Genomic DNA, 452,900 nt, shown 5'->3' on the forward strand with positions numbered 1-452,900 from the left:
GCACCTATGCCGGCTGCCGCCTGCTGGAGATCGTCAGCAAGAGCCTCGACGCGAGCGCTGTGCTCAATGCGCTGCCGACCAGCTTCTCCACGCCCGAGCTGAACGTGGCCTGCGCCGAGGGCGAGCCGCACACCCTGGTGCAGAAGCTGGTCGAGACGGCGAAATTCGACGCGCCGGCCAAGGTCTCGACCATCGACGGCGTGCGGGTGGACTGGCCCGACGGCTTCGGCCTGGTGCGCGCCTCCAACACCACGCCGGTGCTGGTGCTGCGCTTCGAAGGCCACACGCCCGAGGCGCTGCACCGCATCGAAGAAGCGATGACCGCGCTGCTGAAGACGGTCAAGCCGGATGCGAAGATCGGCGCTGCTGCACATTGAGCACTCCCCCAGGCTTCGCACTTCGTGTCTGCGCCTACCCCCTCGCCGGGGGCGAGACCTGCAGCCCGGCGGAGCCGGATCTGCGGTCTCCCTGAACGGAGAGCGTTTAAGCCGCGGCGGTGCCGAGTCGCGGTCTATTTCTCTGACGGAGCGGTTTGGCTGCTCCGTTTTCATTTCCGTCCATGCGCTTTCTCTCTCGCCTCGCCTTGATGGGTTATTCGGCTGCCTTGACCGTGGCGCAGCCGTTGCTGCGTCGCAAGCTGCGCCGGCGGGCCCGGGTGGAGACGGGGTACGGGGAGGCGGTGGAGGAGCGGTTCGGGTTTTACGCACCGGCGGGATGGTCGCGGCCTGCCGAAGCCGAAGCCGCCGCCGCCGCGGGGCCGACAGTGTGGCTGCATGCGGTGTCGCTCGGGGAGACGCGGGCCGCGGCGGTGCTGGTGGAGGCTCTGCGCGCGCGCTTGCCCGGCATGCGGCTGCTGTTGACGAACGGTACCGCCACCGGACGGGCCGAGGGCCGCAAGCTGATGCGGCCGGGTGACCGGCAGGTCTGGCAGCCGTGGGATACGCCGCAGGCGGTGCGGCGGTTCCTGCAGACCTTTGCGCCGGATATCGGCATCCTGATGGAAACCGAGGTCTGGCCCAACCTGGTCGCCGGCTGCGTGGGGCAGGGCGTGCTGCTGGTGCTCGCCAATGCGCGGCTCAACACCGGCTCGCTGGCCAAGTCGGAACGTCTGCATCTGCTGGCACGCCCGGCGTACGCGGGCCTCACCGCCGTATGGGCTCAGCATGCCGACGATGCCGCGCGGCTGCGCCGCCTGGGCGCGCCGGTGCAGGGCGTGTTCGGCAACCTGAAGTTCGACGCCGCGCCCGATGCGGCGCTGCTGGCACGCGGCCGGCAGTGGCGCGATGCCGGCACGCGGCCGGTGGTGCTGTTCGCGAGCTCCCGGGAAGGCGAAGAGGCGCTGTGGATCGATGAGTTCAAGCGAAAAGTGCCCGCGGCCGACGCAGAACGCCGACCACTAGCTACAGAAACCATAGCAAACGGGTTGTCTGGCGCTTCCGATGTTCAGTGGCTCCTGGTACCGCGGCATCCCAACCGTTTCGACGAAGTCGCGCAGTTGCTGCAGGCCGCCGGGCTGCGTGTCGCCCGCCGCAGCCAGTGGCCGGACGGGGAAGGCCCCCCGCCGGAGGCCGACGTCTGGCTGGGCGACACGGTCGGCGAGATGGCGCTGTACTACGGCATGGCGCATGCCGCCCTGCTCGGCGGCAGCTTCGAGACCCTGGGCGGCCAGAACCTGATCGAAGCCGCGGCCTGCGGCTGCCCGGTGGTGATGGGGCCGCACACCTTCAATTTTGCCGATGCGGCGGAGCAGGCCGCGGCAGCGGGTGCGGCGACGCGGGTGGTGGACATGGGGCAGGGGGTTGAAGTGGCGCTGCGGCTGGTCGGCGATCCGGCCGCTCGGCAGAAGGCGGCCGCGGCATCGACCGCCTTCGCCGCGTCGCACAGCGGTGCGTCGGCCCGCACGGCGGATGCGATCTGTGCGCTGTTGGCGCGGCGGAAGGCTGGTTAGCCGACACTCGGCCGTGCCCCGGGTCCGGGCAGCGACAGTGCCGGGCCGCCATTGCGCCGGTCCGTACCGAGACACCTTGACACCACGAAAACACCGCAACCCGCCCGCCGACTGCCCGTCGGCGGGCCGCCAGGCTCAATTCGCCTGCAGCCGCTGCAGCACTTCCGGCGTCGGATACCCATCCGCCGGCAATCCGACGCTCTGCTGGTAGCGCCGCAGCCCGTCGCGCGTCGCCGGGCCCAGCAGGCCGTCCGGCGTGCCGACCGCGAAGCCCTTGGCGTTGAGCGCCGTCTGCATCTGCCGCAGCTCGCTGCGGCCGAGCGGCGGCAGGTCCAGCGGCCACTGGGTGGCCAGCGGGCCGCCGCCGTCGATCCGGTCGGCCAGCATGCCGACCGCCAGGGCGTAGCTGGTGGAATTGTTGTAGCGCAGGATAGCCCGGAAATTGGGGCCGACCAGAAAGGCCGGGCCGCGCGCGCCGGCCGGCAGCAGCACGGCCGCATCGGTCAGGGCGGGCAGGGCGGTGCCGTCGGCTCGGCGCACGCCGGCGGCGGCCCAGGCGGCGGCGTCCTGGCGCACGGCCATGTCCGCGCGGGCGTAGTCGAAGCCGGGTGGCAACTGCACCTCCACGCCCCAGGGCTGGCCGGGTTGCCAGCCGGCACGGGCCAGGTAGTTGGCGGTGGAGGCCATCACGTCGGCCATGCTGCCCCAGATGTCGCGCCGGCCGTCGCCGTCGGCGTCGACCGCGTAGGCCAGGAAGCTCGACGGCAGGAACTGGGTGTGTCCCATCGCGCCGGCCCAGGAGCCGACCATGTGGCGGCTGTCGATGTCGCCGTTGTCGATGATCTTCAGGGCGGCCAGCAGTTCGCCGCGCGCCCAGTCCTGCCGGCGGCCTTCGAAGCCCAGCGTGGCCAGCGCATCGACCGTCGGGAAGTTGCCGAAGTTGGCGCCGTAGTTGCTCTCCATGCCCCAGATGGCGGCGATGGTGGCGGCCGGCACCCGGTAGCGGGCCTGCGCCGCATCCGCCTCGGTGCGGACCTGCGCCAGCTTGGCCCGGCCGTTGGCGACGCGCTGCTCCGACACCGCGCTGGCCAGGTAGTCCCACACCGGGCGGACGAATTCGGGCTGCGACCGGTCGAGGTCGATGGTGCGGGGCCGGTACTGCGCGCCGTCGAAGGCGTCGCGCAGTGTCGCCTCTCGGATGCCCTGGCTGCGGGCGTAAGCGGAGAAATCGGCGATCCAGCGGGCGAAGGCGGCCTGCTGGGCGGCGTCGTCCACCGGGGCCGCGGCGGCCGGGGCAGGGGCCGGTGCGGGGGCGGGTGTCGATACGGCGGGTGCGGCCACAGGCGCTGCGGGTACCGGTGCCGTCGGTGTCCCGCGCGGCGGCGTGCCCGGCGTCGCTGCCGGCGGGCCGGCGCATCCGGCCAGCGCCAGCGCCGCCACCAGCGATGCGCAGACCGCGAGGCGGTCGCAGGCCGCTGGCGGTCGGGCGGAACGGGGCCTGCCGAGGGCAGGCGCATTGGCGCTGAGAGGGGGCAGGGCGGGCACGGAGGAGAAGGGCATGGGCGGGCTCGGCGGCGGCAGAAGGAATCGGCCGATTGTCCTGCCCCCGTTTCGGCGCGCCGCAACACCGGGTTACCGCTGCAGGGGATGCCTCTGCGGGCCGGTCATACGGGAAACCTAGAATCCGCCACCGCGTTCCCCTGGTGCCCCATGCTCTCGCTCTCCGACCTGCCCGACCTTCCGGCGGTGCCCGACACCGTCAAGACCACGCTGTCCTTCGCCTGGACCGCCTACATCGCCATCCTGGCGGTCTGGATCGTGCTGCAGAAGCGCTCGCCGCTCTCTACCCTCAGCTGGATTCTGTCGATGGCCTGGCTGCCGGTGCTGGGCTTCGGGGTGTACTACTTCTTCGGCCCGCAGCGGATGCGGCGTCAGCGGATCAAGCGAATCCGCAGCCATGCCAACCTGTACGCGAAGAGCGATTTCGCCAACCTGCGCACGCTCAGCGACCATGCGCCGCAGCACCTGCAGCAGATGGGCCTGCTGGGCCACGCCACCTGCGACATCCCGGTCTCGACCGCGTCCGACGTGCGGCTGCTGGTGGGCGGCGCCCAGACATACAACGCGCTTTTCGAGGCGATCCGGGCGGCGCGCCACCATGTGCACCTGGAGTACTACATCTTCGAGCCCGACAAGATCGGTACCGCGCTGCGCGACCTGCTGGTCGAGAAGGCGCGGCAGGGCGTCAAGGTGCGGCTGCTGGTCGACGCGCTCGGCTCCAAGCGGCTCGGCAAGCGGTTCTTCGCGCCGCTGGAGGCGGCCGGCGCGGGCGTGGGCCTGTTCCACGACAGCCGCATCGGCCGGCGGCTGCGGCCGGTGATCAATTTCCGCACCCACCGCAAGATCGTGGTGTGCGACGGCGAGGTCGGCTTCACCGGCGGCCTGAACATCACCGACGAGGAAGACGAGCGCACCCGCCCCGACGCCTACCACGACGTGCACCTCCGGCTGGAGGGCAACGCGGTGCGCTGGCTGCAGATGGTGTTCATGGAGGACTGGGTCTACGCCACCGGCGAGCGCAAGCGCCGCACGGCGGAAGACTTCGACAAGCTGCTGCGCCCCACGGTGGTGGGCGAGCATGCGGTGCAGATCGTCGCCTCCGGCCCCGACAGCGCCTATGAGGCGATCCACCGGATGGTGCTGGCGGCGATCAACGGCGCGGTGCGCCGGGTGTGGATCGCCACGCCGTACTTCGTGCCCGGCTCGCCCACGCTGATGGCGCTGACCAGCGCCGCGCTGCGCGGGGTCGACGTGCGGGTGATGGTGCCGATGCGCAGCGATTCGCGCATCGTGAGCGCCGCGGCGCGCTCCTATTTCGACGAGCTGATCGAGGCCGGCGCCAAGGTCTGGGAGTACGAGGCGCGGATGCTGCACTCGAAGACGATGGTGTTCGACGACGACTGCGGGGTGGTCGGCACCGCCAACTTCGACAACCGCAGCTTCCGGCTCAACTACGAGATCTGCGCCTTTGTCTACGGGCCGACACTGACCGTGCCGCTGGGCGCGCAGTTCGAGCGCGACCTGCGCAAGTCGGTGCGGGTGGAGGCCGACCGCCATCTGCCGGCGTGGCAGAAGCTCTTCGACGCCACCGCGCGCCTGTTCTCGCCGTTGTTGTAGACCGCCCTTGAACAACAGAACCGTCGTCACGGCTGGCGGGCGGCATACTGACAATCCTTCAGATTCCCTTTGCTGCCGATGCATACCTTTCTCTGGCACGACTACGAAACCTTCGGCGCCAACGTGCGCCGCGACCGTCCTGCTCAGTTCGCCGCGATCCGCACCGATGCCGACCTGCGGGAGATCGGCGATCCGCTGATGCTCTACTGCCAGCCCGCGCCCGACTTCCTGCCCGAGCCCGAGGCCTGCCTGATCACCGGCATCACGCCCCAGACCTGCCTGGAGCGCGGCGTGCCCGAGCATGCGTTCTGCGCGCAGATCGAAGCCGCCTTCGCCACCCCCGGCACCGTGGGCGTCGGCTACAACACGATCCGGTTCGACGACGAGATCACCCGCTTCATGCTCTGGCGCAACCTGGCCGATCCGTACGCCCGCGAGTGGCAGAACGACTGCGGCCGCTGGGACCTGCTCGACGTGGTGCGCCTCACCTACGCGCTGCGGCCCGACGGCATCGTCTGGCCGAAGAAGGAAGACGGCAGCCCCAGCTTCAAGCTGGAAGACCTGGCGCGGGCCAACGGCCTGATGCACGACGCGGCGCACGACGCGCTCTCCGACGTGCGGGCCACCATCGCCCTGGCCCGGCTGGTGCGCGACCGGCAGCCCAGGCTGTTCGAGTTCGCCTTCGGCCTGCACCGCAAGGACCGGGTGGCGGCCGAACTGGGCCTGCCCTCCACCGCGCAGACCGCCAAGCCTTTCCTGCACGTGTCGGGCATGTTCCCGGCCGACCGCGGCTGCCTGGCGGTGATGTGGCCGCTGGCCCAGCACCCGACCAACAAGAACGAGATCTTGGCCTGGGACCTGGCGCAGGACCCGTCGGTGCTGGCGGGGCTGGATGCCGAGGCGATCCGCCAGCGGGTGTTCTCGCGCGCCGCCGACCTGCCCGAGGGCGTGGCCCGGCTGCCGCTGAAGGGCGTGCACCTCAACAAGTCGCCGATGGTGGTCGGCAACCTGCGCACCCTGTCGCCCGAGATGGCCGCGCGGTGGCAGATCGACCTGGAACAGGCCGGCCGGCACGCGGAGGCCGCCCGGGCACTGCCAGACCTCTCGGCCATCTGGTCCGAGGTGTACCGCCGGCCGCCGGAAGAGGGCCCGCGCGACGTGGACGAAGACCTGTACGGCGGATTCGTCGGCAACGCCGACCGGCGCCGGCTGACTCAGCTGCGCACCCTGGCGCCCGAGGCCCTGGCCGCCGCCCGCACCGGTTTCGACGATCCGCGGCTCGAAGAGTTGCTATTCCGCTACCGCGCGCGCAACTTCCCCGAGACGCTGTCCGAGCAAGATCAGGAGCGCTGGGAGCAGCACCGCACCGAAAAATTGCTCGAAGGCGCGGGCGGCGCCCTCTCGGTGGACGAGTATTTCGCCCGCATCGACGCCCTGGGCGAGACGGCCGACGAGCGCGGCGAAGCCATCCTGGGCGCCCTCTACGACTACGCCGAGGCGGTCGTGCCCGCCGGCTGAGCCAGGAAATCCCCGCCGTGCCGCCCGGCTTTGGCGGAAAATTCCGCATCGGCCGGCGCCCCGCCGCCGGGCACCAGCCTTCGATCCCAGCACCATGACCTCTCGCGGCATCACCACCGACATCGTCCACGCCGGCCGGGCCTTCGGCACCGAACACGGCGGCGTGCACCCCTCGATCCACGTCTCCACCCAGTACGGCTTCGACAAGGTCGACGACCTGATCGGCGTCTTCCAGGGCACGCTCAAGGGCGCCTACAACTATGCCCGCCAGGGCACGCCGACCACCGCGGCGCTCGAGACGCAGCTCGCGCGGCTGGAGGGCGGCGTGGGCGCGGTGAGCTTTGCGACCGGCATGGCGGCGGTCGCGGCCCTGTTCCTGACCCTGCTGCGCGCCGGCGACCACCTGGTGGCCAGCCGCTTCGTCTTCGGCAACACCAACAGCGTGCTCGACACCATCGCCGGCCTGGGCGTGGCGGTGAGCCGGGTCGATGCCACCGCGGTCGAGCACGTCGCCGCGGCCCTGCGGCCCGAGACGCGGATGGTCTTTGTCGAGACCATCGCCAACCCCGGCACGCAGATTCCCGACCTGGAAGCCATCGGTGCGCTCTGCAAGGAGCGCGGCATCCTTTACGTGGTCGACAACACGGTGCTGTCGCCGGCGCTGTTCAAGCCCGCGGTGGTCGGCGCCGGGCTGGTGCTGCATTCGCTCACCAAGACCATCGCCGGCCACGGCAACGCCTTGGGCGGCGCGCTGGTCGATACCGGGCTGTTCGACTGGTCCGCCTACCCCAATATCGCCGCGCCCTACCGCAAGGGCGACGCGCGGCAATGGGGCCTGACCCAGCTGCGCAAGAAAGGGCTGCGCGACATGGGCGCCTCGCTCTCGTCGCAGCACGCCCATGCGATCGCGGTTGGCGCCGAGACGCTCACCCTGCGGCTGAAGCAGGCGAGCGCCACCGCGCTGTCGCTGGCCGGCTTCCTGGAGGCGCATCCGGCGGTGGCACGGGTGCACTACCCGATGCTCGCGTCCCACCCCCAGCACGCGCTGGCGCGCCGGCTGTTCGGCGCAGGCTCGTGGCTGATGGCCTTCGAGCTGCAGGACGCGGAGGACTGCCTGCCCTTCATCGACCGCCTACAGCTGCCGGTCAAGGCGACCGGCCTGGGCGACACCCGCAGCCTGGTGATCCCGGTGGCCCACACCATCTTCTGGGAAGCGGGCGCCGCGGTGCGGGCCGACATGGGCATTGCCGACGGCCTGGTGCGGCTGTCGGTGGGGCTGGAAGACGAGGCCGACTTGCGTGCCGACCTGGAGCAGGCCCTGCGATGATCCGCGAGGGCGGCGGCGCTGCCTTCTCCGGTGCAGCAGGCCTGCTGCGGGAGTTCCGTCTGCGCCCGCCCGCCGATCCGCAGGAAGACGCCGAGATCCGGCGCCGCACCCTGCGCGAACTTTGGCCGATCAACCTCGGCATGCAGATCTACGGCGGCCTCAGCCTGGGGCTGACCCACTGGCTCACCAGCACCGAGCTGGCCGATACCGCGGTGCTCTCGCCGGTCTACTCGCTGCTGCTGCTGAGCTTCGCCATCACGCTGATGTGGCACGACTGGACGGGTCTGTGCATCGGCCGGTTCCTGTGCCTCGTGGCGGTGGTGGTGGGCCTGCGCATCAGCATCCAGCAGACGGGCAACCCGTATTTCTGGCCGATCCCGGTGGCTTTGGTGATGGGGCTGACCACCGCGATCGCCTACGACCACATGGGCGAGTACACCGCCAGCAACCTGCTGTGCTGGGGCATCCTGTGCGACTGGGGCCTGGTCGACAACGGCCACCCCGAGCAGGCGTCGCGCATCGCGCTGTTGATGGTGTCGGGCATCGTCCTCGGCATCGCGGTGAACATGCTGCTGACGCTGTCGCGGCGCCGTGCGCACCGGCTCAACCTGCACATGGCACGGATGGCCCACCGCGATTTCCTGACCGGCATCCGCAACCGGCGCAGCTTTCTCGAGGTGGTGGAGGCCGACCTGAAGGCCCGGCCCGACGTGCACCGCTACTGCCTGATGCTGGACGTGGACAACTTCAAAAAGATCAACGACGACTTCGGCCATGCGGTCGGGGACGGGGTGCTGGTCGACATCGCCGGAACCATCCGCCGCGTGGCCGGCGACCAGCACCACGGCCGCCTGGGCGGAGAGGAGTTCGGAATCATCGTGGCCGGACTGCAGTACGACGAGGTCCGTGCGTTCGCGGCCCGCATGGTCGCCGAGATCGCCGCGATGTCGGTGCGCGGCCGGCCGCTGTCGGTCAGCATCGGCCTGGCCCGTTGCGCCGCGGGCATCGCCCTGGCCCAGACGATGCAGCGCGCCGACCGCGCCCTGTACCAGGCGAAGACCGCCGGCAAGAACCGCTACGTGGCCGAAGCGCCGCCGTTGGGGCTGGTGGTCTAGGGCGTCCGGACCGCCCACTAGGCCGCCTCAGCGCGACCAGCGCTTGGCGGCCTTCTGCTCCAGGGTGATCTCCACGGCTTTCTGCACCGCCGGCTGGCCGGTCTGCGGGTCGATGTCGACCATGTCCTCCAGCGCCAGGTCTTTCACCTCGCCGCCGGTCTTGTTCTCGAGGTCTTCCAAAACGGCGCCGATGGCTTTTTCTGCCTCGGCGACGGCAGCGGGGGTAGGGGTGGTCATGCGGGGTCCCGGCGGGATGGTGATGGGTCGATTGTCCGTTCGCCGCCGACGCACGGCGTGTCGGCCGGTCGGTGTGTCCGCCTGTCGGTCGGCTTCTTTCCGTCGCCTGCCGGATGAGGGGCCGAATGCGCTTCTGGCCGGCATTACGCGCCGACCTTGTGCTATCGAAGTCGTAGCATCAGCGGCCGCCGGGCCGGTGCAGCCTGTCGACCCGGGACGGTCGGCCCGGCAGGTGGAGCGCGGCCGTGGCCGGCGGGTTCTCGGCCAGCAGCCGGCCACGGCGGAACACCTTGAGGCGGGTCGCGCGCAGGCGCAGGGCCTCGACCGGGTCGCGGGCCTGCAGCAACACGAAGTCGGCGTGGCAGCCCGGGACCAGGCCGTACCCCTCCAGCCCCATGATCCGGGCCGGGGTGGTGGTGACCGCCTCGAAGCACTGGCGCATCGCCGCCTGGCTGGTCATCTGCGCCACGTGCAGGCCCATGTGGGCCACGTCCAACATGTCGGCCGAGCCCAGGCTGTACCAGGGATCCATGCAGCAATCCTGGCCGAAGGCGACCGGCACGCCGTGGGCCAGCAGCTCGGGGACCCGGGTCATGCCGCGGCGCTTGGGGTAGGTGTCGTGCCGGCCCTGCAGCGTGATGTTGATCAGCGGGTTGGCGATCACGTTCACGCCGCTCTCGGCCAGCAGGGGCAGCAGCTTGCTGACGTAGTAGTTGTCCATCGAATGCATCGAGGTGCAGTGCGATCCGGTCACCCGGCCCTGCAGGCCGAGCCGCAGCGCCTCGGCGGCCAGCGTCTCGATATGGCGCGACAGCGGGTCGTCGGTCTCGTCGCAGTGCATGTCGACCGGCAGGCCCCGCTCGGCCGCCAGCTCGCAGAGCAGGCGCACGCTCTCGGCACCGGCCGCCATCGTCCGCTCGAAATGCGGGATGCCGCCGACCACCTGCACCCCCATGTCGAGCGCCCGCTTCAGGCTGCGCAGGCCGCCCGGGGTGCGCAGCACGCCGTCCTGCGGAAACGCGACCAGCTGCAGATCCAGGTAGGGCGCCACCCGCTTCTGCACGTCGAGCAGCGCCGCGACCGTGACCAGCCGCGGGTCGCTGGTGTCGACATGGCTGCGGATCGCCAGCAGCCCCCGCGACACCGCCCAATCGCAGTAGGCCAGGGCACGCTCCACCAGCGCCTCGTGTGTCAGCTGGGGCTTCAGCTCGCCCCACAGCGCGATGCCTTCGAGCAGCGTGCCGCTGGCATTGACGCGGGGCAGGCCGTAGCTCAGCGTCGCATCCAGGTGGAAATGCGCATCCACGAAGGGCGGGCTGACCAGCTGGCCCTGCGCGTCGAGGGTTTCGGCGGCGTCCGCCTGCAGGCCGGCTGCGACGTCGACGATGCGCCCGTCGCGCACCGCGATCGACATGTCGGTGCGGCCGTCGGGCAGGGTGGCGTGGGTGACGAGCAGTTGGAGCATGGGTGAGGACTTTAAGTGGCTGGGGACCTGGCGCCAGTACGGGCGGTCGGCACAGGGCTGGGCGAAGGCCGATGCTGCGACCGCTCTGGCAAGCGGCCTGCAAGCGGCGGTACGCGCGACCGAGGGGGACGGTTGACCGTGCCCCTTCGCGCCGTTGTCGTAGTGGTTGTAGGACAACACCGCGATAAACATGAACGTCAGATGAAAAGTATGTGGAGAATGTTTGAATGGGTTTCCAGGTGATGGGTTGTGTACCGCGGTTCGTCCTCGCCGCTACCGGCCTTTCGGTCATCGCAGACGCTGCCTCCCGGCCCAGCAATGTCTGCAGAAATGGCCATTTCCATACGTGCAAGCTATACGGGAAACCATGGGGAGTGTGAAATGAGGGACGAATTACGGCATATCGCCTTGAGCGTCAGCGAACCGCGACCGGGCGTGTTCTGCTGGGTCATGCTGGAAGATGCCGGCGGTACCGGCGCCTGGACCGAGATCGAGAAGTCCGACATCTGCTACTCCAGCTACCTGGGCGCGTTGGGTGGCGGCGTGTTCGAACTGGACCTGATGGGCATCGGATCGCGCGGCCCGCGCACGTCGATGTCGCAGGGGCCGGAGGCGGGGCCCCTGCGCGACGCGGGCTGGGGCGTTCCCCAGTAGAAGAGCGCCGCCCGCATTCCGACCGGTTGGCCCGGTGCGGCCGACCGCCCGGTCCCCCTGGCCGGGGGCGCACGCCCCGCTGCGAACCGTGCCGACGACCATGTCGATCCCGTCACCGCTCGCCCCGGCGATACGGCCGCATCAGGGCCTGCGGATACGCCGCCTTCCGCGCCACCAGCACCAGCGCCAGGATCGACAGCAGGTAGGGCAGCATCAGGTACAGCTGGTACGGCACCACCGTCTCCCCGCCCGCCTGTTGCAGCCGCAGCTGCAGCGCATCGAAGAAGGCGAACAGCAGTGCCCCCAGCAAGGCCTTGCCCGGCCGCCACGAGGCGAACACCACCAGCGCCACGCACACCCAGCCCCGCCCGTTGACCATGTTGAAGAAGAAGGCGTTGAACGCCGACAGCGTCAGGAACGACCCCGCTACGCCCATCAGCGCCGAGCCCGCCACGACCGCGCCGGTGCGCACCGGCGCCACCGGCACGCCCTGGCTCTCGGCGGCCTGCGGGTTCTCGCCCACCATCCGCACCGCCAGGCCGAGCGGCGTGCGGTAGAGCACCCAGGCCAGGGCCGGTACCAGCAGCAGGGCGGCCAGGGTCGGTGCGGTGGAGGCCGACAGCACTGGCAGGCCCCCCAGGTCCAGCGGCGCGAAGGGCATGACCGTCGGCGGCGTGTTCACCTTGGGGAACGACACCCGGTAGCCGTAGTAGCTGAGCGAGGTCGCCAGCAGGGTGATGCCCAGTCCGCACACATGCTGCGACAGCGCCAACCCCACGGTGAGGGCCGCATGCAGCAATCCGAAGGCCGCTCCGACCAGCGCCGCCACCGCCACGCCGCCCCAGAGCGGCAATCCCTGGTACACCGCCAGCCAACCGGCGAACGCGCCGGCGACCATGATCCCTTCGATGCCCAGGTGGAGCACGCCGGCGCGCTCGCAGAGCAGCACGCCCAGCGTGCCGAACACCAGCGGCGTAGCGATGCGCAGCACCGCCGTCCAGAACGCGGCGGTGCCGAGGATGTCGAGGAGCTCGGTCATGGCAAGGCGGCACCGGAGGCGCCGTGGTGCAGCAAGGCTGTGCTACGAAAAAAATAGCTGCAGGCCGGCGCGGGACGCCGGCCCGGGCCCTGGATGGCTCGCAAAAAGCCGCTCATCGCCAGCGCACCCGGTACTGCGCACCGAGCGAGGCCACCAGCACCGACAGCAGCGATGCGCTGACGATCACGTCGGCGATGTAGGTCGGCACGCCCACCGCGCGGCTCATGCTGTCGGCGCCCACCTGCACGCCCGCGACGAACACCGCGGCCGCCACCACCCCCAGCGGATGCAGCGCGGCCAGCATCGCGATCACGATGCCGGTGTAGCCGTAGCCGGGCGACATGTCGAGGGTGACGTAGCCGGTGCGGCCCGCCACCTCCACCGCCCCGGCCAAGCCTGCCAGCGCGCCCGACAGCATCGCCACAAGCACCACGGTGCGGGTGACCGGTACGCCCGCGAAGCCAGCCGCCCGCGGATTGGCGCCCAGCGCCCGGATGCCGAAGCCCGCCACCGAACGCTGCAGCAGCAGCCACAGCGCCACCGCCAGTCCGCAGGCGATGAGCAGGCCGGTGTGCACCCGGTTCTGCGGCACCAGCTTCGACAGCTCCACCTGCTCCTGCAGCGCCACGCTCTGCGGCCATCCGAGGGCGGTCGGGTCCTTCATCGGTCCGTCGAGCAGGGCCGACACCGCCAGCAGCGCGACGAAGTTCAGCAGCAGCGTCGTGACCACCTCGTCCACGCCCAGGTGGCGTTTCAGCAGCGCTGGCCCCAGCAGCAGCAGGGCGCCGGCCAGCGCCGCTGCGGCCAGCATGGTCGGCAACAGCAGCCACGCCGGCCACTCCAGCCCGGTGCCGCCGTGCAGGCCGCCCACTGCCACCGCGGCCAGGGCGCCGGCGTACAGCTGGCCCTCGGCCCCGATGTTGAACAGCCGGGCGCGGAACGCCACCGCCGCGGCCAGGCCGGTGAGGATCAGCGGGACCGCCCGGGTCAGCGTCTCGCTCCAGGCGAACACCGAGCCGAAGCCGCCCTGCAGCAGCAGCGCGTAGGTGCGTCCGACCGGCGCGCCGGCCCAGCGCACCAGCAGCGTGCCGACCAGCAGGGTGAAGCCGATGGCGGCGACCGAGGCGATGCCGAGTGCCAGCGGCGACGCGCGGTGGCGTTTTTCCAGCCTCATGCGGCGGTCTCCGGAAAAGCGGGCGCGGCTGCCGTCGAATCGGGCACCGCGCCCGCGCCGGCCATCGCCAGGCCGATCGTGTCGCGGCTCCAGGCGGCCGCCGGCAGGGCGGCGCTCAGCCGGCCCTCGTGCATCACCGCGATGCGGTCGCCCATCGCCATCACCTCGTCCAGGTCGTCGGAGACCAGCAGCACCGCGGCGCCGGCGTCGCGGGCGGCGAGTATCTGCGCCTGCACGTACGCCACCGCGCCGATGTCGAGGCCCCAGGTCGGCTGGTGCGCCACCACCAGCTGCAGCGGGGCGCCGTCGCCCGGCGGCGGACGCAGCGCCCGGCCGAGGATGAGCTTCTGCATGTTGCCGCCGGAGAGCGACCGGGCCGGGGTGTCGGGCCCGCCGCCGCGCACGTCGAAGGCCTGCACGATGTCGGCGGCATGGGCCCGCGCCGCCGCGCGTCGCACCCAGCCGCCGCGCGAGAACGCCCGGCCGCGCAGCCGCTCCGAAACCGCGTTCTCCCAGATCGGCAGCTCGCCCACCACGCCCACGGCGTGGCGGTCCTCGGGGATGCGGGCCACGCCCTGCCGCACCAGCCGGGCGGGGGAGGGCGGCAGCGGACCGTCGCCCAGCAGGGCCCGGCCGGCCACTGCGCGGCGGGTGCCGCAGAGCAGCTCGGCCAGTGCCACCTGGCCGTTGCCCGAGACGCCCGCCACCGCGACGATCTCGCCGCGCCGCAACTGCAGCGACACGCCGCGCAGCCGGTCGCGCGCGCTGCCGGCGGTATGCACCGCCTCCAGCGTGCAGACCGGCGCGCCGACCGCCGTGGCGGGCCGCTGTCCGGCGGGCTGCAGCGCCCGGCCCACCATCCAGGCGGCGAGCTGGGCGGCGCTGGTGCCGGCCGCCGGCGCCTCTGCCACCAGCCGGCCGCCGCGCAGCACCGCCAGCCGGTCGGACACGCGCAGCACCTCGGCCAGCTTGTGGCTGATGAAGATCACCGACAGGCCCTGCGCCACCATCTGCGCCAGGGTGGCGAAGAGCGATTCGCTCTCCTGCGGCGTGAGCACCGCGGTCGGTTCGTCCAGGATCAGGATGCGGGCGCCGCGGTAGAGCGCCTTGAGTATCTCGACCCGCTGCCGCTCGCCGACCGAGAGCGCGCCGATGCGCGCGTCCGGGTCCACCCGCAGGCCGAAACGCTCGCCCACCGCCTGCAGCCGCTGCCGCGCCGCCGACCGGCGCGAGAACGGCCACCACAGCGGCTCGGTGCCCAGCACCACGTTGTCGAGCACCGAGAGGTTGTCGGCCAGGGTGAAGTGCTGGTGCACCATGCCGATGCCCGCGTCCAGCGCCGCCTGCGGTTGGCCCGGCGCGAGCGGCCGGCCGAAGGCTTCGATGCTGCCGGCATCGGCCCGGTAGTGGCCGAAGAGGATGGACATCAGCGTCGACTTGCCGGCGCCGTTCTCGCCCAGCAGCGCCAGCACCTCGCCGGCATGCAGCGCCAGCGACACGTCGTCGTTGGCGACCACGGTGCCGAAGCGCTTGGTGATGCCCTGCAGCCGCAGCACCGGCGCGCCGCCGGTACCGGCGCGGCGCGCGTGCTGCGCCGCCGGCCCGGCGGCCGCGGCGACCTGCATCCCGCTCACTTCGCGGTGGACTTGGGCTGGCTGTCGTCCACCTTCACGGCGAACCTGCCGGCCAGGATGTCGGCCTCCCGGGCCCGCACCTTGGCCACGATGTCGGCCGGGATCTTCTTCTCGAAGGTGCCGAACGGCGCGAGCGACGCACCCTTGTGCTGCATCGTCGAATACGGGCCGTAGTCCTCGGCCTTGTACGTGCCCGCCTTGACCAGGGCGATGGCGCGGTCGACCGACGGCTCCATGTGCCACAGGGCCGACGCGACCACCGTGTCGGGGTACTGCGCCTGGGTGTCGATGACGTTGCCGATGGCCAGCTTGCCGCGCTCCTTGGCGGCGTCGCTCACGCCGAAGCGCTCCGCATAGAGCACGTCGGCGCCCTTGTCGATCATCGCGAAGGTGGCTTCCTTGGCCTTGGGCGGATCGAACCAGCTGTTGATGAAGCTGATGCTGAACTCGACCTTCGGGTTGGTCTCCTTCGCGCCGGCCATGAACGCCTGCATCAGCCGGTTGACCTCGGGGATCGGAAAGCCGCCGACCATGCCGATGCGGTTGCTCTTGGTCATGCCGCCGGCGACCATGCCGCTCAGGTAGGCGGGCTCCTGGATGTAGTTGTCGAACACCGAGAAGTTGGGGGCCGCCGGCTTGCCCGACGAGCCCATGACGAAGGCCGTCTTGGGGAAGTCCTTGGCCACCTTGCGGGCCGCGGCCTCCACCCCGAACACCTCGCCGAAGACCAGCTGGTTGCCGCCGGTAGCGTACTCGCGCATCACTCGCTCGTAGTCGGCGTTGGCAACGTTCTCGCTGGATTTGTATTCGATCTCGCCGCGGGCCTCGGCCGCCTTCAGCGCCTTGTGGATCCGGCTGACCCACTGCTGTTCGTACGGCACGGTGTAGATCGCGGCCACCTTGAGCCTGGCTGCACCCTGTGCGAGCGAGAGGCCCGGCACTGCGGCCGCGAGGACGGCGGCCACGGCGGCGGCGTGGTGGAGGAAACGGCGGCGGTCGGTCATCGGCGGGGCTCCTGTCGCAAACCTGCGTTTGCTATCGAAAGCAGAGCTGCCGGCCGTCGACCATCGACGGCTGCGGCCCTACTTGGTTCCAAAAATACGGTCGCCCGCGTCGCCCAGGCCCGGCAGGATGTAGCCGTGGCTGTCGAGCTGGCGGTCGACCGCAGCGGTGTAGATCGGCACGTCGGGATGGGCGGCCTGCATCGCGGCCACGCCTTCGGGGCAGGTGAGCAGGCAGACGAACTTGATCGACTTGGGGTTGAGCTTCTTCAACCGGTCGATGGCGAGGATGGCCGAGTTGCCGGTGGCGAGCATCGGGTCGACCACGATCAGGTCGCGCTCCTCGGTCTCGGCGGGCATCTTGAAGTAGTACTCGACCGGCTGCAGCGTGTCGGGATCGCGGTACATGCCGATGTGGCCGACGCGGGCGCCGGGCACGACCGCCATCATCCCGTCGAGGATGCCGGTGCCGGCCCGCAGGATCGAGACGAGCACCAGCTTCTTGCCGTCGATCATCGGCGCCAGCATGGTCTCCATCGGCGTCTCGATCTCGACGTCCTGCAGGGCCATGTCGCGGGTCACCTCGTAGGCCATCAGCGTGCTTACCTCGCCCACCAGCCGGCGAAAGCCGTTGGTGCTGGTGTCCTTCTTGCGCATCAGGGTCAGCTTGTGCTGCACCAGCGGATGCGAGATGACGTGGAGGTTGGGCGATGTGGTGGGCATGGGGTGTGTCCTTGTGGGATGCGGGGCGGGGGAGGGTAGTGCCGGGTCGGCCGCCGCACCAGACAAGGGCGTCTGGTGCGGGATGACGCAAGCGGCATGCCAGAGTGGACCGTTTGGTCGGAAACGGTCCGGAAATTCGGGGCGGCGCAGGATAGCACGGGGGTGCGCGCCGCCCGGACGCGAAAAAGGCCGGCGACCTTTTCGGGTCGCCGGCCTCGTGGCGGGGCCGCGGAGCGGCGCCATGCCGTGCCTCAGGCGGCCTGCTTCAGAAGCTTGTCCAGCGTGACCGGATAGTCGCGCACCCGGATGCCGCAGGCGTTGTAGATCGCGTTGGTCACCGCGGCGCCGGCACCGGAGATGCCCAGCTCGCCGATGCCCTTGCTCTTCAGCGGGTTCGACCACTCGTCGAGTTCGGGCAGGAACACCACTTCGATGTCGGGGATGTCGGCATGCACCGGCACGTGGTACTCGGCCAGGTCGTGGTTGATGAACGAGCCGTAGCGCTTGTCGGTCACCAGCTCCTCGTGCAGCGCGGCACCGACGCCGAAGATCATGCCGCCGATGCACTGGGAACGTGCCGTCTTCTCGTTGAGGATGCGGCCGGCGGCGAACACGCCGAGCATGCGGCGCACCCGTACCTCGTAGGTGTCCATGTTGACGCCCACCTCGACGAAGTGCGCACCGTAGCCGGCTTGGCTGTGCGTCTTCTCGTTCTGGCCGGGCGCCACTTCGCCGATGGCCTCGACCGCGCCCCGCCAGGCAAGATCGACCACCGGCACCGTCTGGGCCCCGTCGGTGAGGGCGCCGTTGGCGATGGTGGCCTTGTCGGGCACCATGCCGGCGCGCTGGGCGAGCTGGGCCCGGATCTTCATGCAGGCGTCGTACACCGAACTGCCCGAGCTGCCGGCGCCCCAGGAGCCGCCCGACCCGGCACCGGCCGGGTAGAGCGTGTCGCCCAGCTCGACCTTGACCTTGTCGAGCGGCACGCCCAGCAAATCTGCCGCGATCTGCGACAGGATCGTGTAGGTGCCGGTTCCGATGTCGGTCATGGCGGTCTGCACCAGCACGTTGCCCGATTCCTGCAGCTGCACCCGTGCCTTGGACTTCATCAGCGGATTGGCCCGCACCGCCGCGGCCACGCCCATGCCGACCCACCAGCGGCCGTCCTGCTGCTGGCGCGGTTGCGCGCTGCGGCGCGACCAGCCGAAGCGGCGGGCGCCGTCTTCCAGGCAGGCCACCAGGCTGCGGCTGGAAAAGGGCACCTTCTTCTCGGGGTCCTGCGACGGCTCGTTCTTGATCCGCAAGGCGACCGGGTCCATGCCCAGGCTGTGGGCCAGTTCGTCCATCGCGTTCTCGAGCGCCAGCATGCCGACGGCTTCGCCGGGTGCCCGCATCGCGGCAGCGGCCACCTTGTCGAGCACGGCCAGGCGGTGGGTGGTCTCGCGGTTGGGTGCGGCGTAGAGCATCCGCGTGCCCAGGCCGGCAGGCTCGTAGGTGCTCTCGTCGGGCAGGTTGTCGCTCCAGGTGTCGTGGCCGACCGCCACCAGGGTGCCGTCGCGGTGCGCGCCCAGGCGCAGGCGCTGCACCGTCTCGCTGCGGCGCGAGGTGTTGAAGAACACCTGCTGGCGCGACTGCACCACCTTCACCGGCATGTCGAGCTTGCGCGCGGCCAGCGCGGCCAGCACCGCCTCGTTGCACACGTCGAGCTTGCCGCCGAATCCGCCACCGATATACGGCGTGACGACGCGGACCTTGTCCTTGGGGATCTTCAGCACGCCGGAGAGGCCTTCGACCGCCCAGTGCGGCATCTGGTTGGCGGTGTGTACCGTCAGGGCGCCGTCCTTCCACTCGGCGATGGTCGCGTGCGGCTCCATGGCGGCGTGCGACTGGTCGGGCGTGGTGTAGGTCACGTCGGTCCTGACTTCGGCCTTGTCGAAGGCGGGGTCGAACTTGCCGACGGCGGTATCGACCGGCTGGCTCGGGTCCGAGGCCTTGGGCTTGCGCGCGGTGTCGACGATGGTCTCGCGGTCGAAACGGCCCTTGGCCTTGCTGTCGTCGGCGTACTTCACCGTCAGCGCCGCCGCGGCGTCGCGTGCCTGCTCGAAGCTGCGGGCCACGACCAGGGCGACCGGCTGACCGTAGTGGTGGATCTCGCGGCCCACCAGCTGCGCCTTGGCGTGCTTGCCCTTGCCCTGCCGGGCGACGTTCTCGTGCGTCAGCACCAGCAGGACGCCGGGCATCCTGCGCACCGCCGATGCGTCGATCGACGCGATGCTGCCCTTGCCGATGGCCGAGCCGACGATCCAGCCGTAGGCCGCCTGCACCTCGTGGTACTCGGCCGCATAGGGGGCCTGCCCGGTGACCTTGAGCCTGCCGTCGACGCGGCTGATCGATTTGCCGACGGTGCCTGCGGCGTTGTCGTCCAGCGCGTTGCGCGGAATGTGTTGGCTGATTTCCATGGGGTTCCTTCGGTCGCGCTCAGGCGCGGGTCGCTTCGTCGAGCACGGCGGTCACGGTGCGGCGCACGAGCGGAATCTTGAAATCGTTGTGGCCCTGGCCCTTGGCGCCGGCGAGCAGTGCATCGGTGGCGGCGGTCCATTTGCCGGCCGAACCGTCGCGTATCGCCGCTTCCGCGGCCGGCTGTCGCCAGGGCTTGTGCGCCACGCCGCCTAGCGCCAGCACGCTGCCGGTCTTGCCGCCCTGCGGCTGCACGATGGCGGCGACCGAGATCAGCGCGAAGGCGTAGGAAGCGCGGTCGCGTACCTTGCGGTAGATCTGTCGTCCGCCCACCGGTGCGGGCAGCACCACAGCGGTGATGACGTCCTGCGGCCCCAGGTTGCTGTCGCGCTCCGGCTCGTTGCCGGGCAGGCGGTGGAAGTCGGCGATCGGGATGGTGCGGCGGCCCGAGGGGCCGTGGGTCTCGACCTGCGCATCCAGCGCGTGCATCGCCACCGCCATGTCGGATGGATGCACAGCGATGCAGGCCTCGCTCGCGCCCAGGATCGCGTGGATCCGGTTCACGCCGCCGATGGCCGCGCACCCACTGCCGGGCTTGCGCTTGTTGCAGGGCATGTGGGTGTCGTAGAAATACGGGCACCGGGTGCGCTGCAACAGGTTGCCGCCGGTGGTCGCCTTGTTGCGCAACTGGGCCGACGCGCCGGAGAGCAGGGCCCGGCTCAGGAGCGGGTAGTCGCGCCGGATGCGCGGGTCGGCCGCCAGCGCCGAGTTGCGCACCATCGCGCCGATCCGTACACCGCCTTCAGGCGTCGCGTCGATGCCGGCCAGCGGCAGGCGGCTCACGTCGACCAGGTGGGCCGGTGTCTCGATCTGCAGCTTCATCAGGTCGAGCAGGTTGGTGCCGCCCGCGATCAGCTTGGTGTCGGGGCGCGATGCGAGCATCTGCGCGGCGGACTCGATCGAGTCGGCGCGGTCGTAGCTGAACTGTTTCATGCCTGGCCTTTCGCGACGACGCGGATGGCCGCGACGATGTTGGGATAGGCCGAGCAGCGGCACAGGTTGCCGCTCATGCGCTCGCGGATTTCGGCGTCGGACAGGGTGGCGTTGCCTTCGAGGCTCTCGCTCACGTTGCTCGGCATGCCGCGGCGGGCTTCGTCGAGCATGCCGACAGCCGAGCAGATCTGGCCGGGGGTGCAGTAGCCGCACTGGAAGCCGTCGTTGTCGATGAAGGCCTGCTGCATCGGGTGCAGTTGCTGGCCACTGGCCAGGCCTTCGACGGTGGTGACCTTGTCGCCGTCGTGCATCACGGCCAGGGTCAGGCAGGAGTTGATCCGCTCGCCGTTGACCAGCACGGTGCAGGCACCGCACTGGCCATGGTCGCAGCCCTTCTTGGTGCCGGTGAGGTGGATGTGCTCGCGCAGGGTGTCGAGCAGGGAGGTGCGGGGATCGAGCTGGAGCGCATGCTCCTTGCCGTTGACCGTGAGGCGCACCGGCAGGGTCGGGCCGTCGGGTGCTACGGGAGCGGGGGCGGGTACTGCAGCGGTCTGGCCGGAAGCACTGTCTGCCGTTCCGACCAGCACGCCCGCGGCGCTGGCGCAGACGGTAGACTGCAGCACCGTGCGCCGGCGAACCGGAACGGCTGGGAGCGAGGAAGCCATGGTGATCCTGTCTTTTATCGTGGGGAAGGACTCGGATGAATCCCTTTCCCCACGATAAGGACCGGCACTTGCGTGGCGCTGTAGGACATTTTCGTCCCGGCGCAACGGACGCCACCCCGCGTGCATCGCCCGGTGGTCCGCCCGGCCACCCGGCGGGCCGGCTACCGCTTGCGGCCGCCGAACAGGCTGCCGAGCACGCCGCGGATGATTTCGCGGCCGACGGTGGTGCCCATGGTGCGCACGGCCGACTTGGCCATCGACTGCGCCAGCCCGTCGCGCTTGCCGCCGCGCGGCCCGGTGCTGCCGAACAGCACGTCGTGCAGGCCGCCCATCAGTCCGCCGTCTCCGGTCTTGCCGGCCGCGCCGGTGCTGCCCGGCATCGGCTGCGCCGCGGTGGCGGTGCGGTCGCGCAGCATCTCGTAGGCCGACACCCGGTCGACCGCCTTCTCGTATACGCCGGCGACCAGGGACTGCGCCATCAACTGGGCGCGGCGCTCGGGCGCGATAGGTCCGAGCAGGCTGGCCGGCGGCAATACGAAGGCGCGGTCGGTCACCGACGGCCGGCCCTGCGCATCGAGCAGGCTGATCAGCGCTTCGCCCACCTGCAGCTCGGTGATCGCCGCTTCGATGTCCAGGCCCGGCTTCTGCCGCATCGTCTGGGCGGTGGCGCGCACCGCCTTCTGGTCGCGCGGGGTGAAGGCGCGCAGGGCATGCTGCACCCGGTTGCCCAGCTGGGCCAGCACGCTGTCGGGAATGTCCAGCGGATTTTGGGTGACGAAGTACACGCCCACGCCCTTCGAGCGCACCAGGCGCACCACCAGCTCGATCCGCTCGACCAGCACCTTGGGCGCGCCGTCGAACAGCAGGTGGGCCTCGTCGAAGAAGAAGACCAGCTTGGGCTTGTCGGGATCGCCGATCTCGGGCAGTTGCTCGAACAGCTCCGACAGCAGCCACAGCAGGAACGTCGCGTAGAGACGGGGCGACTGCATCAGCCGGTCGGCCGCCAGCAGGTTGACCACGCCGCGGCCGTCGCGGGTCTGCAGCAGGTCCTGGATGTCGAGCATCGGCTCGCCGAAGAAGCGGTCGCCGCCCTGGCTCTCGATCTGCAGCAGGCCGCGCTGGATCGCGCCGACGCTGGCGGCGCTCACGTTGCCGTAACTGGTCTTGTAGTCGGCGGCCTGGTCGGCCACGTGCTGCAGCATCGCCCGGAGGTCCTTCAGGTCGAGCAGCAGCAGGCCCTGGTCGTCGGCGATCCGGAAGACGATGTTGAGCACGCCGGCCTGGGTGTCGTTCAGGTCGAGCATGCGGCCGAGCAGCAGCGGGCCCAGGTCGGATACGGTGGCCCGCACCGGGTGGCCGCTCTGCCCGAACACGTCCCAGAAGGTCACCGGGCAGGCGGCCGGCTCCGGCGGCGCGATGCCGCGGCTCTCCAGCACCGCGCGCAGCTTCTCGCCGATGCGGCCCGGCTCGGCGACGCCGGCCAAATCGCCCTTCACGTCGGCCATGAAGACGGGCACGCCGATGCGGGAGAACTGCTCGGCCAGGGTCTGCAGCGTGACCGTCTTGCCGGTGCCGGTGGCCCCGGTGATCAGCCCGTGCCGGTTGGCCAGGGCGGGCAGCATGTCGAACGTGGCATCGGCGTTGCGCGCGATGGTCAGGGGCGGAAGGGCAGAGGCCATCGGCATTCTCGAAGACGGGTGGGGCGCCAGTGTAGCCAGCGGGTGCCGGCCGGCAAGCTCGGCTCCGCGCACCAATCGGCGCGCCCGTCTTCGGTGGACGCTGGTACGCCATGGGCGCCACCACCATGCAAAAGCTGTAGAAATATCCAGTATCCTCGTGCGTTTCGCCGCGGAGCGGTGCGGCCTTCGACCGGCAGCGCATCCGACCGCCCGGCTGCGTGCGATGCGGGCGGTCGCGGCAGGCCGAAAGGTAAAATCGCGCATGGCCCGGACCCCGGGCGACCCTCTGCATCACTAGAAGAGATACCAAGCATGGCCGGACACAGTAAATGGGCGAACATCCAGCACCGCAAGGGGCGGCAGGACGAGAAGCGCGGGAAGGTCTGGACACGCGTCATCCGGGAAATCATGGTGGCCGCACGCGCCGGTGGCGGTGACCTGGGCATCAACCCGCGGCTGCGGCTGGCGGTCGACAAGGCCAAGGCGGTCAACATGCCCGCCGACACCATCAAGCGCAACATCGACAAGGCGACCGGCAACCTCGAAGGCGTGAACTACGAGGAGATCCGCTACGAGGGCTACGGCATCGGCGGCGCCGCCATCATCGTCGACACCATGACCGACAACCGGGTGCGCACCGTGGCCGACGTGCGCCACGCGTTCAGCAAGTACGGCGGCAACATGGGCACCGAAGGCTCGGTGGCCTTCCAGTTCAGGCATGTGGGCCAGCTGGTCTTCGCGCCCGGCACCGACGAGGACAAGGTGATGGAGGTCGCGCTGGAGGCCGGAGCCGACGATGTCGTGACCGACGACGACGGCGCGATCGAGGTGCTGTCGGCGCCCGCCGAGTTCGAGGCGGTGAAGAACGCCCTGGAGGCCGCCGGCCTCGCCGCCGACATGGCGGAAGTCACCATGCGCGGCGAGAACACGATCGACCTGGCCGGCGAAGACGCCGTCCGGATGCAGAAGCTGCTCGACGCCCTCGAAGACATCGACGACGTGCAGGCCGTCTTTCACAACGCAGCGATTTCCGAATGAACCTTCTCTCTTTCCGTGGCGCGGATGCGCTCTTTCCTGCCGTGCGCGAAGCCGGTTCTCGTGGTGGTGCGACCGGAGGTGCGGCATGAAGGTTCTCGTCATCGGCGGCGGTGGCCGCGAACACGCCCTGGCCTGGAAGCTGGCGCAGTCGCCCAAGGTGCAGAAGGTCTTCGTGGCGCCCGGCAACGGCGGCACCGCCCGCGACGCGCAGCTGGAAAACATCGCGATCACCGACGTGCAGGCGCTGCGCGCCTGGGCGCAGGCCGAGAAGATCGGCCTGACGGTGGTCGGCCCCGAGGCTCCCCTGGCCGCCGGCGTGGTGGACGAGTTCCGCGCCCACGGCCTGAAGGTCTTCGGCCCGACCCGGGCGGCCGCGCAGCTGGAAAGCTCCAAGGCGTTCTCCAAGGCCTTCATGCAGCGCCACGGCATTCCGACGGCCGAGTACGACACCTTCACCGACGCCGCCGCGGCCCACGCCTATGTGGACGCCAGGGGCGCGCCGATCGTGGTGAAGGCCGACGGCCTGGCCGCGGGCAAGGGCGTGGTGGTGGCGATGAGCCTGGCCGAGGCGCACGAGGCGATCGACTTCATGCTGGCCGACAACAAGTTCGGCGTGGTGCACAACGCAGGCGGCGCGCGGGTGGTGATCGAGGAGTTCCTGCAGGGCGAGGAAGCCAGTTTCATCGTGCTGTGCGACGGCAGGAACGTCACCGCCCTGGCCACCAGCCAGGACCACAAGCGTCTGCAGGACGGCGACCAGGGCCCCAACACCGGCGGCATGGGCGCATATTCGCCGGCACCGGTGGTGACGGCCGACGTGCACGCCCGCGCGATGCGCGAGATCATCCTGCCGACGATCCGCGGGATGGAAAAGGACGGTATCCCCTACACCGGTTTCCTCTACGCCGGGCTGATGATCGATGCGCAGGGCAAGCCCAAGACGCTCGAATTCAACTGTCGCATGGGCGATCCCGAGACGCAGCCGATCGTGATGCGCCTGAAAAGCGATCTCTCCGAAGTGCTGCTGGCAGCCGCCGAAGGCCGGTTGGATCAGGTCGAGCTGCAGTGGGACCGCCGCGTGGCGCTGGGCGTGGTGATGGCCGCGCACGGCTACCCGCTGGACCCGCGCAAGGGCGACGCCATCCACGGACTGCCCGACGACGAGGACGATGCGATGGTGTTCCACGCTGGCACCGTGCTGGAGGACGGCGTGGTCAAGACCTCCGGCGGCCGGGTGCTCTGCGTGACCGTGCTGGCCGACAACGTGCGCCAGGCGCAGCAGCGTGCCTACGACGTGGCCCGCGGCGTGCATTTCGACGGCGCGCAGTACCGCCGCGACATCGGCTTCAGGGCCCTGCGCGGTTGATGGCGGTCACGGACTCGGCCGGGCAGATGCGCGCCTACCTGGTGGGCCTGCAAGGGCGCATCGTGTCGGCCCTGGAGGCGATCGAGGCCGAGGCCGGCGGCACCGCCGCCTTCGTCACCGATCCGTGGCAGAAGGCGGCCGATGAGCCGCTGCAGGGCGAGGGCATCACCCGCATCCTGGAAGGGGGCGCGGTGTTCGAGCGGGCCGGCTGCGGCTTCTCCCACGTGCGCGGCCCGCGGCTGCCGCCCTCGGCCACCGAGCACCGGCCGCAACTGGCCGGCGCGCCGTTCGAGGCGATGGGCGTGTCGCTGGTCTTCCACCCCCGCAACCCGTATGTGCCGGCGGTGCATATGAACGTCCGGATGATCGCGGCCGGCCATCCCGGCGAGGTGCCGGTCTGCTGGTTCGGCGGCGGCATGGACCTCACGCCGTGCTACGGCTTCGAAGACGATGCGCGCCACTTCCACGCCACCTGCCGCGACGCGCTGGCGCCCTTCGGCGAAGACAAGTACCCGCGCTTCAAGGAATGGTGCGACCGGTATTTCTTCCTGAAGCACCGGCAGGAAGCGCGCGGCATCGGCGGCATCTTCTTCGACGATTTCGCCGAGCTGGGCGCCGAGCGCAGCCAGGCGATGGTGCAGGCGGTGGGCGATGCGTTCCTGGCCGCCTACCTGCCGCTGGTGGCGCGGCGCCAGGACACGGCCTACGGCGAGCGCGAGCGTGACTTCCAGCTCTACCGCCGCGGCCGCTATGTCGAGTTCAACCTGGTCTGGGACCGGGGCACCCACTTCGGCCTGCAGTCGGGCGGGCGCACCGAATCGATCCTGCTCTCGATGCCGCCGTTGACCACCTGGCGCTACGACTACCGCCCCGAGCCAGGGTCGCCCGAGGCGGCGCTGACCACGCACTTCCTGCCGGCGCGGGACTGGGTGTGAGCGCCTCCGCCCCGCGCCGGATCGGCATGTTCGGCGGCGCGTTCGACCCGCCGCACCGGGCGCATGTCGCACTCGCGCAGGCCGCGGTAGCGCAGCTCGGGCTGGACTGCCTGCACGTGTTCCCGACCGGCCATGCGTGGCACAAGACCCGGACGCTGAGCCCTGCCGAAGACCGGCTGGCCATGGTCCGCGCGGCCTTCGTGGGGGAGCCGCACATCACCGTCGACGACCGCGAGATGCGCCGGCCCGGCCCCACCTACACGGCCGATACGCTGAACGAGCTGGCGGCCGAGAATCCGGGCGCCGCGCTGTTCCTGGTGATGGGCGCCGACCAGGCCGCGCGGCTCGGCACCTGGCACGCCTGGGAGGAGATCGTCCGCATTGCTATAATTTCAATAGCTGGACGTCCAAATGCGACGAGCACCAGCGATGTTTTTCATGCGGAACGCCTGCCCGGCGCCCGCATCCGGCAGATCGCACTGCCCGCGCAGGACATCAGCGCCACCGACATTCGCCAGCGCGTAGCCGAGCACCGGGGGATCGACCTTCTGGTCCCGCCTGTCGTTGCAGGCTATATTGACCGACATCACCTTTACCGAACCAACCGATGAGCACCACCAAAACGGAAACCACCGCCAAGAAGGACGTCCAGAAACTTCAGCGCGCCATCGTCGATGGCCTCGAAGACGTCAAGGCGCAGGATATCCAGGTGTTCAACACCGAGAACCTCTCGCCCCTGTTCGAGCGGGTGATCGTGGCCTCGGGAAGCTCCAACCGCCAGACCAAGGCGCTGGCCGCCAGCGTGCGCGATGCGGTGCGCGAAGCCGGCTTCGGCAAGCCCCGCGTCGAAGGTGAAGACAACGGCGAATGGATCATCGTCGACTGCGGCCCCGCCGTGGCGCACATCATGCAGCCGGCGATCCGCCAGTACTACCACCTGGAAGAACTGTGGGGCGAGACGCCGGTGCGCCTCAAGCTGGGCGCCGCCAAGCCGGCGCAGCCGGAAGCAAAGCCGAAGCGCACCCGCAAGGCAGCCGCCGCACCGGAAGTCGCGGCGCGCAAGCCGGGCAAGCCGTCGGTGAAGGCGGCGACGGGCGCTGCCAAGACTGCGGCCGGCAAGACGGCTGCGGCGAAGACTCCAGCTGCCAAGGCGCCTGCGACGCGGTCCACCTCCACCCGGCCAGCGGCCGTCAAGGCGGTGAAGACCGCCGCGGTCAATGTGCCCGCCAAGAAGGTCGTGGCCAAGAAGGCGCCCGCCAAGTCGGTGGCCGGCCAGGACGCCAAGCCGATGCAGGTGCTGGTGGTCAAGCCCACCGTGCGTCCGCCGTCGAAATCCGCTGCCGCGGCCGCGCCGCGCGCGCGCCCGAGCGCCAAGACGGCCGGCCGTGCGGCCGCCGCCAAGACCGCGTCCCCCACGGCTGCCGCCAAGAAGCCTTCGCGGGCCACGTCGAGCAAGCCGGCGCCGAAGAAGTGGTCTCGCATCTGATCCGGTAGCCGGGGGTGAAGGTCTTCATCGTGGCCGTGGGCCAGCGGGTGCCCGCCTGGGCGCAGACGGCCTACGACGATTACGCCAAGCGGTTCCCGCCCGAGATCAAGGTGGAGCTGAAGGCGGTCAAGACCGAACCGCGCGGCTCCAAGTCGCTCGAGACGCTCTATGCCGCCGAGCGCGCCCGGATCGAGGCTGCCATTCCCCGCGGCACCCGCACCGTGGTGCTGGACGAGCGGGGCACCGCGCTCACCACCGTCGCCCTGGCCGCGCGGCTGCAGCAGTGGCAGCTGGGCGGGGACGACGTGGCGCTGGTGATCGGCGGGCCCGACGGGCTCGATCCGGATTTCCGCCGGTCCGCGCACGAGTCGATCCGCCTCTCCGACATGACCCTGCCGCATGCCTTCGCCCGGGTGCTGCTGATCGAGCAGCTCTACCGTGCCTGGTCGGTCAACGCGGCGCATCCCTACCACCGCGAATAGCCGGCCCGCCGGTCGCGCCCGCCATGACCGAAACCCCCTTCGTCTACCTCGCCTCCCAGAGCCCCCGGCGTGCCCAGCTGCTCGAGCAGATGGGCGTCGCGCACCGGCTGCTGGTGCCGAACGCCCAAGGCGACATCGCCGAAGACGCCGAGGCGATCGAGGCCGTGCGGCCGGGCGAGGCGCCGGCCGCCTACGTGCGCCGGGTCACGTTGGCCAAGCTCGATGCCGCCGTGGCCCGCCTGGCGCGCCGCGGCCTGCCGCCCGCACCGGTGCTGTGCTCCGACACCACCGTGGCCCTGGGCCGCACCATTCTCGGCAAGCCGGCCGACGCGGCGGAGGCGGCGGCGACCCTGCGGCTGCTGTCCGGCACGACGCACCGGGTGCTCACCGCGGTCGCGCTGCAGCACGGCATGCAGCGCCAAGTGGAGGTCAGCGTGTCGCAGGTGCGTTTCGATCCCTTGGGCGATGCGCAGATCGACGCGTACATCGCTTCCGGCGAGCCGTTCGGCAAGGCGGGCGCCTACGGCGTGCAGGGACGGGCCGCCGCGTTCATCCCGCGCATCGCGGGCAGCTATTCGGGCATCATGGGCCTCCCGGTGTACGAGACGGCGGCACTGTTGCGTGCCGCGGGCGTGCTGCCCTGACAAGACCGCTGCTGGAGACGCATGCAACAAGAGATTCTGATCAACTGGTCGCCCCAGGAGACGCGCGTGGCCGTGATCGAGCATGGCGCGGTGCAGGAACTGCACGTCGAGCGGCCGCTGGAGCGAGGGCTGGTCGGCAACGTCTACCTCGGCAAGGTGTCGCGGGTGCTGCCGGGCATGCAGTCGGCCTTCATCGACATCGGTCTGGAGCGTGCCGCTTTCCTGCACGTCGCCGACCTGTGGCATCCGCCGGCCGAGGGCGAATCGCTCACCCAGGCGCGCCAGTCGCAGCCGGTGGTACCGATCGAGAAGCAGGTGTTCGAAGGCCAGGCACTGCTGGTGCAGGTGATCAAGGACGCGATCGGCACCAAGGGCGCGCGCCTCTCCACCCAGATCAGCGTCGCGGGGCGGCTGCTGGTGTTCCTGCCGCAGGACGACCACATCGGCGTGTCGCAGAAGATTCCTGCGGTGCAGCGCGACGCGTTGCGCAAGCGGCTGCAGGCGCTTTCGGGCACCGGCAAGGGCGGCTTCATCCTGCGCACCAACGGCGAGGAATCGAGCGACGCCGAACTGGCCGAGGACATCGCCTACCTGCGCAAGACCTGGGCGCGGATCCGCAAGGCGTCGATGGAGCTGCCGCCGAAATCGCTGCTGCACAACGACCTCGACCTGCTGCAGCGGGTGCTGCGCGACCTGGTGGGCGAGGAGACGCAGACCATCCGCATCGACTCGCAGGAGCAGCACGCGCGGCTGCTGGCCTTCGGCCGCGAATTCATGCCGGCGGCCACGCCCAAGCTGCAGCACTACAAGGGCGAGCGTCCGATCTTCGACCTGTACGCGGTGGACGAGGAAATCGCCCGCGCGCTGGGCCGGCGGGTCGACCTCAAGTCGGGCGGCTACCTGATCGTCGACCAGACCGAGGCGCTGACCACGGTGGACGTGAACACCGGCGGCTTCGTCGGCGCCCGCAATTTCGACGACACCATCTTCAAGACCAACCTGGAAGCGGCGCAGGCGATCGCGCGGCAGCTACGACTGCGCAACCTGGGCGGCATCGTCATCGTCGATTTCATCGACATGGTGCGTCCCGACCACCAGCAGGCGGTGCTGGCCGAGTTCGGCAGGCAGCTGGCGCGCGACCGGGTCAAGACCTCGGCGGGCGGCTTCTCGCCGCTGGGCCTGGTCGAGATGACCCGCAAGCGCACCCGCGAATCGCTGGCCCACATGCTCTGCGAGCCCTGCGCCGTGTGCCAGGGCAAGGGCAGCGTGAAGACCGCCCGCAGCGTGACCTACGACATCCTGCGGGAGATCCTGCGCGAGGCACGGCAGTTCCATCCGCGCGAATTCCGGGTGGTGGCGTCGCCCAAGGTGGTGGAGCTGTTCCTCGACGAGGAAAGCCAGCACCTGGCCAGCCTGTCGGATTTCATCGGCAAGCCGATCTCGCTGCAGGCCGAGACGGCGATGGGGCAGGAGCAGTACGACATCGTGCTGCTGTGAGCCACGGGACCCGGCAGGGCCGGTGAGGGCTCGGACGATCGGGTGGAGCGGTGCCAAGGACCCATCGCCAATCCCGACCGCCCGGGCGGACTGAACGATAGTTTCAAGTATCCATTAGGCCTCTAGCCGGCGTCTGAAGCCGGCTTCTAGCTATTTATTTTGTAGCAAAAGGCCATTGTGGGGGCCCTGCCCGGTCAACAAGCCCCTCCGACCCGACCCGACCCGCCGGTGCAGCGCGGCGCAACGTTCAGGCTTGGACGTCAGGCATGTCCGTCGGCGCTGCCGCAGCTTGCCGTTGCACCGCCGGCGTGTGCAGCCGCGCATACAGCCCGTCGAGGGCCAGCAGCTGGGCATGGGTGCCCTGTTCGGCGATGCGGCCCTGCTGCATCACCACCACCCGGTCGGCGTTCTCGATCGTGCTCAGCCGGTGGGCGATGACCAGGGTGGTGCGGCCCTGCATGACCCGCTGCAGGGCTTGCTGCACCAGGCGCTCCGACGCGTTGTCGAGCGCGGAGGTGGCCTCGTCCAGGATCAGGATCGGCGCGTCCTTGTACAGCGCCCGGGCGATCGCCAGCCGCTGGCGCTGGCCACCCGAGAGCTGCGCCGCGTTGTGGCCAACCTGCGAATCCATGCCCTGCGGCATCGCATCCACATGCGCGGCCAGGTTGGCGGCCTCCAGGCAGTCCTGCAGCCGCTGGCGGTCGACCGGCTGGCCCATGGCCACGTTGGCGGCGACGGTGTCGTTGAGCATCACGACGTCCTGGCTGACCATCGCGAACTGGGCGCGCAGCGCCGGCAGGTGCCAGTCCGCCACGTCGTGGCCCTGCAGGGATACGCTGCCCGCGGTCGGCAGCACGAAACGCGGCAGCAGGTTGGCCAGCGTCGTCTTGCCCGAGCCCGACGGCCCGACGAAGGCGACCACCTCGCCCGGCGCGATCCGCAGGCTGATCCGGTCGAGCGCGGGTGCGCCGTCGTCGCGGTAGGCGACCGTCACCTCGCGCAGTTCGATGCCGCCGCGCGTCGCTGCATCGGCCGCAGCGGGCCGCCAAGTGCCGCCGTCTTCGGTGCGTACCTCCTCCATCAGCAGCAGGCCGCGCTCCAGCGCCGCCACGCCGCGGGTGATCGGCCCGGCCACTTCGGCCAGCCGCCGGATCGGCGCGATCAGCATCAGCATCGCGGTGATGAAGGCGACGAAGCCACCCACGCTGACGCCGGCCGAGGTGACGCCCGCCCGGTCCTGCCAGAGCGCGGTGACGATCACCGCCGACAGCGCGGCCGCCGCCAGCAATTGCGTCAGCGGGGTCATCGAGGCAGACGCGATCGTCGACTTGATCGCCAGCCCGCGCAGCCGCCGGCTCAGGTCGGTGAAGCGGGCGGATTGCGCATCCTGCGCCGCATGCAGCCGCACCATGCGGTGGGCCAGCACGTTCTCCTCCACCACGTAGGCCAGGTCGTCGGTCGCCTTCTGCCCGCTCTTGGTGACGCGGTAGAGCCTGCGCGACAGCGTCTTCATGATCCACGCCACGCCCGGGATCAGCACGCCGACGATCAGCGTCAACTGCCAGTTCAGGTAGAGCAGGTACACCAACAGCGCCACCAGGGTGAAGCCGTCGCGCGAGAGTCCCAGCAGGGCCTGCACCAGCAGCGTGGCGCCGGTCTGCACCTCGTAGACCACCGTGTTCGACAGCGCGCTGGCAGACTGGCGCGAGAAGAGTCCCATCTCGGCAGACAGCAGGTGCTGGAACATCGCGTGCCGCAGCCGCATCATCCCTTCGTTGGCGATGCGGGCCAGCGCGTATTGCGACACGAACTGCGCCGCGCCGCGCACCGCGAACAGGCCGACGATCGCCACCGGCACCATCCACAGCTGAAGCCGTCCCTGCACGAAGCCGCGGTCGAGCAGCGGCTGCATGAAGGCGGGGATCAGGGGCTCGGTGACAGCCGCCACCAGGGTGGCGACGATGGCCAGCCCCCAGGCCGCGCGCTGCCCGCCGAAGTAGGCGGAGAGGCGGCGCAGCCGCGCCATCAGGGTGGGCGCGGCAGCGGGGGTCGCTGGGGCGGGGGAGGGGGCCGCCTGCGCGGGGCCGGCGTCGGTGCTGGGCATGGGCAGCGGATTCTACGGGTGCCGAAATCGCCGGGAGGCCTGAACTTTTTGTGACAGCGGGTCTCAGCCACTGTGTAACATCGCACCTCTGCAACACCGTGGTGTGCCTCGCCTGCGCGACGCGCCGACCAAGCCTTTGCTGCCAATGAAATACCCCAGTCCCGTACCCTCGCCTGACTCCCTTCGTTTTTCCGCCAGGCGCAGAGGTATCGTGGCCTCGCTGGCAGGCGCCTCCGTCCTGCCGGCCTTCGCCCAGTTCCGTGTCGAGATCACCGGCGTCGGCCTGCGCCAGATCCCCATCGCCATCGTGCCGTTCAAGGGCGATGCGCAATCGCCGCAGAAGATCGGCGCCATCGTGTTGGCCGACCTGGAGCGCAGCGGCCAGTTCACCAGCATAGACGCCGCGGGCGAGACGCTCGACGAGACCAGCCGCCCCGACCTGGGCGTGTGGAAGCAGAAGTCGGCCGACGCGGTCGTCGGCGGCAGCGTCACCCGGCAGTCCGATGGCCGTTTCGACGTGCGCTTCCGCCTGTGGGACACCGCCAAAGGGCAGGACCTGGGCGGCCAGAGCTTCGTGGTGCCCGCGGGCGACCTGCGCCTGGCGGCGCACCGCATCTCCGACTACATCTACGAAAAGCTGACCGGCGAGAAGGGCGTGTTCTCGACCCGGATCGCCTACGTCACCAAGGCCGGCTCCAAGTACACGCTGTGGGTGGCCGATGCCGACGGCGAGAACGCGCAGGCCGCGCTGTCGAGCCCCGAGCCGATCATCTCCCCGGCCTGGTCGCCCAACGGCGGGCAGCTGGCCTACGTATCGTTCGAGTCGCGCAAACCGGTCGTCTACGTGCACGAAGTGGCCAGCGGCCGGCGCCGGCTGATCGCCAACTTCCGCGGCTCCAACAGCGCGCCCGCATGGTCGCCCGACGGGTCCTCGCTGGCCGTCACGCTCAGCCGCGACGGCGGCTCGCAGCTCTACACCATCAGCTCCAACGGCGGCGAGCCCAAGCGGCTGATGCAGAGCAGCGGCATCGACACCGAGCCCGTCTTCTCCGCCGACGGCCGCACCATCTACTTCGTGAGCGACCGGGGCGGCGCGCCGCAGATCTACCGCATCGGTGCGTCGGGCGGCAACGCCGAGCGGGTGACCTTCACCGGCTCCTACAACATTTCGCCCACCCTGAGCCCCGACGGCCGGTATCTCGCCTACATTTCGCGCATCGGCGGCGCCTTCAAGCTGCAGGTCATGGAGTTGGCGAGCGGTACGGTGACCTCGATCACCGATTCGTCCGCCGACGAGAACCCCAGCTTCGCTCCCAACGGCCGCCTGATCGTCTACGCCACCTTGCTGCAAGGCCGCGAAGCCCTGATGACCACCACGCTCGACGGAAAGATCAAGGCCCGCCTGGCAGGGCAGGGCGGCGACATCCGCGAGCCGGACTGGGGTCCGTTCCAGAAGCAACCCTGACAGTTTTCCAGTCAATAAACCTAGATATCTCCGGAGGTCACCATGTTCAAGAAAATCGCCCTGGCTCTTGCCATCACCGCACTGGTCGCGGGCTGCAGCTCACCCGTCAAGCTCGACGAAGCACCCGTGACCGACCTGGGCACCAGCGGAAACGCCGGAGCCGGAGCCAACGGCAGCCGTGGCGCGACGTCCGGCGTGGCACCGGTCAACCTCAACGGTGCCGGTGCCGACGCGGCCGGTCCGGTGGGCGTGGCCCGCATCATCTATTTCGACTACGACAGCTACTCGATCAAGCCCGAGTTCCAGTCGGTCATCGAAGCGCATTCGCGTTTCCTGCGTGCCAATTCGCAGCGCCGCGTGTCGGTCGAAGGCCACACCGACGAGCGCGGCGGTCGCGAGTACAACCTGGCCCTTGGCCAGAAGCGCGCAGAAGCCGTGCGCCGTGCGTTCGGCCTGCTGGGCGTGACCGACACCCAGGTCGAGGCAGTGAGCTTCGGCAAGGAGAAGCCGGCGGTGTCGGGCAACGACGAAGCCGCGTTCGCGCAGAACCGCCGCGCCGAGATCTCCTACCGTCAATGATCGGTATCCCAATGACCGGCCGCCGCTGGGCGGCCGTAGCCTTAGCGACCGCCGCTGCCTGCAGCGGCGGTTTTGCGCATGCGGGCTTGTTCGACGACGACGAAGCCCGCCGCGCCATCCTGGAGATTCGCCAGCAGATCGACAACAACCGCGCCCAGATCGGCCGGGTGGGCGACGATCTGAAGCGGTCGAACGAAGAGAACGCACAGCTGCGCCGCAGCCTGCTCACGCTCCAGGGCCAGATCGAGACCCTGCGGGCCGACCAAGCCACGATGCGCGGCCAGAACGAGCAGCTGGTGCGCGACGTGTCCGAGCTGCAAAAGCGGCAGAAGGACATCGCCCAGGGCGTGGACGAGCGCTTGCGTCAGTTCGAACCGGCCAAGGTCAACCTCGACGGCGTGGAGTTCGCAGTCGATCCGAACGAGAAGCGTGATTTCGACGCGGCCCTGGCCGTGTTCCAGAAGGGCGACTTCGCCGGCGCGCAGAGCGCGTTCGATACGTTCATCAAGCGTTATCCGAAAAGCGGCTACACGGTGCAGGCGCTGTTCTGGCTCGGCAACGCGCAGTATGCCAACCGCAACTACCGCGATGCCATCGTCAACTTCCGCTCGCTGCTGTCGCAGGCGCCGAGCCATGCGCGCGCCCCGGAGGCCGCACTGGCTATCGCCAATTGCCAGGCCGAACTGAAGGATGTGAAGGCCGCCCGCAAGACGCTGGAAGACCTGATCAAGGCCTACCCGCAATCCGAAGCCGCCGCAGCGGCCAAGGAACGGCTGTCGCGCCTGAAGTGATGGCGGGGTTGCCGGCATGACCGCCGTGGTCGCGCCCGGCGACATCCCGCCCGCCGCAGGGCTGCCGGAGGAGGCAGACGCGGCACGCCGCTTCGGCGGCCTGGAGCGACTCTACGGCGTGGATGGCGCTCAGCGCATCCGCCGCTCGTGCGTCGCGGTCGTCGGCATCGGCGGTGTCGGTTCCTGGACGGCCGAGGCGCTGGCCCGCAGCGGCGTGGCCGGGCTGGTGCTGATCGACCTCGACCATATTGCCGAATCCAACGTCAACCGCCAGATCCACGCGCTCACGCCCACCGTGGGCCAGGCCAAGATCCTGGCGATGCGCGACCGCATCGCGTTGATCAACCCCGACTGCGTCGTGCACTGCGTCGACGAGTTCGTGGAGCCCGCCAACTGGCCGGGCCTGCTGCCCTGCGCGGTGGATGCGGTGGTGGACGCCTGCGACCAGGTCAAGGCCAAGGTGGCGATGGCCGACTGGGCGCGGCGGCAGGGCAGGCACTTCCCGTTCGTGTCGGTAGGGGCCGCCGGCGGCAAGCGGCAGGCGCACCTGGTGGACTTGGCCGATCTCAGCGCCACCACGCACGACCCGTTGCTGGCCCAACTGCGCTACCGGCTGCGCCGTGCGCACGGCGCCCCGAAGGACGGCAAGCCGATCGGGATCCGCTGCGTCTTCAGCCGGGAAGCGGTGGCGCCGCCGGACGCATCCTGCGCGATCGACGGTAACGGCTCGCTCAACTGCCACGGCTACGGGTCGGTGGTGAGCGTCACCGCCACCTTCGGCATGGTGGCCGCGGGCTGGGTGCTGGACCGCCTGGCCGCGCAAGGCGCGGCGGGTGCGCCGGGCGCGCCGTGAGCCTGCACCGGCCGCGGCCGTCGGGCCGGCCCGCAGCCGACGATCGCACCTGAAAAGACAGCGTTAACATGCGCGTTTTCGGAGCCCTGCAGTGACCCAAGCCCGCGAGACGGTACGGCAGCCCCGCAAGGGCCGGGGGGCGATGACGCTCGCCGATGTGTCCCGTCTGGCGGGCGTCTCGGCGATCACCGTGTCGCGTGCGCTCAATACGCCCGAGCTGGTGTCGGCCGCCACCCGCGAGAAGGTGCGGCTGGCGGTGGAGCGTACCGGCTACGTGCCCAACCTGCTGGCCGGCGGGCTGGCCTCCAACCGCAGCCGGCTGGTCGCGGCGATGGTGCCCACCATCGCCGGCCCGGTGTTCCTGGAGACGGTGCAGTCGCTCACCGAGACGCTGGCGGCCTCGGGCTACCAGCTGCTGCTGGGCCAGAGCGGCTACGACCATTCGCGCGAGGATGCGCTGATCGACGCGATGGTCGGCCGCCGGCCCGACGGCATCGTGCTGACCGGCATCATGCGGTCGGCCGGTGGCCGGCGGCGGCTGATCGCATCGGGCATTCCGGTGGTGGAGACCTGGGACCTGACGCCCACGCCGATCGACATGCTGGTCGGCTTCTCGCACGAGCGGGTGGGTGCGGCCATGGCGCAGTACCTGCTGGGCAAGGGCCGCCGCCGGATGGCGCTGGTCACCGGCGACGACCAGCGTGCCCGCGAGCGGTGCGACAGCTTCCAGCGCACGCTGCGCGCCGCCGGCATGTCCGAGGCGCCGGTCTGCACCGTGCCCGCCCCGACCACCCTGGCCGGCGGCCGCGAGGCGCTCGTTCGTCTGCTGCAGGCGCATCCGCAGATCGACGCGCTCGCCTGCAGCTCGGACGCCCTGGCCCACGGCGCGATCATCGAGGCACAGGTGCGCGGCATCGACGTGCCGGGGAGGATTGGCGTGATGGGTTTCGGCGATCTGGCCTTCGCCCGTCATGCCCATCCCGCGATCACCACGGTGCATATCGACGGCGACGCGATCGGCCGGCAGGCGGCGCGCTTCATCGTCGAGCGCGGCGACGACGCATCGGTCGGGCGGCCGAAGGTCGTGGACATCGGCTTTTCCGTGGTGGAACGCGCCAGCGCCTGAAGACCGGAGGTCGGCCCGGCACGAAGGGTTAACCAGCATGCGCCACAGAAATGACAGCGCTACCATTCGGGCAGTTCCAACCCGGCACCTCGCGGTGCGCATCACTCCATGACTTCTCCCGGCCCCGCCGTACCGCCTGTCGAACCCGCCGCACCAGGGCGCCGCAAGCCCGAAGAACTCCGTTCGCACCGCTGGTACGGCGCCAAGGACCTGCGCAGCTTCGGCCACCGCTCGCGCACCGCGCAGATGGGCTTCTCCCGCGACGACTACCTGGGCAAGCCGGTGATCGGCATCCTCAACACCTGGAGCGACATGAACTCCTGCCACACGCACTTCAAGCAGCGGGTGGAGGAGGTCAAGCGCGGTGTCTGGCAGGCGGGCGGTTTCCCGGTCGAGATCCCGGCGATGAGCCTGGGCGAGGCCTTCCAGAAACCGACCACCATGCTCTACCGCAACCTGCTGGCGATGGAGGCCGAGGAGCTGATCCGCTCCTACCCGGTCGACGGCGTGGTGCTGATGGGCGGCTGCGACAAGACCACGCCCGGCCTGGTGATGGGCGCGCTGGCCAACAACCTGCCGACCATCTTCGTGCCCGCTGGCCCGATGCTGCGCGGCGACTACAAGGGCAGCGTGCTCGGCTCCGGCTCCGACACCTGGAAGTACTGGGCCGAGCTGCGCGCCGGCAACATCACCGAAGACGACTGGCAGGAGGTGGAGGACGGCATCGCCCGCAGCCCCGGCACCTGCATGACCATGGGCACCGCCAGCACCATGACCAGCGCCACCGAGACCCTGGGCCTGACGCTGCCGGGCGCCAGCTCGATCCCGGCGGTCGATTCGCGCCACGCGATGATGGCCACCCACACCGGCAAGCGCATCGTCGAGATGGTGTGGGAAGACCTGAAGCCGCTCGACATCCTCACGCCCGCGTCCTTCGACAACGCGGTGGTCGCGGTGCTGGGCCTGGGCGGCTCGACCAACGCCATCGTGCACCTGATCGCGATGGCGCGGCGCGCCGGCGTGGCGCTGGACCTGGCCCGCTTCGACGCCCTGGCGCGCGGCACGCCGGTCATCGCCAACCTGCGGCCGGGCGGGAAGTACCTGATGGAGGATTTCTACTACGCCGGCGGCCTGCGGGCCTTCCTCAAGGAGATGGGCGAACTCATCGACGGCAGCCAGCGCACGGTCAACGGCTGCACGCTGGCCGAGAACATCGCCGATGCCCAGGTCTACAACACCGACGTGATCCTGCCGCGCGCCGCGCCCAAGCTCGAAAGCGGCGGCCTGGCGGTGCTCTACGGCAACCTGGCGCCCTCGGGTGCGGTGATCAAGCCGGCCGCGATGGAGCAGCACCTGCGCCGCCACACCGGCCCGGCCGTGGTGTTCAAGGACTACAACGACATGGCCGCGCGCATCGACGACCCGGCCTTGCCGGTCACCAAGGACAGCGTGATCGTGCTGCAGAGCGCCGGCCCGCAGGGCGCGCCGGGCATGCCCGAGTGGGGCCAGCTGCCGATCCCGCAGAAGCTCCTGAAGGAGGGCGTGCGCGACATGGTCCGCATCAGCGACGCCCGCATGAGCGGCACCAGCTACGGCGCCTGCGTGCTGCACGTCACGCCCGAATCGCATGTCGGCGGCCCGCTGGCGCTGGTGCGCGACGGCGACCTGGTGACGCTCGACGTCGATGCGCGCCGCATCGCGATGGAAGTGAGCGACGAGGAGATCGCCCGCCGCCGCGCCGCGTGGCAGCGTCCGATCCCCAAGTTCAGCCGCGGCTACGGCGTGATGTTCCTCAAGCATGTGGAGCAGGCCGACACCGGCTGCGATTTCGACTTCCTGGCGCCGGGCTATGTCGATCCCGACACCGCCGCGGCGCTGGCGGCCGCCCACGGCACCGCAGCGGCCGACCGCGACCCCGAGATCCACTGACCAGCGCGTGGCCGGCGAATGCCGGCCCGCCCGCGCGCTTTTGCTTTCCGTCCCACGATCCACACGAGAGACATGCCATGACGACGCACCGCTCCGAACCCTCGCGCACCGCCGGCCGCCGCCGTTTCCTGCAGGCCGCCGCGGCCGCCGCGGCACCCGCCGGCTTGCTGGCCGCCGGCGCCGCACGCGCGCAGGCCGACGGTCCCTGGCCCTCGCGGCCGATCACCTACGTCGTGCCCTTCACCCCGGGCGGCTCCACCGATGTCATTGGCCGCATCGTTGCGCAGAAGCTCACCGAGGCGCTGGGCCAGCCGGTGGTCGTCGACAACAAGCCCGGCGCGGCCGGCGCGGTGGGTGCCAGCTACGTGGCCAAGGCCAAACCCGACGGCTACACCCTCTTCGGCGGCACGATCAGCACCCACGCGATCAACGCCAGCCTCTATCCCCGGCTGCCCTACGACCCAATCAAGGACTTCGACCCGATCTCGCTGGTCGCCTTCCTGCCCAACGTGCTGATGGTCGACCCCAACCTGGGCGTCAACTCGGTCGCCGACCTGGTCGCGCTGCTGAAGAAGGACCCGGCCAAGCGCACCTTCGCCTCCTCCGGCCCCGGCACCTCGACCCACCTGGCGGGCGAGATGCTCGGGGACATCCTGGGGATCAAGCTGACCCACATCGCCTACAAGGGCACGCCGCCGGCGATGCTCGACGTGTCCTCGGGCCAGGTCACCTTCATGTTCGACCAGATGACCGCCGCGCTGCCCCTGGTGCAGGCCGGCAAGCTGAAGCTGCTGGCCGTCACCAGCGCCCGGCGAATGGCGCTGGCGCCCCAGTTGCCGACGATGGTCGAGGCCGGCGTGCCGGGGTTCGAGATGGCCTCGTGGCAGGCCGTCTATGCGCCGCACGGCCTGCCGCCGGCCATCGGGCAGCGGCTCTCCGCCGAGATCAACAAGGCGCTGCTATTGCCCGAGGTGAAGAACAAGCTCACCGAGCAGTTCGGCATGGAGGTGGTCGCCGGATCGCCCGAGCAACTGACCGCGCTGATGCAGAAGGAAATTCCCCGCTGGGGCGCCCTGGTGAAGAAATCCGGCGCCACGGTGAGCTGACCATTTTTCGCAACCCCTCCATCCGATCCATGACCGACTCATCCTCCGCACCCCAGGACTTCCCGGACGCCACCCGCGCGCTGCTGCGCCAGGTCAGCGTCGCCACGCTCTGCACCCAGCTCTTCAAGCGGGGCTTTCGCAACGTCTTCCTGCAGGGCGTCGGCCGTCTGGCCCGGCCTGCCGACGGCGGCAACCTGGTCGGCCCGGCCTACACGATGCGCAACATCCCGGCGCGCGAGGACCTCGACCAGATCAGCGCCTTCGACGACCCGAACCATCCGCAGCGCCGCGGCATCGAGAGCGTGCCCGCAGGCCATGTGCTGGTGATCGACTGCCGGGGCGAGACGCGGGTCGCCTCGGGCGGCCAGATCCTGACCACGCGGCTCAAGGTGCGCGGCGCGGCGGGCCTGGTGTCGGACGGCCCGGTGCGCGACAGCGCCCAGATCGCGCAGATGGACTTCCCGGTGTACTGCGCCGGCGGCAGCGCGCCTCTCAACCTGATCCACCACCATGCGATCGACCTGAACGTGCCGATCGGCTGCGGCGGCGTGCCGGTCTACCCGGGCGACATCGTCGTCGGCGGCGACGAAGGCGTGGTGGTGGTCCCGCGCCACCTGGCCGACGAGGTGGCCCGCGACGCGGTCGAGCAGGAGAAGATGGAGGCCTTCATCCTGGAGCGGGTGGAGGGCGGCGCCCGGCTGGCCGGCACCTACCCGCCGAACGCCGAGACGCGGGCGGCCTACGAGGTGTGGCGGCGGGAGAAGGGCGTCTGACCGGCCGGAAGAGCCTCCGCTGCGCGCCTCGATCGGGCGGCGGCCGTAGTGTGCGGTGTTTTCGACGGCTAGTGCTCCGCCGTCCGCAACCGCTGGCGGCGATTCCTCCACGGTTCTCGGTGCCCGACTGTGTTGTTGTAATGACGCTATTGAATTGATAGCTGCTAGCCGGCGCCACACGCCGGCTACAGGCACTTTTCCTTCAAAAATCGCCGGTGGTGCATCTATCCGGGGGTTTATCGACGCGCCGTTACGATGGTGGCCGCACGCGGAGGCCGGCGCGCATTCGGCCTCCGCTTCTTGTTCTTCACTTTCCTGTCACGCCCGATCTTCATGAAAAACAAAGTCCTCGTCGTCAAGGGTGCACTGCTGCCCGCCCTCGAAGCCCGCCTCGTCGCGCAGTACGACACCGCGCTGCTGCCGCCCGCCGGGCCCGAGCGTGACGCGCTGCTGGCCGCGGAAGGTGCCGGCTTCGAAGGCCTGGCGACGTCGGCCCGGCTCGGTGCCGATGCGGCCCTCATCGCGGCGCTGCCGCAGCTGAAGGTGATCTCCAGCTTCGGCGTCGGCCTGGACGCGCTCGACCTGGAGGCCGCCCGTGCCCGCGGCATCGCCGTGGGCTACACGCCCGACGTGCTCAACGACTGCGTGGCCGACACCGCGTTCGCCCTGCTGATGGACGTGGCCCGCCGCATCAGCGCCGCCGACCGCTTCGTGCGGTGCGGCGACTGGCTGAAGGGCCAGTTCCCCACCGCGACCAAGGTCTCGGGCAAGCGTCTGGGCATCCTGGGCATGGGCCGTATCGGCCGGGTCATCGCCCGCCGCGCCAGCGGCTTCGACATGGAGGTGCGCTACCACAACCGCCGCGCCCTGACCGACGTGGACCACGGCTACGCCGCGTCGCTCAAGGAACTGGCCGAGTGGGCCGATTTCCTGGTCATCGCCAGCGCCGGCGGTGCCGACACCCAGGGCCTGGTCTCCGCCGAGATCCTCGACGCGCTGGGCCCCCAGGGCTACCTCATCAACATCTCGCGCGGCACCGTGGTGGACGAGGCCGCACTGGTCGATGCGCTCACCCACCGGCGCATCGCCGGCGCCGGCCTGGATGTGTTCGAGCGCGAGCCGCAGGTGCCCGCCGCCCTGGTGGCGCTGGACAACGTGGTTCTCCTGCCCCACCTGGCCAGCAACACCCAGGAAACCCGCGCCGCGATGGCGCAGCGGGTGGAGGACAACCTGGCAGCGTTCTTCGCCGGGCGGCCGCTGGTGTCGTCGGCCCTCTAACACGGGCCGGGGCTCCTGCCGGCCGGGAGCGGCGCGGCTGAGCGCCTTGCAGCCGGCGCGCCGGGTCAGCCCGCCAGGCCCCGGCGGCGTGCCGCCAGCGCGAACACACCCACCAGCGCCGACAGCAGCATCACGCCCCATTCCGACAGTGTCGGCACCGAGGTCGCGTTCGGCGCGGCCGACACCGTGGTGGTCGCGGTCGAGCTGTTGTTGCCCGGCACCGCGTCGCCCGGCGCATCCACCGTCGCCGTGTTGGAGAGCGGCGATGCGCCGGTGTAGGGGTTGGCCAGCTTCAGCGTCACCGCGAAGCTGCGCGTCCCATTCACCGCCAACGGGCCGACCAGGCAGGTGACGGTGCCGCCGGCCTCGGTGCAGCCGGCACCCGAGTCGAAGGTGGTACCGGCCGGCAAGGCATCGCGCACCTGCGCACCGTCGCTGGCCAAGGGGCCGTTGTTCCGGACCAGCAGGGTATAGGCCAGGTTTCCGCCGGCGATGCCGGTGGCCGGACCGCTCTTGGTGATCTGCAGATCGGTGGCGATCTGGGCGCGGCGCGTGGTGGTCGATTCAGTGCGGTCGTTGTTGGCCGTCTGGGTTTCCACTTCATTGACCTGCACGGTCACCTTGTTGAAGCCGGTGCCGCTGGTCGAGCCGGCGGCGGTCAGCGACTCTGCCCGCATCTGGTAGGTGACGGTGGCGACGGCGCCGCTGGCGATGCCCGGGAACGAACAGGTCAGCGTGCCGGACGTGGTGCCGATGGCAGGCTCCACGCAGGTGCCTCCGTTGTCGACCGTGAGGGCACCGCGGTAGCTGAACACCGCCGACGGAGCCGATCCGGGCGCCGGGAATACATCGACCATGCGCAGGTTGGTGCCGTAGGAAGGCCCGCCGTTGCTGATCGTGACGGTGTAGGTGGTGGGCTGGCCCAGCTCGACCGGGTCGATGCTGTCCACCTTGTTCACCAGGATGTCGAGCTGCGGCGCCACCACCGCGGTGGAGGTGGTGGCCGAGTTGTTGCCGGTCTGGGTCTCCAGCGTGGCCGTGGTGACGGCGACGTTGTTGACGACGGCGTCGTAGGCGGCGCCCGTTCGGGTGCCCAGAGGGCGCACCCGGTAGGTGGCGGTGTACTGCTGCCCGTTCGGAACGTTCGCCCAGGCGCACACCAGGCTGCCGCCCACCGAATCGACCGCCGGCACGGTGGTGCAGCTGCCGCCGTTGGAGACGCTCACCAGGTTCATGAAGGCGGCGTTGGCCGGCAGGGTGTCGGTGAGACGTACCGTCTGTGCGGTTGAGGGGCCGTCGTTGCGCACCGACGCCTGGTAGGTGATCGGCGCGCCGGCCGGCACGGTGGAAGGCGTGGCCGTCTTCAGGGCCACGATGTCGACCTTGGCGGTCACGGTGCTGCTGACGCTGGAGGTGTTGTTGGTCCGGTCGGTGTCGCCCACCTGGGGCGAGTTCACTGTCGCGGTGTTGCCGCGGCTGCCGGTGTCGACGATGCTGGGCCGGACCACCACCAGCACCGACTGGGTCGTGTTGGGGCCCATCGTGCCCAGGTTGCAGCTCAGTGCCACCGAACTGCCGTTGGTTACGTTGTTCGGGGTGCAGGCGCCCTGGCTGGGCGTGGCCGACTGGAAGCCGCCGGTGCCCACCAGGCTCGCCAGCGTGTCGCTGACGGTCACGTTGGTGGCCGCGGCGGTGCCGTTGTTGGTCACCGTCAGCCGGTACGAGAGGTTCTCCCCGGCTATCACCGTCTCGCTGCCGGCCACGACCGCCTTCTGGATCTGCAGGTCGGCCGAATCGACCACGGCCGTCGCCAGGACGGTGGCACTGCCGCACTGGTTGCCCGGGTTGGTGGACGAGACGGGGAACGTGCCGCTGAGCGACGGGCAGTTGACCGTGTTGGTCGTCGAACCGGCCACGTCGGCCCGCGCGGCAACGATCAGGGTGGAGGTGGCGTTGGCGGCCAGTGCTCCGGTCCGCTGGCAGGTCAGGGTCTGGCCGTTCGTGTTGCAGATCCAGGTGGCGCTGGAACCCGCCGCAGGTGCGGCGACGACGGTGATGCCCGCCGGGATCGTGTCGACCACGGTGATCGTCTGGGTCGCCCCTACCGCCAACGGCCCGTCGTTGGTCACCGGCAGGGTGTAGTTGAAGGTCTGGCCGACCGCCACCGGGAAGCCGGGGCCGGTCTTGCCGACCCGGAGGTTGGCCTCGTTGGTGGAGGTGACGTTGACGGTGGAAGTGTCGTTGGCGGTGTCGGGATCGGTTTCGGGGATCGCGATGGCCGCGGTGTTGGGCACCGAGCCGAGGCCGGTGGCCGTGGCGACGAGCGTGATCGCCGGCATGTTGGTGAAGTTGCCGCCGGCGTAGGGGCCGGGCCGGGTGCAGGTGACGGTGGGGTTGCCCGGCGTGCCGGTGCAGGTCCAGCCCGGGCCGCTGGCCGATACGAAGGCCAGCGACGGGTCGAGCGTATCGGTCACCGTGATCAGGCCGCTGCCGGTCGCGCCCGGCGCCACCCCGCCGTAGAAGCGCGGCGTGAGGGTGTAGCTGACGTTGCTGTTCTGGGCAACCACGGCGGACGGGCGGGTCTTCGTGATGCCCACGTCGGAGCCGGTGGTGGACGCCACGTCGACCGTGTCCGCGTCGTTCGTGCTGTCGCCGTCGGGCATGCGGCTGCCGTCGTTCTTGAAACCGGCGACGGCGAATGCGGCGCTCACCGTGCCCGCCACGTTGGCGACGGCGGGCACCGTCAGCGGCGCGGTGCTCGTGCCGTTGGCCAGGCCGCCGGCGCGGGTGCAGGTCAGGCTGCCCGAACTGCGGGGATAGGCGCCTGCCGGCACCGGAACGCACGACCACCCGGTCCCGCTGGGTGCCGCGGTGATCGAGGCGCCGCTCGGCACCGCGAAGCTGATGGTCTGCGAACCGTCGGAGGGCAGCGCATCGGGACCGTTGTTGGTCGCGACGAGCCGGTAGGTGAAGTTCTGGCCGGCCGTCACGTTGGCGGCCGAGGCGGTCGCGGCGATCGCCAGGTCGGCTGCGGCCACCACGGTGGTGGTGTTGAGACAGCTGCCGCTGCCGGTACAGGTGGCGTTGGTGCGGTCGTTGTTGGTGGCGTTGGGGTCGGGCGTGGTGCTGGTGGCGCCCGCCGTGTTGGTGTAGACGCCCGCGGTGGGCAGTCGGACCCGGATGGCCACCGTCACGAAACTCGTCACCGGCGAGGTGAAGGGCAGGTCGCCCAGCGTGGCGCAGGTGACCTGGCCGTTGTTCTGGCTGCATGTGCCGACCGAGGGCACCGCGCTGACGAAGGTCGCTCCTGGCGGGATCGTGTCGGTCAGCGTGATGCCTGTCGCGGTGTTCGGCCCGTTGTTGTCGATCCGCAGCGTGTAGGTGAAGATTCCACCGGCCGGACCGGGATCGGGACTGTCGGAATGGTTGAGCACCAGATCCGCAGACTGCGCCTGCGCCGTGGCGGCACCGACGAGGCAGGTGGCTGCAAATACGGCTTTCAGGCACACCCGTGCCAGCCGCGAAACGCGTGACGTCATCGACTTCCCCGTTACCTGTCCAGTCGGCAGGGGAAACGTCCCACGCATCGATTCTGCAATTAAGCACTGGTCAAACTCGGGAAATATTAGCATCTGTAACTAATATTTACCCGTTAAGTTATAAATAAATCCGGAATAAACACCATCTTAATATATGGCCGGGTTAAATTATTTCGTCTATACAATGCGGGCGAATCCGGATCGCGGTGATCCGGTCTCGCGCGTGCCGTGAGCCTGGGTTGGTAAGTTCGGCTTGCGATGCAACGCGCGTGGCATGGTGCCGACGCCGACACCTCCGTCTCCCATCATGGGCGAGGCATGCTGCCGGCCTTTCCTAGGATGCCCTTGAACCCTTCTTACTTCTCCCGTCTGGCGGTTGCCACCCTTCTGACCTGGACTCTCGCCGCCTGTGGAGGCGGCGGCAGCGGCTCGGGCGACGTGGGCACGCCGGGAACACCCGCGCCCGCTCCTTCGCCGGCACCCGCGCCGTCGCCCTTGCCCGTTCCCGCGCCGGCACCCACGCCGATCGCCTCTACCGGCAGCTACCGGGAGGCGTCCGTCGGCATTCCCGTCGGTCCGCTCACCTACCTGAACAGCCTCGGATCGGAAGGGTTCACGCCTGTGCGCACGTGGCAGGTCAACAGCCGGGGCGTCATGGCGGACGCCTTCATGCTGGCCAAGGACTCCGCGCGCCCCGATGCCCGCCTGCAGTTCAGGGTCGTGCAGCGTCCTGCGCCCGAGGCGATGCTCGCGCTGCTCAACGCACAGGGCGCGGCCGGCTTCGCCTACAAGACCGTGTCGCGGTACGTCCGGGACGACATCGGCGATTCGTCGGGGGTGTTCTTCGTCGCCGATCTGTCCCGCCGTGCCACCTATGGGTACGAGACCCTGCCCGCCGGCAGCCCGATCGCAAAAGAAGCTTTCCTGAGCCAGCTCAATGCACAGGGCGCGCGGGGATTCCGGTTTTCCGGCTTTTACGGCTTCGTTTCGCCGCCGGGTGCCCACCTCTACAGCAAGGCGTCGGATTCCAGCGCCACCTATGCCTACACGTTCGAGGCCGGCGAGTTCGCCAACGATGCCGACATGCTGCAGCGCCTCAATGCACAGGGTGCGACCGGTCTTCTGTACCGGGGCCGTTTCGCGGTCGACGATGCCCGGACGTTCGTACAGGTCTATGAAAAAAGCTCGCTCCAGGCGGGCGCCCTCGAATATCGCGTCGAGACCCCGCGCCAGGCGCCCGCCGGGAGCCTGAGCCCCCTGGCCTTCGTTACCGCGACGGTGGGCCAGGCCAACGACATGGGCGCGCAGGGCTTCTTCTACCTGGCGCAGGCGGAAGGGCCTCTGGTTTTCAGCTCGGTCTATGTGAAGAATGCGGTGGTCGGCGGCCTCCCCGCATGGGACCTGCCGCTGCGCTAGACGAGGCGCCTGGCCGGCTGCGGGCGCCGCAGGCCAACTGCTGATGCGATGCAGCATGCCGGACATCTGGCAGGGCACCGACCGCATCGGTCAGAATCGGGGCTGGGATACGCGGGTGTAGTTCAATGGCAGAACGGCAGCTTCCCAAGCTGCATACGAGGGTTCGATTCCCTTCACCCGCTCCAATTCCACTGATTGCGGCTGCATCGCCGCGCAGGGTCCGATGACACGGCGACGTCATACGGCCCTTCAACAATCGGCGGCTCCTTCCCAACCCGAGCCCCCATGCCTCGCCATCTCCCGGCCTTCGCCGCGCGTCTTCCGCGCTTCTTCAGTATCTCCCGTCTTTCCATCGCCTGTGCGGCCGCCGTCGTTGCGGCCATCGCCAGCGGATGCGGCGGGGGTGGAGGCGACGCGGTTTCCGCGCCCTCCACGCCGTTCACCCAGGTCAAGGTGCCGACACTGTTGGCACGTTCGGTCTTGCCGGCCGATGCCAGCGTCGAAGGGCCGACCTCCGCCCAGTACATCACCGGCGGCGATCTCGCCAAGGCGCGGGCCTACGGCATCGCCTTGCCGCTGGTGGGCAAGCAGCCGATCCAGGGTTTCTCGGCCGTCGCCGCCGGTCCGGTGGCGGGCTGCTACTACGCGATGCAGGACAACGGTTTCGGCAGCAAGGCCTCGTCTCCCGACGCGCTGCTGCATGTCTATGCGATCCTGGTCGATGCCTCGACGCAGGCGGTGCGGCCGGCGGACTTCGCCACCTGCGCGCCGCGCGGCAGCTTCGACGGCAGCACCTTCATCCGGCTGCGCGACCCGGATCGCCGGCTGGGCTTCTCGCTGGTAGCCGACGGCACGGTCTATCCGGGCACGCCGTCGGCCGGCGGCGCGGCCGTCGCGGTCGATCCGCTGATCAAGGCGCAGCGGCTGCTGACCGGCGGCGACATCGACATCGAGTCGATGGTGGTCGATGCCGACGGCAACTTCTGGTTCGGCGAGGAGTTCGGCCCCTTCCTGGTGAAGACCGACCGTACCGGCAAGGTGCTGCAGCGCGAGATTCCGCTGCCGAACGGCCTGGGGCTGGGCGCCAACCCGCTGGTGCAGACCGCCAGCAATCCGTACATCGGCACCGGCACGGCCAACCTGCCGACTTCGGGCGGCATCGAGAGCCTGGCGATCGACCCGGCGCGCACCCGCCTGTTCACCCTGCTGGAGCGGGAGCTGTCCACCGACACCGACAAGCAGCGCCGCATGCTGAGCGTGTTCGACCTGCGCAGCAACGCGTTCCTGCCCGCACCCTACGCCTACCGCGTCGGCGCCGGCAGCTATGTGAACGAGACCGGCGCCACCGTCGCCGAGGTCTACACGGTCAACGACATGGCCGCGATCAACGACCACGAATTCCTGGTGCTCGAGAAGGACCGCGGCGCCGGCGACGCGCGCACCGGCCTGTTCCCGGCGTCGGGCGCCGCGCGGGTGGCGGCACGCTACAAGAAGGTGTTCCGCGTCGACCTGAACGTGCGCGACGCGTCGGGCTACCTGGTCAAGACCGAGGTGGCCGACCTGATGAACCTGGCCGACCCCGGCCGCATCGGCGGTGCTGCGACGCTGCAGGGCGTGTTCACCTTTCCGATGGAATCGGTGGAGACGGTGCACATCCTGGACGCCAACACGATCCTGGTCGCCAACGACAACAACTACCCCGGCGGCGCCAGCGCGCGCGATCCGAACAAGCCCGACGGCAACGAGTTCATCCTGGTCGGACTGCCGACTGCGCTGAACCTGCAGAAGTAGGGCGGCGGGCAACAGCGGCGTCCGGCGCGCCCCCCCGCCACCGATGGCGGGCCGCCCCGGCACGGCCGGTGCCGGCCCGCACCGGCCCTACAGTTCCACGTGCAGCCGCACGGTACCGATCTTGACCGGCCCGCGGTCGGCGTTGTAGCCGGGGTTGCGGATGTACTGGATGCCGAAGCTCAGGCCCGCCTCGCCGCCGCGCGGCAGGCCGAAGCCGAAGCGGTAGTAGCTCTCGAGGATCGTCTCGGTGCGGTAGCGCAGCCGGCCGTCGCCGACGAAGAAACCGCTGCCGCCGGCGGCCAGGAAATCGCGGTGCGCCTGCGACAGGCCGTTGAGCGCCACGCCCATGCCCAGTGCGTCCATCGGCCGGCCCCAGCGGGCGCCGCCGAAGGTCGCGCCGGCCGAGGCCGAGCGGTCGATCTCAGCGAAGGCGTAGGTCTCCGACTTGCCGTCGTTGGCGGCCAGCCGGGTGAAGACGCCGATGTCGTCGGCGATGTCCTGCTCCAGGTGCACCCCCGCACCCACCTTGCTGCGGCGCTCGCGGATCGGCGCCACGTCGGGCACGGTGCCGTTCTGCGCGCCGTAGGCCAGCGCATCGCGGAAGCCGCCCATCACCGCGACGTTGCGGAACGCCAGCAGCTTGACCGAGCCTTCGCGGCCGGCCAGCGTGTGGCGGCGCTCCAGCTCGATCTGGTCGCCGTAGTGGCGGAACAGGGCGTGGTCGAGCTTCAGGCCGTTGGACTCGATCGGCAGCATGAAGCGGCCGGCGCGCACCGACCAGGTGTCGTCGTGCCGGTAGTCGAGCGCGGCGCCCCAGGAGTAGCCGCGCGAATCGGCCGCGTAGTCGTAGGCGCCGTGCGTCAGGAACGACCAGTTGAGGAACTGGGTGCGGGCGTCATGCGCATGCTTGCTGTCGTCGAACAAGTCGCTGACCGCCAGGTTGCCGGCGGTCAGGGTGATGCGGCGCTTGTCGTAGACGCTGGCGAGCTGGTTGGCGTCGGACGCCACCTGCTCGGTACCGCCGCCCAGGCCCCAGGTATGGCGCACGAAGAGGCGCGCGCGGTAGACGATGGGCGAGGTGCCGGCGGTCTTCTGCAGCTCGCCGTTGGTGAGGCCACCCAGGCCCTGCAGCCGCGAGAGGGGCAGGCCCTGCACCAGCTCGGGGTTGAAGTACAGCTCGGTCGCGCGGCCCAGGCGCAGGCCGATGAAGGCGGTCGAGGTGAAGGAGTAGCTGCGCTCCTGTAGCGGCGACAGGCTGGTGGGACCGGAGTAGGGCGCATCGAAGGCCGGCTTGCGCTGCCAGACGTAGGTGGCCTGGCCGTGCAGGTTCCAGTTCTCCACCGTGAAGTCGGGATCGTCGGCCGCGCGGACGGCGGGCGCGCCGGCCAGCAGCGTCAGGGGCAGCAGCCAGTGCAGGGGGCGCAAGGAGCGCGGGGCGGCACGGCGTGCGGCGGCGCGTGGGGAGAAGGTGGGCAGGTGGGAGGACACGGGCGGCAGCCAGGTACGTCGAAGAAAAAATCAGGCGCCGGCGGCGCTCGCGGACGGCAGTATACGGAGCCGTGTGTGCTTTTTTCGTGACGTTTCGGGCCTGCAGCCGGTGTTGCGCTTCGGCCACCAGCTATGAAATAAATAGCATTCGCACCTCCGCCTGCCGCTTTTGTGTCAGGGAGTGGCCAGCGTCGCCTGCGGCCCCAGCGCGCCGGTGGCGGCCCGCAGGTCCAGCTCGGCCTGCAGCGCGTCTTCCAGCAGGTCGAGGTAGGTGGTCTGCCGCTCGGCCACCGCCTGGAGCGCGTCGATGAATTCCAGGATGCCGCCGCGGCCCAGGGTGTAGGCGTCCTGGGCCATGCGGCGCAGCTCCGGCAGGGGCGCCAGGGCCTCCTGCGCATACCGGTCGGCCAGCGCACGGCGGCGCTGGAACTGGTCGGCGGCGCGCAGCAGCTCGGCCTCGGCTGCGCGCACCACCGCGTCGCGGCGCAGCCGCTGCGCGTCGGCCTCGGCGCGGGCACGGGCGATCGGGCCTTCGTTGCGGTCGAAGAGCGGCACCGTCACCGACACGCCCAGCACCGTGTGGCGGCCGTCCGCGTCGCGCAGCCGGCCCACGCCCACCACCGGCACCGGCCAGGCCTCGCGCCGCTCCAGTTCGATCCGCTGGCGCGCCTGGGCATCTTCGGCGCGGGCGGCGCGCACGGCCGGCAGCCGCTCCTGCGCATCGGCCCACAGCAGGCCGAGCGGCGGAGGCGTCGCGGGCAGGCGGGGCATGCCCTCGGCCTGCGGCTGCCAGCCTGGCGCGCCGGCCAGGGCCGCCAGGCGCGACGCGGCCTGGGCGCGGGCCGCCTGCATCGCCTCGGCCTGGGCCGAGAGGGCGGCGCGTTCCACCGCGACCCGGGTGCGCTCGTAGCGGCTGCGGGCCCCGGCCTCGACCTGGCCGGCGACGATGCGCTCGGCCGCCTCCACATCGGCCAGGGCCTCGCGCCAGCGCCTCTCCCGGGCCTGCGCCACCTGCAGCGCCACGTAGGCCTGGGCGGCGTCGCGCTGCACATCGGCCGTGCCCAGCGCCACCTGTGCCTGCGCCGCGCCGATGCCCAGCTCGGCATTGCGGATGCGCAAGCCGCGCTGGCCGAAGACCGGCAGCGGCTGCTCGATCGCCAGTTCGCGCTCGCCCGGTTCGCCGCGGCGGCCGGGCTGGTGGCGGCCCGAGACGGTCGGGTTGGGCAGCGCACCGGCGGTGATGCGGTCGGCGCGGGCCGCATCGATGCGGGTGCGCTCCGCCGCCAGTGCAGGGCTGCGCCAGCGGACCAGCTCCAGGAATTCCTCGAGCGTGGGGCGGTCGGGCAGCGGGTCGAAGCCCGGCTGCACCGGGAGCGCAGGCGGTGCCTCCAGCACCGTCTCTGCGGCGGCGGCTGGGGCTGCGCCAAAAGCGGCCGCCAAGCCGATGCAGGCTTGCACGACCAGGGTGCGCACCGGCATCGGCGTCGAAAAAATGGATCGTGTCACGGCAGCGGCAGGATGGGTTGGGACGCGGCCGGCGCGGGCGGGGCCGGGGTCGAAGGAGCCGGCGCATCCGCCTCGTCCTCCTGCCCGGCGCGCAGCACCCGCGGCCCGAAGAGCCGGTAGAGCACCGGCAGCAGGAACAGCGCCACCAGCGGCAGCACCGCCGTGCCGCCGACGATCACGGTGGCGAAGGGCTTCTGCGTCTCGCTGCCGACCCCGGTCGAGAGCGCCATCGGCAGAAGCCCCAGCAGCGCCAGCAGCGTGACCAGCAGCACCGAGCGCATCCGCTCGGCCACGCCTTCGACCAGCGCCGGCAGCAGCGCCATGCCTGCGTCGCGCCGCAGGGTCTCGACCGCGCTCAGCACCAGCAGGCCGACCAGGGCCACCTGCCCCAGCAGCGCGATGAAGCCGATGGCCGCGCTGATCGACAGGTCGATGCCGGTCAGGTGCAGCGCCCCCACGCCGCCCACCATAGCGAACGGCGCGGTCAGCAGGATGGTCGCGGCCGAGCGGGCGCTGCCGAGTGCGCCGTAGAGCAGCGCGAAGACGATCAGCAGCGACAGCGGAACCACGATCCGCAGCCGCTGCGCCGCGCGCTGCTGGTTCTCCCACTCGCCGCCCCAGCGGACGAGGTAGCCCTCGGGAATCTCCACCTGCGCCGCCACCGCGGCCAGCGCGTCCTGCACCACCGAGCCGATGTCGCGGCCCGCCACGTTGAACTTGAGGGCCATGAAGCGGGCGTTGCCCTCGCGGAAGATCGACGAGTTGCCCACCTTCACCCCGATGCGGGCCAGCGCATGCAGCGGCACCGTGCCGCCGCCGGGCGCGGCCACCGCGATGTCGCGGATCGCCGCCTCGTCCATCCGGTCGGCATAGGGCAGGCGCACCCGCACCGGCACGCCGTGCTCGCCCTCCCACAGCGTGGTGACGACCCGGCCGGCCAGCGCGATCTCCACCGCGTCCTCGGCCGCCTCGACCGAGATGCCGCGGCGGGCCAGCTCCTGCCGGTCGAACTCGATGTGCAGCTGCGGCGCGGGCGCGTCGCGGTACAGGTCGAGATCGACCACGCCCTCGACCGGCGCGATGGCGGCCTTGGCCTGCTGCAGCCGGGCGCGCAGGATGTCGATGTCGGGGCCGAAGAGCTTCAGTACCACGTGGCCGCGGGCGCCGGAGGTCGATTCCTCCACGCTGTCGCGGATCGGCTGGGCGAAATTGAAGGCCACGCCCGGGATTTCCTGCAGCGCGGCGCGCATCGCATCCACCAGCGCCGCCTTCTGCAGGCCCGGGCGCCAGTCGGCGTGCGGTTTCAGGCGCACCAGTACCTTGGCCATGTTGATCGTCTCGTTGTCGGTGCCCGACTCGGGCCGGCCCTGTTCGCTGATGACGGTGATCGCCTCGGGGAAGGCGCCCAGCCGGCGGCGGATGTCGCGCAGCACCGCGCGGCCGGTCTCCAGCGAGACCGACGGCTCCATCTGCACCAGCACGTAGACGTCGCCTTCGTCGAGCTCCGGCAGGAACTCGGTGCCCAGGGTGGTCGCCGACAGGCCCGCCAGCACCAGCGCGGCCACCGCGCCGGCCAGCACCGCCCAGCGCTGCCGGGCACTGGCCAGCAGCCGGGCCAGCAGGGCCTGGTAGCGGTGGTGCATCCAGTCGAAGATGCGCGGCTCGGCGGCGGCGACGTCCTTCGGCTTCAGCAGCAGGGCGCACAGCGCCGGCACCAGGGTCAGCGCGAAGACCAGCGCACCGACCAGGGCGAAGGTGTAGGTCAGCGCCAGCGGCCGGAAGATGCGGCCCTCGATGCTCTGCAGCGAGAAGACCGGGATCAGCGCCGCGATCACGATCGCCATCGCGAAGAGGGTCGGCCGCGCCACCGCGACGGCCGAGTCGACGATCAGCGCCCGCATGTCGGCCCGGCTCTGCGGCCGCCGCAGCCGGGCGTTGCGCACGATGTTCTCGGTGAGCACCACCGCGCCGTCGACGATGATGCCGAAGTCGATCGCGCCCATCGAGATCAGGTTGGCCGGCATCCCCAGCAGGTGCAGCCCGATGAACGCCACCATCAGCGACATCGGGATCACCGTCGCCACGATCAGGGAGCCGCGCATGCTGCGCAGGAACAGCCACAGCACGCCGACGATCATCACCGCGCCGAACAGCAGGTTGTGGTAGACGGTCGCCAGCGTGTGCGAGACCAGGTCGGAGCGGTCGTAGTTGGTCTCCATCCGCATGCCGCGCGGCAGCACGGTGGCGTTCAGCTCGGCCACCTTCCGGTGGATCTGCTCCAGCACCTTCGACGGGTTCTCGTCGCGCTTCAGCAGCACGATGCCCTGCACCACGTCGTCGTGCTCGTCCATGCCCACCGAGCCCTGGCGGGGCGTGTGCGACTGGGTCACCCGGGCCACGTCGCCCACGGTGACCGGCGTGCCGCCGTCGGCCTTGAGCACCACCGATTCGATGTCGGCCGGCGTCTTCAGCAGGCCGATGCCGCGCACGATCAGCGACTGCTCGCCGCGGCGCAGCAGGCCGCCGCCCACGTTGCGGTTGGACTTGGAGATGGCCTCTACCACGTCGCCCAGGGTCAGGCCCAGGCCCTGCACCCGCATCGGGCTTACCTCGACATGGAACTCCTTGACGAAGCCGCCGATGCTGACCACGTCGGCCACACCCTGCACCTGCTTGAGCATGCGGGTGATGGTCCATTCCTGCTCGGTGCGCAGCTGGGGCAGGGTGTGCCGGTCGCTGTCGAGGCGGTAGTAGAAGATTTTGCCGAGCGGGGTGTAGTCGGGCGCCATCTCGGGCTGCACACCGTCGGGCAACCGGGCCTGCGGCAGCCGCTGGATCACCTCGGCGCGGGCGGCGGCGCTCCGGGTTCCGTCGTCGAAGACCATCGACACCATCGCCAGGCCGAAGTAGCTCTCGGAGCGCAGCGCGGTCAGGCCCGGCGTGCCGTTGAGCACCCGCTCCAGCGGCAGCGTGATCTGCCGCTCGACCTCCTCGGGCGCCAGACCGGGGGCCTGCGCGATGATGCCGACCTGCACGTTGGTGACGTCGGGGTAGGCCTCGATCGCGGTGTTGAGATAGGCGTAGACGCCGTAGAGCGCGACGGCGAGCGTCGCGGTGAGCGCCACCAGGCGGCGGCGCACGGCGAAGGCGATGAGGGCGCGGAGCATGCGGGCGGTCGTCCTCAGAGCAACTGGCTGGCCGCGCCGTCGAGCAGCAGGCCGCCCTTGACCACGATCCGCTCGCCGGGCGCCAGGCCTTCCAGCACTGTGATCGAGCCGCGCACCGGCAGGCCCAGCTTCACGTCGCGCGCCTCGAACAGGGTGCCGGGCGCGTCGTCGCCGGCGGCCGCGGGCTTCTCCACGTACACGATGTTGCGCCGCTCGTCCTTGATCAGCACCGCCGACAGCGGAATGACCAGGCCGGTGGCCCCGGCCACCTCGATGCCCACCCGCGCCAGCGCGCCGGGCCGCAGCCCGGCGGCCGCATCGGCCAGCGCGATGAAGACCGGCGCGCGGCGCGTGTCGGCATTCAGCGCCGCGCCGACCCGCTCCACCCGGCCCCGCACCGGCGTGGCCATCGACGAGAACTGCAGCTGCACCGCCGCGCCCTGGACGATGCCCTCGATGTCGCTCTCGAACACGTCGGCCACCACCCAGAGGGCCGACGGATCGCCGATGGTGAAGAGCGACTCGCCGCCCGGCTCGGCCGTCCTGCCGACGGTCGCGGCGCGGCTCACCACCACGCCGGCGCGCGGCGCGCGCAGCACCAGCGTGTCCTGGCCGCCGGCGCCGACGAAGGCCGCGGCGCGGCCGGCGCGCTGGGATTCGAGCGCCAGCGCATCGACCCGGGCCTGCGCCGCGGCGGTCTCGGACGCGATGCCGACGCCCTTGTCGAGCATGCTGCGCTGGCGCTGCAGCTCCTGCCGGGCCAGCGCCAGTTCCACCCCGGCGCTGGCGCGCTCGGTGCGCAGCCGGCCGGCGTCGGGGCTGGCGAGGGTCGCCAGCGGCGCGCCCGGCTGCACCCGGTCGCCGACCCGGGCGTGCACCTGCGCGATGCGTCCTGCCGCCGGCGCTCCGACGGCGGTGACCCGGTCGTCCTGGAACACCACCCGCGCCGGAGCCCAGACCGTCTGGGTGCTGCTGGTGGCAGAGACGGCCCGGATCTCCAGCACCTGCAGCGATGCCGGCTGCAGCCGTACCTGGCCCGGCGGCAGCAGGGCGGTGCGGGCGGCCGGCGCCTGGGCGGCCTGCGGAGAGGATTCGGCGCCGCAGCCGGCGACGAGCGCGGCCAGGGCCAGGGCACACGCCGCACGGGGCGCGCGCCGGAAGGGGGCAAGCATGGGAAATGTCTCCAACGGCAGGGCATTCGGGCGGTGTGCCCGGCGGCGCAACCGGCGGTGCCACCCACCGGCCGGGGCCCGGCGCACGCGGTGCGCGGCCGGGAGCGGCGGTCGTGTCGCCGTTAATTTTTCGCCTCGGTCCATGCTAGGCGGGGCGGGCCGCGCGGCGCATGAACACTGCATTGCCGTTCGGAAAGGCGGCCGGGCGGCGGCCGCACGGGCGGAGCGGCTCAGGCCTCCAGGCAGGGCAGCTCGATCACCGCCAGCAGGCCGGGTGCGGCGTCCTCCAGCAGCACCTGCCCGCCGTGCAGGCGCACGATCGCCATCGCGCTGGCCAGGCCCAGGCCGAAGCCGGGCACGGCGCCCGGCAGGCGGTGGAAGCGGGTGCCGATCCGGCCGCGGTCGGCCGCCGCGATGCCCGGGCCGTTGTCGCGCACCAGGATGCGGGCGCTGCCGCCGCGGCGCTCCACCCGCACCGCCACCACGGCCCGGGCGCCGTGCTGCCCGGCGTACTTCAACGCGTTGTCGATCAGGTTGGCGGTGGCGCTGGCCAGCAGGTCGCGGTCGCCGCGCACCGTGGCGCTGGGGTCGGTCTGCAGCGTCAGGACGGCGCCCTGCGCCTCGGCCAGCGCGTCGTACAGCTCCACCACGCCGGTCGCGATGTCGTCGAGCGCCAGCGGGCCGAAGCCGTGGCGCCGGGTGCCCGATTCGGCCTCGGCGATCTGCAGCAGCTTGTCGAAGACGACGGTCAGCGCTTCCACCTCCTGCACCGCCTGCGCGGCGGCGGCCTGCACCGCGGCTGCCGGAGTCCCGGGCCGCTGGGCCTGCCGCAGCCCCATCAGCACCCGGGCCAGCGGGGTGCGCAGGTTGTGGGCGATGGTGTTGGAGACATGGCGCACGCCGTCCATCAGCTGTTCGATCCGGTCGAGCATGCGGTTGATGTCGCGGCCGAGGCCGGCGAACTCGTCCGCCTCGTCGGTGCCCGGAATCCGCTGGCCCAGCTCGCCCGCCTCGATCCGGGCGGCGGTGCGGCGGATGGTGGCCACCCGGGCCTCGATGTCGCGCCGGAACAGGTAGGCGCCCACGGCCACCAGCAGCAGCGCCACCAATCCTGCCGCCAGCGTGGCCCGGCCCACCGCCAGTTCCACCTGCCGCAGGTCGTGCAGGTCGCGGCCCACCACCAGCAGCTGGCCGCCGGGCAGGCGCCGCACCAGCACCCGCATGCGGGCGGTGGTGGCGCCGCGCAGGGCCTGCAGGCTGTCGATGCGGTCGTCCGTCGGCCGCCAGCCGGCGCCGGGCGCCAGGTTGCCGGCGATGCGGGCGCCGTCGGCGCCCTGCAGCAGGTACACCTCGCTGTCGCTGTCCACCCCGTCGACCAGGTTCTGCGCGATCTGCTCGGCCACCGCGTCCACGCCGCCCTGCTGCCAGCGGGCCGCGAGGCGCTGTGCGCCCAGGCCGATCTGGCGGTCGAGGTGGTGGCGCTGGCCCAGCACCGCCTGCACGTAGACGACGGTGAGCAGCACCGCCATGAAGAACAGGGTGAGCAGCCCGTACTGCAGCGCCATGCGGAACGCCACCGAGCGCCAGAGGCGGCGCGGGCCGGCCGGCAGCCGGATCACGGCGCGTCCGGCGCGCCGGTGTCGGAGAGCAGGTAGCCCACGCCGCGCACCGTGTGGATCAGGGGCAGCGCGAAACCCGAGTCGACCTTCTGCCGCAGCCGGCTGATCTGCACGTCGATCACGTTGGTCTGCGGGTCGAAGTGGTAGTCCCAGACCGATTCGAGCAGCATGGTGCGGGTGACGACCTGGCGCGCATGGGTCATCAGGTAGCAGAGCAGCCGGAACTCCCGCGGCTGCAGCGCGATGGGGTTGCCGGCACGCTCCACGCTGCGGCGCACCAGGTCGACCTGCAGGTCGGCGATCTGCAGCGTGCGGGCGGCGGGGCCGGCCCCGGCGCGGCGCATCAGGGCATCGACGCGGGCGGCCAGTTCGGAGAAGGCGAAAGGCTTGGCGAGGTAGTCGTCGCCGCCGGCGTTCAGGCCGCGCACCCGCTCGTCGAGTGCCGACAGCGCCGACAGCACCAGCACCGGCGTCTTCTTGCCCAGGTTGCGCAGCGTCGCCAGGATCGCCAAGCCGTCGACCTCGTGCGGCAGCATCCGGTCGAGCACCACCAGGTCCCAGGTCTGCTCCACCGCGCGCTGCAGGCCCTCGACACCGTCACGGCAGACGACCACCTGGTGGCCGCGCTCGCGCAGGCCGTCGGCCACGTAGCGGGCGGTGTCGGCATCGTCCTCGACGACCAGGATGCGCCACATCAGGCGGTGTCCACCGCGCGAACGGCGGGGGCGTGCGGGCAGGGGCGGGGCGGCGGCGGGAGCGTTCGGGCGGGCATCGGGGCGGGGTTCGGTGCACGCGCGGGCAGGCCCGAACCCGGGTGAAAACAACCGAAGATTCTAGGCCGTGCGGCGAGCCGGCCAGGCGGGCCGAGCCGGCCCACCGCTGCGCGACGGTCGGCCGACGGGGCAGGGCGCGGAGCCGCTGTCGAGCGGCATACCGGGTTTCTGCGACGGCTTCATTACCCTTTGGCAATGGAGACCTACTCGCGGGGGTATTGCCGTTTCTGGCATTTAATACGCCCTCTCGCACGCCCGGGGCGACCTGGCCATCCACCTGCCGAACCCGACGTGAACGATCTCAATCTTTCCCTCTTCCATGCCGCGGCGGCCGGGCATGCGCCCCACGCGGCGACCCTCGTGGCGGCGCTGTTCGTGATCGAGTACGCCGGCATGGCGGTGCTGGCGCTGCTGGCGGTCGGCCTGTGGCGCAAGCCCGGCGAACGCCTCACGCTCGTGCTGGTGCTGCTGGCGACGATGCTGGTCTCGTTGATGGCCAAGAACATCGCGCTCGCCATCGGCTTTCCGCGGCCCTTCATGCTCGGGCTGTCGGCGGTGTACCTCGACCATGCGGTGCGGCCGGGGTTCCCCAGCACCCATGCGTCGTCCGGCTTCGCGCTGGCCTTCATGCTGCTGGTGCGGCCGGAGCTGCGGCTGCTGGGCCTGGGGGTGCTGGCACTGCTGGTGCCGACGCTCTGGGCGCGCGTGTACACCGGCCTGCACTTTCCGCGCGATCTCGCGGCCGGCGCGGCGCTGGGGGCCGCGTGCGCGGCGGTGTCGGTGGGGGTGGAGCACCTCTGGCGCGCTCGGCTGCGCCCCGCGCTGGCGGCCCGGTCCGTCCGCCGGGCTGGTGGGGGCACCTGAATTCGCGCAGCCGGTCGGCTTGGCCGCGCCGGCTGCCGGCTCGACAGGGCCGTTTTTCAAGCGAAATAGGCCGGTAGCCGGCGTCCCGTGCTGGCTTCCAGCTATCTAATTCGTAGCGGCCGGCAGACGGGTGGATCGGCCTGCCGTGCCGACGCCCGCAGCGCGCCACTCCCGCGGCCTGCTGCTTCCTGGCCCTAGAAAGCCTGCCGGTACAGCGCCAGCGCATCCGCCTCGGTCACTTCGCGCGGGTTGTTGACCAGCAGGCGGGTCTGCAGCATCGCATCTGCCGCCAGGGTCGGCAGCATGTCCTCGGCCACGCCGTGGTCGCGCAGGCGCATCGGCAGACGGGTGTCTGCGATCAGCGTTTCGACGTGGGCCACGAAGGCCTCGGCGCGGGCCTGTTCGTCGCCCTGCAGGCCGGGCAGCAGCGCGTCGCCCAGCGCGGCGTAGTGGGCGGCGCCCGCCTGGGCGTTGAAGCGCAGCACGTGCGGCAGCACCAGCGCATTGGTCAGGCCGTGCGGCAGGTGGTAGCGGCCGCCCAGGGGATAGGCCAGCGCATGCACCGCGGCCACCGGTGAGTTGGCGAAGGCCTGGCCGGCCAGCATCGCGCCCAGCAGCATCGCCTCGCGCGCGGCCAAGTCGTGGCCGTCGTCGCAGACCTTCTGCAGGTTCTGCGACAGCAGCCGCAGTGCCAGGACGGCCAGGTGGTCCGACAAGGGGTTCTTCAACCGCTTGCCGGTGAAGGCCTCGATCGCGTGGACCATGGCGTCGATGCCGGTGGCCGCGGTCACGGCCGGGGGCAGGCCGGTGGTGAGCGCCGCGTCGAGGATCGCCATGTCGGCGTACAGCTGGCGGGCGACGATGCCGCTCTTGGTGGTCTCGCCGGTGGTGACGATGGCGATCGGCGTCGCCTCGGAACCGGTGCCGGCGGTGGTGGGCATCTGCACCAGCGGCAGGCGCTCGCCCCGGACCTTGTCGATGCCGTACATCTCGGCCAGCGGCTGGTCGGTGGCCAGCAGGATCGCGACCAGCTTGGCCACGTCCATCGAAGAGCCGCCGCCCAGGCCCAGAACGACCTGGGTGCCGAAGGCCCGGGCCTGCGCGGTGACCGCGGCCACCACGTGGTCGGGCGGATCGGCCTGCACGTCGCTCACCACCTGCACCTGCCAGCCGTGGGCGGCCAGGCTGGCCAGCGCCGGGTCGAGCAGGCCGCTCTTCTGCAGGAAGGCGTCGGTCACGACGCAGATGCGGCCAGGCGCGAAGCGCTGGGCGAGCAGGCTGCCGAGCTGCGCGGCGGCGCCGGTCTGCACCACGGTCTGCGGGACGGTCTGGAACTGGAAGGGCTGCATGGAATGTCTCTCCGTTGGGGGCTGCGGCGGGGCCGGCCAGCCGCAAGCGTAGCGCCACCGTGCCCGCGGCGCGACCCGCAGGCGACAGGGCAGGGCGGCCGCGGCCCGGCACGGGCCGGACGGCATGCGACCCGGCGGTAAAATCGCGGGTTGCTCCCCCGTTTGCAGACCCCCATTCCACCCCGTTCCATGACCACGACCACCGCTCCCTTCTCCGTCGCGGACATCCGCAAGACCTTCCTGGATTTCTTCGCTTCCAAGGGCCATACGGTGGTCCCGTCCAGCTCGCTGGTGCCGGGCAACGACCCGACGCTGATGTTCACCAACTCGGGCATGGTGCAGTTCAAGGACGTGTTCCTCGGCACCGACAAGCGGCCCTACCAGCGCGCGACCTCGGTCCAGGCGTGCCTGCGGGCCGGCGGCAAGCACAACGACCTGGAGAACGTGGGCTACACCGCGCGGCACCACACCTTCTTCGAGATGCTGGGCAACTGGAGCTTCGGCGACTACTTCAAGCGCGAATCGCTGAAGTGGGCCTGGGAGCTGCTGACCGAGGTCTACAAGCTCCCGGCCGACCGCCTGCTGGCGACGGTCTACCAAGAAGACGACGAGGCCTACGACATCTGGACCAAGGAGATCGGCCTGCCGCCCGAGCGGGTGATCCGCATCGGCGACAACAAGGGCGGCCGCTACAAGTCCGACAACTTCTGGATGATGGCCGACACCGGCCCCTGCGGCCCCTGCTCCGAGATCTTCTACGACCACGGCGCGCACATCCCCGGCGGCCCGCCCGGCAGTCCCGACGAGGACGGCGACCGCTTCATCGAGATCTGGAACAACGTGTTCATGCAGTTCGACATGGCCGAGGACGGCAGCGTCAAGCGCCTGCCCGCGCCCTGCGTCGACACCGGCATGGGCCTGGAGCGCCTGGCCGCGATCCTGCAGCACGTGCACAGCAACTACGAGATCGATTTGTTCGACGCGCTGGTCAAGGCCGCCGCGCGCGAGACCGGCGAGCAGGACCTGAACAACAAGAGCCTGCGGGTGATCGCCGACCACATCCGCGCCACCTCGTTCCTGGTGGCCGACGGCGTGGTGCCGAGCAACGAGGGCCGCGGCTACGTGCAGCGCCGCATCGTCCGCCGCGCGATCCGCCACGGCTACAAGCTGGGCCAGAAGAAGCCGTTCTTCCACAAGCTGGTGGCCGACCTGGTCGCGCAGATGGGCGACGCCTATCCCAAGCTGAAGGCCGACGAGGCCCGGATCACCGCGATTTTGAAGACCGAGGAAGAGCGCTTCTTCGAGACGCTGGCCAACGGCATGCATATTCTGGAAGAAGAGATTGCTGGCGTTCATGAAAGATCGGGAAGCCGTGGCGATCCGATGGGCGATATACCGTCCGGCACTGGTTGGATGCTGCCTGGCGATATCGCCTTCAAGCTGCACGACACATACGGATTTCCACTCGATCTGACCCAGGACGTTTTGCGCGAAGCGGATCTTTCGGTTGACGAAGTAGGTTTCCGTGCCGCGATGGACAAGCAGAAGGCCGCCGGCCGCGCCGCCGGCAAGTTCAAGATGGACCGCGCGCTCGACTACTCCGGCGAAGGCAACACCTTCACCGGCTACGAGTCGCTGGTCGAGGAGACGGTGCAGGTCGTGGCGCTCTACCACGAGGGTGCGCCGGTGCAGCAGCTGGCCGAGGGCCAAAGCGGCATCGTCGTGCTGAGCACCACGCCCTTCTATTCGGAGAGCGGCGGCCAGGTGGGCGACCAGGGCGTGCTGGCGGCGGAGGGCGTGCAGTTCGGCGTGGAGGACACGCAGAAGATCAAGGCCGACGTGTTCGGCCACCACGGCACCCAGACCCAGGGCGTGCTGACGGTGGGCGACACGGTGGCGGCGCGGGTCGACACCCGGCTGCGCTTCGCCACCCAGCGCAACCACAGCGTCACCCACCTGATGCACAAGGCCCTGCGGGAAGTGCTGGGCGGCCATGTGCAGCAGAAGGGCTCGCTGGTGAACGCCGAGCGCACCCGCTTCGACTTCGCCCACAACGCGCCGGTGACCGATGCCGAGGTACTGGAGATCGAGCGCCGGGTGAACGAGGAGATCCTCGCCAACACCGCCAACCTGATCCGCGTGCTGCCCATCGAGGAAGCGCAGAAGACCGGCGCGATGATGCTTTTTGGCGAAAAATATGGCGAGACGGTGCGGGTGATCGACATCGGCACCAGCCGCGAGCTGTGCGGCGGCACCCATGTGCAGCGCACCGGCGACATCGGCATGTTCAAGGTGGTGGGCGAGAGCGGCGTGGCCGCGGGCGTGCGCCGGATCGAGGCGGTCACCGGCGGCCCGGCGCTGGCCTACCTGCAGCAGCTCGAGTCGACGGTGCAGACGGTCGCCTCGACCCTCAAGGCGCCGACGGCCGACGTGCAGGGCCGGTTGACCCAGGTGCTGGACCAGGTCCGTACGCTAGAGAAGGAACTCGCCGCGCTGAAGGGCAAGCTGGCATCCTCGCAGGGCGACGAACTGGTGGCCCAGGCGGTCGACGTCAACGGCATCCAGGTGCTGGCCGCGCTGCTGCCGGGCGCCGACGCCAAGGCGCTGCGCGACACGCTCGACAAGCTGAAGGACAAGCTCAAGACCGCCGCGATCGTGCTGGCCTCCGCCGAAGGCGGCAAGGTGCAGCTGGCCGCGGGCGTGACGGCCGACAGCGTCGGCAAGGTCAAGGCCGGCGAGCTGGTCAACTTCGTCGCGCAGCAGGTCGGCGGCAAGGGCGGCGGCAAGGCCGACATCGCGATGGCCGGCGGCACCGACCCGACGGCGCTGGCCGCGGCGCTGCAGTCGGTGCGCGGCTGGGTGGCCGAGCGGGTCTGACGGGGCCGACGGGGCATCCGCACCGGATGCTTCTATTTCGATAGCAGGAGGCCGGCGCCGGACGCCGGCTTCCTGCATATCGGGCCTGGATTGTCCAGTTGCGCATCAGCACTGAGGAGGCTTCCGCATCCCGTCGTGCCGGCGGTCCTGTCCGGAGGTGGAGGCACCAAGCAAAAGAGGCGCCGCGGCGCCTCTTTTGTCGTCCGGTCGCGCCAGGGCGGCCGGTTCATGCGGGCCTGGTGGCCCGCCGTCGGTCAGCGACCGTAGGAACGGTTTCCGCCGCCACCGCCGCCGCTGCGGCCGTAGCCACCGCCGCCACCGCCACCGGAGCGGTTTCCACCGCCACCGCCGCCACCGCCGCCGTTACGGCGGCCGCGGCCCAGCATGCTGTCGACGCTGGTGCGCAGCGGATCGGGCTGGCCGGCAGGGCCGCCGACCGACTCGGCACGGCGGTGCGCGACCACGTCGGCGTGCGACGGGCTCGGCGCATTGCCGTGGTGGCGCGGCTGGCGTTCCTCGAAAGGCACGTGGTTGCCACCACCGCCACCGCCGTTGCCGCCGCCGTACTGGCCGCCGCCGCCCTGGCCACCACCGCCGCCGCCTGCGAAGGCCGGACGGGGACCGCGCGGTGCGCGTTGCTGCGGTGCCTGCTGGCCGTAGCCGCCGCCCTGGCCGCCTTGGCCGCCACCACCGCCGCCGCCGCCGCTGCGACCACGGCCCTGGCCGCCACCTCCGCCGCCCGCGCTGCGCTGACCGCCACCGCCGCCGCCGTTACCACCGCCGTTGCCGCCACGCTCGCCCTGGCCGGCCTTGTTCTCGCGGATGCGCTGCAGCATCTCGGTGCGCGCGGCCTTGGCGGCCGCGGCCATCACATCGCGGCTCGGCGGCTTGCCGGCACCGCCCCAGATCGTCTGGCGGCCCATGGCGATCGGCTCGGCCTTCTCGCCGGCTTCGGGGCCGAAGCCGTCGATCACCTGCACCGGGATCTTCTGCTTGGTAAAGCGCTCGATGTCGTACATGAAGCCTTCCTCGTCCATGCACACCAGGCTCACCGCCTCGCCGCTGTTGCCGGCACGGCCGGTGCGGCCGATGCGGTGGACGTAGTCTTCCGACACGTTCGGGATCTCGTAGTTGACGACGTGCGGCAGCTCGTCGATGTCGATGCCGCGGGCCGCGATGTCGGTGGCCACCAGGGCGCGGATCTCGCCGCTCTTGAAGCCCGACAGGGCCTGGGTGCGGGCCGACTGGCTCTTGTTGCCGTGCAGCGCCATCGCCTGGATGCCGCTCTTGGTCAGGTGCTCGGCCACGTTGTTGGCGCCGAACTTGGTGCGGGTGAACACCAGCACCTGGCTCCAGTTGTGCTCGTTGATGATGTGCGCCAGCAGCGCCTTCTTCTTGCCGCGGCCCACCGGGTGGATCACCTGGGTGATGCGCTGCACCGTGGTGTTAGACGGGGTGACCTGGATGCTCTGCGGATTTTTGAGCAGGGTGGCGGCCAGTTCGCGGATCTCGTCGCTGAAGGTGGCGGAGAACAGCAGGCTCTGCTTGTCCTTCGGCACCAGGGCCAGCACCTTCTTCACGTCGTGGATGAAGCCCATGTCGAGCATGCGGTCGGCTTCGTCGAGCACCAGGAACTGCACGGTCGACAGGTCGAGGTTGCCCTGCTGCTGCAGGTCGAGCAGTCGGCCGGGGGTGGCGACCAGCACGTCGACGCCGCGCTTGATGCGGTCGATCTGCGGGTTCATGCCCACGCCGCCGAAGATGACGGTGGAGGAGAGCTTGAGGTACTTGCCGTATTCGCGGACCGATTCCTCGACCTGCGCGGCGAGTTCGCGCGTCGGGGTCAGCACAAGGGCGCGCACGCCCTTGTTGCCGAACTTGCTCTTCGGCGCCTCGGTGGCCTGCATGCGGTGCAGCAGGGGCAGGACGAAGGCGGCCGTCTTGCCGGTGCCGGTCTGGGCGCCGGCGAGGAGGTCGTGCCCTTCGAGCACTGCGGGGATGGCTTGCGCCTGGATGGGAGTGGGCGTTTCGTAGCCCTGTTCGTGAACGGCTTGCAGAATGGCAGGGGCCAGATTCAGATCGTCAAAGGTCATGGAGTAAGCGCCATCCACGGCGCAGTGTTTATCTGCCTGCCGCGGGAGTCGCTGTGCGCTTCCGGGCCAGTCATAGGCAAACAAGGATGGGATATGGGAGCCCGGAATCTGTTCCTTCGTCCCCGGCAGACTGCCGATGTCGCGGGTAACTGCGCCCAACGACCGGGACATTGTCGCACAGCGGGGCCCGCAGCGCCGTATGCGCGGTGGCCTGCGTTAAACTCGTAACACCGCAGGCCCGCCGCCGACGGCCGGCCCCGCCGGTCCGCCCGGTGGCCGCCGGCTCCCGTTTCTTCCGCCGCCGGCATCCGCCGCACCTGCCGCGTGTCCCGCGCCGGCGGTCTCTCCCAATCTCCTCATCTCCAGAAGCACGATGGCCCAATACGTCTACACCATGAACAAGGTCTCCAAGACCGTGCCGCCCAAGCGGCAGATCTTGAAGGACATCTCGCTCTCGTTCTTCCCGGGCGCCAAGATCGGCGTGCTGGGCCTGAACGGCTCGGGCAAGTCGACCCTGCTGAAGATCATGGCCGGCGTGGACAAGGAAATCGAGGGCGAAGCCACCCCGATGCCGGGCCTGACCATCGGCTACCTGGAGCAGGAGCCCAAGCTCAACAACGAGCACACGGTGCGCGAGAGCGTCGAGGAATCGATGGGCGCCGTCTTCGCCGCCAAGGCGCGGCTCGAAGAGGTCTACGTCGCCTACGGCAGCGAGGACGCCGATTTCGACGCGCTTGCCGCCGAGCAGGCCGAGCTGGAGGCGATCATCGCCACCGCCGGCACCGACTCCGAGCACCAGCTGGAGATCGCCGCCGACGCGCTGCGCCTGCCGCCGTGGGACGCCAAGATCGGCCTGCTCTCCGGCGGCGAGAAGCGCCGGGTGGCGCTGTGCCGCCTGCTGCTGTCGAAGCCCGACATGCTGCTGCTCGACGAGCCGACCAACCACCTGGATGCAGAATCGGTCGACTGGCTGGAGGTGTTCCTGAAGCGCTTCTCGGGCACCGTGGTCGCGATCACCCACGATCGCTACTTCCTCGACAACGCGGCCGAGTGGATCCTGGAGCTGGACCGCGGCCGCGGCATCCCGTGGAAGGGCAACTACAGCACCTGGCTCGAGCAGAAGGGCGACCGCCTGGCGCAGGAGCAGAAGAGCGAGGAGGCCCACGCCAAGGCCCTGAAGAAGGAGCTGGAGTGGTCGCGCCAGAACCCCAAGGCCCGCCAGGCCAAGAGCAAGTCGCGGCTGGCCCGCTTCGAGGAACTGAGCGACTTCGAATACCAGAAGCGCAACGAGACCCAGGAAATCTTCATCCCGGTGGGCGACCGCCTGGGCAACCAGGTGTTCGACTTCAACAACGTCAGCAAGTCCTTCGGCGACCGGCTGCTGATCGACAACCTGAGCTTCAGCATCCCGGCAGGCGCCATCGTCGGCATCATCGGCCCGAACGGCGCCGGCAAGTCGACGCTGTTCAAGCTGCTGGCCGGCAAGGAGCAGCCCGACAGCGGCGAGGTGATCGTCGGCTCGACCGTCAAGATGGCCTTCGTCGACCAGCACCGCGACGTGCTGGAGAACGACAAGACCGTCTGGGAAGACATCTCGGGCGGCCTCGACATCCTCAACGTCGGCAAGTTCCAGGTGGCCAGCCGCGCCTACGCGGGTCGCTTCAACTTCAACGGCAGCGACCAGCAGAAGAAGGTCGGCAGCCTGTCGGGCGGCGAGCGCGGACGCCTGCACCTGGCCAAGACGCTGATCGCCGGCGGCAACGTGCTGCTGCTCGACGAGCCGTCGAACGACCTGGACGTGGAAACCCTGCGGGCCCTGGAAGACGCGCTGCTGGAGTTCGCCGGCACCGTGCTGGTCATCAGCCACGACCGCTGGTTCCTCGACCGGATCGCCACCCACATCCTGGCCGCCGAAGGCGACAGCCAGTGGACCTTCTTCGACGGCAACTACCAGGAGTACGAGGCCGACAAGAAGCGCCGCCTGGGCGAAGAAGGCGCCAAGCCCAAGCGCATGCGCTACAAGGCCTTGGGCTGAAGATTCGCGCACAGGGCATGGATACGGCGGCGCGACCGCAGCGCCATGCCCGGTCGCGCCGCCGACACGGTGACGGCCGCGGGTTGCGGCACGCCGCCGCGCCCGGCCGCTGGGGTTATCCTGCAACCTTGTTCCGCGTAGCCCTTGCGCCGATCCGATGAGCACCATGCGAACCGACTCCGAAGCCGCCGCCGCCCTGGCCGCCTACCGTGCCTGCCTGGCGCAGGCGGTGGCGCGCAGTCCGGGCATCCTGGAAAAGCTGCTGGCCGCGGCGCGCGACAGCCTCTACCAGCGATCGCGCCAGCTGGAGCAGTACCAGGGCCGCGGCGCCTATGCCGAAGCCCTGCAGACGCTGAGCGACAACGCGGTTTTCATGGTCCAGCGTTTTCCGATCGAGTTCGAAGAAGCGGTGCGCCATGGCGACGGCAGCGCCGCCAAGGCGCGGGTGCAGCCGCTGGAGCTTTCCCTGGTCGACGATGCGCAGGTGCAGGGCCATGTCGAGCTGACCCGCTCGCACCAGGCGGCCCACCAGGCGCTCGAAGCCCCGCTGGCCGAACTCGACGGGCTGGTGTCTTCGGCACAAGGCCTCTCGCGCATCCAGCCCCAGCGCAATCCGCTGCGCCCCGAGACCTACCTGCGGGCGCTGCAGGCGCTGGTCGACCGCACCCAGGCATCGCTGCAGGTGCGCTCGCTGTGGATGCAGCACCTCACCGCCGCCATGGGCGCCTACCTGAAGTCCGAGTACGAGCAGTTGTCGGCCACGCTGCGCGATGCCGGCGTGTTGCCGGTCGGCTACGAGGCGGTGGCGATCGCGCGCCCGGCGCAAAGGCCGGTGCCCGGGTCGGCAGGCGCCGCGCCGGCAGCAGCGGCCGCCGCGGCGGCCGTGCCCGCGTCCTGGGCGGTGCCGCCCGAGCCGCCGGCCGGCGCACCGGTTTCCGAAGCCGATGCCCGCGGCGTCCTGCGCACCGAAGAGCGGCGGATGCTGGCCGGCCGCATCGCCGAAGAAATCGCCCGCCTGCCGGAGACGGCCCGGGTGCCCGAGGTGGTGCGCGCCTTCGTCCTCGGCCCCTGGTCGCTGGTGATCGCCGAGGCGCAGCTCACCGCACGCGGCGGCGTCGGCGACCCCGAGGGCTACTACGCCCTGGTGCGCCCGCTGCTCTGGAGCGCCCAGCCCGAACTGGGCCGGGCCGACCGGCAGCACCTGACCAGCGTGCTGCACAACCTGTTCTCCCGGCTGCGCGCCGGCCTGGCGAGCATCGCCTGGCCCGAGGAAGAGACCGTCGACGTCTTCCAGGCACTGGTCGATGCGCACCAGGTCGCGCTGCGGCCCGACGGCAGTTCTTTCGCGATCCGCAACCGGCCGCCCGCCGCCATGCCCGATGCCGCGCCGATGGCTGGCGGCACCGGCGACGCACCACCCACCCGGCCCTGGAAAGCCCCGTCACCCGACCTGGCCTTCGCCGAAGGCGCAGCGCCGGGCGCCACGAAGGGCGCCGGTGTCTCCGGCGACGGCGACACGCTGGCACCCGGCGTGCAGGTCGAGTTGCTGCAGGACGGCCACTGGCGCCGGCTGCAGCTGCTGTGGGCCAGCCCGCACGGCTCGCTGCTGCTGTTCGAAGGCGACGACGGCCGCAACGAGTCGATGACCCGCCGCCTCTGCGTGCAGTGCATGAAAGAGAACCGGCTGCGGATCGTGCAGCCAGGCTAGTCGGCAGGGCGGCCTCGGCTGCCGGTGCTGCGGCCACGGGCCTCGGCGCAGATGCCGGGCGGCTGGCTTTGCGAGCCGGCCGCGATGCGTTCAGCGCGGCACCGGCCTCATGCCCGAAAGTCCGACAGGCTCGGCAGATGCAGGCCGTCCACCGTGATGCCCTGCGCCGCATGCACCGCCCGCAGCACCGCGAGCGCCGTCGCCTCGGCCGCCATCGCGCCCAGCACGATCCGGTCGGGCACGTCGGTCGCCCGGCCGGTCGACAGTGCGAACAGCGTATCGCCGTCGGAGACGGTGTGCACCGGGTTGATGGTGCGGGCCAGGCCGTCGTGCGCCGACTGCGCCAGCCGCTGGGCCTGCGCCTTGGTGAGCGGCGCGTCGGTCGCGACCACGCCGATGGTGGTGTTGGTGCCGGCGATCAGCGGCCGCGGCGGGTCGCCGGCCAGCAGGGCGCGGCGGGTGTCGTGCAGGCGGCGGCCGTCGGGGCTGCGCGCACCGGCGACGGGCAGGCCGGTGGCGGGATCGACCACGTCGCCCAGCGCATTCACCGCGACCAGCGCACCCACCGTCGTACCGCCCACCGTGACCGATGCGGTGCCCACGCCGCCCTTCATCGCGCGGCCGATGCCGAAGAGCTTGCCCACCGCCGCCCCGGCGCCGGCGCCCACGTTGCCTTCGGCCGGCCGCCGTGCCGACGCGGCGGCGCAGGCCGCGTAACCTGCCGCACCGTCGGGCCGGACCCGCATGTCGCCGACCAGCAGGTCGAACAGCACCGCCGCCGGCACGATGGGCACCCGGCCGACGCCCACCGGCAGGCCGTGGCCATGCGCTTCCAGCCAGCGCATCACGCCGCCCGCCGCATCGAGCCCGTAGGCGCTGCCGCCGGCCAGCAGGATCGCATGGACCTGCTCCACCAGGTTGCCGGGCGCGAGCAGGTCGGTCTCGCGCGTGCCGGGGGCTGCGCCGCGCACGTCGACGCCGGCCACCGCGCCTTCGGGCACCAGCACCACGGTGCAGCCGGTGGGCCGCAGGTCCGAGGTCCAGTGGCCGACGGAGATGCCGGGCACGTCGGTGATCGCGCCGGGAAGGTGGGCTGTAGACATCCGCGGATTATCGGCAGGCCCCGCAGCGGGCCGGTACCGCGTGCCATCGATCGGCGCAGCCCCGCAAAGGTCCGATGCTATGGTTTCGATAGCTGGAGGCCGGCGTTGTGAGCCGGCTGCAGGCCTGAAAGACCCCTGAAACCGACCTGCACGGCCGCAGTCACCGCGCCGTGCCGCCGGTGCCGTGGCCCATGGCCCCGTGGTCCATCCCGCCATGGTGGTGGCCCTGCGGCACGGCGGGCGTGGCCGGTGCGCCGGCACCGGGAGCGGTCGGCGCCTGCGGCGGCGGCGCGCCGGTCCACTCGTGCGCCACCGTGCCCGGCGGGTGCGCGACCGGCCCGGGGTCGCGGTAGTCGCCGGCCGGCTGGTCGCGCCGCACCTTCAGCACGCTGAACATGCCGCCCATCTCGATCGGGCCGAAGGGGCCGTCGCCCGACATCATCGGCAGCGTGTTCTCGGGCAGCGGCATCCGCATCGCACCCATGTCGCCCATGCCGCGCGAACCCATCGCCATATAGGGCGGCACGATGCCGCGGATCTTCTGCGCCAGGTCTTCCTGCGGCACGCCGACCATCGTCGGCACCGCGTGGCCCATCGCATTCATCGTGTGGTGCGCCTTGTGGCAGTGCAGTGCCCAGTCGCCCTCGGCGTCGGCCACGAACTCGATCTGGCGCATCTGGCCGACCGCGATGTCGGCCGACACCTCGGGCCAGCGGGCCGAGGGCGGCACCGGCCCGCCGTCGGTGCCGGTGACGCTGAACTCGTGGCCGTGCAGGTGCAGCGGATGGTTGGTCATGGTGAGGTTGCCGACGCGGATCCGCACCCGGTCCCCGCGCCGTACCGGCAGCGGGTCGATGCCGGGGAACACCCGGCTGTTCCAGGCCCAGAGGTTGAAGTCGGTCATCGTCGCGACGCGCGGCGTGCGGCTGCCGGGGTCGATGTCGAAGCTCTGCATCAGGAAGCAGAAATCGCGCTGCACCGGCGCGATCTGCGGATGCCGCGCCGCCCGCGGATGCGTCACCCAGAAGCCCATCATGCCCATCGCCATCTGCACCATCTCGTCGGAATGCGGGTGGTACATGAAGGTGCCGGGGCGCTGCGCGGTGAACTCGTAGACGAAGGTCTTGCCGGGCGGGATGTGCGGCTGGGTCAGGCCGCCCACGCCGTCCATGCCGTTGGGCAGGCGCTGGCCATGCCAATGGACCGTCGTGGCCTCGGGCAGGCGGTTGGTTACGAAGATGCGCAGCCGGTCGCCCTCGACCACCTCGATCGTCGGGCCCGGGCTCTGGCCGTTGTAGCCCCAGAGGTGGGCCTCCATGCCCGGCGCCATCTCGCGCACCACCGGCTCGGCGACCAGGTGGAATTCCTTTATACCGGCGTTCATCCGCCAGGGCAGCGTCCAGCCGTTGAGGGTGACGACCGGGTTGTAGCGGGGCCCGTCGCCCGGCACCAGCGGCGGGGCGGTGCCGCTGCCGGGCTGGTGGTGCGCCTCGGGCAACGCGGCCACGGCCGAGCGGGCGACGGTGGAGGCGGCGACGGCACCGGCCGTGCCGGCGAAGAAATTGCGGCGGTTCATGTCAGTGGCCCGGGCTGGTGAGGGGGAGGGCGCCGAACGGCGCGGCAGTGGCGGGAAAGCCGCCCGGCAGGGGCGCGGTGGTGGTCGCGGCGGAGGCACCGGTGAGCGCCTGCCGCAGGTCGGTATCGGCGATCCAGAAATCGCGCTCGGCGGCGGTGGCGGCATCGACCGCGGCCAGGCTGGCGCGGGCCTCGGCCAGCAGTTCCCAGACGCTGGCCAGCATGCCGTTGTAGCGCAGCAGCGTTTCGTCGGCGATATGGCTGCGCAGCGGCACCACCTCCTGGCGGTAATGCAGCGCCAGGTCGTGCGCGGTGCGCCAGCCGAGCCAGGCGGTGCGCGCCTCGCTGCGGGCCCGCACCGCCACTTCGCCGACCTGCGCCGCGCTCAGCAGGTACAGGTTGCGGGCGCGGGCGCTGCGCGCCTGGCCCCAGTCGAAGAGCGGTATCGGCAGGTCCAGCTCCCAGCCGCGCTGCACCGAGCGGCCGCCGCCCGCCTCGTCGAAGGTGGAGTTGCGGACATAGCCGATGTCGAGGTCGCTGACGTAGCGGGTCGCCCGCACCAGCCCCAGCGAGCGGGCGAACTGGCGGTTGCGGGCCAGGGCCGCCCGCACGTCGAGCCGCTCGCGCAGCGCGGTCGATTCGACCGCTGCCGCATTGGGCGCGGCACTGGCCTCCGGCAGCGCGGGCAGGTGGTCCGGCAGGGCGAACCCGGTCTGCGGGCCCCACAGGCCCAGCAGCCGGGCCAGCGTGGCGCGCTCCCGCTCGGCGGCCTGGCGGCTGCGGGCGAGATGGGCCGCGCTTTCGGCCAGCACCAGCTGCTCCTTCGACTGCTGCAGCGTGCTCCAGTTGCCGGTGCGCGCCATGCGGCGGGCCAACTCGGCCCCGGCGGCGGCGGCCTCTCGCATCCGCTCGGCCGCCTGGGCCGACTGCTCGGCCGCCACCGCGCGGAACCAGGCGCGGCGCACGTCGGCCGCCAGGCGCACCGCCTCCTGCGCCGCCTGCAGCGTGGCCGCTTCGGCCTGCCGCTGCCCCAGCTCGGCCCGCCAGGGCAGGGTGACGATGCCCAGCAGCCCGATCGACAGGCTGCGCTCGATCTCGCGCTCGCTGCCCTCGGTCAGCCGCGCGATCGAGAACACCGGATTGGGCAGCAGGGCCGCCTGCACCCTGTCGGCATCGGCGACGCCCAGCGTGGCGAGCGAGGACTGCAGCGCGGGGCTCTGCAGCATCGCGATGCGCACCGCGGCATCGGCCGTCAGCGGTTGCGGCCGCAGCAGGTCGGCGACGGTGGCCGACACTTCGGCGCCCGGTGCGGGCAGGGGTGCGTCCGCCGTGCCGATGCGGGGTGCGGCCAGCGACTGCACATCGCCCCGCAGGCCGTCGGGAGAGACGGATGCGCAACCCGCGAGGAGGGCGAGGGCGGCCAGCAACAGCGGTGTGGTGCGATGAAGGTGCCGGCTCATCGAGCGCTCCCGGACGGGTGGTGGTGGCCGTGGTCATGAGGATCGGCTTTCGGCGCATCCGAGGTCCGGGACGCTGGTGCTGTAGAAGATGGCGCGGCGGGCCCTGGTGGCACGGGAGCGGTATGCCCGTGGTGTTCGGACCCCGCCGACGGTCGGGCCGGTTCGTTCGATGCGGGAGCGGCCGGCGTCGGCATGGCCATCGTGGGCGGCGTACTGTGGGTCGCGTGCGCGCCGTGGGCATCCGAACTGGGATGGCTGCCGTGGTTGCCATGGCTGCCATGATCGGCATGGCCGCCATGCGCACCACCGGCTTCCTGCAGTGCTGCGGCATTCGCATCGCGCCAGGGCGTGCGGTCCCGCTCCACGCCCCGCGGCCCATCGAAAGCCGGGCGATATACCGGCGGCGGTGCGATACCCTCGGGATCTACCACCGCAGCGGGCGATGCCGAAGCAGCCCAGGCGGCGAAAAGGCAAACAGCGGCGGTGGCCAACGGTGGCACGCGGCGCAAGGCACCGTGCCTGCGGACGACGCCGCAAAAGAAAAACGACATGGGAACGGTCTCCGGACGAAACGAGGACGCGTCTGCAAGAAACCATGCCGACGAACGGCACGGTTGGCATGACCCACGCAGAAGCGCAGGCCGCTGCAGACGGACTACGGGCGGGGAGACCGGAAAATCGGCGGTTTGAAGCCCGGCGCCGGGTCGGCGCTGGCATAGGCGACCGGTACTGCGCGGGGCAGTGCCTGCGGCACGGCGGACGGCACCAGCCCGACAGGGCCGAACGGCAGCGCAGCCGTATGGCACACCTGGCAATCGCCACAGGCCGCGTGGCCCGCAGGGCCGGTGTCGGCATCGTCGTGGCAGTCCGCGGGCCCGTCGTGCGCCGCGGCAGGGGCTGCATCGTGCATGCCGCTGTGCGCTGCGTTCATGGCAGCATGCGAAGCGTGCCCACCGCCATGCAGTGCCAGCGTGTGGGCCTGCGGGCCATGCCCCGCCGCCGGCACCTGCATCGCCATCGCATCGCCCACCCAGGCACGCAGCACCAGCAGCAGTGCGAAGACGAGGAGGAGAGGGCGGGACATGGCGGCGATGATAAGGGGGTGTGTTTTTGGGAGGGCCGCGCGTTCGGTGGGGATATAGGTAAAAAGCGGCTCTGGCCGGCTCGCTGTGCCGGCTCAATGCTATAAAAATAGCAGCAAAACATCCGGTGTCTTGGCACCATGGGAGTTAGGTCGCGATGTGATTCGGGCTTGATGGCGTGAGCAAGCAAGTCAGTATGAAAAGCGCCGCTTAGGGTGTCGTTGCTATGTCAGTAACTGGCCGAAAGCTGCCTCAGCGAGGAAATTGGCGACCTCGGTAACCGATAGACTAAAAACGGAGGCCTGCAGTGGTACGCGCCCTTTCCAATCCGCGAACTACCTACAAGTCATTCAGTCCTATCACCACTGCGCGCCCAAAGGGCCAAAACGGCCACAGACATCAGGCGCCCAACCCCGCGATATCCCGCGCCAGCGCCGCGATCTCGTCCTCCGACAACCCCGTCGCCTGCACCTGCCGCCGCTCCGGCCAGCAGCGAAAGTGCGCGCGCTGCGACTTGGCGTACGAGGGGTCGTAATGCTGCGTCGCCAGTTCCGAGAACAGTTGCGGCAGCGTGCCCGCCAGCGCCAGTTCCTGCCATGCGGCGATGACCTCCTTGCCGTGCAGTTGCTTCAGTGGCTCGAACTGGCCGGCCAGCCACTCGGGGCGGTCGCCCAGGTAGGCGTAGTCGCGCAGCAGGTAGGCCAGCCGCGCCGGCTCGGGCACCTGCAGCTCCACGCAGGGGCTGTCGCGCATCCGTTCGACCAGCGGGATCGGCACGTTGAGCCGGCCGATGCGGCGGCCTTCGCCCTCGACGTACAGCGGGCGGGCCGGGTCGCAGCGTTCGATCACCGCGGCTATTGCCGTTTCGAAAGCCGTTTGCGAGGGTTGGGGCGTGTCGGGCAGGGCGCCCAGCAGCGATCCCTTGTGGCGGGCCAGGCCCTCCAGGTCGAGCGTCTGGTGGCCCTGGCTCGCCAGGGCGTGCAGCACCCGCGTCTTGGCGCTGCCGGTGGGGCCGCAGACGACGATCAGCGGAAGCTGCGGCGCCTGTTGCTCCAGCGTGTCGATGACATGGCGGCGCCAGGACTTGTAGCCGCCGGCCAGCTGCTGCGCGTCCCAGCCGACCATGCGCAGCCAGGTGGTCATGGAGCCGCTGCGCAGGCCGCCGCGCCAGCAGTACACCAGCGGCTTCCAGCCGGCGGGCCGGTCGGCGAAATGGTTCTGCAGGTGGCGCGCCAGGTTGGCCGCCACCATGCCGCCGCCGACGCGCCGGGCCTCGAAGGCGCCTTGCTGCTTGTAGAGCGTGCCGACGATGCGGCGCTCTTCGTCGTCGAGCACCGGGCAGTTGATCGCGCCGGGCATGTGGTCGAGGGCGAACTCGGCGGGCGAGCGGGCGTCGACTATTGTGTCGAAGCCGTGGCGGTCGGCCACCCGGGTGGGCGGCCTCATGCGGTCACCACCAGGCCGGGCGGGCCGCTGTCCATGCGGCCGACCACGGCAGCGTCGCCGAAGCCCTCGGCTTGGAAGATCGCCTGCACCGCGCCCAGCGCCTCGGGCGCACAGCTCACCAGCAGGCCGCCGCTGGTCTGCGGATCGGTCAACAAGGCCTGGGCGATGGCGGGCAGTCCGGCGGCCAGTTCCACGTCGGCGCCGTAGCCGCTCCAGTTGCGGCCGGATGCGCCGGTGATGCAGCCGGCCTCGGCCAGCGCGGCCACGCCGGGCAGCAGCGGCAGGCCCGGCCAGTGCAGCGTGGCGCGCAGGCCGGCGCCGCGGGCCAGTTCCAGCGTATGGCCTGCGATGCCGAAGCCGGTCACGTCGGTCAGCGCATGCACGCCGTCGCAGTCGGCCAGGGCGATGCCGGGGGTGTTGAGGCGGGTGGTGGTGTCGATCAGGCGGGCATAGCCGTCGGCATCGAGCAAATTCTTCTTGAGCGCGGCAGAGAGCACGCCCACGCCCAGCGGCTTGCCCAGCACCAGCAGGTCGCCGGCGCGGGCGTCGCGGTTGCGCCGCACTTTCGACGGATGCACCAGGCCCATCACCACCAGGCCATAGATCGGCTCGACCGAGTCGATGGTGTGGCCCCCCGCGATCGGGATGCCCGCGGCGCGGCACACCGCCTGGCCGCCCTCGACCACGCGGCCGATCACCTCCACCGGCAGCTGGTTCACCGGCATCGCGACCAGGGCCAGGGCCATGATCGGCCGGCCGCCCATCGCGTACACGTCGCTGATCGCGTTGGTGGCGGCGATGCGGCCGAACTCGAACGGGTCGTCGACGATCGGCATGAAGAAATCGGTGGTGGCGATCAGCGCCTGTTCGTCGTTCAGGCGGTAGACGGCGGCGTCGTCGGCGGTTTCGATGCCCACCATCAGCTCGGGCGGGATGAGACCCGCGCCGCTGCTGCGCAGGATCTGCGACAGCACCCCCGGCGCGATCTTGCAGCCGCAGCCGCCGCCGTGCGAGAAGGCGGTGAGCCGGATCGGCGCATCGGAGAGGGGAGGGAGGGTCGGAACGGGGGTGGGGTGCATGGAGGCCTCGGAGTGCCCGGAATTATCGCGAGCGGCGGGGTTTCTAGAATCGCGGTTCCTGCGTGCCCTCCGCGCGCCCTGGGCATTGCGCCTTTCTCGTCCCTACCGGCTCCCCGCTCCATCACCATGAAACTCCTTCGCCTCGCCTCGGCCCTCGCACTGTCCGCCTGCGCGCTGCTGTCCCATGCCCAGACCGGCACGCTGCGCGTCTCGGCCATCCCCGACGAGGCGCCGACCGAACTGCAGCGCAAGTTCGCGCCCCTGGGCGACTACCTGGCCCGCGAGACCGGCATGGCGGTGCAGTTCACCCCGGTCACCGACTACGCCGCGGTGGTCGAAGGCCTGGCCTCGCAGAAGATCGACCTGGCCTGGCTGGGCGGCTTCACCTTCGTGCAGGCCCGCCAGCGCACCCAGGGCGGTGCGGTGCCGATCGTGCAGCGCGCGGAAGACGAGAAGTTCACCAGCAAGTTCATCGTGCCCACCGCCAGCACCGCGCAGACGCTGGCCGATTTGAAGGGCCGCAGCTTCGCCTTCGGCGCGCCGTCGTCCACCTCGGGCAGCCTGATGCCGCGCTATTTCCTGCAGCAGGCGGGCCTGGTGCCCGAGCGCGACTTCAAGACCGTGGCCTTCAGCGGCGCGCACGACGCGACGGTGGCCTTCGTGGCCGCCGGCCGGGCCGAGGCCGGCGTGCTCAACGCGTCGGTATGGGACAAGCTGGTCGAGTCCGGCAACCCCAACGCCGCCAAGGTGCGGGTGCTGGCCACCACGCCCACCTACTACGACTACAACTGGACGGTGCGCCCGGGCCTCGACGCAGCCATCACCAAGAAGCTGACCGACGCGTTCCTGAAACTGGACGCGTCGCGCCCCGCCGACAAGGAAATCCTGTCGCTGCAGCGCGCGACCCGCTTCATCCCCACCCAATCGTCCAACTACGACGGCATCGAGGCGGCGGGCAAGTCGGCCGGCCTGATCAAGTAGGCGGGCAGGCGCGAGAGAAAGCGGGAAATCCGCGTGTCCTTCGCTCTGGCCGATTGCGGCCTGGTGCATGCCCAGGGCCGCCGGGCGCTGCAGGCGGTGACGCTGGCGGCCGCCCAGGGCGAGCGCGTGGCGGTGATCGGGCCTTCGGGCGCCGGCAAGACGACGCTGCTGCGGGTGCTGGGCGCCGCGCTGCGGCCGGGCGAAGGCACGGTCGCGCTGCTGGATGCCGCGCCCTGGCAACTGGGCCGAGCGCCCCTGCGCCGGCTGCGCGGGCGCATCGGCACGGTGCACCAGCAGGCGCCGATCCCGCCGCGGCTGCGGGTCGTCACCGCGGTGCTGGCCGGGCGGCTGGGGCAGTGGCCGCTGTGGCGGGCGCTGGCCTCTCTGGTGTACCCGAGCGATCTGCGCGGCGCCGCCGCCGTGCTGGCGGAGGTGCAGCTGGCCGACCGCCTGTTCGACCGCTGCGACCGGCTCTCCGGCGGCCAACTGCAGCGCGTCGGCATCGCCCGCGTGCTCTACCAGGCGCCCGACCTGTTGCTGGCCGACGAGCCGGTGTCGTCGCTCGACCCGGCCCTGGCCGACCGGGCGCTGGCGGTGCTGGCGGCTCAGGCCGACCGCAGCGGCGCGACCCTGGTGGCGTCGCTGCACACGGTCGAGCTGGCGCTGAAATGGTTTCCGCGGATCGTCGGCATGCGGGAAGGGCGCATCGTCTTCGATCTGCCGGCAGGGGCGGTGACGGCCGACATGCTGCGGGCGCTGTACGCATCCGATGGCGCCGGCGTCGATGCGACCGGCGGCGCGGCCGAACCTGCAATGCCCGACGCACCGCGCAGCGTCGCGCGGCCCGATTGCCTGTGACGCCCGTTCCACACGCCGCGCAGCCTTCGCGGCCCGTCGCGCTGCGCGACCCGGCGTGGCGGAGCCGCTGCCTCTGGACCGTCGCCGCGCTGGCCATCGCCTGGCCGATGCTGGTGCTGGCCGAGTTCCGGCCCTGGGTGCTGTTCGACGGCCAGGGCCTGCAGGCGATGCAGGGCTTTCTGCTCGGCTTCTGGCCGCCCGCGACCGATGCGGCCTTCGGCACGCTGCTGCTGCGCGCCACGCTGGAGACGCTGGCCATGGCGACGGCCGGCACCTTCCTGGCGTTTCTGGTCGCGGCACCCCTGGCACTGGCGGCGACGCGGGCACTGTCGATCTCCCGCATCGGCCCCGGGCCGGGCGCGTTGCGGGCCGCGGCATTGCGGCCGGTGGCGCGGCTGGTGCTGATGGTGCTGCGTGCGGTGCCCGAGATCGTCTGGGCCCTGGTGCTGGTGCGCGCGCTCGGCCTGGGGCCGGGCGCGGGCGTGCTGGCGATCGCGATCGCCTACGGCGGCATGCTGGGCAAGGTGTACAGCGAAATCCTGGAGTCGGGCGACACCCGCCCGGCCCGCGCGCTGCTGGAGGCGGGCAGCGGCCGGCTGGCGGCGCTCTGCTACGGCCTGGTACCCGGTGCGGCTCAGGAGCTGGCCTCGTACACGGTCTACCGCTGGGAGTGCGCGGTGCGGGCGTCGGTGGTGATGGGCTTCGTCGGCGCAGGCGGCCTGGGCCAGCTGATGGACCAGTCGATGAAGATGCTCAACGGCGGCGAGGCCAGCGCGATCCTGCTGACCTTCCTGGCCCTGGTGCTGCTGGCCGACGCGATGAGCGCGCTGCTGCGGCGGATGCTGGCATGAGGCACCTCGACCTGCGGGCGCTGCGCATCGCCCTGGCCGGCGCGGGGGTGGTGACGCTGTTGGTGGCGGCGGTGGTGGCCAGCTTCGCCTATCTGGCGGTGGACTGGCGCGGACTGCTGGCCGGCGACGCGCTGCGGCGCATGGGCCGGTTCATGGCCGAATTCTTTCCGCCCGACACGTCGCGGGCCTTCCTGGTGCAGACCGGCCGGGCGGCGCTGCAGACGCTGGCCGTCTCCAGCCTGGGCACGCTGCTGGCGGCCGCCGCCGCCGTGGCGCTGGCCCTGCCCGCCGCGGGCCGCTGGGGCCGGGTGGCGCAACCGGCGGCGCGCCTGTTTCTCAACCTGCTGCGGAGCGTGCCCGAGCTGGTGTGGGCCGCCCTGATGGTGCTGGCCGCGGGGCTGGGGCCTTTTGCCGGCACGCTGGCGTTGGCACTGCACACCACCGGCGTGCTGGGCCGCCTGTTCGCCGAAACGCTGGAGAACCTGCCGCCCGCGCCCGAGCAGGCCCTGCGCGCTGCCGGCGCCGGCCCGGTGGCCGCCTGGGCGTATGCCAGCCTACCACTGGCCGCACCCCAGTGGCTGGGCTACGGCCTCTACCGCTGGGAGATGAATATCCGCATGGCCGCGGTGCTGGGCTTCGTCGGTGCGGGCGGGCTGGGGCAGATGCTGTACTTCCACCTGTCGCTGTTCCAGCAGGCGCAATCGATGACGGTGCTGCTGGCGATGTTCGGGCTGGTGGTGCTGGTCGATGCGGCCAGTGCCTGGCTGCGGCGGGAAACCGGCGGCGCTGTGCGGGCGCGCCGCCGATGGTGGCCGCGGCGCGCAGTCTCCTAGAACCGTCTACAGGTCGCGCAGTCGCGAGGTACTGCGCACCGGCACTCCGCCGCGGTGACGGGCCCGGCGCACGGGCCAGCTCAGCAGTTCCAGCACCAGCACCACGGCCAGGGCCGACACCGCGCCGGCCAGCACCGCGTCGCGGGTCAGCGGGATGTTGAAGCTGTAGGCGGCACGGGTCTCGGCGATCAGCGGCCGATTGCCGCGCAGCACCAAGTGCACCACCTGCTGCGGCATCGGTGCCTGCAGGGCCAGCGCCTCGGCCCCGAAGGCGGCGCGCCGCTCGACCATGTCGCGCAGCGGCACCGCCTCGGCGCGGAAGGCCGGATCGCTGCTAGCCTCGTGCCGCGCGATCAGCGCGTCGAGCGAGCCCTTGTCGAAGCGGTCGGCGATCTGCTGGAAGCCGCGCAGGTTCGTCTCTACCTCGACCAGGTGGGCATCGAGCCGCTTCTGGTACTGGTCGACGAAGTTGGGAATCTGGATGCCCAGCAGCAGCGCGGTGCCGGCCAGGACCAACAGCAAATAGCGGTAGAGCATGGTGCGGGCGCGGCGGACGGTGTCAGAACTTGGGGATGCGCAGCGTCTTGCTGATCATCAGGCTGCCCGACAGACCGAAGACGAGCGAGAACGGATGCAGCTGCCACGGGCCGAGCATCCAGGCACCGCCCCACAGCGCATCGCCGATCCGGCCCTGCCAGGCGGCCAGCGCCAGGAGGCCGACCAGGGCCACGCTCGTGGGGATCGGGGTGCCCTCGAAATACTTCACCTTGTCGGCGCCTTCGGAGAGGGCCTCGGCCGTCACGTTGTAGCGGGCCAGCCGGCTCACGCCGCAGCAGACGAAGTAGATCAGCAGCAGGCAGTCCCAGCCGCCGTCGAGGCCCGCGGCGAAGCCGAGGGCCGCCGGCATCACGCCGAAGGAGATGATGTCGGCCAGCGAATCGAGCTCGCGGCCGAGCGAGGAATGGGTCTGCCGCCAGCGGGCGATGCGGCCGTCGAACACGTCGAACACGAAGGCCGCCGGCGCCAGCGCCGCCGCCCAGAGGAACTGCGTCACCGACTGGCTGGCCATGTAGGCCATCGCCAGGAACACGCCCGCCACGCCGCAGGCCGCATTGCCCAGGGTGAAGAAATCGGCCAGGTGGAAGCCGCGGATCATCGAGAAGTGCTTGCGCGCTGCGGGCCGTGCACCGGTCGGGGGAGAAGGCGGGTTCATGGGGGCGCTCCGGCAAAAAGGACAAGGACGCCACCTTAGCGCACCGATCCGACGGGCGGTGTAGTCGCAGGCCGACGATGCCGGCCTGGACCGTCAGCCGGACTCTCCGGCCGGGAGTGCCCGGGCCACGGCCGTCACCAGCGTCTGCCGCGCCGGGTCGGTGCTGCGTAGGTCCGCCCAATCCGGGTGGCTGCGGGCCGGGCGGGCCGCCCGCAAGGCCGCCATGGTGTCGCCCGCCGCCGAGCCGTCGGGCAGAGGCGATGCCTGCAGCCGCTGCGGGTCGGCATGGCCCCGCTGTTCCAGCGCGTGCAGCAGCATCCGTTGCCACCGCACCAGCAGCGCGAGTGCCGCGTCGTCGACCGTCAGCTCGCGCACGCCGCGCGCCCGGTTCAAGACCTTGCGGCCCAGCGGACCCCAGCCCTGCGATACCGCGCCGCCGATCGCGCCGCCCAGCGCCGCGCCGGCACCCAGCGACAGGCCCGCCAACGCGATGTCGGCCACCACGCCCACCGCGGCACCGGCCGCGGTGCCGGCACCCAGGCGCAGTCCGGCCGCCTTCAAGGCCTCGGGGCTGAAAAGGTCCATCTCCCACCGGCCCTGCAGGTGCGGGAGCGGTGCCTCGTCGGCATCGCCCGCGCGGAAACCGTAGAGCGCCAGCAGCGTGTCGATGCAGTGCTGGGCGGCTTGCCGCACCTCGGCCTGCAAGGCGTCGGCGGCGGATGGCATCGTGACCGGGTCGGCGTCGGGCACATGGCGGCGCAGGGCGGTGCAGCGGACCAGCAGCGCTGCGATCTCGGTGCAGGCCGCGTCGTGCCGCGCCCGGGCTTCGTCGCCCAGGGCCAGCACCACCCGCTGCAGCATTGCGCGGTGCGCCGGCAGCAACGTGCCCAGGTCCTGGTAGAGGTCGCGCTCGGCGCCGGTGAAGGGTGCGGTGGCGTCGAAGCGCACCACCGCGTGCAGGCCGGCATCGGCCAGCAGCGCGCGCCAGTCGGCCTCGCGGCCGGCGCCGTCGCGCACGAAGTTCAGCACCGGCAGCACCGGCCGGGCGCAGGCGTGGAGCAGGGCGACCTCAGCGCGGTACTTGGGCAGCACCGGCGCGCGGACGTCGATCACCAGGAAGGCCGCGTCGGCGGCGAGCAGGGTGCGCAGGACCTTGGCCTCCTGCTCGAACACGCCGTGCGCCTCGGGGCCCGCCAGGAAACGGCGGACCCGCTCGGCCGGCAGTGCGTCGGGCGGGGCCACCGAGGGCAGGTGCAGATGCTCCTGCAGCGCCACCGCGTCCTCGATGCCGGGCGTGTCGAAGAAGCGCACCGCGGCGCGGCCGTCGGCGCGCAGGTCCATCGATTCGACATGCCGGGTGGTGCCCGGCCGGTCGGACACCTCGCCGAAGTCGACCCGGCGCGAAAGGGTGCGCAGCAGCGATGTCTTGCCGGCGTTGGTATGGCCCACCACGGCGATGCGGATCGGCTCGCCGGCGGGCGCGGAAGCGGTTGGCAGCGCAGGCGATGTCATGGCGTTCGCTCCAGCGCCTCGGCCCAGGTGCCGCCGTGCGCAGCGATCTGCGCCAGGCCGCAATCACTGAGCCAGGCCTTCCAGCGGGCGGCCGAAGCGGCCGAACGGGCGGGGTCGGTACCGGCCGGTGGCACCAGCCAGATCTGCAGGATCCCGCAATGCACGGCCACCGCGCGCAGGAAGCGCTCGGTGCCGCGGTCGGGGCTCGCGGAGGCGTCGCAGGCGACCAGCACCCGGCGCGGCCGCAGCAGGGCCAGCCGGTCGAGCAGTGCGCTGCGCTGGGCGGCGCTGCCATCGACCGCGAGCGCTTCTACCTCCGGCGGCAGGCCGGCGGGCGGCCAGGGTGCCTCGGGCGGCAGCTCGAAACCGACGACCAGCAGCAGGTCCGCCCCCTCGCCCGGCGGCAGTGGTTGTGGCGCCGGCTGCACCGGCCGGCCCGGGTCGGCCTCTACGACGCGGGAGGGCGCCAGCGCATCGAAGCGCGCCAGCACCTGCCGGTAGTAAGGATCGGAAAGATCGGGCTGCAGCGCGCCCCGCCGTGCGCGGCACACGGCGGCGCACAGTGCCACCAGCAGCAGCCGGGGCAGCAGGCCGTAGACCACCAGGCAGCCGGTGAGCCACAGCGCCCAGCTGCGCTGGCGGGCCGGGTCGGCGGCCGACGGAGCGGAGGTCGCGGCCAGTACCGTCGCGGCATCGGGCACCGGAAATCCGAGCTGCGCCGGCAGCCAGCCCAGCGCCTGCACGCTGCGCACGAAGAAGCCGGGCGACAGGATCGTGGTCTCCCACGCGAGGGTGTAGCGGTGGAAGGCCAGGGCGAACAGCAGCCACGCCAGCGCCACCGCGAACGCCAGCGCCCAGACCGCATGGCTGGCCAGGCCCAGCGCCCAGGGCAGCAGGCGCGCACGTGCCAGCGACTGCCATGCGGCCTGCAGCAGCAGCGGCCCCTGGCCCTGCCGGCCGCCCGCCACCCGGGCGGTCAGCAGCAGCCACAGGCCGCCCAGCGAGAGCCGGAAGGCGCCGGGCGCGAACAGCACGCTGCCCACCCAGGCCAGCAGCGTCAGGGCGTGCAGCCCCAGCAGGCCCGCCAGCGCCGCCATCACGTTGATCTGCCGGCTGCCGCCGCCGCCCAGCACCCGGTCGGCCAGGCCCAGCCCGGCGACCAGCACCAGCGCCGCGATCGCCAGCAGCAGCACGCCGGCCCAGGCGCGTGCCCGTTCGATCAGCGGGGGAAGGCCCAGCCGTTCGGCCAGCAGCCGGGCGCGGACCTGCAGGCGGCCGGCGCCGTCGGGCGCTGCGGCCCAGGCCGTGCGCAACACGTCGCCATCGTCGAGCGGGCCGGCCCTTTCGGCGCAGCGCACCGCCTCGGCGAGAAGGGCGGCCCGCAGCGACGGCCGGATTGTCATGCGGGCACGGCCTCTTCGACCGGGTCGTCGGTCGCCTCGCCCAGGAAACCGCCGCTCTGGTGGGCCCACAGGCGGGCGTAGACGCCGCCGCGGGCCAGCAGCGCATGGTGGTCGCCCTCTTCCACGATGCGGCCCTGGTCCAGCACCACCAGCCGGTCCATCGCGGCGATGGTGGAGAGGCGGTGGGCGATGGCGATCACCGTCTTGCCTTCCATCAGGCGGTAGAGGCTCGCCTGGATCGCGGCCTCGACCTCCGAGTCGAGCGCGCTGGTGGCCTCGTCCAGCAGCAGGATCGGCGCGTCCTTCAGCATCACCCGGGCGATGGCGATGCGCTGGCGCTGGCCGCCCGAAAGCTTGACGCCGCGCTCGCCCACATGCGCCTCGTAGCCGGCGCGGCCCTGCGGATCGACCAGTTCGTCGATGAAATCGGTCGCCTCGGCGCGCTCGGCGGCCAGGTGCAGGGCGGCCTCGTCGGCGTCGGGACGGCCGTAGGTGATGTTGTCGCGCACCGAGCGGTGCAGCAGCGAGGTGTCCTGCGTCACCATGCCGATGTGCTTGCGCAGGCTGTCCTGGGTGACGCCGGCGATGTCCTGCCCGTCGATCAGGATGCGGCCGCCGTCCAGGTCGTAGAAGCGCAGCAGCAGGTTGACCAGGGTCGACTTGCCGGCGCCCGAGCGGCCGACCAGCCCGATCTTCTCGCCCGGGCGCACCGTCAGCGTCAGCTGGTCGACCACGTTGCGCTTGCCGCCGTAGCCGAAGGTGATCGCGTCGAAGCGCACCTCGCCGCGCGGCACCGCCAGCGCGGGCGCGTTCGGCAGGTCGAGCACGGTGCGGCGCCGGGCCAGCATCGCCATGCCGTCCTGCACCGTGCCGATCTGCTCGAACAGGCCCGAGATCTGCCACATCACCCACTGCGACATCGCGGTCAGCCGCATCGCCATGGCGGTGCCGGCGGCCACCGCGCCGATGCCCAGCTGGCCCTGCGACCAGAGCCAGAGCGACAGGCCGCAGACGCCCAGCAGCAGGCCCATCGAGAGCGCACGGTTGATGGTTTCGAAGGCGCTCACCAAGCGCATCTGCGCATGGCCGGTGGAGATGAATTCGCGCATCGCGTCGCGCGCGAAGCCGGCCTCGCGCCCGCCGTGGGAGAACAGCTTGACGGTGGCGATGTTGGTGTAGGCATCGGTCACCCGGCCGGTCATCAGCGAGCGCGCATCGGCCTGGGCCCGGCCCACCGCGCCCAGCCGCGGCACGAACCAGACGCACACCGCCGCATAGGCCGCCGCCCAGACTACCAGCGGCAGCACCAGCCGCAGGTCGAAGGCGGCCACCAGCGCCACGATGGCGACGAAGTACACGCCCACCGACACTACCATGTCGGTCATCAGGAACACGATGTCGCGCACCGACAGCGCGGTCTGCATCACCTTGGTGGTGATGCGGCCGGCAAACTCGTCCTGGTAGAAGACCATGCTCTGGTCGAGCATCGTGCGGTGGAAGTTCCAGCGCATCCGCATCGGGAAGTTGACCGCGATCGTCTGGTGCTTGACCAGCGTCTGCAGCCCCACCAGCACCACGCTGCCCGCCACCAGCGCCGCGATGCCGCCGAGGAGCGCGCCGTGCTCGGTCCACAGCCGCGCCGGCTCTACCTGGCCCAGCCAGTCGACCATGCGGCCCAGCAGGGCGAAGAGCACCGCCTCGAAGGCCGAGATCGCCGCCGTCAGCAGCACCATCAGCAGCACCGCCCCCCGCAGCCCCTTCAGGCACATCCACATGAAAGCGAAGAGTCCCGGCGGCGGCGGTGTGGGAACGGTGTCGGGGAACGGGGCGAGGCGGTCTTCGAAATAACGGAACAAACAGGACTCCGGGCAGGGAAAGAGAAGAAGAGAAAGGGGGCGCACGGCAGGGCGCGGGGCGTGCGATTCCATCATAGGCAGCACATCGCTGCCGCTGTAAGGGCGTGTTCGCAACACCCGGCCACTGGAAAATAAATACTGGACAAAAATACAGTCATATCGGTATGACTGTATGAATTTACAGTATTCTAGGCAGCCCGACCCCACCGTACGCCCGACCCATGTCCGCCACCGCCCTCACCCTGGAGCTAAAGCCTTCCGTGCGGGACGTCGTCTGGTACGGCGACGAAGTAGCGACCGCGTCCACCGGCGTCAGCACCAGCGGCTTCGAGGCGCTGGATGCGGTACTGCCCGGCGGCGGATGGCCGGTGGGCGCGATGACCGAGATCCTGCACGCCGGCCCCGAGACCTTCGCATGGCCGCTGCTGCTGCCGGCGCTGGGGCCGGCGGTGTCGGCGCGGCGCCGGCCGGTGCTGCTGGTGGGGGCGCCGCACCTGCCTTTCGGGCCGGCGCTGGCAGCGCAGGGACTGCCGCCGGCGCAGCTGCTGTGGGTGCGCAGCCAGGCCGCGGCGGCACGCCTCTGGGCCTGCGAGCAGGCGCTGCGCTGTGCCGACGTGGCCGCGGTGCTGGCCTGGCTGCCGCAGGCGCGGCCGGCCGAACTGCGGCGGCTGCAGCTGGCGGCGGCGCAGCACGACGCGCTGCTCTGGGTGTTCCGGCCGGCCGCGGCGGCGGGCAGTTCGGCGCCGGCCCGGCTGCGGATCCGGGTGGAAGCCGGGGGCGAGCATGGCAGCGTACTGGAGCTGCACATCCTCAAGCGGCGCGGCCCGCCGCTGGAGCGGCCGGTGCAGGTGCCGGCCCATCCGCCGCGCCTTTCCGCGCTGATCGCCGCCAGCCGGCTGGGCCAGCGCTGGCAGGGAACATCGCCGGCGGCACCGCCCGCATCGCCGCCGTCCACGGCCAAGGTGGTACGGCTGGATTTCCAGGGGGGCGTGTCGGGGGTGGCTGCCGCCCTGCGGGTGCGGGCCGTCGCACCGCCGGCCGCGCCCGGCCGGCCGACCCAACCCGTTCTGTGCCCACCGGTCCGGACGAACGACGGCCCGGCAGGCGACACCGGGGCGACCGACGCGGCAAGGGGAGAGGGCGATGCACTGGCTCGCGCTGCAGTGGCCGCCTGACGCCGGTGTGGGAGCGGCCCCGAAGGCGCCGGGGGGAGGCGATCCTGCGCTTTCGCGGTCGCCTTCGCCGGCCTCTGCTCCGGCTCCTGCTGTCGCTCCTGCTCCGACTTCGGCTTCGCCTTCGGACTCGGCTGTCGCTTCGGCATCGGCATCCCCGGTCGAGCCCCCTGCGGAGCCGCCTTCCAGGGAAGCCCTCGGCTGGTGGGCGCTCCAGTTCACTCCCCATGCCGCCTGGGTGGACGAGGCGTTGCTGCTGGAGGTCTCCGCCTGCGAGCGGATCTGGGGCGGTCGGCGGGGGCTGCTGGCCGAGATTCGCAAGCGAAATCCGGCTCCGGCCGGCGTCCTGTGCGGACAAGGTGCTACCAGTTTGATAGCGTTGGGCCGGCTGCGGCTGTTCATGCAGGGCCAGCGCCCCGCGGCGGAGATGCCGGCCGGCCTGCCGCTGCACGTCCTCAGCGCGGCCCGGCCGCATCTCTTCATCCTGGAGCGCATGGGCTGCCGCACCTGGGGCGACGTGGCGGCGCTGCCGCGGGCCGGGGTGTCGCGGCGTTTCGGCACGCCGTTGCGGCAGGCGCTCGACCGGGCCTGGGGCCTGGCCCCCGACGGCTACCGCTGGCTGGCGCTGCCCGAATCCTTCGACCGCAAGGTGGAGCTGCGCGCCCTGGCCCACTCCGCAAGCGAGCTGATGTGGGCCGCGGCCGGCCTGCTGGCCGATTTGCAGATCTGGCTGCGCGGCCGGCAGCGCGGGGTGTTGGCGGTCGAACTGCAATGGACACTGGATTTGCGGCGGGTCGACGGCGTCGATTTGCCGCCCCACGAATCGCTGGTGGTGCGCACCGCCGAGCCGGTGCAGGACATGGCGCACCTGAAGCGGCTGCTGGGCGAGCGGCTGGGCCGCACCCGCATGGCCGCGCCCGCCAGCTGGCTGCGGCTGCGCAGCCTGGACACCGCGCCCCTGCACGGCGCCAGCGCCACCTTCCTGCCCGACGACAGCCGCAAGGGCGACAAGCTGCACGAACTGGTCGAGCGCCTGTCGGAGCGGCTGGGCGCCGACAGCGTACTGACCCCGGTCGCGCAGGCCGACCACAGGCCCGAGGCGATGCAGCGCTGGGAGCCGGCACAGGGCCGGATCGGTGCGCTGGTAGCGGGCTACGGGGTGCCTGCGGTTCCGCCCGGTACTGGGGGGCCGGCCGCCACCGGCCAGCCGCGGCGGCAGAAACCGATGGCGGGCGAGGCGGGGTACGTGGCACCGGACGACGACGACGACGACGACCGGTCTGCCGAGGATGCGCCGGCCGGCCGAATGTCGGTCGACGGGGTGCCGGAAGCCGAAGCCCGCGAAGCGCGGCGGACGGCGCAGGCCGGCGCCGGCAGCAAACCCAGGAGCGCGGCCAAACCCGCCCGCCCGGCCATCCTCCAGCCCGACACCCTCTACCCGCCCTGGCTGCTCTCGCGCCCGATACGGCTGGAGTTGCAGGACGACGCCCCCTGCTACCGCGGCCGGCTGCGGATGCTGGCCGGTCCCCAGCGGATGGAGACCGGCTGGTGGGCCCCCCCGGCCGCCGCCGAGGCAGGCCAGCCGGCGCCGGCGGTGCGCGACTACTACATCGCCGAGAGCCCGTCGGCCGGGCTGGTCTGGGTGTTCTGCGAACGGCCGCACGGCGCGGCCGCCCTGTCGGTCGCCGGTGCTTCGGCAGCCTCGGCCGAAGGGCGTGCGAACAACGCCGCGGCGCAGTCGGCCTGGTTCCTGCACGGTCTCTATGCCTGAGCGCGAAATCTCCCTGCAGGGCCGCCCGGCCCCGGTGCTGCGGTTTCCCCGGCTGCCGCAGCGTCCGGCCGGGCCGGCCACCGGCGATGCGCCGCCGGCGCCCGCGCACCCTCGGCTGCCGGCCTATGTGGAGCTGCACTGCATTTCCAACTTCAGCTTCCTGCGCGGCGCGGCGCATCCCGAAGAACTGGTGGAGCAGGCGCTGCGGCTGGGCTACGCCGGCATGGCCCTGACCGACGAATGCTCGGTCGCGGGCGTTGTGCGGATGTGGGACGGCCTGCGGCAGCTGCGCAAGGACCACGACGAGGCCTGGCGCAAGGCGTATCCCGGCACCACACCGCCGCCGCATCCGCCGTTCCGGCTGCTCTTCGGCAGCGAGTTCCGACTGCCCTGCGGCGGCCGGCTGGTCGCGATCGCGCGCGACCTGGACGGCTGGGGCGGGCTGTGCCAGTTCATCACCGCCGCCCGCATGGCCGCCGAGAAGGGCGGCTACCTGCTGGATGCCGCCACCGACTGGTCGCTGCTGGCGGGCTGCGAGCGGCTCTTCATCCCGGCCCGCACCCCCGGCGATGCTATCGATTCAATAGCTATAGGCCGGCGATTGGCAACGGCCAGAGGCCAATTCGGCTCCGATCTGTGGCTGGTGGTGGAGCTGCTGCAGGACCTGGACGACGACCTGTGGCTGGCCGCGCTGCAGGAGGCCGGCGCGCAGCACGGCATGCCGCTGGTCGCTGCGGGCGACGTGCACATGGACGTGCGCAAGCGCAAGCGTCTGCAGGACGTGATCACCGCGGTGCGCGAGGGCCGCACCGTCGCCGAATGCGGCTTCGCGCTGCAGGCCCATGCCGAGCGCCACCTGCGGCCCCGCGAACGGCTGGCGCAGCGCTATCCGCCGGAGCTGCTCGCCCGCACGGTGGAACTGGCGGCGCGCTGCAGCTTCGACCTGTCGCAGATCGCCTACCACTACCCCCAGGAAACCGTGCCGGCCGGGCTGACGCCGGCGCAGGCCCTGCGGCAGCTGGTGGAGAGGGGCGCGCGGCGCCGGTTTCCCGAGGGCGAGACCGCGAAGGTGCGCCACCAGATCGAGCACGAACTGAGCCTGATCGCCTACAAGAAGTACGAGATGTACTTCCTGACGGTTGAGGACATCGTGCGCTTCGCCCGCAGCAAGCGCATCCTGTGCCAGGGCCGCGGTTCGGCCGCCAACTCGGTCGTCTGCTACTGCCTGCACATCACCGAAGTGCCGCCCGACCTGGGCAACCTGCTGTTCGAGCGCTTCATCAGCAAGGAGCGCGACGAGCCGCCCGACATCGACGTCGATTTCGAGCACCAGCGCCGCGAGGAGGTGATCCAGTACATCTACGAAAAATACGGCCGGGAGCGCGCGGCCATCGCGGCGGTGGTGGTGCGCTACCGCTCCCGCATGGCGATCCGCGACGTGGGCGCCGCGCTGGGCGTGCACCCGGCCCTGGTCGACGACTTCGCCAAGGACCACTACTGGTTCGACGCCGGCATCCTGGAGCAGCGGATGGAGGAGGCCATGGCCCGCTGCGGCGTGCGCGAATCGCCCGCGCTGCTGGCGCTGTGGGTGGAGCTGACGGCGCAGTTGCGCGACTTTCCGCGCCACCTGAGCCAGCACGTCGGCGGCTTCGTGCTGACCGAGGGCCCGCTGACCCGGCTGGTGCCGGTGGAGGCCGCCAGCATGGAAGGCCGCTCGATCATCCAGTGGGAAAAGCGCGACCTGGAGGCGGTGGGCCTGATGAAGGTCGACGTGCTGGCGCTCGGCATGCTGAGCGCGCTGCGGCGCGGGCTGGAATTCCGCAACGCCTGGCGCGGCACGGCCTGGGACCTGCAGGACATCCCGCGCGAGCAGGCGGAGGTCTACGACATGATCTGCACCGCCGACACCATCGGCGTGTTCCAGGTCGAGAGCCGGGCGCAGATGTCGATGCTGCCGCGGCTGCGGCCGCGCGAGTTCTACGACCTGGTGGTGGAGGTGGCGATCGTGCGGCCCGGGCCGATCCAGGGAAAGATGGTGCACCCCTACCTGCAGGCGCGGCAGGACCGGCGCGACGGCCTGCCGATCAAGTACGTCAAGGACGAACTGCGCAACGCGCTGGGCCGCACCCTGGGCGTGCCGATCTTCCAGGAGCAGGTGATGCAGCTCTCGATGGATGCCGCCGGCTTCAGCGCCGACCAGGCCGATGCGCTGCGCCGCTCGATGGCCGCCTGGAAGCGCAGCGCCGGCGTGCACCGCTTCAAGGAGCCGCTGGTCGAGGGCATGACCCGCCGCGGCTATCCGCTGGCGTTCGCCGAGGGCATCTTCGAGCAGATCAAGGGCTTCGGCGAATACGGCTTTCCCGAAAGCCATGCGGCCAGCTTCGCGCTGCTGGTGTACTTCAGTTGCTGGCTCAAGTGCCACGAGCCGGCGGCCTTCCTGGCCGGCATGCTCGATGCGCAGCCGATGGGCTTCTACTCGCCCTCTCAGCTGGTGCAGGACGCGCGCCGCCACGGAGTGGAGGTGCGGCCGGTGGACGTGACGGTGAGCGCCGTCTGTTCGTCGCTGGAGCAGCAGGCGCATCCGGTGCACGACGGCGACCCCGGTGCGCGGCGCGCAGGCGTCCCCGCGGCCCGGATGCCTCCGACCGATGCCGTGCGCCCCGAGGTCGGCCTGGGCCTGCCGGCCCGCGCCGCGCCCGGCGAAACCGTCTGGCCCGGCACTACCGTGCCGCAGCCGCTGCGCCTGGCCCAGCCCGCGGTGCGCCTGGGCCTGCGCCGCATCGCCAGCCTGTCCGATGCGGCGATGCATCGCATCGTGGCGGCGCGGGCCCAAGCGCCTTTCGCCAGCACCGAAGACCTGGCCCTGCGCGCGCAGCTGGACGGCCACGACATGCGGGCGCTGGCCGCCGCCGATGCGCTGCAGTCGCTGGCCGGCCACCGGCGCCAGCAGGTCTGGGAGGCCACGGCGCAGCGGCTGTCTCCCGCGCTGCTGCGCGGCGTGCCGATCCACGAAGGCCGGCTGGAGTTGCCGGCCGCGGGGGAGGCCGAGGAGATCGCCGGCGACTACGCCGCGCTGGGCCTGAGCCTGCGCCGACACCCGCTGGCGCTGCTGCGCGACTACCTGGCCCGCCGCCGGCTGCTGACCGCCCGGCAACTGGCGCCGCTGCCGCACGGGCAGACGGTGCGCGCCTGCGGCATCGTCACGATGCGCCAGCGCCCGCCGACCGCCAAGGGCACGATGTTCGTCACGCTGGAGGACGAGACGGGCATCGTCAACGTCATCGTCTGGAAGGACCTGGTGGAGGAGCAGCGCGAACCGCTGCTGAAGGCCCGGCTGCTGGCGGTGGAGGGCGTCTGGCAGCGCGACAAGGAGAGCGGCGGCCAGGTGCGCCACCTGCTGGCGCGCCGGACGAAGGACCTGACGCCGCTGCTGGCGATGCCCGACAAGGCGATCTCGCGCAGCCGGGATTTCCACTGAAGCAACGCGAGTGGACGCCGCGGCGAGGCCCCGCCGGACCGCCCCGCCTTTCGCTACGATCCCGGACCTGCTCGCGATGGGCGCCCGGTCATCGGCATCTGCAACGCCCACTTCCGCAAGATCGCCGAGCATGTGAAGCGTGGCATCTACGAGGCGGGCGGCTTCCCGGTTGCCGCACAACGCCGCGATTCCCGCGGTCGATGCGAGGCGCTACGTGCTGGCCCACATGTCGGGCCAGCGCATCGTGGAGATGGCCCACGAAGGGCTGACGCTTTCGAAGATCCTGATCCGCGAGGCGTTCGAGAACGCGATTCGAACCAACGCCGCCATCGGCGGATCGACCAACGCGGTGATCGACCTGAAGGCGATCGCCGGCCGCATCGGCCTGCCGCTCGACCTCGAGGACTGGACCCGCATCGGCCGCGGCATCCCGACGCTGGTCGACCTGCAGCCCTCGGGCCGCTTCCTGATGCAAGAGTTCTACTACGCGGGCGGACTGCCGGCGGTTCTGCGCCGCCTGGGCGACACCGGCCTGCTGCCGCATCCGGATGCGCTCACCGTGAACGGCAAAAGCCTGTGGGACAACGTGCGCCAGGCACCCCAATACAACGACGAGGTGATCCGTCCGCTGATCAACCCGCTGATCGCCGACGGCGGCATCTGCATCCTGCGCGGCAACCTGTCGCCGCGCGGCGCTGAAGCCCTCGGCCGCGTCGCCGGCGTTGTCGAAGCACCGCGGCCGCGCGGTGGTGTTCGAGAACCTGGAGCACTACCCCTGCCGGCTGATGTTCATCGAGGAGCCGGTGCTGAGCGAGCACGACGAGGCCCTCAAGGAGATCGCGCGCATCTCCGCCACACTCATCGCCCTGGGCGAGCGGCTCTACTCGCGCGGGGACTTCAAGCGGGTGCTGTCGGAGGGCTACGTCGACATCATCCAGCCCGACCCGTCGCATGCCGGCGGCATCACCGAGACCCGCAAGATCGCCCCGATGGCCGAGGCCTACGACGTGGCGCTGGCGCTGCACTGCCCGCTGGGCCCGATCGCGCTGGCGGCCAACCTGCAGATCGACGCCGTCTGCTACAACGCCTTCATCCAGGAGCAGAGCCTGGGCATCCACTACAACCAGGACAACGACCTGATGGACTACGTGTCCAACCCGGAAGTGTTCGCCTACCGGGACGGCATGGTGGCGATACCGAACGGACCGGGCCTGGGCATCGAGGTCGACGAGGCCTACGTGCGCGAGCGGGCGCAGCAGGGCCACCGCTGGCGCAACCCGGTGTGGCGCCACCGGGACGGGAGCTTCGCGGAGTGGTGAGATGCCGGGTCGCGCGCCGGGCCGGGGGCGCGATCCGTTTCCGGAGAAGCAGCCGAGGCCTCCATCCGGTAGCGACGCGCGACCTCTACGGTTCCTGGACGACGTGGAGTCGATGCTCCTGAATTGATAGCTGGTGGTCGGCGCGGATGGCCGGCTGGAGCATGATTTGACTCTGATCACGTCCGTCCAGCCGCCGTGTGGGCTGGCGGATGGAGTTCTGGGGGCCATGGCGCGGTCACCGCCCGCAGGGCTCGCCCGGCTCACGGGCGCCATGCCTCCAGCGCCCAGGGTGCAGCGGCGGTGCCTGGACTTCCGCCCGGAACCTATCGGCGCCCCCCTATGATCGGAGGCTTTCCCGACAGCTTCCGCAGAGCCGCCGCAAGGTTTCCCGCCGGCATGCATCTCCCAGGAGGCGGGGCCACTCCGTTCCCGTACCAGCGTGTCTGCTTCCCACCGTTCCGACCGGTCGATCCTGGTCGCCGTCGCCTGTCTCGTCGGCAGCCTGGTGGCGCTGTGCGTCGGCACCTCCTTCGCCAAGAGCCTGTTCCCGGTCGTCGGCGCGGAGGGCACCGTCGCACTGCGCACCGCCTTCGCCGCCCTGGTGCTGCTGGCGGTCTGGCGCCCTTGGCGGCGCCCGCTGGCCCGCCGCGACGCCGCCTGGATCTGCATCTACGGCGCCACGCTGGGCCTGACCAACCTGCTGTTCTACATGTCGCTGCGCACCGTGCCGCTCGGCATCGCGCTGGCGCTGGAGATCACCGGGCCGCTGGGCCTGGCGGTGCTGTCGTCGCGGCGGTGGGTCGATTTCACCTGGATCGCGCTGGCGGCGGTGGGCCTGGCGCTGCTGCTGCTGATCGGCGGCCCGACCGCCCGGCCCGACATGGCGGGGGCGGCCTACGCGCTGGGCGCCGGCGTGATGTGGGCGCTCTACATCGTCTTCGGCCAGAAGGCGGGCAATGCGCACGGCGGGCAGGCGACGTCGATCGGCTTGCTCTGCGCGGCGCTGGTCACCCTGCCGTTCGGCGTGGCCCAGGCCGGCGCCGGCCTGCTGGCACCCGGGGTGCTGCTGGCGGGGCTGGCGGTGGGCATCGTCTCCAGCGCGTTGCCCTATTCGCTGGAGATGGTGGCGCTCAAGCGGCTGCCGCGCCGCACCTTCGGCATCCTGCTGAGCCTGGAGCCGGCGGTGGGCGCGCTGGCCGGCGTGCTGTTCCTGGCGGAGCGGCCCACGGCGGGGCAGTGGGCGGGCATCGTCTGCATCATGGCGGCCGCCGTCGGCTGCACCGCGACCGCCCGGCGTGCCGCGCCGACACCCTCCGTCGAAGCGGCCGCCGCGGCACCGGGCCGTCGCGGCGAGACCGCCGGCTGAAGGTCGAGGATGTCCCGGCGCATGCCCGTCCGAAGCCCGTTGCCGCTGCGCGACGGCGTCGGCGCCAGTTGCGTGGCGGTGCCGCCACGCACGGCGGGGTCGGTACTCGATTTCCTGGCGCGGCGCCTGCCCGGCGTCTCGCGCGAGGCATGGGAGCGGCGCATCGTGCTGGGCGAGGTGGTGACCGCCGACGGCCGGCCCCTGGCGGCGGGCGACGCTTGCGCCGCACACGACCGGTTCTTCTACTACCGGATGCTGGAGGAAGAGCCGGCGTTGCCCTTCGAGGCCGAAGTGCTGTTCCAGGACGATCACCTGGTCGTGGTCGACAAGCCGCATTTCATGCCGGTGGTGCCCACCGGCCCTTACCTGCAGCGCAGCCTGCTGGTGCAGTTGAAGCGGCGCCTGGGCATCGAGGCGCTGTCGCCGCTGCACCGCATCGACCGCGACACGGCGGGGCTGGTCGCGTTCGGCGTTCGGCCGGAAGAGCGGGGCGCCTACCAGCAGCTGTTCGCCCTGCACACGATCGAGAAGACCTACGAAGCGGTCGCGCCCTGGGTGACCGATCTGGCCGCGCCGCGCACCCACCGGATGCGGATGGCGCCTGCGGCCGAGTTCTTCCGTGAGCAGGTCGTCGAGGGCACCCCCAACACCATCACCCGGACCGAGATGCTGACCCGCCTCGGCCCCCTGGCCCACTACCGCCTGTGGCCGACGACCGGCCGCAAGCACCAGCTGCGGGTGCACATGGCCGCCCTCGGCGCACCGTTGCTGCACGACCCGCTCTATCCCGAAATTGTCGATGCGGACATGGGCGACTACGCCCGGCCGCTGCAACTGCTGGCGCGCAGCCTGGATTTCACCGACCCGGTGACCGGCGGCCTCCGCCATTTCCAAAGCCGCCGCGCCCTGGCGGCGGTGGAGGCCTGGGAACAGGCGGGCGGGGCCGCGCCGGCGCCCTAGTCGCCGCCGGTGGCGGTTGCGTCGCCTTCGCCGTGCAGGCGCTTACCCGGTCGGTCGGCGCGCGCATTACAGTCCCGGCATGGCATACGAACTCTATTACTGGCCCACCATCCAGGGCCGCGGCGAATTCATCCGGCTCGCCCTCGAATCCGCCGGCGCTCCCTACGTCGACATCGCCCGCGGGCCGCAGGACGATGGCCAGGGCGTGCCGGCGATGACCCATTTCCTGGAAGACAAGCGGGTCGTCCATCCGCCGTTCGCGCCGCCCTTCCTGAAAGACGGAGCGGTGATGGTGGGGCAGACGGCCGCCATCCTGCAGTACCTGGCGCCCGAACTGAAGCTTGTGCCCCGCAGCGAGCAGGCCCGCATCTGGACGCACCAGATCCAGCTGACGCTCTGCGACATCGTCGCCGAGGCCCACGACACCCACCACCCGGTCGGCACCGGCCTGTACTACGAAGACCAGAAGGCCGAGGCGCTGCGCCGGGCCACCGAGTTCTGCAGCGCCCGCATGCCCAAGTTCCTGAACTGGTTCGAGGCGGTGCTGGCGCGCAACCCCGCCGGCCAGCGGCACCTGGTGGGGGGCAAGCTGAGCTATGCCGACCTTTCGCTCTTCCAGGTGGTCGAAGGCCTGCGCTACGCCTTCCCGAAGGCGTCGGCCCGGGTGCTGGCCAAGACGCCGCATGTGGTGAAGCTGCGCGACCGCGTCGCCTCGCTCCCGCGGGTGGCGGCCTACCTGCGCAGCGAGCGGCGCATCCCCTTCAACGAGGACGGCATCTTCCGCTGCTATCCGGAACTCGACGTGTGACGCAGCCCCCATGCTGATCGCCGGCGTCGATTTCGCCGGCCCGGCCGATGCGGTGGCGCGGCAGCTGATCGGCACCACGGTGCTGGTCGACGGCGTCGGCGGCCGGATCGTGGAGACCGAGGCCTACGACCGCGACGATCCGGCCTCGCACACCTTCGGCGGCCCCACGCCGCGCAACGCGGCGATGTTCGGCCCGCCCGGCCGGCTCTACGTCTACCGCTCCTACGGCCTGCACTGGTGCCTGAACTTCGTCTGCCGCGAAGAAGGCCACGGGGCCGGAGTGCTGATCCGGGCCCTGGAGCCGACGGCCGGGCTGGACCGGATCCGCGCGCGCCGCGGCACGATAGCCGACCCGCTGCTGTGTGCGGGCCCGGGCCGTGTGGGGCAGGCACTGGCGATCGATGCCGCCTTCAACGGCATGCCGCTGGATGACGATCCCCTGGCCTTGCTGCCGGCCGATCCGCGCGTACCGGTCGACATACGCTCCGGGCCCCGCATCGGCATTTCGAAAGCCGCGGACGTGCCCTGGCGTTTCGGCGAGGCGGGATCGCGCTATCTGAGCAGGCCGTTCCGCTAGCGAGCCATTCCGGGTTTTCGAATTTCGATTAACCCGGTTCTTATTGAATATCACGCCATTGCTCTTTGCAGGAGCTCGGCACCCGTGCGCCATAAAAGTGCTTTTCGCGGCGCTGAATCTCATCGCCGCACGCCCACGGTGCAAACGGCATTCCTTGCCGATATTCGATATTCCAACGGCATTTTCGGAGAAACCGCACGCTGTTTTCGGAGCGCGGCGTTTGTAACAGCATGATGCAATGATCGCTCGACCAAGACTTCGAGCGATGCACGAACGGTTTGCTGGGTGCTTATCAGCAGGCCCATCCTCGGACGACCCCATTCACCAAAAGTTGAATCATCACCCCTGACGAGGAACCGATAAATGAAGAAAGCACTCATCGCCGTGGCCGCCCTGGTCGCCTGCACCGCCGGCATGGCCCAGTCGTCCGTCACCTTGTTCGGTACGCTCGACGCGGGCGTGGGCCGCCTGAAGTCCAGCGGAACCAGCCACGTCACCGGTCTGCTCAACGGCGGCAACTCCACCTCGCGCCTGGGCTTTCGCGGTACCGAGGACCTGGGTGGCGGCCTGTCGGCCGGTTTCTGGCTGGAAGGCGCGCTGAACAACGACGTCGGCGGGGGCTCCAGCCAGACGGGAGGCTTCGACTTCCAGCGCCGTTCCACCGTCAGCCTGTTCGGCACCTTCGGTGAAGTGCGGCTGGGCCGCGACTTCGTAGCCTCGTATCCGATGACCTTCGACTACGACGTGAGCGGCCAGCGCGGCTTCGAACAGGTCGAGATCCTCGGCATGAGCACCTCGGGCGTCACCGGCGTCAGTGCGTTCCGCACCAGCAACAGCGTGTCGTACCTGCTGCCGTCCACCCTGGGCGGTTTCTTCGGCCAGGTCCAGTACGGATTCGGCGAAGGCAATTCCAGCGTGGTGCCGGTGGCCAATGCGGCAGGCATCAGCACTTCCGCCGCCGCCGCCGCGACCAAGAAGACCGGCAATTACATGGGCGTGCGCGGCGGTTACGGCAGCGGCCCGTTCAAGGTCTCCGCATCGTACGGCCAGTATTCGGACGCCACCCGGGTGGTGGGCGCATCCGCCTATGCGTCCGATTTCAAGGTGGCCAATATCGGCGCTTCCTACGATTTCGGCATCGTCAAGCCGATGGGCTTCATCCAGACCGACAAGATCGGCGGCCGGGGCGCCATCGCCGCGTTCCAGTTCAATACCTATGCCATCGGCGCCACCGCACCGGTCGGCCCCGGCCTGATCCGCGTCCAGGCGTCGCATTACACGCAGGACAACAGTTCCAACGGCGCCAACAAGGTGTCGCTGGGCTATGTGCACAACCTGTCGCCGCGCACTGCGCTGTATGCCGACGTGGCACGCCTGAACAACAAGGGCGCCTCCACCTACCAGGTGGGTGGGGTCGGCGGCCTGAGCAACAACGGTCCGGTGGCGGGCGGCAATTCCACCGGCATCGCCATCGGCATGAAGCACAGCTTCTGATGGGGCATGGGCCGGGCGGCCAAGCGCCCGGCCCATGCGGTTTTTTGCGAGTGAACAGGGTTTGCGAGTTTTGACGGGGCTTCACGGCCCCGTCTTTTTTATTTGTACGTTGTTTTTCTTTTGCACCTGCGGTGAGCCGGTTCGGCAGGAGCACGGCCAGACGCAAAAAAGCCCGCGAGATGCGGGCTTTCGGAATTGGTCGTGGGCTCTTACGCGGCCCACGTTACGGCACATTCACATGCAGAAGCCACTTTTGTTTTTTTCGTCGTGGTAGCTCTTGGTCCGACGTGCCGCCGTGAGAATCGGCCTTGCCTGCGCAGGCAACCGAAAGACGCGAGGGTCGTTTCGGGGATCGCGGATTGTAGGCGCTGCTCCAGAATTGTGCAAGTGCCGACCGCGGGCTGGCGAGTAGGGTGTGGCATCACCTCAGGCGGATCGTCACTAGAATCGCGCCCTTTTCCCCGTCACCTGCACCCCGAACCGATGAATATTGTCGTCAACGAAGAACTCAAGGCCTACATCGATCCCCTCTCGGCCGACGAACACGATGCGCTGGAGCGCAGCATCCTGGCCGAGGGCTGCCGGGACGCGCTGGTGCTCTGGGGCGAGGTGCTGGTCGACGGCCACAACCGCTACGGCATCTGCCAGAAGCACGGCCTGCCGTTCCAGACGGTGCAGAACACCCGGTTCCGCTCGCTGGAAGACGTGCACCTGTGGATGATCGACCAGCACCTGGGCCGCCGCAGCGTCTCGGATTTCCAGCGCGGCGTCCTGGCGCTGCGCAAGAAGGAGATCGTGGCGATGCGCAAGGGCCGGGCGGCACTGCCGGCGTCGGAGCACGACACGCCTGCCGATGCGCAGCCCGCGGACGAAGCCGCCGGCGCGATGTCGGCCGATGCGGCTTCTTCGGCCCCGGCGCCCGCCGCGCTCGACAGCCGCGAGGCGATCGCCAAGGCCGCGCGGCTGAGCAGCAGCCAAGTGGTGATGATCGAGAAGATCCAGAAGCAGGCGGCACCCGAACTGGTGGCGGCCGTGCGGTCGGGCACCATCTCGATCAACGCCGCGGCGGCCGTGTCCAGCCTGCCGGTTGACGAGCAGGTCGCCGCTGCGCTGGGCGGCAAACAGGAGCTGAAGCAGGCCGCCAAGCGGGCGCGCGACGCCACGCGCAAGCCGCCGAAGGAGGCCGCGGGCAGCGCGGCAGAAGAGCTTTCGTCCGCGCCCGATTCGCTCGACAGCCTGCGGCAGCGCGTGGCCGACCTGACCGAAGAGAACGCGTCCCTGCGCCGACAGGTGGCCGATCTGCAAGCCGCACTCGGCCGCGGGTAGCGCCCGCATCGCCCCGTGGCCGCGCCGGCGCAGGCACCACCATTCGCTCGGTGCTCCGGCGCGTGGCCTTGTGGCTGCCGGCTGGGCTGAAACGTCGACCCGCTCAGGCCCTGGTGCGGGCCGAGGGGTTCAGGCCGCGATATTGCATTCCCGCCGCAGCAGCGCCAGCGCGTCGTGCAGCTGGTAGTCCAGGTCGCTGCGCAGGGTCTTCTCAGACTCCTGCAGGAAGCTCGTCCACAGCGCGCGGTAGTCGTCGCGGTGCGCTTCGGGTGCATGTTCGTCGACGAAGGCGGTGGCGAGCGCCGGCTCCATGCCGTGCTTGCGGATGCGCCGCACCAGGCTGGCGGCCTGCTTTTCGGTCAGCAGCGTCTTCTTGGGAATGCCCGCGGCCAGGCACAGCAGCAGGGTCAGCAGCGAGTGCTCGTCTTCGTGTCCCTGGGTGGCGCGCGCCCAGGTCTTGCTGCCGGGCTGCGGCGGCGCATCCTGTCCCAGCGACTGGTAGTAGTGGTCGACTTCGCCCAGCGGGTCCTCCACCAGGAAGTAGCGCTCGCGCCAGACGGCGCTCGTGCGCAGCATCAGCCGCACCGGCTGGGTGGCTTCCAGCAGGCGCGGCAGGTCCGAGACGACGCTCTTGCGTATCGCCTCCACCGTGTCGTGCAGCGTGTGCGGAAGCCCGGGCGGCATTGCGATCTGCAGCGGGGTCGCGCGCTTGCGCAGTGCGGCGATCCGCTTGTCGATCTGTACCGCGTCGGGCCAATCGGTCGCGCCGGGCGCCAGGGCGCGGTAGAGCAGGGCGGTGCGGATCACCGCCTCGGCATCGGCACCGGCTTCTTCCAGCGCGTCCGCGTCGAGCTTGAACGGCCGGCCCAGCCACAGCGCCGCGTCGGCGAGGTGCGCCGCCGCCGTGCGGCGTGCCAGCTCGGCCCGGTAGTCGGCATGGCTGCGCAGGGACCAGGCCGACAGCAGCGGCGTCTCGGCATCCGAGAAGCCGCGCATGCCGAAATGGCTGCTCTCCGGCATCGCGATCAGGCGGCGCAGCATGTCGGATCCGGCTTTGGAGCGCGACATGAAGGAGTGGTCGCGCAGCAGCTCGGCCGCGCTGCGCAGGTCGCCTTCGCTGGCATCCTCCAGGTGCAGGCTCACCAGGTTGACGATGCGGGCACGCGCCCGCTCCAGGTCGGGACGCAGGAATTCGCTGCCGAAGTAGCGGGCGATCTGCACCATGCCCTTGGGCGCTTCGGTCCGGATCGCGGCGATCTTGTCGGCATCGATGACGCCGTACTGCAGACCGTAGGCCAGGGCCTTCTCGAAGAACGGGCGGCCGTCGTGGATCGACAGCCCCGAGGCGGGGGAGGGCGCGGACATCGGGGGGGCAGCCGGCGCGCTCAGATCGCCGACTCCTCGTCGGAGGTGCGGGCGGCGGGCGTCGCCTTGCCGCGGTCGGTGTCGCTGGTCTCGAACTTGCCGTCGTCGTCCTCTTCGGGCAGTTCGTCGTCTTCCAGCCCCAGGTCGTGGGCACGCGCCTTGGCCCGCAGCACCAGCAGCATCTCGATGAAGAGGTCGCGGCACTCGTAGCGCAGCAACCAGGCCAGCTGCATCCAGTCGCGGTCGGCCACCTCGTCCTGCAGCAGCTGCGGCTGCACATAGGCCGAGGCCAGCAGCTGCTCTTCGGTGAGCATCAGGCCGTAGTCCTCGGTGGCGTCGAAGGTGCCGGTGCGTGCGAAGGCCTCGATGCGGCTCCACTTCTCGGTGAAGTAGTTGGCCAGCGCCTCGCTGCCGCCCTCCAGGTCGCCGATCGCGTTCAGGAACTCGAGCGGCTCGCCGTCGTCGCGGAAGATCACCGCGTTCACCATGCTGCGCAGATGGGTGTGGCTCAGGTCCTTGTACTGCTTCTCCAGCACCATCGCCCGGGCGAACTGCTCGGGCGTGACCAGCAGGTTGACGACCGAGGCGCGCGAGTCGTCGTACTCGCGCATGACGGCCAGGATGTCCTTGGGTGCCAGCTGGTCCAGCACCACCATCAGGGCGTTGTCCCCCTCGGCGTCGGCAAGCTCGGCCAGGGCCGATTCGGCGCCGACGATGTCGCCGGCGGCGATCAGGCTGCGGGTCTGGGTGATGAGGGCGAGATGGTTCATCGTGTCACTCCTTGCGGTCGAAGCCTTGGTCGGACAACCAGTCGCTGCCGGCGTCCTCGCGGCTGCGACGGGTCTGCGGATCGCGTGCGTCGTCGGCGCTGAGCGGGGTTTCGTCGTCTTCGACCGGTTCGTTGTCGTCCTGGTCGTCGTCGGCGTCGTCGTCGGCGTCCGAGGCGCCGGCATCGGCCGGGCCGAGGCGGGCGTGGGTCTGCAGGTATTCGAGGGTGGCGGCCGCCACCAGGAACCGGCTGCCGGCCGGCTCCTTGAGCACCGCCTCGGCCATGCCCACGGCCCAGGGTTCGAGGACGACCGACTGCGCCAGCGTGTGCCACTCGGGCAGCTCGGCCGCCTCCAGCCCTACCAGCGGCTCGATCGCGCGCGGCTGCGGGAACTTGAAGGCGCGGTGGAAGGCCACGGCGACCATCTCCGGGCTCAGCTCCAGCATCTGCACCAGGAAGCCGATTTCCTTGCGCTTCTGGGTCAGGCGCTTCTGCAGCACGTCCTTGCCTTCCGAATCGGAGGTCAGGTCGTCCAGCTCGGCCCGGTAGGCGGTGCGCAGGTTGTGGAAGTAGGGAGAGAGGGTCACGGCGGGAGGATGCTCTTGAAATAGGCTTGCCAGATCTCGGTCGCCGTTTCCAGCGGGTCGTCCAGCAGATTGCGACGTCGGTTCTCGTCGTAGGCTTGGCGCTGCTCGTCGTCGGACAGCACCTCGTAGGCTTTCTGCACCGCCTGGAACCGGGCGGCCGCGTCGGGCGCCGGGTTCCGGTCGGGATGGAGCTGGGCGGCCTTCTGGCGGAAGGCCTTCTTGATGTCGGCCAGCGAGGCGCTTCCTGCCAGCCCCAGGGCTTCGTAGTGGTTGCTCATGCGGTCACTTCAGGTGCCGCCGTTTGGGGCGATTTCAAGCCGGTGGGCAGGGCGCTCGGCGCAATGGTGCCGATCAACCGGCCAGCCCCACGAACACGTTCTGCACGTCGTCGTTGCCGTCGATCGCGGCGAGGAAGGCCTCGACTTCCTCCAGGTGCTCCGGGCTCAGGTTGGCCGGGTCGACCGGGTTCTTCGGCTTGTAGCCGAGCTTGGCAGACAGCACGGTGAAGCCCTGCGCCGGCAGTGCGCGGCTGACCAGGTCCAAGTCGGTCGCGTCGGTGATGAACATGGTGGCGCCGTCTTCGCCGGCCTCGAAATCCTGCGCACCGGCCTCGATGGCCGCCACTTCCGCGTCGGCACCGGCGGCGGCCGGCTCGGCCTCGATCATGCCGACATGGTCGAAGTCCCACGAGACAGAGCCGGAAGTGCCCAACTGGCCCTTGCGGAACAGCACCCGCATCTCGGGCGCGGTGCGGTTGACGTTGTCGGTCAGGCACTCGACCATCACCGGCACCTGGTGCGGCGCGAAGCCTTCGTAGATGACGTGCTCGAAGTTGACCGTCTCACCGGTCAGGCCGGCGCCCTTCTTGATCGCGCGCTCCAGGGTTTCCTTGGGCATCGAGACCTTGCGGGCCTGCTCGACCACCAGGCGCAGCCGCGAATTGGCCGCCGGGTCGGCGCCGCCGCGCGCGGCCACCATGATTTCCTTGGCCAGCTTGCCGAACAGCTTGCCGCGGGCATCCGCCGCCTGCGCCTTGCCTTTTGCTTTCCACTGCGCGCCCATGTCTGATCTCTCTCGGTGTGTTGCGGCGCCCGCGGGCGCCAGTCGGTGTCGGGGTTCTCCGGCGATGGCGCAGGGTGCCCATGGCTGGTGCGGCCCGGCTGCACCGCCGAAAGTACGGGAGCGCCGGAGCGGCCTCGCGTCGGCGGCTCCGGCCGTCGTCGGCTGGCTCTTCTGGAAGACGCCGACAGGCGCCTAGTGTATCGGCCGCACTGCGGCGGGCGAAGCGGGTGCGACGCCCTCCCGGGTAAGGGCGAAAGAAGGGCCTGCGCTCAGCCGTCGATCTTCACGTCGGCCGCGCGGATCACCTTGGCCCACTTGGCGGTTTCGGTGGCGATGAAGGCATCGAACGCCGCCGGCGTGCCGCCCGCCGGGAAGGTGCCCATCGTGTCGAAGCGGGGCCGCATCTCGGCGCTGCGGACGATGGTGGTCACCTCTTCGGCCATGCGCTGCACGATCGCCTCGGGCGTGCCGGCCGGTGCCAGCATGCCGGCCCAGGTACTGCCGGCGAAACCCGCGAAACCCTGCTCGATGAAGGTGGGCACGTCGGGCACCGCCGGCAGCCGCTGCTCGCCAGCCACGCCGATCAGCCGGATCTTGCCGTCCTTGCCCGCCGGTATCAGGCCGGTGGGTGCGTCGAACAGCAACTGGATCTGACCGCCCAGCAGGTCGGCCAAAGCGGGCGCAGCGCCCCGGTAGGGGATGTGCACCATCCGCGTCTGGGTCTGCAGCTTGAGCAGTTCGGTGGTGAGGTGCGAGGCCGAGCCGTTGCCCGACGAGCCGAAGCTGATCTTGCCGGGGTTGGCGCGGGCGTAGTCGATCAACTCCCGCGCGGTCTTGAACGGCGCGTTGGCCGCCACCGCGGCCAACAGCGGCGAGATGCCCATCAGCGCTACGCCGCGCAGGTCCTTGGCCGGGTCGTAGGGCAGCTTGGGGTAGAGCGTGGTGTTGGCCGCATAGGCCGCGATCACCACGCCGAAGGTGGTGCCGTCGGGCGGCGCCTTGGCCACCGCGTCGACGCCGATGATGCCGTTGGCACCGGGCTTGTTGTCGATCACGATCGGCTGGCCCAGCTTGTTCTGCAGGCCGACCTGCAGCATCCGCGCCATCTGGTCGGTGAAGCCGCCGGGCGTGTAGGGCACGACGATCCGGATCGGGCGGTTGGGCCAGGCCGACTGGGCGCGGGCCGGGAGTACCAGCGCGGCGGCACCGGCGGCGACCGCCGCCTGGAATCCGCGGCGCGAGAGAGGGGAAAAGGGCATCGTGGTGTCTCCGTTGAATGCTGCATCCTGGGGCCATCGCGCGGCGCAGGCAGCAGGGGATTTCCCTCGCGTCGGTTGCGGCTCCGATGGCCAGGCGGTGCGCTACTGCGCGTAGCCCGGGTTGCGCCGGTCCAGCCGCCGCAGCAGGCCGGGCCAGACCAGGCGCGCACCGCCGCCGGTGCGCACCTTGGCGAGCTGCGCCGGCGCGGCGTCCAGCACCTCGGCCGGAATGTCGAGCATCTCGGCGCCCGGCCGGGCCCGCACCTGCACCATGCAGGCGGCCTCGAAGCGGTGCATCGCCAGGAACGCCGCGGCGACCGAGTCGCCGACGGTCAACAGCCCGTGGTTGCGCAGCATCAGGAAGCTCTTGTCGCCCAGGTCGCGTACCAGCCGCGGCTTCTCGTCGTCGTTGACCGCGAAGCCCTCGTAGTCGTGGTACGCCAGCGAATGCAGCACCGAGGCCGCGAACTGCGAGATCGGCCGCAGGCCGTCCTTCTCGGCCGACACCGCCACGCCGTTGATCGAGTGCGTATGCAGCACGCAGGCCGCATCGTGCCGGGCGGCGTGGATGCAGCTGTGGATGGTGAAGCCCGCCGGGTTGATGTCGTAGGGCGAATCCAGCACCTTGCGGCCCGCACCGTCGATCTTCACCAGGCTGGAGGCGGTGATCTCCTCGAACATGAAGCCGTACGGGTTGATCAGGAAATGCTCGGTGCCCGGCACCTTGGCGGTGATGTGGGTGAAAACCAGGTCGTCCCAGCCGAAGAGGGCGACCAGCCGGTAGGCGGCCGCCAGGTCGACGCGGGTCTGCCATTCCTCGGGCGAGACCTGCGCCTGCAGGCCGGGGATCGGGTCGAGCGGAGAAGATGGGGGCATGCGCGGGGTCCTGTTGCGGTGTCGTTTCGTAGCTGCGGAGCAGACCGGAAACGAGGCTAAGGCGCTGCGGCGATGCGGGCGGTCGCGGGCACGACAGTCCAAAGGCGGGCGGCCCGGCGCCGATAGCAGCCATGATGCTATCAAATCGATAGCTGCAGGTCGGCGTCCTACGCCGGCTGGCGGCCTGTTTCGCTCAAGAACGCGCAAATGGAGCTGCCGATGCGGCCGGTCCGACCGCGTGCCGCTGCCTCCAGCCGAAGGAGGCATCGATCCTGCCATGCCGGAACCGGCAGGGCCGTCGCCGATGCTGCCAGCGCCCGCCCGGGTGTCGTGCTGGGCGTTCAGTCCCGCGGGCCGGTGGGGCCGGCCGCATGGGGTGCGTTCTGCAGCGTGGCCTGGGTGACACTGGCACCTGCCGGCACGCTGTCGGTGAGCCAGACGTTACCGCCGATGACCGCGCCCCGGCCGATGGTGACCCTGCCGAGGATGGTGGCGCCGGCGTAGACGACCACGTCGTCCTCCACGATCGGGTGGCGCGGCAGGCCCTTCTTCAGGGTGGTGCCGTCGGCCTCTGTCGGGAAGCGCTTGGCCCCCAGCGTGACGTTCTGGTAGAGCCGTACCCCCTGGCCGATGACGGCCGTCTCGCCGATGACGACGCCGGTGCCGTGGTCGATGAAGAAGCGTGGGCCGATCGTGGCGCCGGGGTGGATGTCGATGCCGGTCTGGCCGTGCGCCAGCTCCGAGATGATGCGTGCCAGCAGGGGCAGGCCCAGCGTGTAGAGGCGGTGGGCCAGGCGGTGGTGGATCATCGCCAGCAGGCCCGGGTAGCACAGCAGCACCTCGTCCACGCTGTGGGCCGCGGGATCGCCTTCGTAGGCGGCTACCGCATCGCTGTCGAGCAGGCGCCGGATGGCCGGCAGCCCCGCGGCGAAGTCCCGGAGCAGGGCACGCGCCGACTGGTCGCTGTCGGCGGCCGGGGCCAGGGTCCTGCGGGCGGTGTAGCGCAATTCGAGCAGCGCCTGGTCGAGCAGGGTGTGCAGCGCCGAATCGAGCGTCCGGGCGACGTAGAAATCCTCGCTTTCGTGGCGCAGGTCCGACGGCCCCAGCCGCAGCGGGAAGAGCACGCCCTTCAGGCATTCGACCACCCCCGCCAGCGCGTTGCGCGACGGAAACTCCCGCCCCGCCGGCTCGCGGGCGCGGCCCTGCGAGTCGCGCCATTCGATCCGCGTGCGCTGCAGGGCCAGCACCACTTCGTTCACCTCGAAACCTGACATGAAACCTCCGTTGTCGTCGTGCCGGCCGGCCGGCCAGCGGCAGGGATGCGCCGGCAGGGTCGTCCGATGGGCTAGTGGATCACGACAGGCGCCGGACCCGTGTCGCCAAATGCGAAAGACCACGAACCCCGGCGCCATGCCGCCTGCGCCGGCAGTGCGGCAACGCCTGCGCCGCACTCGGGTCCTCGGCTGACGCGGCGGGCCGCGCCGCGCGGTCATATTGCCGGCGAACCCCTTCTTGCAACGGCCTCCTACGACCATGACCTCTTCCCTCATCACCGCCGTCGGCCCCACCACCAGCCGCGCCTACCGCTGCATCTGCGGCAAGCCTCTTTTCCTCCGCAACAGCCTGTGCCTGAACTGCGGACGCTCTCTGGGCTACGACCCGGTCATGCGCACCGTGGTGGCGATCGAGCCCGGCGAGCAGCCCGGCGACTGGGTGATCCCCGGCACCGGCTCCGACCGCATCGTGCACCGCTGCGCCAACCTGGAGGCACCGGCCGCCTGCAACTGGCTGATCCCGGGCGGCACGGCCGCCCACCGGCACACGCCCGACAACCTGGACCCGGGCTTCTGCCTCTCGTGCAGCACCACCCGCACCATCCCCGACCTGGCCAAGGAGGAGAACCGCGAGCTGTGGCGCAAGCTGGAGATCGCCAAGCGCCGCCTGCTCTCGCAACTGCTGGCACTCGCCCTGCCGATCGAGACCCGCAAGGAACGGCCCAACGGCCTGATGTTCGACATGCTGGAGCAGGTGCCCGGCGGACCGAAGGTGCTGACCGGCCACGACGAGGGCCTGATCACCCTCAACATCGGCGAGGCAGACGACGCCCAGCGCGAGAAGATCCGCGCCGAGATGCACGAGTCCTACCGCACGCTGCTCGGCCATTTCCGCCACGAGATCGGCCACTACTACTGGGACCGGCTGGTACGCGACACCGTCTGGCACCAGCCCTACCGCGCGCTCTTCGGCGACGAATCGGTCGACTACGGCGAATCGCTCAAGCGCCATTACGAGAACGGTCCTCCGGCCGACTGGCCCCTGCACTACGTCACCAGCTATGCCACCACACATTCCTGGGAAGACTGGGCCGAGACCTGGGCCCACTACCTGCACATGGCCGACACGGTGGATACGGCCGTCAGCTTCGGCATCGACGCGAACAACGTCGACATCGAGAGCGACCCCTACACCCTCGACGACCTCTGGCGGCCGGACCATCCGAACGCGACCGCCTTCCTGGCGTTCCTCAACTCGTGGATCGTCCTGACCCACGCGCTCAACGAGCTGACCCGCAGCATGGGCCAGCCCGACTACTACCCGTTCATCCTGCCGCGCGAGGCGATCGCCAAGCTGCAGTTCATCCACGAGGTGGTGCGGTCCTACAGCGTGCCGGAAGCGGCGATCAGCGTCGAGGAAACGGCGGCGGATTTCGACGACAGCAAGGCTGCGCCGGAGGTGCGCGCCGCGTGATGCATGCCGGACCACGACGGTGCTTCAGCAGACGTCCGCATCGATCCAGCGGCACCTTGCACCCATTGCTATAAAAAAAGTAGCTGGATGCCGGCGTCCCACGCCGGCTCCAGCTTTTTTTCTCTAGAAGACCACCGTTTGCCGGCCCTGCGGTGTTGGCTATTCCTGCAGCGCCCGCAGCGACGCCAGGATCCGCTCCCGGTCCTGGTCGAGCCGCGGCGGCTGGCGCTGCAGCACGGTGCGGTGGCCGCCGACATGGATCGGGTTGCCGGCGACGGTCAGGTCGCGGCCGCTCTGGGCCTTGACCTGCAGCAGCATGTCGCGGGCCTGGACCTGCGGGTCCTGCAGCACCTCGGCCACGTTGTTGTAGGCGCCGGTGGGGATGTTGTTGCGCATCAGCAGGTCCTGCCAGTGGTCGCAGCCGGCCGCGGCCAGGCGTTCCTCCAGCGCGGCCTTCAGGGCCTCGTGGTGGGTGCAGCGCAAGTGGTTGGTGGCGAAGCGCGGGTCGACCGCCACCGCCGGCAGTTCCAGCGTGGCGCACAGCCGCTGGAACAGGCCGTCGTTGCCCGCCGCGATCACGAACCAGCCGTCCGCCGCGCGGAACACGTCGAAGGGCGCGATCGACGGGTGGCGCGAGCCGAGCGGGCCCGGCGCCTTGCCGTCGACCTGCATCCGGGCGATGGCGTTCTCCAGCAGGGCGACCTGGCAGTCGAGCATCGCCACGTCGACCCGGTCGCCGCGGCCGGTGCGCGCCCGCTGCAGCAGCGCCGCCTGGGTGCCGACCGCCGCGTACAGCCCGGCGCCCAGGTCGCCGATCGAGACGCCCACGCGCGTAGGGTCGCCGCCGGGATGGCCGGTCAGGCTCATGATGCCGCCCATCGCCTGCACCACCATGTCGTAGGCCGGCCGCCGGCTGTAGGGCCCGGTCTGGCCGAAGCCCGAGACCGAGGTGAACACCAGCTGCGGGTACCGGGCCTGCAGCGCCTCCCAGCCGTAGCCCAGCTTTTCCATGGTGCCGGGGCGGAAGTTCTCGACCAGCACGTCGGCCGTCTCCAGGAGGGCTTCGAACACCGCGCGGTCCTCGAGTGCCTTCAGGTCGAGGGCGATCGATTCCTTGTTGCGGTTGACCGACATGAAGTAGGCCGAGTCGCCGTCGACGAAGGGGCCGATCTGGCGGGCGTCGTCGCCGCAGCCGGGCTGCTCGACCTTGATCACCCGGGCGCCCAGGTCGGCCAGCAGCATGGTGCAGTAGGGGCCGGCCAGGACGCGGGTCAGGTCGACGACGGTGTAGCCCTGCAGCGGGCCGGCGGATGGGTGCGTGTGTGGGGTCATTCGAGCGAGGCGCCGGAGCGCACGGTCAGTTCCTTGGATTTCTTGCCTTCGTCGAGCGCCCAGGCGCGGAATTCGGCCAGTGATGCGGAGGGTGCCGATTCGTTGCCCGATTTCTCCAGCCGGGCCTTCACCTCGGGATCTTTCAGCGCGGCCACGCTGGCGTCGAACAGCGCCTGGGCCACCTCGGGCGGCACGCCGGCCGGGGCGAACAGGCCGAACCAGAAGCTGAAATCGTAGCCCTTGACGCCGGCCTCGGCCATGCCGGGCGTGTCGGGGAACAGCGGCGAGCGGGCGGCCGAGGTGACGGCCAGCACCCGCAGCTTGCCGCCCTGGGCCATCGGCAGCACCGAGGGCGGCGTGCCGAAGGTCAGCTGCACGTCGCCGCTGGCGACGGCCAGCAGCGAGGGCGCGCCGCCCTTGTAAGGTACGTGCAGCATCTGCACCCCGGCCGCCTGCTCGAACGAGAGCGCCGCCAGGTGGGTGATGACGCCGGTGCCGGAGGACGAGTAGGTCAGCTTGCCTGGCGCCTTGCGCGCCTCGGCCACCAGCTCCTGCACCGACTGCGTTTTGAAACCCTGGTTCACCGCCAGCAGCATCGGCGCCGAACTCCAGCGCGAGATCGGGACGAAGCTCCTGGCGCCGTCGTACTTCACGCTCTTGTAGAGCAGCTGGTCGCTGCCGTAGAGGTTGCCGCTGCCGAGCAGCAGGGTGTAGCCGTCGGGCGCGGCGCGGGCCACGAAATCCGAGCCGATGGTGGTGCCGGCGCCCGGCCGGTTGTCGATCACCACCGGCTGGCCGAGCAGCTTGCCCATCTTGTCGGTGACGATGCGCGCCACCGTATCGGCCCCGCCGCCCGAGGGAAAGCCGACCACCAGGGTGATCGGCCGGTTGGGATAGCCCTGCGCGCCGGCGGCGGTGCAGAGGGCGGTCAGCGTGGCGGCGGCGATGCCGTGCGAAAGCTTCATTCTTTGTCTCCTGTCGTGCGAATCAATGGTGGGCGGCTACCGGCCGGTGAAGACCGGCGTGCGCTTTTCCTTCCAGGCCTGGCCGCCTTCGGCCAGGTCTTGCGAGACCACCGACCGTGCGACGTCGCGGGCGGCGGCGGCCGGATCGAAGCGGCCCTGGGCGATGCGGTTCAGGTGCTGCTTCATGCCGAGCAGCGGGATCGGCGCCATCGCGCCGAGCGTCGCGGCCAGGCGCTCCACCTCGTCCGGCAGCGATTCGCGCGGAACCAGGTGGGTGAGGAAACCGCAGTCCAGCATCGCCTGCGCACCGATCTTCTCGGCGGTCAGGAAGAGGCGCTTGGCGGTGTTGAGGCCCAGCCGGCTCACGTAGCGCTGCATGCCGGTCGGGTAGTAGTGCAGGCCGAGTCGCGCCGCGGGCATGAACATTTCGCCGGCCTCGCAGCCCAGGCGGAAGTCGCAGGCCAGCACCATGTCGGTGGCCCCGCCGTAGACGCCGCCCTGCAGCGCGGCGATGGTCACCGCGCGGCAGTTCTCCAGCGCATCGACCATGTCGCCGAAGCCGCTGCCTTCGGTCTGGCTCTGGGCGACCGAGCCGATGTCGAACCCGCTGCAGAAGTGCTTGCCCTCCGACCGCAGCACCAGCACCAGCACGGCGGGCGTGGCATCGACCGTGGCGAAGTGCCGGCGGAGCTCGGGCAGGTCCTCGGGTGTCAGCTTGTTGGCCATCTCTGGCCGTCGCAGGGTGATGGTGGCGCGGGAGCCTTCTATTTGCAGCGATGGAAGCATCGGGTTGTTCCAAGGTCGTTGATATATCTATAATGCTATTTGATATTTAGGTGCCCATGCAATCCGCGCTAACCCTCGAACCCACCAGCCTGCAGGACCGCATCCGCGGCCGGCTAGAGGCCGCCATCCAGTCGGGCGAGCTGGCGCCGGGCATGGCGATCGACGAGCGTGCGCTGGCGGCGCAGTTCGAGGCCTCGCGCACGCCGGTGCGGGAGGCGCTGCTGCTGCTCAGCGCGCGGGGCCTGGTCGACATCGTGCCGCGCACCGGCATCTACGTGCGCCAGCTGAAGGCCGAGGAACTGGTCGCGATGATGGAAGCACTGGGTGAGCTGGAGGGCGTGCTGGCCCGGCTGGCGGCCCGCCGGATCGGCGCCGTCCAGCGCGCGGCGCTGGAGCAGGCCCTGGCCGGCACCGCGGCCTGCGCGCGGGCCGACGACGCGGCCGGCTACCAGGAGGCCAACGCGGTGCTGCACGAGGTGATCTACCAGGCCAGCGGCAACCCCTTCATCGTCGAGCAGGCCCGGGCGGTGCGGATGCGCATCGGGGCCTACCGCGGCAGGCTGTTCGAGCGGCCGGGCCGGCTGGCCGATTCGCAGCGGGAGCACGAGCGGGTGGTCGCCGCCATCCTGCCCGGTCGGGCCGACGAGGCGGCCGATGCGATGCGCGACCACATCTCCCTGGGCGGCAAGGTGTTCGCCGACCTGGTGCTGTCGAATACCCGCCCGTAGCAGCGATATGCGCCGCCCAGGAAAAAGGGCGCCGCCTTCGCGCGGAGCGTCGGCAGCGCCCGAGGGGCACCCTGGGCGGTGGCGGCTGCCGGCCGGAAGGCCGGAGGCCACCCCGTCTCAGTACACGACCACCTTGCCGGTCGCCCGTGGGCTGAAGCAGTCGTTGTAGAAGTACTCGCCCGGCTTGTCGAAGGTGTGCCGTGCCGATTCGCCCGGGGCCAGCCGGAAGTTGAACGCGCCTTCGAAGAACTGCGTCGCGCAGTGCACGCCGGTGTTGCCGACCGGGTTGCGGAAGGTCACGGTGGTGTTCACCGGTACCCGCATGAAGGTCGGCGTCATCGCGTTCACCGCGCCCGACTCGGCCGTGCCCGGCGCGTTGGCGGCGGTCTGCACCCGACCCAGGAACACGGTGTTGGGCGTCGGCAGCGCGGCGCCCTCGACCGCGTTGCCCGATACCGGCCGGCGCACCAGCGGCGGGATCGGCGCCGCGGCCTGCGCCACCGTGCCGCCCACCTTGAAGGCCCACAGGTAGTCGCCGCGCGGGGCGTCGCTGTAGGGTATCGAGGTGCCGCCGGCGTAGACCGCCAGGTACTGCTCGCCGTCGACCTGGTAGGTGACCGGGCTGGCGCTGATCGAGGCACCGGTCTGGAAGCGCCAGAGCTCGTTGCCGTTGTCGGCGTCCATGCCCAGCAGGTTGCCGTCGGGCTGGCCGATGAAGAGCAGATTGGAGCCGGTGGTCAGGATGCCGTTGCCGTGCGCCAGCGAATAGGGCATCTGCTTCTTCCAGCGGACCAGGTTGGTGGCGGGATCGACCGCGATCACCGCGCCGGTGACGTAGGAGCCGGGGGGCCGCAGGCCGTTGCTTGCCTCGCTCAGCGAGTGGGCGGCGCCCACGTAGCCCAGTCCGGTGTAGACGAGGCCCGTCTTGCGGCTGAAAGACTGGTGGTTCCAGTTGGCGCCGCCGCCGTGGCCGGGCATGGTGAGGATCGGCTCGTCCCAGTGCGGGTCGAACAGGCAGCCGGTCTTGTAGTTGGGCACCGCCCGGTTCGGGTCGCCCGGCACCGCGGTGCTCAGGGGCTGCTGCGACACGCACAGTTCGGTGAAGCCGCCCTGGCGCGGGTAGGGCTGGGTCGGCCAGGTGGACTGGCGGGCATCCTGCTTCACCGGCCGCTCGTCGATACCCAGCGGCGCGCTGCCGTCGGCCCGGTCGAGGATGTAGTACATGCCGGTCTTGCTGCCGTAGATCACCACCTTGCGGTCGCGGCCCTCGATCTTCACGTCGGCCAGCACCGGCGACATCACGTTGTCCATGTCCCAGATGTCGTGGTGGACCGACTGGAAATGCCACTTGTAGGCGCCGGTGGTCAGGTCCAGCGCCACGATGGAATTGGAGAACAGGTTGAGCCCCGGCCGCTTGGAGCCGTCCTGGGACGAGCCGCCGCGCACGTTGCCGAAGGTCCAGTAGACGGTGTTGAGCTCCGGGTCGACCGCCGGGTGGATCCACGGCGTGGCGCCGGTGCGGTTGGCCTCCTCGGCACCGCCCCAGGTCTCGTAGCCCGGCTCGCCCTTGCGCGGAATGCCCCAGAAGTGGCTCAGCACGTTGCCGTTGGTGGCGTCTGCCGAGAACGCCGCGCCGCGGTTGCCGTCGTTGGTGCCGATGTGCAGCTTGCGGTTGTGGTAGACGATCGCCACCTTCTGCACCGCACCGAGGTAGGCGGCATCGGCGGTATCGGAGGGGTACTGCTTGATCCAGGCGACCTCGCCGGTGTCCTTCTTCAGCGCCACCAGCCGGTTGCCGTTGGCCACGGTGTAGACCAGGCCCAGGTCCTTGGCCACGGCCACGCCGCGGCGGGTGATGACGCCGTAGGGCGTGGTCCATTTCCACTTGGTGGCGCCGGTCTTGCCGTCGACCGCGATCACGTTGCCGAGCGCGGATTCGATGAACAGAACGCCGTCGACCGCCACCGTCGTGCTCTGGTTGACGCCGGTGTTGAGGCCGCCCTCGATGCGGTTGACCCAGGCGCCGCCCACCTGGCGGACGTTGTCCCGGGTGATCTTCGACAGGCTGGAATAGTTCTGGTTGCCCAGGTTGCCGCCCACTTTGGGGAAATCCTGGTCGCCCGGGGTGCAGCAGTTCTGCAGTTCGGCCGCCAGGCCCGCGGCGTTCGACGGCGTGTCGGCCACGCCGCCGTTGCCGTCGCTGCCGCCGCAGCCGTAGAGCAGCAGGGCGGCCGCGACCGCCGTGGCCGACAGGGCGGCGACCGGGTTCTTGAGTCGTTTCATTCTTGTCTCCTTCGCGTTGAGATCGGGGGCCTGGATCAGCGGGGCAGGGCGCCGGCCGCGTCGGAGGCGCCGCCGCTGCCGGCCGTGCCGGTACCCGCGGTGCTGCCGGTGCCGGTTCCGGTGCCGGGCGTGGTCGTGACCGGAGCCGCCGCGGGGGCCGGCGTGGTGCAGAAAGGCGTCAGGCCCATGACCGACTTCACGCCTTGCACCACCAGCCGCTGGAACGCCGCGGCGCCGGGGCCGCTGGAGTTGGCCTGGAACGAATGGGTGTTGTGGCCCAGCGTGGTGAGCCAGGCGCGGCCGCCGTCGTAGTACTGGCACCACGCCACCGGATGGAAGTCCTTGTGGCCGGGGTGCGGCGCCGAGGTCAGCGGATTGAGCGTGGAGGTGTCGACCTTCGCCAGGAACTTGACGTTGGTCGGGAACGGCGTCAGGTTGTACCACTCGTCCTGGAAGCCGAAGCGGCCCGGCACGCCCTGGGTGGAGGGGTCGTCGGCCATCACCTCCACGTCGCCGTTGCGGTTGGGCGCGTGGTTGTAGAAGTTGGCGTTGCCCAGAAGGCCTTCGTAGTAGGGCCAGTTGTATTCGGCGCCGAACGCGTTGTGCAGCCCCACGAAGCCGCCGCCGCGGCGCATGTAGTTGCGCAGCGCGGTGCGGGCCGCGTCGTTGCCGGTGGCGACCGCCTCGTTCCAGAGCGTGTCGCGGTTGGAACTGGCGAACACCACTGCCTTGTAGTTGTTGATGCGGTTGGCGATGACGGTGACGTCTTCGGTCCAGTCGGCGGTGATGCCCGCCTCCTCGAACATCCGCTTCAATCCGGCCTGCATGATGTTGTCGGCGTTCATCGTCGGGTTGAGTCCCGCCGCCATCGGCGTGCCCAGGTTGGCATGGCGGGGGCCTGCGGTGCGCGAATAGATCAGCACCCGGTTGGGCGTGGTGGCGAAGGCGCCCCAGTCGTTGTAGCAGGAGGGGTCGATCCCGCGGCAGACGTTGTAGTAGGGGTCGACGCTGGCCACGGAGGTGCGGGGTGTGTCGGCCGGGCCGGAATCGCCGCCGCCGCAGGCCACCAGCCCACCCAGGGTCGCGGAGGCCATGGCGGCGAGCCGCAGGTGTCGCATCGAAGTTTTCAAGTGTGTCTCCTGTTGGTTTTGCATACGGCAGCGGGCCGTGCGGCATCCGCTGCCGCCACATGGTAGCCAATATGGAAAGAATTTCCAATATGGAATTTCTTTCTTATTGTTGCAGGACCGTGCGACCCTGTCGGGAGGCGTCCAAACTTCAACTGCAGGGCGACACGATGGAAGCCCTTTACGGACATTGCGGCGGCGCCGTACCGGGGTGGCCGCCCCGAGTCGTATCAGGCGCGCTTGCGGAACAGCGCCGAGGCGCCGCTGGCGCGGGACACCTGCGCTGCGATGTCCAGGATCGCCGGGCCGAGTTCGGCCATGCGGCGCTCCGACAGCCGCACCGAAGGGCCGGCGATCGTCACCACGCCGATCGCATGGCCGGTGGAGCCGAACACCGCGGCCGCCATCGCCGTCATGCCGGGCGAGAACACTTCGTTGATCGTGCTGTAGCCGCGCTCCCGCGCGGCGGTCACGTACGCCATCACCGCCCCGATCGAGGTCGGCGCGTTGGGGCCGTAGTCCTTGGGGTCGCACAGGCCCTTGCGCGCCACCATCGCCAGCGCCTCGTCCTCGGGCATCGTCGCCAGCCAGGCATGGCCTGCCGCGCTGCAGGGCAGGGCGACCGACAGGCCCATGTCCGGGTCGTAGCGCAGCCCGTGGCGCGCGCCCTGCGCCTTGGCCACGAAGATCAGGTCGTCGCCGTCGACCACCGCCAGCCGCACCAGTTCGCCCGAGGTCGCGGCCAGTTGTTCCAGCAGAGGTTGGGCCAGGTCGACGATGCCGGTCCGGCTCAGGTAGGAGAGCCCGATCGACACCAGCTTGGTCGTGAGGCGGTAGTGCCCGTCGTGCGCGTCCTGGCGCGCGTAGCCGTAGCGGATCAGCTCGACCAGCAGCCGGTGGGCGGCCGACAAGGGGATCTCCAGGTCGCCCGCCAGGGTCGACAGGGCCACGCCCGCGGGATGCTCCGCCAGGTATTCCAGGATGTTGAGACTGCGCTCCAGGGCTCCGCTCATGCTGCTGCTCCCGCCGGGGCGAAAGCCCGGCATTCCCGGGACTCTACCAACTTCGGCAACTGAATTCCAGTTTGGAAAAACTTTCCATAATGCGTATGATGAAGCTGCTCGCATTCGACGAGCGTCACACACCATGGGAGACAAACCGTGAGAATTGCCCGTACCCTGGCCGCATTCGGCCTCTGCCTCGTCGCTGCAGCCGCCACCGCGCAGCAAGACCGCACCATCCGCTTCGGCCACCTGAACAACGCCGACCATCCGGTGAGCTTCGGCGTCAAGCGCTTCTCCGAACTGCTGGCCGCCAAGAGCGGCGGCAAGATGAAGGTGCAGGAATTCCCTGCCAACCAGCTCGGCAACGAGATGCAGCAGCAGTCCGCCCTGCAGGGCGGCGTGCAGCAGATGTCGGCGCCGGCCACCACCTCGCTCGCCGGGATCGTCAAGGAATTCGGCCTGGTCGACTTCCCGTTCGCGGTCGCCGATTTCGCGCAGGCCGATGCGCTGCTCGACGGCCCGCTGGGCCAGGCGCTGATCGCCAAGCTGCCGGAGAAGGGCCTGGTCGCGTTGGGTTACTGGGACCTGGGATTTCGCAACGTCACCAACAGCCGCGGCCCGATCAAACGCGCCGAGGACCTGGAGGGCCTGAAGATCCGGGTCATTCCCAACCCGGTGTTCCTGGAGACCTTCAAGGCCTTCAAGGCCAACCCGGTGCCGATGCCCTTCGCCGAGCTGTACGGCGCGCTCGAATCGCGCGCGGTCGACGGCCAGGAAAACCCGTTCTCGGTGATCCTGTCGAACAAGTTCTACGAGGTGCAGAAATACGTCAGCGCCACCAACCACGTCTATGCGGCCAACATCGTGCTGGTCAGCAAGAAGTTCTGGGACCAGCTGACGCCGGTCGAGCAGAAATGGATGCGCGAAGCCGCCGACGAGGCCCGCGGCTACCAGCGCCAGGTGAGCCGCGCCGCGGCGCAGAAATCGGTCGGCGACCTGCAGGCCAAGGGCGCCCAGTTCAATGAGGTCGCGCCCGCCGAACAGGCCCGCATGCGCCAGATCGCCAAGCCGGTGGTCGACCGCTTCGCGGCGCAGTACGACCCGGCCATCGTCAAGCTCTACAACGACGAGCTGGCCCGCATCCGCAAACCCTGAGCCGGAACCGAACGCCATGAAGATCCTCGTCCTCCACGGACCTAACCTCAACCTGTTCGGCCGCCGTGAGCCGCACATCTACGGCACCACCACGCTGGCCGAGATCGACGCGCGCATCGCCGCGCTCGCCGCCGAACTGGTCGCCGAAGTCGACACGCTGCAGTCCAACCACGAGGGTGCGCTGATCGATTTCCTGCACCTGCACATGGACCGGGCGCAGGGTGCGCTGGTCAATCCCGCGGGCTTGACCCAGCACGGCGTGCCGCTGCACGATGCGATCAAGGCGATGCCGTTCCCGGTGATCGAGGTGCACATGTCCAACATCGCGGCCCGCGAGACCTGGCGGGCGCATTCGATCATCTCGCCGGCGGTGCGGGGCACGGTGCAGGGCCTGGGCCCGCAGTCGTACCTGGCGGCGTTCCGCGCGCTGGTCGAGATCGTGCGCGACGCCGGCCGCAAGGCGGCGGCCTAGCGAACGGGCGTATCAGGTCGGGCGCCAGGCGCGCCGCCGCCCCGGCCCCTGCGGCATTCCGGACGGCGGCGCATGCGGCGCCCGCCGATCACAAGAAAAAAGGAGACATTCATGAGCCGATGGATCGACGGCGCCTGCCGTGCCCTGGAAGCGGTCATCGCCGCGTGCCTGGCGATCATGGTGGTGCTGGTGTTCGGCAACGTGGTGCTGCGCTACGGATTCAACTCGGGGCTGACGATGTCCGAGGAGGTCTCCCGCTGGCTCTTCATCTGGATCACCTTCCTGGGCGCGATCGTCGCGCTGAAGGAGCATTCGCACCTGGGGGTCGACATGCTGGTGGTGAAGTTGCCGCCGGCCGGCCGCAAGGCATGCTTCGCCATCACCCACCTGCTGATGCTCTACGTGCTGTGGCTCCTGTTCCAGGGCAGCGTGGCGCAAGCGAAGATCAACTGGGACGTGCAGGCGCCGGTCACCGGCGCGTCGATGGCCATCGTCTATGCCGCGGGCATCGTCTTCGCGGTCTTCGGCGCGTTCCTGCTGGCATTGGACCTGTTGAAGCTGCTGACCGGCCGGCTGGCCGACGACCAGCTCGTCGCCATCCAGGAATCCGAGGAGGCGGCCGCGCTGGCCGAGGTGCTGGGCTCGCATCCTCCGGTCTCGCCTGCCGCCACCGCACGGGGAGACCGCGCATGACGATCGCCGTCTTCCTCGGATCGCTGCTGCTGGCCATGGCCATCGGCATGCCGATCGCCTTCGCGCTGCTGGCCAGCGGGGTGGCCCTGATGTGGCAGCTGGACCTGTTCGATCCGCAGATCCTCACCCAGAACCTGATCGGCGGGGCCGACAGCTTCCCGCTGCTGGCGGTGCCCTTCTTCATGCTGGCCGGCGAGATCATGAACGCCGGCGGCCTGTCGCGCCGGATCGTCGGGCTGGCGCTGGCGCTGGTCGGGCATGTGCGGGGCGGCCTGGGCTATGTGACCATCATGGCCGGCTGCCTGCTGTCGGCCCTGTCGGGGTCGGCCGTGGCCGATGCCGCCGCGCTCACCGCGCTGCTGCTGCCGATGATGACCGCGGCCGGCCACGACCGCGCCCGCGCCGGCGGCCTGATCGCCGCCACCGGCATCATCGGCCCGGTGATCCCGCCCAGCATCGGGCTGGTGATCTTCGGGGTGGCGGCCAACGTCTCGATCTCGAAGCTTTTCCTGGCAGCGGTGGCGCCGGGCCTGATGATCGGCGGCGCGCTGTGGATCACCTGGGCCTGGATGGTGCGCCACGACCGGATCGACGCGCCGCCGCGCAAGTCGCTGCGCGAGATAGGCCGGGCCGCCCGCGAGGCCGGCTGGGCGCTGATGCTGCCGGTCATCATCCTGGTAGGCCTGCGCATGGGCGTCTTCACCCCGACCGAGGCAGCGGTGGTCGCCGCGGTGTACGCCTTCTGCGTGGCGGCCTTCGTCTACCGCGAGATCGGGGTACGAGAACTGTATGGGGTGTTCGTGAGCGCGGCCAAGACCAGCGCGGTGGTCATGTTCCTGATCGCCGCGGCCATGGTGAGCGCCTGGCTGATCACGGTGGCCGACCTGCCGTCGAAGGTGGTCGAGCTGTTGCGGCCCTTCATGGACAACAAGATCCTGCTGATGCTGGCGATCATGGTGCTGGTGATGGCCGTGGGCACCGCGATGGACATGACGCCCACCATCCTGATCCTGACGCCGGTGCTGATGCCGGTGGTGAAGGCAGCCGGCATCGACCCGGTCTACTTCGGGGTGATGTTCATCATCAACAACTCGATCGGGCTGATCACCCCGCCGGTAGGGGTGGTGCTCAACGTCGTCGCCGGGGTCGGCCGCATGCGGATGGACGAGGTGACCCGCGGCGTGCTGCCCTTCATGCTGGTCGAGTTCGCGGTGATGTTCCTGATGACGGTGTTCCCCGCACTCGTCACCGTGCCCGCCTGCTGGCTGGGCGGCGACTGCACGGTGCAGGCCGCGCCGCGCCGGTGAAGGCTGCCGAATACGCCCTCGTGTCGAATACGCGGACCGGTCGGCCAATAGGGTTCAGAAGATGTGAAAGAACCGTAGCGAGCAAGCCTGAGTGTGCGTCGAGGACCGGCGCCGTACTCTCGTACGGTGAGGACCGCAGGCGCGCAATCGGGCTGCGCAGCAGGTTCTCCCGCATCTTCATCAGGCGAGGGTCATGAGGCTCGCGTTGCCGCCGGCGGCCGCCGTGTTCACGCTGGTCGAGCGCTCGACCAGCAAGCGCTCCAGCGGCAGCTCGCGTTCTCCGGGGCGGCAGGCCACGACGCCGATGATGGAGCCAGGCCGCTCCGCCAGCCGGCGGGTCCAGTCGAGCAGTGCCGGCGCATCCCCGTGGTGGAGGACCGCGTCGAAGTCCTGCTCCAGCAGAAGCGCCTCGGCCGCGAGGTCGATCTGCGCCTGCACGTCGGCCGGCAAGCGGGCCCGCAGCGCGGATGCCGCCGCCGGCCACAGGGCACGGCTGCCCACGGCCAGCACCGCGGCGAGTTGCACCAGCCGGTCGGCCGTGTCGTCCGCCAGGCACAGTACCCGCGAACGGGCCGCCAGCGAATAGAAGTTGCGTTCCCCGGTGGGACCCTGCAGTGCCAGGGACGCGCCGCAGCGGGACAGGGCGGCGAAGCGGCTGCACAGGGCCGCGACCGGCGCATGCCCTTCGGCTGCCAGCCAGCGCTGCAGCGACGCCAGGGCGGGCCGCGCCGGCGTCGGCGGCGCTACGACGGCGGCATCGCCTTCGATTCCGTTCGGCGGCCGCATCAGCGCGAGCGCCCGCGCCTGCAGATCCTCCGGCCGCGAGGCCAGCAGGCGGTAGAGGTACAGCGGGCCGCCGGCCTTGGGCCCGGTGCCCGACAGGCCTTCCCCGCCGAAGGGTTGCACGCCGACGACGGCGCCGACCATGTTGCGGTTGACGTAGAGGTTGCCGGCGTGCGCCGCACCCACCACCCGGGCGATGGTCTCGTCGATCCGGGTGTGCAGGCCCAGCGTGAGGCCGTAGCCGGTGGCGGCGATCTGCTCCAGCAGCAAGCCCAGGTCCTCGCGGCGCCAGCGCACGAAGTGCAGCACCGGCCCGAAGACCTCGCGCTGCAGTTCGCCGATGTGGTCCAGCACGATCAGGGTCGGTACGACGAAGGTGCCTGCGGTCGACGCGTCCTGGCCGGCGGCGGCGCGGTACACGGCGCGGCCCCGGGCCGCCATCGCCGCGATGTGCCGCTCGATGCCGTCGCGGGCCTCGGCGTCGATTACCGGACCCACGTCGGTCGACAGCACCGCCGGATCGCCCATGCGCAGTTCGGCCATCGCGCCGTGCAGCATCTGCAGGATGCGGTCGGCCGCGTCTTCCTGCACGCAGAGCACCCGCAAGGCCGAGCAGCGCTGGCCTGCGCTGTCGAACGCCGAGGCCAGCACATCGGCCACCACCTGCTCGGCCAGCGCGGACGAATCGACGATCATCGCGTTCTGGCCGCCGGTCTCGGCGATCAGGGGCACCGCGCGCCCGTCGGCGGTGAGCCGGCCGGCCAGTGTGTTCTGCAGCAGCCGCGCCACTTCGGTCGAACCGGTGAAGAGCACGCCCTGCACCCGCGGATCGGCGACCAGCCGGGCGCCTACCGTCGCGCCGTCGCCGGGCAGCAGTTGCAGCGCCGCACGCGGAATGCCCGCCTGCCACAGCCGGCGCACCGCTTGCGCAGCCACGAGCGGCGTCTGCTCGGCAGGCTTGGCCAGCACCGTGTTGCCGGCCGCCAGCGCGGCCGCGACCTGCCCGACGAAGATGGCCAGCGGAAAATTCCAGGGGCTGATGCAGACCACCGGCCCCAGGGGTTTGTGCGTCGCCACCGCGAAGTCCCGGCGCACCTGCGCCGCATAGAAGCGCAGGAAATCGACGGCTTCGCGCACCTCGGCGACCGCATTGGAGGCGGTCTTGCCGGCTTCGCGCGCCAGCAGGCCCAGCAGTTCGGGCATGTCGGCCTCGAGCGCGGCGGCGGCGCGCTCGAGCGCATCGGCCCGCTCGGCCGCAGGCGTGGCGGCCCAGGCGTCGGCCTGGTCGGCGGCGGCGGCGACGGCCGCGTCCACATCCTCCGCGGACGATGCCTGCACATGGCCGACGACGTCGCCGTGGCGCGCCGGGTTGCGCACTGCGGCCGGCGCCGACGGCGCCACCGGTGCGCAGTTCATGAGCGGCCCGGCCGATGCCTGCCGGGCGTGTGCCGACTGCATCGACCGGGCGAGCGCCGCGAGCGTGCGGTCGTCGGCCAGGTCCAGCCCGACCGCATTGGCCCGCAGCGTGCCGTAGAGCGCCGCCGGCAGCGGGATGGACGGGTGCGGCAGGCCCGCGGGGCCTTGCGTGCAGGCGACCCGGTCGACCGCGGCGACCGGGTCCTCGACCAGCTCCGCCAGCGGGATGGCCGTGTCGGCGATGCGGTTGACGAACGAGGTGTTGGCACCGTTTTCCAGCAGCCGGCGCACCAGGTAGGCGAGCAGGGTCTCGTGGGTGCCGACCGGGGCGTAGATCCGGCAGGGCCGGCCCAGCCCGCCCTGCGACGGATGGCCGACCACCTGCTCGTACAGCGGCTCGCCCATGCCGTGCAGGCACTGGAACTCGTACTGTCCGGGCGTGTAGCCGGCAGGGCCCGCCATTGCGTGGATCGCGGCGACCGTGTGGGCGTTGTGCGTGGCGAACTGCGGGTAGACCGCGTCGGGCGCCTCCAGCAGCTTGCGGGCGCAGGCCAGGTAGGAGACGTCGGTGTGCACCTTGCGGGTGTAGACCGGGTAGTCGGACTGGCCGTCGACCTGGGCGCGCTTGATCTCGCTGTCCCAGTAGGCGCCCTTCACCAGCCGCACCATCAGCCGGTGGCGGCTGCGCCGCGCCATGTCCACCACGCAGTCGACCACCTGCGGGCAGAGCTTCTGGTAGGCCTGGACGACGAAACCGATGCCGTCCCAGCCGGCCAGTTCGGGCGCGAAGCAAAGGCGCTCCAGCAGGTCCAGGGACAACTCCAGCCGGTCGGATTCCTCGGCGTCGATGTTCAGTCCGATGTCATGGCGGCGGGCCTGGACGGCGAGCGCGTGCAGCACCGGGTACAGCTCCTGCATCACCCGGTCGCGCTGGGCACGGCCGTAGCGGGGGTGCAGGGCGGAGAGCTTGATCGAGATGCCCGGCCCCTGCTGCACGCCGCGGCCAGCGGAGGCGCGGCCGATCGCGTCGATGGCCTCCTGGTAGTCCCGCAGGTAGCGGGCCGCGTCGGCCGCCGTGAGCGCCGCCTCGCCCAGCATGTCGTAGGAATAGCGAAAGCCCTGCGCCTCCCGTGTGCGGGCATGGCCCAGCGCGTCGGCGATGGTCTCGCCGGTCACGAACTGCTCGCCCATCATCCGCATCGCGCGGTCGACGCTCTTGCGGATCAGCGGCTCGCCGCCCCGGCCGATCAGCCGCGCCAGGGCCGACGACAGGCCCGCTTCGCTGTGCGTCGCCACCAGCTTGCCGGTCAGCAGCAGGCCCCAGGTCGCGGCGTTCACGAACAGCGACGGGCTCTTGCCCAGGTGCTGCCGCCAGTCGCCGTGGGCGATCTTGTCGCGGATGAGCGCGTCGCGGGTGGCGGCGTCGGGGATGCGCAGCAGCGCCTCGGCCAGGCACATCAGGGCCACGCCTTCCTGCGACGAGAGCGCGTATTCCTGCAGCAGCCCCTGCACGATGCCGGCGCGGCCGGCATCGGCCTTGCGTTGGCGCAGGGTGCCGGCCAGCCGTTCGGCCAGCGTCTGGGCCGACCGTGCGGTGTCGGGCGGCAGCCGGGCCAGGGCGATCAGCGGCGCCAGGGCATCCGACTCCGGGATGCGCGTCGCCGCGGTGACGGCGGCGCGCAGGGGCTGCGCCTGGCTTTCGAGACCTGTGGCGAAGGGAGGGGGCGACGGTGGAGGGTGCAGGAGACTCATGGCAGCCGGTGATAGTGGATCGCTGGATGATCGGCTGGAAATCGGTATTTAAAACTTCGTTATCGCAGCGTTGAGCCGAATAAAATTCGGCTCATGGCCCGCCGAACCGACAGTGCCGACCGCCCGCAGGAAGCCGCCGGCCTCGACCGCCTGGACCTGCGCATCCTCGCGGCGCTGCAGGCCGACGGCCGCATCGCCAACCTGAAGCTGGCCGAATCGATCGGCCTGTCGCCGACCGCGGTGCTGGCGCGGGTGCAGCGGCTCACCCGCGACGGCTACATCCTCGGCTACGAGGCGCGGCTCAACCCGCTCAGGCTCGATGCCGGCATGCTGGTGTTCGTCGAGGTGCTGCTGGACCGCACCACGCCCAACGTGTTCGACCAGTTCAAGGCGGCGGTGCAGGTGCAGCCTGCGATCATGGAGTGCCACATGGTGGCCGGCGGCTTCGACTACCTGCTCAAGACCCGCAGCGCCGACATGAACGCCTACCGGGCGTTCGCCGGCGCGGTGCTCTGGCAACTGCCCGGGGTGCGGGAGACACGCACCTATGCGGTGATGGAGGAGGTGAAGAACTCGACGCACCTGCAGTTGCCGGGGGTGGCGCGCCGCTGACGCGGCGGGCCGCCCCGGCGGCGCTCAGGCCGCCAGGCTCTGGCGGCCGATCGTCCCTGCAGTGCGCGCCACGGCGGGTGTCGCGAGCGTGGCCAGCAGGCGCAGCAGCAGCACCTCGTGCGCTTGCCACACCGGGCGGGTGCCCAGGGCGTTGAAGGTTGCGAAGCAGCGACCGTGCGCGTCCAGCAGCGGCACGTTGACGATCGCCTGCAGGCCCAGCGAGTCGATCAGGGCATGGTCGTCGAACACCTCGGACAGCCGCTGCCGGCCTTCGCCCACGAAGACCCGCGCCTCCAGCAGCAGCTGGCGCGTCCAGGGTGTCAGCGTCTTGTGCTTGCGCCCCGCCACCGGGTAGGCCTGAGCGTCGGAGGTCCAGATGCGCTGCAGCACCAGCGTGCCGCCGGGCGGCACCGGCCCGCTGTCGCAGCGCAGGTTGACGGTGAGCAGGCCGGGGCCCAGCAGGTCCCGGCGCACGCCGTCGACGATGGCCAGCGCGGCTTCCAGGCCGTCGGCGCGGGGCAGGGCGTCGCACAGGGCGAGGCAGGCGGCCGCGGGCAGGTGCACGCCGCCGCCTTCCGCGGCCGGCGCCTCAATCCATGGTGATGCCGAGGTCACGGATCGTCTTGCCGTAGCGTTGCGCGTCGGCGTTGAGCACCTCGCCGAACTGCTGGGGGGTCTTCTTCACGATCTCGACGCCGATGCTGTCCATCCGCTCGCGCACCGCCGGCACGGCCAGGGCGGCGTTGGTGGCGTCGTTGAGCTTCTGCACCACGTCGGCGGGCATGCCCTTGGGGCCGAAGAGGCCGTACCACACGCCCAGTTCGTAGCCCGGCACCGTCTCGGCCACCGTCGGCACGTTGGGCAGCAGCACCGAGCGCTGCGCCTCGGTCACCGCCAGCAGCTTCAGCTTGCCGGTCTTCACATGCGGCAGGGTCTGGGTGCCTGCGGAGAACAGCACCTGCGTCTGGTCGGCCACGGTATCGACGACGGCGGGTGCGCCGCCCTTGTACGGGATGTGCGTCATCTGCACGCCGGCCGCCTTCTCGAACAGCACCGCGCTTAGGTGGTTGGTGGAGCCGGCGCCGGCGGACGCGTAGTTCAGCTTGCCGGGATTGGCTTTCGCATAAGCGATGAACTCCTTGACGTTGGTGGCCGGCACCGAGGCGCTCACCACCATCGTGTTGATCACGTTGGCCATCTGCGCGATCGGGGTGAAGTCTTCCACGCCCTTGAACGGCATGGCGGGCATCAGCGCCGGGTTCATCGCATGGGTGCTCATCGAGCCCACCAGCAGCACGTAGCCGTCGGGCTTGGCCTTGGCCACGAAGTTGGAGCCGATGTTGCCCGACGCCCCCGCGCGGTTGTCGACCACGACCGGCTGGCCCATCGTCTTGGCGAGCTGCTCGGCCAGCGCCCGCGCCAGGATGTCGGTGGAGCCGCCCGGCGCCCAGGGCACGACGAGGGTGATCGGCTTGTCGGGGTAGGCGGCGTGGGCCAGCGTGGCGGCGCCCAGCACGGCGGCTGCGAGCAGCCCGCGGCGGAAGTGAGAAATCATGTCGAACTCCAGTGCTTCAAGAAAAAAACTCGGTGTGTGCGGATGCCTCATCGGCCGACCGCGTAGCCCTGCATCCCCCGTGGGTTGGCCGCCGCCCGCAGCAGCAGCCGGCCCTGGCGGTCCCGCTCGCGGGTGCAGGCCGACATGCGGCTCTCGGACCACGCGTCGCCCACCACCACCTCGTGGCCCATGCCGCGCAACGCGTCGATCTCCACCGGCGCGAAGCGCGATTCCAGGGTGAGGCGGTTGAGCGTCGTCTGCCGCGGCCAGAACGAGGCGGGGAAATGGTCGACATGCCAGGCAGGCGCGTCGATCGCCTCCTGCAGGTTCATGCCGTGCACCGCATGGCGCAGGAAGAAGGCGGGCGACCACTGGTCCTGCTGGTCGCCGCCGGGCGTGCCGAAGACCATGTATGGCTCGCCGTCGCGCAGCGCGAGCGAGGGCGAGAGGGTGGTGCAGGGCGGCACGCCCGGCGCCACCGTGTTGGGCAGCCCGTCGTCCAGCCAGGTCATCTGCAGGCGGGTGGTCAAGGCGAAACCCAGTGCCGGAATCGCCGGGCTCGACGACAGCCAGCCGCCCGAAGGCGTGGCGGCCACCATGTTGCCGTGGCGGTCGATCACGTCGATGTGGCAGGTGTCGCCGACGAAGACCTCGCGCTCCAGCCATTCATGGACCGGCGGCAGCGCGGCGAAGGTCGGCTCGCCGATGCCGAAGCGGGTGTCGGCCGTCAGCAGTGTGCGGCGGGCCACGTCCAGGTCGGGCAGCCGCGGCGCCTGGCCGGCCGCGGTGCCGGGCTGCAGCGTGCGCGAGGCGGCGGTGCCCACCTGCAGCCAGCGCTCCCGCAGGTAACCGTCGGAGAGCAGCGCCATCTGCGCTTCGCGCGAGGCGCCCGGCGCGGCGCCGTACCAGGCCAGCCGGTCGGCCATCGCCAGCTTGGCGGCTTCGGCGATCTTGTGGACGAAGCCGGCGGTCTGCGGCGCATGCTCTTCCAGCCCGGCATGGCGCAGCATGCCGATCTGCTCCAGAAACGCAGGGCCCTGGCTCCAGAAGCCGCACTTGGCCAGCGTGTAGCGCCCGAAATCCACCGTCAGCGGTGCCTCGACGGTCGGCTGCCACCGCGCGAGGTCGTCGTAGCGCAGCAGTCCGGCATGGCGCTCGCCGGTCGTGTCCTGGACCTGCTCGGTGCGGTAGAAATGGTCGATCTCGCGGGCGACGAAGCCCTGGTACCAGCAGCGCATCGCGGCATCGATCTCGCCGGTGCGGCTGTCGGCCTCGGCCTGCGCGGTGCGCACGATGCGCTCGTAGGTCTCGGCCAGGCGCGGCAGGCGGAACAGGGCGCCGGGCTGCGGCACCCGGCCGTCCGGCAGCCACACCGCGGCCGACGATGCCCACTGTGTGCGGAACAGGTCCTGCACCGCCACGATCGCCTGCACCGCGCGCGGGATCAGCGGGAACCCGTCGCGGGCGTAGCCGATGGCCGGCGCCAGCACGTCGGCCAGCGACCAGGTACCGTGGTCGCGCAGCATCGTCAGCCAGGCGCCGAAGGCTCCGGGTACCGTGGCCGGCAGCAGCCCGATGCCGGGCACCTGCTCCAGCCCCAGGCGCCGGAACGCCTCGGCCGTGGCTTCCGCCGGTGCGGCGCCCTGGCCGCAGACCGAGCGCATCCGGCGTTCCCGCTCGCTCCAGAACAGGATCGGCACCTCGCCGCCCGGGCCGTTGAGGTGCGGCTCCACCACCTGCAGCACGAAGCCGCCGGCCACCGCCGCGTCGAACGCGTTGCCGCCGCGCTCCAGCACGCCCATCGCCGTTTGGGACGCGAGCCAGTGCGTGGAGGCGGCGACGCCGTAGGTACCGGTGATCTCGGGGCGGGTGGTGAAGGTGCTCATGCGGCTTTGTGGTGCGGAACGACGACCGCCGAAGTCTAGGAGCACTAAATAGGCCCGGGGCAATGATTCGCTATGGATGCATGCATGGATTGCTATGCTCCCGCGCCATGACGCCTGCCGACGACCTCGCCCTGCGCCTCGAAAACCGCCTGAAGATGCGCCACTACGTGCTGCTGATGGCGATCGACCGCCACCGCTCCATCACCCGCGCGGCCGAGTCGCTGCGGGTGAGCCAGCCCACCGTGACGCGCGCCCTGTCGGACATCGAGGACATCTTCATGGCGCCGCTGTTCGTCCGCACCCGGAGGGGCCTGGAGCCGACCGCCGCGGGCGACGTGGTGCTGGCCCGCGCCCGCTTCGCCGTGGCCGACAACGCCGCGCTGCAGAAGGAGCTGGAGGGCGTGCGGGCCGGCCGGCAGGGCCGCCTGCGCATCGGGATGATTCCCTACATCCCCACCCCGGTGCTCGACGCCGCCTGGCAGCACCTGCTGGCGCTGCGCCCGCGCGTCTCGCTGCTGGCCCACGAAGACACGACCCTGAACCTGATCGCCGCGATGCGCGACCGGGTGCTGGACTGCGCCATCTGCCGCTTCTCCCAGGACAGCGCGGCCGACGACCTGGTGCAGGAGCTGCTCTACCAGCAGCAGGTGCACCTGGTGGTGGCCCGACCCTCCGGAGCCCGCCTGCTGCGCGCGGCCGCGCCCGACGTGGGCGAGCTGTCGGAGATGGACTGGATCTTCCCGCCGTCGAACACCCCCATCCGCCACATGATCGACGCGATGTTCGCCGGCGCCGGCCAGCGGGTGCCGGTGCCGGTGCTGGAGGCCTACGCGGTGCGTACCGTCAGCTCGGCCCTGCAGCACCTGCCGCGCGGGGTGACGGTGCTGCCGCGCGACGTGGCCGATCTGGTGGCCGCGGGCGGCACCGCGGTGGTGCTGCCCCAGCCGCTCCCGTGGCCGATGCCGCCGGTCAGCCTGGCCTGGCTGCGGGACTCGCCGAAGACCGCGGTGGCGACCGCGCTGGTGGCGGCGGTGCGCAGGCGGGCGGACGGCGGCGACGGTCTTGCCGACGTGCTATGAAATGAATAGCTGGTGGCCGGCGTATATCGAGCGATTCGGCATTGAAGCATGCCGAATCGCTTGCTGGTCGGCGACCTCCTGCTATGGATTGAATAGCGAAGGGCGGTGGCGAGGCCGAATCCATAATTTCCCCTTTCCATCACCGCCGAGTGCCCCACACGACCATGCGCCACATCCCCGCTTTTCCCTCCGCACTCCGTCCCTTCGCCGCGGCACTGTCCCTGGCCTTCGCCGCCGCGGCCGCGCAGGCGGCGCCCGTGGCCGAGGTGCACGACCTGGCCGTGAAGGAGCAGCAGGCCGTGCTCGACACGCTGCGCGACCTGGTCCAGATCGAGTCGGGCAGCAAGGACATCGAAGGGCTCCAGCAGATCGCCGACCGCATCGCCGGCCAGCTCAGGACCTTCGGCGGCACGGTGGAGGTGCTGCAGCCGGCCGACGTCTACCGCCTCGACGACACGCCCGAGAAGGTGGGCCCCGCGGTGAAGGCGGTCTACCGCGGCACCGGCAGCAGGAAGATCATGCTGATCGCCCACATGGACACGGTCTACCTGAATGGAATGCTCAAGGCGCAGCCGTTCCGTATCGACGGCGACAAGGCCTACGGCCTGGGCATCTCCGACGACAAGCAGGGCATCGCGCTGATCATCCACACCGTCGCGCTGCTGCAGAAGCTGGGCTTCAAGGACTACGGCACGCTGACGGTGCTGGTCAACGGCGACGAGGAGATCAGCTCGCCCGGATGGCGCAGCACCATCACCCAGCTGGCGGCCGACCAGGATGCGGTGTTCTCCTTCGAGGGCGGCGGCACCGACGGCACGCTGCGCCTGGCCACCAGCGGCATCGGCGCCGCCTACCTCACGGTGCAGGGCAAGGCATCGCATGCGGGCGCCAAGCCCGAAGACGGGGTGAACGCGCTCTACGAGCTGTCGCACCAGCTGCTGCAGATGAAGGACCTGTCGAAGACCGAGGACGGCCTGAAGCTCAACTGGACTGTCGCCAAGGCCGGCACCAACCGCAACGTGATCCCCGCCGAGGCCACCGCCCAGGCCGATGCCCGCGCATTGAAGGTGTCGGACTTCGACGGTCTGGAGAAGGCGCTGCAGGCCAAGGTGCAGACCAAATTGCTGCCGGCTTCCAAGGTCGAGGTGAAGTTCGAGGTGCGCCGCCCGCCGCTGGAGGCGACCGACGCGTCGCGCCGCGTGGCCGGCTACGGCAAGACGATCTACCAGGAACTGGGCCTGCCGTTGCAGGTGGCGGAGAAGGCCACCGGCGGCGGCACCGACGCGGCCTTCGCCGGCCTGAAGACCAAGGGCGCGGTGGTGGAGGGCATGGGCCTGTCGGGCTACGGCGCCCACTCCAACGATGCCGAGTTCGTGCAGATCGGCACCATCGTGCCGCGCCTCTACCTCGCCACCCGGATGGTGATGGACGTCTCGCGCGACCGGATCAAGTGAAGCGCGGCGGGGCCGGGGCCCCGTACCGGCCTGCGCCTGGCCTGGCCGGTCCGTGCGCAGGCGCGCCGCTCAACCCCCGAGCAGACGGGCCGGCCAGGTGACCAGCGCCGGGAACAGCACCATCAGGAACATCACGGCGAACTCCGCCAGCATGAAGGGCCACACCCCGCGGATCACGTCGTCCATGCGGATGCGGGCCACCCCGGCCACCACGTTCAGCACGGTGCCCACCGGCGGCGTCACCAGGCCGATCGAGTTGTTGATGATGAAGAGCACGCCGAAGTAGATCGGGTCGATGCCGGCGGCCTTCACCACCGGCATCAGCACCGGCGTCAGGATCAGGATGGTGGGCGTCATGTCCATCGCGGTGCCGACGACGATCACCAGCAGCATGATCATCGCCATCAGCAGCATCGGATTGCCGATGAAGGGCTGCAGCAGCGACACCACCTTGCTCGGCAGGTCGGCCACGGTGATGAGCCAGGCCGACACCAGCGCCGCCGCCACCAGGAACATCACCACGCCGGTGGTGCGCGAGGCGGTCACGAACACGCCGTAGATCTGCGAGGGCTTCAGCTCCCGGTAGACGACGACCGCGACGAACAGCGAGTACACCGCGGCCACGACCGCCGCCTCGGTCGGCGTGAACACGCCGAAGCGCAGGCCCACCAGGATGATCAACGGCAGCATCAGCGCCCAGCCGGCCTTGCGCAGCGCGGTGAACACCTCGCCCCGGGTGCTGCGGCGCGGCGGCACGATCTGTTCCTTGCGCACCAGCCACCACCAGGTCACCCACAGCGCGGCACCGACCATGATGCCGGGGAAGATGCCGGCCAGGAACAGCTTGCTGATCGACAGGTTGGCCGCCACGCCGAAGATCACGAAGCCGATCGACGGCGGGATGATCGGGCCGATCACGCCCGCGGCCGCGATCAGCCCGCCGGAGCGGGCCTTGTCGTGGCCGGCCGCGACCATCATCGGGATCAGCAGCGCCGAGAGCGCCGCCGCATCGGCCACCGCCGAGCCCGAGAGCGCCGACAGCACGCACGCCGCCACGATGGCGACATAGCCCAGGCCGCCGCGCACATGCCCGACCAGCGTCAGCGCCAGGTCCACGATGCGCTTGGACAGGCCGCCGGTGTTCATCACCTCGCCGGCCAGCATGAAGAAGGGCACCGCCAGCAGCGGGAAGCTGTCGGCGCCGTTGATTACGTTCTGCGCGAGGATCTGGGCGTCGAACATGTCCAGGTGCCACATCAGCGCGACGCCGCAGAGCAGCAGCGCGAAGGCGATCGGGATGCCGATGGCCATGGCGCCCAGCAGGGATACGAGGAAGACGGCGATGGTCATGTCGTGCCCTTCACCGCGGTGCGTCGTTCGGCTGCCGGCCGAGGGCCGCGATGCGGTCTTCTTCGGCCAGGCGCGCCTGCAGCGCATCGAACTCGGCGGTCTCTTCCGATTCCTTGACCATCACCAGCGCGTCGCCGGTGAGTTGGCCGCTCAGGACCCTCCACAGGTCCCACAGCAGGAAGACCGCTGCCGACACCGCGAACACCACGCCCACGAAGTAGAAGAGCCCGACCGACAGGCCGGTGACCGGCGCCGCCACATCGCGGTTGATCTTCACCTGCTCCCAGCTCCCGCTGAACAGCAGCCAGCACACCCAGAGCATCAGCCCCTGGCCAACGACCACGCAGACCTTCTTGGCCCCGTCGGGCAGGCGGCTGACCAGCATGTCGACCCCCAGGTGGCCGTGCTCCTTCATCGCCACGACCGCGCCCAGGAAGGTCAGCCAGACGAAGAGCCAGCGCGACACCTCCTCCGACACGGTGATGCCGCTGTTGAACACGTAGCGCAGCACCACGTTGCCGAACACCAGCACCACCATCGCGGCGAGCGCCACCACCATCAGAAAGTCGAGCAGCCGGCAGTAGCGGCGCATCATGGTTTCCATCTTGTCTCTCCTGTTATTTGTTGATGTCGACGGACCGGCGGTGCTCGCTAGAGCGTGGGCCTTTGCAGCAATCCACGCCCTGCCAGGTTGTCGATGAAGGCGCGCAGGCCGAAGCGCCAGGGGGGCGCCGTCTCGCTGTGGGTGACCCGGTTGTGCAGCGCGCCCAGCCGGGCGCTGCGGATGGTGACCCGGTCGCCCAGCTTGTGGGTGAAGCCGCTGCCGGGCTGGTCGCGGTCTTCGATCGGCGCGAAGAGGGTGCCCAGGAACAGCATGAAGCCGTCGGGATACTGGTGCGCCGCCAGCGTCTGCTCCACCAGCTCGGTCGGGTCGCGGCTGATGCTTCCCATGGTGTTGATGCCGCGCAGCTGGTAGCCGTCTTCGCCCACGACATGCAGGTGCACCGTCTCGCGGCGCACGTCGTCGAGGCCGAAGCCCGCGTCGAACAGGCGGATGAACGGCCCGATGGCGCACGAGGCGTTGTTGTCCTTGGCCTTGCCCAGCAGCAGTGCGCTGCGGCCTTCGATGTCGCGCAGGTTGACGTCGTTGCCCAGCGTGGCGCCGACGATCTCGCCGCGGCTGTTGACCGCCAGCACCACCTCGGGCTCGGGGTTGTTCCAGGCCGAATCGGAGCGGATGCCGATCAGCTCGCCGGTGCCGACCGAGGCCAGCACCGGCGCCTTGGTGAACACCTCGGCATCCGGGCCGATGCCCACCTCCAGGTACTGCGACCACAGCCCCTGCTCCTGCAGCAGCGCCTTGAGCGCCATCGCCTGCGCCGAGCCCGGCCGGATGTCGGCCAGGCTCTCGCCGATCAGGCCCACCACCTTGCTGCGCAGCGACTGTGCGCGCGCGGCGTCGCCGCCCGCCTGCTCCTCGATCACCCGCTCGATCAGACTGGTGGCGAAGGTCACGCCGGCGGCCTTGACCACCTGCAGGTCGCAGGGTGCCAGCAGGAAGGGGTGGCTTTCGTCGCGGCCGTCGATCCGGCTGTTGGCCAGCAGGTCATCGACGCTGCACAGGCGCTGGCCCACGGCTTCGCGCAGGGCCGCGGCGGGTCGCGGCGTGTCGAGCAGGGTGCTCATGGTGGGAAAGCGCGCGCTGACGTCGAAGACGCCATCGGGCCGCAGCGCCACGATGGCCGGCCCGGGCCGGGTACCGGTGGCCCAGACCCGCGCGGCCAGGGTGCCGGCCAGGCCGTCGTCGGGCAGCAGCGCCGGGTCGTGCCGGCCCGCGTCGTGGAAGGAGGGCGTCGTAGTGGGATTCATGGCGGTGTTCTGCGCGATTCAGTGGTTGTGCCGCGGCGTCTTCTCGGCGATGCGGTGGAAGTCGAGCGCGAAGTCGAGGGTCGCGCCGTCGGCCAGCTGGCCGGTCTTCTCGCGGTACAGCACTTCCCACGGAGAGTTGCTGCGCGGGATGGGCGGGGCGGGCAGTTCGCGGCGGCGGCGGGCGATTTCTTCGTCCGACACCAGGGCGTTGCAGCTGCCGTGATTCAGGTCGATGCGCACCGTGTCGCCGGTCATCAGCCACGACAGGCCGCCGCCGACCGCGCTTTCCGGCGAGGCGTTAAGGATCGACGGGCTGTCGGCGGTGCCCGACTGGCGGCCGTCGCCGAGCGTCGGCAGGGTGCGGATGCCCTGCTGGATCAGCCGGTCGGGCGGCTGCATGTTGACCACCTCCGCCGAGCCGGGCCAGCCGATCGGGCCGGCCCCGCGCATCACCAGGATGCAGTTCTCGTCGATGTCGAGCGCAGGGTCGTTGATGCGGTGGTGGTAGTCGTCGGCCCCCTCGAACACCACCGCGCGGGCCTCGAACACGCCCTCGTGGCCGGGCCGGCAGAGGTAGCGTGCCCGGAAGTGTTCGCCGATCACCGACGTCTTCATGATGCCGAAGTCGAACAGGTTGCCCGACAGCACCAGGAAGCCCGCCTTCTCCATCAGCGGCTCCGCGAACGGCCGGATCACCTCGTGGTCCTTGCTCTGGCGCCCCTGCAGGTTGCAGGCGATGCTGCGGCCGGTGACCGTATGGCTGTCGCCGTGCAGCTTGCCGGCCTGCAGCAGTTCCCACATCAGCGCCGGCACGCCGCCGGCGCGGAAGAAACGCTCGCCCAGGTATTTGCCTGCAGGCTGCATGTTGACCAGCAGCGGAAGGTCGTAGGCATGGGTGGTCCAGTCGCTCGGATGCAGCGCCACCCCGGCATGCCGGGCCATGGCCATGATGTGCACCTGCGCGTTGCTGGAGCCGCCGGCGCTGCTGACCACCGCCAGCGCGTTCAGGAAGCTCTCGCGGGTCAGGATGCGCGACGGGCGCAGGTCCTCGTGGGCCATCTCCACGATGCGGCGGCCGGTGGCATACGCCATCTGGCCGCGTTCGCGGTAGGGCGCCGGAATGGCCGCGCAGCCGGGCAGCGACAGGCCCAGTGCCTCGGCCACCGCGTTCATCGTGGAGGCGGTGCCCATCGTGTTGCAGTGTCCGGCAGAGGGCGCGCTGTCGCAGGCGCGCTGCAGGAACTCCTCCTCGTCGATCTCGCCGGCCGCCAGTTGCCTGCGGCTGCGCCAGATCACGGTGCCGGAGCCGACCAGTTCGCCGTCGTGCCAGCCGTCGAGCATCGGCCCGCCCGACAGCACGATCGCCGGAATGTCGACGGTGGACGCGGCCATGACGCCGGCCGGCGTGGTCTTGTCGCAGCCGGTGGTGAGCACCACCGCGTCGATCGGATAGCCGTAGAGGATCTCGACCAGGCCCAGGTAGGCCAGGTTGCGGTCGAGCGCCGCCGTGGGCCGGCGGCAGTTCTCGAAGATCGGATGCACCGGGAACTCCATCGGGATGCCGCCCGCGTCCCGGATGCCTTCGCGCACTCGGCGCGCCAGCTCGATGTGGATGCGGTTGCAGGGCGACAGGTCGCTGCCTGTCTGGGCGATGCCGACGATCGGCCGGCCCGAGCGCAGCTCTTCGGGCGTGAGCCCGTAGTTCATGAAGCGCTCGAGGTAGAGCGCGGTCATGTCCGAACGCGCCGGGTCGGCGAACCAGTCCTGCGACCGGAAGCGTCGTTTTTTCAGGGGGGAATCCATGGAGAGCCTTCTGGCTGGGAGACGAAAGCGCGGCCGCACGGCATCGGTCCTGGAGGCCGCGCTGCGCGCACGGCCCGGGCCCCGGCGGCGGCGGCAGGGAGAACGCTTACTTGCCGCGCGCCTTGTTCAGCTCGGCCATCATTTCGCGGGTGGTGTCCTCGCCGAACTCCTTGCTGAACTTGGCGACCACCGGCTGCAGCTTGTCGCGCAGCTTGGCCTGTTCGGCAGGCGGCAGTTCGGTGATCTGCATGCCCACCTTGCGCAGCTCGTCGAGCGCCTTGTCGCTCAGCGCGCGGATCGCCTTGCGCTCGAACTGGGTCGCCTCGCGCGCGGCTTCCCGCACGATCTTCTGCTCGTCGGCCGAAAGCGTGTCCCAGGTCTTCTTCGACATCAGCAGCACCCAGGTGCTGTAGATGTGGCGCGACATCACCATGTGCTTCTGCACTTCGTAGAACTTGCTGGTGAGGATGGTGGCGGCCGGGTTCTCCTGCCCGTCGACCGCCTTCTGCTCCATGGCGGAGTACAGCTCGGTGAAGGGCATCGGCGTGGCGTTGGCGCCCAGCGCGGCGAAGCTGTCGATGAACAGCGGGTTCTGGATCACCCGCACCTTCAGGCCGGCGATGTCGTCGGCCTTGTTGATCGGGCGGCGCGAGTTGGTGGTCTGGCGAAAGCCGTTTTCCCAGTAGCCGAGCCCGATCAGGCCCTTCTCCGGCAGCTTGTCGAGCAGCTTCTGGCCGAAGGCGCTGTCGAGCACCGCGTCGGCCTCCTGCTCGGTGTTGAAGGTCATCGGCAAATTGAGCACGCCGAAGTCCTTGACCACCGAGACCAGCGTCGAGCTGTCGGGCACCGTCATCTCCAGCGTGCCGCCGCGCAGGGCCGAGATCATCGTCACATCGTTGCCGAGCGTGCCGTTGGCGAAGAGTTTCGAATGCATCTTGCCGCCGCTCTTGGCCGACAGCACCTCGTTGAAATGGCGCGCGGCCTGCGCCTGCGGATGGTCGTCGGTGATGCCGATGCCGATCTTGAAGGTGCGCTCGCGCACCTGGGCCGAGACGGGGGCGGCCAGGGTCGATACCACGACGGCGGCGAGCGCCAGCAGTTTGAGTTTCATGTCATGTCTCCGTTTGTGTTGTGCCGGTGCGTGTCCACCGCGTATGTCGCAGCGACAGCGATCCACCGGAGCCGGAGACTACGGGAGCACCCCCGCGTGGTCCAATCAGTGTTTTGGTCCGCGTCATTCCGTTTGGTTATGGGTCATCAGCATGTCGGGTAAACCCTTGTCGATCACCGCCGCCGTCGGCCGGCTCCGTTTCAGGCATCTGCAGTTCCTCGACATCCTGGGCCGCACCCGCAATCTGCGGCTGACCGCCGAGCAGATGAACATGACCCAGCCCGCGGCCACCAAGATCCTGCTGGACCTGGAAGAGATCTTCGAGTCGCGGCTCTTCGACCGCCTGCCGCGCGAGATGCGGCCCAACGAACTGGGTCTGTTCACGCTGCGGTACGCCGCCACCGCGCTCGCCAGCCACGCCAAGTTCGTTGCCGAGTTCAACGCGCTGAAGCTCGGCGGCCACGGGCAGCTGACCATCGGCGCCATCTCCGGCGCCGCCGCGCACCTGCTGACCGCCGCCGTCGCCGAGACGCAGCGGCTGCGGCCCTTGCTGGTCCTGAAGGTGATGGAGCAGAGCAGCGACCAGCTCATCGCCTGGCTGGGAGACCGCAGGATCGACGTGATGATCGGCCGCTTCACCGACGAATCCCACCGTGCGCGGTTTCGCTACGAGCGGCTGTCCGGCGAGACCCTGCAGGTGGTCGGCGGGCCGCACCACCCGCTGCGCGGCGTGGAGAACCTGGAGATCAGCCGCCTGGCGCACTGGCCCTGGCTGCTGTACCCGGAATCGACCGCGCTGCGGCACGTATCCGACACCATCTTCCGCACCATCGGCATGGCGCCTTCGTCGGGCGTCATGGAAACCCAGTCGTTCCTCTTCGCGCTGGAGTCGCTGCGCATCACCGACATGCTGTCGCTGCAGCCGAGCGCCTTGGCGGAGAAGTACGTGGCCAAAGGGCTCCTGGCGCAGATCAAGGTCGATGTGCCGAAGGTGATGCCCGACTACGGAATGCTGACGCGGATCGACGAGGCCCCGACGCCGGCCGTGAGTGCTTTCATGGCGGTGCTGCGCGATGTGGCGGCTGCGCAGGGGGATGCGCTGTAGCGATATGGAAGGCGGATCGTCCGGATTCCCGCGATGGGAATAAAGCGAAAGGCCTGCTGCTATCTGCATAGCGGCAGGCCTTTGCTGGGTCTGGTGGGACGTGCGGGGGTCGAACCCACGACAAACGGATTAAAAGTCCGCTGCTCTACCAACTGAGCTAACGTCCCGGTAACGGGCTTTGCTGCATACGCTCGCATGCAGCGAAGCCTTAGATTATAGCGACTGCGCGGCCCCTTTCGGCACCCACAACCGCACGATCGCCTTTAGACGGCCATGATCGAGACCGCCTTGGTCACCAGGTAGGCCTCCATGGCTTCCGGGCCGCCCTCGGAGCCGTAGCCCGAATCCTTCACGCCGCCGAACGGCATTTCGGGTGTCGGTGCGGCGGGCTGGTTGATCCAGAGCATGCCGACTTCCATCTGCTGGCTCAGCAGGTGGGTGTTCTTGACCGAGCGGGTGAAGGCGTAGCCGGCCAGGCCGTAGGGCAGGCGGTTGGCTTCTGCGATCGCGTCTTCGAGCTTGTCGAAGCCGCGGATCGCGGCGATCGGGCCGAAGGGCTCGTTGTTGAACACGTCGGAGTCCAGCGACACGTCGGTCAGCACGGTGGGCGCGAAGAAGTTGCCGTCGTTGCCGACGCGCTCGCCGCCGGTGGCGACCTTGGCGCCGGTGCTGCGGGCGTCGTCCAGGATCTTGGCCATCGCGCTCAGGCGCCGTGGGTTGGCCAACGGGCCGAGCGTGGTGCCGTCGGCCGCGCCGTCGCCCAGCTTGAGGCTTTCGGCGTGCTTGACCATCAGCTGGGTGAACTCGTCGCGCACGCTGTTGTGCACCAGGAAGCGCGTCGGCGAGATGCAGACCTGGCCCGCATTGCGGAACTTGGCGCCGCCCGAGGCCTTCACCGCCAGGGCCACGTCGGCGTCTTCGGCCACGATCACCGGTGCGTGTCCGCCGAGCTCCATCGTGGCACGCTTCATGTGCGCGCCGGCCAGCGCGGCCAGCTGCTTGCCGACCGGGGTGGAGCCGGTGAAGGTCACCTTGCGGATGATCGGGTGCGGGATCAGGTAGCCCGAGATTTCGGCAGGATCGCCGAAGACCAGGCCGACGGTGCCGGCCGGCACGCCGGCATCGACGAAGGCGCGCAGCAGCGCGGCGGGCGAAGCCGGCGTCTCCTCCGGTGCCTTCACCAGGAACGAGCAGCCGCTGGCCAGGGCCGCGCCGAGCTTGCGCACGATCTGGTTGACCGGGAAGTTCCAGGGCGTGAATGCGGCGACCGGGCCGATCGGCTCCTTCAGCACATGCTGCTGCGCCAGCAGGTTGCGCGAGGGCACGATGCGGCCGTAGACGCGGCGGCCTTCGTCGGCGAACCATTCGATGATGTCGGCACCGGCCAGCACTTCACCCTTGGCCTCGGCGAGCGGCTTGCCCTGCTCGGCGGTGAGCAGTTGGGCGATGTCGCCGGCGCGTTCGCGCAGCAGGGCGGCGGCCTTGCGCATCGTTGTGGCGCGCTCGTTGGCGGGAATCTTGCGCCAGGCCTCGAATCCCTTGTGGGCGGCGGCCAGTGCACGGTCGAGGTCGGGGATTCCGGCGAAGGCGACCTTGCCGATCGGCTTGCCGGTGGCCGGGTTGACGACGTCCTGGGTCTTGCCGCTGGCGGCATCGCACCACTGGCCGTCGATCAGGAGTTGGGTGTCGGTGTAGCTGAAGGTCATGCAGATTCCTTGGATGAGGCGAACGCCCGTCGGGCGCTGCAGGGGTGAAGGCGTCCCGCCACGCCCGGCGCAAGAGCCGGAGGGGAGGGCGGGTGCGCCGAGGAGCACCGAACATGTTACAAGACCATCGTGTCGGGCGCTTGCGCGCCGCAGACACACCAGCACCGGCGACTCAGGTTCCCAGGGCTTCCAGTTGGGTGGTCAGCTCCAGCCACCGTTCTTCCAGCTGGCCGGACTCGGTCGATACCGCCTTCAGCCGCTTGCCGGCATCGGCGATCTCGGTCGGTGCCAGGGTCTGCTGCATCCGCGTCTCGAGCGCCGACTGCTCCTGCTGCAGCGCGGCCATGCGCGTCTCCAGCTGCTCCATCTCGCGCTTCAACGGCTTGGCGGCAGAGGCCGATTGCTGGCGGGCCTGCGCATCGTTCTGGCGCTGCGCTTTCGACGAAGCGCCCCTTGCGTCTCCGGCAGCGGGGGCCGCCGGTGCGGGCGCCGCGGCGACCGGGGCCACGGCGGCGCGCTCGGCGGTCTTCGCCTCCTCGCGCATGCGCTTGGCTTCGTCGAGCAGGTAGCGCTGGTAGTCGTCCAGGTCGCCGTCGAACGGTCCGACCACGCCCCGGCCGACCAGCCAGAACTCGTCGCAGACCGAGCGCAGCAGCGCCCGGTCGTGGCTGACCAGCATGAGGGTGCCCTCGAATTCGTTGAGCGCCATCGCCAGCGCCTCGCGCGTCGCCAAGTCCAGGTGGTTGGTGGGTTCGTCGAGCAGCAGCAGGTTGGGGCGCTGCCAGACCATCATCGCCAGCACCAGCCGCGCCTTCTCGCCGCCGCTCATGGTGCCGACGGGCTGCTTGACCATGTCGCCGCTGAAGTTGAAGGTGCCCAGGTAGCTGCGCAGGTCCTGCTCGCGCGAGGGCTGCTTGGCGTCGGCGCCCATCTCGCGGGCCAGGCGGATCATGTGCTCGAGCGGCGTGTCCTGCGGCCGCAGCACGTCGAGTTCCTGCTGCGCGAAGTAGCCGATCCGCAGGCCCTTGCCCTCGATGATCTCGCCGGCGATCGGCGCCATGTCGTGGGCCACCGTCTTCACGAAGGTCGACTTGCCCTGGCCGTTGGCGCCCAGGATGCCGATGCGCTGCCCGGCCAGCACCGACTTGCTGACGCCCTGCAGGATGATCTTGGGCGGCGCGCCTTCCTCCTCGGCCGCATAGCCGAAGGACGCGTCGGTGATCGACATCATCGGGTTGGGGATGTTGCCCGGCTCCTTGAACTCGAAGGTGAACTCGGCCTCGGCGAGCAGCGGCGCCACCTTCTCCATCCGCTCCAGCGCCTTGACCCGGCTCTGCGCCTGCTTGGCCTTGCTGGCCTTGGCCTTGAACCGGTCGATGAACTTCTGCAGGTGGGCGATCTTGTCCTGCTGCTTGGCGAAGGCGGATTGCTGCTGCTCCATCTGCAGCGCGCGCATTTCCTCGAACTTGCTGTAGTTGCCGCCGTAGCGGTTCAGCTTGGCATGCTCGATGTGCATCGTCACGTCGGTGATCGCGTCGAGGAACTCGCGGTCGTGGCTGATCACGATCATGGTGCCGGCATAGCCCTTCAACCACGATTCGAGCCAGACCAGCGCATCCAGGTCCAGGTGGTTGGTCGGTTCGTCGAGCAGCAGCAGGTCCGACGGGCACATCAGCGCGCGGGCCAGTTGCAGCCGCATCCGCCAGCCGCCGGAGAAGCTGTCGACCGGCTGGTCGAGTTCGCTGGACTTGAAGCCCAGGCCCTGGATCAGCGCCTGGGCGCGGGGCACCGCGTCGTATTCGCCGGCGTCGGCCAGGTCGGTGTAGGCGTGGGCGATCGCCATGCCGTCGTCGGCGGCCTCGGCCGCGGCCAGCAGGGCGCGCAGTTCGCCCAGGCGGGTGTCGCCGGCCAGCACGAAATCGGTGGCCGACTCCGAGGTCTCGGGCATGTCCTGCGCCACCTGCGCCATGCGCCAGGCCCCAGGCTTGTGGAAATCGCCGCCGTCCTCGTGCAGGGTGCCGTTGAAGAGCGCGAACAGCGTCGACTTGCCTGCGCCGTTGCGGCCGACCAGCCCCACCTTCTCGCCGGGGTTGATGACGACCGAGGCCTGGTCGAGCAGCAGCTTGGCGCTGCGGCGAAGAATGACGTTCTTGAGTGTGATCATGAAAAATGGGAAGACGAGCGGGCGGGCCGCTCGGCACAGGCCGGCCATTGCGCAGGCACGGCCGCGAATGGCGGAAAACCGGCGCGCGGAAGGCGCCGAATCCCGCATTTTCGCCCATCCGCGGCGCGGGGGTCCAAAGGCCGCCTGTCGCCTCGGGCCTACAGGCGGCGATCTGGGGCGCGCCCTGAGCGACGGCGCGGCCGGAAGATGGTAGTTTCGGCCCCATGCAGACCTCCACACCCCCCTCCGCAGAAGACACGTCCGCCGCAACGTCGGCTCCCACGCCGGCGCCGGCCGACGGCGCCGCGCCCGGAAGCGGCCAGCCGATCCTGGTGATCGCCGACGGCAGCGACGCATTGCAGGCGCAGCTCGGTGCGCCGCACAGCGTGCTGACCGCCGCGAGCGGTGCCGACGGCCTCGAGATGGCCCGCCAGCACCACCCGGACCTGGTCATGCTCGACCTCATGCTGCCCGACATGACCGGTTTCGAGGTGCTGCGGCGGTTGAAGGTCGATGCCCGCACCGCCGAGATCCCGGTGATCTTCGTGGCCAGCCAGGCCTTCGCCAGCGACGGCGTGCGCAGCCTGGCGCTGGGCGCCGCGGATTTCGTGACCACGCCGCTGCAGGCGCCGGTGGTGGCCGCCCGGGTCGCCACCCAGCTGCGCCTGTCGGCCTACCGCCGGGAGGTGGAGGAACTCAGCCAGCAGGATGCCGCCACCGGCGTGGCCAACCGCCGCCATTTCGACCGCATGCTGGCGATGGAATGCCGGCGCTCCCAGCGCTCGCAGACCCAGGTGTCGGTGGCGATGGTCGAGCTCGATGCCTTCGGCGCCTACCACGACCGGCACGGACAGGCACTGGCCGCGGAGACGCTGCGCACCGTTGCCCAGACCCTGCGCACCAGCATCCGCCGGCCGGCCGACTTGGCCGCACGCTACGCGGACGACCGTTTCGCGGTGCTGATCCCCGACACCCGCCCCGGCAACGCACGCAAGGTGGTGCAGGCCTTCTGCGACGCCCTGGCGGCGCTGCAGATCCCGCACGCCGCTTCCGCCGTGGCGCCGCGCGTCACCGTCAGCGTGGGCCTGGCGACGACCGAGGTGGGCGAGGACGGCGAAGGCGAAGCGGTGGCGCAGCGCGCCGAGGCGCATCTGCAGCAGGCCCGCAAGGCCGGCCACAACCAGGTGGTGGCCGACGGCGACGCCGCTGCCTGATCGTTTGCAGCCGGTGGCGGGCCCCGCGAAACGGCCCGCCGCCGGCAGCGGGTCGCCAGGCGCCTAGCCGAAGGCGCTCGCCAACGCGTCGCGGGTCAGCAGCAGCACCTGGTCGTCGCCGGCCGAGGTTTCCAGCCAGATCGTCTCGAGCGTGGGGAACGCCCGCTCAAAATGCGCCTGCTCGTTGCCGATCTCCAGCACCAGCACCGCGTCTTGGGCCATGCAGGCCGGCGCATCGCGCAGCAGGGTGCGGATGAAGTCCATGCCGTCGGCGCCGCCGGCCAGGGCCATCTCGGGCTCGGCCCGGTACTCGGCGGGCAGGGCGGCCATGCTGGCGGCATTCACGTAGGGCGGGTTGCACAGGATCAGGTCGTACGGGCCGCACACGCTGGCGCATCCGTCGGAGGTTAGGAGCGTGATCCGGTCCTGCAGCGCATGCCGGTCGACGTTGATCCGCGCCACGGCCAGCGCGTCGGCCGAGAGGTCGGCCGCGTCCACCGCCACGTCGGGGTAGGCCATCGCCGCCAGCACCGCCAGGCTGCCGTTGCCGGTGCACAGGTCCAGCACCCGGCGGGTGTGCTCGCCCAGCCAGCCGTCGATGCTGCCGTCGGCCAGCAGTTCGGCAATGAAGCTGCGCGGCACGATGGAGCGCTCGTCGATGTAGAACGGCACCCCCTGCAGCCAGGCTTCGCGGGTCAGGTAGGCGGCGGGCCTGCGGGTGGCGATGCGCTCGTCCAGCAGGGCACCGATGCGCGCGTCTTCCTCGGGCGTGACGGCGCGGCCGGCCACGCCGTCGAGGTCGTCCAGCGGCAGCGCCAGGCGCCAGAGTACCAGCCAGGCGGCTTCGTCGAAGGCGTTGGCGGTGCCGTGGCCGAAGGCGACGCCGGCGGCGTCCAGCTGGCGGGCACCGGCCTGGATGCGGTCGAGGACGTTCATGCGCCCACCGTCCGCCCGGCCAGGTTTTCCAGGGTGCGGCGGTAGATGTTCTTCAGCGGCTCGATGTCGGCGAGCGGGATGTGCTCGTCGATCTTGTGGATCATCGCGTTGGTGGGGCCGCACTCGACCACCTGGGCGCCCAGCGGCGCGATGAAGCGGCCGTCGCTGGTGCCGCCGGTGGTCGAGAGGGTGGTTTCGATGCCGGTCTCGGCCCGGATCGCGTCGCCCACCGCGTCCAGCAGGTCGCCGGGCGTCGTCAGGAAGGGCTGGCCGCCGATGGTCCAGCGCAGCTCGTACTGCAGGCCGTGGCGGTCGAGCACCGCGTGCACCCGCTGCTGCAGCGATTCGGCGGTCGATTCGGTGCAGAAGCGGAAGTTGAAGTCGACCACCACCGTGCCCGGGATCACGTTGCTCGCGCCGGTGCCGCCGTGGATGTTGCTGACCTGCCAGCTGGTGGGCGGGAAGAACGCGTTGCCGGTATCCCATTCGGTGGCGGCCAGTTCGGCCAGTGCCGGCAGCGCCTGGTGGATCGGATTGCGGGCCAGCTGCGGGTAGGCGATGTGGCCCTGGATGCCCTGCACGGTGAGCTTGCCGCCCATCGTGCCGCGGCGGCCGTTCTTGACCATGTCGCCGGTGCGCTCGACCGAGGTGGGCTCGCCCACGATGCACCAGTCGATCCGCTCGCCCCGCGCCTGCAAGGTGCGGCAGACGGCGACCGTGCCGTCGACGGCCGGGCCTTCCTCGTCGCTGGTCAGCAGCAGGGCCAGCGTCAGCGGGGTGTCGGGCGTGGCCGCCAGGTACTCCTCCAGCGCCACCACGAAAGCGGCGATCGAGGTCTTCATATCGGCGGTGCCGCGGCCGAAGAACCGGCCGTCGCGGTGGGCCGGCACGAAGGGCGGCGTCGTCCATTCCGCGAGCGGGCCGGTCGGCACCACATCGGTATGGCCGGCGAAGACGAGCGTCTTGGTCGTTGCTATGGAATCGATAGCTGGAGGCCGGCGCTCCGTGCCGGCCACGGCCCTTTTCGCCCACAGGTTCTGCACCCGGAAGTCGGCCGGGCCGCTGTCCATCCGCTCGCAGACGAAGCCCAGCGGCTCCAGCCGGCGCACCAGGATGTCGAGGCAGCCGGCGTCGTCGGGGGTGATGGAGGGGCGGGAAACCAGTTCCTCGGCAAGCTGCAGGGTGCGCGACATCGGGGGAAATTAAGAGGGAAAGGAGAGGTGGATCGGAGGCGGCGGATGGGTAGCGGGAGGGCGCGCGGCAGGGCCGGGCGCCGCCTTCTCAGTGCTTCACGTCGAGCGTGATCTCAGTGAAGGACGGGCTGTCGTCCACCGGTGCGACGGCCGCGGCCGCCACCGCGGCGGCGGCCTTGGCCGCCATCGCGAAATCGTTCTGCAGCCGCCAGACCAAGTTGGTCGGCGAATCGGCGTAGGCCAGGCCCTCGCGGCGGTCGACGATGCCGTGGGTGATCAGGCGGGCGATGTCTTCCTCGAAGGTCTGAGATCCCTCGGCCATGGATTTCTCCATCGCCTCCTGCACGCCGCCGAAGTCGCCGCGGGCGATCAGGTCGGCGACCAGCTTGGTGTTGAGCATCACCTCGGCGGCCGGGATGCGCGCGCCCTTGACGGTGCGCAACAGCCGCTGCGAGACGATCGCCTTCAGCGCGCTGGAGAGGTCGCCGAGCAGGGTGGGGCGGACCTCGGCCGGGTAGAAGCTCAGCACCCGGTTGAGCGCCTGGTAGCTGTTGTTGGCGTGCATCGTCGCCAGGCAGAGGTGGCCCGACTGGGCGTAGGCGATGGCGGCGGACATGGTGTCGCGGTCGCGGATCTCGCCGATCAGGATCACGTCGGGCGCCTGGCGCAGCGCGTTCTTCAGGGCGATGTTGAGCGACTGGGTGTCGACGCCCACCTCGCGCTGGTTGACGATCGATTTCTTGTTGCGGAACAGGTGCTCGATCGGCTCTTCGATGGTCAGGATGTGGCCGGTGGTCGATTCGTTGCGGCTGTCGATCATCGAGGCGAGCGAGGTGCTCTTGCCCGAGCCGGTGGCGCCCACCATCAGCAGCAGGCCGCGCTTCTCCATCACCAGGTCGCGCAGGATCGGCGGCAGGTTGAGCGTCTCGAGCTTCGGGATCTCGCTGTTGATGTAGCGGATCACCACCGCGAACGAGCCGCGCTGGCGCATCGCGCTCACCCGGAAGCGGCCCACGTCCTTCATCGCGAAGCCGACGTTCAACTCGCCGGCCTCCTCCAGCTCCTCCATTCGCTGCGGCGTCAGCACCTCGGCCAGCAGGTTGCGCGGCGCGTCGAAGGGCAGCACCTGCGCGTTGACCGGAACGCATTCGCCGTTGATGCGGAGGGTGGCCGGCGCGTTGGACGAGAGGTACAGGTCCGAAGCTTCCTTCTCGGCCATCAGTCGGAGGATGCGTTCCATCGTGCCCATGCGCGTGTTCCTTGGTGAAGCGGGAGAGTGGTCTGGCGCGGCCGGGGCGCCCGCCGGGTGGCGGGGCCCGGGAGGCGCGTCAGTCGCGCAGCAGGTCGTTGAGGCTGGTCTTGGCGCGGGTCTCGGCGGTCACCTGCTTGACGATGATCGCGGCGTACAGGCTGTACTTGTCGTTCTTCGGCAGCGATCCGCTGATCACCACCGAGCCGGCCGGCACGCGGCCGTAGCTGATCGTGTCGGTGGCGCGGTCGTAGATGGGCGTGCTTTGGCCGATGTAGACGCCCATCGAGATGACCGAGTTCTCCTCGACGATCACGCCTTCGACGATTTCGGAGCGGGCGCCGATGAAGCAGTTGTCCTCGATGATGGTCGGGTTGGCCTGCAGCGGCTCCAGCACGCCGCCCAGGCCCACGCCGCCGGAGAGGTGCACGTTCTTGCCGACCTGCGCGCAGGAGCCGACGGTGGCCCAGGTGTCGACCATCGTGCCTTCGTCGACGTATGCGCCGATGTTGACGTAGCTCGGCATCAGGATCGCGCCCTTGGCGATGTAGCTGCCGCGGCGGGCCACGGCCGGCGGCACCACCCGCACGCCGGTGGCCTTCATCTCGTCGGCCGACAGGTGGGCGAACTTGGTCTGCACCTTGTCGTAGAAGCCCAGCTGGCCGGCGCTGATGACCTCGTTGTCCTTCAGGCGAAACGACAGCAGCACCGCCTTCTTGATCCACTGGTGCACCGTCCACTGGCCGACGCCCTGGCGGGTGGCGACGCGGATCTTGCCGGCGTTGAGTTCGGCGATCACATGCTCGACCGCCTCGGCCGTTTCCTTGGGTGCGGAGGCGGGCGAGAGGTTGGCGCGGTCTTCCCACGCGGCGTCGATCAGGGTCTGGAGTTGCTGGGTCATGTCAAGGGCTCAGGAGGGGGAATTTCAGGAATCGGACCGGGCCGGCGGCAGGCCGCGCACGAAGGCGGCGATGCGGCGGGCGGCTTCGGCGCATTCGGCCGTCTCGGCCACCAGCGCCATGCGGATCCGCCCGGCGCCGGGATTGCCGCCGCGCGTCTCGCGCGCCAGGTAGCTGCCGGGCAGGACGGTCACATTGTATTGAGCCAGCAGGTCGCGGGCGAAGGCCGCGTCGTCGTTGCCGTAGGCGCGCGGGATCGCGGCCCAGAGGTAGAAGCCGGCGTCGGGCAGGGCGACGTCTAGCACCTCGGCCAGGATCGGCGTGACCTCGGCGAACTTGGCCCGGTACTGCGCCCGGTTCTCGACCACGTGGGCCTCTTCGCCCCAGGCGGCGATGCTGGCCGTCTGCACCACCGGGCTCATCGCGCTGCCGTGGTAGGTGCGGTAGAGCAGGAAGGCCTTGAGCAGGGCGGCGTCGCCGGCCACGAAGCCGCTGCGCAGCCCCGGCAGGTTGCTGCGCTTCGACAGGCTGGTGAACGCCACCAGCCGGCGGAAATCGGCGCGGCCGAGCTTCGCCGCGGCCTCCAGCCCGCCCAGCGGCGGCTCGTCGCGGAAGTAGATCTCGCTGTAGCACTCGTCCGAGGCGATGACGAAGCCGTGCCGGTCGCTCAGCGCGAAGAGCTTCGCCCACTCGTCCAGCGGCATCACCGCGCCGGTCGGATTGCCCGGCGAGCAGACGAAAAGCAGCTGGGTTCGGGCCCAGACGTCCTCCGGCACCGCGTCCCAGTCGACCCCGAAGTTGCGGGCCGGGTCGCTCGGTGCGTAGTACGGCGTCGCGCCGCCCAGCAGGGCCGCGCCTTCGTAGATCTGGTAGAACGGATTGGGGCAGACCACCGTCGCGCCGGGCCGGCTCGGGTCGAGCACCGTCTGCGCGAAGGCGAACAGCGCCTCGCGCGAGCCGTTGACCGGCAGCACCTGGGTGGCCGGGTCCAGCGCCAGCGCATAGCGGCGCTGCAGCCAGTCGGTGATCGCCCGGCGCAGGGCCGGGTCGCCGGCGGTGGCCGGGTAGCCGGCCAGGCCGCCGCCAGGCTGCAGGGCGGCATCGGCCAGGGCCTGCTGGATGAAGCGCGGCGTCGGGTGCTTGGGCTCGCCGATGCCCAGGCTGATCGGCCGCAGGCCGGCCGGGGGCGCGACGTCGGCGAAGAGTTGCCGCAGCCGCTCGAACGGGTAGGGCTGCAGTGCGGAGAGCAGGGGATTCATGGGACGCGATTATCCGGGACGCGCGGCGCGCTGCGGTGGCGCTGCGGCTGCGCTGTGGCACCCGGCCCGACAGCACCGGGGGCCGATGGCCGACAGGCGATGGCCCCCGGCGTTGACAGAGCCGTCGGCAGGCGCCCGAAGAATGCTTGGTTTCCCCCCGCTTCAACCTACTGCACAGACGTCCGCCCGCCGCGGACGCGAAAGGAATTCGCATGGAACAACGCTTCACCGGCAAAGTGGTCATCGTCACCGGCGCAGGCTCGGGCATCGGTGCCGCAGCCGCCCGCCGCTTCTCGCGGGAAGGCGCCCAGGTCGTCGTCGCCGACCTGACCGACGAGAAACTGGTGGCCACCGTGGCCGACCTGCCGGCCGACCGTACGCTGGCCTGTCCCACCGACGTGTCGGACTTCGCCGCGGTGCAGGCCCTGGTGGCCGCCGCGGTCGACAGGTTCGGCCGGCTCGACGTGATGGTGAACAACGCCGGCATCGCCGTCCAGGGCAAGGTCACCGAGGCGAGCCTGGAGGACTGGAGCCGCATCATGGCCACCAACGTCGGCGGCGTCTTCCACGGCAGCCGGGCCGCGATGCCGCACCTGATCGAGAGCAAGGGCTGCATCGTCAACACCGCGTCGGTCTCGGGGCTGGGCGGCGACTGGGACATGAGCTTCTACAACGCCACCAAGGGTGCCGTCGCCAACTTCACCCGGGCCCTGGCGCTGGACCATGGGCAGGACGGCGTTCGCGTCAACGCCGTCGCCCCCAGCCTGACCTTCACCGGCATGACCGAGGACATCAAGGCCGACCCCAAGAAGCTCGCCAAGTTCGCCGAGCGCATTCCCCTGGGCCGCGGAGCCGAGCCCGAGGAGATCGCCGCGGTGATGGCCTTCTTGGCCAGCCCGGATGCCAGCTTCGTCACCGGCGTGGTGCTTCCGGTCGACGGCGGCGTCACCGCCTCCAACGGCCAGCCGGCCCAGGGCTGAGCCGGCCCGCACAGGTCGTTGGAGGAACGCGGCATGTCCCAACCCCACAGCTTCGACCGCCTCTGGCGGGTACGCAACGACACCTCGGGCCTGCGCGTGCCGAGGGTGATGATCCGGGTTTTCGTCGGCCCGGGCGAACTGGAGCGCAGCGTGCGCTTCTACGAAAATCTGCAAGGCGTGGCGGCCGACGGCGGCTTTCCGTTTTCAGAGGTCGGTCTGCGGCTGGCGATGGTGGGCGCGTTCCTGCTCATCGAAGGCACGCCCGAGGCGCTGGCGCCCTTCACCGCGACCACCGGAACGCTGCTGGTGGACGATGTTCGGCCCTACTACGACCGGCTGGTAGCAGCCGGTGCGCAGATCCTGTTTCCGCTGCGGGAAGTTCCGACAGGCGCAGCCTTCAACGCGCGGCACCCGGATGGCGCCGTGGTCGAGTATGTGCACCACCGACCGGATGCGAACGGGAATTGAAAACCTGCGGGCGCGTATGCCCGGGTTTGAATGAAAAGTTCTGTAGCCGGCGTCTGGCGCCGGCCAGATGCTATTAAATCAGGAGCGATCAGGCTTCTGCACCATGCGGATCACGCTGGAGAAATCCAGCCCGCCGTGCCCGGCCAGGCTGTGCGCGGCGTACAGGCTGCGCGCCAGGCCGCCCAGCGGTGTCGCGGCGCGCACCGCGGCAGCGTTCTCCTGCGCCAGGCCGAGGTCCTTCAGCATCAGGTCGGTGCCGAAGCCGCCGGCGTAGCCCTTCGATGCGGGTGCCGCCTCCATCACGCCCGGAAGCGGGTTGTACTTTTCGAGCGCCCAGTTGCCGCCCGAGCTGCGCCGCATGATCTCCGACAGCACCTTGGGATCGAGCCCGTTGGCGACGCCCAGCGCGATGGCCTCCGAGGTGCCGATCATCAAGATGCCCAGCAGCATGTTGTTGCAGATCTTGGCCGTCTGGCCGGCGCCCGCGTCGCCGGCGTGGAAAATGTTGGCGCCCATTTTTTCGAGCAGCGGCCGGGCCCGCTCCAGCGCGGCGGCGGGCCCGCCCACCATGAAGGTCAGGGTGCCGGCGATCGCGCCGCCGGTGCCGCCGGAGACGGGGGCGTCCAGGCAGTCGATGCCGCGGGCGGTGGCGGCGGCGGCCACGGCACGCGCGGTGGCGGCCGAAATGGTGCTGCAGTCGACCAGCAGCGTCCCGGCGGCCAGCTGCGCCAGCAGGCCGGCATCGCCGAGGTAGAGGCTCTCGACGTGCGCGCTGGCGGGCAGCATGCTGACGACCACCTCGGCGCCGGCCGCGGCCTCTGCCGCCAATGCGGCGACGGGCACGCCGTCGGCCCGCAACCGGTCGCAGGCGGCGGCCGAGAGGTCGAAGGCCCGCACGTCGTGGCCCGCCTTGTGCAGGTTGAGGGCCATCGGGCCGCCCATGTTGCCGAGTCCGATGAAGGCGATGTCCATGCTGTGTCTCCGTTTTTGTGAACCGAATAGGCCTCTGGCCGGCGCCCTGTGCCGGCCTCCAGCTATCGAAAGAATAGCAACTAGCGGATCGTGTCCGGCGCGCCGTCTTCCAGCATCCGGCGGGCCACGATCACCCGCATGATCTCGTTGGTGCCTTCCAGGATCTGGTGCACCCGGGTGTCGCGCACCAGCCGCTCCAGCGGGTAGTCGCGCAGGTAGCCGTAGCCACCGTGCAGCTGCAGCGCCTCGTTGCAGACCGCGAAGCCGATGTCGGTGGCGAAGCGCTTGGCCATCGCGCAGTAGGTGGTGGCGTCGGGGTCCGCCGCGTCGAGTTTGCTGGCGGCCAGCCGCACCATCTGGCGGGCGGCGACCAGCTCGGTCGCCATGTCGGCCAGCTTGAACTGCAGCGCCTGGAATTCGGCGAGCGACTTGCCGAACTGCCTGCGCTCGTGCAGGTAGCGCTGGGCCACGCCGAGCGCGCCCTGCGCGGCGCCGACCGAGCAGGTGGCGATGTTGATCCGCCCGCCGTCGAGCCCCTTCATCGCGATCCGGAAGCCCTCGCCCTCCTGGCCCAGCAGGTGGTCGGCCGGCACCCGCACCCCGTCGAAGGCGATGGCGCGGGTGGGCTGGCTGTTCCAGCCCATCTTCTCCTCCTTCTTGCCGTACTGGATGCCGGGCGTGTCGGCCGGCACTGCGAAGGCCGAGATGCCGCGCGCGCCCGGCCCGCCGGTGCGGGCCATCACCACCAGCAGGTCGGTGCTGCCGGCGCCCGAGATGAAGGCCTTGGCGCCGTGGATCCGGTAGCCGTCGGCGTCGCGCTCGGCCCGGGTGCGCAGCGATGCGGCGTCGGAGCCGGCGCCGGGCTCGGTCAGGCAGTAGGAGGCGAGCTTGGCGCCGCTGGTGAGCGCCTCGCCCCAGGTGGCGCGCAGCCGCTCCCCGCCCCAGGTGCCGACCATCCAGGTCGCCATGTTGTGGATGGTGAGGAAGGCGGTGGTGGACGGGTCGATCGCCGCCATTTCCTCGAACACCAGCGCCGCATCCAGCCGCGGCAGCGCCAGGCCGCCGATGGATTCGGGTGCGTAGAGGCCGCAAAAGCCCAGTGCGCCGGCCTGGGCGATGGTCTCGCGCGGGAAGATCGCCTCTGCATCCCAGCGGGCCGCGTGCGGCGCCAGTTCGGCCTGGGCGAAGTCGCGGGCGGACTGCGCGAAGGCGCGCTGCTCGTCGTTCAGTTCGAAGTTCATGGCGTGGGGTTTCCGGTGGCCCAGCGCTCGATCTCGGCGGTGCGGGCGCGGGTCGCTTTCTCCAGGCAGACGTGGAAGATCAGCGGCCATACCGAGCCGCCCTCGCTGTCCCGCACCGCCGTCTTGCAGCGGGCGTCGCGGCTCTTCAACCAGCCGCGCTGCTGCTGGCGCAGGGCGGTACGCTGGCCTTGCGGCAGTCCGTTCATCACCTCGCCGTAGCGGATGTTGAGCTGGATGTCGGCCGCCTGGAAGTCGCGCACCGCGCAGGCGTTCATCTGCTGCTGGTTGCCCGCCGGATCGCAAGCGGCGCCGGCCTGGGCAAAAACCGCAGCAGGCAGGAGGCAGCAGAGCAGGGCGGCCGAAGACGCGATCCACCTGGCGCCCGGCATGAGAAGCTGCTGCGCTTCCCCCACCAGGGATACCGTGGGACCGGCTCCGCCGGCCCACCGGTATCGCCCCCGGAGAGGGGGAAGGCGAAGACACGCAGTGCGAAGCCTGGGGGAGAACTTCACTTCAGGCTGATGGTGGTGTTGACACCCTGCGACACGGTGCTGTCGTCGAACCAGCGTGCCGTCACCGTCTTGGTCTGGGTGTAGAACTGGATCACCTGCTTGCCGTAAGGGCCCAGGTCGCCCAGCTTGGAGCCGCGCGAGCCGGTGAACGAGAACAGCGGCACCGGCACCGGGATCGGCACGTTGATGCCGACCTGGCCGACGTCGATCTCCTCCTCGAAGCGGCGGGCGGCGGCGCCCGACTGGGTGAAGATCGAGGTGCCGTTGCCGTTCGGGTTGGCGTTGATCAGTGCGATGGCCTCGTCGATCGTGTCGGCCGAGGCGATGCACAGCACCGGACCGAAGATTTCCTGGTCGTAGATGGCCATGCCGGGTTTCACGCCCGAGAAGATCGTCGGGCCGACGAAGTTGCCTTTCTCGAAGCCGGCCACCGCGGGGCCGCGGCCGTCGAGTTCCAGCGTGGCGCCGTCGGCCTCGCCGCGGGCGATGAAGCCGGTGACCCGCTCGTGCGCGGCGCAGGATATCACCGGGCCGACATCCACCCCCTGCTCGGTGCCGGCGCCGATCTTGAGGGTCCGGGCTTTGGCGACCAGCTCGGGAATCCACTGGCGGGCCTCGCCCACCAGCACCGCGACCGAGACCGCCATGCAGCGCTGGCCCGCGGCGCCGAAGGCGGCACCGGCCAGGGCGTTGAGGGTCTGCTCCTTGTGCGCATCGGGCATCACGATCGCGTGGTTCTTCGCGCCCATCATGCACTGCACCCGCTTGCCGGCGGCGATGCCGCGGTGGTAGACATGGGTGCCCACCCTGGTGGAGCCGACGAAGGAGATCGCCTTGATGTCCGGGTGGTCGCAGATCGCGTTGACCGCCGCTTCGCCCCCGTGGACCACGTTGAGCACGCCCTGGGGAATGCCGGCTTCCAGCGCCAGTTCGCAGAGCCGCATGGTCACCATCGGGTCCTGCTCCGACGGCTTCAGCACGAAGGTGTTGCCGGTGGCGATGGCCATCGGGAACATCCAGAGCGGGATCATGGCCGGGAAGTTGAACGGCGTGATGCCGGCGCAGACGCCCAGCGGCTGCAGCAGGGTGTAGGTATCGACACCGTTGGCCACGTTGGTCGCCAGTTCGCCCATCTGCAGGTTGCCGATGTTGGCGGCGTGCTCCACCACCTCCAGGCCGCGGAAGATGTCGCCCTCGGCGTCGGCCAGGGTCTTGCCTTGCTCGGCGGTCAGCAGCGCCGCCAGCTCGGACATGTGCTCGCGGATCAGCTGCTGGTACTTGAGGAAGATGCGCGCCCGGGCGCCGATGGGCGTCTTGCGCCAGGTCTTGAAGGCGTCGCGGGCCGAGGCGACGGCCTTCTCGATCTCCTCGGCGGTGGCGAAGGGGACGCGGGCCAGCACCTCCTGCGTGGCGGGGTTGACCACGTCGCGCCATTCGGTCGTGGTCGATTCGACGAACCGGCCGCCGATCAGCAGCTTGACGGTGGGGGCGAGGACTTCGGGGGTGCGGGCGTTCATCTGCATGTCTCCTGGAGGGGCTGTCGTTCTGCGCACGGCACCTGGCGCGGCCGTGTCGGGTCCGGGCCATCCTAGCTTTGCAAATTTGTCGTGACAATAGCCAAAACTGCACCGACGGTTTGCATATCTGCAGAAAGCGCACACGATGGACTGGGACAACCTGCGGCATTTCCTGGAGCTGGCCCGCACCGGCACCCTGGGGGGCGCCGCGCGGCGGCTGGGGGTGGACCACACCACGGTGGCGCGCCGGGTGCAGGCGCTGGAGAAGCAGCTCGGCACGCCGCTCTTCGCGCGCGAGGCCGGCGGCCACCGCATCAGCGACGCCGGCCGGCGCCTGCTGCCGCAAGTCGAGGCGATGGAGGCGGCCTTCCTGCCGATGGAGCGCGCCGCGCCCGGTGCGGGCGAAGGTCTGTCGGGGGTGGTGCGGGTCGGCGCCACCGAGGGCTTCGGCACCGTGGTGCTGGCGCCGGTGCTGGCGGGCTGCGCGGCGCGGCATCCGGGGCTGGTGGTCGACCTGCTGGCGATGCCGCGGCTGGTGCAGCTCTCGCGGCGGGAGGCCGACATCGTCATCTCGCTGGAACGGCCGGCACGTGGCACGGTGGTAGCCGTGAAGCTGACCGACTATGCGCTGCAGCTCTACGCCGCCCGCAGCTACCTGGCCGGACACGAGCGGATCCTGGATCGCGAAGCGTTGCGCCGCCACCGCTTCGTCGGCTACGTGGACGACCTCTTGTTCAGCAAGGAGCTGCAGTACCTGCAGGAGCTGCACCGGCCGGTGCAGTTCTCGTTGCGCAGCACCAGCGTGCTGGCGCAGTGCGAGGCCGTCGCGGCCGGCGCGGGCCTGGCGGTGCTGCCGGCCTTTCTGGCCGACCGCCACCCCGGTCTGCGGCAGGTGCTGCCGGGCGACGTGCGCTTCATCCGCAGCTTCTGGATGTCGATGCCGCAGGAGGCCAAGCACCAGGCGCGGGTGCAGGCGGTGTGGGCGCTGCTGCGAGAGACGGCGGCGCAGCAGCAGGCCGTGCTGCTGCCGGCACCGGCCGCGGTCGAAGGGGCGACGGACGCCGCCGGGTGATGCGGCGCGCCGCCGCGTAGGCAAGCCGCGGTATGCAAATTGCTCGCTTGTCCGTCAACCGCCGTCGGCTTCATGCAGTAGGCTTTCGATCATCCATCCGCCGATTCGACCTTCCCCGAGACAAGCGACCTATGCCCAACAATCTCCAGACCCACCAACTGGTCCGACGTTCCATGGCCCTCGTACTGGCCGGCGGGCGGGGATCCCGGCTCAAGGAACTGACCGACCGCCGCGCCAAGCCGGCGGTGTATTTCGGCGGCAAGTTCCGCATCATCGACTTCGCCCTCTCCAACTGCCTCAATTCGGGCATCCGGCGGATGGCAGTGCTGACCCAGTACAAATCGCATTCGCTGCTGCGCCACCTGCAGCGCGGGTGGAGCTTTTTGCGGCCCGAGCTCAACGAAATGGTCGACCTGCTGCCGGCGCAGCAGCGGATCGACGAGGAACACTGGTACCGCGGCACCTCCGACGCGATCTACCAGAACCTCGACATCGTCCGCTCCAAGCGCCCCGAATACGTGGTGGTCCTGGCCGGCGACCACGTCTACAAGCAGGACTACTCGCTGCTGATCAAGGACCACGTCGAGGGCGGCCTGGGCTGCACCGTCGGCTGCATCGAAGTGCCGCGGATGGAGGCCACGGCCTTCGGCGTGATGGCGATCGACGCCAGCCGCAAGATCGAGGCCTTCGTCGAGAAGCCGGCCGATCCGCCCGCGATGCCCGGCAAGCCCGACGTGGCGCTGGCCAGCATGGGCATCTACGTGTTCGACGCCGAATACCTCTACAAGCTGCTGGAGGCCGACGACGCCAACCCCAACAGCAGCCACGATTTCGGCAAGGACATCATCCCGCTGGCCGTCGCCGAAGGCCGCGCGCTGGCGCATCCGTTCGGTATGTCGTGCGTGCCGCAGGTCGAAGGCGTGGCGCCCTACTGGCGCGACGTGGGCACGATCGACGCCTTCTGGTCGGCCAACCTCGACCTGGCCAACATCACGCCCGAGCTGGACATTTACGACACCGACTGGCCGATCTGGACCTACTCGCAGCAGTTGCCGCCGGCCAAGTTCGTGCCCGACCGCGACGGCCAGCACGGCATGACGACCAACACCATCGTCTCGGGCGGCTGCATCGTCTCGGGCTCGAAGGTGACCAATTCGGTACTGTTCTCCAGCGTGCGGGTGCACTCCTACTGCAACATCGACCAGGCGGTGATCCTGCCCGACGTGACCATCGGTCGCGGCTGCTGGCTGCAGAAGGTGGTGATCGACCGCAAGTGCCACCTGCCGGACGGCCTGGTGGTGGGCGAAGACCCGGCGCTGGACGCCGCGCGGTTCGAGCGTACCGAGACGGGCGTGGTGCTGATCACGCGCGAGATGCTGGCCAAGCTGTAAAGCGGCTCGGCACGGATCGAAAGGGCGGCCCAGGCCGCCCTTTTCCTATTCCGCCGGCAGCAGCATCGCGATGCGGGCGCTGATGCCGTCGGCCCGGTCCGTCCCGGCGTGCGCCTCGATCTCGGCCACCATGCGGCGGGCCACCTCCAGCATCGTCTCCCGGTCCCGGGCGGTGCGCAGGGCCTCCCTGAACGTTTCGGCCTGGGCGGGCGCCCGCCGGGCGAACATCCGCTCGCACAGGTCGAAGAGGAACATGCGGGTGGTCGCCAGCGACCGCTTGCCGTCGAAGGCATCGGCCGCATGCGCAGGCGCGGCTTCGGCCGGCGGGGCAGGCAGGGTCGCGGACCGTTCTTCGACCACCTCGATCGGCGCTGCGGCGAAGGGCGGTGCCGGCGCGTGCGGCGGGGCCTCGGCGGGCATCGGCAGCAGGTAGCCCTGGGCGATCAGCGTGTCGACCATCGCCTCGGCCGCGGGCACTAGGTCGAGCATCCGGCTGCGGGTCTGGCGCCCGTCGGCCATCAGCAGGAAGGCCCGCTCGCGGATGCCCAGCAGCCGGCTGCGGGACGACAGCTCCGCACGGGCTTTCTCCGTTTTCTGTAGGTACATGGCAGGGCGACGGTCCGAGTGGGCGAGGCGGCCACGATATACACCGGGGATGAAAACAATATGACGCCAAACCGGACCCCGCCGCAGGCGGTTCGCAGGCACGGTTGATGCATCATTCCTGGTCACCCACTTTCACCACTTCCGGGTCGCCAATGCCTTTCACCACTGCCGTTCAGTCTCCGGATTTCCAGTACGACCATCCCGACCGCGACGTCGCCGCCCTGAAGCGCGCGCTGGCCAACAAGCTGATCTACGCCGTCGGCAAGGACCCGGTCGCGGCCCGGCCCGAGGACTGGCTGCATGCGGCGCAGCTGACGGTGCGCGACCAGCTGGTCGAGCGCTGGATGGCCACCACCCGCGCCCAGTACGAGCAGGACGTCAAGCGGGTGTACTACCTGTCGATGGAGTTCCTGATCGGCCGCACCTTCACCAACGCGCTGCTGGCGATCGAATCGCAGGAGACGCTGCGCCAGGCCCTGGCCGATTTCGGGGTGCGGATGGAGGACATCGGCAACCTGGAGCCCGACGCGGCGCTGGGTAACGGCGGGCTGGGCCGGCTGGCCGCCTGCTTCCTGGATTCGATGGCCACGCTGGGCGTGCCGGGGTTCGGCTACGGCATCCGCTACGAATACGGCATGTTCCGCCAGACCATCGTCGACGGCGAGCAGGTGGAAGTGCCCGACTACTGGCTCACCCACGGCTACCCCTGGGAATTCCAGCGGCCCGAGGTGACCTACCGGGTGCGCTACGGCGGCCGGGTCGAGGGCCGTACCGAATACGGCGCCGCCCAGTGGGTCGACACCCAGGACGTGCTGGCGATGGCCTACGACACGATCATCCCGGGCTACGGCACCCAGGCCACCAACACGCTGCGGCTCTGGTCGGCGCGCGCGACCGAAGAGATCGACCTGGGCGAGTTCAACCGGGGCAGCTACCGCTCGGCGGTCGATCGCAAGAACCAGTCGGAGAACGTGTCGCGGGTGCTCTACCCGGACGACTCGACCGAGTCGGGCCGCGAGCTGCGGCTGCACCAGGAGTTCTTCTTCTGCAGCGCCAGCATGCAGGACCTGCTGCACCGCTACCTGCGCACCCACGCCGGTTTCGACCAGCTCTCCGACAAGATCAGCATCCACCTGAACGACACCCATCCGGTGCTGGCCGTGCCCGAGCTGATGCGCCTGCTGCTCGACGAGCACGGCCTGGACTGGGACGCCGCCTGGGGCCATGCGCAGCGCATCTTCAGCTACACCAACCACACCTTGATGCACGAGGCGCTCGAGACCTGGCCGGTGGCGATGCTCGGCCGCATCCTGCCGCGCCACCTGCAGATCGTGTTCGACATCAACGCCAGGTTCCTGTCGGGCCTGGCGCAATCGGGCCAGCACGATGCCGACCTGATGCGCCGGGTGTCCCTGATCGACGAGTCCGGCGAGCGCCGGGTGCGGATGGCCTACCTGGCGGTGCTGGTGAGCCATTCGGTCAACGGCGTGTCGGCCCTGCATTCGGACCTGATGACGCAGTCGATCTTCGCCGACTTCGCCCGTATCTTCCCGACCCGGTTCAACAACAAGACCAACGGCGTCACGCCGCGCCGCTGGCTGGCGCAGGCCAACCCGCCCCTCGCCAGGCTCCTCGACCAGCACATCGGCCGCGATTGGCGCCGCAACCTCGACCTGCTGGCCGGGCTGCGCCCGCTGGCGACCGACGCGGCCTTCGCCGAGGCGTTCCGCCAGGCCAAGCACGCCAACAAGGAGCGGCTGGCGGCCTGGGCCCAGGCCCACATGGGCATCGCCCTGAATACCGAGGCGCTGTTCGACGTGCAGGTCAAGCGCATCCACGAGTACAAGCGCCAGCTGCTCAACGTGCTGCACGTCGTCGCCCGCTACCAGCGCATCGTGGCGGACCCGTCGGGCGACCATGTGCCGCGGGTGGTGGTGTTCGCCGGCAAGGCCGCATCGGCCTATGCGATGGCCAAGCTGGTGATCCGGCTGATCCACGACGTGGCGGCGGTGGTGAACGCCGATCCGCGCACCCGGGGGCTGCTGCAGGTGGTCTTCGTGCCGAACTACAGCGTGAGCCTGGCCGAGATCGTGATCCCGGCGGCCGACCTGTCGGAGCAGATCTCCACCGCCGGTACCGAAGCCTCGGGAACCGGCAACATGAAGTTCGGCCTGTCGGGGGCGCTCACCATCGGCACGCTCGACGGCGCCAACGTCGAGATGCGCGAGAACGTGGGCGACGACAACATCTTCATCTTCGGCAAGACCACGCCCGAGGTGGAAGCGCTGCGCGTCTCCGGCTACCAGCCGCAGGCGTACTACCAGGCCGACCCGGTGCTGAAGGCGGTGCTGGACGCGGTGCGCGATGGCAGCTTCTCGCCCGCCGAGCCCGCCCGCTACCAGCAGATCTTCGACACCCTGGTGCACTGGGGCGACAGGTACCTGCTGCTGGCCGATTTCGCCAGCTACCTGGAGACCCAGGCGAAGGTCGATGCGCTCTACCGCGATCCCGCCGCCTGGACCCGCAAGGCGATCCTCAACGTCGCCGGCATGGGGCCGTTCTCGTCCGACCGCACGATCGCGCAGTACGCCGAGGAGATCTGGCACAGCATGCCGGTGGTGCTGCCGGCACCGGCCGGCACGGTGGCGGGTGCCTCGCCGGGCTGAGGCGCAGGAAGCGGCCCTTCAGGGCGCAGACCGGCCCAGCGCAGTGGGGTAGGGCACGAAGCCGCTGCGGCTCTCGTCCACCTGCAGCGGCCGGCCGACATAGGGGAATGCCCGCTGCGGGCACGCCTCGCGCTCGCAGACCTTGCAGCCCATGCCGATCGGCACCGGCACCTCCGGATCCTGCAGGTCCAGCCCCTTGGAATACACCACCCGGGGCGCGTGGCGGATGTCGCAGCCCAGCGCCACGCTGAAGGTCTTGGTGGCCGCCGCATAGCCGCCGTGGGCCCGCGACACGGTGCGGGCCACCCACAGGTAGGCCCGGCCGTCGGGCATCCGCGCCAGCTGCGGGATGATGCGGCCCGGCTGGGCGAAAGCCTCGTACACGTTCCACAACGGGCAGGTACCGCCGCTCTTCGAGAAGTGGAAGTGCGTCGCCGACTGGCGCTTCGACACGTTGCCCGCCCGGTCGACCCGGATGAAGAAGAAGGGCACGCCCCGCGCGTCGGGACGCTGCAGCGTGCTGAGCCGGTGGCACACCATCTCGAAACCCGCGCCGAAGTGCCGGGCCAGCAATTCGATGTCGTAGCGCAGCGCCTCGGCCTGCGCCAGGAACCGGCCGTAGGGCAGCAGCAGCGCACCGGCGAAGTAGTTGGCCAGGCCGATGCGCGCCAGCGGCCGGGCGGTCGGGTGGGAAAACCCCGCGGCGGCGGTCAGCCGGTCGATCATCGGGCCCATCTCCAGCAGCGCGAACTGGGTCGCCATCTGGAAGGCGTGCTGTCCCGGCTCCAGGTGCAGGGGCATCTCCAGCAGGCGCTGGGCCGCGTCGAAGCGCCGGTGCAGCACCGCGCTGCCGTCGGTGTGCACGCCCGGCTGGGCCGGCGGCGCGGTGCGGACGATGCGCACGCCGTGGCGCTCCTGCAGCGCCCGCTCCAGCCCGGTTTCGGGTGCGCCCAGCGCCAAGCCCAGCGTGGTCGCCATCGCCTCGGCGGCCCGGTCCAGTTCGTCGAAATGGTTGTGGCGGGTGAAGAAGAAATCGCGCACTTCCTCGTAGGGCAGAGACTGCGCATCGGGCGGCCCGTTGCCGGCCGGGTCGCGGTCTTCGCCCAGCTGGGCGCCCATCACGTCGAGCCGGGCCTGTGCGTCGCGCAGCCGGCGGTGCAGGGCCATGACGTTGCGGCCGACCGCGGGCATGTTGGCGGCCAGCTCGCGCAACTCGGCGAGCGAGACCGGATCGGTGGCGGCGCCGTCGGCCAGCGCTTCGCGCAGGCCGGCGAGCATCAGCGCCTCTTCGTCCTCGGAGAACGCATGGATGTCGACCCCCAGCGCCGAGTGCAGCTTCAGCAGCACCGGCATGGTCAGCGGCCGCTGGTCGTTCTCCAGCTGGTTGAGGTAGCTGGGCGAGAGCGCCAGCGCCCTGGCCAGCGTCTGCTGGTTCATGCCGCGCTCTTCCCGCAGCCTGCGCAGGCGCACCCCCATGAACCGCTTCTTCGCTCCGGTGCCCATCGTGCCGTCCTCTACATGGTGGCGTGATATTCGCAAACTTCGCAAACACCTGCCGGTCGCTTCACAGGCATTTGCCTTTTAGAGCTTCATTATCCGGCAGGTTTTGCGTATATTGCGAAGAAGGATGCGCGCCCGATCGCGTCCAGCCCCCGATCCAGGAGACACGCATGGCCGACACCCCCACCACCGCAGGCGCCGCCGTCGCCGCCGCACCCGGCAGCTTCAAGCCCAAGAAATCCGTCGCGCTCTCGGGTGTCGCCGCCGGCAACACCGCGCTCTGCACCGTCGGCAAGACGGGCAACGACCTGCACTACCGCGGCTACGACATCCTCGACATCGCCACCCGCTGCGAGTTCGAGGAGATCGCCTACCTGCTGGTGCACGGCAAGCTGCCCAACGACGGCGAGCTGCGCGGCTACAAGGCCAAGCTCCGGTCGCTGCGCGGCGTGCCCGCCGCGGTCAAGACGGTCCTGGAGCAACTGCCGCCCAGCGCCCATCCGATGGACGTGATGCGCACCGGCGTATCGGCCCTCGGCTGCATGCTGCCCGAGAAGGACGACCACAACACCCCCGGCGCCCGCGACATCGCCGACAAGCTGATGGCCTCGCTCGGATCGATGCTGCTCTACTGGTACCACTGGTCGCACAACGGCGTGCGGATCGAGGTGGAGACCGACGACGACTCGATCGGCGCCCACTTCCTGCACCTGCTGCACGGCAAGAAGGTGCCCGAGAGCTGGGAGCGCGCGATGCACACCTCGCTGGTGCTGTACGCCGAGCACGAGTTCAACGCCTCCACCTTCGCCTGCCGCGTGGTGGCCGGCACCGGCTCCGACATGCACTCGGCGATCGCCGCCGGCATCGGAGCGCTGCGCGGCCCCAAGCACGGCGGCGCCAACGAGGTGGCGTTCGAGGTGCAGAAGCGCTACGACACGCCCGACGAAGCCGAGGCCGACATCCGCCGCCGCGTCGAGGCCAAGGAGGTGGTGATCGGCTTCGGCCATCCGGTCTACACGGTGAGCGACCCGCGCAACGTGGTGATCAAGGACGTGGCCCGGGAACTGTCGGATGCGGCGGGATCGCGCAAGATGTTCGACATCGCCGAGCGGCTGGAATCGGTGATGTGGGACGCCAAGAAGATGTTCCCCAACCTCGACTGGTTCAGCGCGGTGAGCTACCACATGATGGGCGTGCCGACCGCGATGTTCACCCCCCTGTTCGTGATCGCCCGGACCGCCGGCTGGTCGGCCCACGTGATCGAGCAGCGCATCGACAACAAGATCATCCGCCCCAGCGCCAACTACACCGGCCCCGAGGACCAACGGTTCGTTCCGATCCAGGACCGCACCTGATCCGCCCGCTGCGGGGCGGCCGCCGGCGCCTCGCAGTCCGACCGACACCGGCGGAAGACGACCCGTGGCCCATGCGCCCCGGGCGACCCCGGCCCCCGCGGCCCCAAGCCTTCCAAGCACCCACGATGAACACCGCCCACCGCAAGAACCTGCCGGGCACCGCACTGGATTATTTCGACGCGCGCGCCGCGGTCGATGCGATCCGGCCCGGCGCCTACGACACGCTGCCCTACACCGCCCGGGTGCATGCCGAGAACCTGGTGCGCCGCTGCGACCCGGCGATCCTGGAGCAGTCGCTCGTCCAGCTGATCGAGCGCCGGCGCGACCACGACTTTCCGTGGTTCCCGGCCCGCGTGGTCTGCCACGACATCCTGGGCCAGACGGCGCTGGTCGACCTGGCAGGCCTGCGCGACGCGATCGCGGAGCAGGGCGGCGACCCGGCCAAGGTGAATCCGGTGGTGCCGGTCCAGCTGATCGTGGACCATTCGCTGTCGGTGGAGTGCGGCGGGTTCGATCCGGATGCGTTCCAGAAGAACCGTGCGATCGAGGACCGGCGCAACGACGACCGGTTCCATTTCATCGACTGGACCAAGCTCGCGTTCGAGAACGTCGAGGTGATCCCGCCGGGCAACGGGATCATGCACCAGATCAACCTGGAGCGGATGTCGCCGGTGGTCCATTCCCAGGGCGGCGTGGCCTTCCCGGACACCCTCGTCGGCACCGACAGCCACACGCCGCATGTCGATGCGCTGGGCGTCGTGGCCATCGGCGTCGGCGGCCTGGAGGCCGAGAGCGTGATGCTGGGCCGCGCCTCCTGGATGCGCCTGCCCGACATCGTCGGCGTGCGCCTGACCGGCCGGCCGCAGCCCGGCATCACCGCCACCGACACGGTGCTGGCGCTGACCGAATTCCTGCGCAAGCAGAAGGTGGTGGGGGCTTACCTGGAATTCTTCGGCGAAGGCGCCGCCGCGCTCACGCTGGGCGACCGGGCCACCATCTCCAACATGGCGCCCGAATACGGCGCCACCGCCGCGATGTTCTCGGTCGACCAGCAGACGATCGACTACCTGCGCCTGACCGGCCGCGCCGACGCGCAGGTGCAGCTGGTCGAGACCTACGCCCGCCACACCGGCCTGTGGTCCGACAGCATGGTCACCGCCGAGTACGAGCGTGTGCTGGCGTTCGACCTCTCCACCGTCGTGCGCAACATGGCCGGCCCGTCGAACCCGCATGCCCGCGTCGCGACGACCGACCTGGCCGCCAAGGGCATCGCCGCACCGTGGCTGGACGAGCCGGGCATGATGCCCGACGGCGCGGTGATCATCGCCGCCATCACCAGCTGCACCAACACCAGCAACCCGCGCAACGTGATCGCCGCGGCGCTGCTGGCCCGCAATGCCAACCGCCTGGGCCTCGCCCGCAAGCCGTGGGTCAAGACCTCGCTCGCGCCCGGCTCCAAGGCGGTCACGCTGTACCTGGAGGAAGCCGGCCTGATGCGCGACCTGGAGGCGCTGGGCTTCGGGGTGGTGGCGTACGCCTGCACCTCGTGCAACGGCATGTCGGGCGCGCTGGACCCTGCCATCCAGAAGGAGATCGTCGACCGCGACCTGTACGCGACGGCGGTGCTCTCGGGCAACCGCAACTTCGACGGCCGCATCCATCCGTATGCCAAGCAGGCGTTCCTGGCCTCGCCGCCGCTGGTGGTCGCCTATGCCATCGCCGGCACGATCCGGTTCGACATCGAGAAGGACGTGCTGGCGGTCGTCGATGGCCGCGAGATCCGGCTGAAGGACCTGTGGCCCGAGGACGCGGAGATCGACGCCATCGTCAAGGCCAGCGTCAAGCCCGCCCAGTTCCGGCAGGTCTACGAGCCGATGTTCGCGCTGAAGGTCGACACCGGCGAGCGGGTGAGCCCGCTCTACGACTGGCGGGCCGAATCCACCTACATCCGCCGCCCGCCGTACTGGGAAGGCGCCCTGGCCGGCGAACGCACCCTGACCGGCATGCGGCCCCTGGCGGTGCTGCCGGACAACATCACGACCGACCACCTGTCGCCCTCCAACGCGATCATGCTGAACAGCGCGGCCGGCGAATACCTGCACAAGATGGGCGTGCCGGAGGAAGACTTCAACTCCTACGCCACCCACCGCGGCGACCACCTGACCGCCCAGCGCGCCACCTTCGCCAACCCCACGCTCAGGAACGAGATGGTGCGCAACCCCGACGGCACGGTGCGCCCCGGCTCCCTGGCCCGGGTCGAGCCCGAGGGCGAGGTCACCCGCATGTGGGAGGCGATCGAGACGTACATGCACCGCAAGCAACCGCTGATCATCGTGGCCGGTGCCGACTACGGCCAGGGCTCGTCCCGCGACTGGGCGGCCAAGGGCGTCCGCCTGGCGGGGGTGGAGGCGATCGCGGCCGAAGGCTTCGAGCGCATCCACCGCACCAACCTGATCGGCATGGGCGTGCTGCCCCTGCAGTTCCAGCCGGGCACCACCCGCCACACCCTGTCCCTCGACGGCTCCGAGACCTACGACGTGGTGGGCATCCGCACCCCGCGCGCCACGCTGACCCTGGTGGTGAACCGCAAGAACGGAGAGCGCATCGAAGTGCCGGTGCTGTGCCGGCTCGACACCGCCGAGGAGCTGTCGATCTACGAAGCCGGCGGCGTGCTGCAGCGCTTCGCGCAGGATTTCCTGGCCGCGACCGTGCCACCCGCCGCTGTGCCTACCAACGCCTAGCCGCAAGGAGATATGCAGATGGCTTTCGCTCCGCAGATCAAGATTCCCGCCACCTACATGCGCGGCGGCACCAGCAAGGGCGTGTTCTTCCGCCTGCAGGATTTGCCCGCGGCCGCGCAGGCCGCCGGCCCGGCACGCGACGCGCTGCTGCTGCGGGTGATCGGCAGCCCCGATCCGTACGGCAAGCAGATCGACGGCATGGGCGCCGCGACCTCGAGCACCAGCAAGACGGTAATCCTGTCGAAGAGCACCCGGCCCGGCCACGACGTGGACTACCTGTTCGGCCAGGTGTCGATCGACAGCCCCTTCGTGGACTGGAGCGGCAACTGCGGCAACCTCTCGGCCGCGGTGGGACCCTTCGCCATCGCCAACGGGCTGGTCGATGCCGCCCGCGTTCCGCAGGACGGCATCGCCACCGTGCGCATCTGGCAGGCCAACATCGGCAAGACCATCGTGTCGCATGTGCCGATCACCGGCGGTGCGGTGCAGGAGACGGGCGATTTCGAACTCGACGGCGTGACCTTTGCGGCGGCCGAGGTGCAGCTCGAGTTCCTGGACCCGGCCGACGAGGGCGAAGGCGAGGGCGGCGGCGCGATGTTCCCGACCGGTAACCTCGTCGACACGCTGGAGGTGCCGGGCGTCGGCAGCTTCCAGGCGACGATGATCAATGCCGGCATCCCCACCATCTTCCTGAACGCCGAGGCGATCGGGTACACCGGCACCGAACTGCAGGGCGCGATCAACGAGGATCCGAAGGCGCTGGCGATGTTCGAGACGATCCGCGCGCACGGTGCGGTGCGGATGGGCCTGATCGCCGACGTCTCGCAGGCCGCCGCGCGGCAACACACCCCGAAGGTCGCCTTCGTCGCGCCGCCCACGAGCTACACATCCTCCAGCGGCAAGACGGTGGCGGCGGGCGAGGTCGATCTGCTGGTGCGGGCCCTGTCGATGGGCAAGCTGCACCACGCGATGATGGGCACCGCCGCGGTCGCCATCGGCACGGCGGCCGCGGTGCCGGGCACGCTGGTGAACCTGGCGGCCGGCGGCGGCGCCCGCAGCGCGGTGCGCTTCGGCCATCCGTCGGGCACCCTGCGCGTCGGCGCCGAGGCCACCCAGAGCGCCGGCGCCTGGACGGTGACCAAGGCCCTGATGAGCCGCAGCGCCCGTGTGCTGATGGAGGGCTGGGTGCGCGTGCCCGGCGAGGTGATCGCCACCCCGGGCGCCTCTGCCGCCGAACATTGAACGAGAGAACCGATATGAGCACCAAGAAACTCCTGCGCCAACTGGCCGAGCAACGCCGCGGCCTGCTGGTCCCCGGCGCCTTCAACGCACTCTCGGCCCGCGTGGTCGAGGACCTGGGCTTCGAGGCGATCTACGTCACTGGCGCCGGCGTGACCAACATGTGGTTCGGCCTGCCCGACCAGGCCTTCATGGGCCTGACCGACATCGCCGACCACACCGCCCGGATCCGCGACACGGTCGAGGTGCCGCTGATCGTCGATGCCGACACCGGCTTCGGCAACGCGCTCAACACCTACCACGCGGTGCGCACCCTGGAACGTGCGGGTGCCGACTGCATCCAGCTCGAAGACCAGGTCAGCCCCAAGCGCTGCGGCCATTTCTCGGGCAAGGAGGTCATCAGCACCGACGAGATGCTCGGCAAGATCAAGGCCGCCGTCGACGCGCGGCGCGACCCCGACCTGCTCATCATGGCCCGCACCGACGCCTGCGCCACCCAGGGATTCGAGGCGGCGGTGGAGCGCGCGCAGAAGTTCAGCGAGGCGGGCGCCGACATCCTGTTCGTCGAGGCCGTCACCACCGCCGAAGAGATCCGCGCCCTGCCGCAGCGGCTCGACCGGCCGCAGCTGATGAACATGGTGATCGGCGGCAAGACGCCGATCTTCGGCGCCGACGAGCTGGCCGGCCTGGGCTACGGCCTGGTGCTGTACGCCAACGCCGCGCTGCAGGGTGCGGTGGCCGGCATGCAGAAGGCGCTGACGGTGCTGCGCGACACCCGCCGCATCGACGAAGACCCGGCGCTGGTCACCCCGTTCGCCGAGCGGCAGCGGCTGGTGCGCAAGCCCGAGTGGGATGCGATGGAGAAGAAGTACCAGTAGTCCCCGCCCCCGGTCCCGCCGGCCGCGAGCGGCGAGGGCGCCGGTATCGGATACTCGCCGGATGAAACGACGCCAGCACCTCCTCCTCGTCGCAGCCGGCGCTGCGACCGCCCTCACGCATTCCTTCGCCAACGCCCAGGCCGCCTGGCCCTCAAAGCCGATCCGCCTGGTGGTGCCGTTCCCCGCCGCGGGCGCGACCGACCTGTTCGCCCGCACACTGGCCCAAAAGCTGGGCGAGGTGCTGGGCGTAACGGTGGTCATCGACAACAAGCCCGGTGCCGGCGGCGCCATCGGTGCCGACGCGGGCGCCAAGGCCGCGCCCGACGGCTACACACTGCTGCTGACCACCTCCAGCACCCACGCCATCGGTCCGGCGATCAACCCCCGGCTGCCCTACGACACGGTGCGCGACTTCACGCCCATCGCCCACGTCGGCAATGCGCCCAGCATCATGCTGGTGCCCAACGATTCGCCGGCCAGGACGGTCCAGCAGTGGATCGACCATGCCAGGCGCAACCCGGGCAAGCTCAACTACGGCTCCAGCGGCACCGGCACCATCGTCCACCTGACGGCCGAGCTGTTCAAGGCGCAGGCCGGCGTATTCGTGACGCACATCCCCTACAAGGGCACCGCGCTGGCGATGCCCGACCTGATCAGCGGAAAGCTCGACGTGATCTTCGATTCGCTGCCGACCGGCTTGCCGTTCGTTCGCGATGGGCGGCTGCGTGCGCTGGCGGTCACCTCGCTCAAACGCAGCCCGCTGGCGCCCGACCTGCCGCCGGTGGCCGACGTGCTGCCGGGCTTCGAGTCGAACACCTGGTTCGGCATCTACGGCCCGCGCGGGCTGCCGGCCGACCTGGTCGCCAAGGTCAACGCGGCCGCCAACCAGGCGCTGGCCGATGCGGCCACCCGCGACAAGCTCGCCCGGCTGGGCATCGAACCGGTGCAGTCGACGCCGGCGCAGTTCGGGCAGATGGTGGCTGCCGACGCGGCCAAGTGGAAGAAGATCATCGTGGATCGGAAGATCACGGCCGACTGATCGTTTGTAAGGTCAAATATGGTTGAGGCCGGCGGTCGGTGCTGGCTTCTAGCTATTTAATTGATAGCGCTTATTGGTTTTTGGAACTGCGGGTGGTTTGGGCGGTTCGTGCGTGGGTGGCGCCTCGGGCCGTGATCGCCGGGTAACCTCCTCCGCGAATGTCCCCCGCCTTCGGCTCCTCCTTTATTTCGCTGCGGAGGTCACCCGACACTCCCGGCCCTGGAAGCGTCGCGTAGTGCGGGTCGGATCAGCGACAGCGTCTCGAAGTTGGCGCCGTGCCTGCATGGATGTCCTGCGAAGGCAACCAAGCGCATYGCAAGCGACCGSCTCACCACCRTCGATCAAGCACCCGAAAGGGATCGTGTCGATGGCGTGCTCTGCGCAGCGAAATAAAGGAGGAGCGGCGGGCGCAGCCCGTCGCGGGGGACATTCGCGGAGCAGAGTACGCTGTCGGCGCGAGCCCGGATAACGCCATCCCCCTCCACACACGAAAAGCCGATCAGCCAGCCCCGGCCGCATCTCCCACGCCCCATTCCCCCACCAGCTGCGGATTGCGCGCCAGCACCTGCCGCGTCAGCACATGCGCGCCGATGCGCCGCAACAGCGTGGCCTGCTGCTGGCGCGTCACCGACGCATCCCGTATCAGCGCGGGCCAGGTCTTCGCAGCGGCCAGTACCGTCTGCCGCACCACCGCACTGGCGGGGCCGGGCACCAGCCCCAGGGCGCGACAGAACTCGCGCACGGCCACCGGCGACAGCAGCGACTGGGCCGCGGTGCCGGGTGTTTCCAGCGCGGCGGGCAGCAGCCGCAGCGCGTGGCCGGAGCGCACGCCGTAGAGGCACAGCGCCACCACGTCGTAGGCGGGCGAGAGTTCGGCGGTGCGGCCGTCGCGGTAGATCAGGCCGATGTTCTTCAGGTGGGCGTCGGCGTTGCCCAGCAGTTCGTTGACCGTCAGGCGGCGCAGCAACTCGTGCACCGCCGGCTCGCCGCAGGCCGGCAGGTGGAGCAGCACGGCGGCGATCTCGGCGTAGCTGCGGCTGTACTTTTCCTCGGGCGGCACGCCCAGCACCTGGGCGAAGTCCTCGCACATGATCCGGCCCTGGGGCGAACGGTCGAAGCGCTGCACCGCCAAAAAGCGCTGGCGGCCCTCGTCGCCCAGGTCGTAGCGGTGGGGTTCCAGCAGGGATGCGAGCGGCTCCAGCGAATGGACACAGGTGCTCACGCCCGCGGCCTGCGCCATCGAGAGCGAGAGGTGCTCGACCTCCGGCATCCGCGGATAGCCCACGGCGGGCAGCTTGGCGATGATGTGCGTGTCGGTCGGCTGCGCGCCGCCGCCGTGCTCCGACAGCTTGGTGCGGCCCACGTAGCGGCCCGCGGCGTCGCGCAGCACCGAGAGCTTGGGCTGCACGCCCGAGAGCGATACCGCGTCCTGCGTGGGCGCCGCGCCGACCGACAGCTCCAGCGCGTCCTGGTCCTGGGTGACCAGATGCTGCAGGGTGCCGCGGTCGATATCCTCCCAGCGGGCGGTCACCGCGCCGGGCAGGTCCAGCCCGCAGGCGGCCAGCATGCGGAAATGGTCCTTCGGGTCGCAGCCGGCCTGCTGCGCCACGTGGTCGCGAAAGATCCCCTCGGGCAGCAGGTTCTGGAAGAAGGGCGGCAACTGGTGGTCGCCGCCGCGGCCCACGACGCCGTTGAAGCGCGCGTCCAGCACGTTGAGCAGCAGGGCGCGCTGCTGCTCGGGCCGGTCGGCGACGAAGGCCTGGCCCAGCAGGTCGACGGTGCCCGGCGGTGCGGCGGCATAGGCATCGTCGGCGACGAAGCGGATCACCGGCGCCGCGCCTTCGGCCGCGTAGCGGAACAGGATGCCGACGCGGGTGTCGCGCACCCGGATGACGAGCACGTCGACGTTCATGGCCGGCCCTTGCCCGAAGTGCGCCGGCGGGGCGGCGTCCGTGCGGCATCGCCTGCCGGTGGCCGCAGGCGCGCCAACGCCGCGGCGACGGCGCTGGCGGGTGCGCCGTCGGGCACCGGTGCGGCAGCGGGCGCCGCGGCGGCGCCTGCCGGCATCGCCGTGCCGAGCGCCGCCGGGACCAGCGCAACCTCCAGTCCCATCGCATGGGCCAGCGCCAGCAGGCTGGAGACGCGGAAATCCGCGCGGCCTTCCAGGATCTTCTGCAGCGACTGGTACGAAAGCCCGGTCGCCCGTACCAGGTCGCCCCGGGTCTGCGTCCGGGCGATGCGCTGCCGCTCCAGTGTTTCGGCGAGTCGGGCCGCGCTGTTGGTGGACGTCATGGGTACAAGCAAAGTTTGAATTCGTAGGTTATTCAAACTTTGCTTGTAATGCAAGCATGGTTTGCGATGGGCAGGCGGAGCAAGACGGTACCGTGGCCGGTCGTGCAGGTTGCCGCTTCTTCCATGCTATCGAAACAATAGCTGGATGCCGGCGAACGGCGCCGGCCGCAGGCTGATTCGCCTCTCATGCGCAGGCCACTGCCGAAAGGGGCCCGCTATCGGCCTCACAGCAACGCGATGTCCTTTAGGCTCAGGAAGCAGGTTTCCCGCACCACGCTCACGAAATCCGACATGTAGGGCCGTGCCGCCGCTGCGCGGGTCGTCGCGGCGAACAGCCGGCCGGTCAGTCCCTTCGGCCCGATGGACCGGTCCTTCACATAGCCCCGGTCGAGGTAGCCCTGCACCGCCCACACCGGGAGGGTCGCCACGCCGCGGCTGCTGGCGACCAGCTGCAGCATGGCGACCGTCAGCTCGGTGGTGCGGCGCAGCGGTTGCACGCCGGCGGGAGCCAGCACCTGGCGGACGACGTCGAGCATCTCGTCGGGCACCGGATAGGTGATCAGCGTCTGGTCGGCGAAATCCTGTGCCGACAGCCACGGCCGGGTCGCCAGCGGGTGCGCATGGGCGACCAGCGCCCGGATCTCGAAGCTGAACAGCGGGTGGAAGGCGATCGCGGCGGTGTCGTCCTCGTCGGGTTCCGAGACGATGGCCAGGTCGGCGCGGTTCTGGTGCAGCAGCGCCACCGGGTCGGGGTGGAAGCCCGAGACGATGTCCATCTCGACCTCGGGCCAGCGCTGCCGGAACGCGTCCATCGCCGGCATCAGCCAGTCGAAGCAGGTGTGGCACTCCACCGCGATCCGCAACTGGCCGGCCCGGCCCTGCACCAGCCGGGCCACGTCGCGCTCGGCTTCCTCCACCTGCGGCAACAGCGTATCGGCCAGCGCCAGCAGCCGCATGCCGGCGGCGGTGAACTGCGGCGGGACCGACTTGCGCTCGAACAGCGGCGTGCCGTAGCGGTCCTCCAGCAGCTTGACCTGGTGCGAGAGGGCGGACTGGGTGAGGTTGAGCAGCTGTGCCGCACGCACCAGGCTGCCGGCATCGCGCAGCGCGGCCAGGGTCCGCAGGTGGCGCACTTCCAGGATCGACAGGCTCATTAGGAATTTTCAAGTTGATCGGCAAAACGTTTCGTTTGAATAATAAACGTTGCCGCGGGACGATCGCCACCCTGTTCATCACCGGCCACGTTCCTGCCATGACCCGCACCTCCGTCCAGATCCATACCCTCGGTTTTCCGCGCATGGGCGCCCAGCGCGAGCTCAAGTTCGCCCTCGAGCGCCACTGGCGCGGAGAGACCGACGCCGCCGCGCTCGAGGCCACGGCCGCCACCCTGCGCGAGCGCCACTGGGCCCTGCAGAGGGCGGCGGGGCTGGAACTGGTCACCGTCGGCGATTTCGCGTTGTACGACCATGTGGCCCACCACATCCAGCTGCTGGGCTGCGAGCCGGCGCGCTTCGGCTTCGACGGGAAGGAGCCCGAGATCGCCCGCTACTTCGCGATGGCCCGCGGCGTCGTGGCCGGCGGCGGAGCCCACGACGATGCCGGGTGCGGCCACGGCCCGGCCGCCCGGGGGCGCCCGGCGCTGGAGATGACCAAGTGGTTCGACACCAACTACCACTACCTGGTGCCCGAGTTCGGCGCCGCCACGCGGTTCCGGCTGGCCTCGGAGCGGCTGTTCGACGAAGTGGCCCAGGCGCGCCTGGCCGGGCATGCGGTCAAGGCGGTGCTGCTGGGGCCGCTGTCGTTCCTGTGGCTGGGCAAGGAGAAGGAGGAGGGATTCGACCGCTTCGGCCTGCTCGACCGGTTGCTGCCGGTCTACGAGGACATCCTGGCGCGGTTGAAGCTGCTGGGCGTGGAATGGGTGCAGCTCGACGAGCCGATCCTGGGCCTGGACCTGCCCGACACCTGGCGCCACGCCTTCGAGCCCGCCTACTGGCAGCTGGCCCGCAGCGGGCCTAAGCTGCTGCTGGCGACCTACTTCTCGCCGCTGAAGGAGAACCTGCGCCTGGCCTGCCAGTTGCCGACCGCCGGCCTGCATGTGGACGCGGTGCGCGCCGCCGAAGAGCTGACCGGCATCGCCGACTGGCTGCCGGCGCACAAGGTGCTGTCGGTCGGTATCGTCGACGGCCGCAACGTCTGGCGCACCGACCTCGACGCCGCGCTGGAGCGGCTGGCGCCGGTCGCCGCCAAGCACCAGGGGCCGCTGTGGCTGGCGCCGTCGTGCTCGCTGCTGCACATGCCCTTCGGCCTGGCAGGGGAGACGGCGCTCGACCCGGAGGTCAAATCCTGGCTCGCCTTCGCGGTGGAAAAGCTCGACGAGCTGGCCACGCTGCGCGCCGCGCTCGAAGGCCGCGCCGACGATGCGCGGCCGGCGCTGGAGGCCTCCCGCCAGGCCCTGGCCAGCCGCCGCGCCAGCCCACGGGTGCACCGGGCCGACGTGGCCCTGCGCCTGGCCCGCGGCGCCGAAGGCGACGACCGCCGCACCTCGGATTTCACCGTGCGCCAGGCCCGCCAGCGTGCACGCTTCCAATTGCCGCCGCTGCCCACCACCACCATCGGCTCCTTCCCCCAGACGGCCGAGATCCGCGCCGCCCGCGCCGCCTTCAAGCGCGGCACGCTGGACGCCGCCGGCTACCAGGCGGCGATGGAGGCCGAGATCACCCTGGCCGTCCGCAAGCAGGAAGCCCTGGGCATCGACGTGCTGGTGCACGGAGAGGCCGAGCGCAACGACATGGTCGAATATTTCGGCGAACGGCTCGACGGCTTCGTCTTCACCGCCAACGGCTGGGTGCAGAGCTACGGATCGCGCTGCGTGAAGCCGCCGATCCTCTTCGGCGACGTGGCCCGGCCCGCGCCGATGACGGTCGAATGGGCCCGCTACGCCCAGGCCCTGACCGCGCTGCCGATGAAGGGCATGCTCACCGGTCCGATCACCATCCTGCAGTGGTCCTTCGTGCGCGACGACCAGCCGCGCGCCACCACCACCGAGCAGATCGCCTGGGCGATCCGCGACGAGGTGGTCGACCTGGAGCAGGCCGGCATCGGCATCATCCAGATCGACGAGCCTGCCATCCGCGAGGGCCTGCCGCTGCGCCGCGCGGGCTGGAAACCCTACCTGGCCTGGGCGACCCGCGCCTTCCGCATCAGCGCCAGCGGCGTGCGCGACGACACGCAGATCCACACCCACATGTGCTACAGCGAGTTCAACGACATCCTGCCCGAGATCGCCGCGATGGACGCCGACGTGATCACCATCGAGACCAGCCGCTCGGGCATGGAGCTGCTGCGCGGCTTCGGCGACTTCCGCTACCCCAACGAGATCGGCCCCGGCGTCTACGACATCCACTCGCCCCGCGTGCCGGCGGTCGAGGAGATGCTGCACCTGCTGCGCAAGGCCGCCCAGGTGGTACCGCCCGGGCAGCTGTGGATCAACCCCGATTGCGGACTGAAGACGCGCGGCTGGCCGGAGACCGAGGCGGCGCTGGGGCACATGGTGCAGGCAGCACGGCGCTTGCGGCTGGAGCTGGCGGAAGGGGCGTAGGCGGCGACAGCTCTATGCTATGGAATGCATAGCGGGTGGTCGTTGAGCGGTGCCGGCTGGCGGCTCATCGGGGCTTGAATCCCGTGGCACCGGGCATGTCAACGGCCCCCACGCCGGCCGCGGTTTCAGTACGAAAACGCGAAAGTACGATGCGTACTGAAACCAGGGCGCGGCCCCGCGGGCAGGCGCCGCTGGAAGGCCCCCGGCGCTGCGGAAGGGCTCATGGGCTGCCGTTTATCATCCGCCCTTGCCCCGGGCCGTAGCAAGCGCCCTGGCGGCCGCGACCTTTTCCACGCCAGCCCACCCCGTGCGCCTCAATTCCATCAAGCTCTCCGGCTTCAAATCGTTCGCCGAACCCACCAACTTCCTGCTGCCCGGCCAGCTGGTCGGCGTGGTGGGACCGAACGGCTGCGGCAAGTCCAACATCATGGACGCGGTGCGCTGGGTGCTGGGGGAGTCGAAGGCGAGCGAGCTGCGCGGCGAGTCGATGCAGGACGTGATCTTCAGCGGCACCACCACCCGCAAGGCCTCGAGCCGGGCCAGCGTGGAGCTGGTGTTCGAGAACAACGACCACCGCGCCGGCGGCGCCTGGAGCCGGTTCACCGAGATCGCGGTCAAGCGGGTGCTGACCCGCGACGGCACCAGCAGCTACTACATCAACAACCAGCCGGTGCGGCGGCGCGACGTGCAGGACGTGTTCCTCGGCACCGGCCTGGGCCCGCGGGCCTACGCCATCATCGGCCAGGGCACCATCAGCCGGATCATCGAATCGCGGCCCGAGGAGCTGCGGCTGTTCCTGGAGGAGGCTGCGGGCGTCTCCAAGTACAAGGAGCGCCGTCGCGAAACCGAGCACCGCCTCTCCGACACCCGCGAGAACCTGACCCGGGTCGAGGACATCCTGCGCGAGCTGAACGGCAACCTCGAGAAGCTCGAGAAGCAGGCCGAGGTGGCGCAGAAGTACAACGCCCTGCTGGGCGACACCACGCTCAAGCAGCACCAGCTCTGGTTCTTGAAGCGCAGCGAGAGCGAGGCCGACCAGGCCAAGGTGCGCGCCGACGGCCTGCAGGCGGTCAACGACCTGGAGTCGCGTACCGCCGACCTGCGCCACATCGAGACCGAGCTGGAGACGATCCGCCAGGCGCACTACGCCGCCGGCGACCAGGTCAACCAGTCGCAGGGCCGGCTGTACGAGGCGAGCGCCGAGGTCGGCCGGCTGGAGGCCGAGATCCGCTTCGTCGTCGAGGGCCGCCAGCGGGTGGAGCAGCGACTGGCCACGCTGAAGGAGCAGGTCGGCCAGTGGGCCACCCGGCAGGACGACGCCCAGGCAGAGCTGGAAACCCTGGCAGAGCAGGGCGAGGACGCCGAGGAGAAAGCCGAACTGCTGGCCGCCCAGGTGGAAGAGCAGGCGCTGCAGTTGCCCGATCTGGAAGACGCCCTGCGCCAGGCGCAGCAGAAGGCCAGCGAGCAGCGCGCCACCGTCACCCAGGTGCAGCAGCAGATCCAGGTGCTGGCCGCCGAGCAGCGCAACGTGGAAGAACAATCGCGCCAGCTCGACCAGCGGCGCGAGCGCCTGTCGGCCGACCGCAATGCGCTGGCGGCGCCCGACGAGGCGCGGCTGGCCAACCTGCGCGCGCAGTTGGAGGAATCGCAGGAAGCCGCCGAGGAGGCCGGCGCCCGGCTGCACGACCTGCAGGAATCCCTGCCCCAGCGCGACGACGAGCGCCGCAGCCGCCAGCAGGCGGTCAACGCCGAAAGCGCGCGCCAGGCCGATCTCTCGGCCCGGATGGAGGCACTGAAAGCGCTGCAGGAAAAGGTCAAGACCGACGGCAAATTGCAGCCCTGGCTCGCCAGGCACGGCCTGGACGGCGTGCAGGCGCTCTGGAACCGGCTGCAGGTGGAGCCGGGCTGGGAAAACGCGCTGGAGGCCGCGCTGCGCGAGCGCCTGGGCGCGCTGGAAGTCGGTCGGCTCGACCTGGTGCGTGCCTTCGCATCCGACGCGCCGCCGGCCAAGCTGGCGTTCTACAGCCCGCCCGTGGCCGGCGCGCCCGAGGGCGACGCGGCCCTGCCACGCCTGATCGACCGCCTGCAGCTCCACGACGCCGGCCAGCGGGCGCTGCTGGCCGACTGGCTCCACGGCTGCTACACCGCCGCCAGCCTGGAAGAGGCGCTGGCCGCCCGGGCGCAGTTGCGGCCCGGCGAATCCATCCATGTGCCGCAAGGCCATGCGGTGACGGCGCACGGCGTCGATTTCTACGCACAGGATTCCGAGCAGGCCGGCCTGCTGGCCCGCGCCCAGGAAATCGACAACCTGGAAAAGCAATTGCGCGCCCAGGCCCTCATCGGCGAGGAGGCCCGCTCCGCCCTGGTCCGTGCGGAGGCCGGCTATGCCGATGCCTCGCAGCGCCTGGTCGCCGCCCGCCGCGACGCGACCGAAGCGCAGAGCCGCGCGCACGAGCTGCAGGTCGAGACCCTGCGCCTGGGCCAGCTGGCCGAGCAGGCCCGCGCCCGCAGCGAGCAGATCGCGGCAGATCTCGGCGAGGTCGATGCGCTGCTGGACGACCTGCAGGAGCGCCGGGTGACCGCCGAGGCCCGTTTCGAGGAACTCGACATGCAGCTGGCCGACAGCCAGGAGCGGCATGCCCAGCTGGACGAGCGGGTGATCGAGGCCGAACGCCGGGTCCACGAGTCGCGCGAGCAGCAGCGCAGCCTGGAGCGTCAGGCGCAGGAGGCCACCTTCGCCCGCCGCAGCCTGGAATCGCGCCGCGCCGAGCTGGGCCGCGCCATCGACACCGCCGCGCAGCAGGCCGGTTCGCTGGCGTCGGAAGAGGCGCGCGCCACCGAGGAATTGGCGCGGCTGTCGGACGCCGCGGCGCAGGGCGGGCTGCAGGCGGCGCTGGAACTCAAGGCCGGCCGCGAGGCCGCCCTGGGCGCGGCCCGCAGCGAGTACGACGACCTGACCACCAAGCTGCGCGCCAGCGACGAGCGCCGGCTGCTGCTGGAGCGGGCGCTCGATCCGCTGCGCCAGCGCATCACCGAATTCCAGTTGAAGGAGCAGGCCGCGCGCCTGGGCCTGGAGCAGTACGACGCGCTGCTGACCGACGCGCAGGCCGACCTGGAGGCGGTGGCGCAGTCGATCGCCGCCGGCAACGTCCGCATGACCGGACTGCAGGGCGAGATCGACCGCGGCAACCGCGACATCGCCGCACTCGGGGCGGTCAACCTGGCCGCGCTGGAAGAACTGGGCACCGCCCGCGAACGCAAGACCTTCCTGGACGCGCAGACCGCCGACCTGGTCGAGGCGATGACCACGCTGGAGGACGCGATCCGCAAGATCGACGCCGAGACGCGCGAGCTGCTGGTCGGCACCTTCAACATCGTCAACGGGCATTTCGGCCGGATGTTCCCCGAGCTGTTCGGCGGCGGCAACGCCAAGCTGATGATGACCGGCGAAGAGGTGCTCGACGCCGGCGTGCAGGTCATGGCCCAGCCCCCCGGCAAGAAGAACCAGACGATCCACCTGCTCTCGGGCGGGGAAAAGGCGCTGACGGCGATCGCGCTGGTCTTCGCCATCTTCCAGCTGAACCCCGCGCCGTTCTGCCTGCTGGACGAGGTGGACGCGCCGCTGGACGACGCCAACACCGAGCGCTACGCCAAGCTGGTGGCGGCGATGAGCAAAGAGACACAGTTCCTCTTCATCAGCCACAACAAAATCGCGATGGAGATGGCCGAGCAGCTGATCGGGGTGACGATGCAGGAGCAGGGCGTGTCGCGGATCGTGGCGGTGGACATGGAGTCCGCTCTTTCGATGGCTAGTGTTTAGATCACCCCCAGGCTGCGCACTGCGTGTCTTCGCCTACCCCCTTCCGGGGGCGACGCTGGCGGGCCGGCGGAGCCGGACCCACGGCGTTCCGAGGCAGTCGGCTTCGCTGCGCTGGCCTCTTTCGACCATGGGCTGCAGAACTTTGTTGAGAACACTCAAAATTAGAATGACGACCTTTCGCATCCCAAAGGACTTCCGACCATGAGCACCTTGCAGATCAGCCTGGCGATGGCCGGGGGCGTGGTGCTGGCGGCCATCGTGGCCCACAGCGCCTGGACGTCGCGGCGCAACGCGCCGAAGCAGGCCGAGCCGACAGCCCCGGCCGCGGCCGACGGCAGTGCGCCGTCAGAGCCCGGCGAGCGCCAGGAGCCGGCATTCGACGGTGCCGACCTGGCGGCGGTGGGCGAGGGTGGGGATCCGGCGCTCGGTGGGATGCCGAACTTGCCGTTGCCGGAGAAGAAGCCGGGGCTGGACCCGCTGATCGACGTGATCGCTCCGCTGGCACTGGAAGGCGTCGCCTCCGGCGATGCCGCACTGGCCGCGACGCCCACCACCCGCCGCGTGGGCAGCAAGCCCTTCGCCATCGAGGGCCTGAACGACGCGACCGGCCACTGGGAAACCCCGGTGGCGGGCCAGCGCTACCGGGCGTTCCAGGCCGGCGTGCAGCTGGCCAACCGCACCGGGGCGCTCAACGACATCGAATTCTCGGAATTCGTCATGAAGACTCAGGGCTTCGCCGACGCGCTCAATGCCGCGCCGGATTTTCCCGAGATGCGCGACGAGGTGGCCCGCGCCCGCGAGCTGGACCAGTTCGCGAGCGACCACGATGCCCAACTCGCTTTCGTGCTGCGGGCCCGCGCCGCGGCCTGGAGCCCCGGCTACGTGCAGCAGAACGCCGCCCGCCTGGGCTTCGTGCCCGGCGTGATCCCGGGCCGGATGGCCCTGCCCGCCACGTCGGGTGCCGGACTGCCGCCGGTGTTGACCCTGGCGTTCGATACCCAGGCCGCCCTCGCCGAAGACCCGGCCCAGTCGGCCATCCGCGAAGTGCAGCTGAGCCTGGACGTCGCCCAGGTGTACCGGCAGGAGCAGCCCTTCACCCGGTTGCGCGAGGCGGCGGCGTCGCTGGCCCAGGCGATGGACGGTGTGGTCACCGACCAGAACGGGCAGCCGCTGCGCGAAGACGCGATGGACGGCATCGGTGCCGACCTGGAAAAGCTCTACGACACGCTCGACGGGCGCGACCTGTCGGCCGGATCGGTGCAGGCGCGCCGTCTGTTCGGCTGAGCGGGCCGTGGCGTCCCGTGCAGGGCCTGCGAAGGCCGAAACCGATGTTTCCGAACCGAAAGTGGCTGTGGCCGGCGCGGATGGCCGACCTCCTGCTATCGAAATAGAAGCACTTCGGGCCCAGCTCGACACCTGGGCCCACCAGTACTACGTGCTGGACGCGCCCGCGGTCCCCGACGCGGAGTACGACCGGGTGTTCCAGGCGCTGCAGGCGCTGGAGATGGCCCATCCCGACCTGGTGACGCCCGATTCGCCGACGCAGCGGGTCGGCGGCGCGCCGCTGGGGGCTTTCGCCTCGGTCCGGCATGCGGTGCCGATGCTCAGCATCCGCACCGAAACCGACACCGAGGCCACCGGCGCCGTGGCATTCGACACCCGCATCCGCAAGGAACTGGGCCTGAAGGAGGGCGACCCGCCCGTCGCCTACATGGCCGAGCTGAAGTTCGACGGCCTGGCGATGAACCTGCGCTACGAAGACCGCAAGCTGGTGCGCGCCGCCACCCGGGGCGACGGCGAGACCGGCGAAGAGGTGACGCAGAACATCCGCACGATGCGCCAGATTCCGCTGCGGCTGCCCGCCGGCGCGCCCGCCGTGCTGGAGGTGCGCGGCGAGGTCTACATGCGCCGTCCCGACTTCGAGAAGCTCAACGAGCGGCAGCGGGAGGCGGGCGACAAAACCTTCGTCAACCCGCGAAATGCCGCCGCTGGCGCGGTACGCCAGCTGGATCCGGGCATCGCCGCCAGACGGCCGCTGTCGTTCTTCGCCTACGGCTGGGGCGAGGTGCAGGATTGGCCCGACCAGCCGCCGACGCAGGACGGCGTGCTGGCGGCCTTCGCCGGTTTCGGCTTCCCGGTGGACAAGCACCGCGCGGTGGTCGAGGGGGCCGAGGGCCTGGCCGCGTTCCACCAGAAGATCGGCGCGCTTCGCGATACGCTGCCCTTCGACATCGACGGCGTGGTCTACAAGGTCGATGCGCTGGCGCTGCAGCAGCGGCTGGGCTTCGTCAGCCGCGAGCCGCGCTGGGCCGTCGCGCACAAGTACCCGGCGCAGGAGCAGCTGACGGCGGTGGTCGACATCGACGTGCAGGTGGGCCGCACCGGCAAACTGACCCCGGTGGCGCGCCTGGCGCCGGTCTTCGTCGGCGGGGTGACGGTCACCAACGCCACGCTCCACAATTTGTTCGAGCTGCGCCGCAAGGGCGTGCGGGTGGGCGACACGGCCATCGTGCGGCGGGCGGGCGACGTGATTCCCGAGGTGGTGGGCACCGTCGCGACGGTGCGGCCGCGCTGCCCTTACGTGCCCAACTTCCACATGCCGCGGCAGTGCCCGGTGTGCGGCAGCGACGTGGTGCGGGAGCCCGGCGAGGTCAACCACCGCTGCTCGGGCGGCCTGTTCTGTGCCGCCCAGCGCAAGGAGGCGATCCTGCACTTCGCCCAGCGCCGGGCGATGGACATCGAGGGGCTGGGCGACAAGCTGGTCGACCAACTGGTCGAGAGCGGCACCATCCGCGTGCTGCCCGATCTGTACAGGCTGGGGCTCACCACCCTGGCCGCGCTGGACCGGATGGCCGACAAGTCGGCCCAGAACGTGGTCGAGGCCCTGGAGAAATCCAAGGGTACGACGCTGCCGCGCTTCCTCTTCGGCCTGGGCATCCGCCACATCGGCGAGGCGACGGCCAAGGACCTGGCGCGCCACTTCGGCAATCTGGACGCGATCATGGACGCGCCGGTGGAGCAGCTCCTGGAGGTGAACGACGTCGGCCCGATCGTCGCATTGGCACTGCGGACCTTCTTCGACCAGCCCCACAACCGCGAGGTGGTGGAGCAATTGCGGGCCTGCGGCATCCACTGGCCCGAAGGCCCGCCGGCAGAGCGCAAGGCCCTGCCGCTGGCCGGCAAGACCTTCGTGCTGACCGGCACGCTGCCCACGCTGTCGCGGGAAGACGCCAAGGCACTGCTGGAAGCCGCCGGCGCCAAGGTGGCGGGGTCGGTCAGCAAGAAGACCGACTACGTCGTGGCCGGCGAGGAAGCGGGCAGCAAGCTGGAGAAGGCGCAGGCGCTGGGCGTGGAAGTGCTGGACGAAGCGGGCATGCAGGCCCTGCTGGCCGCGGTGGCCTGAGAGGCGCAGCGGTGGAGCGGCGGACGACCTTACGCATCTTTACCCCGGAGATACCTGGCGGCCTGCACCCGCCACGTCGCTGGCGCGTTGAATGGGGCAGCCTGTTTCCAAAGGAGACCCCATGAAATCGCTTCGTCTTGTCCGTGTGTCGTTTCTCGTCGCTGCAGCCGGTGCACTGAGCGGCTGCGTCGTCGCCCCGGTCGCCCCCGTCGGTTACTACGGTGGGCCGGCGTACTACCAGGCGGCGCCGGTCGTCGTAACACCCAGCATCGGCATCTGGGGCGGATCCGGCTATCGTGGCGGTGGGTATGGCTACGGCGGCTATGGCCGGCGTGGCTGGCGCTAAGCCGCCGCGTAAATGCACGGCGGTCCGGCCGATGCGGAAAAAGCGCATGTGCCTACCCGGAGCCCTGGGTCCGCTGCCATGCTGTCAGGACTGCGATGCACCGACGCATCGGTGAGGAGATTCGAATGCACGTCAAATTCATCACCCGTTCCGTCCTGGCACTCGGCGTGGCGGCGGCACTGGTCGGTTGCGTTGCGCCGCCGGTGGACAGCTACGGCTACGGCTATCCGTACGGCGGGGTCGGTTACTCCGAAACCGTGGTCGTACCGCCGCCGGCCTACGGCTATGGAGGATACGGTGCCTACGGCGGCGACTACGCCTATCCGCGCGGCTACTACTCCAATCCCGGCTACTACTATCCCCGCCCCGGGTATGGCGGTGGGCGTCCGTACGACCGGGGGCAGCCACCCCGCGCCGGGGACAACCGGCCTGCACCACCCGCCATGGCGCCCCCCGTGGGCCGCAGGCCCGATGCGGCGGACGTACCGCGGTTCAACCAGCCTTCCGGCCGGTCGGCTCCACCGGCGATGGCGGTACCACCGATGGATGGACGCAGGCCCGACGCGGCCGACGTGCCGTTCAATCGTTAATCATCCGAAGGTCCGGAGACGTTCGCCGGCAGCAGCACGCGGTGGTTCGGGTCTGCACCACAGCCAGGCGAGCACGCCGTCCATGCAGCCGATCGCGAGCGATGCGATCCAGACCTGCCGAACTGTCAGAAGAACCACCGCAGCGCAGGCCGCCATCGCGATGCTGGCGCTCCATTTGGACCGACGGCTGACGTAGCCGCCCTGCTGCCACTGTTGCAACAAGGGGCCGAACACCGGATTGCGCATCAACCGGGCGTGCAGCGTCGGCGAACTGCGGGCGGCGGCCCAGGCCGCCAGGATCACGAAGACCGTGCTGGGCATGCCCGGTACCATCACCCCGATCACCGCCAGCACGAGGCACACCACGGCCATGGCATAGAGCAGCCACCGCACCGGGGCGGGCGGCAGTGAACCGGGGGAGGGCAGGGTCATGCGGGAGAGGTCGATCGGCCGGGGCCGCCACCGTCGGCGGCCGGTGCCGGCATTGTGCCTGCGCACCCTGGCCGGTCGGGCTATGCTCGGTACCTTTGATCCGAGGATGGCGCCGGCCCGGCCGGCACCCTCCGCACTCCCATGGCCATCCGAGAAATCCTCAAGATGGGCGATCTGCGCCTGTTGCGCGTGGCGCCCGCCGTACCGTCCGATGCGTTCGGAAGCGAAGCGCTGCATACGCTCGTCGCGGACATGTTCGAGACGATGCAGGCGGTCAACGGCGCCGGGCTGGCGGCGCCCCAGATCGGCGTCGACCTGCAACTGGTGATCTTCGGAACCGATGCGCCGAATGTCCGCTACCCGGATGCGCCGGTGGTGCCGCGCACGGTGCTGCTCAACCCGGTGATCGAACCGCTCGGCCCGGAGGAGGAAGACGGCTGGGAAGGCTGCCTGTCGGTGCCGGGCCTGCGGGGCGTGGTGCCGCGCTGGTCGCGCATTCGCTACAGCGGCGTCGATCCGCAGGGTTCGCCGATCGACCGTACGGTGGAAGGCTTCCACGCCCGCGTGGTGCAGCACGAGTGCGATCACCTGGTCGGCAAGCTCTACCCGATGCGGGTGCGGGATTTCAGCCGGTTCGGCTTCACCGAGGTGCTGTTCCCCGGAATGGACCCGTCCGACGACGATTGATGTTCGACACGAACGACTTGCAGAAAGAAAACGCCATGCCGCATTTCCGCCCACCTTCCTTTTCCCGACAGGCTGTCTACGGCTTCGCCCTGGCGGCTGCCGCCGTGCTTTCCGCGCCTGCGGCGCACGCGGGCAAGACGCTCGACGCCGTCAAGCAGCGGGGCACGGTCAACTGCGGCGTGACCAACGGCGTGGCCGGCTTCTCGGCCCCCGACTCCAAGGGCGAATGGTCGGGCCTCGACGTCGACACCTGCCGCGCGGTGGCCGCGGCTGTCCTGGGCGACGCCAAAAAGGTCAATTTCGTGCCGCTCAACGCGCAACAGCGCTTCTCGGCGCTGCAGGCCGGCGAGATCGACATCCTGGCCCGCAACACCAGCTGGACGCTCGCCCGCGACGCTTCGCTGGGCCTGCAGTTCACCACCATCACCTACTACGACGGCCAGGGTTTCCTGGTGCCGAAGAAGCTCAAGATCACCAGTGCCAAGCAGTTGAAGGGCGCCGAGATCTGCACCCAGTCGGGCACGACCAACGAGAAGAACGTCGCCGACTATTTCCGCGCCCAGAACATCAAGGTCAAGACGGTGGTGTTCGAGAACTTCGAGGCGGCGTTCAAGGCATTCTTCTCCGGCCGGTGCCAGGTCTTCACCACCGACGCGTCGGCCCTGGCAGGCCTGCGCAACAAGGAAGCCAAGAACCCCGACGACTACCTGATCCTGCCCGAGCTGATCTCGAAGGAACCGCTCGCACCCGCCGTGCGCCGGGGCGACGACGAGTGGTTCACCATCGTGAAATGGGTGCCCAACGCGCTGATCGAAGCGGAAGAGTTGGGGCTGACCCAGGCCGGCGTGGACGCCGCCCGCACCGCCAGCCAGGACCCTGCGGCCCAGCGGCTGCTGGGCACCGGCGAAGACACCGGCAAGCTGTTGGGCCTGGACAAGGACTGGGCGTTCCGCGCGATCAAGGCGGTCGGCAACTACGGCGAGATGTTCGAGCGCAACGTGGGCCCGAAATCCGTTCTGCAGCTTCCGCGCGGGGTGAACCGGCTGTGGAACCAGGGTGGGCTGATGTACGCACTGCCGGTGCGCTGATGCAGGCAGCGCGCGCCGTGGCCGCATCGCGCCCGGTCGACCGGCCGAGGCGTCGGGCATGAGCCGTCTGCCGCGCGCCACGGTATGGGCCTGGGTGGTGCAGCTGCTCCTGCTGGCGGTGCTGCTGGCCGGCGTGGCCGCGCTGGTCGGCCATGCGTTCGAGGTGCTCCGGGCTCGCGGCATCCGCTCGGGGTTCGATTTCCTGCTGCAGCCCGCGGGTTTCGAGGTGGGCGAGGGCTGGCTCGACTACGCGGCCGGCCAGCCGTTCTGGCGCGCCTTTCTCGCGGGCCTGGTCAACACGGTCCGCGCCGCGGTGCCGGCCGCGATGCTCGCGCTGGTGCTGGGCACGCTGCTCGGCATCGGCCGGCTGGCGCCGCACCTGCTGGTGCGCGGGATCTGCACCGCGTATGTCGAGGCGCTGCGCAACGTGCCGTTACTGGTGCAACTGCTGATGCTGTACTTCGCCCTTACCCAGTTGCTACCGGATGCGAGCGAGGCGGTACAACTGCTGCCCGGCATCTGGATCAGCAAGAGCGGCCTGTCGCTGCCCTGGCCGGTGACCGAGGCCGGCAGCTGGTGGCCGCACGCCCTCGAATGGCCGGAGCGCACGGTGTTCAACGTCAGCGGCGGCGCGTCGCTCACGCCGGAGTACCTGGCGATCGTCTGGGCACTGGGCTTCTACACCGCCGCCTTCGTGGCCGAGATCGTGCGGGCCGGGATCGCGTCGGTGTCGGACGGCCAGAACGACGCCGCACGGGCGATGGGGTTCACGCCGGTCCAGCAGCTGCGGGTGGTCGTGCTGCCGCAGGCCCTGCGCGTCATCGTGCCTGCGCTTACCAACCAGTTGCTGAGCCTGGTCAAGAACTCTTCGCTGGCGGTGGCGGTGGGTTATCCCGAACTGGTGTCGGTCGCCAACACGTCGCTCAACTCGACCGGACGGGCCTTCGAATGCATCGCGGTGGTGATGGCGGTGTACCTGCTGCTGTCGCTGCTGATTTCGGCGGTCATGAACTTCTACAACCGCCGGGTGGCGCTGCGGGGGTGGTCGTGAGACGGCCGACGGCGGCGGTCGACTGGCGGGCCGATCTGTTCGGCGGCCCGGTGCGCAGCGCGTGCACTTTGGGGCTGGTCGCGGTCTTCCTCTGGATAGCTTGGCAGGCGATCGCATGGGGCGGCGTGGGCGCGGTGTTCCGGCCCGATGCCGAAGCCTGCCGGGCCGCCACCCACCATGCCTGCTGGGGCGTGATCGCCGAGAAATGGCGGTCGCTGCTGTTCGGCCGCTACCCGTTCGACCAGCAGTGGCGGCCAGCGACCGCCTTGGCCGTCCTGGTGGCTTTGCTGGCCGCGAGCGCGTGGCCCCGGTTCTGGCGCTGGCCGCTGGTACCCGCCTGGATCGCGGGCATCGCGTTGTTCGTGCTGCTCATGCGTGGCGGCTGGGGCGGGCTGGAGACGGTCCCGACCGGCAGATGGGGTGGCTTGCCCCTGACGGTGGCGCTGGCCGTCTTCTCGCTGGGCGCGGCATTTCCGATCGGGCTGGCGCTGGCGCTGGGCCGGCGGTCGCAACTGCCGGTGGTGCGCACCGTGTGCGCGAGCTACATCGAACTGATCCGCGGCGTGCCGCTGATCTCGGTCCTGTTCATGGCGTCGTTCCTGGTGCCGCTGCTGGTGCCGCAGGCCTTCCAGCCCGACGTGCTGCTGCGTGTGCTGACGGGCATGGCGCTGTTCACGGCAGCGTACCTGGCCGAGATTATCCGGGGCGGCCTGCAGGCGGTGCCGCGGGGGCAGGTCGACGCGGCCGTTGCCCTGGGCATGCGGCGCTGGCAGGTGCAGCGCACGGTGGTGCTGCCGCAGGCCCTGCGCATCGTGGTGCCGGCGCTCGTCAACGCGGTGATCGGCACCCTGAAGGACACCTCGCTGGTCACCGTGGTCGGTCTGTTCGAACTGACCGGTGCCCTGGGGCTGGCCCTGGGCGGCGACCCGGTGTGGCGGCCGTTCTACCTCGAGGGCTACCTGTTCCTCGCGGCCGTCTACTGGGTCATGTGCTTCGGGCTCTCGCGCTACGGCCGTTGGCTGGAGCGCTGAGCACCGCTTTCGCGGTGAGAAGCCATGGGTCGGCGGTCTTGCGGGCCTGGCGCCCCGCCGCCGATGCAGCACGTGATCAGTTCAGCTTGCCGCCGCTGCCGCCGACACTGAAGCGTCCTGCGCCGAGAAACGCCACTGCCAGCGCGCCGAAGAGGAACATGCCCTGCAGCTCGAGCTTCCAGCCGCCCATGTTGTTGAGCGCGCCGAAATCCTTCATGTGCGCCAGGAACAGCGCGAACAGCATGTTCACCACGATGATCCACGCCGCAGGGCGTGTGAAGATGCCCACGATCAGGAGCAGCGGCGCCACCACCTCGCCGATGTAGGCAAGGTAGGCCAGTTCGGCCGGCAGGCCGTGCGACGACAGCATGCCGGCGATGCCGCCCACGCCGGAGCCGATCTTGGCGATGCCGTGCAGCAGGATGAGAATGCCCACGCTCAGGCGCAGGACGAGCTTGCCGGTGTCTTCGGAACGGACCATGTGAATTTCCCCTAGGCTTGTGTGTTGTACGGCGCGCGTTGTCGCGTGCCTCGTGTGGCGCACCGACGGGCAAACGATGTGCCCATGCGCCACAGGGCGCGACCATAGCGCAAACCGCAGGGGTTCGGGAAGGGCCCGCGCCATGCCGGAGCACGACGCTCCTCGCAGGCTGCGGCACGAGGAGCGGTGTTTACAATCCCGGCACGCCGTGCGTATCCCAGTCCAGCTTTTTCGCGCCCTCGTGAACACGCAAGCGTCGGACCACCCACCGGATGCGCGTCGAAGCCATGGCGGTCTACCGCCATACGCTCATAGACATCAGGACTTAGCGACATGACGATTTTGGTGACCGGCGGAGCCGGTTTCATTGGTGCGAACTTTGTGCTCGACTGGGTCGATGCGACCGACGAAACCGTCGTCAACCTCGACAAACTGACCTATGCGGGCAACCTGCAGAACCTCGCAGGCATCGACGGAAATGCGCGGCACGTCTTCGTGCAGGGCGATATCGGCGACCGCGCTTTGATGGACGGCCTGTTGCGGCAACACCGGCCCCGCGCCGTGCTCAACTTCGCGGCCGAGAGCCATGTCGACCGTTCGATCCACGGGCCGGGCGATTTCATCCAGACCAACGTGGTCGGTACCTTCCATCTGCTGGAATCGGTACGCGCCTACTGGGCTTCGCTCGACGCGCCGGAAGCCGCTTCTTTCCGCTTGCTGCACGTGTCGACCGACGAGGTGTACGGCACCCTGGGCGCGGCCGATCCGGCCTTCACCGAAACCCACCGCTACGAGCCCAACAGCCCCTACAGCGCGAGCAAGGCCGCCAGCGACCATCTGGTCCGCGCCTGGCACCACACCTACGGCCTGCCGGTGCTCACCACCAACTGCAGCAACAACTACGGCCCTTTCCACTTCCCGGAGAAGCTGATCCCGCTGGTGATCACCAACGCGCTGGCGGGCAAACCCCTGCCGATCTACGGCGACGGCCTGCAGGTGCGCGACTGGCTCTACGTGCGCGACCATTGCAGCGCGATCCGCCGCGTGCTCGAGGCCGGACAGCTGGGCGAAACCTACAACGTCGGCGGCTGGAACGAGAAAGCCAACATCGAGATCGTGCGCACCATCTGCGCGCTGCTGGACGAACTGCGCCCCCGCACCGACGGCAAGCCCTACGCCGAGCAGATCACCTATGTGAAGGACCGCCCGGGCCACGACCGCCGTTACGCGATCGACGCCCGCAAGATCGAGCGCGAGCTGGGATGGAAGCCGGCCGAAACCTTCGACACCGGCATCCGCAAGACGGTGCAGTGGTACCTGGACCATGCCCAGTGGGTCGCCGACGTGCAGACCGGTGCGTACCGCGACTGGGTCGCGCAGCAGTACGCGCCGGCGGCGGTGTCCGCGTGATGCGCATCATGCTCCTGGGCAGCTCGGGGCAGGTGGGCTGGGAACTGCAACGCAGCCTGGCGCCGTTGGGCGATGTGACGGTACTGCCGCGCAGCGCCGCCGACCTCGAGAGCCCAGACTTGCTGACCGAAGCGGTGCGCGCCGTACGACCCGACGTGATCGTGAACGCCGCCGCCCACACCGCCGTCGACAAGGCGGAAAGCGAAGCGGAGCGCGCGCACCGCATCAATGCCGAGGCGCCCGGCGTGCTGGGACACGAGGCAGCACGCCTGGGCGCGCTGCTGGTGCACTACAGCACCGACTACGTCTTCGACGGCGGAGGTACCCGAGCCTGGTCGGAAGCGGATGTGACCGGCCCACTGTCGGTGTACGGCAGCACCAAGCTCGAGGGCGAGCAGCGCATCCAGGCCAGCGGCTGCCGGCACCTGATCTTCCGCACCAGCTGGGTGTATGCCGCGCGCGGTGGCAACTTCGCCAAGACCATGCTGCGGCTGGCCCGCGATCGGAGCCGGCTGACGGTCATCGACGACCAGTGGGGCGCCCCGACCGGCGCCGACCTGATCGCGGACGTGACGGCGCATGCGATCCGTGCCGTGGAACACCACGGCGCGCCTGCCGGGCTGTACCACCTGGTCGCCGGCGGCGAGACGACCTGGCACGGCTACGCTTCCCACGTCATCGCGCAGGCGCGGCGGCTGCAGCCCGACGTGCCGCTGGCCGTCGAGGACATCGCGGCGGTGCCGACCAGCGCGTTTCCGACGCCCGCCCGCCGTCCCGCCAATTCGCGCATGGACACCACGCGCCTGCAACAGGCTTACAAGCTGACGCTGCCTGCATGGCAGACCGGCGTCGACCGGATGCTGGCCGAGATCCTGGAGACTTCGAACCGATGACCACACAACGCAAAGGCATCGTGCTGGCGGGGGGCTCTGGCACCCGCCTGCACCCGGCCACCCTGGCGATCAGCAAGCAGCTGCTGCCGGTCTACGACAAGCCGATGATCTACTACCCGCTGAGCACGCTGATGCTGGCGGGTATCCGCGACATCCTGATCATCAGCACGCCGCAGGACACGCCGCGCTTCCAGCAGCTGCTGGGCGACGGGGCCCAGTGGGGCCTGAACTTGCAGTACGCGGTGCAGCCCAGCCCGGACGGCCTGGCCCAGGCGTTCATCATCGGCGAGCAGTTCCTGGCCGGTGCGCCGAGCGCGCTGGTGCTGGGCGACAACATCTTCCACGGACACGACTTCCAGGTGCTGCTCGAAGACGCGGATGCCCGCCGGGCGGGTGCGACGGTGTTCGCCTACCACGTGCAGGACCCCGAGCGTTACGGCGTGGTGGATTTCGACGCGGAAGGCCGCGCTACCAGCATCGAGGAAAAGCCGGCGAAGCCCAAGAGCCAGTACGCGGTGACCGGCCTCTACTTCTACGACGAGCAGGTGGTGGACGTGGCCAAGGCTGTCAAGCCGAGCGCCCGCGGCGAGCTGGAGATCACGGCCGTCAACCAGCACTACCTCGAGAACCAGGCGCTCAACGTGCAGATCATGCAGCGCGGCTATGCCTGGCTCGACACCGGCACGCACGAAAGTCTGCTGGAGGCCGGCCAGTTCATCGCCACTCTGGAACAGCGCCAGGGTTTGAAGATCGCCTGCCCCGAAGAGATCGCATGGCGCAACGGCTTCATCACCGCTGAACAATTCGAGCGGCTCGCCCAGCCGCTGACCAAGAACGGCTACGGCCAGTACATGCTGCGCCTGCTGAAGGAAAAGATCGTCAAATGAAGGTCATCGCCACGTCCATCCCCGAAGTCGTGATCCTGGAGCCGAAAGTCTTCGGCGACGCAAGAGGTTTCTTCTTCGAGAGCTTCAACCACCGCGCGTTCGAGGCCGCGGTCGGGCATACGGTCTCGTTCGTGCAGGACAACCACAGCCGCAGCGCGCAAGGCGTTCTGCGTGGCCTGCACTACCAGCTGCGCCAGGCGCAAGGCAAGCTGGTGCGCGTGGTGCGCGGAACGGTGTACGACGTGGCGGTGGACATCCGCAAGCAGTCGAAGACATTCGGCCAGTGGGTCGGGGCGGAGTTGAGCGAAGAGAACCAGCGCCAGATGTGGGTCCCACCGGGATTCGCGCACGGCTTCCTGGTGACCAGCGAATCGGCGGATTTTCTCTACAAGACGACCGACTACTACGCGCCGGAGTTCGAGCGCTGCATCGCCTGGAACGATCCCGAACTTGCGATTCCGTGGCCGCTCCAGGGTGTCGAGGCCAAGCTTTCCGGCAAGGATTCCGCCGCACCCCGTTTCGGCGATGCCGAAGTCTTCGAATAACGTTGCGGCCGCAGCGGTTGCGGCCTGCCACGGGCTGATCCGGGCGTTGTCCCGGATCAGGCCCCCTGCAGGACTTCCAGCAGTTCCGTCTCGATCGCGAGCTGCGCGCGGTTGCGCTGCAGGCTCGGGCCGTCTATCAGGAAGGTGTCTTCCACCCGCTCGCCCAGGGTGCTGATCTTGGCCAGCTGCAGGTTGAGCTGGTGCTTGGCCAGCACGCGGGCGATCGAATACAGCAGGCCGGCACGGTCGCTGGCGGAAATGCTCAGCAGCCAGCGCTGGGCGCGGTCGTCCGGCCGCAGCTCGACGCGCGGCGCGACGGGAAAGCTCCGGACCCGCCGGGACACGCGGCCACGGCTCGGGGCGGGCAGGGGGCCCGACTGCTGCAAGGCCTGCGGCAGGTCGGTCTGCACCATGCTGACCAGTTCGCGGTAGTGCTCGGGCAGCACCGAGGTGACCACCTGGAAGGTGTCCAGCGCATACCCGTCGCGGGCGGTGTGCACCTTGGCATCCAGGATGCTGAAGCCAGCCTGGTCGAAGTAGCCGCAGATGCGGGCGAACAGGTCGGGGGCGTCGGGCGTGTAGACCAGCACCTGCAGGCCCTCGCCGACCGTCGACAGCCGCGCCCGCACGATGCAGGCATCGGCGCCGGCCGCGGCCGGCCGGGGATCGCCGCGCACATGCCGCGACAGCTGCCGGGCATGCCAGGCGATGTCGGCCGCGTCGTGGCGCATGAAGTAGCGCACGTCCAGGGTGTCCCACAGCTTCTTGTGGGCCTCGTGCGGCTCGGCGTGCAGCGCCAGCAGCACCAGGGCCTCGCGCTTGCGCGATTCGATCAGCGCGGCCGGGTTGGGCGTCTGGCCGCCGAGGGCCCGCAGGGTGTAGCGGTACAGGTCCTCCAGCAGCTTGCCCTTCCAGGCGTTCCAGACCTTGGGACTGGTGCCCCGGATGTCGGCCACGGTGAGCAGGTAGAGCGCGGTGAGGTGGCGCTCGTCGCCGACCTTCTGCGCGAACGCGCTGATCACCGCCGGATCGCTCAGGTCGGATTTCTGCGCGATGTGGCTCATCGTCAGGTGCTCCTGCACCAGGAAGGCGATCAGGTCGGCGTCGTCCTGCTCGATGTCGTGGTCTTCGCAGAACTTGCGCACGTCGCGGGCGCCCAGTTCGGAATGGTCGCCGCCGCGGCCTTTCGCAATGTCGTGGAACAGCGCGGCGGTGTACAGGATCCACGGCTTGTCCCAGCCGGCCGCCAATTGCGAGCAGAACGGATATTCGTGCGCATGCTCGGCCATGAAGAAGCGCCGGGCGTTGCGCAGCACCATCAGGATGTGCTGGTCGACCGTGTAGACGTGGAACAGGTCGTGCTGCATCTGCCCGACGATGTGGCGGAACACCCGCAGGTAGCGGCCCAGCACCGAGGTCTGGTTCATCAGCCGGATCGCATGGGTGATGCCCACCGGCTGCTGCAGGATGGTGCGGAAGGTGGCGCGGTTGACCGGGTCGCGCCGGAACGACGCATCCATCGCATCGCGGGCGTTGTAGAGGGCGCGCAGCGTGCGGGCCGACAGGCCGCGCAGGCCGATGTGCGTCTCGTACAGCAGGAATGTTTCGAGGATCGCGTGCGGCTGGGTGCGGTAGAGGTCGTCGCTCGCCACCTCGATCATCCCGGCCTTCTCGTAGAAGCGCTCGTTGATCGGGATCAGCGCGTGGGTGGTCGGGTTGAGCCGCTCGCCGATGTTGAGCAGCAGGATCTGGCTCAGCTGCGTGACCGCCTTGGCCGCCCAGTAGTAGCGCCGCATCAGCGCCTCGCTGGCGCGGCGGGCCAGCCGGGTGCCGTCGGGTGCCAGCGACCGGTAGCCGAAGGATTCGGCGACCGCCGTCTGCAGGTCGAACACCAGCCGGTCTTCGCGGCGCTTGGCGATCAGGTGCAGCCGGGTGCGGATCAGGCTCAGCAGCGCCTCGTTGCGCTTGATCTGGCGCACCTCGAATGCGGTGGCCAGGCCGTTATGGGCCAGTGCGTCCCAGTTCTCTCCGTAGCCGGCCGCAGTGGACACCCACAGGATGCTCTGCAGGTCGCGCAGCCCGCCGGGCGATTCCTTGCAGTTGGGCTCCAGCGAGTAGGGCGTGTCCTCGAACTTGTGATGCCGCTGGCGCAGCTCCAGCATCTTGGCGGAGAAGAACGCCTGCGGATCGAGCGCTTCGCGGAACGCCTTGCGGAACCGGTGAAACAGGGTGGCGTCGCCGACGAGCCGGCGCGATTCGAGCAGCGAGGTCTGCACCGTCACGTCGCGGGCCGCCTCGTCCAGGCATTCGGCGGCGGTGCGCACGCTCGATCCGATCTCCAGGCCAGCGTCCCAGCAGCTGCCGATGAAGCCCTCGATCTTCAGCCGCAGCGCGTCGTCGGCATCGGGCTGGGTGCCGTCGGGCAGCAGCAGCAGCACGTCGATGTCGGAATGGGGAAACAGCTCTCCCCGGCCGTAGCCGCCGACAGCCAGCAACGCGAAGCTCTCGGGGAAGGCCGCCCGCGTCCACAGGGTGCCGAGCAGCTGGTCGGCCATCCGCGCCAACTGGCGCAAGACCGTGTGGATGCCGCGGGCGGTGGCGCCGCTGCGCTCGGCCGCGTCCAGCAGCGTCGCCTTCTTCTGGCGGTAGTCGTCGCGCAGCAGCGAAAGATCGGACATCGGGGAGGGGCTCCTGCCGGACACGTCGGGATCGGACGCGGGTTACGCGGCGAGGGCCGGCGTGCCGTGCACATCGGTGTAGAAGGCGGGCGGCGGCGGGCATTCGGCCGACAGGGTCAGCACCTCGCAGCCCGTCTCGGTGACCAACACCGTGTGCTCCCACTGGGCCGACAGGCTGTGGTCCTTGGTGACGATGGCCCAGCCGTCGTTGCCGAACTCCTTGACCTCGCGGCGGCCGGCGTTGAGCATCGGCTCGATGGTGAAGGTCATGCCGGGCTTGAGCTCCTCCAGCGTGCCGGGCTTGCCGTAGTGCAGCACCTGCGGTTCTTCGTGGAAGTTGCGGCCGATGCCGTGGCCGCAGAACTCGCGCACCACGCTGAAGCCGTGGCCCTCGGCGAACTTCTGGATCGCCGAGCCGATGTCGCCCAGCCGCGCACCGGGCCGGACCTTCATGATGCCGATCCAGAGCGATTCGAAGGTGATCGCGCTCAGCCGCCTGGCGGCGATGGAGGGCTCGCCCACCATGTACATCCGGCTGGTGTCGCCGTACCAGCCGTCCTTGATGACGGTGACGTCGACATTCATGATGTCGCCTTTCTTCAGCGGCTTGTCGTTGGGAATGCCGTGGCAGACCACGTGGTTCAGCGAGGTGCAGAGCGATTTCGGGTAGGGCGGATAGCCCGGCGGCTGGTAGCCGAGCGTGGCCGACACGCTGCCCTGCCGTGCCATGCACTCCGCGGCGAGCCGGTCGATCTCGTTGGTGGTGACGCCCGGCTTCACATGCGGCGCGAGGTAGTCCAGCACTTCGGCGGCAAGGCGGCAGGCGACGCGCATGCCTTCGATTTCCTGGGCGTTCTTGTAGGTGATGCTCATCCGGGAATTATCCCATCGGCTCTCCAGGCCGTGCCGCCGCAGGGGTGCCGGCCCGGGCGCCGGGCGGGTGGCGCCGCTTTAGAATCCGGGGTTTCCCGGAGCAGCCCGCGCCCGCCCCATCCAGCGGCGGTCGCGCGGCGCCCGTCCTGCTTCTCGCACCCGCAGACATCCAACAGGCCGCCCCCGTGACCTTGCCCACCCCGACCCCGCTCGCCATCACTTCCTTCGACGGCGGCAACGCGCTGAGCGAATTCCGCGTCCGCCAGCTGCTGCCGCGCCTGCAGGCGGTGCATCCGCGCATCGACGGCATCTCGGCCCGCTTCGTGCACCTGGTGCTGTCGGATGCTGCGCCAGGCGCCGACGACCATGCCCGCCTGGCGGCCCTGCTGACCTACGGCGACCCGTACGCCGCGCCGGCCGGCGCCGACAGGCCGGGCCAGGGCACGACCATCGTCGTGGCGCCACGCCTGGGCACCGTGTCGCCCTGGGCCTCCAAGGCCACCGACATCGCGCACAACTGCGGCCTGGCGGTGCGCCGGGTCGAGCGCATCGTCGAATACCGCGTCCATCTGAAGCAGCCGCTGCTCGGCAAGGCGACGCTGGACGACGGCCAATCGGTGGCGCTGGCCGGGTTGCTGCACGACCGGATGACCGAGTCGGTCTTCTTCGACCGGGCCGAGGCCGCCGCGCTGTTCACCGAATTGCAGGCCGCGCCGATGGAGCAGGTCGACGTGCTGGGCGGCGGCCGTGCCGCGCTGGTGGCGGCCAACGCCACCTTCGGCCTGGCCCTGGCCGAAGACGAGATCGACTACCTGGTCGATGCCTTCACCGGGCTGCAGCGCAACCCGACCGACGTCGAGCTGATGATGTTCGCCCAGGCCAACAGCGAGCACTGCCGCCACAAGATCTTCAACGCCCAGTTCGTGATCGACGGCCAGCCGCAGCCCGACAGCCTGTTCGGCATGATCCGCAACACCCACAAGCTGCACCCCGCGCATACGGTGGTGGCGTACTCCGACAACGCCTCGGTGATGGAAGGCCATACCGTCGAGCGATTTCTGGCGAAAAGTGCCTCTGGCCAGGACGGTGCGCCGGCCTACAGCTACCAAAAAGATAGCAATCTGCAGCATGTGCTGATGAAGGTGGAGACGCACAACCACCCGACCGCCATCTCGCCGTACCCCGGTGCCTCGACCGGCGCCGGCGGCGAGATCCGCGACGAAGGCGCCACCGGCCGAGGCTCCAAGCCCAAGGCCGGCATGACCGGCTTCACCGTCTCCAAACTCTGGCCGGGCGACGACGACTTCGGCCGGCCGGCGCACATCGCCAGCCCGCTGCAGATCATGACCGAGGGCCCGCTGGGCGGCGCCGCGTTCAACAACGAGTTCGGCCGGCCCAACCTGCTGGGTTATTTCCGCGAGTACGAGCAGACGGTCGCGAGCGACATCGACACCGTCCGCCGCGGCTACCACAAGCCGATCATGATCGCGGGCGGCCTGGGCACGATCGACGCGGCCCTCACGCAGAAGATCGAATTCCCCGCCGGATCGCTGCTCATCCAGCTGGGCGGCCCCGGCATGCGCATCGGCATGGGCGGCAGCGCCGCCAGCTCGATGGCCACCGGCGCCAATGCGGCCGAACTGGATTTCGATTCGGTCCAGCGCGGCAATCCCGAGATCGAGCGCCGTGCGCAGGAGGTCATCAACCACTGCTGGCACCTGGGCGCCGAGAACCCGATCCTGGCGATCCACGACGTGGGCGCCGGCGGCTTGTCGAACGCCTTCCCGGAGCTGACCAACGATGCCGGCCGCGGCGCGCGCTTCGACCTGCGGGCGGTGCCGCTGGAGGAATCCGGACTGGCGCCCAAGGAAATCTGGTCCAACGAGAGCCAGGAGCGCTACGTGCTGGCGATCGCACCCGAATCGCTGGCCCGGTTCCAGGCCTTCTGCGAGCGCGAGCGTTGCCCGTTCGCGGTGGTGGGCGTGGCGACCGACGCCCGCCAGCTCGTCGTCGGCGACCACGTTCCCCTGTCCGAAAGCCCCCTGCCGCCAGCGGGCGAGGGCGCCCCGGCCTGGGCCGTCGACATGCCGATGAACGTCCTCCTCGGCAAGCCTCCCAAGATGCTGCGCGATGTGAAAACCGTGCAACGCAGCTTCCGGCCGCTGGAGCTGACCGGCGTCGCCCTGCAGGACGCGGCCATCGCGGTGCTCTCGCACCCCACGGTCGCCTCCAAGCGCTTCCTGATCACCATCGGCGACCGTACCGTCGGCGGCCTGACCCACCGCGACCAGATGGTCGGCCCGTGGCAGGTGCCGGTGGCCGATTGCGCGGTCACGCTGGCCGACTACGCCGGTTTCGCGGGCGAGGCGATGGCGATGGGCGAGCGCACCCCGCTGGCCGCGCTGGACGCGCCCGCATCGGGCCGGATGGCGGTGGCGGAGGCGATCACCAACCTGCTGGCCGCCCCGATCGAGCTGCCGCGGGTCAAGCTCTCGGCCAACTGGATGGCCGCCTGCGGCGAGCCCGGCGAAGACGCGGCGCTCTACGCGACGGTGAAGGCCGTCGGCCTGGAGCTGTGCCCCGCGCTGGGCGTGTCGATCCCGGTGGGCAAGGATTCGCTGTCGATGCGTACCCAGTGGCAGGACGGCGGCACCGCCAAGAAGGTCACCTCGCCGGTCAGCCTGATCGTGTGCGCCTTCGCCACCCTGGCCGACGTGCGCGGCACGCTCACGCCGCAGCTCGACGCGGCCGAGGCCGACACCACCCTGGTGCTGGTCGACCTGGGCCGTGGCCGGCACCGCATGGCCGGCTCGATCCTGGCGCAGACCCTCTCGCAGACCGGCTGCCCGGTGCAGGACGGCGTGCCCGACCTGGACGATCCGCAGGATCTGGTGAACCTCGTCGCGGCGGTCAATGCACTGCGCACCGAAGGCAAGCTGCTGGCCTACCACGACCGCAGCGACGGCGGCCTGTTCGCCGCCGCGGTCGAGATGGCCTTCGCCGGCCATGTGGGCGTGGCGCTCAACGTGGACCTGCTGGTGACCGAGGGCGACGGCATCTCCGACAGCCGCGCCGAATACGGCGACGCCAAGAACTGGGCCGGCCAGGTGAGCGCCCGGCGCGAGGAACTGACCCTCAAGGCGCTGTTCAGCGAAGAGCTGGGCGTGCTGCTGCAGGTGCGCACCGCGGACCGCGACGCGGTCATGCAGGCCCTGCGCGTCCACGGTTTGTCGAAGCACAGCCATTTCGTCGGCAAGACCCGGCCTGCCAGCTCGCCGATGGAAGCCGGCAAGGGCAAGCTCGAAGTCTGGCGCGACGCCAAGTCGGTGTTCAGCGCCACGCTGGCCGACCTGCACCAGGTGTGGGACGCCGTCAGCTGGAAGATCTGCGCCGAGCGCGACAACCCGGCCTGCGCCGATGCCGAGCATGCCGCCGCCGGCGATCCGGCCGACCCGGGCCTGCACTGGCATGTGCCGGCCGCGGCGCTCGCGCCCCAGGCACCGGCCATCGTCGGCACCGCCCGGCCACGCGTGGCGATCCTGCGGGAGCAGGGCGTCAACTCCCATACCGAAATGGCCTATGCCTTCGACGCGGCCGGCTTCGAATCGGTCGACGTGCACATGACCGACCTGCAATCGGGCCGTGCTGCGCTGTCCGACTTCCGCGGCGTGGTCGCCTGCGGCGGATTCAGTTATGGCGACACGCTGGGCGCCGGCATCGGCTGGGCCCGCAGCATCACCTTCAACCCGCAGCTGGCAGACCAGTTCGCCGCCTTCTTCGGCCGCACCGACACCTTCGGCCTGGGCATCTGCAACGGCTGCCAGATGTTCGCCGAGCTGGCCGACATCATCCCCGGTGCCGCTGCCTGGCCGCGTTTCACCACCAACCAGAGCGAGCGCTTCGAGGCCCGCCTGGCGATGGTCGAGGTGCTTGAGTCGCCCAGCGTCTTCCTGCAGGGCATGGCCGGCTGGCGGCTGCCGATCGCGGTGGCGCACGGCGAGGGCTACGCCAACTTCGCGCGCCGGGGCGACCCGGCCACCGCGCTGGCCGCGCTGCGCTTCGTCGACAACGCCGGCCAGGCCACCGAGCGCTATCCGTTCAACCCCAACGGCAGCGCCGGCGGCCTGACCGGCGTGACCACGCCCGACGGCCGCTTCACCGCGCTGATGCCGCACCCCGAGCGGGTGTTCCGCAACATCCAGATGAGCTGGACCGGTGGCGACGCCGCGGCGCCGAGCCCGTGGCTGCAGCTGTGGCACAACGCGCGGCGCTGGGTCGGCTAGCGCGGACGACGCGGCCTGCGCCAGGGCCGATGCTTGCAGCGGGCTGACGCCAGGGAGCCGATACGCGCCGATGGCTGACAGGCGGCCGACCGCACCGCGGTTCTAATCCCGCGTCGAACCCCGTCAACCCGGCGCACCGCCCTGCCGCTGCGCCCTCCCACAAGGAAACTCCCCATGGCCGGAGCCAGTCTGCTCACCCTGCTCGACGACATCGCCGCGATGCTCGACGACGTCGCGCTGATGACCAAGGTGGCCGCCAAGAAATCGGCCGGCGTGCTGGGCGACGATTTGGCGCTCAACGCCCAGCAGGTCTCCGGCGTGCAGGCGGCACGAGAGCTGCCGGTGGTCTGGGCGGTGGCGAAGGGCTCGATGCGCAACAAGGCGATCCTGGTCCCCGCGGCCCTGGCGATCAGCGCGTTCGCACCCTGGCTGGTCACGCCGCTGCTGATGCTCGGCGGCGCCTTCCTGTGCTACGAGGGCGTCGAGAAGCTGGTCCACGTGGCCCGGCACCGCCGCGGTTCCAATGCACACGCGGCAGAGGGCGCCACGGCAGCCCACGCCGCTGCGGCCCCGGCTGCGCTGGCGCACGGCGCGGCGAATGACTCCAAGGTCAACCTCGCGAGCGACGACCAGCCCCTGCTGATGGAGAAGGAAAAAGTTCAGGGCGCGATCCGCACCGATTTCATCCTGTCAGCCGAGATCATCGCGATCACCCTGGGCGCCGTGGCCGGAGCCCCGTTCGTTCAGCAACTGGCGGTACTGGTGGGCATCGCGGTCGCGATGACCGTCGGCGTGTACGGCCTGGTGGCCGGCATCGTGAAGCTGGACGACCTGGGCCTGTACCTGAGCCAGCGCGCCAGCGCGGCGGCCCAGGGTGCCGGCCGCACGATCCTGGCGGCGGCGCCGTACCTGATGAAGGCGCTGTCGATCGCCGGCACCGCGGCCATGTTCCTGGTGGGCGGCGGCATTCTGGTGCACGGCGTGCCGGCGCTGCACCACATGGTCGAGGGCTGGGGTGCGTCCGGCGGCATCGCCTCGGTGTTGCCGATGCTGGGCAACGCGGCCATCGGCGCGGTGGCTGGCGCCATCGTGCTGGCGGCCGTCACCGGCATCCAGAAACTGCGCAAGCGCGCCTGATGCGGCGCTCTGCAGAAGTCCCGGGCGGCGGGGCAGGGCTGCTGCTCTAGACTCGTCCGCCATGGACACTGTTGCCCGCTATGAACGCGTCGACGCACTGCGCGGCCTCGCCGTGGTGTGGATGACGGCGTTTCATTTCTGCTTCGACCTCAACTACCACGGCTTCTGGCGCCAGAACTTCCTGGGCGATCCGGTCTGGACGGCGCAGCGTACCGCCATCGTCAGCCTGTTCCTGTTCTGCGCGGGCCTGGGCCAGGCGATCGCGGTGAAGCACGGGCAGGGCTGGCCGCGTTTCTGGCGGCGGTGGGCCCAGGTGGCCGTGTGCGCGGTGTTGGTCACGGCCGGCTCGTACTGGATGTTTCCCAGGACGTTCATCTACTTCGGTGTACTGCACGGCGTGGCGGCGATGCTGATCGTCGCCAGGCTCACGGCGGGGGCGGGCGGCTGGTTATGGCCGATGGGAGCGCTGGCGATCGCATTGCCGCCGGTCGGTGCCGCGTTGCTCGAAGGTTCAGCCTGGAGCGCGGTGTTCAACGGTCGGTCCTTGAACTGGCTCGGACTGGTCACGCAGAAGCCCGCGACCGAAGATTACGTACCGATGCTGCCGTGGATCGGCGTCGTGTGGTGGGGTATGGCGGCCGGCCAGTGGGTCATGTCCCGACGGCCTGGGTGGATGATGGGGAGCGCTGCGCCGGGTGCTCGCAACGCGGCTAGCCCACTGGCGTGGCTGGGGCGGCACAGCTTGCCTTGGTACATGCTGCACCAGCCCGTGTTGCTGGGGCTGGTGGGTCTGGCGGCTTCGTTGCGCTAACTTTTGGATCGAATGATGCTGTGGTCGGCTTGCGGAGACGATGTTTAGCTATTGAATTGATAGCGTAAGGATTGGCAGGCAGCGATTGTCGGGCAGCGTGTGACGCCGTTGCGCTGATAGTTGGGTGGGTCGGTTCAGCCGTGCTTGCGCGGCGCTGGGGGCCGTGATCGCCGGGTAACCCCCTCCGCGAATGTCCCCCGCCTTCGGCTCCTCCTTTATTTCGCTGCGGGGGTCACCCGACACTCCCGGCCCTGGACGCGTCGCGTCGTGCGGGTCGAATCAGTGACTGGCGCTGTTCGCTGGTACCGTGTGTGCATCGACGTCTATCGAAGCAAGCAGTGCCCATCGCAAGCGCCCGCCTCACCACCGTCGATCAAGCACCCGAAAGGGATCGTGCCGATGGCGTGCTCTGCGCAGCGAAATAAAGGAGGAGCTGCGGGCGCAGCCCGTTGCGGGGGACATTCGCGGAGCAGAGTACGCCGTCGGCGCGAGTCCGGACCAAGCCCACAAGACAATACTCGCTCTGGCAATCCCAGAACCGCCAAATCCAAAAACGAAAAACGGCCCCGAAGGACCGCTCCAAACCGGCACCCCGAAAGGCCCGACCAGAAAAACCGAAAGACCGATTACTCGACCTTGGCCTTCGCGCGCAGCTCTTCCTGGTACTTGGCGAGCTTCTGGCCTTGCAGTTGCTGCATCAGCTGCGGCTTGACTTCGTCGAACGACGGCAGCTTGGCTTCGCGGGTGTCGTCCAGGCGGATGACGTGGTAGCCGAACTGGCTCTTGACCGGTGTGTCGGTGACCTGGCCCTTCTTGAGCTTGACCAGGGCTTCGGTGAACTCCTGCACGTAGCTGCTAGGGTTGGCCCAGTCAAGCTCGCCGCCGTTGGCGCCGGAGCCGGTGTCCTTGGATTGCTTCTTGGCGATGTCCTCGAACTTGGCACCCTTCTTCAGGCGGGCGATGATGTCCTTGGCGTCGCTTTCCTTCTCGACCAGGATGTGGTGGGCCTTGTATTCCTTGCCGCCGTTGGCTGCGACGACCTTGTCGTACTCGGCCTTGGCTTCCGCATCGGTCACCGGGTTCTTGGCGACCCAGCCGGCGAACAGGTCACGGATCAGCACGGTCTGGCGGGCCAGTTCCATCTGGTTCTTGAAGTCTTCGGTGCCTTCCAGGCCCTGCTTCTGCGCTTCCTGCAGGAACACTTCCCGGGCGATGACCTCGTCCTTGATCTGCTGCTCCACCTCAGGCGTGATCGGGCGGCCCGACTTGGCGACCTGCTGGCTCAGCACGTCGGCGCGCGACTTGGGCACGGCCTTGCCGTTGACCACGGCGATGTTCTGGGCGAAGGCCGGCAGGGCCAGGGCGGCTGCGACGGCGACGAGCGCCAGGCGGGACGTACGGTTTTTTTGCATGGTTGTTTCCTCGAAAGTCCTGGAATGATGGGAAGGGATTGGAGGGGTCCGCGAGCGCCGCAAGCGCGGCAGCGGGAAATGCCGCGAGGGCAGGGAACGAGGGAAGTTGGTGCCTCAGGAGGTTTCGATCGCCAGCGCATGCACGCCCTGGTCGATGAAATCGCGCAGCGCATCATACACAAGGCGATGTTGCGCCACGCGGGCCTTGCCGGCGAAGAGCGGCGTGGCGATCCGCACCCGGAAGTGGGTGCCGAACCCGGTGCCGTTGGCGCCGGAATGGCCTGCGTGGGCGGCGCTTTCGTCGATCACCTTGAGCGCGGTCGGTGCGAGCCGCGAGGCCAGGCGTTCGTGGATCGCGTCTGCCGTCAGGACGAGGGTGGCGCTCATTTCGCGGCCTCCTCGGTATTCATGAACCGGCTCAGGTACAGGGCCTGCACCACCACGAACACGGCCATCAGGCCCATGCCGCCGAAGAGCTTGAAGTTGACCCAGGTGTCCAGGTCGTAGTTGTAGGCCACCCATAGGTTGAGGCAGCCCATCACCGCGAAGAACCCGACCCAGCTCCAGCAGGCGGTGCGCCAGGCGCTGTCGGGCAGCTGCATCTGGGCGCCCATCAGCGACTTGATGAAATTCTTCTTGAAGAAGAGCTGGCCGATGGCCAGGGCGCCGCCCATGAGCCAGTACAGCACCGTCGGCTTCCACATGATGAAGGTCTCGTCGTGGGCCAGCAGCGTGGCACCGCCGAAGAGCACGATCACCCCCAGGCTCATCCACTGCATCGGCTCGACCTTGCCGTTGCGCCAGCGCAGGTAGCCGATCTGCAGGACCGTGGCCGCGATCGCGATGCCGGTCGCAACGTAGATCCCCCAGATCTTGAAGGCAACGAAGAACAGGATGATGGGAAAGAAATCGATCAGCAGTTTCATGCGGTCGCGCCGTGGTCCGGCGATGCGTGGTGCGAAGGCGCGATTGTCGCGCCCCCTGCGGAGCCTCGGCTCAGGTGCCCGAAGCCGGGGTGAAGTCGAGCGAGGCCGAGTTCATGCAGTAGCGCAGGCCGGTGTCGGTCGGGCCGTCCGGAAAGACGTGGCCCAGGTGGGCGCCGCACTGGGCGCAGACCGTCTCGGTGCGCACCATGCCGTGGCTGCGGTCGACGATCTCGCGGATCGCGCCGGGCACGGCCTTGGAGAAGCTGGGCCAGCCGCAGCCGGCGTCGAACTTGGTGTGCGAGTCGAACAGCGTATTGCCGCAGCAGACGCAGTGGTAGCTGCCGTCGGCCCACACCGCGTTGTACTTGCCGGTGAAGGGCCGCTCGGTCGCGGCGTGGCGGGTGATCTCGAAGGCGCCGCGTTCGGCGCCCTTCTGTGCGAGCAGTTCCTTCCACTCGGCATCGGTCTTCTGTACGGCAGTGGCAACGTGTTCGGTCATGAGGAGCAGCTGATTTCTATGGAAGAGGCCCAATCGGGGGGGAAGCCGGCATATGCGTCGAAGCCCGGATGTTCGTCACATGGGGCGGCCAGCAGCCGGCGCAAGGTATGGACTTCCGAGAAGTCTTTTAGTTTCGCCTGCCGGATCGCCTGCTCGCCCAGGTGGTTGCGCAGGACGAACCTGGGATTGGTTTTGAGCATCGATTCGCCTGCCAGTCCGCGGTCCGCGCCGGCCAGGCGCTCCGAATACTGTAGCAACCAGGCATCGAACCGCACACGGTCGATGACCATATCCTGCACCGGCGCATCGGTGGCGCCGGTAACGTGGTGCGACAGGCGGCGCCAGAAGATGGTCCAGTCGGTCCGCTCGGCGGCCAGGAGCTTGAGCAGGCGGTCTATCAGGTCTGCGTCCGTTTCCCGGGCGTCCGTCAGCCCCAGCTTGGCACGCATGCGGCCGAGATAGGCCGCCGGGAACGCGCCGCGGTAGCTTTCCAGCGCTTCCAGCGCGATCTTTTCGGCGTCGATCAGCGGCATCAGCGCCTGGCCCAGGCAGAAGAGGTTCCAGTAGGCGATATTGGGCTGCTGGTTGTAGGCGTAGCGGCCCTGGGTGTCGCTGTGGTTGCAGATGTGCGCCGGGTCGAAGCCGTCGAGGAACTGGAACGGCCCGTAGTCGATGGTCAGGCCCAGGATGCTCATGTTGTCGGTGTTCATCACGCCGTGGCAGAACCCGACGGCCTGCCACTGCGCCACCATCTCGGCGGTGCGCAGGGACACCGCCTTCAGCATCGCCGCATAGGGGTTGCCGCCCAGGTCGACACCGCCCCGGCATTCGGGGTAGTGCCGGTCGATCACATGGTCGGCAAGGCGGCGCAGGTCGTCGATCTGGCCCCGGGCCGCGAAATGCTCGAAATGGCCGAAGCGCACGAAGCTCGGCGCCACCCGCGCCACGATGGCGGCGGTCTCGGTGGTTTCGCGCCGTACCGGCGTGTCGGAGCCGACGATGCACAGCGCGCGGGTCGTCGGAATGCCCAGGCCGTGCATCGCCTCGCTGCACAGGAACTCGCGGATGCTTGAGCGCAGCACCGCGCGGCCGTCGCCGCCGCGGGAGTAGGGCGTGGGGCCGGCGCCCTTCAACTGGATCTCCAACCCGGATGCCGTCTGCCCCAGCGTCAGCGCGCGGCCGTCGCCCAGCTGCCCGGCCCAGACGCCGAACTGGTGGCCGCTGTAGACGGTGGCGTAGGAGGCGGTTCCGGCCGCGGGCCGGTTGCCGGCGAACACGTCCAGCACCGCGGGGTCGTCGAGCGCACCCGGCGCCAGGCCGACCAGCGCAGCGACTGCGGGGCTGGCGTCGACCAGGTAGGGCGGTGCGACCGGGCGTGCGGGAAGTCGGGTGAGGAAGTCGGTGCCGAGCGCTGCGAAACCGGGCTGCCAGGCCAGTCCCAGGTCGATCGCGCCTGCGGACAACGCCTCGGCGCGGTAGGAGATGCCGGCGGGGGAATCGGCAGGGGAATCGGCGGTCGAGGATGTCATCGTTTTATTGTCCCGCACGCATCCATCACGCGTCCGCATGAGGGCAATCCCGTAAGAAGGCCCATGTTGCGCTGCGCAATACTGGTCGCCCGTTGCGCCCGCAACCCACCACCAACGCCATTCAGCCAAAGGACCGTCCATGCTGGGCCTCATGCAAAGCCAACCCCTGCTCATCTCGTCGCTGCTCGAGTTCGCCGAACGCCACCACGGCGACGGCGAGATCGTCTCGCGCCGAGTGGAGGGCGACCTGCACCGCTACACCTACCGCGACCTGGCCCTGCGCGCACGCCAGGTAGCGCGCGCCCTCGACGCGGAAGGCCTGCCGGCCTCGACCCGCGTGGCCACGCTGGCCGTCAACGGTTACCGCCACCTGGAGCTGTACTACGGAGTGAGCGGCTCCGAGCGGGTGCTGCACACGGTCAACCCGCGGCTGCACCCCGACCAGATCGCCTGGATCGCCGGCCATGCAGAAGACCGGATCCTGTTCTTCGACCTGTGCTTCCTGCCGATCGTGCAGGCGGCGCACGCCAAGTGCGGCACCGTCAAGAAGTGGATCGCCCTGTGCGACGCCGACCGGCTGCCGCAGGACAGCGGCATCCCGGGCCTGGAGAGCTACGAGGCCTGGATCGGTGCCCAGCCGGCCACCTACGACTGGCCGACCATCGACGAGAACACCGCCTCCAGCGTCTGCTACACCAGCGGCACCACCGGCAATCCGAAGGCCGTCATGTACAGCCACCGCTCCAGCGTGCTGCATGCGTACGGCTCGGCCCTGCCCGACGTGATGGCGCTCTCGGCGCGCGATGCGGTGCTGCCGGTGGTGCCGATGTTCCACGTCAACGCCTGGGGCATCCCGTACTCGGCCCTGCTCACCGGCTGCAAGCTGGTGTTCCCCGGCGCGGCGCTGGACGGCAAATCGGTCTACGAGCTGATCGAGGCGGAGGGCGTGACCTTCGCCGCCGGCGTGCCGACGGTCTGGCAGATGCTGCTCGGCCACATGAAGCCGCAGGGCCTGCGTTTCTCGACGCTCAAGCGCACGGTGATCGGCGGCTCGGCCTGCCCGCCGGCCATGATCACCGCCTTCCAGGACGACTACGGCGTGGAGGTGCTGCACGCCTGGGGCATGACCGAGCTGTCGCCGCTCGGCACGCTCTGCACCCTGAAGAACAAGCACCTGGCCCTGCCGGCCGAGGAGCAGATGAAGATCCGCATGAAGCAGGGCCGCGCGATCTTCGGTGTCGACATGAAGATTGTCGACGGCGACGGAAACGAGCAGCCGTGGGACGGTCGCACCTACGGCGACCTGTACGTGCGCGGGCCGTGGACGGTCGGCTCCTACTACGGCGGCGACGCCAGTCCGCTGGTGCCGGATGCCCAGGGCCGCGGCTGGTTCCCCACCGGCGACGTGGCCACCATCGACCCCGACGGCTACATGCAGATCACCGACCGCAGCAAGGACGTGATCAAGTCGGGCGGCGAGTGGATCAGTTCGATCGACATCGAGAACATCGCGATGTCGCATCCCTCGGTCGCGATCGCCGCCTGCATCGGCATGCCGCACCCCAAGTGGGACGAGCGGCCGATCGTGGCGGTGGTGCTGCGTCCGGGCGCGGTGGTCACGCGGGAGGAACTGCTGCAGTTCTACGAGGGCAAGACCGCCAAGTGGCAGGTGCCCGACGACGTGGTCTTTGTCGGCGCGATACCGCTGGGAGCCACCGGCAAGATGCTGAAGACCCGGCTGCGCGAGCAACTGGCCGATTACCGGCTGCCGGGCGCCTGATCGCGGCGCGCGCGGGTGGGTCGCCAGCGTTACAGCACGGTCGTTCGCTTAGGGGCATTCCCTGTGCGGCCGGCCGGCCAAGCTTTGTAAGCTGGCCGCGTCGAGTCCATACAACCACAGGAGACAAACCATGCGTCCGATTCCTTCCCTGCTTGCGTTCTGCATGATGGCGGCGAGCACCGGTGCCGCGTTCGCGCAGAGCGGCCAGACCGTCAAGATCGCATGGCTCGACCCGCTGTCGGGCCTGATGGCCGCGGTCGGCACCAACCAGCTCAAGAGCTTCCAGTTCCTGGCCGAGGAGTTCAACAAGAAGAACGCCGCCGGTGTGAAGTACGAGATCATCGGCATCGACAACAAGCTGAGCCCGCAGGAGACCACCAGCGCGCTGCGCTCGGCGATGGACCAGGGCGCCCGTTACGTGGTGCAGGGCAACGGATCGGGCCCGGCACTGGCGATCATGGACGCGCTGGAGAAGCACAACGCCCGCAATCCCGGCAAGGAAGTGCTGTTTCTCAACTACGCCGCGGTCGACCCGGACCTTACCAACAGCAAGTGCAGCTACTGGCACTTCCGCTTCGACGCCGACACCTCGATGAAGATGGAGGCGCTGACCACCTACATGAAGGACCAGCCCGAGATCAAAAAGGTCTACCTGATCAACCAGAACTACTCGCACGGCCAGCAGGTGTCGAAGTTCGCCAAGGAGAACCTGAAGAACAAGCGGCCCGACGTCGAGATCGTGGGCGACGACCTGCATCCGCTGGCCCAGGTGCGCGACTTCTCCCCCTACATCGCCAAGATCAAGCAATCGGGCGCCGACTCGGTCATCACCGGCAACTGGGGATCCGACCTGGCGCTGCTGATCAAGGCCAGCAACGACGCGGGCCTGAACGTCAAGTTCTACACCTACTACGCGGTCACCACCGGCACCCCGACCGCCATGGGTGCCGCGTCCGACGGCAAGGTCTATGCGGTGGGCTACGGCCACTACAACATGGGCGGCGAGATCCAGAAGCTGGCCGACCAGTACAAGGCCAAGTTCAACGACGACCTCTACACCACCGACATCTACACCGTCTATGCCGCCCTGACCGAGGCTTTCGTGCGCACCAAGTCGACCGACCCGGTCAAGGTGGCCGCCGCGATGGAGGGCATGAAGTTCAAGAGCTACAACGGCGACGTCGAGATGCGCAAGAACGACCACCAGCTGCAGCAGGGCCTCTACATCTCGCGCTGGGAAAAGGCGGGCGGCAAGTACCCCTACAGCCCCGAGAACACCGGCTACACCCTGGCCCCGGTGAAATACTACGAAGCTTACGTGGCCAGCACGCCGTCGTCGTGCCAGATGAAGCGCCCGTCCTGAGCGCCGCCTGAACCACCCGGCCCGCCAGGGCCGGCGTCGGCTCCCGGGGCGCGCGCCTTGCGCTCCGGGCCTCCCATCCTGCTCCACACCGGACGCCCACGGCGCTCCCATCACCGATGAATGCAGAGTTCTTCGTCATCTCGCTGCTCAACGGCGTGAGTTATGGCCTGCTGCTGTTCATGCTGAGCTCGGGCCTGACCCTGATCTTCAGCATGATGGGCGTGCTCAATTTCGCGCACACCAGCTTCTACATGCTGGGCGCGTACCTGGCGTATTCCATCTCGCAGGTGGTCGGCTTCTGGCCGGCGCTGGTGCTGGCTCCGCTGGCGGTCGGCCTGCTGGGCGCCGCCTTCGAGCGCTACTGCCTGCGCCGGGTGCACAAGTTCGGCCACGTGCCCGAACTGCTGATCACCTTCGGCCTGTCGTACCTGATCCTGGAGCTGGTGCAGCTGATCTGGGGCCGCTCCACCGTGCCCTACGGCCTGCCGACGCAGCTGCAGGGGCCGCTCTTCACCCTCTACGGCACGCAGTTTCCCAAGTCGCGCTCCTTCATCATGCTGGTGGCACTGCTGATGCTCGCGTCGGTCTGGTTGCTGCTGACCCGCACCCGGATCGGCCTGGTGATCCAGGCCGCGCTCAAGCATCCCGACATGGTCGAGGCGCTGGGCCACAACGTGCCGCGGGTCTTCATGATGGTCTTCGGCGGCGGCGCGGCGCTCGCGGGCCTGGCCGGCGTGATCGGCGGCAACACCTACGTGACCGAGCCGGCGATGGCGGCCTCGGTCGGCTCGATCATCTTCGTGGTGGTGGTCGTCGGCGGCATGGGTTCCCTGGCGGGGGCGTTCCTGGCATCGCTGCTGATCGGGCTGCTGCAGACCTTCGCGGTGGCGCTCGACTGGTCGATGGCCGGCGGCCTGCGCAACCTGGGCATGGCGGTGACCGACCAGACCTTCGGCTGGCCGCTGCTGCGGCTGACCGTGTCGCAGGTGGCGCCGATCCTGCCCTACCTGCTGCTGGTACTGATGCTCATCTTCCGCCCCAAGGGCCTGCTCGGCACTCGGGAGGACTAGGCATGACCCCCAGTCTCCGCGCACTGCGTGTCGCTGCGCCAACCCCCTTGCAGGGGGCGACACCGGTGGCCCGGCGAAGCCGGATCCACGGTGTTTCCGGCCGCGCCGCATCCATACACACAGATCGCGCAGCAGCGTGACGGGAATAATCTGAGATGACAACTGTTTCGACCCACTACCGCTTCCGTCCGCTCAACATCGGCCGCTTCGTGGTGTGGAGCCTGTTCGCGGCGGCACTGGTCGTAGCGCCGATGCTGTTCACCAGCAGCCTGGCGCTGACGATGCTCTCGCAGATCGGCTACCTGATCATCATCTGCCTGTCGTACAACATGCTGCTGGGGCAGGGCGGCATGCTGAGCTTCGGCCATGCGGTCTACACCGGCATGGGCTCCTTCATCGCGGTGCATGCGATGAACGCCGCGGCACGCGAAGGCGGCTTCCACGTGCCGCTGGTGTTGGTGCCGGTCGCGGGCGGGCTGGCCGGGCTGGCGGTGGCGGTGCTGCTGGGCTACGTGACCACCAAGAAGTCGGGCACGACCTTCGCGATGATCACCCTGGGCATCGGCGAGCTGGTCGCGTCGATGGCGCTGATGTTCCCCGAGTTCTTCGGCGGGGAGGGCGGCATCACCACCAACCGCGTCTACGGCGCCAAGTTCCTCGGCTGGGACTTCGGGCCGCAGATGCAGGTGTACTACCTGATCGCCGCCTACTGCTTCGTCTGCACCGGGCTGATGTTCGCCTTCACCGGCACGCCGCTCGGCCGCATGCTCAACGCGGTTCGGGACAACCCGGAGCGGGTCGAGTTCATCGGCTACAGCACCCGGCACGTGCGCTATTTCGCGTTCATCATCGCCGGCTTCTTCGCCGGCGTGGGCGGCGGGCTGGCGGCTATCAACTTCGAGATCGTCACCGCGGCCGACAGCGTGAGCGTGGTGCGCTCGGGCGGCTACCTGCTGTTTACCTTCCTGGGCGGCGCCACCTTCTTCTTCGGGCCAATCATCGGCGCGGTTCTGCTGGTGCTGGCCTCGGTGCTGCTGTCGGAGCTGACCAAGGCCTGGCTGCTCTACCTGGGCATCGCCTTCCTGATCATGGTGATGTATGCGCCCGGCGGCATCGCCAGCCTGGTGATGCTCAACCTGCGGATGGCGCGCTACGGCCGGCTGAGGCCGCTGCTGCCGCACTACGCGGCGCTGCTGGCGGCGATCGTGGTCGCGGTGGCGGGCGGTGCGGCGATGGTCGAGATGCTCTACCACCTGCAGCTCAATGCCGCCGTGGGCCCGCAGCTTGCCTACATGGGCCTGACGCTGCAGGCCGACCGGCCGACGACCTGGCTGGGGGCCGGCGCCTTGTTCGTCGCCGGTGCCGCACTCTTCGAATGGGCCCGCCGGCGCTTCGTCCGGGCCTGGGACGTGGCGCAGGAATCGGTCGAGAAGCAGAGCCGGGGAGCCGCGGCATGAACCCGCGCCCGGCCGTTGCGAAAAAAGCGCGCGCCGCAGCGCGCAGCACGGAGGTTGTCCAATGAGCGCCGTCATGACCGAAAACACCCGCGCGGTCGCCCATCCCGAGGCCACGCCGCCCGCCGTCGAGCTGCGCGACCTGCGCAAGAGCTTCGGCCGCACCGACATCATCCGGGGCGCCAACCTGTCGGTCGCGGCGGGAGAGCGGGTGGCGATCATCGGGCCCAACGGCGCCGGCAAGTCGACGCTCTTCAACCTGATCAGCGGCCGCCTGGTGCCCAGCAGCGGCGAGATCCGCCTGCACGGCAAGCGGATCGAGGGCCGGGCGCCCTACGAGATCAACCGCATGGGCCTGGCCCGCAGCTTCCAGATCACCAACATCTTCCCCAAGCTGAGCGTGTTCGAGAACCTGCGCTGCGGCGTGCTCTGGAGCCTGGGCTACCGCTACACCTTCCTGCGCTTCCTCTCGGGCCTGCACGACGCCAACGCCCGCACCGAGCAACTGGCCGAGCGCATCGGTCTGGCCGGCAAGCGCGACGTGCTGGCGGCCAACCTGACCTACGCCGAACAGCGCGCGCTGGAGATCGGCATCACCATCGCCGGCGGTGCCGACGTGGTCCTGCTCGACGAGCCCACCGCCGGCATGAGCCGCAGCGAGACGCGGCACTTCATCGACCTGATCCGCGAGGTGACCACCGGCAAGACGCTGCTGACGGTCGAGCACGACATGGGCGTGGTCTTCGGCCTGGCCGACAAGATCGCGGTGGTGGTCTACGGCGAGGTGATCGCCTTCGACACGCCCGAGGCGGTCCGCGCCAATCCAAAGGTGCAGGAAGCCTATCTGGGCACGGCGGGAGGCCATTGAGATGCTGAAGATCGAAGGATTGCACGCCTACTACGGCAAGAGCCACGTGCTGCACGGCGTCGCGTTCGACGTGCGGCCGGGCGAGATCGTCGCGCTGCTCGGCCGCAACGGGTCGGGCCGCTCCACCACCGCCAAGGCGATCATGGGCCAGGTCGACTGGCAGGGCAGCGTGCAATGGAAGGGCGCGTCGCTCGCAGGCCGCAAGGCCTACGAGATCGCGCACCTGGGCATCGGCTACGTGCCGGAGAACCGCGACATCTTCCCGCGCCTGACCGTCCACCAGAACCTGCTGCTGGGCCAGAAGGGCAGCGGCGCCGGCAGCCGCTGGTCGTTCGACGACATGTACACCATGTTCCCGCGGCTGAAGGAACGCCAGCACACCGAGGCCGGCGTGCTCTCGGGCGGCGAGCAGCAGATGCTGACCCTCTGCCGTACCCTGATGGGCGACCCCGACCTGATCATCATCGACGAGCCGACCGAGGGGCTGGCACCGAAGATCGTCGAGCTGGTGGGCCAGTACCTCGAGCGCCTCAAGGACCGTGGCCTGTCGGTGCTGCTGATCGAGCAGAAGCTCACGATCGCGATGGAGATCTCCGACCGGGTGCTGCTGATGGGCCACGGCAGCGTGGTCTTCGAAGGCACGCCCGATGCGCTGCGCGCCGACGCGGCCGTCCGCAAGGAATGGCTGGAGGTCTGAGGCGACGCGCCCGGCCCATGTCCTCTGTGGGACATCGCCGGTGGCCGGACCGCAGGCAGGCCCGTAGAATAAAAAAGCACGATCGTTCGCTCTTGGCCCTGGCGCCGGGGGCATTGTCATTTCTCACCAAGGAAGAAGCGCATGACGGCTGAATACCGATTGGACGGCGACGTTGCCGTGATCACCCTGAGCAACCCACCGGTCAACGGGCTGGGACTGTCGACCCGCCAGGGCATCACCGATGCGCTGGCACGCGCCGAAGCCGACGACGCCGTCAAGGCCATCGTGCTGACCGGCGCCGGCAAGGCCTTCTCGGGCGGTGCCGACATCAAGGAATTCGGCTCGCCGAAGGCGGTGCAGGAGCCCAATCTGCTCAGCGTGATCCTGGCGTTGGAGAACACCCGCAAGCCGGTCGTGGCGGCACTGCATTCGGTGGCGATGGGCGGCGGCCTGGAGCTGGCCCTGGGCTGCCACTACCGGATCGCCGCCCCCGGCACGCTGGTTGCGCTGCCCGAAGTGAAGCTGGGACTGATCCCCGGCGCCGGCGGCACCCAGCGCCTGCCCCGGGTGCTGGGCGTGGAGACGGCCCTCAACATGATCGTCTCGGGCGAGCCGGTCAAGAGCGAGCTGCTCAACGGCCTGCCGGGCCAGAAACTGTTCGACCGGCTGGCCGCCTCGGCCGAAAGCCTGCCAGCCGAGGCCGCCGCGTTCGCCCGCGAAGTGGCTGCTAAACACGCCGACGGCAGCGCGCTGCCCCTGGTGCGCAACCTGCCCTGCAAGCATCCGCAGGGCGATGCGTACTTCCAGTTCGCGCGCAACATGGTCAAGGGCATGGCCAAGAACTTTCCGGCGCCGCTCAAGTGCGTGGACGCGGTCGAAGCCGCGACCAAGCAGAAGTTCGACGCGGGCATGGTGTTCGAGCGGGAGATCTTCACCAACCTGATGTTCACCCCGGAATGCAAGGCGCTGCGCCACATCTTCGTATCGGAGCGCGCGGCCTCCAAGATCCCGGACGTCCCCGAGGACACGGCCAAGCGCGAGGTCAAGGCCGTCGGCGTGATCGGTGCCGGCACCATGGGCGGCGGCATCGCGATGAACTTCCTGAATGCCGGCTTTCCGGTCACGATGCTCGAGACGAAGCAGGAAGCACTCGACCGCGGCGTCGCCACGATCAGGAAGAACTACGAAGCCCAGGTCAAGAAAGGCAAGCTCAAGCAGGACAAGTACGAGCAGCGGATGGCGCTGCTGACCACCACGCTGCAGTACGAAGACCTGAAGAACGCCGACCTCATCATCGAGGCCGTGTTCGAAGAATTGGGCGTGAAGGAAACCGTGTTCAAGCAACTGGATGCGGTGGCCAAGCCCGGCGCGATCCTGGCCTCCAACACCTCGACGCTCGACGTCGACAAGATCGCCGCCTTCACGAAGCGCCCGCAGGACGTGGTGGGCATGCACTTCTTCAGCCCTGCCAACGTGATGAAGCTGCTGGAAGTGGTGCGCGGCAAGGAAACCGCCAAGGACGTCCTGGCCACGGTGATGGCTATCGCCAAGAAGATCAAGAAGACGGCGGTGGTTTCGGGCGTCTGCGACGGTTTCATCGGCAACCGCATGATCGAGCAGTACAGCCGCCAGGCGGGCTTTTTGCTGGAGGAGGGCGCCACGCCGCAGCAGGTCGACAAGGCGGTCGAGAGGTTCGGCTTCGCGATGGGCCCGTTCCGCATGGGCGACCTGGCCGGCAACGACATCGGCTGGGCGATCCGCAAGCGCCGCTACGTGGAAAAGCCAGGCCTCAAGTACAGCAAGACCGCCGACCTGCTCTGCGAGCTGGGCCGCTACGGCCAGAAGACCGGCGCCGGCTGGTACGACTACCTGCCGGGCAAGCGCGATGCGATCCCGTCGAAGGTGGTGACCGACATGGTCGAGCAGCACCGCAAGGATCTCGGCATCGCCCCGCGCAAGATCAGCGACGAGGAGATCGTCCAGCGCCTGGTGTACGCCCTGGTCAACGAAGGCGCGCACATCCTGGAGGACGGCATCGCCTCGAAGGCGAGCGACATCGACATGGTGTATCTCACCGGCTACGGCTTCCCCGTCTGGCGCGGCGGCCCGATGCACTATGCCGACCAGGTGGGGCTTTTCAACGTGGTGCAGAGCATGCAGCGCTTCGCGCGCAATCCGCAGGACGATGCCGATTTCTGGCAGCCCGCGCCGCTGCTCGCCCGGCTCGTCGCCGAAGGCAAGAGCTTCAACTAAAGACCACCCGAGGCATCCACACATGAGCAAAGCCGTCATCGTCTCCACCGCCCGCACCCCGCTCGCCAAGAGCTGGAAGGGCGCTTTCAACATGACCCACGGCGCCACCCTGGGCGGCCATGCGGTTCGCCACGCGATCCAGCGCGCCGGCATCGACGCGGCCCACGTCGAGGACGTGATCATGGGCTGCGCCACGCCCGAAGGCGCCACCGGCTCCAACATCGCCCGCCAGATCGCGCTGATGGGCGGCTGCCCGGTCACCACCTCGGGCGTCACCGTCAACCGGTTCTGCTCGTCGGGCCTGCAGACCATCGCCACCGCCGCCCAGCGCATCATCGCGGGCGAAGGCGAGGTGTTCGTCGCCGGCGGAGTGGAAAGCATCTCCTGCGTGCAGCAGGAGGCCAACACGCACATGCTGCGCGACCCCAACCTGGTCAAGCAGAAGCCCGAGATCTACTGGAGCATGCTGGAGACGGCCGAGCAGGTCGCCAAGCGCTACAACATCGGCCGCGATGCGATGGACGAGTACGGCGCCGCCAGCCAGCAGAAGGCCTGCGCCGCCCAGGCCGAAGGCCGCTTCGACGACGAGATCGCCCCGATCACGGTGACGGCCGGCGTGGCCGACCCGGTGATGGGCCTGCGCACCAAGGAAGTGACCGTCTCCAAGGACGAGGGCACCCGCGAAGGCACCACCAAGGAAGGCATCAGCGGCATCCGTCCGGCGATTCCCGGGGGCGTGATCTCGGCCGGCAACGCCAGCCAGTTCTCGGACGGCGCCGGTGCCTGCGTGGTGGTGTCGGAGGAGTACGCCGAGCGCCATGGACTGAAACCGCTGGGCCGCTTCCTGGGCTTTGCCGTCGCCGGCTGCGAGCCCGACGAGATGGGCATCGGCCCGGTGTTCGCCGTGCCGAAGGTGCTGGATCGCCTGGGCCTGAAGGTGTCCGACATCGACCTGTGGGAGCTGAACGAGGCTTTCGCGGTGCAGGTGCTGTACTGCCGCGACAAGCTGGGCATTCCGGCCGACCGGCTCAACGTCAACGGCGGCGCGATCGCGCTCGGCCACCCCTACGGCGTGTCGGGCCAACGCCTGACCGGCCATGCCCTGATCGAAGGCAAGCGCCGCGGCGCCAAGCGTGTTGCGGTGACGATGTGCATCGGCGGCGGCATGGGTGCGGCCGGCGTGTTCGAGGTGTTCTGATCCCATCGGGATCGACAGGTGGGGCCGCGCGATGCGGCCCTTTTCGTTTCCACCCTTCCTGACGGCGGCACCGGCCATGTCCCTGCGACCCACACTCGATTTCCTGCTCTACGACTGGCTGGACGCTCCAGCCCTCGCGGGTCGCGAACGCTTCGCCGACCACTCGCGCGAGACCTACGACGCGGTGCTCGACACCTGCGAGCGGATCGCCCGCGAAAAATACGCGCCCTTCAACCGCACCGTCGACACGCAGGAGCCGCAGTTCGACGGAGAAAAGGTGGTGCTGCCCGCCGCCACGCATGCGGCGCGCAAGGCCTATGCCGAATCCGGCATGCTGGCCGCGGCGCAGGACTACGCCGACGGCGGTATGCAGCTGCCCTACACAGTGGAGGCGGCGGCCAACGCCTTCTTCGCGATGGCCTCGATCAGCATCGGCTCCAACCTGCTGACCACCGGCAACGCCAACCTGCTGATGCAGCACGGCACGCCCTTGCAGAAACAGGTGTTCGCCGCGAACGAATTCAACGGCCGCTGGGCGGGCACCATGTGCCTCTCGGAGCCGCAGGCGGGCTCCAGCCTGTCGGACTTGGCGACGCGGGCGGTGCCCGACGGAGACGATGCCGCGCACGACCCGCTGGGGCCGCGCTACCGGCTCACCGGCAACAAGATGTGGATCAGTGCCGGCGACCACGAGCTGACCGAGAACATCGTGCACCTGGTGCTGGCCAAGATACCGGGGCCGGACGGGGCGCTGGTGGCCGGGACGCGGGGCATTTCGCTCTTCATCGTGCCGAAGTGGATGGTGCAGGTGGAGGCGGGCAACGGCGGCGACGTGCCGGCGCGGGTGGCCTTGGGCGAGCGCAACGACGTGGCGCTGGCGGGGCTCAACCACAAGCTGGGCTGGCGGGGCACCACCAACACGCTGCTCAACTTCGGGGAAGGGCGCTATCCCGTCGGGGGCAGGGCGGGCGCCGTCGGCTATCTGGTGGGCGAAGCCGGCAAGGGCCTGCACTGCATGTTCCACATGATGAACGAGGCGCGCATCGCCATCGGCATGGCGGCGTCGATGCTGGGCATGGCCGGCTACCACGCGTCGCTGGAGTACGCCCGCAACCGGCCCCAGGGCCGCCCGGTGGGGCCGGCGGGCAAGGACCCGGCCCAGCCGCAGGTCCGGATCATCGAACACGCCGACGTCAAGCGGATGCTGCTGGCCCAGAAGGCCTATTGCGAAGGCGCGCTGGCGCTGCAGCTCTACTGCGCACGGCTGGTGGACGAGCAGCACACGGCCGAGCCGGCCGCGGCCGACGAGGCCCGGCTGCTGCTGGAAGTGCTGACGCCGATCGCCAAGAGCTGGCCGAGCGAGTTCTGCCTGGAGGCCAACTCCCTCGCGATCCAGGTGCACGGCGGCTACGGCTACACCCGCGACTTTCCGGTGGAGCAGTACTGGCGCGACAACCGGCTCAACATGATCCACGAGGGCACCCACGGCATCCAGGCGGCGGACCTGCTGGGCCGCAAGGTGCGGATGGAGGGCGGGCGCGGCCTGATGCTGGTGGCAGGGCGCATCAACGCCACCATCGAGCGGGCGATCCAGCGGCCTGCACTGGCCGCCCACGCCAATGCGCTCGGCCAGGCGCTGGCGCAGGTGGGGGCCGCCACCAAGGCTGCCTGGGCCACCGAGGACCCGGCCGCCGCGCTGGCCAACGCGGTGCCCTACCTGCAGGCCTTCGGCCACACGGTGATCGCCTGGATCTGGCTCGACATCCTGCTGGCGGTGGAGGGCGAGGCGCCGGCGGCGCAGGGGCGGCGGGCGGCGGCGCGCTACTTCTATCATTACGAGCTGCCCCGGATCGGCGCCTGGCTGCAGGTGGTGCGCGAACGCGACCTCACCTGTGCCTCGCTGGCCGAAGACGCCTTCTAATCTTTTCGCTCCTCCTTCCGCATGACGAATCCCCTCCGCACCAAACGCATCGAAAACCTGATCTGGATCCTGATCTACGGCGGGCTGTTCAGCATGCTGGCCGGCGCCATCGCCCACGACAGCTCCGGCCCGACAGGCAAGACGCTGGTGGTGCTGGGCGGGATCGCCGCCGCGGCGGGCGTGGTGCTGATCTACGTCCGCTCGAAGATGGGCGACTAGGTACGGCCGGCCACCGCTATCACCGGCGGGACTCTCGCCTGCAGGCCGCCGCACCACAATCGTCCGACCCATTCACACAGACGCCGCAGAGGCGGGAGACACGGATGACACGCACGGTTCAACAACTCTTCGACCTCACCGGCCGCAACGCGCTGGTCACCGGCGGCTCGCGCGGGCTGGGGCTGCAGCTGGCGCGGTCGCTGGGCGAGGCCGGTGCACGGGTGATGCTCAGCTCGCGCAAGGCCGACGACCTGGAGGAGGCGGTCGCCACGCTGCAGGCCGAGGGCATCGACGCCCGCTGGACCGCCGCAGACTGCGCCCGCGTGGAAGACGTAAACCGGCTCGTCGACGAGACGATGCAGCGCATGGGCGAGATCGACATCCTGGTCAACAACGCCGGCGCCACCTGGGGCGCCCCGGCCGAGGACCATCCGGTCGAGGCCTGGGACAAGGTGATGAACCTGAACGTGCGCGGCTACTTCCTGCTGGCCCAGCAGGTGGGCCGCCGCAGCATGATCCCGCGGCGCACCGGCAGCATCGTCAACGTCGCCTCGATCGCCGGCCTGGGCGGCAACCCGGCCGCGATGCAGACCATCGCGTACAACACCTCGAAGGGCGCGGTGATCAACTTCACCCGCACCCTGGGCGCCGAATGGGGCCGCCACAACATCCGGGTCAACGCGATCTGCCCCGGTTTCTTCCCCAGCAAGATGAGCAGCGGCCTGATCGCCGCGATGGGCGAAGAAAAGATGGCCGCGCACGCGCCGCTCGGCCGCCTGGGCGACGACGAGGACCTGAAGGGCCTCTGCCTGCTCTACGCATCGGACGCCGGCAAGCACATCACCGGCCAGTGGCTGGCGGTGGACGGCGGCGTGAGCGCGGTGACTGCGGGATGATGGCGGTTTCTTCACCCGGATCTTCGCCCATGCCTTCCGAGAACGACCTGATCGACCGCTGGAACCAGAGCAGCATTCCCTTCGCCAAGCACCTGGGCTTCACCCTGCACAGGATCGCCGACGGCGCATCCGAGCTGCACTTCACCGCGGCGCCCGAGCACCTCAACACCCACGGGGTGACCCACGGCGGCGCCTCGATGGCGCTGCTCGACGTGACGATGGCCGCGGCCGCCCGCAGCGTCGATTTCGAGATGGGCGTGGTCACCATCGAGATGAAGACCAGCTTCATGCAGCCGGCCGCCGGCCCGCTGGTGGCCCGCGGCCGGCTGATCCACCGCACCGTCACCATGGCATTCGTCGAGGCGACGATCACCGATGCCGCCGGCGAGCCCTGCGCCCATGCCACCGGCACCTTCAAGTACGTGCGCCGTCGCCTGCCGGTGACGGCGGGCGAGGGCATCTCGACCGATTGAGCGTTGCAGGCGCGCATCGCACCAATTCAGAGGAAAAGTAGCTGCGGCTGGCGCCAAACGCCGACCACCAGCTATCGATTTAATAGCAACGGCCCACGGGCCCCATCCGGAGCACACCCATGACCCAGAACCGCCAGATCCTGCTCGACAACCGGCCCGAGGGCGAGGCCACCGCCGGCAACTTCCGCATGGCCACCGCCGAGACGCCCGCATTGCAGGACGGCCAGGTGCTGGTGCGCCACCACTACCTGAGCCTCGACCCGTACATGCGCGGCCGGATGAACGACAGCAAGAGCTACGCGGCCAGCCAGCCGCTCGGCGAAGTGATGATCGGCGGCACGGTGGGCGAGGTGGTCGAGAGCCGTAATCCCAAGTTCGCCGCCGGCGACAAGGTGGTCGGCATGGGCGGCTGGCAGGAATACAGCGTCGTCGACGCGGGCCAGCCCGGCGCGCTGCGCAAGGTCGACACCACCCACGTGCCGCTGTCGCACTACCTGGGCGCGGTCGGCATGCCGGGCGTCACCGCCTGGTACGGGCTGGTGAAGATCATCGCGCCCAAGGCGGGCGAGACGGTGGTGGTGAGCGCCGCCACCGGCGCGGTGGGAAGCGCTTACGGCGCGCTGGCCAAGGCCCGCGGCTGCCGGGTGGTCGGCATCGCCGGCGGCCCCGAGAAATGCAGGTACGCCACCGAGGAGCTGGGCTTCGACGCCTGCATCGACCACCGCGAGCACGGCGACCTGAAGGCCATGTCGAAGGCGCTGAAGGAAGCCTGCCCGGACGGCATCGACGGCTACTTCGAGAACGTCGGCGGCTACATCCTGGACGCGGTGCTGCTGCGGGCCAACGCGTTCGCCCGCATCGCCGTCTGCGGCATGATCGCCGGCTACGACGGCAAGCCGCTGCCGCTGCAGAACCCGGCGCTGATCCTGGTCAACCGGATGAAGGTGCAGGGCTTCATCGTCAGCGAGCACATGGAGATCTGGCCCGAGGCGTTGAAGGAGCTGGGCGAACTGGTCGGCTCCGGCAAGCTGCGCCCGCGCGAGACGGTGGCCGAGGGCCTGGAAGCGGCGCCGGAGGCGTTCCTGGGCCTGCTCAAGGGCCGCAACTTCGGCAAGCAGCTGGTCAAGCTGGTCTGAACACCCGGGCCCGCGGGCCCTTCGCCTCCCAATTCCCGAGGAACGCACGATGCCCGACCTGATCCTGCACCACTACCCCACCTCGCCGTTCTCCGAAAAAGTGCGCCTGGTGCTCGGCTACAAGCAGCTGCCCTGGCACTCGGTGCTGATCCCGGCCATCGCGCCCAAGCCGGACCTGACCGCGCTCACCGGCGGATACCGCCGCACGCCGGTGCTGCAGATCGGCGCCGACATCTACTGCGACACCGCGCTGATCTGCGATGTCCTGGAGCACCGGGCGCCCGCGCCCACGCTCTATCCCGAGCCCGAGAAGGGCATCGCCCGCACCCTGGCGCAATGGGCCGACAGCACGCTGTTCTGGGCCGCGATGGCCTGGAACCTGCAGCCCAAGGGCGCCGAGCAGATGTTCGCCAAGGCGCCGCCCGAGGTGGCCAAGGCCTTCGCCGCCGACCGGGCGGCGATGTCGGGCACCGGCATGACCCGGCTGCGCCCGGCCGACGCCGCGGCGGCGTACAAGTCCTACCTGCGGCGCCTGTCCGACATGCTGGACGACCGGCCGTTCCTGCTGGGCGCGGTGCCCAGCATCGCCGACTTCGCGGCCTACCATCCGCTGTGGTTCACCCGCACCCGGGTGCCGGCGGTGGCCGGCATCTTCGACCTGACGCCGGCGGTGGTCGACTGGATGGACCGGGTCGCCATGCTCGGCCACGGCAGCATGGCGCCGCTGGACGCGGCCGAAGCGATAGCCCGGGCCGCGGCCGCAACGCCGCTGCCGGTGGAGGGCGAGGTGTTCCAGGACGAGCACGGCATCGCGCTCGGCACCCAGGTCACCGTGGCGGCCGAGACCTTCGGCCCCGAGACGACGCAGGGCGAACTGGTCGCGGCCACCCGCATGCACTACACGCTGCGTCGCGAGGACGCGCGGGCCGGCACGGTGCACGTGCATTTCCCGCGCATCGGCTACGTGCTGCGCAAGGCCGCCTGAGCCGGCGGTTCCTTTTCGAGGCTTTCGATAAAAACAGGAGACGACAAGATGATCGAAGACTTCCGCGGCAAGACGGCGGTGCTGACCGGCGCCGGATCGGGTTTCGGGCTGGAGTGCGCCCGCATCGCCGCGGCGCGCGGCATGCAGCTGGTGCTGGTCGACGTGCAGCAGGATGCGCTCGACCGGGCGCGGGCCGAGATGGAGGCCGCCGGTGCGCAGGTGCTGGCGCGCCGGGTCGACGTGTCCGATGCCGTGCAGATGGAGGCGCTGGCGGCGGCGGTGCAGGACCGTTTCGGCGCGCCGCACTTCGTCTTCAACAACGCGGGCGTCGGCGCGGGCGGCCTGGTCTGGGAAAACTCGGTGGCCGACTGGCAGTGGGTGCTGGGCGTCAACCTCTGGGGCGTGGTGCACGGGGTGCGGCTCTTCACGCCGATGATGCTGGCCGCCGCCAAGGCCGATCCGGCATACCGCGGCCACATCGTCAACACCGCCAGCATGGCCGGGCTGCTGGCACCGCCCAACATGGGCATCTACAACGTCAGCAAGCATGCGGTGGTGAGCCTGACCGAAACCCTCTACCAGGACCTGCGCCTGGTCAGCGACCAGGTCTCGGCCAGCCTGCTGTGCCCGTTCTTCGTGCCGACCGGCATCAGCCAGAGCCACCGCAACCGGCCGGGCGACGCCGCGGCGGCCGCACCCACGCACAGCCAGCGCATCGGCCAGGCGATGAGCGACAAGGCGGTCGGCAGCGGCCGGGTGACGGCGGCCGAGGTGGCGCAGAAGGTGTTCGACGCGGTGGCGGCCGACAGCTTCTACATCTTCAGCCATCCGCAGGCCCTGGCCTCGGTGCAGACGCGCATGGAGGACGTGTTGCAGGGCCGCAATCCGAGCGATCCGTTCTCGCACAAGCCGGAACTGGGCCGCGACCTGAAGGCGGCGCTGCGGGCCGGCTGATAGGCGGGGCCCGGTCGCGGCACGCCGCGATGGTTTTTGACTCATGAAAGAAAACAGCCGTCGTCCTTGCGGATCGACGGCTGCGTGCTGCGAAAATAATAGCAGGTTACGGCGTCAGCGCCTCGGCCCACGCGCCGGAAGCCCGGGCCCGCGCATAGTCCCGGACATCTTCCGGCCAGGCGCTGGTCGACATGTCGAAACGCTTGCGATCGCCCACGAACAGGGCCCGCAGCGCATCCTCGTAACCGGGCAGGTTGCCTGCGATGGCGGACACGAAGCGGTAGGCCACCTCCTGGCCGGCACGCGCGCCGTCTTCCTGGGCGTAGCTCTGGCGCGCTTCCACCACCAACCGGCGGATCGCGACCGAGGCGCCCCCGGGCTGGCGCGACAGCCATTCCCAATGTTCGGGCAGCAAGGTCACCTCGCGGGCCACCACCCCGAGACGGGGACGGCCGCGCGGGCGGGGTGGCGGAGCGCAGACGGTCTCCTTCGACGACGAGTCTGCGGGCTCCGGTTGGGGTGCGAGATCTTCGACGCTGTCGAGATCGAGACAGCGGCCGGTACGGTCGTCGAAGACCATGAAGGGCCCCGCGACATGCTTCAACGCTTCGGCCACCGATGCACGGTTTCCGCTGGCTACCAGGAGGGTGCCGACGAAAGCTGTGCAGTGATCAATATGGTGCGGTGACGGGTCCGGGGCTGAAAAAGGAGCGGTGGGCGGAACAGCGGGCATCTCGGCGAACGTTAAGGTTATTTGCAAATATACGCATCAGAAACAAATTCAGATGCATGCACACCGTTCACATCGCCCGGGGCATGGGCCACGGAGAAACTTCTGGACTGGAGGCAAGCACAGCATGCTGCTGGAAACATAGATTCGAAAGGGCCTTGCGGCAGTGGAATGGTGAATTCCCTCGGGTGTTGGCCTCGATGCCGAACGCAGGTCAGATAACGCCTGGAGCCGGACTTCGTTGACTTCTGCGGATCGGGCCCGATAAGGCCTGCCCGCCATGGTCGGCGCACTGTACGGCGTTTGCGCGGTTTGCGGCTGCCTATTACATCCTCCAACACAGGGCGCGATTCTCCACCAACGCAAGCGGGAGAAACCTAGCGATTGAAACCGCTCGTCGGAATCTTGGATGCAACATGGTACTCAGCACTGTCTTTTGACATACCGACTGTCGTTATTTCCGAAAATTCGCCGGGAGATACTCGTAAAGCGGTGTCGGATCCCGCTGCAGCTGCGGCACGCTGGAAGGCGCGCCCAGCTGGGGCATGGCACCCGCCACGTCCACGTCCGCCAGTTGCCGCATCCAGGCGATGTCGATCTGCCCGTTGGCGGCCGGCCGCGAGTAGATCAGGCCCAGCATGCGGCGGGCTTCCGGACTGCCTTCCGACGCCGCCAGCTGGTAGAGCCGTATCGCCTCCGCGAAATTGGCGGGTACGCCGGCGCCGCGGTGGTAGCGCCGGGCAGCGGCCAGCCAGCCCTCGGGGCCCTGGCGGCCCTGCGTGCGGACCGCTGCCGCTTCGCGGCGCGACATCCACTCGGCATTGGCCGCCGCCGCCTCCGACCGCGGTGCTGCGGCGCGGAACCGCGCCAGTGCTTCCGTGGTGCGCCCCGCCGCGACATCTTCGATGCCCAGCTCGATCGACGCGGCGACGCTTCCTGCCTGTGCAGCGCGGACCAGGGTCTCGCGGTGCGGCGTGCGGTCGGGCGGCGGCCCCTGGCCCGGGAGCGGCGACGCCGCGACCTGCACCGGCGCGACGCCGTTCTGCGCCAGCCATTCCAGGTACAGCGCCAGGGCCCGCTGGTCGCGGCCGAGCCGGGCGATCCAGGGCCGGGCCGCGGCCGGGTCGGCCGGGCCTTCGCAGCCGTCGATCGCGCACCAGGCCATGCCGGCCGGCGCCAGCGGATCGCCCAGGTCGACGGCGCGCTCGAACCAGCTGCGTGCCTGCGCCGGGTCGGTCGCCACGCCCTTGCCGTGCAGGTAGGCCAGGCCGAGCAGCCAGGACGCGCGTGCGGAAGCCTTCTCGGCGGCGCTGCCGCGGCGGGCCCGCTGGGTGGCGGATGCCCGCAGCCGTGCCAGCTCGGCGACGTTGGCGGTCGAGGCCGGCTCCGCGATGCGCAGCGCCGCCGGGCCCACCGCGTCCGGCGGCCGGATCGGGTCGGGCGACAGCGGCGCGGTGGAGCGCAGCGGCGGCGGCGCCGTTGCCGAGCCGTTGCCGAGCGGCGCCAGGTCGACCCGGCCGGGTTGCATGCCGGCCGGGGCCGGCGCCGCGGTCAGCGCGTGGGCGGCCCCCAGGGCCCAGCATGCCATTGCCGCCAGACAGGCCGCGCCGAACCGGCGGCCCGGCGTCCGGCACTGGGCGGTCGCTGCCGCCCGGATCGGGGCGGCGAGGGATGTCGCGCCGTACGTTTGCATCGCGGGCGCTTCCGTGGTGCGCATTAGGGTGCCGGCGTTCAGCGGGTCGCGGCGACGGGTGCGGCCGGCGGCGCAGCGGCGTCGGCGCGCCTGGCGCTCACCTGCCACTGCAGGCCGCCGCGGACCACGCCGTCGCTGCCCATGCTCTGGCCGAAGGCCCGTTCCACGTCGTCGAGCGACGCGAACCCGGGCATCGCCTTCAGCGCAGGCCCCTGCAGCTCGGCGGACAGCCGGCCCGCCGGGTTGCGGTCCATCGCGAAGCAGGCGACGGCCTCGGTGCCCGGCTTGCCGGCGTCCATGATGAAGGCGGTGTTGGGGCTCATCCAGTCGGGGATGCGGATCGCCAGGTTGGCCGGCACCATCGCGTTGGGGTTGGCGGCGTTGGGCATCAGCCGCATCACCGTGCCGCCGGAGTCGACGAAGTAGCAGTACAGGAACGAGGCCCGCGACACGGTGGCCGAGAGGAACACCTGCTCGCCCTCGGTGAAGGCCGGCCGTTCGCCGGCGGGTTGCGGATTCTCGATCTGCAGGTTGACGGTGGTGACGGCCGGCGTGACCGGCGGCGTCGGGTCGCCGATATCGACGACCGGCGGTCCGTCCTCGTCCTTGTGGCCGGCGGGCATGGAGACCATTCCGCCGGCGTTCCAGCCGATCCGGTCGAGCGTGCCCTGGCTGGTCAGGCCGACGAAGTTGCGCAGCGCCCGCTCGTAGGTGGCGAAGTCGATCACGCCGGTGACGGCGATGCCCTTGTCGGCCTGGAACCGTGCGACGGCGGCGCGCAGCGGCGCGGCGTTGGCCGGCAGCGGCGCGGGCTGCACCGGCAGGTAGCCCTGGCGGGCGAAGGCGTTCTGCACCAGGGCCGACTGGCCCTGCGCGCCGCTCTCGTCGAACCACTCGCGCATCTGGCGCTGGAATCCGGGGTGGGTCTGGTCGAGCGTCAGGCACTGCCAGTAGGGCACCCTGGCCCATTTGCCGATCAGCTCGATCGTCGCCAGGTCGACCAGGGTGCGGGTGGCGGCGCCAGCGCCCTGGGTGTAGTCGCGGCCCACGTTGAAGGTGACGCCGTAGCTGCCGATGCGGCCGGCCAGGTCCAGGCCCTGGCCCGCGCCGCCGATCACCACCTCGTTGGCCGAATCCAGCCCGGGGATCAGGGTGCGGGTGCGGAAGTCGCCCAGGTGCATCTCCAGGCCGATGATGGTGCCGTTGCGGCTCTGGCTCAGGCCGGTGTCGAGGCGCGAGCCCGAGGTGCCGACGTCGCTGCGGTTGCTGACGACGTTCTGCTCCACGTACGAGATGGCGCCCGAGATGTAGAGCGCCGGGCGCTGCAGCTGCATCTGGTTGTTGTTGAGCAGGATGGTGGTCAGGTTCTGCACCGTGTCCTGCCGGGCGATGTCGACTTCGTAGTCCACCACCCGGAACGCATTGCTCAGGCGCGACATCTGCGAGAGCGCGGTGATCACCATGTCCTTGGTCGCCACCGGCACCCGGCTGGAGAAATCGGGGATCTGCTTGCTGGCGATCAGGGTGGTCGGCAGTTGGGCCTCGCGGAGCATGTAGTCCATGCACAGCAGCGAGTCCGAGAAGCTGGAGAGCGCCCGGTTGGGCCGCACCACCGGCCGGTCGTAGGTGGGCGCGTAGCTCTGGAAGGCGGCGTCCTTGCGCGCGTCGAGCGGCGTCGCGCAGCCTGCCAGGAACAGCGCCGCCGCCAGGGCGGTCGGCACGCCCAGCCGCAGGCCGGCGGGTGCCGCGGCGCGGGAGGCTGCGGACGGGTGCTGGGCGGGGTGGGGGCGCATGGTGGGATCCTGGTGCGGTTCGTGGGAGAAGGCGAGGGCGCACGGCCGCGGGCCCCGCAGGCGGCAGGCCCCGGGGCACGGAGTCGCCGTCGGCGACGGCGTCAGTTGCAGATGTTCACCAGGTCGCCCCGCAGCACCACCACCTGCTGCGTGGTCTTGCCGTTGGCACCCACCGTGGTGGTCGTCGTCGGCAGGGCGCCGATGGTCTGGGTGCAGGTGGTCTTGAAGCCGTCGGCCGTGGCGGTGTTGATCACGTCCTTGTCGGTCAGGATGCCGGTGGTGTCGCCCGAGAAGGCCTTGGCCTCGTAGCGGGCCACCTTGGCCTTCTGCCAGGCGGGCATGTCGCTCGACGGGCTCATGTAGCCCGAGCGTGCGGCGGCGGCGGTCGGCAGGCCCTGGACGAAGACCTTGCGCTCGAGCACGACCGGGTCTTCGCCCGGCGCTATCTGGACGGATTGCGCAATTGCCGGGCCTGCGCAGCAGGCCGCGAGGAGCGCGGCTGCCGAAAGACGGAACGTCGGGTGCATGGTGGCCTCCGGATCAAGGGGTGCAGGCAGGCGCCGGGCCGTGGCCGGCGCGCTGCGCTGCAATCAGGCGAATCGCAGCGAGGTCGGATCAATGGCAGGTCGGGCAAGGATCGCGCGGCTCGTCGCAGGCATCGTTGGAGGCGATGTTCTGGATGGCGTGGCTGCGTGCGCCGTTGGCTGCGTTGCTGATCGACGCGTTCTGCAGCGCGGTGGTCTGCTCGGAGTAGCCGGCGATCAGCACCCTGCCGAAGTTGGACGACAGGTTCTGCGTCGCCATGGCACCGTTGCCGCTGGCCAGGTTGGTCACGGTCGACGATGCCGACCAGACGTTTTGCTTCGAGGTGCCCTTGATCTCGATGCCGTCGCCGTTGTTGCTGGCCAGGTTCTGCAGCGCGGTCGCATCGCCGCCCTGCGCCTTGTTGGTCACGTTCGTATCGCGCAGGCCGGTGGTCTGCTCGGAGTACGCGCCCTGGAACACGGTCACGCGGCCGGCATTGCTCGAGACGTTCTGGTTGGCGAAGTCGCCGCGGCCGGCCGACTCGTTCTGCAGGGATCCGCTGCTGGCGGTGGTGACGTTCTGCCTGGAATTGCCCTTGATCTCGATCGTGCCGGCGTTGCTGGCCAGGTTCTGCATCGCCGTGTTGTTGGCGTTCGACTTGTTGGTCACATTGACGTTGGTCAGGCTCGCGGTCTGGAGCGAGGTGGCGCCCGCGGCGATGGTGATCGAGCCGGGCGAGGTCGGCTGAACGGCCATGGCGGCGGTGGCGATCGAGCAGAGAGCGAATACGGCGAGGTTCTTCATGACGATTCCTTCAGACGGTGGTGGCTGCCGGCGGACGGCCCGGAGGCAGGGGCTCGGTGGGAACCGCCCCCTTCGGGAAGCCGTTCTTTCCTTGCCTGGATGCAGTGTCTGCAGTGGAGGCCGCAGCGCCAATCGCCTGTAGGAGGTAGCCGGTTGCAGGCCGGTATCGTTACCCCGACCTACCCATCCGGCATCGCCATGCCACGATTCCATTGCCTAAGAAATTAACCCGGATCAAATAAACCCATTGCTATTTCTGGTCAGTAAGCAGTTGCAACTTTCGAAACATTGATTGTTTACAAGCGGACACCCTGTACACATTTACTTGCCGCTGTCCGCTAATACACCCCGACACAACGAAGAGGGGCGCACCATGCAACTGCCATCGATCGACGACCACCGCGCGGCCTCGCTCCGCGACGGATCGAGCGCCACCCACCGCCACATGCGCGACAGCGAAGGACTGCCGTTCCGGCTGCCGGCAGCCGCCGTGCCGACATGGCCCGAGTTCTTTCGCGGGCAGGAGGCCAACCCGATCCGGGTGCTGCTGGTGGACGACGACGCCCACATCCGCAACACCGTGGTGCGCGACCTGATGGCCGACCTTCGGATCCAGGTGGTCGGCCAGGCGGGCAGCTTCCGCGAGGGCCGGCGGCTGGTCGGCATGCAGGCGTTCGACGTGCTGCTGGTCGACCTGAACCTCGGCGACGGCTCGGGCCTGGAGCTGATCGAGCATGCCAAGGCGCTGCGCCCCGGCATCGAGGCGATCGTCATCTCGAGCATGGAGGACGAGCAGCGGGTGCTGCAGGCGTTCGAGCTGGGCGCCACAGGCTTCCTGGTGAAGAGTTCGTGGTTCGGCAGCTTCGCCCAGGCGGTGCTGCAGGTGGTCAACGGCGGCGCCTCGATCACGCCGCAGCTGGCGCGCCGATTGCTGATGCGCTTCGAGAAATCGAACGGCGGCGCGCGCAGCGCGCCCGCGCCGGCCGAGCGCGAAAAGCTCTCCGATCGCGAACGCGAGGTGCTGAAGCTGGTGGCCTCCGGCCACACCAGCGCCGAGGTGGGTGGCCGGCTGCAGATCAGCGCGCAGACGGTCAATTCCCATGTGAAGAACATCTACCGCAAGCTGCGGGTCAAGACCCGGGCCCAGGCCGTGAGCTATGCCGGAGCGCGCGGATTGTTGTAACCGACCGGGGTGGCGGTGGATGTCCGAATGTGTTGTCGAGCGGCCTGAACGTGGGTAACTCCCCCCTGCTGATCGTCGCGCTGGTGATACCCCTGTGCATGGCGATGGCGATGCTGCTCGCCGGTCGCCGGCGGCGCAGTCCGCGCGACCGGGCTTTCGCCGGGCTCTGCCTGGCCTGGACGCTCGACCTGGCGGCCGATCTGTGGCCCTGGGAGACGGCGGGCCTTTTCACCCCGCGCAACCTGAACGCGGTCAGCTGCTGCGCGGCGGTGCTGGCGCTGACCTGCTTCGGCATCATGGCCGGCCCGGTCGCGCCGGGGCCGCGCTGGACCACGGTTGGTTGGGTCGCAGCGGCCACAGCGGTGCTGGCCACCGCCGTATGGCTCGTCCATGCGACGACCGCGGCGGGTGCCGCATGGCTGGCGGCGCTGACCACGGCAGCGCTGCTGCCGCCGTTGCGATGCGCGCAGGTGCTGCGACACCATCCTCCGCGAAAGCCCTGGGGCTGGGCCGCGACCTGCGTCGTCGGCGCGGCCCTGCTGCTGCATGCCGCATGGCTTCCCTACCGGCAGGCGCTCGACATCGTGCTGCTCGACACCGCCTACCTGGGCCTGGTGCTCTGCGCCTGGATGCTGAGCGGGCCTGTGCTGCCCGAGCCGCAAGGCCCTCCGCAGGGCGAAGGCGACACGCTTTCCGATGCGGCCCAGGCCCGGCTGCAGCGCGCCGTGGCCCACGAACGGCAACGCATCGCGCAGGAACTGCACGACAGCATCGGCTCCCACCTGACCGGCCTGATCGCCCGGCAGGACCGCACGTTGCCGGGCCAGCAGGCGATGGCCGCAGCGCTGGAGGAGTGCCTTCTCGAGCTGCGAATCGTCGTCGACAGCTTCCACGACGACGGCGAATCGCTGGTGCTGTCGCTGGCCCGCCTGCGCTACCGGATCCAGCCATCGCTGGACCGGCTGGGCATCGCCATGCAGTGGAACGTGGAGGATGCCGATGCCTGGGGCACCCTGCCCGCGGAGCATGCCAAGGAACTGCTGCGGATCGCGCAGGAATCGCTCACCAACGTGATGCGCCATTCGGGCGCCACCCATGTCGCGGTCACGCTCTGCCGCCGGACCGCCGAGTCGGTGATGGTGCTGGAGGTGCGCGACGACGGCAGCGGCGGGGACCGCGCGACCGGTGCCGGCAAGGGGCTTGCCGGCATGCGGCGGCGGGCGCAGCAGATCGGTGCCCGGTTCGAGGTATTCGCCGAGCCCGGTTTCGGCACCCGGGTGTGGGTGGGGTATCCGCTGTGAGGGTGCTATGAAATCCATAGCTGTAGGCCGTCGCCCTGCGCCGGCAAAAGCCACTTTTCATACGTGAACCGCGCTCGTGGACCGAACGCGACCGTCGGGAAGGACGGGCGTGGCTAGTTCGAGGATTGCACCGCGGCCGGGCCGTCGCCAGCCGCCCCGATCGCCGCCGCCGCTTCGTCGTTGAGCGCCTGTCCGGTGCGCTTGGGCTTGGTCAGCGGCGTCGCCGTCCAGCGGTTGCCGTGCAGCAGGTCGCGGCCCTGGGCGATGCCGCCGGCCATCTGCAGCTGCAGGCGTTCCAGGTCGCGGCGGCGGATGTCCTCGGCGATCTCCTCGATGTCGCGCTCGGGCACGCCCACCTGGCGCAGCGCGGCGTTGCTGAACAGCAGGGCCGATTCGAAGGTCTCGCGCAGCTGGAAGTCGACGCCGTGGCGCACCAGGTCGATCGCGTGCTGCCGGTCGTAGGCGCGGGCCAGCAGCGGGATCAGCGGAAAGGTCTTCTTCGCCTCTTCGACGATCAGCGTGGTCGCGGCCCGGTCGTCGGTGCAGACCAGGATCGCCCGGGCGTGGCCGGCGCCGGCGGCGCGCAGCACGTCCATCCGGGTGCCGTCGCCGTAGAAGGCGTGGAAGCCGAACTTGGCCGCGTTGCGGATCTGGTCGGTGTCGCGCTCGATGATCGTCACCGGTATGCCGCGCGCCAGCAGCGCCTGGCTGGCGATCTGGCCGAAGCGGCCGAAGCCGATGATCAGCACCCCGCCCGCCGCGCCGTGGCCGCTGCCGGGGATGTCGGCCGCCGCCTGCACGTCGTGCATGTCGGGCACGATCGGCGCGTTGCGCTGCCAGCGGCGCAGCGCGAAGGCGGCCAGCGGCGTGAGGCCCATCGAGAGGATCACCGCCGCCGTCAGCAGCGCATGGGTGGGCGCGGCGATCAGCCCAGCGGTGGCGCCGGCCGAATACAGCACGAAGGCGAACTCGCCGCCCTGGGCCATCAGCACCGCCCGCTCCAGCGCCTCGGCGCCGTGGGCCCGGGTGAGCCGGGCGACCAGGAAGATGCCCGCGCCCTTGATCAGCATCGTCGCCACGACGGCCGCCAGCAGCAGCGGCCAGTCGGCCGCCACCAGCCGCAGGTCGAGCGACATGCCCACCCCCATGAAGAAGAGGCCCAGCAGGATGCCGCGGAACGGCTCGATGTCGGCCTCCAGCTGGTGGCGGAAAGTCGATTCCGACAGCATCACCCCGGCGGCGAAGGCGCCCATCGCCATCGACAGGCCGCCCCACTGCATCGCCAGCGCCGCGCCCAGCACCACCAGCAGCGCGGCGGCGGTCATCACCTCGCGCGCCCGGGCCCGGGACAGCACCCGGAAGAACGGGTTGAGCAGGAAGCGGCTCACCGCCACCAGCCCCACGATCGCGACCAGCCCGACGCCCACCTGCACCCAGCGCGAGCCGGTCTCGGCACCCGGCACCTGGGGCGCCAGCAGCGCGACCGCCGCCAGCAGCGGCACGATGGCCAGGTCCTCCAGCAGCAGCACCGACACGATCCGCTGGCCGCGCGGGGTGGAGGTGTCGCCGCGCTCGTCGAGCATCTGCATCACGATGGCGGTGGACGACAGCACGAAGCCCATCGCGGCGACGAAGGCGACCGGCGTGTCGAAGCCCACCGCCACGCCCGCCGCCGTCAGCAGCGCGCCGCAGACGGCCACCTGCGCCACGCCCAGGCCGAAGATCTGGCGCCGCAGGTTCCAGAGGCGCGAAGGCTGCATCTCCAGCCCGATCACGAAGAGGAACATCACCACGCCCAGCTCGGCGATGTGCAGGATCGTCTGCGCCTCGCTGAAGAAGCCCAGGCCGAACGGGCCGACGGCCAGCCCTGCCGCCAGGTAGCCCAGCACCGAGCCCAGGCCCAGGCGCTTGAACAGCGGCACGGCCACGACGCCCGCCGCCAGCACCACCACCGCCTTGGCGAGTTCGCCGCCCTGTTCGACCATGAGAATCGTCCTTTCGGGGGACGGCGGGTGGTGCAACCGGGTAAATACCCGCAGCCCTGCCGTCGAAATTTCGGTATAAAAAGTGCCTGCAGCCGTTGACTGTCGCCGGCCCCCAGCTACTTTTTGTATAGCAAGCCCGGCGCGCTGCCGGTGAGCCGGGAGCATATGGCACACTCGCCCGCTTTCGCCCACCTCCCACCCGCCGGCCCTCCCGGGGCCGCGCGCCGAGACATGCTGAACATCCTCCGCCAGATCGCCTCCGAAGTCCGCGTGACCGAGCAGCAGGTGCGCACCGCCGTCGAACTGCTCGACGGCGGCGCCACCGTGCCCTTCATCGCCCGCTACCGCAAGGAGGCCACCGGCGGCCTGGACGATATCCAGATGCGCGAGATCGAGGCCCGCCTGTCCTACCTGCGCGAACTCGAAGACCGGCGCGCCGCCGTGCTAAAGGCGATCGACGAGCAGGGCAAGCTGACCGACGCATTGCGCGCCGCGATCGCCGCCGCGCCCACCAAGCAGGAACTGGAAGACCTGTACCTGCCCTTCAAGCAGAAGCGCCGCACCAAGGGCCAAATCGCCCGCGAGTTCGGCATCGAGCCGCTGGCCGACCGGCTCTTCGCCGATCCGACGCTCGACCCGGCCGCGGAGGCAGCCGCCTTCACCCGGCCGCCCGAGGTGCTCGACGACGGCAAGCCCGGTGCCGATTTCTCCACCGTGCCCGCGGTGCTCGACGGCGTGCGCGACATCCTGTCGGAGCGCTGGGCCGAAGACGCGGTGCTGGTGCAGCGCCTGCGCGAATGGCTCTGGGCCGAAGGCCTGCTGCAGAGCAAGAAGGTCGATGCCAAGAACGAGAACGACCCCGACGTGGCCAAATTCCGCGACTATTTCGACTACGACGAGCCGATCGGCCGGGTGCCCTCGCACCGCGCGCTGGCCGTCTTCCGTGGCCGGGCGCTCGAAATCCTCGAGGTGAAGCTGGTGCAGCCCGAAGCGCCCGGCGCCGCGGCCCCGGCCGCCGGCACCCGTGCCTCGGCCGTGCCGACGCTCGCCGAAGGCCGCATCGCCCTGCACCTGGGCTGGAGCCACGCCGGCAGGGCCTGCGACGACCTGCTGCGCAAGTGCATCGGCTGGACCTGGCGGGTGAAGCTGGGCCTGTCGACCGAGCGCGACCTGTTCACCCGGCTGCGGGAAGACGCCGAGAAGGTCGCGATCAAGGTCTTCGCCGACAACCTGCGCGACCTGCTGCTGGCCGCGCCCGCCGGCCCCCGCACGGTGATGGGACTGGACCCGGGTATCCGCACCGGAGTGAAGGTGGCGGTGGTGGACGCCACCGGCAAGCTGGTCGAGACGGCCACCGTCTATCCGCACGAGCCGCGCAAGGACTGGGACGGCTCGCTCCACACCCTGGGCCGCCTGTGCGAGAAGCACGGCGTGAACCTGATCGCCATCGGCAACGGCACCGCCAGCCGCGAAACCGACAAGCTGGCCGCCGACCTGATCAAGTTGCTGTCGAAAGGGGCTGCAGCCGGCGCGGAGAGCCGACCTCTTGCTATCGAAAAAGTAGTAGTGAGCGAGGCCGGTGCCTCGGTCTACTCCGCCAGCGAGTTCGCCAGCCAGGAAATGCCCGACGTCGACGTGAGCCTGCGCGGCGCCGCCAGCATCGCCCGCCGGCTGCAGGACCCGCTGGCCGAACTGGTGAAGATCGACCCGAAGAGCATCGGCGTGGGCCAGTACCAGCACGACGTCAACCAGAGCGAGCTGGCCCGCACGCTGGAGGCGGTGGTGGAGGACTGCGTGAACGCGGTGGGCGTCGACCTCAACACCGCCAGTGCGCCGCTGCTGGCGCGCGTCTCGGGCCTGTCGGGCACGGTCGCGAAATCGGTGGTGCGATGGCGCGAGAGCAACGGCGCGTTCCGCAATCGGCAGCAGTTGCTGGCGGTGACCGGCCTGGGCGCCAAGACATTCGAGCAGAGCGCCGGCTTCCTGCGCATCCGCGGCGGCGACAACCCGCTCGACATGACCGGGGTGCACCCGGAGACCTACCCGGTGGTCGAGCAGATCATCGCCCGGGTGCAGCAGCCGGTGGCGGCCGTCATGGGGCGTGCCGACATGCTCAAGACGCTCAAGCCCGAGCTCTTCGCCAACGAGCGCTTCGGCGTCATCACTGTCCGGGACATCCTGGGCGAGCTGGAGAAGCCGGGGCGCGACCCGCGGCCCGATTTCAAGGTGGCCCGCTTCAACGACGGGGTGGAGGACATCGCCGACCTGCGCGAGGGGATGGTGCTGGAGGGCACGGTGAGCAACGTCGCCCAGTTCGGCGCCTTCGTCGACCTGGGGGTGCACCAGGACGGGCTGGTGCACGTCAGCCAGCTGAGCCACAAGTTCGTCAACGACGCGCGCGAGGTGGTCAAGACCGGCGACATCGTGCGGGTGCGGGTGGTCGAGGTGGACGTGGCCCGCAAGCGGATCGCGCTGTCGATGAAGCTCGACGCGCCGCCCGCCCAGCGCGGCGGCGACGACCGCCGCGCCCGCGACAACCGCTACGAGGCGCCGCCCCGCGGCGGCCAGGCGCGCCGCGCCCCGGAGCCGGCCGCGGCCGGCGCGATGGCCTCGGCCTTCGCCAGGCTGCAGCCGCGCGGATCCCAGAAGTAACATAATGCAAGCGAGCGTTCTGCCTGCGTTTCGACGGGGCCGGTAGTCCACCGGGCATCCGCAACTAGAGACAAGACTGCATTCCATGGAGTTGAACAAGCTGCTTGCCACCCCCACCGCGCTGCCCAGCATCCCGCGGGTGGTGGCCCTGCTGATGAGCGAGCTGGACCGCGAGGAGCCCGACCTGCGCAAGGTCAGTCAGCTGATCAACACCGATCCGGGCCTCACCGCGCGGGTGCTGCAGCTGGCCAATTCGGCGTTCTTCCAGCTGTCGCAGCGCATCGGCGGCGTGTCGGAAGCGCTGGCTATCCTGGGGCTGACGCATGTGCGCTCCCTGGTGACTGCCGCTTCGATCAGCGGCGCCTTCCGCGCGGTGCCCGGCATCAGCATGCAGCAGTTCTGGCGCTACAGCCTCGACGTGGCGAAGATCTCGCGCTCCCTCGGCGGCGTGGTGCACCTGAACCAGGGCACCGCCTTCACCTCCGGCCTGATCCACGCGGTGGGCGAACTGGTGATGCACATGGGCATGCCCGAGCAGATGGCCCACGTCAACACGACCCTGCCGGTGCTCGACCTGCGCCGCGCCCGGCTGGAGCACCGGCTCTTCGGCTACAGCTATGCCGAGGTCGGCGCCGGCCTGGCCCGCGCCTGGCAGTTTCCGCAGCAGATCGTCGACGCGCTGCAGCACCAGCAGGCGCCTTTCGAGAACGAGGTCTACGAACCGCTGGCCGGCGTGATCCACCTCGCCACCTGGCGCGCCCGGGCCCGCGAGTCCCAGCTCGACGACAAGGAACTGGCCGTCACCTTCCCGGACGTGGTCGGCCTGGCGCTGGACCTGGACATCGACGCGGTGCTGCAGCAGGACCCGATCGACTGGACCAGCCGGTTCGAGGCCGGTCCGTTCTCCTGACCGGCCGGCGCCACCACCCGATGCAGGCATTGCGGATCTACGCCGGCTCCGCGGCGCGCCGGCACCTGGAGCGCCACGGCCTGCAGCCGTCGGACGTGCAGGTGATTCCCGCAGCGGCGGGCGGGCCGAAGGGGCTGGTCCTCGGGCGGCTCGACCGGTACCTGTTCGGCGACTGGCTGCCGAAGAGCGGCCAGCCGGTCGCCCTGGTGGGCGCATCCATCGGCGCCTGGCGCATGGCGACCGCCTGCCTGCCCGACCCGGTCGCCGGCTTCGCGCGGCTGGAGCGCGACTACATCGGCCAGCGCTACGACTTTCCCGCCGGCCGCGGCCGGCCGCTGGCCGACGACGTCAGCGCGCAGTTCGCGGCCAGCCTGCACAGCTTCTACGACGGGCGGGTGCCCGCGCTGCTGGCGCATCCCCGCTACCGGCTGCACGTGCTGGCGGCGCGCGGCCGGATGCTGCTGACGCGCGAGCACCGCTGGGCCACGCCGGCCGGCTACCTGGGTGCGTTCGTGTCCAACCTGGCGCACCGCCGCGCGCTGGGCGCATGGATCGAGCGGGTGGTGTTCTCGGCCGGGGAGGGCGGCCTGCCGTTCGGCACCGGCGACTTCCCCACCCGCCGGGTACCGCTGGACGCGGCCAACTTCCATCCCGCGCTGCAGGCCAGCTGCTCGATCCCGTTCGCGCTGCGCGCCGTCGCCGAGATCCCCGGCGCACCGCCGGGCGCCTACTGGGACGGCGGCATCACCGACTACCACCTGCACCTGCAGTACGACACCGGCCCGCAGGGCCTGGTGCTGTATCCGCACTTCCAGCGCGCGGTCGTGCCCGGCTGGCTCGACAAGGCGCTGCGCTGGCGCCACCGACCGACCGGCTTCCTCGACCGCATGATGGTGCTGGCGCCCGACCCGGCCTGGATTGCGACGCTGCCGCGCGGCAAGCTGCCCGACCGGCAGGATTTCGTGCATTTCCGCAACGACCACGACGCGCGCGCCGCCGCCTGGACCGCCGCCGCCGGGGCCAGCCAGCAACTGGCCGACGAGTTCGACGCCTGGCTGGCGCGGCCCGACATGGGCCGGGTACAGCCGCTCTAGCCGCCGGTTCGCGCGCGACACGACGCCCCGCGCCGCATGGGCATACTTTCGGGATGCAGACGCTTTCGCCCTTTCCCCTGACGCCCGCCATGCAGAGCGTGGTGAGCCGCATCGCCCGCGCCGGCCATCCGCCGCTGCACACCCTGTCGCCGCTACAGGCGCGTGCCGCCTATGCCGCCGGCGCCGAGGTGCTGGAGGTGCCGCGCGCGCCGCTGGCCCGGGTGGAGGATTTCCACATCGCCGCGCGCGACGGCCACCCGCTGCCGGCGCGACTCTACGCGGCCGGGCAGGGCGCCGCGCCCCTGCCGGCGCTGCTGTACCTGCACGGCGGCGGCTTCACCATCGGCGGCATCGGCACCCACGACGTGCTGTGCCGCGAGCTGGCCCGGCTGTCGGGCTGCGCCGTCGTGTCGCTCGATTACCGGCTGGCGCCGGAGCACCGCTTTCCCACCGCGCACGACGATGCCTGGGACGCGCTGGCCTGGCTGCACCGCCACGGCGCCGAGCGGGGCATCGACCCGGGCCGACTCGCGGTCGGCGGCGACAGCGCCGGCGGCACCCTGGCCGCGGCCTGCGCCCTGCAGGCCCGCGACGCAGGCCTGCCGCTGGCGCTGCAGCTGCTGTTCTACCCCGGCTGCGCGCCCCGGCAGGACACGCCCTCGCACCGCCGCTTCGCCGACGATCCGCTGATCGACGCCACCCAGATCGACTGGTTCTTCCGTCACTACCTGCGCAGCGACGCCGACCGCGACGACTGGCGCTTCGCCCCGCTGCTCGCGCCCGACGTGGACGGCGTCGCGCCTGCCTGGTTCGGCCTGGCCGAATGCGATCCGCTGGTCGACGAAGGCCTGGCCTACGCCGACCGGCTGCGAGCGGCCGGCGTGCCGGTCGACCTGGAGCTATGGCACGGCGTGACCCACGAATTCATCAAGATGGGACGGGCGATCCCCGAAGCCCGACTGGCCCACGCCGCCGCCGCCGCCGCGCTGCGCCAGGCACTCGACACCGAGGTTCCCGCATGACGACCGCCCCAGTTTCCGCCCGGCCCGCCGACGGCCGTCCCACGCTGCGCGACTTCCGCCTGCGCCACCGCCTGCGGGTGCGCTGGGCCGAGGTCGACATGCAGAAGATCGTGTTCAACGCCCACTACCTGATGTACCTGGACACCGCCATGGCCGAGTACTGGCGCGCCCTGGCCCTGCCGTACGAGGCCAGCATGCAAGCCTTGGGCGGCGACCTCTATGTGAAGAAAGCGACGCTGGAGTACCACGCCTCGGCCCGGTCGGACGACCTGCTGGAGGTGGCTCTGCGCTGCACGCGGGTCGGCAGCAGCAGCATCGTCTTCGAGGGCGCGGTCTTCCGCGGCGACCGGTTGCTGGTGAGCGGCGAACTGGTCTACGTCTTCGCCGATCCGGCCAGCCAGACCGCGCGGCCGGTGCCCGAAGCCCTGCGGGCGGTGCTGGCCGATTTCGAGGCGCGGCGGCCGGTGACCGCGCTGCGCACCGGCGGCTGGGACACGCTGGGCGAGGCGGCCGGCCGCGTCCGTACCGCGGTTTTCGTGGAAGAGCAGGGCATCGCGGCCGAGGAGGAGTGGGATGCCGAGGACGCCACCGCGGTGCATGCGGTGGTCTTCAACCGGGTCGGTGCGCCTGTGGCGACAGGCCGGCTGCTGCGGCACGCGCCGGGCGTGGGCCGCATCGGCCGGATGGCGGTCGACCGGTTGCTGCGGGGCGGCGCGCTCGGCCGCGCGGTGCTGGATGCGTTGGTGGAGCAGTCACGGCTGCGGGGCGATGCCGCCGTGGTGCTCAACGCCCAGCGCAGTGCCGAGCGCTTCTATGCGCGGGCCGGCTTCGCGCCGTTCGGAGAGCCGTTCGACGAGGTGGGCATTCCCCACATCGCCATGCGCCGCGACTTCGGTCTTCCGATTCAGATGTCCTCGGCCAGCGCGTAGGGCAGGGCTTGCAGGCCCAGCAGCGTGCCGCCGGCGGTGCCGGCCCGCAGTTCGCCGTCCTGCGTGGCCGCCACCTGCAGCGAGGCGATCAGGTCCCAGCCACTGCCGTCGGGCGTGGCCGCCGCCTGCACCACGGTGCCGCAGGGCTGCGATTCGTCGGCCGAATGGAACACCTCGTCGCCGACCGCCACCGCCTGCTGCGCATGCAGCAGGTAGGCGCGGCGCTTCAAGGTGCCGCGGAACTGGCTGCGCGCCACCACTTCCTGGCCCGGGTAGCAGCCCTTCTTGAAATTGACCCCGCCGACCGATTCGTAGTTGAGCATCTGCGGCACGAAGGCATCGACCACCGGCGCGGTGAGCGTCGCCACGCCGCTCATCACATCGCCCCACTGCCACACCGCGTCCGGCAACGCCGGGCCGGCCGGCAGCGGATCGCCGGCGGGGGCGATCCACAGCGCCCGCGGCTGGCCGGCGGCGACCGGCAGGAACACGATATTCGCGGTACCGGAATCGATCCGGGCCCAATCGCCGTGCCGGCCCGGCGCTATCGTTTCGAGAGCATCGCCCGCCAGGCCGCACAGGGTGAATTCGGCCGTCGCGTCGGTGAGCTTCGCCTTGGCCCGCAGCACGAACATCGAGAGGCGCTTGCGGGTGGCTTCCAGCAGGTCGCGGCTGCAGACCAGCAGCACCTCGCCGGGGCTGCGCAGGTAGCCAACGAAGCTGGCCTGCATCCGGCCCTTGGCCGAGAGGAAGGCCGCGAGCCGCGCCTGGTCGGGCGCCAGCAGCGCGAAATCCTGGGTCAGCTGGCCCTGCAGGAACGACACGGCGTCGTCGCCCGCCACGCGGATGACGCCGAGGTGGTCGAGAGGGGCGATACCGTTGAGCAAAGAGGATGCGGTCATCGGTCCATTATCATCGTCGGTTGATTTCAACAAGGGCACCACGGTTGTGAAGGCACTGCGACGTTTGCTGGCGATGGTGGCGGTCCTGGCGTTCCTGCTGGTCGCCGCGGTGTTGTGGTGGCTGCACCAGCCGCTGGCGGTGCGCACGCCCATGGTGGACCTGTCGATCGAGCCCGGCCGCACGCCGCGCGGCGTGGCGCAGGACGTGGCGAACGCCGGCGTGATGGTCGATCCGCGGGTGCTGTACCTCTGGTTCCGCCTGTCGGGCCAGGACCGCCAGATCCGGGCCGGCAGCTACGAGCTCGACGGCACCACCACCCCGCGCAACCTGCTGCAGAAGCTGGTGCGCGGCGACGAAGCCCTGCGCAACGTGACCCTGGTCGAGGGCTGGAACTTCCGCCAGGTGCGCGATGCCCTGGCCAAGGCCGAACAATTGAAGCCCGACACCGCGGGCCTGACCGACGAGGCGATCATGGCCCGGCTGGAGCGCCCGGGCGTCGCCGCCGAGGGCCGCTTCTTCCCCGACACCTATACCTACGCCAAGGGCTCGAGCGACCTGGCGCTGCTGCGCCGCGCCCTGCATTCGATGGACCGCCGGCTCGACGCCGCCTGGGCCCAGCGCGCGCCCACCACGCCGCTCAAGACGCCGCAGGACGCGCTGGTGCTGGCCAGCATCGTCGAGAAGGAAACCGGCCGGGCCTCCGACCGCGCGCAGATCGCCGGCGTGTTCAGCAACCGGCTGAAGGTCGGCATGCCGCTGCAGACCGACCCGACCGTCATCTACGGCCTGGGCACCGCGTTCGACGGCAACCTCCGCAAGAAGGACCTGCAGACCGACACGCCCTGGAACACCTACACCCGCACCGGCCTGCCGCCCACGCCCATCGCGATGCCGGGCCGCGCCGCGCTGCTCGCCGCGGTGCAGCCGGAGGCGACGCAGGCGCTGTATTTCGTCTCGCGCGGCGACGGCACCAGCCATTTCAGCCCGTCGCTCGAAGAGCACAACCGCGCGGTCGACCAGTACCAGCGCAGAAAGTAGCCCTCCGATGGCGCACGGCCTCTTCATTTCCTTCGAGGGCATCGACGGTGCGGGCAAGAGCTCGCACATCGACGGCGTCGCCGACGCGTTCCGCGCGCAGGGCAGGGCGGTGACCGTCACCCGCGAGCCGGGCGGCACTCCGCTGGCCGAGAAGCTGCGCGCCCTGGTGCTGCAGGACGCGATGGACCCGCTGACCGAGACGCTGCTGGTCTTCGCCGCCCGGCGCGACCACCTGCAGCGGGTGATCGAGCCGGCCCTGGCCGGCGGCGAGGTGGTGCTGTGCGACCGCTTCACCGACGCCACCTTCGCCTACCAGGGCGCCGGCCGCGGCTTCGACCTGCAGGTGCTGTCGGCCCTGGAGTGCTGGGTGCAGGACGCCGGCAGCGGCGCGGTGCGCCAGCCCGACCTCACCCTCTGGTTCGACCTGCCGCTGGCTCTGGCCGCCGAGCGGCTGGCCGGCGCCCGGGTGCCCGATCGGTTCGAGTCGCAGCCCGAGGAGTTCTTCCGCAAGGTGCAGGGCGGCTACGCGGCCCGTGCCCAGGCAGCACCGCAGCGCTTCGTGCGGATCGACGCATCGCTGCCGCGCGACGATGTCGCCCACCAGGTGCGGATGGCGATGGCCGCCCACGCCGGTCTGCGGATGCAGACGGGCGCCGCCGCATGAGCCCCCGCCCGGCCGCTCCGAAGGGGGCTTCGACCGCAGTGCACCGCACGGAGTTCGCCTTATGAGTGCCGCGCCGCCGCTGGCCCCGTGGCTCGACCGCCAGTTGCGCACGCTGCTCGCGCAGCGCGGCCACGCCCGGCTGCTGCAAGGCCCGTCGGGCCTGGGCCAGTACCCGCTGGGCCTGGCGCTGGCCCGGGCCTGGCTGTGCGACACGCCGCAAGCCGACGGCCTGGCCTGCGGCACCTGCGCCAGCTGCCATGCCATCGACGTGCGAACCCACGCCGACCTGCGGGTGCTGATGCCCGAAGTCCAGATGCAGGCGCTCGACTGGCCCCTGCCCGAGAAGGCCCAGGCCGAACTCGACGACAAGAAGCGCAAGCCCAGCAAGGAAATCCGGGTCGAGGCGATGCGCGACGCGGTCGAATTCGCCCAGCGCACCAACGCCCGTGGCCGCGGCAAGGTGGTGCTGGTCTACCCGGCCGAGCAGATGAACGGCATTACCGCCAACGCGCTGCTGAAGACGCTTGAGGAACCCACGGGCGACGTGCGCTTCGTCCTGGCCAGCGAGGCCGCCCACCAGTTGCTGCCGACGATCCGCAGCCGCTGCCAGGCCCACGGCATGGCTTGGCCGGCCGAGGACGAGATGCAGGCCTGGCTGGTGGAGCAGGGCGTGCCGGCGGCCGATGCGCCCGGCCTGCTGCGCGCCGCCGGCGGCCGTCCCGACGACGCCCTGGCCGCCGCTCGCAACGGCCGGGACGCCCGGCGCTGGGCCCTGCTGCCGGCGGCGCTGGTGCGGGGCGAGGCCGGCGTGTTCGCCGACTGGTCGGCACGCGACGCGATCGACGCGCTGCAGAAGCTCTGCCACGACCTGATGGTGGTGCAGGCCGGCGCCGCGCCGCGGTACTTCGACGCCCAGAGCCTGCCGAAGCCGCCGTCCGCCCGGGCGCTGGCCCTCTGGGCGCAGGCGCTGAAGAAAGCGCTGCGCACCGCCGACCATCCATTCAATGCCGGCCTGATGCACGAGGCGCTTGTGAGCGCCGCGCAAAACGCCCTAAACTCGCGCGCAACACCGCCATGAGCATCAGCCCGTCTCCCTCCCCGGCACCGCGCCCCAGCGTCGTGCAGCTCGCCATCAAGGAGAAGGCGGCGCTGTACGCGGCCTACATCCCGCTGTTCACCGAGGGCGGCATCTTCATCCCCACCACGCGGGAGTACCGGCTGGGCGAAGACGTCTACGTGCTGCTGACACTGCCCGACAACCCCACCCGCTACCCGGTGGCCGGCCGCGTTGCCTGGGTCACGCCGGCCCGGGCGTCGGGCAACCGCACCCAGGGCGTCGGCATCCAGTTCCCGGCCGACGAGAAATCGCGGGCGCTGAAGCTCAAGATCGAAGAGATCCTCGGCGGCCACCTGGCCTCCGACCGGGCCACGCAGACGATCTGATACGTGGGGGCCGCCACGCGGCGCCACACTGGCTGTCGCCAGTTCCCAGCGCGCCGCAGGTGCGATCACTATATTTTTCATAGCAGGAAGTCGGCGTACAGCGCCGGCTACAGGCACTTTTCGTTTTCAAACCGATGTTCACCGATTCGCACTGCCACCTCGCCATGCCCGAGCTGTCGGCCCAGCTGCCGGCGATCCGCCAGGCGATGGCCGATGCGCAGGTCGACCGGGCCCTCTGCATCTGCACCACGATGGAGGAGTTTCCGGCGGTGCATGCGCTGGCGACCACCTACGACAACTTCTGGGCCACCGTCGGCGTGCATCCCGACAACGAAGGCGTGCAGGAGCCCTCGCTCGACGACCTGTTGGAGCATGCCGGCCAGCCGCGCGTCGTCGCGATCGGCGAGACCGGCCTGGACTACTACGGCATGGAGGACCGCAAGGGCGGCCGCAGCATCGCCGACCTGGAATGGCAGCGCGACCGGTTCCGCACCCATATCCGCGCGGCCCGGCAGAGCCGCAAACCGCTGGTGATCCACACCCGCAGCGCATCGGACGACACGCTGGCGATCCTGCGGGAGGAGGGCGAGGACGCCTCCGCCACCGCGGCCGGCGGGGTGTTCCACTGTTTTACCGAGACCGACCAGGTCGCCCGCGCGGCGCTCGACCTCGGCTTCTACATCTCGTTCTCGGGCATCGTCACCTTCAAGAACGCCCAGCATCTGCGGGACGTGGCCGCCTTCGTGCCGCTCGACCGCCTGCTGATCGAGACCGACAGCCCCTACCTCGCCCCGGTGCCGTACCGCGGCAAGCCCAACAACCCGTCGTACGTGCCCTTCGTCGCCCGGCAGATCGCCGAAGTGCGCGGCATGCCGGTCGAGGCGGTGGCCGCGGCCACGTCCCGCAATTTCGAACGTCTGTTCCTGAAGGAAATGCCATGAAACTCGGTTTTGTCTCGGGCGCGTGGCGCTCGACCGCCGCGGCCTCGCTGCTGGTGCTGGCGGGCTGCGCCTCGGCGGCCGCCTTCGACGACTACTTCGTCGCCATCAAGCGCGACGACCCGAACGCGATCACCACGCTGCTCAACCGCAACGTCGACCCGAACGCCCTGTCGCCGCAGGGCGAGGCGCCCCTGGTGCTGGCGATCCGCGAACAGTCGACCAAGGCGGTGAAGGCGCTGCTGGCGTCGCGCAAGACCAAGGTCGAGATCCGCAACAAGAAGGACGAAAGCCCGCTGATGCTGGCCGCCATCAAGGGCGACACCGACCTGGTCCGGGCGCTGCTGGCACGCGACGCCGACGTCAACAAGCCCGGCTGGGCGCCGCTGCACTATGCCGCCAGCGCCTCGACGCCGCAGCAGGCCACGATCGCCAAGCTGCTGCTCGACAACCATGCCTTCATCGACGCCGAGTCGCCCAACGGCACCACGCCGCTGATGATGGCGGCGTTCTACGGCTCGAGCGACGTGGCCCGGCTGCTGCTGGCCGAAGGCGCCGACACGGCGATGCGCAACCAGCAAGGCATGACCGCGGCGGACTTCGCCCGCAAAGGCGGACGCGACGACCTGGCCAAGGAGATCGGCGCGGTGGCGGCCAAGGCGGCGGCAGGACAGCCGGCGCAACCGTCGCAGCAGACGCCACCAGGATCGCAGCAATCCCGAGCGCGTGGCGGTTGGTAGTACGGGGGCCGGGTCCCGAAGACCGGCGCTTGGCAGAGGGAATGCGGAGAGTGGTCGCAGGGCGGCTAAAACGTCGAACTGCCGCCGTCCAACACGCTAGTAACTTTATACGATGTATATTATGTATAGTCGGATAGCTGGATGTTCGCTGAAGCAGCTTTAAACAGGCTCTCTCACCGCACCTGTGCATCATCGACATTCGATGCAAGACTCACTTTTCCCCCCGGACGACGACGATGAAGCGGCTGATGAATCAGCCGCTCCTGCGCAACCCTCATTGCTGGAGGCAGGCACACCGGGCGACGTGCCGCTTCCCAGGGCCAAACGCGGCGCCGAGGTGGGTCCGGCGATGCAGGACACGGCGGTGCATGCGCTGGCCGGCGCGATGCCGGCGCCGCTGCGGCTCGGCACCTCGTCGTGGAACTATCCGGGCTGGGCCGGCATGGTATGGGATGCGGTGTACCCGGAATCGGTGCTGTCCAAGCGCGGCATCGGCGCGTACGCCCGGCATCCGCTGTTCCGTACCGTCAGCCTCGACCGGGCGTTCTACCGGGCGCTGACCGCCAGCCAGTTCGCCGATCTGGCGGCGCGCGTGCCGGCCGATTTCCGCTTCGTCGTCAAGGCGCCGGCGATGGTGACCGACGCGCTCGTCCGCGCCGAGGACGGCCGCGGCATGCAGGCCAACCCCGGCTTCCTGAGCCCCGAACTGGCGGTACAGGAATTCGCGGTACCGGCGCTCGAAGGGCTCGGCGACCGGCTGGGCGCGCTGGTGTTCCAGCTCAGCCCGCTGCCGCTGCGGATGCTCGACACGCTGCCGGCCGTCATGGAGAAACTGCGCGCGATGCTGGCGGCCCTGCCGGCGTTGCGGCCCACCGCACCCGACGCGGTGGTCGCGGTCGAGGTGCGCGATCCCGAGTGGATCGGCGGGATCCACGGCCCGGCGTTCGTCCAGGTCTTGAAGGACACCGGTGCCACGTTCTGCCTGGGCCTGCACGCCAAGATGCCGGCGATCGGCGAGCAGTTGCACATGCTGCGCGCGCTGTGGCCGGGGCCGCTGGTCTGCCGCTGGAACCTCAACCGGCTCCACGGCGGTTACGGCTACGAAGAGGCCGAAAAGCTCTACCAGCCCTTCGACAGGATGGTCGACCCGGACCCCGACACCCGCGCCGCGCTGGCCAAGGTCGCGGCCGCCACGGCCCTGGCAGGGCATCCGGTCTACGTGACGGTCAGCAACAAGGCCGAGGGCTCCGCGCCGCAGACGGTGCAGCTGCTGGCCGAGGCCATCCGCGACCGGCTCTGACCGTCGCCCGGCCCGAGCACGCCCTGTTTCAGGAGCCGAAGGCCATCGCCAGCACCGCCGCCGCCATCACCGCCGTCGCGGCCCAGCCGAGCACGCGCAGGCGGGTGCCGATGACGTTCTCGCCCATCACCCGGCGGTTGGCGGCCAGCAGCATCATCACCGCCATGATCGGCACCGCGATCACGCCGTTGATGACGGCCGACCAGAACAGCTCGCGCACCGGATCTGCGGGGGTGAAGCACAGGCCCACTCCGCCCAGCGTCGCCACCGCGATGATCGCGTAGAAGCCGCGGCCCTCGCCGCGCTCGAGCCGCAGGTCCATGCCGCCGCGCCAGCCCGCCGCCTCCGACACCGCATAGGCCGCCGAGCCCGCCAGCACCGGCACCGCCAACAGTCCGGTGCCGACGATACCCATGCTGAACAGCACGAAGGCGAACGGCCCTGCCACCGGCCGCAGCGCTTCGGCCGCCTGGGCCGATGTCTGGATGTCGTGCAGGCCCGCGGCATGCAGGGTGGCGCCGGCGCTCAGGATGATGAAGAACGCGATCAGGTTGGAGAAGCCCATGCCGATGGCCGTATCCCAGCGGATGCGGCGCAGGTGGCGGCGCACGTCCTGCGCATCGTGCACGGCGCCGTGGCCGCCCTGCCCCGTTTCCTCCACCTCCTGCGCCGCCTGCCAAAAGAAGAGGTACGGGCTGATGGTGGTGCCGAAGACGGCGACGACCATCAGCACCGCATCGTGGTCGAGGGTGAGCTGCGGCCATACCGCCGCCCGCGCCACCGCCCACCAGTCGACCTGCAGGCTGAACGCCACCGCCACGTAGCTCAGCAGCGCCAGCGTGAGCCACTTGAGCCAGCGCACATAGGTCGCATAGCGCAGGAACACCTGCAGCACCAGGCACAGCACGCCGAAGCCGACCGCGTACAGGTGCGCCGGCCCGCCGATCAGCAGGCGCAGCGCCTCGGCCATCGCCGCGATGTCGGCGGCCACGTTGATCGTGTTGGCGACCAGCAGCATGCCGACCACCGCGTACAGCACCACCGCCGGAAATGTGCGCCGGATGTTGGCCGCCAGCCCCTGGCCGGTGACGTAGCCGATGCGGGCGCTCACCATCTGCACCGCGCACATCAGCGGATAGGTCAGCACCAGGGTCCACAGCATCTGGAAGCCGAACTGGGCGCCGGCCTGCGAATAGGTGGCGATGCCGCTCGGGTCGTCGTCGGCCGCGCCGGTGATCAGGCCGGGGCCGAGCATGCGCAGACGCGCGCGCCACGTGCCGCCCGCGGTGGCCGGTGCGGTTACCGCGCGATGGGTTTCGTGTTGGATCATCCCCTGCCCTCCGGATGGCCGGGCAGCGCGCCCTGGGCCTGCGCGCCGACACTGGCGCGGGCGGAGTCTAGGCGCCGGGCGCGGCTTGCGGAAGCGACGAAACGCTTGGCCCCGCGGCCCGCTCGGGGGTCAGGGGCGGGTCAGCCGGGGCCGAGTAGAAATGGCGGCAGCGCCGTCATCGTCGTCCCGCCTGTCGCCTCAGTGCATGTGGCCCCAGTAGACGAGCGCGTCGCGGCCTTCGACGCTGAGCGACACCTCGGCGCCTACCGGCAGCAGCACCTTGGTCGGCACATGGCCGAACGGCAGGCCGGCGATGACCCGGGCCTTGACCTGGGTGCGCAGCCAGTCGATCACCGTCTGCAGCTTGAAGCCGCGGTCGTGGGAGCCCAGGATGTAGTCGGTGAACTGTCCGAACACGATCGCCTTCTGCTGCGCCAGCACGCCGGCATGCAGCAGCTGCGTCAGCATCCGCTCCACACGGTACGGATGCTCGTTGACGTCCTCGACGAACAGGATGCCGCCCTTGACCTGCGGCAGGTACGGTGTGCCGACCAGCGACGCCAGCACCGCCAGGTTGCCACCCCACAACACCGCCTTCTTGATATAGAAATCGCCCCCAGCCGGCGCTGCTGGCCGGCCATCAGCTATCGAATCAGTAGCAACCGTGCCGCGCGGCTTCGGCATGCGCCAGCCGGCGCCCTCCCCTTGCCCGTGCAGCAGGTCGTCGAAGCAGGCTTCCATGATGTCGTCGGGCGCCTCGGTGGTGCCGAAGTCGGCGCCGAGCGTCGGGCCGCCCCAGGTGACGGTGCCGGTCTTGGCGAGCAGGGCCGTCTGCAGCGCGGTGAAGTCGCTCAGGCCGACGAAGCGGGTGCCGCGCTCGGCCGCCTTCTTCAGCGCCTTGTAGTCGATGCCCGGAAGGATGCGGCTGATGCCGTAGCCGCCGCGCGAGATCAGCGCGACGTCGGCACCGCTGGCCGCCGCCCGGTCGATGGCGGCGATGCGGGTCGCGTCGTCGCCGGCGAACCGCGTGTGGCTGGCGAGCGCGTCGGTATCCACCTCCACCTCGTGGCCCAGCGCTTTCAGGCGGGCGATGCCGCGGCGGAACGCGGCCTTGTCGCGCACCGCGCCGGACGGCGAATAGATGTAGATGCGGCGTTGCCGGCCGGCATGCCCGTGGTCGTGGCCGCAGTGGTCGTCGTCGCAGCGCAGCGGGTCGTGCGCAGCATGCGCGTGGGAGGCAGAAGGCATGGGCGGGGATGGGCGGCTGCTGCGCAGCCGCCTCCGTGTCGAGGATCGGTCAGGAAGCAGGCGGCGGGGCCGGCCCGCGGGCAGCCGGGAAGTATTCCACAGCCTGCCGCGCCTGGTCGGACGGCGCGGCGGTACCGGTGCGCAGGTCGAGGACGCGGCCGGCCACCGGGAACTGCGCGGCCAGGGCGGCGATGGCGGCCGCTTCCTCCTGCCCGGTGCGCGGCGCGAGGCGCACCCATGCGCGTGGACCGGCGCGGTGGCCCGTATCGGGAAACGGTGCGTCGTGCGCATCCTGCCCGCAGGACGGCTCGGCCAGCACCGCGCAGCCGGCGATGCGGCCCGGTGCGCGGCGCACCAGTGCCTGCACCAAGGGCGCCTGCGCCGCCGGCAGCAGCACCACCGCGCCGTGCACGTCGCACTGCGCCAGCCACTCGGCCAGCAGCGCCGCGTGGTGATCCAGCGTGTGCCAGGCGTCGCGCTTGGGTTTGTCGCTGCGGCCGAATCCGACCAAGTCGGGCGCGACGACCCGCGCGCCGGATGCCGCGAGCGGTGCGAGCCAGCCGGCCAGCGTCCCGCTCCAGCCCTGCGGACCGTGCAGGCAGACGAAGCCGGCGCGGCGCGGCTCGGTGCCCAGGTGTTCCAGCCACTGCATCTGCAGCCCACCGCCCACCCCGGCCAGCGTGGCGGCCTGCGCGCCGTACCCGGCGGGCAGCGGCAGTCCGTCGAAGCGCGCTGCCGGCGTCCGCAGGGCGTCTTCGCGCACCGGCGCCGGCCGTGCGCTGCGCTGTGCCGCACGCCGCTGCTGGAAGAAAGCCTGCAGCACCTCGCCGCATTCCTCGGCCATCACCCCGCGCGCCACCCGGGTATGGTGGTTGAGCCGCGGCTCGCCGAAAAGGTCGAGCACCGACCCTGCCGCGCCGGTGCGCGGTTCGGCCGCGCCGTAGACGAGCCTGCCGACCCGCGCATGCAGCACCGCGCCGCTGCACATGGCGCACGGCTCCAGCGTCACATAGAGCGTGCATCCGTCGAGGCGGTAGTTGCCCAGTGCCTGCGCCGCGGCGCGCAGGGCGACGATCTCGGCATGGGCGGTCGGGTCGTGGCCGTCGATCGGGGCGTTGCGGCCGGTGGCGACGATGCGCCCGTCCTGGACGACGACGGCCCCGACCGGCACCTCGCCGGCCTGCGCCGCCGCGTGCGCTTCTGCCAGGGCCGCGCGCATGAAGCGCTCGTCGTCGGGCTGGACGCTCATGCCGGCCGCCCGCCGGTCACTGGTCGGCCGCCTCGCGCTGCCGGCGGGCGGCTTCGGCCGCGTCGTCGAGCCCCTTCTGGACCTGCCGCTGCACCTCGGCGCTGCGCGCCCGCACTTCGGCGGTCGCCGTGGTGCCCTGCGAAGTGCCCGTGGCAGAAGGCGTCCCGGCCTGCGGCAGCAGCGCCTTCTTGGCCAGCAGCGCGACGATCAGCAGGGCCAGGACCAGGCCGATCAGGCCGACAGGGCTGCGCATACGGAATCTTTCGGGGAAAGGGGTTGGCGGGGCGGTTCGCCGGGCGGGCACGCCCGGGCAAACAGGTCCGGCGATTCTAGGCAGCCCCGCGACGGGCGAGACGCGGCGCGGTGCCGTGCAGGCGCCCTCCCCCGCGCCGAAGGCGGTGCGGATCAGGTGGGCCGGTCCTTCGTCGGCCGGGGCTTCGCATCGCGGAAGGCCTGCATTGTCGAGATCAGCTGCAGCAGCAGCTGGTTGGACGCGATCGAGAGCTGGCGGCCCAGCCGGGTCACGATGTGCGCCTCGGCGCCGGCCAGCACCCCGTGGTCGATCGGCAGCGCCACCAACTGCCCGGCCTCCACCTCCTGCGACACCGCGAATGCGGGCAGCAGGCTCACGCCCAGGTCGGAGCGCACGAAATGCTTGATGACCGAGATCGAATCGGTCGTCAGCTTGGGCGCCAGGCGGATCCGTTCCACCCGCTCGGCCAGTTCGATGATCTGCCGCGTGCCGAACGACCCGTGCATCAGCGCGACCGGATAGGCGGCGATCTGCCGCAGCAGCGGCTGGCGGTCGAGCAGGGTCAGCGGGTGGCCCGGCGGCGCGATGACGCACATCGGCTGGCGGATCGCGGCACGGGAGCGGATGCCGGGCCCCACCGGCGGGTTGTAGACCAGGCCGATGTGGGCCGCGTCCTCCGCCACCATGCGCATCACCTCGTTGGTGCCGGCCAGGTGCATCGTGACCGTGAGGCCCGGATGGCGCTTCCAGAAATGCTTCATCGGCTCGGCCATCAGGTCGCCGACGAAGCCTTCACCCAGCACCAGGTCGATGTGTCCGCGTTCCAGGCCGCGCAGTTCCTGCACCTTGGCGATCGCGTCAGCTTGGTACGAGGTCTGCTGGCGGAAGTAGTCGACCAGCACCTGGCCGGCCTCGGTCGGGCGCACCCCGCGGCCATGCCGCTCCATCAGGGGCACCGCCAGTTCCTCCTCCAACTTGGCGATCTGCCGGCTGACGACCGACGGGTTCATGTCCATCGTGTCGGCGGCGGCGCGCACCGAGCCTTCAGTCACGGCTTCGTAGAGGTAGCGGACCCGCCGCATGTCGAGGGATTCGGTCATGTGTCTGCCATGCGGCCGTGGTGAGCGTTGCCTGCAGGGCAACGCAATTTTACGGACGTTGACATTGTTACCTTTTGAGAGGAGTGGGATTCTCCGGGCTTCCCTCCTCTTTGTCGAAGGCATGACGTGAAAACTATCGGTGTGGTCGGTTTGGGCAACATGGGCCGTGGCATGGCCATCTCGCTGCAGCGGGGCGGCTTCGCGGTGGTCGGCACCGACGCATCGGCCGACACCCGGGCCCGGCTGGCCGCCGACGGCGTGCCGGTCGTCGACACGCTCCAGGAGCTGATGTCCCGGGCCGACGCGGTCGTGCTGTCGCTGCCGACGGCGGCCATCGTGGCGCAGGTCGTGGCCGGCCCCGACGGCCTGATGGGCCACGCCAGGGCCGGCGTACTGGTGATCGAAACCTCGACCTCCCACCCCGAAACCACCCGCCAGCTCGCGGCACAGTTGGCGACCGTCGGCATGTCGCTGATCGATGCGCCGGTGAGCGGCGGCCCGAAGGGCGCGATCACCGGCACCATGACGATGGTGATCGGCGGCACCGAGGCCGACGTGGCCCGGGCGGAGCCGGTGCTGGCGGCGATGAGCGCCAAGCGGGTCCACGTGGGCGCGGTGGGCGCAGGCCACGTGGCCAAGATCGCCAACAACCTCCTGTGCGCCGCCCACCTCGCGATCGCCGGCGAGGTCACCCGGATGGCCGAGCGGGCCGGCGTGCCCACCGAGCGGCTGCTGCAGGGCATCAACGCCGGCTCGGGCCGCAGCTTCGTCACCGAGTTCAACTTTCCCACCTGGGTCACCAGCGGCGCCTTCAATTCCGGCTTCACGATGAAGCTGATGCGCAAGGACGTCGGCTTGTCGCAGGACCTGATCGCCGCGCTCGACCTCGACCTGCCCCTGTCCGCCAAGGTGGCCGAGCTGTGGGCCGGCAGCGCCCGCACGATCGCCGACGACGAGGACTTCAACCGCATCGTCGAGCTGGGCACGCGCCCTGCTCTCTGAACCCACCACCGCCTACCGCCATGACCACACCCTCCTCTTCCCGTCTGCTCGCCGCGTTCAGCCACTTCTTCCCCGGCGCATCGACCGTCGGCTCCTACATCGGCGGCCAACTGGTCACCGGCGAGGCGGCCGACCGCGTCGACCTGGTCGACCCGGCGACCGGCGAGCTGTTCCTTTCCTACCCCGATGCCGGCCCCGCCCTGGTCGGCCGTGCCGCGGACGCGGCCGTGGCCGGCCAGCGCGCCTGGGCCGCGCTGAGCCATGCCGCCCGCGGCCGGGTGATGCAGGACATCGCCCGCGCGGTGCGCGCGCAGGTCGAGCCGCTGGCGCTGCTGGAATCGCTGTGCGCCGGCAAGCCGATCCGCGACTGCCGCGGCGAGGTCGCCAAGGTCGCCGAGATGCTCGAGTACTACGCCGGGTGGACCGACAAGTTCCACGGCGAGGTGATCCCGGTTCCGAGCGGCCACCTCAACTACACCCGGCGCGAGGCCTGCGGCGTGGTGCTGATCATCACGCCGTGGAACGCGCCGGTCTTCACCTGCGGATGGAACGTGGCGCCCGCCATCGCCATGGGCAACGCGGTGCTGCTGAAGCCGTCGGAGCTGACACCGCTCAGCTCGCTCGCGTTCGCCGCGCTGGCCGAGCAGGCCGGTCTGCCGAAGGGCGTGCTCAACGTGCTGGGCGGCTTCGGCCATACCACCGGCCAGGCCGCGATCGCGCACAAGGCGGTCAAGAAGGTGGTCTTCATCGGCTCGCCCACCACCGGTGGCCGCATCGCCACGGCCTGCGCCGCCCGCGGCGTGCCCTGCCTGCTGGAGCTGGGCGGCAAGTCGGCCAACATCGTGTTCGAGGACGCCGACCTGGTCCGCGCCTCGATCGGCGCGCAGTCGGCGATCTTCGCGGCCGCGGGCCAGAGCTGCGTCGCCGGTTCGCGGCTGCTGGTGCAGCGGAGCATCTACGACCGCTTCGTCGCGATGGTGGCCGACGGCGCCCGCCAGCTCCGCACCGGCGACCCGCAGGCGGCCGACACCGAGGTCGGCCCGATCCAGAACGCCAAGCAGTACGACCACGTGCTGGGGATGATCAAGACCGGGATCGGCGAAGGCGCCGAAGTGGTCGAGGGATCGACCGGCGAGCCGGCCGACGCCGGCTACTTCGTGCGCCCCACCGTCTTGAAGAACGTCACCAACGACATGCAGGTCGCCCGCACCGAGATCTTCGGCCCGGTGGTGGTCGCGATCCCCTTCGATACCGAAGACGAAGCGATCGCGATCGCCAACGACAGCGATTTCGGGCTGGCCGGCGCGGTCTGGACCGCGGACGTGGCCCGGGCGCACCGCATCGCCGCCCAGGTCAAGGCCGGCACCTTCTGGATCAACACCTACAAGGTGATCAACGTGGCCTCGCCGTTCGGCGGCTACGACGCCAGTGGCTACGGACGCTCGAGCGGCGTCGAGGCGCTGCACGAGTACACGCAGGTCAAAAGCGTCTGGGTGGAGACCGCGGCGAATCCGGCCGCGGCGTTCGGCTATGCGCCGGGCATCGGCAACTGAGGCATCCGAATCGACACGAGGTGGTGGTGCCGGACTTGCGGATGCAGGGGCGGCAGAACGAAAGTGGTGTGGTGGCGGCCCGTCGTACAGACGGGACCGATCTTCTTTTCAAGAAACGAGGTAGGGCTATGTCTTCCGTTCCGTCTTCCGGCACCTTGACGGTGCCATCGGGCAAGGTGATCCGCGACGTCGCGTGGCGCCATATCGGTCTGGTGGTCGGCATCGTCGCGGTGATCGCGATCGGCGCCGAGTACGCCGGCAATGCCACCTTCTCCGTCGGCGCGACCAAGGTCACGCTGTTTCCGTTCCTGTGGGCGCTGCTGGCCTGCGTGGTCGTCAGCGTGGGCATGAAGAGCCTGGACCGCACCGGCACCGCCTACATCAAGCCGCAGACGCTGGCGTCGGACTTCGTGCAGGTCGGCATCCTGCTCTTCATCGCCAAGCTCGGATTCATCGTGGGCGCCAACCTGCCGATGGTGATCGCGGCGGGCCCGATCCTGCTGGTGCAGGAGGCGGGCAATTTCCTGGGCACCATCGTGCTGGCGATGCCGGTGGCCCTGCTGCTGGGTATCAAGCGAGAGGCCATCGGCGCCACGTTCTCCGTCGGGCGCGAACCGGGCGTGGCGCTGATCGCCGAACGCTACGGCATGAACTCGGCCGAGGGCCGCGGCGTACTGGCCGAGTACGTGACCGGCTCGGTCATCGGTGCCGCCTTCATGGCGTTCTTCGCGAGCATGGTGGCGAGCAGCGGCTATTTCACGCCGACGGCGCTCGGCATGGCGGCAGGCATCGGCTCCGGCAGCATGACGGCCGCAGCCGTCGGCGCCATCTCGGTGCAGTTCCCCGCGGAGAAGGATTCGATCGCCGCCCTGGCCGCGGCCAGCAACCTGATCACCACGGTGGTCGGTACCTACATCCTGGTGGTGTTCTCGCTGCCGGTCTCGAACTGGCTGTATGCCAGGCTCGAACCGGTCCTGGGCAAGAACCGCAAGGCGATCGTGGCAGAGCACGACGCCCAGATGCGCGAGGCCCTGGGCGACATGCACAGCCAGGCGCAGTTGCCGCTGTGGGCCGTCGTGGCCGTGGTGTTCCTCACCGCCGGCATCGCCCTGGTGTGCAACCAGATCGCCACCAAGGCACCGGTGCTGGACGCCCTGCCCGGCATGGCCTTCCTGGTGGCGTGCATCTTCGTCGGCATGGCGATCGCCCGCGTCGCCCGGCGCCTGGGCGTGCCGGCGCTGATCTGGGTGTCGGTCGTGGGGGTGCTGCTGAGCGTTCCTTACTCGCCGCTGGCCGCCACGGTCAACCCGCTGGTCGCGAAGATCGGCCTGCTGCCGCTCGTCACGCCGGTGCTGGCCTATGCCGGCCTGTCCCTGGCGAAAGACCTGCCGATCCTGCGGGCCCTGGGCTGGCGGATCGTGGTGGTGTCGTTGCTGGCGAATGCCGGTGCCTTCCTGGCTGGCGCGGTGATCGCACAGTTCTTCGGCGGTTGATCAGCCGTCGCGCAAACAAAAGAGGGCTGCCAGTGGCAGCCCTCTTCGATTCATGTGTTCACTCCCACTCGATCGTCGCGGGCGGCTTGCTGCTGACGTCGTAGGTGACGCGGTTGATGCCGCGCACCTCGTTGATGATGCGGCCCGAGACCTTCTTCAGCAGCGCGTAGGGCAGTTCCGCCCAGTCGGCCGTCATGAAGTCGCTGGTCTGCACCGCGCGCAGGGCGACCACGTAGTCGTAGGTCCGGCCGTCGCCCATTACGCCGACGCTCTTGACCGGCAGGAACACGGTGAAGGCCTGGCTGGTCAGCTCGTACCAGGTCTTGCCTGTAGAGGTGTCCTTGAAGTTGCGCAGTTCCTCGATGAAGATCGCATCGGCCTGGCGTAGCAGGTCGGCGTATTCCTTCTTCACTTCGCCCAGGATCCGCACGCCCAGGCCGGGGCCGGGGAATGGGTGGCGATAGACCATGTCGTGCGGCAGGCCCAGGGCGACGCCCAGCTCGCGCACTTCGTCCTTGAACAGCTCCCGCAGCGGCTCCAGCAGCTTCAAGCCCAACTGCTCGGGCAGGCCGCCGACGTTGTGGTGGCTCTTGATGGTGACGGCCTTCTTGCTCTTGCCGCCGCCGGATTCGATCACGTCGGGGTAGATGGTGCCCTGGGCCAGCCATTCGGCGCCCTTCAGCGCGCCGTCGGCGCCGGCCTTCAGCCGCTCGGCCTCGGCCTTGAAGACATCGACGAAGCCGCGGCCGATGATCTTGCGCTTGGCTTCCGGATCGGACACGCCGGCCAGCTGGTTCAGGAAGGACTCGCTGGCATCCACCCGCACGACCTTGGCGTGCAGCTTGCCGGCGAACATCTCCATCACCATGTCGCCCTCGTTCAGGCGCAGCAGGCCGTGGTCGACGAAGACGCAGATCAGCTGGTCACCGATCGCACGGTGGATCAGGGCCGCGGCGACGCTCGAATCGACGCCGCCCGACAGGCCCAGGATGACCTCTTCGTCGCCCACCTGGGCGCGGATCTTCTCGACCGCTTCCTCGATGTAGTCGCCCATCACCCAGTCGGCCCGGGCTCCGCAGATGCCGAGCACGAAGCGCTCCAGCAAGGCCTTGCCCTGCGCGGTGTGGGTCACCTCGGGGTGGAACTGCACCGCGTAGAAGCGGCGCTCCTCGTCGGCCATGCCGGCGATGGGGCAGCTCTCGGTGCTGGCCATGAGCTTGAAGCCCGGCGGCAGCGCGGTGACCTTGTCGCCGTGGCTCATCCAGACGTTGAGCATGCCGTGCCCCTCGTCGGTGGTGAAGTCGGCGATGTCGCGCAACAACTCGGTGTGGCCGCGCGCGCGGACGGCGGCGAAGCCGAACTCCCGCTTGTGGCCGCCCTCGACCTTGCCGCCCAACTGGTGCGCCATGGTCTGCATGCCGTAGCAGATGCCGAGCACCGGCACGCCCAACGCGAAGACGGCCTGGGGCGCCTTGTCGGTCGTGTCCTCGTAGACGCTGGCATGGCTGCCCGAGAGGATCACGCCCTTCAGCTGGCCGTCGGCCGCGTACTCGCGGATCCAGTCGTCGGCCACGTCGCAGGAGTGCACCTCGCAGAAGACGTGCGCTTCGCGCACCCGGCGGGCGATGAGCTGGGTGACTTGCGAGCCGAAGTCGAGGATCAGGATTTTCTGGTGTTGCATGGCAGCGTAAAAGTAGTCGACGACCGGGCTCCGAATTTTTCAGGAACACCGTGGGTCCGGCTCCGCCGGCCCACCGGTGTTGCCCCCGGCAGGGGGTTGGCGGCCACACGCAGTGGGCAAGCCTGGGGGCGAGCCCTCATTCAGCGCGGTAGTTCGGCGCTTCCTTGGTGATCTGCACGTCGTGCACATGGCTCTCGCGGATCCCGGCGGCGGTGATCTCGACGAACTCGGCGCGGTCGTTCATCTCCTGGATCGTGGCGCAGCCGCAGTAGCCCATGCTGGCGCGCACGCCGCCGGCCATCTGGTAGACGATGCTGACCATCGAGCCCTTGTACGGCACCCGGCCTTCGATGCCCTCGGGCACCAGCTTGTCGGCGTTGGGGTTGCCGGTGCTCGATTCCTGGAAGTAGCGGTCGGCGCTGCCCTGCTGCATCGCGCCGATCGAGCCCATGCCGCGGTAGCTCTTGTAGCTGCGGCCCTGGTACAGGATGACCTCGCCCGGCGCCTCTTCGGTACCGGCGAACATGCCGCCCATCATCACCGTGCCGGCGCCGGCCGCGAGGGCCTTGGCGATGTCGCCCGAGTAGCGCACCCCGCCGTCGGCGATCAGCGGAACGCCGGTGCCCTTGAGCGCGGTGGCGACGCTGTCGATCGCCATGATCTGCGGCACGCCGACGCCGGCGACGATGCGCGTGGTGCAGATGGAGCCGGGGCCGATGCCGACCTTGACCGCGTCGGCACCGGCCTCGACCAGCGCCAGCGCGGCCGCGCCGGTGGCGATGTTGCCGCCGATCACGTCGATCTGCGGATAGTTCTGCTTGACCCAGCGCACCCGGTCGATTACGCCCTTGCTGTGGCCGTGCGCGGTGTCGACCACGATCGCGTCGACGCCGGCCTTCACCAGCGCCTCGACGCGCTCCTCGGTTCCCTCGCCCACGCCGACCGCGGCGCCGACCCGCAGGCGGCCCTGGCCATCACGTGCGGCGTTGGGGAAGCTGGTCTGCTTGGTGATGTCCTTGACGGTGATCAGGCCGCGCAACTGGTCCTGCTCGCCGACGATCAACAGGCGCTCGAGCTTGTACTTGTTGAGCAGGGCCTTGGCTTCGTCGGCGGTGGCGCCTTCGGAGACGGTGACCAGCTTCTCGCGCGGCGTCATGATCTCGCTGACCCGAACGTCGTAGCGCTTCTCGAAGCGCAGGTCGCGGCCGGTGACGATGCCGACGACCCGGCCCCCGTCGATGACCGGAAAGCCCGAGATGCCGAGCTGCTCCTGCATCTGCAGCACCTGGAACACGGTGTGCTCGGGGGTGATCACCACCGGATCGCGCAGCACGCCCGACTCGTAGCGCTTGACCTTGGCGACCTGGGCGGCCTGCTCCTGCGCGGTGAGGTTCTTGTGAACGATGCCGATGCCGCCTTCCTGCGCGATGGCGATCGCCAGGCGTGCTTCCGTCACCGTGTCCATGGCGGCGGACACTAGCGGCAGGTTCAGGGTGATGTTGCGGGAGAGGCGGGTCGCGAGAGACGTGTCCTTGGGCAGGACCTGGGAGAACGCTGGAACCAACAACACATCGTCGAAGGTCAGCGCTTTGCCGAGAAGGCGCATGTCAAAGCTCCAAAAGAAGAATTGTAGCCGTGGCGCCGCAGACGCCCGGCGGCGCTGGCCGCGCGCGACCCGCGCCGCTACACTGCCTCGCCATGAAACTCCCCGCTCGCTTCCTGGCCCTCGCACTGGTCTGCGCCTGCCCGCTGGTGGCTTCGGCGCAATGGCAATGGATGGACAAGGACGGCCGCAAGGTTTTCAGCGACCGCCCGCCGCCGGCCGATATTCCGCAGCGCAGCATCCTGAAGCAGCCGGGCGGCATGGCGGCCCCGCCCGTTGCCGCGCCGACGCCTGCCGCAGGGCCGGCTCCGCAGGCCGCCGCCGTCCCGGCACGCCCCGCCCCCAAGGACGCGGAACTCGAAGCGCGCAAGAAGGAAGCCGAGGATGCCGAAGCCGCCAAGGCGAAGGCCGAGGCCGACAACCTCGCCCGCGCCAGGCAGGAGAACTGCCAGCGGGCGCGCCAGGCGAAGGTGTCGATGGATGCGGGCATGCCCATCGGCCAGATCGGTGCGGACGGCAAGGTGCAGGTGCTGGACAACGCTGCGCGGGCGGCGGAAGCCCAGCGCGTCCAGTCGGCGATGACCAGCAACTGCGGCTGACGCCCCTGCCGTTCCGGCGCCTGCAGGAGCGGGCGGCCCGGGCGTCAGTAGCCCGACTTGGCGCCCTCGCGCCGCTGGGCGAACAAACCCGTGCTCCGCGCGCCCTGCTGCTTGAAGCGCAGCCGCCGCGCCACCTTCGGATCGACCACCAGCGGTCGGTACACCTCTACCCGGTCGCCTTCGGCCAGCGGCGTCTCGAGCGTCGCGGCACGGCCCCAGATGCCGACGTCGGAAGCGTCCACGTTGCAGCCCACGGCCAGCAGTGCGTCGCGCAGCACCGCCCCGGCGGGCAGCGTCACCGATCGCTCGGTCGCCTCCCCCGCCTTCGGCGAGACGGCCACCGCCACGCGCAAGCCGTCAGGCATTGCCGTAGACCTTCTCGGCGCGCTCGACGAAGGCGTCGACCATGCTGCCGGCGATCCGGTCGAACACCGGGCCGACCAGGGCCGACAGCGCCAGGTTCGAGAAGCCGTAGCGCAGGTCGAACTCCACCCGGCAGGCCCGCTGGTCGCCCTCGCCGACCGGCAGGAACTTCCACAGCCCGTCGAGCTGCGAGAACGGTCCGTCTATCAGCTCCATGTGCACCTCGCGGTTCTCCACATGGGTGTTGCGGGTGGTGAAGGTCTGGCGGATGCCGCCGAACGAAATGCCGACCTGGGCGGTCATGCCGTTCTCTTCCCGGGACAGTACGCCGGCGCGGTCGCACCACGGCAGGAATTGCGGGTATTGGTCCACGTCGGTGACCAGCTTGAACATTTCCTCGGCCGAGTACCAGATGAGGACGGACTTGTGAACAGTTTTCATAGAATGGAAGGCTGGGCCCGGCCTTCGGTACGGCGGCGTGGCCCTGTATCCGACCCATTGTAGGGAGCCCTTTCTTCCCGCGCGCCCGGCCCCACCTGAATCCCATGTCCAAGAAACCCGATACCACCAGCCGCATCGCCGACAACAAGAAGGCCGCCTACAACTATTTCTTCGAGGAACGGTTCGAGGCCGGCATGGTGCTGGAAGGCTGGGAGGTGAAGTCGCTGCGCGAGGGCAAGGTGCAGCTCACCGACGGCTACGTGGTGATCCGCGACGGCGAGTTGTTCGTGATCGGCTGCCAGATCAATCCGCTGCATTCGGCCTCGACCCATGTCAATCCGGATTCGGTCCGCACCAAGAAGCTGCTGCTGCACAAGGAGCAGATCAAGCGCTTGATCGGCAAGGTGGAGCAGAAGGGTTTCACCCTGGTGCCGCTCAACCTTCACTGGAAGGCCGGCAAGGTGAAGTGCGAGATCGCGCTGGCCAAGGGCAAGGCCGAGCACGACAAGCGCGACACGATCAAGGACCGCGAAGGCAAGCGCGAGGTGGAGCGCGCGATGAAGAGCCGCAGCCGCTAGGCGCAGGCAGCCGGCCTGCGCCGGCGGGCCGGATCGGTCACAGGCCGCGCAGCGGGTGCGTCTCGACCGTCCACGGGCTCTCGAAGAACGGCGCCACCATGGCGGGCGTCACGTCCTCGATGCGGGCCGGGTTCCAGCGCGGCGCGTGGTCCTTGTCCACCGCCAGCGCCCGGATGCCTTCCAGCGTTTCGCTGGCGCCGGGCCGCAGGTGGAAGCAGCGGTGCACCATGTCGCGCTCCATCCGCAGGTCGTCGGCCAGGTCCATGCCGCGGGCGCGACGGATCTGCTCGAGCACCACGAACAGCATCAAGGGAGAGCGCTTGCGCAGCGTGGCGGCCACGGCCCGTGTTTCGTCGGTGCCGGCGGATTCCAGCGCGGCCAGGATGGCGGGGACGTCGGGCAGCGAAAAATAGGCGTCGAATCGGCCTGTAGCCGGCTCTCCACGCCGGCCATCAGCTATCAATTCAGTAGCAATCCAACGATCGACGTCGGAACGGGATGCGAACGGGGTTTCCTGCAACGACCGCCACAGGTCCGACAGCGCGGCGGCGTCCGCATGCCGGTCCGCCAAGCCAAGGGCAACGGCGTCGTCCGCACCGATGGTGCCGCCGGTCAGTCCCAGCCATTCGCCTGCGCTGCCCGGGCAGCGGCTCAGGAAGTAGCCGCCGCCGACGTCGGGAAACAAGCCGATGGCCGTTTCGGGCATCGCCATCCTGGTGCGCTCGGTCACGATGCGCAGGCTCGCACCCTGGCTGATGCCCATGCCGCCGCCCATAACGATGCCGTCCATGAAGGCGATGTAGGGCTTCGGATAGGTGTGGATCAGGTGGTTGAGGGCGTATTCCTCGGTGAAGAAGGCCTCCAGCGCCACGTCGCCCTCGGTACCGGCGCGGTGCAGGAAGCGAATGTCGCCGCCCGCGCAGAAGCTGCCGAACGGCCCTTCCTTGCCCATGCCGCGGATCGCCACCGCCTGGACGGCCGGGTCGTCCTGCCAGGCGGCCAGCGCCGCATGCAGGTCGCGCACCATCTGCAGCGACAGCGCGTTGAGGGCCCGGGGGCGGTTGAGGGTCAGGAAGCCGACGTCGCCGTGGCGTTCGACGACGACTTCGCTGGCGTCTCCGGTGGCGGGGGTGGTTGCGGTATCGGTCACGGGATGCTCCTTTTTCTGGGATGGATGTCGTCGGCGTCGGGGCTCTGCGGTGGCAGCGGTGCGGTGTCGACGGCACGTCGGTCGCGCAGGCCCAGGATTTCGTTGAGCGCCAGTGCCGCCAGCACGACGATGCCGCCGGCCAGCACCCGCGGGCCCGGGTCTTCGCCCGCTCCGACCCAGGCGAGCGCGATGCCGAACACCACCTCGAGCAGTGCGAGCAGCGCCACCTCGGGCGCCTTGAGCACCCGGGCGCAGTGCACCACCAGCACGCACGGGATCGCCAGTTGCACCACGCCCAGCAGCGCCAGCAGCAGGAGGTCTCGCCCGGTCGCACCGAACGGCCACGCGAGCGGCAGCGTCGCGAGTGCCGACAGCACGGCGCCGATCAGCACCGCGGGCACCAGGTCGACCGCCTGCCCGTGCCGCTGGCAGCGCTGCACCACCGTCCAGTTGATGCCGGCGGCCACCGGCACGCACAGCGCCACCAGCGTGCCGCCCCAGGCGCCGGCCGCCACCTGCGGCGCGTACATCCAGACGATGCCCGCGCCGGCCACCGCCACCGTGGCCCAGGTCCGGGCGGGCAGGCGCTGGCCCATGGTGAACCGCGCCAGCACCGCGGTGAAGAGCGGCCCGATCGACATCACCACCAGCACGTTTGCCACGCTGGTCATGGTGAGCGCGACCATGAACGCGGTGAACATCACCGACCAGCAGGCGCCGGAGATCCAGAGCGCCGGTCCGCCGCTTTCGCGCATCACCGGTTGCCGCCGTCGGACGGCCGGCCACGCGGTGAGCACCACCAGCGCGCAGACGGTGAAGAAACTCCGCCAGAAGGTGATCTCGAAGCTGCGGGCCGATTCGAGGTGCCGGGTGACGACACCCGCGATGGACCACATCAGCGTGGAAGCGGCCATGACGACGACGGCCTGGGTGTGGGTGAAGCGCACGGAGCTGGAGGTGATGGGCAAGGCGTGGCACAGAACGAAAACGTGGCTGTGCGACGCTGGGCGGTGAAAGCGAGCCGGCATTGTGCAGGACGACCGCGCGGCCGACTGTCGTGCACGGCTCCCGCCCGCATGCGACGCCCACCTACACGCCCGGCGATACGCCCGTGCAAAAGTCGTCAAGCCTTTACACCCCGGCCCGCCTGCCCGGGATGCCCTTCTTCTGACATTGCCGGAGACACCCATGACCCGTTCCCCCTCCATCCCCGTCCGCGCCGTGGCGCTGGCCGCCGTCGCCGCCCTCCCCCTGCTGCTGACCGCCTGCGGCGACAAGGCGTTGTTGCCGGAAAGCGCCGGCATCGGCCCCAACCCGACCTTGCCCGAGCCCCGTACCTCGATGATCCCCACGCTGCACATCGCGCCGGCCAAGGGCTGGCCGGAAGGCGCCGCGCCCGCCCCGGTGGCCGGCACCACGGTCAGCCGTTTCGGCAGCGGACTGCAGCATCCCCGCTGGGTCTACGTGCTGCCCAACGGCGACGTGCTGGTGGCCGAGAGCGACGCGCCGCCCAAGCCCGAAGGCGCCGGCAAGGGCGGGCCCAAGGCCTGGGTACAAGGCCTGGTGATGAAGAAGGCCGGCTCGAAGACGCCGAGCGCCGACCGCATCAGCCTGCTGCGCGACACCGACGGCGACGGCATCGCCGAAACCAAGACGGTGTTCCTCGAGAACCTGGTGTCGCCCTACGGCATGGCGCTGGTCGGCAACGAACTCTTCGTCGCCAACGCCGACGCGCTGGTGAAATTCCCCTACCAGGAAGGCACGACGAAGATCACCGTGCCGGCGGTGAAGGTGACCGACCTGCCCGCAGGCATCAACCACCACTGGACTAAGAACGTCATCGCCAGCAAGGATGGCGCCAAGCTGTACGTGACGGTCGGCTCCAACAGCAACGTGGGCGAGAACGGCATGGAGGCCGAGGAAGGCCGCGCCGCCATCTGGGAAGTCGACCGCGCCTCCGGCGCCAAGCGCCTGTTCGCATCCGGCCTGCGCAACCCGAACGGCATGGGCTGGGAGCCGACCACCGGCGCCTTGTGGACGGTGGTGAACGAACGCGACGAGATCGGCAGCGACCTGGTGCCCGACTACCTCACCTCGGTGCAGGACGGCGCCTTCTACGGCTGGCCCTACAGCTACTTCGGCCAGCACGTCGACACCCGCATCCAGCCGCAGAAGCCGGAGCTGGTCGCCAAGGCGGTCGTGCCGGAATACGCCCTCGGCAGCCATGTGGCACCCCTCGGCATGGCGTTCGCCGAAGGCAGCAAGCTGCCTGCGGCGTTCGGCAGCGGCGCCTTCGTGGGCCTGCACGGCTCCTGGAACCGCAAGCCCCGCAGCGGCTACAAGGTGATCTTCGTTCCGTTCGCCAACGGCAAGCCCTCGGGCCAGCCGGTCGACGTGCTGACGGGCTTCGTGAACGGCGACGGCGATGCCCTGGGCCGGCCGGTCGGCGTGGCCATCGACAAGCGTGGCGCGCTGCTCGTCGCCGACGATGTCGGCAACATGGTGTGGCGGGTGGCCGGCACGGCGCCGGCGAAGCCCTGACGGTGACGGCAGGCGGCCCGCCACGCGCGGCCTGCCACGGGAGGCCTTCCGCGGGATGGGTGGGGCGGGATCTAATCCCCGGCTAAGTTTTTCGGCATGTCCGGCGGCACACTGGGCTGACCGATACCCCAGGAGCCCGCGTGATCCCCCTCGCCATAAAGAAGCCTTCCACCTGGTCGCTGATCCGCCCGTACTGGGCATCCGACGAGCGATGGTCGGCCCGGGGCCTGCTCCTGCTGATCGTGGCGATGAACCTGGCCATCGTCTACATCAACGTGCGGCTCAACAGCTGGAGCGCCGAGTTCTACGATGCGCTCCAGGGCAAGGATACGGCGCACTTCGTGCCCCTGCTCATGACCTTCACCGGGCTGGCGCTGGGCTACATCGTGTTGGCGGTGTACTCGCTCTACTTCAAGCAGATGCTGGGGTTCCGCTGGCGGCGCTGGCTCACTGGTGACTACCTGCGCAGTTGGCTGCGCGGAAACGCCTTCTACCGCATCGAACGCGACCGGCTGGCCGACAACCCCGACCAGCGCATCGCGGACGACCTGCAGGCCCTGGCCACCGCCACGCTGGCGCTGTCGCTGGACCTGATGTCCACCGTCGTCACTCTCGTTTCGTTCGTCTTCATCCTCTGGTCGCTGGCGGGGCCGCTGGTGATGCATTTCGCCGGCGGCACCTTCACCCTGCCCGGCTACATGGTCTTGGCCGCAGCGGCCTATGCGGTGGTGGGATCGCTGGCAATGCAGGCGCTCGGCCGGCCGCTGGTGGCGGTCAACTACCGCCAGCAGCAGGTCGAGGCCGACTTCCGGTTCGGCCTGGTGCGGGTGCGCGAGAACGCCGAGCCGATCGCCCTCTACGACGGCGCGCGGACCGAAGAGGCGCATGCCGCAGGACTGTTCGACCAGATCCGCCGCAACTGGGACATGGTGATGCGCTACACCAAGCGGCTGACGCTGGTGAGTTCGGTGTACGCGCAGATCGCGGTCGTGCTTCCGCTGGCGCTGGCCGCGCCGAAGTACTTCGCCGGCGCGTTCAGCTTCGGCGTGCTGATGCAGGTGGGCCGTGCCTTCGGGACGGTGAGCGATGCGATGTCGTGGTTCATCAGCAGCTATGCGACGCTGGCCGAATGGCGCGCCACGGTGAACCGGCTGCGCGAGTTCCGCGGGCTGCTCGACACCGGCCTGGCGCCCGCGCCGTCCGCGTCGCCGACCGCGGCGATCGTGCGGGAGGCATTGCCAGGCGGCACCGCAGGCGACGCGGTCCTGCAGACCAAGGGCCTCGTGTTGGGATTGCCGGACTGCGCCCCGCTGCTGCAGGTGCCGGACCTGCGGATCGACGGTGGCCAGCGGTGGATCTTCACCGGGCCATCGGGGAGCGGCAAAAGCACCTTGCTGCGCGCGCTGGCCGGGCTGTGGGACTTCGGCAGCGGCAGCATCCGCACGCGGTCCGGTCTGCGGGTGCTCTTCGTGTCGCAGCGCAGCTACCTGCCACTGGGACGGCTGCGGGAGGTGCTCGCCTATCCCGACACCGCCGAGCGGCACAGCGCGGCGGCCTGCACCGAAGCGTTGCAGGCGGTCGGGCTGGGAACGTTCGCCGGCGCGCTCGACGAGGACGCACCCTGGACCCAGCGCCTGTCCCCGGGCGAGCAGCAACGCTTGGCCTTCGCGCGGGTGCTGCTGCAACGGCCGGAGCTGCTGGTGCTCGACGAGGCGACCAGTTCGCTCGACACCGGGGCGGAAGCCGATCTCTATGCCCTGGTGCTGGACCGGCTGCCGGGGCTGACCTTGGTCAGCATCGCGCACCGGGCTTCGCTGGAGGTGTTCCACGACCACGCACTCGCGCTGGGCAAGGCAGCGGTCCCTTCCGCTTCGTCGGCTTCGCCGCCTCTGCTTTCACCGGCCTTCTGAAACGCGACAGCCGCCCGGTCGTGAAACGGGGCGGCTGCCAGTCGCGATCAACGGCCGCACAGCGGCCCGTCGCAAAGGGTACGCACCGGCAGGTCGTACCTGCCGTGCGTAACGGAGGCCTCAGCGGCCTGCGCGCTTGCGTTCGCTTTCCTTCAGGTAGCGCTTGCGCAGGCGAACGCTCTTCGGCGTGATTTCGACCAGCTCGTCGTCCTCGATGAACTCGACACCGTATTCCAGGGTCAGCTCGATCGGCGGCGTGATCTTGATCGCGTCTTCCTTGCCGGACACGCGGAAGTTGGTCAGCTGCTTGGTACGCGTGGCGTTGACCACCAGGTCGTTGTCGCGGCTGTGGATGCCGACGATCATGCCTTCGTACACAGGGTCGTTGGCCCGCACGAACATGCGGCCGCGGTCGTCCAGCTTGCCCAGCGCGTAGGTGAAGATCTCACCGTCGTCCATCGAGATCAGCACGCCGTTCTTGCGGCCGCCGATGTCGCCCTTGTGGGCTTCGTAGCTGTCGAAGATGTTCGCGATCAGGCCGGAGCCGCGGGTCAGGTTCAGGAACTCGTTCGTGAAGCCGATCAGGCCCCGAGCCGGAATGCGGTATTCGAGGCGCACCCGGCCGCGGCCGTCCGGCTCCATGTTGACCAGTTCGCCCTTGCGCTCGCCCAGCGCCTGCATCACGCCGCCCTGGTGGGTTTCTTCGATGTCCGCCGTCACCAGTTCGATAGGCTCGTGCTTTTCGCCGTCGACTTCCTTCATCACCACGCGCGGCTTGGACACCGCCAGCTCGTAGCCTTCGCGCCGCATGTTCTCCAGCAGGATGGTCAGGTGCAGTTCACCACGGCCCATCACCTCGAAGATACCTTCTTCGTCGGTCTCGCTGACGCGCAGCGCGACGTTGTGCTGCAGTTCCTTCTGCAGGCGGTCCCAGATCTGGCGGCTGGTGACGAACTTGCCTTCGCGGCCGGCCAGCGGGCTGGTGTTGACGCAGAAGTTCATCGTCAGCGTCGGCTCGTCGACCTTGAGCATCGGCAGCGGCGCAGGCGAGGTCGGATCGGTCACGGTGACGCCGATGCCGATGTCGGGAATGCCGTTGATCAGCACGATGTCGCCCGGGCCGGCTTCGGTCACCTGCACGCGGTCGAGGCCGCGGAAGGTCAGGACCTGGTTGACGCGGCCCTTGATGGCCTTGCCGTCTTCACCTTCCATCACCACCACGTCCATCATCGGCTTGATGGTGCCGGCGCTGATGCGGCCCACGCCGATGCGGCCGACGAAGGTCGAGAAGTCGAGTGCGGAAATCTGCAGCTGCAGCGGCGCGGCAGGGTCGCCCTTCTGCGGCGGAACGTGCTTGAGCACCGTGTTGAACAGGGCCGACATGTCGGGGCCCCACTGCTCGCCCGGCTTGCCTTCTTCCAGCGAGGTCCAGCCGTTGATGCCCGAGGCGTACACCACCGGGAAATCCAGCTGCTCGTCGTTGGCACCGAGCTTGTCGAACAGGTCGAAAGCCTGGTTGACGACCTTGTCGGGGTTGGCGCCCGGCTTGTCGACCTTGTTGACCACCACGATCGGCTTCAAGCCCAGGGCCAGCGCCTTCTTGGTCACGAAGCGCGTCTGCGGCATCGGGCCTTCCTGCGCATCGATCAGCAGCACCACGCCGTCGACCATCGACAGCGCACGTTCCACTTCGCCGCCGAAGTCGGCGTGGCCCGGGGTATCGACGATGTTGATGTGGGTGCCTTCCCAGCTCACGGCGCAGTTCTTGGCCAGGATGGTGATGCCCCGCTCGCGTTCGATGGCGTTGTTGTCCATCACCGTGTCGACCACTTTTTCGTGCTCGGCGAAGGTGCCCGACTGGCGCAGCAGCTGGTCCACCATGGTGGTCTTGCCATGGTCCACGTGGGCGATGATGGCGATATTACGGATTTGCTTGGTCGTCATACGGTTGCTTCCTCGATGCCTTGGGCCGTGTTCGCGGCGTGTGGCGTACTTTCCTGAATCTGTTGAATTTCGATGGGGCTCAACAGCCGCCCCGGTATCAGTTCTCCGCCGCTTGCATGGGCCGTGCCCAGCAGGCCGCGGCCCTCGGTGCCGAAAACCGCCACCTGCGCGGCGTCGGCCCAACCGCCCCGGCGACGCACGCCCGACAGGAAGCGCGAGACATCGTCGCCTGCCAGCGTGACACGGTCGTGATCGGGCAGCAGCGAGTCGACCGGCAGCAGGCAGGCCGTGCGGGCCGCCTCGTCCATCGCCTCGAACGCCTGCAGCGTCACCGCCCGCTCCACGCCGTAGTGCCCGGTGCGGGTCCGGCGCAGCAGGGTCAGGTGACCGCCGCAGCCCAGGGCTTCGCCGATATCCTCGCCCAGGGTCCGGATGTAGGTGCCCTTGCTGCAGCTCACTACCAATTCTATAGCGGGTAGTCCTTGCGGATCAGCGGCCAGCGCCGCATTCAATGCATGGATCTCCACCGCACGCGCCACCCGCTCGACCTCGATGCCCTGCCGGGCGTATTCGTAGAGCGGCTTGCCGTCGCGCTTCAAGGCACTGTGCATCGGCGGCACCTGGAGGATCGGGCCGGTGAACCGGCGCACCACCTCGGACAGCAGGCGCTCCACCTCGGCGATGTCCACCGGCCGCTCCTGCACCACCTCGCCTTCCGCATCTCCGGTGGCGGTGCGGATGCCGAGGCGCACCGTGGCGCGGTAGGTCTTGGCGGCGTCGAGCTGCATCTGGCTGAACTTGGTCGCCGCGCCGAAGCACAGCGGCAGTACGCCGCTGGCCAACGGGTCGAGGGTGCCGGTATGCCCGGCCTTCTCGGCGCGCAGCAGCCACTTCGCCTTCTGCAAGGCGTCGTTGCTGGAGAACCCCAGCGGCTTGTCGAGCAACAGCACCCCGTGCACAGGGCGCCGCTGCACCCGTGTGCGTGGCGCATGCATCGTCAGTCGTCCTTGGCACGCGAGGCGACAGCCTGCGCGATCAAAGCGTTCATGTCGGCCGCCCGCTCGGTGGTCCGGTCGAACTGGAAATGCAGGGTCGGCACGGTATGGATGTGCAGCCGCTTGAACAAGCCGTTGCGCAGGAAGCCCGCGGCCTGGTTGAGCGCCAGCTCGCATTCGTCGGGCTTGCCCACCAGCACGCTGAAGAACACCTTCGCATGCGCGTAGTCGGGCGTGACCTCCACCGCCTGGATCGTGACCATGCCCACCCGCGGGTCCTTCAACTCGCGGGCGATCAGTTCCGTCAGGTCCCGCTGGATCTGGTCGGCCACCTTGAACCCCCGGTTGGGAGCCGCTGATTTTCTTTTCACCATGTCGTGTGATCAGGCGCAAGCGTCGAGAGACCGGGCCCAGTGCAAGGCGCGCCGCCGCAGACAGTACTTTTGTACGGCCAGGCGGCTGCAACGCGGCAATGGGTCCGGCATCTCGGCACGCTTACAGAGTGCGCGCGATCTCCTTGATTTCGAAGAACTCGAGCTGGTCGTTCTCTTTGATGTCGTTGTAGTTCTTGAGCTTGATACCGCACTCGAAGCCTTCCTTGACTTCGCGCACGTCGTCCTTCAAGCGCTTGACCGATTCGACATCGCCGGTGTAGATGACCACGTTCTCGCGCAGCAGGCGGAAACGGCAGTTGCGCGTGACCTGGCCCGACGTGATGTACGAGCCCGCCACGGTGCCGATCTTCGAGGCCACGAACACGGTACGGATTTCCGCGGTGCCGATGATCTCTTCCTTCTGCTCCGGTGCCAACATGCCCGACATCGCCGCCTTCAACTCATCGACGGCGTCGTAGATGATGTTGTAGTAGTGGATGTCGACACCGCTCGTCTCGGCCGCCTTGCGGGCACCCGAGTCGGCGCGCACGTTGAAGCCGATGACCACGGCCTTCGATGCGATGGCCAGGTTGATGTCGGATTCGCTGATGCCGCCCACTCCGCTGTACACCAGCTGGACGCGCACTTCCGCCGTCGACAGCTTGAGCAGCGACTGCCCCAGCGCTTCCTGCGAGCCCTGCACGTCGGCCTTGATGATGATCGGCAGCGTCTTGACTTCGCCGGCGCTCAGGTCGGAGAACATGTTCTCCAGCTTGGCGGCCTGCTGCTTGGCCAGCTTGGTGTTGCGGAACTTGCCGGCACGGTAGGTCGCGATCTCGCGGGCCCGGCGTTCGTCCGGCAGCACCATGAACTCGTCGCCCGCCTGCGGCACTTCGGTCAAACCCTGGATCTCCACCGGAATGGAAGGACCGGCCGTCTTGGTCGTCTTGCCATCTTCGTCGATCATGGCGCGCACGCGGCCGTAGGTCGAACCCGCCAGCACGATGTCGCCGGTCTTGAGCGTACCGGACTGCACCAGAACCGTCGCGACCGGGCCGCGGCCCTTGTCGAGCTGGGCTTCGATGACCAGGCCCTTGGCGGCGGCATCGACAGGCGCCTTGAGTTCCAGCACTTCGGCCTGCAGCAGCACCTGCTCGAGCAGGTCGTCGATGCCCTGGCCGGTCTTGGCCGAGACGCTGACGAACGGCGAGCTGCCGCCGTACTCCTCGGGCACCACCTCTTCGACGACCAGCTCCTGCTTGACGCGTTCGGGGTTGGCACCGGGCTTGTCGATCTTGTTGACCGCGACCACGATCGGCACACCGGCCGCTTTCGCGTGCTTGATGGCTTCCTTGGTCTGCGGCATGACGCCGTCGTCGGCCGCGACCACCAGGATCACGATGTCGGTCGCCTGCGCACCGCGGGCACGCATGGCGGTGAACGCCTCGTGGCCCGGGGTGTCCAGGAAGGAGACCATGCCCCGCGCCGTTTCGACGTGGTAGGCACCGATGTGCTGCGTGATGCCGCCGGCTTCGCCCGACGCCACCTTGGCACGGCGGATGTAGTCCAGCAGCGAGGTCTTGCCGTGGTCGACGTGACCCATGACGGTCACGACCGGCGCACGCGGCAGGGCTTCCGCAGCGCTGTGCTGCAGGGTTTCCTCTTCGGTGAACGCTTCCGGATCGTCCAGCGCCGCCACGATCGCCTTGTGGCCCAGTTCTTCCACGACGATCATCGCGGTGTCCTGGTCCAGCGGCTGGTTGATGGTGACCATCTGGCCCATCTTCATCAGCGCCTTGATCACTTCCGATGCCTTGATCGCCATCTTGTGGGCGAGTTCGGCCACGGTGATGGTCTCGGGCACGTGGACTTCGATCGTGCGCTGTTCGGCCGGCGCCTGCTGGCCGTACTCTTCGCGGTCACCGCCACGGTCGTTGCCGCGACGGCCGCGCGGGCCACCGCGCCAGTTGTTGCGACCGACGCCACCCGAGCTGTCGCCGCGGGTCTTGATTTCTTTCTTCTTGGCAGGATCGCCGGCCCAGCTGGACGACAGCTTGGCGGACTTGACTTCCTTGCCCGCACCCGCAGCCGCGCCGGCCCCTGGCGCACCTGGCCGAACGCCGGTACCCGCGGCAGGCTTGTGCAGCGTGCCCTTGACACCCGGCTTGGCGTCCGCAGGCTTCACGACCGGCTTGGGGGCTTCGACGGGCTTTGCGGCGACCAGCACCTTCTTGGGCGTGGCCATCATCGAGCGAATCGCGGCTGCCTCGGCCTCGGCCTTGCGGCGACGTGCTTCCAGGTCGGTCGCACGGGCGGCCTCTTCGGCTGCACGTGCACGCGACTCGGCCTCGGCCTTCTCGCGGGCTTCGGACTGTGCCAGTGCGCGGGCAGCGGCAAATTCTGCTTGTCCCTTGTTGGCCTCAACCTTCACCGCAGTGGCTTGGGCCTTCCTGGCTTGTTCCTGAGCAGCATAGGCATTGGCGCGCTCTTCTGCCTCGCGCTCCTTGCGTTCGCGGTCTTCCCGCTCGCGCCGTTTCTCGACCAGCTCCACCTCTTGCGCCCGGATTTGGTCGGCCTGGTGGCGCGCCTCTTCCTCACGACGCTGCAGGTCGCTGTCGACGGCTTGCTGTTCGGGGCTGTCGTAGGTGGCTTCCTGCGACACGGACTCCTCGACTTCGCCTTCTGGAGAGCCTTCGGTCGCATCGTCGCGCTTGATGAACGTGCGCTTCTTGCGCACTTCCACCTGGATGGTGCGCGCCTTGCCGCTGGCATCGGCCTGCTTGATCTCGCTGGTCGACTTCTTCGTCAGCGTGATCTTCTTGCGGTCGGCGGCGACGGTGCCGTGGCTGGCCTGCAGGTACCCCAGGAGCTTCTGCTTGTCGCCCTCGGTCAGGACGTCGCTGGACGCGCCCTTGCTGACGCCTGCGGACCGGAGTTGGTCGAGCAGGGTTTCAGTGGATTTCTTGAGTTCGGTTGCGAACTCGGCTACGGTGGTGCTGGACATATTGGGTACGGGCCTCCATGATCTCTACTCTTGACCGGCGAACCAGTGTTCGCGGGCCTTCAGGATCAATTCCTTGGCTTCATCGGCAGACTGGCCGGTGATATCAGTGAGTTCGTCGATCGCCAGGTCGGCAAGGTCGTCGCGGGTATTGATGTTCGCTTCGGCCAGCTTGGCGATCAGTTCCGGCGTGAGGCCGGCCAGATCGCGCAGGTCCTGCGACACGCCTTCGACGCTTTCTTCGCGGGCGATTTCCATGGTCAGCAGCGCATCCTTGGCGCGCGACCGCAGTTCGTTGACCGTGTCTTCGTCGAAGCTTTCGATCTCGAGCATTTCCTGCAGCGGCACGTAGGCCACTTCTTCGAGGCTGGTGAAGCCCTCGTTGATCAGGATGTCGGCGATTTCCTCGTCGACGTCGAGCTTCTCCATGAACAGCTTGCGGCCGGCATCGGTCTCGGTCGCCGCCTTCTGGGCGGATTCCGCTGCGTCCATGATGTTGATCTTCCAACCGGTCAGGTCGGAAGCCAAGCGCACGTTCTGCCCGCCGCGGCCGATGGCGATCGCGAGGTTCTCCTCGTCGACGACCACGTCCATCGCGTGCTTTTCCTCGTCCACCACGATGGACGACACGTTGGCCGGGGCCAGCGCGCCGATGACGAACTGGGCCGGGTCCTCGCTCCACAGCACGATGTCGACACGCTCGCCGGCGAGTTCGTTGGTCACCGCGTTGACGCGGGTACCGCGCACGCCGACGCAGGTGCCGATCGGGTCGACACGCTTGTCATGCGAGAGCACGGCGATCTTGGCGCGGCTGCCGGAATCGCGGGCGCACGATTTGATCTCGAGCAGGCCCTGTTCGATCTCGGGCACTTCCTGGCGGAACAGCTCGATCATGAACTCGGGGGCCGAACGCGACAGGATGATCGGCGCGCCGCGCAGCGTCAGATCGACCTCCATGATCATGGCCCGCACGCGGTCGCCGTTGCGCAGGTTCTCCTTGGCGATCATCTCGCTGCGGCGCAGCCGCCCTTCGACACGGCCGGCCTCGACGATGATGTCGCCCTTGTCCATGCGCTTGACGGTGCCGACGAAGATCTTGTCGCCGCGCGACATGAAATCGTTGAGCAGCATCTCCCGCTCGGCGTCGCGGATCTTCTGCAGGATGACCTGCTTGGCCGCCATCGCGCCGATACGGCCGATCGGAACCGAATCGACCGCCTCTTCGATGTACTCGTCGACCTCGATGTCGGCCATTTCTTCCTTGGCCTCGAACAGAAGGATTTCCTGCTCGGGCAGCTGCAGGCCCGCCTCGTCGGGGACCACGTGCCAGCGGCGGAAGGTCTCGTACACACCGGTGTCGCGATCGATCGCGACGCGGATGTCCACTTCGCCCGGGTAGAGCTTCTTCGTCGCCTGCGCCAAGGCGGACTCCACGGCGCCGAAAACGACGTCGCGCTCCACGTTCTTCTCGCGCGAGATGGCCTCGACCAGCATCAACAGTTCGCGATTCATGCCACAACTCTCCTATCCTGAACAACGGTGGCGGTGCTCCACAAGAGCCCGGCCCGCCACGCCTCACTTGCAATACCAAACACGGGATACCGCTGCAGACTCATTCGGGCGCCTCGCCCCGCGGTCTGCGGCCTTTGAAATCGATGATCGGCGCCAGGCGCGCCTCGCGTACCTCGTCGAGGGTGAACTGCATGGCCTGCAACGGCGCGGCCTGGCGCTTCTTGCTGATGCGCTGGCCGGGCTTGCCTTCGGGCGCATCGCTCCAGACGATCTGCCACTGCGGGCTGGCACCTTCGGCGACCGGCGCCTCGATGCGCTCCAGCGTGCCGCGAAACTTCTTGCGGTTGGCGTTGACCTGGCCTTCGGCGGCGGCGCCGATCGGCTGCCGGAGCGTGATGTCGATGATCTCGCCGGCGAAGCGCTCCAGGTCCTGCTGGTGGCGCAGGGGGCGGTCGATGCCCGGGGACGAGACCTCGAGCCGGCTGTATTCGACCGCATCGACCTCCAGCGCGAACTGCAGCTGGCGGGTGACTTTCTCGCAATCTTCGACGGTCACGAAGCTGTCCGCCGGCGGGGCGCCCTCGGCCGGTGCGGACCAGGGCAGATCGATCGTGATGCGCAGCAGCCCGCCCGCGGAGCGCTCGATCTCCACGAGGTCATATCCCAATCCGATTACGGTCTGTTCGACGATCTGCTGCAGTGCCACGTTGATTCTGTTGCTACCCAAATGCAAAATCCGGCTGCCACCCCACGCAGCCTGCACGGAATGGACGAAGTCCGGATGAAAAACAATCGACCAAAAAAAACGGGCGGTTGGTACCCGCCCGTTTGGTCGTGAGAATCGGATTCTACTCCGCTGCAAGGGGTTTACGCAACCCGCCGCCTGCAGAATCGGATAAAGAAGCGGCCCGGATCCGGGCCCATAACGCATCGGCTCCCTCAGGGAGGGACGACCGGCTAGCGTGGGGATCGGCCCGCAGGGTCTGCAGCAAACGCTCCAGCACCGCGGCATGGGGTGTCAGGGCGCCCAGGAAGCGCACCTGCTCGCCCTGGGCGACGAGCAGGCTGGGAAACGTCTCGACGTCGAAGTCGCCCGCGATGTCGGCATGGTCTTCCACGTCGAGCCAGTGCCAGGCGGTACCGACCGCACCTTGCGCCATTTGATCGAACGCCGGGCGGTAGTCGCGGCAGACGCCGCACCATTCCGCGCACAGACAGATTACGGTCCATGGCGCCATTTGGGCCGCACTGCCGGCCGGAAATCCGTTCATCGGGTAGATTCTTTCACGCGTTGCACCTCCAGCGCGCTCACGGGAGCCGCCGCGTGGCCCCAGGATGCGCGGACGAAGGATGCCACGGCTGCGACTTCGCCGTCGTCGAGCAGGTGTTGGAAGGGCGGCATGCCGACCGGCCGGGGGTTGCCCGCCGTCTGGGCCTGGTAGCCGCCCCGCAGAATCATTTGGACCAGATTGTCGGCCTGCGGGAGCACGACCGCCCGGTTGCCTGCCAGCGCCGGGTACGAGCCCGGCTTGCCTTGTCCGGCATCGCCGTGGCACTGGGCGCAGTGGGCGATGTAGAGACTGCTGCCCCGCGCCAGTACCGCAGCGTCGGCCACGGGCCGGTCGTCGGGTGCTGCGGCCGTCTGGGGCAAGGCCTTCAGGTAGACCGCCATCGCTTGCAGGTCGGCATCCGACAGATGCTGCAGGCTCTGAGACACCACCTCCGCCATCGGCCCCGATACCGATGCGCCGGGTGCCACGCCGACCCGCAGCAACTGCACGATGTCCGGAACCGACCATGGGCCGAGCCCGGCTTCGTGCGCCGCCTGCAAGGACGGCGCATACCAACCCTGCAGCGGAATGCGCCCACCCTGCAGTGCGCTGGCGGCCGGGGTGGCACCCAGCGCGTTGCGCGGGCTGTGGCAGGCACTGCAGTGGCCCAGGCCTTCCACCAGGTAGGCGCCACGGTTCCACTCTGCCGACTGCCGCGTATCGGGTGTCAGATTGCCGGGCGTGAAATACAGCGCGCGCCAGGCCGCCAGCGCGACCTGGGTGTTGTACGGGAATCGAACACCGTGCGGGCGGTTCGGCAATCGCACTGCGGGCAGTGCCTGCAGGTAGGCGAACAACGCGTCGGAATCTTCCCGGGTGACGCGGGTGTAGTTGGGGTACGGAAACGCCGGGTACAGCATGCGACCGTCGCGCCCGACGCCGTTGTGCATCGCACGCCAGAATTCCGGCGCCGTCCAGCGGCCCAGGCCCGTATCAGTGTCCGGTGTGAGGTTGGAACTGTAGAGCGTGCCGAAAGGCGTGGGCAGTGCGACGCCACCGGCGAAGGGTCGGCCGCCGGCCGTGGTGTGGCATGCGATGCAGTCGCCCGCCCTTGCCAGGTATTCGCCGCGGCGTACGAGGTCGGGGGATGCCGGGATGTCGGTCGTGGCGGTGGGCGGTGGCGGGGCATCGCCCCGGTGCGCCAACGCGAACGCCAGCGTTCCCAATACGGCAGCGAGCAGTGCCACCGCCACCAGCAGGAGGACCACGCGCCGCGGCCAGATGCGCCGGCGGGTCATTCGCCCAGGCCTCCACAGGGCATGGGCAACGGGCCCGGCAAGGCCGCTGCCGGGGTCGAATCGGCCGGCAGGGGCTGCGAGGACAACCAGGCCGATACGGCCGCGACATCCACCGGCGCCAGTTGGGCGGCCGTATGGGCCATGCAATCGGGCGCCCGGGCCTTGCGCAGGCCGTTCTGCCAGGCTCCGAGCTGGCCGTTGAGGTAGTCGCGCGGCAAGCCCAGCAGGCCGGGGACGGATGGCGCCACGCCAGTCATGCGGTCGCCATGGCACTGCACGCAGGCGGGACTGCCGAGCGCCGCATCGCCTCTGCGCACCAGCTGGTCGCCGCGCGCCAGCATGGCCGCGGGCGCATCGACCGTCTGGGGCGCCGGGTACGGCAACTGCTGGCGCGAGAAGTAGGCCGCCATCTCGCGCAGGTACGCATCGTCCAGGTTGCGCAGCAGGTACGCCATCGGCGCATAGCTGCGGCGGCCATCGCGAAAATTGACGAGCTGGTTGAACAGATAGCCTTCCGGCTTGCCGGCGATGCGGGGAAAATATCCCTGGTTGGTCGCCCTGCCCTGCGCGCCGTGGCACAGGGTGCAGGCGGCCACCCGCGGCGCCATGGAAGGATCCGGCGCGACAGGGCTGCTCGCCGGAGCCGAAGCCGAAGCCGCAGCCGCCGACACCAGCCCCGCGGCCGCGAACCAGACCGATAGAAACCCCGCCGCGTGCCGGCAGGCCCTGCGCAAACACGGCGTCATGAAATCATCTCGAGGGGAATGGCCTGCACTCTAACCCCGGCAGGGCGCGTGCGCCCTTGGACATATCGCCGCATGCGGATGCGGCGCGGGCCCCTCATCGGCCGAGGGCCGCGGCGACCAGTTGCCGTGTGTACGGGTGCTGCGGCGCATCGAGCAGCTGGGCGACCGGTCCGGCCTCGACGATCTCGCCGTTCTTCATCGCCAGCACGTCGTGCGCCATCGCGCGGATCACGTCCACGTCGTGGGTGATCAGCAGATAGGCCAGGCCCCGCTGCTTCTGCAGCCGTTGCAGCAGGCCCAGCACCTGTTTCTGGATCGTGACGTCGAGCGCACTGGTCGGCTCGTCGAGGACCAGCACCTCCGGCTCCACGATCAGCGCCCGGGCGATCGCGATGCGCTGGCGCTGTCCGCCGGAAAAGGCGTGGGGATAGCGCTCCAGCAGGCCGGGGAACTGCGCCTCGGCCATGCCGACCTCGGCCAGCATCTGGCGCACACGGGCACCGCGGGCCGTACCGTCGAGGGTGGACGCATGCACACGGAGACCCTCCCCCACGATCTCGCCCACGGTCATCCGGGGCGAGAGGGAGGAAAACGGATCCTGGAAGACCACCTGCAGGCGCCGCCGCAACTGCCGGTCTGCCGCGGTGCCCTGTCCCCAGGCCTGGCCGACGACCTGCAGTTCGCCGGTATGCGGCTGCAGGCCCAGCGCCGCCAAGGCGAGGGTCGACTTGCCCGAGCCCGATTCGCCGATCACGCCCAGCGTGCGCCCTGGCCGCAGCGCGAAGTCGGCCCCCTTAACCGCGACGAACGCATCCTTGCCGAACCAGCCCCGCAGGCCGGGCCGCGGAACCGGATAGGCGACCTGCAGCGCCCGCGCTTCCAGCAGCGGCGCCGTACCCTCCTCCGCAGGCTCCACCACGTCGCGCACCGGAACGCTGTCGAGCAGCCGCCGCGTGTAGGGATGCTGCGGCCGGGCGAACACGTCGGCCACGGCGCCCTGCTCCACGATGCGGCCGTTCTCCATCACCGCGACCCGGTTGGCGAAGCGGCGCACCAGGTGCAGGTCGTGGGTGATCAGCAGCACCGCCATGCCGGTCTCCTGCTGCTGGGCGGAGAGCAAGTCGAGGATCTGGCCGCGCAGGGTGACGTCGAGCGCGGTGGTCGGCTCGTCGGCCAGCAGGAGCCGGGGCCGGCAGGCCAGCGCCATCGCGATCATGGCGCGCTGGCGCTGCCCGCCCGAGAGATGGTGCGGATAGGCGCCGGCCCTGCGCTGCGGTTCGGGAATGCCGGTCGATGCTATTAAATCTATAGCTTGAAGCCGTGCATCCGCCTGGGCCAGGCCCTTTTTCAGCTGCAGGACTTCTGCGATCTGCTCTCCCACGGTGAAGAGCGGGTTGAGCGCCGTCATAGGCTCCTGGAAGATCATCGCGATCTCCCGGCCCCGGACGCCGCGCAGCTGATGCTCCGACAACGCCAGCAGGTCGCGCGGGCCGTCGGCCTCTTCCAGCCCGGCGAACACCGCGCTGCCGCCGTAGGCCGCATCGGGCACCAGCCGAAGAAGGCTGAGCGCGGTGACCGTCTTGCCCGAGCCCGATTCGCCGACCAGCGCCAGCTTCTCGCCCGCATGCAGCACGAAGTCGATGCCGTGCACCACGTCGCGTCCGCCGAAGCCCACGCGCAAGCCGCGAACCTCCAGCAACGGCGCCGCAGCACCTGGCGGGGTCGGCAAGCCGGGACGGAGGTCGTCCGCAGGCGATGGTGCGACGCTCATGCGTGGGCCTTTCGCGGATCGAGCGCGTCGCGCAGCGCATCGCCCATGAAGGTCAGCAGCAGCAGCGTGGTCACCAGCACCGCGAAGGTGGACAGCGAGATCCACCAGGCGTCGATGTTGGCCTTGCCCTGGCTGAGCAGCTCGCCCAGCGACGGCGTGCCCGGCGGCACGCCCAGGCCGAGGAAGTCGAGCGACGTCAGCGCCAGGATCGCCGCGCTCATGCGGAACGGCAAGAAGGTGACGACCGGCGTGAGGCTGTTGGGCAGGATATGGCGCCGGATGATGTCGAGGTTGCCCACGCCCAGCGCGCGCGCCGCCTTGACGTAGTCGAGCTGCCGGTTGCGCAGGAACTCGGCCCGCACGTAGTCCGACAGCCCCATCCACCCGAAGAGGGAGAGCAGCACCAGCAGCAGGGCGATGCTGGGGGCGAAGATGGCGCTGAAGATGATGAGCAGATACAGCTCGGGCATCGATCCCCAGATCTCGATGAAGCGCTGGAACGCCAGGTCGGTCTTGCCGCCGAAGAAGCCCTGGATCGCGCCCGTCGCCACGCCCAGCACCACCCCGACCGCCGTCAGCGCCAGCGCGAAGAGCACGCTGACCCGGAAGCCGTAGAGCAGTTGCGCCAGCAGGTCGCGCCCGCGGTCGTCGGTACCCAGCCAGTTGTCGCGCGTCGGGGCCGAGGGATTGGGCGATTTCGCGAAGTAGTTGAGCGTCTTGGGGCCGTACGGATTGGGCGCGTGCAGCGCCCAGTTGCCGCCGCGGGACAGCCGCTCCTGGATGAACGGGTCGAGGTAGTCGGTGGTGGTCAGGAAATCGCCGCCGAAAGTCGTCTCCGGATAGTCGCGCACCATCGGGAAATAGGTCTGCCCTTCGTAGCGCACCAGCAGCGGCCGATCGTTCGACAGCAGCTCCGCCCCCAGGCTCAGCACCACCAGCGTGCAGAACACCACCAGGCTCCAGAAACCGAGCCGGTTGCGCTTGAAGCGCTGCCAGGCCCGCCGCCCTGGCGAGACGGAAGCCGCATACGGCGCACCACCGGCAAGCGGCAGCGATGAAACAGGAACGTCCACCACATCAACCACGCGACGGCCCCTCCCAGGAACACCGTGGATCCGGCTTCGCCGGTCCACCGGTGTTGCCCCCTGCAAGGGGGTAGGCGGCCACACGCAGTGGGCAAGCCTGGGGGTTAGTCGAATCTGACACGAGGGTCCACCCAGACATAGGAAAGGTCGGAGATCAGCTTGGTCACCAGGCCGATCAGCGTGAAGAAATAGAGCGTGCCAAGCACCACCGGATAGTCGCGCCGGATCACGCTTTCGTAGCTCAGCAGGCCTAGGCCGTCGAGCGAGAACAGCGTCTCGATCAACAGCGAGCCGGTGAAGAAAGCCCCGATGAATGCCGCCGGAAAGCCGGTGATGATCGGAATCAGCGCGTTGCGAAACACATGGCGCCACAGCACCTGCCGCTCGCTCAGTCCCTTGGCCCGCGCGGTCAGCACGTACTGCTTGCGGATCTCTTCCAGGAACGCGTTCTTGGTCAGCATCGCGGTGACGGCGAAGCTGCCGGCCACCATCGCGGTGACGGGCAATGCGATGTGCCACAGGTAATCGACGACCTTGCCGCCCACGCTCAGCTCCGACCAGTTGGCCGAGGTGAGTCCGCGCAGCGGGAACCACTGCAGTTGCCCGCCGAAGACGACCAGCAGCGCCACGCCCAGCACAAAGCCGGGCACCGCATAGCCGAACAGCACGATCAGGGTGGTGAAGAAATCGAAGCGCGAGCCGGCCCGCACCGCCTTGGCCACGCCCAGCGGCACGGCCACCAGGTAGCTGATGAAGAACGTCCACAGGCCCAGGCTGATCGAGACCGGCAGCTTCTCCTTGATCAGCTGCCACACGTCCTTGTTCTGGAAGAAGCTGCGGCCCAGGTCGAACCGGGCGAACTGGCCCAGCATCTGCACGAAGCGCTCGTGCGGCGGCTTGTCGAAGCCGTAGAGCGCCTTGATCTGTTCGATGCGCTTCGGGTCCACGCCCTGCCCGCCGCGGTAGGAGGTGCCGCCGCTTTCAGCGCCGCCCCGGGCGCCGGCCTTCGCCTCGGCCAGATACTGCTCCACCGGCCCGCCGGGCACGAACTGGATCACGCTGAAAGTGATCAGGATCACGCCGAACAGCGTGGGCACCATGAGCAGCAGGCGCTTCAGAACATAGGCCAGCATCGGTCAGTCCTTGGCGGCGGGCGTCTTGGCCCACCAGGTATCGGCCACCCAGGTCTCGGGCGTGCTGGTGTAGGGCGGCATGCCTTGCGCAGGCATGGCGATGCGGCGGGCGTTGTAGACCATGCGGTGGTTGGGCGCGAACCACTGCGGAATCAGGTAGTGGCCGTGGGCGACCACCCGCTCCAGCGCGCGGCAGGCCGGCAACAGCTCCGCCTTGGTCCTGGCACCGACCATCCGCGCGATCAGCGCATCGACCGCCGGGCTCGATACGCCCATGTAGTTGCCCGAATCCTCGGTCCTGGCGGCCTTGCTGCCGAGGATGTCGGCATATTCCTGTCCGGGGTTGTGCGTGCCGGCGAAGTTGATCGTGGTCAGGTCGAACTCGAACTTCTGCAGGCGCTGCTGGTAGAGCGCGAAGTCGACCGCGCGCACGTTGAGCGTGATGCCCAGCTTCTCCAGGTTGCGTGCCCAGGCTGATTCGGTGCGGGCGCCGCCCTCGCCGGGACCGAGGTACTCCAGGACCATCGGCTCGCCGCGGGCATTGCGCAGGCGGCCGTCCCGCACCGTCCAGCCGGCCTCCTTCAGCAGGGCCTGGGCCTGGCGCAGGTTGCCCCGCAGCGTCGCATCGCCATCGGTGCGGGGCGGTACCGTCATCGGGCCCAAGGTGTCCGGAGGCAGCTCTTTCTTCCAGGGATCGAGCAGTGCCAATTCTTCCGCAGAGGGCATGCCGGTGGCCGCGCAATCCGTGTTGCCGAACAGGCCGTTGACCCGGCCGTAGGCGCCGTAGAACATCTGCCGGCTCATCCAGTCGAAATCGAAGGCCAGCCCCAGCGCCTCGCGCACCCGCGGATCGGAGAGCTTTTCCCTTCGGGAGTTGAGCACGTAGCTCTGGAAGCCCGTCGGCAGGCGGTGGCGGAACTCGCCCTTGACCAATTCGCCGGAATCGAACTTGCGCCCGGTCAGCCGCCGCGCCCAGTCGCCCGCGGAGAAGAACCGCATCGCATCGAACTCGCCGGCCTTCAGCGCCTCGAGCCGTGCGGTGTTGTCGGCGTAGATCTTGATGGTGATGCGGTCGAAGTTGTCGGTGCCGCGCTTCACGCCCAGGTCGCGCGCCCAGTACTGCGGATCGCGGACGTAGGTGATGTCCTTGCCGAAGCGCACCGGGCCGATCGTGTACGGACCGCTGCCGATCGGTGGGTCCACCACCACCTGGTCGAAAGGTTTGGGCTTACCGTTTTCCACGCCCCACTGGCGGCTGAAGATCGGCAGCCCGCCGACGGTCAGCGGCAATTCGCGGTTGGCCTTCTTGAAGCGGAAGCGCACGGTGCGCTCGGCCACCACGTCGCAACCGGCCACGTCGTCCAGCAAGGTCTTGTAGGCGGGCGAGGTGAACGGACCCATCAGCGTGTCGAAGGTGTGCTTCACATCCGCCGCCAGCACCGGATCGCCGTTGTGGAAGCGCGCCGCCGGCCGGATGCGGAAGGTGGCCGAAAGACCGTCGGCGGCTACCTCCACGTCTTCCGCCAGCAGGCCGTAGCCCGAGCCGGTCTCGTCCAACGAACCGGCCAGAAGCGAATCGAACACCAACTCCGACAGGTAGGCCGGCGCGCTGCCCTTGATGGTGAACGGGTTGTACTTGTCGAAGGTCGAGGTGCGCTGGTTGCTCACCAGCCGCAACTCGCCGCCCTTGGGCGCATCGGCGTTCACATAGTCGAAGCGGTCGAAGCCCTGCGGGTATTTCAGGTCGCCCCACAGCGCGTAGCCATGCGCGGCCCACGACGACCACGACGTGCAACCCAGGAGCAGAGAGACCAGCAAAACCCGCATGCGACAATTCTGCTGGATTTTCACAGCGATTTTTCGGAGTTCGAACTATGGGTTTTCTGGCCGGCAAGAAACTGCTGATCACGGGTGTTCTGTCCAACCGCTCGATCGCCTACGGCATCGCCCGGGCCTGCCATGCGCAAGGCGCCGAGCTGGCCTTCAGCTACGTCGGCGAGCGCTTCAAGGACCGCATCACCGAATTCGCGGCCGACTTCGACTCGACCCTGATCTTCGACTGCGACGTGGGCGACGACGCGCAGATCGACAAGCTCTTCGCCGACCTGGCCCAGACCTGGCCCACCTTCGACGGCTTCGTGCACAGCATCGGCTACGCGCCCCGCGAGGCGATCGCCGGCGATTTCCTCGAAGGCCTGAGCCGCGAGGGCTTCAAGATCGCCCACGACATCAGCGCCTACAGCTTTCCGGCCATGGCCAAGGCCGCCCTGCCCTACCTGAACGACAAGTCCGCGCTGCTCACGCTGACCTACCTGGGCGCGATGCGCACCGTGCCCAACTACAACACGATGGGCCTGGCCAAGGCGTCGCTCGAGGCTTCGGTGCGCTACCTGGCGGAATCGCTCGGTCCCAAGGGCATGCGGGTCAACGGCATCAGCGCCGGCCCGATCAAGACGCTGGCGGCCAGCGGCATCAAGGGCTTCGGCAAGATCCTGTCGGTGGTGGCCGAGACGGCGCCGATCCGCCGCAACGTCACGATCGACGACGTGGGCAATGTCGCCGCTTTCCTGATGAGCGACTTGGCCGGCGGCGTGACCGCCGAGATCACCTACGTGGACGGCGGTTTCAGCCAGGCGGTGGGCGGCATCGCCGAGAGCCCCGCGGCCTGAATCCGGATGAATCGTAGCCACAGCCGTTGATTTACGCCGACCTGCTGCTATATTTTGAATAGCAAAAGCCCGTCCCGCCGCCACCTGCTGGTCGCTCTGCTCGCCGCTGCCGCCGCGCCGGCGCTGCGGGCCGGCACGGCCCCGGCGCTGATGCTCGCCAACCGCTACCGGCCCGGCGTTCCGCTGGCCGACTACTGGGTCAGCGAGAAGATGGACGGCGTGCGCGGCTACTGGGACGGCCGCCAGCTCTGGACCCGGGGCGGCGAGAAGGTGAATCCGCCGGCCTGGTTCACCAAGGGCTGGCCCACGGTGCCGCTCGACGGCGAGCTCTGGGCCGGTCGTGGCCAGTTCCAGAAGGCAGTATCCACCGTTCGGCAGCAGGTGCCCGACGAGCAGGCCTGGCGCGTCATGCGCTTCATGGTGTTCGATCTGCCGGCGCAGGCCGGTACCTTCACCGCACGGCTCGCGATCTTGAACGGACTGATGTCGACCGTGGATTCGCCGTATGCCCGGGCGGTCCCGCAAAGCCGGGTGGCCAGTCCCGAGGCGTTGACGAAACTGCTGCGCGCCACCGTGCACGGTGGCGGCGAGGGTCTGATGCTGCACCTGGGCGCATCGCTCTACAAGGCGGAGCGCAGCGACGACCTGCTGAAGCTCAAACCGTACGACGACGCCGACGCCCGGGTGGTGGCCTGGGTGGACGGCCAGGGCAAGTACGCCGGCCAGATGGGTGCGTTGCTGGTCGAAGGCACCGACGGCAAGCGCTTTCGCGTGGGTTCGGGCTTCACCGACGAGCAACGCCGCAAGCCGCCCGCCGTGGGCAGCTGGATCAGCTACCGGTACCGGGGTCTGCACGACAGCGGCATCCCGCGCTTCGCCACCTTCCTGCGAGAGCGGCCCGATCTCTGACCGGTCTTCCGGATTCGACATAAAAAAAGGAGCGCCGCGGCGCTCCTTTTCTGCACGCGCCGCAGCGCACCGGGCTCGATGCTTACTTGGGCATCAGGACGGTATCGACCACGTGGATCACGCCGTTGGACTGGATCACGTCGGCGATCGTCACCGTCGAGTTGCCACCCTTGGCATCCGTCAGCACGATGCTCTTGCCCGAAGCCTTGGCGGTCAGTGCCTCGCCCTGCACCGTGGTGAGCGATGCGCTGCCCTTGCCGTCCTTGATCTTGGCCAGCAGGGCCTTCGAGTCCAGCTTGCCGGGCACGACGTGGTAGGTCAGGATCGTCGTCAGCGTCGACTTGTTCTCGGGCTTGACCAGGGTATCGACGGTGCCGGCAGGCAGCTTGTCGAAGGCGGCGTTGGTCGGTGCGAACACGGTGAAAGGACCTGGGCCCTTCAGCGTCTCGACCAGGCCGGCGGCCTTGACGGCGGCGACCAGCGTGGTGTGGTCCTTCGAATTGACCGCGTTGTCGATGATGTCCTTGGTCGGGTACATCGGCGCGCCACCCACGGTGACCTGGGCCATGGCGGACACGGCGCCGAACGTCAGCGCGGCGGCGATGCCGAGGGAAGCGAAAGCACGGGAAGAGACGGTTGCGTTCATGAAAGCTCCTGGATGGTGGGAGGACCGCACGTCGTGTGCGGCCCTGCTTTCAATACGCCGCACGCCGCGGGCCGGATTCAGATGGTTCGCGAAAACGGCCCTTCGGAGCCCAGCTGCACCATGTTCTCTTCGGTCGCCAGCGGCTGCGGCGCGGCCGTCGTGCTGGCGACGCAATCGGCGTAGTAGCGGACCTTGCCGGCTTCGTCCTCGAGCTCGACCAGGCCGTGGATGTCGGTTTCGAACCCCGGGCACTTGGCGTTGAACTCGCGGGCGAACTTGAGGTAGTCGACGATCTTCTTGTTGAATACCTCGCCCGGGATCAGCAGCGGGATGCCCGGCGGATACGGCGTGACCAGGCTGGTGGTGATGCGGCCTTCCAGGTGGTCGATCTCCACCCGCTCGGTCTTGCGGTGGGCGATGTGGGCATAGGCGTCGCTCGGCTTCATCGCGGGCGTCAGGTCCGAGAGGTACATCTCGGTGGTCAGGCGGGCGATGTCGTACTCGGCGTACATCTGGTGCACATGCTGGCAGAGGTCGCGCAGGCCCATGCGCTCGTAGCGCTTGTATTGCTGGCAGAACTCCGGGAGGATGCGCCACATCGGCTGGTTCTTCTCGTAGTCGTCCTTGAACTGCTGCAGCGCGGTCAGCAGCGTGTTCCAGCGGCCCTTGGTGATGCCGATGGTGAACATGATGAAGAAGCTGTAGAGCCCGGTCTTCTCCACGATCACGCCGTGCTCGGCCAGGAACTTGGTCACGATGCTGGCCGGGATGCCGGTCTCGGCGAACTTGCCGTCCATGTCCAGGCCCGGGGTGACGATGGTCGCCTTGATCGGGTCGAGCATGTTGAAGCCGTCGGCCAGCGTGCCGAAGCCGTGCCACTTGGCGTCGCGGTCCTCGCCCTTGATGATCCAGTCGTCGGCGAAGCCGATGCCCTCTTCGGCCAGCTTCTCGGGACCCCAGACCTTGAACCACCAGTCGTTGTCGCCGAACTCGGCCTCGACCTGGCGCATCGCGCGGCGGAAATCCAGCGCTTCCAGGATGCTCTCCTCCACCAGCGCGGTGCCGCCGGGCGGCTCCATCATCGCGGCGGCCACGTCGCAGCTGGCGATGATTGCGTACTGCGGGCTGGTGCTGGTGTGCATCAGGTAGGCCTCGTTGAAGAGGTGGCGGTCGAGCTTGCGGTTGGTGCTGTCCTGCACCAGCACATGGCTCGCCTGGCTGATGCCGGCCAACAGCTTGTGGGTCGACTGGGTGGAGAACACCAGCGACTCGGTCGGCCGCGCGCGCTTCTTGCCCATCGCGTGGTAGGGGCCGTAGAAGGGGTGGAAGGCCGCGTGCGGCAGCCAGGCCTCGTCGAAGTGCAGCGTGTCGACATAGCCGTCGAGCGCCTTCTTGATCGTCTCGGTGTTGTAGACCACGCCGTCGTAGGTTGACTGCGTGAGCGTCAGGATGCGCGGCTTGACCGTGTCGGCATCGATATGCTTCAACAGCGGGTTGGCGCGGATCTTGGCCTTGATCGTCTCGATGTCGAATTCCGAGCGCGGGATCGGGCCGATGATGCCGAAGTGGTTGCGCGTAGGCTTCAGGAACACGGGGATCGCCCCGGTCATGATGATCGCGTGCAGGTTCGACTTGTGGCAGTTGCGGTCGACCACCACCACGTCGCCCGGCGCCACCGTGTGGTGCCAGACCATCTTGTTGCTGGTGCTGGTGCCGTTGGTGACGAAGAAGCAATGGTCGGCGTTGAAGATGCGGGCGGCATTGCGCTCGCTCTCGGCCACCGGGCCGGTGTGGTCGAGCAGTTGGCCCAGTTCCTCCACCGCGTTGCAGACGTCGGCGCGCAGCATGTTCTCGCCGAAGAACTGGTGGAACATCTGGCCCACCGGGCTCTTCAGGAACGCCACGCCGCCCGAGTGGCCCGGGCAGTGCCAGGAGTAGGAGCCGTCTTCCGCGTAGTCGAGCAGCGCCTTGAAGAAAGGCGGCTGCACGCCTTCCAGGTAGCTCTTGGCCTCGCGGATGATGTGGCGGGCCACGAATTCCGGCGTGTCCTCGAACATGTGGATGAAGCCGTGCAGTTCGCGCAGGATGTCGTTCGGCATGTGCCGCGCGGTCTTCGTCTCGCCGTAGATGTAGATCGGCACTTCCAGATTCTTGCGGCGCACCTCTGCGATGAAGGTGCGCAGGTTCAGCACCGCCGGATCCAGGTCAGGACCGGGGCTGAATTCCTCGTCGTCGATCGACAGGATGAAGGCACTTGCCCGGCTTTGCTGCTGGGCGAACTGGCTCAGGTCGCCGTAGCTGGTGGCGCCCAGCACCTCGAAGCCCTCGCTCTCGATGGCCTGCGCCAGCGCGCGGATGCCCAGGCCCGATGTGTTCTCCGAGCGGAAGTCCTCGTCGATGATCACGATGGGGAAGCGAAATTTCATGCGGGGGCTCCGGTCTGGGAGATGGGACGAATGCGGTAAACGCGAAAGAGCCGCGAAGTGTAAGGACTTGGGATGGCGCCTTTGTGTCGATAGTCCAGAATGACAGCAAGTTACAGGGTGACTACCCGCCGACACGGCCCCTTTTCAAGGAGATTCGATTTGGCACTTTCCACCTACTGGTGGCTCCTGGCCGGCGCTGCCATCGCGGCCGAGTTGCTGAGCGGTACGGTCTACCTGCTGTTGATCGGAGGCGGTTTCGCCGCCGCGGCCGTGGCGGCGCACATGGGCACGTCGCTGCCGCTGCAGATCGTGGTGGCCGCGGTGATCGGCGCGGGCGCCGTACTGGTCTGGCGTTTCCTGAAACGCCGTGCCCCGGCGGGCCTGCCGGCCAGCGCCAACCCCGACGTGAATCTCGACATCGGCGAAACGGTGCAGGTCGCCCAGTGGGAGCCCGACGGCACCGCCCATGTGCAGTACCGCGGCGCCCGCTGGACGGTGGTGCCCCGCGCCGGCGCCCTGCCCGGCAGCACCGGCGCCCACAAGGTGGTCGAAGTGGTCGGCACCCGCCTCGTCGTCGACAAGATCTGAAACCGCGCACCCCGGGCGGTGCGCACATGCAAAGGAGACTCGATGGAAATATCCCTGGTCCTGCTGGTCATCGCGATCATCTTCGTCACCCAGTCGGTCAAGTTCGTGCCGCAGCAGAACGCGTGGGTGCGGGAACGCCTGGGCAAATACCACGGCACCATGACGCCGGGCGCCAACTTCCTGATCCCGTTCATCGACAAGGTGGCCTACAAGCACAGCCTGAAGGAGATTCCGCTCGACGTTCCCAGCCAGGTCTGCATCACCCGCGACAACACGCAGCTGCAGGTCGACGGCATCCTGTACTTCCAGGTGACCGACCCGATGCGGGCGAGCTACGGATCGTCCAACTACATCATGGCGGTGACCCAGCTGGCGCAGACCTCGCTGCGCAGCGTGATCGGCAAGCTGGAGCTCGACAAGACCTTCGAGGAGCGCGACATGATCAATGCCCAGATCGTCGCCGCGATCGACGAGGCGGCGCTCAACTGGGGCGTGAAGGTACTGCGCTACGAGATCAAGGACCTGACCCCGCCGAAGGAAATCCTGCTGGCCATGCAGGCGCAGATCACCGCCGAGCGCGGCAAGCGCGCCCTGATCGCCGCGTCCGAAGGCCGTCGCCAGGAGCAGATCAACATCGCCACCGGCGAGCGCGAGGCCTCGATCGCCCGCTCCGAAGGCGAACAGCAGGCCGCGATCAACAACGCCAAGGGCGAGGCCGCGGCCATCACTGCCCTCGCCGAGGCCACGGCCGGTGCCATCGAGCGGGTGGCCGCCGCCATCCGCCAGCCCGGCGGCGAACAGGCGGTGCAGTTGAAGGTGGCCGAGCGCGCGGTGGACGCCTACAGCAAGGTGGCGGCCGACGCCAAGACCACGCTGATCGTGCCGAGCAACATGACCGAGGTCTCTGCGCTGATCGCATCGGCGATGAAGATGGTCGGCACCGTGCCGCCGCGCCAGCCCTGACATTTGCCGCGCGGGGTGCAGGCGGCGAAACTGCCGGATTCCCGTGGCTATAATCGGAGGCTCTGGAACGGTGGATGAGTGGTTTAAGTCGCACGCCTGGAAAGCGTGTGAGGGTTAATAGCCCTCCGCGGGTTCGAATCCCGCCTGTTCCGCCAGAACCCGGTTCGTCATCACTCACGAACCTTCGAAAAAGCCCGGTCGCCCTTGGTGTCCGGGCTTTTTTGTCGTTCATTTCCTGTTCTCGGAATACGCGATAACCGTCTTCGTACCCGCTCTCCTACCGTGACTTTCCTGCGCTTGCGTTGCGCTGGCCAGACCTGCATGCAAGCCGTCGCCTACTGCGGCATACGTCGCAAACCGACACGGTCAACACCCGCCGCGCCCGACAGTGCTTCATTCGGTACTACAGACGAACAAACAACATGGACGCTCGCAATCCGGACGAGGCGTGGGTCTCCCGCCAGGAATTCCTGGAATGGAAGGCTTTGATCGACCGCAACAACCAGCTGCAGAATCGCGCGTGGGAGCAGTCCACCGCGTTGGCACAACGCCTGGCCACGCAACTGCAGGCTACCGAATACGCGGTACATGCCATGCTGCAGGTAGCGCCCGACCTGGAAAGCGTGGCGGACAGTTACCTCACCTCGATGGACAAGGTGGCCGACATTCTTCCGGAGCACGCCGCCGAACGGTACCGTGATGCGTTCCAGGCGATGCACGCCATGATGCTCGCCGAGATCAACCGCCGCATGGTGCGTTGCCGCGACTAGATCGACTTTGACGCGCTGCCGACGCGCGCGGGAGCACCCCGCGCTCGGCAACGAAAAAGGCCGTTTTCACTATGGTGAAAACGGCCTTTTGAATGATGGTCGGGGCGGTGGGATTCGAACTCACGACCCTCTGCTCCCAAAGCAGATGCGCTACCAGGCTGCGCTACGCCCCGACAGCTAGTATTCTAGCCGCAAATTTGCGGACTTTGTGCAACTCCCTGGAGAATTTCATTGGCAGCGCTTCGTATCCTCGTCGGCTCGGTATCGGGCACCGCATTGCACGTGGCCCAGACCCTCTCGTTGGGCTGCGACGACCTCGCCCAGCCGATCGACGTCGTGCCGATGGATGCGGCGGGCATCGAGGTCTTCGACGCACCCGCACCGCTCACCCTGCTCTGCGTCTCGACCTACGGCGCGGGTAACGTTCCCGACGGTGCCGCTGCGCTGTACGACGCGCTGGACACGCAGCCCCGCTACCTGGGCCATCTGCGCTACGGTGTCGTCGCGCTCGGCGACAGCAGCTACGGCGAGACCTTCGCAGGCGGAGGCAGGAGCTTCGACGCCCGGCTGCAGGACCTGGGCGCGCAGCGGGTGGGCGAGGTGCTGGTACTCGACGCGACCGACGCCACCGAGCCCGCGGACGTGGCGACCGCATGGTGCCGGGCCTGGCTCGCCGAGGCGCTGCGCTAGTGGCGGCGACGCACCCGAGCCTTTAGCCGCACAGGACATCCTCAGAGCAATCCGCGCGCTTCCCGTGCCGCCTCGATCAGCAGCGGCAGAAGATCGCGCCGCATGCTGTCTTCGTCGACCCGCTGCGGCGACACCACCACGTTCAGCGCCGCCACCGTGTGGCCCTGCATGTTGCGCAGCGGCACCGCCAGCGCCTGCACGCCCAGTTCGTGCTCCTCGGCCGACAGGCAGAAATCGTCCGCCCGCGCACGGGCGACCTTGCGGCGGAAATCGACCATCCGGGTACTGGTCAGCGGCGTCAGGCGCGGCAGGGTACGGCTCGCGCACCAGGCGGAGAACGCCGCGGGCGACAGCGCCGCCAGCAGCATGCGGCCGGTCGAGGTGGCGTGCGCCGGCAGCCGCGCGCCCAGATGCAGGCCGTAGGCCAGCATCCGCGCCGGGGCGCCGTGCACGCCGCTCTGCGCCACGATGACCACTTCGTCGCCGTCGAGCACCACGGCCGAGAACGACTGCTGCGTCTGCGCGGCCAGCCGGTTGAGCATCGGCTGCACCGCCCGCGGCAGGCGGGCCGAGGCCAGGTAGCTGCCGGAAAAACGCAGAACCTTCGGCGACAGCCAGAAGTAGCTGCCGTCCGTCTCCAGGTAGCCCAGGTGCGTGAGGGTCAGCAGGTGCCTGCGGGCGGCCGCCCGGGTGATGCCGGCCCGCTGCGACGCCAGGGTGGCGTTCAGGCGCTGCCGCTCGGTGTCGAAGCTCTCCAGCACCGCCATGCCCTTGGCCATGCCCTCGATGAAATCCGCCCGTTCGATCGCCATGCCCCACTCCGTTCGATGCTGCGCGATCATCGCGCAGCGCTGCCGATGATCGCACAGCAGGTCTTCCGGGCCCTGGCGCGGGGGTGGCATGCCGCCCTACCCTCGCCGCTATCGCACCAGAACCACTACGGAGACATTCCATGCGCACCCAGGTTGCCATCGTCGGCGCGGGCCCGGCCGGCCTTCTGCTCGGCCAACTGCTGTTCAAGGCCGGCATCGACAACATCGTCGTAGAGCGCCAGAGTGGGGACTACGTTCTCGGCCGCATCCGCGCCGGCGTGCTGGAGCAGACGACGCTCGACCTGCTGGACCAGGCCGGCGTCAGCGCCCGCGCCCATGCCGAGGGCCTGCCGCACGACGGCATCGAGCTGCTGTTCCAGGGCGCCCGCCACCGGATCGACCTGCATGCCCTGACCGGCGGCAAGCGGGTGACCGTCTACGGCCAGACCGAGGTGACCCGCGACATGATGGAAGCGCGCGCCGCCGCGGGCCTGACGACCGTCTACGAAGCGAAGAACGTCGCCCTGCACGACTTCGACGGTGCCGCGCCGCGGGTGCGCTACGAGAAGGACGGCGCCACCCACGAGATCGAATGCGACTTCATCGCCGGCTGCGACGGCTACCACGGCGTCAGCCGCCAGAGCGTGCCGGCCGAGTCGCTGCGCACCTACGAGCGGGTCTACCCCTTCGGCTGGCTCGGCGTGCTGGCCGACGTGCCCCCGGTCTCGCACGAACTGATCTACGCCAACACCGAGCGCGGCTTCGCGCTGTGCAGCATGCGCAGCGAGACCCGCAGCCGCTACTACCTGCAGGTGCCGTCGGACGACAGGGTCGAGAACTGGACCGACGCCCTCTTCTGGGACGAACTGCGGCGCCGCCTGGACCCGGCCGCCCGCGACCGTCTGGCGACCGGCCCGTCGCTCGAGATGAGCATCGCGCCGCTGCGCAGCTTCGTCGCCGAGCCGATGCGCTTCGGCCGCCTGTTCCTGGCCGGCGACGCCGCGCACATCGTGCCGCCCACCGGCGCGAAAGGCCTCAACCTGGCGGCCTCCGACGTGGCCTTCCTGTTCCAGGCGTTCTCCGAGTACTTCGGCGAGAAGAGCGCCGCCGGCATCGACGGATACTCGGCCCGCTGCCTGCGCCGCGTCTGGAAGGCCGAGCGCTTCTCGTGGTGGTTCACCTCGCTGATGCACCGGTTCCCCGAGACGGGCGCGTTCGGCCAGAAGATCCAGGAGGCGGAGCTGGACTACCTGGTGCACTCCCAGGCGGCCTCGACCGCGCTGGCCGAGAACTACGTGGGGCTGCCGATGCAGGATGCGATGCCGGTCCCGGTGTCGCAACGTCCTGTGTAAAGAGCCGGCCGTCGCGCGGACGACCCGGCTCCGCTCATCCGGGCGGTCCGTTCGGCCGGTTACGCTTCAGTGCTATTTATTGATAGCTGGAAGCCGGCACCGCACGCCGGCTGGAGGCCTGAAGCACCACCAATCCCGTCACAGCCGGATGCCGGCGCCCTTCACCGTGGCGCCCAGCACCGCGACCTGGTTGCGCACGAAGGCGTCGTACTGGGCGGTGGTCTGCGGCACCGCGACGATGCCCAGCTCGGTCATCTTCTTCTGCACCTCGGGCAGCACGATCACCTCGTTGCAGGCGGCGTGGAGCCGCGCGACGATGGCGGGCGGCAGGTGGGCCGGGCCGTCGAGGCCGAAGAAGTTCTCCAGCACCAGGCCCGGCTGGCCCAGTTCGACCACGGTGGGCACGTCGGGCATCAGCGGCGACCGCACCGTGCCGGTCACGGCCAGGGGCACCAGCTGGCCGGTCTTGAAGAACTGCACATAGGCGGTGATCACGTCGATGCCCACCGGAATCGTGCCGGCCAGCAGGTCGGTGGTCATCGGCGCGCCGCCGCGGTAGGGCACGTGCACCATCGGCACGCCCAGGGTCTTGCGGATCAATTCCCCGTGCACATGGCCGACGGAGCCGGGGCCGCCCGAGCCGAAGTCGAGCCGCCCCGCCTTCTGCGCCTGCGCGACCAGGTCGGCCAGGGTGCGGATGCCCGACGCCTTGTTGGCCATCACCACCAGGGGGGCCGAGCCCAGTGCCGCGACGTGGGTGAACGCCTCGACCGGGTCGTAGGGCTGTTTCTCCAGCGTGAAGGGCCCCAGCGCGATCGGCGTGGTGTTGGCCAGCATCAGCGTGTAGCCGTCCGCCGGGGCCTGCGCCACCGCCGACCCGCCGATGGTGCCGCCGGCACCCGGCTTGTTGTCGACCACCACGCTCTGGCCCAGGCGGTGCGTCAGCTGGTCGGCCATCACCCGCGCCAGGATGTCGCTGGCGCCGCCCGGGGCGAAGGTGACGACGATCTTGATCGGCCGGTCGGGCCAGGCGGCACGCGCGGGCAGCGCCAGGGCGCCGGCACCGGCGGCCAGCAGGCCCAGGGCCGCACGGCGGTTGGGGAGAAGGGAGCGCTGCGGATGTGTCATGGGGTCGGGGGGCGCGGCTGTGGCGCGGCCGCTGGGTCGTCGGCAACGCGCGGCATGCAGGCACGCTGACAGCCTGCTGCCGATGACGGGAAATCGCACTGCATGGTTTTGGTGCGGACGGAGTAGCCGGCACAGGTTGTGTGCGCCGGCCCCTTTCCCTAGCGATTGGCGTGCCAGACCTGCGGCAGGCGAAGGCGGCGCGCCGGGCGCCCTACGCCGCGGCGATCACGCGCCGGGCGTGAGCCGGGCCAGCACCTCTTCGACGGCCTGGCCGTCGGCCGGCCGCACGACGCGGGCCAGTTCCACACCGTCCTGCACCGCGATCAGCGTAGGCCACAGCTTGACCTTGAAGGCGCGGCCCAGCGCGCGGCCCGGCCCGTCTTCCACCTTGACGTGGCGCACCTGCGGATGCGCCGCCAGCATCTGGTCGACCGCCGGCTGCGCCCGCTGGCAGAAGCCGCACCAGTTGGTGCCGAAATCCAGCAGCACCGGGCCGGCCATCGCATCGACCTCGGCGCGGGTGGGCGCTGCTTCGCTGTAGAGAACGACCGGTGCAGGCATGGCGCAGACCTTTCGACGCCGAGTCGCGCGGATTCGGCAGTGCTATGGATTCGATAGCTGATGGCCGGCGACTGCCGCCGGCTACAGCCTCTTTTCTTGCGAAATCAGCGGTTCTTGCCCCGGCCGCCGTTGCCGGATGCATTCCACGGCGCGCGGCCGGCGGTGCCCGCACCGTTGTCGCGCGGCGGCAGGCCGGTGTGCTGGGTGAGCATGCGGCCCTTCACCGGCTGCACCGCCGGCCGGGCCGCCGCCACCGCGGTGGCGTTGCCCTTGCCGGCGACGCCCGGGGCGCGCACCGGCAGCGGGGTGGAGTTCTTCCGCCGCGCACTCTGGTAGCTGCCGTCGGTCAGCGGCTGGAAGGTGGGGATCAGGTGGTGCTTGCCGTTGCCGATCAGGTCGGCCCGGCCCATCGCCTTCAGCGCGTCGCGCAGCAGCGGCCAGTTGTTCGGGTCGTGGTAGCGCAGGAAGGCCTTGTGCAGCCGGCGGCGCTTCTCGCCGCGGACGATGTCGACCGCCTCGTCGTCGTCGCGCACGTCGCGGCGGACCTTCTTGAGCGTGTTTCGGCCGGAGTGGTACATCGCGGTAGCGGTGGCCATCGGGCTCGGGTAGAAGGTCTGCACCTGGTCGGCGCGGAAGCCGTTCTTCTTGAGCCAGATCGCCAGGTTCATCATGTCCGAGTCGCTGGTGCCCGGGTGCGCCGCGATGAAGTACGGGATCAGGTACTGCTTCTTGCCAGCCTCGGCCGAGAACTTCTCGAACATCTGCCGGAACTTCTCGTAGCTGCCGATGCCCGGCTTCATCATCTTGGTAAGCGGGCCCTGCTCGGTGTGCTCGGGCGCAATCTTCAGGTAGCCGCCCACGTGGTGCTGCACCAGCTCTTTGACGTACTCGGGGCTCTGCACCGCCAGGTCGTAGCGCAGGCCGGAGCCGATCAGGATCTTCTTGATGCCCTTGAGCGCCCGCGCGCGGCGGTAAATCTTGATCAGCGGATCGTGGTTGGTGCCCAGGTTGGAGCAGATGCCCGGGTACACGCAGCTCGGCTTGCGGCAGGCGGCCTCGATCTCGGGGCTCTTGCATCCCAGCCGGTACATGTTGGCGGTGGGGCCGCCCAGGTCGGAGATCGTGCCGGTGAATCCGGTGACGCTGTCGCGGATCGCCTCGACCTCCTTGATGATCGACTCTTCCGACCGGCTCTGGATGATGCGGCCCTCGTGCTCGGTGATGGAGCAGAAGGTGCAGCCGCCGAAGCAGCCGCGCATGATGTTCACGCTGAAGCGGATCATCTCCCAGGCGGGAATCTTGGTCGCGCCGTCGTGGCCGCCGGCCTCGTCGGCATAGCGCGGGTGCGGGCTGCGGGCGTACGGCAGGTCGAACACGTGGTCCATCTCGGCCGTGGTCAGCGGGATCGGCGGCGGGTTGATCCAGACGTCGCGGGCGGTCGCACCCTCCCCGTGGGCCTGCACCAAGGCGCGGGCGTTGCCGGGGTTGGTCTCGAGGTGCAGCACCCGGTTGGCGTGGGCGTACAGCACCGGGTCGGCGCGCACCTGCTCGTAGCTGGGCAGGCGGATCACGCTGCGGTCGCGCGGCGGCACCTTGAGCTTGACCGAAGGGTTGGCGACGAAGGCGATCGGCTTGACCGCCGGGTCGGCCCCCGCGGTTCGGGCGCGGATCGCGGCCAGGGCCTGCGCGCCGGCGGCTTCCGCATCGGCGGCCACGGCCTGTGCCTCGTCTTCCTTGGCGCAGGTGGCGCCGTTGGCCTTGGCCTGGTCGGACACCATCAGGTAGGGGTTGACGTGCGCCTCGACCCGGCCCGGCGCGTCGACGCTGGTCGAGTCGATCTCGAACCATGCGTCTTCCGGCACCGCCCGGCGCACGAAGGCGGTGCCGCGCACGTCGGTGATCTGCTGCACCGGCTCGCGGGCGGCCAGGCGGTGGCTCACCTCGACCAGCGCGCGTTCGGCATTGCCGTAGAGCAGCAGGTCGCACTTGGCATCGACCACCACGCTGCGGCGCACCTTGTCGGACCAGTAGTCGTAATGGGCGATGCGGCGCAGGCTGCCTTCGATGCCGCCCAGGATGATCGGCACGTCGTTCCAGGCCTCGCGGCAGCGCTGCGAATAGACGATGGCCGCCCGGTCGGGACGCTTGCCGCCGATGTCGCCGGGGGTGTAGGCGTCGTCGCTGCGGATTTTCCGGTCGGCGGTGTACCGGTTGATCATCGAATCCATGTTGCCCGAGGTCACCCCGAAATAGAGGTTGGGCTTGCCCAGCGCCTTGAACGCATCGGCGCTGTGCCAATCGGGCTGGGCGATGATGCCCACGCGAAAGCCCTGCGCCTCCAGCATCCGGCCGATCACCGCCATGCCGAAGCTCGGATGGTCCACGTAGGCGTCGCCGGTCACCATCACCACGTCGCAGCTGTCCCAGCCGAGCGCGTCCATCTCGGCACGGCTGGTCGGCAGGAACTTGGCGGTACCGAAACGCGCCGCCCAGTACTTGCGGTAGCTGGTGAGGGGCTTTGCGGCGCGCGCGAAAAAGGAAACGTCGACGGGGGCGTTCATCGCGGGGGCTTTCTGGGGGGAACCGGGCATTTTAGGCCGCATGCGGGTTTCGCCCTAGCAGAAGGGGTACTGCGCCCTGCCCTCCCGGCGGCCGTTGGCGTGCAAGCCACGCCCGGATGTGAAAAAGCCCCGGCCGGTGCGCCTGGAGCGCACCGGCCGGGGCCGCGGCTGCCGCGCGGACACGCCGCGCGGCGAACCTGCACGGAACGATCAGCGCACCAGCGTGACCTGGCCGCGGATCTCGCCAGCGGCGTAGTTGGAGGTGTGGACGTTGACATACCAGCGGCCCGACAGCAGCTCTTCGCCCTGTGCCGGGGTGATGACGGCTTCGCCTTCTTCGGTACCCGACAGCGGGCCCTTGAACGGAACCACCACGCCGGCATTGGCGCCGACCGCGGCCGGGCCGTGGAAGTGGGCTGCCGTGGCCGGCGAGCTCAGGCCCGAATAGACGACCTTCCAGCGCAGGCCGTTGGTCTGCTTGTTGTACCAAATCTGGGCCGTGCCCTGGCCCAGCGTCTGCACCGGCGGCACTTCCTGGTCGCCGGACAGGCGTGCGGTGAGGGTCGCCGTGTTGGAGGTCACGGTGGTGCAGCCGGCGGCCAGGGCCAGGACGGCGGCGGAAGCCAGGAGGGTGCAGGAAAGGCGGCGGGAAATGGTCATGGAGGAGCTCCGTTGAAGGGATGGGCAAGGCCTCCGCGGGTTTCGCTGCCGACGGGCTCCTGCCCATCCGCAAGCGGCTCCCAAAGGCCGTGTACCGCCGCATCTTCGGGCGGGCCGGCGCGCCGAATGCAAGCAAACGCTACCGCGGCCGGTCGGCCGGCGCGGCCTGGCATACGCTGCGGCGCATGACACATGACTCCACTCCTGCCGACGTCCTCGATTTCTGGCGCGCCGCCGGCCCCGAAAAATGGTTCGCCAAGGACGACGCCTTCGACGCGGATTTCACGCGCCGATTCCTCGCCGCGCACGAAGCCGCGGCCGCGGGTTCGCTCGACGACTGGGCGCAGGACGCGCCCGGCGCACTGGCGCTAGTGCTGCTGCTCGACCAGTTCCCGCGCAATGCCTTTCGCGATTCGCCCCGCGCCTTCGCCACCGACGCCCGGGCCTTGCACACCGCCCGCACCGCGATCGAACGGGGTTTCGACCGGGCCACCGAGGTCGAACTGCGCGCCTTCTTCTACATGCCGCTGATGCACTCCGAATCGCTGGCCGACCAGGACGACTGCGTGGCGCTCAGCCGGCCGCTGCCGGGCACCACCCTGCGCTTCGCCGAACTGCACCGCGACATCGTGCGGCGCTTCGGGCGGTTCCCGCACCGCAATGCGGTGCTCGGCCGCAGCACGACGCCCGATGAGCAGGCGTTCCTGGACGCGGGCGGCTTCGCCGGCTGACGGCGCTCCGGATCAGCGGCGCCCGGCGGCAGGGTCAGCGGCGCTCGATCATCTGCCCCCGCAGTTCGCCGCCCGGGTACTGTGCGGTGTGCAGGTTCACGTACCAGCGGCCCGCCAGCAGTTCGTCTGCCTGCGCCTTGGTCAGCGTGGCCCGGCCGTCGTAGGGGCTGGTCAGCGGCACGCGGAAGGTGATCGCCGGCGGTGCGTTGCTGCCGATGGCCGCCGGCCCGTGGAAGTGCGCCATGGTGGGCGGCCCGCTGAGGTTGCTGAAAGACATCTTCCAGCGCAGCAGCATCGTGTTGCGGTCGAGCAGCGCATCGACCGTGCCGGTGCCCATGCTGCCGTTGGGCGGCACTTCGTTGGTACCCGCCAGCCGGGTGGTGAAGGTCGCCAGGTGGGCGTTGGGATCGGGTTTGGCCGGAGTGGCGCAGCCCGACAGGACGCCGACCGCGGCGATGCCGGCGCACAGCACCAGCCGTCGGAAGATCGAAGGGGAGGCATTCATGCGACAGGTCTCCTCGCGTATCGCGCGCTGCAGGTCGGTGCCCACGGTGCGCTGGGTCAAAAGGCGATTCTTTCACGCCTGCCGACGTGGCGGAATCGACCTGCCGACGACCGCCGACACCTCCCGCCCCGCAGCCACCCTCCACAATCGGCCGAATGCCGCTACAGCCGACACGCGACCACGCAACCGCACCTCCCCAGCCCCTGCCCGAACCGCGGAGGTCGTCCGCGCCGCACCGCTGCACGGTCGTCTGGATCGGCCTGTCCGCACGCCGACTCGTCGCACAGCCTGCCGCGCTCGGTCGCGTGGTCTGCCGGCTCCTCCTGTTGGCCCTGTTCGCAGCGTTCGCCGGCCCGGCGCTGGCGGAAGACCGGGCGCTGCTGGACGGCCGCCAGGATGCTGTCCACCTGTGGCCGTCGTTGCAGGTACTGCACGTTCCCGACGGGCGCCACCGGGCGGCCGATCTGGCGAATGCGCCGGAGCGTTTCGCATCCCCCGCCGGCGCGACCGCCACGCTCGGCATCGTGCGGGGTCCGCTCTGGCTGCGGATTCCGTTGGCGGTGTCGCCCGAGGGCGCAGGGGAATGGATCCTCGACATCGACTACGCCCCGCTCGACCGTGTGGACCTGTACCTGCTGGCGGGCGATGCGGTGGTCCGGCAGGTGGCGATGGGCAGCACCTTGCCGTTCGCGGAACGGCCGCTGCAGGCGCGCACCCACGCGGTGCCACTGCGCCTGGAAGCCCGAACCGACTACCTGCTGCTCGCACGTGTCGAGACCGACGGGCCGATGGTGCTGCCGGTCTTTCTGGAGCGCCCCGCCGCGTTCCACGCCCGTGCCGTGGGGGAGCAGATGCTGCAGGGCCTGCTCAACGGCGTGGCGCTGTGCCTGCTGGTCTACAGCCTGGTCCAGTGGATCTACCTGCGCGACGCGCTGTACGGCAAGTACGCGCTGATGATCGGCGGCGGCGTGATGTTCTCGCTGCTTTTCTCGGGCATCGGCGGCCAGTATGTCTGGCGCGACTGGCAGTGGATGAACCAGCATGCGGTCAACCTCTCGGCGCTGGTCGGCGCGGGCGGCGCATTCCTGTTCATCGAGCAGGCGCTCGCCCGCCCCGGCAGCCTGCGGCGCTTCGGCCTCGCGATGAAGGCCGGCGCCGCCCTGACCGGGCTGCTGGCGGTCGGCTACGTGCTGGGCGGCTTCGGCACCGAGCAGGCTGCACCCGTCATCAACATCTGGGTGCTGCTGCCCCTGCTGATGGGTATTCCGGTGGCGGTGCAACGCACCTGGCGGGGCGACCCGCTCGGCCTGCCGTTCGTGGTGGCCTGGGCGCTGTACCTGTGCGGCAGCGCGGTGATGGTGGGCATCGTCAACGGCCGGGTGCCCGCGAACGTCTGGACCTTGCACGCCTTCCAGTTCGCGGCCACGGTCGACATGCTGATCTTCCTGCGGGTGCTGGGGCTGCGCACCGCGGCGCTCGCCACCGAGGCGCGCCAGCTGCGGGCGCTGGCCCGCACCGATCCGCTGACCGGGCTGCTGAACCGGCGCGGGCTGGAGTCGGGCCTGAAGAGCGCGTTGGCACGTCGCGCCCGCAACCGGCTGGTCGCCGTCTACCTGCTGGACCTGGACGGCTTCAAGCCGGTCAACGACGGCCACGGCCACGACGTGGGCGACGCGCTGCTGGCCGCGGTCGCCCAGCGGTTGCGCAGCACCGCCCGCATCGACGACCCGGTGGCGCGGCTGGGCGGCGACGAGTTCGTGATCGTCTCCGCCGGCCTGCAGAACGCCGAGGCCGCCGAGACGCGCGGCCAGGCGCTGATGCGCGTCTTCGAGACGCCGTTCGAGATCCGGGGCCTGTCGCTCACGCTGGGCGCCACCGTGGGCTATGCGCTGGCGCCGGCGGACGGGCAGGAGCCGGAACAGCTGGTCAACCGCGCCGACAAGGCGATGTACGCCGGCAAGCAGGCCGGCCGCCGGTGCCTGCGCCGCTACGCAGCGGCGCCGGGCGCGCAGGGATAATCCGGTCCATGCCCGCCCTGCCGTCCCCCTCCACCGCCCGGGTGCCGACCCCGCCCCCGGCCGAAGAACCCGGCCTGCTGCCCGGGCCCGATTCGCTCTCCGCCCTGTTCGTCGCGTTCACCCTGCTTGCGCTGCAGGGCTTCGGCGGCGTGCTGGTGGTGGTGCAGAGGGAGCTGGTCGAGCGCCGCCGCTGGATGGGGCGGGCCGAGTTCCTGGAGGAATGGGCGGTCGCGCAGATCATGCCCGGCCCCAACGTGGTCAACCTGGGCCTGATCCTGGGCGACCGGTTCTTCGGCTGGCGCGGCGCGGTCGTCGCGCTGCTCGGGCTGATCACCGTGCCGATGTGCGTGGTGCTCACGCTGGCGGTGTTCTACACCCACTACCAGGACCAGCCGGCGGTGGCCGGCGCCCTGCGCGGCATGGCCGCGGTGGCCGCGGGCCTGATCCTGGCCACCGGCCTGAAGCTGGTGCCGGCGCTGCGCCAGCATCCGCTGGGCGTCCCGCTCTGCGCCGTGTTCGGCGGCGCATGCTTCGCGATGATCGCCCTGCTGCGCTGGCCGCTGCCGGCGGTGCTGCTAGGCGTGGGCGGGCTGTCGTGCGTGCTGACCTGGCGAAAGCTGCGGCCATGATGGGCGGCACCCTGAGCACGGCGGACTGGCTGGCGCTGTTCGTGCAGTTCATGGCGCTTTCGCTGGTGTCGGTCAGCGGCGCGATCGGCACCGTGCCCGACATGCACCGCTACCTGGTGGACAAGCAGGCGTGGCTGACCGACCCGCAGTTCAGCGCGTCGATCGCGATCGCGCAGGCGGCGCCGGGGCCCAACGTGCTCTTCGTCGCGCTGCTCGGGTGGAACGTTGGCATCAATTCGGCCGGCGGCATGGCCGCGGGCCCGCGGGCGTGGGCATTGGGCGCCGCCGGCGTGCTGATCACGATGGTCGGCATCCTGCTGCCGAGCGGGGTGCTCACCTATTCGGCCGCGCGCTGGCTGCAGCACAACCGGCACCGCCGCGCGGTGCGGGCATTCAAGCAGGGCATGGGCCCTGTGGTGGTCGGGCTGCTGATGGCGACCGGCTGGGTGCTGGTGAGCGGCGGCTCGGCCACCAGCGCGCCGTGGGCGGTCTGGGCGACCGCCATCGCCGCGGCGCTGGTGGTGTGGCGCACCCGGCTGCACCTGCTGTGGGTGCTGGGCGCCGGCGCCCTGCTGGGCGCGATGGGCTGGATCTAGCCGGAAGCGCCGGGCGGCAGGCGCCACCTACCACCGCCAGGCCGTTCTGGAGCAGGCCGCTCAGGCGGCCAGCACCCGGGCGAACAGCTCGTTGCGGAAATGGATGCCCAGGCGGTCGAAGGCGCGGCCGCGGTAGGTCTTGACCGTGGGCAGCGCCAGGCCCAGGTCCGCGGCGATGCCTTCCAGCGTCATGCCCTGCAGCATGCGTCCGCAGACGGCCCGCTCGCGCTCGGTCAGCGCCGGGCAGAGCCGCTGCAGACGCAGGTCGAAGCCGGCCCGCGCATCGGGCATCTCCCCCGGCGCCGACGGCGAGCTGGGCTGCGGCTGCGCCGAACCGAGCGCGATGTGCTTGCGCACCAGCGCGAGCAGCACCGGGGCCAGCAGGCCGAAGGCGTCCAGCGCAGCGTCGGTGAACGGCCGCTGGTGCCGGTGGCGGTAGAAGTTGATGGCGAACACCGCGCCCCCGGCCTGCCGCTCCAGCACCGACACCCGCTCGGCCATGCCGTGGGCCTCGTAGACCTTGGCACGGTGCTCGCGCGGCACTTCGTCTGCGGTGATGTGGCAGAGCTGCGGCGCACCCGGGGCCGCCTGCTCCATGCGCTGCAGGATGCGGTCGTGGCGGTGCGGGCCGCTCAGGTAGGCGCGCCAGCAGTCGCGGGTGGTGTCGGCCACGCCGCGGCTGGCCGACAGGTAGAGCGCCGGCGCCGCGGTGCGGCCGGCGCGGTAGACCGACCACGACGCCGCCGGCAACAACTCCTGCACGTCGTCCAGCATCGACTGACCGAACGCCGGCTCGCCGACATGGCCGATCAGCCCGGCCAGCATCTGCGGCGCACGGTCGGTGGCCAGGGCGGGTCGCCAGCTCCTCATGGCAGGCGGCGGCAGGCGGTGGAAAAGGTCATGCGTGTCATCTTCCCGGATGACAGCGGCGGCCGGAACCGGGATTTACGCTAGCGCATGCCCGATTCCGACACCCTCGCTACGCCCTTCGCGGGCCTGGCCACCCCCATGCTCGAACCCTTCGCCACGCTGAGCGTGCACGTCGGCCCCGCCCAGGAGATCGGCACCACGCCGCGCGGCCGCCGCCGGCTGATCCCGATCACCGGCGGCCACGCCACCGGCCAGGGCTGGACGGCCCGGGTGCTGCCGGGCGGCACCGATTACCAACTGCTGCTGCACGACAGCCTGGCCGATCTCGATGCCCGCTACACGCTCGAGACCGACGCCGGCGACCTCGTGTTCGTGCAGAACCACGCGGTGCGCTGCGCACCGCCGGACGTCATGGCGCGGCTGGTGCGCGGCGAGCCGGTGGACCCGGCGCAGGTGTACTTCCGCTGCACGCCGCGCTTCGAGACCGCCTCCCGGGCACTGGGCTGGATCAACGAGCGGGTGTTCGTCGGCACCGGCGCGCGCCACCCCGACCGGGTGGAGATGCGTTTCTTCACCGTGCGCTGACGCACAGCTCCGCGGCTCCACCACGGCATTTCCTTCGCAGACGACCACCACTACAAAGACAGGAGACATCGCATGACCACAACCACGACCCCCGGCCTCCCGCGCCGCCGCTGGGCCATCGCCGCCGCGGCGCTGGCGGCCTGCGCCGTGCTACCCGCAGCGGCGCAGACGGCCGCCTACCCGAACAAGCCGGTGCGCATCATCGTCGGCTTTCCGGCCGGCACCGGGCCCGACATCGTGGCCCGGCTGCTGGCGCAGAAGCTGTCGGAGGGCTGGGGCAACCTGGGCGTCATCGTCGACAACAAGCCCGGCGCCGGCGGTCTGATCGCCGCCGGCGAGGCAGCGCGCGCCGCGCCCGACGGCTACACCCTGATGCTGGCCGAGACCGGACAGATGAGCATCGCCCCCAGCACCTACAGCCGCCTGCCCTACGACCCGCAGAAGGATTTCGTCCCGGTCAGCCAGGTGGTGACCGCCGACTTCGTGCTGCTGGTCAACCCGCAGAAGGTGCCTGCGAAGAACGTGCGGGAGTTCGTCGACTGGAGCAGGCAGCAGAAGGGCCTGTTCATGGCCACATTCGGCGCGGGCACGCCGGGGCATTTCGGCGCCTACATGTTCGGCGACGCGATCGGCCAGAAGCCCGAGCCGGTCCACTACAAGACCACCGCCGACGCGCTGGGCGGCCTCTACAGCGGCGACGTGGCGGGCGTGTTCGCCACCGTCGGCCTGGCCGCGCCCAACGTCCGGTCGGGCAAGCTGGTGGCGCTCGGCAGCACCGGCGGCACCCGCACGCCGTCGCTGCCCGACGTGCCCACGATCAAGGAGCAGGGCTTCGCCAACCTGGAATTCACCTCGTGGTTCGGCATCGTGGCGCCGGCCCGGACGCCGCCCGACATCGTCGCCCGGCTCAACGCCGACATCGTGCGGGCGGTGCAGTCGCCCGAGGGCCGGCAGAAGATGCAGGACGCGGGCTTTCGCGCCACCGGCACCAGTCGCGAGGAATTCGCCCGCGCCATCGCGGACGACACGGTCACCTGGGGCAAGGCGGTCGCCGCCACCGGCTTCAAGGCCGATTGATCGCGCTGCGTGCCGCAGGCGGCCCCGCCGGCACGCAGCACCCCCCAAGGGCCGCCTTCTGCCAACACCACGACAACAGGAGACCGAGATGCACGCCTCTTCCCGGAACATCCGCGCATGGCGCGGACAGCCTTCACCCGCCGGTGCCCCGCACGACCAGGCGGGCCCGCGAACCTGCCTTCCGGCGGTCGCCGCCCTGCCGCTGCTGCTGGCCGCCTGCGGCGGCAGCAGCCTCGGCAACCCGCCCTTGCCGGCCGACACCCTGACCGCGCAGGCGGCCTGCACCGCGCTGCCGTCCACCCATACCCTGGCCGCCACCACGCTCACCACCACCTACGTTCCGGCCGGTACCCAGCGGCCCGGCGGGGCCGCCACGGGTGCATTCCTGCCCGGACACTGCGTGGTGCGCGGCGCGACCGATCCGCGCACCGGGATCGACGGCAAACCCTATGCCATCGGCTTCGAGCTGAGCCTGCCCGACAGCTGGAACGGCCGCTTCCTCTACCTGGGCGGCGGCGGCAACGACGGCATCCTGCGGTCCACCTCGCTCAGTTCCTCGATCTCGGGCGGCACGCCCTCGCCGCTAGGGCAGGGCTACGCGGTGGTTTCGACCGACGCGGGCCACAGCGGGACGAGCGCCGAGTTCGCGCTCGATCCGCAGGCCCGCATCGACCATGCCTACAACGCCCACGACAAGACCGCCGTCAATGCCAAGGCCCTGATCCGCACCCGCTACGGCCGAGCGCCCGACCATTCGTATTTCTCGGGCTGTTCCGGCGGCGGGCGCCAGGGCATGATGTTCTCGCAGCGCTTTCCCGAGTATTTCGACGGCATCACCGCCGGCGCGCCGGCGATGCGCGTCTCCAGCGGCGCGACCATCGCGGCGGCCTGGAACAACCGTGCGTTCACCACCATCGCACCCAAGGACGCAAGCGGCCGGCCGGTCCTGTCGCAGGCGTTCAGCAACACGGACCTTCAACTCGCCGCCGACGCGGTCAACGCGTCCTGCGACGCGGCCGACGGCCTGCGCGACGGCATGGTGCAGAACACCCGCGCCTGCCGATTCGACCCGGCCGTGCTGCAGTGCTCCGGCAGCAAGACGGCGACCTGCCTGTCGGCCGCGCAGGTCGGTGCCCTCAGGGACGTTTTCGGCGGGCCGCGCACCTCGGCCGGGCAGGCGCTGTACACGGGCCAGCCGTGGGATCCCGGCATCGCCGGCCCCGACTGGCGCAACTGGACGCTGGGCACGTCGACCACCGCCACGCCCAACTCCCGCTACAACACGCTGATGGCCGACGCACTGGCGCGCGAGTTCTTCACCCCGCCGGATCCGACGTTCGACTTCCTGAAGTTCGACTTCGACACCGATCCCTCGCGCATGGCGGCCTTCTCGGCCATCTACGACACGTATGCCGACACCACGCTGGCCGCCTACCGCCAGCGCGGCGGCAAGCTGCTGTTCATCCACGGCATGGCCGATCCGATCTTCTCGGCGCAGGACACGGTGGCGTACTACGAGCGGCTCACCGCCCGCAACGGCGGCCGGGCCGCGACCGAGTCGTTCGCCCGCACGCTGCTGGTGCCGGGCATGAACCATTGCTCGGGCGGGCCGGCCACCGACAGCTTCGACGCGGTCCAGGCGATGGTCGACTGGGTGGAAAAGGGAATCGCCCCCGACCGCGTCGTCGCCACCGCGGCCAGCAGCTCGAGCGCCTTCTCAGGCCGGAGCCGTCCGCTGTGCGCCTACCCGCGCTATGCCCGCTACAGCGGCACCGGCAGCACGGAAGACGCCGCCAGCTTCGTCTGCGCCGAACCCTGAAGCGGGCGCGGCACGCCTGCCGTCCGCCTCAGGAACCGACGCCGACGAACACCGGGTTCGAATAGAACCAGAGGCTTGCGTAGTTGCGCTCGTTGATCGCGTTGACCCGTGCGGTGTTGTCGGCCCCCGAGATCTGCCGGTCGGCCAGCGGCTCGCCGTTGGCGGTGAGGCCCGGCACGTCGGTGCCCAGATTGGTGCCGCGCAGCCGGAAGTACTGGCTCTTCTGCACCTCGACCGACGCGGTGACCGTGAAGTAGCCGTCGCCGTCGGCCTTCCAGTCGGCGGCGGTGAAACGGCGCACGACGCGGGTCGAGCTGTTGGTGGCCACCGCGTAGGCCGCCGTGCCCGGCTGGGCCTTGCCCGTCACGTCGCCGACGATCAGGTCGACATGGTCGACCACCGGCTTCATGTTGCCGATCGTCCCGCTGTCGACCGGCTTCTGGTAGTTGTTGATCGCGGGGCTCTTGAAGCGGATGGTGACGTTGACCCGCTCGCCCGCCGGCACCTTGATCTCCTGGCCCATCGCACCGCTGCCGGTCGATCCGCTCACCCGGAAGTCGAGCGCGTCGATCAGGTCGCCGAACACGCCGAACATGCGGCCGTCGCGCAGGCTCTTCTTCAGGCCCGCGACGCCGGTGGCGCCGCTCTCCTGCCAGACGTGGTTCTTCGAGTACTCGCCGGGGTAGTAGCCGCTGCTGTTGCTGGCCGCGTCGATCTCGAAGTGCGAGTCGGAATCGGCGATGTTCCAGATGCGGCGGCCCTCGCCCAGCAGGGCGTCCCAGACGCCGCCGACCTGCGCCACCACCCAGTCGGTGCCGCCATAGGTGCGGTTGGGCGCATTGGCCGCGGTGTAGGCCGAGGTGTAGCCGCCCCGGTCGGGCTCCATCTGGTTGCCGACCATGCCTTCGATCATGAACATCACGTCGGGCGCCAGGTCGTTCATCTGGCGGAAATCCTGCACCGTGTACTTGCCGGGGTTGCGCGACGGGTGGTTGATCGTCGCGAAGCTGGTCGTGGGGTAGTTCGTCTTGAGCCACGCGATGGCCTGCAGCGCGTCGGAGGCGGTGGTGTTGAAGCGCTGCGGATACTTCGCCTTGAAGCGCGCCGCATCGGCCGCGGGGAACGCCGACTCGGCCAGCGTGGTGAAGGCGTACTGGAATTCCTTGGTTCCGCCGGCCGAGGTGGAGAGTGCGTTCTCGGGGCCTTCGAACAGCGCCACGCCGATGTGGTCGTGCGTCGGGGTGTCCCATTCGAAGCCGGAGAAGATCAGCTTGTCGGCATAGGTGCCGTTCGCCTGCAGCGCCTTGACGCGCGGCATCTCGTACGACTCCATTCCGTAGGCGAAGGGCACCGGCGCGGCGAGCAGCTTGCCGTCGTTGTCGTACTTCGAAGAGCGCAGGTGGTTGGTGATCGCCATCCAGTCGAGCTTGTAGGTGGCGAAGGCCTTGCCCAGCACGAAGTCCAGCGTCTGCGTGGTGCGGGAGTCGTCCGACTGGGTGGTGTGCACATGCAGGTCGCCGGCGGTCCATTTGCCGGAGGTGTCGCCGCTGTCGCTGCTGCCGCAGGCCGACAGCGCCAGGACGCCTCCGAGCAGGAACAGGTGGGGTGCGCGGCGGGGGAAGCGCGTCATGGAAAGGCTTTCGTCGTGGTCGAGGGGTGGATGCACCGGTGCAGGCAAAAAACCCCTGCATCGGTCGAGGACGCCGACGGGACCGCCGGCGGTGGCGGATCGTAGAAATGTCACAAGTCGTTTCCGTGACATTCCGCACCGCCGGTCCTGTTGGCCGCCCGCAGCTGACGAGCGGAGAACGAACGGGCATCGAACGGCGGCGGTATGGCTATCGAAATATCCTTTCGAACAAAATAGATATATCGTTTTAGTACGATAGAGGTATGAAAGAAACCAACGACGACATCGGCCGATTGCAAGGCCGCGGCGGCGGCCGGGTGTTCGGCCACGGCGGCCTGCGGCTGGTGATCCTGCAGCTGATCGCCGACAAGCCGTGCCACGGCTACGAGCTGATCAAGGCGATCGAGGACCGGCTGGCCGGCCGCTACAGCCCCAGCCCGGGCGTGGTCTACCCCACCCTCACCCTGCTGGAGGAACTGGGCCTGATCGCCGCCGAGGCCGCCGGCACCGGCACCCGCCGCAGCTTCTGCGCGACGCCCGCCGGCCACGCACACCTGGCCGCCCACCGGCAGGACGTGGACGCACTCTTCGCGCGGATGGACACCCCCGGCGCCGGTGGCCACGGGCTGCGGCCGCCGCCGGTGGTGCGCGCCATCGAGAACCTCAAGCTCGCCCTGCGCATGCGGCTGGCGCGCACGCCGCTCACCGACGCCCAGGCCCACGCCATCGCCGCCGTCCTCGACGACGCCTCCCAACGACTGGAAAGAATCGAATGACCTCCCCTGCCGACACCACCACGCCTTCCGCAACCACTGCCGCCGCGCCCGCCGATCCACGCGCGCCCTACCGGGTCCGCCACGAACTGCGGTTCCGCCGCCTCACCGTCCGCAGCGTGGAGGCGCTCACGCCGCATCTCCGGCGCGTCGTCCTCGAGGGCCAAGACCTGGTGGGCTTCGTCAGCGCCGGCTTCGACGACCATGTGAAGCTGGTGTTCCCCGACCCGGCCACCGGCACGGTGGTCGCCCCCACCATGACGCCCGAGGGCATCCGCTGGCCCGACGGACAGAAGCCCGCGATGCGCGACTACACCCCGCGCCGCTACGACCCGCAGGCCGGCACGCTGACCATCGACTTCGCCCTGCACGAGGCCGGCCCCGCCACCCGCTGGGCCGAGCAGGCCAAGCCCGGCGACGTGCTGGGCGTGGGCGGTCCGCGCGGCTCGATGGTGGTGCCGATGGCCTTCGACGGCTATCTGCTGGTCGGCGACGACACCGCCCTCCCCGCCATCGCCCGCCGCCTGGAAGAGCTGCCGGCCGGCGCGCCCGCGGTGGTGCTGGTCGAGGTCGACAGCCCGGCCGACGAGATCGCCCTGCCGACCAATGCGCGGTTGCAGGTGCGCTGGCTGCACCGCCAGGGCGCCGCGCCCGGCACCACCGACCTGCTGCACGATGCGCTGGCCGACACGCCGATGCCGCCCGGCGAGTTCCACGCCTGGGTCGCCTGCGAGACCGGCATGGCCAAGCGCTTGCGGGCAGCGTTGGTCGGCGCGCACGGCGCTCGGCCGGCCTGGACCAAGGCGGCCGGCTACTGGCGCCTGGGCAGCGCCGACTCGCACGAGACCCACGAATAGTCTCCGCCGTCGATTTTTAGACGGAAAGGGGTTGCAGCCGACGCTCCGCGCCGACCACCAGCTATGAATTCGATAGCATGGCTCCGGCCGGATACGGAAACCGCCGCTGCTGCAGCAGCCACCGGCAGAACCGGGAAGAATGGCCGTTCGCCCGCCGCGCCTACCGCAGCGCAACCGCACCGCATTCCGAAAGGCCCCTTCCCATGTCGCTTCGCACCCTCGGCCGCTCCGGCCTCCAGGTTTCCCCGCTCGCCTTCGGCGGCAACGTCTTCGGCTGGACGGTGGACCCGGCCACCGCGTTCTCCCTGCTCGACGCCTGGCTCGACGCCGGCATGAACTTCGTCGACACCGCCGACGTGTATTCGCGCTGGGTGCCCGGCCACCGCGGCGGCGAGTCCGAGACCCTCATCGGCCAATGGCTCAAGAAAAGCGGCCGCCGGCAGCAGCTGGTGCTGGCCACCAAGGTCGGCAAGGACATGGGCGACGGCAAGGTCGGCCTGCGCCCCGCCTACATCCGCCAGGCGGTGGACGCATCGCTGCAGCGGCTGCAGACCGACTACATCGACCTCTACCAGTCGCACGACGACGATGCCGGCGTGCCGCTGGAAGACGTGCTCGGCACCTTCGGCGAGCTGATCCAGGAAGGCAAGGTGCGCGCCATCGGCGCCTCCAACTACAGCGCCGACCGGCTGGCCCTGGCGCTGGACACCAGCGAGCGGCACGGCCTGGCCCGCTACGAGAGCCTGCAGCCGCTCTACAACCTGGTCGACCGCAAGGTGTTCGAGGACGCGCTGGAGCCGCTGTGCCTGACGCGCGGCGTGGGCGTGATCAACTTCTACGCGCTGGCCGCCGGCTTCCTGACCGGCAAGTACCGCACCGCCGCCGACGCCTCGAAAAGCGCGCGCGGCAAGAGCACCACCGACAAATACCTCAACCCGCGCGGCCTGCGCATCCTGGCCGCGCTCGACACCGTCGCCGCGCGCTACCAGGCCACGCCGGGCCAGGTCGCCCTGGCCTGGCAGATCGCCCGGCCGGCGGTCACCGCGCCGATCGCCAGCGCCACCTCGCTGGAGCAGTTGCAGGACCTGGTGAAGGCCACCCGCCTGCAACTGGACGCCGCCGCCATCGAGCAACTCGATAAGGCCAGCGCCGAAGCCGCCTCCTGAAAAACGATGCCGGCAAAAAGGACGGCGAGAGCCCAGCGACGCAAAAGGTGTGAAAGAACCGTAGCGAGCGACCCGAGTGTGCGCCGAGGACCGGAGCCGTACTCCAGTACGGTGAGGACCGGAGGCGCTCAATCGGGCCGCGCAATAGGTTATCTCACACCTTTTTTCAGAGGCGCTGGCGGGCGGCTTCGTACAGGCAGACGCCGCTGGCGACCGAGACGTTCAGGCTCTCGACCGCGCCGCGCATCGGAATGCTGATCAGCTCGTCGCAGGTCTTGCGCGTCAGCTGGCGCATGCCGTCGCCCTCGGCGCCCAGCACCAGCGCCACCGGGCCCTTCAGGTCGACCTGGTAGAGCGTCTTGGGCGCATCGTCGCTGGTGCCGATGCACCAGATGCTGCGCTCCTTCAACTCGCCCAGGGTGCGGGCCAGGTTGGTCACCATGAAGTACGGCACCGTCTCGGCCGCGCCGCTGGCGACCTTGGCCACTGTGGCGTTGATGCCCACCGCATGGTCCTTGGGCGCGATCACCGCGTGGGCGCCGGCACCGTCGGCCACCCGCAGGCAGGCGCCGAGGTTGTGCGGATCGGTCACGCCGTCGAGCACCAGCAGCAGCGGGGGCTCGCCGGTGCCCGAGGCTTCCAATTGCTCCAGCAGCTCGTCGAGCGAATGGGCCTGCGGCAGCGTCTCGACTCGGGCGGCCACGCCCTGGTGGCCGTGGCTGCCGGCCAGCTTGGAGAGCCGGGCACCGTCGGCCTCTACCAGCCGGGCCCCGGCCTCGCGAGCCCGGTCCAGGAACTGGCGCATGCGGGCATCGCGGCGGGTGGGCTCGTAGTAGATCTCGAGGACGGATTTCGGCGCGGTCTTCAGGCGCACGCCGACGGCGTGGAAGCCGAAAAGCACTTTGGGGGAGGACATGCGGGGATTATCGCGGCCGTCCGGCAGCCCGGGCCACGAGATCGAACCGCAGACCGGATGCTATCGAATCGATAGCTGTGGCCGGCGCCGCATGCCGGCCACAGCCCTTTTTTTCTCGAAATCAGGCTTCGACGACCCGGCCGGCGTCGATGGTGATGCGCCGTTCGCAGCGGGCCGCGATCGCCCGGTCGTGGGTCACCAGCACGAGGGTCGTGCCGCGTTCGCGGTTCAGGTCGAACATCAGCTCCATCACTTTTGCGCCGGTCGCGAAGTCGAGGCTGCCGGTCGGCTCGTCGGCCAGCAGCACCGCCGGCTCGACCACGAAGGCCCGGGCCAGCGCCACCCGCTGCTGCTCGCCGCCCGACAGCACCTTCGGGTAGTGGCCGAGCCGCTCGCCCAGGCCCACCCGGCCCAGCATCTCGCGCGCGGCCTTGCGGGCATCGGCGCGGCCGGCCAGCTCCAACGGCAGCATCACGTTCTCGAGCGCGCTGAGGTTGGCCATCAGCTGAAAGCTCTGGAACACGAAGCCGACCTTGCGGGCGCGCAGCGCGGCGCGGTCGTCCTCGTCGAGGGCGAAGATGTCCTCGCCCCCCAGCCGCACCGTGCCGCGGCTGGGCGTATCCAGCCCGGCCAGGATCGACAGCAGCGTGCTCTTGCCCGAGCCCGAGGCGCCCACGATCGCCGCGGTTTCCCTCGCCGCCAGCCGGAAATCGATATCCCGCAGAATGTCGAGAGACCCGGTCGAGTCGCTGACGGATTTGAAGACATGCTCGACCGCGATGATCGCCGGCTCCCCGGCGGCTGAATCCGACATGAAAGGCCTTGTGTGGTGAATCGAAGAGACTTTAGCGCGTGTGCCCTGGCCTTGGCCGGTGCCGTGCTATCGGCACCGCTGGCGGCGCAGACGGCATCCGGCGCGCGTCGGAAGCTGCTCGTGGTGGGCGATTCGCTCAGCGCCGAGTACGGCCTGGCCCGCGGTGCGGGCTGGGTGTCGCTGCTGGAGAAGCGCCTGGCCGAACAGAAGCTGGATGTGCAGGTGGTCAACGCCAGCATCAGCGGCGACACCACAGCCGGCGGCCGCTCGCGCCTGCCGGCGCTGCTGAAGCAGCACCGGCCCGATGTCGTCGTCGTGGAACTGGGCGGCAACGACGCCCTGCGCGGACTGCCCCTCGGCAACACCGAGGACAACCTGACGGCGATGACCAAGGCGGTGCAGGCTGCAGGCGCCAAGCCCTTGCTGGTCGGCATCCAGGTGCCACCGAACTACGGCACCGACTACATGCGGCGCTTTTCGGCCGTGTTCGAGAAGGTGGGCGCGGCCACCAAGAGCCCCGTCGTGCCCTTCTTCCTGCGCGGCGTGGCCGACGGTCCCGACGCGGCGGACATGTTCCAGGTCGACCGGATCCACCCGCTGGCCAAGGCCCATCCGCGCATGCTCGACAACGTCTGGCACGAAATCAGGAAGCTGGTCGGCTGACCGCGAGCGCCCGGCGCGGACGCATCACTCCGGCTTGGCGGCGTCGCCCGCGCTGCCCGGCGCACCGGCCTCGGGGGTATCGTCCTGCAGGCCGTTGTCGTCCGGGCCGTCGGTGGTCTTGCGTTCGGCCTTGGCCTTCAGCTTGTCTTCCTTCTTGCGCTTCTTGGCCAGTTCCTTCTGGCGTTTCTCGTATCCGTAGTTGGGTGTAGCCACTCGTTCTTCCGTTTCTGTGCATCTGGTTTGCGATGCACTCAATGTATGCGAAAAGCCGCAGTGCCCAGCCCGCGCGTCCCGCAGGGACGCTACGCCGGTACGGCCAGTGTAGCCAGGGCCTGTTCCAGGTCCGCCTGCAGGTCGCTCGCGCCTTCCAGGCCGATCGAGAAACGCACCAGGGTGCCGTCGTGCGGCCAGTCGGACACGCGGGCGTCGCGCATGGTGCGGATGTCGTAGGGCACGACCAGGCTGATCGGTCCGCCCCAGGAGTAGCCGATGCGGAACAGCCGCAGCGCGTCGCAGAAGCGGTGCACTTGGGCGCGCGAATGGCGGGCGTCGAACACCACCGAGAACAGGCCGGCCGCGCGGTCGCGGGCACCGCACAGCGCCTTCCAGTGGGCATGGCCCGGCGCACCGTCGAGCGCGGGGTGCAGCACCGTCGCGATCTCGGGACGGCCGGCACACCAGTTCGCCAGGGTGCGCGCGGCGGCGTCGTGGGCGTCGTAGCGCAGCGCCACGGTCGACAGCGAGCGCAGCAGCAGTTCCGCATCGTTGGCGCCCACGCCCAGGCCCAGGCGCATGTGGGTCATCTTCAGCCGCATGTGCAGCGCCTCGTCGCGGGTCACGATGCTGCCCATCAGCACGTCGCCGCCGCCGCTCGGGTACTTGGTGAGTGCGTGGACCGACGCGTCCACCGCCAGGCCGTCGCCGTCGAGCTGGAACGGATCGAACGCCAGACCAGCGCCCCAGGTGTTATCGAGCACGCAGGTCACGCCCTGCGCGCGGCAGAGCCGCACCAGCGCGGGCAGGTCGGGGAATTCCATCGTGACCGAACCGGGCGCCTCCAGCCAAACCAGGCGGGTGTCGGCCGAAAGCTTGGCCGCCAGGTCGTCGGGACGCATCGGGTCGTACAGCGTCCAGCGGATGCCGTAGGCCGCCAATTCGGCTTCGGCCAGCGATTTGTTGGGGCCGTAGGCGTTGTCCGGCAGCAGGACCTCGTCGCCGCTCTTGAGCAACGAGAGCGAAACGGTGGCGATGGCGGCCAGGCCGCTGGGCGCCAGCAGGCACTGCAGACCGCCTTCGAGCGTCGCCAGCCGCTCTTCCAGCAGGAAGGTGGTGGGGGTGCCGTGCAGGCCGTAGGTGTAGCCGGTCTTGTGCTTCCAGTCGCGGTCGTGCAGCGCCGCGACATCGGGAAAGAAGACGGTGGAGGCCTTGAAGACGCCGGGCTGCGGCGCATCGAAGGTGTCGGGCGCCCGGTAAGGATGGTGGATGAGCTGGGTGGAGATGTCCGTCATGGCCCGATGGTAGCCATGCGGGCGCTGTCGTCGCCCATCCGCCGCCCACAAAAAAGCCGGCGGACGCCGGCTTCTGCGAGACCGCGGACGGTGCTCAGCTGACGTGCTTGCCGATCAGGGCGGCCAGCTCGAACATCGAGACCTGCGGCTTGCCGAAGATTTCCTTCAGCTTGTCGTCGGCGTTGATGTTGCGCTTGTTGGATGGGTCCTGCAGGTCGTGCTTCTTGATGTAGACCCACAGCTTGCTGACGATCTCGGTGCGTGGCAGCGGCGTGGTGCCGACAACGGCGGCCAGCGCCGGGCTGGGCGTCAGGGCCTTCATGAACGCGGGGTTGGGCGTGCGCTTCGCAGCTGGTGCCTTCTTCGCGGCGGGAGCAGCCTTGGCTGCAGCCGTTTTCTGGGCCGGTGCTTTTGCCGGCGCTTTTTTTGCAGTTGCCATGATCGATTTTCCTTGTGGAAGTTGGTTCTGTACCAGCGAAAGAACCTCGCTCCCACTGGCAATGCGCATGCTACTGGAGAAAAAACACGGTTCCAAGGGAATAAAGCAACTTTTCGTCTCTGGCGACAGAGGAGAAAGGACCGGCGGCCAAACCGGCAAAAGACCATGCCGTTGCCAGCGCCTGCCCATGGCACGCCGAGTATCGATCGGTGGCGCGCCCACCATCCCGTCGGATTTCACCCACCGAAGAGCTTTTCGCATTAAGAAAAAACGGAGAGATTTGAACAAGCTTATTTTTTCACTCTAAGAAATCCTATTTCGCATGGAAGCATGCAACTCCTATCCTATTGATTTGAAAAGGAATAATTTAATTCTTATATAAGACAAAAGACCTGAAATTAGTCTTCTACAAGTCTTAAATTCGTCCCATGGAAGCCGAACGCGCTTCCGGTCTTTTTCACAACCTTCAGGAGTGCCACATGCCCCACACGATCACCGAACAACTCAGCCGCGAACAACAGGTCGCTGCCCTGGAGAAGGAATGGGCCCAGGACCCACGCTGGAAGGGCATCAAGCGCGGCTACTCGGCTGCCGACGTCGTGCGGTTGCGCGGATCGTTCCCGATCGAGTACACCCTCGCCCGCCGCGGCGCCGAGCGCCTGTGGGATCTGGTGCACGACGAGCCCTTCGTCAATTGCCTCGGCGCCCTGACCGGCGGCCAGGCGATGCAGCAGGTCAAGGCGGGCGTCAAGGCGATCTACCTGTCGGGCTGGCAGGTCGCGGCCGACAACAACAGCTACGCGAGCATGTACCCCGACCAGTCGCTCTACCCGGTCGACTCGGTGCCGACGGTGGTCGAGCGGATCAACAACACATTCCGCCGGGCGGACGAGATCCAGTGGTCCAAGGGCATCGTCGCCGGCGACAAGGGCTACACCGACTATTTCGCGCCGATCGTGGCCGATGCGGAAGCCGGCTTCGGCGGCGTGCTTAATGCGTTCGAGCTGATGAAGGCGATGATCAAGGCTGGCGCGGCGGGCGTGCATTTCGAGGACCAGCTGGCGTCGGTCAAGAAGTGCGGCCACATGGGCGGCAAGGTGCTGGTGCCGACGCAGGACGCGGTGCAGAAGCTGGTGGCGGCCCGCATGGCGGCCGACGTCTGCGGCACGCCCACCCTGGTCATCGCGCGGACCGATGCCGAAGCGGCCGATCTGCTGACCAGCGACCACGACGAAAACGACAAGGCCTTCATCACCGGCGAACGCACGGCCGAAGGCTTCTACAAGACGAGGAAGGGCATCGACCAGGCCATCTCGCGCGCGATCGCCTACGCCCACTACGCCGACCTGGTGTGGTGCGAAACCGGTACGCCCGACCTCGCCTTCGCCAAGAAATTCGCCGACGCGGTGCACAAGGTGCACCCGGGCAAGATGCTGGCGTACAACTGCTCGCCCTCGTTCAACTGGAAGAAGAACCTGGACGACGCCACCATCGCCAAGTTTCAGCGCGAGTTGGGCGCGATGGGCTACAAGTACCAGTTCATTACCCTGGCCGGCATCCACTCGATGTGGTTCAACATGTTCGACCTGGCGCAGGACTATGCCAAGCGCGGAATGTCGGCCTATGTCGAGAAGGTGCAGGAGCCCGAGTTCGCAGCGCGCGACCGCGGCTACTCCTTCGTGTCGCACCAGCAGGAAGTCGGCACCGGCTACTTCGACGACGTGACCACCGCGATCCAGGGCGGCAAGTCGAGCGTCACCGCGCTGACAGGCTCCACCGAGGAAGAGCAGTTCCACTGAGCGGTCGGTCCACGCCGGCCCTGGCCGGCGTGCAGGTGGCGAGGAATGGGGCGCCGAATGCTAAAATCGGCGCCCCATTCCATTGCAAGAGCGAGAAAGGCAATCTGGTTATGACACCGCGAACTACGACGGAGACTTCCACCAGCCGCTAGCGGCTGTCGTTCGCGCCTGCCCGGGATTGCATCTGACCCACTGAAAGCGCGGACCTTCCGCGCTTTTTTTGTTTCTTTCCCGCATTCACCATGATCCAGATCACGCTCCCCGACAACTCCCAACGGCAGTTCCCCGGCCCGGTCACCGTGGCGGAAGTCGCCCAGTCCATCGGCCCCGGGCTGGCCAAGATGACCATCGCCGGCAAGGTCGACGGCACCCTGGTCGACGCCAGCGACGTCATCGACCACGACGCCCGGCTGCAAATCATCACGCCGCGCGACGACGAGGGCGTCGAGATCATCCGCCACTCCTCCGCCCACCTGGTCGGCCACGCGGTCAAGCAGTTGTATCCGACGGCGCGGATGGTCATCGGACCGGTGATCGAGGAAGGCTTCTACTACGACATCGCCTACGAGCGCCCCTTCACCCCGGACGATTTGGCGGCGATCGAGCAGCGGATGAAGGAACTGATCGCGCAGGACTATGAAGTTGTCAAGAAGATGACGCCGCGCGCCAAGGTGATCCGCGTCTTCGAGGAACGGGGCGAGGACTACAAGCTGCGCCTGATCGAGGACATGCCCGACGAGCAGGCGATGGGCCTGTACTACCACCAGGAATACGTGGACATGTGCCGGGGCCCGCACGTGCCCAATACCCGCTTCCTCAAGGTTTTCAAGCTGACCCGGGTGTCGGGCGCCTACTGGCGCGGCGACGCCAAGAACGAGCAACTGCAGCGCATCTACGGCACGGCCTGGGCCGACAAGAAGGACCTCGAGGCGTACATCAAGCGTATCGAGGAAGCCGAGAAGCGCGACCACCGGCGCCTGGGGCGCGAGCTGGACCTGTTCCACATCGACGAGCACTCGCCGGGCACGGTGTTCTGGCATCCCAAGGGCTGGACCATCTGGCAGGAGGTGGAGCAGTACATGCGCAGCGTGTACCGCGACAACGGCTACCAGGAAGTGAAGGGTCCGCAGATTCTCGACAAGGGCCTGTGGGAGAAGACCGGGCACTGGGACAAGTACCGCGAGAACATGTTCACCACCGAGAGCGAAAAGCGCGACTATGCGCTCAAGCCGATGAACTGCCCCGGCCACATCCTGATCTTCAACCAGGGCGTCAAGAGCTACCGCGACCTGCCGCTGCGCTTCGGCGAGTTCGGCCAGTGCCACCGCAACGAGCCGACCGGCGGCCTGCACGGCATCATGCGGGTGCGGGCGTTCACCCAGGACGACGGCCACATCTTCTGCACCGAAGACCAGATCCAGGAAGAGTGCGCCGCCTTCACGACCCTGCTGCAGAAGGTCTACAAGGACTTCGGCTTCACCGACATCATCTACAAGGTGGCGACACGGCCCGAAAAGCGCATCGGCTCCGAGGAAAGCTGGGACAAGGCGGAGCAGGCCCTGATGGACAGCCTGCGCGCGTCGGGCTGCGATTTCCAGATCGCGGTCGGCGACGGCGCTTTCTACGGCCCCAAGCTCGAGTACACCTTGCGGGATGCGATCGGCCGCCACTGGCAGTGCGGCACCATCCAGGTCGATCCGTCGATGCCGGAACGCCTGGATGCCGAATATGTCGGCGAAGACGGCGCACGCCACCGCCCGATCATGCTGCACCGCGCGATCGTCGGCAGCCTGGAGCGCTTCATCGGGATGCTGATCGAGCACCATTCCGGCGCCATGCCCGCGTGGCTCGCGCCGGTTCAGGTGTCGATCCTCAACATCACCGACGGACAGGCCGATTACTGTCGCGAAATCGCCAAAACCCTGCAGCAACAGGGCCTGCGTGTCCAGCTGGATCTGCGCAACGAAAAGATAACGTATAAAATACGTGAGCACTCGTTGCAGAAGCTGCCGTATATCCTCGTCGTCGGCGACAAGGAAAAAGCGGCGGGAGCTGTTGCAGTACGCGCCCGGGGCAATACTGACCTCGGTGTGATGTCCCTAGATGCTTTCTCGCAACGCATCGCCAGCGACATCGCTCTCAAGACCTAGCCTGAAACAGCTTGCTTGCGCGCCTACGCAGCGGATTTGCTACATATTTTGTAGCGCAAATTGACAAGGATCTGAGCCATCGCTACTGAATTTCGTGATCGTCGTCACCGTGAGGAGCGCAAGCACCGCCTCAACCGTGAAATCATGGCGCCTGAAGTGCGCTTGTCCGGCCCTGAAAACGAGCCGCTCGGCATCGTAAGTCTGGCCGAAGCGCTGCGCATGGCGGGCGAAGCCGACGTGGACCTGGTGGAAATCGCCGCGACGGCGAACCCGCCGGTCTGCCGCCTGATGGACTACGGAAAGTTCAAGTACCAGGAGCAGAAGCGCGCGGCCGAGGCCAAGTCCAAGCAGACGGTCATCGAGATCAAGGAAGTCAAGTTCCGTCCCGGCACCGACGACGGCGACTACAACATCAAGATGCGCAATATCCGGCGCTTCCTGGCGGACGGCGATAAGTGCAAGATCACCCTGCGGTTCCGCGGTCGCGAGATCACACACCAGGAAATCGGCATGGCGCTTCTGCAGCGCATCCGGGAAGAACTGGCCGACCTGATCGTGGTCGAGCAGTTTCCGAAGCTCGAAGGCCGGCAGATGATCATGATGATCGCGCCTGGCAAGAAGAAGGTGCCGGTCAAGGCGGCCGAACCGGCTGCCACCACGGTGGCCTGATCCGCGACGGTCGAGAAAAATGAAGAACGTGGCGGCGCGCAGGCGCTGCCGCTGCGAAGGGGCTCTGCCCTTTCGCCTGGACGGCGAGCGATCGCAGTCCGCACAAGTGGCTCGGGGCCAACAAGCCTGCGGATGGTTTCCGCAGCGCCTCACGAGCACATATAAAGGAGCAGTCAATGCCCAAAATGAAGACCAAGAGCAGTGCTAAAAAGCGCTTCCGAGTTCGTCCGGGTGGCACCGTCAAGCGCGGTCAAGCCTTCAAGCGTCACATCCTGACCAAGAAGACCACCAAGAACAAGCGCCACCTGCGCGGTTCAGTTGCGGTACACGAGACCAATATGGGTCATGTCGCGCAAATGCTGCCGTTTGCTGGCCTGTAATCAACTGACGAACAAGGAGTACTGATATGCCTCGCGTCAAACGTGGTGTTACCGCCCGCGCCCGCCACAAGAAGGTCTTGGCACTTGCCAAGGGTTTCCGTGGTCGCCGCGGCAACGTCTTCCGCATCGCCAAGCAGGCGGTGATGAAAGCCGGGCAATATGCCTACCGTGACCGCCGCAACAAGAAGCGTGTGTTCCGCCGTCTGTGGATCGCCCGTATCAATGCGGCGTCGCGTGAACTGGGTCTGACCTACAGCCAGTTCGCCAATGGCCTGAAGAAGGCTGCGATCGAAATCGACCGCAAGATGCTGGCCGATCTGGCCGTGCATGACAAGGCCGCTTTCGGCAGCATCGTGGAACAGGTCAAGGCCAAACTGGCAGCTTGATGTTCGACGGCCTGTTGCTATCTTTTCGGTAGCAATAGGCGCTTTAGAAACAAGGGCTAGGGCTTCAAAAAGCTTTAGCCCTTTTTCCATTTCAGAAGATGTCTATGAACGAGTTGGAAGCCTTGGTCACCACGGCGCAATCGACCTTTGCGCAGGCGAGCACCCCTGCCGATCTGGAGAATGCCAAGGCCCTGTTCCTCGGCAAGTCCGGCCGGATCACCGAATGGATGAAGGGGCTGGCCTCCCTGCCGGTGGAAGAGAAAAAATCCCGCGGCGCGGTGATCAACGTCGCCAAACAGGCCATCGAGACATCTCTCAATGCGCGCCGCCAGGCACTCGCCGATGCCGAACTCGACCGCCAGTTGCAGGCCGAGGCGCTCGACGTCACCCTGCCCGGCCGGCAGCGCGGCCAAGGCGGATTGCACCCGGTATCGCTCACGCTCGAGCGGATCGAAGGCATTTTCGAATCGATGGGTTTCGAGGTGGCCGAGGGTCCCGAGATTGAGACCGACTGGTTCAACTTCACCGCGCTGAATACGCCGGAAGATCACCCTGCCCGCTCGATGCACGACACCTTCTACGTCGAGGGCGGCACCGAGGCAGCACCGCATTTGCTGCGTACCCACACCAGCCCCATGCAGATCCGCCACGCGGTACGGCATGTGAAGCGCTACCGCGCACAGCTCGACGCCGGCCAGTCGATGCCCGAGATCCGCGTCATCGCGCCGGGTCGCACCTACCGGGTCGACAGCGACGCGACGCATTCGCCGATGTTCCACCAGTGCGAAGGCCTGTGGATCGGCGAGAACGTGAGCTTCAAGGACCTGAAGGTCGTCTTCACCGACTTTTGTCGGACGTTTTTCGAAAGCAAGGATCTCGTCTTGCGCTTTCGCCCCAGTTTCTTTCCGTTCACCGAGCCGAGCGCAGAGGTGGACATTCAGTTCGGCAGCGGTCCCAACGCGGGCCGCTGGCTGGAGGTGGCCGGATCCGGCCAGGTCCATCCGAACGTGGTGCGCAACATGGGACTCGACCCCGAGCGCTACATCGGTTTCGCCTTCGGCATGGGGCCCGACCGGCTCACCATGCTGCGGTACGGCGTCAACGACCTGCGACTTTTCTTCGACGGCGACATGCGTTTTCTCCGCCAGTTCCAGTAAACCGACCGAAGTGACCCGACATGCAATTTCCGGAATCCTGGCTGCGTGAATTCTGCAATCCGCGCCTCGACACGCAGGCCCTGGCCGACACGCTGACCATGGCCGGCCTCGAGGTGGAAGAACTCCAGCCCGTCGCGCCGCCCTTCGCCAAGATCGTCGTCGGAGAGATCCGCGAGGCGGTTCAGCACCCCGATGCCGACCGTCTGCGCGTCTGCAAGGTGGACGTGGGACAGGCCGAACTGCTCGACATCGTCTGCGGCGCACCCAACGCCCGTGTCGGCATCAAGGTGCCGTGCGCGCTGGTGGGGGCCGTGCTGCCGCCCGGCGCCGACGGCAAGCCCTTTGCGATCAAGGTCGGCAAGCTGCGCGGCGTCGAGAGCCACGGCATGCTGTGTTCGGCCCGCGAGCTTAAGCTGAGCGAGGACCACGGTGGCCTGATGGAACTGGCTGCCGACGCGCCGGTCGGCCAGGACATCCGCGCATGGCTCAACCTCGACGACATGCTGTTCACCCTGAAGCTCACGCCCAACCTGGCGCATTGCCTGAGCGTGTACGGCATTGCCCGCGAAGTCGCCGCCCTGACCGGCGCGCCGCTGAAGCCGCTGACTCTCGATCCGGTGGCGGTGACGCAGGATGCGCGCCTCTCCGTGACCGTCGGTGCGCCCGACCTGTGCGGACGTTTCTCGGGCCGCATCGTGCGCAATGTGAACGCGCAGGCCACCACACCGGCCTGGATGGTGGAGCGGCTGGCGCGCTGCGGCCAGCGGAGCGTGTCGCCGCTGGTCGACATCTCCAACTACGTGATGTTCGAGCTGGGCCGCCCGTCGCACATTTTCGACCTCGACAAGCTGAGCGGCGGACTCGAGGTGCGCTGGGCGCGTGCGGGAGAGTCGCTGAAACTGCTGAACGGCGCGACGGTGTCGCTCGACGAAAAGGTCGGCGTGATCGCAGACAGCGTGCAGGTCGAGTCGCTCGCCGGGATCATGGGCGGGGACGCGACGGCGGTGTCCGACACGACCACCAACATCTATATCGAAGCGGCCTTCTGGTACCCGAAGGCCGTCGCAGGCCGCTCGCGCCGCTTCAACTTCTCGACGGACGCAGGGCACCGCTTCGAGCGCGGCGTGGACCCCGAGCACACGGTCGAGCACATCGAGCACCTGACGCGACTGGTGCAGTCCATCTGTGGCGGCGACGCAGGCCCGGTCGACGACCTGCAACCCAACATGCCGGCGCTCCGTACCGTCGCCGTGCGGCCGGCACGGGCCGCGAAGGTCATCGGCATGCCGCTCAGCGCCGATCAGTGTCGCGATGCGTTGGCGTCGCTGGGCCTTCCTGTCGAGGCCCGGGGCGATGCGCTGGCGGTCACGCCGCCGTCCTGGCGCTTCGACCTGTCGATCGAAGAAGACCTGATCGAAGAGATCGCGCGGATCGTCGGTTACGAGAATCTTCCGACCACGCCACCGCTCGCGCCGATCACGCCGCGGCTCGAAGCCGAATCCAGGCGCAGCCCGTTCGGCGTGCGCCGCCTGATGGCCGCGGCCGGCTACCAGGAAACGATCAACTTCAGCTTCGTCGAAGAACGCTGGGAGACCGAGCTGGCCGGCAACGCTGCGCCGATCCGGCTACTGAACCCGATCGCGAGCCATATGGGCGTGATGCGCTCGTCCCTTCTCGGCTCCCTGCTACAAGTTTTGAAGTTCAATCTCGACCGCAAGGCGAGTGCGGTCAGGGCGTTCGAGATCGGCCGTGTGTTCCAGCGGGACGACACGGTTCAGGACAGCGACGCGACGGTCCGCGGATACCGGCAACCGATGCGGATCGCGGGCGTCGCCTATGGGGGCAACGATGCGCTGCAGTGGGGTCGTCCGGAACGGCCGGTCGACTTCTTCGATGTGAAGGGCGACATCGAGGCGCTTCTCGCACCGGCCGAACCGAGCTTCAAGCCTTCGCAGCACCCTGCCCTGCACCCGGGCCGCAGTGCCGAAGTGGTTCTGGATGGCGTCGCGATCGGCGTGGTGGGCGAGTTGCATCCCCGCTGGCGCCAGTCCTATGGTTTCGCGCAGGCGCCGGTCCTGTTCGAACTGGATCTGGACGCCGTGCTGCAGCGCAAGGTCCCCGCGCCGGTGGCGGTGCCCAAGCACCAGGATGTGGAGCGTGACCTGGCGGTCGTGGTGCAGGAGACCGTCACCCACCAGCAATTGGTCGATGCCGTGCGCAGCGTGCACGACTCGCTGCTGCAGCAGGTGACCGCATTCGACATCTACCGGCCGAAGCCGGGCAAGGAGGGTGGTGGCGGCCATACGTCGATGGCCGAGACCGAAAAGAGCGTCGCACTGCGTCTGGTGTTCAACGGTGGCGACGAAGCGCTGGACGAGAAGCGGATCGACGCATCCACCCAAGCCGTGCTGCGCGCGTTGGAACAGCGCACCGCGGCCCGGCTGCGTGCTTGAGAGAGCCCCATGGAAAACGACAATCCCCTGCTGGTCGAGAGCATCGAACTGCCCACGCTGACCAAGGCGCAACTGGCGGACCTGCTGTTCGACCAGATCGGGCTCAACAAACGCGAGTCGAAAGACATGGTCGACGCCTTTTTCGACCTGGTGTCGGGTCGGCTCGTCGAGGGAACGGACGTGAAGCTTTCGGGCTTCGGTAACTTCCAGATACGCACCAAGGCGCCCCGTCCCGGCCGCAATCCGCGTACCGGCGAAGCGATTCCCATCCAGGAACGCCGCGTGGTGACGTTCCATGCCAGCTCCAAGCTGAAGGAGCAGATCCAGGAAGGTGGCGAGCGCGCCGGGGATCCGGCGGCGACGCGTTGATACGGGGTGACGTCATTTTCCGGAGCGGCCGCATGCGTTACGCTCTGGCCGCTCCGAAAATTCGCCACCGTTCCCGCCCATGGTCACCAGTGCCCTAGCCCCCATACCTGCCAAGCGCTATTTCACGATCGGCGAAGTGGCCGAACTGTGCGACGTCAAGCCGCATGTGCTGCGCTATTGGGAACAGGAGTTCGCCCAATTGCGACCCATGAAGCGGCGCGGCAACCGCCGGTACTACCAGCACCATGAAGTGCTCATGATCCGGCGCATCCGCGACCTCCTGTACGACGAAGGTTTCACGATCAGTGGAGCACGTGGAAAGCTTCAGGAGTGGATGCATGCCGAGAAAAGTGCGTCTGCGACCGCGAAAAACGGTGCCGATTCCATACCGGTACTGGATAGCCCGCAAGATTTGGCTGATCGACCTGGTGAACCCGGGCTCTCGCATCCGTCTGAAGACCATGTGACCTCGAGCATTCGGCAGGAACTGCTCGCCATCCGCATGATCCTCGAAGTCGACGATAGAGTTGGCATATAATCCAGAGCTTGTCGGCGTGTAGCGCAGCCTGGTAGCGCACTTGCATGGGGTGCAAGGGGTCGCGAGTTCGAATCCCGCCACGCCGACCATTCAATACCAAAGGGCCGCAGCTTTCGCTGCGGCCCTTTTCGTTTTATGGTGGCAGTGGCGTTCAGATCTTGTCAGCGGTTTTCTTGATGCCGTCCTTCACCGATTCCTTGGCATCGCCGTAGCCTGCCTGGGTCTTGCCGGACGCCTGGTCCGCCAAGCCTTCGCTTTGCAGCTTCTCGTTGCCTACGATCTTGCCTGCAACTTCCTTGACCTTGCCCTTGGCTTCTTCCACACGGCCTTCGACTTGATGCTTGTTCATGGTGCGTCCTTTGCAGTTGGTTGTTGCAAGGAAGATATTTCTTCCTGCTGTCACCAATGTAGGCACGAGGGTGTTTTCGACAGGTCGGACAGAACCGATCGTGCGGTAGGACGTTCCATGGAACTCGTGAAATCCACACGAGCAGCCCGTGTCGCACGCAGCTTCCTACCGAGAAGCCGAGGCTGAATCGACCATGCGCGCGATATTGCAGAAACGCCTTCCTTTCTTGCGTTGGCCGCGCCCGACCCGGGAGCTGTTGACGAACGAATTGTGGGCCGGCATCACCGTGGGCCTTCTGCTGGTGCCGCAGGGTGTGGCCTATGCGTCGGTCGCCGGCATGCCGCTGATCACCGGCATCTATGCGTCGCTGCTCCCGGCGCTGGTTGCGGTACTGTTCAGTTCGTCGTCGCGTCTCGGCGTAGGGCCGACGGCGCTCAGCAGCCTGCTCATCGGCGCGTCGCTCGCCGGTCTGGCGCCGCCCGGCAGCGCCCAATGGGTGACCTTGGCGGTATGGTTGTCGCTGCTGTCGGGACTCTTCCAGATACTGCTCGGCCTGGGACGATTCGGCTGGTTGCTCAATCTGGTCAGTTCCCCGGTGATGAACGGCTTCACGCAAGCGGCCGCCTGGCTCATCGTGGCATCCCAACTGCCTGCGTTGGTCGGCGCGTCTGGCGATTTCTCGCTGCTGGTGCAGCACCCCTATGTTTACGGCGAGGCGCTGGCCTATGGCGTGGGGGCGATCGCCTTGCTGATGACCGCCAAGCGCTGGTACTCGCGCTTTCCTGCCGCGATCGCAGTCGTGACGCTGAGCGCCCTGGCGAGTCGGTGGACGGGTTACGAAGCGCGGGGAGGCAGCGTCGTCGGCGACCTGCCTGCCGGGTTGCCGTCCTTGTCGCTGCCTTCCATGATCGACGCCACCACGTTCGCGAGCCTGCTGCTGCCGGCACTGGTGATCACGCTGATGAGCTTTCTAGAAACGGCTTCCAGCGCACGGGTGGACCACCAACAGGCCGGCACCCGCTGGGACGAGAACCAGGACCTGTTGGCCCAGGGCCTGGGCAAGATCGCCTCCGGCCTGAGCGGCGCCTTTCCCACCAGTGCCTCGTTCTCCCGCTCGGCGATCAACCTCTACGCCGGTGCACGCACCGGCTACTCCACCATCTTCTCGGTGCTGCTGGTGTTCGCGCTGTTGCAGTGGTTCATCCCGGTGCTTCACCATGTACCGCAATCGGTGCTGGCGGCGGTGGTGTTGACGGCCGTCTTCGGGCTGATCCGACCCAGCCAACTGAACGCCCTGTGGCGATTTTCGCGGGCCGAGGCCTGCATCGGATGGCTCACCTTCGCCTGTACCCTGGCGACGGCACCACGCATTCACTGGGGCGTACTGACCGGATTGCTGTTGGGTCTCGGCCATTTCCTTTACCAACGCCTGCACCCTCGCATCATCGAAGTGGGTACCCATGCCGATGGAAGCCTGCGCGATCGCCACCTGTGGACGCTTCCACCGATCGCACCCGGCGTACTCGCGCTGCGAATGGACGCGGCGCTGGACTTCGCCTCGGCATCCACCTTCGAGCGGGCCATCACCGACCATCTCGCCGCGCATCCGCAGGTGCGCCACGTGTGTGTGTTTGCGCAGCCGATGAACTGGATCGACGCGACCGGCGTCGAGTTCTTCGTGCAGATCCTCAAGCTGCTGAAGACGCGGGGCGTCGCGCTGCATCTGAGCGGCCTGAAGCTGCCGGTCGACACGACACTGCGCCGGGCCGGCGTGTTGGTAGAGAGTGAAATGCTGCGTACCTATCGCACCGATGCGGAAGCGGTCTCGGCTCTGCAAGCGCTGGCCGTACCGCCCGTCGCCGGTGCAAACAATCCACATTCTGCGTGAGGCCCAAGGTGTCCCGGCGACGCCCTACTGATAAACTCGATTCCTTTTTTCAAGGCCCGTACGTGCCGTCCCCGGAAGCCTCTTCACTCGTCGATTTGCGCGGCCTGCACCTGGACGCAGCCCATGCGCTCCTGGACCAGGCGGACTTGCGGGCGACGCTGGGCGGCGACATCACGGCGGAGAAATACCTGCAGCACGTCATCGACGGCCTGTGCGAAATTTCTTTGCGCGATCCTCTCACCGGGTTGGCGAACCGCCGGCAGTTTCGCGCAGTGCTCGAACGCGAGATGGACCGGGTGGCCCGCTCCGGAGAGTTCGCATTGCTGTTGATGCTGGACATCGACAACTTCAAGGCCGTCAACGACAACCACGGCCATCTGGTGGGCGATCATGTGCTGCAAGCCGTGGCACGCATTCTCGATGACTGCGTACGCCCGATGGACCTGCTGGCACGCTACGGCGGCGAGGAATTCGCGGTGATCCTGCCCGGCTGCCAGGTCGCCTTCGGGCAGGCGGTCGCGGAGCGGATCCGCATGGCGGTCGAGTCGGCGACGCTGCGGGTATCGCCCTCGCTCGACCTGCGGGTGACGGTGAGCATCGGCGGCGCTTTCGCACAGCCCTGGATACGCTCGACCAGCCTGCTCTGGACCGATCGCGCCGACCACCAGCTCTACCGTGCCAAGGCGGCGGGCCGCAACCGGGTCTGCATGGACGACACGGTAGACAGCACGGTCAGCGCAGAGGAAAAGAGTCTCCTGTTTGGCCTTCCCCACACCGACACCCCGATACGAACGCTTGCGTCTCCCCAAGACAGCAACGGCAGCGCTATCTGAAAGCAAATGGACATGAGCGACGCGCCGACCCTTCCTACCTTTCGCGCGGGTACTCCCACCGCAAAAGTCATGGCCGTCACCAGCGGAAAAGGCGGTGTGGGCAAGACCTTCGTATCCGCCAACCTGGCGGCCGCCCTTGCACGGCGCGGACACCGTGTGCTGGTTCTCGACGCCGACCTGGGCCTGGCCAACCTGGACGTGGTGTTGAACCTGCACCCCAAGGTGACGCTGCACGATGTGTTTACCGGCAAGGCGTCGGTGGACGACGCCATTGTCCAGGCGCCCGGTGGTTTTGCGGTACTGCTCGCCGGATCGGGCATGGTCGAATACTCGCGGCTGACTCCGGACGTGCGAACCGAATTCCTGCAGGTGCTGCACAGCATCATCCCGCGCTACGACGTGGTGCTGCTCGACACCGGTGCCGGCATTTCCGACGTGGTGCTGTTCGCGGTGTCGCTGGCGTCCGAGGTGCTGCTGGTCGCCACGCCGGAGCCGACCTCGCTCACCGACGCGTACGCGGCCATCAAGGTCCTGGCCATGCAGCAGAAGCGCCAGCAGGTGCGCATCATCGTCAACCAGACGGCGCGTGCCGGCGATGGCCGCGCGATCACCGGGCAGCTGCAGCAGGTGCTCGACCGCTTCGTGACGCCCGAGGCGGGCTCCGCGATCCGGCTCCTGCACCTGGGGGACATCCCGGCCGATCCCGCAGTGCGTGAAGCCGTCATGCGGCGCCAGCTGCTGATGACGGTCACGCCGGGATCGCCCGCGGCGATGGCCATCGCCCAGCTGGCGCACAAGCTGGACGACGCGGTGATCAAGCGCTAGGGTCCGGCTGCGAGCCGCGGCCGATGGACGCGCAAGGAGCCAGTCCAGCCGAAACGCATGCGCCCGCCTCGCACATGGTTTCAGTAGATGGGTGGGGGCTCCAGGCTAACGGCGATCTCTGCAGCCCCGTCGTTCAGATTTTCCACTTCTCCAGCAGCTTCGTCGGTCGCAGGCTGTCGTAGCCTTCGAAGGGCTGGTGGATCCAGGGATTCGTCGGCAGAAATTCGACCGAATAATCGGGCGTGAAGACCGAAGCACCCTTCGTCCAGATCACCGCACTGCGCAATTCGGTGATTGGCGAATAGCTGGTGCGCAGGTTCTCGATCACGGACTTGAGCGTATGGCCCGAATCGGCCAGGTCGTCCACCAACAGAACCTTGCCGGCGATCTCGCCCCGCGGAGTGGTGATGAAACGCGCGATATCCAGGTGGCCCTGCACCGTGCCCGATTCGGCACGGTAGGAGCTGGTCGACATGATCGCCAGCGGCTTGTCGAACACACGGCTCAAGATGTCGCCCGGCCGCAGGCCGCCGCGCGCCAGGCACAGGATGGTGTCGAACTGCCAGCCCGACTGGTGCACCTTGATGGCCAGCTTCTCGATCAGGCTGTGGTACTCGTCGTAGCTCACGTAGAGATGTTTGCCGTCTTCCGTCAGCATCGATTTAGCTCCTAAATTAATAGCAATAGGCCGTGGTGCAGCATGCACCACGGCCTGGTTCGGTACCAGAACGGGTCAGGCGAGGTAGGGGTGGCGCATCATGATCGTGTGGTCGCGGTCGGGGCTGGTCGAGACGATATCGACCGGCACGCCGGTGATCTGCTGGATGCGTTGCAGGTACAGGCGTGCATTGACCGGCAACTCGTCGTACCGCGTCACGCCCACGGTCGATTCGGTCCAGCCTTCGAGTCGCTCGTAGATCGGCTTGCAGCGGGAAATCTCGTCGGCCCCCACGGGCAGAATGTCGGTGACTTCGCCGTCGAGCTCGTAGCCGGTGCACAGCATCAGCTCCTTCAATCCGTCCAGCACGTCGAGCTTGGTGATGCACAGGCCCGACAGGCCGTTGACCTGTGCACTGCGCTTGAGCAGTGCCGCGTCGAACCATCCGCAACGGCGGCTCCGGCCGGTGGTGACGCCCTTCTCGGCGCCGATGGTGCTCATGTGGTAGCCCGGCGTTCCCGGCGTTTCCCAGTCGAGTTCCGTCGGAAAAGGCCCACCGCCCACGCGGGTGCAGTACGCCTTGGTGATGCCGAGGATGTAGTGCAGCATGCCCGGGCCCACGCCGGCGCCGGCCGATGCGTTGCCCGCCACGCAATTGCTGGACGTCACGTACGGGTAGGTGCCGTGGTCTACGTCCAGCAGCGTGCCCTGCGCGCCTTCGAACAGCAGGTTGGCACCGGCCTTGTGGGCATCGTTGAGTTCCCGCGAGACGTCCGCGATCATCGGCTTGAGCAATTCCGCATGCCGCATCGCTTCGTCGAACACCACGTCGAATCCGATGGCGGGTGCGCCGAGCACCTGGGTCAGGACATGGTTGTGCAGGTCGAGCAGCACGCGCAGCTTTTCGGCGAAACGCTCCGGGTTCTTCAGGTCTTGCACCCGCAGGGCGCGGCGGGCGATCTTGTCTTCGTAGGCGGGGCCGATGCCGCGGCCGGTGGTGCCGATCTTCTCGATGCCACCCTTTTCGCGGTAGGCCTCGCGCGCCACATCCAGTGCGGCGTGGAACGGCAGGATCAACGGGCAGGCTTCGCTGATGCGCAGACGCGAGCGCACCTCGACCCCGGCCTTTTCCAGACCCTCGATTTCCTCGAACAGCTTGGCCGCCGACAGCACCACGCCGTTGCCGATATAGCAGGTGACGCCCGGCCGCATGATGCCGCTGGGGATGAGGTGCAGCGCGGTCTTCACACCGTTGATGACCAGGGTGTGGCCGGCATTGTGGCCGCCCTGGAAGCGGACGACGCCCTGGGCACTCTCGGTCAGCCAGTCGACCAGTTTGCCCTTGCCCTCGTCGCCCCATTGGGTGCCGACCACGACCACGTTGCGGCCGGCTACCGGCCCGTTCGAATTGTTCATCTCGCTTCAGTCAGTTCAAAGGTGGAATCAAAGGGGCCGCACCGCCCAGGGCCCGGCGCCGTCGCGCGCAAGAACCCGGTCGCAGCGGAATTCGTCTACTTCGCTGTCATGACCGGGCAACTCGCACACCACGGTCTCGCCGGCGGACCGCAGGTCTGCTATCGCGGCGCGCAGCGCATCGTCGTCGCTCCAGGGTGCGCGGATGGCGGCCCGCAAGGTGCGCGGTGCCACCAGGCTGACCAGCTCGCGCAGATCCAAGCTGAAGCCTGCCGCAGGACGGTTGCGCCCGAACACCGCTCCGACTTCGTCGTAGCGTCCGCCGCGCACGACGGCGTCGCTGGAACCGGGCACGTACATGGCGAACTGGGCACCGCTGTAGTAGGCGTAGCCCCGCAGGTCTGCCAGGTCGAAACTGGTGCCCGGCGGAAGCGATGCGGCCAGTTTGCGCAGATCGTCCAGCAAGGGAAGCAACTGCGGAAAAGCCTTCAACGCGACGGCAGCCTCTGCAAGCACCGATTCGTCGCCGTACAGCCGTACCAGCGCCTGCAGCGCCTGCCGGATCTCCGGCGCCACGGATTGGCTCGACGCCGCGACGCCCGACGCATCTTTGGCAGCCAGTGCGTTCTGCACGTCTGCCAGCGCTGAACCCGTCAGTCCGCTGGCCTGCAGCAGGTGGCGTGGAATGCGCGCATCGCCCAGGTCGACCTGCACGCCCGTCACGCCTGCGGCACGCAGGCAGTCGAGCGCCAGGCGCAAGATTTCGAGATCGGCTTCGACGCCCGCATGCCCGTAGATCTCGGCACCGAACTGAAGCGGTTCCCGCGTGGCATGCGGACGGTCGGGCCGGGTGCGCAGAACCGGACCGCAGTAGCACAGACGCGCTACGCCGCGGCGATTCAGAAGATGGGCGTCGATGCGGGCGACCTGCGGCGTCGTGTCGGCGCGCAGACCGAGCATGCGGCCGGACAGCTGATCGACCAGCTTGAACGTCTGCAGGCCGAGCGCTTCGCCGGTCCCCGTCAGCAGCGACTCGAGATGCTCCAGCAGCGGCGGCATGACCAGCTCGTAGCCGTAGGCGCGGGCCATGTCGAGCAGATCGCGTCGCAGTTCTTCGATGTGCCGTGCTTCGGAGGGCAGCACATCGGCAATGTGATCCGGGAGAACCCAGGCGGACATGGAAACGATCAGGCTGTTAAAAACGTGATTCTACCGATACGCAACTGCGCCTCGGGACGTGCGGGACTGCGGCAAACCGCACGTAAGCCAAGCGCCGAAGGGCTGATCGTCGTGAATCGGAAATGACGCGGGGCCGGCAGCGGCAGTCGCCGCGCGGCCCCGGAACGAACGCCTCGGTTCGTCGAACGGTCGAGTGTCTCGCCAGGCGGAGTCCGACGTCGGCCCCCACCACGCCATCCTCAAGGCCGCGGCGCGGCCCCAGAAGGCGCGGCGCCGTTTCGGAACGCCTTGAAGAAGTCCGACGACGACGGGTCCACGACCATGAAATCGCCCTTCTTGTTGAAGCTGGCCTTGTAGGCATCCAGGCTCCGGTAGAACTGGGCGAACTGCGGGTCCTTGCCGAACGATTCCGCGTAGGTGCGTGCGGCTTCCGCATCGCCCTCGCCCTTGATCTTCTGCGCATCGCGGTAGGCGTTGGCCACCGTCACCTCGCGCTGCCGATCGGCATCGGCACGGATCTTTTCGCCTTCGGCTGCACCGGTCGAGCGCAGTTCGTTGGCAACCCGCTTGCGTTCCGCTTCCATCCGGCGGTAGACCGATTCGGTGATGGCCTCCACATAGTCGACACGGGTGATGCGCACGTCCACCACCTCGATGCCCCAAGGGCGGCCGCCCTTCACCACCTCGGTGACCTGGCGTTTGACGTCGTTCATCAACTCGTCGCGCTTGAGTGCGATCAGTTCGCGCACCGTGCGCTTGTTGATTTCGGTCTGGAAGGCGTTGCGCACGACGCGGTTGAGTTGCGTGGCACCCGCGTTCTCGTCGAGGCCTACGTTCCGGATGTATTCCGAAGGATTGCCGACCCGCCACCGCACGTACCAGTCGATCACCACGCGCTGTTTCTCGGCCGTCAGCATCGACTCGGTGTCGCTGCTGTCGAGCGTGAGAAGACGCTTGTCGATGTACGACACATTCTGGAAAGGTGGCGGCAGCTTGAAGTGCAGGCCCGGCTCGGTGATCACTTCCTTGATCTGGCCGAGCGCGTAGACCACGCCGAACTGGCGTTGGTCGACCACGAACAACATGGAGCTCAGCAGTGCGAGCACCACGAGGATGGACGATGCGATGAATCCGATTCTGTTCACGTAGGGCTCCTAGCGCGACTCGCGTTCGCGCGAGCGGGCGTTGTCCCGCGTGCGGGTATCGTTGGAAAACACCGGAGGCAACGTCGATGCGCTCGTGCCGGCCGAGGTGCTGGCCGCCGCTGCTGCCGCAGCCGCGGTGTTGCTGTCGGCAGCGGTCGAAGGCTGCGTCTGCAGCTGCAGCAACTTGTCGAGCGGCAGGTACAGCAGGTTGGAACCCTGGCGCGAATCCACCAGCACCTTGGTCACGTTGCTGTAGATGTTCTGCATCGCGTCCAGGTACATCCGGTCGCGGGTGACCTGCGGTGCCTTCTGGTACTCGGCCAGCACCGACGCGAAACGCTGCGAGTCGCCTTGCGCCTGGGCCACGATCCGCGCCTTGTAGGCTTCGGATTCCTCTTTCAGGCGCGATGCGGAGCCGACGGCACGCGGCACCACGTCGTTGGCATAGGCCTGCGCATCGTTCTTGGCGCGCTCGCGCTCCTGGCCGGCCTTGAGCACGTCGTCGAAGGCTGCCTGCACCTGTTCGGGAGGCCGCACGCCACCCTGCTGCAGGTTGATGTTGACGACTTCCACGCCGACCTTGTAGCGGTCGAGGATGTTCTGCATCAGGTCACGCACCCGCGGCGCGATCTGGTCGCGCTCTTCGGCCAGCGCAGAGTCCATGCGCATCTTGCCGACCACCTCGCGCACCGAGCTCTCCGCGGCCTGCACCACCGCAGCGGTCGGATCCTTGCTCTCGAACAACCAGGCCCGCGCGTCGTTGAGCCGGTACTGCACCGCGAACTTGATCTCGACGATGTTCTCGTCCTGGGTCAGCATGGCGGAGCCGCGCAGGCCGGTGGACTTGATGATCGCGTCGCGGCCGACATCGACCGAGCGGATCTGCGTCACGAACACCAGCTCGTGGCGCTGTATCGGATACGGCAAGCGCCAGTTGAAACCCGCGCCGACGGTCGACTTGTACTTGCCGAACTGGGTGATGACGGCCTGCTGGCCTTCCTGCACGATGAAGAAACCGCTGCCCAGCCAGATCAGCACCGCGATGCCGAAGATGAGGCCGATGCCGAAGCCGGCATTCTTCATGTCGGGCTTGTAGTTGCCGCGCCCTCCACCGCCTCCGGCGCCACCGCCATCCCGCTTGCGGTTGCCGCCGCCGAACATGCCGCCGAGCTTGCGGTTGAAATCACGCCACAACTCTTCGAGATCGGGAGGACCCTGGTTCGGGCCCGGCGTCCGACCCCGCGGCGGGACCGGAGCGGCAGGCGGCGGAGAGACCGGAGGCGGTGCGGGCGGCAGATCGGGAGCGGCCGGAGGCGGCTCGGGATTGCGCACATCGTCCGATGCCTTGTCGTCGCCGCGTCCCCAGCGGGGATCATTCAGATTGAACATTCCCCTGATGCGGCCCGACAGCCCCGTTCGACCCGGGGTCTGGTGTGTGAGAGTCATGCTCGAAGTCTCGTCGTGAAGTAGCCTGTAACGGCCGATTGTGCCCAATCAGTCCGTGGGATCCGGCAAAGGGGTATCGCCTGCTGGGGGCATAGCCGCCGGATGCTGGGACGTGACGGCCGCCGCCAGGGCCGCGCGCAGTTCCGCGATGCCGAGACCTTCCTGCGCGCTGGTGAAGATGCGCGGCACCTGGAGCCCGTCGAGTTCGAACGTATCGACGATCTGTCGAGGCGCCTGCTCGGGTGCGATGGCATCCAGCTTGTTGAAAACCAGCAACTGCGGAATATCGCCGGCGCCGATTTCGGCCAGCACACGCTGCACCTGCTCCATCTGTTCGGGAAAGGCGGGGTTCGACGCATCGACCACGTGCATCAGCAGGTCCGCATCGACCGCTTCGCGCAAGGTGGCCTGAAAGGCATCGATCAGCCCGTGCGGAAGATCGCGGATGAACCCTACCGTGTCCGACAGGGACACGGAGCGCTGCGCGTCGGCCAGATACAGCTGCCGCGTCGTCGTGTCCAAGGTGGCGAACAGCTGGTCGGCCGCGTAGGCTCTTGCCTTGACCAGCGTGTTGAACAGCGTCGACTTGCCGGCATTGGTGTAGCCGACCAGCGAGATGTTGAAGACATCCCGCCGCTCCCGCTGGCGACGCTGCGTACCCTGCTGGCGCTTGACCTTCAGCAGCCGGTCCTTGATGCGCTTGATCGAATCGCCGATCATGCGGCGATCCAGTTCGATCTGGGTCTCGCCCGGACCGCCTCGCGTGCCGATCCCACCTCGCTGGCGTTCCAGATGGGACCAGCGTCGGACGAGCCGCGTACTCAGGTACTGGAGGCGCGCCAGTTCGACCTGCAACTTGCCCTCATGGCTTCTTGCGCGCTGCGCGAAGATCTCGAGGATCAGAAAAGTGCGGTCGCTTACCGGCAAGCCGATGTGGCGTTCGAGGTTGCGTTGCTGGGCGGGCGAAAGCGCCTGGTCGAAAAGGATCTCCACCGCGCCGTGCTGCTCGGCCAGCATGCGGATCTCGTCAGCCTTGCCGCTGCCGACGAAAAGCGCGGCGTCGGGTGCCTTGCGCTTCGCCGCCACACGGGCGACCGGTTTGAGGCCCGCCGTCTCGGCCAGAAGACCCAGTTCTTCCAGATCGCCATCGAAATGCGGCTGACCGAGGTCAACTCCCACCAACAGAACCGCCGCCGCTGCCTGGCCGGAATCGTCGGTGTTATTCAATGGAGCTTGCAAGTAGGAGGGAGGGAATGTGATGCCGATCGGGCCGAAAAGCCCCGTGCGGAAATGGGATCAAGCGGCGTTCGATTCGGCGTCGCCGTTATCCGCGGTCGAGAAGTTCACTGCACGGCCCGGCACGATCGTGGAAATGGCATGCTTGTAGACCATTTGCGTGACGGTATTGCGGAGCAACACCACGTATTGATCGAAAGATTCGATTTGGCCTTGGAGCTTGATGCCGTTGACCAGGTAGATCGATACCGGCACATGCTCGCGACGCAGCGCGTTCAGGAAAGGGTCCTGCAAAAGTTGGCCTTTGTTGCTCACGATATTCTCCGTGTTCAGAGTTGTTGTTGTAAAACGTCACCTTACCACAGGCTTTTGCGGTTGCCGCGCTGGCGACACATATCCACAAGAAATTTAGGTGGACGGTGCCGAATTGGGGTAAGGCAATAAGAGTCTGCGATTCAGCTCTTGTCGGCAAAAGGGTTTTGCGACGTCTTCATTTCGATGCGCAGCGGCGTACCGACCAGATCGAACTCCTTGCGGAACCGGCCCTCCAGGAAGCGCTTGTACGCATCGGTGACGTGCTCCAGCGAATTGCCGTGGATCACGATGACCGGCGGGTTCATGCCGCCCTGGTGCGCATATCGCAGCTTCGGGCGGAACATGCCAGCACGCTGCGGGCTCTGGAACTGCACCGACTCGAGCAGGAGACGGGTCAGCACCGGCGTAGACATCTTGCAGGTGGCCGAGCGGTGCGCCTTGGCGATCGAGGCCCAGACCGGACCGAGGCCCTGGCGCTTCTTGGCCGAAATGAAGTGCACCGCGGCGAACTTCAGGAACGGCAGCCGCGTCTCGACCGAGCGCTGCAGCATTTCGCGCTGGTAGTCGTCGACCGCTTCCCATTTGTTGATCGCGACGACCACCGCCCGGCCGCTCTCGAGGATGTAGCCGGCGATGTGCGCATCCTGGTCGGTCACGTCCTGCGTCGCATCCAGCAGCAGCAGTACGACGTTGGCGGACTCGATGGCCTGCAGCGTCTTGACCACCGAAAACTTCTCGATCGCCTCGAACACGCGGCCCTTGCGGCGCAGCCCGGCGGTGTCGATCAGCTCGAAGCGCTGCCCGTCGCGCTCGAACGGCACGGTGATCGCGTCGCGGGTGGTGCCGGGCATGTCGAACGCCACCAACCGCTCTTCGCCGAGCCAGGTGTTGATCAGCGTCGACTTGCCGACGTTGGGGCGCCCCGCGACTGTCAGCTTGATTACACCGGGGTCTTCTGCGGCCTCGGCATCGTCGGGATCGGGCAGGTGCAGCGGCTCCAGTGCGATCTCGATGAGATCGCGGATGCCCTGGCCGTGCGCTGCCGACACGGCGTACACGGCCCCCAGCCCCAGCTCGAAGAACTCGCCCAGCTGCACGCCTTCGGTCATGCCCTCGGCCTTGTTGGCCGCCAGCACGCAAGGCTTGCCCAGCCGGCGCAGGTACTTGGCGATGTCGTGGTCCTGCGCCGAAAGCCCGGCACGCGCATCGAGCACGAAGACGACCACGTCGGCTTCGGCGACGGCCTGCTGCGTCTGCTTGGCCATCTCCTTGTAGATGCCCGAGCCGGCATCCGGCTCGAAACCGCCGGTATCGATGACGATGTACTCGTGCTTGCCCTGGCGGCCGTTGCCGTAGTGGCGGTCGCGGGTGAGGCCTGCGAAGTCGGCGACGATGGCGTCGCGCGACTTGGTCATCCGGTTGAAGAGCGTCGACTTGCCGACGTTGGGGCGCCCGACGAGGGCAATGACCGGTTTCATGAATTCCTGACTGTGTCGCTCCGGCGGATCATTCGGGCACGAAGCCGAAGACGCCGCCGCTCTTGGTCACGACGACCAAGGTGCCTTCTGCCTGCACCGGCATGGCCGCGATGCCCGAGCCGTCCGTCGTGAGACGGTTCAGCGGCGCACCTGCGTCGCGCGAGAGGAAATGCACGAGACCCGTGCTGTCCCCGAACACGACCGAGCGGCCCAGCACCAGCGGCGCCGTGAGCTGCCGGTACTGCAGGCGGTCGATGCTCCAGGCCCGTTCGCCGTCGGCGCGACGCCATGCGTTGACGAAGCCGTTGGACTCGGTGCCGTAGATGTTGTTCTCGTCGCCGTCCACACCGTTGTAGCCGCTGGCGGGCTTGCTCCAGAGCAGTTGGCCCCGCGTCGCATCGACGCAGCCGACGGCCGACTGGAACGCCCGGGCGCACAGCACGCCGTCCTGCTGGTTCACATGGCCCACCAGATCGACCAGGCGCTCGACGTCGTTGGTGCCGCGCGACGCGGCGATCGGCGCCTCCCAGCGCAGGCTGCCGTTGTCGGGGTTGAGGCCCGACAGGCGGCCCGACAACCCGACGACGAGCGTATCGCCCGATGCGACCAGCACGCCGGCCTGGCGCAGCACCAGCGGCTCGCCCGGACGCGGCTGGTTCCACAGGCGCCGGCCGGTCTTGCCGTCGTAGGCCGACACCGAGCGGTCCGCAGCCAATACGAATACCCGGCCGCCCGCAACCAGGGGCGGGGTGAAGGCCTCCGCGGCGAGCTTGCTGCGCCACAGCTGCTTGCCGCCGGAGAAGGCGACGATCTCGTTGCCGGTGCTGACGACGGCGGCCAGCACGCCGTCGCTGCCCACGCCCGCCGAGAGCGGCGCGCCGGCGCTCGCACGCCACAGCTCAGCACCGGTGCGTGCATCCAGGGCGACGACGTTGCCGTCGCCGCTGGCCAGCGTCACGGTCGCGCCGTGCACGTCGGCCACCATCGGGAAGCCGACGGCGCCGACCTTGGTGGTCCAGGCCTGGCGCACGCCGATCACCGCGACGTTGGGCCCCAGTTCCTTCGGCTCGGGCTTCTTGCTGCCGAACCAGCCGCCGACGGTCGAACCGACGCCCGAGAACATCGAGCATCCCGCGAGCGACGCTACCAAAACAATAGCTGACAGCCGAAGCGCAGCGCCGGCCACAGGCATTTTTCGCATGGGATTGAGGTTGGCCATCATGGTTTGACTCCTGCCGCGGCAGGCGCGGACTTGCCGCCGCGGGGGTCGACCCCCAGGGCGTTGAGCTTGATCTCCACCAGGCGGCGGTACTCGGACGTTTCGCCGAATTCGTTCCAGGCGCGGGTGTATTCCGCAGCGGCTTCGGCCTTCTTGCCTTGCTGCAGCAGCACGTCGCCCTTGCGGTCGGCCGCCAGCGGCGAAAACGGGGTCGGGAAAGGCGCGGCCAGTTGGCGCAGCGCATCGTCGTAGGCCATGGCGTCCAGCAGAACCGCAGCCAGCCGCAAACGGGCCAGCGCCTTGTAGCCTTCGTCCTTCGATTTTTCGGCGACCCAGGCAAAGGCCGCCTTGGCGTCGTCCACCCGGTCCTTTTCGTACAGGGTCTTGCCGGCCAGCAGGCCTGCCTGCGATGCATAGGCGGTGCTGCCGAAACGATCGCGGATATCGCCGAAGGCACGCTGCACGCGCTCGGCATCGCCGGTCTGGGCCGCGCGGTCGACCTCGTCGTACAGCACCGATGCCTGGGCCGCCTGGCGGCGCTCCCAGAACTGGTAGCCGTTCCAGGCGGCCAAGGAACCGAACACGGCAATCATCAGCCAGGTGATGAGCGTGCCCCAGCGGTTCCAGAAGTGCTTGAGCTGGTCGAGCTGTTCTTGTTCTTCGAGGTCGAGATGCGAGGCCATGGAATCCGTGTCGTTCGTTAAGGGCGGGATTGTAGGGTGGGCGCCCAGGCGGCGACCGTGGCCAGCGACTCGCGCCGCTGCGCGCCCGTGCCGTCGCGCAGCGACTTGACGGTGACCTGGCCCGCGGCCAGTTCGTCGGCGCCGAAGACCAGCGCGTGGGCCGCGCCGCTGGCGTCGGCCTTCTTGAACTGCGACTTGAAGCTGCCGAACCCGTCGGCACCGCCGGCGTGCATCTGCACCTCGACGCCGGCGGCGCGCAGCGCCTGCAGTACCGGGAACACCTGGGGCAGCGCGGCGGTGTCGGGCACGATGGCGTAGGCATGCGGCACCGGCTGGGCGGCAGCAGCGCCCTGCTCCACCAGCAGTTCCAGCACCCGCTCCAGCCCCATGCCCCAGCCGACCGCGGGCGTCGGCTTGCCGCCGAGGATCTCGAACAATCCGTCGTAGCGCCCGCCGCCGCACAGGGTGCCCTGGGCGCCCAGCTCGGTGGTGATGAATTCGAAGACGGTGTGGCTGTAGTAGTCCAGGCCGCGCACCAGGCGCGGATTGACGGTCCACTGCACGCCGCAGGCGGTCAGCAGCGACTGCACCGTGTCCAGGTGCCGGCGCGACGCGTCGCCCAGGTGGTCCAGCAGGCGCGGCGCGCCTTCGACCATCTGCTGCATCGCCGGATTCTTGGTGTCGAGGATGCGCAGCGGATTGGTCAGCAGGCGGCGACGGGCGTCGGCATCGAGCAGTTCGGCGTGCTGTTCGAAGTACGAGACCAGGGCCGCACGGTGCGCCTGGCGTTCCGCGGGAATGCCCAAGCTGTTCAGTTCGACCCGCACGTTGCGCAGGCCCAATGTGCGCAGCAGTTCATGGGCCAGCAGCATCAGCTCGGCATCGACCTCGGGACCGGCGAAGCCGAGGGCTTCGGCGCCCAGCTGGTAGAACTGGCGGTAGCGGCCACGCTGGGGCCGCTCGTGCCGAAACATCGGTCCGGTGTACCAGAGGCGCTTGCCGCCATCGTAGGTCAGGTTGTGCTCGATCGCGGCCCGCACCACGCCGGGCGTGTTCTCGGGGCGCAGCGCCAGTTCCTCGCCGTTGAGCCGGTCGGTGAAGGCGTACATCTCCTTCTCGACGATGTCGGTGGTCTGGCCGGTGCCGCGCACGAACAGCGCGGTGGGCTCCACGATCGGCGTGCGGATGTTGCGGTACGCATGGCGGCGCATCACGCTGCGCACCGTGTCCTCCAGCGCTTCCCAGCGGGCGGAGTCCTGCGGCAGGATGTCGTTCATGCCCTTGACGCCGACGAGCTTCGCCGCTTTGGCCATAGGGGTGCTTGCCGCGGGCGCGGCCGGAGAGGTGTCTGGCATGGGGATCAGGCGGTCGCGGCCGGGGCCGGGCTGCCGAAGCGTTTTTCGATGTAGCTCTCGACGAGCTGGTGGAATTCGGCAGCGATGTTGTCGCCGCGCAGGGTCAGCGCCTTCTCGCCGTCGATGAAGACCGGGGCCGACGGCGCTTCGCCGGTGCCGGGCAGGCTGATGCCGATGTCGGCATGCTTGCTCTCGCCGGGACCGTTGACGATGCAGCCCATGACGGCCACTTTCATCGTCTCGACGCCCGGGTACTTGCTGCGCCATACCGGCATCTGCTCGCGCAGGAAATCGTCGATGTTCTTGGCCAGCACCTGGAAGGTGGTGCTGGTGGTTCGGCCGCAGCCCGGACAGGCGGTGACGCTGGGCACGAACGCCCGCATGCCGAGCGACTGCAGGATTTCCGATGCGACGACCACTTCCTGCGTGCGCGCCTCGCCGGGCTGCGGCGTGAGGGACACGCGGATCGTGTCGCCGATGCCCTCCTGCAGCAGCAGCGCCAGCGCGACGGCCGAGGCCACCGTGCCCTTGGTGCCCATGCCGGCCTCGGTCAGCCCCAGGTGCAGCGGATAGTCGCAGCGGCGGGCCAGTTCGCGGTAGGCGGAGACCAGGTCCTGCACGCCGCTCAGCTTGCACGACAGGATCACCTGATTGCCGCTCATGCCCAGGCGCTCGGCCAGGCGGGCGGAATCGATCGCCGAGGTGATCAGGGCCTCGTACATCACCTGCTTCAGGTCCCACGGCTGGGCACGGCGGCTGTTGGCGTCCATCATGGCGGCCAGCAGTTCCTGGTCCATGCTGCCCCAATTGACGCCGATGCGGACCGGCTTGTTCCAGCGCAGCGCAGCCTCGATCATCTGGCCGAACTGCTTGTCGTGCTTGTCGCCCTTGCCGACGTTGCCAGGGTTGATCCGGTACTTCGACAGCGCCTCGGCACAGGCCGGGTAGTCGCTCAGCAGCCGGTGGCCGTTGAAATGGAAATCGCCGATCAGCGGCACGTCGATGCCCATGCGGTCGAGCTGGTCGCGGATGTAGGGCACCTGGGCCGCGGCTTCGGGCGTATTGACCGTGATGCGGACCATTTCGGAGCCGGCCAGCGCCAGTTCCTTGACCTGGATGGCGGTGCCGATCGCATCGACCGTGTCGGTGTTGGTCATCGACTGCACGCGCACCGGTGCATCGCCGCCGATCGTCACCACCCGGTCGCCCCAGACGACCCGGGCCTGGCGCGAGCGCCGGGCGGCGGGATGCGCGACCGGGATGCCGTCGCCGGCGGTTGCGAATTGCTGCGGTTCCATGGATTACTTCACCTCGAAACGGGCCACGTTGCTGCGGGCGATGGCGGACAGGTCCATCGGCTTGCCGCGCACGATCACCTGGGTACCGTCGGCCCGGCCGACCACCACCGCCAACGGCGGGGGCGCGGTGATCGACTGCTGGTCGCCGGCGGACAGCATCTTCTGGAACACCACGGTGCCGCGCGCATCGGAAATCTTGATCCACGAATCGGCGGTGGCTTTCAGGACCAGCACTGCGTCGGTATCGGCCGCCGCGGCGGGGGCGCTCGCAGCCGGAGCCGAAGCGACCGCGGCGGGCGGCACCGCAGTCGCCGAGGGCTCGACCGCCGCGACCGGCTCGGTCGGCGCCTGGGCGGCGACAGGCTCCTGCACCACGCCGGGCGCGGGCGTCTCGGTTTCGCTGCGCTCCAGCCGATGGGACAGCGCCTCCATCCACTGGCCCATCTGGTCGCGCGGCAGCAACATCAAGGCACCGGCCCCCACCAGGAGCAGCACCACGCCCCACACCAGCGGCTTGGGGAACTGTTGCGCCAGCGAGGGCTTGCGGGCCGGCATGGCCGGCAGGCCCTTCGACAAGGCGCGGGTGTCGCCGACCAGCCGCGCGGCGTTGCGCTGCGGCAGCCGCGCCAGCACTGGCGCCGGGTCGACCTGCAGCAGGCGGCAGATGGTGGCGGTCAGAGCGCGTGCGAAGGCCGGGTCGGGCATCTCGTCGAAGCGGTCGGCCTCCAGCGCTTCGAGCCGCGACACCGGCACCTTCAGGGCCTGGGCCAGGGCCGCGATATGGATGCCCGCGTTCTCGCGCACCTGGCGAAGATACGGTCCGACGCCCGGGCCTGCGGTCGGTTCGGGCGTGGCGCCGGGCTCGGCCAGTTGCGATGCGGTCTGCTGCTCACTCATCGAAGGCTCCACGGTCGAAGGATGCCCTCTCGGCCGACAGCGGGTAACGTTTGCGCAACTGGTCGGCCAATTGCCGCACGGCGGTCTGGTCGCCTAGGTGGCGCTCGATCTTGATGCCGAGCCACAGCGATTCGGACGTCGCGAATTCGCCGTTGTTGACCCGGCGGATGTAGAACTGGGCACGCGCCCACTCGCCCCGCTGCCGCAGCAGGTTGGCCAGGGTGAAACCGGTGATCGGGTTGGCCGGGTCGAGTGCGTAGGATTCGAGCAGGGTGCGCTCGGCCTCGGCGACCGCACCGCCACGGACCTCGCACAGGCCCTCGGTCATCAGCGTCTTGGCCTTGTCGGTGTACGACGGAACGGCGACGGCCCGGCGGAACTGCGCCGAGGCCTCCGCGTACTTCTTCTGCTGGCAGAGCATCCAGCCGTAGTTGTGCATCGCGTTGGCATCGCGCGGGTTGAGCGACACCGCACGCTGGAAGCTCTCTTCCGCCAGCGCGTAGTCGTTGAGCCGCATGTAGATGAGGCCGCGCAGGTTGTACGCATCGGGAAACGTCGGGTCGGCCGCCAGCGACTGCTTGACTTCGTCGAGCGCGATGTTGGTCTGGTCGTTCTGGAAATAGTTGGCGGCCAACTCGTAGCGCAGCCGCGCGCGCCGGCGCTCGGGCGCCTCGTCGGACGAGGTGACCAGGTCGGGCCGCTGGGTGGCCGAGTCGCCCGGGCGCACACCCGGGGTACCGCTCGTGGTGGTGGAGGTCTGCACGCATCCCTGCACCAGCAGCAGTGCGCCCACGGCCACCATGCCGAAGCCGCTGCGCCAGAGCGCGGTCGAAGCCCGTCGTGCCGGGGGCGCACCCATATCACCACGCATCATTCGATGTCTCCTAGCTGCTGCCGGCCTGCGGTCCGACGGGGACCAGCATGACGGTTCGTTGGCGGGCGATACGCTCGCCGACACGGGTTCGGTCCTTGACGTCGCCGGCCAGCTGGCCGCAGGCGGCGTCGATGTCGTCGCCCCGCGTCTTGCGAACCGTGGTCACGATACCAGCATCGCTGAGGATCTTGGAGAACGCCTGCACCCTCGCGGCCGGGGACCGCAGCAGTCCCGAGGCGGGAAACGGATTGAACGGGATCAGGTTGAACTTGCACGACACGCCGCGGCCCGCATGGCCGCGCACCAGGGCGACGAGCTGCTCGGCATGTTCCGGCAGGTCGTTGACGCCGTCGAGCATGCAGTATTCGAAGGTGATGAAGTCGCGCGGCGCATGCTCAAGGTAGCGGTTGCAGGCGTCGAGCAGTTCGGCGATCGGGTACTTGCGGTTGAGCGGCACCAGGTTATCGCGCAGCGGATCGTTGGGGGCGTGCAGGGACACGGCCAGCGCCACAGGGCAATCGGCCCCCAGGCGGTCCATCATCGGGACCACGCCCGAGGTCGACACCGTCACCCGGCGCCGCGACAGGCCGTAGGCATGGTCGTCGAGCATGGTGCGCAGGGCCGGCACCAAGGCGGCATAGTTCTGCAGCGGCTCGCCCATGCCCATCATCACCACGTTGGAGATGACCCGCTCGGTGGTGCCGGCACGGCGGCGCAGGAAGTGCTCGGCGTGCCAGAGCTGGGCCAGGATCTCGGCGGTGGTGAGGTTGCGGCTGAAGCCCTGGTGCCCGGTGGAGCAGAACCGGCAGTTGACCGCGCAACCGGCCTGCGACGAGATGCAGAGCGTGCCGCGGTCGTCTTCGGGGATGAACACCGCCTCGACCGCATCGCCCGCGCCCACGTCGAACAGCCACTTGATGGTGCCGTCGGCGGAAATGTGCTCCGCCACGACGGGGAGGGAGCGCACTTCGGCGCTGCCCTGCAATTTCTCGCGCAACGACTTCGCCAGATCGGTCATCTGGGAGAAGTCGGAGGCGCCCCGCTGGTGGATCCAGCGGAACAACTGGGTGGCACGGAAGCGTTTCTCTCCGTGCCGCTCGCAATACGCAGCCAGCCCTTCCAGATCGAAGTCGAGCAGGTTGACCGTCATCGCGAGCAGACACCGCCTCAGCGGGTGTAGACGTTCAGGGCAGGGAAGAAGAACGAGACTTCGTTCGCTGCGGTTTCGGGAGCGTCGGAGCCGTGCACCGCGTTGGCGTCAATGCTGTCGGCGAAGTCGGCGCGGATGGTGCCGGCGTCGGCCTTCTTCGGGTCGGTGGCGCCCATCAGGTCACGGTTCTTCTGGATCGCGTTCTCGCCCTCGAGCACCTGCACGAAGACCGGACCGGAGATCATGAAGTCGACCAGGTCCTTGAAGAAGGGACGGGCCTTGTGCACGCCGTAGAACTGCTCGGCTTCGGCGCGCGACAGCTGCACCAGGCGGGCGGCGGCGACCTTCAGGCCGGCGGCTTCGAAACGCGACACGATCTGGCCGATGACGTTCTTGGCCACGGCGTCGGGCTTGATGATGGAGAGGGTACGTTCGATTGCCATTTGGATATTTCCTGAGCTGATTTTTAGGGTTTTTGCCTGTAGGGCAAAGCCTACGATTCTAACCGAGGGCGATTGTCAAGCCCCAAAGCGACGCTGCCATGACCGCGACCGCGTCGGTGGCTTGGCCGCCACGCTATGCCGTCAGCGGCCCCGGCCGCCGCCACCGCCGCCCCGGCGTCCACCGCCCGCCCCCCCGGGCTTGGGGCCCTGGCGCTGCTGGCGCGAGAAGCTGTCGGCCCCGATATAGCCGACCGACGTCTTCATCGGATCGGGCTGGCCACCGCCGGGTTTTCCGGCCGGCGGCCCGCTACGCGCGGTCGCGGGGCCGCCGAACATCGGGCCGTGGCCCGGCTCGGCGCGGCCGTAGCCGCCCCCGGCGGCGCCACGGCCGCCCTGCCCCGGCCCGCCCGCACCGCGCGGACCGTTGCCGCCGCGGCGGTTGCGGGGCGCTTCCGAGGTCCGGGCGTGGGCCGGGGCGCTCTCGCGCCGTTCCGCGCCGGCGGCCTTCATGAGCGAGTCGATGTCGCGCTCGTCGAGCTCCATCCAGGCGCCGCGCTTCAGGCCGCGCGGCAGCAGCATCGCGCCGTAGCGGATGCGGATCAGGCGGCTGACCGCGTGGCCGACCGCCTCCAGCATGCGCCGCACCTCGCGGTTGCGGCCTTCGGAGATGGTGACGCGGTACCAGGTGTTGGCACCTTCGCCGCCGCCGTTCTCGATGGTACCGAACTGGGCCATGCCGTCGTCGAGCCGTACGCCGTCGAGCAGCTTCTGCTTCTCTTCGTTGCTGAGGGCGCCCAGGACCCGCACCGCGTACTCGCGCTCCAGGCCGAAGCGCGGGTGCATAAGCTTGTTGGCCAGTTCGCCCGAGCTGGTGAACAGCAGCAGGCCTTCGGTGTTCAGGTCGAGCCGGCCGACCGATTGCCACTTGCCATGCTGCAGACGCGGGAGCTTGCGGAACACGGTCGGCCGGTTCTGCGGATCGTCGTGGGTCACCACCTCGCCCACCGGCTTGTGGTAGGCGATGATGCGCGGCGGCGGCGGATCGATCCGGTAGCGGATCGGCTTGCCGTTGACCTTGACCTGGTCGCCGTACTGCACCCGCTGGCCGATGTGCGCCGGCTCGTTGTTGACCGAGATGCGGCCTTCGAGGATCAGCTGCTCCATCTCCAGGCGGCTGCCCAGTCCGGCCTGGGCCAGCACCTTGTGGAGCTTGGGCGTTTCGTACTGCGGCGCGAGCACGCGCTTGGTGGGCGTGGCGTCGGGGCTCTCGGGGCTCGCCTCTTCTGCGTCGAAGCGGCCGGAGACGACGTCTTCGAAGTTGATCTCGCCGGTGGCCGCGTCGGCGGAAGCAGGTTGCGCACCGCCGCCGGCTTTTCCCTCGGCGACGCCGGACGGACCGGCCTGCGGCGCATCGGATTGCGCCGCTGGCGCGTCGACGTCGCCTTCGCTCGCCCCGGCGTGCGGGCGCTTGGAGGCCCGCGCCTTGCGGTACGGGGCTGGCGCTACGTTTTCAATAGCATCAGGTCGGCTCGCAGCGCCGGCTACGACTCCTTTTTCTTCCGAATTCTCGGGGGCCGCAGGTTGGGAATTGTCGGGGTGGGATTCGTTCATACGGCTTTGGGATCGGTCGGGTCGGATGGGCCGTCGTCGGCAGGCCCGTCTTCCGACGGTAGGACTGCGGGCGCTGCGGCGGGAGGGGGTTCGGGAGGGGAATCGAGGGGTGCGTCCTCGGCGACCGGCGCCCGGGACGTTTCGGCATCGCCGGGCAAGGCTGCGGCCGGAGGCTCGCCGGGCGCGGAAGATTCGGCCGGCGCATCCGCCGGCACGGCAGGCGCGACCGGATCGTCGAAACCGTCCAGCGATGCACGCACCGCCTGCTCCACCGCCGCGCCGTCGGCCAGCGGCAGCTGGTCGAGCGACGCCAGGCCCAGATCGTCGAGGAACTGGCGGGTGGTGGCGAAGAGCGCCGGCCGGCCGACGGTGTCGCGGTGGCCGATCACTTCGATCCAGCCACGGTCCTCGATCTGCTTCAGGATCAGGCTGTTGATGGCGACGCCGCGGATGTCTTCCATGTCGCCCCGGGTGACAGGCTGGCGGTAGGCGATGATCGCCAGCGTCTCCAGCACCGCCCGGGTGTAGCGCGGGGGCTTCTCGGGATGCAGCCGGTCGAGGTAGGGGCGCAGCGCCGGCCGGCTCTGGAAGCGCCAGCCGCTCGCGACCTGTACCAGCTCCACGCCGCGCTGGGTCCAGTCGGTCTGCAACTCCTCGAGCAGGCGGCGGACGGTGTCGACGCCCACCGCATCGTCGAACAGCACCCGCAGCTCGCGCAGCGCGAGCGGCTGGGGCGAGCAGATCAGGGCGGTTTCGAGAATGCGCTTGGCATCCACCGTGTTCATGGGTCGTGGGTCCGGAAGGAAGAGGCGCTCTGCCATTGCAGCGTGGCGCGGCCGTCGGGAATAGTCGGGATGCAGCGGTTCGCCGGAGGCCGGCAGGCATACGGCACGGGCGCAAGGCACAGGCCGGGCAACACGCGAGGAAGCGGCGCCGGGCCGGCGTTCAGGGGTGTCAGGCCGGATTGTAGTGCAGGCCCCAGGCGTCGAGCGCCTGCAGCATGTCGGCCGGCGGAGGCGCCTCGAAGGCCAGCGGCTCCTGCGTGACCGGGTGGTCGAACGCGAGGCGGAAGGCATGCAGCGCCTGCCGCTCCAGGCCCGCCGCCGGAGCGCCGCCGTAGGTGCCGTCGCCCACCAGCGAATGCCCGATCGACGCCATATGCACCCGGATCTGGTGGGTGCGGCCGGTGTGCAGGGTGCAGCGGACCCAGCAGCCCTCCTCGGCGTTGGCGAGCAGGTGCAGGCTGGTGTGCGCAGTCTTGCCGGGGTGGCGTTCCAGGTCGACCACCGCCATCCGCAGGCGGTTGCGCGGGTCGCGGCCGATGCCGACCTCGATCTCGCGGTCTTCGGCGCCCTTCCAGGGACGGTGCGCCAGCGCTAGGTACTGGCGGCTGACGTCGCGGGCGGCGATGGCCCGCACCAGCGCATCCATCGCGCCGCGGGTGCGAGCCACCACCATCAGGCCGCTGGTGTCCTTGTCGAGCCGGTGCACGATGCCCGCCCGCGGCAAGGCGGCGAAGGCCGCATCGCGCGCCAGCAGGCCGTTGAGCAGGGTGCCGCTCCAGTTGCCGGGCGCCGGGTGCACCACCAGGCCGGCGGGCTTGTGCAGCACCAGCAGGTGCGCGTCCTCGTACACCACGTCGATCTCCAGCGGCTCCGGCCGGAAGGCCTGGCTCTGGGGCGTGGGCCGCAGTTCGATCTGCAGCTGCTCGCCGACCCGCACCTTGGCGGATGCCTTGGTGGCCACGGCGGACTGGACCTGCACGAAGCCGGCCTCTATCAGCTGCTGCAGGTAGCTGCGCGAGAACTCGGGCACGCCGGCGGCCAGTGCGCGGTCGAGCCGCTCGCCGTGGAGTGCCGGCGTCACCTGGAAGACCCGGCGTTCGCAGTCGGCCGCGTCCTCGGCCAATTCGTCCTCGACCGCGTCGGGGGGCGGCGACATGGGGTCGGCCGATATAATCGTGGTGCTGTATCTCAAGAAGGTCGTCCGTGATGCGTCGAGTGAAATTATCGGTTGTCCCCGCCATCGCGGCCGTGCTCCTGGCCGGCGGCCTCGCCGGCTGCTCCTCCACGACGGAGGACAAGACGGCGGGATGGAGCCCCAACCGCATCTATGCGGAGGCGAAGGACGAACTGGGCTCCGGCTCCTACGACAAGGCCGTGCCCCTCTTCGAGAAGCTCGAAGGCCGCGCCGCCGGCACCCCGCTCGCCCAGCAGGCCCAGATCGACAAGGCGTACTCCCAATACAAGGCCGGCGAAAAAGCCCAGGCCGTCGCCACGCTGGACCGCTTCATCAAGCTGCACCCGTCGAGCCCGGCCATCGACTACGCGCTCTACCTGAAGGGCGTGACCAATTTCAACGACAACCTGGGCCTGTTCTCGTTCATCTCGCGGCAGGACCTGTCGGAGCGCGACCAGAAGGCGGCCAAGGACTCGTTCGAGGCTTTCCGCGAGCTGACGACCCGCTTCCCGGAGTCGCGATACACGCCCGATGCGCGCCAGCGCATGACCTACATCGTCAACTCGCTGGCGCAGTACGAGGTGCATGTCGCCCGCTACTACTACAGCCGCGGTGCGTACGTCGCGGCCATCAACCGCGCCCAGATCGCGGTGGCCGACTACCGCGACGTGCCGGCGCTGGAAGAAGCGCTCTACATCATGATGCTGTCGTACGACAAGCTGGGCATGGCCCAGCTGCGCGATGACACCCGCCGGGTGATCGACCAGAACTATCCCAAGAGCGCCTACCTCTCGGACGGCTTCAAGGCCAATACGGATCCGTGGTGGAAGGTGTGGTGAGCGCGTCCAGCGCTTCGTGAAACTCCGCGTCGGACGATAACCGGCGCATCGGCGGCAGCGCCCGCAGAAGGCGTTTTCCGTAGGACATGGTGGTGAGCCGGGTATCGCCCACCACCAGCACGCCGCGGTCGGTCTCGCGGCGGATCAGCCGGCCGGCCCCCTGCTGCAGCGCCACCGCCGCCTCGGGTACGAAATAGTCCTTGAACGGGCTGCGGCCCTCCTGCTCCAGCCGCTGGGCCCGGGCCTCGACCAGCGGATCGTTCGGCGGAGGGAATGGCAGCTTGTCGAGCACCACCAGCTGCAGCGCATCGCCCGGCACGTCCACCCCTTCCCAGAACGAGGCCGAGGCCACCAGCACGCAGCCGGGCCGGCCGTCACCGCCGCCTTCGCGGAACCGCTCCATCAGGCGGCGCTTAGGCCACTCGCCCTGCACCAGGATTTCCAGCTCCCTCGATGCGCCGAAGCGCTGCGACAAAGCCTCGCCGATGGTGCGCAGGGCGCGCAGGGTCGTGGTCAGCACCAGGGTGCGGCCGCCCAGGCGCGCCGCTGCATCGCCGCAGAGCCGGGCCAGCGCCACGGCGTGGCCCGGGTCGGCCGGGCGCGGCAGCCAGTCGGGAACGTAGAGCGCGGCCTGCCGTTCGTAGTCGAACGGGCTGCCGACGCGCAGCACCTGCGCCGAGCCGTCGAGTCCGCACGGCTCGGTGAACCAGCGCAAGGCCGGATCGTCGCCCAGCGTGGCCGAGGTGAAGATCCACGCCCGTGGCCGGCCGCCGTCGGCGCCCTCCCCTTCGCGTCCTTCGGGCTCTGCGCCAGGTGGTGCCGGATCCGCAGCAGTGCCGTCCGCCGGCAGTGCCAGCAGGCGGGTCCGCATCGTATCGGCGATGTCCAGCGGCGACTCCACCAGCCTCAGCTGCGCACCGACATCGACCCACCGCACCTGGCCGATACGGCTCGGCTGCGCAAACATCTGCAGGCGGGCCGACAGCGCGGTGCCCCGCTCGTGCAGGCGTCCGAAATCGGGAGCGAGTTCGCTGACCATGTCGAGGCCCGCGAGCGCCACGTCGAGTGCTTGCTGGATGGTGGCCAAACCCACCTCCCACGCCGAAGGATCGGCGCCGTCCGGCACCGCGTCCGACCACCGCATCCGTGCGCCCGGGGCCTGGCGGCCGACGGCCATGCGCAAGTCCTGCGCCGCCCGCTCCAGCCCGTTGGCGGCCGTCGGCCAGTCGACGAGTCCACGGGCCGCCTGCATCCCGGTCGCCAGTATGTCGCGTGCGAAGTCGAGCAGCTGCCCGGTGCCGAGCTGCCGCCCCAGGAACTGCACGCCGGTTTCGTTGAGCTGGTGGGCCTCGTCGAAGATGGCGACGCGCACCGTCGGCAACAGTTCGGCCATGCCCGATTCGCGCACCGCCAGGTCGGCGAAGAACAGGTGGTGGTTCACCACCACCAGGTCGGCCGCCAGCGCATCGCGGCGGGCCAAGTTCACATGGCAGGCGCGAAATTGCGGGCATTGCGCGCCCAGGCAGTTCTCGCGCGTGGAGGTGACCAGCGGGATCAGCGGCGAGCGCTCGTCCAGGCCCGGCAGCTCGGCCAGGTCGCCGGTGCGGGTGGCCTGCGCCCATTGCTCGATCTTGCCGAGCGCGCGGCCGGCCGCGCGATCGATCGCCGCGTCGTTCTGGCGTGCCGTCTGCATCCGGTGCAGGCAGAGATAGCTGCTGCGGCCCTTCAGCAGCGCGGTGCGGACCGAGATGCCCAGGGCCTGCACCAGGCGCGGCAGGTCGCGGCCGAACAGCTGGTCCTGCAAGGTCTTGGTGGCCGTCGAGACCAGCACCCGCTCGCCGCTCAGCAGTGCCGGCACCAGGTACGAGAAGGTCTTGCCGACACCGGTGCCCGCCTCGACCACCAGAACGCCGCCCGCCTCCACCGTCTGCGCGACGGCCAGGGCCATGTCGGTCTGGGCCTCGCGCGGCGTGAAATGGTCGGCTGCATGCGACAGCAGGCCGTCGGCCGCGAACACCGCGCGCACGCGCTCCGCAAGACTCATCGGGGGCCGGGAATGCGCGCGGCTGCGCATCGGTCGTTCGCGGCGACAATCGGCCTCTTCCAGGATAAAAAGGCCCGCGCGGAGGTGGGGTTCACAAGGATTCTTCTCGTACGCCGGCTGCGGGAGCAGCACGGCTTGTGTCGATGATAAATGGCAGCGGCGGCACGCCGCCCCGCACTGCCCGCGACTGGCACGCACCCATGACCACTGGCTACCGTCTCGCCGGCTCCACCGGCCTCCACAAAGGCGACCGCGACTACCAGCAGGACCAGGTCCTGCTGCTGCCGCACGCCCACACCCACGGATGCATCCTGGGCGTGGTGGCCGACGGCATGGGCGGCCGCACCGGGGGCCGCAAGGCGTCCGACCAGGTGGTGCTGACCGCACGCCAGCTCTTCGAGCGTTTCGCCCCGGGTCGGGACGACCCGGAGGCCTTCCTGCAGCAGCTGGTCGAAGAGGCCCACCTCGTCATCCGGCTGGTGGCGATCGCGTCCGAGGAGGAGCCGCACAGCACCATCGCCGCCTTCCTCATCGGGCCGCAGGGCCACTGCCACTGGGTGCACGTTGGCGACTCGCGGCTCTACCACTTCCGCCGCGGCGCGCTCGCCTTCCGCACCCACGACCATTCCTACGTCCAGGCGCTGGTGGACCGCGGCGAGATCACCGAGCAAGAGGCGCAGGTGCATCCGCAATCCAACATCCTGCTCGGCTGCCTGGGCACCGAGACCGACCCGCCGATCGGCCAGCACACCATCACCCAGCTGGTGCCCGGCGACATCCTGGTGGGCTGCAGCGACGGTGCCTGGCACTACCTGCCACCGCACGAGATCCACCAGGCCTGCGCCCAGGCCGACCCGCGCGACGCAGTGCAGACGCTGATCCAGATCGCCCGGATGAGGGCCGGCGGCAAGGGCGACAACATCTCGGTGATCGTCGTCAAGGTCGAGGCGCTGGTGCCTCCGGTGGAGCCCCCGTCACCGGTCGCTCCGCGGCTTCCCGCCAGGCCGCCGCCGTTCAAGCCCACACGCTGAGCGGCGCCGGCGTCCGACCAGACGCGGCGGCGATCGACCCGGTCAGGGATTGGCCGGCAGCGGCGCGGCCAACGGCTTGCCCTGGCGCTCCGCTTCGCGGCGGCGCAGGGCCGCGCGGCGCTCTTCCGCCTCCTGCTGGCGTGCCGCGGCCCGCTCCCGGGCAGCGGGCGCTTCGGCTTCCCGCTGGGCGCGCTGGGCGGCGTCTTCGCTCAGCCGGCGCTCGGTTTCCGCCCGCTGCGACGCGGCACGCGCCGCATTGCCGGGGGCCGCGGCATCGCGCTCCTGCTTCTTCTGCGCGGCCTCGGTGTTGCGGTCGTCGGCGGCACTGGTCGCGGCGCGCTGGCGGGCGCTTTCTTCGGAGCGCAGTGCGGTCTGGCGCTGCTCTTCGAGCCGGGCCAGCCGCTCCTCTTCCTTGCGGGCCCGGTCGCCGTCGCGTACCGCGACTTCCTGCTTGCGCAACGCCGAAATGCGGGGCCGGAACTCGGCTCGCGCATCGGTCAGGCAATCGTTGACGGCGAACCTGCGATAGCAGCCCGCTTCCGCCTGGGCCAGTGCGGCCTGCGTGGCGCTGCGCTGGCGCTCGATCTCGGCCAGCCGGGTACTGCTTTCCTCGGCGGTGATCGGCTCCGCGCGGGGCCGCTCCTGGGCCAGGACCGGTCCGCAGGCGAGTGCGAGAAGGAGGATCGACGAATGCTTCATGGCGGTTCAGGTGATGCGGGTGTCGACCACCCGGCGCTCCAGCGCCAGGAATTCGGCCGACTGCATCTCGGTGAGGCGCGAGACGGTGCGCGGGAACTCGTGGGCCAGCGGGCCTTCGGTGTAGAGCGCTTCCGGCGGCACGGCGGCGGACAGGATGAACTTCACCCGGCGATCGTAGAGCACATCCACCAGCCAGGTGAAGCGCCGCGCCTCGGACGCCATGCGCACCGGCATGTGCGGCACGTTGCTGAGCAGCACTGTGTGGAACTGGGTGGCGATCTCCAGGTAGTCGTTCTGCGAGCGCGGGCCGCCGCAGAGCGTGGCGAAGTCGAACCACACCACGCCCCCGGCGCGGCGCTTGGCCTTGATCTGCCGCGCCTCGATCGTCATCACCGGGTCTTCGTCCTTCGCCTCGGCGATGCGGTCGAAGGCCTGGTTCATCTCGGCATCGGTCTCCGGGCCGAGCGGCGTCAGGTAGAGCCGGAGGTGCTCCAGCGTGCGTCCCCGGTAGTCGGTACCGTTGTCGACGTTGACCACCTCCAGCCGCTCGTTGAGCAGCGCGATGGCCGGCAGGATGCGGTCGCGGTGCAGGCCGCCGGGGTACAGGTCGTCGGGCTTGAAGTTGGAGGTGGTGACGAAGCCGACGCCGTTCTCGAACAACGACACCAGCAACCGGTGCAGCACCATCGCATCGGTGATGTCGGCCACGTGGAATTCGTCGAAGCAGATGAGCCGGTAGCGCTCGGACATCTGCCGGCCCAGCACGTCGAGCGGGTTGACCGTGCCCTGCAGGTGCCCTAGTTCGCGGTGCACCTCGCGCATGAACTCGTGGAAGTGCAGCCGCGCCTTGCGTTCGATCGGCACCGCGTTGAAGAAGCAGTCCATCAGGAAGCTCTTGCCGCGTCCCACGCCGCCGTACATGTAGACGCCCTTGGGGATCGGCGGCCGGCCCAGCAGGCGGCGCAGCGCGCTCGAACGCTTCTCCTTGTACGCCGACCAGTCGTCGGCGCAGCGCTGCAGCGCCTCGACCGCGCGCAACTGCGCCGGGTCGCTCTGGAAACCGCGGGCGGTCAATTCGGCCTGGTAGGCCTCGCGAACATTCATGCTGCAGGATTTCCGTGCGGGGTGGCGGGCCGCGGCTTCAGCGATCCGGGCAGCACGATGCCGCGGATTGCTACCATTTAAATAGCAAGAAGCCGTTGATAAACAACGGCTTCAGGCACTTTTCGCTTACAGGATCAGAAGTTCAGCGTGCGCTTGTCGACCGCCAGCGCGGCTTCCTTCGTGGCTTCCGACAGCGACGGATGGGCATGGCAGATGCGGGCGATGTCTTCCGCGCTCGCCTTGAACTCCATCGCCACGACGGCTTCGGAGATCAGTTCGCTGGCCTGCGGGCCGACGATGTGCACGCCCAGGATCTCGTCGGTCGTCGCATCGGCGATGAACTTGACGAAACCGGTCGTGTCGCCCAGCGCCCGCGCCCGGCCGTTGGCCAGGAACGGGAACGAGCCCGCCTTGTAGGCGACACCCTCGGCCTTGAGCTGTTCTTCGGTCTTGCCGACCCACGCGATCTCGGGGCTGGTGTAGATCACCCAGGGGATCGTGTTGAAGTTGACGTGGCCGTGCTGGCCGGCCATGCGCTCGGCGACAGCCACGCCCTCTTCCTCGGCCTTGTGCGCCAGCATCGGGCCGCGCACCACGTCGCCGATCGCCCAGACTCCGGGCAGGTTGGTCCTGCACTCGTCGTCCACCACGATCGCGCCGCGCTCATCGAGCTTCAGGCCGACGGCTTCGCCGTTCAGGCCGACGGTGTTGGGCACGCGGCCGATAGAGACGATCAGCTTGTCGGCCTGCAGCGTCTGCGCCTCGCCCTTGGCGTCGGTGTAGGCGATGGAGACGCCCGCGTCGGACGTCTTGATCTCTCCGACCTTCACGCCCAGGTTGATCTTCAGGCCCTGCTTGTCGAAAGCCTTCTTGGCTTCCTTGGCCACCTGCTGGTCGACCGCGCCGAGGAACGTGGGCAGGCCTTCCAGGATGGTCACGTCGGCACCCAGGCGGCGCCAGACCGAGCCCATCTCCAGGCCGATCACGCCGGAGCCGATCAGGGCCAGCGTCTTGGGCACCGCGCCCAGTCGCAGCGCGCCGTCGTTCGACAGAACGTTGACCTCGTCGAACGGCGTGCCGGGCAGCGCGCGTGCGTTGGAGCCGGTGGCGATGACGACCTGCTTGGCCGACAGCGTCTCTTCCTTGGCGCCCGAGACCTGGATCTCGTAGCCGCCGTCGGCCGCCTTCGCGAACGAACCGCGGCCGTGGAAGAAGCTGATCTTGTTCTTCTTGAACAGGTACAGGATGCCGTCGTTGTTCTGCTTGACGACGGTGTCCTTGCGGCCCAACAGCGTCGGCAGGTCGAGCTCGACGCCCGAGACCTTCACGCCGTGCTCGGCCAGGTGCTTGTGCGAGAACTCGAAATGCTCGGACGACTGCAGCAGCGCCTTGGACGGGATGCAGCCGACGTTGGTGCAGGTGCCGCCGGGCGCGGGGCCGCCCTTGTCGTTCTTCCATTCGTCGATGGCCGCGACCTTGAAGCCGAGCTGGGCCGCGCGGATGGCCGCGATATAGCCGCCAGGGCCGCCGCCGATGACGATGACGTCGAATTGTTGGGACATGTGGATTCTTTCAATAAAGGGCACCGACGGCGCCCGTATCGACCGCTTCGTCATCCGCGGCAAGCGCAGCGAAGCCCGTTCGAGAACACCGCGGAACCGGCTTTGCCGGGCCGCTGGTGTTGCCCCCTGCAAGGGGGTTGGCGAAGCGACACGAAGTGGCGCGAAGCCTGGGGGTTAGTTAGATATCAAACAGCAGACGCGACGGATCTTCCAGCGCATCCTTCATCGCGACCAGGCCCAGCACGGCTTCGCGGCCGTCGATGATGCGGTGGTCGTACGAAAGCGCGAAGTAGTTCATCGGGCGGACGACGATCTGGCCGTTCTCCACCACCGCGCGGTCCTTGGTGGCGTGCACGCCCAGGATGGCCGACTGCGGCGGGTTGATGATCGGGGTCGACAGCATCGAGCCGAAGGTGCCGCCGTTGGAGATGGAGAACGTGCCACCGGTCATGTCGTCGATGCCCAGCTTGCCGTCCTGCGCCTTCTTGCCGAATTCGGCGATCTTCTTCTCGATGTCGGCGAAGCTCATCTGATCGGCGTTGCGCAGGATCGGCACCACCAGGCCGCGCGGCGAACCGACGGCGATGCCGATGTCGAAGTAGCCGTGGTAGACGATGTCGTTGCCGTCGACCGAGGCGTTGATCACCGGGTACTTCTTCAGCGCGTGCACAGCGGCCTTGACGAAGAAGCTCATGAAGCCGAGCTTGACGCCGTGCTCCTTGGTGAAGCTGTCCTGGAAACGCTTGCGCATGTCCATCACCGGCGCCATGTTGATCTCGTTGAACGTGGTCAGGATGGCGTTGGTGGATTGCGACTGCAGCAGGCGCTCGGCGATGCGGGCGCGCAGGCGGCTCATCGGCACGCGCTGCTCGGGACGCTCGCCCAACTGTGCGAAGTTCGGGCCCGACGGTGCCGCCACGGCGGCCAGCGGCGCCTTGGCGGGTGCCGGCGCGGCGGCAGCGGGCTTGGGTGCGGCCACGGCCGACAGCACGTCGCCCTTGGTGACGCGGCCGTCGCGGCCGGAGCCGGCCACATCGCCGGTCTTCAGGTTGTTGTCGGCCAGCAGCTTGGCGGCGGCGGGCATCGCCACGTCGGCCTTGCTGCCACCGGTGGAGGCGGCTGCGGCGGCGGCCGGCGCAGGAGCCGGCGCGGCGGCTGGAGGGGCAGCGGCGGGCGCGGCGGCCGGTGCCGGGGCGCTGGCGGTGGCCGAGGTGTCGATCTTGGCGATGACCTGCGCGGTCACGACGGTGCCGCCATCGGCGACCACCAGCTCGGTCAGCACGCCGGCCGACGGTGCGGGCACTTCCAGCACCACCTTGTCGGTTTCGATCTCGATCAGGATCTCGTCGGCCGCGACGGCGTCGCCGACCTTCTTCTTCCACTGCAGCATGGTGGCTTCCGCCACGGATTCGGACAACTCGGGGACTTTGACTTCTACGATGGCCATGGGGTACTTCTTTCGATATGTCGGGAAAACAGAAGGGCGCGACCGCCCTTCCCTCTGGATCTGACGTTCTTACTTCGAGAGCACGAAGCCCTTGAGCTTGCCGAACGCACCTTCGACCAGTGCCTTCTGCTGCTCCTGGTGCAGGTGCGAGTAACCCACGGCCGGCGAAGCGGATGCCGCGCGACCGGAGTAGCCGAGCTTCTGGCCGTCGGCCATGTTCTCGTGGATGTAGTGCTGCACGAAGAACCAGGCGCCCTGGTTCTGCGGCTCGTCCTGGCACCACACGATGTCGGTCACGTTGGGGTACTTCTTCAGCTCGGTGGCGAAGGCCTTGTGCGGGAACGGATAGAGCTGCTCGACCCGCAGGATGACGGTGTCGTCGGCGCCCTTCTCTTCCCGCTTCTTGGCCAGGTCGTAGTAGACCTTGCCCGAGCAGGCGATCACACGCTTGACCTTGTCGGCCTTCAGTTCCTTGCTCTCGGCGATCACGGTGCGGAAGCCGCCTTCGGTGAACTCGGAGATCGGCGAGGTCGCGTCCTTGTTCCGAAGCAGCGACTTCGGCGTCATGATGATCAGCGGCTTGCGCAGGTTGCGCACCATCTGGCGGCGCAGCACGTGGAAGATCTGGCTGGCCGTGGTGGGCTGGACCACCTGCATGTTGGTGTCGGCCGACAGCTGCATGAAGCGCTCGAGGCGCGCCGAGCTGTGCTCGGGGCCCTGGCCTTCGTAGCCGTGCGGCAGCATCAGCGTCAGGCCGTTGACGCGGCCCCACTTCACTTCGCCGGAGGCGATGAACTGGTCGATCACCACCTGCGCGCCGTTGGCGAAATCGCCGAACTGGGCTTCCCAGATCACCAGGGTGTTGGGGTCGTTCGATGCGTAGCCGTATTCGAAGCCCAGCACCGCCTCTTCGGACAGGATCGAGTCGATGACGACGAAGGGAGCCTGGTTCTCGGCGATGTTCTGCAGCGGGGTGTAGGTGCCCTCGTCGAACTTCTCGCGCTTCTGGTCGTGGATCACCGAATGGCGGTGGGTGAAGGTTCCGCGGCCGCAGTCCTCGCCCGACAGTCGCACCGGGTAGCCGCTGGCCACCAGCGACGCGTAGGCCATGGTTTCACCCATGCCCCAGTCGACGTTGATCTCGCCACGGCCCATCGCCGCGCGGTCGTCGTAGACCTTCTTGACCAGCTGGTGCGGGGTGACGGATTCGGGAATCGTCGTCACACGCTCGGCAAGGCGCTTCCACTCGGACATCGGGATCGCGGTGTCGCCGGCGTCGGTCCACTTCTTGCCCAGGTACGGGCTCCAATCGACCGCGTACTTGCCCTTGAAGTTGGTGAGCACCGGATCGACCGTGTGCTTGCCCGCTTCCATCGCGGCGCGGAACGCCTTGAACATGTCGTCGCCGAGCGTCTCGCCCAGGCCCTGCGTGGCCAGCTTGTCGGCGTAGAGCTTGCGCGTGCCGGGGTGGGCCGCGATCTTCTTGTACATCAGCGGCTGGGTGAGCGACGGGGTGTCCTGCTCGTTGTGGCCCAGCTTGCGGAAGCAGATGATGTCGACGACGACGTCCTTCTGGAACTCCATCCGGAACTCGAGCGCCAGTTGCGTCGCCAGCACCACGGCTTCGGGGTCGTCGCCGTTGACGTGCAGCACCGGCGATTCGATCATCTTGACCACGTCGGTGCAGTACAGCGTCGAGCGGCTGTCGCGCGGGTCGCTGGTGGTGAAACCGATCTGGTTGTTGATCACGATGTGCACCGTGCCGCCCGTGTGGTAGCCACGGGTCTCGGCCAGCGCCAGCGTTTCCATGATGACGCCCTGGCCCGCGAAGGCGGCGTCGCCGTGCACCAGCACCGGCAGCACCTGCTTGCCCTGCGGATCGCCGCGGCGGTCCATCCGGGCACGCACCGAGCCTTCGACGACCGGGTTCACGATTTCCAGGTGCGACGGGTTGAACGCCAGGCTCAGGTGCACTGGACCGCCGGGGGTGTTCACGTCGGAACTGAAGCCCTGGTGGTACTTCACGTCGCCGCTCGGCAGGTCTTCCGGCGCGGTGTGGTCGAACTCGGCGAACAGGTCGGCCGGCAGCTTGCCGAGCGAGTTCACCAACACGTTCAGGCGGCCGCGGTGGGCCATGCCGATCACGATTTCCTGCACGCCCTTGGCGCCGGCTTCCTGGATCAGCGCGTCCATCGAGGCGATGAAGCTCTCGCCGCCTTCGAGCGAGAAGCGCTTCTGGCCGACGTACTTGGTGTGGAGGAAGCGCTCCAGGCCTTCGGCCGCGGTCAGGCGGTCGAGGATGTGCTTCTTCTGGTCGTTGTTGAAGCTCGGCTTGGTGCGGATGCCTTCGAGCTTTTGCTGCCACCAGCGCTTCTGCACGTGGTCGGTGGTGTACATGTACTCGGCGCCGATGGTGCCGCAGTAGGTTTCCTTCAGCGCGTTCATCAGCTCGCGCAGAGGCATCGTGTCCTTGCCGAAGAAGGTGTTGCTCGTGTTGAACACCGTCTCCTGGTCGGCGTCGGTGAAGCCGTAGAACGGCAGCTCGAGCTCGGGGATGTTCTCGCGCTCGGTGCGCTTGAGCGGATCCAGGTCGGCCCAGCGTACACCGACGTTGCGGTAGGCGGCGATCAGCTGCTGGACGGCGGTGCGCTTGCGGCCCAGTTCCGAATCGGCGCTGGCGACCACGACCTTGGTCTGGCCCTGCTTGGCACGTTCTGCGAAGGCGTTGACGACCGGCAGGTGGGGCACGTCGCGGGCATCGCTGCCGTCGGTGGCCGGCACGTGCTGGAGGGCGTCGAAATATTCACGCCAGTTGTCCGGGACGCTGCCGGGATTCTCCAGGTAGTTTTCATACATCTCCTCCACGTAGGGCGCGTTGCCGCCGAAGAGGTAGGTGTTGCCCTGGTAGGCGTCGTATAGAGACGTGGTCTCGCTCATGTGTGCGCTACTTTCGTTTCCCTTGGGAAAACATTAGCTGGTTTGGAAAACCTTCCGCGACACGGCTGAACCGGTTGGCGGATGCGACTGTGGCTGTGGAAGGGGCCGAGTACAACGTGCGATTGTGCCATCTAAAAAAATCCCGCAGGGGGCCGGTTCGAAACCGACCCCGATGCGGGATTCTTGGACGGGGCCACGGCGAGCGGCGATTCGCCGCCGCAACCCCGAGGCGATGGCAGCCCGGTCGGCGATCGACCGGGCGGCGTGCCTCATGCCATTACAGCGGCGTGCGCTTGCCGTCCTTGTAGTTGTACAAGGTGCTGGCCGGGTTCTTCAGCTCGCCATTGGGCTCAAAGGCGATCGTGGCGGTCACGCCGCTGTAGTTGGACTTCAGCAGAACCGGGATGTAGACCTTCGGATCCCACGAATTGGCGCGCTTCATCGCGTCGGCGAGCAGCATCGTGGCGTCGTAGGTATACGGGCTGTAGATCTGGAACTGGCCGGGGAACTTGGCGTCGTAGCGCTTCTTCCAGGCTTCGCCGCCCGGCATCTTGGCGAGCGACGAGCCGCCTTCCGCGCAGACCACGTTGCCCAGCGTCTTCGCGCCGCCGGAGAGGCGGGCCAGCTCGGCGGTACAGATGCCGTCGCCGCCGAAGAACTTGACGTTCGACATGCCGAGCTGCTCCAGCTGGCGCAGCATCGGGCCGCCCTGCGGGTCCATGCCGCCGAAGAAGATGCCGTCCGGCGCCTTGGCCTTGATGGCGGTCAGGATAGCCATGAAATCGGTGGCCTTGTCGGTGGTGAACTGCTCCGCTACGATCTCGGCGCCCTTGTCGGCCGCGGCCTTCTTGAACACCGAGGCGACGCCCTGGCCGTAGGCGGTGCGGTCGTCGATCACCGCGATCTTCTTCAGCTTGAGCGTGTCGGTCGCGTAGAGGGCCAGGGCCGATCCGAGCGCGTTGTCGTTCGAGATGATGCGGAACGAGGTGTTGTAGCCCGGCTTCATCAGCAGCGGGTTGGTCGACGAACCGGTCACGTGCGGGATGCCGCAGTCGTTGTAGACCTTCGATGCCGGCAGCGTGGTGCCCGAATTCAGGTGGCCGATCACGCCGGCGACCTTGGCGTCGCACAGCTTTTGTGCGGCGGCCGTGCCCTGCTTCGGGTCGGCGGCGTCGTCTTCGGCCTGCAGCTCCCACTTGATCTTCTTGCCGTTGATGACGATGTTCTGCGTGTTGAGTTCTTCGACCGCCATGCGCGCGCCGTTCTCGTTGTCGCGGCCGTAGTGGGCCTGAGGGCCCGAAACGGGGCCGACGTGCCCGAGCTTGATCACCTGGGTGTCTTGTGCGAACGAGGTAGCGGCGACTGCGGCCAGCGCAGCGGTCAGGGTCAACTTCAACTTCAGGTGCATATAAAAATCTCCGGTTGGGAAAACATCGAAGCCGATGGGGAATCGATGGGCCGGACGCTACCGCAATTTCCGGGCCCGGACCAGAGGAAACATACGGTGCCGCCGGCGCACGAAATCATGCAGGCCCGCGGCCCGGTCGCGGCTGCAGTGCATCGCGTTCCTGCGCCAGCGCCGCGGAGACGGCGTTGCGCACCGATCCGGCGATTTCTTCCCGCAGCCGGGGCAGCATGAAGCGCGTCTGCTCCAGCACTACCAGGGCGATCGCGTCGCTCAGGCGACCGGCCAGGACGGCATCGACGCGGGCCAGCACCCGCTGGGTGATCTGCTCCTGCAGCGCCTCGGCGATCTCGGGCGGCAGATGCGGCGGGGCGCGGCCCTTGTCCGCATGGAGGCCGGACGGCGCTGCCGCCGGAGCCGGCGCGGGCGGCACGCCGCTCTCGGGGGCGGCGCGGTCGACCACCTCGGTCAGGGTCGGCACGAAACGCGGTGCGGCGGCGGTCGATGGGGTCGTCGGCATGGCTCAGGCTTTCAGCGCCAGGTCGTGGCGGGTAATGGAGTAGCCCCGGTCGGCATAGTGCTTCCAGCGGGCGCGGGCCCCCTTGCGGTCGTCCTCGTCGCCGAGCGACACCACCTCGATCAGCCGCTCGAAACGGCCGAAGCCCTGCGGCACTTCACCGCCCAGGTTGAGCAGCACCTGGTGGTGCGGCGCGGCGTCGGCGGCCTCGGTCAGCAGGATCGGGGAAGCGCGCCGCATCGGCTCGGGATCGGTCGCGCGGCAATGGGCCAGGAAATCGGTGGGCGACAAGCTCCACAGGCCGCGGTCGAGGAGGTCGAGCGCAGCGCCCGGCGCCACGACCACCACCCGCGCACCGCCGCCCGTGGCCTTGCGCAACAACCGGCAGGCGTACGCCAGCTTGTCGGGCGCGTTGAAGTGAAAGCCGATCTCGGTCATGGCGCAGGCACTCCTGCCGCCCGGCCCGCCACCGTCACGATGCGGCTCGGGCTTTGTTTGCTACTTTTTTCGTAGCTGCAGGCCGTTGCTGGACCTGGGCCAGCAGGTAGTTGAGCAACAAAGGAACCGGCCGTCCAGTGGAGCCCTTGCTACCGCCGCCCTTCCAGGCGCTACCGGCGATGTCCAGATGCGCCCAGGGAAACTTGGCGGTGAAACGCTGCAGGAACTTGGCGGCGGTGATCGCCCCGCCCGCACGGCCGCCGATGTTGGCCACGTCGGCGAACGGCGTCTTCAGGCCCTCGGCGTATTCGTCGTCCAGCGGCAGGCGCCAGCACGGGTCGAGCGCCGCTTCGCCTGCCTGGTGCAGTGCGGCGGCCAGGGCGTCGTCGGCCGAGAACATGCCGCTGCGCACCGCGCCCAGCGCCACCACGCAAGCGCCGGTCAGCGTGGCGATGTCGATCACCGCGCGAGGATTGAAACGCTCCGCATAGGTGAGCGCGTCGCACAGCACCAGACGGCCTTCGGCGTCGGTGTTGAGCACCTCGATCGTCTGGCCGCTCATGCTGGTCACCACGTCGCTCGGCTTGAGGGCGCGGCCGTCGGGCATGTTCTCGCAGGACGGGATCAGGCCCACGACGTTGATCGCGGGCTTCAGCTCGCCCAGGGCCTTGAAGGTGCCGAGCACGCTGGCGGCGCCGCACATGTCGAACTTCATCTCGTCCATTTCGGCGGAAGGCTTGATCGAGATGCCGCCGGTGTCGAAGGTGATGCCCTTGCCGACCAGCACCACCGGCGCGTCGTTCTTGGCCGCGCCGCTGTAGCGCAGCACGATGAACCGCAGTTCTTCTTCCGAGCCCTTGGCGACCGCCATGAAGGAGCCCATGCCCAGCTTGGCGACCTCCCGCGGGCCCAGCACCTCGCACTTCACCTGGGCGGTGACCAGCGTCTTGGCCGCGTCGGCCAGCAAGGCGGGGGTGGCAAAGTTGGCGGGGCGGTTGCCCCACTCCTTGGCGAACTCGACACCGGCGACCGTGGCCCGGGCGCAGTCGAAAGCGGCGCGCACCGCGCCGGCATCGGGCACGGCCAGCGTCAGCTTCTCCAGCTTGCGCGGCTCGGGCTTGGATTTGGTGGTGGTGAAGACGTAGCTGGCATCGGCCGCGGCGGTCGTGGCCGCCTGTACCGCCGCGGCCCCGTCGGGCAACGCCGGCAGCACGACGGTCAGGCGCCGCACCGCATGGGACTTCAATGCGCCGACGGCGGCCACCACCGCCTTGTGCACCGCACGTGCGCTGCCGTCGCCCACACCCGCCACCACCGTGAGCCGCGCCGCGCTGGCCGCATGGCCGTAGAGGGCCAGCACCTTGCCGGTCTTGGGCTCGAAGTCGCCCGCCTTGCGGGCATCGGCGATAGCACGTTCCAGCGCATGGGCGCCCGGCTTGGCGCTTTCGGCCACCAGCAATACCAGTGCGTCGGTCTTTTCCGCGGCGGCGCCTGCGAGGTCCAGGGTCTTGAGTTGGAAGTCCATAATCGATGTTTTCTTTTGGTCTTCCATGTTATTCCATTCCTCCATCCGCAAGGAGCTCGCGCGGAGCTTCGGCGCGACGCTGGTGGTGCTGGCCACGGTGGTGATGACCATCATGCTGATCCGGGTGCTGGGCCAGGCCTCGCGCGGCAGCGTCAACCCGTCCGACGTGCTGCTGGTCATGGGCTACACCGTGCTCGGCCAGCTGCCGACCATCCTGGCGCTGAGCCTCTTCGTCTCCATCGTCGGCACCCTGTCGCGGATGTACCGCGACAGTGAAATGGTGATCTGGCTGTCGGGCGGCCGGGGCCTGGCGAGTTTCCTGCGGCCCCTGCTGCGCTTCTCCTGGCCGGTGCTGGCGCTGATCGCGGCACTAGCCCTGCTGGTCTGGCCCTGGGCCAACACCCAGATCCAGGGCATGAAGGACCGCTACGAGCGCCGCGGCGACATCGACCGGGTGGCGCCGGGCCAGTTCATGGAATCGGCCGGCGGCAACCGCGTGTTCTTCATCGACAAGGACACGCCCGATGCGCAGACGGCCAGCAACGTGTTCATCACCGCGTCGGAGCGGGGCCAGGAAATTGTCACCTCGGCCCGCACTGGCCGTCTGGCGATCCTCAACGACGACCGTTTCGTGGTGCTCAACGACGGCCAGCGGCTCGAGAGCCACGTCGGCAAGCCGGGGCTGAAGATCAGCGAGTTCCGCGAGTTCGCCAACCGGATCGCGACCAATGTGCTGGACGACCAGGAAGAGATACCGGTCAAGCTGCGCAGCACGCTCGACCTGCTGCGGGATCCCACCATCATGAATCAGGCCGAGCTGGCTTGGCGGCTGGGCCTGGCCTTCGCCGGATTCAACTTCGTGGTGATGGCGCTGGCGATCTCGAGCGTCAACCCGCGGGCCGGGCGCAGCGGCAATCTGGTGTTCGCGCTGTTCGCCTTCGTCGTCTACTACAACCTGTTGAACCTTGCGCAGAGCTGGATGGTGGGCGGCAAGCTCAACTTCGTCGGCGTGATCGTGCTGCTGCACGGCGGCGTGCTGGCCGCCAGCGGACTGCTGCTGGCCAAGCGGCACACGCAATGGACCTGGCGCGGCGCCCGCCGCAGCGGAGCCGCCGCATGAAGACGATCCGCCGCTTCCTCTATGCCGAAGTGTTGCGGGCCGTGGCCTTCGTCACGCTGGGCTTTCTGGCGCTGTTCTTCTTCTTCGACTTCGTCGACGAGCTGCGCTACATCGGCCGCAGCGGCAGCGATGGCTACCAGGTGCAGCACGCGCTGCTCTTCGTGTCGCTGTCGATCCCGAGCCACCTCTACGAACTGCTGCCGATCACCGTGCTGATCGGCACCATCTTCGTGATGGCGCGGCTGGCGCAGAGCTCCGAGTACACGATCCTGCGCACCAGCGGCCTGGGGCCGTGGCGGGCGCTGGGCACCCTGCTGTCGCTGGGCATGGTGTTCGTGGTGCTGACGCTGGCGGTGGGCGACTATGCTGCGCCGGCGGGCGAGAAGGCCGCCACGCTGGTCAAGGCGCGCTACCAGGGCAAGCTCACCATCGGCCAGACCGGCGCCTGGCTGCGCGAGAAGCAGGCGACCGGCGACTACTCGGCCAACGTGCGCTCGCTCGGCGCCGACGGCACGATGACCGGCGTGCGCATCTACGGCTTCGACAACCGCGGCTTCGTCTCCAGCATCGTCACGGCCGAGAGCGCGGTCTTCGGGCCGGGCGACCTCTGGACCCTGTACAAGGTCGACCGCAGCGATTTCCATACCGAGGTTGCCAACAAGGCCCGGGTCGACCGCAAGCACCTGGACGAGGCCACCTGGCCGACCCACATCAGCGCCGAGATGGTGGCCGCATCGCTGCTCAAGCCCGACAAGATGCGCACGCTGGACCTGTTCCAGTACATCCGCCACCTCGATTCGAACGGCCAGGCGGCACAGCGCTACGAGATCGAGTTCTGGCGCAAGGTGTTCTATCCGATCTCCTGCCTGGTGATGGTGGTGCTGGCACTGCCCTTCGCCTACCTGCATTTCCGCTCGGGCGGCATCGCCACCTATGTGTTCGGCGGCGTATTGGCCGGCGTGAGCTTCTTCCTGCTGAACAACGTGTTCGGCTACATCGGCAATCTGCAGAACTGGATGCCGTGGCTCACCGCCGCGGCGCCCGGGATGATCTACACCGTGCTCTCCCTGGGCGCCTTCAGCTGGCTGGTACTCCGAAGATGACGCAAGACCCGACGACCGCCGTGGTGCTTTTCGGCCATGGCTCCCGCGACCCGCTGTGGCGCAAGCCGATCGAGGCGGTGGCCGAGCGGATGCGGACCGATGCGCCGGCGGTGCCGGTGGCCTGCGCCTACCTGGAGCTGACCGAGCCGGCATTGCCCGAGACCGTCGAGTCTCTCGCGGCCCGAGGCGCCCGCACGATCCGCATCGTGCCGATGTTCCTGGGCGTCGGCCGCCACGCCCGGGAAGACCTGCCGGCTCTCGTGCAGGATCTGCGTGCGCAGCATCCGGCCATCGCGTTCGACCTGAAGCCCTCCATCGGCGAGCATCCCGCGATGCTGGCGCTGATGGCCGATATCGCCGCGGGCCGTTGACGGCGCCCGGCCGGCAGCCCGACCGCATAATGCGGCAGCTTTTCCGAGACCTGTCCGCATGAACCTCCACCAGTTCCGCTTCGTCCAGGAGGCCGTGCGCCGGAACCTGAACCTCACCGAGGCCGCCAAGGCGCTCCACACCTCGCAACCCGGCGTGTCGAAGGCGATCATCGAGCTGGAGGAAGAGCTGGGCGTCGAGATCTTCGCCCGCCACGGCAAGCGGCTCAAGCGCGTCACCGAGCCCGGCGAGCATGTGCTCAAAAGCATCGAACTGATCATGCGTGAGGTGGGCAACCTGCGCCGCATCGGCGAGCAGTTCAGCGCGCAGGATAGCGGCACCCTCTCGATCGCCACCACCCACACCCAGGCCCGCTACGTGCTGCCGGTGCCGGTCGCCAAGCTGCGCACCGCCTACCCCAAGGTCAACGTCAGCCTGCACCAGGGCTCGCCCGACCAGGTGGCGCGCATGGTGCTCGACGAGATCGCCGAGATCGGCATCGCCACCGAGTCGCTGGCCGACTACGGCGACCTGGTCACCCTGCCCTGCTACGAATGGCAGCATGTGCTGGTGGTGCCGGTGGGCCATCCGCTGGCGCAGATCGAGCGGCTGACGCTGGAGGACGTGGCGGCCGAGCCGATCATCACCTACCACCCGTCCTTCACCGGCCGCACCCGCATCGACCAGGCCTTCGCCGCCCGCAAGCTGGCGCCGCGCATCGCGCTGGAGGCGATCGATTCCGACGTGATCAAGACCTACGTGCGTCTGGGGCTCGGCGTAGGCATCGTGGCCGAGATGGCGGTGCGGGACGATTCCAACGCCGACCTGGTGGTGCGCCCGCTGGGCCACCTGTTCGGCAGCAACCTGGCGCGCGTCGCCTTCAAGCGCAGCGCCTACCTGCGCAACTTCGTGCTGGAATTCGCCGAACTGCTCAGCGACCGGCTCAACCGCGACCTGATCGCCAAGGCGCTCTCGGGCCGCTTCGACGACTACGACCTGTGACCCTGCCCATGTCCGCCTCCGCCACCCGGTCTCCCGCCTCCCCTGCCCGCACGCCCCCGGTGCAGACCAAGCTGCCGCGCGTCGGCACCACCATCTTCACCGTCATGTCGGCCCTGGCCGCCGAGACCGGCGCGGTGAACCTCGGCCAGGGCTTTCCCGATTTCGAATGCGATCCGCGGCTGGTCGACGCGGTGGCTGCCGCGATGCGCGCCGGTGCCAACCAGTACCCGCCGATGGCCGGCCTGCCGGTGTTGCGCGACGCCATCGTCGAGAAGATCGAGGCGCTGCACGGATACCGCTACAGCGCGGCCGACGAGATCACCGTCACCGCCGGCGCGACGCAGGGGATCATCACCGCCATCCTGGCCGTCGTCCGCCCCGGCGACGAGGTGGTGGTGCTGGAGCCCTGCTACGACAGCTACGTGCCCAACATCGAACTGGCGGGCGGCACGGTGGTGCGGGTGCCGCTGGTGCCCGGCAGCTTCCGGCCCGATTTCGCGCGAATCGCGGCGGCGCTGACGCCGCGCACCCGCGCGATCATCGTCAACTCGCCCCACAACCCCAGCGCCACCGTCTGGACACGCGAGGACATGCTGCGCCTGGAGGCCCTGCTGGCGCCGACCGACGTGCTGCTGATCAGCGACGAGGTCTACGAGCACATGGTGTTCGACGGCGAGCACCAGAGCGCGTCGCGGTTCCCGGGCCTGGCGGCGCGGGCCTTCGTGGTGTCGAGCTTCGGCAAGACCTTCCACGTCACCGGCTGGAAGATCGGCTACGTTGCGGCGCCCATGGCGCTGACGGCCGAGTTCCGCAAGGTGCACCAGTTCAACGTGTTCACCGTCAACACGCCGATGCAGCAGGGCATCGCCGACTACTTGGCCGATCCGCAGCCGTACCTGCAGTTGCCGGCCTTCTACCGCGCCAAGCGCGACCTGTTCCGCGCGGGGCTGGAAGGCTCCCGGCTGCGCCTGCTTCCGAGCGAAGGCAGTTATTTCCAGTGCGTGGACATCTCTGCTGTCAGCGATTTGTCCGAAGCCGATTTCTGCCAGTGGCTGGCGCGCACCCACGGCGTCGCGGCGATTCCGCTTTCAGCGTTCTATGGCGACGGCTTCGACCAGCATGTGGTGCGCTTCTGCTTCGCCAAGCGCGACGAGACGCTGCACGCGGCCCTGGAGCGGCTGCGCAAGCTCTGACCCGACTGCGCGGGCCATCCGGGCCCACCGAAGCAAAAAGGCCGTGGAACCTGCGTTCCACGGCCTTTTTTGCGGCGCCCCTCGGGGCACACGCCGCTCAACCGCCCTTGCTGGGACGCTTGCCGGGGTTCTTCTTGCTACGCGTCGCCTTGCCACGCTCGAGGCTGACCTTCTGGCCGCGGCCGGCGGTCTGCAGCGACATGCCGGGCAGTGCCGGCAGTGGAGGGGTTGCCTTGCGGTCCGCTTCGGTGACGATCTTGTTACCCATGAAAACTCCTGGTTGATTGTTGGATGGCAAACCCGGAATTAGGCCACACAAATGCGGCGGTTCCGGGGCGTGCTCCGATAAGCATTGCAGCCGGCCTGCACGGCCGGCACGCGCCTTACTGCAGGAAGGCCGGCTTGGCGTAGCCGGCGAAGTTCTTGTCCACCGTGGCCTTGAACTCGGGCGAGCGGTAGGCGTCGACGATGGCCTTGGCCCACGGTGCGTCCTTGTCCGCCCGCTTGACCGCCACGACGTTCAGGTAATGGTCGGGCGTCTTCTCCAGCGCCACCGCTTCCGACAGCTTCAGACCCGACGAGATCGCGAAGTTGCCGTTGATGATCGCGTACTCGGTATCGCCGATCGAGCGCGGCAGCTGCGCGGCCTCCAGCGGGATGAACTTCAGCTTGCGCGGGTTCTCGGCCAGGTCCTTCTCCGATGCGCGCAGCGCGTCGATGCCGGGCTTGAGCGTCACCAGCTGGTTCTGCTGCAGCAACACCAGCGCACGGGCCAGGTTGCTCGGGTCGTTCGGCAGCGTGACGCGGTCGCCTTCCTTGGCCTCCGCCAAGGATTTGCGGTTCTTGGAGTACACGCCCAGCGGCGCGATCGGGCCCTGCACGATCTCGACGATGTCGAGCTTCTGGTCGGCCGCGAACTTCTGCAGGTAGACCCGGTGCTGGAAGAAGTTGGCATCGAGCGAGCCCTGCGCCAGCGCCTGGTTGGGCTGCACGTAGTCGTTGAATTCGACCAGCTTCACCGTGTAGCCCTGCTTCTGCAGGATCGGCACGATGCCTTGCTTCAGCTGATCCATGTTGGAGCCGGCGGTAGCGCCGATGGTCAGGTTCTTCTTGTCGGCCTGCGCGTGGGCCCCGATGGCGGCGGCGCCCAGGGTGGCGGCGACCAGGGCGGTCAGCAGGCGGCGTTGGATCGAAATCATGGTTGTGCTCCTCGGATGAAAAATCGGTTCTTTGTTCTGTTCTGTCGTCTGCGCCGTGTCAGCGCTTGTCGAGCCGGCGCGCCAGCGTGTTGCCGGTGACCTGGAGGATCTGCACCAGCACCACCAGCAGCGCCACGGTGAGCACCATCACGTCGGTCTGGAAGCGGTAGTAGCCGTAGCGGATCGCCAGGTCGCCGATGCCGCCGCCGCCCACCACGCCGGCCACCGCCGAGTAAGAGAGAAAGCTCACCGCCAGGACCGTCAGCGCCAGCACCAGGCCCGAGCGGGCCTCGACCAGCAGCACCCGCCAGACGATCTGCAGTTCGGTCGCGCCCATCGCATGGGCCGCCTCGATCACGCCGCGCGGCACTTCGCGCAGGCACTGGTCGACCAGGCGGGCGAAGTACGGAATCGCGGCGAAGGACAGCGGCACCGCCGCGGCCAGCGGCCCGATGGAGGTGCCGGCGATGGTGCGGGTGAAAGGCACCAGCGCCACCAGCAGGATGATGAACGGAAACGAGCGCACCACGTTCACGATCCAGTTCAGCACCAGGAAGGCCGGCTTGTTGTCGAGCGACTGGCCCGGCCCCAGCAGGAACAGCAGCACGCCCAGCGGCCCGCCGAGCACGATGGCGGCGGTCAGGCCGATGGCCAGCATCACGAAGGTCTGGCCGGCGGCCATCCACAGCTCGGGCAGGATGGCGAGGATGTTGTCGCTCATTGCACCGCCTCCACCTGGCGCGCGGCGGCGGAAGCCGCATCGGCACGGGTAGGCGCCGCAGCAGCAGTGGCCGCTTCCTCGGCCTCGATCCGGGTCAGCAGCGCGTGGCGGCGCTCCAGCCTGGCCAACTCCTGACCCAGCGCACTGGTGCGGGTGGCGGTGGCGTCGCCCAGGGCGAACTCCTCCACCAGCTCGCCCTTCTCCAGCACCGCCACGTGGCGGCAGATGTTCTGCACCACTGACAGCTCGTGCGTCACGATGACGATGGTCACGCCCAGGCGAAGGTTGATCTCGGCCAGCGTCTGCAGCACCGAGCGGGTGGTTTCGGTGTCGAGCGCCGAAGTGGGTTCGTCGCACAGCAGCACCTGCGGCCGGGGCGCCAGCGCCCGGGCGATCGCCACCCGCTGCTTCTGCCCGCCCGAGAGCTGCGCCGGGTAGCTGTCGATCTTCTCGGCCAGGCCCACCACATCGAGGCATTCCCGCACCCGCTGGGCGATGGCCTTCCTGTCGTGGTTGCCGTGGATCTTCAGCGGGAAGGCCACGTTGTCGAACACGCTGGCGTTCTGCAGCAGGTTGAACTGCTGGAAGATCATGCCGATCGTCTGGCGCGTGTCGCGCAACTGGGTCTTGGTGAGCGCGGTGAGGTCGCGGCCGTCGACCAGCACCCGGCCGCGGTCGGGCCGCTCCAGCAGGTTGATCAGGCGCAGCAGCGTGGATTTGCCGGCGCCGCTCTTGCCGATCAGGCCGTAGATGTCGCCGGTGGCGATCTCGAGCGAGACCTGCTTGACCGCGTCGAACACGGTGCCGTCGGGCAGGTGGAAAGTCTTGCCGACGCCGTCAAGGCGGATGACCGGCGGGGGCGACGCGAGCGCTGCGGAAGATGAACTCATTGCGTAGAAAACCGGCACCCCTTGCGGGTCGGCATGGTCGGAAGGCGGGCCGGAACCGGCGAAGGCGCGATTATCGTGGCCCGGTCAAAAATGAAGAACGATGAAAAAATCGTAATCTTATGCAGTCAGGGCATAAGCAACTGCTTCGGTGGTCGGAATGCCTACACATGCCTGCGCACGCCCGGTGCCGTCAGATCGACCGGCGGCTGCGCGTCGGCCCGGGCGTGCAGCGTCTCGATGATGCCGCAGCGCCCGCCGTGGCCGCTGCAGCGGTCGCGCAAGGCCGCCAGGTCCTGCTCCAGCGCCTGCAGTTCCTGCAACCGCTCCTGCACGTGGCCCAGGTGGGCGGTCAGCGCCTCGCTCGCACGGGCGCAGTCGGCCGGGTCGTCCAGGTCGAGCGCCAGCAATGTCCGCACCTCGACCAGCGACATGTCCATCGCCCGGCACAGCCGGATGAAACGCAGCCGGTGGACCTCGTCGTCGGTGTAGAGCCGGTACTGGTTGCCTTCGCGGGCCTGCGCCTGCAGCAGCGCTTCCTTCTCGTAATAGCGGATCGTGGCGGCAGGAACGCCCGACAGGCGCGCGGCTTCGCCGATTCGGTGGCGGGGGCTTTCTGCCGGCATGGGTTGACCTTCGAGTGGCTTCAAGGTTTTCAATGATCGCATGGCAGGGTTCCACTGCCACGCTCTTTCAGGATTTCCATGGCCGACCGCAACACTCCGCACGATCACCACCCCGGTGGATCCCACCCGCATCCCGCGGCCCCATCAGCAGGCGCCGCACCGGTGCGAGCCCCGGGCGCCCCCCGCATCGCCGTCTCCTGCTGCGGCGGCGGATGCGGCACGGCAGCCGCTGCCGCTCCCGAGCCTGCGGACGCCAACAGCTCCCACGACGGCCACGACCATGGAAGCGCCGGCGACCACGCCGGCCACGACCACGGGGCGCTGCCCGGCTGGGGCCGCATCGGCGCGGCGCTGGTGGTGGCGCTGGGATCGGAACTGCTGAACCTGCTGGGGCCCGACACCACCGCCTGGCGCATCGCCGGCATGGCACTGGCCGCCGTCGCCATCGGCTTGGCCGGGCTGGGCATCTACCGCAGCGGCCTGCGCTCGTTGTTGCGCGGCCAGTTGGGCATCAGCGCCCTGATGGCGGTGGCGGTGACCGGCGCCTTCCTGATCGGCCAGTGGCCCGAAGCCGCGATGGTGATGGCGCTCTACGCCCTGGCCGAGCGGATCGAGGAGCGCGCCGCCGACCGCGCCCGCAACGCCATCGGCGCCCTGCTGGCGCTGAGCCCCGACGAGGCCGAGATCCGCCAGCCCGACGGCGGCTGGCGCATAGTGCCGGCGGACAGCGTGGTGCTGGGCGCGGTGATGCGCATCCGCCCCGGCGGCCGCATCCCGCTCGACGGCACGGTGACCGCCGGCCGTGGCGCGGTGGACGAATCGAGCGTCACCGGCGAGAGCCTGGCGGTCGACAAGGCGCCCGGCGACCCGCTCTACGCCGGCACCCTCAACGCCCAGGCGGCGCTGGAAGCCACCGTCACCTCGGTCGCCGGTGCCACCACGCTCGACCGCATCATCCGCGCGGTGGAAGAGGCCCAGGCCAGCCGCGCCCCCACCCAGCGCTTCGTCGACCGCTTCGCCGCCGTCTACACGCCGGCCGTCTTCGTGATGGCGGTGGCCGTCGCGATCGGCGCGCCGCTGCTGCTGGGCTGGGGCTGGCTCGACGCCATCTACCGCGCGCTGGTGCTGCTGGTGATCGCCTGCCCCTGCGCCCTGGTGCTGGCCACGCCGGTGACGGTGGTGAGCGCGCTGGCGGCCGCGGCCCGCCGGGGCATTCTCGTCAAGGGCGGCAAGGGTCTGGAGGAGGCGCGCGGCATCCGCGCGGTGGCCTTCGACAAGACCGGCACGGTCACCGCCGGCCGGCCAGTGCTGGTGGCGCAGCAGACCTTCGGCAGCGACGCGGCGACCGACGTGGCCGCGGCGCTGGCCGGCCGGTCCGACCACCCGGTGTCCCGCGCCATCGCCGCCGGCCTGCACGCTGCCGACGCGCACGTGCCGCAGGACGCCACGGCCGACGACTTCGAGGCCCTGCCCGGCCGCGGCGTGCAGGGCCGGTTGGGCGGCCAGACCTGGCGCATGGGCAACCGCCGCCTGATGCAGGAGAACGGCGTCTGGAACGCATCCGTCGCCCAGGCCGTCGCATTGCACGAATCGCAGGGCCGCAGCGTGACGCTGCTGGCCGATAGCGACGCGGTGCGCGCCCTCTTCGCCGTGGCCGACACCCTGCGCCCCGAGGCCCGCGACGCCGTCGCGCAACTGAAGGCGCTGGGCATCGTGCCGGTCATGCTCACCGGCGACAACGGCGCCGCCGCCCAGGCGGCCGCCGCAGAGGCCGGCATCGACCAGGTGCAGCACAGCCTGCTGCCGCAGGACAAGCTGGCCGCGATCGCCGCCCTGCAGCAGCGCCACGGCATCACCGCGATGGCCGGCGACGGCATCAACGACGCGCCGGCGCTCGCCAAGGCCGACATCGGCTTCGCGATGGGCGGTGCCGGCACCGACGTCGCGATGGAGGTGGCCGACGTGGTCATCATGAACGACGACCTGCGCCGGGTGGCCGAGACGGTGCGCCTCTCGCGCCGTACCCACACCGTGCTGTGGCAGAACATCGCGCTGGCGCTGGGCATCAAGCTCGTGTTCTTCGCGCTGGCGCTGGCCGGGGTGGCAACCATGTGGATGGCCGTTTTCGCCGACATGGGCGCCAGCCTGCTGGTGGTGGCCAACGGGCTGCGCATGCTGCGGCAGGTACCGGTCCCGGTGCCCGACCCCGCGCCGCGTGGGGCCGCAGCCTGAGCCGCCACCGCGCACTGCCTACAATCCGCCTCCGATGATCCGCCGCCTCCTGACCCTGTTGCTCACCTGCACCCTGCTGCTGCAGGCGAGCTGGGCCGCGGCGCATTTCTGCCACGACGAGCTGCCGGCCGGCGTGCAGCCGAGCAGAGTGGCCGCAGCCGGGCCGACCGGCGCGGCCGGCAACGGCAGCGTGCCGGCCGACAGCCACGAGGCCTGCTGCGCGGTGGGCCATGCCTGCCACGGCCTGTCGCACCTGGCCGCGCCGGCCGGCGATGCCTTGCCGGCACCCGACCGGGTCGCCGCCGCGCCGCGCATCGCCCTGGTGCAGTTCCCGCCCGACTGGGCCGGCACCGCCATCGAACGTCCCCGCTGGTCCGCCGCCTGACGGCGGACCGCAACCCCTCATTCCCGTCCCATCTGCCGCCTGGTTGCGGTTCGCCGAAGTCGTCGTTTCCATGACCTTCGGAGAACCCTCATGCCCCTTTTTTCCGGGTGCCGCAGCGCGGCGCCTTTTCTCGGCACGTCGCCCACGGCGGCTGCCCTCCTTCGCGCGCGCTTGCGGGCCTGTCGCGCCATCGCCGCCGCAGCGCTGGCCACGGTATCGCTCGCGGCGTTCGCCCAACCCGCAGCCTCCGGCCTGCGCGGTGCCCTCGACGCCGCCTGGGCGCTGAGCGGCGACGCCCGCAGCCAGCGCGACCGGGGCGACGAGTTCGACGCCCGGAGCCGCGCCGCCCGTGCCACCTTCGCCGGACCGCCCACGGTCGGCATCGGCCAGCGCAGCGACCGGCTCCAGCGCAACGACGGCCGGCGCGACCTCGACGGCGAAGTCGCGGTACCGCTCTGGAACCCCGGAGTGCGCGACGCGACGCGCCGCACGGTCGAGGCCGACCGCACCGCCTACGAAGACGGCGTCGCCGCCGCCCGGCTGCAGTTGGCCGGCGAGTTGCGCGCCCTCGTCGCCGACGTGGCGCTGGCCCGCATCGCCCAGAGCACCGCCGAGCGGCGCAGCGCCCAGGCCGGCGTGCTGGCCGACGACGTGGCCCGCCGGGTGCGGGCGGGCGAATCGGCGCGGGTCGAGAACCTGCAGGCCGAGGCGCTACGCCGCCAGGCTGCGGGCGACGTGGCCGACGCGCAGCGCCAGGTGGCGCCGCTGCTGGCGCGATGGACGGCGTTGACCGCCTTGACCGAGGTGCCGCCGCCCGAGGACGAGCCAGCCCCGGGCAGCGCGCCGGGCACCACCGGCACCGCCACCGGAACGCGCACGAGCAGCCCGAACGACGGCGCTGCAGCGGCAGCAACCCTGCGGCCGCCATCGCCCGGAGCCGATCCGCGCATGCCCATGCCCGCCGACGAGCACCCCGCCCTGCGCGCCGCCCTTGCCCGGCTGCGCGCCGCCCAGGCGCGGCTGGCCCTCACCGACGCCGACCGCCGCGATCCGGTTGAGGTGGCAGTCGGCATGGGCCGCGAGCGGGAGGCGTTCGGCGACCGATCGAAGACGGCCCTGAGCGTCACCCTACGGATCCCCCTGGCGACCGAGAACCGCAACGCCCCCCGACAGGCCGCCGCCCGCGCCGAGTTCGCGCTGGCCGACGCGGCCTACGACGCGACGCTGCGGCAGGTGGCCGCCGAGGTGGCCGCCGCCCGCGACACCCTGGCCGCCAGCGAGCGCGCCGCCGCCGAGGCCGCCGAGCGCGCCCGGCTCAGCGGCGAGGCGCAGGCGCTGATCGCCCGGGCCTACCGCCTGGGCGAAAGCAGCCTGCCCGACCGGCTGCGCGCAGAGAACGAGCAGTACGAGGCCGACCGCGCCCTGGCCCGTGCACAGGCCGACACCCTGCGCGCCCGCGCCCAGCTGCGCCAGTCCCTCGGCCAGCTGCCATGAACATCCTTCCAGGAACCGCCATGTCCACCAATTCAAAGCCCGAAGTGCCTGCAGCCGGCGCGGCACGCCGGCTTCTAGCTATATTTTTCATAGCATTTTTCGCCACGGCGGCCCAGCGGGCCGCAGCGCACGGCGAGGCAGCGCCGCGCAGCCAGCCGGCCGCCCCCATACCGGCGGCCGACGCGGGCAAGACCTCCGGCGGCCCCGGTGCCGTAACCGCGACCGGCGCTCCTGCCGTCCCCGGCGCCGCAGTGTCCACCTTCACCACGCCCGACGGCGCCACGCCACGCGTCTCGGCACGCGGCGAACACCTCGAAATCACCGCCCTGCGCGACCACGGCACGCTGACGCTCTACCTCGACGACTACGCGACCAACACGCCGGTCACCGATGCGCAGGTCATCGTCGAACTGGGCAGCGCCTCGGGCACCGCGGCGCCGCAGCCCGACGGCAGCTACCGCTGGGCCCACGACAGCCTCGACGCCGCGCCGGCCGACACGGTCGTGCGCTTCACCGTGGCCGCCGGCAGCGATGCCGAGCAGATCGAGACCCGCCTGCCCGCCGGAGCCGATGCCGCGGCGCACCGCGACGAAGGCGGCGCCGCGCACCTGCCGCGCAGCGCGTGGATCGGCATCGCCGCCGCGGCCGCCGCGCTGCTGCTGGCCTGCGTTCTGTGGCGCCGTGCGCGCCGCACCGGCCACGCCCTGGCCGCCCCCGCCGGCACCTGAACACCTGACGAAAGTCGACCATGACACGCTTCATCCTCTTCCCCCTTCTCGCGCTCGGCCTGCTGGCCGGCGGCGCCTCTCCGGCCCGGGCCGATGCGGGCCACAGCCACGACGCCGCGCCCTCCATCGCCAACGGCGACGGCCCGCGCCGCCTGCCCGACGGCACGGTGTTCCTGCCCAAGTCCAGCCAGCGACCGCTGCAGCTGCGCACCACGCTGGCCGAGCGCCGGCAACTGCCCCGCACCGTCGAGCTGAACGGCCGCGTCATGGCCGACCCTTCGGCCGGCGGCAAGGTGCAGCCCACCGTGCCGGGCCGGATCGAGGCCAGCCCGCGCGGCCTGCCGCGCCTGGGCCAGGCGGTGGCACGCGGCGAGGTGCTGGCGGTGGTCCGCAGCAGCGCCGCTCCGCTGGAGGCGGCCAACCAGGTCGCCCTGGCCGCCGAGCTGCGTGCCAACCTGGGCGTGGCGCGCAGCCGCGTCGCCCGGCTGGAGCAGCTGGAAGGCACGGTGCCGCAGAAGGACATCGAGGCCGCCCGCGCCGAGGCCGCCGGCCTGGGCCAGCGGCTGGCCGCGGTGGGTGCCGGCGTCGGTGCGCAGGAAACGCTGCGCGCGCCGGTGGCGGGCGTGGTGGCGGCCATCGACGTCGTCGCAGGCCAGGTGGTCGATGCGCGCGACACGCTGTTCGAGATCGTCGACCCGGCCCGCCTGATCGTCGAGGCCCGCGCGTTCGACGCGTCGCTGGCCGCCCGGGTGGCCGGCGCCCAGGTGCTGGCGGTCACAGACACCGGCCCCGGCACGCCTATTCCGCTGGTCTTCAGCGGCGCGGGCCGGATGCTGCGCGAGGGCGCGATCCCGCTGCAGTTCCGCACCGCCGGCAACGCCGAGGTGCCGCTGGCGGTGGGCCAGCCGGTGCGGCTGTCGGTGCAGACGACCGAGCGGGTCGAGGGCTTCGCGCTGCCCGCCTCGGCCCTGGTACGCAGTGCCGCCAACCAGGACACGGTGTGGGTGCAGGCCGCCGCCGAGCATTTCGTGCCGCGCACCGTGCGGCAGGTGCCGCTCGACGGCGCCACCATCGCGGTGCTGGAGGGCCTGCGGCCCGGCGACCGGGTGGTGACTCAGGCCGCGCCCCTGCTCAACCAGGTGAGGTAGGCCCATGTTCGACCGCATCCTGCGGGCCTCTCTGGCCCACCGCCTGTTCGTGCTGCTGGCCGCCGTCGTGCTGATGGCGGCGGGCACCTTCACCCTCGGCCGCATGCCGGTGGACGTGTTCCCCGATCTCAACAAACCCACCGTCACCCTGCAGGCCGAGGTGGGCGGCATGGCCCCCGAAGAGGTCGAGCAGCTCATCACCTTCCCGCTGGAGACCGCCATGGGCGGGCTGCCCGGCGTGGAGGCGGTGCGCTCGGTCTCCAGCGTGGGCCTGGCCTTCGTGTACGTGACCTTCGACTGGAGCACCGACATCTACCGCGCGCGGCAGCTCGTCTCCGAGCGGCTGGCGGTTGTGCGCGAGCAGTTCCCGCCCGGCGTACAGCACGTGGGCATGGGCCCGGTCAGCTCGGTGATGGGCGAGATCATGCTACTGGCCCTGCCGATCGATCCGCAGAAGATCAGCCCGATGGCGGTGCGCGAGGTGGCCGATTTCGTCATCCGGCCCCGGCTGCTGACGCTGCCCGGCGTGGCGCAGGTGGTGCCGATCGGCGGCGATGTGCGCCAGTATCAGGTGCAGCCCGATACCGCCAAGCTGGCCGCGCTGGGCGTGACGCTGGAGCAGGTCTCGTCCGCGCTGCAGGGCTTTTCGGCCAACACCAGCGGCGGCTTCCTGGAGCTGAACGCGCGGGAGTACCTGATCCGCAACATCGGCCGCACCACGCGGCTGGAAGACCTGCAGCGCCTGCCGGTCGCCTGGAAGGGCGAGGCCGGCCGGCAACGGGCGATCCAGCTGTCGCAGGTGGCCGAGGTGGCGTTCGCGCCCGCCATCCGGCGCGGCGACGCGGGCTTCAACGGCCAGCCGGCGGTGGTGCTGGGCGTGCAAAAGCAGCCCGCGGCCGATACGGTCGCCCTCACCCGCAGGATCGAGGCTGCGCTGCAGGAGATGCAGCCGGGCCTGCCGGCCGGCATGGGCACCCCGGTGGTCACCATGCGGCAGGCCAGCTTCATCGAGGCCTCGGTCGGCACGCTGCAGGGCAAGCTGACGACCGCCGCGGTGGTGGTGGCGGTGGTGCTGTACTTCTTCATGCAGAACCTGCGGACCACCGCCATCTCGCTGGTGGCGATACCGCTGTCGCTGCTGGCGACGGTGCTGGTGTTCCGCTGGCTGGGCCTGTCGATCAACACGATGACGCTGGGCGGCCTGACCATCGCGCTGGGCGAATTGGTCGACGACGCGGTGGTGGGCGTGGAGAACATCGTGCGGCGCATGAAGGAGGCGCGACAGAAGGCCGGCGCGCACGGCGAGAAGCCCACCGTCGGCGACACGCTGGCCCTCGTGGCGCGCGCCACGCTGGAGGTGCGCTCGGGCATCGTCTACGCCACCGCGATCACGGTGCTGGTGCTGCTGCCGCTGTTCTTCCTGCCGGGCATCGAGGGCCGGTTGATGCAGCCGCTGGCGGTGGCCTACATCGTGTCGCTGCTGGCGTCGATGGTGGTGTCGGTCACCGTCACGCCGGTGCTGGCCGCCTGGTGGCTGCCGGGGCTGAAGAACCTCGACCACGGCGACACGCGGGTGCAGGCCTGGGTCAAGGCGCGCTATGCCGGCTTGCTGGCGGGCGTGCTGCGCCGGCCCGCCGGCTGGGTGGCCGCGGCCGGCGTCGCGGTGGTGGTGGCGGCGGCCACGGTGCCGCTGTTCCCGACCACCTTTCTGCCGCCGTTCAACGAAGGCACCGCCCTGGTGGGCCTGCGGCTCGACCCCGGCACCACGCTGGCCGAATCGAGCCGCATCGGCGCGCTGGCCGAGCAGGCGGTGCGCGGCGTGCCGGAGGTGGTGCACGTCGGCCGCCGCTCGGGCCGGGCCGAGCTCGACGAGCATGCCGAGGGCGTGCACGTGTCGGAGCTGGACGTGAAGCTGAAGCGCAGCGACCGGTCCCTGGACGCGGTCTACGCCGACATCCGCGCCCGCATCGCCCCGCTGCCGGGCGCCAAGGGCATCGGCCAGCCGATCGGCCACCGGATCGACCACATGCTCTCGGGCGTGCGCTCGCAGATCGCGATCAAGCTCTTCGGCGACGACCTGGACACGCTGCGCGGACAGGCCGAGGCGCTGCGGGCCCGGCTGGCCGGCATCCCCGGCATCGCCGACCTGGAGGTGGAGAAGCAGGTGCTCACCCCGCAGATCCAGGTGCGGGTCGACTACGACCGGGCGCTGGGCTACGGCATCGCCCCGGGGCAACTGCTGCGCGAGTTGCAGATGCTGGTCGACGGCGAGCGGGTGACCCAGGTGGTCGAGGGCGCCCGCCGCTTTTGGCTGGTGCTGCGGCTGCGCGAATCTTCCCGCGGCATGGAAGGCCTGAAGGGCCTGGTGATCGACACGCCCGGCGGCCGGATCCCGCTGACGCAGCTGGCGAGCTTCGAGGAGACCGACGGCCCCAACCAGATCAGCCGCGACGACGGCCGCCGGCGCATCGTGGTGTCCGCCAACGTGCAGGGCCGGGCGCTGAGCAGCGTGGTGGAGGACATCCGCGCCACCCTCGCGCAGACGTCGCTGCCGGCCGGATATTTCGTCACGCTGGGCGGACAGTTCCAGGCGCAGGAGGAGGCCTCGCGGCTGATCGGGCTGCTGTCGCTGGGCTCGGTGGCGCTGATCTTCCTGATCCTGTATGCCCGCTACCGCTCGGCGGTGCTGGCCGGCATCGTGATGGCCAACATCCCGCTGGCGCTGGTGGGTGCGGTGGCGGGGCTGTGGCTGTCGGGCCAGCCGCTGTCGGTGGCGGCGCTGGTGGGCTTCATCACGCTGGCGGGCATCGCGGTGCGCAACGGCATTCTGAAGGTGTCGCACTACGCAAACCTGTGCGCGACCGAGGGCGAGGCCTTCGGCACGCCGATGCTGCTGCGCGGCTCGCTGGAGCGGCTGACCCCGGTGCTGATGACCGCCCTGGTCGCGGCACTGGCGCTGGCGCCGCTGCTGTTCGAGGCCGAGATGCCCGGCACCGAGATCCTCTACCCGGTGGCGGTGGTGATCTTCTCGGGGTTGGTCACCTCGACCCTGCTGGACGCCTTCGTCACGCCGGCGATGGTGCGGCTGTGGGGACAGAAGCCGGTGGAGGCCCTGGCACGCAGCGGCGCGGCGGAATCGTTCTGATACTGCGCGAGAGAGAAGGCGCCGGGAAGGGGCCGCCGCTGCGGCCTCTTCCTCCTTTCGTCAGGCCTTGCGGCGCCGGGCGAAACGCACCACCGTCACGCCGGTGCGGGCCTGCCTCAGGGAGGGCATCACCAGCACGCAGTCGTCGTAGGGCGTGCGGATCGGGCCATCGTTTTCGCCGATCACGGTACCGGCCTTCGCGATCACCTCCAGCCCCTGGAACGGCTCGCTGAAGCGCACCGTGTCGGTCTGGGCGACGACGCCCTCGGTGACCTCCAGCACCCATTGCTCGGGCGCGTCCGGCAGGCGCCAGCCGGGCAGCAGGCGGTCGCATTCGCCGTCGTCGAAAATGCCCGACAGCGCCAGGAAGCGGACACACTGGTCCTGCGCCACGTCGCGGCTGGAGCGTGCGCCGTGGTAGCCGCACTCCACCAGCAGCGAGCGCACGCCGCCGGCGATCGCCGCCGGGTCGCCGAAGCGGCCGTAGTCGCGCATCCGCACGCCGTCCTTGTGGCCCGCATCGACGACGATGTGGATCGGCGCGCCCATCTGCACCGCCAGCGCCACGTTCTCGGGCGCCATGCCGGTGAGCGTCAGCGGCGGGCTGGGCTCGTGCATCGAGTGCAGGTCGAGCAGCCAGTCGGCCTGGGCCACCACCGGCGCCAGCTTGGCGACGCGGCGGCGCTCGGCCGTGTCGGCGGCGGCCATGCGGTCGTCCGACCACTGGCGGTTCATGTCCTGCTCCAGGAAGCGGGAGGCGTCGTGGTTGTACGGATCGAAGGTGTCGAACGCAGCCAGGTTGCAGAAGGCCAGCGTCAGGCTGCCGCGGCGCGGGCGCAGGCCGGCTTCCAGCAGGCCCTTCAAGGCCCAGGCGCCGCACAGCTCGTTGCCGTGGACCAGCGCGGTGATCATCACGTTGCGGCCGGGCTGCTCGGCGTGAAAACGCCAGACTCCGGGAATGCCCACGTTGCCTTCGCGCCAGGCGCCGATGTCGGGGGTGTCGAGTTCGAATGTCATGCGGTGCTCACTCGTCCTTGATGTCTGCGAACTGGACGATCTTGCGGTACTTCTCGATCTCCGAGTTCAGATAGGGCAGCAGGTCGGGCTGCTTGTCGGGCACGACCGAGCCCGCGGCCTCCATGCTCTTGCGGTACTCGGGCGACTGCAGCGCTTCGGCCAGGGCCGACTTCAGCTTGTCGGCGATCGGGGCCGGCAGGTTGGCCGGGCCCATCAGGGCGAACCAGACGCTGATGTCCACGCCCTTGAGCGCCGGCGTCTCGGCCAGGGCCGGCACGTCGGGCGTGGCGGCGGAGCGCTTGGCCTCGGTGGTGCCGATCGCGACCAGCTTGCCGCTCTTGATCATCGGCAGCGCGCTGGAGAGCACGAACACGCCCACGTCCAGGCTGCCGCCCAGCAGGTCGGTCGTCAGCGGGCCGGTGCCGCGGTAGGGGATGTGCACCATGGTGATGCCGCCCTGCTGCTTGACCATCTCGGCCGCCACGTGCAGCGAGGTGCCGACGCCCGAGCTGCCGTAGGTCAGCTTGCCCGGCTGCTCCTTGGCGATCTTCAGCAGATCGGCCGCGTTCCTGATGCCGCGCGCCGGCGTGGTGGTCAGCACCAGCGGCTGCGAGCCCACCATGCCCAGCGGGGTGAAGTTGCGCAGCGAGTAGCGCACCGACTTCTTCACCAGCGCGTTGATCGCGATCTCGTTGTTGGCGCCGACCAGGAGCGTGTAGCCGTCGGGCGCGGCCGAGGCCACCTTCTGCGCGCCGATCGAGCCGCCGGCGCCGCCCAGGTTCTCGACCACGACCGACTGGCCCAGCTTCGCCCCGAGCGCCTGGCCCAGGGTGCGGGCCACCAGGTCGGTGCTGCCGCCGGGCGGATAGCCGACCACCAGGGTGATCGGCCGGGACGGATACGCGTCGGCCGCGAGGGCGGGCGCGGCCGCGACCAGGCAGCTGCTCAGCACGCAGGACCATACGGCGGCGAGTCGGAAATGTTTCATGCGGAATCCCGTGGGTGGTGTGGTGGTCGAATTCTGGAAGCGGCGAACATGCGCTTATGTGCTTCTTCGGCACAACTTCATGCCGATATGGCACATTCATCGGCTTTTTCTCCTGCGGAGCGGCGGCATGCAACTGAAATGGCTGGAGGACTTCGTCACCCTCGCGGAAACCCTGAGCTTCAGCCGCGCGGCCGAGCTGCGCCATGTCACCCATCCCGCCTTCGGCCGCCGCATCCAGGCGCTGGAGGGCTGGACGGGAATGGAGCTGGTCGAGCGCGGCGCCAGCCCGGTCCGGCTGACCGCCGCGGGCACGCTGTTCCTCGACACCGCCCGGCAGATGGTGCGTGGACTGGAAGGCGCCCGCGACGAGCTGCATGCCGCCGCCGGCCGCCATGCCCGCACCGTGACCATCGCCACCGGCCGCACCCTGGCGCGCACCGTGCTGGCCGACTGGCTGGTGCGGCTGCATCCGCTGGTGCGCGACGCGCAGGTCCGGGTGCTGACCCGCAGCCTGGCCGACGCGGTGCAGCTGCTGGAGCGCAACGAGGCCGACTTCACCCTGGTCTACCACCACGCGGCGCTCACGGTGCAGCTGGACGGCCGGCAGTTCGCGCACGTCACGCTCGCCTCCGAGAAGCTGGTCCCCGTCTGCCGCGCCGACGCGCGGGGCGCCCCGGTGTTCCCCTTGCAGCACGCCGGGACCGTGCCGCTGCTGACCTACGGCCCCACCCTGGCGATGGGCCGGCTGCAGGAGGACTTCCTGGCGCACAACACCCGCCTGCCGCCGCTGCAGCGCTGCATCGAATGCGATTCGGCCGATGCGCTGGCCGAATACGCGCTCAAGGGCCTGGGCGTGGCCTGGCTGCCGTGGTCGATGGTGCAGGCCGACTGCAAGGCGGGCCGGCTGGCGCTGGCGGGCACCAAGTCGATGGAGATCCGGTTCGAGGTGCGGCTGTACCGGCCGAAGCGCCGGCTGTCGCCGCTGGGCGAGGCGGTGTGGCAGTCGGCGGCGCGGGCATAGGCCGCCCACCCCGGCCTTCCCATCGCCCAGCCTTTGGGCCGGGGCAACGGCGGTCCGCGCCGGTCGGCGCTAGCCCGGCTGCAGGGCGCCGCCGGTATTCACCTCGACGGTGATGTGCACCAGTTCCTCGTGCACCGCGATCAGCCGGCGGAACACCTCCGGCGCCACCGGCACCGCCGTCTGCAGCGCGACGATGCAGGCGAAGCGGCCCTTGCCGACGCGCCAGACATGCAGGTCGGTGACGGTGGCCGGCTCGGGCGCCAGGGCCACCGCCTCCCGCACCTCCTGCACCAGCGCCGGATCGCTCGTGGCGTCCAGCAGCACCCGGCCGGTGTCGCGCAGCAGGCCCCACGCCCAGACGGCCACCAGCACCGCACCGGCGATACCCATCAGCGGATCGAGCCACGACCAGCCCCAGATCCACCCCCCGACCAGCGCCAGGATCGCCAGCACCGAGGTGGCGGCGTCGGCGATCACATGCAGGTAGGCGGAGCGGAGGTTGAGATCGTGGCCGTGGTTGTCATGCTCGTCGTGTCCGTGTCCGTGTCCGTGTCCATGACCGTGGTCGTGGTCGTGGTCGTGGTCGTGGTCGTGGTCATGCGAATGTCGGTGCGAGCCGGAATGCAGCAGCCGCGCGCAGACCAGGTTCACCACCAGCCCCACCAGCGCGATACCGATCGCCTGCTCGTAGTGGATCGGCAGCGGCGAGAGCAGCCGCTCGACCGACTGCACCACCATCGCCACCGCCACGCCCACCAGCAGCAGGGCGCTGGTATAGCCGCCCAGCACCTCGATCTTGCCGGCACCGAAGGCGAAGCGGCGGTCCTTCGCCATCCGCCGTGCCGCCGCATAGGCCGCGGCCGAGAGGCCGAGCGCCACCGCATGCGAGCCCATGTGCCAGCCGTCGGCCAGCAGCGCCATCGAGTTGAAGATCCAGCCGCCCGCGATCTCCGCCACCATCATCGCCGCGGTGAGCCATACCGCCCGGCGGGTGTTGCGCTCGGCCAGCGGGTCGACCGCGTCGAAACGATGGGCATGGGCGCAGGATGCGCCGGCGGGCGGCGGCGGGGTAGCGTGCAGGGCAGACATTCGGGTTCCTCCAAGGCCGGCGAATATACTCCCCCCCAGTACCCCCGACGAGAATGCCCGCACCATGAGCCACACCATCCGCGACCAGAAGAAGCTTCTCGCTCGGGTGCGCCGCATCCGCGGCCAGACCGAGGCGCTGGAGAAAGCCCTGGTCGCCGATGCCGGCTGCGGCCCGGTGCTGCAGCAGATCGCCGCGGTGCGCGGCGCCGTCAACGGCCTGATGGCCGAGGTGCTGGAAGGCCATCTGCGCGAGCACCTGGCCGACGACGGCACCCCGCTGCCCGAGCGCCAGGCGGAACTGGATGCGGTGCTGGGCGTGCTGCGGTCCTACCTGCGGTGAGAAGGTGCGAGAGAACCTACTGTGCAGCCCGATTGAGCGCCTGCGGTCCTCACCGTACAGACGTACGGCTCCGGTCCTCGCCGCACACTCGGGCTTGCTCGCTACGGTTCTTTCGCACCTTCTAGGCACAACGGGCGACCCGGCAACAGCTATCGAATCGATAGCATCCAGTCGGCTCCACAAGCCGGCTACAGCCGTTCTTCTTTCGAATTCAGTCCCATTGCGCCATATCGGTTCCCGGCGGCACCGAGAGCCTATCCCAGCCGGCGGGTGTCGCTTCGAATTGCGCGCTGTGTCGGATCGCGGCCAGGGTGCCGAAGCCCGACGGCACGGTGTCCACATACGGCGCCGCGCCGGGCATCGCCTGCGCCAGTCCGCCGGCCACCCGGCCCAGGCTGCGCAGCCAGTGGCCGGTCTGCGCCAACGACACCTCGACATGCCAGCTGCCGCCCTCCTCCTGCTGCCGCACCAGCGCGGCCGATGCGCCCAGCGCCATGAAATAGCCGGTCGCTTCGTCGAGGATCTGCATCGGCAGCGCCTTGGGCGTGGCGCTGCCGGCGGCTTCGGCCTCGGCATGGTTGAAGCCGGTGGCGGTCTGCACCAGCGAATCGAATCCGCGGCGGCCGGCCCACGGGCCCTGGGTGCCGTAGGCGCTGAGCGAGACATGGACGATGCCCGGGCGCATCGCCGCCAGCGCCTCGGGCCCGAAACCCCGCGCCTGCAGGCCGCCCGGCCGGTAGCCCTGCAAGAACACGTGCGCCTCGCCCGCCAGCCGCCGCAGCGTGGCCTGGCCCGCTTCGGCGCGCAGGTCGACATGGGCCGAGCGCTTGCCGCGGCTGGTGTCGGCGATGGCGTCGATGTTGGGCAGGTGCGGCGCGTTGACCAGCATCACGTCGGCGCCGTAGGCCGCCAGCGCCCGTCCGCCGACCGGGCCGGCCAGGATGCGGGTCAGGTCCAGCACCCGGATGCCGTGCAGCGGACGCGCCCCCGCCGGCAGGGGCGGCAAGGCGCGCGGCGGTGCGTCGCCGATGCGGCGGAGGGTGAACAGCGGCTGGGCGGCGATCGCGCGGGCCTGCGGCGTGGCGTCCCACTCCGCGAAGCTGCGCAACGCGGTGGCGACCATGCCGGCATCGGCGGCGGCCTGCTCGAAATCGATGGCGCGCCAGGACTGCATCGCGCGCTCGGCATCGGTGCGCTGGGCCGTCGCCGGGTCCAGGCCCAGCAGCCGGAGCGCGCCTTTGCGGTGGTGGGCGAAGTTGGCGTGCACCCGCACCCAGCCGTCGGCCGCCTGGTAGAGCCCCGAGAAAGCGTCCCACAGCGGCGGCACGGTGCCGTCGATGCTGAACCAGCCGGTGCACTCGACAGCGGCATGGCGCATGTCGACCGCGATCCGCTGCGGCGGCAGCCCGCGCGCCTGGCCCAGCGCGCTGGCCGCGAGTGCGGCCGCGGCGATGCTGGCCTGCGCGGCGGTGCCGACGGCGAAGGACGAGGGCACCACCGGATCGGCACCGGTCAGCAGCGCCTGCGCGGCGAGTTCGACGGGCAGACCCGCGGTCTGCAGCAGCGCAGTGGTGACGGCGGCGGTGGGCGGTGGCGACGCGGCTGTGCCGCCGGTGGGGCCGCTGGCCGGAGTTTGTAGGGGAAACGTCGCGTTCATGGAATCACCTTTCTACCGACCGGATGTCGCGGTGCGCGGCCGGATAACCACTTCATCAGTGCGGTCCTACAGCACGAGGCCGCCGTGTCCCACCGGCCAGGTCCTGCGCCTCGACACAATCGAGTCATTCAAAAACGAAAGGATCTGCACCGTGAACTCCATCATCTACATCGTGGGCCTGGTCGTCGTCGTCGTTGCCGTGCTGTCGTTTTTCGGCCTGCGCTAAACGCTTCGGCTTCGGTTCCACTCCGGCGGGCCGGCCATCCGACAAGGGCCCCGTGCTGCGAAGCACGGGGCCCTTCGTCCATTCGCCTCCCCGACGCCCGAAGAGCCGCGACGCGGCTCCCGGCAAGGGTCAGATCAGCGCCACGCCGGTCTTGGCCTGCACCGTCTCGCGGGTCACGCCCGGCGCCAGCTCCACCAGCTTCAGGCCCTCGGGCACCACGTCCATGACCGCCAGGTCGGTGATGATCCGGTCGACCACGCCGACGCCGGTCAGCGGCAGGGTGCAGTCCTTGAGGATCTTCAGGTCCTCGGTGCCGTCCTTCTTCCGGGCGACGTGCTCCATCAGCACGATGACACGCTTCACCCCGGCGACCAGGTCCATCGCACCGCCCATGCCCTTGACCATCTTGCCGGGGATCATCCAGTTGGCCAGGTCGCCCTTCTCGCTGACCTGCATCGCGCCCAGGATCGAGAGGTTGATCTTGCCGCCGCGGATCATCGCGAAACTGTCGTGGCTGCCGAAGATCGACGAGCCCGGCAGCGTGGTCACCGTCTGCTTGCCGGCGTTGATCAGGTCGGCATCGACCGTCTCCTCGGTCGGGAACGGGCCGATGCCCAGCATGCCGTTCTCGCTCTGCAGCCACACCTCCTTGTCGCCGGTGAAGTTGGCGACGAGCGTCGGAATGCCGATGCCCAGGTTCACGTAGAAGCCGTCTTCCAGCTCGTCCGCCGCACGTGCGGCCATCTGGTCTTGGGTCCAGGGCATGTCAGGCTCCTTCGGTCTTGGTGGTTTGGGCGGGAACGTCGACCTTCGGCACGGCGACCTCGTCGGCGCCGACGGCCGCGGCCTGGGCGATCACCGCCTGGGCTTCCTCCTTGGCGGCGGCCACGTCGACCGGGGCCGCGGCGCTCAGGGTGCGCTTCTCGATCCGCTTCTCGGGCGTGGGGTTGACCACGATGCGGTGCACGTAGATGCCGGGCAGATGCACGTCGTCGGGGGCGATCTCGCCCACCTCGACCAGCCGCTCCACCTCGACGATGCACACCTTCCCGGCCATGGCAGCGGCCGGGTTGAAGTTGCGCGCCGTCAGCCGAAAGCGCAGGTTGCCGGACTTGTCGGCCACGTCGGCCTTGACCAGCGCCACGTCGGGCAGCAGGGCATGCTCCATGACGTAGGTCTCGCCGCCGAACTCGCGCAGCTCCTTGCCCTCGGCCACCTGGGTGCCGACGCCGGTCTTGGTGAAGAAGGCCGGGATGCCGGCGCCACCCGCGCGCAGCTTCTCGGCGAGCGTGCCCTGGGGCGTGAACTCCAGCTCCAGCTCGCCGGCCAGGTACTGGCGCTCGAACTCCTTGTTCTCGCCGACGTAGCTGGAGATCATCTTCTTGATCTGTCGCGTCTCCAGCAGCTTGCCGAGGCCGAAGCCGTCGACGCCCGCGTTGTTCGAGATGACGGTCAGGTCCTTGGTGCCGCTGTCCTTGAGCGCTTCGATCAGCGCCTCGGGGATGCCGCAGAGGCCGAAGCCGCCGACCGCCATCAGCTGGCCGTCCTGCACGACGCCCTGCAGCGCCGCCTTGGCGGTGGGAAAGACTTTGTTCACGGGTACTCCTTGTGACGGATGACGATCCGGATCTGCCCGCTACGATACTACGCATGCCATTACGTAGAAGCGCTTAAGCGCATACCCGCATGCCCGCGCCGTCCGCCCTGCCCGATGTCGACTACCGCCTGGCGTTCGACCTGGCGCCGCTGGGCCTGGTGCTCTCGCGCGACCGGGCGATCGTCGACTGCAACCAGCAGCTGTGCGAGATGTTCGGCGCGGCGCGGGAGCAGCTGGTGGGCCAGTCGTTTCGCATCCTCTACCCGAGCGCCGACGAGTACGAGCGCGCCGGCGCGCGCATCGCCCCGGTGATGAACGCCGCCGGCCGTTATGCCGACGACCGGGTGATGCGCCGCGTGGCCGGTGCCCGCCAGGGCGAGACCTTCTGGTGCCACGTGACCGGCCGCGCCTTCGACCGCGCCCGGCCGCATGCCGCCGGCATCTGGAGCTTCGAGGACCTGAGCGCCCGCCGCGCGGTGCGGGCCGAGCTGACGCCGCGCGAGCGCGAGGTGGCAGCCCACCTCACCACCGGCGGCCGCACGTCCAAGGAGATCGGCCGCGCGCTCGGCATCAGCCACCGCACGGTGGAGTTCTACCGGGCGCGGCTGATGCGCAAGTACGGCGCCGCCAGCGCCGCCGACCTGGTGCAGCGGCTGATGGCCGGCTGACCCGCTTTCGACCCCACGACCAGGAGACACCCGCCATGCAGACCCCCGATATCCAGGCCCTCGTGTTCGACGTGTTCGGCACGGTGGTCGACTGGCGCGGCGGCATCGTGCGCGAGGCCGTGCCTTTCCTGCGGCGCCATGCGCCGGGCACCGACTCCGCCGCCTTCGCCGATGCCTGGCGCGCCCGCTATGCGCCGTCGATGGAGGTGGTGCGCACCGGCGGCCGGCCGTTCGTGCGGCTGGACGTGCTGCACCGCGAGAACCTTCTGGCGGTGCTGCCGCAGTTCGGCATCGACCCGGCCCGCGTGCCGGCCGACGAGATCGATGCGCTCAACCTGGCGTGGCACCGGCTCGACCCGTGGCCGGACGCGGTCGCCGGCCTGGCGCGCCTGCGGCAGCGCTTCATCGTCGCGCCGCTGTCGAACGGCAACATCCGGCTGATGCTCGACATGGCCAAGCGGGCCGGCCTGCCCTGGGACGCGATCCTGGGCGCCGAGGTGGCCCAGGCGTACAAGCCGGCGCCCGAGGCCTACCTGCGCACCGCCGAGGTGCTGGGATTGCCGCCGGGGCAGGTCTGCATGGTGGCCGCGCACAACGGCGACCTGGTCGCCGCCCGGCAATGCGGGCTGCGCACCGCCTTCGTGGTGCGGCCGACCGAGCACGGGCCGGCGCAGACGACCGACCTGGTGCCCGAGCAAGCATGGGACTGGCAGGCGCCCGATCTCGAAGACCTGGCGCGGCAGCTGGGCGCCTGATGCCCCCGGCCTGATTCGCAGTGCGGCAGGCGCCGGCACCGCTTGCCAGCCGCCCGCGCCTGCTCAGGATTTCGCCGCTTCCTTGGCCTGCGCGAATGCGGTCAGCTCGGTACGGAACGCCCGCAGCTTCGCCTTCAGCCGCCGCTCGTTCTCCGGGCCCATGCGCACCAGGGCCTTCTGGCCGGACGACAGGGCTTCGAGCGCCGGATCGGCGAACTCGTAGCGCACCCAGGGCCGCTCCGATGCCATCTCGCCCTTGACCTCCAGTAGCCGCACCGCCAGCGGGCCGGTGGGCTCGGGCGTCTGCAGCAGGTGGTCGATCACCGCGACCAGGCGGTCGTTGAAGTAGCGCGCCGGGAATCCCAGCTCTTCGTAGGCACGCTGGAACAGCGGGTACATGCGCCGGTAGGCCGCCACCGCCTTGGCCGGATCGACCGATTCGGCCAGCTGCACGAACGGCGTGTAGCGGGCGGCGTTGTCGGGCGCGATCGTCTGCGCACCGGGCGCGCCGGCGACGGCGAAGCGCTGGCCGGTCGGCTGCACCGGCCACATCCGCGAAGCGGCGTGCTCGCGCGGCAGGTTGTCGACCGTCGCCACCACCCGGCGCACGAACCCGTCGACCTGCAGGAACTGCAGCACCGCCTTGGCGCCCAGCAGCTCGTCGAGCGCCGATTTCACCGCCGGGTCGGACACGGCCAGCTCGGGCAGCGGCGTCGGCTCGGGCGCTGGCGGCTCCACCGGGAATTCGGGGCCGGCCGGCGAGAGCGGCGGCGGCGGCTTGGGCGGCGTGGGCACCTCGCCCGGCGCGGCGGCCTGCGGCGGCAGGTCGGGCTGCGCGCTCTTGTTCTGCTGCTGCCAATACCACCAGCCGCCGCCGGCCAGCGCGGCGACCACCACCAGCGCGACCACCGGTTTCCAGGCACCGGAGCCTTCGGCGGGCGGCCGGAATTCTCTGTCGGACATAGATCTCTCCTGAACGCTTCTGGGACCGGGCCACGGCGGCGCAGCCCCGAACATCCTAGCCGCCGGCCCACGCGAAAGTGTCTCGCCCGGTCGCCGCCATGGCGACAATGGGTAACGGCAGGCGCGCCGGACGAAGCGCCCCGCCCCCACAACGACAGGAGACGACGACCATGACCGACCGCTACCCCCTCCCCGCCCTGGCCGACGTGCCGGACGACATCCGCGCCCGCATCCTGGCGGTGCAGGAGAAATCGGGCTTCGTGCCCAACGTGTTCCTGGCGCTGGCCCGGCGGCCGGCTGAATGGCGCGCCTTCTTCGCCTACCACGACGCGCTGATGGAGAAGGACACCGGCCACCTGAGCAAGGGCGACCGCGAGATGATCGTCACCGCCACCAGCGCCGCCAACCGCTGCCTCTACTGCGTGGTGGCCCACGGCGCGCTGCTGCGCATCTACGAGAAGAAGCCGCTGGTGGCCGACCAGGTGGCGGTCAACTGGCTGAAGGCCGACATACCGCCGCGGCAGCGCGCGATGCTGGCTTTCGCGATGAAGGTCTGCGACCAGTCGCATGCGGTGGAAGACACGGATTTCGCAGCCCTGCACGCCCACGGTTTCGACGACGAGGACATCTGGGACATCACCGCGATCACCGCGTTCTTCGGCCTCTCCAACCGGATCGCCAGCGTCACCGGCATGCAGCCGAACCCCGAGTTCTACTTGCTGGGCCGGGTGCCGCGAGAGAAGAAGTGAAATAATCCACTGCGCAGCCAGACTGCGCCGCTGCGGTCCTCGCAGCACCAAATTACGGCTCCCGGTCCTCGCAACACTCGGGCTTGCCCGCTACGGTTCTTTCACCTCTTCTGACCTGGGCCGGTATCTGCTATTTTTTCAATAGCACGATGCCGGCGATTGGCAACGGCCTCAGGCACTTTTCGCTTGAATATCGGCCTGCAGCAGCCCCAGCACCAGCCGCACCAGCTCGTCCTCGAAGGCGGGCGTTCCCAGCAGCGGCGAATCCTCCAGCGACGCGCTGCGGATCGCGCCCATCACCGCCCGGGTCACGACGAACATCATCGCGGGCGTCGGTGGGCGCACGCCGGGGGCGCCGCCCATTGCGATCAGCTGGCCCAGGGCCATCGCGTTGCGGTCGGCGCCTTCGCGCAGCGCCTGGGTGACGTTGTCGTGCCCGTCGAGACGCCAGGCCATGCGGATGAACACGCGCCGCGGCCGCGAGGCACCGCCGAAGGCCTTCACCAGCATCCGAACCAGGTCGCGCACCACCACCGCGATAGGCTGCCGCTCGGCCACCGCGCGGTCGAGCATCGCCTGCAGATCGGCCTGCGCCTTGTCGCGCTGGCGGTGGATCATCGCCAGCAGCACCGCCTCCTTCGACGGGAAGTACTGGTAGAGCGTGCCGATCGAGAAACCCGCCTTCTGGGCGATGCGGTTGGTGGTGAGCGCGCCCTCGCCTTCGGTTTCCACAATCTGAGCAGTGGCGTCGAAAATGGTCTCGATCGTGCGCTGGGCGCGGGCCTGGGTCGGCTGCTTGCGCATGCGGGACGCGGCTTCTGGCGGTGGGGTCTTCTTCAATCGGCACCTCGCTGAAAACTGAGCACAAGGCGAGTAGCGGCGCCGGCCCAAAACTGAATAATGCTCAGAAACCGCGGCTGTATCAAGCCGCGGGCTCTTTGCCGGAGACACCCGCATGACCGCCGCCACCGCCTTCCCCCCCGACCGCCTGATCGTCCGCAAGCTCGAAGTCGACCTGAAGCGCGGCTTCGCCCGCCACTGGCACGGCGGCCGCGCGTTCCGCAGCCAGTTCTTCAATGCGCTCTCGATGAGCTTTCCGGTGGGCGAGCAGTTCTTCATCGACTCGGTGCGCGACGCCGCGGCGCTGCTGCCGCCCGGCCCGCAGCAGGCGGCGATGCGCGAGAGGGTCGCCGGCTTCATCGGGCAGGAGGCGACGCACCGGCATATCCACGGCCTCTACAACGCCCAGCTGGAAAAGCAGGGCCTGGTCAACCGCTGGCAGCACTGGGCGGCCGACCGGATCGTGAAGTTCCGCAAACTGAAGCCGAACCCGCGCCACGCCCTGGCCATGACCTGCGCCTACGAGCACTTCACCGCCCTGCTGGCCGACGGCACCCTGCGCCACGCCCGCTGGCTGGAGGGTGCCGATGCCGACATGCAGACCGTCTGGCGCTGGCACGCCGCCGAGGAAACCGAGCACAACGCGGTGGCCTTCGACCTGTACCGGGCCGTGGGCGGCAGCTACAAATACCGGGTGCTGTGGTACCTGTACGTGGCGCTGCGCTTCGGCATCGATTCCACCGCGCAGACGGCGATCAACCTGTGGCACGACGGTACGCTGTTCAAGCCCGGCACCTGGATCGACGGCGTGCGGCTCTTCTGGGGGCGCGACGGGCTGGTGTGGCGCTGCGCCGGGCCGATGCTGCAGTACCTGCGGCGCGACTTCCATCCGTCGCAGGACCCGCATGCGGTGCCGGCCCAGACCCTGGCCGCGCAGTGGCTGGCGGCGCATGCGAACCTGTGGCGCGCGGTGCGTTGATGCTATATTTTCGATAGCTTGAGGCCGGCGGTGAGCGCCGGCTGCGGGCACTTTTGGCTCGAATTATTCGGCGGTATCGCCCATCACCAGCCGCCGTATCCAGTCGGGCAGCGGCACCGCCTTTTCCAGCACCGGATCGATCCAGATGGTGGTGGCGCCACCGGCGGCATGCACCACGCCCGGCTGGTCGGCCCGCTCCAGCGTGGCCCAGGTCTCGAAGGTGGTGCGGGCCGCATCGCTCACGTAGAGCTTCGCGACCACGTCGCCCGGGTAGCGCAGCTGGCGGTAGAAGTTGCAGAACGCGTTGACGATCACCGGCCCCACCGCGGTGGGCCCGCCCAGGCAGCCGATCGACTGCATCCAGTCGATCCGGGCCGTCTCCAGGTAGCGGAAGTACACCGCGTTGTTGACGTGGCCCATCGCATCCATGTCGCCCCAGCGGATCGGGATCGCCATCGAACGGACGAATGTCTTCTGCTGCGGAATCTCGATCTTCATGGGCGACGTGAGGGTGAATGCTGCGGGAGTGTGGCAGTGCCCGGAATAAAATCAGTCACGCACTGGACATGGCCTTTCGCAGGCCCGCCCGACAATCCCATTCCACGACAAGAAAAGCGTTCCATGACCCACGACGAGATCATTGCCCAGTTCGGTCCCCGCGAAGCCATGGAGTACGACGTGGTCGTCGTCGGTGGCGGCCCCGCCGGCCTCTCCACCGCGATCCGTCTGAAGCAGCTGGCCGCCGAACAGGAGAAGGAGCTGTCGGTGGTAGTGCTGGAGAAGGGCTCGGAGCCCGGCGCCCACATCCTCTCGGGCGCCATCATGGACCCGAAGGCGCTTAACGAGCTGTTCCCCAACTGGAAGGAACTGGGCGCGCCGCTGAACCAGCCGGTCACCGAAGACGCCTTCCTGTTCCTGGGCGAGAAGAGCGCCCTGCGCACCCCCAACTTCATGCTGCCGGGCTGCTTCCACAACCACGGCAACTACATCATCAGCCTGGGCAACCTGACCCGCTGGCTGGCCGAACAGGCAGAAGGCCTGGGCGTCGAGATCTTCCCCGGCTTCCCGGCCGCCGAGGTGCTCTACAACGAGGACGGCTCGGTCCGCGGTGTCGCCACCGGCAACCTGGGCATCGGCAAGGACGGCGAGCCGACCGACAACTTCCAGCTGGGCATGGAGCTGCACGGCAAGTACACGGTCTTCGCCGAAGGCTCGCGCGGCCACCTGGGCCGCCAGCTGATCGAGCAGTTCGACCTGGCCAAGGACAGCGATCCGCAGAGCTACGGCATCGGCATCAAGGAACTCTGGGAGATCGACCCCGCCCGCCACCAGCCCGGCCTGGTGATCCACGGTGCCGGATGGCCGCTGGACAACGCCACCTACGGCGGCGGCTTCCTGTACCACGCCGAAGACAACAAGGTGATGGTCGGCTTCGTGGTGGGCCTCGACTACCAGAACCCGTACCTGAGCCCGTTCGAGGAATTCCAGCGCTTCAAGACGCACCCCAACATCCGCTACTACTTCGACGGCGACGAGGAACACGGCATCAAGCCCGCCAAGCGGATCAGCTACGGCGCCCGCGCCATCACCGCCGGCGGCATGCTGGCCCTGCCCAAGACCGTGTTCCCCGGCGGCGCGCTGGTGGGCTGCGAAGCCGGCTACCTCAACGTCGGCCGGATCAAGGGCAGCCATTCGGCGATCAAGACCGGCATGCTGGCCGCGGAAGCCGCCTTCGAAGCGGTGCACGCCGGCCGCCAGCACGACGAACTCACCGCCTACCCCGAAGCCTTCGAGAAGAGCTGGCTGCGCGAGGAGCTCTACAAGGACCGCAACTTCAAGACCTGGTTCAAGAAGGGCCGCACCATCGGCACCATCATGACCGGCATCGAGCAGAAGCTCCTGGGCGGCAACATCCCGTGGACGATCCACCGGCGCGAGGCCGACCACACCCGCCTCAAGCGGGCGGCCGAGTGCAAGCCGATCAAGTACCCCAAGGCCGACGGCAAGCTGACCTTCGACCGGCTCTCCAGCGTGTTCGTGAGCAACACCAACCACGAGGAGCAGCAGCCCGCCCACCTGACCCTGAAGGACCCTACCGTCCCGACCCGGATCAACCTGCCCCAGTACGCCGGCCCCGAGCAGCGCTACTGCCCCGCGGGCGTCTACGAGTTCGTGGCCGACGAGGCGGCCGGCCCCGGGGCCGAGCGGCTGCAGATCAACGCCCAGAACTGCGTGCACTGCAAGACCTGCGACATCAAGGACCCGACCCAGAACATCGTCTGGGTGACGCCGGAAGGTGGCGGCGGGCCCAACTACTCGGGCATGTAGCCACAACGAACGGGGCCTCGGCCCCGTTTTGCATGGAGGGTGGCTGCTTGCAACAGCCGTGGCGTACGCTGCATCCGCCGAGATACAATGTATCTCACCGCCAACAAAGGATGCAGTATGGCCGCAACCACGATGGTCCACGTTCGGGTGGACGAACAGATCAAGGCGCAGGCAACCGAGACACTGGCCGCGATGGGTCTGACGGTGTCGGATGCGGTGCGCGTTTTCCTGACGCGCGTCGTCGCCGACCAGCAACTCCCGTTCGCCCTCCAGGCACCGAATGCCGAGACCCGCGCCGCGATGCAGGAGGCACGGGCCCTCGGCAAAGCACGTTTTGCCAAAGCCGACGATTTGATGCATGACCTCGAAAAAGGCGCCGGGCAGTAAGCGCGCCGCCCTGCCCCGGTCGTCCGACCGGACCAAGGCTTTCGCCAAGGACTGGACGCGGCTGTCGCATTCGGGCCGCTACGACATGCGGCGGTTGAAGGAGGCGATGCTGCTCCTGATCGCCAACGACGCGTCGCTCGGCGCCGAGTGGCTGGACCATGCGCTCCTGGGCGAATGGGCCGACCACCGCGAATGCCATGTGGGTGGGGATTTTTTGCTGATCTACCGGCTGGAGCAGAGCGGGGCAGACGAGCAGATCGTCTTCGTCAGGGCCGGCACCCACGCCGAGCTGTTCGACTGATCCGCCCGCTGCTCAGGCCTTCGTGCTTCCACCCACCCCGTACAGGATGCGCGCCTGCTCCTCGGCGCTCGGCTGGGGCGCGCCGGGCGGGTTGACGGTGTCGACCAGCGCATAGGCGCGCTGCACCGCGGGCCGCGCGCGGATGGTCTCGAACCAGCGCCGCAGGTGCGGGAAGTCGCCCAGGTCCTGCTGCTGCTTGGCGTGCGAGACGATCCACGGGTAGCTGGCCATGTCGGCGATCGAATAGTCGCCGGCGACGAATTCGCGGTCCGCCAGGCGGCGGTCCAGCACGCCGTAGAGGCGGGCCGTCTCGCGTACATAGCGGTCGATCGCATACGGGATCTTCTCCGGCGCGGCGCTTCCGAAATGGTGGTTCTGCCCGGCCATCGGCCCCAGGCCGCCCATCTGCCAGAAGAGCCACTGCAGCGCGTCGTTGCGGCCGCGCAGGTCCTGCGGGACGAAGCGCCGCGTCTTGTCGGCCAGGTACAGCAGGATCGCACCCGATTCGAACAGCGGGATCGGCGCGCCGCCGTCGGCCGGCGCATGGTCGACGATCGCGGGGATGCGGTTGTTGGGCGCGATCGCCAAAAACTCCGGCGCGAACTGTTCGCCCTTGCCGATATGGATGGGCCGCACCGTGTAGGGCAGGCCGGCCTCTTCCAGGAAGATGCTGATCTTGTGGCCGTTGGGCGTGGTCCAGTAGTAGAGGTCGATCATGGCGGGGCCGGTGGGGTTGGCGGTTGCGGGGCGGGAAGGCGGGGCGCCAGTATCGGACGGATGGGCGACGGCTGCAGCGCGCGGGCGGCACGCCGGTCGGCCGCACCCACGAAAACCCGGATGCTGCACTGCGGCGGCCGTCACCATAATGGCCCGGCGCCCTATAACAAACAGGAGACTCCGCATGTCCTTCGTACCGCACGCCGCCCGCGCTGTGCTGTCTGCCGCCGCCCTCGCCCTGCTGGCCACCGCGGCGCAGGCCCAGACCACCACGCTCAAGATCGGCTACGCCACGACCAAGGAATCGCACTACGGCGTCGGCTCCACCGTCTTCTGCGACGAGGTCGAGAAAGGCACCCAGGGCCGCTACAAGTGCCAGCACTTTCCCAACTCGGCGCTCGGCGGCGAACGCGAGCAGATCGAGGCGATCCAGTTCGGCACGCAGGACCTGCTCAACACCTCCACCGGCCCGGTCGGCAACTTCGTGCCGGAGATGAAGATCGTCGACCTGCCCTTCCTGTTCCGCGACTACGACCATGCCCGCAAGGTGATGGACGGACCCATCGGCCAGGACCTGCTGACCAAGTTCCCGGCCAAGGGCATCATCGCGCTGGCCTGGACCGAGAACGGCTTCCGCCAGATGACCAACAGCAAGCGCGACATCGTCAAGCCGAGCGACGCCGCCGGCCTGAAGATGCGCACGATGGAGAACAAGGTGCACATGGACGGCTACCGCACCTTCGGCATCCTGCCGACGCCGATGGCCTTCCCCGAGCTGTTCGGCGCGCTGCAGCAGGGCACGGTCGACGGGCAGGAGAACCCGGTACCGGTGATCCTGTCGTCCAAGTTCGCGCAGGTGCAGAAGCACATGTCGCTGACCAACCACGTCTACTCGCCTGCGCTGCTGCTGCTCTCGCCCAAGGTGTGGAACAAGCTCAACGACGCCGACAAGAAGGTCTTCCTGGAAGCCGCCAAGAAGGGCGCCGCCGCCCAGCGCAAGAAGGTCAACGACGACGAGGAGAACGGCATCGCCCTGCTGGAGAAGGCCGGCATGAAGGTGACTCGCAACGTCGACGCCGCCGCGTTCCGCGAGGCGATCAAGCCGGCCTACGTGAACTACGCCAAGGAGTTCGGCGCCGACAACATCAAGAAGATCCAGGACGTGCAGTAGGGCCCCCGCGGCGCGCACGCGCCCTTCCCCCGCCCCACCGCCCGCACGCCCGTACCGGCGCCGGGCGGTTCGTCTTTCACCTGCAGCCCGAACCCGAGAATCCGACCGTGCAAGCCTTCGAGCGCTATTTCCTGGCAGCCAACCGCTGGGCCCTGATCTTCCTGCTCGCCGCGATGGCGGTCATCATCTTCGTGAACGTGGCGCTGCGCTACCTCACCAGCCAGTCGCTCGAATGGGCCGAAGAAGTGTCGCGCCACATGATGATCTGGCTGACCTTCCTGGGCGCCGGCCCGGTGCTGCGCCACGGCGGGCATATCGCGGTGGAGAACCTGCAGGACGCCCTGCCCCGCGCCGGCGGCATCGCCATGCGGGCGCTGGTGGCCGTGCTGCTGTTCTGCTTCTTCGGCTTCATGGTCTGGTACGGCTGGCTCTACATGCAGCGCACCATGTTCCAGCTGACGGCGGTCACGCAGATCCCGTTCGCTTACGTCTACAGCGCGATGAGCATCGGCGGCGTACTGCTGATCGTGCATTTCCTGCTGGTGGTGCGGGGCTACGTGCTGCGCAGGGAGTTCCAGTCGGACGACCATTTCGACGCCACCGCCAGCGCCTCACTCTAGGCACACCCCCATGCTCCGCACTGCGTGTCTCCGCACACCCCCTTGCAGGGGGCACCACCAGCGGTCCGGCACAGCCGACCCCGCGGTGGTGCTGAAAAAAATCTCCGCAACGTCCCGCCCATGAACGCCAGCGTCATCCTCATCACCTCCGCCTGCATCTTCCTGGCCATCGGCGTGCCGGTGGCCTTCGCGCTCGGCATGGCGACGGCCGCCACGCTGATCTTCGCCGAGAGCTATCCGCTGCTGGTGCTGCTAAAGGAGACCTTCACCGGCATCGACAGCTTTCCGCTGATGGCGGTGCCCTTCTTCATCCTGGCGGCCGAGCTGATGAGCGGCGGCTCGCTGACCGAAGTGCTGCTGAAGTTCGCCGGCCAGTTCGTCGGCCACAAGCGCGGCGGGCTGGGCTACACCAACGTGGTGTCGCTCACCTTCTTCTCGGGCATCTCGGGCTCGGCGCTGGCCGATGCGGCGGGGCCGGGCTCGATGCTGATCAAGATGATGGACCGGGCCGGCTACGACCGCTCCTATGCGGCGGCGCTCACCGCGTCCACCGCGATCGTGGGGCCGATCATCCCGCCCTCGATCATCATGATCATCTACGCGCTGCAGGACGAGAACGTCTCGGTCAGCTCGCTCTTCGTGGCGGGCATCCTGCCGGGCATCCTGATCGCGGTGGCGATGTGCGTGGTCAATTTCCACGTGTCGAAGAAGCGCAACTACAAGGGCGCGGGCACGCTGCCGCCCTTGAACGACATCGTGCGCACCACCTGGAAGGCGCTGCCGGCCATCCTGCTGCCGGTGGTGATCCTGGGCGGCATGCGGGCCGGCTGGTTCACCCCGACCGAGGCGTCGGTGGTGGCGGTCTTCTACGCGCTGCTCTGCGGCAAGTACGTCTACCGCACCCTCACCTGGCGCGCCGTGCCCGACATCCTGGCACGCTCGGCGCTGCTGGCGGCCTCGGTGCTGATCATCATCGGCCTGTCGGCCTCGTTCGCCTGGATCCTGACCATCGAGGGCGTGCCGCAGAGCATGGCCGAATGGCTGGTGGGCATGAACCTGTCGCCGTGGATGTTCCTGGTGATCGTCAACATCTTCCTGCTGCTCTTCGGCATCTTCATCGAGCCGCTGCCGGGGGTGATGGTGCTCGCGCCGATCCTGGCGCCGGTGGCGGTGAAGCTGGGCGTCGACCCGACGCATTTCGCGATGATCGTCATCTTCAACCTCACGCTCGGCATGATCACGCCGCCGGTGGGCGGGCTGCTCTTCGTGACCTGCAACGTGTCGAAGGTGCCGATGTCGGCGCTGGTGCGCGAACTGGTGCCCTTCCTGTGGGCCCACGGCGTGGTGCTGGTGCTGCTGACCTTCGTGCCGGCGATCAGCACCTGGCTGCCGCACCTCTGGGGATTCCTGTAGCGGGCGGCGTGCGGGCGAACACGGCTGGCGGCATACTTCTCCTCATTTCGACCGGGTCGTGGCGTGCGGCGCCCACCCACCAACGGAGAGTCGCCATGAGCGTCAAGTATTCCCCCGAACACCAGTGGGCCGACACCGCGGCACCCGAAGCCGCCCGGGTCGGCATCACCCGGCACGCACAGGACACGCTGGGCGACATCGTCTTCGTCGAGCTGCCCGAAGTGGGCCGCGTGCTGCGACAGGGCGAGGTGGCCGGCGTCGTCGAATCGGTGAAGGCCGCATCCGACGTCTACGCGCCGCTGTCGGGCGAGGTGGTCGCGGTCAACGAGGCGCTGCGCGCCGACCCGTCGCTCGCCAACCGCGACCCCGAGGGCGAGGGCTGGTTCTTCCAGGTGAAGCCTTCGGCGCTGCAGGAATTCGACGCGCTGCTGGACGCGCCCGCCTACAGCCAGCTCACGCAGGACGCCTAGCCGACGCCGATCGCACCCCATGCCCAAAGCATCGCGCCGCAAGCAATTGCTGCCCCCGTTTCCCCTGCTGGCCCGCGCGGTGCCGCCCGGCGGAGCCGCGGTACCGGCACCGCGGCGCGGTCCGCGCCGGGTCGACGTGCTGCAGCAGCGGGTGGCCGAACTGGAAGCGCAGAACAAGATACTGCTCTACAGCAATGCCGCCGCCGAAGGCGCTTCGGAACGGTTCGAGGCCCTCTTCGCCAGCGTACCCCTGGCGCTGATGGTGATCGACGAGCACGACATGGTGATCCAGGGCAACGCCAAGGCCCAGCGCATGTTCCAGCCCGGCGAGCGCGACCGGCCGCTCGTCTCGCTGATGCCCTTCGTCAGCCGCGGGCACGTGTCCAAGGTCACCCACGGCTTCGCCGAAGCGCGCCGCGCCGGCCACAGCGAGGTGTCGGAGGTCGTGTTCTCGATGGGCGAATCCGGCGCGATCACCGGCGACCTGCACATCAGCCGGATCGACACCCGGCACGCCTCGGGCGAGGCGGCGGTGCAGTTCATCTGCGCGGTGGTGGACCAGGGCCCGCTGCTGGCCGAGCGGCGCGCCCTGCAGCAGAGCGCCATGGCCCTGCAGGAGCGCAACGAGCAGCTCTTCCACGGCGAGCGCCGGCTGGAGGCGGTGATCAACTCGGCCCTCGACGCGATCATCTGCGTGGACCAGCACCAGCGCATCACCGTGTTCAACCCGACCGCGTCGGCGCTGTTCCAGTGCACCGCGCTCGACGCGCTCGGCAGCCCGCTCGAGCGTTTTTTGCCCGACTCGGCCCAGGCCCTGGCCTTCGCCCAGATCTCGACCCAGGCGATGCTCGGCGAACGCACCGCCCGCACCGCCGGCGGCCGCGAGCTGTCGGTGGAGATCAGCGTCTCGTTCGAGCGGCACGCCACCGGGGAGAGCACCACCGTCTTCGCCCGCGACCTGACCGGCCGCAAGAAGGCCGAGGCCCACCGCGCGGTGCTGGAGGCGCAGCTGCGCGAGTCGCAGAAGATGCAGGCGATGGGCACGCTCGCCGGCGGCATCGCCCACGACTTCAACAACATCCTGAGCGCGATCCTCGGCAACGTGGAGCTGGCCCGCGACGACCTGGGCGAAGGCGCGCCGGCGATGGAGAGCCTGGAGGAGATCGGCAAGGCGGGGCGCCGCGCCCGGGACCTGGTGCGCCAGATCCTGACCTTCAGCCGCAACGAGCCGACCCAGCGCTCCCCGGTCGACATGGCCGAGGTGGTGCACGAGACCGAGCGGCTGCTGCGCGTCACCCTGCCGCCGGGGGTGGAGCTCTCGCTGCACCTCACCCCCGACGTGCCCAGCGTGATGGGCGACACCACCCAGGTCGGGCAGGCGCTGCTCAACCTCTGCACCAACGCGGTCCAGGCGATCGGCGACGGCCGGGGCGCGGTGCGGGTCGAGTTGGACACCGCCACGCCCAACCAGCGCGAATGCGAAAGGCTGGGCATCGCGCCCGGACGCTACGCCGTCATCTCGGTGTCGGACACCGGCGCCGGCATCGACGCGGCGACGATGGCCCGCATCTTCGAGCCCTTCTTCACCACCAAGGAAGTCGGCAAGGGCACCGGCCTGGGCCTGGCGGTGGTGCACGGCGTGGTGCGCAGCCACCAGGGCGCGAGCGACGTGCGCAGCACGCCGGGCAGCGGCAGCACCTTCACCCTGTACTTCCCGGCGGCCGACGTCGCCGGCGCTGCGCCGAGCGGCGGCGAGCCCGAGCGGCGCCACCATTCCAGCATCGCCGGCACCGGCCGGCACGTGATGTACGTGGACGACGACCGGGCGCTGGTGTTCCTGGTCGAGCGCCTGCTGCGCCGCCGCGGGTTCCGGGTGACCGGCTTCACCGATCCCCGCGAGGCCGAGCGCGCGTTGCGCAACGATCCGCGCAGCTACGACCTGCTGGTGACCGACTACAACATGCCCGGCTACAGCGGCGTCGACCTGGTGCGCGAGGCCCGCCTGATCCGCCCGGACCTGCCGGTGGCCCTGGCATCGGGCTACGTCACCGCCGAGATCGAGGCCGCGGCCCGCGCCGAGGGCGCCCGCGCCCTGATCCACAAGCCCAACGACGTCGAAGAGCTGTGCGAGACGGTGCAGCGCCTGGTCATGGGCGACGATGGCGGTTGACGCGGCCGCGCGCCCGGTCGCCCCGCAGGGCGCGGGGGGCCGCCACGCCGACCTGCTGCTGCACCACGCCGACCCGCACCTGCTGGTCGTGGAAAAACCCGCCGGCCTGCTGGCCGTGCCCGGACGCGGCGAGGACAAGCAGGACTGCCTGAGCGCTCGCGTGCAGGCGATCCACCCCGATGCGCTGGTCGTCCACCGGCTCGACATGGCCACCTCGGGCCTGGTGGTCTTCGCCCGCTCTCCGGCCGTGCAGCGCCTGCTGGGCGACGCCTTCGCCGAACGTGCGGTGCACAAGGAGTACGAGGCGGTGGCGAGCGGCCTGCCCGCGGGCGGCGGCGCCGATGCCGACGGCTGGCACACGATCGACCTGCCCCTGGGCGCCGACTGGTACCGCCGGCCGATGCAGAGGGTCGATGCGGACGCCGGTAAACCGAGCCTCACCCGCTGGCGCACCCTGTCCCGCGATCCGGCCGCCGGCACCACCCGGGTCCGGTTGTCGCCGGTCACCGGTCGCACCCACCAACTGCGGGTGCACCTGCAGGCGATCGGCCATCCGATCCTGGGCGATGCGCTCTATGCACCCGCCGCGGTCCAGGCCGCCGCGCCCCGGCTGCTGCTGCATGCGGCGCTGCTGGCCTTCGTGCATCCGGTCACCGGCGCGGCCCTGCAGGTCCGCAGCGCGGTGCCCTTCTGACGAGAATCGAACGATGACCCATCACCTCTACATCCTCACCGGCGCCTCCCGCGGCATGGGCCGGGCCATGGCCGAGCAGCTGCTCGTGCCCGGCCACCAGTTGCTCTGCATCTCCCGTAGCGCCGACGCTGCCCTGCAGCGGCGGGCCGATGCGGCCGGCGTGTCGCTTCTGCAGTGGCAGCACGACCTGGCCGACGGCGCGCCCCTGGCCGCACGCCTGTCCGATTGGCTGCAGGCGGGCGACCCGCAGGCCTGGGCCAGCGCCAGCCTGGTCAACAACGCCGGCACGATCCCGCCGGTGGTGCCGCTGCGCGACGCGGCGGCCGCCGACACCGCCCATGCCCTGCGCGTCGGGCTGGAGGCGCCGATGCTGCTCACCGCCGCCTTCCTGCACGCCACCCGGGCCTGGACGGTGCCGCGCAAGGTGCTCAACATCTCGTCCGGCCTGGGCCGGCGGCCGATGGCGTCGCAGGCCGGCTACTGCACCGCCAAGGCGGGCATGGACATGTTCACCCGCTGCGCCGCGCTGGACGAAGCGCGGCGGCCCCACGGCGCCAGGCTCTGCGCACTGGCGCCGGGGGTGATCGACACCGACATGCAGCACCACCTGCGCAGCGCCGACGCCGCGGCCTTCCCCGACCGGGCCCGCTTCGAGGGACTGCACACCGGAGCGCAGCTGACCGCGCCGGCCGATGCGGCGGCGCAGGTGCTGGCCTTCCTGGCACGCCCGGATTTCGGGGCGGAGCCGGTGGCCGACGTGCGGGGCTGATACACCCCGCTGCTATTATTTATATAGCGGGAGGCCGGCATGGGGCGCCGGCCGCGGCCATCATTCTTCCGAATCCGCCGGCGTGCCACGCACCACCAGCACCGGGATCCGCACGTCGCCCAGCACCCGCTGGGTGACGCTGCCCAGCACCAGCTTCTCCAGCCCGCGGCGGCCGTGGGAGCCCATCACGACCAGGTCGGCGCCGAGGTTCTCGGCCGTCTCCACGATGCCGCGGTGCACCGCATGGCCCTCGACGACCATCGTCTCCGGCGTCACGCCCAGGGCGGCGGCGGTCTCGGTGGCGGCGCGCAGCGCCGCGTCGGCCTCGCCGCTGGCAGCGGCCAGGTAATGCTCCTGCCCGTAGGCCAGGTCGGTACCGACGCCGGTGAACGGGTACGGATCGATCACGTACACCGCCGACAGCGCGCTGCCGAAGGTCTTGGCCAGCTGCGCGGCCTTCGCCAGGGCTTCCAGCGCGGCGTCGGAGCCGTCGACCGGTACCAGGATGTGGGTGAACATGGCGCTTCTCCTTCTCGTCGTGGAACGGTGCTGTGCACCGGAACCGGCGGCACCGGCCGCCGCTGGAGCGGCCCGGCGCGAGGTGCGCCGGGCCGCATGCTGCTAGCCGCCCGCGACCTGCGGACTGCCCTGGAAACCGCCGGCCCGGCAGGTCACCACCAGCGTGTCGCGGTGGCCCTGCTGACCGGCGGCCTCGCCCAGCGGCTGGATCGGCGTCGTCTCGTGGATCATGCGCGGATCGTCGAGCAGCAGCACCGACCACGGCTCGGCGAGCGTGAAGCGCTGGCCGCCGGGGCCGGCCGCATCGAAGACGCGGGTCTCGCCGCCCTTGACCTGGAACCGGTCGATGAGGAACACCGCCACCAGGTCCACGCCGTCGCGGTGGGCGCCCTCGGGCGTCGGCCGGCCGATGCCGCCGGCGGTGTCGATCCGGAACTGGTGGGCTTCGACGAACCAGGGCTGCGGCCCGCGCAGCGCCGTGGCGAGCCCGGACAGCGCGCGCAGCACGCCCTGCCAGGCCGGGGCGCCGGTGGTCTGCGGCAGCATCGGGGCGAACCAGCGCTCCATGCCGCCGTGCAGCGCGTTGTATTCGACCGGCTGCCAGTGGGCGCGGTGCGGCACCGGCTGCACCGCGTCGCCCTCGACCACGAAGCAGGCGTGGCGGCGGTTCCGGTAGCGGCCGCCGTCGCGCAGGTACTCGTCGGGCGGCAGGTCCGCCCAGTCGGCCCGCAGCGCGTCGAGCGACGCGGCATCGGCGCCGCTCCAACGGCCCACGTCCTGCGGCGTCAGCACGGCGCAGCCGCGCTCCTGCATCTGCGGCACGAGGTGGTCGAGGGGCGTGTACGGCGGGGCGAAGCTGGCACTCATGCGGCCGAGCTTACTACCGCGTGCCGGCCGGTCGCGGTAACCCTGCGGGCCGCAAGTGCGTAGCGTTTGGCGGCGGATGCGGGTTTTCCCGCCCTGCCGCCCATAATGAAGCGCATGACCGCCACACCGCCCTCCGCCGTCTCGCCCGAAGCCATCGCCGCCGAGCCCGTCGCGCCGGCCACCCACCCCGCGGCGACCGCCGCCGTGAAGAGCGACCGGCCGCACCTGGTGATCGTCGGCTGCGGCTTCGGCGGGCTGGAAGCGGCCCGCGCGCTGGCCGACGACGCCATCGACATCACCCTGGTCGACCGCAACAACCACCACCTCTTCCAGCCCCTGCTCTACCAGGTGGCGACCGCCGGCCTGGCCGCGCCGGCCATCGCCGCGCCGATCCGCCACCTGTTCCGCAAGCAGAAGAACGCGACCGTGCTGCTGGGCGAGGTGAACGCGATCGACCCCGCCGCCCGGACGCTCGGCCTCTCCGACGGCGGCACCCTGCACTACGACCACCTGATCGTCGCGGCCGGTGCCACCCACAGCTATTTCGGCAACGACGCCTGGGCGGTGCACGCGCCGGGCCTGAAGACGCTCGACGACGCCTTCGCGATCCGCCGCCGGGTGCTGCTGGCCTTCGAGGCCGCCGAGAAGGAGCCCGATCCGGCGCGCCGCGCCGCCTGGCTCACCTTCGTGATCGTCGGCGGCGGCCCGACCGGGGTGGAGATGGCCGGCACCCTGGCCGAGATCGCCCGCAAGACGCTGCCCGGCGAGTTCCGCAACTTCGACCCGGCCAGTGCCCAGGTGCTGCTGGTCGAGGGCGGCCCGCGGGTGCTGGCCGCCTTCCCCGAGCACCTGGGCGAAAAGGCCCGCACCCAGCTGAAGCGCCTGGGCGTCGATGTGCGCACCGGGGCCCGGGTGACGCAGATCGATGCCCACGGTCTGCAGGTCCAATCGGCCGCAGGCCCGGACGGATCGCCGGCCTCCAGCTACAGAATCGATAGCAGATGCATGATCTGGGCCGCCGGCGTGGCGGCCTCGCCGCTCGGCAAGCTGCTGGCCGGCTCCACCGGCGCGGCGGTGGACCGCGCCGGCCGCGTCACGGTCGAGCCCGACCTGTCCCTGGCCGGGCATCCGGAGATCTCGGTGATCGGCGACCTGGCCGCGGCCTTCAGCCATGCCCCGGGCCAGGCCCCGCGCCCGGTGCCCGGCGTGTCGCCCGGCGCCAAGCAGATGGGCCGAACCGCCGCCGCCAACCTGCGCCGCCGGCTCGCGGCACAGCCGACCGTGCCCTTCCGCTACCGCGACTACGGCAACCTGGCCACCATCGGCCGGCATGCCGCGGTGGTCGACCTGGCGACGCCGCTGGGGCCGGTGCGTTTCTCGGGATTCCTCGCGTGGCTGTTCTGGCTCTTCGCGCACATCTGGTTCCTGATCGGCTTCCGCAACCGCATCGAGGTGCTGTTCGACTGGGCGTCGGCCTACTGGAGCTTCGAGCGGCCGGCCCGGGTGCTGACCGGCGTGCGCCACCCCCGCGCCGACGGCACCGGCGGCGAGGAGTAGGCACGGCGGGCGCGGCGGGCGCGGCGGTTCGTATGATCCGGTCTCCATCCGAAACGAGACGAGGAGACACTCAAATGCGCCTGCTGCCCACCCTCCGTGCCCTGCCCGCCCTGCTGGCGGCGGCCTTCGTACTGGCCGCCGCGCCGCAGGCCCGCGCCGCGTTTCCCGACAAGCCGATCAAGGTGGTGATCGGCTTTCCCGCCGGCGGCCCCCTCGACCAGCATGCGCGGCTGCTGTCGGACCGGCTGCAGGCGGTGCTGGGCCAGCCGGTGGTGGTCGACTACAAGCCCGGCGCCGGCGGCGCGGTGGGTGCCGACGCGGTGGCCCGCAGCCCGGCCGACGGCTACACCCTGGTGCTGGCCAATACCGGCGTCGCCGTGATCAACGGCGCGCTGTATCCCCGGCTGCCCTACAACACCCTGCGCGATTTCGTGCCGATCGCGCGCACCGCGCAGCAGCCGCTGGCGCTGCTGGTCAACAACCGGGTGCCGGCACAGACGCTCCCCGAATTCATCGCCTACGCCAAGGCCCAGCCGGGCAAGGTCAACTACGGATCGGCCGGCAACGGCGGCATCTCGCACCTGGTGCCCGAGATGTTCAAGAGCGCCACCGGCCTGTTCATGGTGCACATCCCGTACCGCGGCAGCGCGCCCGCCTTCACCGACCTGATGGCCGGCCAGGTGCAGTTCATGGCCGAATCGATCCCGCAGGCCGCGTCGTACGCCAAGCAGGGCAAGGTACGGGCCCTGGCCGTCACCAGCCGCGAGCGCAACCCGGCGCTGCCCGACGTGCCCACCGCCATCGAGGCGGGGCTGAAGGGCTTCGAGGTGGTCGGCTTCTACGGTTTCCTGGCACCTGCGGCCACGCCGCCCGACGTGGTCGCCAAGCTGAGCGACGCGTTCCGCCAGGTGCTGTCGCAGCCCGACCTGAAGGCCCGCATGGTCGCCCAGGGCGCCGACCCGGCCTTCCTCGGCAGCGAGGAGTTCCGCCAGTTCCTGGTGGCCGAGACGCCGCGCTGGGAGCAGGCGGTGAAGGCCTCGGGCGCCAAGATGGACTGAGGCGGAACCCTGCCACCCACGACCGACCATGCTTTCCCTGCACGCCGATACGTCCCACGTGATCCAGCTCGCGGTGGGCCCTGCCTTCATGCTGGCCGCCATCGGCGGCACGCTCACCATCCTGACCAACCGGCTGGCCCGGGTCAACGACCGCACCCACAAGCGCCGCGAGGACCGCGAGTCGGCCGACGCCGGCAAGCAGGCGGACATCGACGCCGAATTGAAGACCCTCGACCGGCGCGCCCGGATCATAAACGCGGCGGTGTGCACCGGTGCGGGCTGCGCGGTCATTGTCTGCCTGCTGATCGGCTCGCTCTTCATCGCCAACGAACTCACGATCGCGTTCGACCGGCCGGTGGCCGTGCTGTTCATCGCGGCGATGGTGGCGCTGATCGGCACCTACGTGCTGCTGGTGGCGGAGATCTTCGTAGCGCAGCACAGCATCAACCCCACCTGAAGGCGGGCCGGACGGCGGAGCGGGTGCGCCCTAGGGCCCCGGCGCCAGTTCGTCCACGAAGCGCTGCGCCGCCGCCGGCAACGCGTCGAAGCGCACCGCGTACAGGTCGAGCGCGCGCGCGGCCCAGGCATCGGTCAGCCGCAGCGCGGCGAGCCGCCGGCCGACGCCCATCGCCTTGAAGGCACCCACGGGCATCACGCCGAGGCCCAGGCCGCACTCGACCATCCGGCACATCGCGCTCAGGCTGTCCACCTCGATCCGGCGGCCGGGCGTGCGCTGCGCGGCGCGGGCCTCGCGGTCGAGCGCCTGCTGCACCGTGCTGCTGTCGCGCAGGCCGATCTGCGGCTCGCCCAGCGCATCCGCATAGGCCACCGCCCGGCTGCCCGCCAGCGGATGCCCGCGCGGCACCACCAGCACCAGGCGTTCGGTCCGGTACCGGCGCGATTCGAGTCCGGCCACGCCGTCGCTCGGGCCGCAGATGCCCAGCTCCACCTCACCCTCGCGGACCGCCTGCGCCACCGCACGGCTGGCGCCCTGGCGCACGTCGATCCTGATGTCGGCATGGCGGCGCATGAAGGCGGCGATGTCGGCCGGCAGGTACTGCTCCATCGCCGAAGCGCTCGCGCAGAGCCGCACCTGCCCGCGCACGCCGGCCGCCACGTCGCCCAGGTCGGCCCGCAGCCGCTCCACCTCGCCCAGCAGCGTCTGCACATGGCCCAGCACCAGTTCGCCGACCGGCGTGGGCCGCACGCCGCGGGCGTGCCGCAGCAGCAGCGGCGCGCCGGCCAGCGCCTCCAGCTCGGCGATGCGCTTGCTGATCGCCGACGCCGCCAGCTGGCCCCGCGCGCCGGCACGGGCGATGCTGCCGCTCTCGCATACGAGCGCGAAGAGGTCGAGGGTCGCCAGGTCGAGCTGGCGCAGGAAAGTGCGGGGCGAAGGCAAGGTGGGCATGGTGCGTGCATCGTAGCCGCCACCGGCGAGCCATCGCGGATGGGAACGGCTCGCGCCGATTTGCGCGCTTCTCGGCAGCGCCCGGTCTCCCTAGCATCCGCTCCTTTCCTGCCCACACCTGGACCTGCGCATGCTCGTTTCCCCTCTCGATGCCGCCCGCGTCGCCCGCTCGCTGGTCGTCCTGGGCGCCGTGCGCGTGGCCGATGCCACGCCCTTCTTCTACACCTCGGGCTGGGCCAGCCCGGTGTATGTCGATGCGCGGGTGCTGATGTCGAGCGTCGCCCTGCGCACCGAGGTGATGGACATCGCGGCCCGTACCGTCGCGCCGCACGTCGCGGCGTCGGGCATCAACGCCGTCGTGGGTGCGGAGAGCGCGGGCATCGCCTTCGCGGCGTGGCTGGCGGAGCGGCTGGGGTTGCCGCTGCTCTACCTGCGCAAGCGCCCCATCGGCTGGGGCATCACCGCGCAGCTCGAAGGCCGGCTGCCCGCCGACGCACGGGTGCTGCTGGTGGACGACGTGACCACCGACGGCCGTTCCAAAAGCGGCGCCGCCGCGGCCCTGCGGCAGGCCGGTACCGCGGTGGACGACGCGCTGGTCTTGCTCGACTACGCGCTCTACCCCGCCTCGGCCGCGGCGGCCGACACGGCGGTACTGCGGCTGCATGCGCTCTCGACCTGGCCGGATCTGCATGCGGCTCTGCTGGAGGACGGGCGGCTTGCCGCCGCGCAGAAAGCCGTGCTGGCCGACTTCAGCGCGGCGCCGGTGCGGTGGTCGGTGGCGCACGGAGGTATCGGAGCATGAGCGCGCCGACGACCTACGTGGCCGAGCCGCTCGCCGCGTCCGCCGCGGACGCAGCCGCCGTTCCTCGTGCCGCAGGCCCGGCGGCGCCGTCGGCGCCGGCTCCGCTCGACCTCGCGCCGCATCGCGACCGGGCCGCCGCCCTGCTGCGGGACGTCGCCGACGCCACCCACGACGGCACCGGCATCACCCGCGAGAGCTACGGCGAGGGCGAAGAGCGCGCGCTGGGCATCCTGGAGCGCCACGCCGCGGCACTGGGTTTCACCTGCTCGCGCGACCGGGCGCAGAACCTCTGGATGCGGCTGGCGGACGACACGCGGACCGATCCCGCAGTGGTGATCGGATCGCATGCCGATTCGGTGCCGCGCGGCGGCAACTACGACGGGCTGGCGGGCATCGTGGCCGGCATGCTGGTGCTGGCCGCCCTGCGCGGACGCCACGCCGATGCGCCTCCGGTCCGGGTGCTGGCCCTGCGCGGCGAAGAGAGCGCCTGGTACGGCAAGGCCTACATCGGATCGCTGTCCTTGCTGGGCCGGCTGCCGGCCGATGCGCTGGCCCTGCCCCACCGCAGCGGCCACGGCACGCTGGGCGAGGCGATGGCGCGGTGCGGCGCCGACGTGGCGGCGATCCGGCGCGGCGAGCCGCTGCTGGACGGCCGCGCCGTCGCGGCCTACCTGGAGCTGCACATCGAGCAGGGGCCGGTGATGGTGGCGCGCGGCTGGCCCGCGACGGCCGTCACCGGCATCCGCGGCAACGTGCGCCACAACGCCATCCGCTGCCTGGGCGAGACCGGCCATTCCGGCGCGGTGCCGCGCTGGCTGCGCAAGGACGCGCTGCTGGCGGTGGCCGAGCTGCTGTCCCGGATGGACGAGCACTGGCGGGTGTTGCTGCAGATGGGCATGGACCTGGTGATGACCACCGGCATCTGCAGCACGCCGGCCGCGTCGCAGGCGGTGTCGGTCATTCCGGGCGAGGTGCAGTTCAGCTTCGAGGCACGCAGCCAGGACAGCGGCACGCTCGAACGCTTCTACGCCCTGATGCGCGACGAATGCGCCGCCATCGCCGCCGCGCGGGGCGTCGTATTCGAGTTCGACGCCCGGCTGGTCACCGCGCCCGCCACGATGGACGCCTTCTGGACCGACCGGCTGGCCGGCTCGGCCGCGGCGCAGGGTGGCCCGGCGCTCGAACGTATGGCCAGCGGCGCGGGGCACGACGCGGCGGTGTTCGCCAATGCCGGCATCCCGTCGGCGATGGTGTTCGTGCGCAACGCCCACGGTTCCCACAATCCGTACGAGGCGATGGACCTGGACGACTTCATGCTGGCGGCAGGCGTGCTGGCCGGCGCGTTGCCGGTGCAACCGGCCGGATAAATGCGCGGGTGGCCGCGCGGCCCGGCGCCCATGCTGGTGCCTGCGGCGCACCACTTCGCAGCACCAAATCCCAATCGAGGGCACAAAGCTTGCATACAAGCAGGCATGCGAAATGCTTGTGTACAGGCATGGCCGCTTCTTCCGCCGACATCAGCACCCGCATCATCGAAGCCGTGATGGCGCAGAAGCTCGCGCCCGGCACCCGCCTCGGCGAGCAGCAGCTGGCGATCCTGTTCAACTGCAGCCGCACCATCGTGCGCGAGGCCCTGACCCGGCTCGCCACCCGCGGCATCGTGACCGTCACCGCGCGGCGCGGCTGGTTCGTGGTCGAGCCTTCGGAGGCCGAGGCGCGCGAGGCCTTCGCGGCGCGCCGGGTGATCGAGCTGGGGCTGATCCGCCAGATGCCGCCGCTGGGAAAGCACGCCTTGAAGCAGCTCAAGCTGCACCTGCAGCGCGAGAAGGCCGCGGTCCGCGGCAGCGACGTCGGCGCCCGCAGCTTCCTGCTCGGCGACTTCCATGTCTGCCTGGCCGAGTGCCTGGGCAACCACCTGCTGGCCGACACGCTGCGCGACTTCACCGCGCGCACCACCCTGATCGCGATGCTCTACCAGTCTTCGCACGACGCCGCGCAGTCCTGCGAGGACCATGTCCGCATCGTCGCCGCGCTGGAGGCAGGCGACACCGCCTTGGCCGAGCGTCTGATGTCCGACCACATCGGCACGGTGCAGGACGCCCTGCGGCTGCAGCCGGCGGCCGAGGTCGACGCGCTGAGCCAGCTGCGCGACGCGCTCGCCCCGATGGCCGACAGCGCCCGCGGCGCGCCCCGATCCGCCGCGGCGCCGGCGGCGACCGGCCCCCACGAATCCCCCGACTCTTCCACCTACCTAGGAGCCTTGCTATGACCCCCATTTCCCGTCGCCTCGCCATGGGCCTGCTCGCCCTCGCCTCGCTGGCCGCCACCGGCGCACAGGCCCAGGAGGCCCTCGACACGATCATGAAGTCGAAGTCGATCAAGATCGCCATCCCGACCGACTACCCGCCCTACGGCTTCGTCGGCACCGACCTGCAGCCGCAGGGCCTCGACGTGGACATGGCCAAGCTGATCGCCGCCAAGCTGGGCGCGAAGGTCGAACTGGTGCCGGTCACCAGCGCCAACCGGGTGCCGTACCTGCAGACGCGCAAGGCCGACCTGGTGATCTCGACGCTGGGCAAGAACGCCGAGCGCGAGAAGGTGATCGACTTCACCTCCGCCTACTCGCCGTTCTTCCAGGCCGTGTTCGCACCGAAGACCCTGCAGATCAAGAGCTTCGCCGACCTGGCCGGCAAGTCGGTCGCGGTGACCCGCGGCGCGATGGAAGACCAGGAGCTGGCCAAGGTGATCCCCGCCACCGGCGTGGACGTCAAGCGCTTCGAGGACAACAACGCCACCATCGCCGCCTTCGTCGCCGGCCAGACCCAGGTGGTCGCCACCAGCGCCTCGGTCGCCGGCAACATGATGGCCAAGAATCCGCAGGTCAACGCCGAGTACAAGCTCCTGCTGAAAGACAGCCCCAACTTCATCGGCGTGGCCAAGGGCGAGGACAAGCTGCGCCTGAAGGTCAACGAGATCATCGCCGAGGCCAAGGCGAGCGGCGACATCGACAAGATGGCCAACAAATGGCTCGGCCGCCCGGCCGGCGACCTGCCGCAGTAAGCAGCTCCGCGGCTGATCATTTCACCCATACGACGGACGGCCCATGCGCATCCAGCTCGACTTTCCCGCGGTACTGGCCGAATGGCCGCTGCTGCTGCACGGCCTCTACTGGACGGTGGGCCTGACGGCCGTCGCCACGGTCGTCGGCATGGCCCTCGGCATCGCCTTCGCCTGGGCGCGGGCCCACGGGCAGGCCTGGTTGCGCTGGGTGGTGGGCACCTACGTGGAGCTGATCCGCAACACGCCCTTCATCGTGCAGCTGTTCTTCGTCTTCTTCGGCCTGCCGGCCGCGGGGGTGAAGCTTTCGCCCGAGACGGCGTCGGTGATCGCGATGGTGGTGAACCTGTCGGCCTACGCCACAGAGATCATCCGGGCCGGCATCGAAGCCACCCCGCGCGGCCAGGTCGAGGCGGCCCAGAGCCTGGCCATGGGCCGGCTGCAGATCTTCACCCGGGTGGTGCTGCCGCCCGCGCTCGCCAAGGTCTGGCCGGCGATGACCAGCCAGATCGTGATCGTGATGCTGGGATCGGCCGTGTGCGGCCAGATCTCGACACCCGAGCTGAGCTATGCGGCCAACCTGATCCAGAGCCGCAACTTCCGCGCGTTCGAGGCCTTCATCGTCGCGACCGGCCTGTACCTGCTGCTGTCGATCGCGCTGCGGCGGCTGCTGCAGTGGGCCGGCCCGCGTTTCATCTTCGGCCGCTAGGAGCCCGGCATGGTCGAATTCACCCTTTGGGACATCCTGCGCAACCTGCTGCTGGCGGCGCGCTGGACGATCGCCCTGTCACTGATCGCCTTCGTCGGCGGCGGCATCGTCGGCATGGCGCTGCTGGTGCTGCGGCTTGGGCGCGGCAAGATCGCCGGGCAATTCGTCGCCGGCTACGTGCAGCTCTTCCAGGGTACGCCGCTGCTGATGCAGCTGTTCCTCGCGTACTTCGGCGTGGCGCTGCTGGGCATCGACACCTCGGCCTGGTTTTCTGCCGCGCTGGCGCTCACCCTCTACTCCAGCGCCTTCCTCACCGAAATCTGGCGCGGCTGCGTGGCCGCGGTGCCGCGCGGCCAGTGGGAGGCCTCGGGCAGCTTGGCGCTGAGCTTCGCCGAGCAGCTGCGCCATGTGGTGCTGCCGCAGGCGACGCGCCTGGCGATCGCGCCGACCGTCGGTTTCCTGGTGCAGGTGGTCAAGGGAACCGCCCTGGCCTCGGTGATCGGCTTCATCGAGCTGACCAAGGCCGGCAGCATGATCTCCAACGCCACCTTCAAGCCCTTCGTCGTCTACAGCTGCCTGGCGCTGATGTACTTCGCGCTGTGCTTCCCGATCAGCCTCTTCGCCAAGTCCCTCGAAAGGAAACTCCATGCAGACCGCCGTTGAACCCGTAGCCTTGGCGCCGGCCGTGCCGGGCGCACCCATTGTGCAGATCACGGGGCTGCGCAAGTCCTACGGCAGCAACGAGGTGCTCAAGGGTATCGACCTCAAGGTGGCGCGCGGCGAGGTGATCGCCATCATCGGCAAGAGCGGCTCGGGCAAGAGCACCCTGCTGCGCTGCATCAACGGGCTGGAGGTGTTCCAGGAGGGCGCCCTGACCGTCGACGGCAAGCCGCTGATCTACGACAGCGCCATGGCGATGCGCGAGCTTCGCCAGCGCGTCGGCATGATCTTCCAGAGCTTCAATCTTTTCCCGCACCTCTCGGTGGGCCGCAACGTGATGCTGGCGCCCACCCTGGTCAAGAAGAAATCCCAGGCCGACGCCACCGCGCATGCCAAGAAGCTGCTGGAGCGGGTGGGCCTGGCCGAGAAGTTCGACGCGCGGCCCGAGCAGCTCTCCGGCGGCCAGCAGCAGCGGGTGGCCATCGCCCGCGCGCTGGCGATGGAGCCGGCCGTGCTGCTATGCGACGAGATCACGTCGGCGCTGGACCCGGAACTGGTCGGCGAGGTGTTGCGGGTGGTCGAGTCGCTGGCGCTCGAAGGCATGACGCTGCTGATGGTGACCCACGAAATGAACTTCGCCCGCAAGGTGGCGGACCGGGTCATCTTCATGCACCAGGGCCGGGTGCATGAATCGGGCCCGCCGGCGGCGGTGTTCGGCAGCCCGCAAACGGCCGAGTTGAAGCAGTTCCTGTCGTCGCTGCACGACTGAGCCCGGGCGGGGTGGGAGGATCGCCGCTTCCCGTGGTCCGCATCACCCGGCTGCCGTGGGCCGCGTGGCCTTCCGAGTCGGCGATCAGCGTCCTGACCTCCTTGGCGGCCGAGGCCGACCGCTGCGTGAGGCTGCGCACCGCCGACGCCACCACCGCGAAGCCCCTGCCCTTCGCGTTGGCGTGGGGCCCCTCGACTGCGGCGTCGAGCGCCAGGATGGTGGCGGTTCGCGCTGCTTCAAGAGCCTGCGAAGGAACTGCAGGCAGGATGTAGCGGTCACACAGCGATGTCTCCAGCCCTGCACACCTCGCCCCCGAGTCCTCGCCGTCGCAAAGTCCTGTCTGCAGTCCTAGGAGGACTTGCAGCCTCGGCATGGTCAGTCAGATCGAACGCCGGCTACAACATCTGGACCGGCACCTACACCGTCAGCCGGGACGAAGTGCAGGCGGGCATCGCCAAGCGGTTTCCGGTGGGACTGCGCTACATGGAGATGTTCGAGGTGAAGCTGACCTCGCCGCGCGTAGCCCTGCTGCCGCAGACCAACCGGCTGGCGGTGACGGTCGATGCAACGGTGCGCAACCCGCTGTTTTTGCCCACCCCGGTGCCGGGCGTGCTGGCGATCAGCAGCGGCCTCAAGTTCGACGCCGCCTCCCGCACCGTCCGGTTGCATGAACCGACGGCCGAGCGCCTCGCGCTCCAGGGCCTGTCGGCCGACGACAGCCGCAACCTCCAGTCGCTCGGCGCCACCGTGGCACGCGAGTTGTTGCGGGACTATCCGCTGCACACCTTCACCGAAGACGAGTTGCGGCTGGGCAATCGCAAACTCGAGATCGGCGAGATCACCGTCACCGATGCGGGGCTGACGGTGGACGTGCGCTAGCCTCCCGTCAGGCCCGCGCCAGCAGCACCAGCGCGATGCCCGCCGCCGCCGGCAGTGCCTGCACGAAAAGTATCTTTCGGCCCACCGTCGCCGCACCGTAGAGACCGGCGACCAGTACGCAGCCGAGGAAGAACAACTGCACGCCGGCACCGGCAGCGCCCAGCCACAGCCCCCACAGCAGGCCGGCCGCCAGGAACCCGTTGTAGAGCCCCTGATTGGCCGCCAGCACTTTCGACGCCTGGGCCTGCGCCAAGGTTTGGCGGAACGTCTTCAGCCCCAGCGGCTTGTCCCACAGGAACATCTCCAGCACCAGGATGTAGACGTGGATCAGCGCGACGAGCGCGACGACGGCATGGGCAGCGATCAGCATGGTGGAATTTCCGGTTCAGGTGGTAGGAGTCAGCGGTCGGCGCTCTCGGGCAGAGGCGCTCCGCACTGCATGCAGAAGCGCGCCTGGGCAGCATGGCCGGCGGCGCCGCAGGCCTCGCAGGCCGGCGTGCCGGGCGAGAGCATGACCCGCCGAGCGGTCATCTCGGCGGTGACGATGCCGGTCGGCACGGCCAGGGTGCCCCAACCGAGCAGCATCATGACCGAGGAGATCAGCCGGCCCAGGTCGGTGCGCGGGGTGATGTCGCCGAAGCCGACGGTCGTCATGGTGGTGATCGCCCAGTAGACCGACGTCGGAACGCTGGTGAAGCCGTGCTCGGGCCCTTCGACGACGTACATCAGCGTGCCGACGACCAGCACGATCATCAACACCGCCGAGAGGAACACCATGATCTTGCGCCGGCTGCTGTGCAGCGCCTGGCCCAGCGCCTGGAACTCGACCACGTACGCCGCCAGCCGGAACACCCGGAAGACCCGCAGCAGCCGCAGGATGCGCACGTCGATCAGCGCATGCAGTTCGGGGAACACCAGTGCCAGGTAGGTCGGCAGCAGAGCCAGCAGGTCGACGATGCCGAAGAAGCTGCGGGCATACCGCCAGGGATGCTGCAGGCACAGCAGCCGCGCGGCATATTCCAGCGTGAAGAGCACGGTGAAAACCCACTCCAGCCGGCTGAACAGCAGATGGTGCCGGTCGTGGACCGACTGCACGCTGTCGGCGATCACCACGCCCACGCTCAGCACGATGAGCAGTATCAGCAGCTTGTCGAAGTTGCGGCCGGCCGTGGTTTCGGACTCGAAGATGATCCGGTAGACGTCGAGGCGCCAGCCGCGCTCGGGCTTGCCGAAACGGATGGATTCGGGCGGGGATGTCGGGGGTGCGGCGGCCATCCGGTCGATTCTAGAAGCCGGCCGACGGCCGCCGGCCGATGCGCGGCGTTGTCGTCTTTTTCGCCCGCTTCTAGACTGCCGCCTCCGCTACCACCGGGAGTCCGCGCATGGCAACGTCCAAACCGTTTTTCGGCAAGCTAGATCCGATCGGCAAGAAGCTCGGCGATGTCGTGCTGGACAGGCAGAAGATCCCGCACGAGATCAAGCTGCTGCCGCCCGACCTCGACAAATGGCTGACGAAGAACCCGACCGTGAGCGGCTCCATCGTGTGGGAACGGCCCGACACCGCCCTGGCAAAGCACGGCCCGGCGGCGTGGAAGGACTGGAACACCGGCGAGCGCCAGTTGTTGAAGGACGCCTTCGCCAAGGCGTGGTACGGGACGCTATCGGCCGATCCGACGCCGTATCCCAACACGTTCGTCCCGCCGCCGGGCGAGCATCCGACGACCGTCCTCACCCAGGCGGTGGCGCTGCAGCACTACATGGAAAGCGTGGCGACCTGCCTGGTCTCGGACATGCGGCTGCCGCCCGCATTCGGGTTGTCGCAACGCACGGAGGAGGAGCGGGCCTGGCTGCTGGACAGCCGGTCGCTGTTCGAATGGGTCAACGCGGTGGGTTCCGGCGGCCAGAAGTTGATCGGCTACATGGTCAATGCTTGGGTGCTGCCGTCGCGACCGGGCTACATGCGCCAGGCGCTCGATACCTTCAGCCTCCTGCGCTCCACCCATTTGGACACCGTGGTCGAGATGGTGCGGTTCTGCGGCACGCTGTTCCATTTCGGCGGCGCGCCGGGAGCCGACGAGTACGAGAACCATTGGCACTACCGCGGCTACATGCCGGTGTCGCGCTGCATCGAGGGCACGATCCCGACGCCGTCGCCCGACCATCCCTACCAGGAAACGACGGTCAAGCGCTGGACCGCGGGCTGCGCGGGCACGGTGGGCCTGATGAGCCACCTGCTGCGGATGGCGAACGTACCGGTCATCAAAGGCTACGCCTGCGACCATGCGCTGCCGCACTTCTCCTCCATCGGCCGGTGGCTTTCCCACGGCGACGATCCGTACCCGCTCAAGTACCACCCCGAGATCGATCCAGCGCAACTGCTGATCGACGAAGCGACGCACCAGGCCTGGTTCGGACCGGAAGCGGACGCCTGCGGCAACATCGGTCGGCGCGCCAAGGAAGTCTTCGGGTGAACGCTCCAGGTCATTGAAGCGCCAGCAACTGCCCCGGTGCGCCGGGCCCGTGGCGGAACACGGAGACGGCCCGCACCAACTGTTCCGCCTGCAGCCGCAGGCCCGATGCGGCCGCCGCGCTCTGCTCGACCAGCGCGGCGTTCTGCTGGGTCATCTCGTCCATCAGCGTGACCGAGCCGCCCACCTGCTGCATGCCCTGGTTCTGCTCGTCGGTGGCGTAGCTGATCTCGTTCATCAGCGCACTGACGCGCTTGACCGCCCCGACGATCTCGACCATGGTGCTGCCCGCGTCGCCCACCAGCGCGGTGCCACGCGCGACCTGCTCGGCACTGGCCTCGATCAGCGACTTGATTTCCTTGGCCGCCGCCGCGCTGCGGCCCGCCAGGCTGCGCACCTCCGCCGCTACCACCGCGAATCCGCGGCCCTGCTCGCCCGCCCGCGCCGACTCCACTGCGGCGTTGAGCGCCAGGATATTGGTCTGGAAGGCGATGCCGTCGATGACGCCGATGATGTCGGCGATACGGCTGGAGCTGACCTGGATGCCCTTCATCGTCTCCACCACCTGCTCGACCACGCCACCACCGCGGGTGGCGACTTCGGACGCTTGGAGCGCGAGCTGGTTCGCGTTCTGTGCATTGGCGGCGTTGTGCTGCACCGTGGAGCCCAGCTCTTCCATCGACGCGGCCGTCTGCTGCAGCGCGGACGCCTGCTGCTCGGTGCGCCGGCTGAGGTCGTGGTTGCCTTCGGCGATCTCGCTGCTGGCCGACGCCACCGCCACCGCGTTCTCGCGCACGGTGCCGACGATGCCGCCGAGCTTGTCCTGCATGTTGCGCAGCGCCATCAGCAACTGGCCGGTCTCGTCCTTGGCCAGGATGTCCACTCGGTGGGACAGGTCGCCGTCGGCGATGTGGTCGGCCACCTCGACCGCCTGCTTGAGTGCCCGGGTGAGCCGCACCGTGATGGTGTATGCGGTGCCTAGCGCCACGGCCGCCGACAGCAGGCAAAAAGCCAGCAGCATCGCGCGCTGCCGCTCGAACTGCGCGGTGGCGTCTTCGATGGAGGCCTGGGCGCGCTGCTCGGTGAAGTCGGAGTACGCCTGTGTCGCCTGCACCAGCTGCAGCAGCAGCGGATTGCACTTCTCGATGATGGCCGCGATCGCCTCGTCCCGCTTCTGCTCGCGGGCCAGCTGCACGATGGTCAGCGCCACCGGGGTGTACTGGCGTTCGATCTCCTGGATGCGCGCGTACAGATCGTTCGCGGTGGCGTTCGGCTCGGGCGATGCGGCGAGCATCGCGCCGAGCTTCTGAAGGTTGGTGTCCACGTCCTTGTGGGCCTGCAGCACGCTCGCGTACTCGGCATCCGCATCCTGCGGGCGGCCGGCGATCACCAGGTTGCGGGCCGCGATCGCCCGCCGGTCGACGGAGGTGCGGACATGCTCGGCCACCCGCGCGCGCGCGCTCAGCCCGTTGACGTACTGGCTGAACTGAGTATTGGCATTGGAAAGGGCCACGAGGCCCGAGGCGGCCACCGCGAGCAGAAGCGCGGTGAGCACGCCGAAATTGATTGCGAGCTTGGTCTTGACCGACAGGTCCCGAAACGCCATAACGACTCCTAAATTTAGACGCCAGGCAGGCACGACCGGTGGCCGCGCGCGAGATGTGGGTCTGAACACATCATCGGCTTATTTATACCCGGCTTAAATTTAGCTGAAGTTGGGAGTTTCCAGGGGATAAAAAGAAGGGGCGAACCCTGCCATACGCAGCGATGCGCAGGGAACGTGGGCGGATCAGACCTGGGGGGCCGCCTGTACCGAGGCCGGGGGAAGGCTGTCGACCTGCATCGACAGATCGAACAGCTTGGCTTTGCCGGCGTAGTAGCGGTCGAGGCGCCACTCCTGCAGGATGTCCATGGCGAGGCCGAAGCGGGGATAGTCGAGCTTGTAGAGGCTGCCGAGCTCGAAACTGCCGGCCGACTCGAGCGCCAGGACCAGTTTGGCCAGCGTCTTCGCGCCGTCGCTTTCGGGGTCGGATTCGATGAAATGGCGGGCTTGTTTGATGGCGTTCATGTCGTGCGGTAGGGAGAAAAGCCGCACTCTACCGCCCGCTATGCCCGATTTTTGTGACATCCGCATGACACGGTGCCGCGCAAAGGTCATAACCCCGACGGGGCTTCTACCTAGACGGCGTTCACGGACTCCTGCAGCGCCCGCCACATCACCTTGCCGCTGCCGCTCTTGGGCAGTGCCGCGACGATCTCGACCACGCGGGGGGCCTTGTAGACCGCCATGTTCTCGCGGCACCAGGCGACGATGTCCTTGGCCGGCGTGTCGGCATGGCTGTGGCGCAGCACCACGATCGCCTTGACGCTCTCGCCGCGGTACGCGTCCCGCGTGGCGATGACGCAGGCCTCCTGGATCGCAGGGTGGCGGAACATCAGCGCCTCCACCTCGGCCGGCCAGACCTTGAAGCCGGAGGCGTTGATCATCCGCTTGAGCCGGTCGGTCATGAAGAAATAGCCGTCTTCGTCGGTACGGCCCAGATCGCCGGTCCGGAAGAACCGCTTGCCGTCTCGCTCGATGAAGGCCGCCCTGGTGGCGTCCGGCCGCTTCCAGTAGCCCGAGAAAACCTGCGGCCCGCAGATCACGATCTCGCCCTGCTCGCCCTGTGCCACCGGCTCCAGCGTGTCCGGGTCGACGATGTGCGACTCGGTGCTGACGAACGGGATTCCCAGGCACTGCTGCTTGGGCGCGTCGGGCGGGTTGGTGTGCGACGGGGCGGCGGTCTCGGTCAGGCCGTAGCCCTCGGTGTAGCGCAGGCCGAATTCCTCCAGCAGCCGCTGCGCCACCGCCTGCGGCATGGCCGCCCCGCCACCGCCGATGTAGACCAGGCTCGAGAGGTCGTAACTGTGCATCTGCGGGCTGCCGAGCAGGTCGATCACCATCGTCGGAATGTTGGTCCAGTGGGTCACGCGGTAGCGGGAGATCAGCCGTCCGGCCAGGTCCCGGTCCCAGCGTGGCATCACCACCAGCGTACCGCCACCATAGATCACCGTGTGCAGCATACTCACCATGCCGGTGATGTGGAACATCGGGATCACCGCGAGCGTCACGTTCTCCGAAGTGCCGTTGCTCCAGGCGAGGCTGGCCACCGCGTTGTGCATGATGCCCGCGTGCCGGTGCATGCATCCCTTGGGCAGGCCGGTGGTGCCGCTGGTGTAGGGCAGCAGCGCCAGGTCGTCGGGGCCCACATCCAATGGCGGGGCTGCGGCGACGCAGGCCAGGGCATCGGTCCACGGATGCACGGCGCCACCGGCCAGGACGGGTGCCGCGTGCCGGTTGCCGAGCCACTCGCGCCAAGCGGGCGGTGGGGCGCTTTCGCCTTCCGTACCGGTATCGAACGCGTCGGAGAAGTGCGTCACCACCAGGTGCTGCAGGCCGGTGCCCGCGGGCAAGGCATTGCTGGCCGCCGCGAAGTCGCCGGCCAGGTCGGCGGTGGTGATCGCCACCCGTACGTCCGGGTCGGTGATGTAGTGCTTCAGCTCCTCTGCGCGATTCATCGGATTGACCGGTACCACCACCGCGTTCGCCCGCAGGATCGCGAAATGCGCTACCACCAGTTGCGGGCAGTTCTGCATGTTGAGCGCGACGCGGTCACCCTTGCGAACGCCCAGATGGAAGAGATGCGCGGCCAGCCGCTCGGCCTGGTCCGCCAGCTCCGCGTAGGTCGTGGTACGCCCGAAGAACACCAACGCGGCTTTCTGAGGGTAACGGCGGGCCGATGTGGCCAGGTTGTCCCAGAGCGATACCGCCGGCGGGGTGATGCGATGGGGCAGGCGCCGGGGCCAGAACTTGTAATGCGATTGCATGCGGTCTCCTTGCGCCCAGGGTAGCGCCGGAGCCGCAGCGCGCACACCGGGCCAGCCCCAGGCACGGGCGTTTCAGGTCACCTCCGCGACGCGCGGCGGCTGGAGGCAGTACCCGCTGTGGGACATGCCTGACGGCTTTTCAGGCCGCGCTCCTGCCGGTGAAAGCCGGCGCGCCCCCGACCATCCGGTCAGACGTCCGAAACGTCACGGCCCGGCCGGGTCGCCATAAACACAGTCACACCGTGACATTCGAGGAGTAATCACCATGTCCCTTTCGTTCATTCTGTTGATCGTCCTGATCCTGATCCTGGTGGGCGTCCTGCCGACGTGGGGACACAGCCGTTCGTGGGGCTACGGCCCGAGCGGCGGCATCGGCCTGGTTCTGGTGATCGTGATCGTGCTGCTGCTGATGGGCCGCATATAAGGTCCGACGGCTTGCCGTCGCAATGAAGAAGGGGTCCTGCGGGACCCCTTCTTCATTGGTGCCTCGGTTGTGGCCTCAGGGTACCGATGTCGCAGCGGTGCCCGGCGCGGCAACGGCCGATGCCGGTACCGGCACCATCATCACCGGCTCCCGCGGCACCGGCGGCTCGTAGCGCAGACCGGCAGGCAACAGCGCATCGGCCCAGCCGAAGCGCCACGCCATGGCCAGCACGACCACCGCAGCGACCCCCATGCCGATCAGCCAGGCCTTGCCGTGGCGCTCCTTGAAAGGGTCTTGCAGCAGCCGCGACGCGCTGGCGGGCACATGGCCGGTCTGGGACAGCGAGGCACCCAGCCGCACGTTGACCTTCATGCGCCCGTTGATCGCCCAGCCGCTCGCATCCAGTATCGGCCCCAGGCTGCGCTGGCGCAGCTTGAGCCAGGCGATCAGCATGCTGGGGCCCGAGATGGCCAGCACGATGCCGCAGAGGGCGATCGGGATCCACGGCCCCAGGTCGACGAACTTGCCGAACACCCCGACCAGGACCGCGCTGATGCTGCCCAGCGCCACCCCGATCGCGGCCACCGTGCCGACATCGACCCGGCCCGGCAGTTTCTCCGCCGCGGTGGCGACCGCCGGCATCGCGCCGCCGGGTTTCGACGCCGACACCACACCGCTCGCCAGCGAGTTGAGCGAGGCCTGGGCCGCCGTTTCGCTGGCCGCCGCGCGTTTGGCGACCTGCTCTTCCAGCACCCGCAGGAACTTCTTGTAAGGCGACAGGAACGCCTGGCCGACGCTGGTCGGGTTCTCGATCAGCTTGGTGATCGTCGCGTCCCAGTCGTGGCCTTCCCGGTCGTAGAAGACGCCGTTGCGGCCGACGAAGAGAAAATCCACGTCGCCCGCGGTGAAGGCCGCGGCGATCTGCATCGTCTTGCCCTGCCGGGTGCAGGTGCAATAGGCCAGGTAGGTCTTGGCCAGGCCGGCCAGCACGGCGTGCTTGGTGGCATCGGCCACCTGCACCACCAGGTCGCAGCTGCGGCCGTCCAGGTACAGCGTTCCGGCCTGGAACACCGCACCCTTGCGGCCGTAGAACTCCTGGAACGACACGAAGTTGTGCAGCAGCCGCAGCAGGTCGCGCTTGAAGCGCAGCAGCTTCTCCAGTTCGCCGATGCGGGTGTTGTGCGGCTCCATCGCCTGGTCCTGCGCGATTAGCTCGAGCACCGATGCCTCCGCCCCCTGCGCGAGACGGCGGCGCAGCGGCGCCACCTCCAGCGCGTCGAGCCTGGTCGACGGGCGGGAGCGCAGCCACGCACAGCTGGCGGCGAGCCGGGTCTTGAGCGACTCCCACTGCGCTTCTTCCAGCAACTCCGAACCATCGCCGAGCAGCGGCACCACGACATGACGGCGCAGAGACGCCAGCCCTTCGGCCCAGGCCGGATTGGCGCCGGCTCCTAGCGGCAACGGCCGTCCCGGCCACGCAGGCGCCAGCGGCAGGTCGGCGATCGCCGCCGATTGCGCCTGCAGCGTCTGCGCGCCCAGCGCACGGTAGGCGTCGGAGCCGGGATTCAGCTCGGGCGTGGCCCGCGGGTCGTAGGCCGCAACGCGGCAGCGGGCGAAGAAGTCGTCGACCTTCACCCGCACTTTTTCCAGCGCCTCGGCCGCCGGCAGGGTGTCTGCGCCGAGCGGCAGCGCCGCGTCGTCGTGCAGGGCCTGGGCATGCCAGGCATCCAGCCGCCGCGCGTCGGCAAAGAACGCCCGGGCCCGCACCAGGTCGATGCCGGGCTGTCCGTTGCAGTCGGCGACGCTGCCCTGCGTGGCGGCGATCTGCTCGACCACCGCGCGTACCTCGGCGTCCTCCGCGGTGGCCGGCGTCACGATGCCGTCGCCGTTGAAGCGCATCGCCGCCAGCAGGCGGCTGCGGTCGACCACGTCGGCCAACGCGATCGTGTCGGCCTCGTCGCGGCCCAGCAGTTGCAGGATGCGGCGCGCCTCGCCCGCCAGTGCCGCACCGGAGGCATCTGCCTCGTCCAGCGCCGAAAGCGCCAGCGTGTCGCCCCCGCGCACCAGTTCGTCGGCGTCCTTCAGCTGCGCGCAGGCCCACCGGCAGGCGGCCAGCAGTTCGGGTGGACGGATGCGGCCGTCATGGTCGGTGTCGATGAGGTCGAGCGTGCGGGTGTCGAACTCCAGCGTGCGCGTCGGGCAGGCCAGCGCCACCCAGAGCTTCTGGTCGAGTTCGTCGAGATGGGCGATGTCGGCGCCGGTGCGGATCAGCACCTGGTCGACACCGCCCGCACGGAAGAATTGCCATGGATGCATCGGCAGAAAAACCTGGGCTGAAAGCGCGGCGGGGCGCAGCGGTCCGGCGCGCGGCGCCGGGGCGAAGCGACGGATTCTGAAGCGTGCGCCCGCCGCGCCGGTAAGCCCATGTTCGCGGCCGGCCGCCGTGCGGCGCGGTTCGCCAAGGCGACACGCAGCCCGGCCCGCCCCCCTACCCGGCCATCGGGCCGCGGCGCAGAATGTCCCGGCTGCCCTCGACAAGGAGACATCCGATGCACATCCCCTCGATGAAGGAACTCGTCAGCGCCGAAGAATGGCAACTGCGCTGCGACCTGGCCGCCTGCTACCGGCTGGTGGCGCTCTACGGCTGGAGCGACCTGGTCTTCACCCACATCACTGCCAAGCTGCCGCCGTCGGTGGCGGGCGACGCGCACCAGTTCCTGATCAACCCCTACGGACTGATGTTCGACGAGATCACCGCGTCGAGCCTGGTGAAGGTCGACATGCAGTGCAACAAGCTGCACGACTCGCCCTTCCCGGTGAACCCGGCCGGCTTCGTGATCCACAGCGCGGTGCACGCGGCCCGCGACGATGCGCAGTGCGTGCTGCACACCCACACCCGGGCCGGCGTGGCGGTGAGCGCGCAGCAGGCCGGCATCCTGCCGATCAGCCAGCAATCGACCTTCGTGCTGGCGTCGCTGGCCTACCACGGCTACGAGGGCGTGGCCTTCCGCGACGAGGAAAAGCCACGGCTGCAGGACGACCTGGGCAGTGCCAACTTCCTGGTGTTGCGCAACCATGGCCTGCTGGTGGTGGGCCGCAGCATCGCCGACGCGTTCCTGTCGATGTACACCTTCGAAAACGCCTGCCGCATCCAGATAGACGCGCAGGCCGGGGGTGCCCTGACCGAAGTCGATCCGCGCATCGTCGCCGGCACCGCCGCCGCGATGAAGGTGCAGACCGGCGGGCTGGGCGGCGCCTTCGTCTGGCCGTCGCTGCTGCGTCGGCTGGAACGGGCCGATCCGGGCTACCGGGACTAGCCATGGACGCCCGTGGCCCTGTTTTCAGCGAAAAGGGCCTGCAGCCGGCGTGCAGAGCCGACCATTTGCTATTAAATCAATAGCATAGCCTGGTGCGGCCAGCCGGGGTCACTACACTCGGGGCCCGCGCTCTCGCACCACGCCCCTTATCTCCCCGATGGACTTTCTCTTGCTGGCGACCATGGTCGCCATCGGCGCGTACGGCCTCAAGGCGCGCGACCAGGGCCGCCGCATCATCCTGCTGGGCACCCACCTGCGCCAGTACCAGATCGAAAAGCTGATGGAAAACCTGACCGAGGGCTACCTGCGCGCCCTGGGAGAGGACGATCCCGAGCGGCGCCAGCAGATCTGGAACCTGCTCCACGCCACGGAAGGCTCCCTGGCCAACCAGTTCCAGACTTTCGCGACCGAGTTCGCGCGGGTGGACGAATCGCAGACCCGGGTCAGCACCCTGCCCGTCGCCCTGCCCTACGCGGCCCGGCTGCTGCCGGCGGCCAGCTTCGACGTGCGCAAGGCGTTTTCGGTCCATGCGCGCGGCATCGCCGACGCGGCGCGCAATACCGAGCAGCGCTCGACCCGCGACCGGGCCTTCACCATGTCGGCCGAGCTGTTCCTGATGCAGCACACCTGCCACTGGTTCTGCCGCTCGAAGGCGGTCGCATCGGCCCGGATGATGGCGCGCCACCAGACGACGCACCAGCAGCTGGTCGACGCGGTGGCGCCGGACACCCGGCGCGCCTACCTGGCGCTGATCGAAGGCGCCAAGCCGCGCTGACCACAGGCGCTCAGTTGCCGGCCGCGAGGAACGGAAGCACCTGCGCCAGCAATGCGTCGGGCGCCTCTTCGGGCACGTAGTGGCCGCAAGGCAGCGCCTGGCCCCGCACGTCGTCGGCCACCCTGCGCCATTCCTCGAGCGGGCGGAAGCAGCGTTGCACCACGCCGTCGGCCCCCCACAGCGCCAGCAAAGGCATCGCCAGGCGGCGGCCCGCGGCGCGGTCGGCCCGGTCGTGCTCCAGGTCGATGCCGGCCGCGGCCCGGTAATCCTCGCACAGGCCGTGCGCCGCGCCGGGCTGGGCCAGGCAGCGGCCGTATTCGGCCAGCGCCCGCGGATCGAACGGCGCGAGGCCCGCGCTGCGGCGGCCCATCACGTCGCGCAGGTAGGCGGCCGGATCGGCCTCGATTAGCCGTTCGGGCAGCGGTGCGGGCTGGATCAGGAAGAACCAGTGCCAGTACGCGCGGGCGAAGGTCTCGTCGGTCTGCTCGTACATCGCCAGGGTTGGCGCGATATCGAGCAGCGCGACCCGCTCCACCGCATCGCCGTGGTCGGCCGCGAGCCGGTGCGCGACGCGGGCGCCGCGGTCGTGTGCCAGCACGGCGAAGCGCGGATGACCCAGCGCCTGCATCAGCCGCAACATGTCGCGCGCCATGGTCCGCTTGCTGTAGTTCGCATGGTCGGCGGCGCCGGCAGGCTTCGACGAATCGCCGTAGCCGCGCAGATCCGCCAGCACCACGGTGCGGGTGCGCGCCAGCGTCGGCGCCACCCGGTGCCATATCGCATGGGTCTGGGGATGGCCGTGCAGCAGCAGCAGGGCCGGGCCCCGGCCGGCGACCAGGGCATGGATCTCGACGCCGTCGTCGGTCGGGATGCGGTGCGGCGCGAAGCCGGGGAACAGGGTGGTGTCGTGCATGGCCCGATTCTCCCAAAGCCGCGGTGCCGCGTCGGCGCGGCACTCGCCCCGCTCTAGCGCGCGAGCTGCGACGCGGTGCGCGCCAGCGCGGTGATGCGGTCCCAGTCGCCGGCGGCGACGGCATCGGCCGGCGTCAGCCACGAGCCGCCCACGCAGGCGACATTGGGCAGCGCCAGGAATTCGGCGGCATTCGCCGAGCTGATGCCGCCGGTGGGGCAGAAGGTGATGTCGCCGAAGGGCCCGTGCCACGCCTTCAGCATCGCCGAGCCGCCCGCCTGCAGCGCGGGGAAGAACTTCAGCTCGGTCAGGCCGTCTTCCTGCGCCATCATGATTTCGCTGCCGGTCGCGACGCCGGGCAGCAGCGGCAGGCCCGCATCCTTGCAGGCCTGGCCGACCGCCCGGGTGTAGCCGGGGCTGACGGCGAAACGCGCGCCTGCCCGGGCCACCGCAGCCGCCTCGGTCGCGGTGCGGACGGTGCCGGCACCGGCGACCGCCTCGGGCACCTCGCGGGCGATCGCTTCAATGCAGGCCAGTCCCTGGGGCGTGCGCAGCGTCACCTCCAGCATGCGGATGCCGCCGGCCACCAGCGCACGGGCCAGCGGCACCGCATGGGCCACATCGTGCAGCACGATCACCGGGATCACCGGCGCGTCGCGCATCACCTCGAGCGCGGTCAGCGCAGCGTTCTTCACAGCCATGTACAAGCTCCTTCTTCGGCGGTCAGTGCGTTGCGGCGCATGCCGGCGAAGAGCTCGCGCCCCAGGCCCGCGCCGTTGTTCTTCGTGAGTTCCTCGGGCATTTCGGCCAGCGGCCGGGCCTCCCATTCGGCGGCCGGCACCAGCACCTCCAGCGTGCCGGCGTTCGCGTCGAGCCGCACCGGATCGCCGTCGCGCACCTTGGCCAGCATGCCGCCCGCCAGCGCCTCGGGCGATACGTGGATCGCCGCCGGCACGTTCCCCGACGCGCCGCTCATGCGGCCGTCGGTCACCAGCGCCACCCGGAAGCCACGGCCCTGCAGCACCGCCAGCGGCGGCGTGAGCTTGTGCAGCTCGGGCATGCCGTTGGCCTTGGGACCCTGCCAGCGCACCACGCAGACCACGTCGCGCTCCAGCAGGCCGTCGTGGAAGGCGCGCTGCAGGCCGTCCTGCGAATCGAACACCGCCGCCGGCGCCTCGATCACATGGCGGTCGTCCGGCACCGCCGACACCTTGATCACCGCGCGGCCCAGGTTGCCCTGCAGCAGCTTCAGGCCGCCGACCGGGCTGAACGGCGAGCCGGCCGGCCGCACGACGGTATCGTCGCGCGACGGCCCGATATCGGACCAGCGCAATGCGCCGGCCTCCACCGCCGGCTCGCGGGTGTATTCGCGAAGACCGCCGGGGCGCACGGTGAGCACGTCCTCGTGCATCAGGCCGGCATCGAGCAGTTCGCGGATCACGTAGCCCGGGCCGCCCGCGGCCTGGAACTGGTTCACGTCGGCGCTGCCGTTCGGGTAGACCCGCGTCAGCAGCGGCACCACGTCGGACAGCGCGGCGAAATCGTCCCAGTCGATGGTGATGCCGGCCGCGCGTGCCACCGCCACCCAGTGGATCAGGTGGTTGGTGGAGCCGCCGGTGGCCAGCAGTGCGGCCATCGCGTTGACGATCGCCCGCTCGTCGACCACTTGGCCGATCGGCGCGAAGCGCCCGGCGTCGCGCCGGATGCCGAGCACCGTGCGCACCGCCTCGCGCGTCAGCAGTTCGCGCGCATCGGAGCCGGGGTTGAAGAAGGCGGTGCCGGGCACGTGCAGGCCCATCGCCTCGAGCAGCATCTGGTTGCTGTTGGCGGTGCCGTAGAAGGTACAGGTGCCCGGGCTGTGGTAGGCCTGCTGCTCGGCCGCCAGCAGTTCGGGCCGGCCGACCAGCCCCTGGGCCGCCTGCTCGCGCACCTTGGACTTGGCTTTGTTGGAGAGGCCGCTGGTCATCGGCCCGGCCGGCACGAACACGGTCGGCAGGTGCCCGAAGTGCAGCGCGCCGATCAGCAGGCCCGGCACGATCTTGTCGCAGACCCCGAGCATCAAGGCGGCGTCGAACACGTCGTGCGAGAGCGACACGGCAGCGGACATGGCGATGGTGTCGCGGCTGAACAGGCTCAGCTCCATGCCGGGCGTGCCCTGCGTCACCCCGTCGCACATCGCCGGCACGCCGCCCGCGACCTGCGCGGTGGCGCCGTGCAGCCGCGCTTCGTCCTTGACGAGGTCGGGATAGTGCTGAAAAGGCGCATGGGCCGACAGCATGTCGTTGTAGGCGGTCACGATCCCGATGTTGGGCGCTTTCGCCGCCACCACGCGGAACTTGTCGTTGCCCGGCATGCCGGCGAAGGCATGCGCGACGTTGGCGCATCCCATGCGCTCGGCGCCCGGCGCGCGGTGGGCCAGCGTATCGATCAGGGTCAGGTAGTCGTCGCGCCGCGGACGGCTGCGCTCGCGGATCCGGTCGGTCACGCGTTGGAGGGTCGAATTCAAAGTCATGTGGGGCTCCGGAGGCCTCTCCTGCTGCGCGTGGTCTGCGTGCAGAGGGCGGTCCGGTCATCCTACCCCGCGGCTCGGCAGCCACGTAGACGGAGGTTACGAACCGGTTACGAACGACGCGCCCGACAAACAGGCTAACGTCGATCGCTGGCAAGGCGCGCCAGCGCGCACCTGGTCAGTTCACCAGCATCACGTCGATGCGATTGGCCAGTTCCCGGTCGCCGCCCGCACTGGAACTGCCTGCCTGTGCGGGGGAGCGCAGTTCGATCTTGTCGTCGGGCAGACCCAGTCCCATCAGCATCTCGCGCACCTGGGCCGCGCGGCGCCGGATCAACGCGGCGTTGTCGTCGGGGCCGAGGGTGGGGTACTGGTAGCTGAGCACCACCGCGCGCATGCCGACGCCCATGCCCTTGACCACGTTGGCCAAGGCCTTGTCGGCCCCGGGCGTGAGCGCGGCGCTGCCGGGAGCGAAGTAGAACTTGACGATTCCCTCTTCGATCACCACGCGGGCGCCGTCGACGGACGTGGAATACACCGCTGCAGCCTGCCGGTGGTGCGGATGCAGCTGGCGGTGCACGACCGAGCCGACGAGCGTCGCGACCAGCACCACGATCAGCATCCCCACGAGGCCCAGTGCGAAACGCTGCTGGCTGTCAGGGTCACTCGAGGTGTTCATGCGGAAAGTCCAGGTGAATAATGGCTTGTCGCCAACGGGAAATTGTAAATGTCCTCTTCGTCCCGCACCCCGCCTCTCCGCGATCCCGCCGTGCCTTCCGTCGGTACGGTACGGGCGCACCGCGACCCGGCGGCCATGCTGGAGCAGGCCCTGGCGCAGTGGGGCGGACAGGACGACCTGTGGATATTCGGGTACGGCTCCTTGATCTGGCGGCCCGACTTTCCGTTCCAGGAACGCCGTGCGGCACTGGTGCACGGCTGGCACCGCGCGCTGAAGATGTGGAGCGCGGTGAACCGCGGCACGCCCGAATGCCGGGGCCTGGTGTTCGGCCTGCTGACCGGCGGCAGCTGCAAGGGCATGGTGTTCCGGGTGCAGGGAGCACGTGGCCGGCAGACGCTGATCGACCTGTGGAAACGCGAGATGGTCACCGGCGTCTACGACCCGCGCTGGTTGCCGCTGCGCACGGCGCAAGGTCCGGTCAAGGCGCTGGCGTTCACCCTTTCTCGCGACAGCCCGAACCACACCGGCGAACTGTCCGACGCGCAGTACCGCGACATTTTCGCGACCGCCATCGGCCGCTTTGGCACCACCCGCGACTATGCCCACGCCACCTACGCATCGCTGCGCGAGATGGGCATCGAGGACAAGGCGCTCGCGCGCATCCTGCGGCTGTCACAAGCGGAAGCACCCCGCTGAACCCGCGCGCTTAGAGTGCGCCGGATGTTCGCTCGCCCACCGCACGCTCGCCGCCCGCTCGCTTCGCCCACCTCGGCGGCGTGCCTGTCCTTTCTGCTGGCAGGGTGCGCGAGCGGACCGCAGGGCGCCGCCGCAGTGGCCGACCTGCAGCCGACGCCGGGCCATACGGCGACCGGCAGCATCGCATTCCGGCAGGTCGGCGGCATCGTGCAGGTCACCGGCACGGTTCGCGGACTGCCGCCCCGGACCGAGCACGGATTCCACATCCACGCGCTGGGCGACTGCGGCGACGACGGGATGGCGGCGGGCGGGCACTTCGATCCCCAGTCGCTACGGCACGGCCGCTTCGGCGATCCCGGCGTGCACGCCGGCGAACTCCCGAGCCTGCATGCCGACAGCACCGGCACCGCCACATTCAGCATCGAATCGCGCGCGATCAGCCTGGGCAGCGGGCCGACCGGCGTCATAGGCCGCGCGCTGGTCGTCCACCGCGACCGGGACGACTTCCGCACCCAGCCCGCCGGCGATTCGGGCCCGCGCATTGCCTGCGCGGTGATCGAACCCCGCTGATCAGACCGGCGACACGGCGGACCGTCGCCGCAGCAGGTCGCACGCATGCTGCAGATCGGCCAGGGTGTCTACGTCCGTGATGGCGCCGATGTCGTCGAGCGGCATCTTTGCTATTTTATTCATAGCGCCCAGCCGGCTAAGGACGTGCTTTGCGCCGTCTTTTCCATGGAGTTCCGCCAGTTCCGGGCCGACACCGGGCGCGAACCCCACGGGATGGGCACGCTGGTCCCCCACCCAGGGCACCACCGCGAGCGCCGCACCGGAGACCAGCCCGCCGGCCACGGCGACCAGGCTGGCCGGTGCGATCAGCGGCAAGTCGGCCGGCAGCACCAGCCAGCCGTGTGCATCCCGCGTCGCCCGTACGGCAGCTGCGATCGAATCGCCCATGCCGGGATGGCCCGCATCTTCCAGGTGCCAGGGCAGGCCGCTGGCCCGGACCGCGTCCAGCGTCCGCTGCAGCACACTGCGGCCGCACAGATCGGCCTGCAACTTGTGGACCTGGCCGCCCGACGCGCGGAACCGCGCACCCACGCCCGAGGCGAGGACCAGGATGGTCGGCAAAGCATCTGAAGAGATCTGCATTGGAGAATCGGTGCGGGCGGCAGTGTCGAGCTTACCGTGCGTGTGTCGTCGGTCTGCTGGGCCTGCCGGCGTGCTTGCCGTGCGATGCACAATCCGGCGATGGCATCTCTTCCCACCCACCCGCCCTCGCCGTCCGACATCGCCGCGCTGCGCAAGAGCTACGAACGCGCCGAGCTCGGCGAGCAGGATTCCGATGCCGACCCGCTCGCGCAGTTCGACCGCTGGCTGTCGGAGGCGCTCGCGAGCGCAGTGCCCGAGCCCAACGCGATGACGCTCGCGACCGTCGGCAGCGACCTGCGGCCCAGCAGCCGCATCGTGCTGGTCAAGGGCTACGACGCACGCGGCATCGTCTGGTTCACCAACTACGACAGCCGCAAGGGCCGGCAGCTGGCGGGCAACCCGTTCGCCGCCCTGCAGTTCCACTGGGTCGAGCTGGAGCGGGTGGTGCGCATCGAAGGCCGGGTCGAGCAGACCAGCGCCGAGGAAAGCGATGCCTACTTCCGCAGCCGGCCGCTCGATTCGCGGATCGGCGCCTGGGCCAGCCCGCAGAGCCAGGTGATCCCGAGCCGGTCGGTGCTGGTGGCCAATGCGGCGAAGTACGGCGCGCAGTTCCTGCTGCAGCCCCCGCGTCCGCCGCACTGGGGCGGCTACCGGCTGGTGCCCGACCGCTGGGAGTTCTGGCAGGGCCGCAAGAGCCGGTTGCACGACCGGCTGCAGTACCGGCTGCAGGCCGACGCGTCCTGGCAGCGCGAGCGGCTGGCGCCCTGAGCGCCTGCCTGCTCGCGCCGGCCCGCCGGATCAGAACTCGGCGCGCAGGCCGACCTTCAGGCTGCGTCCGGGCAGCGGCGCGCGCGGGAACGCGGTCGTCGTCAGGATCGATGTGGCGCTGTACGCGAGCCGGTCGGTGATGTTGTCGAGCCGCGCATACCAGAGCACCGAACTGCGCACGCTGCCCATTTGCACCTGGGTGGTGTAGCCCAGCGACGCATTCCAGAGCGTGAACGCTCCGGTCGCCCGCGAACCGTCGGCCGGCACACGGCTCTGCGCCGCGCTGTGGTCGAAACCCCCGCCCACGCGCCACGGGCCGCTGGACCAGAGCAGGCCGGCACCGGCACGCACCGGCGCGATGCGCGGCAGCGGCTGGCCGGTGTCGGTGTTCTCGGCCCGGACGAGGTCGCCGCGCAGGTTCAGGTCGAGGGCCGAACCCTCCACCGCCGCAGGCGCAGCGGCGAGTCCGCTGGCACCCCAGAGGCGCACCTTGCCGCTGGCTTCGATACCGTAGAAGCGGGCGCGCACACCGGAGTAGCGGTACTCGGGCAGTCCGTCGGTTCCGGCGGGCGGGTTGCGCACGCCGTCCTCGGAGATCACGTCGCCCGTCGGCGAGAGGCCGATGTAGTTGGAGAAGCGGGTGACATAGCCGGTGACCGAGAAGCGGTGCGGCCCTTGCTTCCAGGCGGCGCCCAGGTCGAGCCCCGTCGATTTTTCCAAGCCGAGCGCGCCGTCGCCGGTTTCCCACGCCGCGGTCGCCACGTGCGGCCCGTTGGCGAACAGCTCGTAGTCCTTGGGGGCCCGCTGGGTATAGGCCAGGTTGCTGGTCAGCTGCCACTGCGGCGCGAGCTGCACCAGTGCGCCGACCGCGGCGCTGTGCGGGTTGAACGTGCGGGAGCCCACCTCGAAACGGTCCACGTCCGGATTGCCGAACGACTGCACCTTGACCTGCTCGGTGCGGGCACCGAAGGTCAGCTTGCCCCAACCGGTCGCGAGCTCCTCGTGGGCGAAAAGCGCGGTCGAGCGGGTGCGGCTGGCCGGAGCGAAGGCCTCTTCGCCCAGCGCGGAGAAGCGGTTGGCTTCGGCCTGCAGGCCGACCACCCCCTGCAGGGCGCCGATCGCACGGTGCCGCGCCTCGATCCGCAGGTCGTTGCCGCGGTTGCGGAAGGTGGTACCGGGGGCGCCGCCTTCGAACTCGGTATGAACGTAGTCGGTATGGCTCGCGTTGAACTTGATGCTCTCCAGCGGGCCGGCGTCGATGCGCCACAGGCCCTCGAGCGCGTAGCGGTTGGAGCGCATGCCGATGGTCACGTCGTCCTCGGCCACGGTGCCGTAGTCGGTGCGGTAGGTGCTGGCCGATGCGCCCAGGTAGCCCCGGTCGAAGAACATCGTGCCGCCCACCGCGCCGCCGTGCGAGCTGCTGGACGAGTTGCAGATGCGCCGGGCCAGGCCGGGCGCGCCGGGCTTGGCGCAATCGAGCTGCACCGGCACCCGCACGTCGTCGGTCTTGCGGTCGAACACGTCGGCGTGGATCGCGAAGCGCTCGTTGCCGCCCTCCACCATCGCGGCGCCGCTGCGCTCGCCGTTGCCGGTGGCCAGGCCACCGTCGACCTTGCCGGTGACGCCGTCGATCGGTGCATGCGGTATGCGGTTGTCGATCACGTTGACCACCCCGCCGACGGCGCTGCCGCCGTAGAGCAGCGCGCCCGGGCCGCGCAGCACCTCGATGCGCTCGGTGGTCAGCGCCTCGGTCGGCACCGCATGGTCGAAGCTGAGGGCCGAAGCGTCAAGCGTCGCGCCGCCGTTCTGCAGGACGCGGATACGGTCGCCGTCCTGGCCGCGGATGATCGGCCGGCTGGCGTTGGGACCGAAGTAGGTGCTGCTGACCCCCGGCAGGCCGTCGAGCGTCTCGCCCAAGGTCGTGCGGCTGCGCAGGGTGAGCTCGTCGCCCTCCAGGCGCTCGGCGGGCACTACCGTGTCGGTTGCGCCGAGCGGGTTGCCGGTGACGGTGATTTCGCGCAGGTGGGACGTGCGCGACGAGGCGGCGTCGGCCGTGGATGCGGCCTGCGCAGAGGCATTGCCGGACGCCACCAGGGCGCACAGCGACAGGGCGGCAGCACCTAGGGCGCTGCTGCGGAACGGGATAGACATGGTGAAAACTCGTTGAACGGGACAGGCCGGCGGCATGCGGACGCACGCCGACAGCGAACGGCGACCGCCGCGAAGTGGCCGCCATGGGGCGACGGCGCACAGGGCGCCGCGCAGGTTCAACGAGCGGCAGGTGGGGCGCGGGCCTCGAAAACGGCACTGCCGCACGACGGCGACGGCTGCGGCGGCACGGCGAAGCGCACTGCCGTCCAGGCGACCGACACCACCAGGGGCGGAGCAGACGGCAGTGCGTCCGCATGGAGCAATTGGTCGTAGACACGGCAGTCGCCGGCGTCGTGCGTGCCGAACAGCCGCTGGAGACCATGCGTGCCGCCCGCATGGCCGTGCGCCGCGACCGCACCCGCTCCCTGCGGCGCAGCGGTGTGCTGAAGGCCAGTCGTGCCCTGCGGGACGGCAGGATGCACGACCGCATGCAGCTGACCCAGCCACGGGGCCAGCACCAGAAGCACGAGAAGGCACCAGCTGGCCGCGCGGCGGCGCAGCAGGCAGGATCGGTCGTGAATGGAGGGGAAGCGGAGGAGCATCGGATGCGCGCTGGCGGCCCCGCGGGCCGCGCAGGCGCCGATTCTCGCCGAAAGACGAGGGCGCGCCACGGTAACCGCCACCGTCGGGGCACCGGCCGTGAGCCCCAGCGCCCCGGGCGCCTACGTCTTGAGGTGCTGCGCGAACGTCTTGCGGAACTTCTCCACCTTCGGGCCGACGACGAAGGCGCAGTAGCCTTGCTGGGGGTGCTGCAGGAAGTAGTCCTGGTGGTAGTCCTCTGCAGGGTAGTAGTCGCGCAGCGGCTCCACTTCGGTGACGACGGTCGCGCCGCGCAGGGCCGGGTCCTGCTGCACGCGGGCGATCATCTCGTGGGCGACGGCCGCCTGCTCGGCGCTGGACGTGTAGATGCCACTGCGGTACTGCGTACCGACGTCGTTGCCCTGCCGATTCAGCGTCGTCGCGTCGTGCACCACGAAGAAGATTTCCAGCAGGGCACGCAAGTCGATCACCGACGGATCGAATGTGAGCTTAACCACCTCGACATACCCGGTGCGCCCGGTGCAGACCTGCTCGTAGGTGGGTCGGGGCCCGTCGCCGTTGGAGTAACCGCTCTCTACGTCGGTGACGCCGCGCACGCGGTCGAAGACGGCCTCGGTGCACCAGAAGCAGCCGCCGCCGAGCACGATGGTTTCTTGGGAAGCAGACATGGGTTCCTTTGTGAACGGCCGAAGCGGCCGTGAAGCGTTGGGTCTAATCGGCACCCATGCTAGGTGGGGCCCGCTGTGCCCGGTGCAAGACAAAGCCGCAATACGGCACTCGCGCGCATTGACCGGCCCGACCGCCTCCCCGTACACTAATAACCAGCCAGTCATTAATATGCCGAATTCCGCTTCTTCCTCCCAAGACGAGCCACCCCGTCGCGAACGCCGCAAGGAAGCCCGCCCGGGCGAGTTGCTGGCGGCCGCCCTCGACGTGTTCGTGGAGAAAGGCTATGCGGCCACCCGGGTCGACGAAGTCGCGGCGCGGGCCGGGGTTTCCAAGGGAACGTTGTTCCTCTACTTTCCCAGCAAGGAAGAACTCTTCAAGGCCGTGGTGCGCGAGAACATCACCGGCATGTATGCCGGCTGGTCGGCGGAGATCGACGAATTCACCGCGGACTCGGCCGAGATGCTGGTCTACGCCATGAACGCCTGGTGGCAGCAGGTGGGGCGCAGCAAGGCGAGCGGCATCTGCAAGCTGATGATGGCCGAGGCGTGCAATTTCCCCGAGCTGGCCGATTTCTACGAACAGGAGGTGGAAGCGCCGGGGACCGCCTTGCTGGCCCGCATCGTGCAGCGCGGCGTGGACCGGGGGGAGTTCCGCCCGGTGGACGTGGCCTATGCGGCCTATGCGCTCAAGGCACCGATGATGTTCCTGATGCTCCATCCCGAAGGCGACAGCGAAGGCTTCGATCCCGAGCGTTTCCTGCGCATCCAGATCGACCTGTTGTTGAATGGACTGGCGGTGCTTCCCGGTGTCGCCTCCGGAGCCGCAGCATCCTAAAATCGGCAGGTTTGCCTCGACGCTCCCGAAAGAATCCGATGAACATGCCCCTCAACACGCCTTTTCCCAACGCCACGACCTCGGACCAGGCCCGGTTCAACATGGTCGAGCAGCAGATCCGTCCCTGGGACGTACACGACAACGACGTGCTCGATCTGCTGGCCACGATGCGGCGCGAGGATTTCGTGCCGCCCGCGATGCAGAGCCTGGCTTTCATGGACCTCGAAGTGCCGCTTCCGGGCGGGCAATGCATGCTGGCCCCCAAGGTGGAAGCCCGCACGCTGGAGGAACTGGGCGTGAAGCCGCAGGAATCGGTGCTCGAGATCGGTACCGGCTCCGGCTACATGGCCGCGTTGCTGGCACGCCGCGCAGCCCGCGTCCTGACGCTGGAGATCGACCCCGCGCTGGCCGAGATGGCCCGCCGGAACCTGGAGCGCGCCGGCATCGCCAACGCCGAGGTGCGGATCGCCGACGGTGCGATCGGCGTGTCGCTCGGTGGCCCGTTCGACGTGATCGTGCTCAGCGGGTCGGTCGCGCAGGTGCCGCAGTCACTGCTCTCGCAGCTCAAGGTCGGCGGCCGGCTCTCGGCCATCGTCGGAGAGGAGCCGATGATGCGGATGACCTACGTGACCCGCACCGGCGAGACCACCTACGAGACGCGCCAGCCCTGGGATACGGTGGCGCAGCGCCTGCAGAACTTCCCCGAGCCATCGCGCTTCCAGTTCTGACACCTTTTCCTCTCTCCGGATCCGCACCATGCAGCCATCTTCCATCGCCCAGGTCCGCCCCGCTGAATTCGACGCCTGGCGCGCAGGCAGCGGCGCGGCCCAGCCGGTCGTGCTCGACGTGCGCGAGACCTGGGAGACCCAGACCGCCGCCGTCAGGCCGCTGGGCTTCTCCGTGGTCGCGATCCCGATGAACGAGATTCCGGCGCGCCTGGCCGAGCTCGACCCCGACGCGCCCATCGCCTGCCTGTGCCACCACGGTGCCCGCAGCCAGCGGGTTGCAGCGTTCCTGGCGCAGAACGGATTCGAGAAGGTCGTGAACATCGCCGGCGGCATAGACGCCTGGGCGTTGGAACAGGACGCCTCTGTTCCGCGCTACTGATCCACGCCGCTGTCCCCATCGCAGATGACGATTTCCCAGTAGATGCAGGCTTTGGCTGCGGTGCATCGCACGGTCGCCGGGTTCCCTTCCACCCACCACGCTCCATCACCATGCGCCCTCCCCGGCTTTCGTCCCAGCGGTTCCTGCGGCACCTGCCGTTACTGACATCGGCCGTGCTGCTCTGCGGGCATGCAGAGGCCCAGAGCCTGGCGGAGCTGTACGACGCGGCCCGCGGCTACGACGCCACGTTCCAGTCGACGCAGGCGTCGTACGACGCCACCGTGAGCCGCAGCGAGCAGGCGCGGGCGGGCCTTTTGCCCTCGGCGTCGCTCACCGGTGGCGTGTCGCGTGTCCACACCGACATCAGCCTGCCCGACGCCAACAACGGCACGACCACCCGCCAGCTGGGCGTGAACGGCTCGCAGCCGCTGTACCGGCCGGTCAACGCGCTGACCTTCACCCAGAGCCAGCGCCAGATCGACCTGGCCCGCGCCTCGCTGGAATCGGCTTCGCAGGATCTGATCGTGCGGGTGAGCCAGGCGTATTTCGACGTGCTGGCGGCGCAGGACACGCTGGGGCTGGTGCAGGCGCAGAAGGCCGCCGTAGGAGAGCAGCGCGCATCGGCGCAGCGCAACTTCGAAGTGGGCAACACCACGATCACCGACACGCGCGAGGCGCAGGCCCGCTTCGACCTGGTTACCGCGCAGGAGATCGCCGCCGACAACGACCTGCGGGTCAAGCGCGCGGCGCTCGACCAGCTGGTCGGCCGCTACGGCACCGCCCCGCTGCCGCTGGCGCCGCGGGTGGTGCTGCCGACGCTGGTGCCCAACACGCCCGACCGCTGGGTGGACGACGCCCAGGCCTACCAGCCGGCGATTCGGCAGGCGCAGATCGCGCTGGACGTGGCGCGGCTGGAAGTGCAGAAGGCCGAGGCCGGGCATCTTCCGACGGTGGACCTGACGGCCGGGTACAACGCCTCGCGCTTTCCCAACGGCACCACCGGCGTGCCGGTGTCCTACCGGACGAAGCAGGCCTCGCTCGGCGTGCAGCTCAACATGCCGCTCTTCGCCGGCTTCGCCATCCAGAACCGGGTGCGCGAGACGCTGTCGCTCGAGGAAAAGGCGATGGCCGATCTCGACGCCACCCGGCGCAACGTGGCGCAGGCCACCCGCTCCCTGTTCTTCGGCACCCTGTCGGCCGCAGGCCAGGTCCAGGCGCTCGAGGCAGCTGAGGCCTCGAGCCAGAGCGCGCTGGAGGCCAACCAGCTCGGCTACCAGGTGGGCGTGCGCATCAACATCGACGTGCTGAATGCGCAGAGCCAGCTCTACCAGACCAAGCGCGACCTGGCCCAGGCCCGCTACAACCTGCTGCTGGGACAGATCCGGCTGCGCCAGGCGGCCGGCACGCTGGTTCCGCAGGACATCCATATGATCGACGCGCTGCTGGCGACACGCTGAGCGTCGCGGCTCCTGCGCAGCGGGCCATGCGCACGGGCCGATTTTTCCTAGCAGAAGCGGCGGGATAAAACCTGTTCATCGGGTATTCACTATTACCGTTTCGTCACGTTAATGCGAATCGTGCAAAATACGGCTTTCCATTGTTGCTTTGCAGCATCAATTTACCCGTACGCATGTCCCAGGCCCTGTCCTTCCGATCCATCGCTGCCACTGTGCTGCTGGTCCTGCTCGCGCTGACCGCGTTGGCGGGCAACGGCTGCCGGCGGCAACCGATGGATGTGCGGGCAGCCGAAATCACCCTCGCGCCCGTGGTCGGCAGCGCGATGGCCGCGGAAGCCGCGGTCGCGGTGGCCGAGACACTCTTCGTGTTCTGCTACCCGGAACCCGACCGGGGCGGCCTCAGCGCAGCGGCCGCCCAAGTGGTCTCCGACACACAGGCCACCAACGACGACCGTACCGAGATGATGGCCTGGCAGCCATCTCCGGACACCTGCGTGCAGACAGCGCACAGCATCGTGCCGCTCGAACGCCTGGCGGCGCCGACCCCCTGGGTTCGCGACCTGCTGCGCCCGCCCCGCACGCTCCGCACCTGATCCGGCGCCCGGCTGTGGGCGCCCGTCCGTTTCTGCATCCGTACGCCGGCGCCGCCGGACGCTACGCCGTTTCGTCTCGTTCCGCCTTTTCGCAAGGCCGCAATCCATGTCACATCGAGTGAAGAAAAATCATCCTGCGCTGGCAGCGGTGGCGTTCGCGCTGCTGCACTCCGGAATCGCCCTGGCCCAGACGCCGCCGGCCATGCCGCCCGGCACGCTGGCGCCACGGTCGGCTCCGCCCGCTGCCTCCGGCGGCGCACCGGCCCTCAATTTGCCCGCCGCCACGGCCGCGGGGGCCGCGGCACTCGCGCCGATGGCCGATGCCCCCCGGATCAGCCTGCAGCAGCTGACCGACACGGTGCTGCAGTACAACCCCGGCCTGCTGGCCGCCGAGCGGGCCCGCCAGGGCGCGCTGGCCGCGATCACCTCAGCCGGCGCCCTGCCCAATCCGACGCTCGACTACACCCGGGGCGACCAGACGCCCCGCGCAGGCGCCAGCAGCCTGTCGGGCCGGCTCCAGACGGTCGGCGTTTCGCAGTTGATCGAGAACCCGCTGGTGCGGCGCGCTCGGGTGGAGGCCGCCACCGCGGGGGAGCGCGGCAGCGCGCAGCAGGTGGCGGTGACCCGCAATGAGCTGGTCGCCCAGATCCGGCTGCGCGCCTACGAGTACCTGCTGCGCCAGTCGGAAGCGGTCGCGGCGGGCGAGGCGCTCTCGCTGCTCGAACAGGTCAATTCGCGGGTGCGTGCCCGGGTCGACAGCGGCGAGGCACCCCGCTACGAACTGATCAAGGCCGAGGCCGAGATCGTCAATGCCCGCTCGCTGCAGCAGTCGGCATTGCTGCAGGCCGAGCAGGCGGCCATCTTCCTCAACCGGCTGGCGGCAGGCGCCCTGCCCGCCCGCTGGCAGCTGGACGCTTCCCTGACCGACTCGGCCAACGTGCCACCGCTCGAGACCCTGCGCGTCGAGGCCCTGTCGCAGAACCCCGAACTGCGGGTGCTGCAGGCCGAGAACGACCGGGCGCGGGCCCAGTTGGGCGGCGCGCGTGCCGGCCGCTGGCCGGGCGTCACCCTCAACTACACCCAGAGCCGCGAGCCCGAGGTCAAGCAGAACATCCTGGGCGTGAGCCTGCAGATTCCGCTGCTCGACCAGCGCGCCGGCCCCATCGCCGAGGCCGATGCCGAAGTGGCGCGCACGGGCGTGCGCCTCGAAGGCCGCCGCGCCGAACTGGAACAGCAGCTGCAGTACGCCTCCAAGGCGCTCGAGATGGCGGGCCTGCGGGTCCAGGCCCTGAGCGAAGGCGCGGTGCGCGATGCCGAGGCCGCCCTGCGCGTGGCCGACGCCGCCTACCGCTTCGGCGAGCGCGGCATCCTGGACGTGCTCGATGCGCAGCGGGTGCTGCGCGGCGTGCGCGCGGACCTGATCACCGCCCGCTACCAGGTCCAGGCCGCCCGTACCGAGCTCGATCTGCTCTCCGGCCGCTTCGCCACCCCCGGCGCCCTCGCGCGCTGAGCGCCCCTCCTTTGCTCCAGTCGAGACCCACCATGCAGACTTTCTCCTCTTCCTTCGCCCGCCGCCCCGGCATGGCCGCCGCGCTCGCGCTGTGCACCCTGCTGGCCCTGCAGGGCTGCGGCAAGTCCAACGAAGCGCCTGCCGCCCCCGCCGCCGAGGCCGCACCCCAGGACCCGATGGTCGTCAAGGTCAAGCCCGAGATGGCGTCCAACTTCAAGGTCGAGCCGCTGAAGAAGGCCGACATCGCCAGCGTCCAGGAAATCCCTGGCCGCATCGAAGCCAATCAGCGGTTGCTGTCGCGCATCGGCGCCTCGGTGACCGGCCGGGTGACCGACGTGCTGGTCGAGCCGGGCGACAACGTCCGCGCCGGCCAGGCGCTCGCCCGCGTCGCCAGCCCCGAGCTGACCCAGGCGCAGCTGGCCGTGCTGCGCGCCAACTCCAACAAGTCGCTGGCCGCCCGTGCCGTCGAACGCGCGCGCCAGCTGATCCAGGCCGACGTGATCGGATCGGCCGAACTGCAGCGCCGCGAAGCCGAGCTGGCGATCGCGACCGCCGAACTGCGCGCCGCGACCGACCAGTTGCGGCTGATGGGTGTCTCGCCCAACGCGATCGCGCAGCTGCGCAGCCAGGGCACGCTGTCCGAGGCCACCGTCGTCAGCGCCCCCCGCGCCGGCGTGGTGATCGAGCGCACCGTCAGCCAGGGCCAGGTGGCCCAGCCGGGCGACCCGATGTTCACCGTCGCCGACCTGAGCAACGTCTGGGTGGTCGGCGCACTGCCCGAGCAGGCGGCCAGCTCGGTCGAAGCCGGCCAGTCGGTCGAGATCGACGTGCCGGCCCTCAACGGCGTGCCGATCACCGGCAAGATCGTCTACGTGGGCGCCACCGTGCAGCCCGAGACGCGTACCGTCGCGATCCGCACCCAGGTCGACAACGCCCAGCGCTCGCTCAAGCCGCAGATGCTGGCCACGATGCGGATCTCCGGCGCGGCCAAGCCCGCGCTGGCGCTGCCGGTGGCGGCCGTCGTGCGCGAGAACGACCGCGACCATGTCTTCGTGAAGACCGGCGACAACCAGTACCGGCTGACGCCGGTCGAGCTCGGCGCCGGCAACAACGGCGTGCGCCCGCTGCTGCAGGGCCCGAAGGAAGGCGAACAGATCGTCACCGACGGTGCATTCCACCTGAACAACGAGCGCAAGCGCGCCGAACTGGAGTAACCCGATGATCGCTTCCCTGATACGGGCCGCGCTGGGTCAGCGGCTTCTGGTGGTGGTGCTCGCCCTCGCGGTGTGCGCCTTCGGTCTGCGGGAGGCCACGCGCCTCTCGGTGGACGCCTTCCCCGACGTGACCAACGTCCAGGTGCAGATCGCGACCGAGGCGCCCGGACGGTCGCCCGAGGAGATCGAGCGCTTCGTCACCGTGCCGCTGGAGATCGCGGTGACCGGCCTGCCGGGCATCGAGGAGATGCGCTCGCTCAACAAGAGCGGCCTGTCGATCATCACCCTCGTCTTCACCGACGCGACCGACGTGTACTTCGCGCGGCAGCTGGTGATGGAGCGGCTGATCGAGGCCACACCGCGGATGCCGGCCGGCATCGTGCCGGTGCTGGGCCCGGTCTCGACCGGGCTGGGCGAGGTGTACCAGTACACCCTGAACCATCCGGACGACGGCGAGCGGGCCCTGACGCCTGCCGAACTCACCGAGCGCCGCACGATCCAGGACTGGGTGGTGCGGCCGCTGCTGCGCTCGATCCCCGGCGTGGCCGAGATCAACTCGCAGGGCGGTTACGTGCGCCAGTACCAGGCGCTGGTCGATCCGGCGCGGCTGCGGCACTATGGCCTGTCGGTGCAGAAGGTGGTCGATGCGATCGCCGCCAACAACTCCAACGCCAGCGGCGGCATCCTGCCCCAGGCGACCGAGCAGTTCCTGATCCAGGGCGTGGGCCTGATCCGCACGCTCGACGACATCGGCAACATCGTGGTGAAGGAAGACAAGGGCGTGCCGGTGTTCGTGCGCGACCTGGCCGAAGTGAAGCTGGGCCACGAGGTGCGCCAGGGCGCGATCGTCAAGGGCGGCTACACCGAGGCGGTCTCCGGCATCGTGCTGATGATGCGGGGCGGCAATGCCAAGGAGGTCGTCACCCGGGTCAAGGCGCGGGTGGAGGAGATCAACAGCAAGGGCATGCTGCCCGGCGGCCTGCAGATCCAGCCGTTCTACGACCGGACCGACCTGGTCGATTCGGCCATCTGGACGGTGGCCAAGGTGCTGCTCGAAGGCATCGCGCTGGTGGTGGTGGTGCTGTTCGTGTTCCTGGGCGACGTGCGCTCCAGCCTGATCGTGGTGGCGACGCTGATCATCACGCCGCTCACCACCTTCATCATGATGAACCGCTACGGCATCTCGGCCAACCTGATGTCGCTGGGCGGCCTGGCCATCGCGATCGGCCTGATGGTGGACGCGACCGTGGTGGTGGTGGAGAACGTCTACCACCGCCTGGGCCAGATGAAGGACGACGGCGCCTCGCGGGTGCGGACCATCCTGCAGGCGACCAACGAGGTGGCGGTGCCCACCATCTTCGGCATCATGATCATCATCCTGGTGTTCCTGCCGCTGATGGCGCTGCAGGGCCAGGAAGGCAAGATGTTCGGCCCGCTCGCCATGACCATCGCGATCGCGCTGTTCGTCTCGCTGCTGGTGTCGCTCTTCCTCTCGCCGGTGCTGTGCTCCTATTTCCTGAAGGTCAAGCCGGGCGCGGGCGACCACGACACCCGCATCATCGCCTTCATGAAGCGGCACTACCTGCGGCTGCTCGACGGCGCCACCGCGCGCAACAAGCTGACGCTGGCCGTTTCCGTGCTGCTGCTGCTGGCCTCGCTGGCGCTGTTCCCGTTCCTTGGCAAGTCCTTCATGCCGACGATGAAGGAAGGCGCGCTCACGCCGCAGATCAACCGGGTGCCGAGCATCTCGCTCGACGAGTCGATCCGCATGGAGATGGATGCGATGAAGCTCATCTCGGGCATCGACGGCGTGAAATCGGTGGTGTCCAAGCTGGGCCGCGGCGAGTCGCCGGCGGACCCGGCCGGGCCGAACGAGTCCGATCCGATCGTGATCCTGGATCCGGAATCCAAGCGAACGCAGGACGAGATCGACGAGGAGATCCGCCAGAAGCTGTCGTCGATTCCGGGCGTGCAGATCGTGCTGTCGCAGCCGATCTCGGAGCGGGTCGACGAGATGGTGACCGGCGTGCGTTCGCAGGTCGCGATCAAGGTCTTCGGCGACACGCTGGCCGACCTGAAGCGCATCTCGGAGCAGGTGGCGCGCATCCTGAAGGACATTCCGGGCAGCCGGGACATCCGGATCGAGCGACTCTCGGGCCAGCAGGCGCTGATGATCGACATCGACCGCAACGCGATCGCACGCCAGGGCCTCAACGTGGCCGACGTGCAGGGCGTGATCGAATCGGCCATCGGCGGCAAGGCGGTCACCACGCTGTACGAGGGCGAGCGCCGCTACGCGGTGGCGGTGCGCTTCCCAGAGGAGGTGCGCAATTCGGTCGAAGCGATCGGCAACATGCTGCTGCCGACGCCGCACGGCGCGCAGGTGCCGCTCTACTCGGTCGCCAAGATCCAGCTGATGGACGGCCCGGCGCAGATCAGCCGCGAGAGCGGCAAGCGCCGGGTGGTGGTGGGCGCCAACGTGGAAGGCCGCGACCTGGCCAGCTTCGTGGCCGAGGCGCAGGGGCGCATCGACCGCGAGGTGAAGCTGCCCGACGGCTACTACTTCGAGTACGGCGGACAGTTCGAGAACATGGAGCGCGCCATGTCGACGCTGTCGGTGATCGTGCCGCTGACCATCGCCGCGATCTTCTTCCTGCTGTTCATGCTGTTCAACTCGGTGAAGCTGGCGGGGCTGATCATCCTGGTGCTGCCCTTCGCCTCGATCGGCGGGCTGATCGGCCTGTTCGTCACCGGCGAATACGTGAGCGTGCCGGCGTCGGTGGGCTTCATCGCCCTGTGGGGTATCGCGGTGCTCAACGGCGTGGTGCTGGTGAGCTACATCCGCAAGCTGCGCGAGGACGGCATGGACGTCGCGACCGCGGTGCGCGAAGGCTGCGTGGCCCGGTTCCGCCCGGTGATGATGACCGCCACGGTGGCGTTGCTGGGCCTGGTGCCCTTCCTGTTCGCCACCGGCCCCGGCTCCGAAGTGCAGCGTCCGCTCGCCATCGTGGTGATTGGCGGCCTGCTCAGCTCGACCTTGCTGACCCTGGTGGTGCTGCCGGTGCTCTACCGCTGGTTCGACGAAAAACCCCTCGAGGCCTGACGGCCCGACACAAGGAATCCATCCCATGAAGGAAATACGCGCCATCGTGCGCCCCAGCCGCGTCGAGCGCCTGCGCGAGGCATTGCGCGCCATCCCCAACTTTCCCGGCGTGACGCTGTTCAAGGCCGAGGGCTTCACCGCCCCGGCGTCGATGGACAAGCGCTCCGTGCGGGAGCAGCTGGCCGACTTCTCCGACAAGATCATGGTCAGCGTGCTGGCCGACGACGAGATGGTGCCGGTGATCCGCGCCGCGATCATCGACAGCTGCCACACCGGCAACATCGGCGACGGACTGGTCTGGGTGGTAGAGATCGCGGAGATGCACCGGATCCGCGACCGCAGCGCCTACTTCTGACCCCCGCCCCGCTGGCGGGGCTTCTGGAAAGACGCCGGCCCGGGCCTAGCCCGCGGCCGGCGTTTTTGCGTTCTGTGGATAGAGCCCGTGCACCTGGCCGAAGACCCGGGCGATGCCCAGCAGCGCGTCGACGGCGGGCGTCGCCACCCCGCGCCGGCGGGCGATCTCCTGCACCGCGGAGACGATCGCGTCCAGCTCCATCGGCCGGCCGGCTTCCACGTCCTGCAGCATCGAGGTCCTGAACGCGCCCAGCTTGCGGGTGACGGCGAAGCGCTCTTCGGGCGTCTGGGCCACGCTGCAGTCGATCGCGGCGCCCACGGCCGCCGTCTCGCGCATCGCCTGGGCGCAGAAGCCGCGCAGGTCTTCGTCGTCGAGCAGCCGGTCCATGGTGGCGCCGGTGACCGCCGAGAGCGGATTCATCGTCAGGTTGCCCCAGAGCTTGTACCAGATGTCGTAGCGGATGTCGGCCGACACCGTGGCCGCGAAGCCGGCCTGCGCCAGCAGGTCGGCGACGCGCCGGGCCCGCGCGGAAGCACCGCCCGCGGGCTCGCCCACGATCAGGCCCTGGCCCATCGCATGCTGCACCACGCCGGGAGCGGAGGTGGATGCGCTCGCGTGCACCACGCAGCCCAGCACCTGCGCTGCCGGAAGGGCCGCGGCGATCCGCCCGCCGGGGTCGACGCTCTCGATCGGCCGGCCATCCCATCCAGGGACACGGTCGCAGAACCACCACGGCACGCCGTTCATCGCGGGCAGCAGCACCGTGTCGGGCCCGATCAGCGGGGCGAGCGACGGGGCCAGCGAAGAGAGTGCGGGGCCCTTCACCGCGATCACCACCAGGTCCTGGAGGCCGAGCCGCTGCGGGTCGGCCTCCGCGCGGGCCGGCCGCTGCAGCAGCGCCCCGCCCTCCTGCAGACGCCAGCCGTGGGCCTGCAGCGCAGCGAGCGTCGCGCCGCGCGCCAGGGCGCTCACGTCGCACTGCCCTGCGGCGGCCAGCCGCGCGCCGATGAAACCGCCGATCGCACCGGCACCGACGATGCAGACCTTCATGCGGCATCCCCTGCGCATGCGGGGCGAGCGAATCGAAGAACAGG

At 69.5% G+C, this 452,900-nt stretch carries 395 protein-coding genes, 5 tRNA genes and 3 pseudogenes (1 of these 403 only partly in view); 210 read left to right on the top strand and 193 right to left on the bottom strand.

The genetic code is table 11. The features are described 5' to 3' along the window. Together ASE76_RS09090 and ASE76_RS09095 are read left to right on the top strand one after the other, a co-directional pair. On the top strand, nt 1-377 hold the 3' portion of the coding sequence (locus ASE76_RS09090) for a phosphomannomutase/phosphoglucomutase (RefSeq protein WP_055838039.1). 1,006 nt of this gene lie to the left of the window's left edge; the window shows 377 of its 1,383 coding nt (coding positions 1,007-1,383); its start codon lies off the left edge, out of view; it ends in the stop codon at nt 375-377. A gap of 182 nt (nt 378-559) precedes the next feature. Continuing rightward, entirely contained in the window at nt 560-1,948 is a 1,389-nt protein-coding gene (locus ASE76_RS09095; protein ID WP_055838042.1) for a 3-deoxy-D-manno-octulosonic acid transferase, read from the top strand. 135 nt (nt 1,949-2,083) lie between these two features. On the opposite strand, the gene ASE76_RS09100 is transcribed toward ASE76_RS09095, so the two are convergent. Further along, a complete protein-coding gene (locus ASE76_RS09100; RefSeq protein WP_082448242.1) occupies nt 2,084-3,508 on the bottom strand; it encodes a lytic murein transglycosylase in 1,425 nt (474 codons plus the stop codon). Between the two features lie 150 nt (nt 3,509-3,658). Between ASE76_RS09100 and cls the strand changes: the two genes are divergently transcribed. The 4 genes from cls to ASE76_RS09120 all read left to right on the top strand — a co-directional run bounded on the left by cls (nt 3,659) and on the right by ASE76_RS09120 (nt 9,085). Then, the gene (gene cls, locus ASE76_RS09105) at nt 3,659-5,125 is read left to right on the top strand and encodes a cardiolipin synthase (protein ID WP_055838045.1); all 1,467 of its coding nucleotides are present in this window, start codon (nt 3,659-3,661) and stop codon (nt 5,123-5,125) included. Between the two features lie 78 nt (nt 5,126-5,203). Next, nucleotides 5,204-6,643, top strand: a complete 1,440-nt coding sequence (sbcB, locus tag ASE76_RS09110; protein ID WP_055839196.1) for an exodeoxyribonuclease I — start codon at nt 5,204-5,206, stop codon at nt 6,641-6,643. Nucleotides 6,644-6,737: 94 nt separating this feature from the next. Continuing rightward, nucleotides 6,738-7,970, top strand: a complete 1,233-nt coding sequence (locus tag ASE76_RS09115; RefSeq protein ID WP_055838048.1) for a cystathionine gamma-synthase family protein — start codon at nt 6,738-6,740, stop codon at nt 7,968-7,970. Further along, a complete protein-coding gene (locus ASE76_RS09120; protein ID WP_055838052.1) occupies nt 7,967-9,085 on the top strand; it encodes a diguanylate cyclase in 1,119 nt (372 codons plus the stop codon). The genes ASE76_RS09115 and ASE76_RS09120 overlap by 4 nt, the downstream gene beginning before the upstream one ends. 27 nt (nt 9,086-9,112) lie before the next feature. Here the strand turns inward: ASE76_RS09120 and ASE76_RS09125 are convergent, their stop codons facing one another. Both ASE76_RS09125 and ASE76_RS09130 read right to left on the bottom strand, forming a co-directional pair. Beyond that, complete coding sequence (locus ASE76_RS09125; protein WP_055838054.1) at nt 9,113-9,322, bottom strand: hypothetical protein; 210 nt, start codon at nt 9,320-9,322, stop codon at nt 9,113-9,115. Between the two features lie 178 nt (nt 9,323-9,500). After that, on the bottom strand, nt 9,501-10,787 hold the full coding sequence (locus ASE76_RS09130; protein ID WP_055838058.1) for an amidohydrolase family protein: 1,287 nt from the start codon (nt 10,785-10,787) through the stop codon (nt 9,501-9,503). A 408-nt stretch (nt 10,788-11,195) separates the two neighbouring features. On the opposite strand from ASE76_RS09130, the gene ASE76_RS09135 reads away from it, so the two are divergent. Beyond that, nucleotides 11,196-11,441, top strand: coding sequence for a hypothetical protein (locus ASE76_RS09135; RefSeq protein WP_055838061.1), 246 nt, complete (start codon nt 11,196-11,198; stop codon nt 11,439-11,441). 112 nt (nt 11,442-11,553) lie between these two features. On the opposite strand, the gene ASE76_RS09140 is transcribed toward ASE76_RS09135, so the two are convergent. From ASE76_RS09140 to ASE76_RS09180, 9 genes are all read right to left on the bottom strand, one after another. After that, nucleotides 11,554-12,480, bottom strand: a complete 927-nt coding sequence (locus ASE76_RS09140) for an ABC transporter permease (RefSeq protein ID WP_055838062.1) — start codon at nt 12,478-12,480, stop codon at nt 11,554-11,556. Between the two features lie 112 nt (nt 12,481-12,592). Beyond that, a complete protein-coding gene (locus tag ASE76_RS09145; RefSeq protein WP_055838066.1) occupies nt 12,593-13,654 on the bottom strand; it encodes an ABC transporter permease in 1,062 nt (353 codons plus the stop codon). Beyond that, nucleotides 13,651-15,279 carry an ABC transporter ATP-binding protein gene (locus tag ASE76_RS09150; RefSeq protein WP_082448244.1) on the bottom strand — a complete coding sequence of 543 codons (1,629 nt, stop codon included), beginning with the start codon at nt 15,277-15,279 and terminating at the stop codon, nt 13,651-13,653. Before ASE76_RS09150 ends, ASE76_RS09145 begins: the two co-directional genes overlap by 4 nt. A 5-nt stretch (nt 15,280-15,284) precedes the next feature. Further along, on the bottom strand, nt 15,285-16,292 hold the full coding sequence (locus tag ASE76_RS09155) for a BMP family protein (RefSeq protein ID WP_055838068.1): 1,008 nt from the start codon (nt 16,290-16,292) through the stop codon (nt 15,285-15,287). A gap of 78 nt (nt 16,293-16,370) precedes the next feature. Continuing rightward, nucleotides 16,371-17,012, bottom strand: a complete 642-nt coding sequence (gene upp / locus ASE76_RS09160; protein WP_055838071.1) for a uracil phosphoribosyltransferase — start codon at nt 17,010-17,012, stop codon at nt 16,371-16,373. Nucleotides 17,013-17,263: 251 nt separating this feature from the next. Next, entirely contained in the window at nt 17,264-19,471 is a 2,208-nt protein-coding gene (locus ASE76_RS09165) for a xanthine dehydrogenase family protein molybdopterin-binding subunit (RefSeq protein WP_055838074.1), read from the bottom strand. A 19-nt stretch (nt 19,472-19,490) separates the two neighbouring features. Then, nucleotides 19,491-20,462, bottom strand: coding sequence for a xanthine dehydrogenase family protein subunit M (locus tag ASE76_RS09170; protein WP_055838077.1), 972 nt, complete (start codon nt 20,460-20,462; stop codon nt 19,491-19,493). Next, a complete protein-coding gene (locus tag ASE76_RS09175; RefSeq protein ID WP_055838080.1) occupies nt 20,459-21,127 on the bottom strand; it encodes a 2Fe-2S iron-sulfur cluster-binding protein in 669 nt (222 codons plus the stop codon). The genes ASE76_RS09170 and ASE76_RS09175 overlap by 4 nt, the downstream gene beginning before the upstream one ends. A gap of 161 nt (nt 21,128-21,288) precedes the next feature. Then, nucleotides 21,289-22,806 (bottom strand): helicase HerA-like domain-containing protein, encoded by a 1,518-nt coding sequence (locus tag ASE76_RS09180; RefSeq protein WP_055839201.1) that lies wholly within the window; start codon nt 22,804-22,806, stop codon nt 21,289-21,291. 312 nt (nt 22,807-23,118) lie between these two features. Between ASE76_RS09180 and ASE76_RS09185 the strand changes: the two genes are divergently transcribed. From ASE76_RS09185 to rng, 8 genes are all read left to right on the top strand, one after another. Continuing rightward, a complete protein-coding gene (locus tag ASE76_RS09185; protein ID WP_055838083.1) occupies nt 23,119-23,844 on the top strand; it encodes a YebC/PmpR family DNA-binding transcriptional regulator in 726 nt (241 codons plus the stop codon). A gap of 85 nt (nt 23,845-23,929) precedes the next feature. Continuing rightward, a complete protein-coding gene (gene purD, locus ASE76_RS09190; RefSeq protein ID WP_055838086.1) occupies nt 23,930-25,210 on the top strand; it encodes a phosphoribosylamine--glycine ligase in 1,281 nt (426 codons plus the stop codon). After that, entirely contained in the window at nt 25,210-26,145 is a 936-nt protein-coding gene (gene hemF / locus ASE76_RS09195) for an oxygen-dependent coproporphyrinogen oxidase (protein WP_055838089.1), read from the top strand. The genes purD and hemF overlap by 1 nt, the downstream gene beginning before the upstream one ends. A 26-nt stretch (nt 26,146-26,171) precedes the next feature. Next, a complete protein-coding gene (gene nadD / locus ASE76_RS09200; RefSeq protein ID WP_055839204.1) occupies nt 26,172-26,756 on the top strand; it encodes a nicotinate-nucleotide adenylyltransferase in 585 nt (194 codons plus the stop codon). Further along, nucleotides 26,753-27,631 (top strand): ribosome silencing factor, encoded by an 879-nt coding sequence (gene rsfS / locus ASE76_RS09205; RefSeq protein WP_055838092.1) that lies wholly within the window; start codon nt 26,753-26,755, stop codon nt 27,629-27,631. Before nadD ends, rsfS begins: the two co-directional genes overlap by 4 nt. A 14-nt stretch (nt 27,632-27,645) precedes the next feature. Then, nucleotides 27,646-28,113: a 23S rRNA (pseudouridine(1915)-N(3))-methyltransferase RlmH gene (gene rlmH, locus ASE76_RS09210; protein ID WP_055838095.1), complete on the top strand. Its 468-nt coding sequence runs from the start codon at nt 27,646-27,648 to the stop codon at nt 28,111-28,113. Between the two features lie 23 nt (nt 28,114-28,136). After that, the gene (locus ASE76_RS09215; protein WP_055838098.1) at nt 28,137-28,757 is read left to right on the top strand and encodes a nucleoside triphosphate pyrophosphatase; all 621 of its coding nucleotides are present in this window, start codon (nt 28,137-28,139) and stop codon (nt 28,755-28,757) included. 21 nt (nt 28,758-28,778) lie between these two features. Then, nucleotides 28,779-30,254: a ribonuclease G gene (gene rng / locus ASE76_RS09220; protein WP_055838100.1), complete on the top strand. Its 1,476-nt coding sequence runs from the start codon at nt 28,779-28,781 to the stop codon at nt 30,252-30,254. Nucleotides 30,255-30,501: 247 nt separating this feature from the next. On the opposite strand, the gene msbA is transcribed toward rng, so the two are convergent. Further along, nucleotides 30,502-32,358 (bottom strand): lipid A export permease/ATP-binding protein MsbA, encoded by a 1,857-nt coding sequence (gene msbA / locus ASE76_RS09225; RefSeq protein WP_055838103.1) that lies wholly within the window; start codon nt 32,356-32,358, stop codon nt 30,502-30,504. Nucleotides 32,359-32,503: 145 nt separating this feature from the next. Between msbA and tolB the strand changes: the two genes are divergently transcribed. From tolB to ASE76_RS09270, 9 genes are all read left to right on the top strand, one after another. Then, nucleotides 32,504-33,823, top strand: coding sequence for a Tol-Pal system beta propeller repeat protein TolB (tolB, locus tag ASE76_RS09230; RefSeq protein ID WP_055838106.1), 1,320 nt, complete (start codon nt 32,504-32,506; stop codon nt 33,821-33,823). A 42-nt stretch (nt 33,824-33,865) separates the two neighbouring features. After that, entirely contained in the window at nt 33,866-34,402 is a 537-nt protein-coding gene (gene pal / locus ASE76_RS09235; protein ID WP_055838109.1) for a peptidoglycan-associated lipoprotein Pal, read from the top strand. An 11-nt stretch (nt 34,403-34,413) separates the two neighbouring features. Next, a complete protein-coding gene (gene ybgF / locus ASE76_RS09240) occupies nt 34,414-35,193 on the top strand; it encodes a tol-pal system protein YbgF (protein WP_055838112.1) in 780 nt (259 codons plus the stop codon). Between the two features lie 16 nt (nt 35,194-35,209). After that, complete coding sequence (locus ASE76_RS09245) at nt 35,210-36,046, top strand: ThiF family adenylyltransferase (RefSeq protein WP_055838116.1); 837 nt, start codon at nt 35,210-35,212, stop codon at nt 36,044-36,046. Nucleotides 36,047-36,137: 91 nt separating this feature from the next. Beyond that, nucleotides 36,138-37,172 (top strand): LacI family DNA-binding transcriptional regulator, encoded by a 1,035-nt coding sequence (locus ASE76_RS09250; RefSeq protein ID WP_369793399.1) that lies wholly within the window; start codon nt 36,138-36,140, stop codon nt 37,170-37,172. A 108-nt stretch (nt 37,173-37,280) separates the two neighbouring features. After that, the gene (araD, locus tag ASE76_RS09255; protein WP_055838122.1) at nt 37,281-39,101 is read left to right on the top strand and encodes an L-arabinonate dehydratase; all 1,821 of its coding nucleotides are present in this window, start codon (nt 37,281-37,283) and stop codon (nt 39,099-39,101) included. 77 nt (nt 39,102-39,178) lie between these two features. Next, entirely contained in the window at nt 39,179-40,207 is a 1,029-nt protein-coding gene (locus tag ASE76_RS09260; protein WP_055838125.1) for a tripartite tricarboxylate transporter substrate binding protein, read from the top strand. A 29-nt stretch (nt 40,208-40,236) separates the two neighbouring features. After that, a complete protein-coding gene (locus ASE76_RS09265; protein WP_055838127.1) occupies nt 40,237-40,980 on the top strand; it encodes a ribonuclease activity regulator RraA in 744 nt (247 codons plus the stop codon). 333 nt (nt 40,981-41,313) lie between these two features. Beyond that, nucleotides 41,314-42,258: a 2-hydroxyacid dehydrogenase gene (locus ASE76_RS09270; protein ID WP_055839206.1), complete on the top strand. Its 945-nt coding sequence runs from the start codon at nt 41,314-41,316 to the stop codon at nt 42,256-42,258. 65 nt (nt 42,259-42,323) lie between these two features. On the opposite strand, the gene ASE76_RS09275 is transcribed toward ASE76_RS09270, so the two are convergent. Then, nucleotides 42,324-45,797, bottom strand: coding sequence for an IPTL-CTERM sorting domain-containing protein (locus ASE76_RS09275; protein ID WP_168389237.1), 3,474 nt, complete (start codon nt 45,795-45,797; stop codon nt 42,324-42,326). Between the two features lie 345 nt (nt 45,798-46,142). Between ASE76_RS09275 and ASE76_RS09280 the strand changes: the two genes are divergently transcribed. The 3 genes from ASE76_RS09280 to ASE76_RS09290 all read left to right on the top strand — a co-directional run bounded on the left by ASE76_RS09280 (nt 46,143) and on the right by ASE76_RS09290 (nt 49,004). Beyond that, the gene (locus ASE76_RS09280) at nt 46,143-47,213 is read left to right on the top strand and encodes a hypothetical protein (protein WP_156362617.1); all 1,071 of its coding nucleotides are present in this window, start codon (nt 46,143-46,145) and stop codon (nt 47,211-47,213) included. A gap of 111 nt (nt 47,214-47,324) precedes the next feature. Then, nucleotides 47,325-47,398: transfer RNA gene (locus tag ASE76_RS09285), tRNA-Gly, on the top strand. Between the two features lie 100 nt (nt 47,399-47,498). Further along, a complete protein-coding gene (locus tag ASE76_RS09290; protein WP_082448250.1) occupies nt 47,499-49,004 on the top strand; it encodes an esterase-like activity of phytase family protein in 1,506 nt (501 codons plus the stop codon). A gap of 87 nt (nt 49,005-49,091) precedes the next feature. Here ASE76_RS09290 and ASE76_RS09295 read toward each other — a convergent pair whose 3' ends face one another. The 6 genes from ASE76_RS09295 to ASE76_RS09320 all read right to left on the bottom strand — a co-directional run bounded on the left by ASE76_RS09295 (nt 49,092) and on the right by ASE76_RS09320 (nt 58,651). Next, nucleotides 49,092-50,492: a carbohydrate porin gene (locus ASE76_RS09295; RefSeq protein WP_236698393.1), complete on the bottom strand. Its 1,401-nt coding sequence runs from the start codon at nt 50,490-50,492 to the stop codon at nt 49,092-49,094. 174 nt (nt 50,493-50,666) lie between these two features. Beyond that, nucleotides 50,667-51,998 (bottom strand): TolC family protein, encoded by a 1,332-nt coding sequence (locus tag ASE76_RS09300; RefSeq protein WP_236698394.1) that lies wholly within the window; start codon nt 51,996-51,998, stop codon nt 50,667-50,669. Continuing rightward, entirely contained in the window at nt 51,995-55,165 is a 3,171-nt protein-coding gene (locus ASE76_RS09305) for an efflux RND transporter permease subunit (protein WP_082448251.1), read from the bottom strand. Before ASE76_RS09305 ends, ASE76_RS09300 begins: the two co-directional genes overlap by 4 nt. Nucleotides 55,166-55,179: 14 nt before the next feature. Further along, nucleotides 55,180-56,337: an efflux RND transporter periplasmic adaptor subunit gene (locus tag ASE76_RS09310; RefSeq protein WP_055838137.1), complete on the bottom strand. Its 1,158-nt coding sequence runs from the start codon at nt 56,335-56,337 to the stop codon at nt 55,180-55,182. 230 nt (nt 56,338-56,567) lie between these two features. Continuing rightward, a complete protein-coding gene (locus ASE76_RS09315; RefSeq protein ID WP_236698395.1) occupies nt 56,568-57,956 on the bottom strand; it encodes an ATP-binding protein in 1,389 nt (462 codons plus the stop codon). Then, on the bottom strand, nt 57,953-58,651 hold the full coding sequence (locus tag ASE76_RS09320; protein ID WP_055838138.1) for a response regulator transcription factor: 699 nt from the start codon (nt 58,649-58,651) through the stop codon (nt 57,953-57,955). The genes ASE76_RS09315 and ASE76_RS09320 overlap by 4 nt, the downstream gene beginning before the upstream one ends. Nucleotides 58,652-59,020: 369 nt before the next feature. On the opposite strand from ASE76_RS09320, the gene ASE76_RS09325 reads away from it, so the two are divergent. Continuing rightward, entirely contained in the window at nt 59,021-59,593 is a 573-nt protein-coding gene (locus tag ASE76_RS09325; protein WP_055838141.1) for a phosphatase PAP2 family protein, read from the top strand. A 194-nt stretch (nt 59,594-59,787) separates the two neighbouring features. On the opposite strand, the gene ASE76_RS09330 is transcribed toward ASE76_RS09325, so the two are convergent. Beyond that, a complete protein-coding gene (locus tag ASE76_RS09330) occupies nt 59,788-60,942 on the bottom strand; it encodes an iron-containing alcohol dehydrogenase (protein WP_055838144.1) in 1,155 nt (384 codons plus the stop codon). Nucleotides 60,943-61,131: 189 nt separating this feature from the next. Here ASE76_RS09330 and alaS point away from each other — a divergent pair, with 189 nt between their 5' ends. Further along, a complete protein-coding gene (alaS, locus tag ASE76_RS09335) occupies nt 61,132-63,819 on the top strand; it encodes an alanine--tRNA ligase (protein WP_055838148.1) in 2,688 nt (895 codons plus the stop codon). 254 nt (nt 63,820-64,073) lie between these two features. Here alaS and ASE76_RS09340 read toward each other — a convergent pair whose 3' ends face one another. After that, nucleotides 64,074-65,912: a DEAD/DEAH box helicase gene (locus tag ASE76_RS09340; protein ID WP_055838151.1), complete on the bottom strand. Its 1,839-nt coding sequence runs from the start codon at nt 65,910-65,912 to the stop codon at nt 64,074-64,076. Between the two features lie 373 nt (nt 65,913-66,285). Here ASE76_RS09340 and ettA point away from each other — a divergent pair, with 373 nt between their 5' ends. Both ettA and ASE76_RS09350 read left to right on the top strand, forming a co-directional pair. Then, a complete protein-coding gene (gene ettA, locus ASE76_RS09345; protein ID WP_055838154.1) occupies nt 66,286-67,947 on the top strand; it encodes an energy-dependent translational throttle protein EttA in 1,662 nt (553 codons plus the stop codon). Between the two features lie 157 nt (nt 67,948-68,104). Next, entirely contained in the window at nt 68,105-69,655 is a 1,551-nt protein-coding gene (locus tag ASE76_RS09350; RefSeq protein WP_055838157.1) for a DUF1631 family protein, read from the top strand. A 107-nt stretch (nt 69,656-69,762) separates the two neighbouring features. On the opposite strand, the gene ASE76_RS09355 is transcribed toward ASE76_RS09350, so the two are convergent. From ASE76_RS09355 to selD, 6 genes are all read right to left on the bottom strand, one after another. Beyond that, on the bottom strand, nt 69,763-70,758 hold the full coding sequence (locus tag ASE76_RS09355; RefSeq protein ID WP_055838160.1) for a P1 family peptidase: 996 nt from the start codon (nt 70,756-70,758) through the stop codon (nt 69,763-69,765). A gap of 160 nt (nt 70,759-70,918) precedes the next feature. Then, the gene (locus tag ASE76_RS09360) at nt 70,919-72,334 is read right to left on the bottom strand and encodes a multicopper oxidase family protein (protein ID WP_055838162.1); all 1,416 of its coding nucleotides are present in this window, start codon (nt 72,332-72,334) and stop codon (nt 70,919-70,921) included. A 1-nt stretch (nt 72,335) separates the two neighbouring features. Continuing rightward, nucleotides 72,336-73,793 (bottom strand): TolC family protein, encoded by a 1,458-nt coding sequence (locus tag ASE76_RS09365; protein WP_082448255.1) that lies wholly within the window; start codon nt 73,791-73,793, stop codon nt 72,336-72,338. A gap of 655 nt (nt 73,794-74,448) precedes the next feature. Further along, on the bottom strand, nt 74,449-74,877 hold the full coding sequence (locus ASE76_RS09370) for a hypothetical protein (RefSeq protein ID WP_055838165.1): 429 nt from the start codon (nt 74,875-74,877) through the stop codon (nt 74,449-74,451). A 397-nt stretch (nt 74,878-75,274) separates the two neighbouring features. After that, on the bottom strand, nt 75,275-76,321 hold the full coding sequence (gene mnmH / locus ASE76_RS09375) for a tRNA 2-selenouridine(34) synthase MnmH (RefSeq protein ID WP_055838168.1): 1,047 nt from the start codon (nt 76,319-76,321) through the stop codon (nt 75,275-75,277). Further along, on the bottom strand, nt 76,318-77,400 hold the full coding sequence (gene selD / locus ASE76_RS09380) for a selenide, water dikinase SelD (protein ID WP_055838171.1): 1,083 nt from the start codon (nt 77,398-77,400) through the stop codon (nt 76,318-76,320). Before selD ends, mnmH begins: the two co-directional genes overlap by 4 nt. Nucleotides 77,401-77,526: 126 nt before the next feature. On the opposite strand from selD, the gene ASE76_RS09385 reads away from it, so the two are divergent. The 4 genes from ASE76_RS09385 to phnE are packed head-to-tail and all read left to right on the top strand — an operon-like array spanning nt 77,527 to nt 80,923. Next, complete coding sequence (locus tag ASE76_RS09385) at nt 77,527-78,381, top strand: putative selenate ABC transporter substrate-binding protein (protein ID WP_055838175.1); 855 nt, start codon at nt 77,527-77,529, stop codon at nt 78,379-78,381. 33 nt (nt 78,382-78,414) lie between these two features. After that, complete coding sequence (locus ASE76_RS09390; RefSeq protein WP_055838178.1) at nt 78,415-79,239, top strand: phosphonate ABC transporter ATP-binding protein; 825 nt, start codon at nt 78,415-78,417, stop codon at nt 79,237-79,239. Further along, nucleotides 79,236-80,090 carry an ABC transporter permease gene (locus tag ASE76_RS09395; RefSeq protein ID WP_168389235.1) on the top strand — a complete coding sequence of 285 codons (855 nt, stop codon included), beginning with the start codon at nt 79,236-79,238 and terminating at the stop codon, nt 80,088-80,090. The genes ASE76_RS09390 and ASE76_RS09395 overlap by 4 nt, the downstream gene beginning before the upstream one ends. After that, nucleotides 80,087-80,923 carry a phosphonate ABC transporter, permease protein PhnE gene (gene phnE / locus ASE76_RS09400; RefSeq protein ID WP_082448257.1) on the top strand — a complete coding sequence of 279 codons (837 nt, stop codon included), beginning with the start codon at nt 80,087-80,089 and terminating at the stop codon, nt 80,921-80,923. Before ASE76_RS09395 ends, phnE begins: the two co-directional genes overlap by 4 nt. A gap of 6 nt (nt 80,924-80,929) precedes the next feature. On the opposite strand, the gene ASE76_RS09405 is transcribed toward phnE, so the two are convergent. The 5 genes from ASE76_RS09405 to ASE76_RS09425 all read right to left on the bottom strand — a co-directional run bounded on the left by ASE76_RS09405 (nt 80,930) and on the right by ASE76_RS09425 (nt 86,907). Beyond that, a complete protein-coding gene (locus ASE76_RS09405) occupies nt 80,930-81,460 on the bottom strand; it encodes a DUF2937 family protein (protein ID WP_055838181.1) in 531 nt (176 codons plus the stop codon). Nucleotides 81,461-81,482: 22 nt separating this feature from the next. Further along, entirely contained in the window at nt 81,483-82,136 is a 654-nt protein-coding gene (locus tag ASE76_RS09410) for a phosphatidylcholine/phosphatidylserine synthase (protein WP_055838184.1), read from the bottom strand. Nucleotides 82,137-82,229: 93 nt separating this feature from the next. Beyond that, on the bottom strand, nt 82,230-83,648 hold the full coding sequence (locus ASE76_RS09415) for a GTPase/DUF3482 domain-containing protein (protein WP_055838187.1): 1,419 nt from the start codon (nt 83,646-83,648) through the stop codon (nt 82,230-82,232). Next, nucleotides 83,645-85,051 carry a DUF2868 domain-containing protein gene (locus tag ASE76_RS09420; RefSeq protein ID WP_055838190.1) on the bottom strand — a complete coding sequence of 469 codons (1,407 nt, stop codon included), beginning with the start codon at nt 85,049-85,051 and terminating at the stop codon, nt 83,645-83,647. The genes ASE76_RS09415 and ASE76_RS09420 overlap by 4 nt, the downstream gene beginning before the upstream one ends. Beyond that, a complete protein-coding gene (locus tag ASE76_RS09425; RefSeq protein ID WP_055838193.1) occupies nt 85,048-86,907 on the bottom strand; it encodes an ABC transporter ATP-binding protein in 1,860 nt (619 codons plus the stop codon). The genes ASE76_RS09420 and ASE76_RS09425 overlap by 4 nt, the downstream gene beginning before the upstream one ends. A 221-nt stretch (nt 86,908-87,128) precedes the next feature. Here ASE76_RS09425 and imuA point away from each other — a divergent pair, with 221 nt between their 5' ends. The 11 genes and pseudogenes from imuA to ASE76_RS09480 all read left to right on the top strand — a co-directional run bounded on the left by imuA (nt 87,129) and on the right by ASE76_RS09480 (nt 101,178). Next, on the top strand, nt 87,129-88,082 hold the full coding sequence (gene imuA / locus ASE76_RS09430; protein WP_156362621.1) for a translesion DNA synthesis-associated protein ImuA: 954 nt from the start codon (nt 87,129-87,131) through the stop codon (nt 88,080-88,082). A 235-nt stretch (nt 88,083-88,317) separates the two neighbouring features. Beyond that, nucleotides 88,318-89,850 (top strand): DNA polymerase Y family protein, encoded by a 1,533-nt coding sequence (locus tag ASE76_RS09435; protein WP_156362623.1) that lies wholly within the window; start codon nt 88,318-88,320, stop codon nt 89,848-89,850. Continuing rightward, the gene (locus ASE76_RS09440; RefSeq protein WP_082448261.1) at nt 89,843-93,328 is read left to right on the top strand and encodes an error-prone DNA polymerase; all 3,486 of its coding nucleotides are present in this window, start codon (nt 89,843-89,845) and stop codon (nt 93,326-93,328) included. The genes ASE76_RS09435 and ASE76_RS09440 overlap by 8 nt, the downstream gene beginning before the upstream one ends. Before the next feature lie 226 nt (nt 93,329-93,554). Then, nucleotides 93,555-93,995, top strand: a pseudogene (locus ASE76_RS20960) (dihydroxy-acid dehydratase); the annotation flags it as partial. 106 nt (nt 93,996-94,101) lie between these two features. Next, nucleotides 94,102-94,647, top strand: a pseudogene (gene dgoD / locus ASE76_RS09450) (galactonate dehydratase); the annotation flags it as partial. A 439-nt stretch (nt 94,648-95,086) separates the two neighbouring features. After that, a complete protein-coding gene (locus ASE76_RS09455) occupies nt 95,087-96,013 on the top strand; it encodes a DMT family transporter (RefSeq protein WP_055838202.1) in 927 nt (308 codons plus the stop codon). 21 nt (nt 96,014-96,034) lie between these two features. Next, complete coding sequence (locus ASE76_RS09460) at nt 96,035-96,973, top strand: pseudouridine synthase (RefSeq protein WP_055838205.1); 939 nt, start codon at nt 96,035-96,037, stop codon at nt 96,971-96,973. A gap of 79 nt (nt 96,974-97,052) precedes the next feature. Then, nucleotides 97,053-97,781 (top strand): glutathione S-transferase, encoded by a 729-nt coding sequence (locus ASE76_RS09465; protein ID WP_055838208.1) that lies wholly within the window; start codon nt 97,053-97,055, stop codon nt 97,779-97,781. Between the two features lie 10 nt (nt 97,782-97,791). Next, on the top strand, nt 97,792-98,358 hold the full coding sequence (locus ASE76_RS09470) for a DNA-3-methyladenine glycosylase (protein ID WP_055838211.1): 567 nt from the start codon (nt 97,792-97,794) through the stop codon (nt 98,356-98,358). A gap of 363 nt (nt 98,359-98,721) precedes the next feature. Continuing rightward, entirely contained in the window at nt 98,722-99,852 is a 1,131-nt protein-coding gene (locus ASE76_RS09475; protein ID WP_082448265.1) for a porin, read from the top strand. A 483-nt stretch (nt 99,853-100,335) separates the two neighbouring features. Next, nucleotides 100,336-101,178, top strand: a complete 843-nt coding sequence (locus ASE76_RS09480; protein WP_055838214.1) for a hypothetical protein — start codon at nt 100,336-100,338, stop codon at nt 101,176-101,178. 129 nt (nt 101,179-101,307) lie between these two features. On the opposite strand, the gene ASE76_RS09485 is transcribed toward ASE76_RS09480, so the two are convergent. From ASE76_RS09485 to epsC, 8 genes are all read right to left on the bottom strand, one after another. Beyond that, nucleotides 101,308-102,543, bottom strand: coding sequence for a hypothetical protein (locus ASE76_RS09485; RefSeq protein WP_055838217.1), 1,236 nt, complete (start codon nt 102,541-102,543; stop codon nt 101,308-101,310). Nucleotides 102,544-102,563: 20 nt separating this feature from the next. After that, nucleotides 102,564-103,313 carry a hypothetical protein gene (locus tag ASE76_RS09490; protein ID WP_055838219.1) on the bottom strand — a complete coding sequence of 250 codons (750 nt, stop codon included), beginning with the start codon at nt 103,311-103,313 and terminating at the stop codon, nt 102,564-102,566. A 4-nt stretch (nt 103,314-103,317) separates the two neighbouring features. Beyond that, nucleotides 103,318-103,899: a hypothetical protein gene (locus ASE76_RS09495; RefSeq protein WP_055838222.1), complete on the bottom strand. Its 582-nt coding sequence runs from the start codon at nt 103,897-103,899 to the stop codon at nt 103,318-103,320. Further along, nucleotides 103,896-104,177 carry a DnaJ domain-containing protein gene (locus tag ASE76_RS09500; RefSeq protein WP_055838226.1) on the bottom strand — a complete coding sequence of 94 codons (282 nt, stop codon included), beginning with the start codon at nt 104,175-104,177 and terminating at the stop codon, nt 103,896-103,898. Before ASE76_RS09500 ends, ASE76_RS09495 begins: the two co-directional genes overlap by 4 nt. Before the next feature lie 73 nt (nt 104,178-104,250). Next, complete coding sequence (locus ASE76_RS09505; RefSeq protein ID WP_055838230.1) at nt 104,251-104,961, bottom strand: YebC/PmpR family DNA-binding transcriptional regulator; 711 nt, start codon at nt 104,959-104,961, stop codon at nt 104,251-104,253. A 269-nt stretch (nt 104,962-105,230) separates the two neighbouring features. Then, nucleotides 105,231-106,220: a tripartite tricarboxylate transporter substrate binding protein gene (locus ASE76_RS09510; protein ID WP_055838233.1), complete on the bottom strand. Its 990-nt coding sequence runs from the start codon at nt 106,218-106,220 to the stop codon at nt 105,231-105,233. Between the two features lie 102 nt (nt 106,221-106,322). Continuing rightward, complete coding sequence (locus ASE76_RS09515; RefSeq protein ID WP_055838236.1) at nt 106,323-107,096, bottom strand: class II aldolase/adducin family protein; 774 nt, start codon at nt 107,094-107,096, stop codon at nt 106,323-106,325. Nucleotides 107,097-107,437: 341 nt separating this feature from the next. Then, complete coding sequence (epsC, locus tag ASE76_RS09520) at nt 107,438-108,370, bottom strand: serine O-acetyltransferase EpsC (protein WP_055838239.1); 933 nt, start codon at nt 108,368-108,370, stop codon at nt 107,438-107,440. A 259-nt stretch (nt 108,371-108,629) separates the two neighbouring features. On the opposite strand from epsC, the gene ASE76_RS09525 reads away from it, so the two are divergent. Further along, nucleotides 108,630-109,844 (top strand): putative zinc-binding metallopeptidase, encoded by a 1,215-nt coding sequence (locus ASE76_RS09525; protein ID WP_082448267.1) that lies wholly within the window; start codon nt 108,630-108,632, stop codon nt 109,842-109,844. Between the two features lie 159 nt (nt 109,845-110,003). On the opposite strand, the gene ASE76_RS09530 is transcribed toward ASE76_RS09525, so the two are convergent. Genes ASE76_RS09530 through ASE76_RS09540 form a run of 3 tightly spaced genes read right to left on the bottom strand, consistent with a single transcriptional unit; the run spans nt 110,004 to nt 112,927 of the window. Continuing rightward, nucleotides 110,004-111,176 carry a CaiB/BaiF CoA-transferase family protein gene (locus tag ASE76_RS09530; protein ID WP_055838243.1) on the bottom strand — a complete coding sequence of 391 codons (1,173 nt, stop codon included), beginning with the start codon at nt 111,174-111,176 and terminating at the stop codon, nt 110,004-110,006. Then, nucleotides 111,173-112,141 (bottom strand): tripartite tricarboxylate transporter substrate binding protein, encoded by a 969-nt coding sequence (locus ASE76_RS09535; RefSeq protein ID WP_055838246.1) that lies wholly within the window; start codon nt 112,139-112,141, stop codon nt 111,173-111,175. The genes ASE76_RS09530 and ASE76_RS09535 overlap by 4 nt, the downstream gene beginning before the upstream one ends. Before the next feature lie 36 nt (nt 112,142-112,177). Beyond that, a complete protein-coding gene (locus tag ASE76_RS09540) occupies nt 112,178-112,927 on the bottom strand; it encodes an enoyl-CoA hydratase/isomerase family protein (RefSeq protein ID WP_055838249.1) in 750 nt (249 codons plus the stop codon). Between the two features lie 56 nt (nt 112,928-112,983). Here ASE76_RS09540 and ASE76_RS09545 point away from each other — a divergent pair, with 56 nt between their 5' ends. Continuing rightward, entirely contained in the window at nt 112,984-113,655 is a 672-nt protein-coding gene (locus ASE76_RS09545; RefSeq protein WP_055838252.1) for a GntR family transcriptional regulator, read from the top strand. Between the two features lie 117 nt (nt 113,656-113,772). Here ASE76_RS09545 and ASE76_RS09550 read toward each other — a convergent pair whose 3' ends face one another. The 3 genes from ASE76_RS09550 to ASE76_RS09560 form a co-directional block, all read right to left on the bottom strand. Further along, on the bottom strand, nt 113,773-115,938 hold the full coding sequence (locus tag ASE76_RS09550; protein ID WP_055838255.1) for a PQQ-binding-like beta-propeller repeat protein: 2,166 nt from the start codon (nt 115,936-115,938) through the stop codon (nt 113,773-113,775). 35 nt (nt 115,939-115,973) lie between these two features. Next, on the bottom strand, nt 115,974-117,068 hold the full coding sequence (locus ASE76_RS09555) for a ThuA domain-containing protein (RefSeq protein ID WP_156362625.1): 1,095 nt from the start codon (nt 117,066-117,068) through the stop codon (nt 115,974-115,976). A gap of 227 nt (nt 117,069-117,295) precedes the next feature. Next, nucleotides 117,296-118,078, bottom strand: a complete 783-nt coding sequence (locus ASE76_RS09560) for an IclR family transcriptional regulator (protein ID WP_055838258.1) — start codon at nt 118,076-118,078, stop codon at nt 117,296-117,298. Nucleotides 118,079-118,225: 147 nt separating this feature from the next. Here ASE76_RS09560 and ASE76_RS09565 point away from each other — a divergent pair, with 147 nt between their 5' ends. From ASE76_RS09565 to ASE76_RS09580, 4 genes are all read left to right on the top strand, one after another. Next, nucleotides 118,226-119,224 carry a TRAP transporter substrate-binding protein gene (locus tag ASE76_RS09565; RefSeq protein ID WP_055838261.1) on the top strand — a complete coding sequence of 333 codons (999 nt, stop codon included), beginning with the start codon at nt 118,226-118,228 and terminating at the stop codon, nt 119,222-119,224. A 16-nt stretch (nt 119,225-119,240) separates the two neighbouring features. Next, entirely contained in the window at nt 119,241-119,696 is a 456-nt protein-coding gene (locus ASE76_RS09570; protein ID WP_055838264.1) for a type II 3-dehydroquinate dehydratase, read from the top strand. 111 nt (nt 119,697-119,807) lie between these two features. Next, nucleotides 119,808-120,389, top strand: coding sequence for a TRAP transporter small permease (locus ASE76_RS09575; protein WP_055838267.1), 582 nt, complete (start codon nt 119,808-119,810; stop codon nt 120,387-120,389). Then, a complete protein-coding gene (locus tag ASE76_RS09580; protein ID WP_055838270.1) occupies nt 120,386-121,696 on the top strand; it encodes a TRAP transporter large permease in 1,311 nt (436 codons plus the stop codon). The genes ASE76_RS09575 and ASE76_RS09580 overlap by 4 nt, the downstream gene beginning before the upstream one ends. A 180-nt stretch (nt 121,697-121,876) precedes the next feature. On the opposite strand, the gene putA is transcribed toward ASE76_RS09580, so the two are convergent. Beyond that, nucleotides 121,877-125,647: a trifunctional transcriptional regulator/proline dehydrogenase/L-glutamate gamma-semialdehyde dehydrogenase gene (gene putA, locus ASE76_RS09585; protein WP_055838272.1), complete on the bottom strand. Its 3,771-nt coding sequence runs from the start codon at nt 125,645-125,647 to the stop codon at nt 121,877-121,879. A gap of 93 nt (nt 125,648-125,740) precedes the next feature. Between putA and ASE76_RS09590 the strand changes: the two genes are divergently transcribed. Beyond that, the gene (locus ASE76_RS09590) at nt 125,741-126,259 is read left to right on the top strand and encodes an Lrp/AsnC ligand binding domain-containing protein (protein WP_055838275.1); all 519 of its coding nucleotides are present in this window, start codon (nt 125,741-125,743) and stop codon (nt 126,257-126,259) included. A gap of 24 nt (nt 126,260-126,283) precedes the next feature. Here the strand turns inward: ASE76_RS09590 and ASE76_RS09595 are convergent, their stop codons facing one another. Genes ASE76_RS09595 through ASE76_RS09605 form a run of 3 tightly spaced genes read right to left on the bottom strand, consistent with a single transcriptional unit; the run spans nt 126,284 to nt 129,700 of the window. Next, nucleotides 126,284-126,823 (bottom strand): GAF domain-containing protein, encoded by a 540-nt coding sequence (locus tag ASE76_RS09595; protein ID WP_156362627.1) that lies wholly within the window; start codon nt 126,821-126,823, stop codon nt 126,284-126,286. Between the two features lie 25 nt (nt 126,824-126,848). Then, nucleotides 126,849-127,814: a tripartite tricarboxylate transporter substrate binding protein gene (locus tag ASE76_RS09600; protein ID WP_055838278.1), complete on the bottom strand. Its 966-nt coding sequence runs from the start codon at nt 127,812-127,814 to the stop codon at nt 126,849-126,851. A 47-nt stretch (nt 127,815-127,861) separates the two neighbouring features. Next, nucleotides 127,862-129,700, bottom strand: a complete 1,839-nt coding sequence (locus ASE76_RS09605) for a gamma-glutamyltransferase family protein (protein ID WP_055838282.1) — start codon at nt 129,698-129,700, stop codon at nt 127,862-127,864. A 107-nt stretch (nt 129,701-129,807) separates the two neighbouring features. Between ASE76_RS09605 and ASE76_RS09610 the strand changes: the two genes are divergently transcribed. Then, nucleotides 129,808-130,779 carry a LysR family transcriptional regulator gene (locus ASE76_RS09610; RefSeq protein WP_055838285.1) on the top strand — a complete coding sequence of 324 codons (972 nt, stop codon included), beginning with the start codon at nt 129,808-129,810 and terminating at the stop codon, nt 130,777-130,779. Between the two features lie 164 nt (nt 130,780-130,943). Continuing rightward, entirely contained in the window at nt 130,944-132,233 is a 1,290-nt protein-coding gene (locus ASE76_RS09615; protein WP_055838288.1) for a M20/M25/M40 family metallo-hydrolase, read from the top strand. 69 nt (nt 132,234-132,302) lie between these two features. Here ASE76_RS09615 and ASE76_RS09620 read toward each other — a convergent pair whose 3' ends face one another. From ASE76_RS09620 to ASE76_RS09640, 5 genes are all read right to left on the bottom strand, one after another. Continuing rightward, complete coding sequence (locus tag ASE76_RS09620; protein ID WP_055838291.1) at nt 132,303-133,583, bottom strand: TRAP transporter large permease subunit; 1,281 nt, start codon at nt 133,581-133,583, stop codon at nt 132,303-132,305. A gap of 10 nt (nt 133,584-133,593) precedes the next feature. Further along, a complete protein-coding gene (locus ASE76_RS09625) occupies nt 133,594-134,187 on the bottom strand; it encodes a TRAP transporter small permease (RefSeq protein ID WP_055838294.1) in 594 nt (197 codons plus the stop codon). A gap of 47 nt (nt 134,188-134,234) precedes the next feature. Beyond that, nucleotides 134,235-135,452, bottom strand: a complete 1,218-nt coding sequence (locus ASE76_RS09630) for a fumarylacetoacetate hydrolase family protein (protein WP_055838297.1) — start codon at nt 135,450-135,452, stop codon at nt 134,235-134,237. Between the two features lie 18 nt (nt 135,453-135,470). Next, nucleotides 135,471-137,255, bottom strand: coding sequence for an IlvD/Edd family dehydratase (locus ASE76_RS09635; protein ID WP_055838300.1), 1,785 nt, complete (start codon nt 137,253-137,255; stop codon nt 135,471-135,473). Between the two features lie 106 nt (nt 137,256-137,361). Beyond that, nucleotides 137,362-138,366 (bottom strand): TRAP transporter substrate-binding protein, encoded by a 1,005-nt coding sequence (locus ASE76_RS09640; protein WP_055838303.1) that lies wholly within the window; start codon nt 138,364-138,366, stop codon nt 137,362-137,364. Between the two features lie 151 nt (nt 138,367-138,517). Between ASE76_RS09640 and ASE76_RS09645 the strand changes: the two genes are divergently transcribed. Then, nucleotides 138,518-139,471 carry a LysR substrate-binding domain-containing protein gene (locus ASE76_RS09645; RefSeq protein ID WP_055838306.1) on the top strand — a complete coding sequence of 318 codons (954 nt, stop codon included), beginning with the start codon at nt 138,518-138,520 and terminating at the stop codon, nt 139,469-139,471. Nucleotides 139,472-139,562: 91 nt separating this feature from the next. Here ASE76_RS09645 and ASE76_RS09650 read toward each other — a convergent pair. From ASE76_RS09650 to abc-f, 3 genes are all read right to left on the bottom strand, one after another. Then, nucleotides 139,563-139,638 (bottom strand) — tRNA-Lys (locus ASE76_RS09650). A 96-nt stretch (nt 139,639-139,734) separates the two neighbouring features. Beyond that, nucleotides 139,735-141,177 (bottom strand): NAD-dependent succinate-semialdehyde dehydrogenase, encoded by a 1,443-nt coding sequence (locus ASE76_RS09655; protein WP_055838309.1) that lies wholly within the window; start codon nt 141,175-141,177, stop codon nt 139,735-139,737. A gap of 172 nt (nt 141,178-141,349) precedes the next feature. Next, nucleotides 141,350-143,341: a ribosomal protection-like ABC-F family protein gene (gene abc-f / locus ASE76_RS09660; protein ID WP_055838314.1), complete on the bottom strand. Its 1,992-nt coding sequence runs from the start codon at nt 143,339-143,341 to the stop codon at nt 141,350-141,352. A 224-nt stretch (nt 143,342-143,565) separates the two neighbouring features. On the opposite strand from abc-f, the gene ASE76_RS09665 reads away from it, so the two are divergent. Continuing rightward, a complete protein-coding gene (locus tag ASE76_RS09665; RefSeq protein ID WP_055838317.1) occupies nt 143,566-144,555 on the top strand; it encodes a diguanylate cyclase domain-containing protein in 990 nt (329 codons plus the stop codon). Nucleotides 144,556-144,618: 63 nt separating this feature from the next. Here the strand turns inward: ASE76_RS09665 and prmB are convergent, their stop codons facing one another. The 5 genes from prmB to dapC form a co-directional block, all read right to left on the bottom strand. After that, nucleotides 144,619-145,491 (bottom strand): 50S ribosomal protein L3 N(5)-glutamine methyltransferase, encoded by an 873-nt coding sequence (prmB, locus tag ASE76_RS09670; protein ID WP_055838320.1) that lies wholly within the window; start codon nt 145,489-145,491, stop codon nt 144,619-144,621. Beyond that, nucleotides 145,488-146,684, bottom strand: a complete 1,197-nt coding sequence (gene dapE, locus ASE76_RS09675; RefSeq protein ID WP_055838323.1) for a succinyl-diaminopimelate desuccinylase — start codon at nt 146,682-146,684, stop codon at nt 145,488-145,490. Before dapE ends, prmB begins: the two co-directional genes overlap by 4 nt. A gap of 88 nt (nt 146,685-146,772) precedes the next feature. After that, entirely contained in the window at nt 146,773-147,933 is a 1,161-nt protein-coding gene (locus ASE76_RS09680) for a PilT/PilU family type 4a pilus ATPase (RefSeq protein WP_055838325.1), read from the bottom strand. A 79-nt stretch (nt 147,934-148,012) separates the two neighbouring features. Further along, on the bottom strand, nt 148,013-148,834 hold the full coding sequence (dapD, locus tag ASE76_RS09685; protein WP_055838328.1) for a 2,3,4,5-tetrahydropyridine-2,6-dicarboxylate N-succinyltransferase: 822 nt from the start codon (nt 148,832-148,834) through the stop codon (nt 148,013-148,015). Between the two features lie 24 nt (nt 148,835-148,858). Beyond that, nucleotides 148,859-150,091, bottom strand: coding sequence for a succinyldiaminopimelate transaminase (gene dapC / locus ASE76_RS09690; protein WP_055838331.1), 1,233 nt, complete (start codon nt 150,089-150,091; stop codon nt 148,859-148,861). Nucleotides 150,092-150,303: 212 nt separating this feature from the next. Here dapC and ASE76_RS09695 point away from each other — a divergent pair, with 212 nt between their 5' ends. After that, nucleotides 150,304-151,071 carry an SDR family NAD(P)-dependent oxidoreductase gene (locus ASE76_RS09695; RefSeq protein WP_055838333.1) on the top strand — a complete coding sequence of 256 codons (768 nt, stop codon included), beginning with the start codon at nt 150,304-150,306 and terminating at the stop codon, nt 151,069-151,071. 33 nt (nt 151,072-151,104) lie between these two features. Further along, nucleotides 151,105-151,539 carry a VOC family protein gene (locus ASE76_RS09700; RefSeq protein WP_055839233.1) on the top strand — a complete coding sequence of 145 codons (435 nt, stop codon included), beginning with the start codon at nt 151,105-151,107 and terminating at the stop codon, nt 151,537-151,539. 78 nt (nt 151,540-151,617) lie between these two features. Here ASE76_RS09700 and mmsB read toward each other — a convergent pair whose 3' ends face one another. The 4 genes from mmsB to ASE76_RS09720 form a co-directional block, all read right to left on the bottom strand. Beyond that, complete coding sequence (gene mmsB / locus ASE76_RS09705) at nt 151,618-152,511, bottom strand: 3-hydroxyisobutyrate dehydrogenase (RefSeq protein WP_055838336.1); 894 nt, start codon at nt 152,509-152,511, stop codon at nt 151,618-151,620. Between the two features lie 80 nt (nt 152,512-152,591). Then, nucleotides 152,592-153,752 carry an acyl-CoA dehydrogenase family protein gene (locus tag ASE76_RS09710; RefSeq protein WP_055838338.1) on the bottom strand — a complete coding sequence of 387 codons (1,161 nt, stop codon included), beginning with the start codon at nt 153,750-153,752 and terminating at the stop codon, nt 152,592-152,594. Then, on the bottom strand, nt 153,749-154,141 hold the full coding sequence (locus tag ASE76_RS09715; protein WP_055838341.1) for a lysozyme inhibitor LprI family protein: 393 nt from the start codon (nt 154,139-154,141) through the stop codon (nt 153,749-153,751). The genes ASE76_RS09710 and ASE76_RS09715 overlap by 4 nt, the downstream gene beginning before the upstream one ends. Before the next feature lie 119 nt (nt 154,142-154,260). Continuing rightward, nucleotides 154,261-155,781, bottom strand: coding sequence for a CoA-acylating methylmalonate-semialdehyde dehydrogenase (locus ASE76_RS09720; protein ID WP_055839235.1), 1,521 nt, complete (start codon nt 155,779-155,781; stop codon nt 154,261-154,263). Nucleotides 155,782-155,926: 145 nt separating this feature from the next. On the opposite strand from ASE76_RS09720, the gene ASE76_RS09725 reads away from it, so the two are divergent. Both ASE76_RS09725 and glgC read left to right on the top strand, forming a co-directional pair. After that, nucleotides 155,927-156,853, top strand: a complete 927-nt coding sequence (locus ASE76_RS09725) for a LysR family transcriptional regulator (RefSeq protein WP_055838343.1) — start codon at nt 155,927-155,929, stop codon at nt 156,851-156,853. A gap of 131 nt (nt 156,854-156,984) precedes the next feature. Continuing rightward, the gene (glgC, locus tag ASE76_RS09730) at nt 156,985-158,244 is read left to right on the top strand and encodes a glucose-1-phosphate adenylyltransferase (protein WP_055838344.1); all 1,260 of its coding nucleotides are present in this window, start codon (nt 156,985-156,987) and stop codon (nt 158,242-158,244) included. A gap of 45 nt (nt 158,245-158,289) precedes the next feature. Here glgC and ASE76_RS09735 read toward each other — a convergent pair whose 3' ends face one another. Further along, complete coding sequence (locus ASE76_RS09735; protein ID WP_055838346.1) at nt 158,290-158,850, bottom strand: hypothetical protein; 561 nt, start codon at nt 158,848-158,850, stop codon at nt 158,290-158,292. Between the two features lie 152 nt (nt 158,851-159,002). On the opposite strand from ASE76_RS09735, the gene ASE76_RS09740 reads away from it, so the two are divergent. Continuing rightward, nucleotides 159,003-161,516 (top strand): glycogen/starch/alpha-glucan phosphorylase, encoded by a 2,514-nt coding sequence (locus ASE76_RS09740; RefSeq protein ID WP_055838349.1) that lies wholly within the window; start codon nt 159,003-159,005, stop codon nt 161,514-161,516. 18 nt (nt 161,517-161,534) lie between these two features. On the opposite strand, the gene ASE76_RS09745 is transcribed toward ASE76_RS09740, so the two are convergent. Continuing rightward, complete coding sequence (locus ASE76_RS09745; RefSeq protein WP_055838352.1) at nt 161,535-163,019, bottom strand: short-chain fatty acyl-CoA regulator family protein; 1,485 nt, start codon at nt 163,017-163,019, stop codon at nt 161,535-161,537. A gap of 167 nt (nt 163,020-163,186) precedes the next feature. Here ASE76_RS09745 and prpC point away from each other — a divergent pair, with 167 nt between their 5' ends. The 5 genes from prpC (at nt 163,187) to ASE76_RS09770 (ending at nt 170,268) form a co-directional block, all read left to right on the top strand. Then, complete coding sequence (gene prpC / locus ASE76_RS09750; protein WP_055838355.1) at nt 163,187-164,371, top strand: 2-methylcitrate synthase; 1,185 nt, start codon at nt 163,187-163,189, stop codon at nt 164,369-164,371. 125 nt (nt 164,372-164,496) lie between these two features. Beyond that, entirely contained in the window at nt 164,497-167,112 is a 2,616-nt protein-coding gene (gene acnD / locus ASE76_RS09755) for a Fe/S-dependent 2-methylisocitrate dehydratase AcnD (protein WP_055838359.1), read from the top strand. An 18-nt stretch (nt 167,113-167,130) separates the two neighbouring features. Next, a complete protein-coding gene (prpF, locus tag ASE76_RS09760; RefSeq protein WP_055839236.1) occupies nt 167,131-168,354 on the top strand; it encodes a 2-methylaconitate cis-trans isomerase PrpF in 1,224 nt (407 codons plus the stop codon). 14 nt (nt 168,355-168,368) lie between these two features. Continuing rightward, on the top strand, nt 168,369-169,229 hold the full coding sequence (locus tag ASE76_RS09765) for an oxaloacetate decarboxylase (protein WP_055838361.1): 861 nt from the start codon (nt 168,369-168,371) through the stop codon (nt 169,227-169,229). A 61-nt stretch (nt 169,230-169,290) separates the two neighbouring features. Next, nucleotides 169,291-170,268, top strand: coding sequence for a tripartite tricarboxylate transporter substrate binding protein (locus ASE76_RS09770; RefSeq protein ID WP_055838365.1), 978 nt, complete (start codon nt 169,291-169,293; stop codon nt 170,266-170,268). 499 nt (nt 170,269-170,767) lie between these two features. On the opposite strand, the gene ASE76_RS09775 is transcribed toward ASE76_RS09770, so the two are convergent. From ASE76_RS09775 to ASE76_RS09785, 3 genes are all read right to left on the bottom strand, one after another. Further along, on the bottom strand, nt 170,768-172,180 hold the full coding sequence (locus ASE76_RS09775) for a type II toxin-antitoxin system HipA family toxin (RefSeq protein WP_082448273.1): 1,413 nt from the start codon (nt 172,178-172,180) through the stop codon (nt 170,768-170,770). Continuing rightward, on the bottom strand, nt 172,177-172,560 hold the full coding sequence (locus ASE76_RS09780) for a helix-turn-helix domain-containing protein (protein WP_055838368.1): 384 nt from the start codon (nt 172,558-172,560) through the stop codon (nt 172,177-172,179). The genes ASE76_RS09775 and ASE76_RS09780 overlap by 4 nt, the downstream gene beginning before the upstream one ends. 224 nt (nt 172,561-172,784) lie before the next feature. Beyond that, nucleotides 172,785-173,714: a LysR family transcriptional regulator gene (locus ASE76_RS09785; RefSeq protein ID WP_055838371.1), complete on the bottom strand. Its 930-nt coding sequence runs from the start codon at nt 173,712-173,714 to the stop codon at nt 172,785-172,787. Nucleotides 173,715-173,812: 98 nt separating this feature from the next. Here ASE76_RS09785 and metE point away from each other — a divergent pair, with 98 nt between their 5' ends. From metE to ASE76_RS20540, 6 genes are all read left to right on the top strand, one after another. Beyond that, nucleotides 173,813-176,158 (top strand): 5-methyltetrahydropteroyltriglutamate--homocysteine S-methyltransferase, encoded by a 2,346-nt coding sequence (gene metE / locus ASE76_RS09790; RefSeq protein WP_055838374.1) that lies wholly within the window; start codon nt 173,813-173,815, stop codon nt 176,156-176,158. Between the two features lie 307 nt (nt 176,159-176,465). After that, nucleotides 176,466-179,978, top strand: coding sequence for a chromosome segregation protein SMC (gene smc / locus ASE76_RS09795; RefSeq protein ID WP_055838377.1), 3,513 nt, complete (start codon nt 176,466-176,468; stop codon nt 179,976-179,978). A 201-nt stretch (nt 179,979-180,179) separates the two neighbouring features. Continuing rightward, on the top strand, nt 180,180-181,262 hold the full coding sequence (locus ASE76_RS09800) for a cell division protein ZipA C-terminal FtsZ-binding domain-containing protein (protein ID WP_055838380.1): 1,083 nt from the start codon (nt 180,180-180,182) through the stop codon (nt 181,260-181,262). 61 nt (nt 181,263-181,323) lie between these two features. After that, nucleotides 181,324-183,381, top strand: a complete 2,058-nt coding sequence (gene ligA / locus ASE76_RS09805; protein ID WP_055838383.1) for an NAD-dependent DNA ligase LigA — start codon at nt 181,324-181,326, stop codon at nt 183,379-183,381. Between the two features lie 121 nt (nt 183,382-183,502). Continuing rightward, nucleotides 183,503-183,727 carry a hypothetical protein gene (locus ASE76_RS20535; RefSeq protein ID WP_156362629.1) on the top strand — a complete coding sequence of 75 codons (225 nt, stop codon included), beginning with the start codon at nt 183,503-183,505 and terminating at the stop codon, nt 183,725-183,727. A 125-nt stretch (nt 183,728-183,852) separates the two neighbouring features. Further along, the gene (locus ASE76_RS20540) at nt 183,853-184,317 is read left to right on the top strand and encodes a hypothetical protein (RefSeq protein ID WP_156362631.1); all 465 of its coding nucleotides are present in this window, start codon (nt 183,853-183,855) and stop codon (nt 184,315-184,317) included. On the opposite strand, the gene ASE76_RS09810 is transcribed toward ASE76_RS20540, so the two are convergent. After that, nucleotides 184,318-184,749: a YbaN family protein gene (locus tag ASE76_RS09810; protein ID WP_055838385.1), complete on the bottom strand. Its 432-nt coding sequence runs from the start codon at nt 184,747-184,749 to the stop codon at nt 184,318-184,320. It lies immediately after the preceding gene. A gap of 141 nt (nt 184,750-184,890) precedes the next feature. Here ASE76_RS09810 and ASE76_RS09815 point away from each other — a divergent pair, with 141 nt between their 5' ends. The 4 genes from ASE76_RS09815 to ASE76_RS09830 are packed head-to-tail and all read left to right on the top strand — an operon-like array spanning nt 184,891 to nt 188,606. Then, entirely contained in the window at nt 184,891-185,436 is a 546-nt protein-coding gene (locus tag ASE76_RS09815) for a peptide deformylase (protein WP_055838388.1), read from the top strand. A 35-nt stretch (nt 185,437-185,471) separates the two neighbouring features. Continuing rightward, nucleotides 185,472-186,524: an amino acid ABC transporter substrate-binding protein gene (locus ASE76_RS09820; protein ID WP_055839239.1), complete on the top strand. Its 1,053-nt coding sequence runs from the start codon at nt 185,472-185,474 to the stop codon at nt 186,522-186,524. A 58-nt stretch (nt 186,525-186,582) separates the two neighbouring features. After that, the gene (locus ASE76_RS09825; protein ID WP_055838390.1) at nt 186,583-187,575 is read left to right on the top strand and encodes an amino acid ABC transporter permease; all 993 of its coding nucleotides are present in this window, start codon (nt 186,583-186,585) and stop codon (nt 187,573-187,575) included. Next, on the top strand, nt 187,572-188,606 hold the full coding sequence (locus ASE76_RS09830) for an amino acid ABC transporter permease (RefSeq protein WP_055839240.1): 1,035 nt from the start codon (nt 187,572-187,574) through the stop codon (nt 188,604-188,606). The genes ASE76_RS09825 and ASE76_RS09830 overlap by 4 nt, the downstream gene beginning before the upstream one ends. 76 nt (nt 188,607-188,682) lie before the next feature. Here ASE76_RS09830 and ASE76_RS09835 read toward each other — a convergent pair whose 3' ends face one another. Continuing rightward, nucleotides 188,683-189,087, bottom strand: coding sequence for a DoxX family protein (locus ASE76_RS09835; RefSeq protein ID WP_055838393.1), 405 nt, complete (start codon nt 189,085-189,087; stop codon nt 188,683-188,685). A gap of 333 nt (nt 189,088-189,420) precedes the next feature. Here ASE76_RS09835 and rfbB point away from each other — a divergent pair, with 333 nt between their 5' ends. Genes rfbB through rfbC form a run of 4 tightly spaced genes read left to right on the top strand, consistent with a single transcriptional unit; the run spans nt 189,421 to nt 192,822 of the window. Then, nucleotides 189,421-190,497: a dTDP-glucose 4,6-dehydratase gene (rfbB, locus tag ASE76_RS09840; protein ID WP_055838396.1), complete on the top strand. Its 1,077-nt coding sequence runs from the start codon at nt 189,421-189,423 to the stop codon at nt 190,495-190,497. Further along, the gene (gene rfbD, locus ASE76_RS09845; protein ID WP_055838399.1) at nt 190,497-191,390 is read left to right on the top strand and encodes a dTDP-4-dehydrorhamnose reductase; all 894 of its coding nucleotides are present in this window, start codon (nt 190,497-190,499) and stop codon (nt 191,388-191,390) included. The genes rfbB and rfbD overlap by 1 nt, the downstream gene beginning before the upstream one ends. Further along, nucleotides 191,387-192,277 (top strand): glucose-1-phosphate thymidylyltransferase RfbA, encoded by an 891-nt coding sequence (rfbA, locus tag ASE76_RS09850; RefSeq protein ID WP_055838402.1) that lies wholly within the window; start codon nt 191,387-191,389, stop codon nt 192,275-192,277. The genes rfbD and rfbA overlap by 4 nt, the downstream gene beginning before the upstream one ends. Next, nucleotides 192,274-192,822 (top strand): dTDP-4-dehydrorhamnose 3,5-epimerase, encoded by a 549-nt coding sequence (gene rfbC / locus ASE76_RS09855; protein WP_055838406.1) that lies wholly within the window; start codon nt 192,274-192,276, stop codon nt 192,820-192,822. The genes rfbA and rfbC overlap by 4 nt, the downstream gene beginning before the upstream one ends. 56 nt (nt 192,823-192,878) lie before the next feature. On the opposite strand, the gene ASE76_RS09860 is transcribed toward rfbC, so the two are convergent. Both ASE76_RS09860 and map read right to left on the bottom strand, forming a co-directional pair. After that, nucleotides 192,879-195,500 carry a [protein-PII] uridylyltransferase gene (locus ASE76_RS09860; protein ID WP_055838409.1) on the bottom strand — a complete coding sequence of 874 codons (2,622 nt, stop codon included), beginning with the start codon at nt 195,498-195,500 and terminating at the stop codon, nt 192,879-192,881. Between the two features lie 42 nt (nt 195,501-195,542). After that, nucleotides 195,543-196,373, bottom strand: coding sequence for a type I methionyl aminopeptidase (map, locus tag ASE76_RS09865; RefSeq protein WP_055838413.1), 831 nt, complete (start codon nt 196,371-196,373; stop codon nt 195,543-195,545). 185 nt (nt 196,374-196,558) lie between these two features. Here map and purL point away from each other — a divergent pair, with 185 nt between their 5' ends. The 3 genes from purL to ASE76_RS09880 all read left to right on the top strand — a co-directional run bounded on the left by purL (nt 196,559) and on the right by ASE76_RS09880 (nt 202,604). Then, nucleotides 196,559-200,656, top strand: coding sequence for a phosphoribosylformylglycinamidine synthase (gene purL, locus ASE76_RS09870; RefSeq protein ID WP_055838416.1), 4,098 nt, complete (start codon nt 196,559-196,561; stop codon nt 200,654-200,656). A 174-nt stretch (nt 200,657-200,830) separates the two neighbouring features. After that, nucleotides 200,831-201,793, top strand: a complete 963-nt coding sequence (locus ASE76_RS09875) for a DUF808 domain-containing protein (protein ID WP_055838419.1) — start codon at nt 200,831-200,833, stop codon at nt 201,791-201,793. A 61-nt stretch (nt 201,794-201,854) separates the two neighbouring features. Next, nucleotides 201,855-202,604 (top strand): heparan-alpha-glucosaminide N-acetyltransferase, encoded by a 750-nt coding sequence (locus ASE76_RS09880; RefSeq protein WP_055838422.1) that lies wholly within the window; start codon nt 201,855-201,857, stop codon nt 202,602-202,604. Nucleotides 202,605-203,230: 626 nt separating this feature from the next. Here ASE76_RS09880 and ASE76_RS09885 read toward each other — a convergent pair. From ASE76_RS09885 to ASE76_RS09905, 5 genes are all read right to left on the bottom strand, one after another. Further along, on the bottom strand, nt 203,231-204,016 hold the full coding sequence (locus ASE76_RS09885; protein WP_055838425.1) for a peptidylprolyl isomerase: 786 nt from the start codon (nt 204,014-204,016) through the stop codon (nt 203,231-203,233). Between the two features lie 114 nt (nt 204,017-204,130). After that, nucleotides 204,131-204,403 carry a BolA family transcriptional regulator gene (locus ASE76_RS09890; protein WP_055838428.1) on the bottom strand — a complete coding sequence of 91 codons (273 nt, stop codon included), beginning with the start codon at nt 204,401-204,403 and terminating at the stop codon, nt 204,131-204,133. After that, nucleotides 204,400-204,942, bottom strand: coding sequence for a septation protein A (locus ASE76_RS09895; protein WP_055838431.1), 543 nt, complete (start codon nt 204,940-204,942; stop codon nt 204,400-204,402). Before ASE76_RS09895 ends, ASE76_RS09890 begins: the two co-directional genes overlap by 4 nt. A 70-nt stretch (nt 204,943-205,012) precedes the next feature. After that, the gene (gene msrB, locus ASE76_RS09900; protein ID WP_055838433.1) at nt 205,013-205,441 is read right to left on the bottom strand and encodes a peptide-methionine (R)-S-oxide reductase MsrB; all 429 of its coding nucleotides are present in this window, start codon (nt 205,439-205,441) and stop codon (nt 205,013-205,015) included. Next, nucleotides 205,438-206,925 carry a YdiU family protein gene (locus ASE76_RS09905; protein WP_055839244.1) on the bottom strand — a complete coding sequence of 496 codons (1,488 nt, stop codon included), beginning with the start codon at nt 206,923-206,925 and terminating at the stop codon, nt 205,438-205,440. The genes msrB and ASE76_RS09905 overlap by 4 nt, the downstream gene beginning before the upstream one ends. A gap of 184 nt (nt 206,926-207,109) precedes the next feature. On the opposite strand from ASE76_RS09905, the gene ASE76_RS09910 reads away from it, so the two are divergent. The 15 genes from ASE76_RS09910 to ASE76_RS09980 all read left to right on the top strand — a co-directional run bounded on the left by ASE76_RS09910 (nt 207,110) and on the right by ASE76_RS09980 (nt 224,237). Further along, complete coding sequence (locus ASE76_RS09910) at nt 207,110-208,750, top strand: 3-(methylthio)propionyl-CoA ligase (RefSeq protein WP_055838436.1); 1,641 nt, start codon at nt 207,110-207,112, stop codon at nt 208,748-208,750. A gap of 130 nt (nt 208,751-208,880) precedes the next feature. After that, nucleotides 208,881-210,113 (top strand): branched-chain amino acid ABC transporter substrate-binding protein, encoded by a 1,233-nt coding sequence (locus tag ASE76_RS09915; protein ID WP_055838439.1) that lies wholly within the window; start codon nt 208,881-208,883, stop codon nt 210,111-210,113. Nucleotides 210,114-210,229: 116 nt separating this feature from the next. Then, nucleotides 210,230-211,183: a branched-chain amino acid ABC transporter permease gene (locus tag ASE76_RS09920; RefSeq protein WP_055838442.1), complete on the top strand. Its 954-nt coding sequence runs from the start codon at nt 210,230-210,232 to the stop codon at nt 211,181-211,183. A 155-nt stretch (nt 211,184-211,338) separates the two neighbouring features. Continuing rightward, nucleotides 211,339-212,640: a branched-chain amino acid ABC transporter permease gene (locus tag ASE76_RS09925; RefSeq protein ID WP_055838445.1), complete on the top strand. Its 1,302-nt coding sequence runs from the start codon at nt 211,339-211,341 to the stop codon at nt 212,638-212,640. 73 nt (nt 212,641-212,713) lie between these two features. After that, the gene (locus ASE76_RS09930; protein ID WP_156362636.1) at nt 212,714-213,505 is read left to right on the top strand and encodes an ABC transporter ATP-binding protein; all 792 of its coding nucleotides are present in this window, start codon (nt 212,714-212,716) and stop codon (nt 213,503-213,505) included. Nucleotide 213,506: 1 nt separating this feature from the next. Further along, on the top strand, nt 213,507-214,202 hold the full coding sequence (locus tag ASE76_RS09935; RefSeq protein ID WP_055838450.1) for an ABC transporter ATP-binding protein: 696 nt from the start codon (nt 213,507-213,509) through the stop codon (nt 214,200-214,202). Nucleotides 214,203-214,343: 141 nt separating this feature from the next. Continuing rightward, nucleotides 214,344-216,455, top strand: coding sequence for a 3-hydroxyacyl-CoA dehydrogenase NAD-binding domain-containing protein (locus ASE76_RS09940; protein WP_055838453.1), 2,112 nt, complete (start codon nt 214,344-214,346; stop codon nt 216,453-216,455). Between the two features lie 22 nt (nt 216,456-216,477). Beyond that, on the top strand, nt 216,478-217,653 hold the full coding sequence (locus ASE76_RS09945; RefSeq protein WP_055838456.1) for an acetyl-CoA C-acyltransferase: 1,176 nt from the start codon (nt 216,478-216,480) through the stop codon (nt 217,651-217,653). 76 nt (nt 217,654-217,729) lie between these two features. After that, on the top strand, nt 217,730-219,574 hold the full coding sequence (locus ASE76_RS09950; protein ID WP_055838459.1) for an acyl-CoA dehydrogenase: 1,845 nt from the start codon (nt 217,730-217,732) through the stop codon (nt 219,572-219,574). A gap of 21 nt (nt 219,575-219,595) precedes the next feature. Then, complete coding sequence (locus ASE76_RS09955) at nt 219,596-219,793, top strand: hypothetical protein (RefSeq protein ID WP_055838462.1); 198 nt, start codon at nt 219,596-219,598, stop codon at nt 219,791-219,793. A 104-nt stretch (nt 219,794-219,897) separates the two neighbouring features. Next, entirely contained in the window at nt 219,898-220,689 is a 792-nt protein-coding gene (locus tag ASE76_RS09960; RefSeq protein ID WP_055838466.1) for an SDR family oxidoreductase, read from the top strand. A gap of 29 nt (nt 220,690-220,718) precedes the next feature. Then, entirely contained in the window at nt 220,719-221,162 is a 444-nt protein-coding gene (locus ASE76_RS09965) for a PaaI family thioesterase (RefSeq protein WP_055838469.1), read from the top strand. Nucleotides 221,163-221,281: 119 nt separating this feature from the next. Then, nucleotides 221,282-222,298: an NADP-dependent oxidoreductase gene (locus ASE76_RS09970; RefSeq protein WP_055838472.1), complete on the top strand. Its 1,017-nt coding sequence runs from the start codon at nt 221,282-221,284 to the stop codon at nt 222,296-222,298. Between the two features lie 49 nt (nt 222,299-222,347). Next, nucleotides 222,348-223,283 carry a glutathione S-transferase family protein gene (locus ASE76_RS09975; RefSeq protein ID WP_055838475.1) on the top strand — a complete coding sequence of 312 codons (936 nt, stop codon included), beginning with the start codon at nt 222,348-222,350 and terminating at the stop codon, nt 223,281-223,283. 48 nt (nt 223,284-223,331) lie between these two features. Beyond that, nucleotides 223,332-224,237, top strand: coding sequence for an SDR family oxidoreductase (locus ASE76_RS09980; RefSeq protein ID WP_055838478.1), 906 nt, complete (start codon nt 223,332-223,334; stop codon nt 224,235-224,237). Nucleotides 224,238-224,343: 106 nt separating this feature from the next. Here ASE76_RS09980 and ASE76_RS09985 read toward each other — a convergent pair whose 3' ends face one another. The 5 genes from ASE76_RS09985 to ASE76_RS10005 all read right to left on the bottom strand — a co-directional run bounded on the left by ASE76_RS09985 (nt 224,344) and on the right by ASE76_RS10005 (nt 229,782). Next, a complete protein-coding gene (locus ASE76_RS09985; protein WP_082448357.1) occupies nt 224,344-224,970 on the bottom strand; it encodes a DUF2239 family protein in 627 nt (208 codons plus the stop codon). A gap of 451 nt (nt 224,971-225,421) precedes the next feature. Beyond that, nucleotides 225,422-226,555, bottom strand: coding sequence for an SEL1-like repeat protein (locus ASE76_RS09990; protein WP_055838481.1), 1,134 nt, complete (start codon nt 226,553-226,555; stop codon nt 225,422-225,424). A gap of 143 nt (nt 226,556-226,698) precedes the next feature. After that, a complete protein-coding gene (locus ASE76_RS09995; RefSeq protein WP_082448282.1) occupies nt 226,699-228,453 on the bottom strand; it encodes a DUF4384 domain-containing protein in 1,755 nt (584 codons plus the stop codon). 101 nt (nt 228,454-228,554) lie between these two features. Further along, nucleotides 228,555-228,980, bottom strand: coding sequence for a hypothetical protein (locus tag ASE76_RS10000; protein ID WP_055838484.1), 426 nt, complete (start codon nt 228,978-228,980; stop codon nt 228,555-228,557). Between the two features lie 88 nt (nt 228,981-229,068). Next, nucleotides 229,069-229,782 carry a hypothetical protein gene (locus tag ASE76_RS10005; RefSeq protein WP_055838485.1) on the bottom strand — a complete coding sequence of 238 codons (714 nt, stop codon included), beginning with the start codon at nt 229,780-229,782 and terminating at the stop codon, nt 229,069-229,071. A gap of 445 nt (nt 229,783-230,227) precedes the next feature. Here ASE76_RS10005 and ASE76_RS10010 point away from each other — a divergent pair, with 445 nt between their 5' ends. Both ASE76_RS10010 and ASE76_RS10015 read left to right on the top strand, forming a co-directional pair. Further along, a complete protein-coding gene (locus ASE76_RS10010) occupies nt 230,228-230,965 on the top strand; it encodes a response regulator transcription factor (protein WP_082448361.1) in 738 nt (245 codons plus the stop codon). A gap of 50 nt (nt 230,966-231,015) precedes the next feature. Beyond that, the gene (locus ASE76_RS10015; RefSeq protein ID WP_156362640.1) at nt 231,016-232,266 is read left to right on the top strand and encodes a sensor histidine kinase; all 1,251 of its coding nucleotides are present in this window, start codon (nt 231,016-231,018) and stop codon (nt 232,264-232,266) included. A gap of 113 nt (nt 232,267-232,379) precedes the next feature. Here ASE76_RS10015 and ASE76_RS10020 read toward each other — a convergent pair whose 3' ends face one another. Continuing rightward, entirely contained in the window at nt 232,380-234,251 is a 1,872-nt protein-coding gene (locus ASE76_RS10020) for a monovalent cation:proton antiporter-2 (CPA2) family protein (protein ID WP_055838491.1), read from the bottom strand. Nucleotides 234,252-234,482: 231 nt separating this feature from the next. Between ASE76_RS10020 and ASE76_RS10025 the strand changes: the two genes are divergently transcribed. From ASE76_RS10025 to ASE76_RS10045, 5 genes are all read left to right on the top strand, one after another. Continuing rightward, complete coding sequence (locus ASE76_RS10025; RefSeq protein WP_055838496.1) at nt 234,483-236,903, top strand: Tex family protein; 2,421 nt, start codon at nt 234,483-234,485, stop codon at nt 236,901-236,903. Nucleotides 236,904-236,988: 85 nt separating this feature from the next. After that, entirely contained in the window at nt 236,989-237,813 is an 825-nt protein-coding gene (locus ASE76_RS10030) for an HDOD domain-containing protein (RefSeq protein WP_055838499.1), read from the top strand. 20 nt (nt 237,814-237,833) lie between these two features. Further along, the gene (locus ASE76_RS10035; RefSeq protein WP_055838502.1) at nt 237,834-238,907 is read left to right on the top strand and encodes a hypothetical protein; all 1,074 of its coding nucleotides are present in this window, start codon (nt 237,834-237,836) and stop codon (nt 238,905-238,907) included. Nucleotides 238,908-238,960: 53 nt separating this feature from the next. Further along, nucleotides 238,961-239,929 (top strand): alpha/beta hydrolase, encoded by a 969-nt coding sequence (locus ASE76_RS10040; protein ID WP_055838505.1) that lies wholly within the window; start codon nt 238,961-238,963, stop codon nt 239,927-239,929. Continuing rightward, nucleotides 239,926-240,858 (top strand): YbgC/FadM family acyl-CoA thioesterase, encoded by a 933-nt coding sequence (locus ASE76_RS10045; protein ID WP_055838507.1) that lies wholly within the window; start codon nt 239,926-239,928, stop codon nt 240,856-240,858. The genes ASE76_RS10040 and ASE76_RS10045 overlap by 4 nt, the downstream gene beginning before the upstream one ends. Here ASE76_RS10045 and ASE76_RS10050 read toward each other — a convergent pair. Next, nucleotides 240,834-241,760 carry a folate-binding protein YgfZ gene (locus ASE76_RS10050; protein ID WP_055838510.1) on the bottom strand — a complete coding sequence of 309 codons (927 nt, stop codon included), beginning with the start codon at nt 241,758-241,760 and terminating at the stop codon, nt 240,834-240,836. The two genes, ASE76_RS10045 and ASE76_RS10050, sit on opposite strands and share 25 nt — an antisense overlap. 73 nt (nt 241,761-241,833) lie before the next feature. Here ASE76_RS10050 and mltG point away from each other — a divergent pair, with 73 nt between their 5' ends. The 7 genes from mltG (at nt 241,834) to ASE76_RS10085 (ending at nt 247,884) form a co-directional block, all read left to right on the top strand. Next, entirely contained in the window at nt 241,834-242,799 is a 966-nt protein-coding gene (gene mltG, locus ASE76_RS10055; RefSeq protein ID WP_055839257.1) for an endolytic transglycosylase MltG, read from the top strand. A gap of 7 nt (nt 242,800-242,806) precedes the next feature. Continuing rightward, entirely contained in the window at nt 242,807-243,463 is a 657-nt protein-coding gene (tmk, locus tag ASE76_RS10060; RefSeq protein ID WP_055838513.1) for a dTMP kinase, read from the top strand. 61 nt (nt 243,464-243,524) lie between these two features. Next, nucleotides 243,525-244,541 carry a DNA polymerase gene (locus ASE76_RS10065; protein ID WP_055838516.1) on the top strand — a complete coding sequence of 339 codons (1,017 nt, stop codon included), beginning with the start codon at nt 243,525-243,527 and terminating at the stop codon, nt 244,539-244,541. Then, nucleotides 244,538-244,906, top strand: coding sequence for a PilZ domain-containing protein (locus ASE76_RS10070; protein ID WP_055838519.1), 369 nt, complete (start codon nt 244,538-244,540; stop codon nt 244,904-244,906). The genes ASE76_RS10065 and ASE76_RS10070 overlap by 4 nt, the downstream gene beginning before the upstream one ends. Nucleotides 244,907-245,040: 134 nt before the next feature. After that, a complete protein-coding gene (locus ASE76_RS10075) occupies nt 245,041-245,847 on the top strand; it encodes a TatD family hydrolase (protein WP_055838522.1) in 807 nt (268 codons plus the stop codon). Further along, complete coding sequence (locus ASE76_RS10080) at nt 245,844-246,584, top strand: ankyrin repeat domain-containing protein (RefSeq protein ID WP_055838524.1); 741 nt, start codon at nt 245,844-245,846, stop codon at nt 246,582-246,584. The genes ASE76_RS10075 and ASE76_RS10080 overlap by 4 nt, the downstream gene beginning before the upstream one ends. Before the next feature lie 202 nt (nt 246,585-246,786). Then, nucleotides 246,787-247,884: a DUF72 domain-containing protein gene (locus ASE76_RS10085; protein WP_055838527.1), complete on the top strand. Its 1,098-nt coding sequence runs from the start codon at nt 246,787-246,789 to the stop codon at nt 247,882-247,884. A 28-nt stretch (nt 247,885-247,912) separates the two neighbouring features. On the opposite strand, the gene ASE76_RS10090 is transcribed toward ASE76_RS10085, so the two are convergent. The 5 genes from ASE76_RS10090 to ASE76_RS10110 all read right to left on the bottom strand — a co-directional run bounded on the left by ASE76_RS10090 (nt 247,913) and on the right by ASE76_RS10110 (nt 253,064). Next, a complete protein-coding gene (locus ASE76_RS10090) occupies nt 247,913-249,214 on the bottom strand; it encodes a divalent metal cation transporter (RefSeq protein WP_082448284.1) in 1,302 nt (433 codons plus the stop codon). 198 nt (nt 249,215-249,412) lie between these two features. After that, on the bottom strand, nt 249,413-250,462 hold the full coding sequence (locus tag ASE76_RS10095; RefSeq protein ID WP_055838529.1) for an LD-carboxypeptidase: 1,050 nt from the start codon (nt 250,460-250,462) through the stop codon (nt 249,413-249,415). A gap of 49 nt (nt 250,463-250,511) precedes the next feature. Beyond that, nucleotides 250,512-251,711, bottom strand: coding sequence for a tRNA adenosine(34) deaminase TadA (gene tadA, locus ASE76_RS10100; protein WP_082448286.1), 1,200 nt, complete (start codon nt 251,709-251,711; stop codon nt 250,512-250,514). Between the two features lie 16 nt (nt 251,712-251,727). Next, on the bottom strand, nt 251,728-251,964 hold the full coding sequence (locus ASE76_RS10105) for a hypothetical protein (RefSeq protein ID WP_055838532.1): 237 nt from the start codon (nt 251,962-251,964) through the stop codon (nt 251,728-251,730). Nucleotides 251,965-252,116: 152 nt separating this feature from the next. Next, nucleotides 252,117-253,064: a LysR family transcriptional regulator gene (locus ASE76_RS10110; protein ID WP_055838535.1), complete on the bottom strand. Its 948-nt coding sequence runs from the start codon at nt 253,062-253,064 to the stop codon at nt 252,117-252,119. 126 nt (nt 253,065-253,190) lie between these two features. On the opposite strand from ASE76_RS10110, the gene ASE76_RS10115 reads away from it, so the two are divergent. The 3 genes from ASE76_RS10115 to ASE76_RS10125 all read left to right on the top strand — a co-directional run bounded on the left by ASE76_RS10115 (nt 253,191) and on the right by ASE76_RS10125 (nt 257,112). Continuing rightward, complete coding sequence (locus ASE76_RS10115) at nt 253,191-254,066, top strand: NAD(P)-dependent oxidoreductase (protein ID WP_082448287.1); 876 nt, start codon at nt 253,191-253,193, stop codon at nt 254,064-254,066. Nucleotides 254,067-254,086: 20 nt separating this feature from the next. Next, complete coding sequence (locus ASE76_RS10120; RefSeq protein ID WP_055838538.1) at nt 254,087-255,619, top strand: aldehyde dehydrogenase; 1,533 nt, start codon at nt 254,087-254,089, stop codon at nt 255,617-255,619. A gap of 128 nt (nt 255,620-255,747) precedes the next feature. Next, complete coding sequence (locus ASE76_RS10125) at nt 255,748-257,112, top strand: DUF3100 domain-containing protein (RefSeq protein WP_082448289.1); 1,365 nt, start codon at nt 255,748-255,750, stop codon at nt 257,110-257,112. Between the two features lie 58 nt (nt 257,113-257,170). Here ASE76_RS10125 and guaA read toward each other — a convergent pair whose 3' ends face one another. Next, nucleotides 257,171-258,793, bottom strand: coding sequence for a glutamine-hydrolyzing GMP synthase (gene guaA / locus ASE76_RS10130; RefSeq protein WP_055838544.1), 1,623 nt, complete (start codon nt 258,791-258,793; stop codon nt 257,171-257,173). A gap of 136 nt (nt 258,794-258,929) precedes the next feature. Continuing rightward, complete coding sequence (gene guaB, locus ASE76_RS10135) at nt 258,930-260,399, bottom strand: IMP dehydrogenase (protein WP_055838547.1); 1,470 nt, start codon at nt 260,397-260,399, stop codon at nt 258,930-258,932. Nucleotides 260,400-260,491: 92 nt separating this feature from the next. On the opposite strand from guaB, the gene ASE76_RS10140 reads away from it, so the two are divergent. Then, on the top strand, nt 260,492-260,995 hold the full coding sequence (locus ASE76_RS10140) for a DUF4124 domain-containing protein (RefSeq protein WP_055838549.1): 504 nt from the start codon (nt 260,492-260,494) through the stop codon (nt 260,993-260,995). A gap of 44 nt (nt 260,996-261,039) precedes the next feature. On the opposite strand, the gene ASE76_RS10145 is transcribed toward ASE76_RS10140, so the two are convergent. Both ASE76_RS10145 and ASE76_RS10150 read right to left on the bottom strand, forming a co-directional pair. Continuing rightward, entirely contained in the window at nt 261,040-261,360 is a 321-nt protein-coding gene (locus ASE76_RS10145) for an RnfH family protein (protein ID WP_055838551.1), read from the bottom strand. After that, on the bottom strand, nt 261,353-261,799 hold the full coding sequence (locus ASE76_RS10150) for a type II toxin-antitoxin system RatA family toxin (RefSeq protein ID WP_055838554.1): 447 nt from the start codon (nt 261,797-261,799) through the stop codon (nt 261,353-261,355). The genes ASE76_RS10145 and ASE76_RS10150 overlap by 8 nt, the downstream gene beginning before the upstream one ends. 104 nt (nt 261,800-261,903) lie before the next feature. Here ASE76_RS10150 and smpB point away from each other — a divergent pair, with 104 nt between their 5' ends. Further along, entirely contained in the window at nt 261,904-262,377 is a 474-nt protein-coding gene (smpB, locus tag ASE76_RS10155) for an SsrA-binding protein SmpB (protein WP_055838556.1), read from the top strand. A gap of 37 nt (nt 262,378-262,414) precedes the next feature. On the opposite strand, the gene ASE76_RS10160 is transcribed toward smpB, so the two are convergent. Together ASE76_RS10160 and ASE76_RS10165 are read right to left on the bottom strand one after the other, a co-directional pair. Continuing rightward, a complete protein-coding gene (locus ASE76_RS10160) occupies nt 262,415-263,527 on the bottom strand; it encodes an enoyl-CoA hydratase/isomerase family protein (RefSeq protein WP_055838559.1) in 1,113 nt (370 codons plus the stop codon). After that, on the bottom strand, nt 263,524-264,441 hold the full coding sequence (locus ASE76_RS10165) for a DMT family transporter (protein ID WP_201781855.1): 918 nt from the start codon (nt 264,439-264,441) through the stop codon (nt 263,524-263,526). The genes ASE76_RS10160 and ASE76_RS10165 overlap by 4 nt, the downstream gene beginning before the upstream one ends. Nucleotides 264,442-264,715: 274 nt before the next feature. Between ASE76_RS10165 and ASE76_RS10170 the strand changes: the two genes are divergently transcribed. Together ASE76_RS10170 and ASE76_RS10175 are read left to right on the top strand one after the other, a co-directional pair. Continuing rightward, nucleotides 264,716-266,068, top strand: a complete 1,353-nt coding sequence (locus tag ASE76_RS10170) for a sorbosone dehydrogenase family protein (protein ID WP_055838562.1) — start codon at nt 264,716-264,718, stop codon at nt 266,066-266,068. 140 nt (nt 266,069-266,208) lie between these two features. Continuing rightward, entirely contained in the window at nt 266,209-267,978 is a 1,770-nt protein-coding gene (locus ASE76_RS10175; RefSeq protein WP_236698396.1) for an ABC transporter ATP-binding protein/permease, read from the top strand. A 120-nt stretch (nt 267,979-268,098) separates the two neighbouring features. On the opposite strand, the gene typA is transcribed toward ASE76_RS10175, so the two are convergent. From typA to ASE76_RS10240, 13 genes are all read right to left on the bottom strand, one after another. Then, on the bottom strand, nt 268,099-269,922 hold the full coding sequence (gene typA, locus ASE76_RS10180) for a translational GTPase TypA (RefSeq protein ID WP_055838567.1): 1,824 nt from the start codon (nt 269,920-269,922) through the stop codon (nt 268,099-268,101). Then, entirely contained in the window at nt 269,919-270,917 is a 999-nt protein-coding gene (truB, locus tag ASE76_RS10185) for a tRNA pseudouridine(55) synthase TruB (protein WP_055838570.1), read from the bottom strand. The genes typA and truB overlap by 4 nt, the downstream gene beginning before the upstream one ends. Before the next feature lie 2 nt (nt 270,918-270,919). Continuing rightward, on the bottom strand, nt 270,920-271,291 hold the full coding sequence (gene rbfA, locus ASE76_RS10190; protein ID WP_055838573.1) for a 30S ribosome-binding factor RbfA: 372 nt from the start codon (nt 271,289-271,291) through the stop codon (nt 270,920-270,922). 121 nt (nt 271,292-271,412) lie between these two features. Then, nucleotides 271,413-274,295, bottom strand: a complete 2,883-nt coding sequence (gene infB / locus ASE76_RS10195) for a translation initiation factor IF-2 (protein WP_055838576.1) — start codon at nt 274,293-274,295, stop codon at nt 271,413-271,415. 24 nt (nt 274,296-274,319) lie between these two features. Next, complete coding sequence (gene nusA, locus ASE76_RS10200; RefSeq protein ID WP_055838579.1) at nt 274,320-275,804, bottom strand: transcription termination factor NusA; 1,485 nt, start codon at nt 275,802-275,804, stop codon at nt 274,320-274,322. Between the two features lie 100 nt (nt 275,805-275,904). Next, complete coding sequence (gene rimP, locus ASE76_RS10205) at nt 275,905-276,510, bottom strand: ribosome maturation factor RimP (RefSeq protein WP_055838583.1); 606 nt, start codon at nt 276,508-276,510, stop codon at nt 275,905-275,907. A 142-nt stretch (nt 276,511-276,652) separates the two neighbouring features. Continuing rightward, nucleotides 276,653-277,075, bottom strand: a complete 423-nt coding sequence (locus ASE76_RS10210; protein ID WP_055838587.1) for a co-chaperone YbbN — start codon at nt 277,073-277,075, stop codon at nt 276,653-276,655. Beyond that, nucleotides 277,072-278,373 (bottom strand): cytochrome c, encoded by a 1,302-nt coding sequence (locus ASE76_RS10215; protein ID WP_082448291.1) that lies wholly within the window; start codon nt 278,371-278,373, stop codon nt 277,072-277,074. Before ASE76_RS10215 ends, ASE76_RS10210 begins: the two co-directional genes overlap by 4 nt. Then, nucleotides 278,370-278,981, bottom strand: coding sequence for a c-type cytochrome (locus ASE76_RS10220; protein ID WP_236698397.1), 612 nt, complete (start codon nt 278,979-278,981; stop codon nt 278,370-278,372). The genes ASE76_RS10215 and ASE76_RS10220 overlap by 4 nt, the downstream gene beginning before the upstream one ends. Nucleotides 278,982-279,213: 232 nt before the next feature. After that, nucleotides 279,214-280,890, bottom strand: a complete 1,677-nt coding sequence (locus tag ASE76_RS10225) for an ABC transporter ATP-binding protein (protein ID WP_082448293.1) — start codon at nt 280,888-280,890, stop codon at nt 279,214-279,216. Continuing rightward, nucleotides 280,887-281,963: an ABC transporter permease gene (locus ASE76_RS10230; protein WP_236698398.1), complete on the bottom strand. Its 1,077-nt coding sequence runs from the start codon at nt 281,961-281,963 to the stop codon at nt 280,887-280,889. Before ASE76_RS10230 ends, ASE76_RS10225 begins: the two co-directional genes overlap by 4 nt. Before the next feature lie 116 nt (nt 281,964-282,079). Beyond that, a complete protein-coding gene (locus ASE76_RS10235) occupies nt 282,080-283,108 on the bottom strand; it encodes a microcin C ABC transporter permease YejB (protein WP_055838596.1) in 1,029 nt (342 codons plus the stop codon). 3 nt (nt 283,109-283,111) lie between these two features. After that, complete coding sequence (locus tag ASE76_RS10240) at nt 283,112-284,935, bottom strand: extracellular solute-binding protein (protein WP_055838599.1); 1,824 nt, start codon at nt 284,933-284,935, stop codon at nt 283,112-283,114. A 47-nt stretch (nt 284,936-284,982) separates the two neighbouring features. Between ASE76_RS10240 and fabI the strand changes: the two genes are divergently transcribed. Further along, on the top strand, nt 284,983-285,777 hold the full coding sequence (fabI, locus tag ASE76_RS10245) for an enoyl-ACP reductase FabI (RefSeq protein WP_055838602.1): 795 nt from the start codon (nt 284,983-284,985) through the stop codon (nt 285,775-285,777). Nucleotides 285,778-285,831: 54 nt separating this feature from the next. Continuing rightward, entirely contained in the window at nt 285,832-286,686 is an 855-nt protein-coding gene (locus tag ASE76_RS10250; RefSeq protein ID WP_055838605.1) for a DNA ligase, read from the top strand. Between the two features lie 82 nt (nt 286,687-286,768). On the opposite strand, the gene ASE76_RS10255 is transcribed toward ASE76_RS10250, so the two are convergent. Further along, nucleotides 286,769-287,332 carry a fasciclin domain-containing protein gene (locus ASE76_RS10255; protein WP_055838608.1) on the bottom strand — a complete coding sequence of 188 codons (564 nt, stop codon included), beginning with the start codon at nt 287,330-287,332 and terminating at the stop codon, nt 286,769-286,771. A 77-nt stretch (nt 287,333-287,409) separates the two neighbouring features. Next, the gene (locus ASE76_RS10260; RefSeq protein WP_055838611.1) at nt 287,410-289,758 is read right to left on the bottom strand and encodes an arginine/lysine/ornithine decarboxylase; all 2,349 of its coding nucleotides are present in this window, start codon (nt 289,756-289,758) and stop codon (nt 287,410-287,412) included. Nucleotides 289,759-289,917: 159 nt separating this feature from the next. Here ASE76_RS10260 and ASE76_RS10265 point away from each other — a divergent pair, with 159 nt between their 5' ends. The 4 genes from ASE76_RS10265 (at nt 289,918) to ASE76_RS10280 (ending at nt 292,079) form a co-directional block, all read left to right on the top strand. Further along, nucleotides 289,918-290,346: an NfeD family protein gene (locus ASE76_RS10265; protein ID WP_055838614.1), complete on the top strand. Its 429-nt coding sequence runs from the start codon at nt 289,918-289,920 to the stop codon at nt 290,344-290,346. Nucleotides 290,347-290,388: 42 nt separating this feature from the next. Continuing rightward, nucleotides 290,389-291,309 (top strand): SPFH domain-containing protein, encoded by a 921-nt coding sequence (locus tag ASE76_RS10270; protein ID WP_055838617.1) that lies wholly within the window; start codon nt 290,389-290,391, stop codon nt 291,307-291,309. A 64-nt stretch (nt 291,310-291,373) separates the two neighbouring features. After that, nucleotides 291,374-291,464: transfer RNA gene (locus ASE76_RS10275), tRNA-Ser, on the top strand. 267 nt (nt 291,465-291,731) lie between these two features. Further along, nucleotides 291,732-292,079: a hypothetical protein gene (locus ASE76_RS10280; protein WP_055838619.1), complete on the top strand. Its 348-nt coding sequence runs from the start codon at nt 291,732-291,734 to the stop codon at nt 292,077-292,079. A gap of 96 nt (nt 292,080-292,175) precedes the next feature. Here the strand turns inward: ASE76_RS10280 and ASE76_RS10285 are convergent. Continuing rightward, nucleotides 292,176-292,252 (bottom strand) — tRNA-Pro (locus tag ASE76_RS10285). Nucleotides 292,253-292,310: 58 nt separating this feature from the next. Here ASE76_RS10285 and ASE76_RS10290 point away from each other — a divergent pair. After that, a complete protein-coding gene (locus ASE76_RS10290; RefSeq protein WP_055838622.1) occupies nt 292,311-292,769 on the top strand; it encodes a flavodoxin domain-containing protein in 459 nt (152 codons plus the stop codon). Nucleotides 292,770-292,810: 41 nt separating this feature from the next. Here ASE76_RS10290 and ASE76_RS10295 read toward each other — a convergent pair whose 3' ends face one another. Beyond that, on the bottom strand, nt 292,811-293,581 hold the full coding sequence (locus tag ASE76_RS10295) for an IclR family transcriptional regulator C-terminal domain-containing protein (RefSeq protein WP_055838625.1): 771 nt from the start codon (nt 293,579-293,581) through the stop codon (nt 292,811-292,813). A 140-nt stretch (nt 293,582-293,721) separates the two neighbouring features. On the opposite strand from ASE76_RS10295, the gene pobA reads away from it, so the two are divergent. Further along, the gene (pobA, locus tag ASE76_RS10300) at nt 293,722-294,933 is read left to right on the top strand and encodes a 4-hydroxybenzoate 3-monooxygenase (protein ID WP_055838628.1); all 1,212 of its coding nucleotides are present in this window, start codon (nt 293,722-293,724) and stop codon (nt 294,931-294,933) included. Nucleotides 294,934-295,071: 138 nt separating this feature from the next. Here pobA and ASE76_RS10305 read toward each other — a convergent pair whose 3' ends face one another. The 4 genes from ASE76_RS10305 to ASE76_RS10320 form a co-directional block, all read right to left on the bottom strand. Next, entirely contained in the window at nt 295,072-296,061 is a 990-nt protein-coding gene (locus ASE76_RS10305; RefSeq protein ID WP_055838631.1) for a tripartite tricarboxylate transporter substrate binding protein, read from the bottom strand. Between the two features lie 225 nt (nt 296,062-296,286). Continuing rightward, nucleotides 296,287-296,622, bottom strand: coding sequence for a thioredoxin family protein (locus tag ASE76_RS10310; protein WP_055838634.1), 336 nt, complete (start codon nt 296,620-296,622; stop codon nt 296,287-296,289). Between the two features lie 104 nt (nt 296,623-296,726). Further along, complete coding sequence (locus tag ASE76_RS10315; RefSeq protein WP_055838637.1) at nt 296,727-299,183, bottom strand: YgiQ family radical SAM protein; 2,457 nt, start codon at nt 299,181-299,183, stop codon at nt 296,727-296,729. Nucleotides 299,184-299,393: 210 nt separating this feature from the next. Next, entirely contained in the window at nt 299,394-299,843 is a 450-nt protein-coding gene (locus ASE76_RS10320; protein ID WP_055838640.1) for a CHRD domain-containing protein, read from the bottom strand. A gap of 185 nt (nt 299,844-300,028) precedes the next feature. On the opposite strand from ASE76_RS10320, the gene ASE76_RS10325 reads away from it, so the two are divergent. Continuing rightward, on the top strand, nt 300,029-300,574 hold the full coding sequence (locus ASE76_RS10325) for a DUF924 family protein (protein ID WP_055839276.1): 546 nt from the start codon (nt 300,029-300,031) through the stop codon (nt 300,572-300,574). 34 nt (nt 300,575-300,608) lie between these two features. Here the strand turns inward: ASE76_RS10325 and ASE76_RS10330 are convergent, their stop codons facing one another. Further along, nucleotides 300,609-301,079: a CHRD domain-containing protein gene (locus ASE76_RS10330; protein ID WP_055839279.1), complete on the bottom strand. Its 471-nt coding sequence runs from the start codon at nt 301,077-301,079 to the stop codon at nt 300,609-300,611. Between the two features lie 326 nt (nt 301,080-301,405). On the opposite strand from ASE76_RS10330, the gene ASE76_RS10335 reads away from it, so the two are divergent. From ASE76_RS10335 to ASE76_RS10345, 3 genes are read left to right on the top strand one after another with little or no spacing between them, the layout of a single operon-like run. Then, nucleotides 301,406-303,097, top strand: a complete 1,692-nt coding sequence (locus ASE76_RS10335; RefSeq protein ID WP_055838643.1) for a diguanylate cyclase — start codon at nt 301,406-301,408, stop codon at nt 303,095-303,097. A gap of 8 nt (nt 303,098-303,105) precedes the next feature. Next, nucleotides 303,106-303,726, top strand: a complete 621-nt coding sequence (locus tag ASE76_RS10340) for a chromate transporter (RefSeq protein ID WP_055838646.1) — start codon at nt 303,106-303,108, stop codon at nt 303,724-303,726. Further along, the gene (locus ASE76_RS10345) at nt 303,723-304,322 is read left to right on the top strand and encodes a chromate transporter (protein ID WP_236698399.1); all 600 of its coding nucleotides are present in this window, start codon (nt 303,723-303,725) and stop codon (nt 304,320-304,322) included. Before ASE76_RS10340 ends, ASE76_RS10345 begins: the two co-directional genes overlap by 4 nt. 60 nt (nt 304,323-304,382) lie before the next feature. Here ASE76_RS10345 and ASE76_RS10350 read toward each other — a convergent pair whose 3' ends face one another. Then, on the bottom strand, nt 304,383-305,192 hold the full coding sequence (locus ASE76_RS10350; RefSeq protein WP_156362648.1) for a helix-turn-helix transcriptional regulator: 810 nt from the start codon (nt 305,190-305,192) through the stop codon (nt 304,383-304,385). A gap of 87 nt (nt 305,193-305,279) precedes the next feature. Here ASE76_RS10350 and ASE76_RS10355 point away from each other — a divergent pair, with 87 nt between their 5' ends. The 3 genes from ASE76_RS10355 (at nt 305,280) to ASE76_RS10365 (ending at nt 308,673) form a co-directional block, all read left to right on the top strand. Beyond that, entirely contained in the window at nt 305,280-305,777 is a 498-nt protein-coding gene (locus tag ASE76_RS10355) for a DUF3237 domain-containing protein (RefSeq protein ID WP_082448297.1), read from the top strand. 72 nt (nt 305,778-305,849) lie between these two features. After that, nucleotides 305,850-306,854, top strand: coding sequence for a tripartite tricarboxylate transporter substrate binding protein (locus ASE76_RS10360; protein WP_055838652.1), 1,005 nt, complete (start codon nt 305,850-305,852; stop codon nt 306,852-306,854). A gap of 88 nt (nt 306,855-306,942) precedes the next feature. After that, on the top strand, nt 306,943-308,673 hold the full coding sequence (locus tag ASE76_RS10365) for a DUF6351 family protein (RefSeq protein WP_082448299.1): 1,731 nt from the start codon (nt 306,943-306,945) through the stop codon (nt 308,671-308,673). Nucleotides 308,674-308,701: 28 nt separating this feature from the next. Here the strand turns inward: ASE76_RS10365 and ASE76_RS10370 are convergent, their stop codons facing one another. After that, the gene (locus tag ASE76_RS10370) at nt 308,702-310,303 is read right to left on the bottom strand and encodes an S-layer protein (protein ID WP_082448301.1); all 1,602 of its coding nucleotides are present in this window, start codon (nt 310,301-310,303) and stop codon (nt 308,702-308,704) included. A 263-nt stretch (nt 310,304-310,566) separates the two neighbouring features. Between ASE76_RS10370 and ASE76_RS10375 the strand changes: the two genes are divergently transcribed. From ASE76_RS10375 to ASE76_RS10385, 3 genes are all read left to right on the top strand, one after another. Continuing rightward, nucleotides 310,567-311,079: a PadR family transcriptional regulator gene (locus ASE76_RS10375; protein ID WP_055838655.1), complete on the top strand. Its 513-nt coding sequence runs from the start codon at nt 310,567-310,569 to the stop codon at nt 311,077-311,079. Continuing rightward, nucleotides 311,076-311,933 (top strand): siderophore-interacting protein, encoded by an 858-nt coding sequence (locus ASE76_RS10380; RefSeq protein ID WP_055838660.1) that lies wholly within the window; start codon nt 311,076-311,078, stop codon nt 311,931-311,933. Before ASE76_RS10375 ends, ASE76_RS10380 begins: the two co-directional genes overlap by 4 nt. A 203-nt stretch (nt 311,934-312,136) precedes the next feature. Beyond that, nucleotides 312,137-313,099, top strand: a complete 963-nt coding sequence (locus tag ASE76_RS10385) for an aldo/keto reductase (protein ID WP_055838663.1) — start codon at nt 312,137-312,139, stop codon at nt 313,097-313,099. Nucleotides 313,100-313,265: 166 nt separating this feature from the next. Here the strand turns inward: ASE76_RS10385 and rlmB are convergent, their stop codons facing one another. Together rlmB and ASE76_RS10395 are read right to left on the bottom strand one after the other, a co-directional pair. Beyond that, nucleotides 313,266-314,015 (bottom strand): 23S rRNA (guanosine(2251)-2'-O)-methyltransferase RlmB, encoded by a 750-nt coding sequence (rlmB, locus tag ASE76_RS10390; protein WP_055838666.1) that lies wholly within the window; start codon nt 314,013-314,015, stop codon nt 313,266-313,268. 121 nt (nt 314,016-314,136) lie between these two features. Then, on the bottom strand, nt 314,137-314,829 hold the full coding sequence (locus tag ASE76_RS10395; RefSeq protein ID WP_055838669.1) for an ABC transporter ATP-binding protein: 693 nt from the start codon (nt 314,827-314,829) through the stop codon (nt 314,137-314,139). 63 nt (nt 314,830-314,892) lie between these two features. Here ASE76_RS10395 and ASE76_RS10400 point away from each other — a divergent pair, with 63 nt between their 5' ends. Beyond that, complete coding sequence (locus tag ASE76_RS10400) at nt 314,893-315,492, top strand: arylesterase (RefSeq protein WP_055839295.1); 600 nt, start codon at nt 314,893-314,895, stop codon at nt 315,490-315,492. A gap of 24 nt (nt 315,493-315,516) precedes the next feature. Here ASE76_RS10400 and ASE76_RS10405 read toward each other — a convergent pair whose 3' ends face one another. The 3 genes from ASE76_RS10405 to ASE76_RS10415 all read right to left on the bottom strand — a co-directional run bounded on the left by ASE76_RS10405 (nt 315,517) and on the right by ASE76_RS10415 (nt 317,439). Beyond that, nucleotides 315,517-315,705, bottom strand: a complete 189-nt coding sequence (locus ASE76_RS10405) for a hypothetical protein (protein ID WP_055838671.1) — start codon at nt 315,703-315,705, stop codon at nt 315,517-315,519. Nucleotides 315,706-315,794: 89 nt separating this feature from the next. Then, nucleotides 315,795-317,000 carry a PLP-dependent transferase gene (locus ASE76_RS10410; RefSeq protein WP_055838674.1) on the bottom strand — a complete coding sequence of 402 codons (1,206 nt, stop codon included), beginning with the start codon at nt 316,998-317,000 and terminating at the stop codon, nt 315,795-315,797. Between the two features lie 94 nt (nt 317,001-317,094). Further along, nucleotides 317,095-317,439, bottom strand: a complete 345-nt coding sequence (locus ASE76_RS10415) for an SWIB/MDM2 domain-containing protein (protein WP_055838677.1) — start codon at nt 317,437-317,439, stop codon at nt 317,095-317,097. Between ASE76_RS10415 and ASE76_RS20545 the strand changes: the two genes are divergently transcribed. From ASE76_RS20545 to ASE76_RS10460, 11 genes are all read left to right on the top strand, one after another. Next, nucleotides 317,339-317,746 carry a hypothetical protein gene (locus tag ASE76_RS20545; RefSeq protein ID WP_168389236.1) on the top strand — a complete coding sequence of 136 codons (408 nt, stop codon included), beginning with the start codon at nt 317,339-317,341 and terminating at the stop codon, nt 317,744-317,746. The genes ASE76_RS10415 and ASE76_RS20545 overlap by 101 nt on opposite strands. Before the next feature lie 172 nt (nt 317,747-317,918). After that, on the top strand, nt 317,919-319,238 hold the full coding sequence (gene aceA, locus ASE76_RS10420; protein WP_055838680.1) for an isocitrate lyase: 1,320 nt from the start codon (nt 317,919-317,921) through the stop codon (nt 319,236-319,238). Between the two features lie 242 nt (nt 319,239-319,480). Continuing rightward, on the top strand, nt 319,481-321,388 hold the full coding sequence (thrS, locus tag ASE76_RS10425) for a threonine--tRNA ligase (RefSeq protein ID WP_055838683.1): 1,908 nt from the start codon (nt 319,481-319,483) through the stop codon (nt 321,386-321,388). A gap of 78 nt (nt 321,389-321,466) precedes the next feature. Continuing rightward, entirely contained in the window at nt 321,467-322,057 is a 591-nt protein-coding gene (infC, locus tag ASE76_RS10430; protein WP_082448304.1) for a translation initiation factor IF-3, read from the top strand. 176 nt (nt 322,058-322,233) lie between these two features. Then, nucleotides 322,234-322,437, top strand: a complete 204-nt coding sequence (rpmI, locus tag ASE76_RS19975) for a 50S ribosomal protein L35 (protein ID WP_082448306.1) — start codon at nt 322,234-322,236, stop codon at nt 322,435-322,437. A 26-nt stretch (nt 322,438-322,463) separates the two neighbouring features. Then, the gene (gene rplT / locus ASE76_RS10435) at nt 322,464-322,823 is read left to right on the top strand and encodes a 50S ribosomal protein L20 (RefSeq protein WP_055838688.1); all 360 of its coding nucleotides are present in this window, start codon (nt 322,464-322,466) and stop codon (nt 322,821-322,823) included. 104 nt (nt 322,824-322,927) lie between these two features. Continuing rightward, on the top strand, nt 322,928-323,980 hold the full coding sequence (gene pheS, locus ASE76_RS10440) for a phenylalanine--tRNA ligase subunit alpha (RefSeq protein WP_055838691.1): 1,053 nt from the start codon (nt 322,928-322,930) through the stop codon (nt 323,978-323,980). A 20-nt stretch (nt 323,981-324,000) separates the two neighbouring features. Beyond that, nucleotides 324,001-326,433 carry a phenylalanine--tRNA ligase subunit beta gene (pheT, locus tag ASE76_RS10445; RefSeq protein ID WP_055838694.1) on the top strand — a complete coding sequence of 811 codons (2,433 nt, stop codon included), beginning with the start codon at nt 324,001-324,003 and terminating at the stop codon, nt 326,431-326,433. A 9-nt stretch (nt 326,434-326,442) separates the two neighbouring features. Beyond that, entirely contained in the window at nt 326,443-326,802 is a 360-nt protein-coding gene (locus tag ASE76_RS10450; protein ID WP_055838697.1) for an integration host factor subunit alpha, read from the top strand. A gap of 79 nt (nt 326,803-326,881) precedes the next feature. Beyond that, the gene (locus ASE76_RS10455; RefSeq protein WP_055838700.1) at nt 326,882-327,340 is read left to right on the top strand and encodes a MerR family transcriptional regulator; all 459 of its coding nucleotides are present in this window, start codon (nt 326,882-326,884) and stop codon (nt 327,338-327,340) included. Nucleotides 327,341-327,352: 12 nt separating this feature from the next. After that, a tRNA-Pro gene (locus ASE76_RS10460) sits at nt 327,353-327,429 on the top strand. Between the two features lie 62 nt (nt 327,430-327,491). Here the strand turns inward: ASE76_RS10460 and ASE76_RS10465 are convergent. Beyond that, nucleotides 327,492-327,689: a CsbD family protein gene (locus ASE76_RS10465; protein ID WP_055838703.1), complete on the bottom strand. Its 198-nt coding sequence runs from the start codon at nt 327,687-327,689 to the stop codon at nt 327,492-327,494. Nucleotides 327,690-327,882: 193 nt separating this feature from the next. On the opposite strand from ASE76_RS10465, the gene ASE76_RS10470 reads away from it, so the two are divergent. From ASE76_RS10470 to ASE76_RS10480, 3 genes are all read left to right on the top strand, one after another. Beyond that, nucleotides 327,883-329,577 carry a SulP family inorganic anion transporter gene (locus ASE76_RS10470; protein ID WP_055838706.1) on the top strand — a complete coding sequence of 565 codons (1,695 nt, stop codon included), beginning with the start codon at nt 327,883-327,885 and terminating at the stop codon, nt 329,575-329,577. 62 nt (nt 329,578-329,639) lie between these two features. Then, nucleotides 329,640-330,410, top strand: coding sequence for a GGDEF domain-containing protein (locus ASE76_RS10475; protein ID WP_055838709.1), 771 nt, complete (start codon nt 329,640-329,642; stop codon nt 330,408-330,410). 12 nt (nt 330,411-330,422) lie between these two features. Further along, on the top strand, nt 330,423-331,235 hold the full coding sequence (locus ASE76_RS10480) for a MinD/ParA family protein (protein ID WP_055839298.1): 813 nt from the start codon (nt 330,423-330,425) through the stop codon (nt 331,233-331,235). 133 nt (nt 331,236-331,368) lie between these two features. Here ASE76_RS10480 and ASE76_RS10485 read toward each other — a convergent pair whose 3' ends face one another. From ASE76_RS10485 to ASE76_RS10575, 19 genes are all read right to left on the bottom strand, one after another. Next, nucleotides 331,369-331,893, bottom strand: a complete 525-nt coding sequence (locus ASE76_RS10485) for a phosphoribosyltransferase (protein WP_055838712.1) — start codon at nt 331,891-331,893, stop codon at nt 331,369-331,371. Nucleotides 331,894-331,968: 75 nt separating this feature from the next. Beyond that, nucleotides 331,969-333,309, bottom strand: a complete 1,341-nt coding sequence (locus ASE76_RS10490; RefSeq protein ID WP_055838715.1) for an adenylosuccinate synthase — start codon at nt 333,307-333,309, stop codon at nt 331,969-331,971. Between the two features lie 27 nt (nt 333,310-333,336). Continuing rightward, nucleotides 333,337-334,485 carry an ATP phosphoribosyltransferase regulatory subunit gene (locus tag ASE76_RS10495; RefSeq protein ID WP_055838718.1) on the bottom strand — a complete coding sequence of 383 codons (1,149 nt, stop codon included), beginning with the start codon at nt 334,483-334,485 and terminating at the stop codon, nt 333,337-333,339. A gap of 239 nt (nt 334,486-334,724) precedes the next feature. After that, complete coding sequence (gene hflC / locus ASE76_RS10500; RefSeq protein ID WP_055838721.1) at nt 334,725-335,630, bottom strand: protease modulator HflC; 906 nt, start codon at nt 335,628-335,630, stop codon at nt 334,725-334,727. Nucleotides 335,631-335,639: 9 nt separating this feature from the next. After that, nucleotides 335,640-337,076: an FtsH protease activity modulator HflK gene (gene hflK / locus ASE76_RS10505; protein WP_055838723.1), complete on the bottom strand. Its 1,437-nt coding sequence runs from the start codon at nt 337,074-337,076 to the stop codon at nt 335,640-335,642. 48 nt (nt 337,077-337,124) lie between these two features. Further along, a complete protein-coding gene (hflX, locus tag ASE76_RS10510; RefSeq protein ID WP_236698400.1) occupies nt 337,125-338,303 on the bottom strand; it encodes a GTPase HflX in 1,179 nt (392 codons plus the stop codon). A 69-nt stretch (nt 338,304-338,372) separates the two neighbouring features. Continuing rightward, complete coding sequence (gene hfq / locus ASE76_RS10515; protein WP_055838726.1) at nt 338,373-338,627, bottom strand: RNA chaperone Hfq; 255 nt, start codon at nt 338,625-338,627, stop codon at nt 338,373-338,375. Nucleotides 338,628-338,767: 140 nt separating this feature from the next. Beyond that, complete coding sequence (der, locus tag ASE76_RS10520) at nt 338,768-340,105, bottom strand: ribosome biogenesis GTPase Der (protein ID WP_055838729.1); 1,338 nt, start codon at nt 340,103-340,105, stop codon at nt 338,768-338,770. A gap of 28 nt (nt 340,106-340,133) precedes the next feature. Continuing rightward, entirely contained in the window at nt 340,134-341,306 is a 1,173-nt protein-coding gene (gene bamB, locus ASE76_RS10525) for an outer membrane protein assembly factor BamB (RefSeq protein ID WP_082448367.1), read from the bottom strand. A gap of 17 nt (nt 341,307-341,323) precedes the next feature. Next, entirely contained in the window at nt 341,324-342,007 is a 684-nt protein-coding gene (locus tag ASE76_RS10530) for a tetratricopeptide repeat protein (RefSeq protein WP_055838733.1), read from the bottom strand. Between the two features lie 17 nt (nt 342,008-342,024). After that, nucleotides 342,025-343,320 (bottom strand): histidine--tRNA ligase, encoded by a 1,296-nt coding sequence (gene hisS / locus ASE76_RS10535; RefSeq protein WP_055838736.1) that lies wholly within the window; start codon nt 343,318-343,320, stop codon nt 342,025-342,027. 47 nt (nt 343,321-343,367) lie between these two features. Beyond that, entirely contained in the window at nt 343,368-344,660 is a 1,293-nt protein-coding gene (ispG, locus tag ASE76_RS10540; protein WP_055838739.1) for a flavodoxin-dependent (E)-4-hydroxy-3-methylbut-2-enyl-diphosphate synthase, read from the bottom strand. Nucleotides 344,661-344,663: 3 nt separating this feature from the next. Continuing rightward, complete coding sequence (locus ASE76_RS10545; protein ID WP_055838742.1) at nt 344,664-345,557, bottom strand: helix-turn-helix domain-containing protein; 894 nt, start codon at nt 345,555-345,557, stop codon at nt 344,664-344,666. Then, a complete protein-coding gene (gene pilW, locus ASE76_RS10550; RefSeq protein WP_369793405.1) occupies nt 345,550-346,359 on the bottom strand; it encodes a type IV pilus biogenesis/stability protein PilW in 810 nt (269 codons plus the stop codon). The genes ASE76_RS10545 and pilW overlap by 8 nt, the downstream gene beginning before the upstream one ends. Before the next feature lie 82 nt (nt 346,360-346,441). Continuing rightward, on the bottom strand, nt 346,442-347,581 hold the full coding sequence (gene rlmN, locus ASE76_RS10555) for a 23S rRNA (adenine(2503)-C(2))-methyltransferase RlmN (protein ID WP_055838745.1): 1,140 nt from the start codon (nt 347,579-347,581) through the stop codon (nt 346,442-346,444). Nucleotides 347,582-347,598: 17 nt separating this feature from the next. Further along, entirely contained in the window at nt 347,599-348,024 is a 426-nt protein-coding gene (gene ndk / locus ASE76_RS10560; RefSeq protein ID WP_055838749.1) for a nucleoside-diphosphate kinase, read from the bottom strand. Nucleotides 348,025-348,165: 141 nt separating this feature from the next. Further along, nucleotides 348,166-349,635, bottom strand: coding sequence for a pseudouridine synthase (locus ASE76_RS10565; protein ID WP_055838753.1), 1,470 nt, complete (start codon nt 349,633-349,635; stop codon nt 348,166-348,168). Next, nucleotides 349,632-350,420 (bottom strand): SMC-Scp complex subunit ScpB, encoded by a 789-nt coding sequence (gene scpB, locus ASE76_RS10570; protein ID WP_055838755.1) that lies wholly within the window; start codon nt 350,418-350,420, stop codon nt 349,632-349,634. Before scpB ends, ASE76_RS10565 begins: the two co-directional genes overlap by 4 nt. Nucleotides 350,421-350,589: 169 nt before the next feature. Then, nucleotides 350,590-351,576 carry an RluA family pseudouridine synthase gene (locus ASE76_RS10575; RefSeq protein ID WP_055838757.1) on the bottom strand — a complete coding sequence of 329 codons (987 nt, stop codon included), beginning with the start codon at nt 351,574-351,576 and terminating at the stop codon, nt 350,590-350,592. A gap of 50 nt (nt 351,577-351,626) precedes the next feature. On the opposite strand from ASE76_RS10575, the gene ASE76_RS10580 reads away from it, so the two are divergent. Then, nucleotides 351,627-352,433, top strand: a complete 807-nt coding sequence (locus ASE76_RS10580; RefSeq protein ID WP_055838759.1) for an outer membrane protein assembly factor BamD — start codon at nt 351,627-351,629, stop codon at nt 352,431-352,433. On the opposite strand, the gene ASE76_RS10585 is transcribed toward ASE76_RS10580, so the two are convergent. Further along, complete coding sequence (locus ASE76_RS10585) at nt 352,396-354,477, bottom strand: ATP-dependent DNA helicase (protein WP_055838761.1); 2,082 nt, start codon at nt 354,475-354,477, stop codon at nt 352,396-352,398. The genes ASE76_RS10580 and ASE76_RS10585 overlap by 38 nt on opposite strands. Before the next feature lie 200 nt (nt 354,478-354,677). On the opposite strand from ASE76_RS10585, the gene ASE76_RS10590 reads away from it, so the two are divergent. Next, the gene (locus ASE76_RS10590) at nt 354,678-355,508 is read left to right on the top strand and encodes a PP2C family serine/threonine-protein phosphatase (protein ID WP_055838763.1); all 831 of its coding nucleotides are present in this window, start codon (nt 354,678-354,680) and stop codon (nt 355,506-355,508) included. 42 nt (nt 355,509-355,550) lie between these two features. On the opposite strand, the gene ASE76_RS10595 is transcribed toward ASE76_RS10590, so the two are convergent. From ASE76_RS10595 to ASE76_RS10635, 9 genes are all read right to left on the bottom strand, one after another. Beyond that, nucleotides 355,551-356,207, bottom strand: coding sequence for a hypothetical protein (locus ASE76_RS10595; RefSeq protein WP_055838766.1), 657 nt, complete (start codon nt 356,205-356,207; stop codon nt 355,551-355,553). Between the two features lie 6 nt (nt 356,208-356,213). Continuing rightward, entirely contained in the window at nt 356,214-357,311 is a 1,098-nt protein-coding gene (gene zapE, locus ASE76_RS10600) for a cell division protein ZapE (RefSeq protein ID WP_055838772.1), read from the bottom strand. A gap of 134 nt (nt 357,312-357,445) precedes the next feature. Further along, on the bottom strand, nt 357,446-358,873 hold the full coding sequence (lpdA, locus tag ASE76_RS10605; RefSeq protein WP_055838774.1) for a dihydrolipoyl dehydrogenase: 1,428 nt from the start codon (nt 358,871-358,873) through the stop codon (nt 357,446-357,448). Between the two features lie 178 nt (nt 358,874-359,051). Next, complete coding sequence (gene odhB / locus ASE76_RS10610; protein WP_055838777.1) at nt 359,052-360,320, bottom strand: 2-oxoglutarate dehydrogenase complex dihydrolipoyllysine-residue succinyltransferase; 1,269 nt, start codon at nt 360,318-360,320, stop codon at nt 359,052-359,054. Nucleotides 360,321-360,389: 69 nt separating this feature from the next. Beyond that, nucleotides 360,390-363,257 (bottom strand): 2-oxoglutarate dehydrogenase E1 component, encoded by a 2,868-nt coding sequence (locus ASE76_RS10615; RefSeq protein WP_055838781.1) that lies wholly within the window; start codon nt 363,255-363,257, stop codon nt 360,390-360,392. A 277-nt stretch (nt 363,258-363,534) separates the two neighbouring features. Further along, nucleotides 363,535-364,665 (bottom strand): branched-chain amino acid ABC transporter substrate-binding protein, encoded by a 1,131-nt coding sequence (locus ASE76_RS10620; protein ID WP_055838783.1) that lies wholly within the window; start codon nt 364,663-364,665, stop codon nt 363,535-363,537. 115 nt (nt 364,666-364,780) lie between these two features. After that, a complete protein-coding gene (locus ASE76_RS10625) occupies nt 364,781-365,182 on the bottom strand; it encodes a hypothetical protein (RefSeq protein WP_055838788.1) in 402 nt (133 codons plus the stop codon). A 3-nt stretch (nt 365,183-365,185) separates the two neighbouring features. Beyond that, the gene (locus ASE76_RS10630) at nt 365,186-365,617 is read right to left on the bottom strand and encodes a DNA polymerase III subunit chi (RefSeq protein WP_055838791.1); all 432 of its coding nucleotides are present in this window, start codon (nt 365,615-365,617) and stop codon (nt 365,186-365,188) included. Nucleotides 365,618-365,651: 34 nt separating this feature from the next. After that, nucleotides 365,652-367,142, bottom strand: a complete 1,491-nt coding sequence (locus ASE76_RS10635) for a leucyl aminopeptidase (RefSeq protein WP_055838794.1) — start codon at nt 367,140-367,142, stop codon at nt 365,652-365,654. 25 nt (nt 367,143-367,167) lie between these two features. On the opposite strand from ASE76_RS10635, the gene lptF reads away from it, so the two are divergent. Genes lptF through ASE76_RS10660 form a run of 5 tightly spaced genes read left to right on the top strand, consistent with a single transcriptional unit; the run spans nt 367,168 to nt 371,929 of the window. After that, a complete protein-coding gene (lptF, locus tag ASE76_RS10640) occupies nt 367,168-368,262 on the top strand; it encodes an LPS export ABC transporter permease LptF (RefSeq protein WP_055838799.1) in 1,095 nt (364 codons plus the stop codon). After that, a complete protein-coding gene (gene lptG, locus ASE76_RS10645) occupies nt 368,259-369,365 on the top strand; it encodes an LPS export ABC transporter permease LptG (protein WP_055839309.1) in 1,107 nt (368 codons plus the stop codon). The genes lptF and lptG overlap by 4 nt, the downstream gene beginning before the upstream one ends. Beyond that, the gene (locus ASE76_RS10650) at nt 369,362-369,736 is read left to right on the top strand and encodes a sirohydrochlorin chelatase (RefSeq protein ID WP_055838802.1); all 375 of its coding nucleotides are present in this window, start codon (nt 369,362-369,364) and stop codon (nt 369,734-369,736) included. Before lptG ends, ASE76_RS10650 begins: the two co-directional genes overlap by 4 nt. A 58-nt stretch (nt 369,737-369,794) precedes the next feature. Then, nucleotides 369,795-370,736, top strand: a complete 942-nt coding sequence (locus ASE76_RS10655; protein WP_055838806.1) for a CysB family HTH-type transcriptional regulator — start codon at nt 369,795-369,797, stop codon at nt 370,734-370,736. A gap of 8 nt (nt 370,737-370,744) precedes the next feature. Further along, the gene (locus ASE76_RS10660; protein WP_055838809.1) at nt 370,745-371,929 is read left to right on the top strand and encodes a pyridoxal phosphate-dependent aminotransferase; all 1,185 of its coding nucleotides are present in this window, start codon (nt 370,745-370,747) and stop codon (nt 371,927-371,929) included. 97 nt (nt 371,930-372,026) lie between these two features. Here the strand turns inward: ASE76_RS10660 and ASE76_RS20835 are convergent, their stop codons facing one another. The 5 genes from ASE76_RS20835 to ASE76_RS10680 all read right to left on the bottom strand — a co-directional run bounded on the left by ASE76_RS20835 (nt 372,027) and on the right by ASE76_RS10680 (nt 375,362). Continuing rightward, nucleotides 372,027-372,197 (bottom strand): hypothetical protein, encoded by a 171-nt coding sequence (locus tag ASE76_RS20835; protein ID WP_168389240.1) that lies wholly within the window; start codon nt 372,195-372,197, stop codon nt 372,027-372,029. A 115-nt stretch (nt 372,198-372,312) separates the two neighbouring features. Further along, nucleotides 372,313-373,128, bottom strand: coding sequence for a MetQ/NlpA family ABC transporter substrate-binding protein (locus ASE76_RS10665; RefSeq protein WP_055838812.1), 816 nt, complete (start codon nt 373,126-373,128; stop codon nt 372,313-372,315). 58 nt (nt 373,129-373,186) lie between these two features. Next, nucleotides 373,187-373,849, bottom strand: a complete 663-nt coding sequence (locus ASE76_RS10670) for a methionine ABC transporter permease (RefSeq protein ID WP_055838815.1) — start codon at nt 373,847-373,849, stop codon at nt 373,187-373,189. Continuing rightward, a complete protein-coding gene (locus ASE76_RS10675) occupies nt 373,846-374,739 on the bottom strand; it encodes a methionine ABC transporter ATP-binding protein (protein ID WP_055838818.1) in 894 nt (297 codons plus the stop codon). The genes ASE76_RS10670 and ASE76_RS10675 overlap by 4 nt, the downstream gene beginning before the upstream one ends. Before the next feature lie 161 nt (nt 374,740-374,900). Beyond that, complete coding sequence (locus tag ASE76_RS10680; RefSeq protein ID WP_055838822.1) at nt 374,901-375,362, bottom strand: MerR family transcriptional regulator; 462 nt, start codon at nt 375,360-375,362, stop codon at nt 374,901-374,903. 78 nt (nt 375,363-375,440) lie between these two features. On the opposite strand from ASE76_RS10680, the gene ASE76_RS10685 reads away from it, so the two are divergent. From ASE76_RS10685 to ASE76_RS10710, 6 genes are all read left to right on the top strand, one after another. After that, nucleotides 375,441-377,594 (top strand): cation-translocating P-type ATPase, encoded by a 2,154-nt coding sequence (locus ASE76_RS10685; RefSeq protein WP_055838825.1) that lies wholly within the window; start codon nt 375,441-375,443, stop codon nt 377,592-377,594. Nucleotides 377,595-377,628: 34 nt separating this feature from the next. Continuing rightward, nucleotides 377,629-377,979 carry a hypothetical protein gene (locus ASE76_RS10690; RefSeq protein WP_055838828.1) on the top strand — a complete coding sequence of 117 codons (351 nt, stop codon included), beginning with the start codon at nt 377,629-377,631 and terminating at the stop codon, nt 377,977-377,979. A 171-nt stretch (nt 377,980-378,150) separates the two neighbouring features. Further along, on the top strand, nt 378,151-379,473 hold the full coding sequence (locus ASE76_RS10695) for a TolC family protein (protein ID WP_055838832.1): 1,323 nt from the start codon (nt 378,151-378,153) through the stop codon (nt 379,471-379,473). Between the two features lie 20 nt (nt 379,474-379,493). Then, nucleotides 379,494-380,201 (top strand): hypothetical protein, encoded by a 708-nt coding sequence (locus ASE76_RS20550; RefSeq protein ID WP_156362652.1) that lies wholly within the window; start codon nt 379,494-379,496, stop codon nt 380,199-380,201. A 20-nt stretch (nt 380,202-380,221) separates the two neighbouring features. Continuing rightward, nucleotides 380,222-381,349 carry an efflux RND transporter periplasmic adaptor subunit gene (locus ASE76_RS10705; RefSeq protein ID WP_055838838.1) on the top strand — a complete coding sequence of 376 codons (1,128 nt, stop codon included), beginning with the start codon at nt 380,222-380,224 and terminating at the stop codon, nt 381,347-381,349. Nucleotides 381,350-381,353: 4 nt separating this feature from the next. Beyond that, a complete protein-coding gene (locus ASE76_RS10710) occupies nt 381,354-384,494 on the top strand; it encodes an efflux RND transporter permease subunit (RefSeq protein ID WP_055838841.1) in 3,141 nt (1,046 codons plus the stop codon). 60 nt (nt 384,495-384,554) lie between these two features. On the opposite strand, the gene ASE76_RS10715 is transcribed toward ASE76_RS10710, so the two are convergent. Both ASE76_RS10715 and ASE76_RS10720 read right to left on the bottom strand, forming a co-directional pair. Beyond that, nucleotides 384,555-385,511 (bottom strand): succinylglutamate desuccinylase/aspartoacylase family protein, encoded by a 957-nt coding sequence (locus ASE76_RS10715; RefSeq protein ID WP_055838844.1) that lies wholly within the window; start codon nt 385,509-385,511, stop codon nt 384,555-384,557. A 7-nt stretch (nt 385,512-385,518) separates the two neighbouring features. Beyond that, nucleotides 385,519-386,499, bottom strand: a complete 981-nt coding sequence (locus ASE76_RS10720) for a tripartite tricarboxylate transporter substrate binding protein (RefSeq protein ID WP_055838846.1) — start codon at nt 386,497-386,499, stop codon at nt 385,519-385,521. Nucleotides 386,500-386,626: 127 nt separating this feature from the next. Between ASE76_RS10720 and ASE76_RS10725 the strand changes: the two genes are divergently transcribed. After that, nucleotides 386,627-387,520, top strand: coding sequence for a LysR substrate-binding domain-containing protein (locus ASE76_RS10725; RefSeq protein ID WP_055838849.1), 894 nt, complete (start codon nt 386,627-386,629; stop codon nt 387,518-387,520). A 69-nt stretch (nt 387,521-387,589) separates the two neighbouring features. Here ASE76_RS10725 and dmeF read toward each other — a convergent pair whose 3' ends face one another. After that, on the bottom strand, nt 387,590-388,609 hold the full coding sequence (gene dmeF, locus ASE76_RS10730) for a CDF family Co(II)/Ni(II) efflux transporter DmeF (RefSeq protein WP_055838852.1): 1,020 nt from the start codon (nt 388,607-388,609) through the stop codon (nt 387,590-387,592). A gap of 64 nt (nt 388,610-388,673) precedes the next feature. Between dmeF and ASE76_RS10735 the strand changes: the two genes are divergently transcribed. After that, nucleotides 388,674-388,949: a metal/formaldehyde-sensitive transcriptional repressor gene (locus ASE76_RS10735; RefSeq protein ID WP_055838855.1), complete on the top strand. Its 276-nt coding sequence runs from the start codon at nt 388,674-388,676 to the stop codon at nt 388,947-388,949. A gap of 211 nt (nt 388,950-389,160) precedes the next feature. On the opposite strand, the gene ASE76_RS10740 is transcribed toward ASE76_RS10735, so the two are convergent. Next, complete coding sequence (locus ASE76_RS10740; RefSeq protein ID WP_082448312.1) at nt 389,161-390,606, bottom strand: CoA transferase; 1,446 nt, start codon at nt 390,604-390,606, stop codon at nt 389,161-389,163. On the opposite strand from ASE76_RS10740, the gene ASE76_RS20555 reads away from it, so the two are divergent. Continuing rightward, nucleotides 390,605-390,832, top strand: a complete 228-nt coding sequence (locus ASE76_RS20555) for a hypothetical protein (RefSeq protein ID WP_156362654.1) — start codon at nt 390,605-390,607, stop codon at nt 390,830-390,832. The genes ASE76_RS10740 and ASE76_RS20555 overlap by 2 nt on opposite strands. A gap of 129 nt (nt 390,833-390,961) precedes the next feature. Here ASE76_RS20555 and ASE76_RS10745 read toward each other — a convergent pair whose 3' ends face one another. Further along, nucleotides 390,962-391,597, bottom strand: coding sequence for a 3-oxoacid CoA-transferase subunit B (locus tag ASE76_RS10745; RefSeq protein ID WP_055838858.1), 636 nt, complete (start codon nt 391,595-391,597; stop codon nt 390,962-390,964). A 1-nt stretch (nt 391,598) separates the two neighbouring features. Continuing rightward, nucleotides 391,599-392,429: a CoA transferase subunit A gene (locus ASE76_RS10750; protein WP_055838861.1), complete on the bottom strand. Its 831-nt coding sequence runs from the start codon at nt 392,427-392,429 to the stop codon at nt 391,599-391,601. 89 nt (nt 392,430-392,518) lie between these two features. On the opposite strand from ASE76_RS10750, the gene ASE76_RS10755 reads away from it, so the two are divergent. Beyond that, the gene (locus ASE76_RS10755; protein WP_055838864.1) at nt 392,519-393,097 is read left to right on the top strand and encodes a PAS and helix-turn-helix domain-containing protein; all 579 of its coding nucleotides are present in this window, start codon (nt 392,519-392,521) and stop codon (nt 393,095-393,097) included. Nucleotides 393,098-393,132: 35 nt separating this feature from the next. Continuing rightward, on the top strand, nt 393,133-393,852 hold the full coding sequence (locus tag ASE76_RS10760; protein ID WP_055838867.1) for a haloacid dehalogenase type II: 720 nt from the start codon (nt 393,133-393,135) through the stop codon (nt 393,850-393,852). 63 nt (nt 393,853-393,915) lie between these two features. Here ASE76_RS10760 and ASE76_RS10765 read toward each other — a convergent pair whose 3' ends face one another. After that, on the bottom strand, nt 393,916-394,815 hold the full coding sequence (locus ASE76_RS10765) for a DUF3014 domain-containing protein (protein ID WP_055838870.1): 900 nt from the start codon (nt 394,813-394,815) through the stop codon (nt 393,916-393,918). 170 nt (nt 394,816-394,985) lie between these two features. Here ASE76_RS10765 and ASE76_RS10770 point away from each other — a divergent pair, with 170 nt between their 5' ends. Then, a complete protein-coding gene (locus ASE76_RS10770) occupies nt 394,986-395,564 on the top strand; it encodes a peroxidase-related enzyme (RefSeq protein WP_055838873.1) in 579 nt (192 codons plus the stop codon). A gap of 171 nt (nt 395,565-395,735) precedes the next feature. Here the strand turns inward: ASE76_RS10770 and ASE76_RS10775 are convergent, their stop codons facing one another. Next, nucleotides 395,736-396,368, bottom strand: coding sequence for a TetR/AcrR family transcriptional regulator (locus tag ASE76_RS10775; protein ID WP_055838876.1), 633 nt, complete (start codon nt 396,366-396,368; stop codon nt 395,736-395,738). Nucleotides 396,369-396,519: 151 nt separating this feature from the next. Between ASE76_RS10775 and ASE76_RS10780 the strand changes: the two genes are divergently transcribed. Then, nucleotides 396,520-397,383, top strand: coding sequence for a metal-dependent hydrolase (locus ASE76_RS10780; protein ID WP_055838879.1), 864 nt, complete (start codon nt 396,520-396,522; stop codon nt 397,381-397,383). A gap of 63 nt (nt 397,384-397,446) precedes the next feature. Here ASE76_RS10780 and ASE76_RS10785 read toward each other — a convergent pair whose 3' ends face one another. Beyond that, nucleotides 397,447-397,881: a thioesterase family protein gene (locus ASE76_RS10785; RefSeq protein ID WP_055838882.1), complete on the bottom strand. Its 435-nt coding sequence runs from the start codon at nt 397,879-397,881 to the stop codon at nt 397,447-397,449. Between the two features lie 123 nt (nt 397,882-398,004). Here ASE76_RS10785 and ASE76_RS10790 point away from each other — a divergent pair, with 123 nt between their 5' ends. From ASE76_RS10790 to ASE76_RS10800, 3 genes are all read left to right on the top strand, one after another. Next, on the top strand, nt 398,005-399,711 hold the full coding sequence (locus tag ASE76_RS10790; RefSeq protein WP_055838886.1) for an electron transfer flavoprotein-ubiquinone oxidoreductase: 1,707 nt from the start codon (nt 398,005-398,007) through the stop codon (nt 399,709-399,711). A 117-nt stretch (nt 399,712-399,828) separates the two neighbouring features. Then, nucleotides 399,829-400,098, top strand: a complete 270-nt coding sequence (locus ASE76_RS10795) for a type II toxin-antitoxin system RelB/DinJ family antitoxin (protein WP_055838889.1) — start codon at nt 399,829-399,831, stop codon at nt 400,096-400,098. Beyond that, a complete protein-coding gene (locus ASE76_RS10800) occupies nt 400,070-400,399 on the top strand; it encodes a type II toxin-antitoxin system YafQ family toxin (RefSeq protein WP_055838892.1) in 330 nt (109 codons plus the stop codon). Before ASE76_RS10795 ends, ASE76_RS10800 begins: the two co-directional genes overlap by 29 nt. 12 nt (nt 400,400-400,411) lie before the next feature. Here ASE76_RS10800 and ASE76_RS10805 read toward each other — a convergent pair whose 3' ends face one another. Then, nucleotides 400,412-401,116: a glutathione binding-like protein gene (locus ASE76_RS10805; protein ID WP_055838895.1), complete on the bottom strand. Its 705-nt coding sequence runs from the start codon at nt 401,114-401,116 to the stop codon at nt 400,412-400,414. Nucleotides 401,117-401,300: 184 nt separating this feature from the next. On the opposite strand from ASE76_RS10805, the gene ASE76_RS10810 reads away from it, so the two are divergent. The 7 genes from ASE76_RS10810 to ASE76_RS10840 all read left to right on the top strand — a co-directional run bounded on the left by ASE76_RS10810 (nt 401,301) and on the right by ASE76_RS10840 (nt 408,423). Beyond that, the gene (locus ASE76_RS10810; RefSeq protein WP_055838898.1) at nt 401,301-402,287 is read left to right on the top strand and encodes a TRAP transporter substrate-binding protein; all 987 of its coding nucleotides are present in this window, start codon (nt 401,301-401,303) and stop codon (nt 402,285-402,287) included. Nucleotides 402,288-402,394: 107 nt separating this feature from the next. Beyond that, nucleotides 402,395-402,907, top strand: a complete 513-nt coding sequence (locus ASE76_RS10815) for a TRAP transporter small permease (protein WP_055838901.1) — start codon at nt 402,395-402,397, stop codon at nt 402,905-402,907. 120 nt (nt 402,908-403,027) lie between these two features. Next, nucleotides 403,028-404,320 (top strand): TRAP transporter large permease, encoded by a 1,293-nt coding sequence (locus ASE76_RS10820; protein ID WP_055838904.1) that lies wholly within the window; start codon nt 403,028-403,030, stop codon nt 404,318-404,320. Nucleotides 404,321-404,415: 95 nt separating this feature from the next. After that, the gene (gene gcvH / locus ASE76_RS10825) at nt 404,416-404,790 is read left to right on the top strand and encodes a glycine cleavage system protein GcvH (protein ID WP_055838905.1); all 375 of its coding nucleotides are present in this window, start codon (nt 404,416-404,418) and stop codon (nt 404,788-404,790) included. Nucleotides 404,791-404,809: 19 nt separating this feature from the next. After that, nucleotides 404,810-406,960: an ATP-binding protein gene (locus tag ASE76_RS10830; RefSeq protein WP_082448314.1), complete on the top strand. Its 2,151-nt coding sequence runs from the start codon at nt 404,810-404,812 to the stop codon at nt 406,958-406,960. Beyond that, nucleotides 406,950-407,654, top strand: a complete 705-nt coding sequence (locus tag ASE76_RS10835) for an RluA family pseudouridine synthase (protein WP_082448316.1) — start codon at nt 406,950-406,952, stop codon at nt 407,652-407,654. The genes ASE76_RS10830 and ASE76_RS10835 overlap by 11 nt, the downstream gene beginning before the upstream one ends. A 13-nt stretch (nt 407,655-407,667) precedes the next feature. Beyond that, nucleotides 407,668-408,423 carry an SDR family NAD(P)-dependent oxidoreductase gene (locus tag ASE76_RS10840; protein WP_055838908.1) on the top strand — a complete coding sequence of 252 codons (756 nt, stop codon included), beginning with the start codon at nt 407,668-407,670 and terminating at the stop codon, nt 408,421-408,423. A 60-nt stretch (nt 408,424-408,483) separates the two neighbouring features. Here ASE76_RS10840 and ASE76_RS10845 read toward each other — a convergent pair whose 3' ends face one another. Together ASE76_RS10845 and ASE76_RS10850 are read right to left on the bottom strand one after the other, a co-directional pair. Continuing rightward, a complete protein-coding gene (locus ASE76_RS10845) occupies nt 408,484-408,942 on the bottom strand; it encodes a universal stress protein (RefSeq protein WP_055838911.1) in 459 nt (152 codons plus the stop codon). Nucleotides 408,943-409,044: 102 nt separating this feature from the next. Then, a complete protein-coding gene (locus ASE76_RS10850; protein ID WP_055838914.1) occupies nt 409,045-409,809 on the bottom strand; it encodes a 2OG-Fe dioxygenase family protein in 765 nt (254 codons plus the stop codon). A gap of 114 nt (nt 409,810-409,923) precedes the next feature. Between ASE76_RS10850 and ASE76_RS10855 the strand changes: the two genes are divergently transcribed. The 3 genes from ASE76_RS10855 to ASE76_RS10865 all read left to right on the top strand — a co-directional run bounded on the left by ASE76_RS10855 (nt 409,924) and on the right by ASE76_RS10865 (nt 412,881). Continuing rightward, nucleotides 409,924-411,366, top strand: coding sequence for an NAD(P)/FAD-dependent oxidoreductase (locus ASE76_RS10855; protein WP_082448369.1), 1,443 nt, complete (start codon nt 409,924-409,926; stop codon nt 411,364-411,366). Nucleotides 411,367-411,440: 74 nt separating this feature from the next. Then, on the top strand, nt 411,441-412,424 hold the full coding sequence (locus ASE76_RS10860) for a tripartite tricarboxylate transporter substrate binding protein (protein WP_055838918.1): 984 nt from the start codon (nt 411,441-411,443) through the stop codon (nt 412,422-412,424). A gap of 28 nt (nt 412,425-412,452) precedes the next feature. Next, a complete protein-coding gene (locus tag ASE76_RS10865; RefSeq protein WP_055838920.1) occupies nt 412,453-412,881 on the top strand; it encodes a DUF2721 domain-containing protein in 429 nt (142 codons plus the stop codon). A gap of 30 nt (nt 412,882-412,911) precedes the next feature. On the opposite strand, the gene ASE76_RS10870 is transcribed toward ASE76_RS10865, so the two are convergent. Next, a complete protein-coding gene (locus tag ASE76_RS10870; protein WP_055838924.1) occupies nt 412,912-413,832 on the bottom strand; it encodes a LysR substrate-binding domain-containing protein in 921 nt (306 codons plus the stop codon). 130 nt (nt 413,833-413,962) lie between these two features. On the opposite strand from ASE76_RS10870, the gene ASE76_RS10875 reads away from it, so the two are divergent. From ASE76_RS10875 to ASE76_RS10905, 7 genes are all read left to right on the top strand, one after another. Beyond that, the gene (locus tag ASE76_RS10875; protein ID WP_055838926.1) at nt 413,963-414,634 is read left to right on the top strand and encodes an orotate phosphoribosyltransferase; all 672 of its coding nucleotides are present in this window, start codon (nt 413,963-413,965) and stop codon (nt 414,632-414,634) included. After that, entirely contained in the window at nt 414,631-416,001 is a 1,371-nt protein-coding gene (locus ASE76_RS10880; RefSeq protein ID WP_082448318.1) for a hydantoinase/carbamoylase family amidase, read from the top strand. Before ASE76_RS10875 ends, ASE76_RS10880 begins: the two co-directional genes overlap by 4 nt. 128 nt (nt 416,002-416,129) lie before the next feature. Further along, on the top strand, nt 416,130-416,903 hold the full coding sequence (locus tag ASE76_RS10885; RefSeq protein WP_055838929.1) for a GntR family transcriptional regulator: 774 nt from the start codon (nt 416,130-416,132) through the stop codon (nt 416,901-416,903). Further along, the gene (locus ASE76_RS10890) at nt 416,900-417,694 is read left to right on the top strand and encodes a transporter substrate-binding domain-containing protein (protein ID WP_055838934.1); all 795 of its coding nucleotides are present in this window, start codon (nt 416,900-416,902) and stop codon (nt 417,692-417,694) included. The genes ASE76_RS10885 and ASE76_RS10890 overlap by 4 nt, the downstream gene beginning before the upstream one ends. Nucleotides 417,695-417,737: 43 nt before the next feature. Continuing rightward, nucleotides 417,738-418,400 carry an amino acid ABC transporter permease gene (locus tag ASE76_RS10895; protein ID WP_055838937.1) on the top strand — a complete coding sequence of 221 codons (663 nt, stop codon included), beginning with the start codon at nt 417,738-417,740 and terminating at the stop codon, nt 418,398-418,400. A gap of 9 nt (nt 418,401-418,409) precedes the next feature. Then, a complete protein-coding gene (locus tag ASE76_RS10900) occupies nt 418,410-419,063 on the top strand; it encodes an amino acid ABC transporter permease (protein WP_055838939.1) in 654 nt (217 codons plus the stop codon). Then, a complete protein-coding gene (locus tag ASE76_RS10905) occupies nt 419,047-419,829 on the top strand; it encodes an amino acid ABC transporter ATP-binding protein (protein WP_055838941.1) in 783 nt (260 codons plus the stop codon). The genes ASE76_RS10900 and ASE76_RS10905 overlap by 17 nt, the downstream gene beginning before the upstream one ends. Before the next feature lie 25 nt (nt 419,830-419,854). Here the strand turns inward: ASE76_RS10905 and ASE76_RS21470 are convergent. Beyond that, nucleotides 419,855-420,046 (bottom strand): annotated as a pseudogene (locus ASE76_RS21470) (methyl-accepting chemotaxis protein); the annotation flags it as partial. Between the two features lie 251 nt (nt 420,047-420,297). On the opposite strand from ASE76_RS21470, the gene ASE76_RS10915 reads away from it, so the two are divergent. After that, complete coding sequence (locus tag ASE76_RS10915) at nt 420,298-420,708, top strand: DUF1439 domain-containing protein (RefSeq protein WP_236698401.1); 411 nt, start codon at nt 420,298-420,300, stop codon at nt 420,706-420,708. A 7-nt stretch (nt 420,709-420,715) separates the two neighbouring features. Here the strand turns inward: ASE76_RS10915 and ASE76_RS10920 are convergent, their stop codons facing one another. Both ASE76_RS10920 and ASE76_RS10925 read right to left on the bottom strand, forming a co-directional pair. Next, nucleotides 420,716-421,078 (bottom strand): DUF1304 domain-containing protein, encoded by a 363-nt coding sequence (locus tag ASE76_RS10920; protein WP_055838947.1) that lies wholly within the window; start codon nt 421,076-421,078, stop codon nt 420,716-420,718. 29 nt (nt 421,079-421,107) lie between these two features. Beyond that, nucleotides 421,108-421,983, bottom strand: a complete 876-nt coding sequence (locus ASE76_RS10925) for an ion transporter (RefSeq protein WP_055838950.1) — start codon at nt 421,981-421,983, stop codon at nt 421,108-421,110. A gap of 107 nt (nt 421,984-422,090) precedes the next feature. Here ASE76_RS10925 and ASE76_RS10930 point away from each other — a divergent pair, with 107 nt between their 5' ends. After that, the gene (locus ASE76_RS10930; RefSeq protein ID WP_055838953.1) at nt 422,091-423,179 is read left to right on the top strand and encodes a hypothetical protein; all 1,089 of its coding nucleotides are present in this window, start codon (nt 422,091-422,093) and stop codon (nt 423,177-423,179) included. Nucleotides 423,180-423,189: 10 nt separating this feature from the next. On the opposite strand, the gene ASE76_RS10935 is transcribed toward ASE76_RS10930, so the two are convergent. From ASE76_RS10935 to ASE76_RS10945, 3 genes are all read right to left on the bottom strand, one after another. Further along, the gene (locus tag ASE76_RS10935; RefSeq protein WP_055838956.1) at nt 423,190-424,782 is read right to left on the bottom strand and encodes a methyl-accepting chemotaxis protein; all 1,593 of its coding nucleotides are present in this window, start codon (nt 424,780-424,782) and stop codon (nt 423,190-423,192) included. A gap of 183 nt (nt 424,783-424,965) precedes the next feature. Further along, nucleotides 424,966-425,244 (bottom strand): hypothetical protein, encoded by a 279-nt coding sequence (locus ASE76_RS10940; RefSeq protein WP_055838959.1) that lies wholly within the window; start codon nt 425,242-425,244, stop codon nt 424,966-424,968. Between the two features lie 110 nt (nt 425,245-425,354). Beyond that, entirely contained in the window at nt 425,355-427,043 is a 1,689-nt protein-coding gene (locus ASE76_RS10945; RefSeq protein ID WP_055838962.1) for a long-chain fatty acid--CoA ligase, read from the bottom strand. 265 nt (nt 427,044-427,308) lie between these two features. Between ASE76_RS10945 and ASE76_RS19990 the strand changes: the two genes are divergently transcribed. Next, nucleotides 427,309-427,467, top strand: coding sequence for a DUF3309 family protein (locus tag ASE76_RS19990; RefSeq protein ID WP_082448320.1), 159 nt, complete (start codon nt 427,309-427,311; stop codon nt 427,465-427,467). Between the two features lie 75 nt (nt 427,468-427,542). On the opposite strand, the gene ASE76_RS10950 is transcribed toward ASE76_RS19990, so the two are convergent. After that, nucleotides 427,543-429,783, bottom strand: coding sequence for a hypothetical protein (locus tag ASE76_RS10950; protein WP_055838964.1), 2,241 nt, complete (start codon nt 429,781-429,783; stop codon nt 427,543-427,545). A gap of 233 nt (nt 429,784-430,016) precedes the next feature. Here ASE76_RS10950 and ASE76_RS10955 point away from each other — a divergent pair, with 233 nt between their 5' ends. Both ASE76_RS10955 and ASE76_RS10960 read left to right on the top strand, forming a co-directional pair. Next, the gene (locus tag ASE76_RS10955) at nt 430,017-430,784 is read left to right on the top strand and encodes a class II aldolase/adducin family protein (protein ID WP_055838967.1); all 768 of its coding nucleotides are present in this window, start codon (nt 430,017-430,019) and stop codon (nt 430,782-430,784) included. A gap of 157 nt (nt 430,785-430,941) precedes the next feature. Then, on the top strand, nt 430,942-431,559 hold the full coding sequence (locus tag ASE76_RS10960) for a hypothetical protein (RefSeq protein WP_055838969.1): 618 nt from the start codon (nt 430,942-430,944) through the stop codon (nt 431,557-431,559). Nucleotides 431,560-431,569: 10 nt separating this feature from the next. Here ASE76_RS10960 and ASE76_RS10965 read toward each other — a convergent pair whose 3' ends face one another. The 4 genes from ASE76_RS10965 to ASE76_RS10980 form a co-directional block, all read right to left on the bottom strand. Continuing rightward, nucleotides 431,570-432,472, bottom strand: coding sequence for an alpha/beta fold hydrolase (locus ASE76_RS10965; RefSeq protein ID WP_055838972.1), 903 nt, complete (start codon nt 432,470-432,472; stop codon nt 431,570-431,572). 53 nt (nt 432,473-432,525) lie between these two features. Then, nucleotides 432,526-433,170 (bottom strand): bifunctional 4-hydroxy-2-oxoglutarate aldolase/2-dehydro-3-deoxy-phosphogluconate aldolase, encoded by a 645-nt coding sequence (gene eda / locus ASE76_RS10970; protein ID WP_055838975.1) that lies wholly within the window; start codon nt 433,168-433,170, stop codon nt 432,526-432,528. Beyond that, nucleotides 433,161-434,981, bottom strand: coding sequence for a phosphogluconate dehydratase (gene edd, locus ASE76_RS10975; protein ID WP_055838978.1), 1,821 nt, complete (start codon nt 434,979-434,981; stop codon nt 433,161-433,163). The genes eda and edd overlap by 10 nt, the downstream gene beginning before the upstream one ends. A gap of 175 nt (nt 434,982-435,156) precedes the next feature. Next, nucleotides 435,157-435,657: an OmpA family protein gene (locus ASE76_RS10980; RefSeq protein WP_055838981.1), complete on the bottom strand. Its 501-nt coding sequence runs from the start codon at nt 435,655-435,657 to the stop codon at nt 435,157-435,159. A 135-nt stretch (nt 435,658-435,792) separates the two neighbouring features. Between ASE76_RS10980 and ASE76_RS10985 the strand changes: the two genes are divergently transcribed. Then, nucleotides 435,793-436,353: a gamma-glutamylcyclotransferase gene (locus tag ASE76_RS10985; RefSeq protein ID WP_082448322.1), complete on the top strand. Its 561-nt coding sequence runs from the start codon at nt 435,793-435,795 to the stop codon at nt 436,351-436,353. 135 nt (nt 436,354-436,488) lie between these two features. Beyond that, entirely contained in the window at nt 436,489-436,923 is a 435-nt protein-coding gene (locus tag ASE76_RS10990) for a superoxide dismutase family protein (protein WP_236698402.1), read from the top strand. On the opposite strand, the gene ASE76_RS10995 is transcribed toward ASE76_RS10990, so the two are convergent. After that, a complete protein-coding gene (locus ASE76_RS10995; protein ID WP_369793403.1) occupies nt 436,924-437,484 on the bottom strand; it encodes an NTP transferase domain-containing protein in 561 nt (186 codons plus the stop codon). It abuts the gene before it with no gap. A 105-nt stretch (nt 437,485-437,589) separates the two neighbouring features. Here ASE76_RS10995 and pdxH point away from each other — a divergent pair, with 105 nt between their 5' ends. Continuing rightward, a complete protein-coding gene (gene pdxH, locus ASE76_RS11000; protein ID WP_055838992.1) occupies nt 437,590-438,273 on the top strand; it encodes a pyridoxamine 5'-phosphate oxidase in 684 nt (227 codons plus the stop codon). Between the two features lie 30 nt (nt 438,274-438,303). Here the strand turns inward: pdxH and ASE76_RS11005 are convergent, their stop codons facing one another. The 3 genes from ASE76_RS11005 to msrA form a co-directional block, all read right to left on the bottom strand. Further along, the gene (locus ASE76_RS11005) at nt 438,304-440,424 is read right to left on the bottom strand and encodes a TonB-dependent receptor (protein ID WP_055838995.1); all 2,121 of its coding nucleotides are present in this window, start codon (nt 440,422-440,424) and stop codon (nt 438,304-438,306) included. 116 nt (nt 440,425-440,540) lie between these two features. After that, nucleotides 440,541-440,966: a hypothetical protein gene (locus tag ASE76_RS11010; RefSeq protein ID WP_055838998.1), complete on the bottom strand. Its 426-nt coding sequence runs from the start codon at nt 440,964-440,966 to the stop codon at nt 440,541-440,543. Nucleotides 440,967-441,086: 120 nt separating this feature from the next. After that, nucleotides 441,087-441,632 (bottom strand): peptide-methionine (S)-S-oxide reductase MsrA, encoded by a 546-nt coding sequence (gene msrA, locus ASE76_RS11015; protein WP_055839001.1) that lies wholly within the window; start codon nt 441,630-441,632, stop codon nt 441,087-441,089. A 169-nt stretch (nt 441,633-441,801) separates the two neighbouring features. On the opposite strand from msrA, the gene ASE76_RS11020 reads away from it, so the two are divergent. From ASE76_RS11020 to ASE76_RS11060, 9 genes are all read left to right on the top strand, one after another. Continuing rightward, nucleotides 441,802-442,467: a TetR/AcrR family transcriptional regulator gene (locus ASE76_RS11020; protein WP_055839004.1), complete on the top strand. Its 666-nt coding sequence runs from the start codon at nt 441,802-441,804 to the stop codon at nt 442,465-442,467. A 38-nt stretch (nt 442,468-442,505) separates the two neighbouring features. Beyond that, entirely contained in the window at nt 442,506-443,195 is a 690-nt protein-coding gene (locus ASE76_RS11025; RefSeq protein WP_055839008.1) for a protein-L-isoaspartate O-methyltransferase, read from the top strand. Nucleotides 443,196-443,223: 28 nt separating this feature from the next. Continuing rightward, complete coding sequence (locus ASE76_RS11030; RefSeq protein WP_055839011.1) at nt 443,224-443,574, top strand: rhodanese-like domain-containing protein; 351 nt, start codon at nt 443,224-443,226, stop codon at nt 443,572-443,574. 110 nt (nt 443,575-443,684) lie between these two features. Continuing rightward, nucleotides 443,685-445,031, top strand: a complete 1,347-nt coding sequence (locus tag ASE76_RS11035) for a TolC family outer membrane protein (protein WP_055839015.1) — start codon at nt 443,685-443,687, stop codon at nt 445,029-445,031. 173 nt (nt 445,032-445,204) lie between these two features. After that, nucleotides 445,205-445,624 (top strand): hypothetical protein, encoded by a 420-nt coding sequence (locus tag ASE76_RS11040; RefSeq protein ID WP_055839019.1) that lies wholly within the window; start codon nt 445,205-445,207, stop codon nt 445,622-445,624. 106 nt (nt 445,625-445,730) lie between these two features. Continuing rightward, entirely contained in the window at nt 445,731-447,134 is a 1,404-nt protein-coding gene (locus tag ASE76_RS11045; RefSeq protein ID WP_236698403.1) for a TolC family protein, read from the top strand. 32 nt (nt 447,135-447,166) lie between these two features. Further along, a complete protein-coding gene (locus tag ASE76_RS11050; protein WP_055839022.1) occupies nt 447,167-448,348 on the top strand; it encodes an efflux RND transporter periplasmic adaptor subunit in 1,182 nt (393 codons plus the stop codon). 4 nt (nt 448,349-448,352) lie between these two features. Beyond that, entirely contained in the window at nt 448,353-451,451 is a 3,099-nt protein-coding gene (locus ASE76_RS11055; protein ID WP_055839025.1) for an efflux RND transporter permease subunit, read from the top strand. Between the two features lie 25 nt (nt 451,452-451,476). Next, nucleotides 451,477-451,806, top strand: coding sequence for a P-II family nitrogen regulator (locus tag ASE76_RS11060; protein WP_055839028.1), 330 nt, complete (start codon nt 451,477-451,479; stop codon nt 451,804-451,806). A gap of 45 nt (nt 451,807-451,851) precedes the next feature. Here the strand turns inward: ASE76_RS11060 and ASE76_RS11065 are convergent, their stop codons facing one another. Next, nucleotides 451,852-452,856: a 2-dehydropantoate 2-reductase gene (locus ASE76_RS11065; RefSeq protein WP_055839031.1), complete on the bottom strand. Its 1,005-nt coding sequence runs from the start codon at nt 452,854-452,856 to the stop codon at nt 451,852-451,854. Nucleotides 452,857-452,900 lie beyond the last annotated feature (44 nt).

The organism is Xylophilus sp. Leaf220, assembly GCF_001421705.1.
GTDB lineage: Bacteria > Pseudomonadota > Gammaproteobacteria > Burkholderiales > Burkholderiaceae_C > Xylophilus.

Coding starts and splice junctions, on each gene's coding strand:
- ASE76_RS10940 (WP_055838959.1), bottom strand. CDS start 425,244: ATGAACGCCATCAAACAAGCCCGCCATTTCATCGAATCCGACCCCGAA.
- ettA (WP_055838154.1), top strand. CDS start 66,286: ATGGCCCAATACGTCTACACCATGAACAAGGTCTCCAAGACCGTGCCG.
- ASE76_RS09150 (WP_082448244.1), bottom strand. CDS start 15,279: ATGCAGGTCGCCGCGGCCGCCGGGCCGGCGGCGCAGCACGCGCGCCGC.
- ASE76_RS10120 (WP_055838538.1), top strand. CDS start 254,087: ATGACCACACCCTCCTCTTCCCGTCTGCTCGCCGCGTTCAGCCACTTC.
- ASE76_RS10885 (WP_055838929.1), top strand. CDS start 416,130: ATGGCCGCTTCTTCCGCCGACATCAGCACCCGCATCATCGAAGCCGTG.
- ASE76_RS10355 (WP_082448297.1), top strand. CDS start 305,280: ATGCCCGATTCCGACACCCTCGCTACGCCCTTCGCGGGCCTGGCCACC.
- prpF (WP_055839236.1), top strand. CDS start 167,131: ATGGCTTTCGCTCCGCAGATCAAGATTCCCGCCACCTACATGCGCGGC.
- ASE76_RS10870 (WP_055838924.1), bottom strand. CDS start 413,832: ATGCCCACCTTGCCTTCGCCCCGCACTTTCCTGCGCCAGCTCGACCTG.
- ASE76_RS09950 (WP_055838459.1), top strand. CDS start 217,730: ATGTCCCTGCGACCCACACTCGATTTCCTGCTCTACGACTGGCTGGAC.
- ASE76_RS09645 (WP_055838306.1), top strand. CDS start 138,518: ATGTCGGGTAAACCCTTGTCGATCACCGCCGCCGTCGGCCGGCTCCGT.
- ASE76_RS10330 (WP_055839279.1), bottom strand. CDS start 301,079: ATGAATGCCTCCCCTTCGATCTTCCGACGGCTGGTGCTGTGCGCCGGC.
- ASE76_RS09510 (WP_055838233.1), bottom strand. CDS start 106,220: ATGCCCTTTTCCCCTCTCTCGCGCCGCGGATTCCAGGCGGCGGTCGCC.
- nusA (WP_055838579.1), bottom strand. CDS start 275,804: ATGAATCGCGAACTGTTGATGCTGGTCGAGGCCATCTCGCGCGAGAAG.
- ASE76_RS10625 (WP_055838788.1), bottom strand. CDS start 365,182: ATGCCGACGACCCCATCGACCGCCGCCGCACCGCGTTTCGTGCCGACC.
- ASE76_RS11065 (WP_055839031.1), bottom strand. CDS start 452,856: ATGAAGGTCTGCATCGTCGGTGCCGGTGCGATCGGCGGTTTCATCGGC.
- ASE76_RS10705 (WP_055838838.1), top strand. CDS start 380,222: ATGACACGCTTCATCCTCTTCCCCCTTCTCGCGCTCGGCCTGCTGGCC.
- ASE76_RS11060 (WP_055839028.1), top strand. CDS start 451,477: ATGAAGGAAATACGCGCCATCGTGCGCCCCAGCCGCGTCGAGCGCCTG.
- ASE76_RS10255 (WP_055838608.1), bottom strand. CDS start 287,332: ATGAACGCAACCGTCTCTTCCCGTGCTTTCGCTTCCCTCGGCATCGCC.
- ispG (WP_055838739.1), bottom strand. CDS start 344,660: ATGGAACCGCAGCAATTCGCAACCGCCGGCGACGGCATCCCGGTCGCG.
- ASE76_RS10215 (WP_082448291.1), bottom strand. CDS start 278,373: ATGACCCGCCGGCGCATCTGGCCGCGGCGCGTGGTCCTCCTGCTGGTG.
- map (WP_055838413.1), bottom strand. CDS start 196,373: ATGAGCATCACCTACAAGAACGCCCAGGAAATCGAAGGCATGCGCGTC.
- ASE76_RS10495 (WP_055838718.1), bottom strand. CDS start 334,485: ATGTCCGCCTGGGTTCTCCCGGATCACATTGCCGATGTGCTGCCCTCC.
- ASE76_RS09605 (WP_055838282.1), bottom strand. CDS start 129,700: ATGAGCACCTTCACCACCCGCCCCGAGATCACCGGTACCTACGGCGTC.
- ASE76_RS10145 (WP_055838551.1), bottom strand. CDS start 261,360: ATGCCTGACGGCTTGCGCGTGGCGGTGGCCGTCTCGCCGAAGGCGGGG.
- prpC (WP_055838355.1), top strand. CDS start 163,187: ATGGCCGACACCCCCACCACCGCAGGCGCCGCCGTCGCCGCCGCACCC.
- acnD (WP_055838359.1), top strand. CDS start 164,497: ATGAACACCGCCCACCGCAAGAACCTGCCGGGCACCGCACTGGATTAT.
- ASE76_RS09885 (WP_055838425.1), bottom strand. CDS start 204,016: ATGCAAAAAAACCGTACGTCCCGCCTGGCGCTCGTCGCCGTCGCAGCC.
- ASE76_RS09920 (WP_055838442.1), top strand. CDS start 210,230: ATGAATGCAGAGTTCTTCGTCATCTCGCTGCTCAACGGCGTGAGTTAT.
- ASE76_RS09770 (WP_055838365.1), top strand. CDS start 169,291: ATGAAACGACGCCAGCACCTCCTCCTCGTCGCAGCCGGCGCTGCGACC.
- sbcB (WP_055839196.1), top strand. CDS start 5,204: ATGCATACCTTTCTCTGGCACGACTACGAAACCTTCGGCGCCAACGTG.
- ASE76_RS09945 (WP_055838456.1), top strand. CDS start 216,478: ATGAGCAAAGCCGTCATCGTCTCCACCGCCCGCACCCCGCTCGCCAAG.
- ASE76_RS09410 (WP_055838184.1), bottom strand. CDS start 82,136: ATGAACCCGCCTTCTCCCCCGACCGGTGCACGGCCCGCAGCGCGCAAG.
- ASE76_RS09745 (WP_055838352.1), bottom strand. CDS start 163,019: ATGGGCACCGGAGCGAAGAAGCGGTTCATGGGGGTGCGCCTGCGCAGG.
- bamB (WP_082448367.1), bottom strand. CDS start 341,306: ATGCGAAAAATGCCTGTGGCCGGCGCTGCGCTTCGGCTGTCAGCTATT.
- ASE76_RS10270 (WP_055838617.1), top strand. CDS start 290,389: ATGGAAATATCCCTGGTCCTGCTGGTCATCGCGATCATCTTCGTCACC.
- msrB (WP_055838433.1), bottom strand. CDS start 205,441: ATGACCGAACACGTTGCCACTGCCGTACAGAAGACCGATGCCGAGTGG.
- ASE76_RS09535 (WP_055838246.1), bottom strand. CDS start 112,141: ATGAAGCTTTCGCACGGCATCGCCGCCGCCACGCTGACCGCCCTCTGC.
- mmsB (WP_055838336.1), bottom strand. CDS start 152,511: ATGGACATCGCCTTCATCGGACTCGGCAACATGGGCGGCCCGATGGCC.
- ASE76_RS09975 (WP_055838475.1), top strand. CDS start 222,348: ATGCCCGACCTGATCCTGCACCACTACCCCACCTCGCCGTTCTCCGAA.
- ASE76_RS09965 (WP_055838469.1), top strand. CDS start 220,719: ATGCCTTCCGAGAACGACCTGATCGACCGCTGGAACCAGAGCAGCATT.
- ASE76_RS09125 (WP_055838054.1), bottom strand. CDS start 9,322: ATGACCACCCCTACCCCCGCTGCCGTCGCCGAGGCAGAAAAAGCCATC.
- ASE76_RS09175 (WP_055838080.1), bottom strand. CDS start 21,127: ATGGCTTCCTCGCTCCCAGCCGTTCCGGTTCGCCGGCGCACGGTGCTG.
- ASE76_RS10950 (WP_055838964.1), bottom strand. CDS start 429,783: ATGCATCCATGGCAATTCTTCCGTGCGGGCGGTGTCGACCAGGTGCTG.
- ASE76_RS10480 (WP_055839298.1), top strand. CDS start 330,423: ATGAGCGACGCGCCGACCCTTCCTACCTTTCGCGCGGGTACTCCCACC.
- ASE76_RS10170 (WP_055838562.1), top strand. CDS start 264,716: ATGACCCGTTCCCCCTCCATCCCCGTCCGCGCCGTGGCGCTGGCCGCC.
- araD (WP_055838122.1), top strand. CDS start 37,281: ATGACTTCTCCCGGCCCCGCCGTACCGCCTGTCGAACCCGCCGCACCA.
- ASE76_RS10835 (WP_082448316.1), top strand. CDS start 406,950: ATGGCGGTTGACGCGGCCGCGCGCCCGGTCGCCCCGCAGGGCGCGGGG.
- rng (WP_055838100.1), top strand. CDS start 28,779: ATGCAACAAGAGATTCTGATCAACTGGTCGCCCCAGGAGACGCGCGTG.
- selD (WP_055838171.1), bottom strand. CDS start 77,400: ATGCACCCCACCCCCGTTCCGACCCTCCCTCCCCTCTCCGATGCGCCG.
- ASE76_RS09580 (WP_055838270.1), top strand. CDS start 120,386: ATGACGATCGCCGTCTTCCTCGGATCGCTGCTGCTGGCCATGGCCATC.
- gcvH (WP_055838905.1), top strand. CDS start 404,416: ATGAGCGTCAAGTATTCCCCCGAACACCAGTGGGCCGACACCGCGGCA.
- odhB (WP_055838777.1), bottom strand. CDS start 360,320: ATGGCCATCGTAGAAGTCAAAGTCCCCGAGTTGTCCGAATCCGTGGCG.
- ASE76_RS10925 (WP_055838950.1), bottom strand. CDS start 421,983: ATGGCCGCCGCACCCCCGACATCCCCGCCCGAATCCATCCGTTTCGGC.
- pheS (WP_055838691.1), top strand. CDS start 322,928: ATGAACGAGTTGGAAGCCTTGGTCACCACGGCGCAATCGACCTTTGCG.
- mnmH (WP_055838168.1), bottom strand. CDS start 76,321: ATGAGGCCGCCCACCCGGGTGGCCGACCGCCACGGCTTCGACACAATA.
- ybgF (WP_055838112.1), top strand. CDS start 34,414: ATGACCGGCCGCCGCTGGGCGGCCGTAGCCTTAGCGACCGCCGCTGCC.
- pobA (WP_055838628.1), top strand. CDS start 293,722: ATGCGCACCCAGGTTGCCATCGTCGGCGCGGGCCCGGCCGGCCTTCTG.
- guaB (WP_055838547.1), bottom strand. CDS start 260,399: ATGCGCCTTCTCGGCAAAGCGCTGACCTTCGACGATGTGTTGTTGGTT.
- thrS (WP_055838683.1), top strand. CDS start 319,481: ATGATCCAGATCACGCTCCCCGACAACTCCCAACGGCAGTTCCCCGGC.
- nadD (WP_055839204.1), top strand. CDS start 26,172: ATGTTCGGCGGCGCGTTCGACCCGCCGCACCGGGCGCATGTCGCACTC.
- lptF (WP_055838799.1), top strand. CDS start 367,168: ATGTTATTCCATTCCTCCATCCGCAAGGAGCTCGCGCGGAGCTTCGGC.
- ASE76_RS10790 (WP_055838886.1), top strand. CDS start 398,005: ATGACCCACGACGAGATCATTGCCCAGTTCGGTCCCCGCGAAGCCATG.
- ASE76_RS10865 (WP_055838920.1), top strand. CDS start 412,453: ATGCTTTCCCTGCACGCCGATACGTCCCACGTGATCCAGCTCGCGGTG.
- ASE76_RS09910 (WP_055838436.1), top strand. CDS start 207,110: ATGCTGGGCCTCATGCAAAGCCAACCCCTGCTCATCTCGTCGCTGCTC.
- ASE76_RS11010 (WP_055838998.1), bottom strand. CDS start 440,966: ATGCTCCTCCGCTTCCCCTCCATTCACGACCGATCCTGCCTGCTGCGC.
- ASE76_RS10320 (WP_055838640.1), bottom strand. CDS start 299,843: ATGACCATTTCCCGCCGCCTTTCCTGCACCCTCCTGGCTTCCGCCGCC.
- ASE76_RS09365 (WP_082448255.1), bottom strand. CDS start 73,793: ATGAGCCGGCACCTTCATCGCACCACACCGCTGTTGCTGGCCGCCCTC.
- ASE76_RS10045 (WP_055838507.1), top strand. CDS start 239,926: ATGACGACCGCCCCAGTTTCCGCCCGGCCCGCCGACGGCCGTCCCACG.
- ASE76_RS10220 (WP_236698397.1), bottom strand. CDS start 278,981: ATGGCGCCGCGGGTGGCCGCCTGCACCCTGTGCCACGGCGCGCAGGGC.
- ASE76_RS09700 (WP_055839233.1), top strand. CDS start 151,105: ATGTCCCAACCCCACAGCTTCGACCGCCTCTGGCGGGTACGCAACGAC.
- ASE76_RS09615 (WP_055838288.1), top strand. CDS start 130,944: ATGCGCCACATCCCCGCTTTTCCCTCCGCACTCCGTCCCTTCGCCGCG.
- ASE76_RS10295 (WP_055838625.1), bottom strand. CDS start 293,581: ATGGCGATCGAACGGGCGGATTTCATCGAGGGCATGGCCAAGGGCATG.
- der (WP_055838729.1), bottom strand. CDS start 340,105: ATGAAACCGGTCATTGCCCTCGTCGGGCGCCCCAACGTCGGCAAGTCG.
- ASE76_RS09530 (WP_055838243.1), bottom strand. CDS start 111,176: ATGACCCCACACACGCACCCATCCGCCGGCCCGCTGCAGGGCTACACC.
- ASE76_RS09465 (WP_055838208.1), top strand. CDS start 97,053: ATGGCATACGAACTCTATTACTGGCCCACCATCCAGGGCCGCGGCGAA.
- fabI (WP_055838602.1), top strand. CDS start 284,983: ATGGGTTTTCTGGCCGGCAAGAAACTGCTGATCACGGGTGTTCTGTCC.
- ASE76_RS09525 (WP_082448267.1), top strand. CDS start 108,630: ATGACCTCTTCCCTCATCACCGCCGTCGGCCCCACCACCAGCCGCGCC.
- ASE76_RS10740 (WP_082448312.1), bottom strand. CDS start 390,606: ATGAACGCGACGTTTCCCCTACAAACTCCGGCCAGCGGCCCCACCGGC.
- ASE76_RS09695 (WP_055838333.1), top strand. CDS start 150,304: ATGGAACAACGCTTCACCGGCAAAGTGGTCATCGTCACCGGCGCAGGC.
- ASE76_RS10985 (WP_082448322.1), top strand. CDS start 435,793: ATGCTGGAGCAGGCCCTGGCGCAGTGGGGCGGACAGGACGACCTGTGG.
- ASE76_RS10850 (WP_055838914.1), bottom strand. CDS start 409,809: ATGAGTGCCAGCTTCGCCCCGCCGTACACGCCCCTCGACCACCTCGTG.
- ASE76_RS10665 (WP_055838812.1), bottom strand. CDS start 373,128: ATGATTTCGATCCAACGCCGCCTGCTGACCGCCCTGGTCGCCGCCACC.
- abc-f (WP_055838314.1), bottom strand. CDS start 143,341: ATGATCACACTCAAGAACGTCATTCTTCGCCGCAGCGCCAAGCTGCTG.
- ASE76_RS10035 (WP_055838502.1), top strand. CDS start 237,834: ATGCAGGCATTGCGGATCTACGCCGGCTCCGCGGCGCGCCGGCACCTG.
- ASE76_RS10070 (WP_055838519.1), top strand. CDS start 244,538: ATGAGCATCAGCCCGTCTCCCTCCCCGGCACCGCGCCCCAGCGTCGTG.
- infB (WP_055838576.1), bottom strand. CDS start 274,295: ATGTCCAGCACCACCGTAGCCGAGTTCGCAACCGAACTCAAGAAATCC.
- upp (WP_055838071.1), bottom strand. CDS start 17,012: ATGCCCACCACATCGCCCAACCTCCACGTCATCTCGCATCCGCTGGTG.
- ASE76_RS10565 (WP_055838753.1), bottom strand. CDS start 349,635: ATGAACGAATCCCACCCCGACAATTCCCAACCTGCGGCCCCCGAGAAT.
- ASE76_RS09540 (WP_055838249.1), bottom strand. CDS start 112,927: ATGCTTCCATCGCTGCAAATAGAAGGCTCCCGCGCCACCATCACCCTG.
- ASE76_RS10660 (WP_055838809.1), top strand. CDS start 370,745: ATGTCCGCCTCCGCCACCCGGTCTCCCGCCTCCCCTGCCCGCACGCCC.
- ASE76_RS10575 (WP_055838757.1), bottom strand. CDS start 351,576: ATGTCGCCGCCCCCCGACGCGGTCGAGGACGAATTGGCCGAGGACGCG.
- ASE76_RS09715 (WP_055838341.1), bottom strand. CDS start 154,141: ATGCCGGGCGCCAGGTGGATCGCGTCTTCGGCCGCCCTGCTCTGCTGC.
- dapD (WP_055838328.1), bottom strand. CDS start 148,834: ATGACCCAGCAACTCCAGACCCTGATCGACGCCGCGTGGGAAGACCGC.
- ASE76_RS11050 (WP_055839022.1), top strand. CDS start 447,167: ATGCAGACTTTCTCCTCTTCCTTCGCCCGCCGCCCCGGCATGGCCGCC.
- ASE76_RS09420 (WP_055838190.1), bottom strand. CDS start 85,051: ATGACAATCCGGCCGTCGCTGCGGGCCGCCCTTCTCGCCGAGGCGGTG.
- ASE76_RS10725 (WP_055838849.1), top strand. CDS start 386,627: ATGCAACTGAAATGGCTGGAGGACTTCGTCACCCTCGCGGAAACCCTG.
- ASE76_RS10760 (WP_055838867.1), top strand. CDS start 393,133: ATGCAGACCCCCGATATCCAGGCCCTCGTGTTCGACGTGTTCGGCACG.
- ASE76_RS09460 (WP_055838205.1), top strand. CDS start 96,035: ATGCCCGTCCGAAGCCCGTTGCCGCTGCGCGACGGCGTCGGCGCCAGT.
- ASE76_RS09560 (WP_055838258.1), bottom strand. CDS start 118,078: ATGAGCGGAGCCCTGGAGCGCAGTCTCAACATCCTGGAATACCTGGCG.
- ASE76_RS09145 (WP_055838066.1), bottom strand. CDS start 13,654: ATGAGGCTGGAAAAACGCCACCGCGCGTCGCCGCTGGCACTCGGCATC.
- ASE76_RS10260 (WP_055838611.1), bottom strand. CDS start 289,758: ATGAAATTTCGCTTCCCCATCGTGATCATCGACGAGGACTTCCGCTCG.
- ASE76_RS10715 (WP_055838844.1), bottom strand. CDS start 385,511: ATGACATTCGAACTCGACACCCCCGACATCGGCGCCTGGCGCGAAGGC.
- ASE76_RS10315 (WP_055838637.1), bottom strand. CDS start 299,183: ATGAACGCCCCCGTCGACGTTTCCTTTTTCGCGCGCGCCGCAAAGCCC.
- ASE76_RS10140 (WP_055838549.1), top strand. CDS start 260,492: ATGAAACTCCCCGCTCGCTTCCTGGCCCTCGCACTGGTCTGCGCCTGC.
- pilW (WP_369793405.1), bottom strand. CDS start 346,359: ATGGTGGCCGTGGGCGCACTGCTGCTGGTGCAGGGATGCGTGCAGACC.
- ASE76_RS09130 (WP_055838058.1), bottom strand. CDS start 10,787: ATGCTCCAACTGCTCGTCACCCACGCCACCCTGCCCGACGGCCGCACC.
- ASE76_RS10040 (WP_055838505.1), top strand. CDS start 238,961: ATGCAGACGCTTTCGCCCTTTCCCCTGACGCCCGCCATGCAGAGCGTG.
- ASE76_RS10920 (WP_055838947.1), bottom strand. CDS start 421,078: ATGCTGATCGCTGCCCATGCCGTCGTCGCGCTCGTCGCGCTGATCCAC.
- ASE76_RS09620 (WP_055838291.1), bottom strand. CDS start 133,583: ATGACCATCGCCGTCTTCCTCGTATCCCTGCTGGGCGCCATGGCCATC.
- ASE76_RS10960 (WP_055838969.1), top strand. CDS start 430,942: ATGGACTTTCTCTTGCTGGCGACCATGGTCGCCATCGGCGCGTACGGC.
- ASE76_RS09505 (WP_055838230.1), bottom strand. CDS start 104,961: ATGGGCGCGCAGTGGAAAGCAAAAGGCAAGGCGCAGGCGGCGGATGCC.
- ASE76_RS20835 (WP_168389240.1), bottom strand. CDS start 372,197: ATGGGTAACAAGATCGTCACCGAAGCGGACCGCAAGGCAACCCCTCCA.
- ASE76_RS20550 (WP_156362652.1), top strand. CDS start 379,494: ATGTCCACCAATTCAAAGCCCGAAGTGCCTGCAGCCGGCGCGGCACGC.
- hemF (WP_055838089.1), top strand. CDS start 25,210: ATGGCGGTCACGGACTCGGCCGGGCAGATGCGCGCCTACCTGGTGGGC.
- ASE76_RS10840 (WP_055838908.1), top strand. CDS start 407,668: ATGACCCATCACCTCTACATCCTCACCGGCGCCTCCCGCGGCATGGGC.
- ASE76_RS11055 (WP_055839025.1), top strand. CDS start 448,353: ATGATCGCTTCCCTGATACGGGCCGCGCTGGGTCAGCGGCTTCTGGTG.
- ASE76_RS10370 (WP_082448301.1), bottom strand. CDS start 310,303: ATGACGCGCTTCCCCCGCCGCGCACCCCACCTGTTCCTGCTCGGAGGC.
- phnE (WP_082448257.1), top strand. CDS start 80,087: ATGAGGCACCTCGACCTGCGGGCGCTGCGCATCGCCCTGGCCGGCGCG.
- ASE76_RS09470 (WP_055838211.1), top strand. CDS start 97,792: ATGCTGATCGCCGGCGTCGATTTCGCCGGCCCGGCCGATGCGGTGGCG.
- ASE76_RS09990 (WP_055838481.1), bottom strand. CDS start 226,555: ATGGCATGCTGGGCCCTGGGGGCCGCCCACGCGCTGACCGCGGCGCCG.
- ASE76_RS09415 (WP_055838187.1), bottom strand. CDS start 83,648: ATGACATCGCCTGCGCTGCCAACCGCTTCCGCGCCCGCCGGCGAGCCG.
- ASE76_RS10635 (WP_055838794.1), bottom strand. CDS start 367,142: ATGGACTTCCAACTCAAGACCCTGGACCTCGCAGGCGCCGCCGCGGAA.
- ASE76_RS09485 (WP_055838217.1), bottom strand. CDS start 102,543: ATGTCCGCGCCCTCCCCCGCCTCGGGGCTGTCGATCCACGACGGCCGC.
- ASE76_RS09890 (WP_055838428.1), bottom strand. CDS start 204,403: ATGAGCGCCACCCTCGTCCTGACGGCAGACGCGATCCACGAACGCCTG.
- ASE76_RS09775 (WP_082448273.1), bottom strand. CDS start 172,180: ATGAACGTCGACGTGCTCGTCATCCGGGTGCGCGACACCCGCGTCGGC.
- ASE76_RS09980 (WP_055838478.1), top strand. CDS start 223,332: ATGATCGAAGACTTCCGCGGCAAGACGGCGGTGCTGACCGGCGCCGGA.
- ASE76_RS09265 (WP_055838127.1), top strand. CDS start 40,237: ATGACCGACTCATCCTCCGCACCCCAGGACTTCCCGGACGCCACCCGC.
- ASE76_RS09960 (WP_055838466.1), top strand. CDS start 219,898: ATGACACGCACGGTTCAACAACTCTTCGACCTCACCGGCCGCAACGCG.
- ASE76_RS10465 (WP_055838703.1), bottom strand. CDS start 327,689: ATGAACAAGCATCAAGTCGAAGGCCGTGTGGAAGAAGCCAAGGGCAAG.
- ASE76_RS10670 (WP_055838815.1), bottom strand. CDS start 373,849: ATGAGCGACAACATCCTCGCCATCCTGCCCGAGCTGTGGATGGCCGCC.
- ASE76_RS10830 (WP_082448314.1), top strand. CDS start 404,810: ATGCCCAAAGCATCGCGCCGCAAGCAATTGCTGCCCCCGTTTCCCCTG.
- ASE76_RS10895 (WP_055838937.1), top strand. CDS start 417,738: ATGCGCATCCAGCTCGACTTTCCCGCGGTACTGGCCGAATGGCCGCTG.
- ASE76_RS10945 (WP_055838962.1), bottom strand. CDS start 427,043: ATGCAATCGCATTACAAGTTCTGGCCCCGGCGCCTGCCCCATCGCATC.
- ASE76_RS09630 (WP_055838297.1), bottom strand. CDS start 135,452: ATGAATCCCACTACGACGCCCTCCTTCCACGACGCGGGCCGGCACGAC.
- ASE76_RS10490 (WP_055838715.1), bottom strand. CDS start 333,309: ATGAACAATTCGAACGGGCCGGTAGCCGGCCGCAACGTGGTCGTGGTC.
- epsC (WP_055838239.1), bottom strand. CDS start 108,370: ATGTCAGGTTTCGAGGTGAACGAAGTGGTGCTGGCCCTGCAGCGCACG.
- rsfS (WP_055838092.1), top strand. CDS start 26,753: ATGAGCACCACCAAAACGGAAACCACCGCCAAGAAGGACGTCCAGAAA.
- ASE76_RS09735 (WP_055838346.1), bottom strand. CDS start 158,850: ATGTACCTACAGAAAACGGAGAAAGCCCGTGCGGAGCTGTCGTCCCGC.
- ASE76_RS09590 (WP_055838275.1), top strand. CDS start 125,741: ATGGCCCGCCGAACCGACAGTGCCGACCGCCCGCAGGAAGCCGCCGGC.
- ASE76_RS10690 (WP_055838828.1), top strand. CDS start 377,629: ATGATCCGCCGCCTCCTGACCCTGTTGCTCACCTGCACCCTGCTGCTG.
- ASE76_RS10615 (WP_055838781.1), bottom strand. CDS start 363,257: ATGAGCGAGACCACGTCTCTATACGACGCCTACCAGGGCAACACCTAC.
- hflK (WP_055838723.1), bottom strand. CDS start 337,076: ATGACTCTCACACACCAGACCCCGGGTCGAACGGGGCTGTCGGGCCGC.
- ASE76_RS09095 (WP_055838042.1), top strand. CDS start 560: ATGCGCTTTCTCTCTCGCCTCGCCTTGATGGGTTATTCGGCTGCCTTG.
- guaA (WP_055838544.1), bottom strand. CDS start 258,793: ATGCAACACCAGAAAATCCTGATCCTCGACTTCGGCTCGCAAGTCACC.
- ASE76_RS09385 (WP_055838175.1), top strand. CDS start 77,527: ATGAAACTCCTTCGCCTCGCCTCGGCCCTCGCACTGTCCGCCTGCGCG.
- ASE76_RS10620 (WP_055838783.1), bottom strand. CDS start 364,665: ATGCACCTGAAGTTGAAGTTGACCCTGACCGCTGCGCTGGCCGCAGTC.
- tmk (WP_055838513.1), top strand. CDS start 242,807: ATGGCGCACGGCCTCTTCATTTCCTTCGAGGGCATCGACGGTGCGGGC.
- zapE (WP_055838772.1), bottom strand. CDS start 357,311: ATGAATGTTCGCGAGGCCTACCAGGCCGAATTGACCGCCCGCGGTTTC.
- ASE76_RS09330 (WP_055838144.1), bottom strand. CDS start 60,942: ATGCAGCCCTTCCAGTTCCAGACCGTCCCGCAGACCGTGGTGCAGACC.
- ASE76_RS10385 (WP_055838663.1), top strand. CDS start 312,137: ATGTCGCTTCGCACCCTCGGCCGCTCCGGCCTCCAGGTTTCCCCGCTC.
- ASE76_RS10340 (WP_055838646.1), top strand. CDS start 303,106: ATGCCCGCCCTGCCGTCCCCCTCCACCGCCCGGGTGCCGACCCCGCCC.
- rlmB (WP_055838666.1), bottom strand. CDS start 314,015: ATGTCCTCCCCCAAAGTGCTTTTCGGCTTCCACGCCGTCGGCGTGCGC.
- purD (WP_055838086.1), top strand. CDS start 23,930: ATGAAGGTTCTCGTCATCGGCGGCGGTGGCCGCGAACACGCCCTGGCC.
- ASE76_RS10775 (WP_055838876.1), bottom strand. CDS start 396,368: ATGCGCAAGCAGCCGACCCAGGCCCGCGCCCAGCGCACGATCGAGACC.
- ASE76_RS10900 (WP_055838939.1), top strand. CDS start 418,410: ATGGTCGAATTCACCCTTTGGGACATCCTGCGCAACCTGCTGCTGGCG.
- rfbC (WP_055838406.1), top strand. CDS start 192,274: ATGAAGGTCATCGCCACGTCCATCCCCGAAGTCGTGATCCTGGAGCCG.
- lptG (WP_055839309.1), top strand. CDS start 368,259: ATGAAGACGATCCGCCGCTTCCTCTATGCCGAAGTGTTGCGGGCCGTG.
- ASE76_RS09680 (WP_055838325.1), bottom strand. CDS start 147,933: ATGGGCACGATGGAACGCATCCTCCGACTGATGGCCGAGAAGGAAGCT.
- ASE76_RS09955 (WP_055838462.1), top strand. CDS start 219,596: ATGACGAATCCCCTCCGCACCAAACGCATCGAAAACCTGATCTGGATC.
- ASE76_RS09835 (WP_055838393.1), bottom strand. CDS start 189,087: ATGGTCCGTTCCGAAGACACCGGCAAGCTCGTCCTGCGCCTGAGCGTG.
- ASE76_RS10980 (WP_055838981.1), bottom strand. CDS start 435,657: ATGAACACCTCGAGTGACCCTGACAGCCAGCAGCGTTTCGCACTGGGC.
- ASE76_RS09180 (WP_055839201.1), bottom strand. CDS start 22,806: ATGGCCTCTGCCCTTCCGCCCCTGACCATCGCGCGCAACGCCGATGCC.
- ASE76_RS09275 (WP_168389237.1), bottom strand. CDS start 45,797: ATGACGTCACGCGTTTCGCGGCTGGCACGGGTGTGCCTGAAAGCCGTA.
- ASE76_RS09970 (WP_055838472.1), top strand. CDS start 221,282: ATGACCCAGAACCGCCAGATCCTGCTCGACAACCGGCCCGAGGGCGAG.
- ASE76_RS11030 (WP_055839011.1), top strand. CDS start 443,224: ATGCAGCCATCTTCCATCGCCCAGGTCCGCCCCGCTGAATTCGACGCC.
- ASE76_RS09515 (WP_055838236.1), bottom strand. CDS start 107,096: ATGCCCCCATCTTCTCCGCTCGACCCGATCCCCGGCCTGCAGGCGCAG.
- ASE76_RS09720 (WP_055839235.1), bottom strand. CDS start 155,781: ATGAACGCCCGCACCCCCGAAGTCCTCGCCCCCACCGTCAAGCTGCTG.
- ASE76_RS09545 (WP_055838252.1), top strand. CDS start 112,984: ATGCAATCCGCGCTAACCCTCGAACCCACCAGCCTGCAGGACCGCATC.
- putA (WP_055838272.1), bottom strand. CDS start 125,647: ATGAGTCTCCTGCACCCTCCACCGTCGCCCCCTCCCTTCGCCACAGGT.
- alaS (WP_055838148.1), top strand. CDS start 61,132: ATGACCACGACCACCGCTCCCTTCTCCGTCGCGGACATCCGCAAGACC.
- msrA (WP_055839001.1), bottom strand. CDS start 441,632: ATGTCTGCTTCCCAAGAAACCATCGTGCTCGGCGGCGGCTGCTTCTGG.
- ASE76_RS09405 (WP_055838181.1), bottom strand. CDS start 81,460: ATGCTCTACCGCTATTTGCTGTTGGTCCTGGCCGGCACCGCGCTGCTG.
- ASE76_RS10780 (WP_055838879.1), top strand. CDS start 396,520: ATGACCGCCGCCACCGCCTTCCCCCCCGACCGCCTGATCGTCCGCAAG.
- hisS (WP_055838736.1), bottom strand. CDS start 343,320: ATGGCCAAAGCGGCGAAGCTCGTCGGCGTCAAGGGCATGAACGACATC.
- ASE76_RS10755 (WP_055838864.1), top strand. CDS start 392,519: ATGCCCGCGCCGTCCGCCCTGCCCGATGTCGACTACCGCCTGGCGTTC.
- rlmN (WP_055838745.1), bottom strand. CDS start 347,581: ATGACGGTCAACCTGCTCGACTTCGATCTGGAAGGGCTGGCTGCGTAT.
- ASE76_RS09100 (WP_082448242.1), bottom strand. CDS start 3,508: ATGCCCTTCTCCTCCGTGCCCGCCCTGCCCCCTCTCAGCGCCAATGCG.
- ASE76_RS10470 (WP_055838706.1), top strand. CDS start 327,883: ATGCGCGCGATATTGCAGAAACGCCTTCCTTTCTTGCGTTGGCCGCGC.
- mltG (WP_055839257.1), top strand. CDS start 241,834: ATGGTGGCGGTCCTGGCGTTCCTGCTGGTCGCCGCGGTGTTGTGGTGG.
- ASE76_RS09820 (WP_055839239.1), top strand. CDS start 185,472: ATGCCGCATTTCCGCCCACCTTCCTTTTCCCGACAGGCTGTCTACGGC.
- ASE76_RS10735 (WP_055838855.1), top strand. CDS start 388,674: ATGAGCCACACCATCCGCGACCAGAAGAAGCTTCTCGCTCGGGTGCGC.
- ASE76_RS10485 (WP_055838712.1), bottom strand. CDS start 331,893: ATGCTGACGGAAGACGGCAAACATCTCTACGTGAGCTACGACGAGTAC.
- ASE76_RS09260 (WP_055838125.1), top strand. CDS start 39,179: ATGACGACGCACCGCTCCGAACCCTCGCGCACCGCCGGCCGCCGCCGT.
- ASE76_RS10280 (WP_055838619.1), top strand. CDS start 291,732: ATGGACGCTCGCAATCCGGACGAGGCGTGGGTCTCCCGCCAGGAATTC.
- ASE76_RS10150 (WP_055838554.1), bottom strand. CDS start 261,799: ATGAAAACTGTTCACAAGTCCGTCCTCATCTGGTACTCGGCCGAGGAA.
- ASE76_RS10375 (WP_055838655.1), top strand. CDS start 310,567: ATGAAAGAAACCAACGACGACATCGGCCGATTGCAAGGCCGCGGCGGC.
- ASE76_RS10310 (WP_055838634.1), bottom strand. CDS start 296,622: ATGCCTGCACCGGTCGTTCTCTACAGCGAAGCAGCGCCCACCCGCGCC.
- ASE76_RS10325 (WP_055839276.1), top strand. CDS start 300,029: ATGACACATGACTCCACTCCTGCCGACGTCCTCGATTTCTGGCGCGCC.
- ASE76_RS09550 (WP_055838255.1), bottom strand. CDS start 115,938: ATGAAACGACTCAAGAACCCGGTCGCCGCCCTGTCGGCCACGGCGGTC.
- ASE76_RS10225 (WP_082448293.1), bottom strand. CDS start 280,890: ATGAGCGTCGCACCATCGCCTGCGGACGACCTCCGTCCCGGCTTGCCG.
- ASE76_RS09165 (WP_055838074.1), bottom strand. CDS start 19,471: ATGGAAATCAGCCAACACATTCCGCGCAACGCGCTGGACGACAACGCC.
- ASE76_RS09600 (WP_055838278.1), bottom strand. CDS start 127,814: ATGATTTCTCACTTCCGCCGCGGGCTGCTCGCAGCCGCCGTGCTGGGC.
- imuA (WP_156362621.1), top strand. CDS start 87,129: ATGTCCGCCACCGCCCTCACCCTGGAGCTAAAGCCTTCCGTGCGGGAC.
- ASE76_RS10630 (WP_055838791.1), bottom strand. CDS start 365,617: ATGACCGAGATCGGCTTTCACTTCAACGCGCCCGACAAGCTGGCGTAC.
- ASE76_RS10075 (WP_055838522.1), top strand. CDS start 245,041: ATGTTCACCGATTCGCACTGCCACCTCGCCATGCCCGAGCTGTCGGCC.
- ASE76_RS10090 (WP_082448284.1), bottom strand. CDS start 249,214: ATGATCCAACACGAAACCCATCGCGCGGTAACCGCACCGGCCACCGCG.
- ASE76_RS09475 (WP_082448265.1), top strand. CDS start 98,722: ATGAAGAAAGCACTCATCGCCGTGGCCGCCCTGGTCGCCTGCACCGCC.
- pheT (WP_055838694.1), top strand. CDS start 324,001: ATGCAATTTCCGGAATCCTGGCTGCGTGAATTCTGCAATCCGCGCCTC.
- ASE76_RS10455 (WP_055838700.1), top strand. CDS start 326,882: ATGGTCACCAGTGCCCTAGCCCCCATACCTGCCAAGCGCTATTTCACG.
- typA (WP_055838567.1), bottom strand. CDS start 269,922: ATGACGACCAAGCAAATCCGTAATATCGCCATCATCGCCCACGTGGAC.
- ASE76_RS10415 (WP_055838677.1), bottom strand. CDS start 317,439: ATGGCAACTGCAAAAAAAGCGCCGGCAAAAGCACCGGCCCAGAAAACG.
- ASE76_RS10360 (WP_055838652.1), top strand. CDS start 305,850: ATGACCACAACCACGACCCCCGGCCTCCCGCGCCGCCGCTGGGCCATC.
- ASE76_RS10000 (WP_055838484.1), bottom strand. CDS start 228,980: ATGCACCCGACGTTCCGTCTTTCGGCAGCCGCGCTCCTCGCGGCCTGC.
- ASE76_RS10410 (WP_055838674.1), bottom strand. CDS start 317,000: ATGACGGACATCTCCACCCAGCTCATCCACCATCCTTACCGGGCGCCC.
- ASE76_RS10795 (WP_055838889.1), top strand. CDS start 399,829: ATGGCCGCAACCACGATGGTCCACGTTCGGGTGGACGAACAGATCAAG.
- ASE76_RS10595 (WP_055838766.1), bottom strand. CDS start 356,207: ATGAAGCATTCGTCGATCCTCCTTCTCGCACTCGCCTGCGGACCGGTC.
- ASE76_RS10380 (WP_055838660.1), top strand. CDS start 311,076: ATGACCTCCCCTGCCGACACCACCACGCCTTCCGCAACCACTGCCGCC.
- ASE76_RS09500 (WP_055838226.1), bottom strand. CDS start 104,177: ATGAGCAACCACTACGAAGCCCTGGGGCTGGCAGGAAGCGCCTCGCTG.
- ASE76_RS09290 (WP_082448250.1), top strand. CDS start 47,499: ATGCCTCGCCATCTCCCGGCCTTCGCCGCGCGTCTTCCGCGCTTCTTC.
- ASE76_RS11025 (WP_055839008.1), top strand. CDS start 442,506: ATGAACATGCCCCTCAACACGCCTTTTCCCAACGCCACGACCTCGGAC.
- ASE76_RS10770 (WP_055838873.1), top strand. CDS start 394,986: ATGACCGACCGCTACCCCCTCCCCGCCCTGGCCGACGTGCCGGACGAC.
- truB (WP_055838570.1), bottom strand. CDS start 270,917: ATGCATGCGCCACGCACACGGGTGCAGCGGCGCCCTGTGCACGGGGTG.
- ASE76_RS10085 (WP_055838527.1), top strand. CDS start 246,787: ATGCAAGACTCACTTTTCCCCCCGGACGACGACGATGAAGCGGCTGAT.
- ASE76_RS10395 (WP_055838669.1), bottom strand. CDS start 314,829: ATGTCGGATTCAGCCGCCGGGGAGCCGGCGATCATCGCGGTCGAGCAT.
- ASE76_RS09740 (WP_055838349.1), top strand. CDS start 159,003: ATGCCTTTCACCACTGCCGTTCAGTCTCCGGATTTCCAGTACGACCAT.
- dapC (WP_055838331.1), bottom strand. CDS start 150,091: ATGAATCCCCTGCTCTCCGCACTGCAGCCCTACCCGTTCGAGCGGCTG.
- ASE76_RS10720 (WP_055838846.1), bottom strand. CDS start 386,499: ATGAAACATTTCCGACTCGCCGCCGTATGGTCCTGCGTGCTGAGCAGC.
- rfbD (WP_055838399.1), top strand. CDS start 190,497: ATGCGCATCATGCTCCTGGGCAGCTCGGGGCAGGTGGGCTGGGAACTG.
- ASE76_RS09625 (WP_055838294.1), bottom strand. CDS start 134,187: ATGGAAACCATGATGCGCCGCTACTGCCGGCTGCTCGACTTTCTGATG.
- eda (WP_055838975.1), bottom strand. CDS start 433,170: ATGGCTGTGAAGAACGCTGCGCTGACCGCGCTCGAGGTGATGCGCGAC.
- ASE76_RS10350 (WP_156362648.1), bottom strand. CDS start 305,192: ATGAGGAGCTGGCGACCCGCCCTGGCCACCGACCGTGCGCCGCAGATG.
- ASE76_RS20535 (WP_156362629.1), top strand. CDS start 183,503: ATGAAATCGCTTCGTCTTGTCCGTGTGTCGTTTCTCGTCGCTGCAGCC.
- ASE76_RS09355 (WP_055838160.1), bottom strand. CDS start 70,758: ATGTCTACAGCCCACCTTCCCGGCGCGATCACCGACGTGCCCGGCATC.
- ASE76_RS09170 (WP_055838077.1), bottom strand. CDS start 20,462: ATGAAACAGTTCAGCTACGACCGCGCCGACTCGATCGAGTCCGCCGCG.
- ASE76_RS10110 (WP_055838535.1), bottom strand. CDS start 253,064: ATGACCGAATCCCTCGACATGCGGCGGGTCCGCTACCTCTACGAAGCC.
- ASE76_RS10030 (WP_055838499.1), top strand. CDS start 236,989: ATGGAGTTGAACAAGCTGCTTGCCACCCCCACCGCGCTGCCCAGCATC.
- aceA (WP_055838680.1), top strand. CDS start 317,919: ATGCCCCACACGATCACCGAACAACTCAGCCGCGAACAACAGGTCGCT.
- ASE76_RS09440 (WP_082448261.1), top strand. CDS start 89,843: ATGCCTGAGCGCGAAATCTCCCTGCAGGGCCGCCCGGCCCCGGTGCTG.
- ASE76_RS10680 (WP_055838822.1), bottom strand. CDS start 375,362: ATGCCGGCAGAAAGCCCCCGCCACCGAATCGGCGAAGCCGCGCGCCTG.
- ASE76_RS10305 (WP_055838631.1), bottom strand. CDS start 296,061: ATGACACATCCGCAGCGCTCCCTTCTCCCCAACCGCCGTGCGGCCCTG.
- ASE76_RS09480 (WP_055838214.1), top strand. CDS start 100,336: ATGAATATTGTCGTCAACGAAGAACTCAAGGCCTACATCGATCCCCTC.
- ASE76_RS09710 (WP_055838338.1), bottom strand. CDS start 153,752: ATGAACTTCGAACTGAACGACGAGCAGCGCGCCTTCGCGCAGTCCGCC.
- rfbA (WP_055838402.1), top strand. CDS start 191,387: ATGACCACACAACGCAAAGGCATCGTGCTGGCGGGGGGCTCTGGCACC.
- ASE76_RS10655 (WP_055838806.1), top strand. CDS start 369,795: ATGAACCTCCACCAGTTCCGCTTCGTCCAGGAGGCCGTGCGCCGGAAC.
- pal (WP_055838109.1), top strand. CDS start 33,866: ATGTTCAAGAAAATCGCCCTGGCTCTTGCCATCACCGCACTGGTCGCG.
- ASE76_RS09880 (WP_055838422.1), top strand. CDS start 201,855: ATGGACACTGTTGCCCGCTATGAACGCGTCGACGCACTGCGCGGCCTC.
- ASE76_RS09810 (WP_055838385.1), bottom strand. CDS start 184,749: ATGACCCTGCCCTCCCCCGGTTCACTGCCGCCCGCCCCGGTGCGGTGG.
- ASE76_RS09940 (WP_055838453.1), top strand. CDS start 214,344: ATGACGGCTGAATACCGATTGGACGGCGACGTTGCCGTGATCACCCTG.
- smpB (WP_055838556.1), top strand. CDS start 261,904: ATGTCCAAGAAACCCGATACCACCAGCCGCATCGCCGACAACAAGAAG.
- ASE76_RS09930 (WP_156362636.1), top strand. CDS start 212,714: ATGACCGAAAACACCCGCGCGGTCGCCCATCCCGAGGCCACGCCGCCC.
- rfbB (WP_055838396.1), top strand. CDS start 189,421: ATGACGATTTTGGTGACCGGCGGAGCCGGTTTCATTGGTGCGAACTTT.
- ASE76_RS20540 (WP_156362631.1), top strand. CDS start 183,853: ATGCACGTCAAATTCATCACCCGTTCCGTCCTGGCACTCGGCGTGGCG.
- ASE76_RS09995 (WP_082448282.1), bottom strand. CDS start 228,453: ATGCGCCCCCACCCCGCCCAGCACCCGTCCGCAGCCTCCCGCGCCGCG.
- dmeF (WP_055838852.1), bottom strand. CDS start 388,609: ATGTCTGCCCTGCACGCTACCCCGCCGCCGCCCGCCGGCGCATCCTGC.
- ASE76_RS19990 (WP_082448320.1), top strand. CDS start 427,309: ATGTCCCTTTCGTTCATTCTGTTGATCGTCCTGATCCTGATCCTGGTG.
- ASE76_RS10860 (WP_055838918.1), top strand. CDS start 411,441: ATGCGCCTGCTGCCCACCCTCCGTGCCCTGCCCGCCCTGCTGGCGGCG.
- ASE76_RS10010 (WP_082448361.1), top strand. CDS start 230,228: ATGCGCGACAGCGAAGGACTGCCGTTCCGGCTGCCGGCAGCCGCCGTG.
- ASE76_RS10905 (WP_055838941.1), top strand. CDS start 419,047: ATGCAGACCGCCGTTGAACCCGTAGCCTTGGCGCCGGCCGTGCCGGGC.
- ASE76_RS09575 (WP_055838267.1), top strand. CDS start 119,808: ATGAGCCGATGGATCGACGGCGCCTGCCGTGCCCTGGAAGCGGTCATC.
- ASE76_RS09935 (WP_055838450.1), top strand. CDS start 213,507: ATGCTGAAGATCGAAGGATTGCACGCCTACTACGGCAAGAGCCACGTG.
- ASE76_RS10050 (WP_055838510.1), bottom strand. CDS start 241,760: ATGACCGCATCCTCTTTGCTCAACGGTATCGCCCCTCTCGACCACCTC.
- ASE76_RS09370 (WP_055838165.1), bottom strand. CDS start 74,877: ATGTCCCGCCCTCTCCTCCTCGTCTTCGCACTGCTGCTGGTGCTGCGT.
- ASE76_RS09765 (WP_055838361.1), top strand. CDS start 168,369: ATGAGCACCAAGAAACTCCTGCGCCAACTGGCCGAGCAACGCCGCGGC.
- ASE76_RS09780 (WP_055838368.1), bottom strand. CDS start 172,560: ATGACGTCCACCAACAGCGCGGCCCGACTCGCCGAAACACTGGAGCGG.
- ASE76_RS09915 (WP_055838439.1), top strand. CDS start 208,881: ATGCGTCCGATTCCTTCCCTGCTTGCGTTCTGCATGATGGCGGCGAGC.
- ASE76_RS09115 (WP_055838048.1), top strand. CDS start 6,738: ATGACCTCTCGCGGCATCACCACCGACATCGTCCACGCCGGCCGGGCC.
- ASE76_RS10965 (WP_055838972.1), bottom strand. CDS start 432,472: ATGCACGACACCACCCTGTTCCCCGGCTTCGCGCCGCACCGCATCCCG.
- ASE76_RS10450 (WP_055838697.1), top strand. CDS start 326,443: ATGGAAAACGACAATCCCCTGCTGGTCGAGAGCATCGAACTGCCCACG.
- lpdA (WP_055838774.1), bottom strand. CDS start 358,873: ATGTCCCAACAATTCGACGTCATCGTCATCGGCGGCGGCCCTGGCGGC.
- ASE76_RS10365 (WP_082448299.1), top strand. CDS start 306,943: ATGCACGCCTCTTCCCGGAACATCCGCGCATGGCGCGGACAGCCTTCA.
- ASE76_RS09985 (WP_082448357.1), bottom strand. CDS start 224,970: ATGCCCGCTGTTCCGCCCACCGCTCCTTTTTCAGCCCCGGACCCGTCA.
- ASE76_RS10580 (WP_055838759.1), top strand. CDS start 351,627: ATGCGTCGAGTGAAATTATCGGTTGTCCCCGCCATCGCGGCCGTGCTC.
- ASE76_RS09860 (WP_055838409.1), bottom strand. CDS start 195,500: ATGTCCGATCTTTCGCTGCTGCGCGACGACTACCGCCAGAAGAAGGCG.
- ASE76_RS10745 (WP_055838858.1), bottom strand. CDS start 391,597: ATGCCCTGGACCCAAGACCAGATGGCCGCACGTGCGGCGGACGAGCTG.
- ASE76_RS09270 (WP_055839206.1), top strand. CDS start 41,314: ATGAAAAACAAAGTCCTCGTCGTCAAGGGTGCACTGCTGCCCGCCCTC.
- ASE76_RS10805 (WP_055838895.1), bottom strand. CDS start 401,116: ATGATCGACCTCTACTACTGGACCACGCCCAACGGCCACAAGATCAGC.
- ASE76_RS09490 (WP_055838219.1), bottom strand. CDS start 103,313: ATGAACCATCTCGCCCTCATCACCCAGACCCGCAGCCTGATCGCCGCC.
- glgC (WP_055838344.1), top strand. CDS start 156,985: ATGCCCAACAATCTCCAGACCCACCAACTGGTCCGACGTTCCATGGCC.
- ASE76_RS09310 (WP_055838137.1), bottom strand. CDS start 56,337: ATGCTTGCCCCCTTCCGGCGCGCGCCCCGTGCGGCGTGTGCCCTGGCC.
- ASE76_RS11040 (WP_055839019.1), top strand. CDS start 445,205: ATGTCCCAGGCCCTGTCCTTCCGATCCATCGCTGCCACTGTGCTGCTG.
- ASE76_RS09895 (WP_055838431.1), bottom strand. CDS start 204,942: ATGAAACTGCTGATCGATTTCTTTCCCATCATCCTGTTCTTCGTTGCC.
- ASE76_RS09875 (WP_055838419.1), top strand. CDS start 200,831: ATGGCCGGAGCCAGTCTGCTCACCCTGCTCGACGACATCGCCGCGATG.
- ASE76_RS09655 (WP_055838309.1), bottom strand. CDS start 141,177: ATGACCTTCAGCTACACCGACACCCAACTCCTGATCGACGGCCAGTGG.
- ASE76_RS09185 (WP_055838083.1), top strand. CDS start 23,119: ATGGCCGGACACAGTAAATGGGCGAACATCCAGCACCGCAAGGGGCGG.
- ASE76_RS10845 (WP_055838911.1), bottom strand. CDS start 408,942: ATGTTCACCCACATCCTGGTACCGGTCGACGGCTCCGACGCCGCGCTG.
- ASE76_RS10025 (WP_055838496.1), top strand. CDS start 234,483: ATGCTGAACATCCTCCGCCAGATCGCCTCCGAAGTCCGCGTGACCGAG.
- ASE76_RS10065 (WP_055838516.1), top strand. CDS start 243,525: ATGAGTGCCGCGCCGCCGCTGGCCCCGTGGCTCGACCGCCAGTTGCGC.
- ASE76_RS10955 (WP_055838967.1), top strand. CDS start 430,017: ATGCACATCCCCTCGATGAAGGAACTCGTCAGCGCCGAAGAATGGCAA.
- ASE76_RS10685 (WP_055838825.1), top strand. CDS start 375,441: ATGGCCGACCGCAACACTCCGCACGATCACCACCCCGGTGGATCCCAC.
- ASE76_RS09320 (WP_055838138.1), bottom strand. CDS start 58,651: ATGTGGCGCATCCTGGTCGTCGAGGACGATGCCGACACCGCCCGCTAC.
- ndk (WP_055838749.1), bottom strand. CDS start 348,024: ATGGCAATCGAACGTACCCTCTCCATCATCAAGCCCGACGCCGTGGCC.
- ASE76_RS10005 (WP_055838485.1), bottom strand. CDS start 229,782: ATGAAGAACCTCGCCGTATTCGCTCTCTGCTCGATCGCCACCGCCGCC.
- ASE76_RS09215 (WP_055838098.1), top strand. CDS start 28,137: ATGACCGAAACCCCCTTCGTCTACCTCGCCTCCCAGAGCCCCCGGCGT.
- ASE76_RS09640 (WP_055838303.1), bottom strand. CDS start 138,366: ATGAAACTCAAACTGCTGGCGCTCGCCGCCGTCGTGGTATCGACCCTG.
- ASE76_RS09635 (WP_055838300.1), bottom strand. CDS start 137,255: ATGGATTCCCCCCTGAAAAAACGACGCTTCCGGTCGCAGGACTGGTTC.
- ASE76_RS10650 (WP_055838802.1), top strand. CDS start 369,362: ATGACGCAAGACCCGACGACCGCCGTGGTGCTTTTCGGCCATGGCTCC.
- ASE76_RS10095 (WP_055838529.1), bottom strand. CDS start 250,462: ATGCCTTCTGCCTCCCACGCGCATGCTGCGCACGACCCGCTGCGCTGC.
- ASE76_RS09925 (WP_055838445.1), top strand. CDS start 211,339: ATGACAACTGTTTCGACCCACTACCGCTTCCGTCCGCTCAACATCGGC.
- ASE76_RS10080 (WP_055838524.1), top strand. CDS start 245,844: ATGAAACTCGGTTTTGTCTCGGGCGCGTGGCGCTCGACCGCCGCGGCC.
- ASE76_RS10810 (WP_055838898.1), top strand. CDS start 401,301: ATGTCCTTCGTACCGCACGCCGCCCGCGCTGTGCTGTCTGCCGCCGCC.
- ASE76_RS10880 (WP_082448318.1), top strand. CDS start 414,631: ATGAGCGCGCCGACGACCTACGTGGCCGAGCCGCTCGCCGCGTCCGCC.
- ASE76_RS10855 (WP_082448369.1), top strand. CDS start 409,924: ATGACCGCCACACCGCCCTCCGCCGTCTCGCCCGAAGCCATCGCCGCC.
- ASE76_RS10345 (WP_236698399.1), top strand. CDS start 303,723: ATGATGGGCGGCACCCTGAGCACGGCGGACTGGCTGGCGCTGTTCGTG.
- ASE76_RS10710 (WP_055838841.1), top strand. CDS start 381,354: ATGTTCGACCGCATCCTGCGGGCCTCTCTGGCCCACCGCCTGTTCGTG.
- ASE76_RS10890 (WP_055838934.1), top strand. CDS start 416,900: ATGACCCCCATTTCCCGTCGCCTCGCCATGGGCCTGCTCGCCCTCGCC.
- ASE76_RS10875 (WP_055838926.1), top strand. CDS start 413,963: ATGCTCGTTTCCCCTCTCGATGCCGCCCGCGTCGCCCGCTCGCTGGTC.
- tadA (WP_082448286.1), bottom strand. CDS start 251,711: ATGAGCGTCCAGCCCGACGACGAGCGCTTCATGCGCGCGGCCCTGGCA.
- ASE76_RS11045 (WP_236698403.1), top strand. CDS start 445,731: ATGTCACATCGAGTGAAGAAAAATCATCCTGCGCTGGCAGCGGTGGCG.
- ASE76_RS09155 (WP_055838068.1), bottom strand. CDS start 16,292: ATGACCGACCGCCGCCGTTTCCTCCACCACGCCGCCGCCGTGGCCGCC.
- ASE76_RS10785 (WP_055838882.1), bottom strand. CDS start 397,881: ATGAAGATCGAGATTCCGCAGCAGAAGACATTCGTCCGTTCGATGGCG.
- rbfA (WP_055838573.1), bottom strand. CDS start 271,291: ATGGTGAAAAGAAAATCAGCGGCTCCCAACCGGGGGTTCAAGGTGGCC.
- ASE76_RS09610 (WP_055838285.1), top strand. CDS start 129,808: ATGACGCCTGCCGACGACCTCGCCCTGCGCCTCGAAAACCGCCTGAAG.
- ASE76_RS10675 (WP_055838818.1), bottom strand. CDS start 374,739: ATGAGTTCATCTTCCGCAGCGCTCGCGTCGCCCCCGCCGGTCATCCGC.
- msbA (WP_055838103.1), bottom strand. CDS start 32,358: ATGCCCAGCACCGACGCCGGCCCCGCGCAGGCGGCCCCCTCCCCCGCC.
- ASE76_RS10165 (WP_201781855.1), bottom strand. CDS start 264,441: ATGGCCGCTTCCACGCTGATGTGGTCCATCGCGGGTGTCGTCACCCGG.
- rplT (WP_055838688.1), top strand. CDS start 322,464: ATGCCTCGCGTCAAACGTGGTGTTACCGCCCGCGCCCGCCACAAGAAG.
- ASE76_RS09340 (WP_055838151.1), bottom strand. CDS start 65,912: ATGACCTTTGACGATCTGAATCTGGCCCCTGCCATTCTGCAAGCCGTT.
- ASE76_RS10820 (WP_055838904.1), top strand. CDS start 403,028: ATGAACGCCAGCGTCATCCTCATCACCTCCGCCTGCATCTTCCTGGCC.
- ASE76_RS09305 (WP_082448251.1), bottom strand. CDS start 55,165: ATGCTCCGCGCCCTCATCGCCTTCGCCGTGCGCCGCCGCCTGGTGGCG.
- ASE76_RS09350 (WP_055838157.1), top strand. CDS start 68,105: ATGAGCACCATGCGAACCGACTCCGAAGCCGCCGCCGCCCTGGCCGCC.
- ASE76_RS09120 (WP_055838052.1), top strand. CDS start 7,967: ATGATCCGCGAGGGCGGCGGCGCTGCCTTCTCCGGTGCAGCAGGCCTG.
- ASE76_RS10240 (WP_055838599.1), bottom strand. CDS start 284,935: ATGCGGGTTTTGCTGGTCTCTCTGCTCCTGGGTTGCACGTCGTGGTCG.
- ASE76_RS11035 (WP_055839015.1), top strand. CDS start 443,685: ATGCGCCCTCCCCGGCTTTCGTCCCAGCGGTTCCTGCGGCACCTGCCG.
- ASE76_RS09665 (WP_055838317.1), top strand. CDS start 143,566: ATGCAGACCTCCACACCCCCCTCCGCAGAAGACACGTCCGCCGCAACG.
- ASE76_RS10020 (WP_055838491.1), bottom strand. CDS start 234,251: ATGGTCGAACAGGGCGGCGAACTCGCCAAGGCGGTGGTGGTGCTGGCG.
- ASE76_RS09245 (WP_055838116.1), top strand. CDS start 35,210: ATGACCGCCGTGGTCGCGCCCGGCGACATCCCGCCCGCCGCAGGGCTG.
- rpmI (WP_082448306.1), top strand. CDS start 322,234: ATGCCCAAAATGAAGACCAAGAGCAGTGCTAAAAAGCGCTTCCGAGTT.
- ASE76_RS10210 (WP_055838587.1), bottom strand. CDS start 277,075: ATGAACGGATTTCCGGCCGGCAGTGCGGCCCAAATGGCGCCATGGACC.
- ASE76_RS10125 (WP_082448289.1), top strand. CDS start 255,748: ATGTCTTCCGTTCCGTCTTCCGGCACCTTGACGGTGCCATCGGGCAAG.
- ASE76_RS09570 (WP_055838264.1), top strand. CDS start 119,241: ATGAAGATCCTCGTCCTCCACGGACCTAACCTCAACCTGTTCGGCCGC.
- ASE76_RS09785 (WP_055838371.1), bottom strand. CDS start 173,714: ATGAGCCTGTCGATCCTGGAAGTGCGCCACCTGCGGACCCTGGCCGCG.
- ASE76_RS10590 (WP_055838763.1), top strand. CDS start 354,678: ATGACCACTGGCTACCGTCTCGCCGGCTCCACCGGCCTCCACAAAGGC.
- ASE76_RS09800 (WP_055838380.1), top strand. CDS start 180,180: ATGAGCACCTTGCAGATCAGCCTGGCGATGGCCGGGGGCGTGGTGCTG.
- ASE76_RS09360 (WP_055838162.1), bottom strand. CDS start 72,334: ATGAACCGCCGCAATTTCTTCGCCGGCACGGCCGGTGCCGTCGCCGCC.
- ASE76_RS10235 (WP_055838596.1), bottom strand. CDS start 283,108: ATGCTGGCCTATGTTCTGAAGCGCCTGCTGCTCATGGTGCCCACGCTG.
- ASE76_RS10765 (WP_055838870.1), bottom strand. CDS start 394,815: ATGTCCGACAGAGAATTCCGGCCGCCCGCCGAAGGCTCCGGTGCCTGG.
- ASE76_RS11020 (WP_055839004.1), top strand. CDS start 441,802: ATGCCGAATTCCGCTTCTTCCTCCCAAGACGAGCCACCCCGTCGCGAA.
- cls (WP_055838045.1), top strand. CDS start 3,659: ATGCTCTCGCTCTCCGACCTGCCCGACCTTCCGGCGGTGCCCGACACC.
- ASE76_RS10545 (WP_055838742.1), bottom strand. CDS start 345,557: ATGAGTGAGCAGCAGACCGCATCGCAACTGGCCGAGCCCGGCGCCACG.
- ASE76_RS09815 (WP_055838388.1), top strand. CDS start 184,891: ATGGCCATCCGAGAAATCCTCAAGATGGGCGATCTGCGCCTGTTGCGC.
- dapE (WP_055838323.1), bottom strand. CDS start 146,684: ATGTCGCGCACCCTGCAGCTTGCCGAGGAACTGGTTTCCCGCCCCTCC.
- edd (WP_055838978.1), bottom strand. CDS start 434,981: ATGACTTTGAATTCGACCCTCCAACGCGTGACCGACCGGATCCGCGAG.
- ASE76_RS09825 (WP_055838390.1), top strand. CDS start 186,583: ATGAGCCGTCTGCCGCGCGCCACGGTATGGGCCTGGGTGGTGCAGCTG.
- ASE76_RS10530 (WP_055838733.1), bottom strand. CDS start 342,007: ATGGCCTCGCATCTCGACCTCGAAGAACAAGAACAGCTCGACCAGCTC.
- ASE76_RS11005 (WP_055838995.1), bottom strand. CDS start 440,424: ATGTCTATCCCGTTCCGCAGCAGCGCCCTAGGTGCTGCCGCCCTGTCG.
- ASE76_RS20555 (WP_156362654.1), top strand. CDS start 390,605: ATGGAATCACCTTTCTACCGACCGGATGTCGCGGTGCGCGGCCGGATA.
- pdxH (WP_055838992.1), top strand. CDS start 437,590: ATGCACAATCCGGCGATGGCATCTCTTCCCACCCACCCGCCCTCGCCG.
- ASE76_RS10105 (WP_055838532.1), bottom strand. CDS start 251,964: ATGCGCAGCCCTGTCGGCCTGATCGGCCTGGTCCTGGCCCTGCTGATC.
- tolB (WP_055838106.1), top strand. CDS start 32,504: ATGAAATACCCCAGTCCCGTACCCTCGCCTGACTCCCTTCGTTTTTCC.
- ASE76_RS09725 (WP_055838343.1), top strand. CDS start 155,927: ATGGACTGGGACAACCTGCGGCATTTCCTGGAGCTGGCCCGCACCGGC.
- ASE76_RS10935 (WP_055838956.1), bottom strand. CDS start 424,782: ATGGCGTTTCGGGACCTGTCGGTCAAGACCAAGCTCGCAATCAATTTC.
- ASE76_RS09140 (WP_055838062.1), bottom strand. CDS start 12,480: ATGACCGAGCTCCTCGACATCCTCGGCACCGCCGCGTTCTGGACGGCG.
- ASE76_RS10930 (WP_055838953.1), top strand. CDS start 422,091: ATGGCAACGTCCAAACCGTTTTTCGGCAAGCTAGATCCGATCGGCAAG.
- ASE76_RS10800 (WP_055838892.1), top strand. CDS start 400,070: ATGACCTCGAAAAAGGCGCCGGGCAGTAAGCGCGCCGCCCTGCCCCGG.
- scpB (WP_055838755.1), bottom strand. CDS start 350,420: ATGAACACGGTGGATGCCAAGCGCATTCTCGAAACCGCCCTGATCTGC.
- metE (WP_055838374.1), top strand. CDS start 173,813: ATGACCCGCACCTCCGTCCAGATCCATACCCTCGGTTTTCCGCGCATG.
- ASE76_RS10585 (WP_055838761.1), bottom strand. CDS start 354,477: ATGAGTCTTGCGGAGCGCGTGCGCGCGGTGTTCGCGGCCGACGGCCTG.
- prmB (WP_055838320.1), bottom strand. CDS start 145,491: ATGAACGTCCTCGACCGCATCCAGGCCGGTGCCCGCCAGCTGGACGCC.